A 455,243-nucleotide genomic window follows, 5' to 3' on the forward strand; every position below is an offset into this window, starting at 1 on the left:
TCGATTCGCAACCCCTGCTGGCTGACCGCCCCCCGGTCCGCGAAACCTCCGCCGCCTACATCTGCCGAGGCTCGGTCTGCGACCTCCCCGTCACGACCGCCGAGGACGTCCGAGTCGGCCTCCTCCCGCCCCCATCAGCGTGAGCGATGGGTCAGATTCGGCGGCCCGAGGTGATGGCGGCCGGGAGGAAGACCAGGACGGCGATGATGTGGGTGGCGCGGAACAGGCCGAGTAGCACCGCATTCGGGGTCCAGTCGGTGAAGAGGTCGGCAAAATGGTGGGCCGAGAAGATCGCGCCAAGCGGTTCCATCACCAGTGAGGCCAGTCCCACCGTGCCCAGCCCGACCACGAGAATCCCTCGCGCCCAAAGGCTTCCGGTCAACATGCGGGCAGCGAGCGCGAACACGGTCAGATAGATCGCCGCCCGAATCAGCAGCCCGACCGCGATCCCCGACAGGTGCCCGTCGGGTGCGTCGATCACGATCGCCGCCCGCCCCAACGTCTCCGCCACTCCCGCGACCAGCGCCGCCACCACCGCGCGATACGCCAGAATTGCCCGCTCCGGCCGCTCCCACACCGCCGCTGAAGTCCGCTCGAACGCCCCGATCTCAGTCATACCTCCACTGTCGGACTCCACCCCCCACTCCCGAATCCCCCGCAAGTACCACATCCACCCAGTCCCCGAGTACGACACCGCAATTCGCCGTCCCCACCCTGATCTCGGTGGGTTAATGCGTTGCTGCGGGGGAGGGGGCGGACCTACAGTCCGGGGGTGTTCAGATCAGCGTTGTCAGTGGGAAATTGCCAGGTCCGAGCGGGTGCGCGGATGAACCTGAAGCGGCTTGGGTGATCAGCGATCGGCGGCCTGGTCGGCCGCGGGTGCCTGGGGTTGGGGTGCGGCCTGCGGCGGGGCGGCCTGCGGGGCATTGCCGTTGCGGCGGGGTGGGGACGGGACGTCGGTCCAGCTGGGCGTCGGCTCTTTGCGGCCGCGGAGCTGGAGAGTGTCGAGGTGGGTCCACTTCGTGCGCTCGGCGTCGCAGGCGGCATCGATGACGGCCTGACTGGCGAGGATGCGGCGGGGGACGCGCTTCGCCTCGGTGGTCAGGCGGGCGGCCTCGTTCACGGCATCGCCGATGACGGTGAATTCCAGACGGGTGTCGGTGCCGACGTCACCGGCGAAGACCAGCCCGCGCGCGATGCCGATGCCCACGTCGAGTTCGGCGAGCGCGGCCACCTCGTCGCGGATGCGGCGGGCGGCAAGCAGCGCGGGGGTGGCATTGTCGTCCAGCGCGATGGGCGCGCCGAAAATGCACAGTGCCGCATCGCCTTCGAACTTGTTGACCAGGCCGTGGTTGTCCTCGGTCGCGGCCACCACGGTGGACAGCAGCCGGTTCAGTTTGGCCACGAAGTCGTGCGGCGCGAGCTCGGTGGCCATGGCGACCGAACCGGTCACATCCACGAAAAGCGCCGTCACGACCCGCATATCACCGGTCAAGCTCGTGGTGCCGGAGAGGGCTCGCTCGGCCACCTCCTCGCCGACGTGCCGCCCGAACACGGTCCGCATGCGTTCGCGCTCACTGAGATTGGCGGCGAGTTCGTTGACGGAATGTTCGAGCCGCCCGATCTCGCTGGTGCTGCCGATCGGCACCCGCACCTCGAGGTCGCCCTTCGCGATCCGGTCGAGAGCGTCGCGCAGCGTATGCATCGGGGTGGCCACGGCCCGGGCCAGCGCGGCCGTCGCCACCGAGCCCGCCGACAGCCCGACGAGGGCCAGATAGATGGCGGTGCGAATGCGATCGTGGGTGCCGGAGGTGGGGTCGGCGAGCACGGTGATCAACATGAACAGCGGCACCGCGCCCGTCACCGCGAAGGTGACCAGCACCCGCGCCAGCACCGTATTGCTCCAGTGCGCGGAACCCTCGAGCACCTCGGCGACCACCGGAATCGTCGGCCGGATAAGGCGATCCACGATCAGGAAGGTCAGGGCCGCCGACTCCAGCCCGCCGAGGGTGAACATCGACAGCACGACCGGGAAGCTGCGCTGTTCGGTGGCGTGCGCGAAGATCGCGGCCGCCACGATCACGCCCGGCAGCCAGATGGCCAGGGCCCGAAGCGTAATGGAGAGCGGCAGGTGCAGCAGTCGCCGCGCTTCCGCCTCGCTCGGTGGGCGGCGCTGGTCGAGCCAGCTGAAGTAGTGCGTCCGATCTCGGATCGCCAGTGCGATGCCGACGAGTGCGCCGATGGTCGGATAGATCGAGACCTGCACGAAGGTCGACATCCACTCGCTGCCGATTCGGCTCAGGAAGCCCGAGAGCCACAGCTCGATGGTGATCACCGCGAGGCCGCCGAGGTTGCACGCCATGACCACGGCCGACAGCCCGCCTCGCGCCCGCAGCGCCCACAGGATGAGTCTGCTGGTCACGTCGCAGACTTTAGAGACCTTTGGGCCCGGATTGCACGTTTGTGGGCAATTACTCGGGGATCAACTTCCGAGATCAGCTCAGCAACACCAGCCAGATCGCGATGTAGTGGCACAGCGCCGCGACCACCGTTGCGGCATGGAAGAACTCGTGATGCCCGAACACCTCCGGCCACGGGTCCGGCCAGCGCGAGGCGTAGAGGATGCCGCCCACGCTGTACGCGATACCGCCCGCGAGCAGCAGCAGCACCGGAGTCCAGCCGACATGGCTGATCAGCGTCCCGGCCACCGGCACGATGGCCCAGCCCAGCAGCAGATACAGCGGCACCCCGACCCAGCGAGGCGCGGTGGGCCACAGCATCTTCAGCGTCACCCCGCCCAGCGCTCCCGCCCAGACCACGGCCAGCAGGATCGTCCCGGCCTGCCCTCGCACACCCAGGAGTGCGAACGGTGTGTAGCTGCCCGCGATAAACAAAAAAATCATGCTGTGATCAGCGCGTTTCATCCAAGTGCGCGCCCGGACGGTCTTCCAGTGCACCCGGTGATAGGTCGCGCTGACCCCGAACACCCCGCACACGGTGATCCCGTACACCAGCGTCGACCACGCCGCCGTCGCTGAGATCGAGGTGGCCTTGGTGACGAGCACGACCACCGCGATGGCGGCCACACCCACGGCCCAGGCATGGATCCACCCGCGCATGCGGGGCTTGATCGGTGCGGGTTCGGTGGGGATCGATTCGAGGACGTCCGCCACCGGGGCGGAGGTCGGCACAGCGTCGGACATAAGTTCCTCCTCGGTAACCTACGGTACCGTAGGTTGCGGCGTCCGGGCCCGTCGAGTGGGTGTCGTCACGAAGTGTGCCCGGTGTTTCGCTCTTGTGTCCCGGTCGCTCCGCGCTTCGCTGCGGGAGCGTAGGGTTGCGGCCGTGAAGCTTGCGGTTCAGGTGCGTGGACTCCCATATCGCATATATGAGGCGCGGCTGGCCAAGCAGCTGGCGGACAAACAACACCCCAGGCATGTCGCCGTGATGTGTGACGGCAACCGACGCTGGGCGCGCGAGAACGGGTTCAGCGATATCAGCCACGGCCATCGGGTCGGTGCGCTGAAGATCGCCGAGCTGGTCGGCTGGTGCGGCGATTCGGGCATCGAGATGGTGACCCTCTACCTGCTCTCCACCGAGAACCTGCGCCGCGACTCCGACGAGTTGACGACCCTCTTCGAGGTCATCACCGATGTCGTCGACGAACTGTCTGCGCCGGAACAGGATTGGAGCGTCCGCATCGTCGGTGCGCTCGATCAATTGCCCTCCGAGATGGCCCGGCGGCTGAGCGAGGCGGCCAAGAGCACCGAGGGCCGCACCGGTGTGCACGTGAACGTCGCCATCGGTTACGGCGGCCGCCAGGAGATCGCCGACGCGGTGCGCTCGCTGGTCCGCCAGGAGATGGACGCCGGGGAGACCGGCGAGGACCTGGTCCAGTCCATCACCGTGGACGCCATCGGCCAGCACCTCTACACCTCCGGCCAGCCCGACCCGGACCTCGTCATCCGTACTTCCGGCGAGCAGCGGCTGTCGGGATTCCTGTTGTGGCAGAGCGCGTATTCGGAGATCTGGTTCACCGAGGCGTACTGGCCGGAGTTCCGGCGCGTGGATTTCCTGCGGGCGCTGCGTGATTACGCGGCCCGGCATCGCCGCTTCGGGGTCTAGAACACGGCGAACCAACGGTTCCGTTGCAGTGCAACCGCTTCCGGGTTCGCCAAGTCCTTGCTCGCGTACCGTCGGATCACATGAGCGAGCTGTACGAGGGGCAGGGTGGCCCCGCGGAAACCCAGGTCGTGGCGGTGCCGTACCTCAGCTATGAGGAGTTCGGCCGTCGGTTCCTGGAGTATGCCGCCTCCGCCGATCGCATTGCCGGGGCGTTCGAGAAGCTCACCGGGGAGGCGTTCGAATTCGGGCCGATCGGGGCGGGGCCGGGCAAGCTCGCGAAACTTTCCGCCACCGTGCGATTGGGGCAGCCGCGGCTCAATCGCGAAGTGGGCGACATTATTTCGTTCGATCTGGTGATACCGCTCAAGGTCGATCTGCTCATCGATCTGGCGGTGGATCGCTACCCGTTCCGGGTGGACGGCACCATTCACCTGCATCTGACCGTGCGGACCGCCGAACCGTTGCGCGTGCTCATCGAGATCGCCGAGCCGCAGCCGAGCAATGTGCGCATCAATGTGGCCAGCGCGACGCGGCGCGGGGAGCTACTACGCATCCTGGCCAGCGTCGATCATGAGATTCGCCGCTTCGTGGCGCGCTACATCGCCACCGAGATTCGCAAGCCGAACATCCAGGCTGCCACCGATATCGATGTCGGTGGCCGCCTCGATGCTGCTTGGAAACTCTAGCGGCCGCTTGGAAGCTCTAGAGCTTGCGCAGTCGCAGCCGGTTGATGGTGTGGTCGGAGTCCTTGCGCAGCACCAGCGTCGCGCGCGGCCGCGTCGGCAGGATGTTCTCCACCAGGTTCGGCCGGTTGATGTTGTGCCAGATCTCCTTGGCCTGGTTGACCGCTTCCTGCTCGTTGAAGTTCGCGTAGTGGTGGAAGTGCGAATCCGGGTTCTGGAAGGCGGTCTGCTGCAGCGACAGGAACCGCTGCACGTACCAGTTCTCGATGTCCTCGATGCGGGCGTCGACATAGACCGAGAAGTCGAACAGGTCCGACACCATCAGACGCGGACCGGTCTGCAGCACATTGAGGCCCTCGACAATGAGAATGTCGGGCTGGCGCACGCAGTGGTATTCGCCGGGCATGATGTCGTACTGCAGGTGCGAGTACACGGGCGCGCAGACCTCGTGCGCACCGGATTTCACCTCGGTGACGAAGCGCAGCAGCTTGCGCCGGTCGTAGGACTCCGGGAAGCCCTTGCGGTGCATGATGCCGCGGCGGGTGAGTTCGGCTGTCGGGTACAGGAATCCGTCGGTGGTGACCAGATCGACCCGCGGATGGTGGTCCCAGCGCGCCAGCAGCGCCTGCAGCACACGTGCGGTGGTGGACTTGCCGACCGCGACCGAGCCCGCCACGCCGATGACGAACGGCACCTGACGGTCGGGGTGGGTCTCGCCGAGGAAGGTGGCGGTGGCGGCGAACAACCGCTGTCGCGCCGCGACCTGCAGGTGGATGAGACGGGCCAGTGGCAGATAGACCTCGGCGACCTCCTCGAGGTCGATCTGTTCGCCGAGGCCGCGCAGGCCGATCAGTTCTTCCTCGGTGAGCACCAGGGGAGTCGACTTACGCAGGGTGCGCCACTGCTTGCGGTCGAATTCCACGTAGGGGCTGGGCTCGCTCATCCGTGCCATTACTCGGGTCCCCACATTCGCGCGCCACGACAACAGCTCTCGGAAAGCCGCATCGTCGCCGTGCCCGGCGATCCGGCCAACACTCCACGCATAGCCGAATTGTGCTCGGCTCCAACATCGGGGTGAACACCAGGTGTTGCTACTCGCCGGTAACCGGAGTGGGATGGGCCACATCACAGTAGCCGGGCGTGTCCGGTGAGCCTGCGCGACAGGCTGATCCGGGCCGCTGACCGGCATTCGATCGCATAGGGTCGAGGCATGGCAGCGCATCCACTCGTGACCGATTATCTGCGGCTGGGACTGGCCTTCGACCGGCTCGAAGAAGGGTTCGTCGACGCGTTCACCGGCGATCCGGCCCTACGGCGTGAAGTCGAGAACGCGCCCGCGCCGGACCCACGCGATCTCGCGCATCGAGCGGCCGCGTTGCGCAAGGAACTTCCCGACGCGGGCCTATCCGACGAGCGCACCGAATTCCTGGAGGCGCACCTGCGCGCCCTCGAATGCTCGGGTCGCAAGTTCGCGGGCGAGGACATCTCCTTCATCGACGAGGTGGCCGCCTACTTCGATGTGGATATCGCGCCCGGCGATGTCGAGGACTATCGCGAGGCGCACCGGCTACTCGACGAGACGCTGCCCGGCGAGGGCGAATTGCTCGACCGCATCACCGCGCACCGCCGCCAGGACGAGATTCCGCCCGAGCGGCTGCAGGAATGCGTGGACGCGTTCTCCGGCGCGCTGCGCGAACTCGTGCGCGAGCGGTATCCGCTGCCGGACAACGAGCACGTGGAATACGAAGTGGTGGGGGACAAGCCGTGGTCGGGCTTCAACTACTACCTGGGCAACTATCAGTCCCGGGTCGCCATCAACTCCGACCTCAAGCAGCACATGTCGCAGCTGCCGCATCTGATCGCGCACGAGTCGTACCCGGGACACCACACCGAGCACTGCCGCAAGGAAGCCGGATTGGTGGGTGCCGGCCAGGACGAGCAGACGCTGTTCGTGGTCAACACCCCGCAGTGCTTGATGGCCGAGGGTCTCGCGGACCTGGCGTTGAAGTCGATCGTCGGACCGGGCTGGGGCCGCTGGGCGCAGGAGATCTACGCGGATCTGGGCCTGCGTTTCGATGGCGAACGCGCCGAAAGCATTTCGACGGCGTCCGCGAATCTGCTCGGGGTGCGCCAGGATGCGGCGCTGCTGCTGCACGATCGCCATCGTGATGCCGACGAGGTGGCGGAGTTTCTGCAGCGCTGGAGTCTGGTGACGCCCGAACGGGCCCGGCAGTCCCTGCGCTTCCTGTCTTCGCCGTTGTGGCGGGCCTATATCTCTACCTACGTGGAGGGTTACCGTCTGCTCGGCGGTTGGCTCGATCGCGCGGTGGATGCCGAGGACCGGTCTGAACGTTTCCGTCGCCTGCTCGACGAACCCCTTACGCCGGGGGCGATCCGCCGCATGTGAAAGGCGCGTCGCGCGTCGGGATAGGATGGCCGCACCGCGACTGGCGCACTCGAGGTGGAATCAACCACCGGGAAGCACCGAAGTCCGGCACCGCGCGCCTGGGTGCCTGGCGATCCCCGACAACTTCGGGGTACCCGAAAGCGGAGGTGTGCCATGAGCGACACAACCAACCCCTCGATCGGCGCGGCGGCAGCGGCCAATACACTCGGCGGCGTGACCCAGACGAGCGCCTCTGTCAACAGCCAGTCCCTCGCCGAACTCGATCCCGAGGTCGCCGCCGCGATGGGAGGGGAGCTCGCTCGCCAGCGCGACACCCTCGAGATGATCGCCTCGGAGAACTTCGTGCCGCGCGCGGTGCTGCAGGCGCAGGGCTCGGTGCTGACCAACAAGTACGCCGAGGGCTACCCGGGCCGCCGCTACTACGGCGGCTGCGAGAACGTCGACATCGTCGAGGATCTGGCCCGCGCCCGCGTCACCGAACTCTTCGGCGCGGAGTACGCGAACGTGCAGCCGCATTCGGGTGCGCAGGCCAACGCCGCTGTGCTGCACGCGCTGATGTCCCCGGGCGAGAAGCTGCTCGGCCTGGACCTCGCGCACGGCGGCCACCTCACCCACGGCATGCGCCTGAACTTCTCCGGCAAGCTGTACGAGGTGCACGCCTACGGCGTCTCCAAGGAAGACCACCGCGTCGACATGGACGAGGTGCGCAAGCTCGCCAAGGGGACCCAGCCGAAGGTGATCGTCGCCGGTTGGTCCGCCTACCCGCGGCAGCTGGACTTCGCGGCCTTCCGTGAGATTGCCGACGAGGTCGGCGCGTACCTGTGGGTCGACATGGCGCACTTCGCGGGACTCGTTGCCGCGGGCCTGCATCCGTCCCCCGTGCCGCACGCGCACGTCGTGTCCTCCACCGTGCACAAGACCCTCGGCGGCCCCCGCTCCGGCCTGATCCTGGCCAAGGAGGAGTTCGCCAAGAAGCTGAACTCGGCCGTGTTCCCGGGGCAGCAGGGCGGCCCGCTCATGCACGCCATCGCCGCCAAGGCCGTGGCCTTCAAGATCGCCGGCACCCCCGAGTTCGCGGAACGCCAGGCGCGCACCATCTCCGGTGCCAAGATCCTCGCCGAGCGCCTGACCCAGGCCGACGCCAAGGCCAAGGGCATCACCGTCCTCACCGGCGGCACCGACGTGCACCTGGTCCTGGTCGACCTGCGCAACTCGCAGCTCGACGGCCAGCAGGGCGAGGACCTCCTGCACGAAATCGGAATCACCGTGAACCGCAACGCCGTTCCGTTCGACCCGCGCCCGCCGATGGTCACCTCCGGCCTGCGCATCGGCACCCCGGCCCTGGCCACCCGCGGCTTCGGCGACGCCGAGTTCACCGAGGTCGCCGAGATCATCGCCGCCGCGCTGACCGGCTCCGCCGAGCTGGACTCGCTGCGTCAGCGCGTGGCCAAGCTGGCCCAGGAATTCCCCCTCTACGAGGGCCTGGAGGACTGGCGCCTGCTGGGCTGAGAGCCTGCACGTACGACGAAGCGCCCCTCTCGATCTCATGATCGCGAGGGGCGTTTTCGTTGGGAATGACGGTTTTACAGCCGGGCCAGGCGGGGGATGGGGCCGAACTTGCCGCGGCGGAAGTCCAGGTAGGCCTGTTCGATGTCGTCTCGGGTGCCCATGACGAAGGGGCCGCCGAAGACGATGGATTCGCGAATCGGCCTGCCGGAGAAGACCATCAAGGTGGTGGGGCGATCCGGGTCGGTGCCGACCAATTCCAGGCCGGTCGGGTCGGTGACGTTCATCGGATCCGACCAGGCGACCTGACCGTCCGAGACCCGAGTACCGCCGACGGTGGCATCGCCCTGGATGGCGTAGACGAAGGCGCGGTCCTCGGGGGCGAGGATCGGGGTGTAGCGGCTGCCGGGCTCCAGCGTCACGATGAGACCCGTGATGGGCCACTGGTTTTCGGCCGGGCCGGTGATCTCGGATTGACTGCCGGAGACGACTCGGACGAGGACGCCGGGGGCTTCGATTCGGCCTTGATCGGCCAATCGCAAGTCCTGGTAATGGGTTTCGGTCATGCGCTGGCCGTTGGGGAGGTTCAGCCAGAGCTGCAGCGTGTGTGCGAACTCGTTGTGGTAGGCCAGTTCTCGGTGGATGATGCCGCGACCGGCGGTCATCCACTGGACATCCCCGGGTTCGAGCGCACCGGCGTGGCCGAGGCTGTCGCCGTGTTCCAGCATGCCGTCGAGCACGACGGTCACCGTCTCCAGGCCGCGATGCGGATGCCACTCGAAACCGGGTGTGGAGAACCAGTCTTCGGCCATGAGCAGGAACGGGTCGGTGCGCGTCACGTCATCGGGCGCGATGATCAGCGCATTCTTGTCGACCTGATCGGTCGGCCCGCCCATGGCCTTGGTGCGGACGCGATCGACCTTGCGTGCGACGGCTGCGGTCATGCTCACTCCTCTCATCGGCCGGAGGGCTTCCGGATTTTGGTAGACGCATCAACCAACCGAATAGGGGGAGGGGGTATTCCCGCAGTATGGGAACGCCCGGTCAGAACGCGAAGAACCGCTTCCGTCCACCGGTGAGCGCCGGAGCGTCGGCGCGCACCGTCGCGATCAGCTGCTTCGGATCCGGATTCACCCAACTCCGTTCCGTGGAGCCGTCCCGGAACACCACCGTCGGCACGGTCTCGTTCCCATCGGCGACCGAGCGGACGAACGCGGCGGCGTCCGGGTCCTCCCAGATGTTCACTTCCCGGTGCGCGATGCCGTGGCGGTTGAGCGTATTGCGCATCCGTGAGCAGTACGGGCACCCGGGGCGGCGGTAGACGACTAGCTCCGGGACAGCGTCGGCGGTCATATCGGGAGTCTACGTCCGGCGCGAAACCCGCTGCCGGATAACCGAATCAGGCGTGCTTGGCCAGGTAGTCCACGTACATCGGGCGGAGTACCTCGCCGATCTGCCCCTCGCCCGCGTGCACGTAGTCGTCGAGCATGGGCAGGACGTACTTGATGTCGGCCTCGCTCTCGCCGATATCTCCGGCGGCGGCCTCGGCGGCCGGGATGGACTTCAGCAGCTCCCACAGGAACTTGATATCGCCGCGCCGGGCCGCGAGCTTCACGGCGCGGTCGTGCAATTCCTTGGTGGACAGGGTCTGCAGATCCGGAGTTTCGGCCATGACGTCGACTGTAATGGAGGGCATGACAGCGCAACCGAACTACCGGGTCAAGCGCGTGTACGAGGCCCCCGACGCGGATGACGGCCGCCGCGTCCTGGTCGATCGGCTCTGGCCGCGCGGCATCAGCAAACAGGCGGCGGAGATAGACGAGTGGGCCAAGGATGTGACCCCCACTACGGAGCTCCGCACATGGTTTCATGCCGATCCACTGACACGCCGTGCCGAGTTCGAACGGAGGTATCGAATCGAACTCGCCGACGACGAGCATCGGGAGGGTTTGGCGCGTTTGCGTCAGGAGGCCGCCGAGGGCCCGTTGACCCTGGTCACGGCAACAAAGGACCCCGAGCACAGCCACCTCCCGGTACTGCTCGATGAATTACGCGAAACACGCAGAGCGGACAGGCGTTAACGCGATCTTCACCAATGTGCCCGACAGTCGGGCAGCCGGATCGCGATTTCGCCGGTAGCGTCGGGAGTGCGGGCCGCGTAGGTGTGGCTCGTACGGGAGGTCCTGATCGTGACTGAGCAACTCAGTGCGAGGGGGCCGGCACCCGGCCCTCGGGTCGCAAGACCCCAAGGCTGACCGGCCCAGCGAGAACGCTCGCGCGGTGTCGCGCGAGTGGCAAAGGAGCCCACCGTGACTGATGCACGCTCCGTCATTGCTCCCGCCCGGGACGCAGGCACTCAGCAGAGCCTGCCCACCAAAACGCAGGGAGTTCGCGCCTCGCAATCGTCCGAATCCGGACCGGCGAAAACATTTGTTGTCGATACGTCGGTGTTGCTGTCCGACCCCTGGGCCCTGATCCGCTTCGGCGAGCACCATGTGGTGCTGCCGCTGGTGGTCATCAGCGAACTCGAGGCCAAACGCCACCACCACGAACTCGGCTGGTTCGCGCGCGAGGCGCTGCGCATGCTCGACGACATGCGTTTGGCGCACGGTCGGCTCGATCAGCGGGTGTCGGTCGGCACCCAGGGCGGAACACTCCAGGTGGAGTTGAACCACACCGACCCCACGGTATTGCCCGCCGGATTCCGCACGGACAGTAACGATTCCCGCATCCTGGCCTGCGCACTCAACCTGGCTGCCGAAGGGCAGCGGGTGGTGCTGGTGTCCAAGGACATTCCACTGCGCGTCAAGGCGAGCGCGGTGGGCCTGCGGGCCGAGGAGTACCACGCGCAGGACGTGGTCACCTCCGGATGGACCGGCATGGTGGAGCTCGAAGTCGACACCAGCATCGTCGACAAGCTCTACGCCGAGTCGATCATCGATCTCGATGAGGCACGGGACATGCTCTGCCACACCGGGATCCGGATGCTCAGCCCGCGCGGCAGCGCGCTGGCGCGAGTGACTCCGGACAAGCGGGTGCAACTGGTGCGCGGCGACCGCGAAGCCTTCGGGCTGCACGGCCGCTCGGCCGAACAGCGGATCGCACTGGATCTGCTGCTCGACGAGAGCATCGGCATCATCTCGCTCGGCGGCCGGGCCGGCACCGGTAAATCGGCGCTCGCGCTGACCGCCGGACTCGAAGCCGTGCTGGAACGGCGCACGCATCGAAAGGTGGTGGTGTTCCGTCCGCTGTATGCGGTGGGTGGACAGGAGCTCGGCTATCTGCCGGGCTCCGAAGCCGACAAGATGGGGCCGTGGGCGCAGGCCGTCTTCGACACCCTCGAGGGGCTGGCCAGCCCCGAGGTGATGGAGGAGGTGCAGGCGCGCGGCATGCTGGAAGTGCTGCCGCTCACCCACATTCGCGGACGCTCGCTGCACGACTCCTTCGTGATCGTGGACGAGGCCCAGTCGCTGGAACGCAATGTGCTGCTCACGGTGCTGAGCCGATTGGGCAGCGGGTCGCGGGTGGTGCTCACCCACGACGTCGCCCAGCGCGACAACCTGCGGGTCGGACGGCACGACGGCGTGGCCGCCGTGATCGAAAAGCTCAAGGGCCACCCGTTGTTCGCGCACGTCACCCTCACCCGCAGTGAGCGCTCGCCGATCGCGGCGCTGGTGACCGAGATGCTGGAGGAGTTCGGGCCCAACTCCTGAGGCCCCTTGGTAAGTAGGACCCGCCCGGCCGGAGAGCGACTCGCCCTCCGGCCGGGCGATCTTCTGGCGTGTGTTTCAGTTCCCCGGCGGCGGGGTAGTTTTCGGTGAAATTACCAGCTCGGCCGCACTTTCTTGAAGGAAACACCGTTGGGAGGATGGAAATGAACCACTTCGCTCGACGCACGGCTGGCATCATCGCGGCGCTCGCGGTCGTGACCGCGCTCGGCGCGGGTTGCGACAAGAACAAGGACAGCAACTCGGCGTCCGCCACGACCACCACCACGGCGGCCGCGGCGGCGGAAACCACCACCGCCGAAACCAAGATCTCCACTCCGAACGGCGAAATCACGCTCAGCGGAGCCATTCTCGACAAGTACAACCAGATGGGCGGCGCCACCAGCCCGCTCGGCATGCCCACCGGCGCGGCCAAGGAAGCGCCCGACGGCGGCTGGGTCCAGGAATTCGACGGCGGCGCCGTCTACGCCAGCTCCGCGCACGGCACCCACGTGGTGTGGGGCGAAATCCGCAAGGCGTGGGAGGACAACGGCGGCGCCAGCGGCAAACTCGGCTACCCGACCAGCGACGAGTACGACATCGCGGGCGGCAAGCAGAGCGACTTCAGCGGCGGCTCCATCACCTGGACCGACAACAAGACCACGGTCACCGAGAAGTAGCGGGCCCGGGTTCGGGGCGCTCCCTCATCGCGCCCCGGACCCCGGGTGGTCATAGCGGATGTGAATACCTGCGAAGATCCCCACGTTTGCCCGAATACCGCTAGGTTGTTCCGGTGCAGAACGCTTTGTCCGATCGGGACCTGCTGGTATCGCTCGCGCCGGAGGTGGAGGCGAACCTCGACCGCCATATCGCCGCGGCCGCGGAGTGGCAGCCTCACGACTACGTGCCGTGGGACGACGGCCGCAACTTCGAGTTCCTCGGCGGAACCGATTGGGAGCCCGGGCAATCCGAGCTGAGCGAGGTCGCCAAGACGGCGCTCACCATCGGCGTGCTGATCGCCGACAATCTGCCCGCGTACCACCGCGAACTCGGCAAGTACCTCAACCGCGGCCCGTGGTGGCGCTGGGTGGGTCGCTGGACCGCCGAGGAGAACCGGCACGAGATCCTCATCCGCAACTACCTCATGGTGACCCGCGCCGTCGACCCGATCGCGCTGGAGCGGATGCGCATGGCGCACATGACCACCGGCTTCCGCCGCCCCGGCATGCACCTGCTCGACGTGCTCGCCGCCTGCGCCCTGGAGGAGACCGCCGCCGCGGTCCGCCACCGCAATACCGCGCGTTCGGCCGACAATGTCATCGTCGCCACCATCGCCGACCGCCTGGCCGCCGACGACGAACTGCAGGCCGTCTTCTTCGCCAACCTGGTCACCGCGGCCCTCGACCTGACGCCCGACCAGACCGTGCGCGCCATCGCCGACCGCATCGCCGACTTCCACGTCCCCACCGTCGAACTCGCCGACGGCCGCAACAGCGACGACGTCCTCGCCGAAGCCGGCATCTACGACCGCGCCAACGAGCCCACGCTGGTCTTCGGCCCGCTGCTCGAGGAGTGGAAGATCTTCACCCGCACCGACTTCACCGAAGAGGGCGAAAAGGCCCGCGCCGAACTCGCCCACCTCCGCCCCACCGCGTGACCCCACGCCCCTGACCAAAATCCCGCGCTACTGAGCCCAATCGGGCCCCTCTTGCGTGGTTCGATGCCGACGCCCGCCGCGAATTCGCCGGCGGGCGTCGCGCTTTCAGCGGGGCAGGAGGGCGCGGAACAGTCCGACGGCGGTGCCGCGGAGGAAGTTCTCCCAGCTGAAGTGGTCGTGCCACAGCACGATGCGGCCGTCGCGGAAGGCGAAGGTGCCGCAGACCCAGAAGGAGATTTCTATGGGGCCCATGCGGAGGTAGTCCGTGCGTTCGGTGAGGACGGTGCCGTCCTCGGTGGCCGCGATGTGGTGCATGTCGGCGCGGAAGCCGTAGCGGGGGCTGTTGAGGGCGTTGAGGACCCAGCGCACCCGGTCGACGCCCTTGATGTCGGGAAGCGAGGTGTTCTTCCAGACGATGTTCGGGTCGACCAGTTCCAGGGCCTCGCCCACGATCTTCATCTCCATCGCGGCGAAGAATTCGCGCACCGTGGTGACCGGATCCTGCTTCAACTCGGGTAGCTCTGACATGAGCCGAGCGTAGGCCGAAAGTGGCCTGCCGCACAGGCCTCGGGCCGTGTTGCGACAGGTCTCAGGGCAGAGTGCGCCGCGACTCGATCAGGACGGCCAGGCCGTCGAGGATGCGGTCGATCCCGAAGGTGAGTCCGTTGCCGTTCTCGGTATCGGGCGTGCCGCCCATCGCCGCCGCGAGCGCCGCGATGGCGTGCGGGAAGCGTTCGGCCTGAGCCGACAGCACCGTGCCGAGTTCGCGCGCCAGCTGTTCTTCGGCCGGGTCGTCGCCGGTGGTCGCCGCGGTCTGTTGAGCCACCGAGCGGGCGTGACCCAGCAGCAGTGCGACCGCGTCGAACTGCTCGGAGTAGGTCAGCCCGGTATCGCCGAGCACGCTCAAAGCCGCGTCCAGCCAGGCCAATTCATTGGGGCCCATCGGGCGGATGCCCGCGGTCAGCTCGCCCGCCCACGGGTGGCCGATCACCCTTTCGTAGAAGATTTCAGCCCACGGCCGCAGGTAGGCGCGCCACGGCTGCGGCGAATTCGCCTGCGCCGCCGTGATTTCCGGTGGCCCACCCAGTGCGGTGTCGATCATGAGCGCGGTGAGTTCGGTCCGCCCGGGGACGTAGCGGTAGAGCGCCATCTTGGCGCAGCCCACCCGTTCGGCCAGGCGCGCCATCGACAGGTTGGCCAACCCTTCCGAGTCGGCGATCTCGATGGCGTCGGCGACGATGCGCTCCAGCGTCAGGGATGGTTTCGGTCCACGTCGGGGGCGGTCCGGCGTGCCCCAGAGCAGTTCGAGAGTGGTCGGTGCGGGCATGGTCGCCATCTTTCCGGATTTCGGGGTTGACAAGAAACTGCGTCCACCATACGCTCTTAAACATCAACAGCGTCCGACGGACGCAGTTACCGAAGGAGTCACCGATATGCGCAACACCACCGTCCTCATCTCCGGAGCCAGCGTCGCCGGTCCCGCCCTCGCTCTGTGGCTGCAGCGCTACGGCTTCCAGGTCACCGTGGTCGAGAAGGCCCCCGCACTGCGCGGCGGCGGCCAGGCCGTCGACTTCACCGGCGAAACCCACATGACCGTGCTCGAGCGGATGGGCGTGCTCGACGACATCAAGCGCCGCCAGACCGGCAAGACCGACTGGGTCCTGGTCGACGAGAACGGCACCGAACAGGCCGTGATGGCGGGCGAATTCCTCGGCGGCGACATCGAGATCCTGCGCGGCGACCTGGCCGAGATCCTCTACAGCCGGACCGCCGGAACCTGCGAATACCTCTTCGGCAACACCGTCACCGGACTGCGCGAGACCGGCGACGGGGTGGTCGTCGAATTCCAGCACGGGCCCGCGCGTGTCTTCGATCTGGTCTTCGGCTGCGACGGCATCCACTCCCGGGTCCGCAAGCTCGCCTTCGGTCCCGAAGCCGACTACGTCACCCACGACGGCTACTACTACGCCATCGCCGGCGCGTCGATCTGGAAGGACATGCCGGAGGGCGACCGCGAGCGCGCCCGGTCCCTGGGCTGCAACACCCCCGGCCGCTTCGCCATGGAGGGCGGCAACAAGGCCGCGCAGATGTACCTGTTCGCCTCGCCCGAACTCGATTACTCGCGGGACGATTTCGATCAGCAGCGCGCCATCGTCGCCGAGCGCTTCGCCGGCATGGGCTGGGAGGTGCCGCGCATGCTCGCCGAGCTGCCCTACCTGGACGACTTCTACCTGGACGCGATCGCCAAGGTGAAGATGAAGAACTTCACCAACGGCCGGGTGGCGCTGGTCGGAGATGCGGCGCACGGCCACACGCTCAACGGCTTCGGCACCGGCTCGGCGATCGTCGGCGCCTACGTGCTCGCCGGTGAATTGGCCGCGGCCGACGGCGATTACGCCGTGGCGTTCGCTCGCTACGAGGAGGTCATGAAGCGGCTGCTGCGCAAGGCCGAGGAGGCCAGCCCGGGCCGGTTCATCGCCCCTCGGACGGCCCGTGGTCTGCGGCTGCGCAACTGGTTCGTGCGCTCGCGCGGCTTCAAGATGATGGTGAAGTTCGGCGAGAACGCCAAGAACGACATCGATCTGATCGATTACCCGGAAAAGGTCGGTGCGTCGTCTCGTGACGCGCAGTGATCGGACACCCCACATGGATATGGCGGCCAGGGCCGCCATATCCATGTTATGGAGTTCAGAGAATTCCGAGAATCGTAAAGATCGTGGCGCCTGCGCCGACGAGACCCAGGGTGGCGAGGAAACCCGCGAGTGCTAGCAACATGGTTCTTTCCTTTCATGGAACATCCGCGGATGCGGACACTCAGCTAATCGCGAGCTATGAGTGATCCGTTTCACAGTCTGTTTCAAAAAAAGAAAATAGGTTGCTGACCGGGGTTGCTTCTCGAATTACTACTTCGAGTCGTCGACTTTCGCCATCGAGAGGACGTCGAGACGGCGATCCAGCTCCTCGACGGGGAGCTTGTCGCTGATCAGTCCCCGATCGATGACCGTCTGGCGGATTGTTTTCTTCTCCTTCAACGCCTGCTTGGCCACCGCCGCGGCCTCCTCGTAACCGATCGCCGAATTCAACGGAGTCACGATCGACGGGGAAGATTCAGCCAGCTGACGCAGGTGCTCGACATTCGCTACGAGCCCCACGACGCACCTATCAGCGAACAATCGGGAAACATTGGCCAGCAGTCGAATCGACTCCAGGACATTCCGGGCCATCACGGGGATATAGACATTCAATTCGAAGGCGCCATTACCGCCGCCCCAGGCAATAGCCGCATCATTTCCGATGACCTGCGCGGCCACCTGGGTAACAGCCTCCGGGAGAACGGGATTCACCTTCCCCGGCATAATCGAGGAGCCGGGTTGCAGATCGGGGAGTTGAAGTTCACCCAATCCGGTGAGCGGGCCGGACCCCATCCAGCGAATATCGTTGGCGATCTTGGTAAGACTGATGGCCACCGTGCGCAGCGCACCCGACAGCTCCACCAGCCCATCGCGGGCCGCCTGCGCCTCGAAATGATCCCGCGCCTCGGAGAGATGATCCACGCCGGTCGACTTCACCAGCTCCGCAACGACTTTCGCGCCGAAACCGGCGGGCGCATTGAGGCCCGTGCCGACCGCGGTCCCGCCGATCGCCAGTTCGCCCACCCGCGGCAGCGTCGCCAGCAGCCGTTCGATGCCCGCGCTCACCTGCCGGGTATAGCCACCGAACTCCTGGCCCAGCGTCACCGGCACCGCGTCCATCAGATGGGTGCGGCCGGACTTGACCGTGTACTTCCACTCCTGCGACTTGTCCAGCAGCGCCAGCCGCAGATGATCCAGCGCCGGGATCAGATCCTTGATCACCGCCTCGGTGGCCGCGAGATGCGTTGCGGTGGGGAAGGTGTCATTGGAGGACTGCGACATGTTGACGTCGTCGTTGGGGTGCACGGTGACGCCGTCCCGGGCGGCGATGCTCGCGATCACCTCGTTGGCGTTCATATTCGAACTGGTGCCGGAACCGGTCTGGAACACATCGATCGGGAACTGGTCGTCGTGGCCGCCGTCGGCGATCTCGGCGGCCGCGGCGATGATGGCGTCGGCCTTGGCCTTGTCCAGCAGCCCCAGATCGCGATTCACCGCGGCACAGGCCGCCTTCAACAGGCCGAGCGCGCGAATCTGCGCGCGCTCCAGGCCACGTCCGCTGATCGGGAAGTTCTCCACCGCCCGCTGAGTCTGCGCCCGCCACAACGCGTCGACAGGGACACGGACTTCGCCCATCGTGTCGTGCTCGATCCGGAACTGGGTCTCATCGGTCATGAAATCGACCCTATGCCCGTCCCGGACCCCGTGGGGGTGCCACGCCTGAGGCAATCCGCACACTCCCCGGGGGAATACGAAAAACCGCCCCGGTGGCACGGATCCACCGGGGCGGCAAGCTGTTTCGCAGGTCAGGGCAGCGGCGGGGTGGCGTGCTCGTCGCCGACGAAGTCCACTGACGCGTACTCGCGCAGCTTGGTCAGGCGGTGGTAGGCGTCGACCAGGCGGACCGTGCCGGACTTGGCGCGCATCACGATGGACTGGGTGTACGCGCCGCCACCGTAGTAGCGCACGCCCTTGAGCAGATCGCCGTCGGTGACACCGGTCGCGCTGAAGAACACGTCGTCACCGGAGACCAGATCGTTGGTGTTCAGGATGCGGTCGAGATCGTGGCCCGCGTCGATGGCCTTCTGCTTCTCGGCGTCGTCCTTCGGGGCCAGCTTGCCCTGCAGCGCGCCACCCAGGCAGCGCATGGCGGCCGCGGCGATGATGCCCTCGGGGGTGCCGCCGATGCCGATCAGCATGTCGACGCCGGATTCGGGACGGGCACACGCGATCGCGCCGGCCACGTCACCGTCGGAGATGAGACGGATGCGGGCGCCCGCGTCGCGAACCTGCTTCATGTAGTCGGCGTGGCGGGGGCGGTCCAGGATGCAGACGGTGAGGTCGGAGACCGAGGAGTTCTTGGCCTTCGCGACCCGGCGTAGGTTCTCCGCGATCGGGGCGGCCAGATCGATCACGTCGGCGGCGTCCGGGCCGACGGCGATCTTCTCCATGTAGAACACGGCCGAGGGATCGAACATGGCGCCGCGCTCGGCGACCGCCAGCACGGAGATCGCGCCGGGGGAGCCCTTCGCCATCAGGGTGGTGCCGTCGATCGGGTCGACCGCGAAATCCAGTTCCGCGCCGGTGCCGTCGCCGACCAGCTCGCCGTTGTACAGCATGGGCGCTTCGTCCTTCTCGCCCTCACCGATCACCACGATGCCGCGCATGGAAACGGTCGCCACCAACTGCCGCATGGCATCGACGGCCGCGCCGTCGCCGCCCTCCTTGTCACCCCGGCCGACCCAACGGCCCGCGGCCATGGCCCCGGCCTCGGTGACACGGACCAATTCCATCGCTAGGTTGCGGTCCGGTGCCTCACGGCGGCTGGATGCGGTCATGACGAGAGCCTCCTTGTTTCGTCCAAATCTGGGTAAATTGTCGCATTGCGGTTTCCGGTGCTCGGCACGTACTTACGTTTCCCGCCACCGTGAGCTCGGTCGCAGCTGTGCCCCATGGATACTGGGTGCGTGTCGTACCAAAAGCCGCGCAGTCAGAACGACTACAAGGACCTCATCTGGTCGCTCGCTCCGCTGGTGCTGATCTGCTTGGTCATCGCGGGCATCGCCAGTCAGTGCTCGTTCTCCACGGGCGGCCCCAAACAGGGTCAGATCCCGAACTTCGACGCGAAGGCGGCACTCACCGACGACGCGCGGCTCATGCCCTTCCCGATCCGGCTACCGGCACTGCCCGCCGACGGGGACGACAAGTGGACACCCAACTCCGGCAGCCACTTCACCATCACCGGAGACGGCGGTGGTGACGTCAGCACGGTCGGCTACATCACCCCGCAGGGCACCTACATGCAGCTGAGCCAGTCCAGCGCGACCGCCGACGCCATGGCCAAGAAGTACGCCCCCACCCCGAAGGCCACCGGCACCCAGCAGCACGGTGACCACATGTGGAGCATCTACGCCGAACAGGGCTCCGAGTCCGCCTGGATCGCCGACTTCGGTGACGTTCGAGTCCTGATCAAGGGCGCGGGCAACGGCGACGCCTTCGACACCCTCGCCACCGCGGTGGTGCGGGCGCAGCCGCTGCCGCGCGGTTAGTCACTCCGCCGAAGTACGGTGCGCCAGCGCATCCTCGACGCGTTTGCGCGCACCGGCCAGATGCTGTTCGCAGCGGGTGGCCAGGGCCTCGCCGCGCTCCCACAGCGCGAGCGAATCATCCAGATCCATGCCGCCCTGCTCCAGCATCTTCACCACATTGACGAGTTCGTCACGGGCGCGTTCATAGCCGAAGGTGGCGATTTCGGCGCGGTCGTCGGTCATCAGGAGTCCTTTCGGGGGGCCAGGGATTGGGCGCCGAGGGCGGCGGCGGAGATCGCGCCGTCGGCCACGCGGATGCGGAGCTGGGTGCCGGGCGGTGAATCCTCGATGGCGCGAACCACTTCGCGGTCCTTGCCGTTGACGCGCTGCACCACCGCGTAGCCGCGGGCCAGGGTGGCGGCCGGGCCCACCGCGGAAAGCTTTTCGCGCAGGTGCCGGGTGGTGGTGGATTCGCCGTTCAGCAAATGGTCGACCGCGCGCTGGGCATTGGCGCGCAGACGCTCGATCTCGTCGTGACGCTGATCCAGCAGGCGCAGCGGATCCGCCAGCACCGGGCGCGAACGCAATTGGGTCAGGGCGCGGGACTCGCGATCCACCCAGCCGCGCAGGGCGGCCGCGGCCCGGGCGCGAAGCTCTTGCAACAGCGCGGTTTCGGCGGCCGCGTCCGGCACGATGCGCTTGGCGGCATCGGTGGGGGTGGCGGCGCGCAGGTCGGCCACATAGTCCGAGATCGGATTGTCGGGTTCGTGGCCGATGGCGCTGACGATCGGGGTGGTGGCGGAAACGATCGCGCGGCACAGGGTTTCATCGGAGAACGGCAGCAGATCCTCGACACTGCCGCCGCCGCGCGCCAGCACGATCACATCCACCTCCGGATTCGCGTCCAGGGCGGCGATGGCCTCCAGGATCTGCGGCACCGCGGTCGGGCCCTGCACGGCGGTATTGCGAATCTCGAAGCGCACCGCGGGCCAGCGCTGGGTGGCGACGGTGACCACATCGTGCTCGGCGGCGCTGGCGCGGCCGGTGATCAGGCCGATGCGATGGGGCAGGAACGGGATCGGACGCTTGAGCCGCGGATCGAACAGGCCCTCCGCCGACAGCAGCGCCTTCAACCGCTCGATGCGGGCCAGCAACTCGCCGATGCCCACCGGGCGAATCTCGGTGACCCGCAACGACACCGTGCCGCGGCCGGTGAAGAACGACAGCTTGCCGTAGACGACAACCCGGCTGCCCTCCTGCAACGGCACCGCCGCACTGCGCAGCAACTCCGGATCACACGTCACCGACAACGACATGTCCGCGGCCGTATCCCGCAGCACCAGAAACGCCGTGCGCGTACCCGGCCGCACATTCATCTGGGTGATCTGACCCTCCACCCAGACCGCACCCAGCCGATCGATCCACTGCGCCACCTTCACCGCGATGGTCCGCACCGGCATCGGGTTCTCGGCGGTGGAGCTCGGCGGCTTCGCGGGCGTATCGGTGGTCACCGCACCGATTCTGTCAGTGCCCACCGACGTGGCTCACACAACGCCCCGAGACCGGAATCGCGGGGTGCCCACTCCCCGCGAATCCGGTGAACGAAACGCGCCGACCGCCCGAGCCGAAGCCCGGCCGACCGGCGCTGGTCGAACGCCGCCGCGGCGGCATGATCGGGGTCCGGGGCGGAGCCCCGAAATCTCGAGGGGTTTCAGGGGCGAAGCCCCTGAGAGTCAACGAGAGTTGTTAACCGTCGCGATCCGGTTGGTCAGCATGGTGACGAAGGGGGCGCGGTCGGTGGTCTCCTGCTCGTAGGCGAGGAGGGTGGCCAGGTCGTCCACGCTGAGCTGACGCAGACGCGCGCGCAGCTGGGCGATGGACAGGTTGGCGTAGTCGAAGCGCGCCGCCACTTCCGGCTCGGTCACCACGTGGCCGTTGTGGCCGTTGGTGGAAGCCTTTGCGGGGGCCTCGGTTTCGGTCGACTCCGGTTCGGCGGCCTCCTGCGCGGCCGATTCGGTGACAACCGGTTCGGGTTCGGCGGCAACGGGTTCGGCGACGGCCACAACGGGCTCGGCGACGGGCGCGGCGACCTCTTCGGCGGCCGGTTCCGGCTCGGTAAAGAGGTCGAAACGGCTCTGTCGTACCGATTCTGAGGCGAAGCTCGACGTTTGCTCGTCGTCCTCGTCCTCATCGAAGGTGGCCCACGCCGGCTGCTCTTCCGGCTGGTTGATCAAACGGTCGAAGACGGCGTCGCCCTTGAGAGCGAGGCTGGTCACGAACTGCTGGAGGTGCATGGTCGTCTGCAGCATCTGGCTGATCGCGGTGATCGGGAAATTGATTGCGTTGGTCGGTAGCCGACGAGTTTCCTCGAGGGCATAGACGGCAGCCCCGGCGGCGACCCGGGCCAGGAACGGAGGTCGGAACATGCCCCTAGCCTGCCCGAAACGCCGTGTGATGCAAAGGTGAGAAAGCACAAAAGGTGATTGTGACCCTAGCCTCCGCGCGAATGGGCTTCGGGTCGCACACGTATTCTGTGGGGCATGTCCTCGGCAATCCCTTTGAACGTCGGAATCGTCCGGTCGGCGGCGGGTGATGTCGACGCGCCCAAGCGAGTACTGCTCGCGGAACCGCGCGGCTACTGCGCCGGTGTGGACCGGGCGGTCGAAACAGTGGAGAAGGCGCTCGAAAAGCACGGCGCCCCCATCTATGTCCGCAAGGAGATCGTGCACAACCGGCACGTGGTGGAGACACTGCGTGAGCGCGGCGTGATCTTCGTCGACGAGACCGACGAGGTGCCGCACGGCGCGCTCGTGGTGTTCTCGGCGCACGGCGTCTCCCCGGCCGTGCACGAATCCGCGGCGGAACGCAACCTGCACACCATCGACGCCACCTGCCCGCTGGTGACCAAGGTGCACCAGGAGGCCAAGCGGTTCGCACGCGACGACTTCGACATCCTGCTCATCGGCCACGAGGGCCACGAGGAGGTGGAAGGCACCGCGGGCGAGGCGCCCGAGCACGTGCAGTTGGTCGACGGCCCGGACGCCGTGGATCAGGTCACCGTGCGTGACGAGAACAAGGTGATCTGGCTCTCGCAGACCACGCTGTCGGTGGACGAGACCATGGAGACGGTCAACCGGCTGCGGCTGCGCTTCCCCAAGCTGCAGGATCCGCCGAGCGACGACATCTGCTACGCCACCTCCAACCGGCAGACCGCGGTCAAGGCGATGGCGCCGGAATGCGATCTGGTGATCGTGGTCGGCTCGCGCAATTCGTCGAACTCGGTGCGGCTGGTCGAGGTCGCGTTGACCGCCGGGGCGCGGGCGGCCCACCTGGTCGACTACGCCCGCGAGGTCGACACCGCCTGGCTCGAGGGCGTGCGCACCGTCGGCGTCACCTCCGGTGCGTCGGTGCCGGAGATTCTGGTGGAGGGCGTGCTGGAACTGTTGGCGGAACACGGTTTCGGCTCGGTGGTGCCGGTCACCACCGCCAATGAGACCTTGGTCTTCTCCCTGCCGCGGGAACTGCGCACCGCTCGCGCATAAGTTCCGAAACGTATTCGCGCCCTCCACATTCGTTGTGGGGGGCGCGAATTGCTATTCGGATGAGGTTATTTCGTACCGGATATCCCGATTGCCGGAAATCTACGGTGAGTGTCGCTCGCATGTCGCCGAGCCGGATAAACCGGCTCAGCGTTCGATTCGGCCCGAATCGCGTTCGCGATAACGCACATTCGGGCGCGGGTGCGGCGGCACTTCGCCCGGCTGGGCGCGCCGGCGGCGGCCACCCTCGCCCGGCGCCGGATTGCGTTCCGGGGCGGCGGCGTGGCGTTCGGTGCCACGCGCGGCGGCCTGCTCGGGGCTCTGGGCGCGACGCCTGCGGCCCTCGGCCGGCGCCTGATCCGGTGCGGGCGCGGGGGCTGGCTGGGCGGCGCGGCGGCCACCCTCGGGCGGGGCGGCCCGGCGCTCACCCGTGCGGGTGCGATCGGTGGGGACCGCGCGACGCTCACCGGTGCGCGGCGCGTCGGTCGGCACGGCCCGGCGCTCACCCGTGCGCGGTGCGTCGGTGGGGACGGCGCGGCGCTCGCCGGTGCGGGGCGTCTCGCCGTACTGGGCGCGGCGACGGCCCTCGGTGGCGGCGGGGGCGGCCTGCTCGGGGTTCTGGGCTCGACGCCTGCGGCCCTCGGCGGGCGGCCGGTTCGCGCCTACCCGGGGCGGCCCGGCGGCGACCCGGCCGGTCGCGCCGCGACGCGACGCGCGGGTGGCATCGGGCTCCGCGGCATCGGCCTCGGGGTCGGCGTCCGCGGCGGCACGGAAACGTCGTCTGGCAGGGTCCTTGGGATCGGTGGCGCGGGTGCGCTGGGCGCGGGCCGTGCCCGCACGGCCGGCGCGGGCGCGGGCCTTGCGCGGCTCGGCGCTCGAACCGGACTTGCTCTCGCGGCGGTGCAGCGCGATGCGGATCGCACCGATGATCAGCACCAGCACGGTGGCCAGGGCCATGGTGGGGAAGCGGTTCACCAGCGGGATGGCCAGATTCAGCAGGATCTCCCGCACCTTGAGGCTGGCGGACCCCATTAGGAGTTGGTAGAACACCGGCACCGCGAGGAACAGCAGCAGCGGCGGTAACACGAGGGTGGTGAACAGTCCCCGGTAGCGGACCACGAGGGTCGCCAGGACGCAGCCGATCACATAGAAGGTCGCGAAGGTGTGCGTGAGGTCGTCACCGCCGTTGGCGTCGATCAGAAACCCGATGAACGTGCACGTCACAGCGATCAGGACGGCGACTCCGGCCGGGACGCCGGGAACCGACGGCAGGATCGAACGGTGCGACGGGGGCACCTCGGTTCGCTCGCGTTGGGTAACTGCCACGTCAAGCACACTAAGGCATATCCGTGTTTCGCGAGGCAGGCGACATCACGCGGGTATGCGGAATCGCATGAACCCGGCGATAGCTATGGCATCGGAGCGCCAATACCGAGCGGTTGCTCAGGCATCACCTCCGTCCACTCCGGCGAGTCGATGATCGACCTCGTCGAACCCCACCGCACGCGGCCAGGATTCGACCCGCCGGATCTCCGGGACCGGGGCATCGGCGATGTCCAACTCGTGCAACTTGCGGGCGGTCACCATGACCCGGGACTCCACCGAGGCCACCGTGTGGTTGAACGCGTCGACCGCCTTGCCCAGCTGCGAACCCAGCCGGTCCAGATGACGGCCGGTGGTACTGAGCCGGGTGTAGAGCTCCCGGCCCAGCTGCTGGACCACCGCCATGTCCTCCGAGATCGCCTCCTGCCGCCAGCCCAGAGCGACCGTGCGCAGCAGGGCGATGAGTGTGGTGGGAGTCGCAAGGACCACATTGCGACCGAAGGCGTATTCGAGCAGTCCCGAATCGGAAGTCAGCGCCGCATCCAGGAACGGATCGCCGGGCACGAACAGCACCACGAACTCCGGGGACGGATCGAAGGCGGCCCAGTACTCCTTGGCGGCCAGCTGATCCACGTGATTGCGCAGATGCCGGGCATGGCGGGCGAGGTGCCCGTCGCGTTCACGCGGCTCCTCGGTGGCGGCAGCGTCCAGGTAGGCGGCGCAGGGCACCTTGGCGTCCACCACGATCTGCCGGCCGGCCGAGAGCCGCACCACCAGGTCCGGCCGCACCACGGTGTCGCCGCGGCGGGTCACCTGGGTGTCGAAATCGCAGTGCTTGGCCATGCCCGCCAGTTCGACCACTCGCTCCAGTTGGATCTCGCCCCAGCGGCCGCGCACCTGGGGCGCGCGCAGGGCGGCCACCAATTGGCCGGTTTGCGTGGACAACTGGTGGGAGGTGCGCTGCATGCCCGCGACCTGTTCGCGCAGGCCGGAATACGCGTTGATGCGGTTGTGCTCGACCTCCTGAATGTGGCGATTCAGATTGCCGACCGCCTCCCGCAGCGGTTCGACCAGCGTGCCGATGGCGTGCGACTGCCGCCGGGCCGCGTCCTCGCTGGCCGCGCCGAGTGACTGCCGCAACAATCGCTCGTTGTCCCGCATGGCGGCCAAGCGCGCCTCGGCCACCGCCGCCCGCTGTCCCGCGCGCGCGGCATGCCCGAGCCAGCCCAGGGCCAGCCCCGAAACGAACACCAAAAGCAGCGCGAACAGCATCGGTGCGGTCATGGCACGAGATAGTGCCCTAACCCACCGACAAGGTGGTGAATCTGGCACCGGTGCGGCGCTTTTGGCCGCAAGGTTGCGGTGCGGGGGTGCGAAGTTGTGCCGGATGTATCGAGGGCATGTGTGTTTGTCGGCGGAATCGCCTAGCGTTCTTCGGCATGCGGATCCTGCACACCTCCGACTGGCATATCGGGCGCACCTTTCATGGCGTCGATCTGCTGAACGATCAGGAGAGTGCACTGCGGGCCATTGCGGAATTGGTGACGGCGCAGCGGGTGGACGTGGTCGTATTGCCGGGGGACGTGTACGACCGTTCCATTCCGAGTGCGGATGCGATTGCGGTGTGCAATCGGGGACTCGAGGCAATTCGGGCGGCGGGCGCGGCCATTGTCGCCACCTCCGGCAATCACGACTCGCCGACTCGGCTCGGTGCGCTCGGGAGTTTCGCGGCGGCGGGCGGATTGCATTTGCGCTGCCGAATCGCGGATGTGGCGCGGCCGGTGCTGCTGTCGGACGAGTTCGGTGAGATTGCGTTCTACGGCATTCCCTATCTGGAGCCGGAGATCACTCGGGTGGAATTGGGGGTGCCGCAGGCCCGTTCGCACGCCGAGATCCTGGATGCCGCGATGACGCGGGTGCGCGCCGATCTCGCGCAGCGGGCGGGGACGCGGTCGGTGGTGCTCGCGCACGCCTTCGTGGTGGGCGGCGAGGCGACCGGGTCGGAGCGGTCGATTTCGGTCGGCGGGGTGGAGACCGTGCCGCAGTCGGCGTTCGACGGCATCGACTATGTGGCGCTCGGTCACCTGCACTCCGCGCAGACGCTGTCGGAGTCGGTGCGCTACTGCGGTTCGCCGCTGCCGTATTCGTTCGGGGAGCGCTCGCATCGCAAGGCGGTGTGGATCGTGGAGTTGGACGCCGCCGGGCTGTCCGCCGTCACTCGCCACGATCTCCCAATCGTGCGCGGGCTGTCGCAACTGTCAGGCCCCCTGGAAACCCTCCTGGATTCGCCGCAGTACGCCGAAGCCGAATCCCACTATGTCTCGGCCACCCTGACCGACGAGGCGCGCCCCGTGGACGCGCTGCGCCGCCTGCGTGATCGCTTCCCGCACGCCGTCCACGTGGAATGGCAGCGGCCCGAGGGCAATCCGGAACTGCGCTACCGCGAACGCGTCCACGGCCGCCGCGACACCGAGATCGCCGAAAGCTTCCTCGCCGACGTCCGCGGCACCCCGACGCCCGGCGAGATGACCTGGCTCGAACGCGCCCTCTCCGCCGCCACCCGCGAAAAAGAAGGCCCCCTACGTATTTCCGCGGCGCGCGAGGACTCGCCGGTCGCGGTGGTCGATCCTCAGGTGTCTGCTGTGGCCACGGTGCCCGAGGCGGCGGTCTCGACCGCTGCCGAGGCGGCGCGGGTGGTGAGTGCGGCCGGTTTCGACGGGTCGGTGCGTGGAGTGGATGCGGCGGAGGCGGATGCGGCGCTCGGGTTGTTCGATGTGGCCGAATTCGGACTGGAGCCGGGTGAAACGGATGAGTCTGCCGGTGGGCTGACCGCGTGAGCGTCCAGGCGCGGGGTCGCGACTTCGGAGCGTGGGATGTTTGATCTTGGGGCACAGGGTGTTTCGGCGTGTCCTGCCGGTGCCCGCGGGTGCCGGGTTGTTGGATGGGTCGTGGCGTTGAGGGAAGGGGGCGTCGGGTGCGGCTGCATCGCTTGGAGCTGACGGCGTTCGGGCCGTTCGCCGAGACGGCCGTGGTGGATTTCGACGAGCTCGGGGCGGATGGGCTGTTCCTACTGCACGGGCAGACCGGGGCCGGGAAGACCACGGTGCTCGACGCCATCGCGTTCGCGCTCTACGGCAAGGTGCCGGGCGCGCGGGCGGAGAGCAAGCGGCTGCATTCCGATCACGCGGATCAGCAGACGCCGCCGCGGGTGCTGCTGGAGGCCACGCTCGGTGGTCGGCGACTGCGCCTGATTCGCTCGCCCGAATTCCAGCGGCCCAGCAAGCGCGCCAAATCCGGCTTCGTGGACGTGAACGCGGCCGCCACCCTGGAGTGGCTCGACGGCCGTGGGCAGCACCTGTCGCGCATCCCCGATATCGGCGACGAGGTGCTGCGCCTGCTCGGCATGAGTGCCGACCAGTTCTTCCAGGTCGTGCTGTTGCCGCAGGGCGATTTCGCGCGATTCCTGCGGGCCGACAACGAGGATCGCGAGAAGCTGCTCGAAAAGCTCTTCGACACCGAGCGTTTCGGCACCGCCGAACAATGGCTGGTCGACAAGCGCAAGGCGAGCACCGCCGACCTCGAGACCCGCAAACACGGCATCGACAAGCTGATCGCCCAGGTAGGCACCGCTGCCGGGCTGCCCACCACGGAGACCGGCTCGACCGATTCTGTCGGCTGGTCGCAGTCTCTGCTGGCCGCCGCCCGCACCAACCGCACCGATACGGCCGCCGAACTGGCCCGGCACCAGCAGGATTCGACCCGCGTGCGCGCCGCTGCCGAGGCCGAGCGCCGCCGTCACGAGTTGTTCCGCCGCCGCACCGCGGCCCGAGCCCAGCTCGCCGACTTCACCGCCACCGCCGACCAGCGTGCCGCCCGCCAAACCGAACTCGACCGCGCCCGCCGCGCCGAACCCGTCGCCAACGCTCTGGCCGAGGCCCGTGCCGCCGCCGTCACCCTGCGCCGCCGCACCGACGACGCCACCCGCGCCGCCGAACAACTCGCCGACCGCCTCCTCGACCCGGCCACCGCCGAGCTTCCCGGAACCACCTGGGCCGCAGCCGATCTGGCCGAGACGGAGCTCGTGGGCACCGACCTGGCCGCCGACCTCGCCGACATCGAACCCCTTGATCACGGTGTCGATCAGACCGAATCCGCCTCGGATCCCGGCGATCCGGCCGTCGATCGACTCCATCGGCCGCTTCCCGGCTGCGTCGACTCATCGCCCCGGGCGGATCATGCCCATGGTTCGGGCCAGGGCGAAACGCGCAATGGTCGCGGTCCTGGAGCTGACGGCGCACGGCCCGGCGCCGGGCTGGAATCGGCGGTGCAGCGGTGGAGTGCGCAGGTCGGGGCGTTGGATGAGGTGCAGGCCGATGCGGATTCGGCTACGCGTTTGACGCGGGAGCTGGCTGGGCTGCGTACCGAGCAGGCGGAATTGGATGCGCGGGCGGGCAAGCTGGCTGTGCGGCTGGGGAAGTTGCCGGAAGCCGTTGCCGGGGTGGAGGTTCGGTTGCGTGGGGCCGCGGATGCGGCGGCCGCGCTGCCCGGGCTCGGGGCGGAATGTCAGCGGTTGCGCACGTCGGCCACCGCGGCGGTCGAATTGGACCGTAAGCGTGACGAGTTGACGCGTGCCGAGGCGGCGTTCGAGAAGGCGCGGGCCGCGCACGAGCAGGCATGGCGACGCACGCAAGCACTGCGTGAACAGCGCATGGCCGGAATGGCGGGGGAGCTGGCGGGAAGCTTGGTCGAGGGTGAGCCCTGCACCGTGTGCGGGTCGCTCGCGCATCCGGATCCGGCGCAACCGGCCCAGCACGCCGTGTCCAAGACCGACGAGGACGCGGCCCTGACTGCCGAGCGCAAGACCGAAGCCGGGCGGGAGCGGGCCGGGCAACTGGTGGCCGAGTTGGAGCGGGCCGTCGAGGTGCTGGTCGAGCGCGGCGGCGCGGTGGATCGGGCGGAACTGGCTGCCGCGCTGGATGATTCGACTCGGCGATTCACCGAGGCGCAGCGGGTGGCGGTGCTGGTGGACGGTCTCACCGCCGAGCTGAACGCACTGCGGGCGGATCAGGTGCGGCTGCAGGACGAGGCGCGCGAATGTGAAAGCCGCGGCAGCGCAACGCTGGAACGGATCGTCGCCACCGATCGGCGACTGGCCGAACTCACCGAGCGGCTGCTGGCGGCCGCCGGAGCCGACGGCACCGTCGATAAGCGGCGGGCGCGACTGGCGGCGCTGGTCGAGGAGGCGGGCGCGGTGCGCGCGGCCCGCGTCGAGGCCGTCACGGCTCGTGAGCAGGTCGCCGCAGCAGCGGTACGTGTCGAGAGGCTCTCCTACGAAGCGGGTTTGGTGGATTCCGCGCCGCCGGTGATGGGGGAGACCGGACCGGATTACACCGTGCTCGGTGAATACGCGCGCGCCGTGGATGCGGCGTCGCGGACGTCCGTGCAGCAGTCGGCGCTCGAAGAGGAGTTGGTGGCCGCCGACCGGGCGCGCGCCCACGCCGAAGCGGTACTGGCCGAGCCGGACATCCGGGCGGTCGGCGAGGCCGAGCCGGGCGATCTGCGGGCGCTGGAAGAGGCAGTGGCACAGGCAGAGTCGGCGCTGAACCGGGCCGTGGCCGCGCACGCCGAGGCCGACCGGCGGGCGAAGGATCTCGAGGGCTTGTGCACCCAGCTCGGCACGGCCGTCGACCGTGTCGCGCCGTTGCAGCGTGCCCATGAGGAGCTTGCCCGCCTGGCCGAGGTTGTGGCCGGCCGTGGAGAGAACAACCGCCGCATGTCCCTGCGTTCCTACGTGCTGGCCGCCCGGCTCGAAGAGGTGGCGCTGGCCGGTTCGGTCCGTCTGCGCCGAATGTCGGGTGGCCGTTACGAATTCGTCCATACCGACGTCGCGGGCCCGCGTGGCCGCCGCGGCGGCCTGGGCCTGGACATCCGCGATGACTACACCGGCGCGATCCGCCCCGCCAAAACCCTCTCCGGCGGCGAAACCTTCATGGCCTCACTGGCTTTGGCCCTCGGCCTGGCCGACGTGGTGTCCGCCGAATCCGGCGGCCTGGTCATGGACACCCTCTTCATCGACGAGGGCTTCGGCAGCCTCGACGCCGACACCCTCGACGCCGTCATGGGCGTCCTCGACGAACTTCGCTGCGGCGGCCGCGTAGTCGGCGTAGTCAGCCACGTCGACGAAATGCGCCAACGCATCCCCAGCCGCCTCCACGTCATCCGCGGCCGCACCGGCTCCCGCCTCGAAACCTCGGTCGGCGCGTAGCACCCGGCCGGGTGGCCGCGGGCATCGTCATCCACAGCCCACAGCCCACAGCCCACAGCCCACAGCCCAACGGTCCGGGGCTCCACGGCCACAGCCTTACCCGGTGCCGTCCGATGCTTTGCGGAAGACTCCCGACGAGGGGTTCAGGCCTGGACGGGGCGGTAGCGGATCTGGGCGCGGGCTCGGGCCTTGGCGGCTTCTGTTTCGCGGTCCTTGGGTGGGGCGGTGGTGGTCAAACCCGCCAGTAGTCGCGCGGTGGCGGTGGTGATTTCTTCGACGGCCAGGTCGAAGGCGGGCTGGTTGGCCTGGGAGGGTTTGGTGGTTCCGCTGATCTTGCGGACGTATTGCAGGGCGGCCGCGTGTACCTCGTCCGGGGTGGCAGGCGGCTCGAAGTTGTGCAGGGTGTGGATATTGCGGCACATGATCGCCACGGTACGCCCGGGCACCGACGCGCCCGGGCGGACGCCGTTCAGGCGGACGTCGCCGCGGCGGTCTCGTGGTCGAGCAGCCAGCGTTTGATGGGCAGGCCGTAGCGGAAGCCGCCGAGCGTGCCGTCGGTGCGCAGGACGCGGTGGCAGGGCACGAAGAGGGCGGCCGCGTTGCGGGCGCAGGCGTTGGCGGCGGCGCGGGTGGCGGCGGGGCGACCCGAGACGACCGCGAACTCGGTGTAGGTGATCGGATCCCCGGCCGGGACCTTGCGCAGGATCTCCCAGGCGTGGGTGAGGAACGGGCCCGAGACTTGCCGGACGGTTATGGCGTCGATGGCCGTCAGATCGCCCTCGTGATACGCGGTGATGGCGCGCGAGACCACGCCCAGCGAGTCGCGTTCGCGCAGCGAGCCGGGCCGGATGGTGGGGTGGATGAGCGCGCGCAACGCTTCGGGATCGGTGATCCAGCCGGAGGCCAGGACCACGCCGTCCCCGTCCACCAGGGCGGTGAACGGTCCGGCGGGCGTCTCGGCGGTGGCGAAATCTGCGGTGGTGGTGGGTTTTCCGGTGTTCACTGCGGTGTCCTCCGGTTCGGTGCGGATGCCTTCGGCTCGGGGTGGGCGAGCGCGTATTTCCACAGGTGCATGGTGAGGTAGGAGCGCCAGGGCGCGAAGCGGGCGGTGTCGGTGAGATCCACGCCCAGCAGGCTCGCGCCGCGGCGCACGATCAGGTCGGAGTGCAGCAGCACGTCCGGGTCGGCGAGCAGGCGCATGGTGACATAGTCGGCGGTCCAGGGGCCGACGCCGTCCAGGGCGAGCAGGTCGCGGCGCAGGTCACCGGCGGTGCGGCCGGAGTGCAGCACCAGGTCGCCCGCGGCCAGCGCCTTGGCCGCGCCGACAATGGCTTCCACCCGCCGGCTCGGCCCGGTCAGCACTTCGCTGCCGCGTTCGGCGATGGTTTCGGCGGTGGGGAACAGGTGCGGGATCGGCCCGTCGATGGCCTCGCCCAGGCCCTGGACCAGTCGCGCGGTGTGCGTGTTGGCGGCCGCCACGGAGATCTGCTGCCCGATCATGGTGCGCAGCAGCAACTCCGGGCCGTCCATGCAGCCCGGGACTCGGATGCCGCCGGGTAGGGAATGCGTGATCCCCTGCTGCGGTGGGGTTTCCGCCATGCCCGCGGCCAGCGCCTCGTCGATGCCGATCGGGTCGGCGTCCAGGTCGAGGAAGTGCCGGATGCGCGCCACCGTGGGCGCGAGATCGCGCATGTCCTGCAGTGTCAGCGAGGCCCGCACGTGACCGGGTTGCACGGACAGTCGAATGGTGGTGTGGCCGTGCGGGGTTCGCAGACTGCGACTGTAGATCCCGTTCTCCCACAGTTCCAGCCCGGCGACGGTGTGTGCGGACAGGAACCATTCCAGCCAGGTCTTGTCGAGCGGCTCCCGGTAGGGCAGTCGCAACGTCAGCAGCCCGTTGGTGGCGGGGACGGTGTCGCCGTTGCGGCGGCGGGATTCCTCGCGCAGCGTGGTCGGGCTGACCGCGAACACCTCGCGCACGGTGTCGTTGAACTGCCGGATACTGGCGAACCCGGCCGCGAAGGCGATGTCCGACATGGACAGTCGCGTGGTCTGGATCAGCAGTCGCGCGGTGTGCGCGCGGTGTGCCCGCGCCAAAGCCAGTGGGCCCGCACCGAGTTCGCTGGTGAGCACCCGAGTCAGCTGCCGCTGCGAGTAGCCGAGGGCGCCCGCCAGCGCGGGCACGCCGCCGCGTTCGATGACGCCGTCGCCGATCAGGCGCATGGCCCGCGAGGCCAGATCGGCGCGTGTGTTCCACAGCGGTGACCCGGGTGCGGCGTCGGGCAGGCAGCGGCGGCAGGCCCGGAACCCGCTCTGCTGCGCGGCGGCGGCCGTGGGCAGGAAGGTGACGTTGGTTCGTTTGGGGGTGATGGCCGGACAGGAAGGGCGGCAATAAATTCCGGTGGTGCGCACCGCTGTCACGAAATGCCCGTCGAACCGAGCATCCCGGGTCGCCACGGCGCGGTAGCAACGCTCGAAATCCAATTCGTTCGCACTCACGGAATCCACCTTGTCAGCCGCCGCGCCCCGCCGCTAGCGGAAATCCGCCATCACCGTCGGCGGAAATCCGCCAGTGGGGTCCGGGCCTGGTCAGAGGATTTCGAGCGGGATCAGCAGCAGCGGTTGCCGGGATTCTTGGCGGCCGCGTCGTGCCGGTCGCGCCAGTAGTCGCGCTCGGAGGGGATCTCGCAGCCGGGGTGTTGGAGCCGCCGGTGCTGGACGTAGCGCTGGTAGTCGTTGCCGCCGAGGATCGAGTTGAACCACCAGGCAATGGCTTTCAGGGCCCGTAACAGGGCGAGCCCCGTCGACCGCAGGAGGCCTGCGGTCGACGGGGCGTCGGGGGTACTCATCACGTCGGTGACTCTGTGCTCGTCACGTCAGTGACTCAATGCGCCGGCGGTGCCCGGTGCGCGGATCTTGCCCTCGGCGACCAAGGTGTCCCATTCCTGCTGGACCTCCTTCTCCGCCTTGGTCGCGATGAACCCGCTCGGACCGAAGATCTTCGACGGCTCCTCCGGGCTTTCACTGGTATCGCCGCCACCGGCTCGCAGCGCCCGGGCGGCAGCCCACACGCCGACCACGGCCACGATCAGCACCAGCACGGCGAAGACGATCGAGAGCGTGCCCTGGATCCAGGTGTTGCGGACGATCTTGTCCATGTCCGAGGCGGTCTTGGCGTTGGAGCACAGCTTTCCGGCCTGCTGCGCGGTCACGCAGATGTGGTGCAGCTTCCAGTAGCCGATCTTCGGATCGCCGGAGAAGATCTTCTGCCAGGACGCGGTCATGGTCACCAGCAGATCCCAGACCAGCGGAAGCGCCGGAATCCAGGCCCATTTCACCAGGCCCTTCTTCACCACGATCACCAGTACGACCGTCAGCGCGATGGCCGCCAGCAACTGGTTCGAGATGCCGAACAGTGGGTACAGGGTGTTGATGCCGCCGTTCGGATCGGTGACGCCCATGAGCAGCACCGAACCCCACAGCGCGACCACGATGGCGGAGCAGATGATCACGCCCGGCCACCACGACGGATCCTTGAACTTCTTGGCGCCCGGCAGGTTGCCGATGGAGTCCGAGAGCATGAAGCGCGCGACACGGGTGCCCGCGTCGATGGTGGTGAGGATGAACAGCGCCTCGAACATGATCGCGAAGTGGTACCAGAACGCCTTGAGTCCGCTACCGCCGATGAACTTGTGCATGACCTCCGACATGCCGACCGCCAGGGTCGGCGCGCCACCGGTGCGGGAGACGATGCTCTTCTCGCCGACGCCCGTCGCGGTATCCGTGATCTGCTGCGTGGTGATCGGATCACCCTTGAGGCCAAGGCTGTTCACGTAGGTCGCGGCCTTGTCCGCCGAGCCGCCGGTGAGTCCGCCGGCCGCGTTCATGGCGAAGTACAGGTGCTGATCCAGGATGCTGGCCGTGATGATGGCCATGACCGCCACGAACGACTCCATCAGCATGCCGCCGTAGCCGATCATGCGCGCCTGCCGCTGCTTCTCGAGCAGCTTGGGCGTGGTGCCCGAGGACACCAGCGCGTGGAATCCGGACAGCGCGCCACACGCGATGGTGATGAACAGGAACGGGAACAGGCTGCCCGCGAACGACGGTCCGTTGGAGTTGCTCGCGAACTGGGAGACCGCGGGGGCCTTCAACACCGGCATGGTGACCACGACGCCCACGGCCAGCAGCGTGATGGTGCCGATCTTCATGAAGGTGGACAGGTAGTCGCGCGGGGCGAGCAGCAGCCACACCGGCAGCACCGAGGCGATGAAGCCGTAGATGATCAGCATCCAGGAGATGGCGGTGCCCGACAGGGTGAACCAGTCCTGGCCCCAAGCGGATTGGGAGACGGGGTTGCCGAGCAGGATGGCCAGCAGCAACAGCGCGAAGCCGATGACCGACACCTCGCCGACCTTGCCCGGTCGGAAGAAGCGCAGGTACAGGCCCATGAACAGGGCGATCGGGATGGTCATCGAGATGGAGAAGACACCCCACGGACTGCCGCCGGTAAGCACGCCGGTCTTCGGATCCGGGGTCGCCGCAAGGGCGTTCACCACCACGATGCCGAGCACGGCCAGCAGGATCATCATGATCACCAGCACGGCGACGATGGCCGCGATGCCGCCGACCAGGCCCAGTTCCTCGCGGGCCATCTGGCCGAGGGTGCGGCCGCGGCGCTTCACCGAGGCCCACAGCACCAGATAGTCCTGCACCGCGCCGGCGAACACCACGCCGACGATGATCCAAATGGTGCCGGGCAGGTAGCCCATCTGCGCGGCGAGCACGGGGCCGACCAGCGGGCCCGCGCCGGCGATGGCGGCGAAGTGGTGGCCGAACAGGACGCGGCGGTCCATCGGCATGTAGTCGCGGCCGTTCTCCATGGCCTCGGCCGGAGTGGCGACGTCGTCGCGCGGCTTGGTGATCTTGTATTCGATGAGCCGGGCGTAGAACTGGTACGCGAGCACATAGGTGCAGATGGCGGCGACCACGATCCACACCGCGTTGACGTTCTCCCCGCGCATGAAGGCGAGGACTGCCCAGGCGATCGCGCCGATCACGGCGATGGCGAGGAAGATGCCCTTCTTCGCCGAGGACATGGGCGTCCGGTCCACGACGCCTACCGGAGGCAGGTCGGGATCCGTCCGGAGTAATTCGATGGTCGCCATGCGCCAACTCTCCCGTGCGGTACTGCGGTTCTCACTGAAATCGGTCTCAACGTAGCCCAACCGACATGCGCCTGAATCGGCTTTGACCAGCCGTTCACCTCATGTCGTACCGCCGGGTTCGGTTGGCCGGGGGGACGCTGCGGTCGGCTCGCTGGGGTGATGCGAACCGACCGGACACCCGCGAGTTCGCGTGTTTGCCGCGTGTCGCAGATTGCTCCCCGTATGCTGCCATGCTGGTTCGAGATCTACGTCACTGTGGTCCTTTAGTTCGTTTAGTTCACGGAGATATATCTTTGGCGAGCGACTCGGCGGCCCCTCCCTTCGGCATCGATCGGCGTACCCTGTTGCGCTCCGGTGCGCTGGCCGCACTGCTCGCGGCCGGAGGCTGTGCCGGCGGGGACGACGACGCGGTCACCTTCTTCTTCCAAGCGCGGCCCGAAGAGGCGCGGGCGCGGCTGCGGATCATCGACGAATTCCAGCGGCGGCGACCGGATATCAAGATCCGGACCATCATGTCCGGGCCGGATCCGTTGCAGCAGATGCTCACCTACTGTGCGGGCGGCAAATGCCCGGACGTGCTGATGGCGTGGGAACTGCTCTACGCCGGGCTGGCGGATCGGGGCGTGCTGGTCGACCTGCGCGAATTCCTCGACAAGGAACCGGATTACGCGGCGACACTGCGGGCCGACGGGTACGCGACGCTGCGCGACACCTTCGTGTGGGACGGCGGGCAGTACGCGCTGCCGGAGCAATGGTCGGGGGTGTTTCTCTACTACAACCGGAAGCTGTTCGACGAGGCTGGGATTCGGCCGCCCGGCAGTTGGTCCGACGCCTGGACCTTCGACGAATTCCTTTCGGCCGCCACGACCCTGACCCATCGCGATACCGACGGCCGCACCCGGCAGTGGGGGTTCGTGGACGCCTGGGTGCCGTACTTCTCGGCCGCCTGCTTCGGCATGAACAACGGCACCGAATGGTTCAGCCCACCGGTGCGGCCCACCCGCACCAACCTCGGGGATCCGCAGTTCGCGTCCGGACTGCAGTTCTACGCCGATCTGGCCGTGCGCCATCGGGTCGCGCCCAGTGTCGCCGACCGGCAATCGGTTTCGGCGCAGGACCTGTTCCGCAGCGGGCGGGCCGCCATGCTCATGGGCGGGCACTGGCTGTACTCGGAATTCACCGGGCGCGACGGGCTCGACTTCGATGTGACGGTGCTGCCGGTCGGGCCACACGGCGGGCCGGGGGCGATCACCGATATCGGGAGTACCGGGCTGGCCATTGCCGCCGCCAGCCCGCGGCGCGAACAGGCTTGGGAATTCGTGAAATTCGCGACCGGCCCGGAGGGTCAGGCCATCATCGCCGAGTCGGGGCTGTTCGTGCCGGTGCTGCGATCGGCGATGCAGTCGCCGGGATTCGCGGCGGCGCATCCCACGCTGCGCAACCTTCAGGTCTTCACCGAGGGGCCCGAGCATTCCCGGCCGCTGGCGGTGACGCCGTTGTGGGGCAAGGTGGAAGCGTTGTTGGAGCGCGGGTGCAACAAGGTGCTGCGCGGGGCGGCGACGGCGGAGTCGCTGGGCGGGCAGACCAGTGCCGATATCGATCAGCTGCTGCGGGCGGCGGTATGAGGCTCGAACGGCGGCGGGCGCGGGCCGGAAGGCTGTTCGTGGCACCGAATCTGGCTGCCATCCTGGTGTTTCTGCTGTTCCCGCTGGGGTTTTCGCTGTATCTGAGCTTCCACTCGTGGGATCTGTTCAGTCCGCCGCGATTCGTCGGAGTCGCGAACTATCGGCGGCTGTTCACCGACGACCCGCTGTTCTATATCGCCCTGCGCAATACGGCCGTGTTCACGCTGCTGACCTTGGTGCCGACGGTGGTGATCAGCCTCGCGGTGGCCGGGCTGCTGAACCGGAAACTGCGGGGGATCGGGGTGTTCCGGACATTGGCGTTCCTGCCGCTGGTGGCATCGACCGTGGCCATGGCGGTGGTGTTCCGCTTCATCCTCGCCAGCGACGATGGGCTGGCCAACACGCTTTTGGGCTGGGTCGGGCTCGGTCCCGTACCGTGGCTGACCGATCCGACGTGGGCGATGGTGTCGCTGAGCCTGGTCACCGTGTGGAAGTCGGTGCCGTTCGCCACCGTCATCCTGCTGGCCGCCATGCAGGGCGTGCCCGAAAACCTGTACGAGGCAGCGAAAATGGATGGCGCCGGTGCGCTGCGGCGCTTCTCCTCGATCACCGTCCCGCTGATCCGTGGCGCACTGTCGTTCGTACTGGTGATCACCGTCATCAACTCGGTGCAGGCCTTCGATCAGGCGTTCGCCCTCACCGGTAGCAACGGTGGCCCCGAGACCGGCACCTACGTGCTGGGAATCATGCTGTTCCAGAACGCTTTCCGGTTCTACGAGGTCGGCTACGCCTCCGCGCTGGCCTGGGTGATCTTCGCAATCCTGCTGGCCTTCACCGTGATTCAGCAGTGGCTGTCCCGCCGCGCGGAGGCCGACCTGTGAACCGCCGCGTGACCACCGCCGTACTCGGCTACCTCGCCCTCGTTCTGGTGGCCTGGTGCGCCCTGACCCCGATCCTGTGGTCGATCTCCGCCTCCCTGAAGGGCGAGGGCGAACTCAGCGGAACCGCCCCCCTGCCCGCCCATCCCCAATGGTCCAACTACCGAGACGCTTTCGACGCCATCCCCCTCGGCCGCATGCTCCTCAACACCGTCTTCTACGCCGCGTGTGTCACCGCCGGCCAAGTCTTCTTCTGCTCCCTGGCGGGCTACGCCTTCGCCCGCCTCCGCTTCCCCGGCCGCGAGTTCCTGTTCGTCGGCTACCTCGCCACCCTCATGGTGCCCCTGACCATCACCGTCATCCCCCAATTCCTGCTCATGCGAGCCTTCGGCTGGATGGACACCCCCTGGTCAATGATCGTCCCCGGCCTCTTCGGCAGCGCCTTCGGCACCTACCTCATGCGCCAGTTCTTCCGAACCCTCCCCATGGAATTGGAGGAAGCCGCCATCCTCGACGGCTGCACCCCCTGGCAAATCTATTGGCGCATCCTGCTACCCCACGCCCGCCCCGCCGTCATGGTCCTGGCCGTCCTCACCTGGATCACGGTCTGGAACGACTTCCTCTGGCCCCTGATCATGATCCAACGCAACGAATACGCCACCGCCACCCTCGGCCTGGTCCGCCTCCAAGGCCAATACTCCACCAACTGGCCCCTCCTCATGGCCGCCGCCACCGTCCTCCTCCTCCCCCTCCTCCTCATCTACGCCGTAGCCCAACGCGCCTTTGTTCGCGGCATAGCCCTCTCCGGCGTCGGCGGTCGCTAAATTGGTAGGGGTGGCCAACTATGTGGGGTGGCGGGCTGGGTGTGGGGTTCTCGCTGTGGTGGCGTCGATCGGGGTGATGTCGGTCGCGCCGGGGGTGGGGTGGGCCGAGGATCCTCCGGGGGAATCGGAGGGGGTGTTGCCGCCTTCGCTGGTGGTGGCGATTCAGCGGGATTTGGGGATGGATGCGGGGGAGTATCTGCGGCGGGTGGATTCGGCTCAGCGGCAGGCGGGTTCGGGGATTGATGGGGTGGCGCGGCTTGCCGGTGCGGATGGTGCGCAGGTTGCCGGGGGTGATCGGTTTCTGACCGATGCCGGGTATGCCTGTTCGTGGGCGTTCAATGCCGTTGACTCCGAGGGGAATCCGGCTGTGATCACTGCCGGGCACTGTGATGCGGCGACCGAGAAGGAGGATCGGCCGGATACTCGGGGGCAGACTTTCGATCTCACCCCGGCGCTGAAGCGCGGGGAGCAGACCGGGGCGTTCGAGAAGTCGGTGATGGACGGTGTTCGTGACTACGCCGTCGTGCGCATTGCCGAGCCGTTTCAGGATTCGTTCCGCAACAACCTGATTCGCGGTATCGACGGCACGGTGCCGATCACCGGCGTCGGCTATCCCGTTGTCGGCGAGCCGGTGTGCAAGGCCGGTGCCACTACCGGCTTCACCTGCGGCGTCATTCTCAGTGTCGACCAGCCCGACCCGCTGCGGCCGCCTATCCGCTTTACCCACACTGCTTTGTCCCTGCCTGGAGACAGCGGTGGTGCGCTTTTCTCCGGAAGCCTCGCCATAGGCATTGTCAGTCGTGGCGGATACACCGACGATCCGTCTCAATACCCCACCGACAAACCGGATCCCGTGAATGCGGTACTCCCGGCCCCGCTCGACCAACTGGCCAAACGCCTCCTGGCGGGCGACGGTCAACCGGCCTTCGAACAGCTCTCCCCGCTGATCGATGCCGTACTCCGCGCCTACCCTCAGCTCACGATGATCGCCCAATCCATCGCCGACGTCATGGTCGAGAACCCGGGTCTCCGACTCCGCACCGAATGAGCCCGGAAATCCGGATGTCGGTCAGCAGAATGTGATCAGGGTGTTGTTGGCGAGGGATACTCGGGCGTTCTCGAACAGGGTGAGCCAGACGAGGCGTTCGCGGCTGAGCGGGTGGTCGTCCTCGGCCTCGTGGAGTGCGGTGGCTTCGGTATCCGGTAGCTGGTCGTCGACCAGCATGATGCCGAGATACGGTGCCACGTAGACGAGTTCGCTCATCAGTCGGACACTGGAGCCGAGGATACCGCCGGGCAGCCGATTCTCCTCGTCCTCGGGTATCACATGCTCGAAATCGACAGGAACGTAATAGCCTTCGCAGTCGGAATGGCAGATCAAGTGGGACTCGAAGTCGTAGGTGACCTCCTCGACCAGAGGATCCTCGGAAGCGTGTTCCGAATCGGGCAGCGGCGTCACCGGCTGCCCAGGATTCGTCAGCGCGTGCGCGTAGGCGCGCCGCAAGTAGTGCACCATGCTGTACGGAAAGCTCGACATGTGAGCACGCGTGACCGCAGCCCCGTATGCCTGCGGCTCCACGTGCGCCGGCAGCCCATTGTCGATCAGCAGCTTGTTGATCACGTCGAGATCGGACTCGAAGTCCGTATCCCCGTTGGCAATCGCGTAAGCGAGTGCGTGCGTCGTCACTCCAAGTCCCATGGCGGCGAGCGTACGAGAGCCTACCGACAACCTCGCCCGATACTCGACCGCTGAATTCGTGCCGAATGAGGCCGTCACAACGGTCCTGCCGATGTGGTTCTCGCCGTAGAGTCGATCCCGTATCACGGTACGAGATGGGGGCGCACGCAGTGGGCAGCATGCTCGAGCCTGGCGACAATTTCGCCGGCTACCAGATTCTCGAGCTGATCGGCGCAGGCGGCATGGGTGAGGTCTACCGTGCTCGTGACCGCGACGGGCTACCCCGGGACGTTGCGTTGAAAGTGCTACACAGCACCGTCAGTCACGACGCCGACATCCGCAAGCGCTTCCAGCGCGAGGCGGATATCGTCGCGGCGCTGGACCATCCGAATCTCGTGACTATCTTCGCGCGAGGCGACTACCAGGGCCATCTCTGGTTCTCGATGCGTTACGTGCCTGGAACCGACCTCGCACGGGTGCTGAAGCGAGAGACCCGGCTCGCACCGGAACGAGCGGTCCGCATCCTCGCCGAGACGGCCGCCGCCCTCGACTGTGCCCACACCGCGAATGTGCTCCACCGTGATGTGAAGCCCGCCAATATCTTGCTGACCCGCGCGCCTCAGGAACGAGCCCTGCTGACCGACTTCGGAATCGCGAAAGACACTGGTTCGGAAAGCGTCGCGACCGCTACGGCACACCTACTGGCAACGTTCCAATACTTGGCGCCGGAGCGGATCACCGCTCCACGGACCGTCGACCATCGCGCCGACGTCTACGCACTCGGTTGCACTCTCTATTACATGTTGACCGGGGAACTTCCATATCCGCACCGTGATGTGCCGCTCCTTCTCAACGGCCACATCAACGGACCGATTCCATTGGCCAGCAACAAGAATCGTGATCTTTCGGCTCGGTTCGACACCGTGATTACGAAGGCGCTGGCCAAGGATCCGCTCCAACGCTTCTCCAGCTGTGGTGACCTGGCCGAAGCAGCGCGTGAGGCGATGACCCGCACTCCCCGGCCCACGGCGAATCCCGGGGAAGCTGGACCGGCAGGTCGGCCGACTCCCCAGGCAGTCGTAGCGGACCCGCCGCCGCGTAGTCGAAATGCCAACCATGCGCGTAGTGGTTCATCGGTTCCGGCAGCGAAGAAACCCGCGCGACCTGCGACCGCCCGTGGCCCTGCCAAGGCCGCGCAAACCGATCCTCCGCAATCGGCGTCGGGGAGCAACGGGGATGCCGCGATGGGGTGCGCTGTACTTCTTGCCATACCAGCCATGCTCGGTGGCGGTATCTGGTCGGTGGTCACCGGGCATTGGGCTTGGCTGGGATGGATCGGAATCGTTATCAGTCTGCTGATCGCCGGATTCCTGGCCTTCCTGGCAATCTTCGACTGAGACGCGGCCCGGCCACGATCCCTGCGCCCCATCAATTTGCTCCCTTCAGCCGAAGGAGATGAGGGTGTTGTTGGCGAGGGAGATGCGGGCGGCTTCGAAGAGGGCCAGCCAGACCAGGCGGGCCGACCAGTAGGGGCGTTCGTCGTGGCCGGGGGCGGAGAATGCGGCCAGGGCGGTGTCCGGTAGTTGGTCGTCGATCAGGGTGATGTCGAGGTAGGGGGCGACATAGATGAGTTCGCGCAGCAAGCGTTGACTGGAGCCGAGCATGCAGCCGATCGGATACTCGCCGTCCTCGTCCTCCTCGGTGAAGAGGACTTCGTTGAAATCGATAGGGACATAATAGCCTTCGCAGTCGGAATGAACGATCAGATGGCAGTCGAGGTGGATGGCGATGTCGTCGATCATCTCCTCGCCGGAAGGCTGGCAATCCGAATCATCAAGGGGCAGTGGCTTATCCGGAAATGTCACCGCGTGGGCATAGGCGTAGCGGAGGTGATGCAGCATTCCGTAGGAGAAGCACGCCTCGTGCTCCCGCTCCGTCGCGGGGCCGCACACCCGTGGTTCCTGATGTGCGGGAAGCCCATTCTCGGTCAACAGCTTGTTGATCAGCTCGTGGTCGGCGACCAGCAAGGGCCAAGGGTCCCCTCCCCGGGCGATGTCGTGCGCGAACTCATGTGTCGATATGCAAAGTCCCACGGCGCGGAGCATAGGTTCGGGGGCCGACATGGTCGATCCTATTGCTTCTAGGTTTAGGCTCAGGGCACGGATGAGAGGAGCGGGATGTCGCCACGGGTCGGGTTGACCAGGGACCGGGTCGTCAGCGAGGCGGCGGAACTGGTCGATGAGATCGGCTTCGAGAAGCTCACGCTGTCGGCGCTGGCTCGACGGGTGGGCGTGAAGGATCCGAGCCTTTATGTCCATGTCCGCAATCTGCACGATCTGCGGGTGCGGGTTGCCCTGTTGGCCAGTGCGGAGTTGAACGAGCGGATCGGGGCGGCGGTGGCGGGGCGGTCGGGGAAGGATGCGCTGGTGGCGTTTGCGGGTGCCTATCGCGGCTATGTGCTCGATTATCCGGAACGGTATGCGGCTACGCAGATTCGGATGGATCCGGCGGAGGTTGCCGGGGAGCCCGCGCTGGTGCGCAGTATCGAGCTCACCGCGGCCATTCTGCGTGGCTACGGGCTGGGGGAGTCCGAGGAGTTGGATGCGGCGCGCCTGCTGCGCAGTACTTTTCACGGGTTCGCTACTTTGGAGGCCGCGGGTGGCTTCGCCCATTCTCGTCCTGCTGCCGACACCTGGCCGCATATCGTGGACGCCCTCCACCAAACCCTCTCGAATTGGCCCTCGTACTAGATCGCCACGCTGCTAAGGTCCGGTCATGTGGTGGGGACAGGTTCGAGAAATCGCCGAACGAGCACGCCGGTCGACCGGCCATTTCGCGATCGCATCCGTTGACCCCGAAGGCATTCCGAACATCACCCCGGTAGGGACGGTGTTCTTCCGCGACGACAGCACCGCCTTCTACTTCGACCAGTACACCTCGACACTGGCCCGCAACCTCGACACCAACCCGCAGATCTGCCTGCTGGCGGTCGACAGCGGCTCCGGGTTCTGGTTCCGCTCGCTACTGCGCGGCCGTTTCTCCACCCTGCCCGGAGTGCGCCTCTACGGAACCGCCGGTCCGCGCCGCCCCGCCACCGAGTCTGAGCTGAACCAGGTCCGCAACCGAGTCCGCCCCATGCAATTCCTCAAGGGTGGCCGCCTACTCTGGTCCAACTTCACCCACGTCCGCGACATCACCTTCACCACCGCCCGCCCCGTCCGCTACCCGGTCATGATGTCCCATCTCCCCCAGGAGGATTCACTCCCACTCTGATGCTCGAACCGCCGGTCGTCGGTAGCGGATCGTGTGAACTGCACCCGAGGTGGGTATAGTTATTCCTATACTGCCTCGCGTGGCAGACCAAGAGTGGGATATCTACGTGGTCGACGAGGTCCGTGAGTGGATCACACAGCTGGAAGAACCCGAATATCGACGGGTGGTGCAGGCGATCGACCTGTTGGCGGAGCTCGGCCCCGGCCTGGGTCGCCCGCTGGTGGACACCGTCTCGGGTTCTGCGATCCCGAATCTGAAGGAACTACGGCCGGGCACCGTACGCATTCTGTTCGCCTTCGATCCGTGGCGGTCATCGATCATGCTGGTGGCCGGCGACAAGTACAAGCGATGGCGGTCTTGGTATCAGTCGGCGATTCCGCTGGCTGAGCAGCGGTACGAGACTTATCTGACGGAGCGGCGAGAAGAGATGGAGGGTCGGCGATGAGCGGACACTCGCGGTGGCGGGACATCCGCGGAGAGTTCGTCGAGAAGGCGGGCGGTGAGGATGCTGTCGCTGCTGGGAAAGAGGAACTGCTGGCGGAGATCATCGGGCATCGACTGGCCGAGATCCGGCGCTCGAGAGGGATGACGCAGCAGCAGCTTGCCGAACGAATGGGAGTTACGAAGGGGCGGGTCTCCCAGATCGAGCAAGGCAGCATTGCCGGTTACGAACTGCTCGCTCGTTACGCGAATGCGCTCGGCGGGCGCCTGCATCAGTCCATTCATTTTGAAGATGGTGAGATCTCGGCCATCGCATGAGCTCTCGCTCACTGGGCTCGCTGCGGTTCAGGTTGCGTGGCCGCCGCGTAGCGGCGGGCGAGGGTTTGGATGTGGGTGACGAGGGCCGGGGGTGAGTCGACTCGGAAGTCCATCATGAGCATGCTGAGGTAGATGGCGATGGTTTCGAGGCGGTCGGCTCCGGTCAGGAGGAGGCAGGAGGTGTCGTCGAGGGGTTCTACGACGCCGACCGTGGGGTTGATTCGGGCTATCACCGTTTCGGCGGGGGCTAGGACCGTTACGCGGGCGTGGACTTGCCAACCGGTGGAGGCGATTTCGCGCAGGACGAAGGCGACCAGGTCGGTGTCGGGGAGCGAGCGCGGGGCGAAAGCGCGGGTAGCGGGGGAGATTTCGGTGAGGGAGGCCACGGGGAGGGCTTGCCAGGTGTGGGATTCGAGGCTGTAGGCGACCAGGTACCAGCGGCGTTGCCAGCTGATGAGGCGGTAGGGCTCCAGCTCGTGGGCGTCGGCGTGGATGGTGGTGGTGGCGCGGATGGCGGTGGCCAGGATGGCGAGGGTTTCGGCGGGGACGGGGGCGTCGGGTTCGCGGGAGCCGGTGACGGCGGGGCCGATGTCGGTGACGGCGCGCAGGGCGGTCACCTTGCGCTGCAGTCGTTTCGGGAGGATGCGATCCATTTTCGACTGGGCGCGTTCGAGATTGGCGTGGATATCGGCGATGCCGGTGCTGCCGTCGGCGGCAATGTTCATGGCCACCGCGACGGCGACCGCCTCGTCGTCGTCGAGCAGCAACGGCGGCATGGTCGCGCCCTGGCCGAGCCGATAGCCGCCGACAGGGCCGCGTGCGGCGTGCACCGGGTAGCCGAGCTCGCGCAGGCGGGCGATGTCCTGACGCAGCGTGCGGTCCGTGACGGCGAGGCGTTCGGCCAGGTCACGGCCGGTGTGGGTGCCGTCCTGCAACAGCGACAGCAGCCGCAGCAGACGGGTTGTGGTGGAGGTCACATCGGTCCTTTCGATCGCCTCGCTTATTAGGAAGAAAATCAGCCTAATCGGGTCATACCTTTATCTCAACGGATCGAAACGACCTGAGAGGCAAGAACAATGAGCAACATCGAGCAGACCTCCACCCCCGCCACCACCCTCGCCCCGGTCTGGCGTGAGGTGCTCGCCGCCTCGCACCGCGCCCTCACCGACGTGGTCGCCGGTGTCGGCGACGACCAGTGGAACAACCCCACCCCCTGCTCGGAATGGACTGTGGCGCAGGTGATTCAGCACGCGGCGGGCGATCAGCTGGCCTACGCCAAGTTCCTCGGCATCGGCGACGGTCCCGCCTACAACCCGTTCGAGCCGTCCGGCAGCATCGACGGCAAGGCCACCGAATTGGTTTCCGCCGCAATCGAACCCACCGCCACCGCCTGGTCGACCGTCACCGACGACACCGAGGCCGTCCCCACCCCGCTGCCGCACGGCGAACTCCCCACCCCCGTCGCCGCCGTCATGTGCGCCCTCGACGCCGCCGCCCACGCCTGGGATATCGCGATCGCGACCGGCCAGCCCTCGCCGCTCACCGAGGAGCTGGCAGGCCACCTGCTCACCGCCGCCCGCGGCCTGATCGAGCCGCTGCGCGACTACGGCGTCTTCGCCGCCGTCGTGACGGACCTCCCCGCGTCCGCCACCCCGGTCGCCGACGAGCTGCTGGCCTACCTGGGCCGGACCCCGCGACCCTGACCCCCGGCGGCCCCGACGACCCAGCGGACCAGGGGTGACGGTGCGGGCCGGCGGTCCGGGTAGACTCCACTTCTCGTGAGTCTCACCCTCGGAATCGTCGGCCTGCCCAACGTCGGAAAGTCGACGCTGTTCAACGCTCTGACACGCAATGACGTGCTTGCCGCGAACTACCCGTTCGCCACCATCGAGCCGAATACGGGCGTGGTGCCGCTGCCCGATCCGAGGCTGGCCGTGCTCGCCGAGATCTTCGGTTCCGAGCGGCAGCTGCCCGCCACGGTGTCGTTCGTCGATATCGCGGGCATCGTGAAGGGCGCCTCCGAGGGCGCGGGCCTGGGCAACAAGTTCCTGGCCAACATTCGTGAGGCCGACGCCATCTGCCAGGTGGTCCGCGTCTTCGCCGACGACGACGTGATCCACGTCGACGGCAAGGTGGACCCGCTGGCCGATATCGAGGTCATCGAGACCGAGCTCATCCTCGCCGACATGCAGACCTTGGAGAAGGCGGTCGTCCGCCTCGACAAGGAAGCCCGCATGAAGAAGGACCGCAAGCCGGTCGCCGACGCCGCCAAGCAGGCGCAGGAGATTCTCGACAGCGGCCGTACGCTTTTCGCCGCCCGCAAGGAAATCGACGTCGACCTGCTCAAGGAGCTCACGCTCCTGACCATCAAGCCGTTCCTCTACGTCTTCAACGCCGACGAGTCGGTGCTCACCGACGAGGCCAAGAAGGCCGAGCTGAAGGCCGCCGTCGCCCCCGCCGACGCCGTCTTCCTCGACGCCAAGGTGGAATCCGAGCTCATCGAGCTCGACGACGAGTCCGCCGCCGAACTGCTGGAATCCATCGGCCAGACCGAGCCCGGCCTGCACGCCCTGGCCCGCGCCGGCTTCCACACCCTCGGCCTGCAGACCTACCTCACCGCCGGTCCCAAGGAATCCCGCGCCTGGACCATCCACCAGGGCGACACCGCCCCCAAGGCGGCCGGCGTCATCCACACCGACTTCGAACGCGGCTTCATCAAGGCCGAGATCGTCGCCTTCAAGGATCTGGTCGAGGCCGGTTCCATGGCCGCCGCCAAGGCCGCGGGCAAGGTCCGCATGGAAGGCAAGGAATACGTCATGGTCGACGGCGATGTCGTGGAGTTCCGTTTCAACGTCTGAGTCGGTGAGGATTTCGGTATGAGCGGGACCATTCCGACCGACCTCGATATCCGTCATCTGCTCGCGGCCGTCGCCATTGCGCGGCGGGCGCGCGAGCGGGGTAATCATCCTTTCGGGGCGCTACTGGCGGGGCCCGATGGAACGGTGTTGCTGGAGGCCGAGAACACGGTGGTCACCGGGCGGGATGCGACCGGTCATGCCGAAACGAATCTGGTGCGGGCGGCGACGGCCGTTCATGATCCCGAGTTTCTGCGCGGCTGCACGCTTTACACCAGTACGGAACCGTGTGCCATGTGTGCCGGGGCCATCTATTGGGGGAATATCGGGCGGGTGGTCTATGCCCTGGGGGAGGACCAGCTTTTGGCGTTGACCGGTGCTGATCCGGAGAACCCGACGATGGCGCTGCCGTGCCGCGCGGTATTCGCCGCGGGGCAGCGCGCGGTGGCGGTGATCGGTCCGGTCGAGCTCGTCGAGGCGCGTACGGTGCACGCGGGCTTCTGGAACTCGGGGTCGGTGTAGAAATACCTTCCGGCGCATAGGTATTCGGATAAACGCAGCTCTCGGGGGAGATCGCCACGTAGTTGCGGATACCCCCGCCGGACACAGCTGAATGACACCTGTGAATCAACCGCGCGACGCGCGGTAGAACGCATGAAATTTACATGCCGCCTGCGGCGCGGTGCGCTGGTGTTCCGCTATCGTTCATCCCACTATCCGATGCTGCTACTGGCGCGCCAGGGCTGGTTCGTCGATTCCGGAGTGTGTGGCCGGGGCGGCCAATGCCTGACGCGACCCCCCGACCGACTCTGAAAGATCGAGGGAACGTGCCCGTACCCGTAACTCTGACCGGCCGTCTGGTACGGCTGGAACCCCTTGCGCCGCAGCATGCCACGGGTATTGCGGAGGCCGCAGCGGGGAATCGTGACGACTATTCGTTCACGCCTGTCCCACACGGAGTGGACGAGGCGCTGGAATATGTGGCCCAGGCGCTGTCGGGGCATGCCGCCGGAACCTCGCTGGCGTTCGCGATCGTCGCGGTCGCCAGTGGCCGCGTGCTGGGCTCGACCCGCTTCACCCGTTTCGATTACTGGCAGGGCCCGGTGGTGTGGCCGCTGGTGCACGGCATGCCGAGCGGAGATCCGCTGCTGACCGTGCCGGATGCCGCCGAGATCGGCAACACCTGGCTGTCGTTGGACGCGCGCGGCGCGGGCATCAATCTGGAGTCGAAGCTGCTGCTGTTGCAGCATGCCTTCGAGGTCTGGCGGGTGCGGCGCATCGCCATGCGGGCCGATGTCCGAAACCTGCGCTCCCGCATGGCGATCGAGCGGCTCGGCGCCACCAGCGACGGGGTGCGCCGGGCGCATTCGCGCGGGCTGGACGGCGAGGTGCGCAGTACCGCCTTCTATTCGATCCTGGACGAGGAGTGGCCGACTGTCCGGGCCACCATCGAGGGGCAGCTCGCGGCGCAGCCGACCCGGCAGCGCAATCGCAGCCGACTGGTCGGAGCGTAAGCGCGGCGGGTTGTCATGATCGGACCGATTGAAAGACCGGTCGGTCCGATTACCCCTTCGCGACTATAATTCCGAGTGTTGCACCGGTCGGGCGTCGAGGAGAGATCTGTCCGAGTCTGGTAACTCGGCGAGCCGGCACGATTCGGATAGCGAAGCCAGCAACCCTCCCTGGTAAGGAGCGGCGCATGCCCGACCCCATGCGCACCAAGGTCTGCCTCTCGGACCGCGTGTCCGGATCACCCGTGCTCAGCCTGTTCCTCGTCCCCGAACCCCGCGTCCCCGGCGCCAGCGTGCTGCACCTGCTCGAGCAGACGCCGTTGTCCGCCAGGTCGATTCCGCGCCCCAACCCGCATCTCATCGACTGGCTGCAGGCGCACGGCTCACCCGCCATCCGCACCCGCTTCTACGCGCTGCCCGGACGCCACGACCCCTACGAGGTCCACCGGGAACGGCGTGAGGTGCACGCGGTGCTGCACGACCACTTCATCGTCGACCCTGGACCGATCGGGCTCGATATCGACGACCCCGACGAGCTGACCCGGCTGTCACTGTTGCCGGAACACTGGCTGGGCCGCCGCCGCATCGACGATTTCCACGACCACGCCGTGCGCACGGCCATGCTCGCCGTCTACCGGCATTTCGGCGTCGACCGCCGCATCCCGCTCATGTACCACGGCTTCGCCGAACCGGAGGACGGCTGGTTCGAGGAACCCGCCGCCCAAGCCTGAACGGCGCGAGCCGGATTCAGTCGAACGGCACCACCGTCAGCAGCCACCACGGCCGCCGCGGTGACTGGAACTCGAAGGTCTGCACATACATCCGGCGCTCCTTGCGGGTCACCGGATCGTTCATCAGCACCGTGCGCTCGCGGGGATCGAGCAGCGGCACCTCGCCCGCCCACAGTCGATCCCAGTCCGGCGAGCGCCGGGCCAGATTGACGATCTCCTCGACCCGCTCCGGATTCAGCTCCGGCGTGGCCATTCGGAACGCCGAGACCATCACTTGCGCCTCGGCCTCCCAGTCGCCCAGCCGGTAGCGGGCCATGGGTTCGAGCAGGATCGCGGTCATCAGATTGGCGCCGGGACCGGTGCCCGGGAACAGCTTTCGGAAGGCGTCGTTCGCGGCGACCACGTCGTAGCCGCCGTCGTGCAGGCAGGCCGGATGCGGAAGGCTGTGCAGCACCGCGAGATCGGGCTCCGGCGGCGGAGGGGAGTCGAACACCCTGGGCAGTGTGCGGGACAACTCTTGCTAGCGACTTCGTATCGAGTTAAGCCGGATCACAAGACAGGGCACTCTCGCAGTTTTTCTGCCATATTGAGAGGATCCTGTTTGGTTTTATTCGAAGTGGGTAACGGGGGCATGGCGCTCATAAGGATCGGGGTGCTGGGCCCACTGCACATCAGCATCGACGGACAACGCGTGCCTCCGGGCGCGCCGATGCAGTGTGCGGTGCTGGGCCGGCTGGTCGCGGCCGGTGGCCGGGTGGTGCCCACCGAACGGCTCATCGACGACCTCTGGCACGGCGACCCGCCCGCCAAAGCCGTTGCCGCGCTGCAGGTGTACATCCACAACCTGCGTCGCGTCTTCGAGCCGGACCGGCCGCGGCGGGCGCACTCGCGGGTCATCGTCTCCGAATCGCACGGGTATGCGCTCAATCTCGAGCCGTCCCAAGTGGATTCCTGGCACTTCGAGCAGCTGCTGCACGGGCACGAGGCCGCCATGCGCGACCCGGCCGGGCGGCCCGAACCCCTCGAACAGGTGCGGGTGCTGGACGCCGCGCTGGCTTGCTGGCACGGCACCGCCTTCGAATCCTTCGCCGGAATGCCTTGGGCGGCGCAGGAAGCCGCCCGCTTGCAGGCGCTGCGCTTGACCGCGGCCGAACTGCGGGCGCAGGCGGCGCTGGAGATGAACCGGCCCGCCGAAGTGGTGCTCGCGCTGCGGCCCATTCTGGAGGAGCATCCGGGGCGTGAGGAGTGCGCGCGGCTGCTGGCCGTCGCGCAGTACCGTCTGGGACAATCGCTGGACGCGCTCGCCACGGTGCGCCGCAGCCGCGAATTCCTGACCCTCGAATTCGGGGTGGATCCCGGTCCCGGACTGCGGGAGCTGGAAACCGCCATCCTCACCCACTCGGTGGACACCGAGACCGCGACCCCGCCCACCCCCGTCCGCCCCGTCGTACCCGCGCCCCGGCCCGCGCCGGAACCCTTGCCGGACACCGGATATGCCGCCCAGCGCAATGCCGTGCTGGCCGCCGCCGAGGCCGCCGTCGCCGGGCACGTGCGGCTGATCTGGCTCTCCGGGGAGGCCGGGGCCGGGAAGACCACCCTTGCCACAGCCATCACCCGGCACCTGGGCGAGGGCGGCTGGACCACCGTCTTCGGCCGCTGTCCGGAGGTCGAATCCGCACCGCCGGCCTGGGCCTGGGCCGAGGTGCTCACCGGCCTGGACGCCGCCGACCCCGAAACCTTCACCGCCGCCGACGCTTTCACCCTGGCCCGGCGCGTGGTCCGCTCCTGTCGCGAGCATTCGGCCGGGTCGCCCGTCGCCGTCGTGCTCGAGGACGTGCACGGCGCGGACACCGCCACCCTGCAGGTGCTGCGCCAGGTCGTGAACTGGCTGCGCGACTGCCCGATCCTCATCGTCGCCACCCTGCGCGGCACCGAGGCCGGGCCCGGCGTCCGCGATACCGCCGCGGCCCTGGCGCTTTTCACCGCCGACCGCATCGAGCTGGACGGCCTCGACATGGCGGGGACCCGCCGCGCCGCGGCCGCGGCCGGGCTCACCGAGCTCGACGACCGCACCGTCGAACTGCTGCGCCGCCGCACCGGCGGCAACCCGCTGTTCGTGCGCGAACTCGCCAAACTCATCGCCGCCCAGGGCCTCACCGACGTCCTGCCCGACAGCGTCCGAGACCTGTTGGGCCGCCGTATCGCCCAACTCCCCGCCGAGGTCGTCGACCTGCTGCGCCACCTCTCGGTCTGGGGCGAGGACAGCGACGTCCCCACCCTCGCCGCCTCCCTCGACCGCCCCGCCGATACCGTCATCGACCTCATCGCCACCGCCGAATCCGCCCGCCTGCTGCGCACCGACCGCGCCGGCCGCGTCACCTTCGACCACGCCCTCGTCCGCGAGACCGTCTACTACGACCTCCCCACCCTCCGTCGCACCCGAATGCACTGGGCCGCCTTCGAATACCTCCGCCACGACCCGCAGCCCACCCCCGCGGGGAAGCCTCCCCAGGTACTCGACGCACTGTGGGGAGCCGACTACCTGGTCGCCGCCCTCCTCGGTTCGCCACGGCCCGACCCCACCCCGCGCGACAGTCGAGCGCTCACCGCGCTGCGCGGCGCCGACGATGTGGCGTCGCGACCGTCCGAGCCCGCCACTGCCGGAACGGTTTCCGAACGCGAGGAGGTACAGGTTCCGCGCGGGCGGGATATCGATGCGCTGGCCCATCATGCGGCGTTGGGTGCGGATGCCGAGACCGCCACTGTCGCACTGCCTTACGTGCGGGCGGCGGCGCGACGCTGTGTGGAGCGCCGGATGCGCGCGGATGCCGTGCGGAGGTGGCGGTCGGTGCTGACGCTGCACGATCTGGCCGGGCATGCCGAGGCCGGGGCGGCCGTCGCCGATCGGCTCGCGGTGCTGGAGGCGCGGTGTGAGCTGGTGGTGGCGCTGGCGTACGACGGGCAGCACATCGCGGCCCGGGCGGCGCGCGAGCAAGCGTTGGATTTGGCCGAATCCATCGGGGGGACAGGGCTGTTGGCGCAGTCGGCCACCTGCTGGCCGACGCCCCTGATCTGGTCGGTGCACGATTGGCACACGCCGGATCCGCGGTTGCGGGAACCGTTGCGGATCGCGTCCGAGGATCCGGAACTGCCGCTGCGGTGCCGAATTCACTTGCAGGTCACGGCGGTTTTCGATCGGGCCATCGAGGATCCGTCGGCGGCGCGCATCATCGCGGCCACCGCGATGTCCATGGCCGAGCCGCTGGACGACCCGGATCTGCTCTGCACGGTGCTCAACGCGCAGGCGTTCGCGGCCTTCGCGGCGAGCGGCTTCCTGCGCGCCCACGACCTGAGAAGGCATGCGACACAACTGCTGGAGGTCGCGACCGACGCCGAACTCACCGAATTTCGGGCGCTGGCCCACTATCTGCTGTTCCGCGCCACCCTTGCCGACGCCGACCTGGTGGCCGCCGCCGGTCACGCCCGCGCCGCCAGCGCATACGCCACCGACGGGCAACTGCGGCACCTGCTCGACGCCATCGCGCCGTTCGGGATGGTGCTGGAGTTGTTGCGCGGCAACACCGATGAGGTGCTGCGCCTGCTCGCCGCGGGCTCGGCCGAGCTCGACGAGCTGGTGGCGCACTCCGGGGAGGGTGCGGCCGAACCGACCCGCGACCCGAACGCCCTGCACGTCGGCATCGCGGTCTCCATCGGCTGGCTGCGCAACGACATGTCCGAATACCTGAACGACCTGCGCGAACGCACCGCCCTCAAGCCCGAACTGTTCGTGTTCGGTTACGCCCTGGCCCTGGTGCATTCCGGTCGCGCGGAGGAGGCCCGCCGGGTGCTGGCTGCCGCGCCCCCGCTGGCCCCGCAGTTCTGGTCCACCTTCACCGCGGTCAAGGCCCGTCTCGCGATCGCCCTGGACGATCCGGCGGGCGCGCTCACCATCTACCGGCAGTTGCAGCCGTACGCGGGCACCGTGTGCGGGCTGGAGACCGGCGCCTCGGTGATGGGTCCGATGGACTACGTCCTGGCCGAGCTGGCTACCTATCTCGGTGATCACGAGCAAGCGGCCCGCCACCGCTCGGCCGCCGAACTGCTGCAGGCCCGCATGCAGGCCGAGCTGGTCGAACTCGCACCCCCGGGCGTGGGCCTGATGCAGGCCAGCCGCCTGGGTCCGATGGGCCGCAGCCGCCTGGTCGGCCATGCCCCGGGGAACTCCGTGGTCGGTTGAGACGTCCTACTTGGTAGGGCCGAGGGACGGCCGGGACCGGGGAGGGACCGAAATGACGATCGAACTCGAGCGCGCACCGCGTCGGCGACGACGCGGGCTGGTACTGGGTGTCGTTGCGCTGGTGGTGGTTTCGGCGCTGGCCGTCGGGGGAGTGATCGGGGTGCGCTGGTGGCAGCACAACCGCCACGACGAGATCTACGGTCCGCGCGCCATGGACGGGCATCTGCTGCACGATATTCCGGCCGTGGACACGGCCGCCCTGAGCCCGGAGCAGGCCCGGGTCGCGGATGTCCTACGGCAGCAATTCGACGAACAGAGCGGTCGGGACAAATACTCCGAGGGCATTGCCGAACCGTGGTGCGCCGACTTCGTCAGCTGGGTGATGCGGTCGGCGGGGCAGCCTTTGAGCAATCCGAATTCCGGCTCCTGGCGGATTCCCGGCGTCTACACCTTGGAGGAGTACTACCGGGGTCAGCACCGTTTCGAAGAGGCGAACAACGGCTATCAACCGCGGGTGGGGGATGTGGTGATGTACGCGGATTCCAGTGTCTTCCATCAACACACGAATATTGTGATTGCCGTAGATTCGGATACCATCACCACGGTAGGTGGCAATGAGGCCGGAGAATCCGGTGGCGTCGCTATCCACAAATTCCGCCCATCCGGCACATCGGGGCTGGTCGGATTCGGGCGATTGGGAACACGCTGATTCCACATTCTGGAAACACGCGGGGCGGGGTGTACTTCTGGGCGCATCTTCCGCTTACGATGGGTTTCGGTAGCGCCCGGCAGCGCTGCCGATTGATCCCTGTCCTGCTGCCCCCTCATCGGCAGGACAGGGATCCCCGCCCGAGGAAAGCAGCTGGATGACGTTGTCCGACGAACCGACCTGGATCGATTACGCCGAATTCGGCGAACGTTTCGTGGCGGCGGCGGTAACGGAAGCCCGGATCGAGTCCGCGGTCTCCAGTGTGGCCGGGCGTGGCATCACCATCGGCCCCTTCGGTATCGGCCCGGCCGGACTCGCCAGGTTCGTGGCCAAGGGCAGCATCGGCAAACCCACCGTCATCCGGCGCGGGCCGCACGTGCACTTCGACGTCATGCTCCCGGTGAAACTGCGGGTCGACGTCACCCTCGGCGGGCAGCGGCTGCGGCTGGAAGCGGTTGTGGAGATCGACCTCACCATGCACGCACGCACCGCCGACCCGCTGCTCATCGTCATCGACATCCCCCCGGTCACCGGCCGCGACGTCAGCTTCGTCATGCGCGCGCAGGCCATCGGCACGGCATGGGAGGTCCTGCTCAACCCGATCGCGCAGCTCGTGCAGCGCGAGGTCGCAGGCCGCATCAACGGGATTCTGGCCGACCCGGACTCGCAGCGCGGCCGCACCTTCGACGTCGAGGCCATCCTCAACGGCACCAACTCGCCCTATCGCGGGCGGCCCACCCACGAGTGGATCGGCTACGACGAGTTCGGCCGCCGCTTCTTCACCCGCATCGTCACCGCGGAACGGGTGCAGGAGGTGGTCGAGTCCATGGCGGGCAAGGCCATCGAGGTCGGGCCCCTGCGCACCGGGCCCGGCAACAAGGCCGAGGTGTGGGTGCAGGGCAGCGTGCGGCTGCCCAGGGTGGCCGAGGCGGGGCCGCCGGTCGCCGCACCACCGCCGGAGCCGCGGATCGCCGAATTGCCCACCACCGCCGCCGAATCGGCGCGGGTGGCCGCGGCGGCGGCGGGCGCGAACAACCACGATCCCGCCCTGGTCCGGTTCGACCTGATGATTCCGGTGAGCCTCGACATCTCGGTGGACGTACTCAAGACCAATCGGTATCGCGCCGAGGTGCAGGTGCCGGTGGCCCTCACCGCCCGGGCCGCGGACCCGTTGCTGATCGTCATCGATGCCGTGCCGCCGCGGGCGGGGGACATCGATCTGGAGATGACCGCGCAGGGCTGGCGCGCCGCCGCGCTGGGCAAGCTCGCGGGCATGCGCAAGCAGATCGCGGCTCAGGTGGCCGGTGTGGTGCGGGCCGAGGTGGCCGACGTGTCGCGCCGGACCATCGATGTGGGCGCGCGTCTGGACTCCACGCGGGTCTGATAGCTGCAGGTTTACTACTCTTCCGGGCTTGTCTGCTTTCGCCTGCATGTGACATATGGTGCCGATGTGCCCGATGAGTCTGGCGATTCCAATGTGAATATGGTGAAATGAGTCCGCGTTCAGGGCTCCCGGCGCACGGATGATCTTGTTTGTCATCGGGGAAGGTGCGCCGGGCACGCCGCATGTAGTTGTTCCAACCGGTCAGATGTGAGGCAGGGCCTCCGTCGTTCTCACACCGGCAAGTTCGACCAGCGAGTGTGTGCGAAGGAGCCCCGTGATGCGTCCTGCCCATGTCGATCGACGGAACTTTCTATCCGGCGCAACGGCTCTCGCCGCCGGAATCGCCGCCGGACTGGCCCTCCCGCCCGCCATCGCCCAGGCGAAGAAGCAGCAGCTCGGCACCCTCCTCGATTACGCCGGCGGCGTCCCCTCGCCCCAGTCCATCAGCGACGACGGTCATCTCGGTGTCATCCGCTACGTCTCCGACCGGCGACCCGGCGCGGAATGGATGGCCGGGAAGCCGCTGCTGGCCCGCGAGGTCGACGCGCTGCGCGCGGCGGGCCTGTCGGTGGTCTCCTGCTACCAGTTCGGCAAGGGCCCGACCGCCGACTGGCGCGGTGGCCTCGAGGCCGGATTGAAGCACGCGGCACGGGGATTGATGCTGCACAAGGCGGCCGGTGGCCCCGATGGTGCGCCGATCTACGCCTCCATCGACGACAACCCCAGCGACCAGGATTTCGAGACGATGATCGCCCCGTACCTGCACGGCTGGGAGACGGTCCTCGGACGCGAGCGGGTCGGGGTCTACGCCAATTCGCCCACCATCGACAACATTCGCGACGCGGGCCTGGGTTCGTACTACTGGCAGCACAATTGGGGCACCCCCAAGGGGTACGTCCACCCGTCCGCCCACCTGCACCAGTTCGAGATCGACAAGCGCGAGGTGGGTGGCATCTCCGTGGACGTCAATTCCGTACTGGCAGCGCAGTACGGACAGTGGTGGTAGCTACGTCTGGCAGTGGCAGGTCGGGTCGTAGACCAGGTCGGGTTCTTCCGGGACCACGCGCAGCGTGAAGTGATGGTCGGTCGGTTCGTCGTCGCGGCCGTCGCTGAACGCTTGACGGTCACCGGCCCACGAGAACATGGACCAGCGCGACAGCCCGGAGAATGCCGAGCCGAGGCTGCCGAACGAAGCCGACGAAATAATGGAGCCGAAGGAGCCCACCGACCCGATCGACAGCACCGAACCCACGCTGCCGATGGACAGGATCGAATAGGCCGAGCCGATCGACAGGATCGACCCCTCCGAACGAATCGAGAGGATCGATCGGCGCGAATGCAGTCCCCGCACAGGGTGAGTCACAGCGGCCATGGTGTCGGGTCTACCACACAAATCCGGCCTTGCATACGAAGCCGCCCGCGTCTTCCCGAGGGAAGACGCGGGCGGAAATCTTCGCTACCGGCGAGTGATCGCTAGGTGACGGTGAAGAAGCCGATGGTCGGCAGGAAGTTGCAGGAGATCGGCTGCGACTCCGGGTCGGCCTGGGTGGTCAGCGAACCCGAGACGACGGCCACGACACGACCGGAACCGGTATTGGCGATGGCCGACAGGGTGGCCGGGCCGTCCGGGTTGATGTGCTGGTCGTTGGTCAGGTTCATGGTGCCGGTGGCGCGGGTGTCGAGGTTCAGCCACTGCACCGTCATCGGGGTGGGCTGCGCGTCGGTGGGCTGCTTGGTGCCCAGCGCGGTGAACACGAAACCGGCCTGGCCCTGCGCGGGTCCGGGCGGGGGCAGCTGCGCCGGACCGGGGACGGCCAGTGCGGTGCCGACCGAGTCGGCCGAGGAGGAGATGCAGCCCTTGCCGATGGTCGGCCACAGGAACTGGGCGATGACCGGGCCGTCCTTCGGGAGGTCCGGGCCGCCACCGCCGCTGCCGTCGAGGAAGGTGATGACCGCGAGCAGGGTGGTCTTCACCGTGTCGGGCAGGTTGCTGGCCTCGAGCAGCTGCTTGGCCTGGGCGAGGATGGCGTTCTTGGGGCCGGCGTCGGCGATATCGGCGGGACCGGCGGCGGCGCCGATGATGGCGGGCACCAGCGAGGCCAGGGCATCGACCGGAACCCCTTCGGGGATCATCGGAATCGACGAGATGTTCTGGACCGGCGCGGGCTTCGCATAAGCCGTCGGCACGGCGACGGTGGCGCAGGCCGCCAGGGCGACTGCGGACATTGCGAACCGCGATCCTCGGGTGCGAAGCACTGGTGTAGCCGTCCTTACCTTCAGGGACCATCTAGCGGCGATGGAGCCATCGCTCCGCGCCACTCTAGGGACCGGGCTGCCGACTTGTACAGCCACGGCGCGATCTTGGCGAACTAGATCAGCTGACGTTATCGAACGAGCGACCAGAAGTGCTGTTACTGGAGTGGTCGGTGATGCAAATGTTACAGCGTGGGGCGCGAACCCGGGGCAGCCACGAGCGCGCTGCGCGCGAGATTCGTCCGTGCGATTACGCTTGTCGCGGTCCGCAATACGTCGTAGCGAGGCCCGCACTGCCGCATTCGCCCGCCGTGAACTGCGGCCGGTGATCCGCCCGAGCCGAAAGTCCGTGCCGTGAATCGACACCTCCGCCTGGCTGCCGCGGCACTCGGCATCTCGGTGCTGGCCCGCCTGTTGTGGGTGCTGGTCCTGCCCAATGGCATGAACTTCGTGGACCTGCACGTCTATGTCGACGGATCCGCGAATTTCGGCGGCGGGCACCTCTACGAATACACCGATTCCAGTAAGACACCGGACTTTCCGCTGCCGTTCACCTATCCGCCGTTCGCGGCGCTGGTCTTCTATCCGCTGCATTTCCTGCCGTTCAGCGTGGTAGCCGTCGGATGGCTGCTGGCCACCGTCGCGGCGCTGTTCGGGGTGGTGTGGCTGTCACTGGAGATGCTCTTCGGCACCGACGCCATGCGCGAACAGCGCTGGCGCACGGCCGCACTGGCGTGGACGGCCGTCGGCATGTGGCTCGAGCCGGTGCGATCCACCTTCGACTACGGCCAGGTGAACGTCTTCCTGGTGCTGCTGGCCATGCTCGCGGTGCGCAGTACCAAATGGTGGGTGTCGGGGACGCTGGTGGGCGCGGCCGCGGGCATCAAGCTCACCCCGGCGGTCACCGGTCTGTACTTCGCGGCGCGCAAGCGGTGGGTCACCGCGATCTGGTCGGCGGTCGCCTTCTTCGGGACCATCGTGCTGACCTATCTGATCTCGCCGGGGGAGACCAACAAATACTTCCGGGAGCTGCTCGGCGACGCCCGCCGGATCGGACCGGTGGGTTCCTCCTCCAATCAGTCGCTGCGCGGCGCACTCAGCCGCCTGCTCGGCCACGACGTGGTGTCCGGTCCGGTCTGGATCGCCGCGGCGCTGATCACCGCCGTGCTGGCCTTCTTCGCCTGGCGCACACTGGCTTCCGATGATCGGCTGGGCACGCTGCTGATCGTGCAGCTGTTCGGGCTGATGGTCTCCCCGATCTCCTGGTCGCACCATTGGATCTGGTTGCTCCCGGTGATCCTGTGGCTGCTCTACGGTCCGCTGCGCGAGGCGGCCGGGGCGCGGGTGCTGGCCGGTTACTGGCTCGTCGTGACGCTCATCGGTGTGCCGTGGGTGCTGGGCTTCTTCCAGAAGTCGATCTGGACCATTTCGCGGCCGGGCATCCTGTCCTGGCTGGGCGCGGTGGACGTGATCGGCGTGCTGGTCTTCTACGTCTGGATCATCCGCGCCGGGCGGGTCGGCGCGGGTCGGCCCGCTGACCGGTCCCAGCAGCAGGAGCCCTGCGATCGGTGAGCTGAGGATCGAGTCCTCAATCTGAAACGCCAGTGCCCCAAAAATTGGTGCCCCGGACGTTGGTGCCCTGGACATTTGGGCCGCGCGCGAAATTCGCTGGCGTCCTTACTCTTACGGCGCGCCGCAAGGCGTTCTCGCCAGCCGTGAACTCCGGTCGGTGATCCATCCGGCTCGAAAGTTCATGCGTTGAATCGACGTCTCTGGCTGGCTTCCGCCGCTCTCAGCATCTCGATACTGCTGCGCCTGTGGTGGGCATTGTTCTTCCCCAGCAACCTGATCCTGGTCGATCTGCACGTTTACGTCGAAGGGTCCGCGAACCTCTTCAGCGGAAATCTCTACGAATGGACCGATTCCAGTCGTTCCCCACAATTTCCGCTACCGTTCACATATCCCCCATTCGCGGCATTGCTGTTGTACCCGTTGCACTTTCTGCCGTTCGACGTGGTGGCCGTCGGCTGGCTGCTGGCCACCGCGGCGGCGCTGTTCGGCATCGTATGGATCGCGCTGGAGATGATGGTCGGCCGCGAGGCCATGCGCGAACAGTCCTGGCGCACAGCCGCAATCGCGTGGACCGCGGGCGGTCTGTGGCTGGAACCGGTGCGCTCGACGCTCGACTACGGCCAGGTGAACGTATTCATCGTGCTGCTGGCCATGCTCGCGGCCCGCAGTACCCGGTGGTGGCTGGCGGGTCTGCTGGTCGGCGTGGCGTCGGGGATCAAGCTGACCCCGGCCATGACCGGCCTGTATTTCGTGGCGCGCCGGCAGTGGCTCGCGGTGGTCGCGTCGGCGGCGGCCTTCTTCGGGACGATGGGCCTGACCTACCTACTCACGCCGCGGGAAACCGACAAATACTTCGGGCAGCTGGTCAACGACCCGCATCGCATCGGTCCGGTCGGTTCGGTGATCAATCAGTCGCTGCGCGGCGCGCTGTCCCGCATCGCCGGGCACGACATCGGGTCCGGGCTGCTGTGGGAATCGGCCGTGCTGGTGACCGCCGTGCTCGCCTTCTTCGCCTGGCGCGCACTGCGTTCCGACGACCGGCTGGGACTGCTGATCATCGTGCAACTGTTCGGCATGATGGTGGCGCCGATCTCCTGGTCGCACCACTGGATCTGTCTGGTGCCGCTGGTGCTGTGGCTGCGCTACGGTCCGCTGCGCAAGGCCGTGGGCGCGCGGCTCATGACGGCGTTCTGGCTGTTCAACACCATCGTCGGGATTCCGTGGATGCTGGGTGTGCTGCAGAAATCGATGTGGGACATCTCGCGTCCCTGGTACCTGGCGTGGCTGGGCGCGTCGAACGCGCTCGGCGTGCTGGTGCTGTTCGCCTGGATGATCGCGGTGGCGCGGTTCAGCCCTGCGCCCGCAGCCGATCTATCTCGCGAGCGAGAGCCATATCCAGTGGCGTGAGACCGCCGGCGTCGTGGGTCGACAGCGTGAAAGTGACTCGCCGCCAGCGGATATCGATATCGGGATGGTGATTGGCGGCCTCGGCCGCCGCGGCCACCCGGCGCACCAGCTCGATACCGGCCAGGAACGAGGAGGCCTCGATGGTGCGGGTGATGCTGTCGCCTACGCGGGACCAATCGGGCAGTTCGGTGAGGGCCTTGGCGATGTCGTCGTCGGAGAGCGGCACGGGACTCATGATCCCGGTCTACTCCGCAATCACGCCGCCCGTGCGGCTTTGAGGCACTTCTTGAGTTCCTTGCCGCAGCAGCCCGCGGATTCCGCCTTCTTCATGCGCATGATGACCACGGGGCATTTCACGCACCGCGTCTTCTTGCGGCAGCATTTCTTCTTCGGCTTCAGACCCGAAACGTCCTTCGCCTTCACCTTGCCCATGTTGGTTAGCTTAACCTAACCTCAGCCCATTAAACGTGTGACTTGGTACTCCAGGTAATCTGTAGCTTGCCGCATGCCCGGTTGGGGTTCGCCATGTCTCGTAGTAGGCAGCCCCACGCATGAGACCCATCCGGGTCGGCAACAACTTTTCACCAGGAGGAATCAAACGTGTCGTCTGTCGAGTTCCGCAACGTCGCCATCGTGGCGCACGTCGACCACGGCAAGACAACACTGGTCGACGCCATGCTGCGCCAGTCCGGTGCGTTCGCAGAACGCGCCGAACTCGTCGACCGAGTGATGGACTCGGGTGACCTCGAGCGCGAGAAGGGCATCACCATTCTCGCCAAGAACACCGCTGTTCACCGGCATAACGCCGACGGATCGGTCACCGTCATCAATGTCATCGACACCCCCGGCCACGCCGACTTCGGTGGTGAGGTCGAGCGCGGTCTGTCCATGGTGGACGGCGTCGTGCTGCTCGTCGACGCGTCCGAGGGTCCGCTGCCGCAGACCCGCTTCGTGCTGCGCAAGGCGCTCGCCGCCTCGCTGCCGGTCATCCTGGTGGTCAACAAGACCGACCGCCCGGACGCCCGCATCGAAGAGGTCGTCGAGGAATCCCACGACCTGCTGCTGGACCTGGCCTCCGACCTCGACGACGAGGCCTCGGAAGCCGCCGAGCTGGCCCTGGACCTGCCGGTGCTCTACGCCTCCGGCCGCGCGGGCGTCGCTTCCACCAAGCGCCCCGAGAACGGCACCGTGCCGGACGCGGAGAACCTCGACGAGCTGTTCGAGGTCCTCATGAAGTACGTGCCCGCCCCGAAGGGCGACCCGACCAAGCCGCTGCAGGCCCACGTCACCAACCTCGACGCCTCCCCGTTCCTGGGCCGTATCGGCCTGGTGCGCATCTACAACGGCACCCTGAAGAAGGGCCAGAACGTGGCCTGGATGCACGGTGACGGCGTCAAGACCGTCAAGATCACCGAGCTGCTCAAGACCGTCGGCGTCGAGCGTCAGCCCGGCGAAGAGGGCGTGGCCGGCGACATCGTCGCCATCGCGGGCATCCCGGACATCATGATCGGTGACACCCTCGCCGACGTCGACAACCCGATCGCGCTGCCGAAGATCACCGTCGACGAGCCGGCGATCTCCGTCACCATCGGTACCAACACCTCGCCGCTGGTCGGCCGGGTGTCGGGTCACAAGCTGACCGCCCGCATGGTGAAGTCGCGGCTGGATCAGGAACTGGTCGGCAACGTGTCGCTGCGCGTGCTCGACATCGGCCGCCCGGACGCCTGGGAGGTCCAGGGCCGTGGTGAGCTCGCGCTCGCCATCCTGGTCGAGCAGATGCGCCGCGAGGGCTTCGAGCTGACCGTCGGCAAGCCGCAGGTGGTCACCAAGCAGGTCGACGGCAAGACCCACGAGCCGTTCGAAGAGCTGACCGTCGACTGCCCGGACGAGTACCTGGGTGCCGTCACGCAGCTGCTGGCCGCCCGCAAGGGCAAGATGGTCCAGATGAGCAACCACTCGGCCGGGTGGGTGCGCATGGAGTTCATCGTGCCGTCGCGTGGCCTGATCGGTTTCCGCACCGACTTCCTCACCGAGACCCGCGGCACCGGCATCGCCAACGCCGTGTTCGACGGTTACGCGCCGTGGGCCGGCGAGATCCGCGCCCGCCACACCGGCTCGCTGGTCTCCGACCGCGCGGGCTCGGTCACCCCGTTCGCCATGATCCAGCTGGCCGACCGCGGTCAGTTCTTCGTGGAGCCGGGCGCCGACACCTACGAGGGCCACGTGGTCGGGATCAACCCGCGCTCGGAGGATCTCGACGTCAACGTGACTCGCGAGAAGAAGCTGACCAACATGCGGTCCGCCACGGCCGACGTGTTCGAGACCCTGGCCAAGCCGCTGCAGCTGGAGCTGGAGTCGGCGATGGAGTTCTGCACCGACGACGAGTGTGTCGAGGTCACCCCGGAGATCGTGCGTGTGCGCAAGGTCACCCTGAACGCCAACGACCGCCAGCGCGAGATCTCCCGCCGCAAGGCGCGGGACAAGGCTGCGCTCTAGTAAGTCGCCGCGTGTCACGTTCGACACGCGGCAGCTGATTTGGTGACGATCGGGGTAACTCGTCGGGCACGCCCAGAATCGGTTCGGTTCTCAACCGCCGGTCGCGTGCCCGACGAGCGACGGCTGTTAGCTGCGCGCTAAAGGCCCGGAGAGGCGGGTAAGGTGCCGAACGTGAGAGCGGGTGCCCGGAGGCGCGCATCGGTGCGTGTGGTGCTGTTGTTGGTGGCGACGCTGTTGGCGGTCGCGACCGGCTGCACCGCGAATCCGCCGCCGCCTATCGAGTCCACGGACAGTCCCAAGACGCAGCCTGCCAAGCCCGGCAACAAGTCGGTCGTGGTGGCGGTCGACGACATCGGGATCGGGTTCAATCCGCATCTGCTGTCGCAGCTCTCGCCCGCTACGGCGGCGGTGGCGTCGATGGTGCTGCCGAGTCCGTTCCGGCCGACGCCGACACCGGGGATTCCCGGCGGGACCGATTGGAATCTGGATCCCGCGCTGATGGTGTCGGCGGACGTGACCTCGCAGGAGCCGTTCACGATCACCTACCAGATCAAGAACGAGGCGTCCTGGTCCGATGGCGCGCCGATTGCGGCCGAGGACTTCAAATACCTGTGGCAGCAGATGATTTCGCAGCCGGGGGTGGTGGATCCGGCCGGGTATCGGCTGATCTCGGATGTGAGTTCGTCGGCGGGCGGCAAGACCGTGACCGTCACCATGACCCAGCCTTATCCGGCCTGGCATCAGCTGTTCGCGGATCTGCTGCCGCAGCATCTGGTGAAGGACTCCGGGTTCGAGCAGGGGCTCATCGACACCATTCGGATCTCGGGCGGCCAGTTCCGCATCAAGCAGGCCGATCGCGGCCGCGAGGAGATCCTGCTCGAACGCAATGACCGCTACTGGGGTTCGCCCGCGCAGCCGGATCAGATCCTGTTGCGGCGCGGCGGAACTCCCGCGCAGGTGGCCGAGTCGCTGCGGGTCGGGGACGCGCAGATGGCGCTGGTGCACGGCGGGGTGGCGTTGCAGGCGCAGTTGGCCGCGATCCCGTCGGTGCGCACGGCCATGATGGCGCAGTCGCGGGAAATGCAGCTGGTACTCAATGGCCGCAGCGGTGATCTGGCCGACGTGCGGGTGCGGCGCGCGGTGCTCGGGCTGCTGGATCCGGTGCTGCTGGCCACGGTCGGCGCGCAGACCGGCAGCTGGGTGGAACCGGTACGCGCGCAGGTGCTTTCGCCGTCGGATCCGGGTTATGTGGCGACCGAGCCGCCGCGACTGAGTCAGGAGGACGCGTTCGGGCTGCTGGCCGAGGCCGGATTCGCCCGGGGCGCGGAGACTCCCGCCGCACAGTCGGCGACTTCGCCTGCGCCGCAACCGCGTCCGCTGGCCAAGAACGGCAAATCGCTGACGGTGCGGATCGGCGCGGTGGACGGTGACACCACCACCCTGGCGGTCGCGAATACGGCGGCGGACCAATTGCGCAGTGCCGGAATCGATGTCATCGTGCGGAGTGTCTCGGCCGCGCAGCTCTACGGCAAGGAACTGACCGACGTCGGGGTCGACGCGGTGGTCGGCTGGGAGCGCACCGGCCAGGACCCGGCGACCGTGCTGGCCTCCCGCTACGGCTGTGCGCCCGTGCCGCAGCCCGGCGACGGTGATTCCGCGGTGGTCGACGGCGTGAAGAAGTCGCCGTCCAACCTGTCGGGCGTGTGTGATCCGACGCTGCAGGCCGCCATCGACACCGCGCTGCGCGGCATCGATGTGGGCAAGGTGATCGGGGACGCCGAACCCAAGCTGTGGGAGCTGGCGACCGTGCTGCCGATCGTGCAGGACACCCAGGTGGCCGCGGCCGGTCCGCGCGTGGACGGGGCCTCGCTCAGCGGTGCGATCCAGACCGGCATCTTCGCCGATGCCGCCAACTGGCGGAGGGTGCCGTGAGCACTCAGGGCACGAACCTGCAGGGCGCGGCCACGCACGGGGTGCTGCTGGTGCACGCGCATCCCGACGACGAGTCCATCACCACCGGCGGCACCATCGCCCACTATCGCAAGCGCGGCGTGCCGGTCACCGTGGTGACCTGCACGCTCGGCGAGGAGGGCGAGGTCATCGGGGACGAGTACGCGCACCTGGTGGCCGGGCAGGCCGATCAGCTGGGCGGCTACCGCATCCTCGAATTGACCCGGGCGCTGGCCGAATTGGATGCCGGCACCCCGCATTTTCTGGGTGGTGCGGGCCGCTGGCGCGACTCCGGCATGGCCGGGACGCCCTCGGCGCGCAATCCCCGCGCCTTCGTGAACTCCGGTGACGCCGCGACCGATGCCCTGGTCCAGGTGATCCTGGAGCTGCGGCCCCGCGTGGTGATCGGCTACGACCCCCGCGGTGGCTACGGGCACCCGGATCACATTCGCGCGCACGAGATCACCATGGCCGCGGTGGATGCCGCGGCGGACTGGGGCTGGACGGTCCCGAAGCTGTATTGGACGGTCACCGACGGCACCGTGCTGGCCATGCACACCGAGGCGCTCAAGCGCCGCACCGTGGATCAGCTGCCGGGCGCGCTGCCACGCGGCTGGCGGTTGCCGAACACCGGCGAATTGGCCTGTGTCCTCGCGGATTCCGTGACCACCACGGTGGATGTGTCGGATGTGCTGGCCGCCAAGCGGGCCGCGTTGCGGGCGCACGCCACCCAGGTGACCGTGGCCCCGTCGGGCCGGGAATTCGCGCTCTCGAACGACGTAGCTCAACCGGTGCTGCCGGAGGAGCATTACATTCTGGTACGTGGTGAGCGCGGCCCACTCGGCCCCGACGGCCGCGAACACGATCTCTTCGCCGGGCTGGAATGAGAGACTGATGAGCCATGTATAACTGGGATCTGCAAAATGCCATCGCGGCCTTCGTCGAGAGTCAGCGGCCCTACTTCGAGTGGCAGCACGAGCTGTATCTCTCGGTGCTGTACGGCTTCGTGGACATGCAGAGTCAGCTGTTGACCCTGCTCGGTTTCCCGCCGGTGCCGTGACGGCGGCCGTCGGAGCCCGGACGGGCGACGCGCTGACCGGGAATTCGCCGCTGCGCACGGTATTCAACGCGGTGATCATGGCCCTGCTGCTGGTCGATGCGGTGATCACGCTCGGGTTCGAGGTGCTGTTCCTGCCGCTGTATGCCGGTCAGGCCCATCTGCCCGAGACCGCGCCGGTGATGGCGGCGGGACCGTTGGCGGATGCCGCGACCGCGGGTGCGATTCCCTTGCCGTTCACGGCCCTGGCTGCCGCGGTGATCAACGTGCTGCTCGTCATGGGCATGGGCGTGGCGACCAAGCGCTTCGGCGTGATGGCCCTGCCACTGCTGGTGTGGGCGTTGGCCTTCCTGGTCTGCGCCGGTTTCAGCCCGAGCGGTTACGCGCTGCTCATGGGTGATTGGCCCACCATGCTGCTGCTCATCTGCGGTCTGCTGCCCGCGGGCATGTACCTGTACTACCGGGCCACCGCACGGCTGGCGACGGCCGGACCGGCCGCCAAGGTGTGACCGAGCCCATAGCGTGATCGCCGCTCGCCGGTGTCACAGTCCGGCGTCCCGTCTCGTCCTCTTGATGAATCGCGTTGATGATCAATCAGAGATAACGACGACGAGCGAGGGATGACGATGGGATTCGACGAACTGCGCAGCACCGTCCGGGGCCGGGTACTGGCTTCCGGCGACGCCGATTTCGAGCAGGTCGCCCGGCCGTGGAGCCTGGCGGTCACGCAGCCGGTGGCCGCGGTGGTCGAGGCCGCCGACGCCGAGGATGTCGCGGCGGTGGTGCGTTTCGCGCGAGCCGCGGGCCGCGCGGTGATCACCCAGCCGACCGGTCACGGCGCCAGCGCCGGGGTGGACGAGGCGATCCTGCTGCGGACGGGAGCATTGAACGGGCTGGAGATCGATCCGGTCGCGCGGGTGGCGCGGGCCGGTGCGGGCGTGCTGTGGGGACAGGTGCAGGCGGCCGCGGCCGAGCACGGCCTCACCGGTCTGGCGGGCAGCAATCCGGTGGTCGGGGTGACCGGCTATACGCTGGGCGGCGGTAAGGGCTGGTTCGCCCGCAAGTACGGTTGGGCCTCGAATGCGGTGCGCGCCTTCGAGATCGTGGATGCCCAGGGTCGCCCGGCCCGGGTGACCGCGGACAGCGACCCGGACCTGTTCTGGGCATTGTCCGGCGGCGGTGGCGATTTCGCGGTGGTGACGGGGCTCGAGTTCGCGTTGTTCCCCGCGCCCGGCCTGTACGGTGGCCGCATCACCTGGACCGCCGAAAGGCTGCCCGAGGTATGGGATGCCTTCCGCGAGTTGACTTCCGGTGCGCCCGATGAATTGTCGGTGTGGTTCAACCGCTTCCAGTTCCCGGGGGCCCCGGAGATGGTGGGCGTGGACCTCGCGTACCTCGGTGACCCGGAGCGGGGCCGCACCCTGGCGTCCGTGCTGGACCGGATCGGCGGCTCGCTCACCGATACCCGGACCGCCATGTCGGTGGCGGAGCTGGGCACCATCACGCAGGAGCCGACCGACCCCAGCCCGGCCATCACCCGCGGCGAGCTGCTCGGCGACCTGTCCCCGGAGGCCGAGAAGATCATTCTCGGCACCTCGGTCGCGCCGCTGGTGAGCCTGCAGGTCCGCCACCTCGGCGGTGCCCTGACCCACCCCACCGCGGGTGCGCGCGGCGCGCTGTCCGACGGCTACCTGATCTCCACCCTCGGTCTCGGCCTGCCGCAACTGCGAGATGCGGTGCACGCCAAGACGGCTGCGCTGGTTGCGGAGTTCGGTGCGCTGCTGCCGGGGCAGAAGCCCTTCACCTTCCTGGCCCCGGGCGAGTCCGCGGCCGCCGCCTTCGACGCGGCGACCCTGGACCGGTTGCGTGCGATCAAGCGGGAGCGGGACCCGCAGACGGTGATTCGCTCGAACTACCCGGTGCTGGGTTGATCCCGGGCGTGACCGCGTCGATCAACGTCCACGCCTGATCGAGCGGCAGGTCGATGACGTGGTACCGCTTCTTGCCCGCGGCGGAAGCGGCCACCACGGTCGCGACCCCGGCGCGGCGCTGGAAGAAGGTCTGCCGCACGGTCCAGCCGATGACGCCCGGCGCTTCCAGACAGTCGCGGTCGCGGTCCAGTGAGCCGCTGCGGGTGATCAGCCAGGTGGGATTGCCGTTGACCGCGGGGATGACGGCGTGCCCGAGGCCGCGGTACCGATCCCAGGCCAGCGCCGCCGCGATCGGCACCGCGACCGCCAGCACGACCCACAGCCAGATCGGAAGATGGCCGCCCGCAAGGGAAATCACGAGCAGCACCGCCGCGATCACCGCGAGCGGGCCCAAAGTGCGGGTGTAGCGGCGGCGATGCGCGGCGGGACCGTGCGCTTGCAGCGGAGTATCGATGAGCTCGGCGATCTGGTTCTGCCCCGCACCGGCGAAGGCAGGAATCTGCACCGTCGCAAAGGAATCCGCTTCATCATGGGCGACCGCTCGCCGGGCGGAGCCGGTGCCGAGCAGATGGGCCAGGGTGCGGTTCACGGCGCTGCGCGGGGCCTGCGGCAGGATCTTCTGACGCGGGCTGGTGCCGACCATGATGGCCTCGAGCTCGGCGGCCCGGGCCAGCCGCAGCAGCAGCGGCTCGTTGACGGTCGCGCCGCGCAGGCGAGCCAGGTCGAGCGTGGTCTGCCGGGTGGTGAACAGGCCGTGCCGGATGGTCAGGGTCTTGCCATTGTCGTGGACCTTCAGCCCGAACCAGGTCATCAGGTAGCGGGCGCAGGCGGCCAGGCTCACCACCACGACCAGCGCAACGGCCAGTAGCGCGACGACGGCGGCGATGACCCCCGCGCCGCGGTGGCCGACATCCTGCACGGTCCCGGACTTCAGGAACAGCTGGGCGAAACCGTATTGGAAGGCCAGGCCCACGACCGGCGCGATGATCGCGAAGCCGGTCAACGAGAGCGGCGCGTAGCGCACCCAATCCGGTTGCCAGTGTGCGATTTCCACGCCGGGACGTTCGTCGTCCGAAGTCGTCGGTGTGCCGGCCTGGTCTGTGATCGCTTGGACAGCACCAGATTCCGAGCCTGCGCGGGTGTGTGCCAGCAGCGCGGTCCGCAACTCCGGCACCAGCTTGGCGTCCAGCGCATCGAGTTTGAACTGGTCCTTCTTCTCCGCATGCTGTCCGGTGCCGATGGTCAGTACCGCCAGCCCGAGCGCCCGGTGCAGCAGATCGGCCTGCACGTCCACCGACCGCACCCGGTTGCGCGGAACCGAAAGTCGTTTGCGCTGAACGAGTCCGGTGCGCAGTTCCACGTTCTCCGGCGTGATCCGGTAGGTGGTGGTGAACCAGCGGGTGAGCGCGAAGGCCACGATGACCGCCACCACGCCCAGGCTCCAGGTCGGATTGTCGCTGCGCGCGCCCGCGAGCAACGAGGCGATCAGGATCGGGATGTAGCGCACGAGCTCGGTGACCGGGTGCACCAGCAGCATGCGTTTGTCGAGTCGCTGCCAGGACTGCGTGTCGGCGTCACGCGGTCCGGGGACCGGTGAAAGTACTTCTGTCGGATAGGAATCCGCATTGACGTCCGGATCGCCGGGCTGGTTCACGTCGCATCCCCCCGATGCTGTGCCGCGATGGCGGTGAGTTGGGCGACGGTGTCGCGGGCGTCGGCCAGGGCGAGCGCGCTGATGTGTACCGCTCCCGCCGAGGAGGCGGTGGTGACGGTGACGGTGGCCAGTCCCAGCAGTCGTTCCAGCGGCCCGCGGTAGGTGTCCACGGTCTGCACGCGGGTGATCGGCGCGACCCGGCTCTCCTGGGTGAACCAGCCGGTGCGGGTGTACACGGCCTCGTCGGTGATCTCCCAGCGGTGCACGGCGTAGCGCCACAGCGGGATGGCCACGATGCTGAATACCGCTGCCAGCACCACGATTACCAGCACCAGCGCCTGCACGCCGCGCCGGTGGCTGTCGAACAGCGCCCAGATGCCCACCCCCAGGACCGGGACCACCCAGGACAGCGCGGCGCTCAGCGCCCACAGCAGTTTGGCGCGTGGGCTGGGACGCCGCGACGGATCGGCCAGGATGCCGCCGGGGGCGATGGGCTGGGACATGCTGCCCATGCTTGCATGAATCCGCCCCCGGAGGCGGTTGTTACGGGGCGAGGACTGGACGCCCCGGTTCCGCTACTTGGGGGTGATCCGGTAGAGCCCGGTCGTGGTGCCCTGGTACTGGATTCGCCCGGGCGCGATGGTGCCGACCATCTGCAGGGTGTCGTTCACCGTGGTCGCGCCGACGTATTGCTCGGTATCGAGCTTGCCGGTGTTGGCGTCGATCACCGCGAAGCTGTAGTTGTCGGTCACGCCCGCGCTGCCGCTGGCGCTCCCGCTGCTGCTGCCGTTGAACAGCCCGCTGCCGCTGAGCAGCCCGTGGCGGGTGAAGGTGTAGAGCTTGCCGTCCGCCACGGACAGTCGCGGCACCGCCGAGGAGGGCACGGTGTTGGTCCAGACCACGGTGCAGCCGGAGCCGGTGACGTCGATGCGGGTCATGCCGCCCGAGATCGGTGCGCTCGCGGGCTGACTCGGGCCCGCGTTGGCGGGCAGCGCCGGGTACGGGTAGCCGTAGGTGCTGGCCACGAACACGCTGCTGCCCGAGCCGATGGGCGAGTTCTCGGTGCCGTCGATGGCGGGCACCGAGCAGACCTGATTACCCGAGACGGTGTCGAAGACGAGCAGGTTCTCCTTCGTCGCCGCGTTGTCGGTGATGGTCAGGTATTCGGTGCCGTTGCCCGGCCCGAAGAAGGTGGGTGTAGCGCCGGTGCCCCAACTCAATTGGCCGGGCTTGCGAGCCGGGCCGCGGTCGTAGGCCTGCCGCCACGCGATCTGCGGGTTACCGCTCGCGTCCACGGTGAGCAGGTACAGCGCATGGTCGGTGGCCACGGCCATGCCCTGGGGCGCGGTGGCGATGCTGTTGGCGACGATTTCGCCGGGCGCGAGCACGATCGAGTGCGCGGTGCCGTCGGTGTTCACGAATCCGGCCGCGGCATTGTCGGTGGCGAACCACACCCGGCCCTGATAGTCGGGGGATACCGAACTGACCTCGTCGCAGCTGCCGCCGCCGCAGTGCCCGGCGACCGCCTGCGTCACATCGGTTTTCGCGGCGATCGACAGTGACCACGAGCCGTCGGAGCCACGCTGGTGCGCGATGCGCAGCAGGCTGCCGGAGCCGTCGACGGTGACCAACTGGTCGTGATTGTCGAGGTAGGCGTAGACCCCGCCGAGCAGACTGCCCTTGGTGAGATCGAGGTGGGCGAGGGTGTTGCCGTTGCTCGGATCCAGCAGCAGCACTTCCGGCGCGCGGTCGGTGACCTTGGTGCACAGTGCCTGCGGGAGACCGTCCGCCCCTTGCAGGATGGTCGGGCAGGCCGCGCCCTCCTCGTGGAAGTCGGCATTGACGCCGCCGGTGCCGACGCCCGGCAGGGGCGTGGTGTCGGAGGCCTCGGAGTCGCCGTGCATGGTCGCGGTGCCCTCCGGTCCCAGGTAGGGGTTGGCGGGCGGCACCGGCCCGAAGGCGAAGGCGGTGCTGGTGGCGATGGTCAGCAGGGCGGTGGTGCCCAGCCCGGCGACGACGGCGGCGCGGCGGATTTTCGCGAGCACGAAGGTTTCTCCCTCTTCTTCAGCGAAGCGAATCGCCCGAGGTTATTTCACCGCGACTGAAAATTGAACCGTTGATCTCAGTGAGTACGAATACTCGCATCGGGGCCCAGGAATAACGGCAGGGGGTGCAAGGTTTGCCCGTTCCATGGCACCCGAGTCGGATAAGTCGGATGGATGGCGCATGATCGAGGGCGTGACGGATCTTGCGAACCCGAGCCTGCCGCCGAACCCGCCCAACGCGTCGGCGATGCGCCGCGCTTTGCGCCGGGCCCGGGACGGCGCCACGCTCAACCTCGACGAAGCGGTGGTGCTGCTGCATGCCCGCGGCGCCGACCTCGAGGATCTGACCACCTCGGCCGCGCGGGTGCGCGACGCCGGACTGCGTGAGACCGGGTACGCGGGGGAGGTCCTGCCGATCACCTACTCCCGCAAGGTGTTCATCCCCATTACCCATCTGTGTCGCGACAAGTGCCACTACTGCACCTTCGTCACCGTGCCCGGCAAACTGCGTGCGCAGGGCAAGGGCATGTACATGGAGCCCGACGAGATTCTCGAGGTCGCCCGCCAGGGCGCCGAACTCGGCTGCAAGGAAGCGCTTTTCACGCTCGGTGACCGTCCGGAGGAGCGCTGGCCGGAGGCCCGGCAGTGGCTCGACGAGCGCGGCTACGACTCCACCCTGGATTACGTGCGCGCTATGGCGATTCGCGTGCTGGAGGAGACGGGCCTGCTGCCGCACCTGAATCCGGGCGTGATGAGCTGGGAGGAGCTGTCGCGGCTCAAGCCGGTGGCACCGTCCATGGGCATGATGCTGGAGACCACCTCCACCCGGCTGTTCACCGAACCCGGTCAGGCGCACTACGGTTCGCCCGACAAGGATCCGGCGGTACGGCTGCGCGCGTTGACCGACGCGGGCCGCCTCTCGGTGCCGTTCACCACCGGCATCCTGGTGGGCATCGGCGAGAACCTGGTCGAGCGCGCCGAGTCGATCCTGGCGATCCGCAAGGTGCACAAGGCGTTCGGGCACGTGCAGGAAGTCATCATCCAGAACTTCCTGGCCAAGCAGAACACCGCCATGCGCGACACCCCGGACGCCGATCTGGAGGAATTCCGGGCCACCATCGCGGTGGCCCGGCTGCTGCTGGGCCCGAAGATGCGTATTCAGGCCCCGCCGAATCTGGTGTCGCTGGAGGAATGCCGGGCGCTGCTCGACGCGGGCATCGACGACTGGGGCGGGGTATCTCCTTTGACCCCCGACCACGTGAATCCGGAACGGCCCTGGCCGAACCTGGAAACCCTCGCGCAGGTCACTGCGGATGCCGGTTTCGTGCTCACCGAGCGCATCACCGCGCACCCGAAGTATGTGCTCGCGGGCCATCCGTGGATCGATCCGCGCGTTGCCAAGCATGTTGCGGCACTGGCTGATCCGGTGACCGGCCTGGCCGCCGACGTGAAGCCCTCGGGCCTGCCCTGGCAGGAGCCCGACCACGACTGGGAATCGGTCGGCCGCATCGACCTGAACACCGCCATCGACTCCGAGGGCCGCCTCACCGAATCCCGCAGTGATTCCGGGATTGCCGAGGATGCGCTGGGTGCCTTCGGCGACTGGGAATCCATTCGCGAGCAGGTGCTCGAGCTGGCCGTGGCCGCGCCCGAGCGCTTCGACGCCGACGTGATGGCCGCCCTGCACGCCGCCGAGAAGGATCCGGCGGGCCTGACCGACGACCAGTATCTGGCCCTGGCCACCGCCGACGGCCCGGCCCTGGAAGCGATTACCGCGCTGGCCGATCAGCTGCGCCGCGACACCGTCGGCGACGACGTCACCTACATCGTCAACCGGAACATCAACTTCACCAATATCTGCTATACCGGCTGCCGCTTCTGCGCGTTTGCCCAGCGCAAGGGTGATGCCGATGCCTTCAGCCTGAGCCCGACCGAGGTCGCCGACCGCGCCTGGGAGGCGTGGGTCGAGGGTGCGACCGAGATCTGCATGCAGGGCGGCATCGATCCGGAGCTGCCGGTCACCGGCTACGCCGATCTGGTGCGCGCCATCAAGGCCCGTATCCCCGAAATGCACGTGCATGCGTTCAGCCCCATGGAGATCGTGAACGGCGCATCTCGTGGCGGCCAGTCGGTGCACGATTGGCTGACGGCGCTGAAAGAGGCCGGGCTGGACAGCATTCCGGGCACCGCCGCCGAGATCCTGGACGACGAGGTGCGCTGGGTGCTCACCAAGGGCAAGCTACCCACCTCGGCGTGGATCGATGTCATCACCACCGCGCACAAGGTCGGCATCCGCTCCAGCTCGACCATGATGTACGGGCACGTGGACAACCCGAAGCACTGGGTGGGCCACCTGCGGGTGCTGCGCGGAATCCAGGACGAGACAGGCGGTTTCACCGAGTTCGTGCTGCTGCCGTTCGTGCACCAGAGCGCCCCGCTGTACCTGGCGGGCGCATCCCGTCCGGGCCCCACGGTCCGCGACAACCGCGCCGCGCACGCCCTGGCCCGGATCATGTTGCACGGCCGTATCGAGAATATTCAGACGAGCTGGGTCAAACTAGGTATCAAGGGAACCCAGCTCATGCTGAACGGTGGAGCCAACGACCTCGGCGGCACTCTGATGGAGGAAACCATCTCCCGCATGGCCGGCTCCGAACATGGTTCGGCCAAGACGGTCGAAGAACTGACGGAGATCGCGTCGGGTATCGGTCGTCCGGTCCGCCAACGCACCACCACCTACGGTGTACCGCAGAACCGGGCACACACTGGGCTCTCAGCGACGCTGCTGGGAAGCTGAGGGGCGCCGAACCAACTCGCAGCGTTCGGAACGTGACAACTGATTTCGCTGCGCTGGGGGTACCTCACCGGGTACGTCCAAAATCGGTTCGGCTCCCAACCGCCGGCCCGGGTTGTTAGCGGTGAGCGGCTCCAAGCCGCCCGCCGAAGTCCCGGGGAGGCGGGGGAGTATAGGGTTTCGCCGGGCGGAGTATCCCGCATGTGAGGACAGACTAGGAGAACGGCAGTGCCGTACATCATCGCTGAACCGTGCGTTGACGTGAAGGACAAGGCGTGCATCGAGGAATGCCCCGTGGACTGCATCTACGAGGGCGGACGCATGCTGTACATCCAACCGGACGAGTGCGTGGACTGTGGTGCGTGTGAACCGGTCTGCCCGGTGGAAGCCATCTTCTACGAAGACGACACCCCGGATCAGTGGGCCGGTTACGTGAACGCCAACGTCGACTTCTTCGACGATCTGGGTTCCCCGGGCGGGGCCACCAAGGTCGGCAAGGTCGACTACGACCCGCCGTTCATCGCCGCCCTGCCGCCGATGGCCAGCGAGTAGGTCGAGCTTTTGACCGCGCGTGGCCGGGTGAGCGCTCTGCTACCCGATTTTCCTTGGGACACCATCGCTTCCGTGAAGGCGAAGGCCGCTTCGCATCCGGACGGCATCGTCGACCTCTCGGTCGGGACACCGGTGGATCCGGTGGATCCGCTGATCCGCGAGGCGCTTTCGTCGGTGGCGGAGGTGCCCGGCTATCCGACCACGCACGGGACGCCCGAATTGCGCGAAGCCGTTGTCTCGGCGCTGAAGCGGCGGTTCGGGATCACCGGGGTGGACCCGGCCGCCGTGCTGCCCGTCATCGGCACCAAGGAGCTGATCGCGGGTCTGCCGCGACTACTCGGGCTGGGCGCACAGGATCTCGTCGTCATCCCGGAGGTCGCCTACCCGACCTACGAGGTCGGCGCGCTGCTGTCCGGTTCGCGCTATGTGCGCGCCGACGGCACCACGCAGCTCGGTCCGGAGCGCCCGGCGCTGATCTTCCTCAACTCGCCGTCGAATCCGACCGGCAAGGTGCTCGGCGTCGACCACCTGCGCAAGGTGGTGCAGTTCGCTCGCGAGCGCGGCGCGGTGCTGGCGTCCGACGAGTGCTACCTGGGCCTGGCCTGGGAGGGCCGCGCGGTCTCCATCCTCGATCCCGAGGTGTGCGACGGCGACCACACCGGGCTGCTGGCCATCCATTCGCTGTCCAAGACCTCGAATCTGGCGAGCTACCGGGCCGGTTTCGTGACCGGTGATCCGGAGTTGGTGGCGGAGCTGCTGGAGGTGCGCAAGCACTCCGGCATGATGCTGCCCTACCCGATCCAGGCGGCCATGGCCGCGGCACTCGGCGATGACGCCCACGAGGTCCAGCAAAAGGACCGCTACCGGGCGCGGCGGGCGGTGCTGCGAGATGCCTTGCAGCGCGCCGGATTCCGCATCGACCATTCCGAGGCGGGTCTGTACCTGTGGTCGACGCGCGACGAACCGTGCCGCACGACCCTGGATTGGCTGGCCGAACGCGGCATCCTGGCCGCCCCCGGCGAGTTCTACGGGCCGCAGGGCAATCGGCACGTGCGCATCGCGCTGACCGCGACGGACGAGCGCATCGCCGCCGCCGCTGATCGCCTGACCAGCTGATTTCCCGTTAATACGGGGCCCGTGATACCGTCTACCACGTTGCAAGGCCCGGTGGCCTGGTGATGTGTAAGGCCCTGTGGCGCAGTTGGTTAGCGCGCCGCCCTGTCACGGCGGAGGTCGCGGGTTCGAGTCCCGTCAGGGTCGCAGTCAAGGTGAAGCCCCCCGGATATCCGGGGGGCTTTTTCGTTTCTTCGGGATCTCGCTCATTTTCTTCGGGTCTCGAAATCCGGCTCGGTCCTCGGCACTGAACTCGATCTTTGCCGAAACTGACCCGTAGGTCTTTCACACCGCCTATAACAGGTTCTCATCGCCGTCTCGATGAGGAGTCTTTCAGTGCGTGGTCTTTCCTATGAAACCCCCGGCAAGAGTGTCTTTGGCAGCAATGTCAGCCGACGGGGGTTCCTAGCTGCAACAGGTGTCATTTTGGGGGCGGCCGCACTACTACCGAAGATGCCATCGGCCAGAGCTCTACCAACCGGGTCGATCAACGACGGCGACACCATGCCGGTCCTGGTCATCGGCACCGGGTACGGCGGCGCGGTCGCTGCGCTGCGGCTGGCGCAGGCCGGGCAGAGCGTCGTCATGGTCGAGAAGGGCATGTCCTGGACTCAGCCCGGGTCCGACGGCAATGTCTTCTGCAACATGCTCAAGCCGGACGGCCGATCCTTCTGGTTGCGCACCGAAACCGTCCAGCCGATCAACCACTTCATGGGCGCGCCCTACGACAAGTCGATCCCCAGCTACACCGGTGTGCTGGATGCCGAGCAGTTCAGCGGGATTCGCGTCTACCAGGGGCGCGGTGTCGGCGGCGGCTCGCTGGTCAACGGCGGCATGGCGGTGACGCCCAAACAGGAGAACTTCGCCAGCATCCTGCCGTCGGTGGACGCGGGCTCGATGTACAGCACCTACTACCCGCGGGCCAATGCCGGGCTGAAGGTGAACAACGTCGACCAGACCTGGTGGCAATCCGCCGACTGCTACCAGTTCGCGCGGGTCGGGAAGAAAACGGCCGAGGCGTCCGGGTTTTCGACCACCTTCGTGCCGAACGTCTACGACTTCAACTACATGAAGCAGGAGCAGGCCGGCACCGCCACCAAGTCGGCGCTCAACGCCGAGGTCATCTACGGCAACAACCACGGCAAGAACTCCCTGGACAAGACCTACCTGGCGGCGGCGTCCGGCACCGGCAAGGTGACCATCGTGCCGCAGCACGTCGTCACCACCGTCGCACCGGCCAACGGCGGCGGGTTCTCGGTGACCATGAATCAGATCGACACCGGCGGCAACACCGTGAAGTCGAAAACCGTTACGGCGCAGAAGGTCTTCTTCGCGGCGGGCAGCGTGGGCACCAGCAAACTGCTGGTCACCCAGAAGGCCACCGGCAAACTGCCCAACCTGCCCGACTCGGTCGGCTCCGGCTGGGGCAACAACGGCAATGTCATGGTGGCCCGGCAGAACCAGGCATGGGACGCCACCGGCAGCCTGCAGTCCTGCATCCCGACCCTCGGCATCGACAACTGGGCGGACAGCGGCGGCCCGGCCTTCGCGGAGATCTCGCCGTTCCCGGCCGGCATCGAGACCTTCGCGAGCCTGTACCTGGCCATCACCAAGAACCCGAACCGCGGCACCTTCTCCTACAACTCGGGTTCCGGTGGCGTGGACCTGAACTGGCAGACCGCCTGGAACCAGCCGAGTATCGACTGCGCCAAGCGGATCTTCGACAAGATCAACACCAAACAGGCCACCATCTACCGGACCGACCTCTTCGGTGAGTACAAGACCTGGGGTGACGATTTCGTCTACCACCCGCTGGGCGGCTGCGTGATCAACGTGTCCACCGACAACTACGGGCGGCTCAGCTCGTACCCGGGGCTGTACGTCATCGACGGCTCGCTGATTCCGGGTCTGACGACCGTCAACCCGTTCGTCACCATCACGGCGTTGGCGGAACGCAATATCGAGAACATCATCGCCAACGACTTCAAGTAGCCGAGCCTCTCGGCTGAGGGAAGGGGTTTGGGGGCTAGGCCCCCAAACCCCCTTACCGGCCGGAGCGTGTTCGTTCCAGCCGGGTCCCTCTCGCCGCGTTAGCCTGGGGCATGGACGCTGTCACGGTTGTCCCTGCCCCCGGCAACGAACCGGTGCACACCTACGCACCGGGCAGCCGCGAACGTGAGCTGCTGACAAGCAAGCTCGCCGACCTCTCCTCCTCGACCTTGGATGTGCCGCTGGTGATCGGCGGCAAACATCAGGCCGGTGGCGGGAAACGGCTGAATATCGTGATGCCGCACCGGCACAGGCACCCCCTCGGAACCTATTCCGATACCACTCACGACGAAGCCCGGGCCGCCATCGCGGCGGCCACCGCCGCCGCGACCGCTTGGCGGGCGCTGCCCTTCGAGGAGCGGGCCGCCGTCCTGCTGCGGGCGGCCGACCTGCTGGCCGGGCCGTGGCGCGAGACCATTGCCGCCGCCACCATGCTGGGCCAGTCGAAATCGGTGCAGCAGGCCGAGATCGACGCGCCCTGCGAGCTGGTGGACTTCTGGCGGTTCAATGTCGCCTTCGCCCGGCAGATTCTCGCGGTGCAGCCGGAATCCGGTGCGGGCGTGTGGAATCGGATGGACTACCGGCCCTTGGAAGGGTTCGTCTACGCCATCACCCCGTTCAACTTCACCGCCATCGCGGGGAATCTGCCCACCGCGCCCGCGCTCATGGGCAATACGGTGGTCTGGAAACCTTCTTCGACACAGACGCTTTCGGCGTATCTGACCATGAAGCTGTTGGAGGAGGCAGGGATGCCGCCCGGCGTCATCAATATGGTGACCGGGAACGGCGCGAAGGTCTCGGAGGTGGCGCTGTCGGATCCGAAGCTGGCGGGCATCCACTTCACCGGCTCCACCCGCACCTTCCAATCCCTGTGGCAGAGCGTCGGCTCGAATATCGGCCGCTACCACGGGTATCCGAGGCTCGTCGGGGAGACGGGCGGCAAGGATTTCATTCTCGCGCATCCCTCCGCCGATCCGGATGCCTTGCGGGTGGCCATGGTTCGTGGAGCCTACGAGTATCAGGGGCAGAAGTGTTCGGCCGCGTCGCGCGCCTATGTCCCCAAGTCGGTGTGGCAGCGCATGGGCCAGGATTTCCTCTCCGAGGTGGAGTCGCTGACCTACGGTGATGTCGCTGATCTGTCGAATTTCGGTGGGGCCGTGATCGACTCGCGCGCCTTCCTGAAATGCGAGGCCGCCATCGATCGGGCCAAGAGCGCCGGTCTCGACATCCCGGTCGGCGGACGCTGCGACGACGGCGAGGGCTGGTTCGTCCGCCCGACCGTGCTGCTCGGCGACGATCCGGGCGACGAGGCGTTCTCCACCGAGTACTTCGGCCCGCTCCTGTCGGTCTACGTCTACGACGACAGCACGCCGGACGCCTTCACCGACATCCTCGACATCGTCGACTCCACCTCGCCGTACGCGCTCACCGGCGCGATCTTCGCCCGCGATCGCCGGGCCGTCGAAACCGCCACCACCGCACTGCGATTCGCCGCGGGCAACTTCTACATCAACGACAAGCCGACCGGCGCGGTGGTCGGCCAGCAACCCTTCGGCGGTGCGCGGGCCTCGGGCACCGACGACAAGGCGGGCTCGCATCTCAACCTGCTGCGCTGGGTCGCGCCCCGCACGCTCAAGGAAACCTTCGTGCCGCCCACCGATTACCGCTACCCCCACATGGAGGCGCGATGAACCCACTCCGTCCGGCGATCCTCGCGGCGGCCGGATCGTCGCGCATGAAGGACGCCATCACCAAGGTGCCGGTGACCGCGGCGGTCGTGCGGCGCTTCGTTGCCGGGGAGACCCGGGCCGAGTTGGCCCCGGTGGCGCGAGAGCTGCTGAAGAGCGGCCGTTCGGTCAGCGTCGACTTTCTCGGCGAGTACACCACCGATCGCGCGCAGGCCGATGCCGCTGTCGCCGAATACCTTTCGCTCCTCGACGCGTTGGCCGAGGCCGACCAGGAGATCCCGGGTGTGCCTTCGGTCGTCCCCCGGGTCGAGGTGTCGCTCAAGCTGTCGGCCCTGGGGCAGTCGCTGGGGCAGGACGGTCCGGCCATCGCCGCCGAGAACCTGCACAAACTGTGCGCCAAGGCGGTCGAACGCCACGTCTGGGTGACCGTCGACGCCGAGGACCACACCACCACCGCCGACACCCTGGAGGCGGTCGCGCAGGCCCGCGCCGAATTCCCCTGGCTGGCAGTCGCCTTGCAGACCTACCTGCGGACAGCCGAGGACACCGTTCGTGACTTGGCCACCGACGGCACCCGAATCCGCCTGTGCAAGGGCGCGTATCAGGAACCGGCCACCGTCGCCTATCAGCGCCGCGCCGATGTCGATGCCTCCTACCTGCGCTGCCTGGCGGTGTTGATGTCGGGTGGCTGGTATCCCATGATCGCCTCGCACGATCCGGCCATGATCGCCGCCGCGCTGACCCTCGCCACCGAGAACAACCGCGTCCCAGGCGATTACGAGTTCCAGATGCTCTACGGCATCCGCGATCCGGAACAGCGGCGCCTGGTCGACGAGGGTCACGCCCTCCGTGTCTACATCCCGTACGGCACCCAGTGGTACGGCTACCTCATGCGTCGCTTGGCCGAACGACCCGCCAACCTCGGCTTCTTCCTGCGGGCCCTCTCCGAGCGTTAGACAGGCGGGCCGACCGTTAGACGAGCGGGCGGCCGAAGCGACGGCGCAGGCGCATGTCCGCGAGGTAGACGTTGAAGGGGAACAGTCGGAGCACCGTGGGCATGCGCGTCCAGACCGCGGCCAGCGCGCGCAGGCAGCCGCCGAAAATGCGTTCGTCGCGCGCGGTCCAGGACATGCCCATCTGGTTGCGCAGATGCGGTGGCAGCAGCGCGGTGACGATGAAGCGGTGCAGGCCGCCCAGGGCGATCTGCAGCGGCCAGGCCAGCATCTTCAGATCGGTCAGTGCGTTGAAGTAGGTGCGGGTGGCCTCGTCGATGGTCTTGGTGGCGAGGTTCTCCTCCCAGTAGACGTAGAACTCGTCCCGGGTGGCGGGCCACATCTCCTCGCGCATCTGCAAGGTGGTGCCCAGGCGTGCGCAATGCCGGTAGAAGGCTTCTGCCACTTCGGGATCCATCGGACCGCGCATGCGGTGGTAGACGTCGTCGAAGCCCCAGTAGATGCAGGCGGCCACCCACAGCTGCAGCTTCGGGTCGAAGGCGTTGTATTTGACCGGGCTGCCGGGCTTGGTGTGGATGGTCCGGTGCGCGCTGTTGACGGCCTCGCGGTAGGCGCGGCGGTCCTCCTCGTCACCGATCATGGCCACGGCGAGATAGGTGATGGTGGTGCGCAACCGCTTGAACGGACGCACCATGATCGCCCCGCTGTGCACCTCGGACTCCATGACGCCGTAGGCCACCGGGGTGAGCGACAGCTGCATGATCACATTGGCGGCACCGCCGAGGAATGCGCCGACACCGTCGATCAATTCGCGAACCTGCTCGATGGTCATCGGCTCGGGGCCGACCGGTTCGTGCTCGAACTTGCGCAGTGGGGCGGTCATCGTCGACACGGCTCCTCGTCGTCACTCCTCGCCAGTGAGGAGAGTGTGAGAAAATTCGCTTGTCACCTTCTCACCGCGGGGCGGGGGTGTCAATGTGCGAAGATTGGTGCCTCACCGTTTCTTTGCGACCGGAAAGGGCTCGGACCCATGGCCAAGCTGGCCAAACTGCTGCCGCTCGTGCGTGGATCCGGTCCCGAGGACCGCAATCAGGCCAAGGTACTGGACGCGGCCATGCTCGCCTTTCTCGACTTCGGGATCAAGCGCACCTCCATGGTCGAGGTCGCGCGCCGCGGTGGACTCTCGCTGGCCACGCTGTACCGCCGGTTCGCGGGCAAGAACGATCTGATTCAGGCCGTCGCCCTGCGGCAGGCCCGGCAGTTCATCGAGATCGCGGATGCGGCCGTCGAACGACAGGTCGATCGGGACGCCAGCGCCGAGGATCAGATCGCCGCGCTGTTCATCGCCTGCATCGAGGGTTTGCGCGGCAATCAGCTGCTGGACCGCCTGCTCAAGACCGAACCGGAAATGGTGCTGCCGTACCTCACCGTGCAGGGTGCGCCGGTGATCGAGATGGGCCGCGACTACCTGGCCGAGTTCATCGCCCGCTTGCAGGCCGAAGGTAAAGTGCCGCAGTACGATCCGCTGCCGCTGGCCGAGATGATCGCGCGCGCCGCGCTGTCGCTGGCGCTGACGCCGCAGACCGTCATTCCGCTCGACGATCCGGTGGCGCTGCGGCAGTTCGCCCGCGACCACGTCATCCCGGGATTCCGAATCCTCTGAACCGCAACGGTTCTCACACCAGCCGCAGGCCCAAGCGGCGACGCAGTCGCATATCCAGCAGATAGGCGTTGAGCGGGAACGAGCGAACGGGTGCTGGCACCACGCCCTCCGCCGCGCCCACCACCCGTAGCATCCTGGCCAGCAGCCGATCCTGGCGTGGTGTCCACGTCATGCCCATCTCGTCCCGAAGATGTTGCGGCAGTAGGCCGGTCACGAAGAACCGGTGCACGCCGCCGAAAGCCAGCTGGAACGGGCGGGGCAGCATCTTGAGGTCGATGAGGTCCTCGAAATATGCCTTGATCTTGGGATCGATGCGGGTCAGTGCCAGGTTCTCGGCCCAATAGCGCTCGAAGGCTTCGCGATCCGCGGGCCACATGTCCTCGCGCACCTGCAGCGTGGTGCCCATGCGGGCCGAGTGGTAGTAGAAAGCATCGGCGTCGAAGTCGTCCATCGGACCGTACATCCGCTCGTACAGATCGCGTGCGCCCCAGTACAGACAGGCGGCCACCCACAGTTGGAGCTGGGGGTCGAAGGCGTTGTACTTCACCGTGCTTCCGGTGCGGGATCGGACCTGTTTGTGCACGGAGTCGACGGCCTCGCGGTAGGCCGCGCGGTCGTCCTCGGTGCCGAGCAGGGCGACGGCCAGGTAGGTGAGGGTGGTGCGGAGCCGCTTGATCGGGTGGACCATGACGTTCCCGGATTCGACCGGACTCTCGACCACGCCGTAGCCGACGGGCCGGTTGGCGAGTTGCATGATCACATTCGCGGCCGCGCCGAAGAATCCGGCCGCGCCGTCGAGGTACTGCCGGATGTCGACCTCGGGCTCGGTGGTTGCGGCGTCGAAGGGATCGTGAAGCGGCCTGGTCATCGTTGACCACATCCTCTGGTGAGAAGGTTGTATAGAAACTTTCTTACCCACTCGGGTCGCCTGTCAACCGACTTGGCTGGTTCGCAAGCGATTCGTTGTGCGCGCCCTCCGGTAGCGTGAGCCCGTGTCGCCGCTGTTGCTGAGTTCGCTGAATCCGGCCGCCATCGCCGCCGGAGCCGATATCCCCGATGCCGTCACCATCGACGGCGAGACGCTGTCGCGCAGTGATCTGCTCGGCGCGGCCACCTCGGTCGCCGAGCGCGTCGCGCAGGCGCGCCGGGTGGCGGTGCTCGCCGAACCGACCGTCACCACCGTGCTCGCGGTGGTCGGCTGTCTCATCGCCGGGGTGACCGTGGTGCCGGTGCCGCCCGACTCGGGCAGCGCGGAACTGGCTCACATGCTGAACGATTCGGGCGCGCAGGCCTGGCTGGGAAAGGCTCCGGAGGGCTCGGAGCTCCCGGTGATCCCGGTGCGCAAGCACGCGCGCTCCTGGCACCGGTATGCCGAACCCGCCGGGAAGTCAACGGCTTTCATCCTCTACACCTCCGGCACCACCGGTGCCCCCAAAGGTGTCGTGCTCAGCCGCGACGCCATCGCCGCGGGCCTGGACGCCTTGGCCGAGGCCTGGGGCTGGACCTGGAAAGACACTCTGGTGCACGGGCTTCCGCTGTTCCACGTGCACGGCCTGATCCTCGGTGTGCTCGGCCCGCTACGCGTCGGCAGCCCGCTCGTGCATACCGGTAAGCCGACCCCGGCCGCCTACGCGCAAGCTCATGGCACCATGTACTTCGGCGTGCCCACGGTCTGGTCGCGGATTGCCGAAGACCCCGACGCGGCAAGGGAATTGGCGAAGGCCCGCATCCTGATCTCCGGGAGCGCGCCGCTGCCCGTGCCGGTGTTCGAGCGGCTCGCCGAGCTCACCGGGCACGCGCCGATCGAGCGCTACGGCATGAGCGAAACCATGATCACGCTCTCCACCCGCCCCGACGGCGAACGTCGCCCCGGCTGGGTCGGCACGCCGGTGGCCGGGGTCGAGACCCGATTGCGCGACGAGGCCGGGCAGCCGGTCCCGCAGGACGGGGAAAGCGTCGGTGGCCTGCAGATTCGCGGTCCCATGCTGTTCGACGGCTACCTGAACAAGCTCGAGGTGACCGCCGAGAACTTCACTGCCGACGGTTGGTTCAAGACCGGCGACGTGGCCGTCATCGATGCCGAGGGCTTCCACCGCATCGTGGGCCGGGAATCGGTGGACCTGATCAAGTCCGGCGGCTACCGCATCGGCGCGGGGGAGATCGAGACCTCGCTGCTGGGGCATCCGGCGGTGGCCGAGACAGCGGTCGTCGGCGTGCCGGACGACGATCTCGGGCAGCGCATCGTCGCCTACGTGGTGTTGCGCGACGGCGCGGGGGAGTCGGTCGCCGAATCCCTCATCGCCCATGTGGCGGGCGAACTTTCGGCGCACAAGCGGCCGCGCGAGGTGCGGGTGGTGGACTCGTTGCCGCGCAATGCCATGGGCAAGGTGCAGAAGAAGCTGCTGGCTTGACCTCGAGCATGGTCGAGGTTCTAGCGTGATCGCTATGACCGCATCGCTTTCGCCCGCCCAGATCGACTACCTGAACAGCCAGCGGCTGGGGCGGCTCGCCACCATCCGCCCCGACGGCTCCCCGCAGAACAATCCCGTTGGTTTTCGCTATAACGCCGCGCTGGGCACTATCGACATCGGCGGCCTCAATCTCGGGGCCAGCCAGAAGTTCCGCAACCTGCTGAAGGAGGAACGGGTCTCCTTCGTGGTGGACGACATCAAATCCGTGCAGCCCTGGGAAGTGCGCATGCTCGAGATCCGCGGCACCGCGCAGGCGCTGCGCGACGTCGAACCCTTCCACGCGGGCATGTCGCGCGAGCTCATCCGTATCACCCCGGAGCGCATCATCGGCTTCGGCATGTGACACCGGAGTTCCGGTGCCGGAGGTTTCGGGGTCTCGCCGCGCCACCGAGCGAACATCTAGTTTCTTGGAGACGAAAGTTCCATGCTTCCAAGGAGATTCGCTCGATGCCTTCCGCTCTGCGTACCACCGTGGCGGCCGCCGCCGTCTTCGCCGGTCTGCTCGCACCCGCCGCCGTGGCGAGCGCCGACGCCCTGCCCCTCACCCCGATGCAGCAGCCCGCCGAGCAGGTAGCGGCACCCAACACCGGCGGTACCGGATCGGTGAACGTCGGGGCCTTCGGGTCCTTCGACCCGTCGGCGGCCGGTTCCTCGAACCTGATCAAGGCGCTGCAGACCGGGTCGGGTCAGTGCAATACACCGGTGCTGCCGATGTACGACGGATCCGCCAATCCGCTGTGCTCGCTGTACCACTGAGCCCGAAAACCACGAAAACCCCTGCGGCGCGCGGCCGGCAGGGGTTTTCGAATTTTCGGGGTCAGTCGTTGGCGTGCAGCGCCGCGTTCAGTTCGACGCCGGTGCCCTTGCGCGCCCGGACCTCGACCGCGCCGGTCACCGAGTTGCGGATGAACAGCAGGTTGGACTGCCCGGACAGCTCACCGGCCTTCACGACCGTGCCGTCCGGCCCGGTCACCTTGGTGCCCGCGGTGACGTAGAGCCCCGCCTCGACCACGCAGTCGTCGCCGAGCGAGATGCCCAGGCCCGAGTTCGCGCCCAGCAGGCAGCGCTCGCCCAGCGAGATGACCTGCTTGCCGCCGCCGGACAGGGTGCCCATGATGGACGCGCCGCCGCCGACATCGGAGCCGTTGCCGACCACGACACCGGCCGAAATACGGCCCTCCACCATGGAATTGCCGAGCGTGCCGGCATTGAAGTTCACGAAGCCCTCGTGCATGACCGTGGTGCCCGAGGCCAGGTGCGCGCCCAGGCGCACGCGGTCGGCATCGGCGATGCGGACGCCGGTCGGCAGCACATAGTCGACCAGACGCGGGAACTTGTCCACGCCGTACACGGTGACCGGGCCGCGGGCGCGCAGCTTCAGCCGGGTCAGCTCGAACTCCTCGGTCGAGCAGGGACCGTGATTGGTCCACACCACATTGGCGAGCAGACCGAACTGCCCGTCCAGGTTCGCGCCATGCGGGCGGATCAGCCGGTGCGAGAGCAGGTGCAGACGCAGGTAGACGTCGTGGGTGTCGACCGGCGCGGCGGACAGGTCGGCGATGATGGTGCGGACCACGACCACCTCGACCCGGCGGGCCTCGTCGACCCCGACGCTGTCGGCGAACTTGGCGTATTCGACATCGGAGGCATCCAGGCGCTTGGAGCCGGTATCGCTGAATTCACCCAGCTCCGGATACGGATACCAGGTGTCGAGAACGGTTCCGTTCGCGGTGATGGTGGCGAGGCCGACTGCTGAAGCTCCCTGAGTACTCACGTCCCATTACGTTACCGTGCTGTGAATTCATACCGCCCGCGGTGCCGATTTGTGCCAACGCAGCCACCGTGCGAAGAACGGAGGCGTCTCCTCCTTTAGGGTGGATGAAATGACCCTCCTCGACCTGAGTGCCGACCCCATATCACTCACCGCCGCGCTCGTGGATATTCCGAGCGTGTCGAAGAACGAGAAGGTCATCGCCGACATCGTCGAAAAGGCACTGCGCGAGCAGACTTCCGAATTCGAGATCGTGCGCCACGGCAATACCGTGCTGGCGCGCACCGATCGGGGACTGCCGACCCGGGTCATTCTGGCCGGGCACCTGGACACCGTGCCGATCGCCGACAATGTGCCCAGCCACTTCGAGACCACCGCGGACGGCGAACGGCAGCTGTGGGGCTGCGGCACCGTCGACATGAAGTCCGGCGACGCGGTGTTCCTGCACCTGGCCGCCACCGTCGCCGACCCGGTGCACGATCTGACGCTCATCTTCTACGACTGCGAGGAGATCGCCGCCGAGTTCAACGGGCTCGGCCGCATCGAACGCGAATTCCCGGAATGGCTCGCGGGCGACCTCGCCATTCTCGGTGAACCCTCCGGCGGCTGGATCGAAGCGGGCTGCCAGGGCACCCTGCGGGTCCGGCTCACCACCTCCGGCGTGCGCGCGCACACCGCGCGAGCCTGGCTGGGGGACAACGCGATTCACCGGCTCGCTCCGATTCTGGAGCGGCTGGCCAACTATCGGGCGCGCGAGGTCGAGATCGACGGCTGCACCTACCGCGAGGGTCTGTCGGCCGTCCGCGTCGAGGGCGGCGTCGCCGGCAATGTGGTGCCCGACGTGGCCACCGTGGACGTGAACTTCCGCTTCGCCCCCGACCGCACCCTGGATCAGGCCACCGAGCACGTGCGCGAGGTGTTCGCCGGGCTGGACCTGGATTTCGAGCGCACCGACGGCGCTCCCGGCGCACTGCCGGGCCTGTCCAATCCGGCCGCCAAGGACCTCATCGAGATCGTGCACGGGCACGGCAGCGGCGGGGTGCGCGCCAAGTACGGCTGGACCGATGTCTCGCGGTTCGCCGCCCGCGGCATCCCGGCCGTCAACTTCGGCCCGGGCGACCCGAACCTGGCGCACAAGCGCGACGAGCACCTGCCCGTCGATCAGATCACCCAGGTCACGTCGATGCTGCGCAGTTACCTGACCGGGGCCAAAGCCTGATCAGTTGTTCAACACCACGCTGATCAAGCGCGAGGCGGGCGTTACGGGTGACATGTACGGTTGGCTGCATGTCTGCTGACGAAGAGGTGCGTTCGCCTAAGACTCCACGATTCCGGGGCCCGATCATGTTGCGGCGGGACCGGAAAAAGGGGATAGGGACCACGGATCAGCATTTACTGGACGAGCGTGGCGGCGCGGATTGGGTGCACACCGATCCTTGGCGGGTCCTGCGCATCCAAGCCGAATTCGTCGAGGGCTTCGGCGCGCTGGCGGAGGTGCCGCGGGCGGTCGCGGTCTTCGGTTCCGCGCGCACTCCGGCCGATTCGCCGGAGTACCAGGCCGGGATGGCCATCGGAAGTGCCTTGGCCCGAGCCGGTTTCGCGGTCATCACCGGTGGTGGCCCGGGCGCCATGGAGGCGGCCAACCGGGGTGCCTCGGAGGCCGGTGGCTATTCGATCGGCCTCGGCATCGAGCTGCCGTTCGAGCAGCACCTCAACGAGTGGGTCGACCTCGGCATCAACTTCCGCTACTTCTTCGCGCGCAAGACCATGTTCGTGAAGTACGCCCAGGCGTTCGTCTGCATGCCCGGCGGTTTCGGCACCCTCGACGAGCTGTTCGAGGCGCTGACGCTGGTGCAGACGCACAAGATCACCCGCTTCCCGATCATCCTGTTCGGCACCAAATACTGGGCGGGACTGATGGATTGGATGCGCGATTCGCTGCTCGGCTCGGGCAAGATCGCGCCCGGCGACCTCGGGCTGCTGCACCTCACCGACAGCGTGGACGAGGTGGTCGAGATCGTGACGCGGGCCGCGCAGGCCCGCCACGAGCAGGACGAAGCGGGCGTCGTGGAGGACCAGTGGTGAACGAGCCCTACGCGGTGTGCGTGTACTGCTCCGCGTCCGTCGACGATCCGCGGGTGCTGGAACTGGCCGCCCGCGTCGGCGCCGAAATCGGCCGGCGCGGTTGGCAACTGGTGTCCGGCGGCGGCAATGTGTCGATGATGGGCGCGGTCGCGCACGCGGCGCGGGCGGCCGGGGCCAAGACGGTCGGCGTCATCCCCAAGCAGCTGGTGCACCGCGAGGTCGCCGATATCGACGCCGACGAGCTGATCGTCACCGACTCCATGCGCGAGCGCAAACAGGTCATGGACGACCGCGCCGACGCCTTCCTTACCCTGCCCGGCGGCATCGGCACGCTGGAGGAGTTCTTCGAATCCTGGACCGGGGCATACCTGGGCGTGCACGAGAAGCCGGTGGTGGTGCTCGATCCGCAGGGGCACTACGCGGGGTTGTTCACCTGGGTGCAGGAGCTGGGCGCGCGCGGGTACGCGGGCCGCGAGGCGCTGGACAAGGTGCTGGTGACCACGGATCTGGACGCCGCGTTCGAGGCGCTGCGGCCGACCACCTGAGTGGAACTATCCGGTTCCACTCGACAAGATCGGGTGGATCGGCAAGGGTGGGCGTGAGCACGACCCGTGAGGAGCACAGCGAAGTGAATACGGATGCCCGTTCGACCGTGAGCCTGTTCGACCTGGCTCGCAGCCTGCCCGGCATGGCCGTGGCCGCCCCCGGAATGATCCGCAATGTCGGGCACCTGCTGGTGAAATCCGGCGACAAGGCATCCATCGGACTGTTCTTCCAGCGCGGCGCGGCCAAGCATCCCGACCGGCCCTTCCTGAGATTCGAAGGCCGCCAGTACACCTGGGGCGAGGCCAATGCCGAGGTCAACCGCTACGCGAATGTGCTTGCCGCGCACGGTGTCAAGCGTGGCGACGTGGTCGGCATCCTGATGTCCAACCGGCCCGAGGCGCTGCTCACGGTGCTGGCCACCGTGAAACTCGGTGCCACCGCCGGACTGCTCAACCACAATCAGCGGGATGCGGTGCTGCAGCACAGCTTCGGGCTGCTGAATTCGGCGCTCGACGTGATCGGCGAGGAGTCCGCCGACGCGCTCGCCACCCTCACCGAGCCGCGGCCCAACCTGATCTGGTCGCAGCAGCTCGCCACCGAGGCGACGACCGCGGATGCCGCGAATCCGGCTGTGACCGAACAGATCACGGCCAAGGAGCGCGCCTACCTGATCTTCACCTCCGGCACCACCGGCCTGCCCAAGGCCAGCGTCATGACGCATCAGCGCTGGACCAAGTCCATGGCGGGCATCGGCGGGCTCGGCGTGCGGCTGACCGGCAAGGACACCCTCTACTGCTGCCTGCCGCTCTATCACAACAACGCCCTGACGGTGGCGCTGTCCTCGGTGATCGCGGGCGGCGCGACTTTCGCGCTGGGCCGCAAGTTCTCGGCCTCCCGCTTCTGGGACGAGGCCATCGCCAACCAGGCCACCGCCTTCGTCTACATCGGCGAGTTGTGCCGCTACCTGCTCAACCAGCCCGCCCGGCGCAATGATCGCGGGCACCGGATCCGGCTGTGCGTCGGCAACGGCCTGCGGCCCGAACTGTGGGACGAGTTCCAGCAGCGTTTCGGCATCAAGCGGATCGTCGAGTTCTACGGCGCCAGTGAGGGAAACGTCGCCTTCATCAACGCCTTCAGCATCGACAAGACCGCCGGCTTCACCCCGCTGCCCTTCGCCATCGTCGAGTACGACGACGCCACCGGCAAGGCGCTGCGTCAGCCCGACGGCCGACTGCGTCGCGTCCGTCCCGGCGGTGTCGGCCTGCTGCTGGCCAAGGTCACCGACAGCTCCCCGTTCGACGGGTACACCGACGCCTCGGCCACCGAATCCAAGCTCGTGCGTGACGGTTTCGCGTCCGGCGACTGCTGGTTCGACACCGGCGACCTGGTGCGCGATCAGCGCTTCGGCCACATCGCCTTCGTCGACCGCCTCGGCGACACCTTCCGCTGGAAGGGTGAGAACGTGGCCACCACCGAGGTCGAGGGCGCCTTCGACGGCATCGACTCCGTCACGCAGGCAGTCGTTTTCGGCGTCGACATCCCCGGCGCCGACGGCAAGGCGGGCATGGCCGCGGTGACCCTGCACGAGGGCGCGGTCTTCGACGGCAAGGTGGCCGCCAAGGCCCTCTACGACCACCTCCCGACCTACGCCGTCCCCCTGTTCATCAGGGTGGTCCCCGAGCTGGAACAGACCTCCACTTTCAAGAGCCGCAAGGTGGAGCTCCGCAAGGAGGGCTACGCCCTCGACGACCAGACCGCCCTCTACGTCCTCGCGAACCGCACCGACGGCTATGTTCCGGCATACCCGGGCTACGCCGCCGACGTGGCCGCGGGCAAGGCTCCCGGCAACTGAGCAGCAGCCGGTCGGGACACAGTTCCGGTCGGCTGCCCAGCAAGCGGTATACAGCCCTCGGTACAGTCGAGGGCATGTGTGCGCCGTTGCCGACATTGTGCGGAAAGCCGGTGGCGACGGATCGGGCGCTGGTGATGGCGATCGTGAACCGGACGCCGGATTCCTTCTACGACCGGGGCGCGACGTTCACCGACGAAGCCGCCATGAACGCCGTGGACCGGGCGGTCGCCGAGGGCGCGGATCTGGTCGATATCGGCGGGGTGAAGGCCGGGCCGGGCTCCGAGGTGGACGCCGCCGAGGAGGCCCGCCGCGTGGTGCCGTTCGTGGCCGCCATCCGGGCGCGCTACCCGGAGTTGTTGATCAGTGTGGACACCTGGCGGGCGGACGTGGCGCGGGCCGCGGTGGCCGAGGGCGCGGATCTGATCAACGACACCTGGGCCGGAGCTGATCCCGAGCTAGTGAGCGTTGCTGCCGAGTTGGGCGTAGGAATCGTGTGCTCGCACACCGGGGGTGCGATTCCGAGGACCCGTCCGCACCGGGTCCGATACGCCGATGTGGTGGCCCAGGTCACAGAATCGGTGGTCACCGCCGCCGAAAATGCTGCGGCCGCAGGGGTGGCCAAGGACTCGATTTTGATCGACCCGACCCATGATTTCGGCAAAAACACCTATCACGGGCTCGAATTGTTGCGGGCGATAGACGTTCTTGTGAAAAGCGGATGGCCCGTCTTGATGGCGCTGAGTAATAAGGATTTCATCGGAGAGACTCTTGGTGTCGGGTTGACCGAGCGATTGGAGGGCACATTGGCAGCGACTGCATGGTCGGCCGCCGCGGGCGCTCGAGTCTTTCGCGTGCACGAGGTCGCCCACACCCGCCGGGTGGTGGACATGATCGCCGCCATCCAGGGTCACCGCCCACCCGCCCGTACCCTGCGAGGTCTCGCATGAAAACAGACTGGGTGAACACCAACACCTACGACCGTCCCGACTGGACCGTCGAGGAACTGATCGCGGCCAAGGACGGCCGCACGGTTTCCGTGGTACTCCCCGCCCTCAACGAGGAATCCACCGTCGCCGCGGTGGTGGCCAGCATCCGGCCCCTGCTCGGCACCCTGGTGGACGAACTCGTCGTCCTGGACTCCGGGTCCACCGACGCCACCGCGGCCCGCGCACGGGCCGCCGGAGCGACCGTGGTGACCCGCGAACAAGCCGTCCCCGAACTCGACCCCGTCCCCGGCAAGGGCGAATGCCTGTGGCGTTCGCTGGCCGTCACCACCGGCGACATCATCGCCTTCGTGGACTCCGACCTCATCGACCCGGACCCGAACTTCGTGCCGAAGCTGTTGGGCCCGCTGCTGACCGTGGACGGGATGCACCTCGTCAAGGCGTACTACCGCCGCCCGCTGCGCACCGGCGAGGCGGTCGAACACCACGGCGGCGGCCGCGTCACCGAGCTGGTGGCCCGCCCGCTGCTGGCCGCCTTGCGGCCTGAACTCTCGAATGTGCTGCAGCCCTTGGGCGGTGAGTACGCGGGCACCCGCGAACTGCTGGCCTCGGTGCCCTTCGCGCCGGGCTACGGCGTCGAGATCGGGCTGCTGCTCGACACTTACGACCTGCTGGGCCTGTCCAGCATCGGTCAGGTCAACCTCGGCGTCCGCCAGCACCGCAACCGCCCGCTGGCCGACCTCGGCGTCATGAGCCGCCAGATCCTGGGAACCGTCCTGGGCCGCAGCGGAATTCAGGACTCCGGCGCGGCCCTGACCCAATTCCCGCTGGTGGCAGGCGAATTCATCGCCAACACGACAGAGGTGTCCTTGGCGGATCGCCCGCCCATGAACACCCTGCGCCCGGAAGAAGCCGCCGCGTAACCCTTACCGGTCGTGCCGGTAGATCGGGGTGAGCAGGTCCGCCTCGATCGGTTCACCCGTGGACCGGTCGTAGCGGACGCCCACCACCGCCGAGAACGGGTGCGTGCTCGCGCGCTCGTGCAGGGTCGCCAGCCGGGTCGCCAGCAGCCGAATCGCGCCCAGCGAGGCGGGCGGGTGCAGGCCGTCGATCACCAGCACACTGCCCTTGGCGTCCGGGCGGGGTAGCCGGGCCAGATAGGCGATGTCGTAGGGCTCGGTGCCGCCGGGCCGGTAGACGCGGCGGGCGGCCCGATCCTCGATGCCGCGCCGCACCCGGCCCGCGCGGGCCACGGTGCGGCGTAGCCGGGGGTCGGCGGCCACCAGATACCGCAGACTTGGCGACAATTCGGGCCCGCCGAGCACGATCAGACCATCGCGGTCGAGATCGAGCGGGCGGCCGGGGAGGAACCGCTGGACATTGGCGGTGAACCCGAGTTCGCGCAGAAGCTCCACCAAACGGTGCGGCGCGGCGGGATCCGGCGCGCCGACCAAGGCGATGGAGCGGGTGGTGCTGCGAACGTCGGGGGTCAGGATGGTCAGTGGGCCGTGACCGAAGAACAAGCCTTCCGGAACCGGTCCCTGTGTACTCACCTGATGGATGCGGGCGCGGGAAAGACCCGCGGCCGCACCGATTCTCGCGAACGTCCAGCCTTCGGCATGCAGTTCGCGAATGACGGCGCGACGGATGCGAGTCAGCTCATTGATCTGCTGCTGCGCCGCCGCGACGCCCTCTGTGGCGGCTTTCAGGCGTTCGACCTTGTCCTCGATCGCGAATACCCGGGCCACCTCGTCGGCCGACATGTGCGCAGTCTAGATAGCTGGACAGCATCATGCGTCAAGTCCACTAAACGACTTTGATCTCAGGTGGCGTCCGGGTCCACCGGCGGACGTTCGTTGCGCTCCAGCGGTTTCTGTTCCTTCGGCATCGAAATCGGGCCGGAACCGGTGTTGGTGGAACCGTTTCCGCTGTTCGCGCCGCCGCTCGGCTTGTCGAAATTGGTCAGGTCATTGAAGCTGTTCAGGATCGAATCGTCGCCGTCGAGCAGGTGTTTGGTCACCATCGAGCGTGGATTCATACTGCGCAGTTCGTTCAACTGCTCCAACGGTTTCCGGATCTCGTCGAATTCCGGCCCGAGCTCATTCCGCAATTGCTGAGTTGCGCCGGTGGCGTAATCGCGCGCCTGTTTGAGCGCGTGCGCCGTCCAGCGAACAGCCTCGGGCAAGCGCTCGGGGCCGAGAATCACAAGTGCGGCGACGAGCAGAATGAGCATCTCGCCCCAGCCGATATTGCTGAACACGAGTACAGGCTACCTTTCTACGACTTCTTGTCCGTTTCCAGTGTGACTGGAATGTCCACCTCACGGCCGTCGCGGATGACCTTGATGTCCACGGTCTGGCCGATGTCGTGGGACTGGACCGCCACGGTCAGCTCCTCCGGGCTCGTCACGTCCCGGTCGCCGACCTTGACGATGACGTCGCCCTCGACGATGCCCGCCTTGGCCGCCGGGCTGCCCGGCGTCACGTCGGCCACCTGCGCGCCGCTCATCACGTCATTGGCGACGATCTTGGTCTTGGCGCTGACGCCCAGCATCGGGTGCTCCACCGCGCCGTCGCGGATCAGCGCCTGCGAGATCCGCTTCACCTGATCCACCGGAATCGCGAAGCCCAGACCCACCGAACCGCCGCTCTCGGACTTGATGGCCGAGTTGATGCCGATCAGCCGGCCCTGCATATCCACCAGCGCGCCACCGGAATTGCCGTGGTTGATGGCGGCGTCGGTCTGCACGGCGTCCAGGGTGGCGTCGGTGTCGGTGCCCTCGCCGCCCACCTTCACCGGGCGGTGCAGCGCCGAGACGATGCCGGAGGTGACCGTCTTCTCCAGGCCCAGCGGCGAACCCAGCGCCAGCACGTCGTCGCCGACCTGCACGTCACCGGAGTTGCCGAGCTGGATCACCGAGAGGTTCTTCACATCGACCTTGAGCACCGCCAGGTCCGTCTTGGTGTCGCGGCCGACGATGCGGACCGGTGCCTTCTGCCCGTCGGAGAACACCACATCCAGCTTGGCCTTGCCCGACTTGTCATTGGCGGCCAGCGAGATCACGTGATTGTTGGTGACGATGTAGCCCTGCCCGTCGATCACCACGCCCGAACCCGTGGAACCGGTGTCGCCCAGCCAGGCCCGCACCGTGACCACCGCGGGCATGACGGCATTGACCACCTTGGTGATCTGATTGTGCGAGTCACCGCCGCCGGGCGCGGACTGCAGCGTCACCTTGCGCGAGGTGAGTGCGGACGCCGACGAACCGGTGAAGGCACCTACGAACCCGCCCACCAGGCCGACGGCCAATGCGACGATCGCCAGCAGTCCCAGCGCCTGCCACGACACCCGGCCACCGAACAGCACGTCCCGCGCGCCCAGTCGCGCACCGGGCAGCAGCGGAGCGGGTTGTGGCTGCGCCACCGCCGGAGTCCCCAGGCGCGCGGCCGAATTCGGATCCCGCCACGGATCGGCGGGCGCGGCCGGGGCGGCCTGCTCGGCCGTCGCCTCCGGATCCCGCTGCAGCACTTCGGTCGAACCCGCCGGGCGGCCGAAAGCCTCCGCCAGCACCGCATCCGGCGGGCGATTGGCGATCTCGATGTCTCCCTGCGCCGCCGCCGCGGCACCGGCCGTGCGGGTCGCGAAGGAGCCGTGCTGGCCACTCGGGCGGCGGAAGGCGCGGGCGGTGTGGTTGTCCACGTGCGGCCGATACACCGGGCGTGGCCCCAGTACCGGTGCGTCCGACGGCCGCAGGTTCCCCCGATCGGCTGCCGAATCAAATTCCCCAGACCGCTCGGGCGCCGGGCCCGTGTTGTTCGATTCGGTGGTCACGCTATGGACTCTACTTGCGCCACCACGAGGTCCACCGTCTGCTGTCGAACGAATCCTGATGGTTGCTCGCGCATTCCTGGATGAGCGAACGCGGAATCCGGCTCAGGGTGTCGTGCAGACTCGAGGGGGCGGAGATCTGATCCGAGGACTGCCGCAGCGCGATTCGCGCCTGCTGCTGGGCATCCACCTCGGCGGCGCACTCGCGGCACACCGAGATGTGGTGCGCGGCACGCAGATACGCGTTCATCCGCAGTTCGCCGTCCACGTAGGCGGCGATGGCCTCACTGGCCAGATGCTCGGTGGGGGCGAAACGCGGGGGACGACGGGGCGGTCGGTCCTCGCCACTCATACGCTGCACACCCTTCCGGACGGTTCGAGCTGCTCGAGTGGGACGGGGGTCCGACCTGCGGGACCCGCTGCTCACCCGACCTTGTCGGAGGCGGCGAAACGCCGCTCCACCCCATTATGCTCGAGGTACTCGCGCAGTGCCTGGCGTCCTCGGTGGATCCGGCTGCGCACGGTGCCCAGTTTGACGCCCAGCGTCGCACCGATCTCCTCGTACGACAGACCTTCGATGTCACACAGCACGACCGCGGCACGGAACTCCGGGGCCAGCGAATCCAGCGCGGACTGCAGGTCGGGATCCAGATTGGCGTCGTGGTACGCCTGCTCCGGGCCGGGACCCTCGGACGGGACGCGGTCGTAGTCCTCCGGCAGCGCCTCCATGCGAATGCGGTTGCGGCGGCGGACCATATCCAGGAACAGGTTGGTGGTGATGCGGTGCAGCCAGCCCTCGAAGGTGCCGGGCTGATAGTTCTGCAGCGAACGGAAGACCCGGATGAAGGTTTCCTGGGTCAGATCGTCGGCGTCCTGCGGATCACCGGTGAGACGGTAGGCCAGGCGATACACGCGGTCGGCGTGCTCGCGGACCAGTTCGTCCCAGCTCGGCATCACGGCACGATCGCCGGTCGCGTCGAAGGCGGCGGTCCCGGTCAGGGCGGCCTCGTCGTCGGCGGGGGACAGGAGCAGCTCGCCGTCCAGCGTGGTGTCGCTGTCCAGCGGCTTGATCTGCGGGTGCAGAGTGTTGGCGGGTTCACGCGCCGCGTCGACCATGTGGATGGGATTACCTCCTACTCGGGACCGTGAACGTCGGTATCGGTGACAACCAATCGGTTGGATCAGCTGTTCCCGATCCCGGGCCCGCGGTCGCTGGCCTGGCGTGAGCCTTACTTTCGTCGGTCGTGATGTGGCATCAATATGTGGACGCTGAGGGACACCTGAGAAAAATCGCCACACCCGGCCCAGCACCACCACGCCTTACCGGTGTATCGCCGTTAGCCTCTATTTCGTGAGCCAGACCCCCGCGGCACCGAACTTGCAGCGCAACCTCGCCTATGTGGAGGAATCCGTCGCCGAGGACGACATCCTCGTCGGCGCGCGCGAACGCGCCCTCGAACTGGGTGCGGCCCCGGTCGCGCCCAGTGTCGGTGCGCTGCTCAGCATGTACGCGCAGCTGCTGGGGGCGCGGGCCGTGGTCGAGGTCGGGACGGGGGCCGGGGTCAGCGGGCTGTGGCTGCTCGACGGCATGCGCGAGGACGGCACCCTGACCACCATCGACTCCGAACCCGAGCATCAGCGCGCGGCCCGGGAGGCGTTCCGCTCGGCCGAGATCGCGCCCGCGCGCACCCGGCTCATCAACGGGCGGGCGCTGGATGTTTTGCCGCGCTTGGCCGATGGGGCCTACGACCTGGTGTTCATCGACGCCGCGCCGCTCGAGCATCCGCAGTATGTGGTGCAGGCCGTGCGCTTGCTACGCGAGGGCGGTGCGATTCTGCTGCACAACGCGCTGCTGGGCGGGCGGGTCCCGGATCCGGCGCAGCGCGATCCACAGACCATGGCGGTGCGGGCGGCGACCCGGGCCATCGCCGAGGATCCGGACCTCACCAGCGTGCTGATTCCGGTCGGTGACGGGCTGCTGTGCGCTTCGCTGGGCTGATCCCCCGTTGTTCCCTGCGCGGATGTTCCGCGTGACAATAGTCGCGGCCGATCAACTTTCCCGCGTGCAGTAATCCGCGGTATTCGCCGCCTTCGCAACATTCGGGTGGAGAAATCGGCGTGGACCCTTGCCCTCTCGTTGAACGAGTGTTTAATCTATTGAACATGCGTTCAACCGACGATCTGACCACCCGGGCCCGGATTCGCGATGCCGCGATCACGGTGTTCGGCGAGCAGGGATTCGGGGTCGGCGTGCGGGCCATCGCCGCCGCCGCGGGCGTCTCGCCCGGGCTGGTCAACCACCATTTCGGGTCCAAGGACGGGCTGCAGGCGGCGTGCGACGAATGGGTTCGGGACACCATCCGGACCGCCAAGATGGAGTACATCGAGAATCCCTCGCCCGGCGGGCTCATGCGGCAACTGGCCGAGATCGAGGAGTTCGCTCCGCTGATGGCCTACCTGATGCGCAGCTTCCAAGCGGGCGGTGCGCTGATGAAGACCTTCTTCGAGCACATGGTGGAGGACACCGAGCTGTACCTCCGGGCGGGCATCGCGGGCGGCAGCATCAAGCCGATGCGCGACGTGCGGGCCATGGCGCGTTACGTCGCCACCAACAACGGCGGCGGCATGATGATGTTTCTGCAGCTCTACGCGGACGAACACCCCGGGCCGATGGACTTCCGCAAGGCCCTGCGCGACTACGCCGACCAGATGATGCTGCCCGCCCTCGAGATCTACACCAACGGCATGCTCACCGATTCCAGCGCGCTGGACGCAGTCACCGCAGCACAAACCGAGCAATAACCATCACACCGTCGTTTTCCTACGAGGAGATTCGATGAACGTCCCTGTCAGCCCGGCGATTCAGGTCCGGGATCTGCACAAGCACTTCGGGCAGGTACGCGCCCTCGACGGTCTCGACCTCGAGGTCGCGCAGGGGGAGGTGCACGGCTTCCTGGGGCCCAACGGGGCGGGGAAGTCCACCACCATCCGCGTCCTGCTGGGCATCCTGTCGCGCACCTCGGGCGAGGCCCTGGTGCTGGGGCGCGATCCCTGGACCGACGCGGTCGCGCTGCACCGCGACATCGCCTATGTCCCAGGCGATGTCACGCTGTGGCCGTCACTCTCGGGCGGTGAGACCATCGACCTGCTGGCGCGGATGCGCGGCGGGATCGATCAGGATCGCCGCGCCGAGCTGATCGGGCGCTTCGAACTGGATCCGAGCAAGAAGGCGCGCACCTACTCCAAGGGCAATCGGCAGAAAGTCGCACTGGTGTCGGCGTTTTCGTCGAACGCCCGGCTGCTCATGCTCGACGAGCCGACCTCGGGCCTGGATCCGTTGATGGAGCAGGTCTTCGGGGAATGCGTGGCCGAGGCGGTGGCGCGCGGCACCACGGTGCTGCTGTCGAGCCATATCCTGTCCGAGGTCGAGAAGCTGTGTCAGCGGGTGACCATCATCCGGGCGGGCAAGACCGTCGAGACCGGCACGTTGGCTGAGATGCGGCACCTGTCGCGCACCTCGATCACCGCCGAAATGGTGGGCAGCCCAGGCGATCTCAGCCGGATCGCGGGCGTCGAGGATATCAGCGTGGAGGGCAACACCCTGCACTGCCAGGTGGACAGCGAGCACCTCGGCGAGCTCATCCGGGTGCTCGGCGACGCCGGGGTCCGCAGCCTGGTCAGTCAGCCGCCGACGCTGGAAGAGCTCTTCCTGCGGCACTATTCGCTCGACGGCGAGGCCCCGGCCGATGCGCGCGAGAAGGTGTCGAAATGACCGCGGTCACCGCCGCCGCGCCCCGCGCGTTCGAAACACCTTCCTTTGCAGCGGATTTCACCGGAACCGGGCAGCTGCTGCGGTTGTATCTGCGACGTGACCGGATCATCCTGCCGCTGTGGGTGTTGCTGCTGTCGCTGCCGCTGGGCAGCATCTACATCAAGAGCCTCGAGAAGATCTACCACACGCCCGCCGACTTCCAGAGCTTCGCCGACGGCGTCCTGTCGAATCCGGCCGAGCTGGCCATGTACGGGCCGATCTACAGCACCAACCTCGGCGCCTCCGGCGTGTGGAAGGCCGGGATGTTCTTCACGCTCATCGGCGTGGCCACCATCCTGACCGTCATCCGGCACACTCGCGCCGACGAAGAGAACGGGCGCACCGAACTGCTGGCCTCGACCCGAGTGGGGCGGCACGCCGGTCTCACGGCGGCGTTGATCGTGGCCTACGGTGGGGCACTGGCCGCCGGGCTGATCGGATTCGCCAGTATCGCAAGCACTTCCGTGCCCCGCTCCGGCTCGCTGGCCTTCGGGCTGGCGCTGGCCGGGTCCGGCATCGTGTTCGCCTCGGTCGCGGCGGTCGCCGCCCAGCTGTCGGCAAGTGCGCGGGTGGCGCGCGGCATCGCCTTCGCGGTGCTGGGCGTGACGTTCACCCTGCGTGCCATCGGAGACGTGCGTTCGGGGGCGGGGCCGACCAGCCCGTTCACCTGGATGGCTCCGCAGGGCTGGTCGCTGCAGGTGCGGGCGTTCGCGGGCGATCATTTCGCGGTGTTGCTGCTGCACCTGCTGGCCGCGGTCGTGCTGACCGTCGTTGCGTATTACCTACTGGCACACCGGGATGTCGGCGCGGGACTGATCGCCGAGCGGCCCGGCGCGCTGGTGGCCGCGCCCACGCTGAGCGGCCCGCTGGGGCTCGCCTGGCGATTGCAGCGCGGGACATTGCTGGCCTGGACGACCGGACTCGGGCTGTACGGGTTGATGATCGGCAGCGTGACGCACGATGTCGGCAAGCAGTTGGGGAGTAATCAGACCATCCGCGACATGATCACCCGCATGGGTGGCTCCGAATCGCTGGAGAAGTCGCTGATCAGTTACGCGTTCACGATGGTCGCGCTGGGCGCGGCGGCCTATTCGGTGTCGGCGGCGCTGCGGTTGCGCTCCGAGGAGAGCGCTGACCGCGCGGAGTCCGTGCTCACCGGCGCGGTCGCCCGAACCCGTTGGGTGGCTTCGCATCTGACGTTCGCGGTGCTCGGGCCAGCCGTGGCGCTCGTGGTGTCGGGGCTGCTGGGCGGTCTGATCTACGGCCGCGCCGCCGGTGATGTCGGCGGCAAGACCGGGCAGGTGCTGGGGGCCGCGCTGGTGCAACTGCCTGCGGTATGGACCTTTACCGCCATCACCGTCCTGCTGTTCGGGCTGTTGCCGCGCTGGACGACCGTCGCGTGGGGTTTCCTCACCGCCGCCATCGCGGTCTTTCTGCTCGGCTCGCTGTCGGGGGCACCCCAGTGGTTCCGCGACCTGAACCCCTTCGAGCACGCCCCGAAGGTGCCCGGCGAGGCCTTCACCGCCACCCCGCTCATCGTCCTGCTGATAGTGGACGTGGCGTTGATCACGGTGGGGCTCATGGCATTCCGTCGCCGCGACCTCCAATCCGCCTGAGGCGAAGCCCCGGCGAACGGCCGCCCCGGATCATCCGGGGCGGCCGTTCACGTACGCGGATTGCACCGCCTGATGCGGGTGGGGCGGATGTGAATTCGATTGGGGTGGAGCGAATCTTCTGTTGTCGGTGGCGAGGCGGTGTGGGCGGTGGAGGGGCAGTGCTGAGGGGTGGATTCGGGTGCGCGGGGGTGGTAACCCAATAGGGGAACCGATTTTACGAGGAGGTGGGGGGTATGTACGAGGGGCTGGCACTCGGGATACACCTTCCCGCGGGATGGCTGTGGCCGACGCTGATCTTCTTCGGGCTCATCATCTTCGCGGCGCTGCTGGTGCTGCTGTTGGTGAGTGGCGCCCGATTCGACGACAGTGGGTCGCATTACGTGCCCACGACGACCGGGACGTGTGAACCGTTCTGCGGTGCGCGCACTCCGGTACCCGGATATCCGAACTGATCGATCGCGCCCGGGAATTGGTACCGGGAGGTTTCCGGACCGCGCGTGCGGATACTCCACGGGAATAGTTCGACGAGTGGGGGTTCCCATGGGGCAGCGGATCCCGGCCGTGGTCGGGTTGTACTTCCGCGATGCCGGGCAGTGTGGGCACGACGGCCAGTGGCGGCGCATCGCCGAATTCCGGCTGACCGCCGACGGTCACGCCACCTTCCGCGCGGTCGATCCCATCGAGGGCCTGGTCGCGCGGGTCTGGTACCACCAGGGTGTCGAGCTGCTCGGCACCGACCGCCGGGTGCTGCCCGCGGACGGCGCGGCCTTCCTGCGGGCACTGTTGCAGCCGTTCGGATTCCGCGACTATTGGTTCCGCGACGACAGTTCACCGCGCAGCGGGCTCACCCGCACTCGGCACACGGTCTCGCGCACCGGCCCGATCGAGGGCGAAAACAGCTGGGCGACAGCGGATCCGGAATGTGACCGCTGCGCCGAAACGGAACCGGAGGACGTCGAGACCGGACGCCACCCCGCGTCCAGACCCGCCGCCTGGCGACTGCTGGACGCGGACGTCCTCCGATTCTGATCCGTGGGAGGCCGATTCCGACCCGCTAGAGGCTGTTGGCCAGCAATGCGTACTGCGCCGTCGCCTTGCGCCGCGCGGTCGCCGCATCGGTCGCGTAGACGATCGCCACATACCGGCGATAACCGACGTAGCAGCGATAGGGGTTCTTGCCCGAGAGGTCTGCCCAGTGCCCGCACTGGGCGCCGGGCACGTTGTCCGGCGCGGTATCGGTCGAGTAAGTGTTGCCCATGATCGAGACCAGCCCATTCACGAGATCCGTGCCCGCCGCGGCGTCGCGCACCCGGTAGATCTCGTTGGTGTCGGCGTAGCCGAACGCGTCCGCGCCCGTCCGATCCAGCAGGGCTTGGCGGGCGGCCTGGTCGTCGGAGTTGTCGAGGATCCAGTTCGGATGCCAGATCACGAAGTTGTCCGGATCGGGCGCGCGGGCGGCGTCGCGCTTGTCGACGAGCACCCGGGCCAGCAGGTTGTCCGGATCCGGTTGCAGGGTATCGAGTTTGTCGGTCGGCGTTTCCTGGAAGGCGTCGATCGCGGGTACCTCGGCGTCCAGGGTGCGCTTGGCCAGGCTCAGCAGATCCCGCTGATCGGCGCTGGGCCGGACGGCGAAGATGTCCAGCACGAATTCCTTGCGGGCCATCACCACGCCGATATTGTTGATGCCCGGCCGGTAGTGGGCCATCGCGTCCGGGTACTCGGGAATGGTGAGCTTCACGTTCTGCTGCAGTGCCACCGCGAAATCGGCGTCCTCCAGCTCCCGGGCCGCCAGCTTGGCCGCGTCCGTGGTGGGGAAGCGCATCAGGACCAGCGACACCGTATTGGAGTTCGGGTCGGCGTGCGAACTGTCCTTGGGGTCGGGCCGATCCGAGCCGCCGGTCGTGAAATCGACGATGAAGCCGTGCTTCTGCAGAATCGGCACGGCCACGTTCGGCATGCCGTCGTACTTCACCAGGTCCGCGGTGGTGGTGTGCACGAAGGTGCCGCGGCCGATGTCGAGGCTCTGATCGACCTTCAGCGACGGCGCGACGGCCGCCGCCATCCGAATGCCTTCCAGCACATCGCCGTGCCCGTTCGAGGACGTGTCGTAGTGGAAGCGATCCACCGCGCTGCCGCCGACATCGAGTGTGCGGACATCCATTTCACCCGCCACCGGGTGCCCCGACTGCGCACAGCCGGTCAACAGCCCGGCCACCGCCAGGCATATCGAGACGACAACCGTTGCGCCCCTGGTGCGTCGGCCCATGGTGTTCCCTCCCCGCAAAACCTCTCCCCTTGATCTTCGGTCGAAAAGCCCCGTGCTGTCCAGATTTCGCGCGCTACAGGCTGTTGGCCAGCAGCGCGTACTGCGCGGCCGCCTTCTTCTGGACATCGGCATCGCTGGTGCCGTTCACCACGCCCACGAACCGCTTGTAGCGGACATAGCAGCGATTCGGTGTCTTGTCCGAGTTCCGGTGTGTGCAGACGGCGTCGGGCACCTTGTCCGGCGCGGTGGCCTTCTGCTCCTGCAGGTTGCTGATCATGCCGGTCACGAAGTCGCCGCCCGCCTTCGCATCTCGCACGCGGATCACGAAATTGCCGTCGGCGACCGAGGTTTCGTCGACGCCGGTGTCGGCCACCAGCTTGGTCCAGTAGCCCATGTCGTCGGCGTAGAGGACCAGCCAATTGGCCGGGAACACCGCGAAATTCTCCGGATCGACGGTTTGCTTGTCGCGGTCGGCGACCAGGGTGCGGGCCAGCAGCCGATCCGGATCGACCGGCAGTTGCGAAATCTGGTCGGCGGCAGTCTCGTTGAAGGCGTCGATCAGCGGCACCTCGGCGTCCAGGCTCTTCTTGGCCCAGCTCAGCAGGTCGTTCTGGTCGGCGTTGGGCCGCACGATGAACAGCGAGATCACGAAGTCCTTGCGCGCCATGGTGACTCCGACATTGGGCACGCCCGGCCGCCAGTGCGCGTAGGCGTCCGGATAGTCCGGCAGCGTCAGCTTCTGATTCACGTTCAGGGCGACATTGAAATCGGCGTCCTCGAGTTCCCGGGCCGCCAGCTTGGCATTGTCGGCCGACGGGAAGCGCAGGGCGCGGGTCGTGATGGTGGTGCCGTTGGGATCCGGGTTGTCGCCGATATCCGCGCGATCCGAGCCGCTGGCGGCGAAACCGGCGATGAAGCCGCGATTGGTCAGCACGCCCTTGACCGCGGTGGACAGGTGGCTGACATTGAGCACATCGTCGACGGTCGAGAGCACCACGCCGCCACGACCGATATTCAGCTTCGCATCGACCAGCGAGGTGGGCGCGACGGCCGCGGTCATGCGGATGCCCTCGAGGGTCGCGCCCTTGCCGCCGTTGGCATTGTCGTAGCTGTAGCGGTTCACCGGATAGGTACCGGTATCCAGGGTGCGGACGTCCATCTCGCCGGGAACGGCGGTACCCGACTGCCCGCAGCCCGCCAGCAGGGCGGTCAGGGCGAGACAGGTGACGGCGGTGACGACTCGTGCCGGACGGCTCATGATGATCCCTCCCGCGCGGCCCGTGGGCGGCGGCGCTGCGATGCTCAGATTTTCCGGCCGATATCGGCCGACTGTCCACTCTTATCCGTGTCGCCGTGCACCTGTTCCGTGTCGGCGGGCGGCCCGCTCACACCCAGACACCCTTGCCGACGGTCACCACACCGCCGTTGCTGACCGCGAAACGGTCGCGGTCGCGGTCCAGGTCCACGCCGATGATCTCACCCTCGGAGACCACCACGTTCTTGTCCAGAATGGCGTGCCGCACCACCGCGCCGCGGCCGATTCTGGTGCCGGGCATCAGCACACTGCCCTCGACCGTCGCGCCGTCCTCCACCAGCACATTGGAGAACAGCACCGAATTGCGCACGGTCGCCGCCGACAGGATGCTGCCCGCGCCGACGATCGACTCCTGGGCCAGGCCGCCGCGGCCGAACTTGGCGGGCGGAAGGTTCTCGGCCGCACCGCGAATCGGCCAATGCTTGTTGTAGAGGTCGAACACCGGGTCCACCGACACGAGATCCATGTGCGCCTCGTAGAAGGCGTCCAGGGTGCCGACATCGCGCCAGTAGCCGCGGCTGCGATCGGTGGTGCCGGGGACGATGTTGGTGTTGAAGTCGTAGACCGCCGCCGCGCCCGCCCGCACCAGGCCGGTGATGATGTCGCCGCCCATGTCGTGGTCGGAGTCGTTGTCGTCGGCGTCGGCGCGGATGGCGTCCACCAGCACCTTGGTGGTGAACACGTAGTTACCCATGGACGCGAAGGTGACATTCGGGTCGTCCGGGGTGCCCGGCGGATGCACCGGCTTCTCCAGAAAGCCGATGATGCGGCCGGATTCGTCGGAATCGATGCAGCCGAAGGCGCTCGCCGAACTGCGCGGCACCCGGATGCCCGCCACCGTCACGCCCGCCCCGGACTCGATGTGCGCCTGCACCATCTGTTCCGGATCCATCCGGTAGACGTGGTCCGCGCCGAACACCACGATGTACTCGGGGTCCTCGTCGTAGATCAGGTTCAGCGACTGCATGATCGCGTCCGCGCTGCCGGTGTACCAGCGCGGGCCCAGCCGCTGCTGCGCCGGCACCGGGGTGATGTATTCGCCGCCGAAGCCCGACAGCCGCCAGGTCTGCGAGATATGGCGGTCCAGCGAGTGCGACTTGTACTGCGTCAGCACACAGATCCGCAGGTACCCGGCATTCACAAGATTGGACAGCACGAAGTCGATGAGCCGGTACGCGCCGCCGAAGGGGACCGCAGGTTTGGCGCGGTCCTTGGTGAGCGGAAAGAGTCGCTTGCCCTCGCCACCGGCGAGCACGATCCCGAGTACGTGCGGCTGGCTCCTCACACCCCTGAAACTACCGGGTTATGGCGAACCCGGAATGTCCAGCATGTGCCGTGTTCATCGCGATCTTGCGGGCCCCGTCGATTGGTTAGCGGGCGGGCTAACGTTTAGTTTGAATCGGTGAGCGACCGCGCCACCGGTACTCGCGGACTGCGAGTGGCCATGATGACCCGCGAATACCCGCCCGAGGTGTACGGCGGGGCGGGTGTGCACGTCACCGAGCTGGTCCCGCGACTACGGCAGCTGTGCGACGTGACCGTGCACTGCATGGGCGTGCCGCGCACGGATGCCGTGGTGCACCAACCGGATCCGATGCTCTACGCCGCCAACTCCGCGCTGCAGATGATGTCGGCGCAGCTGCGGATGGCCGACGCCGCCAGCTTCGCGGACGTCGTGCACTCGCACACCTGGTACACGGGGCTGGCCGGGCATCTGGCCGCGCAGCTGTACGGGATTCCGCATGTGCTGACCGCGCATTCGCTGGAGCCGCGGCGGCCGTGGAAGGCGGAACAGCTGGGCGGGGGATACCGGCTCTCGTCCTGGTCGGAACACAATGCCGTGACCTACGCCGACGCGGTGATCGCGGTCAGCGCGGGCATGCGCGCCGATGTGCTCGACGCGTACCCGGACATCGATCCGGCGAAAGTCCATGTGGTGCACAACGGTATCGATCCGGACGTCTGGCATCCGGGCGGGCCCGCGCTCGGGGTGCGGGACGTGCTCGGCGAACTCGGCGTGTCGCAGACGCGGCCGATCGCGGCGTTCGTCGGGCGCATCACCCGGCAGAAGGGCGTGTCGCACTTGCTCGCCGCCGCGCGGCACCTGGATCCCGACATTCAGTTGGTGCTGCTGGCCGGAGCCGCCGACACCCCGGCCATGGAGTCCGAGGTGGCCGCCGCCGTGCGGGAGCTGCGGGCCGAACGCGACGGCGTGTTCTGGATCAAGGAGATGCTGCCCACCGAGCTGGTGCGCCAGGTGCTTGCCGCCGCAACGGTTTTCGTGTGCCCGTCGGTGTACGAGCCGCTGGGGATCGTGAATCTGGAGGCCATGGCCTGCGGAACCGCGGTGGTGGCCTCCGATGTGGGTGGCATTCCGGAAGTGGTGGCGCACGGGGAGACCGGACGCCTGGTCCACTACGACCCGGCCGCGCCGGCCGCCTACGAGCAGGCGTTGGCTCGCGCGGTCAATCAGGTTGCCGCGGACCCGGTCACGGCCGCCGCGATGGGCACGGCCGGACGTGAACGGGCGATCAGCGCCTTCGACTGGAACCGGATCGCGGCGCAGACCGCGGGGATCTACGACAGCGTGCGTAAGCAATAGCGTTCAGAGCGGGTAGCGCATGAACACGTCGGCCCGGTCGTACGGGCTCGGCGGCAACTCCGACGGCGGGACGTGCACGAAACCCAGCGACTCGTAGAGGTGCACCGCGGGGGCGAGCCGGGCATTGCTGGCCAGGAAGAACTCCTTCGCACCCAGCGCCCGCACCCGCTCGATGGCCGTCTCCAGTACCACCCGGCCGATGCCACGGCCCTGAAAGCGTGGCGACACCGCCATTTTCGACAGTTCGAAGACGCCGGGATGCTCCTGCACCAGGGCGACACAGCCGACCGGTTCGTCGCCGATGCGGGCGATCAGCACTTCGCCGCCGCCGTCGACGATCTCCTGCGGGTGATCGAGGGTGGCGAGGTCGGCGGGCTCGACGGAGAAGAAGGACTCGATCCACTCCAGGTTGAGGTCGCGGAAGGCGCGCGCGTCGGCGGGGGAGGACATCGGGGCGACGACGATCGCCGCGGCTTCGGTCTGCTGAGTCACCTCAAAAGCATGTCGGACGTGGAACCATAACGTCCAATACTTGATTGCTGCGATCGATATGATGATCTTATGAATCAAGGGGTGGAGCTGCGGCACCTGCGCTATTTCCTGGCCGTCGCCGACGAACTGCATTTCGGCCGGGCCGCCGTCCGTCTGCACATCGCCCAGCCCGCCCTCACCCAGCAGATCCAGCGCCTCGAAACCCTGCTCGGCGCGCGGCTTTTCGACCGCACCTCCCGCACCGTCGCCCTCACCCCCGCCGGGGTGGTGCTGCGCGAGCGCGCCACCGCCCTGCTCGGCCACGCCGACCGCGACCTCGCCGAGGTCACCCGTGTCGCCCAGGGCAGTCAAGGCACCCTGCACCTCGGCTTCGTCCCCTCGGTGCTGCCGCTCGAGCCGCTGCGCGGCGTGCGCGAATTCCGCGACCGCTTCCCACTGGTCCAGGTCGACCTGGTGGAAGGCTTCACCAGCCACCTCATGCAGCGGCTCGCCGACGGCACCCTCGACATGGCCATCGTGCGCGACCCCGACGACCAACCCGGCACCGTCACCGAACCCCTCATGACCGAGCCCTACATGGCCGTACTCCCCGCCGACCACCCCCTCGCCGACCGGGATTCGATCACCGGCGCGGAAATCGCCGACAACCCCTTGGTCTTCTTCCCGCGCGCCGCAGGCGGACTCGCCTACGAAAAGAACCTCGCCCCACTCCTGGAATCCGGCCGCCGCCCCCGCATCGTCCAGGAAGCCACCAACTGGACGATCCTGCTGTACCTGGTCGCCGCCGGTCTCGGCGTCACCATCGCCCCTCGCAGCGCGACATTCACCGCCCCCGCTTCGGCCCGCATCATCCCGGTCGCCGGAACCGACGCCCGGACAACGATCTACATCGCCACCCGCGCCGACGAGAACCGCCCCCTCGTCCACAACCTGCTCGCGTTGCTCCCGAACCACGCGGCCCCGTCACCCCGCTGAGGGGGCCGCCGGCCGCGCACTCGATCAGCGCGCTCGATACACCGACACCGTCACCGATGCGGTCACCTCGATCGGATCCGGCAGCGCCGCAATCTGTTCGGCCCGCCCTTCATCCACATGAAACGCCGACGGCCCCATGCCCACCACATTCGCGACGTCATCGCGAGTCAGCGTCATCCGGTATTCGACAGGCTCCCGCCCCACCAGCTCGAACCGCTCACCGAGCGATTCCGAGAGCCGATCCTCCTTGGCCCCATCCACACTCACCATCCCGAGCGGCCCGATCAGCTCACCCAGATGCCGCGACGTCGGCGTGACCACGATGAACCGGCCGTTCCCGGCCAGGACCCGCGCGACCTCATCCGCATTGCGCGGGGCGAACACACAGACCACCGCACTCATCACCCCGTCCCGCACCGGCAGCCCACGCCACGCATCCGCCAGCACCGACCCGGCCCGCGCATGCGCCCGAGCCGCCCTGCGCGCCGCCGCCTTCGACACATCCAGCGCGATCCCCCGAGCCCGCGGTACCGCATCCAACACCGCCCCCAGGTAATACCCCGTCCCCGCCCCGATCTCGAGCACAGTCGGTCCGGCCACCGCATCCGCCACGCGCATCGGCCTGCCGTCTCGTGCCGCCGTGGCCGACCGATGGCCGTCGGCCGGTGTGGCCGCGCCTGGATGGAGGGTCGCGGCCAATCTTGCCGCCGAGGCTGCGGTAACGGACTTTCCGGGTGCGGTGACTGCGGTGCCGAACCGGCGACTACGGGCTGGTGTGGCGGGGCCGCCGCGGGCGGTGACGCCAGAGTTGGAGGGAACCGGGTCGGCGGCGACGTGTGCGGTCGCGGGTGGACGCTCGGGAGTGATGTCAGCCGAGGGGGAGTCTGCTCCGAATACTGCTGTGTCGAGAGCGGTTCCGGGGGTCGCCGGGGTGAGTGCGGTCGCTACCGCGGTGGCGAGGGCTTCGGCTATGGGGGTGAAGTGGCCGGCGGATTGGAAGGCGGCTCGGGCGTCGAGCATGGCCGGGGTGTCGCCGGTCATTTTGGTGGAGGCGCCGGTGAGGAGGCCGACGTAGCCCTGTTTGGCCAGATCGAAGGCGTGCCCTCGGGGGCAGTGCAGGGCGCCGGGTGCGGGTGCCGCGAGGGGACCTGCGCACTGTGGGCAGGCGAGTAGGTCGGCGCAAGCAAGGAGCCGGTCCGCGGGGGAGGGCTCGGGTGTGCCGACTATGGGGGGATATGGGGTGTTGTTCACCGTGGTGTCGGTAGGCCCGGGGAGGTCTCGGTGCTCCCGGGAATCTCCGTGAGTCGGGCCTACCGGCACGGGCGAGTCGAGTTGCTAGCTGGTGACTTTGACGAGTTCGTCACCGAGCGCCGCTGCTTCATCCGGCGTGAGCTCGACGACCAGACGCCCGCCACCCTCGAGTGGAACCCGCATGACGATTCCACGCCCTTCCTTGGTTGCTTCGAGGGGACCGTCCCCGGTGCGGGGCTTCATGGCCGCCATCCTCTGCTCCCTCCAGATCTGCGCGGTCTGCTGCGCACTTTCATGGAACTCCAGTTGTCACCAACCAGGCAGCCCGCCGGCATGTGGCGGGCTACACCTAGCCCATTCTTCCCTATCGCGGATCGGGGCGGGTACCTGAGTTCCAAAAACCGACCGACGTGGCGTTCAGCGAGTACTCACATTCACCCAGCAATCGGCGATGTGATCGTCTACCATCCCCGTCGCCTGCATGAGTGCGTACGCCGTTGTGGGTCCCACGAATTTGAACCCGCGGCGCTTGAGTTCTTTTGCGAGAGCGGTGGATTCGGCTGTGACAGCGGGCACATCGGACATGCTCCGCGGCCGCTTTCGGGGGGCCGGAGCGTAGGACCAGAGCAGGGTGTCGAGGCTCTCACCTAGATCGCGGGCAACCCGGGCATTGTGGACGCTGGCCAGTATTTTGGCTCGATTGCGAACAATGCCCGGATCCGCCATGAGGCGTTCCACATCGGCGTCCCCGAACTGCGCCACCCGCCCGATCTCGAACCCCTCGAATGCCGCCCGGAACGCGGGCCGCTTGCGCAAAATCGTGATCCACGCCAGGCCCGACTGAAACGCCTCGAGGCACATTCGTTCGAATAGCGCGTCATCACCGTGCAGTGGACGTCCCCACTCCAGATCGTGGTAATCCCGATAAAGCTGAGAACCCTCCGACCACCCGCACCGGATTCGGCCGTCACCGGATTCCACGCTCATCGCGCACCCGGCTCATCGACACGCTGAGCGGGCGGCGTGGGGGTGGCAGGGGCGACACTCGGAGCCGGGGCGGGGGCCTCGCCGGGAATGACCTGTGGGATGACCCCGTCGACGATCCCCGCCAGCGGACCGGGGGTCGCCGCGGCCTCGGACTCCGGCGCACCGGCGGCGGACTCCGCCTCCGGCTCGCCCGCCGTGACCCGCGCGAGTTCCCCCTCGAGTTCGTCGATGCGGGCGGCGAGCCGGGTCAGCGCCCAGTCCACCTCGCCCGCCTTGTAGCCCCGGAAGACCTGCTGGAAGCGCAGCGCGCGCACATCGCCGCCGCTGATTCCGGCGGCGGGCAGCACGGTGGCGGTGGTTCCCTCCGGTAGCGGCCCGAGCTCCTCGGAGCGCCCGAAGATCGCACTGGCCACCAGGAACAGCAGTGCGGCGACCAATCCGACGATCAGCACGTACAGCAGCATCGTGAGCATGCCGTCGAGCTTAGGTGGCGGGCGCGGACCCGCGCGCCCGTGCCCCGGCGGAATCCGGACGTCGAATTCCGCTGGGCGCTGAGGCTTTACGTCAGAGGTGGCGGGTGGTGTCGATGGACAGCGACATACCGGCCAGGCCGCGGCGGCGGACGGCGAGTTTGTCGGAGATCTCCAGCAGGGCCTTGCCGGAGGCGCTCTCGGGGTCGCGCAGCACGATCGGGGTGCCCTCGTCGCCCGCCTCGCGCAGTCCCTGCTCGATCGGGATCTGGCCCAGCAGCGGCACATTCGCGCCGATCGCGCGGGTCAGGTTGTCGGCCACGGTCTGACCGCCACCGGAGCCGTAGAGCTCCATGCGGGAGCCGTCGGGCAGATCCAGCCACGACATGTTCTCGATGACACCGGCGATGCGCTGACGCGTCTGCAGGGCGATGGAGCCCGCGCGCTCGGCGACCTCGGCCGCGGCCAGCTGCGGGGTGGTGACGACCAGGATCTCCGCGTTCGGGATCAGCTGGGCCAGTGAGATGGCCACGTCGCCGGTGCCCGGCGGCAGGTCCAGCAGCAGGATGTCGAGGTCGCCCCAGAAGACGTCGGCGAGGAACTGCTGCAGCGCGCGGTGCAGCATCGGGCCGCGCCACACCACGGGCGTGTTGCCCTGGGTGAACATGGAGATCGAGATGACCTTCACGTCGTGCGCGATGGGCGGCATGATCATTCGCTCGACCTGGGTGGGCCGCTGCTCGGTGCCCAGCATGCGCGGCACCGAGTGGCCGTAGATGTCGGCGTCGAGGACGCCCACCGAGAGGCCCTTGGCGGCCATGGCGGCCGCGAGATTCACGGTGACGGAAGACTTTCCGACGCCGCCCTTGCCGGAGGCGACCGCGTAGACGCGGGTCAGCGAGCCGGGCTGGGCGAACGGGATGACCGGTTCGGCGGCGTCGCCGCGCAGCTTGCGCCGCAGTTCGGTGCGCTGCTCGTCGTTCATGACGTCGAGTTCGACGGTGATGGCGCCGACCCCGGGCACGTCGTTGACGGCCTTCGTGACCCGTTCCTGGATGGCGCTTTTCATCGGGCAGGCCGACGTCGTCAGGTAGATCACAACGTGGACACTGCTATCCGCGCCGACCTCGACGCTCTTCACCATGCCCAGCTCGGTGATCGGCTTCCGGATCTCCGGGTCGTTCACCTTCGCGAGCGCGCCCCGCACATCCGATTCCGCAACTACTGGCATGCGGCCAAGTCTAGGGACGCCCGCGGGCGTCCTCAGATGCGGGGGAGCGCCCCGGCGCCGGGCGAGACACCCGAGCCGTACGCGGTCTCCCACGCCATCACGTTCGCGACGTAGGCCATGGAGTTGTTGTAGCGGAGGATGGCCCGGGTCTGCTGGCCCGGATCACGCATGTCGAGGCCGCCCGAGCACAGGTACTTGCCCGCGGTCAGCGTGGCGTCGTAGATGTTCTGCGGATCGGCGATGCCGTCGCCATTGCCGTCGGCCGCGTACTTGCGCCAGGTTTCGGGCAGGAACTGCATGGGCCCGACGGCGCGGCGGTAGCTGCCGGAGAGGCCGTCCAGGTCGCCGCCGTCGTTGGTCGCGACCACGTTGTTGCCGTAGAGGCTGCCGTCGAGCACCGGTCCGTAGACGGGCTGGATCGGGTAGCCGTTGTCGTCGATCTTGCCGAAGCCGTGGGTGGATTCGACGCGGCCGATACCGGCCAGCATGTTCCACGGCATATTGCAGGTCGGATTCTCCACGGCCAGAATGCGTTCCGCGTTCTGGTAGGCGTCGTAGGCGACGCCCGGCATGCCGAGCGGTCCGGCCGGACGTGAGGACGGCACCCGGCCGTCGGGCTGCGCGACCGACTTGATCTCCGGAGGCCCAATGGGCGCAACCTGTTTGGCTTCCTTCAACAGCGGTTCCGGGGCGGCGGCAGGGGGTGCCGCCTCGGGTCTGGGTAGGTGTTCTTCGCCGTCGTTCGACATTTGGTGCTGGAAGGTAGCCGTGACCTTGTCGGCGAGGCTGCCGTCTCCGGCTCCGGTAACTGTGGCGAGACCCGCGGGCACGAGCCCGGTTAACGCGATGACCGATCCACGGCGAACTTTCGGGACCGGGGGTTTACGGTGACGACCCACTGTGTGGTGACCCTCCATTGCCATCGGTTGGTACCGGGGAGATGCAGTGAGGGCTACGTTACCGTATCCGAGACCTTCTTGTTACCTCTTCGTGACTAATTCTCAGGTTTTGAAGGAAGTGCTTGTCAGACGCGAGTTTCGGAGCGCCGCTCCGAAACTCGCGAATCACACATTCGTTACGGAGCGGGCGCAGGGGCCGGAGCGGGCAGCGGAATCGTGATGCCGAACGGCAGCGTGATGGCCGGTGCCGGAGTGGTCGTCTCGGTGCTGTCCGGGGCGCCGTCGGCCGGGGCCATGGCGTCCGGCGTGGGTGCCGCCGAGGGCGTGACGGTTTGCTGAGGCTGCGGTTGCTGAGCGGCCTGCTGCGGTTGATCCTGTTGTACCGCCGGGGTACTGCATCCGGCCGTCTGATCCTTGACCATCGGCTTGCCGTCGGGGCCGAAGATGATCGGCTTGCCCTCGGCGGTCATGATCGGCTGGCCGTCGGTCCCCAGCACCTGCTCGCCGGGCTGACCGCTGTCGGGCAGCTTCTGATCCGGCTGCGCCGGAACCGCCGCCTGCTCACAGGGATTCGCGGGCACGGCCGGGGCCGGGCAGAAGATGCCGCACGGGATCGGCGGCAGGCCCGGGATGGTGATCATCACCTGGGTCGGCGTCGGCGTGGTGGCGACCGGCTCGGTGGTGGTCTGCTCCGGCGTGGCCGGAATCGTGGTGGAGGCCACCGTGATGTCCGGGCCGCTGACCGGAGAGTAGTTGTTGGGCACCAGATCCGGCGAGATGTTCACCGCCTGCGGGGTGCCGCCGGTCCGGTACGCATTGGCCCAGCTGAGCACGTTGGCCGCGTAGGCGACCGAGTTGTTGTAGCGCAGCACGGCCCGCAACTGCTGCGCCGGATCGGCCAGATCCATGCCGCCCGAGCACAGGTACTTGCCCGCCGCGAGCGCGGCGTCGAAGACATTGTTGGGATCCGGTGTGCCGCTGCCCTTTCCATTGGCGGCGTACACCGACCAGGTGCTGGGCAGGAACTGCATGGGCCCGACGGCGCGCACGAAGTTGCCGTCGGCGGCCTTGATGACCTCGTTGCCGGGCAGCGTGCCGTCCAGCGCCGGACCGTAGATGGGCGAGACCGTGGTGCCCGCGGCATCGGTGCGGCCGTTGTCGGCGTGATTGGACTCGATGCGGCCGATGCCCGCCAGCAGGTACCAGGGCAGGTGGCAGTTGGGGTCCGAGGACTGTAGTGCCAGTTCGGCATTGCGGTAGGCGGCCAGCACGATCTCCGGAATGCCGAGCACGCCGCTGCCGCCGGGCAGGGCGATGTCGTGCAGCGGGACGGTGCCGCCGAAGAGCGGGACGCCGTCCGCGGGCGGCGTCATTGCGCTGAGTTTGCGGGGGGCCTCCGGAGCCGCCGGAACCAGCCCAACGGTCTGATCCGAGGGCGTGTCGGCGGGTGTACTGATGCTTGCGTTGTGCGCGGAAGCGGCCGCCAGCAACGCGTCCGGCGCGGCCTGCGGGGCCGCGATGTGAACCGTTGTATTGGTGGACGAACCGGCGGTGACCAGGCCCGCTATCAACAGCGCCGACGCTGTCACCGGTGCAGATATTCTCTTCGCCACCACACAATCCCCTCAGTCGTGCGGCCGGTACCCCGTGGCGACACTCATACTGCGGCAGTGTCTGGGTCGGTCGCTCGGAACAACGTGATCCAGGTTACCCATGAGTCAGCTCAGACGGAACAACTTCTGTGGTCAGTCGCCATCATTTTGCGCCGAAATTGCGACCTCGGGGGTATTCCGATCGGTACTCTTCTTTGCTTTCTTGGCCTTCAGGACCTCGCCGCCTACGGCCAGTTTCTCCAATCTGACCAGGGATTCCTTGATGTCGTCCAGTTCTCTGCGCACGTAGTCGCGCGTGGCGACCTCGCCCACCGCGAGCCGCAGCGCGGCCAATTCGCGGGCCAGGAACTCGGTGTCGGCTTTCGTCTGGGCCGCTCGGGTGCGGTCCTCGTCGAGCGACACGCGGTCGCGATTGTCCTGCCGGTTCTGCGCCAGCAGGATCAATGGCGCGGCATAGGCGGCCTGGGTGGAGAACGCGAGGTTCAGCAGGATGAAGGGGTAGGGGTCCCACTGCAGACTCACCGCGAACACGTTCAGCGCGATCCACACGAACACGATCGCGGTCTGGATCACCAGGTAGCGGCCGGTGCCCAGGAAACGGGCCACCCGCTCGCTGGAGCGGGCCATCGCCTCGGGGTCCCAATCCAGACCGCGGAAACGGTTCTCGAGTGGGGTCTCCAAACGCTGACGGGCAGTGAGTTTTTCGAGCCGTTCGCTCATGCGCGGCCTCCCGTCCCTTCGATCACGGGAATACCGTGTACATCGTGATGGTCTTCGTCCTGCTCACGCCAGTCCTCCGGCAGCAGGTGGTCGAGCACGTCATCGACGGTGACGGCTCCCAATAGATGATTCTCCGCGTCCACCACCGGTCCGCACACCAGGTTGTAGGTGGCGAAATAGCGGGTCACGGCGGTGAGCGGGGCCTCGGGCCGCAGCTGCACCAGATCGGTGTCGACGATGCCGCCGACCAGGCTCGCGGGCGGTTCCCGCAGCAACTGCTGGAAGTGCACGCATCCCAGGTAGCGGCCGGTCGGGGTGGCGGTCGGTGGGCGCACCACGAAGGCCATGGAGGCCAGGGCCGGGGTGAGCTCGGGGTCGCGGATGCGGGCCAGCGCCTCGGCGACCGTGGTGGAGGCGGTGAGCACGATCGCGTCGGGGGTCATCAGACCACCGGCGGTGTAGGGCGCGTGCTCGAGCAGGCGGCGGACCGGCTCGGAGTCCTCCGGATCCATCAGCGCCAGCAGTGATTCCGCCTCGCCCGCGGGCAGCTCGCCCAGCAGGTCGGCGGCGTCGTCGGGGTCCATGGCCTCGAGCAGGTCGGCGGCGCGTTCCACACCGAGCTGTTCGAGCAGCTCCACCTGGTCGTTCTCGGGGAGCTCCTGGACCACGTCGGCGAGGCGCTCGTCGTCGAATGCCGCGGCCACCTCGATGCGGCGCTTGCGGGGCAATTCGCGCAGCATATGCGCGACGTCGGCCGGGCGCATGCCCTCGAACTGCGCGAGCAGTTGGGTGACGTCCTGGCCGGGCAGGTTCAGCTCGGTCTGGGTGAGGCCGCGCACCTGCGCCCAATCGACCACGTGCACCGCGCCACGCCGCCCGAAACCCACGCCGAGGCGGCGACGTTCGCGCACCGCGACCCGCGAGACCACCCAGTCGCGGGTGCGGCCCTGCTCGATGCCGAGGTCGACCACCACCACGTCCGCGTCCGTCAGTTGCGGCAGTTCGGGGTCGGCGACCCGGACCGCGGAGTCGAGAATCTGTGCGATCGCCAGCAACTCGCCCGGCCGCTGCTCGAAGCGGCGCACGCTGATGGTGCCGGTCGTCAGGGTGATCGCGCCCGGATCGACGGACTGCACCCGCAACATCGGCACGAAAATTCGTTTCCGAGTGGACAGTTCGACGAGGATGCCGAGAACCCGCGGTTGCTGGCGGTCATACCGAATCGAAACCACGATGTCCCGGAGGCGGCCGATAGACTCGCCGTCCGGTCCTAGTACCACCAAGCCCGCCAACCGGGCGGCGAAAACCTTCGTCGCTGCCATGTTTGGTAAGGCTAGTGGGTCGAGCGCGTCCGAATTGTCGCGCCACGTGAAGGAGTGAGCCATGACATCCGCGGGATCGACCTCTCGAGTGCGCCGATCGGTGCTCGCCGTCCCCGGCAGCAACCCGCGCATGATCGAAAAGGCCAAGGGGCTGGCGGCCGACGAGGTGTTCCTGGACCTCGAGGACGCGGTCGCCCCCGCGGCCAAGGCGGCGGCCCGCGCCAATATCGTGACGGCCCTGAACGCGGGCGGCTGGGGCAACCAGATTCGCGTGGTGCGGGTCAACGACTGGAGCACCGAGTACACCTACGCCGACGTGATCACCGTGGTGGAGGGCGCGGGCTCGGAGCTGGACGCCATCCTGCTGCCCAAGGTGATCGACGCCGCGCAGGTGCAGGCGCTGGATCTGCTGCTGACCCAATTGGAGAAGGCCAACGGGTTGCCGGTCGGGCGGATCGGGATCGAACCGCAGATCGAGAACGCGCTCGGGCTGCGCAATATCGACGCCATCGCGACCGCGAGCCCACGGGTACAGACCCTGGTGTTCGGGCCCGCCGACTTCATGGCGTCGATCAATATGCGGACGCTCGTGGTGGGGGAGCAGCCCGAGGGTTACGAGCCGGGTGACGCGTATCACCACATCTATATGACGATCTTGCTGGCCGCGCGCGCCCACGGTCTGCAGGCCATCGACGGCCCCTATCTGGCGGTCCGCGATATCGACGGTTTCCGGCGCAACGCGTCCCGCACGGCCGCACTGGGATTCGACGGCAAATGGGTGCTGCATCCGGACCAGATCACCGCCTGCAACGAGATCTTCAGCCCACGTCAGGCCGATTACGACCACGCCGAGGAGATCCTGGACGCGTACGCCTTCCACACCTCCGTCGAGGGCGGGGCGCGCGGGGCGGTGATGCTCGGTGACGAGATGATCGACGAAGCCAGCGCGAAGATGGCGCAGGTCATAGCAGATAAGGGGCGGGCCGCTGGAATGGTGCGTACCACGCGTTTCGTGGCCCCGACTGTCGGCGCGAAATAGCATGATGGAGTCATGACGAATCCCATGGGGAATGCGAACCGGGGCCGCCCGGGTCTCCCGACGCCACCGTCGGGCTGGCCGATCGGTTCCTACCCGACCTACGCCGAGGCGCAGCGGGCCGTCGACTACCTCGCCGACGGTCAGTTCCCGGTGGAGGGCGTGACCATCGTCGGTGTCGATCTGATGCAGGTCGAGCGCGTGCTGTACCGGTTGACCTGGGGCAAAGTCATTGGCGGCGGCATGGTTTCGGGCGCCTGGCTGGGCCTGTTCCTGGGTCTGCTGCTGAGCATGTTCACCTCCGGCGGGGCCATCGGCCCGCTGGCGGTGGGTCTGATCGGCGGCATCATTTTCGGGCTCATCTCCGCGTCCATCCCGTACGCGGCGACCCGGGGCCAGCGCGACTTCGCCTCCACCATGCAGTTGGTGGCGGGCCGCTACGACGTGCTGTGCGATCCCAAGACCGCCGAGCAGGCGCGCGACATGCTCGCCAGGCTGGCCATCTGACTCCATGGATGTTCTCGACAAGGTCCGAGCCGGTGTGCTCGGGCATTTCGGCGTGGAGTCCGCGGACGCGGCCTCGGTCACGTTCCTCGGCCTGGAACCCATCGATATTCTGCGCATCCCCGACGGCGAGTTCGTGCACTACGCCACGCTGGGCGGTGCCCGGCATCCGATGACGGATCCGGCCGCGGCCCTGGCCGATCCGGTGCGCGGGCCGCGCGCGGAACTGGTGCTCACCCTGCGCGGCGGGGCGGGCGCGGGCTCCGGGCTGACCCGCACGCTGGGCGTACTGGTGGCCGCACCCGCCGTGGAAGGCGTTGTGCTGCAAGCGGATGGGCTGCTGGACCTCGGAGAACCGTTGTGGTCCAACGCGCCGTTCACCGCGGTGCTGCTGGGCGACAGCGACATTCCGGAAGTGGCATTGCCGGAACCCGCTGAGCCCGTACGGTTTCTGACGGTCGTGCCCATCACCGCCACCGAGGCGGCCTGGGTGCGCATTCGCGGTGCCGCCGCCCTGCGTGACGCCTGGACCGAGGCGGGCATCGACATCCGCGACCCGGGCCGGTCGGCAGCCTCGCTCTGACTGTCCACCAACCCATCCGGCGACGACGCCGCTGTCGAGCAGGTGCTCAGAGCCAGTTGTTGCGGTGGAAGTTCGCGTACAGCCCGAGGCACAGCACCACCATGATGGCGATCACGATGGGATAGCCGTAGGTCCACGAAAGTTCCGGCATGTGTTCGAAATTCATGCCGTAGACGCCCGCGATCATGGTCGGCACGGCGGCCATGGCGGCCCACGCGGAGATCTTGCGCATATCGGTGTTCTGCTGCACGCTCACCTTCGCCAGCGCGGCATTGATGAGGGCGGAGAGGGATTCGTTGAAATCGATGATCTGCTCGGTGACCGCGGTGTGGTGGTCGGTGACGTCGCGCAGGTAGCGGCGGATCTCCTTGGGCAGCGGCAGGGTGGTGTCGTGGGTGAGCAGCTGCAGCGGCATCCCCAGCGGCTTGACGGCCCCGCGCAGTTCCACCACTTCGCGTTTGAGCTGATAGATGGCCTCGATCTGGAGCTGGTTGGCGGGGGTGAAGACGGCCTCCTCGATGGCGTCGACATCCGCCTCGATGGCCGCGGTGACCTGCACGTAGGTGTCGACGACCCGGTCGGCGACGGCGTGCAGGACCGCACCGGGTCCGAGCGCGAGCTGGCTCGGGTCGGCTTCGAGATCCTTTCGGACACCGCGCAATTCGGTGTGGTCGCCGTGCCGGACGGTGATCGCGAAGTCGGGTCCCAGGAACACCATGATCTCGCCGGTGTCGACGATCTCGCTGACCGTGCTGAGCTCGTGCTCGACGTAGCGCACCGTGCGCAGCACCAGGAACAGGATGTCGTCGTAGCGTTCGAGTTTGGGCCGCTGCGCCGCCTTGACCGCGTCCTCGACCGCGAGCTGGTGCAGGCCGAAGGTCTCGGCGACATCGGTCATGAGCGCGGTGCCGGGCTCGAGCAGCCCGAGCCAGACGAAGCCCTCCTTGCGCTCGCGCACCTCGGCGAGCGCGTTCTTGTACGTGCACTGATCCCAGAGCCGCTGCCCGTCCACGTAGACGGCGCAGTCGACGATCCCGCCCGGAGGGGCCGCGGGCTTCGGCTCCGGGCGCGCACCCGACCGCCCGGGCCAATGGAAGGACGGCAGCGGCAGATTCGAGGACACATCAAGGATGCTAATCCTGGGGCGCATGCAATATTGACGACGTGCGCATCGATCTCCACACCCATTCCACCGCTTCCGACGGCACGGACACCCCGGCCGAACTCATCGGCAAGGCGGCCGCCGCCGGTCTCGACGTGGTGGCTCTCACCGACCACGACACCACGTCCGGCTGGGCCGAGGCGGTCGCCGCCCTGCCGCCGGGTCTGACGCTGGTACGCGGCATGGAGATGTCGTGTGTGGGCGAGGGGGAGGACGGGTACCCGGTGCCGGTGCATCTGCTGGCCTACCTGTTCGACCCCGACAATGAGTCCTTCGCGCAGGAGCGGGAACGCCTGCGCGCCGAGCGGGTGGTCCGGCTGCGGGCCATGGCCGAGCAGATGGCGGCCGACGGCCTGCCCATCGATCCGGACGCGGTGATGGCCTCGGTGGGCCCGTCCGCGGGCCGCCCGCATCTGGCGCGTGCCCTGGTCGAGGCCGGGGTGGTGCCGACGGTCGACGCGGCCTTCACGGATCTGCTGGCCCCGCACGGCCGCTACTACGTCGAGAAGGCCGACACGCCGCTGCGACGGGCGATCGAGATGGTGGCCTCGGCGGGCGGGGTGAGCGTGGTCGCGCACGCCCGCGCCCGCAAGCGGGGACGCCTGCTGGCCCTGGATCACATTCGGGAGCTGGCCGAGATCGGGCTGGGCGGGCTGGAGCTCGATCACCCGGACCACAGTGCGGCCGACCGCGAGGTGCTGGCCGGGCTGGCGGGCGAGCTGGGTTTGCTGACCACCGGTTCCTCCGATTACCACGGCGCGAACAAGACCATTCGGCTCGGTGAATTCACTACCGACCCAACCCAATTCGAGGAAATTGTGGGCAAAGCCAGCGGGGTGCCGGTGATCACCGCGTGAGGGTCCTCCGGGGTCTGAGCGGAATCATCGCGGGGGGCACGGTGGTGCTGGCGGCCACGGTCGTCGGCACCGCGATCATCGGTGCTCGCCGCGGGTTTCCGGGCCCCGGATGGCTGGATCTGACGTGGCATGTGGCGGCCGCGCTGGGAGTTCTGGCCGCCCAGATTTATGCGGATAAACGTCAGGGTTTCGCCGCCTTTTTCGGGTGTGTGGTCGTTTTCGGAATAGCCGGATATCTGCTCTGGGCGCAGTGGTGGAACTGAAATACGCATAACGGTTGCGAGTAGTTGAACTGTCGTCGAACATTTGTCGATATGACCGAATTCGACGCCGATGTGCTGGTGCTGGGAGGTGGCCCGGCGGGAGCCTGGGCCGCCCTTGCCGCGGCTGCCGCGGGCGCGCGGGTATTGGTCGCCGACAAGGCCCGCTGCGGATCCAGCGGCCCGACGGCGCAGGGCGGGGTCACGCTGTGGAATCTGCCCTCGGGTGAGGCCCGCGAGGAGGCGGTGCGGCAGACCCTGGCCCACGGCGGCGGGCTGGGCGATTCGGACCTGATGTTCCGGGTGCTGGAGGAGACCCACCGGCGTGTCGGCCAACTGGTGCGGGGCGGCTTCCGCTTCCAAGGTGAACACGCGGAGCGTCCGGCCCGGGTCTATCTCGACGGCGCGAAGTATCTGGGACGGCTGCGGCGCAGCATGGTGGTCGCCGGGGTACGGATTCTCGACCACCATCCGGCCCTGCAGCTGCTCACCGACGGCGACGGCGTCGTATCGGGCGCCTCGGGGGTGGCGCTGCGCGGCGACTGCCGCCGCTGGACCGTCCGGGCCCGCGCGGTGGTGCTGGCCACCGGCGGCTGCGCCTTCCTCTCCGGCGGCGCGGGCACCGATGTGGACACCGGTGACGGGCTGCTGATGGGCGCGGAGGCCGGGGCCGAACTGTCGGGCATGGAGTTCTCCAACGCGTATTCGCTGGCGCCGGTGGCCGATTCGCCCCGGCTGGGCGGTCGGCCGGTGGCCGCGGTGTTCGCCTCCGATCAGGTCATGCACTTCGCCACCCTCTACGACGAATCGCGCGAGGTGCTCTGGGGACAGGGATGTGGTTCGCGCGCACAGGCTTTCGCGGCCATCGCCGACGGTCGCCGGGTCTACGCGGCCCTCGACGAGCTGCCCGAGTCGATGCGCGCCGACCTGCGCCGCAACCATCCGAGCCCGACCGGCCGGGTGCCGCTGTGCGCGGTGCTCGAGGGCACGGTCCGCGGCACCGGCGGGCTGCGGCTGGCCGGACCCGATTGCGCCACCACCGTTCCCGGCCTCTACGGCGCGGGCGATGTCACCACCCGGGAGCCGGTGACGGGTGCGGTCAGCGGATTCGGCGGGCAGAACGGGGCCTGGGCGATCTCGTCGGGGGTGTGGGCGGGCTCGGGCGCCGCGGGTTTCGCGATCGCCCGGAACAAGATCGGCAAGGCGCGTCCGGTGCCCGGGGCGGGCCTCGGCGACAAGACGAGATTGGATCCGCGGGCGGTGGTCGGCCTGGTCCAGGAGCACACGCTGCCGCTGCGGCGCAGCTACTGGCGCAGTGACGGCAGCCTGCGCGACAGCATCGCCGAACTGGACGGACTGTGGCCCGGCGTCGAATTGGCGCTCGGCGGAAAGGGACCCGACCGGCTGCGCGCCCGCCAGGCCGCGGCCCTGCTCGCGGTGGCGCGCTGGACCAAGTATTCGGCCCTGGCCCGCACCGAGACCCGCGGCATGCACCGCCGCACCGACCACCCGGGCGCGGTAAGTGACTGGCGGGTACGGTTGCTCACGGGCGGACTCGAAAGTGTCTGGGTCCGGCCCGACCTCACAACGGTCGCCGCCCGCCCCGCTTGACAGCTCACCGCCGCCCTCGCGACCGCGTTGTGACAGCTCTCCGGGTTGTGCTCCCCACCAGCGAGTTTCCGTTCATCCGGACGTGATCCGGCTGCTTTACGCTGCAACGATGGTGAGGCGACGCGACGGCCCGAGGGGGCGATTTGGCAGGCCGTCGCGGCGACTGGCAGAATGGGCCGATCCTGGCCGAAGCCACCGCCCGGCACGGGACACTCGGTGATCACGGAACCCCGACTCGCGGGTTCACACGAGGTCACCCCGGCCCTATCGCCCGGACACACCCCTCCGGTTCTCGCTCGACGATCTGCGCTGCCGCGACACACTTCCCGCATTGCCGTAATACTTTGTCTGCGTTGCCACGATGAGGTGGCAGGGTTTCTGCGAAGTGGCTCGGAAGTGGTGTCGACGTCGCTGAACGCGACTGCGGCAAAAGATATATGAGCACCGAAACCACAAATTCAGCTATTACCGAACGGTAACCGTCAAACGGTTGAGTCCGAACCGATCAGGAGTGAAATCGTGTCACCCGTGACTGAAGCAGTGAATGCCACCGTGGCTCCCGCGAATGATGGGGCCCCCGCGTCCAATGGCGCGCTGGCCGACATCACCACGGAAGAAATTTTCGCCGGGCACCTTGGCGGCAAGCTCTCGGTCGAACTCACCGCGCCCCTGGAGACGCAGCGCGATCTGTCCATCGCCTACACCCCGGGCGTGGCGCAGGTCTGCCGCGGCATTCACAAGGACGAGTCGCTCGCCAAGACCTACACCTGGGCCGAGCGCCTGGTCGTGGTCGTCTCCGACGGCACCGCCGTGCTGGGTCTGGGCGACATCGGCCCGCGCGCCTCGCTGCCGGTGATGGAGGGCAAGGCGGCGCTGTTCAAGAAGTTCGCCGGTCTGGACTCGATCCCGCTGGTGCTGGACACCAAGGACGTCGACAAGATCGTCGAGACGCTGATCCTGCTGCGCCCGAGCTTCGGTGCGGTCAACCTCGAGGACATCTCCGCGCCGCGCTGCTTCGAGATCGAGAAGCGCGTCATCGAGGCCCTCGATTGCCCGGTCATGCACGACGACCAGCACGGCACCGCCATCGTGGTGCTGGCCGCCCTCAAGGGCGCGGCCGCGGTGCAGGGTCGCGACATGAGCGGTCTGAAGGTCGTGGTCTCGGGTGCGGGCGCCGCCGGTGTGGCGTGCACCGACATCCTGCTGGCCGCAGGCGTTTCCGACATCGTCGTGCTCGACTCCAAGGGCATCGTGAGCCGGGACCGCGGCGACCTGAACTCGGTCAAGGTGGATCTGGCGGCGCGCACCAACCCGCGCAACGTGACCGGCGGCCCGGCCGAGGCGCTGGCCGGAGCCGACGTGTTCCTGGGTCTGTCGGCGGGCACCATCGCCGAGGAGCTCATCGCCTCGATGGCCCCCGAGTCCATCGTGTTCGCGATGTCCAACCCGGACCCGGAGATTCACCCCGATGTGGCGAGCAAGTACGCCGCCATCGTGGCGACCGGCCGCAGCGACTTCCCGAACCAGATCAACAATGTGCTGGCCTTCCCGGGCGTCTTCAAGGGCGCGCTGGACGCCGGTGCGCGTCGCATCACCGAGGGCATGAAGGTGGCCGCGGCGGAGGCGATCTTCAATGTGGTCGCCGGTGAGCTGGCCGCGGACAAGATCATTCCGAGCCCGCTGGACCCGCGCGTGGCCCCGGCCGTCGCCGAGGCCGTCGGCAACGCCGCTCGCGCCGAGGGCGTGGCGTAACCAGCCACACCCCGATAGATCTCGGCCCCCTCGCAGTTGCTGCGCGGGGGCCGAACTAATTCTGGGTGAGTTAGGCTGCGGCCGAAATCTTTTCGGGATCCGGAGCGGCCGCATTCTCGCTCCAGCCGGGCGGGCCGAAGATATATCCGATTCGCCCGCGCCAGGTCTCGGCATGCCGGACATCCCGCACCAGATCCACCAACTCGGTGTAATTGACCTTGATGGGATTGTCGGTCTCGATGTCCTTGGTCAAGCCGTAGCGAATCGGCTCGGATTCCGCGGCGAAGCTGCCGAACAGGCGATCCCAGATGATCAGTACGCCGCCGTAATTGGTGTCCAGATACGGCTGGTTGGAGCCGTGGTGCACGCGGTGGTGGGCGGGAGTGTTGAACATGAATTCAATGGGCCGCCACAGAGTTTTCACCCGCTGGGTGTGGATCGGGAACTGATAGAGCAGACCGATCGACTGCAGCACGAAGATCATCCACGCCGGGAAGCCCAGCAGCGCCGCGGGCACCCAGCACAGGCCGCGCAGGATGTTCGCGGCCGGATGCGCCCAGGGCAGCCGGATGGCGGTGGAGAAATTGAAGAACCGACTGGAGTGGTGGACGCTGTGCGAGGTCCACAGCAGCCGGATGCGGTGATCGGCGCGATGCGCCCAGTAGTAGCAGAAATCGGTGACGATCAGGCCCGCCACCCACACCCACCAGTGCTTCGGCGACAGGTGCAGCGGCGTGAAGTGTGCCGCCAGCACCACCCCGGAGAAGGGGATCACCTGCGCCATGATCGGTTTGGCGACGCGGCCGAGCACGAAGGTGGCGATGTTCGAGGTGGTGTCGCGCCGGTCGATGCCATTGGCCGGGCGATCCGGATCGCGGCGATTGTCGATCCACTCGATCACCATCAGGAGGGCGAACGCCGGCAGGGCGTAGATGAACAGGTCGGACATGATCTCGACGCTAGTTGCGCGGGGAGCCCGTGGCGTCGCGCCGACGAGGGATTCCGTGTCCCTCTCACGGGGGATCGGGGGTCTGCGAGGTAGCGTGCGGCCATGGATGTGACCAGGTCACTGGCCCGGCAGTCGCTGCTGGTGGCCGCCGTGGCGGCGGTGCTGGACGGCGCGCAGATGGTGATGTGCGGGGCCTTCGGGCTGGCGCCCGTGTTGGCCACCATCCTGACCGTGGCCACGGTGGCGGCGGATCTGGCGCTGGCCGCGCCCGCCTCGACGGCGGCGGCCGTGGTGGTGGCGCAGGTGGTGGTCAAGGTCGCGGTGGCGGCGTTCGCGCACCATTACGCCGTCACCGCACGGGTTTTCGATGTCGGCTACCTGGTGGCCGGATATCAGGCGGGCGCATGGCTGAGCGGGATGGTGTCGGTGGCGACGGTGTTTCTGCTGGCGGGCGGCTCGCTGACGGTGAACGTGATGGCGGCCATCGCGGGCACCAATCGGCCGGTCCGGCTGGTGGTCTTCGCGTTGGGCGCGGGGGTGGTGCCGTGGCTGGTGGGGCGGTACACGGCGGCGCGCGGGGCGTACATCGCGGAACTGGAACAGCGGGAACGATTACGGCAGCAGGAACAGCGGGCGGCCTTGGACCGGGCGCTGGCCGATGAGCGGGAAGCCATCGCGCGGGACCTGCACGATGTCATCTCACATCACGTGAGCGCCATCGGGATTCACGCCGGCGTCGCTCGAATGGCGTTGTCGCGCACCGATACCGAGGCGGCGTCGCGGTCGGTGACGGCGGTGGAGTCCAGTAGCCGTGCGGCCATGGTGGACCTGCGGCGGCAGCTGGATCTGCTGCACGGCCGCGACGACGAGGGGCAGCGGCAGCCCGGCCTGGCCGATATCGAAGAGCTGGTGGCGCGGGTGCGGGACGCCGGATTGACCGTGCGCGTGACGGTTTCGGGGGAACCGCCGGTGCTGCCGGAGTCGCTGGACGTGATGCTCTACCGGGTGGTCCAGGAGATGCTGACCAATGCGTTGCGGCACGGGCGCGCACCGGCCGAACTGGAGATCGGCTACCGGCCCGGTGCGGTGACAATCCGGGAGACGAATCCCGTTGCGGCCGTGGTGGAGAGCTCGGAGGTGCATCGCGGTCTGGACGGTATCCGCCGCCGGGTCGAACTGTTCGACGGCACCGTCACCCACGGTGCCGATCCCTCCGGAAACCAGTGGGAGATAACCGTTTCCGTCCCGATCGGAGCCGCATGACCATCACCATCCTGATCGCCGACGACCACACCGTGTTCCGCTCCGGCCTGCGCGCGGTGGTGGACGCGCATCCCGATCTGGAGTGCGTGGCCGAGGTCGGTGACGGTCGCTCCGCCATCGAAGCCGCCGCGCGCACCCGCCCGGACGTGGCGATCCTGGATGTCCGCATGCCCAAACTCGACGGACTGGCCGCCACCGAGGCCATCGTCGCCGCGGGCGGCACCCGCGTCCTGGTCCTCACCACGTACGACAGCGAAGCGAATCTGCACCGGGCCCTGTCGGCCGGGGCCAGTGGATTCCTGCTGAAAAGCCTTCCGCCGGAAGAACTCGTGGCCGCCATTCGGGTGGCCGTGCGCGGCGACGCCGTCATCGACCCCTCCATGACCCGCCGCCTGGCGAGCAATCTCATCACCGGTATCGCCCCGCCCGCCGAACCGCCCGAGCTATCCCATCTCACCGCCCGCGAGCGCGAGGTCTTGCTCCTGGTCGCGGATGCCCGCTCCAACAGTGAGATTGCCAGCGCGCTGGGCGTCGGCGAGGAGACCGTCAAGACGCACGTGTCCCGCATTCTCGCGAAACTCGCTGTCCGAGACCGCATTCACGCCGTCGTGTACGCCCACCAACACGGCCTCGTCCGTTGACGACGCGAGGCCACCGGACAGCTGCCCGGTGGCCTCGGTCGGTTCGGCGCTGTCGCGCCGGGTGGGTCAGATGACGAAGAAGCCCACGACACAGCCGATCACGGCACCGGCGACGAGGCCGATGAACAGGCCGGGGATCGCGCCGACGATGAGGGCGATCAGGCCGATCACGGTGCCGATGACGCCGAAGAGACCGGCGCCGACCGCGCCACCGGCGATACAGCCGATGACACCGATGTCCTTGAGCTGCTGCTGTTGCGCGATCTCACGGACGCCGTCGTTGTAGGTGCTCTCGCTGACCGGGCCGCGGCTGTCGGTGGGCCACACGGTCAGGGTGCTGTTGTCCGCGCCTACCTCGGCGCGCAGCCGCACCGGCTGGCCGCCCAGCTCGTAGTCGGTCGGAATCTGTTCGACGACAGTCCCGTCCGGCGCCACCACCGATACCAGCGACTCGTCCGCCGACATTTCGAACGTCCCCGCGCTGAGGTGGGTGACCACGCCCTGGTGGTCGTCGGACAGCGTGGAGGTGTAGCTCAGCCCGTGGTCCTGACCGCCCACGATCAGGGGCCGTTCGGCTTCACCGTGTGCCGTCGCGGCGGTCATCACGGTGGCGGCGATGGTCATCATCGACATCGCCGCAAACTTCTTGAACTGCATGCGCACGCCTCTCATTCGATGCGGAGTGCCGTGACTGTCGGCCTCGGCACTGCCATGAATTGGGGACACATAGCCAGATCGAGTGTTCGGGGTATTGCTAGCACAGAACCGACCGGTTGGTTCAAAACGGCGCTGGCAACATGCCGAACGGGTATCGAATTGTGGTTCAGCTCGGCGGCATACCCGCCTCGGCGGCGAGCAGTGACAGGGCCTCGTTCAAGGCGCTGAGCTGCGCGGGTGTCAGGCGGGCGGTGAGGGTGCGGTCCAGGGCCGCGGCTTCCTGCTCGCAACGGGTGAGCAGGGCGCGGCCGTCGTCGGTGAGGACGAGGGTCTGGCGGCGGCGGTCGGCCGGATCGCGTTCGCGGCGTAGGGCGCCCAGTCGTTCCAGGTGATCGGCGAGCGCGACCACCAGGCTCGGTACGACGCCGAGTCGGGTCGCCAGTTCCTGCTGCGACAGGCCCGTCGCGGATTCCAGTGCGGCGAGCAGGCCCACGTGCTTGGGCTTGAGATCCAGCGCCGCGATCGCCGTGGCGAAGCGGTTGTCCGCGATGGCTCCCAGGACTCCCAGGCGGTAGGCGACCGTGCCGGGAATCTTCGTCCGGCCGTTGACATCGTTCACGGCCAGAAGTATACATATTGAGAATGCTTCACGACATGAATGATTCGAGGTAAGAACAAATGCTCGCAGTCCTGATCCTGAACGCGGTCATCGCGGTTGTCTCGGGGGTCTCGTGCCTGGTCGGACTCGTGCGGCCGCGCTTGGCCCTGCCCGCGGGGGAGCTGCCGACCGCCGGATCGATGTTCTTTCTCGGTGCGTATGCCGCCCGTGCGCTGCCGCTGAGCCTGGTCACGCTGACCGTGCTGGCGGTCGGTTCGACCGCCGCGATCGTGCCGCTGCTGGTGGTGTCGGGGCTGGCGCAGGTCTGGGATGCCGGTCTCGGTGCGCGGCAGCGCAATTGGCCGATGGCCGTCACATGCATCGGTCTGGCCGCCGTTCATTTGCTCACCGCCGCATGGCTTCCCTTCCGCTGACCAATCGCTCATCGAACCGATCACTCACCACCGCAAAGGAATTCGTCATGACCGCCGTGCTCCACGCCCACACGTCCTCAGTTTCTCCGGACAGCCACGCCCGCAACGGAATCCGGCCGCTGGTCGCGGCAGCGGGAGTGACCTTCCTGACCGCCTGGATCGTGGGTCTGTCGGTCTGGCCCACCAATCTGTCGGTGCGCGCCACGGGCTCGCAGATCATCGACGCGATCACCGGGCATGTCGGTGTCGCGACCACGCAGTTCCTGACCTCGCAGGGGATGGCGGGTCTTGCGCTCGCGGTGGTGCTGATCGCCGTCACCCGCCCCGCCCGCATCACCGGAGCCCTGGCGGTCGCGGTCTCGCTCACCCAGTGCGCCTTGGGTGTTCACCTCGCCGGGTGGATCGCACCCGAGGGCAATGCCGCGACCGCCGCTACCGTCTACGGTCTGATCGATCGGCTCGACGGCGTCAAGATGCTGTTGCTGGCCGCGACCGCGGTGCTGGCATCGATCCCATTGCTGCGCAATCGGACTCGGCCGCTGTTCGTGCCGGTCCTCGGTCTGCTGCTGGCCGCCGCCATCACCGTCTCGGGCATCGGCTACCTGCTGCTGAGCACCGCCCTGGCGCCTGCGGCCTACGTCTCGGGTGTGCTGCTGCTGATCTGGGTTCCGGCCGTAGCGCTGACCGCGCGCCGCTGACCCGACCGCATCGTGCCCTCATACTCACGTGTGAGGGCACGTTGTGCGTTCACACCGGGGAGTGATGGACCCGCGGTGGTGGTCGGCGGTGAGCTGTCGAGGTGATGACAAAGACTCGCAGTGTGGGTGCCGTCCTGTTGTTCGGGGCCTCGATCCTGGTCACCGGGTGTACCCGAGCATCGGGGCCCGCGGCCGTGGACGTCGATCGGGGTCGGCTGGTGAGTGTCGAGCACCTGCGCACCTATTCGGTCGACGAGGTCCGGACGACGTTGACCACCAATGAGTTCGCCACCGACGCAGTGCGATTCGGTGTCGATACCTACCGCCTCAGCTACGAGACACTGGGCACCGACGGCCGTGCCACCACGGCCAGCGGCTTGCTCGCCTTGCCCCGCAACGATGTACACGACCTGATCACCGTGGCCTACGAGCACGGCACCTCGCCCACCAAGGCCGCCGCTCCCTCGGTGGCGGCGGACGGTGGGGATCTGGCCGCGACGCTCACCTACGCGTCGGCGGGGTTCGCGGGCGTCGCGCCCGACTACCTCGGATTGGGGTCGGGGCCGGGCCCGCATCCGTATCTGGATCTGCCGTCGGAGACCACGGCGTCCGTGGACATGTTGCGGGCCGCCCGAACTCGGGTCGCGACCCTCGATCGCAATTTGCGCGAGGAGGTCGATATCGTCGGGTTCTCCCAGGGCGGACCGGCCGCGATGGGACTCGCGCGAGCACTACAGGCCAACGCGGACAAGGACTTCCGGGCCACCGCCGTCGCCGCCATCAGCGGACCGTTCGACCTGAAGAACGCCGAGATGCCCGCCCTCTTCGATGGCACCCTCGACCCCGGCGCAGGCTCCTTCTACAGCGCGTACCTGCTGGTGTCCTGGAATCGCCTGCACGGCCTGTACCGATCGCCTACCGAGATCTTCCAGTCTCCGTACGCCGACACGGTGGAGCAACTCTTCGACGGTCTGCATTCCATCGAAGACATCGTCCCGGCCTTGCCCCCGGACATCGATCACCTGCTGACCCCGCAGGGAATCGACCTGTTACGCAACCCGACCGGACCCTTCGCCGCCGCCACGACAGTCGCCGACAGCGCCTGCAGCAACTGGACGCCCCAGCTCCCGATCCGCCTCTACACCGGCAGCCAGGACCGTGACGTCACCCCCACCAACAGTGCCAACTGCCGAGCCGCCCTCCTGGCCCACGGCGTCGACGCCCCCGTCACCGACGTTGGACCGGTGGACCACAACGGCTCCGGCATCCGCGGCACCGCCCAAGCAGTCCACTGGTTCCTGGAATTGTCCGCCACCGCCTGACCGATTACCGAGGAGGTGTTTCGCCTGCCGCCTGGCGTGCCTGTTGTGCGAGTGCGGTGAGGGCGTTCAAGTGTTCGTGATAGGCCGTGCGGCCGCCGTCGGTCAGTGCGAGCCAGGTCTTGGGACGTCGGCCGGCGTATCCCTTCGTGATCGTGAGGTATCCGGCGGCTTCGAGGACGGTCATCGCCTTCGACAACGTGGACTTGTTCAGCTCGCACAGGTCGGTGATCATGCCGAATTCGGCCTCGCGGCATCCGTCCAGGAACGCAACCACTTTCAGGCGTGGCAGCGAAGCCAGCAGTTCGCTCAGCTCCGTCACGACTCGGCCCGTGGTTGTGACAGCTGGAACCACATCCATGCGCCCATGATCACCGCGGACGCGATTGTCAGCCATCCGGGCATGGCACCGAGCAGGGTGACTCCGACAAACGGCGGCAGCCAGCCCACCGCCACTCGCTTCCATCGCCGCACCGGCTGCTCGGCGAGAGACCGGGGAACGACACCGCCATTGCGCCATTCCCGAAGCACCCTGGACACGAAGAGGCAAAACGCCAGCGTCACAACGATTCCGGCAACCCCTCGAGCGGTGATCGCACGATCGATGGGCATAGCGACCGCGTCGCCGATCAGGAGAAATGTGCCAAAACACAGCAGCGCCCCCACCGTCGGCACCCAGCGGGGACGGGCCGGTGCACTGCGCGCTCGACTGGTCGTCGCCGAGGCGATCTCCAGTGCGTCCTCCGGTGTCAATGCGTCGCTCATGATCGCATCGTAATCAACTAGTTTCCATTCGCCAACTAGTTTCCTGATCCCATCCGATCCTGAGCCGGCCTGCCGCACTCGCGTTACGGCCTCGGCGCGAGACTTGTTGTTCCACAATGGCAGGCGTGTCGGCGCAGCTCGAGGTCAGCGATCAGTCCAGAAGTCGAGTGCTCATGGTGCTCGCGGCCAGCTTGGTGATTCTGGCTGCCTATTGGGTGCTCTGGTTCACCGCTCGCGGAGCCGTCGCCAGCAACAACCGAACCGCCTACATCGAATTCGAGAACGCCTTCCCGCTGGCCGACGCTTGGCTGGGGCTGTGTGTGCTCGCAGCCGCCGTGGCTTTGATCAATCGGCATCCCACGGCGTTGCTCTGGCTGCTCGCGGGCGGCGGGTCCGCTGTCTACCTGTTCTGCATGGACGCGCTCTACGACGTCGAGCACGGCATCTGGTGCCGTTCGGGCGCAGGCGGATTCATCGAACTCGGCATCAACGTGATCACGCTGGCGGTAGGGGCGGGCCTACTCCGCTGGAGTTGGCGTCGCCGCGCGGCTCTCTTGGGCTGAGGTGTGAAACGGGGGCACCGATCGGGATGATCGGTGCCCCCGTTGTGCGCCCGTAGGGGTGCCGTGCGAGGGCAGTCGTACGGCGGCCGAGCGGGTGAGGGGAGGCTCGGCGGCGGGCGCTGGTGGGTGGTTCGGGCTACTTGTGGCAGTTCTGGCGGAAGGTGATGACCGCGGAGCGGGCGTCCTTCAGGGCTTGGGCCTGGTCGGGGTGGGCCTGCTTGTAGGTGGTCCATTCGGCCTTGCGCTGGTCCTTGGGGAGGCCCTTCAGCTTGGTGAATTCGTCCTTCAGGTCGGGGTGGGCGGCCAGGAGGGCTTGGACCTTGGGCTTGGCGTCCTGGTGGGCGGCTACGCGGGCGGCCTGGCTGCAGTCGGGGCCGTCGGCCGAGGCCACGCCGGGGACGGCGAGGGCGATCGTGGCAACACCGGCGGCTGCGGCGAGGGTGGCAGCGAGGACGCGCTTCATGTTCACTCCGTATCGGTGGGGGGTGGTTCCCCATCGAATTTGCCCGCGATTGCTGAAGGTGGGCTGAAGCGTGTGGCCTTCTTCAGTTGATCTTCAGGCTGGCTGTACCGCACCGGGCTGAGGTTCATCGATGGGCAGACGCAGCACGAAGACGGCCCCGGTGGTGCCGGGGGCGGGGGCGCGGCAGGTCAGGTCGCCGCCGTGGGCGCGGGCCAGGCCGCGGGCGATGGCCAGGCCGAGGCCGGAGCCGTCGGGGCGGTGGTCGCGGGCGTGGTCGAGGCGGACCAGGCGGTCGAAGATGCGGTCGCGGTCCGCGGCGGGGATGCCGGGGCCGGTGTCGGTGGCGGTGAGTTCCACTGTGCCCGTGCCGGATTCGCGGATGTCGATGGTCACCGTGCCGTGGTCCTTCATGGCCTGGCAGGCGTTGGCGAGCAGGTTGGTGAGGATCTGGGTGATGCGCTCCGCGTCGATGGGGACCGTCACGGGGTCGCCGGTGAGCCGGAATTCGGTGTGCGGGTGCAGCATTCGCATGCGGTCCAGGTGGGTTTCGACCAGCCCGAGCAGCTCGGCCGGTGCGCGGCGCAGGTGCAGTCCGGCGTCGATGCGGGCCAGGTCGAGCAGGTCGTCGACGAGACGCCCTGCGCGCTGGGTCTCCCGCACCAGGAGCAGCAGCATGCGTTGCCGGTCCTCGGGATCGGTGTCGGCGGGCTGCTGGAAGACCGCCTCGGCCAGCGAACGGACTCCGGTGATGGGGGTGCGCAGTTCGTGGGCGGCATCGCCGACGAAGACGCGGATCTGCTGTTCGGAGGCGCGGGCGCGGGCCTCCGCGGCCGCGGTGTCGCGCAGCGCGCCCTCCAGGGCGTCGAGCATTTCGTCGAAAGCGGCTGCGGTGCGGCCTAGTTCGGTGTCGGTGCGGGACGGGTTCAAGCGGCGGCCGAGGTGGCCGTGTGCGATATCGCGGGCCAGCCGGGTCATGGTGTCGAGTGGCGCGAGGGCGCGGCGCACCAGGAACCACAGGCCGACAACGATTATGGCGATCGCCCCCGTGGTGGCGAGGATCAGCAGCAATCCCAGGCGGGACTGCACCCGGGCCAGCAGCGGCGTGTCGATCTGCAGCGTGAGCCGGGCGTTGTTGAGCGTCCCCGGCCCCATGAGCTTGACGATCCGGTTCTTGGTGCTGCTGTCCTCCGCGAGCCGATTCTCGAGGCTGCCGTAGGTGTGACCGTCCGGCAGCACCAGCCGCACCCGCACCGAATGCGTGTCCACCCGGGAGACCAGTTCCTCCGGTGAAACTCCTTGCTGTGAAAGCTGTTTCGCCAGCTGCGCCCGATCGGTGAGCACGGTGTTCTCGCTGCGGGTCATCACCAGTCCGAACAGCCCGTGCACCACGATCGCCACGACCACCAGCGTGATCCCGGAAACCAGTGCGGCCGTGAGGGTCACGCGCCCGCGCAGCGACACCGTCTTCACCGCGGCACCCGCAGCGTGTACCCGAGCCCGCGCACCGTCTGCACCACCCGGTCCCCGTGCTCCTCGAGTTTGCGTCGCAGCGCGCTCACGTGCACCTCGACGAGGTTCGGGTCGTAGTCTTCGTATCCCCAGACGGCGGTGAGGATCTGGGTCTTGGTGACCACCCGATCCCGCTGCGCGGCCAGGTAGGCGAGCAGCTTGAACTCGGTGGCGGTGAGGGTGAGCTCGTGCCCGGCGCGATGCGCGCCGCCCGCGTCGATATCCACCTCCAGGTCACCGATCACGATGCGGGACCGCAGTTTCCCCATCTGCCGCAACAGCGCCTCGACCCGCGCCACCAACTCGACCAGGTCGAAGGGTTTCACCACGTAGTCGTCGGATCCGGCACGCAGCCCGCGCACTCGATCCTCCACCCCGTCGCGGGCGGTCAGCATGACCACGCCCGCCGCCGAGCGCGCCCGCACGGATTCCAGCAGCGCGAACCCGTCGCGGCCGGGCAGCGTCACATCGAGCACCACGACATCGGGCCGGAATTGGGCGAGGTCGGGTTCCAGCAGCCGGCCGTCACCGCGCTCGAGCACCTCGTGCCCGGCCGCGGACAGCCCGGCCGCGACCGCGGCCCGAATGGCCTCGGCGTCTTCGATGACAAGAATGCGTCCCGGTTGCACCCGGCAATTCTCGGGCCTGTGGCTGTGAATCGGCTGCGAACCGAACAGCGGGCGTTCGGTCTGCGGTTCAGGCGCGCCCGGTGAGGCGACGCAGCCGCCCGGTCCCCGGCACGCTCAGCCACACCACGAAGGCCAGCAGTCCGTCCAGCGCGAGCGCCAGCGCGGCCACCAGGATCGCGCCGACCAGCACCTTGTCGTACCGGTAGAGGCTGATGCCGTCGAAGATGTAGCGGCCCAGCCCACCGAGATTCACGTAGGCGGCGATGGTGGCGGTCGCCACCACCTGCAGCGTCGCCGCCCGCAGGCCGCTGAGCAGGACCGGCAGCGAGTTGGGCAGTTCGACCTGCAACAGCACCCGGGTTTCGCTCATCCCCATGGCCCGCGAGGCGTCCACCACGGTCGGGTCCACATTGGCGATGCCCGCGTAGGTCCCGGCCAGCAGCGGCGGGATGCCGACGGTCAGCAGCGCCAGCAGCGGCGGCGTCAGTCCGAGCCCGAGCAGCAGCACCACGAAGGTGAGCACACCGAGGGTGGGCAGCGCCCGCATGGAGTTGGCGAAGCCCACGATGAGCGCCGAGCCGCGCCGGGTGTGCCCGATGAGCAGCCCGATCGGCACCGCGATCACCGCCGACAGCGCCACCGCCAGCAGGCTGTAGTAGAGGTGCTGCAGCAGCCGCATCCCGATCCCGGTGGGGCCGGACCAGTTCGCGCCGTCGGTGAGGAAGTTCCAGGCGTCGAGGAAAAGGCTCATGCCGCACGACCTTTCAGCCAGGGCGTCGCCAATCTGCCCAGCACGTACAGCAATCGGTCCACGATCAGGGCCAGCACCAGCACCACGATGATGCCCGCGATGATCTCGTCGGGATAGTCGCGCTGATAGCCCTGCGTGAACAGCTTGCCCAGCCCGCCGACCCCGATCAGCGCGCCGACGGTCACCATCGAGATATTGGTGACCGCCACGACTCGCAGGTTGGCCACGAAAACCGGGAGGGCGAGTGGGAAGTCGACGGTGAGCACCCGCCGCAGCGGGGTGTAGCCGATGGCGTCGGCGGCGTCGAGGGTGTCGGCGGGCACCGAGTCCAGCGCGGTCGGCACGGCCGTCACCAGCAGCGCCACCGAGTAGATGGTCAGCGCGATCACCACGTTCAGCTCGTCGATGACGCCGATGTTCAGCAGCGGCGGCAGGATGACGAACAAGGCCAGCGACGGAATCGTGTACGCGACACCGGCGGCGGTGGTGATGCCCCGGCGCAGCCAGCGAGCCCGATGCGCCAACGCCCCCACCGGAATCGCGATGAGCAGACCCAGTAGCAGCGGTTCCAGCGCCAGCCGCATATGGGTCCCCGCATAGCCCGCGATCTCGTGGAAGTTGTCGATGAGGTATCTCATCGGGATTCCTCGAAGAAGGCCCGGTTGCGTTCGGCGTCTTCGGCGGTGCGCTGGTTGTGGAGTTGTTCGAGGACGTCGCGGGCGTAGATGGCGCCGACCGCGCCACCGGAACCGTCCACGGCCACACCGATTTCGGCGGGTGAGGAGATGACGGAGTCGAGGGCTTGGCGCAGGTCGCCGCCCGGCGGGAAGAGGGAGCCGCCCGCGGCGACGCTGTCGGCGAGGTCGTGTCCGGCGCGCACCCCTTCCACTCCGGTGGTGTCGATCCAGCCGATCGGCTTCTTGTCCGGGGTGATGACCAGCCGCCATTCGCCCAGGTTCAGCCGGATGTCGGCGACCTGGTCAGGGGTGACGGTCGGAAGTTCGTGCAGGGGAACGGTTTCCGCGGTGCGGAAGGACAGTTCCCGGTAGCCGCGGTCGCGGCCGACGAATCCGGCCACGAAATCGGTGGCGGGCTGGGCGAGTACGGTCTGCGGCACATCGTATTGCTGCAGGTAGCCGCCGGGCCCGAAGACGGCGATGTGGTCGCCCAGCCGGATCGCCTCGTCGATGTCGTGGGTGACGAACACGATGGTCTTGTGCAGTTCGGCCTGCAGCCGCAGCATCTCGGCCTGCAGTTCGGTGCGCACCACCGGGTCGACCGCGCTGAACGGCTCGTCCATGAGCAGGATCGGCGGATCGGCGGCCAGCGCGCGGGCCACGCCCACGCGCTGTTGCTGCCCGCCGGAGAGCTGCGACGGATAGCGTTGCGCCAGGCCACGATCCAGCCCGACGCGCTCCATCACCTCCAGCGCCGCCTTGCGGGCCGCCGCGCGGAACTGCCCGCGCAGCACCGGCACGGTGGCCACATTGTCGACCACCGTCCGGTGCGGCAGCAGGCCCGCGTTCTGGATCACGTAGCCGATGCCCAGCCGCAGCTTGACCGGGTTGATCCGCGAAATGTCCTGTCCGCCGACGGTGATGGTGCCGGTGCTGGGCCCGAGCATGCGGTTGATCATCCGCATGGAGGTGGTCTTGCCGCAGCCCGACGGCCCGACGAACACGGTGAACGACCCGGATTCGATGCGCAGATCGAGGTGGTGGACGGCGGTGGTGCCGTCCGGGTACGTCTTGCTGACGCCGTGGAATTCGATGTCGGACACCGTGTTCCCCTCCGTTATGCGATCGGCTTGTCGAGCCCCTGCGCCGTCACCCACGCCTTGGCGGCCGCGGCGGGCTCGGTCTTGCTGCTTCCGGACACGGCGGTGTTGAGCGAGATCAGTTCGGCCGTGGTCAGTTTCGCGGAGACCGCGTCGAGCACCTTGCCGAGCTTGTCGCTCTTCTTGCTCGTGTTGTAGAGCGGCACCACGTTCTGCGGCGGGAAGTTGTGCTTGGGGTCGGCCAGCACCACCAGATTGTTCTGGGCGATGGCGGGCGAGGTGGTGAAGATGTCGGCCGCGGTGACCTGACCCTCGGTGAGCGCCTTCACGGTGGCGGGGCCGCCGCCGTCGGCGATCGGCACGAAGTTGGCGGTGGAGATGTCGAGGCCGTAGTTCTTCTTCAGACCCGGCAGGCCGCCCGGCCGCTCCGAGAACTCCGCGGGCGCGGCCAGTTTCACCTCGGCCGAATGCGAGGCCAGATCCGCGATGGACTTCAGATTCCACTTGTCGGCGGTGGCCTTGGTGACTACGACCGCGTCGGAGTCCTCACCCGGCGCGGGCGTGCCGATGGCGAGCTGATCGCCGAGCGCCTTGGTCAGCGCCGCGTTCACCTCGTCCGGCGTGGTGGCGGTGCTCGACTTGTCCAAGTACTGCAGCAGATTGCCGGTGTAGTCCGGGATCAGGCTGATCGAGCAGTCCTTCAGCGCAGGCACGTACGCCTCGCGGCTGCCGATATTGAGCTTGGTGTCGATGCCGAACCCGTTGGCCCGCAGCGCTTCCGCGTACACGTCGGCGACGGTCTCGGACTCCGGGAAGTTGGCCGAACCGACGGTCAGCTTGCTGGTGTCGCCGCCGCAGCTGCCGCCACCGCCGCCGAGCGGGTTGGACTTGCTGCCGCCGCAGGCCGACAGCGTCATGGCCGCGGCCAGCGCGACGGAGGCGGCGAGAATCCGGAATACGGTCCGGGAGATGCGCCTGCCGTCGGCGCGCGTGGTGATGAGCGAGTGCACTGTCGTCCTTCCGAGCGGGGTGCCTGCGGCGGGCGGGGTGAAAGATCCACCCCGAAACAGACCTAACTGTCCATATTGCCCGCTCTGTTCCCTGAACGTTGCCTACCTGAGGTCGGTTTCGCTTTTCTGGCGGGTGCGGCCGAGTCATCTTGCACGGCGTGTCTACCCTCCGGAAGGCCTGTGATCACACTGCGGCAGACTGTTGCCGTGTCCGCCGCAACCGCTTCCCTCGTGCGCCGCCTGTCGCGTCCACTGCTGGTCGTCGTGGTCGCGGCGGTCGCCGTCGCCTGCGGAAACCACGAAACCGGGCCGGTACTCACCGTCGGGGCGGGCAACTCGCCGGAATCGATGATGATCGCCGAGCTCTACGCGGGGGCGCTGGCGCGGACCGGACTGCACACGCAGACCAAGGAGCGCATGGGCGAGCGTAAGGATCTGCTGGCCGCACTCGACTCCGACACCATCGCGCTGTTCGGGGATGTCAGCGGAGATCTGCTCACCGCGCTGGACTCGACCGCGACGGCCACCAAACCCGACGCAGTCAATCTGGCAGTGTCCAAGGCGCTTCCGGAAGGCGTGGTCGACTCCGACCCCGCCGAGGGCACCGACCTACGTCCCACCGTGGTCGCCGCCACCACCCGGATCGCGGAGTACCCGACCTCGCTGAAGGACCTCGGCTCGCGCTGCGCCGAGCTGACCGTCGGCATCACCACCGGCCCGCCGCTGGACGCGCTGCGCGCACCCCTCGACCCTCAGCGTGATGTGCTGGACCCGCTGCGCACCGTCTACCACTGCGACCTCGCCCACCCGGTCACCTTCACCAGCGACGCCGACCTGCGAAAGGCGCTCTCCGACGGCGAGATTCAATTGGCCGTGCTGCCCGGGCCGCCCGCCTTCCTGCCCGACGGCGGCGTGGACCTGACCCCGCTCGCCGACCCGGACTACGCCTTCCGCGCCGCCCAGGTATTGCCGGTCCTGCGCAAGGCCGCGCTCTCCGACGAGCAGATCCGCAAACTCAATTACGTGGCGGGCGAACTCACCACCACCGATCTGGCCGACATGATCCACCAGATCCGCGATCAGGGCGCCATCCCGTCCGCGGTGGCCCGTGACTGGCTCGACGCCCACTCGTTGTAATCCGGCCGCCCGCAACCGGCATGTCCCGATCACGGGGCGCGTAGTCTGATTTGTCTCATGCCGTTCCCGTCAGCCAGGGAGGGCGAGGCATGTCGATTCGCAATCCGGTCATGAAATCCCTTGCGCTGTGCGCACTTTCGGTGGCCGTGGCCGCCGAGTGCGGGGTGTCGGCGAAGGAACCCAAGACCGCGCACCCCACCATCACGGCCGTCGCCGGTGACCCGGCCCTGGTGGCCGCGGTCACCGATTCCTATCAGCGCTTCTTCGACGGTTCCACCACCGCCGACCAGAAGATCGCACTGCTGGAGAACGGGCAGAGCTTCGCCGACACCATTCGCGCGCAGGCGGATTCGGCCATCGCCAAGGGCACCAAGGCGGCCGTCTCGAGCGTGACCGCCGCGGGCACGGACCACGCCGACGTGGTGTTCACCATCTCCCTCAACGGGACACCGGCCCTGCAGGATCAGCCCGGCAGCGCCGTGCTGATCGGCGGCGGCTGGAAGGTGGCGGCCGCGACCTTCTGCAACCTGCTCTCGCTCGAGACGCAGGGCAAGCCGCCCGCGCCGTGCGCGAGCGGGTCGGTCACGCCGACGAGTTGACCGGCGCGGAGTCGACATGCGCGCCATAGCAACCGCGCGGCGGCCGGGCGTCGCACTGGTCACCGTCACCGCGGTGCTGTTCGTGACGTTCCTCGACACCACTGTCGTCAGCGTCACCCTCGGCGACATCCAGTCGAGCCTGCACGCCGGGGTGGTGTCGCTGCAATGGGTGGTGAACGCCTACACGCTGGTGTTCGCGAGCCTCATGCTGACCGCCGGATCGCTGGGGGACCGGTGGGGGCGCAAACGCGTGATGATCGCCGGGCTGGCGGTTTTCACGGCGGGCTCGGTGCTCTCGGCGCTCGCTCCGACCGTGGCGGTGCTCATCGCGGGCCGCGCCGTCATGGGGCTCGGGGCGGCGGCTTCGGAGCCCGGGACGCTGTCGGTCATCCGGCACGTGTTCCCGGATCGCTCGGAACGCGCACGCGCACTGGGGGCTTGGGCGGCCGTGTCGGGACTGGCGCTGGCTTCGGGCCCGGTGCTCGGCGGACTGCTGGTCGGGGTGGGTGGCTGGCGTTCGGTGTTCTGGTTCAATCTGGCGGTCGGCGTGCTGGTGCTGGCTGCGGCGCTGCGCTACGTACCGGAATCCGCCGACCCGCAACCCGGACCGGTCGATGTGGCCGGATTCCTCACCGGCTCCGCGTTTCTCGGCTGCGTGATCTACGCGGGCATCGCGGGGGAGGAGTCGGGTTACGGTGCGGCCCCGGTGATCACGCTGTTCGTACTCGGCGGGCTGGCCGGAATGGCGTTCCTGGTGATCGAATCGCGGGCCCGCAATCCCATGTTCGACTTCCGATACCTGAAGCGTCCCATGGTGCGCAGCGCGCTGATCGTGGCGTTCGCCGTCTACTTCGGCATCTTCTCGATCTTCTTCTTCACCGCGCTGTATCTGCAGGAGGTGGTGGGCTATTCGGGCTGGCGGACCGCCGCGATGTTCGCGCCCATGGCCGTCGCCATCATTCTCGGCGCGTTGGCCGCGGGCTTCTGGGTGGCGCTGCGCGGCTCCCGCACGCCCATGATCACCGGCTGCGTGCTCGGTGCGGCGGGCATCCTGCTGACCCGCGAAAACCTCGGCATCGCACCGGAATTCGGTCCCCTGGCATTGTCGCTGACCTTGGCCGGACTCGGCTTCGGCATCGCCGTGGTGCCGTTGACCTCGGCCGTGCTGTCCGGCGTCCCGGCCGAACATTCCGGCATGGCCGCCGCCGCGACCAACACCATGCGCCAGGTCGGCGCGGTAGTGGGCGTGGCGGCCCTGGGCTCCCTGGTCAACTCGTTCCTCAACTCGGATCTCACCGACCGCCTCAACCAGCTCGGCATCCCCGCCAATTTCCAGACCATCGTCATCGACGCCATCGAGACCGGCAAGGTCCCCACCGGCGGCGACGCGTCTGCCTCCGCCGCCTACGGCCCGATCGTCAACAACGTCATCACCGCCACCTACGCCGCCTTCCACCGCGGACTCGATGTGGCCCTCCTGGTTTCGGCGATCATGATCCTCGCCGCGGCCCTCGTCACCGCCGTCTCCTCCCGCGGCGACCACTCCGGCTACGAGTACGAGACCTGACCCGCCTGCGTGCCGCAACGACTTTCGCTCGCTACCGTGGGAGTTCGGGGGCAGTTTCCATCGGCGGTACGGAACTGGATACAACTGTGAATTCATATGGTGGCGGGCATCTGGACGATTGGCCTTGGCCTACGGGGACTTTCATGGAGCGACTCTCGCCGCGATCGCGGCATGATCTGCTGCAGTTGGGGGTGCAGACCTATTGCCCGCCCGGCACGGTGTTGATGCGACAGGGGGATCCGGGGGCGATGGTGTATCTGCTGCGCTCGCGGGATCGGACGGTGTCGGCGTGTGTGAAGATCACCTCGTCCGACGGCAAGTTGTTCGCGATTCGGGTCAGCGGGGATGTGATCGGGGAACTCGGTGCGCTGGTGCCGGATTCGCGGCGGTCGAATACGGCGACCGTGTGCACGGCCACCATCGCGCATCGGATTCCGGGTGTGGCGTTCATGAATTTCCTGGAGCAGCATCCGGACGGTCTGCTGGCGCTGTGCCGTTCGCTGGCGGATCGGCTGGCCTGGTCGGATCAGCGGCGGCTGGATTTCGGCGGGTGCCCGGTGCAGATGCGGCTGGCGCGGCTGCTGCTGGAGTTCGTCGAATCCTGCGGCACCGCCACCGAAGACGGTTGGGAGATCACCATCCGTCTCTCCTACGAGGAGCTGGGCAATCTGATCGGCGCCGGGGTGGACGCGGTGGGGCTGGCCATGAACCGGATGCGCGCCGCCGATCTGGTGGCCCCGTGGAATCGGCACGTTATTGTAAGAAACCGCGAAAGTTTACGGCGATTCGCAGAATTGGATAAGTAATCGTTGAAAGCTCGCCGTGAAACCTGATTTTTCCGGCGTCCTCGCAATCCGGCCGTGTCACGCTCGAAATGTCTCCCCGCCATTGGGGTCTGGGGCAAAACCCTCGGGAGGTGTGACCGATGTCGGCACCCGAATTATCGTCCGGATGTGCAACGGTCGACGAGCTCTACCGTGATCTGATCATCACCCACAGCCCGCTGGCCGCGGCGCTCATTGCCTCGGCCGCGACGGGGGAGTGGCCGGACGTCGTCCTCACTGCTGAAGTGCCGCAGCGAGATCCGCGTTCAAGGCCAGGGCCGGTAGCGAGGCGACGAGCATGTCGACCAGTGCCTCCCGGGTGATCGGTTCCTCGCGCAGCCAGGTGAGCACCACCTCCTCGACGAAGGAGATCCAGCCGCGCACGGCCAGCGCCAGCCGCGGCCGGTCGGGGTCGTCGACGGGGATCGGGGCCTCGACGAGGATGCGTTCGGCGGTGGCCTGGCGGGCATTGGCCACCATTTCCGCCATTTCGGGATTGGCGCTGACCGGGCCGCGCAGCAGGGCGTGGTAGGCGGCGCCGTTCTGGCTCACGTAGTCGATGTAGCGGTCGATGGAGTCGCGCAGCATCGAGTACAGATCCAGATTGCGATCGGGCGCGGTGCGTTCGAGGAAGTCCACGTTCGCCTGCTTGACGATGGCGAGCTGGAATTCCTGCTTGGAGGAGAAGTAGTGGAACAGCAGGCCGCGCGAGATGCCGGCGCGGTCGGCGATGTCGGTGATGGAGATGTCTTCGAGATCGTGTTCGCGCAGCATCTCCACGCCGAGTGTGATGAGCTGCTGACGGCGTTCGGCCGGGCTGAGGCGCACGCGCTTGGCCGAGGCTCCGGTATCCGGTCTGCTCACGCTGCGCTCCTTGGTCACGGGTCCACTTTACTGAACGCGAGTCAATACTGTTGACTCCCGCTCAATAAGACCCTAGTCTCGCATATATGAGTCGCAAGGTTACAGACAAAGCTGTCGGCAACCAGCCCGCCCGGCATGCCCACGTGATCATCGTCGGCAGCGGGTTCTCCGGCCTGGGCCTGGCCATTCGCCTGAGCCAACAGGGCCGTACCGACTACCTCGTGCTGGAGCGCGGCAGCGATGTCGGCGGCACCTGGCGCGACAACACCTACCCGGGCGCGGCCTGTGACGTGCCCTCGCAGCTGTACTCGTACTCCTTCGCGCTCAACCCGGAATGGTCGCGCTCGTTCTCCAAGCAGCCGGAGATCCAGCGCTACATCCAGGGCGTCGCCGACAAGTACGGCGTGCGCGACCATCACGTCTTCGACTGCGACATGACCGGCGCGCAGTGGAACGCCGAGGAAGCCCGCTGGGAGATCCAGACCAGCCAGGGCGCCTTCACCGCCGACATCCTGGTCTCCGCCGTCGGGGCGCTGTGCGAGCCGAACCTGCCGGACATCAAGGGCATCAACGACTTCCAGGGCGAGATCTTCCACTCCGCCCGCTGGAACCACGACTCGGATCTGACCGGCAAGCGCGTCGCCGTCATCGGCACCGGCGCCTCCGCGATTCAGATCGTCCCGGCCATCGCGTCCAAGGTCGCGCACCTGGACCTCTACCAGCGCACCGCGCCCTGGCTGCTGCCGCGGGGCGACCGCCCCTACCTCGGCCCGGAGAAGTTCGCGCTCAAGCACATTCCCGCGCTGCGGGCGCTCTACCGCGCGGGCATCTACGCCGCGCGCGAGACCCAGGTGGTCGGCCTGACCAAGTTCCCGCCCGCCATGCTCGCCTTCGAGGCCATCGCGCGCGCCAAGCTGTTCGCCGAGGTCCGTGACCCAGAGCTGCGCCGCAAGGTCACCCCGAACTTCCGCATCGGCTGCAAGCGCATGCTCATCTCCAACGAGTACTACCCGGCGCTGAGCCGCGACAATGTCGACGTCGTCACCGACGGCATCAAGGAGATCCGCGCCAACGCCGTCGTCACCAAGGACGGCACCGTGCGCGAGGTCGACGCCATCATCGTGGCCACCGGCTTCCACGTCACCGACTCGCCGGTCTACGACACCGTCTCCGGACGCGACGGCCGTACCCTGGCAGAGGTTTTCGACGCCATCGGCCAGCAGGGCTACAAGGGCTCGGCCATCCACAACTACCCCAATATGTTCTTCATGCTGGGCCCGAACGTGGGCCTGGGCCACACCTCGATGGTGTTCATGATCGAATCGCAGATCAACTACCTCGCCGACGCCATCGCGCAGTTCGACAAGCTGGGCCTGCGCACCGTCGAGGTCCGCAAGGACGTGCAGGACGAGTTCAATGCCGAACTGCAGCGCAAGCTGCAGGGCGCGGTGTGGAGCACCGGCGGCTGTGCCTCCTGGTACCTCGACAAGCACGGCAACAACACCACGCTGTGGCCGGACTTCACCTTCCGGTTCCGCAGCCTGCTCGAGAACTTCGACGTCTCGGCCTACGAGACCACCACCGAGCCTGTCGCACAGGCTGTTTGAGCCTCTCCCACCTTCCACGACAACCGAAAGCGGTAACCGTGAGCAACGATGCTTACTTCAAGGACAAGGTCTGTGTGATCACCGGTGCGGGCTCCGGCATCGGCCGCGCCCTGGCGGAGAACCTGGCCAAGCGTGGCGCGCACCTGGCGCTGTCCGACATCGACGCCGAGGGCCTCGCCGAGACCGTCAAGCGCTGCGAGAAGTTCGGCGTGAAGATCAAGTCGGATCGGCTGAATGTGGCCGAGCGCGAGTCGGTCCTGCTCTACGCCGACGAGGTCAAGAAGCACTTCGGCAAGGTCAACCAGATCTACAACAACGCCGGTATCGCCCACCACGGCGACGTCGTCGACACCGCGTTCAAGGACATCGAACGCATCATGGACGTCGACTTCTGGGGTGTCGTCAACGGCACCAAGGCGTTCCTGCCGTACCTCATCGAATCCGGTGCGGGCCACGTCGTGAACATCTCCAGCCTCTTCGGCCTGATCGCCGTCCCCGGCCAGAGTGCCTACAACGCCGCCAAATTCGCGGTGCGCGGGTTCACCGAGGCGCTGCGCCAGGAAATGCTGATGAGCGGCAAGCCGGTCAAGGTCACCTGCGTGCACCCCGGCGGCATCAAGACCGCCGTCGCCCGCAATGCCACCGTCTCCGAGGGGCTCGACCAGAAGAACCTGGCCGCGCTGTTCGACGCCAAGCTGGCCATGCACACCCCGGAGATGGCCGCGCAGACCATCACCGAGGGCGTCGCCAAGGGCCACGGCCGGGTGCTGATCGGCTGGGAGGCCAAGGCCCTCGACCTGTTCGTGCGCACTACCGCCTCGTACTACCAGCGCATCGCCGCGGTAGTGCAGAAGCGCATCTTGCCGTAAGACACAACTGAAGGACACCCGGTCATGCCCGATGTGACACTGCCGCTGCCCGTCGTTCGCGCCGCCCTGAGCCCGATCTTCAAGGTCATGCTCAATGCCCGGCTGCCGTTCAGTGTCCAACGGGCACTCATGGATTGGGGCGCGGTGGCACAGCGGCCGCCGCGCGGCACCCACCACGACCGCATCCGGCTGGGCGGCCGCCCAGCCGAACGGGTGAGCGTGGGGCCGGTCTCGGATTCCGCCACCGTGCTGTACCTGCACGGCGGCGGTTACACCGTCGGTTCCCCGGCCACTCACCGCGCGCTGGCGGGATACCTCGCGCGCGAAACCGGTTGTCCCATCCAGGTTCTCGACTACCGGCTGGCCCCGGAGCACCCGTTCCCGGCGGCCCTGGACGACGCCGAGGCGGCCTTCCTCGAACTCGTCGCCGCCGGATACAAGCCCGAACGCATTGCGGTGGCCGGGGATTCGGCGGGCGGCGGGCTCTCGCTCGCCCTGGCCGAGCGGCTGCGCGACCGGCACGGGTTCGTCCCGGCGGCGCTCGGGCTGATCGCGCCGTGGGGCGACCCCAACGAGGTGCCCACCCGCGACCGCGATCTGGTCATCAACAAGCCGTGGTCGCGCGCCTGCGCCGCCGCCTACCTGGGTTCGGGCGTCGGCTCCGACACCGGCTACGCGCCGCTGCTCGGCGATCTGCACGGGCTGCCGCCCACCTATGTCCAGGCGGATGTGGACGAACTGCTGCACGATCAGTGCACCCGGTTGGTCGCCGCGCTGCGATCGGCCGGCGTATCGGTCGAGTTCACCGAGACCGAGGGCCTCTGGCATGTCGCCCAACTGCAGGCGAGCATCGCCCGTCCCGCCGCCCGGGTCACCACCGAACTCGGCCAGTTCCTTCGGCAGGCCCTGCGACCGGCGCAAAGCCGGTCAATAGGATAGGGACAGAACACAACGCGGACCCGTCCGAGAACAGGTTCGGACGGTCCGCGGGGAGTTACCTGTGAGCGTGGCGTAAATTACCCGCCAGTAAACCCACTGTGGAAGGGCAGCGATGCGAGAGTTCGAAGTCCCGGCTACCTACACCATCCCGGAAACCGCCAATATGTCGGACGGCGCGTTCCGGCACGCGGAGCAGACGCCGAATCTGGTCGTCTTCAACACCCCGGATGGCAAGGGCGGCTGGAACGACGTCACGGCGACCCAATTCGCCAAAGCCGTGACCGATGTGGCCAAGGGACTCGTCGCCTCCGGCATCGAACTCGGTGACCGCGTCGCCATCATGGCCGCCACCAGCTACGAGTGGGTGGTGCTGGACTTCGCCATCTGGGCCGCCGGTGGCTGCACCGTCGCCATCTTCGACAGCTCCGCCGCCGAGCAGGTGCGCTGGATCCTGTCGGACTCCGGCACCAAGCTCATCGTCGTCCAGAACGACAAGCACCGGGCCACCGTCGCGGAAATCGAAGGCGGACTGGGCGATCTGAAGGAAACCCTGCAGATCGACAAGGACGCCATCGCCACCCTCGTCGCCCGCGGCGCGGAGTTGGACGACAGCGTCGTGCACGAGCGCCGCGCCCAGGTGAAGGCCGCCTCCCCGGCGACCCTCATCTACACCTCCGGCACCACCGGCCGCCCCAAGGGCGTCATGCTCTCGCACTCCAACCTCTACGCGGAGTCCGCCGCCGACCGCTCGGCCATGAGCGAATTCCTGCGGCCCGGCCGCAAGTCGCTGCTGTTCCTGCCGCTGGCCCACGTCTTCGCCCGCGCCGTCGCGCTGGCCGCCTTCGACGCCGGTGTCACCGTCGCGCACACCAGCGACTGGTCCACGCTGGTCGAGCAGTTCGGGCAGTACAAGCCGCACTTCATCCTCTCGGTGCCGCGTGTGTTCGAGAAGGTGTTCAACGGCGCGAAGCAGAAGGCGCACGACGGCGGCAAGGGCAAGATCTTCGACTACGCCACCGAGATCGCCATCCAGTACAGCCAGTCGCTCGAAAAGGGCGGCCCCGGCCTCGTGCTCAAGCTGCAGCACATGGTGTTCGACAAGCTGGTCTTCGGCAAGCTGCGCGAGGCCATGGGCGGGCAGTGCGAGTCGGCCGTCTCCGGCGGCGGACCGCTGGGTTCGCGCCTGGGCCACTACTTCCGCGGCGCCGGCGTCACCATCTACGAGGGCTACGGCCTGACCGAGTCCACCGCGGCCGTCAGCGTCAACACCCCCAAGTTCATCAAGGTCGGTTCGGTCGGCCGCCCGCTGCCGGGCCACGGCGCGAAGGTCGCCGAGGACGGCGAGCTGCTCATTCGCGGCGGCGTGGTGTTCGGCGGCTACTGGAACAACCCGGAGGCCAGCAAGGACGCGTTCGACGCGGACGGCTGGTTCAAGACCGGTGACCTCGGGGCCATCGACGAGCAGGGCTTCATCTCCATCACCGGCCGCAAGAAGGAAATCCTCGTCACCGCGGGCGGCAAGAACGTCTCCCCGACCATGCTCGAGGACTCGCTGCGCCAGCACCCGCTGATCAGCCAGGTCATGGTGGTCGGCGACGGCGAGCCGTTCATCGGCGCGCTGGTCACCCTCGACCAGGACACCCTGCCGGGTTGGTTGGAGCGCAACGGGATCGGCGCGGACACCCCGATCGAGCACGTCATCGACAACCCGGCCCTGGTCGCGGAGATCAATGACGCGGTCGCGGCCACCAACAAGCTGGTCTCGCATGCCGAGGCGATCAAGAAGGTGCGCATCCTGCCGGTCGACTGGACCGAGGAGGGCGGCGAGCTGACGCCGAAGCTTTCGCTGAAGCGCGCGGTCGTGATGAAGAAGTACGCGGCCGACGTGGACGCGATCTACAACTCCTGACGGAGGTATAGGGGTGTCGGGGGCCAGGCCCCCGAACCCCCATGGGACCGAGTGATCGGGGCCCGCGGTCTTCCGCGGGCCCCCTTCGCTGTTTACGGGGGTCAAAGGTGCTGGTGGATAACGAATCTTCGTGATGTGGCGGGGTGGTCTTTACCGGAATTCTGGAAGTCGTGAGAGGCGAGATCCGGCAAACTAGTTGCTTGGAAACTAGTTGTCTGGATACTATGGCTGCACGCTGAAAAGGAGCCCGCGATGACCACCACCGCCCCCGTCCCCACCGCCACTTCGAGTACCCTCGCCGCGCCCGCCCGGCGCTGGCTGGGCCTGTCCGCGATCATCGGCGCGACGCTGATGAACATGCTCGACACCAATGTCGTGAACGTCGCGCTGCCGATGATCCGGCGCGATCTGGGCGGCAGCTACGCCACCATGCAGTGGATCGCGGCGGCCTACACGCTGGTGCTGGCGGTCGGGCTGTTGACCGGTGGACGGCTCGGCGACATGTTCGGGCGGCGGCGGATGTTCCTCGGCGGCACAGTCGGATTCGTGCTGGCGTCGGTGGTCTGCTCGCTGGCCGGGACGCCGGAGGCCCTGATCGGTGGCCGGGTCGCGCAGGCCGCCGCGGCGGCGATCATGGTGCCGCAATGCCTCGGCATGATCCGAGACCTGTTCCCCGATACCGCCGAACAGCCCAAGGCGTGGGCGGCATTCGGCACCACCCTGGGCGTGGCGAGCATTCTCGGGCCGATCATCGCCGGACTGCTGATCAAGGCCGATCTGTTCGGCACCGACTGGCGCGCGATCTTCTGGATCAATGTGCCGCTCGGGTTCTTCGCGCTGATCGCGGGCATTGCCGCGCTGCCCGAACACCTGGGGGATCGCACCGGCGGCCTCGACCTGGTGGGCGTGCTCCTGGCCGGATCGGGTGTCGGCATGCTGGTCTACCCGCTCATGCAGGGCCGCGAACTCGGCTGGCCCACTTGGAGTCTGGCCATGCCGGTCGCCGCCATCGCAGTGCTCGCGGTGTTCGTCGCCCAGCAGCGGGCCCGCACCGCCGCCGGCCGTGTACCGCTGGTGCAGTTGAGCGTGTTCGGCCGCCGTTCCTACAGTGCCGGAGTGCTTTTCGAGACCGTGTTCTTCGTCGGCATCATCGGGTTCTCGCTGGGCCTGGGCCTGATGCTGCAGCTCGGCTTCGGCTACAGCCCGATCGGCGCCAGCATCGCCATGGCCGCCTGGGCGCTCGGTTCCTTCTTCGGCTCCGCCATCGGCGCCGAGGCGCCCAAGCTGGGCCGCAAGGTGCTGCACCTGGGCGTCGGCGTCATGACGGTCGGGCTGGTCGCGCTCTACCTGGTGTTGCGCGTGGTCGGCACCGGCCTGAACGCCTGGGAGATCGCGGGCCCGCTGCTGGTCGTCGGATTCGGCATGGGCATGGTGTTCGTCCCGATGTTCAGCATCATCATCGGCGAAATCCAGGATCACGAGGTGGGTTCCGCCTCGGGGCTGCTGGAATCCGTGCAGCAGCTGGCCGGCGCGCTGGGTGTCGCGGTGCTGGGCACCGTCTTCTTCAACGGCTTCACCCACCTCGGCGGCACCCCGCGCGGCAATGCCCTGGTTGGCATGGAGCACGTCACCCTGGTCGGAATCGGGCTCGGTGTCACGGCTTTCGGACTGGCGTTCCTGCTGCCGCGAGTCGTTCGAGAAAATCACTGATGAGCGTGGCGATTTCGGAGACGTGAGTCTCCAAGGCGAAGTGCCCGGTGTCGAACAGGTGAAGTTCGGCGTCGGGCACATCTGCCGTGTAGGCGTGTGCGCCCGGTGTGGGGAAGAACATGTCGTTCGCGCCCCAGGCGATCAGGGTCGGGGGCGTGTACTTCCGCAGCCAGGCCTGCCATTCGGGGTAGCGGGCCACATTGGACTTGTAGTCGAAGGCCAGCGCCACCTGGGCTTCCTTGCGGCCGGGCAGGTCGAGGTAGTGCTGGTCCAGGGTCCAGGCGTCGGGGTTGAGCACGGTGGGGTCGGGTACGCCGCCCTCGTACTGGCTGCGGGTGCCCTCGGGGGAGAGCAGACCGCGCACGATGTCCTCGTCGCCCTCGTGATCGGCGCGCAGGGCGACGAAACCCTGTGCGGCCTCGGACAATCCGGCCTCGTAGGCATTGCCGTTCTGCACGATCAGGCCCTCGATCCACTCCGGATGGCGGGTGGCCAGGCGCAGCCCGATCGGGGCGCCGAAGTCGAAGATGTACATGGCGAAGCGGGTCAGGCCCAGCTGCTGGACGAAGCCCTCGGTGATGTCGGCCAGCCGGTCGAAGCTGTAGTCGAAGTCCGCGGGCGCGACCGTGTTGCCGAAGCCCGGGTAGTCGGGGGCGATGAGCCGGTAGCGGTCGCCGAGCGCGTCGATGAGACGGCGGAACTGGTGCGACGCGGTGGGAAAGCCGTGCAGCAGCAACAGGACCGGCGCGTCCGCGCGGGTGGGGACGGACTCGCGGTAGAAGACCTCCACCCCGTCGACGTCGATGCGGTGGTGCTGGACCAGGGGTAGTGCGCTCATGGCTTCACATGCTTTCTGGCGGTGATGTTGCATTAGTTTTACGGCAACCACTTCTAATGTGTCAATAGCGGGTAGTACCATTAGTCCCGTGGCTGATCTCGAACCGTTGATCGGTGAACCCCTCGCCCTGGACCTGGTGAACACCCGGCCCACCGGTGGCGATTTGCTGGAAACCCCCGAGGCGCTGGCGGATTGGCTGCGCCTGGAGGCCGACCGCCTGCCCGAACCACCCCCTCATCACCTCACCACTGCCGATCTGGCCGCCGTCCGCGCCGTGCGCGAACACACCACGGCCGCCGTCGATGCTCTACGCCAGGGCCGCCGTCCGCCAGCCACTGCTCTCGAGGGCTTGGTCGCCGCGCAGTCGGCCGCGCCCGCCGTCCGCGTGCTGGACTGGGACGGTGCCGCGGTCACCGAAAAGGTCGCTCGCATCGGTGAACCGGGCCCGCGCCTGGCCGCTCACCTGGCCGACGCGGCCGCCACCCTGCTGCTCGACCCGGCCGTCGGCCGCATTCGCGAATGCGGCGCCGAGGACTGCATCATGCTCTTCCTGCCCGCCCACCCCCGCCGCCAATGGTGCTCACCCGAGCGCTGCGGCAACCGGGTCCGCGTCGCCCGCTACTACCAGCGCCACAAGGCCGTCGACTGAATCAGTCGCTCGGCGGATTCGGCGCGAACCGCTCGGCCGCCATATCGCGAAAACGCTGTGCCGCCACCGGCAGATAGGCGTCCTGCCGCCAGATCACGTGCAGAGTGCGGCGGCAGAAGGTGTCGTCGATGTGCAGCCAGGCGACCGGCGGGCCCGGGTAGTCGCGTGCCATGGATGGCAGCAGGCCGATACCGAATCCGGTGGCGATCAGGTTGCGCAGGGCCGCGGGCTCGTCGCCCTCGCAGGCGATATTGGGGCGCAGCCCGGCGCGGCAGAAGATGCGATCGAGCACGGTGCGCTGCCAGTAGTCGGGTGAGGTGGTGATGAAGGCTTCGTCGGCCAGCTCGGCCACCGAGACTCGATCCCGTTGTGCCAGAGGATGATTCGGCGACACCGCGAGCAATACCTCCTCTTCCAGGAGCGCCCGCTGGGCTATCCCGGGGATGTCCACCGGCTTCGAGACCAGCCCCAGGTCGAGTCCGCCCGCCGTCAGCCGGGCCGTCACCTGCTCGGTGGTGCCGGAGAAAAGCTGCACGCGCACACCGGGATACGCCTGCACGAAGTCCGCGACCACCCGCTGGACCACCACCAGATTCTCCGCGCCGATCGCCACCGAACCCTCGTCCAACCGGGCCAGATCGGACAGTTCCCGCCTGGCGCTGTCGAGCTCGCCGAGAGCGCGCTCCACCCGTTCCAGAAAGGCCGCCCCGAACCGGTTCAGCCGCAGCCGCCGGCCCTGCCGGTCGAAAAGCGGTACCCCGAGCTCATTTTCGAGGCGGGTGATGGTGCGACTGAGCGAAGGTTGCGCCACCCGCAGCTCTTCCGCCACCCGCGAGATGTTCTCGGCGTGCGCGACCAGCTGGAAGTAGCGCAGCTGCAAGAGGTCCATGCTTATAACTCTAAAGGCACTATTACATAGCGGATTTGGTCGTGGAAGGTATTGCTTCACACTCCTACCGTCACAGTATGACCGTTTTGCGCACCGCCGAATCCGTCGGCGATCTCGGTGCGACCCCGCGTCGCCCCGTCGTCCCCGCTGACCGCGGGGTCTCCCGCAGCCCCTGGATCACGCTGATCGCCGTCACCGGCGGCCAGTTCCTCGCGGTGCTGTCCACCACCGTCATCAGCGTGGCGTTGCCGACCATCGGCCGCGACCTACACGCCGATGGCACGGCCGCCGAGTGGATCGTCAACTCGTACGTCCTGGTCTATGCCAGCCTGCTGATGCTCAGCGGCGGGCTCGGTGACCGCTACGGCCGCAAAGGCGTGTTCCTCCTGGGCTTGTCGACCTTCGCCCTCGGCGCGCTCGTCGCCGGTCTGGCTCCGAATGTCCCGATCCTGTTGGTGGGCCGTGTCATCCAGGGCGTGGGGCCTGCCCTGCTGGTTCCCACCAGCCTGGCCGTGGTGCGCGCCGTGTTCCCGGACGAACGCGAGCGAGCGGTCGCCATCGGCGCCTGGTCCACCTCGTCGGGTCTGGCGCTGGCGGTCGGCCCGATCCTCGGCGGCATCGTGGTCACCGCGCTGGGCTGGCGCTGGGTGCTCCTGCTGAACGTGCCGCTGGCCGCGGTCTTCGCGACGGTGGCCGCGCTGATCGTGCCGCGCCTGCCGCGCACCCCCGCGGTCGGCCGATTCGATTGGCAGGGTTCGGTATTGACCGCGACCGCCGTCGCCGCCCTCTCGTTCGGACTGATCGAGGGCAAGCAGCAGGGCTGGACCTCGATACCCATCCTCGGCGCGTTCGCGCTGTCCGTCGTCGCGCTGGCGGCTTTCGTGGGCTGGGAACGACGACACAGCGATCCCCTCGTGGACCTCACCCTGTTCGGGAATCGCTCCTTCACCGCGGCCAATCTGGCCGGTGCCGTCGCCTTCTTCGCCTTCATCGGGCTGATCGTCTACCTGAGCGCGTACTTCCAGCAGGTGCAGGGCCATTCGGCCGTCCGAGCCGGACTCGACGTGTGCGCCATCGGCGTGGCCTTCGCGCTGGCGACACCGGTTTCGGGGCGGCTGGTCGGCCGCATCGGACCGCGGGTGCCGATGGTGACCGGGCTGACCCTCGCCGGCTTCGCGGTCATCGGCCTGCTCAGCGTCGGGGCCCACACCGGCATCGGGTCCCTCTGGTGGATCCTGGCGATCGGCGGCTTCGGCATCGGCCTGTGCCTGACCCCCATGACCGCGACGGCACTCGCCGCAGTGCACCCGCACCGGGCCGGAATGGCATCCTCGGTCCACAATTCGCTGCGCCAGGTCGGTCAGGTGCTCGGCGTCGCCGTGCTGGGGGCGCTGGCCTACTCCGGTTCGGGACTGAGCGTGACCGGACTGCATCACGCCTTCGCGGTCGCGGGTGGCAGTCTCCTGGTGATGGCGGTGATCGCCGCCGTGGCGCTGCGCGGCGAGACCCGCTGATACCGGGTGTCACGCTTCCGTAATCCTTCGAACCGGTTCACGAGCCGACCCTCGCAGTAGGGTCGGTTTCGTGGTGGAACGCGGATTACGGACGGCGGTCGGCATCGTCGCGGGCGGGGTCACGCTGGGCGTGGCGGAGCTGGTTGCGGTGCTGGTCAGCCCGGACAGCACGCCGCTGGAAGCGGTCGGCGGCTGGATTGTCGATCACACCCCGGACGGGTTCCGGGAATGGATCATCGGCCTGGTCGGCACCAACGACAAACTGCTGCTGTTCGTCTGCATGGGCGTGGCCGCGGTGGTGCTGGCCGCGGTCGCCGGGAATCTGGAGCGGGAGCGGCGGCCGATCGGGTCGATCCTGTTCGGGATCTTCGGGCTGCTGTCCATCCTGGCGGCGCTCGGCCGCCCCAATGCGTCCTGGACCTGGGCGATCCCCTCGGTTCTCGGCATGATCGCCGGAATCCTGGTGCTGCGCAGCCTGATCGAGCGGGCCACCCGGCTCGGCGAGCGCGAAGTCGCCGCCGCGGACCCGGAAACGCCCGAGGCGCAGCGGCTTTCATCTGCCGAGTTGGCGGTGGAACGGCGGCTGGTGGTGCGCGGGGTGGTGATCGCAGGTGTGGCCGCGGCGGTCGGTGGCATCGCGGGGCGGATCATCAGCCTGCGGTCGCGGGACGTGTCGGCCGAGCGAGCCGACATCCAACTGCCGACACCGGCCACGCCCGAGCCGTCGGTGGAACCCGGTGCGGACCTGAAGATTCCGGGGCTGACGCCCTACATCACCGCCAATGCCGACTTCTATCGCATCGATACCGCGCTCACCGTGCCGCAGGTCAGCAAGGACGACTGGTCGCTGCGCATCCACGGCATGGTCGATCGCGAGATCCGTTTGACCTACGCCGATCTCACCGCGAAGACGCCCATCGAGCGGCTGGTCACCCTCGCCTGCGTCTCCAATCCGGTGGGCGGCGACCTCATCTCGAATGCCCGCTGGCTCGGGTACCGGCTCGACGAGATCATCGCCGCCGCCGGACCGCATCCCGACGCCGACATGGTGCTCTCGCGCAGCGTCGACGGCTTCACCGCGGGCAGTCCGCTGGCCACCCTGATGGACGGCCGCGACGCCATGCTCGCGGTCGGCATGAACGGGGAACCGCTGCCCACCGCGCACGGCTATCCCGCGCGGCTGGTGGTGCCCGGCCTGTACGGATACGTGTCGGCCACCAAGTGGGTGACCGAACTGGAGATCACCAGATTCGATAAGGCCGAGGCGTTCTGGACCAAGCGCGGCTGGTCGGCGAAGGGGCCGATCAAGACCGAATGCCGCATCGACACGCCCCGTGCGCACGGCACCTTCAACGCCGGCAAACTCACCGTCGCCGGGGTGGCCTGGGCACAGCATCGCGGCATTCGCGGCGTGGAAGTCCGTGTCGACCAGGGGGACTGGCAGCCCGCCCGGCTGGCGGTCGCCCCGTCCATCGACACCTGGGTGCAGTGGGCCTTCGACTGGGACGCCGCCGGATCCGGCATCCACACCATCTGGGCGCGCGCCACCGACAACACCGGCGAGACCCAGACCGACCAGCAGGCCGACGTCGTGCCCGACGGCGCGACCGGATATCCCTCGCTCACAGTGCGAATCAACTGAAGCGCGCCCCACGCCCCGCCCGGACCGGTCGGTCGCGCGGCGCGCCGATGTTGCGCGGGCGAAAGATCCGAACGGCCTTTTTGTCAGCGCGCGCGGTTTAGTATCGGCGCGGCAGTCGTCGCCCAGCCCGCACGATCCACGAGCCGAACCTGATTCAGGAGTCGAGGGAGCGCGCATGACCGGAGTACTGGAATGGGCGCGGGCGGAAAACCTGCAGCCCGAACCGATCACGCTCGACGTCTGGAAGAAGCTGCCCCGCGACTTCTGCCGGCTGGTCGAGGTGGTCAACGGCGATGTGGTGCGTGCCGAGCACCCACCGCTGGCGCAGCGCAATGCCGCCCGCCGCCTGGCCTCCATGCTGGAGGCCGCCGCCGAAACCCATATGAGCCGCTACAACGACGGCTGGCTGTACGTCGGCGTCGACCAGGACGTGCTGCTGTGGGAATCCCCGCGGCTCACCATCCGCCGTCCCGACGTGGTGCTGTTCGCCTGCGCCCCAGCCGATGTCGGGCCGATCCAGGCGCCCCGGGTGAAGATCGCCATCGAGGTGGTGTCCCCGGCGACCGAACGCGTCGACACCACCGACAAACAGGCCGAATACGCGCTCGCCGGAATCCCTTGGTACTGGCTGGTCTACATGGACCGCGACCGTGTGCACGCCATCCAGACCCACGTGCTGGTGCTCGGGCACTACCGCCCGCACCGCCGCCTGCACCCCTTCGTCGGCGAGACCCTGATGGATATGCCCATCGAGATCCGCATCGACTGGACCCGGCTCATCGGGCTCATCCTCTGACCGTATGAGAAAGCGCTGCCCACCGGGAGAACCCGGTGGACAGCGCTTTTCGGAACGCGTCGGATCAGTGCGCCCCGATATTGGCCTTCGCCATATCGTTCTGCGGACCACCGGCCTTCTTGCCGTGTCCGATGAACAGCGCCGAGGCGGCGACACCGATCAGCAGGATCAGGGCGGGCAGGTACATGGTCTGGCTCAGCGCCGTGCTGATCTTCTCCAGCAGCGCCGCCTTCTGCGCCGGATCCGGGATGTGGCTCAGACCGCCGCCACCGCCGCCCTCACCGATAGGTCCGCTCGGAAGTCCCTGCGCCGCAATGCGGGAGGACAGCAGCGCGCTGATCGCGGCCGAACCCAGCACCGACCCGACCTGCCGGGTGGTGTTGTAGACGCCCGCGCCCGCACCCGCCTGCTGCACCGGCAGGTTGTGGGTGGCGGTGGTGCCCAACGGAGCCCAGATGCAGGCATTGGCGATACCCGCGAGGCCGCCGACGATCATGAACACCGCGATCGAGCCGTCCGGCTTCATGAGCCCCGCGAACCCGAACAGGGTCGCCGCGAACAGCGCGAAACCGATGGTCGGGATGATGCGCGGCGGCGTCTTGTCCGAGATCTTGCCGATGATCGGCGCGAAGATACCGGTCAGGATGGCCATCGGCGCGAACACCAGGGCCGAGCGGGTCGGCGTCAGACCGTGCACCTGCTGCAGGTAGAAGTAGGCGGGCACGAACACGCCCGTCACCGCCGCACCCATGGATGCGATCGCCACATTGCCCAGCGCGAAGTTGCGGTCCTTGAACAGGCTCAGCGGCACCAGCGGTTCACCGGTATTGCGTGCCTGGTTGACCACGAACAGCGCCAGCACCACCAGACCCGCGACGATCATGGTCCAGATCCAGGCATTCCAGTGGTGGGTATTGCCCTCCTGGATGCCGAACACCAGCAGGCCCATGCCGACGGCCGAGAGCGCCACGCCGACGAAGTCGAACTTGTGCTGATGGGTGGGCAGCGACGGCACCAGCCAGACCGCCAGCACGAACGCGATGATGCCGATCGGCACGTTCACGTAGAAGATCCACTGCCAGCCCTGCCAGTCGACCAGCACGCCGCCCAGGATCGGGCCGACCAGTGTGGCCAGACCGGCCACGCCGCCCCACAGGCCCATGGCCGCGCCGCGCTTGTCCGGCGGGAAGGTGCGCATGATGACCGCCATGGTCTGCGGCGTCATGAGCGCCGCGCCCAGGCCCTGCACGGCGCGGGCCGCGATCAGCATGTCGACGGTGTTCGACTTGGCGCACCACAGCGACGCCAGGGTGAACACGGCCAGGCCGACCAGGTAGACGTTCTTGGGGCCGTAGCGATCCCCGAGCCGGCCGGTGACCAGCAGCGGCACCGCGTAGGTCAGCAGGTAGGCCGAGGTCACCCAGATGACCTTGGAGACATCGGCGTTCAGGTCCTTCATGATCGCCGGATTGGCCACCGCGACGATGGTCATATCCAGCAGGATCATGAAGAATCCGACGACCAGGGCGTATAGCCCCAGCCACGGATTGCGTTGAGTACTCATGGATTCCGATTCCTGTCTCGGAAGGGCGGCCGCGCACGGCTGCGGGGAAAGTGGAAGTGGGGGAACCGCTTCGCGCGGTGGTGAACTATTTGGCACCACCCCTCCGGACGGCGGCGAGGTCCTCGTCGCTGAGTCCTGCGGCCCAGTCGGCCCCCATGGTCACTGCGGGCGGTTCCCGGCGTTCGCCGGTCTCGGCGCAGAAATCGGTCCAGTCCAGTTCGCCGCTCTCGAGTTCGGCGATGAAGCCCCGCAGCCATCCGGCCTCGGCCGCCTGGACCGAGCGGATGTACTCGATCTCGATCCAGAAGCGGCGTGGCACCTGACGGCTCAGGACCATTCCACGGAGCGCGTCGAGCTCGGCGATCCGGCTTTCGATCCAGGTGACGCGTTCGCGCACCAGCGCGACGACATCGTCCACGGGCAGATTGTGCGCCTCGGCCAAGGCCACCGGAAACACCGGGTACTCGTTCACCGGCTGCCGCAGGATCTCCGCGACCCGGCTGCGCAAAGCCTCGCGACCAGCGGTTCTGATGCGGTAAATGGTGCGCTCGGGCCGGTTCCCGGCCCGGTCGGTGCCCTCGGCGACAACCAGTTCCTGCTCGGCCAGCCGCGCCACCGTGTGATACAGCGAACCTGGCTTGATCTTCACCAGCTCGTCCTCATGCCGGTGCAAAAGCACCTGATACATCTCATACGGGTGCATCGGGCCCTCTTCGAGCAAGGCCAGCACCGCGATAGCCAAGGGCGTCAGCATGGGTACCGCCTGCCGCTTGATCACCGTCGCCTCCTCCGCGCCAAATATTCCACGTGGAATATACGACGCGGAACATCCCCAAAGCAACCCGCCCCGCCCGCTCCACCGCGCCCGAGCGAAAACGTCTCGGTAGCATCAACTTTCGCGATTCCCCTGCGCAGCAGGCGGATTCGGCCGGTGAGTGGCCACTTGCGGGTACCCGACGCCGAGCGGTTCGCCGAGTAACACTCGGCGGGCTGGCTCGTCCATCGCCGGATTGTGTCTGCCAGGGACTATAGGATCGAGCTGTCAATGCCGGAGTGCGAGGAGCACGCCATGTCTGAAGTGCTCGATTGGGCGCGGGAAGAGAACCTGCAGCCAGCGCCGATCACCGTTGAGATCTGGAAGAAGCTACCCGAGGACTTCTGCCGCCTGGTGGAGGTGGTGAATGGTGAAGCGGTGCGGGCGGAGGCTCCGACCAGGCCACATCAGAAGGCAGCACGGCGAATTGCCGACATGATCGAAACTGCGGCAGAGTCGCACATGGGCCGCTTCAACGACGGCTGCCTGGATGTAGACACGGATTTCGATGTGCTGCTGTGGGAACTGCCTCGAGCAACTATTAGGCGGCCCGATGTGGCGTTGATCGAATGCGCGCCGCCGGACCTGCGACCTCTCCCCGCGTCGATGGTCAAGCTGGTCATCGAGGTCATCTCGCCCGGCACGGAGCGGGTCGACACTGCGGACAAACTCGCGGAGTACGCACTCGCTGGAATCCCTTGGTATTGGATCGTCTACATCGCCGACAACGCGGTGTCGGCTGTTCAGACATATGTGCTCGACCACGTGCTGAATCAGTACCGCCCCCACCAGAAATTGGAGTGGTCGGAGGAGCCCGCGGTGTTCGACGTTCCGATCTCCATCACAGTGGACTGGGCTCGGCTGAATCAGCTCGTGCGCTGACCCTTGATCTGTACGCGCTGAAACGGCTGCGGGGCCGGATCTCGGGGAGAGATCCGGCCCCGCAGGGGGTTTCGCGGTGGGTTAGACCGTCGGGGCGAAGGCCTCGTTGACGATCTCGGCCTGCTCCACCGCGTGCACCTTGGACGAACCCGAGGACGGGGCCGACATGGCGCGGCGGGAGATGCGGCGCAGCTTGCCGAAGCGGGCCGGGAGGATCTCCGGGAGGTTGAGGCCGAAGAAGGGCCAGGCGCCCTGGTTGGCCGGTTCCTCCTGGACCCACGCCAGATCGGTGGCGTTGGGGTACTGCTCCAGGGCCTCGTTGAGGCGGAACTTCGGGATCGGGTACAGCTGCTCGACGCGCACGATCGCCACGTCTTCGCGGTTGTGCTTGTTCTTCTCGGCGACCAGCTCGTAGTAGATCTTGCCGGAGGTGAGCAGCACGCGCTTGACCTTGGAGCGGTCGCCGTTGCCCGACTCGTAGGTGGGCTCCTCGAGCACGGTGCGGAACTTGTTGTCGGTGAAGTCCTCGACCTCGGACACGACAGCCTTGTTGCGCAGCATGGACTTCGGGGTGAACACCACCAGCGGGCGACGGATGCCGTCCAGGGCGTGGCGACGCAGCAGGTGGAAGTAGTTCGACGGGGTGGACGGAACCGCCACCGTCATCGAACCCTCGGCACACAGCTGCAGGAACCGCTCGATACGACCCGAGGTGTGGTCCGGGCCCTGACCCTCGTGACCGTGCGGGAGCATCAGCACGACCTCGGAGAGCTGACCCCACTTGGCCTCACCGGAGGAGATGAACTCGTCGATGATGGACTGCGCGCCGTTGACGAAGTCACCGAACTGCGCCTCCCACAACACGAGTGCGTCCGGGTTGCCCAGCGAGTAGCCGTACTCGAAGCCGACCGCCGCATACTCCGACAGCGCCGAGTCGTGCACCGCGAACCAACCCGGGTTCTTGGACCCGATGTTGTGCAGCGGCGTGTACTCGTCACCGTTCTTGCGGTCGATGATCACCGAGTGCCGCTGCGAGAAGGTGCCGCGACGCGAGTCCTGACCGGTCAGACGCACGGCCTTGCCCTCGTCGATGAGCGAGCCGAAGGCCAGCAACTCGGCCATGGCCCAGTCGACCTTGCCCTCGTAGGCCATCTCGCGACGCTTGTCGAGCACCGGCTTGACGCGCGGGTGCACGGTGAAGCCCTCGGGCACGTTCACGAACGCGTCGCCGATGCGCTGCAGCACCGTCTTGTCCACGGCGGTGATGAGGTTCGGCGGCAGCTGCTGCTCTTCCTCGATCGACTCCGACGCCTCCGGCGGGAACTTCTCCAGATCGCGCACCTCGTTGAAGATCCGCTCCAGCTGGCCCTGGTAGTCGCGCAGGGCGTCTTCGGCTTCCTTCATGGAGATGTCGCCACGGCCGATCAGCGACTCGGTGTACGCCTTGCGGACCGAGCGCTTGGTGTCGATCACGTCGTACATGCCCGGCTGGGTCATCGACGGGTCGTCGCCCTCGTTGTGGCCGCGACGGCGGTAGCAGATCATGTCGATCACGACGTCGCGCGCGAACTTCTGCCGGTAGTCGACGGCCAGCTTGGCCACCCACACACAGGCTTCCGGATCGTCGCCGTTCACGTGGAAGATCGGCGCGCCGATGAACTTCGCAATGTCGGTGGAGTATTCGGTGGAGCGTGAGTACTCCGGCGCGGTGGTGAAGCCGATCTGGTTGTTCACCACGATGTGCACGGTGCCGCCGGTGCGGTAGCCGCGCAGACCCGACAGGTTCAGGGTCTCGGCCACGACACCCTGGCCGGCGAAGGCCGCGTCACCGTGCAGCATCAGCGGCACGACGGAGAACGAACGGTTCTCCTCACCCAGGGTGACGATGTCTTCCTTGGTGAGCAGATCCTGCTTGGCGCGCACCAGACCCTCGAGCACCGGGTCGACGGCCTCGAGGTGCGACGGGTTGGCGGTCAGCGAGACCTCGATCTCGTTGTCGCCGAACATCTGCAGGTAGGTGCCGCGCGCGCCGAGGTGGTACTTCACGTCGCCGGAGCCGTGGGTGGCGGCCGGGTTCATGTTGCCCTCGAACTCGGTGAAGATCTTCGAGTAGGGCTTGCCCACGATGTTGGCCAGCACGTTGAGGCGACCGCGGTGCGGCATGCCGATGACGACCTCGTCGAGGGCGTACTCGGCGCACTGGTCGATGACGGCGTCCATCATCGGGATGACCGACTCGGCGCCTTCCAGCGAGAAGCGCTTCTGGCCAACGTATTTGGTCTGCAGGAAGGTCTCGAACGCCTCGGCGGCGTTCAGGCGCGACATGATGTACTTCATCTCGGCGACCGTCGGCTTCGCGTGCTTCTGCTCCACGCGTTCCTGAATCCACTTGAGCTGCTCGGGATCCAGAATGTGGGTGTACTCCACACCCACGTGGCGGGCGTAGGCGTCGCGCAGGATGGACAGCACGTCGCGCAGCTTCATGCGCTCCTGGCCGTGGAAGCCCGCGACATTGAACTCGCGGTCCAGGTCCCACAGGGTCAGGCCGTGCTGGGTGACATCCAGGTCCGGGTGCGAGCGGAACTTGTCCTTGACCAGCCGTAGCGGATCCGTGTCGGCCATCAGGTGGCCGCGGCTGCGGTAGGCGTTGATCATTTCCTGCACACGGGTCGACTTGTCGATGCCGCGTTCCTGAATGTCCTTGCGCCAGCGCACCGGCTCGTAGGGGACACCCATGCCGTGGAAGATCTCGTCGTAGAACTCGTCGGAGATCAGCAGGTTGTGCACGGTCCGCAGGAAGTCGCCGGACTCCGCGCCCTGGATGATGCGGTGGTCGTAGGTCGAGGTCAGGGTCATCAGCTTGCCGATGCCCAGCTCGGCCAGCTGACCGTCGCTCATGCCCTGGAACTCGGCCGGGTACTCCATGGCGCCCGCGCCGATGATCGCGCCCTGGCCCGGCATCAGACGCGGCACCGAGTGGTTGGTGCCGATGGTGCCGGGATTGGTCAGCGAGATGGTGACGCCGAAGAAGTCGTCGTTGGTCAGCTTGCCGTCGCGCGCGCGGCGCACCACGTCCTCGTAGGCGCTGTGGAACTGCGCGAACGTCATGACCTCGGTGTTCTTGATGGCCGCGACCGCGAGCGATCGGCTGCCGTCCTTGCCCTTGAGGTCGATGGCCAGCCCGAGGTTGGTGTGCGCCGGGGTGACCGCGTTCGGCTTCCCGTCGACCTCGGCGAAGTGCCGGTTCATGTTCGGGAAGGACTTGATGGCCTGCACGATCGCGTAACCCAGCAGGTGGGTGAACGAGATCTTGCCGCCGCGGGTGCGGGCGAGGTGGTTGTTGATGACCAGACGGTTGTCGATCATCAGCTTGGCCGGGATGGCCCGCACCGAGGTGGCGGTGGGGATGGCCAGCGAGGCCGACATGTTCTTGACGATCGCCGCGGCGGGGCCACGCAGGATCTTGGTCTCGTCCTCGGCGGCGGGCTTCGGACCGCCGGAGGTCGGGGCCGCGTTGGACGCGGGCGCGGGAGTCGTCTGGGGGGCTCGGACCTGCGCGGGGGCCGGGGTCGGCGCGGGCGCGGGAGCGGGGGTGGGGACAGGGGGAGCGACGGGGGCGACGGGGGTCGCGGCGGCTACTGCCGGAGCGACGGCGGCGGCCGTCTGGCTGTTATTACCAATCTCGGCCGTGTTCTCCGGCGTGTAATCCGCCAGGAACTCGTGCCAGCTCTCATCGACGGACGAGGGGTCTTGCTTGTACTTCTGGTACATCTCGTCGACAAGCCACTGGTTCTGTCCGAACTGGTCTGTTGAGCTGCTCACAGCAGGTGTTCGCCTCATTTCGTTCTTCGCGCTGCGACGTTTGTGACGTGCCCGGCACGGGTAATCGGCGGATGCGCGCCGATGCGCCCCCACTGAGGATATGCCCACCCTTGTTCGCTGTCGGGCATGGCTACCACCGAGCGGGCACATTTTCTCGTGGCGACTCGTCCTCGCTCGAGAATATTCCTTCCATCGCCTGGGCCGCAGCCCAGAGGCGGTGGTACGCGCCGCGCGCCGCGAGCAGTTCCTCGTGGGTGCCGATTTCGCTGATGGTCCCGTGCTCGACCACGGCGATCCGGTCGGCCTGCGCGGCCGTGGCGAGCCGGTGCGCCACGATCACCGAGGTCCGACCGCGTGTCACGGATTCGCTCGCGACCAGCACCGATGCCTCGGCGGCCGGGTCCAGCACCGCGGTCGCCTCGTCCAGCAGGAGGAGATCGGGGTCGACCAGCTGGGCGCGGGCCAGTGCTATGAGCTGCCGCTGCCCGGCGGAGAGGCCGCGTCCCCGCTCACCGACCGGCTGGTTCATTCCTTGTGGGAGTGCCTGAATGGTTGCCAGTGCGCCCACCGCCGTGGCGGCCGTCTCGATCTGCGCGGGGGTGGCATCCGGTTTCCCAAATGCAATGTTGCTCGCAATGTCCCCGGTGAAAAGGTGAGCTTCCTGCGGCACCACGCCCAGGCGGCCCCGGAACTCGCCGAGCCGGTAGTCGCGGATATCAACGCCGTCCACGCGGATCACGCCGGAGTTGTCGTGATTTCTGTCACCCGACAGGGTTTCTCGTGGCATGTCGTAGAGCCGGGCGAGCAGTTTCACGATGGTCGACTTGCCCGCGCCGGTCTCGCCGACCAGCGCCAGGCTGCCGCCCGCCGGAATGGTCAGATCGACGCTCGTGAGCGCGGGCTTGATCGCGCCCGGGTACTGGAATCGGACATTCTCGAAGTCCACCCGGCCGCCCAGGTGCCCGTCGATGACCGCGGGTTCGGCCGGATCCGGCGCGATGGACGAGCGGGTGCGCAGCAGTTCCCCGATGCGCCGCAACCCGACCCGCGCCTGCTGATATCCGTCGAACAGCTGCGACAGCTGCATGATCGGCCCGAACAACAGCTGCAGGTAGAGCACGAAGGCGACCAGCGTGCCCGGCGTGGTGGATCCGTGCGCCACCGCCCACGCCCCGGTGAACACCACCGACGCCAGCGCCAGATCCGCCCACATGCCGACGAAGGCGAAGAAGGTGGCGATGGCCCGCTGCGCCCGCATCCGGCTGACCCGGAAATTGTCGGAATAGCCCGCGAACCGGCGCGCCGCGTCCGCCTCGTGCCGATTCGCCTGCACCACACGCAGACCCGAGACGTTCTCCGCGAAATCGGCGTTGACCGTGGCCGAATGCTCGCGTGCCGCGCTGTAGGCGGCATCGGACACCTTGCGGAACCACCAGGTGGCCAGCAGTAGCGGCGGCAGCGTCACGAACACGATGGTGGCGAGCTGCAGGTCGATGATGGTGAGCGCCACCGCGATTCCGGCCACCGTCAGCAGCGCGATGAGCGCGTCCGGCAGACCGGTCTGCATGAACGTCGAGAGCGCGTCGATGTCGGTGGTCATCCGGGTCATGATGCGGCCGGACAGTTCCCGCTCGTAGAAGTCCAGACCCAGCCGCTGCAGATGCGCGTAACTGCGCACCCGCAGGCCGAACAGGACCCGTTCCCCGGCCCGATTGCTCCACAGCAGCGAGGTGGCCGCGACCAGCCAGCCGAAGGCGACGAGTACGAGGCCGATCACGGTGGCCTGCACCAGCGCAGAACCGTGGTGCTTGCCGACTCCGGAGTCCACCGCGTACCGCACGATCGACGGGAAACCCACGCCGACAAGCGCATCCAGCGCCAGCAGCAGCATGGTCCCGGCGACCAGCCATTTCACCAGCCGCAGGGCGTGCGTGAGCTTGAACCCCGGATCGGGCTCGCGCAGTGCGGCCGCGTCCAGCCCGGGCCTTTCGGTCGCGGGCGGCAGATCCCCGAGCACCCGCCGGACCTCTTCAGGAGTGTCCTGGTCGGTGTCGGCATCCCCCGTCATTCCGGCGTGCTCTTGGCCGGAATCCACACCTGCGCGTTGGATCCCGGCCAAAAGCGTGCCGGGATGACGGGTGTCCGGTGCCGGGAGCCGGATCACGCGGTCGGCGTGGGCGAGAGTGGATTCGCGGTGGGCGAGGATCAGCGTGGTGCGGCCGGAATCCGTGGGCAGCGAGGCGAAGATGGCGGCCTCGGTGACGGCGTCCACGGCCGAGGTGGCGTCGTCGAGGATGAGGATGCGAGGGTCGGACAGCAGGGCTCGCGCCAGGGCGATGCGCTGACGTTGACCGCCGGACAGGGTCAGTCCGCGTTCGCCGACCACGGTGTCGTAGCCGTCGGCGAGACCGTTGATGAACTCGTCCGCCGCGGCCTGTTTGGCGGCCGCGTGGATCTCCGCCTCGGAGGCCTCGGGCCGTCCCAACGCGATATTGGCGGCGATGGTGTCCGACAGCAGGAACGCCTCGTCGAAGACCACGCCGACCGCTTCGCGCAGGTCGGCGGCCTTCATGTCCGCGATGTCCACGCGAGAGTCGGTGCCGTGGAGGCTGATCCGCCCCGATTCGGGGGAGTAGAAGCGCGGCAGCAGCAGGCTCAGTGTCGACTTGCCCGAACCCGCGGGCCCGATGATGGCGACGGTCTCGCCGGGCGCGATCTTCAGGTCGAAATCGCGCAGCACCGGCCTGCCGGGCTCGAATCCGAAGGTCAGGTCCTCGATGTCGATGCCCAGCGGACCCTGCGGCACGGCCACCGGATGTTCGGGATCGATGTGTTCGGGCGCGCTGTCGATGACCTGGTGCACACGGTCGGCGGCCGCGCGGGTCAACTGCGCCATGACCACCACGTAGGACACGATGCGGGTCGAATTGGTCATGGTCGAGACGTAGGCGACGAAGGCCAGGAAGGTGCCCAGCCCGATGCTGCCGTGGAAGGCCAGCAGCCCACCGACGGCGATCACCGCGACCAGTCCCGCCTGCGGAATCGTGGCCAGCGTGGGGCTGAAGCGGGCGTCGATGCGGGCCGCGCGCATGCGTTCGGCGTACAGCTTGCGGCCGTGCGTCTCGAGCACGTCGACCATCCGGGCCTCCTGCCCGAAGCCCTTCACCACGCGCACGCCGGTGACGGTCTCCTCGACGTGCTGGGCGAGGTCGGCCGCGCGCTGCTGCGCCGACCAGGTGGCCGCGTACAGCCGCGGCCGCACCCGGTAGACGACCAGCGCCAGCACCGGCACCACCAGCAGCGCGGCCAGCGCCAAAGGCGGTGAGAGCCACAGCATCACGCCCGCGGCCAGCACGAACTGCAGGGCCGCGACCGCCGACCAGGGGCCCATGGACAGCAGGCCCTGCACGAGGGACAGGTCGCTGATCGAGCGTGAGATGACCTGCCCGGTGCGCAGCCGGTCCTGCCCGGGACCGTCGAGCCTTTGCAAGGAACCCAGTAGATCCACGCGCAGTTCGTGCTGCACGTCCAGGGCGAGCTGCCCGGCGAGCATGCGGCGTCCGAAGGAGGCGAGGAACCGGCCGACCGCGAGCACGCCCAGCGCCCCGGCCATGGCCGCGATGATGCCGGTGTTCCCGGCGGTCGCGCCGTCGAGCGCGTGCTTGGCCAGCAGCGGCCCGGTCACCTCGACCACCGCGCCGAGCACGATGGCCAGCCCCAGCCCGGTCAACATCCAGGGGTGCCCCGCGCAGCGCTGCCACAGTCGGCGCAACCAGCCGCGATCCTGTGCTTCATCCATCGATTTCATTCCGGAGAACACAATCCCCCCCACCCCCAACTTTGTTCCCGGTTCCAGCCTTCCAGTGTGCCCGCAGGGTGCGACAGTGCTTTTCCACGTCGGGACGGTGCCTTGCGGGCGCGGCACCGGCGTGGTCGGCTGGAGGAATGCCGATTCAGCGTCTCAATCACGCCGTCCTGTTCGTCTCCGATGTGGAACGCTCCGCCGCCTTCTACTGCGACGTGCTGGGCTTCCGGCGGCTGCAAGGCTTCCCGGGAGCGGTGTTCCTGCAGGCCGAGGGCTCGGCGAACGATCATGACCTGGGCTTGTTCCGGTCACCGGACCCGTCGGTCGCGCATCGCACCGGCCGGGTCGGCCTCTACCACCTGGCCTGGGAGGTGGACACCCTGAGCGAATTGGCCCGGGTTCGCGAGGCGCTGGAGCAGGCGGGCGCGCTCACCGGTGCGTCGGATCACGCGTCGACCAAGGCGCTCTACGCCGCCGATCCCGACGGCATCGAATTCGAGGTCTGCTGGCTGGTTCCCGATGCCGCGATCGAGGCCGAGCTGGCCGCCATGACCGCGCCGAGCGTGCCGCTGGACCTGCCGGGTCTCATCGCGAAGTACGGCGCGGACACGCCGGGCGGTCCGCGCACCGATCACGAGGTGTGGCGTCGCCTGTTCGCCGATCGCGCCTGATCAGATATCGCGGCGGGTGAACAGCCACCACGCGCCCGCACCCGCCGCGGCACTCCACAGCACCAACAGCGCCATGGCCGCCGGGGTGGGCGCGATGAGCGCGGCCTTGGCGTAGCGCCCGCCGCTGATGGTGCCGACGGTCGCCGATACCGGCAACAGTGCGGCCAGTCCGCCGAATCCGATGGCGCGCAGGGTGATCCACACCAGCGGTTCCAGAATCGCCCAGCCCAGCACGGCGGCCAGCGCCAGCGTGGGGGAGCGCAGCACGAAGCCCAGCGCGGTGCCGATCACCGCCCAGCACAGCGCCGCCACCGCGACCCCGATCAGCACGCCGAAGAAGCCGCCGTCCATCGGCACCCGGGAGCCGCCGGACAGCCGCATGGCGGCCCCGCCGAGAATCTCCATCACGATCACGGTGCCGAGTGAGAACGCGCCCGCCACCGCCAGTTTCGAGCCCAGCAGCAGGGTGCGGTCGGGGGTGTAGAGCGAGGTCAGCGCGACCGCTCCGGTGCGGAATTCGGTGGCGGACCCGAGCGCCCCGAAGGCGGCTGCCGCCGCGACCGTCAGCACCAGCACCCAGGCGGTCAGCAGTGCGGCCCACCCGGCACCGGAGCTGAACCCCTGCGCGTGCTCGCCGCCGGGCCGGAACCCCACGCCCAGCCCCACGAACGCCAGCACCCCGACCACGACGACTCCGCCGCCGATCAGCCAGTTCAGCCGCACCGAAGTCACCTTGCGCACTTCGGAATTGGCGGCCCGAGCCACCACCGGCGGCAGCGTCAGGTTCATGCAGCGTCCTTTCGCGGAGCGTCGCCGAGACCACGCTCCGTCATTCCGTGGAGATCGTGGCGGCGCGCTGGGTTCACCGGTAGGTCCCGTAGGTGGCCGGGGCGGGATATGTCGGAGCCGGGGTCCCGGTGTGCGTGAGCGCGGCCAGCACCTGGTCGGGGTGAATGTGTTCCGGGGTGATCTCGGTGAGCTGGACCCGTGCCGTGGACGCGGCCGATTCCAGTTGCGTCAGTGAGGCTTCCGCGATCGCGAGCCGCCCGTCGGGTCGCATGACCGCGTCGGTGAAGCCCTGCGCGGCCAGCGTGGTGGCCAGCGCGATCGGGCTGGACGCCTTGACCAGCAGCCGATCCGGGTGACTGCGTCGCAGCCGCGCCGGACTGCCCTGATAGGCGACGCGGCCCCGGTCCAGCACGATCAGCTCGTCGGCGACGGGCAGTACGGTGCTGAGCGTGCGCGAGGTGAGCAGCACGGTGCCGCCGCGGCGGGCGTGGCCGCGCAGGAAGTCGTTGAGCCAGGCGGTTTCTCGCAGATCGAGGCCCGCGGTCGGGTCGTCGAGCACCAGCAGTTGCGGGTCGCCGAGCAGGGCGACGGCCAGCGCCAGCCGGGTCTTCATGCCCTCGGGCAGGCCGCCGATGCGTTGATCGGCGACCTCGCTGAGCCGGACCAGGGCCAGCAGCTCCTCGGCGCGGGTGTCGGAAACGCCTGCGGCGGCGGCGAACACGCCCAGCTGGGCGTACACGCGGCGGGCCGGGTGCAGCCCGCGCGGGGTGAGCATCGCGCCCACCGCGGGACGTCCGGGCCGCACCGCACCGGGGTCGCCCAGGGTCGTGGTGCCGGAGGTCGGGGTTAGCAGGCCCAGCAGCATGCGCAGCACGGTGGATTTGCCCGCGCCGTGCGGTCCGACGAGGGCGGCCACGGTGCCCGCGGGCACCACGAAACTCACGTCGTCGACGATGGTGCCGGTTTCGAGGGTCTTGGTGAGTCCCCCGGCGGCGACCGCGAGCGGGCGCGTCACGGCTGCTTGTTCGCGGTCGGCGCGTCCACGGCGGGCAGCGGGTCGGCGTCGATGATCAGGGGCTGCGGCCAGGTCAGCGGCGGCGCGCCGAAGGCCTTGCGGGCATTGTCGACAATGCCGTGGCCGAGCGCCCGGTTGCCGAATCCGCCGATGGCAGCGCCGATTCCGGCCGGGATCACCTTGCCGACCATGAGGGCGCTGCGTTTGGCGATGAACTGCACCAGGAACTTCTTGAGCAACGAGTCGTTCATCGCCCCGATGCCGGGGATCTTGGTCGCCATCAGCCCGCCCCAGTTCTTGGCGGAGTGTCCGACGCTCTTCTGCACGATCTGCATGCCGGACTCGCCGAGCACCACGGCCAACACCAGCGCGCGGCGACGTTCCTTGTCCTCGGGTGCGACGCCGTGCACGGACGCGACGGCCAGCGTGAACACCGCCGAGGCTTCCAGGAAGAACGCGGTCTCGGCGCTCATGGCCGCCAGCGAGGTGATGGTCCCGACGCCGGGCACCGCCGCGGTCGCGCCGACCGCCGTGCCGGAACTGGTCACGGTATTGAGGTAGAGCTTCTCGATGCGGGTGATGATCTGCGCGGGCGATTCTCCCGGATGCGCGTCTCGCAGCTTGCCCACGTACTTGGCGACAGCCGGAGCCTGCACCTGCGCCCCGTTGTCGAGCAGCGAGACGACCGCCTTCTCGAGCCCGGCCTTGAACATCGCAAACCCCTTTTCCGTGCGCGGTCCTCCGACCGGAACTCTATGGCACCCCGACAACGATTCGCGAGATAGACCGGTTCCGGATGGGCGGGTGCCGCGCTCGCGCCCGGAGGGTCCCGTCCAGCGCAAGATCGGCCTAGGGTGGAGCCCGTGGCAGGAGTGTCCGAAGGCGCGGCCGGGTTACCCGATCCGCGACTGCGCGCCTACGTCACCGGGTACTCGGGTTATCTGCTCCGCGGCTTCGCACCGGGCACCCATATCGGCATGCCCGGCGCCGGGTTGACGGTGATCATCACCATCGACGAGCCCATCCATGTGCCGGTCTCGGCCCAGCCCGGACAACCCGGGGGCCACTGGGACATGCTGGCCAGCGGGCTCACCGTGCGGCCGGCGGTGATCGCCCACAACGGGTTCCAGCACGGCGTGCAATTGAATGTGACGCCCCTCGGCTGCCGCGCCTTGTTCGGCATGCCGACGGCCGCGCTGGGTTCCTGGCTGGTGGATCTCACCGATGTGCTGGGCCCGCGCGCCATCGAATTGCGCGAGCGGTTGTCGTCGCAGTCCGGGTGGCCGCAACGCTTCGCCGTCATCGACGAAATCCTGCTGCGGCAGCTGCATCCGGCGGACTGGGATGCCGAGCTGGCGCATGCCTGGGCCCTGCTCTCCGGTCCCGACCCGGCGGTGCGGGTGGCCGCCGTGGCCGACGAGATCGGCTGGAGCCGTAGGCATCTCGGCAACCGTTTCGCCGCAGAACTCGGCATCACCCCGAAGGACGCGGCCCGGGTGGCACGCTTCGGGCGCTCGCACCGCCTGATGCGGGAGCCGGGGCGGGTGCTGGCGGAGGTGGCGGCCGTCGCCGGGTACTACGACCAGGCCCACATGGCACGGGAGTGGCGCGAGCTGGCGGGCATGCCGCCGTCGGTGTGGCTCGAGCACGAGGAGTTCCCATTCGTCCAAGACCAACAGGCCGTCGAAGCGGGAGGCTGAGGACATGAGCGAAACGACAACCCCAGTAAAGACCGTCGTCGTCTGGCCGACCTTGGTCTACCGCGACGCGAAGGCGGCCATCACGTTCCTGCAGCAGGCTTTCGGCTTCGAGACCACCGCCTGCTACGAAGACGGCGGCATCGTCCACCACGCCGAACTCGCGTGGCCCGCTGGTGGCGCGATCATGCTCGGCAACGCCCGCGAGGGCATGGCCCTGGACTGCCAGCCGCCCGGCGTCGGCTCGGTGTACATCGCCATCGACGACGCCGATGCCCTGTATGCCCGCGCGAAAGCGGCGGGCGCCAACATCACTCGCGAACTGCGCAACGAAACCGATTACGAGTCACGGGGTTTCACCTGCCGCGACCCCGAAGGCGTCTACTGGAGCTTCGGCACCTATCGGGGCGCGGCGGGGGAGTAGATCCGATCAGGCCGGCGTGTGCCCGGCGGGCACACGTTCGGCTTCCAATGGCGGAGGCGGCGGGGTGCCGTCTCCGAACGGCTTGCCGCCCAGGGCTTCCCGGCCGTGCGGGGTCAGCCAGTTACCGAGTTCGGGGCCCTTGGGCACGATCCGCGTCGGATTGATGTCGGTGTGCACGATGTAGTAGTGCTGCTTGATCTGGGTGAAGTCCACGGTGTCACCGAAGCCCGGGGTCTGGAACAGGTCGCGGGCGTAGGCCCACAGCACCGGCAGCTCGGTGAGCTTGTCCCGATTGCACTTGAAATGCCCGTGATACACCGGATCGAAGCGGACCAGCGTGGTGAACAGCCGGACATCGGCCTCGGTGATGGTGTCGCCGACCAGGTAGCGCTGGGTGGCCAGCCGCTCGGTGAGCCAGTCGAGCGCGGTGAACAGCCGATCGTAGGCGGCGTCGTAGGCCTCCTGCCCGCCCGCGAAACCGCACCGGTACACGCCGTTGTTGACCTCGGTGTAGACCCGGCGATTCACCGAATCGATCTCTGCCCGTAGGTCTTCGGGGTACAACCGCGGCGCGCCGGGCCGGTGGAACTCGGTCCACTCGGTGGAGAAGTCGAGGGTCATCTGCGCGTAGTCGTTGGTCACCACCGCGCCGCTGCGCTCGTCCACGACGGCGGGCACGGTGATGCCGCGCGGATAGTCCGGGAACCGCTTGAAGTAGGCGTCCTGCAGGAAGTGGATGCCCAGCACCGGATCCACCTCGCCGGGATCCAGATCGAAGGTCCAGCTGCGCTTGTCGTGGGTGGGCCCGCACAGCCCCAGCGACAGCGCCGACTCCAGCCCCAGCAGCCGTCGCACGATGATCGTCCGGTTGGCCCACGGACAGGCCCGCGCCGCGACGAGGCGATACCGCCCGGCCTCGACCGGATACCCGTCCCGGCCATCGGCGGTGATTCGCGTTTCGATGTAGTTCGTATCCCGCTTGAATTCACCGGGTTCGACATAGGTGCCCGGCTCTGATTTCGACGTGGTCACCAGCTCAGGCTAGTTGCCTCGGCGAAATTTCCGCCCGGGTCTGTCGCGAAAGTAAGCGGCCGCATACATTCGGGGGCATGACTGACTCGAAGCCCACCCGCCTGGAACGCGCTGTCACCGCCGGCGGCGCGGACACGGCGATCCTGACCATTGCCCACGGACCGCTGAACCTCTTCGACAAGGCCCTGCTGGACGCGCTGGCCGTGGATCTGGCGGAGCTGTCGGCCAATCCGCCGCGGGCGCTGCTGGTGCGTGCCGACGGCAAGCTGGTCTCGGGTGGCGTCGATGTGCACGTCTTCGACGGCCTGTCCGAGCAGGAGGGCGCGCAGCTGTGGCAGACGCTGTTCGCGCAGATCATCCACCCGCTCGAGGCGCTGCCCTGCCCGGTCATCTTCGCGGCCCATTCGCTGACCCTGACCGCGGCCTTCGAGATGGCGCTGGCCTGCGACATCATCCTGGCCGCGCCCAAGGCGAAGTTCGGTCTGGTGGAGACCGTGGTCGGCCTGACCCCGTCGATGGGCGGTCCGCAGCGGCTGGCCGAGCGTGCCGGTTCGGGTCGCGCGCGCGAGTTCGTCATGACCGGTGACACCTACCCGGCGGCCACCATGGCCGAGTGGGGCGTGGTCAACGCGATCCACGAGGACGTCGACGCCGCGGCCCGCGCGCTGCTGGCCCGCCTGGCCGACGGCCCGACCCGCGCGCACGCCGCCACCAAGGCGATCATCGAGGCCTGGCGTTCCGGCGGTGTGGCGCATGCGGATTCGGTGACCCCGGAGGTGTCCGGGCAACTTTTCGGCACCGAGGATCTGAAGAACGCGGTGCGGAGCTTCCTCGAGGTCGGGCCCGGAAAGGCCACGTACACAGGCAAGTAGGCGGCTATCTCGAAAGTCCGACGGCCCGGGTGGCGGGGTGCGCCCGGGTGTGTCGGCCTGCGCCCGGGCGTGTCAGCCCTCTCACCTGCGCGGGTGGCTGATTGGGGGGAGACCGAGACCATTCGGTGGGGAATTCCGGTGTGAATGTGCGAAGGGCACTGCAATTCCGACGTTTCCGCAGGCTCGCCAGGGGAAGTCCGGTTTCACAAGGGGGTGGTCTGTTTCCATCGGGTCAAAGCCTGACATCCGTTTGCCGACAATCCGCCCATGTCTGTGATCTGCATCATATAGTCACTCTTGCCTGGCAGGGCTTACGAGGCACTCGGAGGGACGATGTCGCAGTTACTCGTGGAATACCCGCACACCCGAAACGGCTGGTGCGCCAACCCGCTTGCGCGCGCCGCGGACGGCGTGCTGCGCTACGGCAACCTCACGCCCGCGCTCACCGAACTACTCGATATCCAGGTCCACACCTACGCCGCCCGCGAGGCCGTGGTGGAGATCGGCGGCCCCCGGCTCACCTACCGCGAACTCTGGTACGCGGCCTCCCGCATCGCCGGTGGACTGCAGGAACACGGCATCGGCTACGGCGACCGGGTGGCGGTGCGCATGCCGGTCGGCGTGCGCTGGGTGCAGGCGTTCCTGGGCGCGCTGCTCTCGGGCGCGGTCCCGGTTCTGGTGCACGACGGCCTCTCGGATGCGGCCGCGGAGCGCGTGATTCGCGATGCCTGCACCGACTTCGTGCTCGACGGCGGCGGCCGCGCGGCCGGCTACCGCGAGGCCCTGCCCGACGGCGCGGCCTTCATCGACGACGGCGCCTCCCTCGGCGAACTCGCGCTGCTCTGCTACACCACCATGGGCCCCGGCTGCGCGGGCCCGCGCGGCGTGGAGCTGACCAACGAGAACCTGCTCTCGGCAATCTGTTCCGTGGTCGGCGCGCTGGAACTGCCCACCGACGGCCTGCGCAACCTGCTGCTGTTGCCGCTCGCGCACGCCAGCGGCTGCGTCGATCAACTGTTGCCGACCTTCGCGGTCGGCGGCACCGTGGTGCTCGCGCCCGACCGGTCCGCGGTGCCGGAAATCCTTGTCGCCGAACGTATCGACATGGTCGCCGCGACGCCCCGCATCTTCGCCGGGCTGCTGCCCGACTTGGCCGGCCTGCGGGTGGATCGGGTGCGCCAGGTCTGCAGCGCCGGTCACCGCGCCGAACTCGCGGTCACCGATCCGGCTGCCTCCGAGGCGGTTTCGGTCACCCTCCGCGAGGTCTTCCCGGAGGCGCGGCGGTGGTCGGTGTGGGGTGCGACCGAGACCTCCGGCATCGGGCTGGCCCGCGACGACAGCGTGACCGAGGGCGCCGACCGGGACGTGCTCGGATTCGCCTTCGGCGGCACCGAACTCGCGCTGTCGGGCCCACGCGCGGACGCGGGCCACGGCGAACTGCTGTGTCGCGGACCCAATGTCGCCCAGCGCTACTGGAACGACCCGCAGACCACCGAATCCCACTTCACCGGTTCCTGGTTCCACACCGGGAACCAGGTCAGCATCGATGCGGACGGCCTGGTCCGCCAGGCCATGGCGGACGAGTCGGCGCTGGCGGAGTAAGGCTCAGTCGAGCAGGCGATCCCGCAGCGCGTCGCGCAGCTGCGGCGTGATGCCGATCTCGGCGAGGTAGCCCTCGAGGCCGCCGTACATCTCGTGCATCGAGGTGGTGGCGGTGTCCAGGTACTCGGGCTTCACCCCGAGCAGGTCGTCGGACAGCTCCTCGTTCATGGCATCTGTCATGAAGGCGCGCAGGGTGGGGACGGCGTCATTGCTGAGCAGGTAGTCGGCGTAGATGTCCTCTTCGGTCACGTCGACCGCGCGCAGCAGGGTGGCGATCGCCCAGCCGGTGCGGTCCTTGCCCGCGGCGCAGTGCACCAGCGCGGTTCCGGCGAGCACGGATTCGGCCAGGGCCTTGATGGCCTCGTGCGCCTCGGGCAGCGCGGGGAAGGTCCGGTAGACCTCGAGCATGTGCGAGGAGGCGGTGACCGAGCGGCGGGCCTCGTGCGGCGGGGTCTCGCCCATGCGCGAATCGAACGGGGTGACCCGCAGGCGAACCCCCTCGGGCACCACGTCGTGGCCGATGAAGTCGATCTCGGCGAATCCGCGCAGGTCGTGCACGTCGGTAACGCCGAGCTCGGCCAGCTTGGCCACGCCCGCCTCGTCGAGGCGGCTGAGCTGGGCGGACCGTAGCAGCAGACCCTCGCGGACGGTGCGGCCGTCGGTGGTGCGGGCACCGCCGAGGTCACGGAAATTGAAGGTGCCGGAGATCAGGAATTGGTCGTGGCGCGCTGAAGTCACCCAGCCAGGCTATCGGTGAGCCGGTATCGCCACGGTGTCGGCGATCGATCGGATCGGCGAATTGTGCGGCCCGAGCGGGCCGGGTATCGGCGCGTCGGCTGTGGGGTCGCGCACACACACTATGTTTCGACGCACAACCGTCCGTAATATACCGAATGGTCCTATCAACGTCGTTACCAGGCGATCGTTCAATTTGATCATTCCCGTAGGGTCGCGGGCCTGTTCCAATTAGGTAACAAAACATTCTTGAGGTACGGAATCGGCTATCAAAGCTGGTTACCGGGCCCAAAAACGACGTAACATCGATACCCGTTGAACGGGTACGCCGGTGTACTGGCCGGAAAGATCAAAGTCGATCCGCCGCCCGTTGAGCGAACTGCGCAAGCGCTGCGACCACTGGTCCGCGGCGCTGTGCGCGAGTTCTTTCGCCAAAGGGAGCCGTCGTTGAGCGCAAGTGGAGAAATCACCCAGGTCGGACTTCGTCCGGCCATGACCGAGGCCATCGAAAAGACGGCCGGGTCGCTCGACTTCAGCGGTAATCGGGCACTGCGCATCCTGCTGCATGCGGGTGTCAGCACGCTGTGGCCGATGTTGAAATCCTCGCCCGACCGGCAGATTCGGGCCTATGAATCCACCCTCGCGATGTTGCGGGTGCGCTGGGAGAACCAGGCCGCGTGCGTGCCGGACCCGGTGGGCTCGGCCATGTTCCGCGACCTGGACGCCGACGTCACCGCCTTCCTGGATCTGTGCGCCCGCCGCTCGGGCACGCAGTGGCTGGAACCGGTCGATGCCATCGCCGCGTATCTGCTGGCGGTCATCCAGGGCATGGTGTTGCGCTGGCTCGCCGACTGCAATGACGAGATCTCGCTGGTCGTCCTCGACGATCTGGTGTCCTACCTGTCGACCAAGGCCGTCGACCTGCCCTGAATTCGGACGCTTCGGCGTCGAATTCGACATTGAAATTCCGAAATACTGGACGAGTGACCAAGTTCGTGGTCGAATGATCGGGTGAGCGATAAGTCGCCGATCAGTGGGCTGCACGCGGCCACCGCCGAGCTCGACCCCCCGCTCGCGGCGGTCGACATGACCGCCCTGCGCGCCAATGCCGCCGACTTGGTGAGCCGCGCCCGCGGCGTCCCGATCCGGGTGGCCAGTAAATCCGTGCGCTGTCGCGCGGTTCTGGAAGAAGTGCTGGGCCCCAAGCTCACCGCGTCCGGTGGCTTCGCCGGAGTCATGGGTTACTCACTGCGCGAAGCCATCTGGCTGGTTCGCGAGGGTGCGCGCGACGTGCTGCTCGGCTATCCCACCGCCGACCGCCAGGCGCTGGCCGAGCTCGCCGCCGACCCGCTGCTGCTGGACTCCATCACCCTCATGGTCGACGACATCGGCCAGCTGGATCTGATCCGCGCCGCCGTCGGCAGCGAAAAGGTCGCTCCCCGTGTGTGTCTCGACGTGGATGCCTCCCTGCGCATCGGCCCGCTGCATCTGGGCGTGCGCCGCTCGCCGATCCGCACCCCCGAGCAGGCCGCCGCGCTGGCGAGCGAAACCCGTTCCCGCGGTTTCCGAGTCGTCGGCATGATGACCTACGAGGCGCAGATCGCGGGCCTGCCCGACACCAATCCGGCTGTGCGCCTGGTGAAGAAGCTCTCGGCCGACGAGATCCTGAAGCGCCGCCGCAAGGTGCTGGACGCGATCCGGGCCACGGTCGGTGAGCTGGAGATCGTCAACAGCGGCGGCACCGGCTCCATCGAGGTCAGCATCACCGACCCGGATGTCACCGAGGTGACCGCCGGTTCCGGGCTCTACCTGCCCACGCTGTTCGACGGTTACCGCAATCTGGCCCCGCGCCCGTCGATGTACTTCGCGACCTCCGTGCTGCGGCGGCCCGCACCCGGCATCGCCACCGTCTTCTCCGGCGGCTACATCGCCTCCGGTCCGGCGGGAGCCTCACGGGTCCCGAAACCGGTGTGGCCCTTGGGCTTGAAGCTCATCGGCACCGAAGGCGCGGGTGAGGTGCAGACCCCGCTGACCGGCGCGGACGGGCTGCAGATCGGGGATCGGGTGTGGTTCCGGCACGCCAAGGCGGGCGAGCTCTGCGAGCGTTTCACCGAGGTCCATCTCGTCGACGAGGACGGCCGCCGCACCACCGTGCCCACCTATCGCGGTGAAGGGCACTGCTTCGGCTGACGCGGTTCGGCTGGGGCTAGACCCGGTCGAGCTGTAGCACCGCGGCCAGATCCGAGAGTTCGGCCGCGGTCGCGGGGAGGTACTCGGTCAGCAGCGGTGAGCGCACGATGATCGCCGACCACATGGCGCGCGAGATCGCGCTGGTGAGCCAGTGTCGCGACAGCAGCGCGCCGATGCCGTGCGGCGCGTCGTCCGGCGCGGAGGTGGTCATCGAGACCAGCACCACCGCGGCCTCCCGGCCCTGGAAGTGATCCGGGGTGCCGACCAGCACATCCTCGATCCGGGCCCGCGACAACAGGGTTCGGATGCGCGCCACCTGCGCGTGATACGGGGCCACCACCAGAATGTCGTGCGGGTGCAGGCGCCGCGTGAGTGCCCCGGTGTGCCAGGGCAGGCCGAGCAGCGTGCGCACCTGGCGCACGATTTCCCGCGCCTCCTCGGCGGATTCGGTGCTGTTGCCGTGATGCTCCACCGGCACCGTGCGCACGCCCGGCGGGATCCCGTCGAGTTCCCTTGCCAGGGTGACGGTTTCGTTGGAGCGCAACCGATTGTCGTAGCGCAGCCGCGACACCGGGCCGCACATGCGCGGATGCATGCGCCAGGTGCGGTCGAGGAAGTAGCCATACGCGGCGGGCAGGGTGCGGTGGCCGCCGAGCAGGCGGCCCAGCACGGATTCGGCGATGGGTTCGGGATGGGTGCCGCGCGCGTGCGGCGGCGCGGGATCGCCGACCAGCAGCAGATTGCGGGCGGCCACCGCCACCGCGGTCGCCTCGGCGAGCGGGAACTTCCCGGCGTCCACGATGACCAGCAGGTCCAGGCTCGCGCGGGCGATGCGCTCGGGATCGGCGAAATCGCTCGAAAGTCCGCCCACCACACAGCCGTTCACGGCATTGTCGAGAAAACGCGGATAGCGCGACGCCTCGATCGGCAGCCATTCCGACGCCACCGAGCGGGCATCGGCCTTGGCCACCAGTTCGGGGAGCACGCCGACCTGCACCACGGCGTCCAGCACGTGCTCGACCACCTGGTGCGAGCGGGCGATCACGCCGACGCGCCACTTGTACCGGGTGACAAGCCTTTCCACGGCGCGGGCGGTGGTGTCGGTCTTGCCGGTGCCGGGCGGGCCCTGCACCGCCACATACGAATTGTCGAGGCCGAGCACGGCCGCGGTGACGGCGGCGGCGTGATCGCCGAACACCTCCGGCAGCGCGCCACCGGTGCGCAGCCGCGGCGCGCGGCGGCACAGGATGTCGAAGATGGCGGTCTCGGGCACCTGCGGCAGCGTCACCAGCAGCTGATGTGCGGTGTCCTCCAAGGCTTCCGACAGGTGGATGTCGAGGCCCGGCGGGCCCGGCGCAATGGCGGTGGGTAGCTCGGCGTAGGGCGCACAGCCATCCGGCAGCGTCTCCACGACGCGCACCACGTCCTCGAAGTTGGTGTCCAGTGCGCAGCCGAGCACGGTGGCGTGCGCGGTCGCGCGCAGCCCGGGGATCGCGTCCATACCGGGCACGGCCCGGTCGTAGAGGGTGAGCACCGGGGTGCCGGGCGGGGGTGCGTTGCCGGTGCCGAGCCGTCCGACGAGGGTCAGGTAGCGGCGCAGCGGCTGCTGTCCGGTGCCGTGCCAGTCGGTGTCCACGGAGCCGGAGTCCGCGACGAGAACGCCTGCGGTGTCGGCCCATTCGGCCAGCGGGTGATCGAGCCGGTCGTCGTGCGCCCAGCGCAGCGGGCGGCGTTCGCGACGGTGGTAGCCCAGCGCGGCCGCCGCCAGTCCGGCCGCCTCCTGGGCGGGCCCGCGCTCGTGGTCGTCGCTCTCGGCGAATTCCCGCAGCGCGGCTTCGATCTCGTCCGGCCCGGTCTCGGCGTAGTCGTAGGACCAGCGCCGCTCCGGCCGCACCTGATGCTCGGCGGCCAGCTCCAGCAGCCAATCTCGCAGGCGCAGCACGGCTTCCGCCCCGCCGTCGCTCTCCTCCTGATTGGGCGGCAACTGATGCAGGTCGTAGGACCGCTCACCGACCACCAGGGCGGCCCGCACCACCGGATACAGATCCATCAGCGCGGGCAGCAACTCCGCGACCACATCCTCACCCTCGGAATCACGCTCACCGATCCCGTTCAACAGCGCCCGCAGATCACCCCGATAGTGATGGATCCGCAACTCCGGACAGTCCCGCTGCCGCCGTACCAGGAACTCGAGCAGCGCGTCCGCGTCATCGTGATGCCGCGCGACCCGCGCGCCGGTCGCACCGTCACGGTCCTCGGCGCGAATCACGAAGGTGTGCTCGACCTTCGGCAGCGCCGGCGTCGGGACAAAGCCCAACGCGACGGTCCCGGCCTCGGGCCCGGGCATCGTGGTGGCCACGGTCGCTCCGCTGGCACTGGGCGCGTCGGCACCGGAGCGCGGTGCCGGACCGTTGATCTCGGCGCGACCGTCGGCTGCCGAACCGAAGTTCGGTGCGTCCGGACCGTTCTCGGGGCCGGGCATCGCGACGGCCCCGTGGTCGGCCGGGTCGCCACCGGAACACGTTGCCGCAGCGTCGATTTCGGTGAGTCTGTCGGCCGTCGACCCGAATCCTGGTGCGGTCGTGCCGGTGCCGGACCACAGGTCGGCTGTGCCCGGTGAGGTAGCGCGTGCTGCACCGGTTCGGATATGGACGATGAGATCGCCTGTGTTGCAGGTGATTCCGGCGGGGGCGCGGGTGATCGCGGCGGGTGCGGGGGCGGTGGTGACGCTCACGAACAGGTCGCCGGGGGTGGGGGCGGGCAGTGCCACCAGGGCGGTCGGGTCGATGAGGGCGTGGACCGGGCGGGCGGTGCGTTCGCGCAGGATCTGGACCTCGGCCTGGCGGCGCAGGGTGGTGAGGGTGGCGGCGGGAATGCCGGTGACCGTGGCGTCGGTGACGGCCAGCCGGTCGAGGGTGGTGATGCCGGCGTCGCGCAGGTGGGCGCGGGTGGCCGGGCGCATTCCCGCCACCAGTAGCAGGTCGCGGCGGGTTTCGAGTTCGGCGGTGCAGGTGGGGCAGTGGCCGCAGGCCAGGAATCGCCGATCGCCCCACTGCACCGGCAGTAGTTCGCCGAGTTTGGTGTCCACGATCAGGTTCAGTCGCGACCGCCGCGCCTGGTACACCACCGCCATATCGGCCAGCGGATGGGTGTGCGGGACGCCGTCCTCCCAGATCCGCGCGTGTGGTGCGGCCCGGAATCCGTTGCCGCGCAAGGCCTCCGCCATGGCGGTCAAGCCCAACAGGGTGGCGATCCGGTGGCGTCGCCCGGCCACCCCGGTCACCACGTAGTCGTGGGTCTCGGGCGAATGCTCCCGGGTCAGGAACGCACAGCGGGCCGCGAAGTCGCCGTCCAGCACGACGGCCCCGGCCACCGCCTCCGCGTCCGCGCGTAGCGCCGCCAGCGTTTCGGTGTGTGCGGCCCGCACTCCGGTCAGGGCCGCGTCGCGCAGCTCCTCCGTGATCACCGCGGTCGGCCTTGCGGTCGCGGTCGTCGCCTCGCCCAGCGCGGACGCGGCGGGCGGGGATAGCCGGACGCGGGTGACCGCCGCACCGTAGCGGTCGCGCAGATCGGCCAGGCGGTGCTCGACGGCCGGGTCCGGGGCACGGTTCAGCGCACCGGGGGACCGGTCCTCGACCGGCGCCACCAGTCCCAGTTCGGCATCGAGCGCGCGCAGCAGCGCGAACTCACAGCGCGCCGCCGTCACCAGGTCACCGGTGCTGCACACGACACGATCACCGAACAGCATCAATCGCGGCCCTCCTGTGCCTCTCCTCCGCCGACACCCGCCCCCGGCCGGGAACAATTCCGCGCGCGACAGTGCGCGCGTGGCCGAGTCGCGCCATAGCGTAATGACTGGGGGCGATGTGATGTGCCGCCAGGTACGGCCCGCGCGCCCCGCCGCCCCGGCCGCGGCCCGCCCACGTCAGCGCGCGTTTGCGGGCGGTGTTGGGAGACAACGCGACTCGCGCGCCGCGTCGGCTCCGGCCGCGGTCGCGGGGCCGGTCGGACGCGAGAATTCGGATCGCGATGTCGGCGTGTCGCCCCTAGTGTGGACAGGTCGAAGGGAGTCATCCGTGCAGAACGGTGAACCGAGCCGTACCGCCCTGGGCGCAGCCCGCTACCGCGCCGACCATCAGAAACTGGACGGTGCCAGCATTTTCCGGGATCCACTGGCCGAAGCGGTGATCGAGTCCGCCGGTGCTTCGGCAGACCGGCTGCTCCCCTCCGGTGCCATGGACGAGACCGCGCGTCGCCGCATGCGGCTGTTCATCGCCGCCCGCTCCCGCTTCACCGAGGACGCGCTGGCCACGGCCTACCGCGCGGGCGTGCGCCAGGCGGTCATCCTCGGCGCCGGACTGGACACCTTCGCCTACCGCAATCCGCATTCCGGGCTGCGGGTCTTCGAGGTCGACCACCCCGACACCCAAGCCTGGAAGCGTCGGGTGCTGGCCGAGACCGGCATCGGGATTCCGCCGTCGGTGAGCTACCTGGGTGTCGACTTCGAAGTCGACACCCTCGAAAACGCCCTGGCCACCAGTGATTTCGATGCCGAGCGACCGGCCTTCGTGATCTGGCTGGGCGTCACCATCTACCTCACCCGCCCCGCCATCGCCGCCACCCTCCGTACCGTCGGCGGTCTCGCGCCCGGCAGCGAGCTGGTCTTCGACTACGGCGTCCCGGTCCCGGCGCTGAGCCCCGAAGAGCAGGCCGCCGCCGATGAGCGCGCGCGCCGCCTGGCCGCCATCGGGGAACGCTGGATCAGCCGCTTCACCCCCGAGGAGATCGCGGTGGAGTTGAAACAGGCGAATCTCGAGGTGGTCGAGGACCTCGGCCCCGCGGCCACCTCCACCCGCTACCTGGGCACGGCGCCCGGTCCGGAACGGAACGGCCCGCACATCATGCACGCGGCCGTGCACTGAGCCGATCCCGGCGCCGCGATCTTGGTCGGCGCCGGGTTCGCTAACTACTCGCCAGTCGCCTGATCGGAGCTCCCCCACAACCCGCGCCGGTCTGTCACAATCGCCCGATGCTTTACCTCGCGGGCGCTCGCGGCCGCCTTCACTACCGTCGATGGCAGCTCGACAACGCGCACTCCGTGCTGGCCCTATTGCCCGGAATCGGCCAGCACAGCGCGCACTATCACCGGTTCGCCCGGGCGCTGGCCGCCCACGGTGTCGAACTCTGGGCCCTGGACACTTCCGGGCACGGGCTCAGCGAAGGGGACCCGGAGCGGCCCGGCACCATCCACGAACTAGCGGCCGATGCCAGGTTGTTCCTGGATCGGGTGCACGCCGAGTCGAATTCGGCGCCGTTCCTGATGGGGCACTCGCTGGGCGCGGCCACCACGCTGGCCGTGTTGCGGGAATCCGAGCCGGGCGAGTTCGCCGGGCTGGTGCTGTCGGGAACGCCGAAGGCGGTGCTGGAGGGCCGCTCGCCCAAGTCCGCCCGCGGCGCCGGGGGACCGGATCCGGTTCGCGCCCACGGCAATTCCCGTTCGCGGGCCGCGCTGGCCACCGAGCAGTCCTCCGACTGGCCGGGCCCCCGGCTGCCCGAGGACCTGTCGGTGCTGATCGTGCACGGTGAGGACGACCGCCGGGCCCCGGTGGACCCGGTCCGGGACTGGGCGGCGCAGGTCGACGCGCGCTTCCACCCCTTCCCGAACGCCGGTCACGACCTGCTGCACGAGCCGGTGCACGCCGAGGTCACCGCCGAGATCATCGGATTCGTGCACGCCCACTCGCTGGTCTGAGCGCGGCGACACCGCAAGGGCAGCACCGAGGTTCACCGATCGGTGGTCTCGGTTCGCTCGTCGGTGGTCTCGGAGTCGGTGGGGTGCAACAACTCCACCACCTCCGCGTCGGAGAGCTGATGAAAGTCGCGGTACGCCCCGCCGACCCCACCCAATGAGGGCGGCACCAGCGGGCACACCACTTCGTCGGTGACCGACCGGATCCGGTGCAGCGCCTCGACCGATGACACCGGCACCGCCACCACGATCCGCCGCGGTTCGTGCCGCCGGGCGATCTCACAGGCGGCGGCCACGGTTGCGCCGGTGGCCATCCCGTCGTCCACGATCACCACGGTCCGATCCTTCAACGGAATCGGCGGCTGGGCCCGCAGCACCCGGCGGCGTCGTTCCAGTTCGATCCGCTCGAGGTCCTCGACGGCCGCCAGTTGCTCGGGCGTCACCTCGCTGTGCCGCATGACGTCGCGGTTGAGTACCCGCACGTCGTCCTCACCGATGGCCCCCATGGCCAGTTCCGGCTGCCACGGCACTCCGAGCTTGCGCACCAGCAGCACATCCAGATCCCCGCCGATCACCTCGCGCACCGCCACGGCCACCGGAACCCCGCCGCGCGGCAGCCCCAGCACCAGAGGATCCGCCACTCGCAGGTGCCCCAGCAGCTCACCCAGCGCGTGTCCGGCGGCCCCCCGATCCGGATAGATCATTGCTCCTCAGTCTAGTTGCGCGGGGTGCCGCGCCGGGTGCCTTACTCCCCGCGGATGGTGTATCGGCGCAGCGCCAGGCTGGGATTGGTGGTGCGGACCTCGCCGAGGTGGGTCAGGTCGATGCGGGCGGTGGCGATGCCGGGCTGGTCGCCGAGTTCGGCCAGCACCGCGCCAGTGGGGGAGACGATCATCGAGGCGCCGGAGCCGCGCGGGGCGGCCTGGTCGGCGGCGGCCACGTACATGGTGTTCTCGATGGCGCGGGCGCGCAGCAGGGTGGTCCACTGATCGACCTTGCCGGGACCGGGAATCCACTGCGCGGGCAGCAGCAGCACGTGCGCGCCGGCGGCGGCGAGCCGCCGGATGCCTTCGGGGAAGCGCAGATCGAAGCAGGTCTGCAGGCCGAAGACGACCCCGTCGACGGTGAAGGTCTGGCACTGGTCGAGCGGGCCCGCGATGAGCAGATCGGATTCGCGGGAGCCGAAGGCGTCGTAGAGGTGCACCTTGCGGTAGACGGTGGCGAACGAGGCGTCGGGGGTGGCGACGACCAGGGTGTTGTAGACGTGCCCCGCGGGCTGGTCCGGCCCGCCGGATTCGACGACCCCGGCCACCACGTGCACCCCGAATTCGGCTGCGATGCCGCGCAATCCGGTGACGAACGGGCCGGTCAGCGGTTCGGCGGCGGCCAGCACCCGGTCGTCGAGGCGTTTGGTGGCGAACATCGAGTACTCGGGCGCGACCACCACCTTCGCTCCGAGTTCGCCAGCGGCCTTGACGGCCGCGCGCAGGGCGGTGAGATTGGCCACGGTGTCGGTGTACGGATCGAACTGCACCACCGCCACGTCGACGCTCCCGGCGGCGGCCGACCCGTCGGGGAGATCCGCCTCGGCCGCGGGCTCGTGCACCGCGGTCGCCACGCCGCTCGAGCTGCCCGGTTCGCTGGTGGCCAGGGTTCCGGTGACGTAGTTGCGGACCGGGGCGGGTTCGGTATTACCCAGCCCGGAGGGCGAGATCGGGGGTGTCGTGACGGAGGGCGCGGGCGAGTTGTCCGGATGCACGACTCTCAGGGTATTCACCCGATGGTCAAGCCCGCAGCTAGCAGGCAGTAAAATCCCTGGCAATGAGTACCTCACCGGCCGACAGCGTTCCCACTGACGACGAGAGGGACGTTTCCGGCCCGTCCTTCGCCGATCTCGGCCTCGATGAGCGCATTCTGCGCGCCATCGCGGATGTCGGCTACGAATCGCCGTCGCCCATCCAGGCAGCGACGATTCCGCCGCTGCTGGAGGGCCACGACGTGGTGGGTCTGGCCCAGACCGGTACCGGTAAGACGGCCGCGTTCGCGATTCCCGTGCTCCAGGGCTTGAACGAGACCGGCAAGGCGCCGAAGGCGCTGGTGCTGGCCCCGACTCGCGAACTGGCCATCCAGGTGGCGGAGGCGTTCGGCCGGTACGCCACCCACATGCCCGGAGTGCACGTGCTGCCCATCTACGGCGGGCAGAACTATGCGGTCCAGCTGTCGGGTCTGCGGCGTGGCGCCCAGGTGGTGGTCGGCACCCCGGGTCGCGTCATCGATCACCTCGAGCGCGGCACCCTCGATCTCACCGAGCTGCAGTACCTGGTGCTCGACGAGGCCGACGAGATGCTCAAGATGGGCTTCCAGGAGGACGTGGAACGCATCCTGCGCGACACGCCCGCCGACAAGCAGGTCGCGCTGTTCTCGGCCACCATGCCGACGGCGATCCGCAAGATCTCCAAGCAGTACCTGAAGGAACCGGTCGAGATCACGGTCAAGACCAAGACCTCCACCAACACCAACATCACCCAGCGCTGGGTGCTGGTGTCCTACCAGCGCAAGCTGGACGCGCTGACCCGCATCCTCGAGGTCGAGCCCTTCGAGGCGATGATCATCTTCGTGCGCACCAAGCAGGCCACCGAAGAACTGGCCGAAAAGCTGCGCGCGCGGGGGTATTCCGCGGCCGCCATCAACGGCGACATCGCGCAGGCGCAGCGTGAGCGCACCATCGGCCAGCTCAAGTCGGGCGTGCTCGACATCCTGGTCGCCACCGACGTGGCCGCCCGCGGCCTGGACGTGGAACGCATTTCGCACGTCGTGAACTACGACATCCCGCACGACACCGAGTCCTACGTGCACCGCATCGGCCGCACCGGCCGCGCGGGCCGTTCCGGTGATGCGCTGCTGTTCGTGGCCCCGCGTGAGCGCCGGCTGCTCGACGCCATCGAGCGGGCCACGCGTCAGCAGGTCACCGAGATGCAGCTGCCGAGTGTGGACGACGTGAACGCGCAGCGTGTCACCAAGTTCCACGACGCCATCACCGAGAACCTGAACTCGGACAATGTGCCGCTGTTCCGCAAGCTCATCGAGGAATACGAGCGCGAGCACAACATTCCGCTGGTGGACATTGCCGCGGCGCTCGCGGTCGGCGGCCACGAGGGCGACACCTTCTTCATGGAGCCCGATCCGGAGCCCGCCCCGCGCGAGCGTCGCGAGCGTGACCGGGACCGTGCGCCCCGCGGCTTCGACGAGCGCGGACCGCGTGAGCGCCGCGAGCCGTCGCAGCACCGCCAGACCGGTGCGGAGCTGGCCACCTACCGGATCTCGGTGGGCAAGCGGCACAAGGTCGCGCCGGGCGCGATCGTGGGCGCCATCGCCAATGAGGGCGGCCTGCGCCGCAGCGACTTCGGGCATATCAGCATCCGCCCGGACCACTCGCTGGTGGAGCTGCCCGCGGACCTGTCGGACGAGACGCTGAATGCCTTGAGCCGCACCCGGATCAGCGGTCAGCTGATCCAGCTGCAGCTGGATCAGGGTGCGCCGGGTGCGCGTTCCATGAGCCGTGGCGCTCCGCGTCGCGAGTTCCGCGACAGCAAGCCGCGTTTCGAGCGCCGCAAGCCGCGCTCGTAATCAGGATCTGAAAACCACGAACGCCCGCATCCGGAAGGGATGCGGGCGTTCGTGTTTCGAGAGCTAGTTGGCGGGAGCGCCGGAACCGGCGTCCGGGGCCTGCGCCGGGGTGGGATCGGTGGCGGCCGGTGCGCCGGAACCGGCGTCGGGAGCCTGGGCCGGGGTGGTGGGCGTGGCCGGAGTGGTCGGTGCGGCCGGGGTGGTCGGCGTCGACGTGCCCGGGGCGGAGCCGTCCGGCTTCGGGGCGTCCGGCGTGACCTGCTGCGCGGGCGGGATGTCGCTCACCGAGAACAGGCCGACGGTCGGCAGCACGACGCAGCGCGCGTTCGGGTAGTCGATGGTGCCCCACAGCGAGGCGATGACGTTGCCCGCGCCGGTGTCGGCGGACTTGGAGAGCGCGGGGAGGTTGTACTCGGTCTGGTCGTCGAGCGGCATGATGCCGCTGCGGCCGTTGTTCACGTTCAGCCAGGCCACGCTCAGCCCGGAGGCGAGCGGAAAACCGTTCTGCTGGGCCATCACCTGGAAGCTGACCGTGCCGCCGGGCAGCGAGACCGCGCCGTTCTGGGTGGAGACCCCGGTGACGGCCATGGCCTGGGTGAGGCTGAACGGCATATTGAAACCGCAGCCCAGCGTCGGCGCCTGATACGAAAACGGCGTGAACAGCACGTTTTCCAGCTTCGCGGCGGTGACCAGGTCGGAGGCCCGGGCGATGTTCGCGATGGCGGTCTTGCCCGCGACATTGTCGCCGACGGCCTGGGTGAGCTGGTCGATGCCGAGTTGCGCCGGGGTCTTCGGCTGGTCGGCGCCGGGAGCGGCCAGAGCCGTGGCGCCCGCGCCCAGGGTGGCTGCGGCAGTTAGGGCGGCGACCGCCAGGCCGCGCCGGGACAGGGTCCAACCGTTCACTCGTGCTGCTCCTGCATCGGTACCGGATTTCCCCGCAACGTACCAGGCTTGCTCGAGAGTCGCGCCGCCGAGGCGTCTGCTTGGTGTGATCCGGCCGACACCCAATTCATTACCGAGGGGTAAGTTTATTGGCGACATCACAGCGACGCTCGGGAGAAGCAATGAAGCTGGCCCTATCACCCGATGAGGTGAAATTCCGGGACGAACTGCGCGAGTTCTACCGGACCAAGATCCCGGCGGAGATCCGTGACCGCGTCAAGTACGGTCTCGAGCTCTCTCGCGATGACATCGTCACCACCCACCAAATCCTCAACGAGAACGGCCTGGCCGTCACCAAGTGGCCGGTGGCCTGGGGTGGCCGCGACTGGACGCCCATGCAACGCCACCTCTGGGAAGACGAGATGCAGCTGGCCTCGGTGCCGGAGCCGCTCACCTTCAATGCCCAGATGATCGGCCCGGTCATCGCCCAGTTCGGTTCCGAGGAGCTCAAGGCGCGCTTCCTGCCGCCGACCGCCAACCTCGACATCTGGTGGTGCCAGGGCTTTTCCGAGCCGGACGCTGGTTCGGACCTGGCCTCGCTGCGCACCACCGCGGTCCGCGACGGTGACTCCTACATCGTCAACGGCCAGAAGATCTGGACCACGCTGGCCCAGTACGCCGACTGGATCTTCTGCCTGGTGCGCACCGACCCGACGGTCAAGAAGCAGGCCGGCATCTCGCTGCTGCTCTTCGATGTGAAGACGCCCGGCGTCACCATCCGCCCGATCAAGCTCATCGACGGCCATCACGAGGTCAACGAGGTCTTCTTCGAGAACGTGCGGGTGCCCGCCGATCAGCTGGTCGGCGAGGAGAACATGGGCTGGACCTACGCCAAGTTCCTGCTCGGCAACGAGCGCACCGGCATCACCGGTGTGGGCCGCACCAAGGTCAAGCTGGGTGTCGCGAAAGAGTATGCGGCGCAGATCCGTTCGGGCAGCGGGACGCTGCTCGAGGATCCGGTGTTCGCCGCCCGGGTCGCCGAGATCGAGAACGAGCTGTTGGCGCTGGAACTGACGCTGGTGCGCGTGGTGTCGAATTCCACCGGGGACAAGCCGAATCCGGCGTCCTCGGTGCTGAAGCTGCGTGGCTCGGAGCTGCAGCAGGCCGCGACCGAGCTGCTGCTCGACATCGCCGGGCCCGACGCGCTGCCGGTGGGTGCCGACGATATCGCCGCGCCCGGCTGGGCGCAGCGCAGCGGTCCCACGTACCTCAACTACCGCAAGACCACCATCTATGGAGGCTCCAGCGAGGTGCAGCGCACCATCATCGCCTCCACCATCCTCGGATTGTGAGCCGCCGCCATGGATTTCGAACTCACCGATGAACAGGTCATGCTGCGCGATACGGTCCGGGACCTGCTGGGCCGCGCCTACGACCCGGAAACGCGCCTGAAGGTCATCGACACCGATCTCGGCTGGAGCCGCGACGTGTGGCGGCAGTTGGCCGAATTGGGTGTCCTGGGACTGCCTTTCGACGAGGAAGACGGCGGCGTCGGCGCCGGGCCCGTCGAGACCATGGTGGTCATGGAGGAGATCGGCCGCCGCAACGCGCCCGAACCCTACCTCGACGCCGTGCTGGTGCCGGGCGGCCTGGTGGCGGATGCCGCGACCGCCGAGCAGCGGCAGCGGGTGCTGTCGGCGCTGACTGCGGGGGAGACCCTGCTGGCGTTCGCGCACGACGAGCCCGGTACCCGTTGGCCCGCAACCGAACTCGGCACCACGGCCGTTCTCGACGGTGACGGCTACCGGCTGAGCGGCGTCAAGAACCCGGTGCCGCACGGTGATTGCGCCGACCAGTTGGTGGTCAGCGCCGCGCTGCCGGGTGGTGGCCTCGGGCTGTTCCTGATTGCCGCCGACGCCGACGGTGTCACCCGCACCCCGTACCGCACTTTCGACGGGCGGCGTGGGGCGCAGATCGAATTCGCTTCCGCCGCAGCCGAACTCCTCGGCGACGGCGGCGACGCCCAGCCGGTGGTGGAGTCGGTGACGGTGGCCGCGCAGGCCAGCCTGTGCGCGGAATCTGTGGGCGCGATGGAGGAATCGCTGCGCCTGACCACCGAATACCTGAAGACGCGCAAGCAGTTCGGTGTCACGCTGTCGAAGTTCCAGTCCCTCACCCAGCGGGCCGCGAACATGTACGTCTCACTGGAACTGGCCCGCAGCATGAGCCTCTACGCCACCGCCGCGGTGGCCGACGGCTCCGCCGACCGGGTGGCCGCCTCCCGCGCCCGCCTCCAGGTCGGCCGCTCGGGTCGCCACATCGGCCAGGAGGCCATCCAGATGCACGGCGGCATCGGCATCACCACCGAATACCCGGTCAGCCACTACGTGGCCCGCCTCACCGCCATTGCCCGCACCCTGGGCAGCGACCTCGAGCACCTGCGCGTACTCACCGATCGCGTGGGTGACTACACCCTCGTCGAGTTCTGATCCCGACCCGCACCCCGCGCGACAGTGCGCGCGGGGTGCGGAGTGGTTCGACTATTTCGATTCGGAGGCAACGGATCTCGCTCCGGCCGAGGCGATGAGCGAGCGGCGTCAGTTGTCCGAGGCGGCGTGATCGGTGGTCGGGACCGTGGTCTCCGGCACTGTCGTGGCCGGGGGTTCCGTTGTGGGCCGCGGGGTTTCGGTGGTCGGCCGGGGGGTGGTGGTCGGGCGCGACGGGGTGGTTCGGGTGCTCGCGCTCGGGTCGGCGGCCGGGTCGTCCGGGGTGCCGGTGATGGTGGAGATGGGGGCGTGCCGGGACGGCATGTCGGCGGCCACGCGCCAGGAGGGGGACGGCGGGATCACCACGGCCGGGGTGGCGGTGGTGCTGCTCTTGGTCGAAGTCTCCGGGGCCGCTTGCAGATCCGCGTTGATCGGCGGGGGCGGGATGTAGGTGTCGTTGTGGCCGATGCCGCACGCACCGAGCAAGATCAGTCCGGCCGAGACGACGCCGACGGCCGCGGCGGCACCCACCACGGGCTTGGGCAGGTGACGCAGCGGGGTGACCGTGCGCTCGTCCGCGCCGGCGTTGCTGCCGTCCATTGGTGGCACTCCTGTTTCGTGTCGAGTGGGCTCACCTTAACGGAGGCTGTGGGGTACGGCCAGGCGGGTGGTCGGTTCGATAACGCGACGGCGCGGGCCATTCCTAATGCCTCGGTAATATCTCAAACAGCCATGATTCGGATTACGAATTAGTAAAGTCGGCGCGTTTCGCGCACGTGTCGTCTGGACTTTCCGTTGCCGAGCCGTAATGTGTGTCCAAAGTTACACGTGAGACGCTCGAAATTAGCCGAGGGACGCGCCGAAGTATCGCGAGACCCGGCGGGCGTCATCGAGGAGTGGATGATGGGTGCATTCTCGACATCTCCGCTGCGCGCATCGGTGCGCTCGGGAGAGCCCGCGGCCCCGGGGGCCCAACGGGTGTCGGCAATCCTGTCCCGTGTCGTGGCCTGGCTGATCTTCCTGGGTGGACTGGTCGGCGCGGTGCTCGGCATCGCCGGACTACGCGTCGAAATCACCGTCGCGGGACTCATTCTGGCCTGTACCGCCGGACTTGTTTTGCTCAAACTGCGCGCCGACGCACAAGCTGGCTAATTTCCCGCGAATTATTCGTTCGCGCCGATTACCCAGGCGAAAGCCTCGGCTTTTGAATGCGCGCCCTCGATTGTGCGGGAACGATTAGGTTCGCCGAGTTCCGTCAGCAAATCACCGGATATCTTTGCCAACTCCGACAATGCGGACGGCGTAAACCATTCCGGGCGGGTGGCGAACAACAGATCCTCACTCGAGGTATTGCCGGATGCGCCCGGTGCGAACGGGCAGCCGCCCAGTCCGCCGAGCGAACCGTCCACCACCGCCGCGCCCGCCGCCAGCGCGGCCAGCGAATTCGCCACCCCCATGCCCCAGGTGTCATGGCCGTGGAAGACGATGCGGCGCTGCGGTGTGCCCCACCGCCCGGTCGCGGCCACCGCACCGATGAGCGCGCCGACCTCACCCGGATACGCCTGGCCCAGGGTGTCGGCGATGACGATGTCGGCCGACCCCTCCGCGCGCGGATCGGCCGCGATGGCCAGCACCCGCGCCGGATCCACCGGTCCGTCGAACGGGCAGGTGAAAGCCGTTGCGAGGCACAGTTGAATGCGCCCGCCCGCCTCCTGGGCGATTCGCACGGCCTCCGGCATGGCGGCCAGGCTGGCCTCGGTGTCGCGCCCGATATTGGCCCGGTTGTGCGCGTCCGACACCGAGAAGCAGTACTGGAAGTTGCGCACCCCCGCCTCGGCCGCGCGGGCCACGTGCCGGGGCGTGGCGACCCACACCCAGCAGCGTTCCAGCTCCTCGGGCGTCAGCCGGGCCACCAGGTCGAGGGTATTGGCCATGGGCGGCACCAGCTCCGGTCGCGCCATGGACCCGATCTCCAGCTCCGGCACGCCCAGCGCCAGCAGGCGGCGCGCGATCTCCACCTTGCGCTCGGTGTCGAGCACCTTGCCGGTCAACTGCAGGCCGTCGCGCAGGGTCACATCCCGCAAAATCATGAGTTCGCCTCCAGCGCATCGATGTCGGCGGCGGTCATGCCGAGCAGTCCGGACAGGACTTCGTGGGTGTGCTCGCCGAGGTCGGGGCCGACATTGCGGATCGGCAGGGACTGCCCGCCGATGACCGGCACGATGCCGGGGAAGCCGACCACCTTCGGTTCCGCCTCGCCCACGTCGACCGGGAAGGGCTGGATCATGTTGCGCGCCCGGTACTGCTCGTCGGTGACGATGTCGGCGGCGGTGTAGATGGGACCGCACGGAATGGCGGCCGCCTCCAAGACCTGCAGCGCCTCGTCGCGGGTGCGCAGCCGGGACCAGTCGGCGATGGCGGCGTCCAGCCGTTCGCGGTTGTTCCAGCGGCCCGCGTTGTCCTGGAGTTCCGGGTCGGCGGCCAGGTCCGGGCGCTCGATGACCTGCATGTAGCGCTGGAAGATGGCATCGCCGTTGCCGCCGATGATGATGCTGTAGCCGTCGCTGGTCGGGTAGGCATTGCTGGGCGCGATGCCCTCCATGCGCCCGCCGACCCGCTCGCGATTGATGCCGTAGGCAAGATAGTCGGGCACCAGCGATTCCATCACCGACAGGATGGACTCGTTGAGCGCCACGTCGATGATGCGCTGCTCCAAGGGAACCCGGGTCACCCGCTCGCGCTGGAACAGTGCCATGACGGTCCCGAAGGCCGCGTAGATGCCCGCGATGGAATCGCCGATGGACACGCCCACCCGCACCGGCGGCCGATCCGGATCGCCGACCAGTTCCCGCAGCCCGCCGACCGCCTCGGCCACCGCAGCGAAGCCCGGGCGCTGCGACAGCGGCCCGGTCTGCCCGTAGGCGGAGATCCGGGTGATCACCAGGTTCGGATTGACCTCGTCGAGCACCTCCGGCCCCAGCCCCCACTTCTCGAGCATCCCCGGCCGGAAGTTCTCCAGCAGCACATCGCACTGCTCGATCAGATCCAGCACGATCTTGCGTCCGGCCTCGGTGCGCAGATCCAGCGTGATCGATTTCTTGTTCCGATTGACCGTCCGGTACAGCATCGAGGTATCTCCGCCGTACAGCCGCCAATTCCGCAGCTCATCACCGGTTTTCGGCCGCTCGACCTTGATCACCTCGGCCCCGAAGTCCCCGAGTATCCGCCCGGCCGTCGGCGCCGCGACGTAGTTGCCCAGCTCCAACACCCGCACGCCATCCAGCGGCCGAATCTCCATGCCCCCAGTCTGCCCGATGGGCTTTTCCCGGAAACGGCAAAGCCGGTGCGACGACGAGAGAGGTTGGTGTCGTCGCACCGGCCTTGCCGACCGGTAGTGGGCGAGTGGCAGCACACCTACCGTCGTATCGCGGTCTCCCGCACCGGGATTCAGGCGGCGCGGGGTGCGACCTCCTCGATGATCGAGTAGTGCTCGGCATTGCCGGTGATGATGGTGCTGGGGTTGCCGTGCACGTCGACCGGGACATCGCCCGCCAGGGTGATGCGGGTCAGGCGGCGGGGCTGGCCGTCGTAGTCGTCGATGGCGTAGTGCTGGGTGGCGCGGTTGTCCCAGATCGCGACGTCGCCGAGCTGCCAGTTCCAGCGGGTGGTGTTCTCGAGCTTGGTGACGCGGTTCTGCAGCAGCTGGAAGAGGGCCTGGGATTCGGCGGCGGAGAAGCCGACGAAGTTCTTCACGAAATGGCCCAGCAGCAGGGCGCGTTCGCCGGTCACCGGGTGCACGCGCACGACCGGGTGCTCGGTCTCGTAGTACGTGGACTCGAACTCGTCGCGGTATGCCTTGATATTGGCCGTCACCTGCGAGTTCTCACCGCGCGCCACCTCGGTGCGATCGGCGGCGTAGTCGTAGGCGTTGGTGTGCCGCGCCCGCAGGTTCTCGACCAACGCCTTCAACGGCTCGGGCAGCGAGTCGTAGGCGGCCACGGTGGAGGCCCAGGTGGTCGAGCCGCCGTAGGGCGGCAGGTGCACCGCGCGCAGGATCGACGCCTTCGGAATCCGGTCCACGAAGGTGACATCGGTGTGCCAGCTGTTGGCGCGCCCGTACTCGGAGTCGATGGGCAGCGTCTTGACGCCCTTGGAGGTGACGGTCGGGTGCGGGGTGGTGGGCGCGCCCAGCAGCTGCGCGAACTCGTACTGCCCGTCCTCGGTCAGATGCTCCTGACCGCGGAAGAAGATCACCTTGTGCTTGTGCAGCGCGTCCTGGATGCCCGCGACGGTGACCGAGTCCAGCTCGCCGCCGAGGCGGACGCCGTCGATGCGCGCGCCGATCTTGCTGCCCAGCTGCACGACAGTCAGGTTGGAAGTTGCGTAATCGACGGACATACAAAGCCTTTCGCCCGGATGGAAGGCCCGGATTCGGGCCCCCATCAGGACACCAGCGACCCGCCCGCCGAAACAGGTTCAGGATCAGCCGGATCGAAACGCGCGCGGCCGGATCGAGAAGCGCTAGCCGACGTGCTCGCGCAGGTAAGCCAGGTCGTCGGCGACGCCTTCACCCGGCGTCTCCAGAATCACCGGCGCGTCCGCGGTCCGGCACACCTCCGCCAGCAACTGTGGATCGATGGTCCCGTCCGAGAAATTGGCGTGCCGGTCCGCACCCGAATCGAACGCGTCCCGCGACGAATTCAAATGCACCAGATCGATGCGCCCGGTGATGGCCTTGATCCGCTCCACGATCCCGACCAGATCCTCACCGCCCGCCCAGGCGTGGCAGGTGTCGAGGCAGAACCCGGCCCCGAAGTCGCCGACCGCGTCCCACAGCCTGCCGATATCATCGAAATGCCGTGCCATGGCATGGTTTCCGCCCGCGGTGTTCTCGATCAGGATCGGTACCGCGAATCCGCCCTTGTCCTGCTGGCGCTCGAACAGCTTGCGCCAGTTGACGAATCCCTCCACCATCTCGGCGTCGGAACGGACGTGCCCGCCGTGCACCACCAGCCCGAAGGCCCCGAGCTCGGCGGCGGCCTTGGCCTGCTGCGCCACCGCATTGCGCGAGGGCATGCGCAGCCGATTGTTCAGGCTGGCCACATTGATCTGATAGGACGAATGCACCACCACATCGATCTCGCTGGCCTTGATCTCCTCGGTCAGCGGATGCGGTGTCGGCTTGTCCCAGCTCTGCGGATCCACCACGAACATCTGGATGACGTCGGCCCCGAGCTTCTCGCCGAAGCCGATCGGGTCGCTGTCCATTCGGACGTGAGCTCCAATACGCATGTGGCCAGCCTAGACCCGACCTCCGACAGGGTGAGGGCGGTCACCTGCGACTACAAGCAAACGTTGAGTGTTGCGTTAGCGGGGCTTGCGTAGATAGTTCGGTAAGCCGTGAATCGGCTACAGTTTCGGTGTTTTCGCGTCGGCCCTCGAACGATCACGCCGATTGTCTGTAGTACCTCACGCGCTGGTGGGTCCCGGCACGTGGAGTGGAGAGTGGGAGATCGTCATGCTGTCCGAAGGTGACGTTTTTGCCGAGTATGTCATCGAACGGCAGCTCGGCCGGGGTGGCATGGGTTCGGTGTATCTGGCCAAGCATCCGCGCTTGCCGCGGTTGACGGCGCTCAAGCTGCTGAATCGGGAGATGGTCTTCGACAAGGAGGTCCGGGCCCGTTTCGAGCGCGAGGCCGACCTGGTCTCGCAGCTGGATCACCACAATATTGTCACCGTCTACGACCGTGGGCTCGAGGACGGCCAGCTGTGGATCTCCATGCAGTACATCGACGGCGTCGACGCCGCGAGCGTGACGCCGCAGACGCTGCCGGCGGAGCGGGCCGTGCAGATCGTGGCCGAGACCGCCGACGCCCTGGACTACGCGCACCGCAACGGCGTCCTGCACCGGGATGTGAAGCCCGCCAATATCCTGCTGGCCCGCTCCACCGGCGGTAAGGGCGAGCGGGTGTACCTGACCGACTTCGGCATTGCGCGGCTGCGCGACGACAGCGGTCACCTCACCCAGACCGGGACGTTCACCGCGACCCTCGCCTACGCCTCGCCGGAGCAGCTGACCGGTTCCGCGCTGGACGGCCGCTCCGACCAGTATTCGCTGGCCTGCACCCTGTTCTGGCTGTTCACCGGGCACGGCCCGTTCTCGACCACCAACCCGGCCGCCGTGATCCAGGGCCACCTGCAGAGCCCGCCGCCGCCGGTGAGCAGCGCGCGCCCCGGCCTGCCGCCGAGCCTGGACATGGTGATCGCCAAGGCCATGGCCAAGCGTCCCGAGGACCGCTTCCCCAGCTGCAGCGATTTCGCGGCCGCCGCCCGGCGCGCCCTCGCCCAGCCGAGCGCGCCCGCGATGCCGCTGGTCGGCCGGACCACCCCACCGATGCCGGTGATGCCGCAGCAGCTGACCGGCGGTCAAATGCAAACCGGCATGCCGATGTACACCGGTGGCGCGATGCCGCACCCGCAGACCGGTCCGGCGCAGCCGTATCCCGCTCCGACGCAGGTCAATCCGACGCCGCCGCATCTGACCGCGCCGCCGGCGCACATCAATTCGGCTCCGCAGCAGATGAATCCGGCTCCGGCGCACCTGAATACGGCGCCGCCGAAGCCGGTGACCGGTAACTACACCGCGCGCGGCACCAATCAGTACACGCAGCCGCCGTCCTACGCCTACCAGGCGCCCGCGCAGCCGCAGCGGCCGCCGGTCGCGCCGACCGGCGCGCACCGCTCCGCGCCGCAGAAGTCCAATACCGGCCTGATCATCGGCATTATCGCGGCCGTGGTGGTGCTGATCATCGTGGTGGTCGCGGTGGTGGCGGCCGCGGGTAGCAGCAAGTCCAGCACCACCAAGGGCGCGGATCAGACCTCCGCGGCGGTGGCGCCGGCCGCGGACAAGCAGGTCGACTGGTCGACGGCGGCGCAGGCGTTCCCGAAGTTGTTGCCCGCCACCAAGACCGGCGGTAAGGGCTTCAACGGCGCCACCTGCTGGGTGGCCGATTCCCCGGTGGCCTCCGACGCTACCGACGGCACCCCGGACTTCGGCAAGTACACGGTGCAGTGGCGCTGCTACGGCGGCAGCAACAATGCCGACCCGTTCTACCGGATCTTCGCCTACGGTTCCGCCGCTGACGCGCAGTCGGTGCTGGGCGGCCTGTCGGGCAGCAAGTCGCAGGGCGCCAATGGCGGCAAGTCCTACACCAACTACCAGTTCACCGACGACGATCACCCGCGCCTGGTGACCGCCTTCGCCGGTGACAAGGCCCAGTACGTGATGTACACCGACGGTCTGTCCGGCAGCCTGGACGACGTCCTGAAGTGGTGGAAGAACGCGCCGCTCGCCTGAGGTTGACCTGGGCATATGACAGCCCCGCGCCGGGCACGTAGGGTCGCGATCCGAAGGAGTCGGTCGAAAGGGTCTTTGTGCTGCGTAGCGGAGAAAGGTTCGCCGGTTACGAGATCGAACGCGAACTCGGCCGCGGCGGAATGGGATCGGTGTATCTGGCCCGTCATCCCCGACTACCCCGACTGATCGCGCTCAAACTGCTCAGTCGTGACGCGTTCGGCGACATCGAGGTCCGGCGGCGCTTCGAGCGCGAGGCCGACCTGGTGGCGCAGCTCGAGCACCCGAATATCGTGCCGGTCTACGATCGCGGCATCGACGGCGACCAGCCGTGGATTGCCATGCGCTACATCGACGGCCCGGATGCCGCCAAGCTGGAGGCGGCGAATCTGCCGCCGCGCCAGGCCATCCGGATCATCGCCGAGACCGCGAAGGCGCTGGACTTCGCGCATCGCCGCGGCGTGCTGCACCGGGATGTGAAGCCCGCCAACATCCTGCTGGAGTACGCGGACGGCGAGGAGCGGGTCTTCCTGGCGGACTTCGGCATTGCCCGCCTGCGGGACGACGCCACCAAGCTCACCCAGACGGGTTCGTTCACCGCGACCCTGGCCTTCGCCTCCCCGGAACAGCTTTCGGGTCAGCCGCTGGACGCGCGCTCGGACCAGTATTCGCTGGCCTGCACCATGTTCCGCCTGCTCACCGGCGATGTGCCGTTCAATGCCGAGCATCCGGTGGGCATCATCCACGGTCACCTGAATCAGCCGGTGCCGCCGGTCAGCCAGGCCCGGCCCGGTCTGCCCCCGGCACTGGACGCGGTGCTGGCCCGCGGGCTGGCCAAGCATCCCGAGGGCCGGTTCGATTCGTGCACGGACTTCGCGAATGCCGCCCGGCAGGCACTGGAGAATCCGGCGGGCACGACCCGGGTGATCCCGCATTCGCCTTTCGCCGCACCGGCTTCCACCCCGGCGGCGCCCCTCGCCGCACCGCTCCCGGCGCCCCCGAACCAGCGGCCCGCGACGGCCGCCTACACCCGGCAGGCCCCCGCGGCGACCGCGACCCGGCAGGCCCCCACGCCGACGCAGAGCGCCCCGCGTCCGGTGGCCCGCCCGGTCCCGCCGCCGCCCCCGCGCAAGAAGAAGAAACGGCTGCGCGGCTGCCTGCTGACCGTGGCCGCCTTCATCGTGCTGTCGCTGATGGCGATCGGCGGCATCGTGGCCGTGCTCGACGAGCGGGGCAACTCGCACGCCCCGGCCACCACCGCCGCACCGCTGCCGCCCACCGACGATCCCGAGCCCACGGTGACCGAGACCACCGATCCGGCGGCCGGTCTGCCCGAGCATTCGGGCGCGGACGCCGCGGTGCTCAGCGAGCGTTTCCCGCAGATGCTGCCGTCCTCGGATCCCGCCTCGGACTCGAACTCCGGCACCGGTTATCAGGGCGCGGCCTGCACCGCCTACCAGCATTCGTCCCCGCCACCCGACACCGGCGCGGGCGATCCGGACCTCGGCAATTGGGCCATGGCCTGGGATTGCGCGGGCAGCGTGGGCCATCCGGCCTTCCGCTTCGTGATGTATCGCTCGCAGGCCGACGCCGACGAGGCGGTCAACGCGCTCTCGGCGACCCGCTCGGACATTCGGCTGCACGGCACCCGGTATACGAACTATCAGCTCACCGGCAGCACGCTGCTGCGGCCGCGGCTGGTGACCGAGTTCCACCAGGGGCAGGACAAGCAGGACAAACAGCCCAAGCATGCGTTCCTGATGTACAGCACGGCCCTGCTCACCACCGATGATCAACTACTGCAGTGGTGGAAGGCCGCCCCCATCAATTGAGGGCTGGCAGCGGCCGGAATTCGTGTGGAGTCTGTGAGGACGCACCAATCGGGGGTATCCCGGATGGCGCCCGTCATCGAACCTCGACACACTGGACATCATGACTTCGAACGTCTCGGATCCCGTCACTCTCGAACAGGGCGCGACCGCGGTCGCCGCCCGGGCGACAGACCTGATGAAGCTCTACGGGTCGGGCGATATGCAGGTCCGCGCGCTGGACGGGGTGACGGCCGAGTTCGCGAAGGGCGAGTTCACGGCGATCATGGGCCCCTCGGGCTCCGGCAAATCGACGCTCATGCACTGCCTGGCCGGACTGGATTCCGCCACCGCGGGCACCGTCCACATCGGTGAGACGGATCTCACCCGGCTCTCCGACAAGCAGATGACCGCACTGCGCCGCGACCGCATCGGCTTCGTCTTCCAGGCGTTCAATCTGGTGCCCACGCTGACCGCGCTGGAGAACATCACGCTGCCGCTGGACATCGCGGGCCGCAAGCCGGACGAGGAGTGGCTCTCCACCGTGACCAAGCGGCTGGGCCTCAACGACCGCCTCACCCATCGGCCCAGCGAACTGTCGGGCGGTCAGCAGCAGCGCGTGGCCTGTGCCCGCGCGCTGGCGGGCAAGCCGGACATCATCTTCGGTGACGAGCCGACCGGCAACCTGGACTCGCATTCCTCGGGCGAGGTGCTCAGCATCCTGCGCGCCGCGGTCAACGAGTTCGGTCAGACCGTGGTGATCGTGACCCACGATCCGCGCGCCGCCTCCTATGCCGACCGGGTCGTGTTCCTCGCCGACGGCAAGATCGTGGACGAATTGCGGGAGCCCACAGCGGAATCCGTGCTCGACAAGATGAAGTCGCTGGAGACGCTCTGATGGCTGCGAATCCCATGCGCAAGGTCGCCTTGCGCAATCTCGCCGCGCACAAGGTGCGGTTGTTCCTGACCGTGCTGTCGGTGGTGCTGGGCACCGCGTTCGTCGCGGGCACCTACATGTTCACCGATACCCTGCAGCGCGCGTTCGACGATATTTTCGCCGGGCAGGCGGCCGGGGTGGATGTGCGGGTGCAGCCCAAAGAGGGCCAGTCCCTGGACAATCCGTATCAGCAGTCGGTGGGCATTCCGTACTCGGACGTCGACAAGATCGCGGCGCTGCCCGGGGTTCGCGCGGCCGCTCCGGCGACCTACGGCCCGGTGGTGCTGCTGAAGCCGGACGGCAAGGCGGTTCAGGTCGGCGGCGCGCCCACGGTCGGCAACTCGTATCTGCCGCCGGACAAGGCGGTCGGCGTCCCGACCAAGTTCCTCGACGGCGTGGCGCCGAGCAAGCCCGGTGACATCGCGATCAACCAGGGCGGCGCGAATCGGGCCGGATTGCACGTGGGCGACAAGACCAAGGTGCTGATCCCGTCCAAGGGCAATATCGATGTCACGGTGACCGGCATCTTCGACTTGGCTTCGGACACCGGCGGTTTCATCAACCTGCTGTTCGATTCCGATCAGGCACGCGACCTGTTCACCGACGGCAAGCATGTCGCCTACGTGGATGTCGCCGCGCAGCCCGGGGTGACGGCGAACGCGCTGCGCGACGAGATTGCGAAGGCGTATCCGGATGACAAGGTGCAGAACGGCGATCAGGTCCGCGCGGATCTGAAGGCGCAGATCGCCGATCGGCTCAAGTTCCTCAACTACTTCCTGCTGGCCTTCGGCGCGATCGCGGTGCTGGTGGGCACGTTCATCATCTACAACACCTTCTCGATGCTCGTCACCCAGCGATTGCGAGAGCTCGCCCTGCTGCGTGCGGTCGGCGCGAGCAGTCGCCAGGTCGGCTGGTCCGTCGTATCCGAGGCGGCCCTGATCGGGTTGATAGGCAGTGCCATCGGCCTGATCTGCGGCATCGGTCTGGCATTCGGTATCTCCGCGGCGCTCAAGGCCTTCAACGTCGGCCTGCCCGCCGGGCACATGTCGGTGGAGCCGCGCACGGTCGTGATCGCGCTGGCGATCGGCGTGGTGGTGACCATGGTGAGCGCGTGGGCTCCCGCACGCCGCGCCGCGACCACGCCGCCGGTCGAGGCCATGCGGGAAGCCTCCGCGCCGAGCACGGGTGCCCGGCGGCTGGGCGCGCCCGCGCAGTGGCTGGTGACGACGCTGCGGAAGGCGAAGCTGGCCGGTGCCGCCGACGGCGCGCAGTCGGTGCTCAGCTCGCGTTGGCTGCGGCCCGGATTCGGTGTCGTACTCGGCATCGCCGGTGTCGTGCTGGCGGTGATCGGCGCGCAGGGCAGCGGCGGCGATGCCGCCCGCACGGTCGGATTCGGCGCGCTGGCACTGATTCTGGCGGTCCTGCTGGTCTCGCCCGCCCTCTCCAAGCCGGTGCTGACGGTGCTGGGCGTGCTGGTGCGGCCCTTCGGGACGACCGGAAAGATGGCGCGCAGCAATGCGATCCGCAATCCGAATCGCACGGCGGCCACGGCGTTCGCGCTCACCCTGGGCGTGCTGCTGGTCTCGGCCATCGCCATGCTCGGGGCGTCGGCCAAGGCCAGCATCGGCGATCTGGTCGACAAGGGCGTGAAGGCCGACTACATGCTGGCCGGTCCGCCCGGCGGCATCATCAGCGTCCCGCTGACCGCCACCGCCGCCGTCAAGAACGTGCCGCAGGTGCAGGACGTGGTGGCCTTCCACGGCATCGCGCTCAAGGTCGACGGCAAGCAGGTGATCGGCACCGTGCCCGAGGGGCCGATGAGCTCGGTGCTCAACTATCACGTGCAGCGCGGCACCGACACGCTCGGTGACGACGACGTCATGGTGTCGGAAACCTTTGCCTCCGACCACAACTGGAAGGTCGGCGACAGCGTCGACGTCGACACCATCGACTTCAAGAAGTACAAGGTCAATGTGGTCGGCGTGTACAAGGACACGACGCTGCTGGGTGCGCTGGTCGCGCCGATGAACCTGTACGAGAAGGCCGTGCCGCCGAACTTCCAGAGCAGCTTCCTGGTGGCATTGAAGGCGGAGCCCGGCGCGAATCTCGCTACCATGCGCACCAATCTGGAGAAGGCCGTCGACCCGTTCGCCATCGTGCAGGTGGAGGACCGCAACGACTTCAAGGGCGCGCAGGGCAAGCAGATCGACACCCTGCTCGCGGTGCTCTACGCACTGCTCGCCTTGGCCGTCATCATCGCCATCCTCGGCATCGTGAACACCCTCGCGCTGTCGGTGGTGGAGCGGCGCCGCGAGATCGGCATGCTGCGCGCGGTGGGCATGCAGCGTCCGCAGGTGCGGCGCAGCATCTATCTGGAGTCCATGCTGATCGCCATCTTCGGCGCGGTGGTCGGTGTGGTGCTGGGCATCGGGCTGGGCGTCGGCTTCCTGAAGACGCTCGCCGAGTTCGGGATCGCGACCATCGCGGTGCCGTGGATCCAGATCGTGCTGATGCTGATCGCCTCCGGCGTGGTCGGTGTGCTGGCCGCCCTGTGGCCCGCCATCCGGGCGGCGCGGACGCCACCGCTGGCGGCCATCGCGGATCTGTGAAGTGCGCCGGGTGAACGGTCGAGTTGTCACCGAACGTTCACCCGGGACGCCCGAATCGGACAGAATCGCTGCATATTGTCAGCCGCCATGTTTGCTGTGGCTGGGACGGGAATCGGGACACGCGTTGTCCTGGCGAATCTGACCCGTACCTATCCGGACGGAACCGGTTTGCTGCCCACCGATCTGGTGATCGAACCGGGTGAATTCCTGTCCGTGCTGGGTCCCTCCGGCTGCGGAAAATCCACGCTGCTGCGCCTGCTGGCCGGGCTGGATCGGCCGCAGCAGGGGCGGATCGGCTTCGGCGACGAGGTGGTCTGCGATGTCGAGCGGGGCGTGTTCGTGCCGCCGCGCCGGCGCGGGCTGGGCATGGTGTTCCAGGACCTGGCGCTGTGGCCGCACCTGACGGTGGCCGCGAATGTCGGCTTCCCGCTGCGGGTCACCGGCATCGACCGCGCCGAGACCGAACGCCGGGTGAGTGAGGCGCTGGCGCGGGTGGACCTGGCCGGGGCCGCGGCGAAGATGCCGCATCAGCTCTCCGGCGGCCAGCAGCAGCGCGTCGCCATCGCCCGCGCCCTGGTGGCACGGCCCAGCCTGCTGCTCATGGACGAGCCGCTCTCGGCGCTCGACGCGGCCCTGCGCGAGCAGCTGCGCACCGAAATCCGGGCGCTGACCACCGAACTCGGGGTGACGACGGTCTTCGTCACCCACGATCAGGCCGAGGCCATGAGCCTGTCCGACCGCATCGTGGTGATGCGGGCTGGCCGCATCCTGCAGCACGGCAGCCCGGAGGAGCTCTACCACCGGCCCGCCGATCTGTTCGTCGCCGAGTTCGTCGGCACCTTCAACCCGCTGCCCGACGGTGGCGGGGTGCGGGCCGAATTCGTGCGCGTCCTGGGTGATTCGCCCGCCGGGGCCGAGGAGCTGACCGTGTCGGGGACGGTCCGCTCGCTCGTGTTCACCGGCGGCGCCTATCACCTGCACTGCGAGATCGCCGGGGTCGACCGGCTCTGGACCGTGCCGGACCGGCGCGCCCACGCCATCGGCACCGAACTGCGACTCGCGTTGCGCGCGGACGACATCTTCACGCCCGCCGCCTGATCTTCTTCTTCGCCATGCCTTTCGAGAGGAAACCCCGAAATGACTCTGTCCCGCCGCGCTTTTGCCGCCGGTGCGCTCGCCTCCGCTCTGGTGCTCGCCGGTTGTGGGTCGGCCACCGACGACAGCTCGAAGGCCCAGGTGTCGAGCACCTGGACGGCCCCCGCGGGCATTTCCGGTGAGCTGACCCTGTACTCGGCCAACCCGCAGGAACTCACCGACGACCTGGTGGCCGCCTTCACCAAGGCGTCGGGGGTGAAGGTGCACGTCTTCGCGGGCGAGACCGGCAAGGTCACCGCGAAACTCGATGCGGAATGGGCGAATCCGCAGGCCGACATCGCCTACCTGGCCTCCTGGACGCCCGCCGCCAAGTACGCCGCCGACGGCCGCGCCCTGGCCTACCGCCCGGCCGAATCCGACAAGATCCGCGACGGCTGGGCGGGCAACAGCGACCTCTTCACCGGTCGCGACGGTTCCGCGCTGACCCTGGTGGTCAACACCAAGGCCATCTCGGTCAAGCCGCAGGACTGGGCCGACCTGACCGGGCCGGACTACAAGGGCAAGGTCGTCATGCCCGACCCCCGCGAATCCGGTACCGCGCGTGACCTGATCGCCGCCATGGCCGCGGTCTGGGGCAAGGACAAGACCTGGGAGCTGTTCGACAAGCTCTTCGCCAACGGCATGTCCGTGCACGGCGCCAACGGCCCGGCGCTCGACGATGTCACCGCGGGCTCGCATGCCGTGGTGCTGGGCGGCGTCGATTACTCCGCCTACGACGCCATCGCCAAGGGCGAACCGCTGCAGGTGATCTCGCCGTCCTCCGGCACCACCGTCACCCCGCGGCCGGTGTTCATTCTGAAGGACTCCAAGAACCCGGCCGCCGCGAAGGCGTTCCTGGACTTCATGTTCGCCCAGCAGGGCCAGCAGATCTCGGCCGCGCACAAGATGATTCCGGCCCGCCCGGACGTGGCCGTCGCCGCCGGGACCCGCAAGTTCGAGGACGTCAAGCAGCTCGCCTTCACCTGGGACCAGGTCAAGGCCAGCGGTTCCGACGTGCTCGCCGAATTCACCAAGCGCTACCTGGGCGCGGCGTGAGCCTGGAGCTCGACGCGCCTGATACGGCCCGCCGACCCCGCAAAGGCAGTGGGGCGTATGCCCTGCTGGCCCTGCTGCTGGTCGGCGTGGCCGCGCCGCTGGTGGCGGTGCTCATCCGGTCGGTGACGGGATACGACGGCAGCCCGTCGGCGCTAGGACAACTCACTCGGCCCGCGAATCTGCGCATCGTCGGCAATACGGTGTGGCTGGGTGTGCTGGTCGTGGTCATCGCCACCGTGATGGCCGCGCCGCTGGCGTTCCTCATGTCGTGGACGCCGCTGCGGCGGCACCGCTGGATCGATATCGCCGTCATGGTGCCGTTCCTGACGCCGCCCTACGTGGCCGCCATGGCGTGGCTGGACTTCACCCGCGTCAACGGGCTCGCCGAGCGCTGGCTGGGCCCGTTCGGCACGGGGCTGCGCCACGTGGTGGAGACCCCGTTCGGCATGGCCGCCATCATGGCGTGCGAGATCTTCACCTTCCTGTACCTGTTGCTGCGCAATCGGCTCGACACCATTCCCGCCAGCGCCGACGAGATGGCCGCGGTGGCCGGGGCCTCGGCCGGGCAGCGGCTGCGGTTGATCGTCGCCCCGCTGCTCACCCCCACCTACGCGCTCGGCGCGCTGATCGTCTTCATCCGGGCCGCAGGCGAATTCGGGACGCCGGTCACCCTCGGCAACCGGATCGGGTTCCCGGTGCTGGTATCGGAGATCTACGGGAACGTCACCATCGATCCGCTGAATTTCCCCCGTGCCGCGGCCTTTTCGAGCCTGCTGCTGGCCATGGGGATGACGGTGTGGGGTCTGCAGCAGTGGGTGAGCCGCCGCGAGGTCGGGTTCGGTGGCCGCGCCACCCGCCGGGCCACGGTGGTCGGTGGCTGGACCCGGCTGGCCGTGCTGTGGCCCGCGCTGGTGCTGCTGCTGTCGGTCGTGGTGCCGTACATCTCGATCATCTTGGGGGCCATGACGATTCTGCGGTCGAAGCCGCCGACGCCGGACAACCTCACCTTCGACTACTTCACGAAGGTGCTGCGTCCCGGTCGTGGGCTGGAGGCGCTGCAGAACAGTGTCGAACTGGCGCTGCTCGCGGCGACCGTGACCACCGTGCTGGCCGTGGCGTGCGCCCTGGTGATCGTTCGGCGTGGCCGGGATCCGGAGTCGCGCAACGGGTCCGGGCTGCGCCGGGCCGTCGACCTACTCGGCGTGGCTCCCGACACCGTGCCGACCATCGTGCTGGTGATCGGCTTCATCTTCCTCTGGAATGCGCCCTGGCTGCCGGTCACGCCGTACAACACGCGCGGCATGGTGGTGCTCGCCTACGTCGTCATCACGCTGCCGATGGCGCTGCAGCAGGTGAAGACCGCCTACGCCGCCATCGACGACACGCTGCTGGAAGCGGCGGCGGCCGCGGGTGCGAGCACCTGGCAGGTGTTGCGTCGCATCACGATTCCGCTGCTCATGCCCGGCCTCGTGGCGGGCTGGCTGCTGGCCTTCCTGCTGGGTGTGCGTGAAGTGGTGGCCTCCTCGATGATCCGGCCGTCGTCGCTGCCGCTGCTGTCGCCGTGGATCCTCGGGCAGTTCGATCAGGGGCATCGCGCCGAGGCCATGGCGATGACGGTGATCGGGGTGCTCAGCTCCACCGCGGTCCTGGTGGTGCTGGAGTGGTGGCGGCATCGCGTCACCGATCGGGTCGGGCGATGACGCCGGGCGGGGACGTCATCCGCCTGGCCCACCTCGCCGACATTCATTTGGGCGCGCGCCTGCGCGCGCTGCCGGAGTACCCCGGCTGCCCGGTCATCGACCCGGTGCAGGCGGCCTATGACGCCTTCGATGCACTGCGGCAACGGATTCTGGCCGAGCGCTACGACGGTGTGCTCATCGCCGGTGATCTGTTCGACCGGCACGAGACAGACCCGCGCACCCTCGCCACCGCTCAGCGGGCCCTGGACGACCTGCACGACGCGGGCATCCCCGTCGCGCTCGCCTGGGGCAATCACGACGCCGAATCCCCACTGCCGCCGCAGCTTCGGCCGCCACCGAGCTGCTGGATCGCGCCCGCCGACGCGGCCACCACTCATCACTGGCCCGAGCTCGGCATCGCCCTGCACGCCCGCTCCATCGCCGCCCGCGACGAACACCGCGACCTCGCCGCCGACTATCCCGCACCGCTGCCCGACGTCACGAATATCGGGATTCTGCACACCAGTCTCACCGGCGAGCGCAGCCGACGACCCTGCGCCCCCACCACTTCGGCCGTCCTCGACGCTCACGGCTACGACTACTGGGCGCTCGGCCACATCCATCAGCGCAGTTGGATCGGGACGGCCGCGTTCGCGGGCAGCCCGCATCCCGCCCGCAAGTCCGAGACCGGCCCGCGCGGTTACCTCGAACTGCGTATCGGTGACAGTCTCACCTCGCACGCCGTCGATACTTCGCCGATCGTGCGCGAATCCCTCACCGTCGCAACCGAAGACGAGATCGGGAAGCAGTTCGCCAACTATCCCGCCACCGGCGGCACGGTGATCTGGACCCTGCACGGCCCCGACCACCTGCTCGAACCCGCCCGCGCGGCTGCCCGCGACCACCCCGGATTCACCGTCGGAAAGCAGTGATCCAGCCTCCCTCTACAGTGGCGGGATGAGCGCAGACGCCCGCCTCCTGTTGATCGCCGCCGCGGAACAGCTCGTGGCACAACACGGGTTCTCCGCACTCTCGTTGCGGCAGGTGGGCGTGGTGGCCGGGCAGCGCAACAACTCGGCGGCCCAGTACCACTTCGGCACCAAGGACGGGCTGCTCGAGGCGATCATCACCACCCGTTCCGAGCGCGGTGAGCAGCGCCGCCGCGAGATGCTGGCCGAGCTGGATCCGGAGCAGGTCACCGTCGAGGAGATTCTCACCGCGCTGATCCAGCCCGCCGCCGAAACCCTCGCGACCGCAGGCTATCCCAGTTGGATCGCCCGCTTCACCGACCGCATGATCATCGACCTGAGTCTCGGGCTGATCGAGGCGCGGTGGGCAGCTCATTTCGTGGGTGCGTTGCAGGCCGGGCCGCTGTTGCAACAGGCCCTGCCCGACCACGATCCCGCGCTCATCCGGCAGCGGCTGTCGCTGTTCGTGGTGCTCGCCGCCCGCGCCTTCGCCCACCTGGAGACCCTGCACGATCGCGGCGAGGGGCAGGGGGTGGCGGGCATCCACCGCACCGCCGCCGACCTGATCGCCATGGGTACGGTCCTGCTGGACAGGCCCGACTGACCTAGCGGGGGAACACCCCGAGCAGTCCCGTGTCGGTGCCGAGGTACGCGGATCCGTCGGGTCCGATGGTCATGGCCGAATACGTGCTGTCGAACCCCGGCCCGGTGCCGGTCCTGGTCTTGAACACGGTCTTCCCGGTCGCCGCGTCGATGGCGGTGAAATACCAGGTGCCGAGCCCGACCGGATCGCCCTCGCGGGTGTAGGTGTAGAGCAGCCCGGTCGCGTAGGAGTGCTTGGACACCACCGACGGCACCGAGGCGTCATTGGTCCACGCCACCGAACATCCGCTCCCGTCGGGCGCGATATCGATGCGCGCGACCCCGGACCGGCTGTCCTTGCTACCCCCGTCGACCGCGAGCTGGGTGCCGTAGTTGTTCTCGACGATCAGCCCGTTGTCCACCGACACCAGCGAATTCTCGGTCGCACTCGCATATTTCACCGGTGCGCCGTCCGGCAGCCGGTCCGACGGCGCGTCGAACACGGGCTGCTTGCACACCTGCGCGCCCGTATCCCGGCGGTACACCATCACATTCATGGGATCGGCATTGTCCGTGATGGCCACATACCCGCTGCCGATCACCGCGGGAGTCGTGCCGGTGCCGGTGCTCTGCTGGCCCGGCTTGCGCACGCCGACATTCTCGTAGCCCTGTCGCCACGAAATCGACGGCGCGCCTGCGGCATCGGCCTGGAACCGGTACATGGCCTTGTCCGTGGCGAGGTACACGCCCTGGGTCTCGTCGGCCGCCAGCGAATTGCCGACCGCCTCGCCCTGCAGCGTCGTCGCCTGCACCGCACCGGAATTCGGGTCGATGGTGCCGACCACGGCATCCTGGCTACCCACCTGGGTGCCCGCGAGATTCCCCTTGCCCATGGTGGCGAACCAGATCCGTCCACTCCAGTCGGGCATCACGCCGACGATCTTGTCCGTGGGCGCGAGCACGCTGCTCAGGTCGTAGTCCCGCACCTTGCGGAACCCCGGCTGCGGCCCCGGCACCGCTTCGATCACCTCGACCGACCGGTTGGCTGTCGCCGCCACGATCCGATCCTGATTGTCGATGTACACGTACGACACGGCGGGCACCGGCCCGTTCGGCAGGTCGTACACCGCCTTCGTGGCGAGGGTGTGCGGATCCATCCACACCAGCCAAGCCCGCTGCGGCCCCGCGCATTCCGCGAACATGTTCCCCTTGCTGTCGAACATGGTCGTCATGCACGCCCCGATCGGCGACTCCGGCTTACCCATGTAAACCTGCCGCACATCGAGGTCCCCGCTCCGCGGCCCCGCGTGCGCGACCGAATTGCTCATGTACGAGTCGTCGTGCGCATTGCTCACCGCCCCCGACGACATATACGGATTGACCGGCACCGCATCGTTCTCCGCCCACGCCGGCGCCATCTGCCCCGCCACCGCCAGCGCGACGCCGAGCCCAACCACAACCTGAGTCTTCTGCCTGAACTTCACATCCTCAATTTAAGACGACGTGTCTTAATCCAGTGCTCAGCGCGGTCTAAGGAAGCTCTGAGGAAATTCGTTCAGAACTCGCCAGCAGGAAGGGCCAGGGTGACGGCGGTGTCCGGGAACTGGGGGGCGTCGGCCTTGGACTTGCTGCTCTTGACGATGATCGCGATCACGATGATGACGACGATCAGGACCGTGACGATGGCGGCGATCAGCCAGGCGGTGGTGTTCGAATTCTTTTGCGGGGGATTGTAAGTGGGTGGGGGTGAGGTGCGGGGCGGGTAGGTGGGGGGTGGGGTGTAGGAGGGGGTCGAGACCTGCTGGCTGGGGTAGTTCGGCGCGGAGGTCTGCGGGGTGGCGTAGGTGGGGACCGGGNTCGAGACCTGCTGGCTGGGGTAGTTCGGCGCGGAGGTCTGCGGGGTGGCGTAGGTGGGGACCGGGTTGGTGTAGGCCGGGCCGGGGCCTACCAGAGGGCGGGGCGTGGAGGGGGTGGGTGCGGGCGGGCGCGGGATCGGCTGCTGCTGGAGATTCGGCTGTTGCTGGATGACCGGCTGCGGGCGGATCGGGGTCGGGGGGCGCGGGGTGACCACCGGCTGGGGGTGGGCGGGCGTCGGCGGGCGCGGGGGAGCCACGGGCGCCGACAGGGCGCGTTCGGCGGCGGTGGCGAATTCGACGCAGGAGCGGAAGCGTTCGGCGGGGCGCTTGGCCAGTGCCCTGGTCAGGACCGCGTCGATGCTGGGCGGCAGGGCCTGGCGGCGGGGGCTGGCCGGGGGCGGGGGCTGCTGGAGGTGGCCGCGGATGACCGCGGCGGGGCTGGTGCCCTCGAACGGGACTACGCCGGTGAGCAATTGGAACAGCGTGCAGGCCAGCGAGTACTGATCGGAGCGGCCGTCGAGGGTGGCGCCGGTGAGCTGCTCGGGGGAGGCGTAGGCGAGGGTGGCGGTGACCGTGCCGGTCTGGGTGAGGTGGCCGGTGTCGTCACGCAGGCGGGCGATGCCGAAGTCGGTGAGGTAGACCCGTTCGGCCGCGCCGGTTTTGGAGGAGGAGCGGGCCAGCAGAATATTGGCGGGCTTCACATCCCGGTGCAGCACATTGAGCCCGTGTGCGTAGTCGAGCGCCTTGGCGGTCTCGGCGATGATCTGCACCGCCCGCTGCGGGGGCAGCGAACCCGGGCTGATCGAGGAGGCGTTCACGCCGTCGATGAACTGCATGGAGATCCACAGCTGCTCGCCCTCGTCACCGCGGTCGTAGACGGTGACGATATTCGGGTGGTCGAGCCGGGCGACGAGATCCGCCTCGCGGATGAAGCGGGCGCGAATCTCGTCGTCGGAGAACATCTCCTGATTGAGCAGCTTGAGCGCGGTCATCCGCGGCAGACGCGGATGCTTGGCCAGGTAAACCGAGCCCATGCCACCCCGGCCGAGCTCGCGTTCGATGACGTAACCGGCGAACACATCACCAGAGCGCAAAATCGTGCACCCGCTTCCCGAAACCAAATCTGCCACGAGACCAAATCCGCTGGCAGCCTATCAGCGTTGGCCGACGCTCAATTGTCGCTGACTTGGCGTTACCTTGCGCTGCGATACCGAACTACCCGGCGTTGCGATGCGCCCAAGCCTGCACGTCACCGCGATCCAGTGCCACCGCGAGCAGGTCCGGGAAGCGGTCGGGAGTGCACGCGAAGGCGGGCACGCCCAGGGCGGTCAGCGCGGCCGCGTTGTCGCGGTCGTAGGCCGGTGCCCCGTCGTCGGACAGCGCCAGCAGCACCACCACCTGCACGCCCGCCTCCTTCATGGACCGGATGCGCCGCAACATCTCCGCGCGCACCCCGCCCTCGTACAGATCCGAGATCAGCACGAACAGCGAGTCCGCCGGGCGGGTGATGAGCGACTGTGAATAGGCGATGGCACGATTGATGTCGGTGCCGCCGCCCAGCTGGGTGCCGAAGAGCACCTCCACCGGATCCGTCAGTTTCTCGGTGAGATCCACGACGGCGGTGTCGAATACCACCAGCGAGGTGCGCAGCGATCGCATGGACGCCAGCACCGCACCGAACACCGAGGCGTAAACCACGCTGGACGCCATCGACCCGGACTGGTCGATCGCCAGCACCACATCGCGTTTCACCGCCTGTGCCTTGCGCCCGTACCCGACCAGCCGCTCCGGCACCACCGTCCGATGCTCCGGCAGATAGTTCGCCAGGTTCTTGCGAATCGTGCGGTCCCAGTCGATGTCTCGCAGTTTCGGCCGCGACACCCGCGCCGCGCGGTTCAATGCCCCGCCCACCGCCGCCACCGTCTGCGCCGCGATCCGCCGCTCGATCTCCTTGACCACCTTCTCCACCACCATGCGCGCGGTGGCCTTGGTGGTCTCGGGCATCACCCGATTGAGGCTCAGCAGCGTGCCGACCAGATGCACGTCCGGCTCGACCGCCTCCAGCAGTTCGGGTTCGAGCAGCAGTTCGGTGAGGTTGAGCCGATCCACCGCATCGCGCTGCATCACCTCCACCACCGTCGATGGGAAATAATGCCGAATGTCGCCGAGCCACCGCGACACCTGCGGCGCGGACCCGCCGAGCCCACCGGAGCGCCGCCCGGATCCGCCCGGCCCGCCGGAGTCGTAGAGCGCGCCCAGCGCCCGATCCATGGCCTGATCGTCGGCATTGCCGAGTCCGCCCCCACCGAGCCCCTCCTCGCCCGCGCTGCCGAGTACCAGCCGCCAGCGCCGGGCCTGACTGTCCGCTACTTCACTCATACCGAAACCCCCAGAATCTCGAGCGCGGCGGTCAGTGCCACGGTGCCGCGGTTGCTGTCGTAATCGGTGCGACGGGTGCTCGCCGCCGTCGGCGCCCCGTGCCGCACCGCCTGCCCGATGGCCTGCCGTTCGCCGGATTCGAACGCGCCGAACGTCCGCCGCAGCAACGGCAGCGTCGCCACGAACTGTGCCTCGTCCAGCCCGCACAGCCAGTCGTCGATGAGCGCCAACAGGTTTCGGTCGTGCACCAGCAGCAGCCCGCGCCCGCCCAGGAACCCGTCGATCCAGGCCGCCTTGTCGGGAGCCGTGCGGCCCACCGACAAGGCCGCCGAGAGTCGCCGCCCCGATTCCTCGCCGTCGATGCGCTCGGCGTCGCAGAGCAGGCGCACGGCCCGCCCCACGATCCCGCCGTTCACATCGTCACGATCGGCGAGCGTGGCCAAGGTGGACAGCCAAGTCCCCGTGGCCCATTCGTTGTCGCGCGCGGACAACGCCAGATGCACCGCATCGAGTTGCGCCCGCAGGGCCGCCGCCGCGTCATTGTCCAAACCTGTGACCGCCCCGGGCAATCCGGCGCAACTGCGGATCAGCAGACTGTCGGCCACCCTGGTCAGCGCGGCGGAGTCGGTACCACGCACATCGCCGTAGCGCGCAATCCGCAGCAGCCCGGGTAGTGCCGACAACAGGTGCGTCACATCGTGATCCAGTGCCGCCACCGATTCCAGCCGCGCGATCAGCCCGTCGGTGGCCCCGCCGAGATCGGCCAGCAATGCCTCCTCGAGCGCGTTCGCCACCTTGCCGACCGTCGCCTCCGGATCTGCGGCGAGCTCGAGAATCTTCGCCTCGGCCGCCGAGCGCAAGGTCGTCCCCCAGCGCGACGCCTCGACGATCGAGATCGAAAGCTCCGGCCGCCACCGCAGCGTCCAGGTCTCCCGGAAGGTGCCGGTATTGCGCACCTGGCTGTCGGTCAGCCGCCCCCACCCGATCCCCAGCAGCCGAAGCCGGTGCAGCAGGCGCGATCTCGCCAGCCCGCCGTCGGTGCGCAGATCCAGGTCCAAGGTCTTCTCGAGCGCCTGCTGCTTGAGCCGCAGCGTCTTGATCTGCGCCCGCAGATCCGCCTCCAACGGCACCGTCGGCGTGCCGTCGGGCACCGTCCCCAGCGCCTCGCCCACCACCAGTTCGGTGCTGACCAACCGCAGCATGGTCTCGTCCCCGTCGCACAGCACCGCCCGGGTGGCCTCGGTGACCTCCGACAGCCCGGCCAGCGGCCGCCCCCGCAATGTCGCGAGAGTGTCTGCCAGCCGCACGGATTCGATGATGTGCGCACTGGAGACCGGCAGATCATGAGCCCGTAGCGTCCCCGCCACCTTGGTCAGCCAGCGCGCGATCGGCTGCTCGGTTTCGGTGAACAGATGGTGATACCAGCCGGGCGAGGTGACCCCGGCCCCGTACCCGGACGAGCTCGCCAACCGTGAATGCGTCCACGGCACCCAGGTCAGCGTCGCCTTGGCCTTGGGCATGCCCTTGAGCAGCCGGGCGTCGGCCGCCGCCGGACCCAGTTTGCCCTCCAGCGCCGGCGCATGCCACGCGCCGCACACCACGGCCAGCCGTTTCGCGCCGTCCTTCAAGGACTTCCGCATCACCTGCCGCATCTGCGCCTCGCGCCGCAACGTGTGCGCATCCACGGTGATCCGCGCCGACTCGACCGAGAACGGCTCCTCGCTCTCCGCTGTCCCGGACCCCTCCACCGGGACAACGGATTCGGACGTCTCGGCGTGCTCGCGCAGCGCACCCATGGCCTCGTTGACCGCCGCGAAAATATCGGCGTCCGAGGACGATTCGACAATCGCATCCCACCAGCGCTCGGCATCGTCGTATCCGGCCGCCGCGGCCAGGATGCCCAGTGGATCGGTCCGATCGCCCGGCTCGTCCTCGACGGCCAGCGCGACCGCCGCGGGCAGATCACAGAACCCCACGGACACACCGTTTTCCGTCGCGTACCGCATCGCCACCCACTCGGGGGAGAAGGCCGCGAACGGCCAGAACGCGGCCTTGGCGGGCACGTCGGGCTGGTAGGCGAGCAGGGCGACCGGCGGCTCCATCCCCTCGGCCGCCAGGTATCCGACCAGCGGATCGGCGTCGGCCGGACCCTCGATCAGAATGGCGTCGGGCCGGAACCGCTGCAGCGCCAGCCGCAGCGACCGTGCCGAACCGGGCCCGTGATGGCGGATCCCGAATACCCGGGTCTCGGCTGCCGCCGTGGTCTCGGCGGCTATCTCCGCCTCGGCAGTGACGGTCATTCGTGCACCTCGCGGCAGGCCCGGTAGAAGTCGGCCCATTCGGGCCGCTGGCGCACCACGGCCTCCAGGTACTCCGTCCACACCACCTGGTCGGCGACCGGATCCTTGACGATCGCGCCCAGCACCGCACCCGCGATATCGGTGGGCCGCAGCACCCCGTCACCGAAGTGCGCCGCCAGCGCGATGCCATTGGTGATGACCGAGATCGCCTCGGCGGTCGACAGCGTGCCCGACGGCGACTTGAGCTTGGTGCGACCGTCCTCGGTCATGCCCGAGCGCAGCTCCCGGAACACCCGCACCACCCGGCGGATCTCCTCGGCGGCGGCGGGCACCGTCGGCAATTCCAGTGCGACGCCGAGCTGTTCGACGCGCCGGGTCACGATGGAGACCTCTTCGTCCTCCCCGGCCGGCAGCGGCAGCACCACGGTGTTGAATCGGCGGCGCAGCGCGGAGGACAGCTCGTTGACGCCGCGGTCGCGGTCATTGGCGGTGGCGATCACGTTGAAGCCCTTGGCCGCCTGCACCTCCATGCCCAGTTCCGGCACCGGCAGCGTCTTCTCCGACAGCACCGTGATGAGCGCGTCCTGTACATCCGACGGGATGCGGGTGAGCTCCTCGAGCCGGGCGATGGACCCGGCCTTCATGGCGGTCATGATGGGGGAGGGCACCAGTGCCGCCTCGCTCGGACCCTCGGCCAGCAGCCGGGCGTAGTTCCAGCCGTAGCGGATGGCCTCCTCCGCGGTGCCGGACGTGCCCTGTACCAGCAGCGTGGAATGCCCGGCGATGGCGGCCGAAAGATGTTCCGACACCCAGGTTTTCGCGGTGCCGGGCACGCCGATCAGCAGCAGTGCGCGATCGGTGGCCAGGGTCGCGACCGCGACCTCCATCAGCCGTCGCGGCCCCACGTACTTGGGTGAGATGACGGTCCCGTCGCTCAGCGTGCCACCCAGCAGATAGGTGACCACCGCCCACGGCGACAGCTTCCAGGAGGGCGGACGCGGCCGATCGTCGGCGGCGGCCAGCACCTTCAGTTCGTCGGCGAAGGCCTGTTCGGCGTGCGGGCGCAGCAGGGCGTCCCGTTCCTGAGTCATGGTCACTGCAACTCCTCGAGCATCGTCTTGCGTTCAATGAGGTCATGCGAGAGCTGGTCGAAGGCCTGCTCCCAGTAGGCATCCGCGCATTGCCGGGCGATGGCGGCCACCGCCGGGGCCACCCCGACCGGGAAGTGGGTGGACGCCGCGCGGAACAGCGTCCGATACGAGCCGGGCACCAGGCTCGGCGCGCCGGGCCGCTCGGCGGACAGTTGCGCGCGTTCCAGCAGCAGCCGCAGCACATGCTCGGCCATCGGTCCGGGCCACGGATGCGGCATGGCGCGCAACAGGGATTCGATCTCGGCCAGCCAGCTGGAATCCAGGCCGCGCAGGTGCCGGATCTGCGCGTCCTCCGGTTGCAGCGCGAACAGCTCGCGCAGTTTCTCGGTGTCGGCGTCGCGGGCGTTGGTGCCGGACACGGCCCCGAACAGTGCCGCCGCCCACTCCGAATCGTGTTGTGCCAGTGCCGCATCCGTCCAGCCTGCGAACATCGGCCCGCGCACGTTCTGGGCCATGGACACCCGCACGGCCTCCTCGGGGGAACCGAGCACCCGCGTCCAATGCGACAGCGGCGTACCCGCCACCACCCGATGCAGCCATTCGGTTGCCAGATCCGGTGCGCCGTCGGCGCGATAGGCGGTGTACCCGAACGAATCTCCGACACCGTCGCGTCTGGCCGCGTCGTCGAGCACTCCCGGCCCGGTGGTCACCAGTTGCGGTCGGGTCAGATGCTGTCCGAAGTTCAGCCACGCCCCGGCCCGTTCCCGCATGCGCTGCGCGAAGGCCGAATCCGGGAGCCGTCCCAGTAGATCCGCCGCCAGCCGCCGCACCTCGGCCCGTCGATCGTCGAGCGCGGCCTCCAGCAGCGCCTCGTCCTCGATCGAGAGCCCGTCGGAGAGCACGGCCAGCAATTCGGCCTTGCCCGGCCCGGATTCCGTGCCCCAGGACCCGGCCAGCGCCGCCCGCGCGGCCGCCGGATCCCGATGCCGAAGCTGCGTGAGCCAGCTGCGCCGCTCCGCGGCCCGGCCGTGCGACCACACCTGCTCGTCCTCGGCGGCCGCGCGCACCAGCGACCGCCAGCCCGGATGCTGCGCGGCCAGCCACCGCCCCCGCGCCCCGGCCAGCCGCAGCAGTGGTTCCCGATGCGGGGCAAGCGCTTTCGCCCGATCCAGGAGGAAGCTGACCAGTCCGTCGGAAGCCCGGAAATCGCGCGGCCCCACCAGCAGGAACCACTCGTCGAGGAACGGCGAGTTGTCGCGCAGCAGGTCACCCAGGCGCGCGCCCGCGGCGGCGGGCAGCAACGGCCGCTCGTCATCGGTCGCGGTCGCGCCACTCTCCGTGGTCGCCGCGATCACCCCACCGCGTGCGAAACAGTCCTGTAGCGCAGCCGATTCCAGCAGTGCGGCGGCCGAATCCGCGCCCAGCCGCGCCGCCGCTGCCGCCACCGGAGCGGCCAGCCCCGCCGGATCGGCCTGCCGCCGTGCCGTCCCCACCAGCGCCGCCGACACCAACTCGGTGCTCGCCCCGTCCTCGATGCCGCCGCGCACCGGAATCGAATTCCCCGCCGCCACACCGACATCCACCATGTTCCCGGCCGCGAGGGCGGCGACCGGCACCAGCCCGTCCACCGTCCATTCGCCGATCACGGTGAGCGGATGTCCGCCCGACAGTCCGAGCAGCCGCCACGGTTCCCCCTCGGCGACCGACACCGGCAGGGCGTCCCCACCGGATTCCAGGATGTACCAGCCATTTTCGCTGCGCACGGGGACGACATCGGCCAGCAGCATTGGCCACGACCGCAGGAAGGGATCGGCGCCGAGCGCCGCGGCCTGCTGCTCCAGCGCTGAAGCGACGCTGCCCTGCGAGAGCAGCGGGATCGTGGTGAAGGGCTCCGGAATGTCCTCGTGGCGAGCACCCCACATGGCTCGCAAGGGTGCGGCGCCGGGATAGAAATGCACGCTGGCATCCACTTGGAACCCGGGTGCCGGAGTGTCGTTGGGGAACGCGGGGCTGCCGTAGTGGTGGTCCACCAGCAGCGCCCAGCGCCCGGAAGTCCTGCCGCGCAACCATACTCGGCGGGTGTACAGGTTGTCCTCGGCGGTGGTCCGCACCCCGAGTACCAGCCAGCGATCCCGCACGGCGGGCTCGGCGCGCACGCTCTCGGCGGGCGTCGGATACCCGATGTGCGTCCGCACGCTCGCCTGCAACCCGGGCGAGAGCGTGTCGAGCCGAGCGTGCGCGGTGGCGAGCAGGTGCAGTCGGGCGTATTCGCGGACCAGTAGCCGCGGCCATTCCGCATGCGTGGTGGCCAGCGGTAACTGACGCAGCGTCGACGCGACGCCCGGAGCCTGGGCATCGACCATGCGCGCGGCCACCGTCTCGAAGGCCCGCATCGACCGGTCGGCCTGCGCCAGCCCCGTCCGAATCTGGTCGGTCAGCCAGGTATCCAGGTCGGCCAGCCCCGCGCTCACCCGCGCCCGCCGCTGATCCGCGGTGGCCGTCGAGCCGCGTGTCGGTGTGGCGTCGGGCGCGGCCTTCTTCGCTGCCCGGGCCGAGCGCCCGCCCAGCCAATCCGCCGCGAAATCCGCGACCGGATCAGCCTCGGCGACCTCCCCGGCGCTCCACGACAGCAACAGCGACAGCGCGTGCTTGCACGGGAACTTGCGACTCGGGCAGGTGCATTTGTAGGCGGGCCCCGACAGATCCACGATGGTCTGATACGGCCTGCTCCCGCTGCCCTGACACAGCCCCCACAGCGCTGTGTCGTGGATCCCCGTGCCGCTCCACTTGCTGCGCAGCTTGCGCGCGGCGGTCAGCGACGCGGCGTCCGGCGCCAGCGAGCCGATGTGATCGGCGGTCCAAGCGATGGTCATTCTTCCCCCTTCCTCGGTTGAGCAAAGTTGTATCGGAAGGCACCGACAGATCCGGCCCGCACCCACAGCACCGAATCGTGATGTGAAAATCGTTCTGCCAGTTGTGGTTCGGGGGATAGCCGTGACATTGCCGCCCTACCCTGAATCGAGGTAACCCCGACGTTGCGCGATCGAAGGAGCCGGCCGTGAACAACCCGCTGAACGTCATTCTCAACGCCCTGAGCCTCGGCTCGTCCTTCGCTCAGAACATTCTCGGCCTCGGCAGCGACGTGCTCGGCCTGTTCCAGCTGTTCCTCTAACCGCCGGTAGGGTCGCGGCATGCCTCGCGTCGCGATCGAATACTGCACCCAATGCCGCTGGCTGCTGCGCGCGAGCTGGATGGCGCAGGAGTTGCTCTCCACCTTCGCCACGGATCTTTCCGAGGTGGCGCTGATCCCGGGGGAGGGCGGGATCTTCCGCATCAGCGTCGACGGCGACCAGATCTGGGAACGCAAGGCCGACGGCGGTTTTCCCGATATCGCGGTGCTCAAGCAGCGCGTGCGGGACCGCGTGGCCCCGGACAGGTCGCTGGGCCACGCGGACAAGAAGACGGACTAGCCGCAGCAGCCGCCACCGCAGCAACCGCCGCCGGACGGGGCGGGCGCGGCCACGGGGGCGGATCCGGCGCGGCCGACCGTCCCGAAGGTGGTCAGCAGCTTGACCGTGTCGTCGTGCCCGGCCGGGCAGGACGCGGGGGCCGACGACTCGGCCATCGGTCGGTTCATTTCGAAGGTATCCCCACACTCGCGGCAGCGATACGCGTAACTCGGCACGCCGACAGCCTAATCGACGTGTCGGGCCGACTCGGTACGCTCGATTTACGGGGTACGAGGAGGTGGCTGGTGAGCACGCAGATCTTCGACACAGTGTCGGAAGGCGCCGGCGCACCGCTGGCACGGACGGCCAGCGGTGAGATTTCGGGTTCGCGCGAGGGTCGGATCGCGGTCTGGCGCGGCATCCCCTATGCCGCCAGCACGGCCGGGCCCAACCGCTTCCGGCTGCCGCAACCCCCGCAACCGTGGACCGGGATCCGCGCCTGCACCAGCTTCGGTGACGTCGCCCCGCAATCGCCCGGCTTCGTCCCCGTGGACGGCAGCCTGCGCATGGGCGAAGACTGCCTGTGGCTCAATGTGTGGGCCCCCGCCGAACCGCAGGACGACCACCGCCCGGTCCTGGTCTGGGTGCACGGCGGCGCCTACTGCCTGGGCACCGCCGCCCAGGCCATCTACGACGGCAAACGCCTGGCCGAGACCGGCGACGTGATCGTGGTCACCGTCAACTACCGGCTGGGCGCGCTGGGCTTCCTGGACCTGTCCTCGCTCGGCGACGAATTCACCCCGAATCTGGGCCTGCACGACCAGATCGCCGCGCTGCGCTGGGTGCGCGACAATATCGCGGCCTTCGGCGGCGACCCGGGCAATGTCACCCTCTTCGGCGAATCCTCCGGCGCGGGCTGCGTGACCGCGCTGCTCACCTCACCGTTGTCGGCGGGCCTGTTCCATCGCGCCATCGCCCAATCCCCGCCCGCCACCACGGTTTTCGGCCCCGAACGCGCCGCCGTCGTGGCCAAGCGCTACCTGGAACTGCTGGACATCACCGCCGATCAGGCCACCGAGCTGCTGACCATGCCGATGGAACGCATCATCACCGCCGCGGGCACCCTGCTCGACGAGGTGCCGCTGCGCGAACCCGGCCGCCTGGCCGCCGCGCCCGTGGTGGACGGCAATCTGCTGCCCGCCTACCCGAGTGAGCGCTTCCAGCAGGGCCGTTCGCACCGGGTGCCGCTGCTCATCGGCACCAACAAGGACGAGGCGTCGCTGTTCCGGCTGTTCCGCTCGCCCATCATGCCGGTCACCCCGGACGCGGTGAACGCCATGCTGCGCGGGGTGGCCGCCGACCATCCCGGCCTGTCGCCGGAACGCCTGGCCGAGATCGCCTCGGCCTACGAATCCAGCACGCCGCGCGGCGCGCTCACCATGTCCACCGACGCCGCCTTCCGCATGCCCGCGCACTGGGTCGCCGACGCCCACTCCGCACACTCGCCGACCTGGATGTACCGCTTCGACCACGCCACCCCGATGCTCAAGGCGGCCCGCGTCGGCGCCGGGCACGCCACCGAATTGCCCTATGTCTTCGGCAATTTCGGCTCCTTCGACTACGACCCGACCTTCTGGCTGGGCGGCCGCAAGGCGGCGCAGGATGTGTCGGGCCGCATGATGCGCCGCTGGTTGGCCTTCGCGGGCTACGGCGTACCCGCCGCGATCGACGGGTCCAAGCACTGGCCGCCCTACAGTGCCGCGACCCGGCGCACCCTGGTCATCGACACCGTGGACCGGGTCATCGACGATCCCGACAAGGACCGCAACACCATCTGGGGTGACGACGTCGTCGGCTTCTACTGAGCGGCAACGGTTGCGCGATGCCCCAGCCGGGCGGGCATGTGCGCGTACCCGTGCAGGGTGTAGAGCGGACGGCGCCGCGGTTCCCCGTCCAGCGTCAGATCGGGGAAGTTGTCGAACAGCGACCGCAGCGCGTACGTGCCCTCCATCCGGGCCAGGCTCGCACCCAGACAGGTGTGGATACCGCTCGAGAACGTCAGGTGCTCACGGGCATTCGAGCGCGTGATGTCGAACCGATTGGGATCGGTGAACTTGGCCGGATCGCGATTGGCTCCCGATAGCGACATCACCACCACCGTGCCCGCCGGCACCGTGAACTCACCGACCTCGGCGTCGGCCAACGCGAGTCGCGCGGTCATGGTGACCGGCGGGTCGAAGCGCAGGATCTCGTCCACCGCCTGCCCCCACAACTCCGGATCCTCCCGCAGTTTCGCCAATTGCTCAGGGTGCGAAAGCAATTGGACGACGCCGTTGCCGATCAGATTGACGGTCGTCTCGAAGCCCGCGCCCATCAGCAGGCTCGCGGTGGCCTTCAACTCGCGATCGTCCAGATCGCCCGCGGTGACCAGGCTGCTGAGAATGTCTTCGCCCGGCTCCCGGCGCAACCGGGCCAGATGCTCGTCGAGATAGCCGTCCATGACGCCCATGGCGAGATAGGCGTCACGCCAGGTCCGCCAGGAGATGCCGATATCCAGCAGCGGACTGCCCGCGTCACCCCAGGCCAGGAACTCGTCGCGCTTCTCCTGGGGGAAACCCAGCATCTCGGCGATGATGGCGATCGGCACCTGCTGGGCGAAACCCGCGATCAGATCCGCCGACCCGCCCGGCGGCAGCGCGTCGAGCAGTTCGGCGGTCACCGATTCGATCCGATCCCGCAACCGCCCGATGGCGCGCGGCGTGAAGGCCGCCGACACCGACTTGCGCAGCCGGGTGTGCTCGGGCGGATCGACCATGAGCATGGACGGCGGCTCCACCGGATTGGGCGGCGTCTGCACCGTCTTCAAACGGTTGCGCAGCCACTTCGGCATGTCCATGCCGTCGGGCCCGAAAGTGCCGAATCGGCTGTCGCGCAGGATGGCCCGGGTGAACTCGTAGTCGGCGGTGACCGTCCAATACGACTTCGGAAGTAGCCGCCCGCGCTGCCGAATCTGCTCGATGCTCGGGTACGGATCCCGTAGCGCGGCCTGCGTGGTGATCAATCGCGCGAACGGATCGTGGCGAGCCTGTAGTCGCAGCGCGTAGCGTGCCCCACCCTGTTCGACCACCCAGCGTGCCCAATACCGTGGACTCATCATCGCGGGACTCCCTCGTCGTCGGATGATTCCACGGTACGGAAACCGTTGGCCAGGAAAAACATCCTGCGGAGGGAACTGATTCTCCTACCCCGGTAGGAGTCACGGGCGCTGAATCGTCACCCTTTCGCTGGCCACCCGGCGCTCCCGTGCCGTCGGATCGGGATTGGCGACCTGCACCAGCGACGCCCCCGCCGCCAGCACCGCCACGAATCCGTCGATCAGCTCGGCCGGGGTGTCCCACGACCCGCTCGACAGCACCCGGTCCTCGCCGGTGAACCCTTGCCGCGCCGCCGATTTCCGCGCCTGCTCGAGCACCTCCGACACCGACGTGCCATCCAGCGCGCACCCGATTCCGCCCGGCCGGAACTGGTCGCCGTGCACGCGCACCGAGGTCGCGTAGTCGGTGACGCCGATCGGCAGATTCTTGACCGGCATGCCCATCGGATCCAGCGACAGCGCCGCCACCTCCGCGATAGCGCTCGCCTCATCGATGCGGTCCGCGGTCACCAGCGCCAACTCCGCGTCCGGGTCGGCGTGCAGCACCACTTCGGTACCGGCCCACCAGCAGCCCAGCAGCACGGCCGCGGTCTGCCAGTGCGCCGGAAGCAGCACGGCGACGCGGGCTCCCGCGCTCAGCCCGAATTCGTCGCGAATCATATTGGCGGTCTTGGCCGCCCAGTTGGCCAGCGTCAGCGCTGATAGTTCGATGCGCGCGCCGGTGGCGTCGTCGTAGAAGGTGATGCGCGGGCCCGCGGGGTCGCGGGCGAGGATGGGGTCGAGTACCGCTTCGGTGAGGGTCTCGTTCAGTTCACGCATTTCGGTCCGTTCGTGCCGGCATCGATGGGTGGGGCGGGGGGCACCGGCGTCGCGGTCGTACTCCCTCCGGAGAAGTCGATCCCGCCACTGCCGGTCGCCGAACCCGGACCAGCGTAGTCACTCGCCAGCACCACGCGGACGGTGCCCGCCGGAAGTCCCGTCTCACCGATCACCGGTAGCCCGCCCAGTGCCGCCGCCACCGCCCGCGCCTTCGGATCCCCGCCCGAGGCGGCCAGCACCCGGCTGCTCTGGATCGGTCCGCCGATCCAGTTGTCCACCGTCCCGGTCCGGAATCCCTTGGCCGCCAGCGCCTGTGCCGCCTGCCCGGCCAGCCCGCCGGTGCCCGAGGCGTTGTAGACGTCGACGCTGATGGTGGACGGGTCGATGCCGCCGTCCCCCTCATCGCCCCCGCCCACCGTCTTGGCCACGAACTTCTGCACCGCGGGCGGATCCACCCGGACCACGGATTCGCCGTTGTCGGTCCAGCCGTTGAGGTCCTTGACCGGAATGGTCGCGAACTTCACCTGGCCGCCGGACAGGTCCTGCAGCTGATGCAGGAAGCCCACCACATCCCAGCCGTCGTCGAGCACCACCGTGCGGCCCACCGCATTGCTGAGGTCCTGCAGCCGCGAGGGGCTGGTCAGCATCTTGGCGCTGAGCACCTGATGCACCAGCTGCGCCATGTACACCTGCTGGCGCACGATCCGGTCCAGGTCGCCGCGCGGCAGCTCGTGCCGTTGGCGCACGAAGCTCAAAGCCTGTGCGCCATTGAGCTTCTGCGGTCCGGCCGGGAAGTCGGCACCCGAAAGCGGTTCGTCCACCGCATTGTTCAGGCATACGTCGACCCCGCCCACGGCATCGGTGAGCAGCACGAAACCCAGCAGCCCGACCTCGGCGTAATGGTCGACGGTGATCCCGGTGAGGTTGGCCACCGTCTTGACCAGCGCCTGCCGCCCGGCTTGGGTCGAGCGCCGGTCCGCCTCGGCGGCGGCGACGCCCTGATCGACCAGCTTCTGCTGCAGTAGCGCCTTGGTCACGCCGTAGGCCGAGTTGATCTTTCCCATGCCGATGCCCGGAATATCCACATACGAGTCGCGCGGGATGGAGATGGCCGTCGCCGAACTGCCGTCGTTGGGCACCCGGATGAGCACGATGGTGTCGGTATTGAGCCCGCCCTCGCCGTCGTCCCCCGCGTGCAGCATGGCCAATTCGTCCGCGGTGAGCGGATTTCCGTGCGCATCGGTGCGGGCGTCGATGCCGACCATCAGGATGTCGGTCGCGCCGTCGGCATTGTCGCCGCCGAGCCCCAGATTTCCGATCCGCTCGATGCTCGACACCAGTTGATCCACGCTGTGCCAACCCAGTCCGGTCACCACCAGCACCAGCACCGCGATCGCCGCGGTCAGCACGCGGCCCGGCGTCACCGGGCGGCGGCGCGATGCGAATGGCATGGATGCCCAGGAACTCTCTGGCAACCGGATGGTCCTTTCGAAAGCGTGGGAATCCCCCGATATGCAGGCTAGTAGCGGTAACCAAAATGTTGCAGTATCGGCGGATCCGGTGAGTCGTGGGGGTACATGGGAAACTTGCGGCCGTGACTGGCACCAGGCTGCTGATAACGGGCGCACGCGGGCAGTTGGGGCGGGCGCTACAGACCCTCGCGCCGCACGCGCGTGGCCTTGCCCACACCGATCTCGACATCTGCGACCCCGACGCGGTGCGCAAGGTGGTGAACGCGGGCGACATTCTGATCAACTGCGCGGCGTACACCGCCGTGGACAAGGCCGAAACCGACGAGGCCGCCGCCTATGCCGTGAATGCCACGGGACCCGCCGTGCTGGCGCGGGTCTGCACCGAAACCGGCGCCCGCCTCATCCACGTCTCCACCGACTACGTCTTCCCCGGAACCGGTACCCACCCGTACGAACCGGACGATCCGACCGGGCCCGCCACCGTCTACGGCCGCTCGAAACTTGCTGGGGAACAAGCGGTTGCGGAGTTCGCCCCCGACGCGCACATCGTCCGCACCGCCTGGGTCTACACCGGCCAGGGCACCGATTTCGTCGCCACCATGCGCCGCCTCGAGCGCGAACGCGACACCCTCACCGTCGTGAACGACCAGCTCGGCTCGCCCACCTACGCCCCCGATCTGGCGGCGGGTCTGCTGGAACTGGCCGCCACCCCGGCCGCCCCGCGAATCCTGCACGCCACCAATGCCGGTCAAGCCACCTGGTTCGATCTCGCGCAGGCCGTCTTCAGCGGCCTGGGCGCCGATCCCGCCCGCGTCCTGCCCTGCGGCACCGAGGAATTCCCGAGACCCGCTCCGCGCCCGGCATATTCGGTCCTTTCGGGCAATTCGTGGGCCGCGGCGGGCCTGTCGCCGCTGCGGCACTGGAAGCTGGCACTGAACGACGCACTGGCCGCCATCTCCGACTATCCTGGGCCCCCGTGAGCCCCTCGGATTCTGTCGGACAGCCCCCCGCCGCGGCGAAAAAACCGCAGCTGGCAGTCGTCACGGTGACCTACTCGCCCGGCGAGCACCTGGAACACTTCATCAGCACGCTGACCACCGCCACCGGTGAGAAGCCGCAGGTCATCCTGGCCGACAACGGCTCGGTCGACGGCACCCCGGAACTGGCGGCCGAAGCCAACGCCCACGTGCGGCTGCTGCGCACCGGCGGCAATATCGGCTACGGCGGCGCCATCAATCGTGCGGTGGCCGAGATCGACCCGGACATCGAATTCATCGTCATCGCCAACCCGGACATTCGCTGGGGCACCGACTCCATCGACGAACTGCTGGCCGCGGCGCGCCGCTGGCCACGCGCCGGTGCGGTGGGCCCGATGGTGCTCGAGCCGGACGGCAGCACCTACCCGTCCGCGCGCTCGGTACCCGGCATCGCCGATGGTGCCGGACACGCCATCCTGGGCAGCATCTGGCCGGGCAACCCGTGGACGCAGCGCTACCGGCAGGACAACGCCGCGCCCTCCGAACGTTCGGTGGGCTGGCTGTCCGGCTCCTGCCTGCTGGTACGCCGCGCCGCCTTCGATTCCATCGACGGTTTCGACTCCCGGTACTTCATGTACATGGAGGATGTCGACTTCGGTGACCGGATGGGCCGGGCGGGCTGGCACAATGTTTTCGTGCCGTCCGCGGAGGTCACGCACGCCAAGGGGCACGCCGCGGGTCGCCACCCGGAAACCATGCTGCCGGCGCACCACGCCAGCGCCTACCGTTTCCAGGCCGACCGGCATCCGCATTGGTGGCAGGCTCCGCTTCGGGTCGCGCTCAAGGCTGGACTTGCGATTCGTTGCAGGCTTGCGGTTCGATCCGCTCTGCGCGAACGCGATCGAAACGGCACCGTTTAAAACGAGGCCGTTTAATATCGCTGGCGCGCATTCCTGACAACCTGACACAGGGGAGAAAATGGCGAACAGCGGTAGTACCGCCGGGTCTACGGACGCGGTGATCCTGGTCGGGGGCCAGGGCACCCGACTGCGTCCGTTGACCTTGTCCGCCCCCAAGCCGATGTTGCCGACGGCCGGACTGCCGTTCCTGCAGCACCTGCTGGCCCGCATCGCCGATGCCGGCATCACGCACGTGGTGCTCGGCACCTCCTACAAGGCGGAGGTGTTCGAAGAACACTTCGGCGACGGCTCGGACCTGGGCCTCGAGCTCGAATACGTCACCGAGAGCGAAGCCCTCGGCACCGGCGGCGGCATCCGCAACGTGCTGCCCAAGCTGCGCGCGGACACCGTCATGGTGTTCAACGGCGACGTGCTCGGCGGCACCGATCTGGGTGGCGTGCTCGACACCCACCACGAGTCGGGTGCGGACGTGACCCTGCACCTGGTGCGGGTGAGCGATCCGCGCGCCTTCGGCTGCGTCCCCACCGACGCCAACGGCCGGGTCACCGCGTTCCTGGAGAAGACCCAGGATCCGCCGACCGACCAGATCAATGCGGGCTGCTACGTCTTCCGGCGCGAGTACATCGAGAAGATCCCGGCGGGCCGACCGGTCTCGGTCGAGCGGGAGACCTTCCCGTCGCTGCTTGCCGAGGGCGCGCACATCCAGGGCCACGTCGACACCTCGTACTGGCGTGACATGGGCACCCCGGAGGACTTCGTGCGCGGCTCGGCGGATCTGGTCCGCGGCATCGCGCCTTCCCCGGCTCTGCCGGGCCAGCGCGGTGAATCCCTGGTCCACCCGGGCGCGGGCGTCGCCCCGGGCGCGCTGCTGATCGGCGGCACCGTTGTCGGCCGGGGTGCGGAAGTGGGCGCGGGCGCTCGCCTCGACGGCGCGATCCTGTTCGACGGGGCGCGGGTGGAAGCCGGTGCCACCGTGGAGCGTTCGATCATCGGCTTCGGTGCTCGAATCGGTCCGCGGGCCCTGGTCCGTGATGCCGTGATCGGTGACGGCGCGAATGTCGGTGCGCGTTGCGAACTACTACGTGGTGCTCGGATCTGGCCGGGTGTCGACATCCCGGACGGCGGCATCCGCTTCTCGACCGACGTCTGACATCCGAAGACGAATCGGGGCCGATCCCTGCGGATCGGCCCCGATTTCGTTGTGCGGCAGGCTCGGTGGGCGAGACCGCTCAGCGCTCCCACTTGCCGGGATTGAGATGGAACTGCGCCAGCGCGGTCGCGTGGCCGTGGCCCATCTCCTGTTCCGTCTTCAGCCAGTTCACCAGGTCTTTCTGTCCGGTGAGGCCGGTCTCGGTCATGGCGGCGAACCATTCGTCCACGGTACGACCGTATTTCGCCTCGATCGACGGGAAGTACGAAGCGGGGCCGTGCGGTTTGGTGGTCGCCATGTCTGTCTCCTTCGCGCTGTGGTGTCGAGGGATTGGACGGTACGGCGCGCGCGAATTCATCGCCGTGTGACGCGGGTCATGCTGCGACGGCACGGGTTTCGGGGCGGCCCTCCTTGACCAGCAGCAGACCGGTCGCGGCGACCAGGGCGGCGGTCACGCCGTGCACACCGAAGGCCGTCGCCGTCGAGCCGTCGTGGCGCAGGACGGTGAGCATGTCGCCGGTGGGGATGGCGGCCAGGGCCAGCATGGCGATGCCGGTCGCGTAGCGCTGGCGCGCGGCGAGCAGGGCCACGATGACCAGGCCGCTGCCGACATCGCGGACGCCCTTGACGTTCAGGAAATCGGCGGCCTCGCCGGTGGGTGCGACCCGCAGGCCGAAGGTGGGTCCCATGGCCTGCGGGTCGGATAGGTAGCGGACGCCGATGTAGGTGATGAATCCGGCGCCGGCGAGTGCGAGGGTGGTGGCGATGCGGGAGGTGAGGCGCGAGGTGAACATTTGCTGTGCTCCATTTTCTAGCTCCGCTAACTGATGAAGCAACGCTAACTGATGTGTCGGTAGTTTGTCTAGCGATGCTAGAGTTTTCCCATGAACGCCATCCAGACCCGCAAGGAACGCGAGCGCAGCGAACGCCGGCAGCGCATCGTCGACACCGCCCGCGAGATCGCCGAGACCGAGGGCTGGGACGCCGTCACCGTCCGCAAGCTCGCCGAACGCATCGAATACAGCCAGCCCGTGCTGTACAGCCACTTCGCGGGCAAGGACGCCATCGTGTCCGCGGTCGCCGAGGCGGGCATCGCCGAGATGGCCGTCATGATGCGCGAACTGCGGCAGGCGGCCGACACGCCCGAGGCGGCGCTGCGCGCGGTCGTGCAGGGGTACTTCGAGTTCGCGCACGACAATGCCGCGCTCTACGACGCCATCTTCTTGCTCCGCACCGATCTGAAATTCGGGGACGACGCGCCACAGGCGCTCAAGGACGCCTTCCTCGAACTGCTGCTCACCTTCTCGCCGTTCGCGGGCGTACACGATGTCGAGACCTTCACCGAGCTCGCGTGGAGCACCCTGCACGGTGTCGCGACCCTGGACCGAGGTGGCCGGTTGCGGCCGGACTTTCGTGCTCAACGTCTGGAAATACTGATCGCCCAATGGGTTCGCGGTGACTGAACCCACGGTTGCGCCGCCACCCTGGTCAACCGGCCTAGTCTGGTTCCATGGCTGACGCTGTGGTGGTCGGATCGGGTCCCAACGGGCTTGCGGCGGCGGTGATCCTGGCCCGCGCGGGACTCGAGGTGGAGGTCTACGAAGCCTCCGACACCATCGGCGGCGGCTGCCGGACCGGCGAGGTGACGCTGCCCGGGTTCCATCACGACCTGTGCGCGGGCGCGCATCCCATGGCGGTCGCGTCGCCGTTCTTCCGAGCCTTCGATCTGAAGGCGCACGGGGTCGAGTTGCTGACACCGCAGGTGTCGTACGCGCATCCGCTCGACGGCGGGCGGGCCGGGCTGGCGTGGCAGGACCTCGAGCACACGGTCGACGGGCTGGGGCGCGACGGGGGTTCGTGGAAAAGGCTTTTCGGGCCGCTGGTGCGCAAGTGGGAGGACCTGGTCGGGCTGATCATGTCGGATCTGCGGCATCCGCCGCTCGATCCGACGGGGTTGCTGCGGCTGGACCCGGGGATCGAATTGCGGGTCGCGCGGCGGGTGGTCGAACAGTCGACACCGTTGTGGAACCTGCGATTTCGCGAGGAGATCGCACCGGCGCTGCTGACCGGTGTCGCCGCGCACGCCATCCGGCCGCCGCGCAGCATTCCGGGGGCGGGGGTGTCGCTGCTGCTCGGGACGCTGGCCCATGTCGGTGGCTGGCCGGTGCCGCGGGGCGGCAGCCAGGCCATCATCGACGCCATGGCCGAGGATCTGAAAACCCATGGGGGCCGGATCTTCACGGGGCATCGCGTCGATTCGCTCGACGATTTCGCCGATGTCCGCGCCGTACTGCTCGACCTCGCACCGGCCGAATTCCAGCGCATCGCCACGCTTCCGGCGCGATACGACTTCGCGCTCGACCGGTTCCGCTACGGGGGAGCGGCCTGCAAGGTCGACTTCGCGCTGTCGGGACCGGTGCCGTGGCGGGCGGCCGGCTGCGATCGCGCGGGCACGCTGCATCTCGTCGGGAGCCGGGCCGAGGCCGTGGCGGCCGAAAAGGCGGTGGCCGCCGGCACATTCGCCGATCGCCCCTACGTGCTCGCCATCCAGCCGGGCGTCGTCGACGACACCCGCGCGCCCGCGGGCAAGCACACGCTCTACACCTACGCGCACGTCCCGAACGGTTCCACCCGGGATATGACCGAGGCCGTCACCGCCCAGGTCGAGCGATTCGCCCCGGGCTTCCGCGACCTGGTTCTCGCCACCCATGTCCGCACCGCCGCCACCATGCCCGCGCACAATGCCAATTACATCGGCGGTGATATCTCCGCGGGCGCGATGACCCTGCGCCAGACCGTCTTCCGCCCGGCTCCGCGGTGGAATCCGTACTCCACTCCGCTGCCCGGCGTCTACCTCTGTTCCTCGGCCACCCCACCCGGCCCGGGCGTTCACGGCATGAACGGCTACTACGCCGCCCGCCACGCCCTCCGCAAGGAGTTCGACGTCCTGACCGACCCGCTCGATCTGCTGACCGACAACTGGCGCATCTGATTCGCGTTAGGCTCGCGGCATGGCCGGTTATTCGGGGACGCCACTGCCTCGCAAGCTTGGCATCAAGGAGGAATCCCGGGTGCTGCTGTCCGGTGCGCCGCCGGACTTCGAGCTGGGGGAGTTGCCGGCCGGGGTCGAGGTGCATCGCCGTGCCGCGAGCGGTCCCTACGACGTGATTCTCGGCTTCTGCCCGGACCGCGCCACGCTGCTGCGCAGGTTTCCGACCTGGCGGGCGCGGATGGCGATCAACGGCGGATTGTGGCTGGCCTGGCCGAAGAAGGCCAGCGGCATCGTCACCGACGTGGGCGAGCACGCGATCCGCGAATACGGTCTGGCTCAGGGTCTGGTCGACAACAAGGGTTGCGCTGTCGACGACGTCTGGTCGGGATTGCGGTTCGTGATCCGGCTGGTCGACCGCTGACTACGGTTGAGCCGGTTGGGTGCGGTAGAGGTCCGGCTCCAGGTAGATGACCCGGGCGGCCGGGACCTGCACACGGATGCGGGATTCCGCGTCGTCGATGGCGGCCGCGATATCGGCGATGTCGAGGCCGGGGACGATGGAAACCTTTGCGGCGACCAGCATTTCCTCCGGGCCCAGGTATTGGGTGCGAAGGTGGATGACGCGGTCGATGCGCCGGTCGTCGACGAGTGCTTCGCGGATCTTGCCGTCTTCTTCGGGCGTCGCCCCCTCGCCGATCAGCAGGCTCTGCATCTCGATGATGAGGATGATGGCGATGGCGCCCAACAGGATTCCGATGGCGAGCGTGCCCACGCCGTCCCAGATCGGCTCGCCGGTGATCATGGTCAGGCTGATCGCGGCGAACGCGAACACCAGGCCGATGAGCGCGCCGGAGTCCTCGAGCAGCACGACCGGGAGTTCGGGGTTGCGGGAGTTGCGGATGAAGCGCCACCAGCTCGCATTCCCCTTGAGGGGCGCGGATTCTCGCATGGCGGTGGTGAAGCTGTAGCCCTCCAGCGCGATGGCCAGCCCGAGGATGGCGATGGCCACGATCGGGTTGGACAGCTCTTCCGGGTGCTGGATCTTGTGGATACCTTCCCAGATCGCGTACAGCGAGCCGAGCGCGAAGATCACCAGCGCGACCACGAACGAGTAGAAGTAGCGGTTGCGGCCGTACCCGAACGGGTGGAGCTGGTCGGCTTCCTGTTCCGCCCGGCGCTGGCCCAGCAGCAGCAGTCCCTGGTTGGAGGTGTCGGCGACCGAGTGCACCGCTTCGGCCAGCATGGACGCCGATCCGGTGATGGCCGCGCCGACGAATTTGGCTACCGCGATACCGGCGTTCGCGCTCAGCGCCGCCAGGATGGCCTTCTTACCGCCGCCCGCAGACAATGCGACCGCCCTTTCCCGAGATGTCCGTTTTGTCCGTAAAACGTGTCTTCGACCGGGAGAGCCTACCGTCCGCTCGTCACTCCTCGCCTACCGCCGCACAGAACAACTGCGCTGCGCCGTCGACGGCCTGGGCGCGAATTCCACCGTCGGCGGCCGAAATCCAGGCGGCATGACCGCATTCCACGATCAGATCGTGGTGGCCCTGGGACAGTTTCACCCGACCGTGGGTGACCAGGGCGATGACGGGGCCGGACTGCACCACCGGCACCGGATCCGCGCCCTCGAGCAGTTCGAAACGGCTGAGCCCGAATTCCGGGGCGGGGGTGTGATAGCGGAAAACGGTGTCGGACACCTTCTCCGGCTGCACGATCGGCAGGTCCAGCGGCTCGAAGTCCAGCACCCGCAGCAACTCCGGCACATCCACGTGCTTGGGGGTGAGACCGCCGCGCAGCACATTGTCGGAATTGGCCATGATCTCGACGCCGACGCCGCGCAGGTAGGCGTGCAGGTTCCCGGCATCCAGGAACAGGCCCTCGCCGGGCTCCAGGGTGATGCGGTTGAGCAGCAGGGCCGCGAGCACGCCGGCATCACCCGGATACGCCTCGGCCAGTTCCAGCGCGGTGCGCACCTCGGCCACGAATTCCTTGCCGGTGCTGCCGGTTCGGGCCTCGCCGGTGCTACCGGTTCGGGACTCCGACAGGTAGCGCACGCACCCGTCGAGCACCTTGGGCAGAAGGGTGCTCAGACTGCCCTGCGGCAGGGCGATCCAGGTGGTGAACAGCGTGCGCAGCCCGGCCGAATCGGGCTGGGCCGCCAGCAGTTCGGCGTACTGGGTCAGCTCCGGCACGTCGATCGCCTCGAGCAGCCGGACCGTCTGGCGCGGGTCGCGGAAACCGGCGAGCGCCTCGAAACGGTTGAGCGCCACCACGAGTTCGGGCTTGTGGTTCTCGTCGCGGTAGTTGCGCATCTTCGAATCCAGGGCGATCCCGCTCTGGTTCTCCCGGGCGAAACCGGCGCGCGCCTGTTCGGTGCTGGGGTGCGCCTGCAGCGAGAGCGGTTCCTCGGCGGCCAGGATCTTCAGCAGGAACGGCAGCCGCCCGCCGAATTCGCCCGCGACGGTGCCCAGTTCGCGCTGGGGGTCGGCGCTGACGAATTCCAGCAGGGATTCGCTGTGTCCGTTGATCTGTACGCGCGCCGGATCGGCGGGGTGTGCGCCGAACCAGAGTTCCGCTTCCGGATGTGCGGAAGGAACCGGTCGTCCGCACAGCTGAGCGAGCGCGGTGCGCGAACCCCATGCATAGGAACGCAGCGCACCAACGAGTCCGTGCACTAGTAATTGCCCCCGTCGTAGTGTCCCGGTCCGGTGGCCGGGCGGGAACCGAGTAGTCGAAGATAAGCGGCTGCCATCTCCAGCCGAAGCGCGAGTACCGCAAGCTTTTCCAGCTCGGTGCGGTTGCTGCCGGGCACCGTGCGGCCGTCCTCGGCGGCCGGCGCGGGGCTCGTCACCTCGGCGTCCACCGTCACCAGATCGGCATCCACCAGTCCGGCGTCGGAGCCGAAGACGGCCAGGCGGCGGCGCACGGCCAGCTCGTCGGCGTCGGCGCTGAGCACGAAGATGCGCACCTGCTCCACCGGGGCCGGACCGTCCAGCTCCTCGTCGTGGAACAGCGGATCGAAATCGGGCGCGGGCACTCCGGCCGCGGCCACCAGCCGGGCATGCGCGGCAACGGCTTCCGGCAGCGTCACGCCGGTGACGATCTGCCCGGCCGCGGCCAGCAGCACCTCGGAGCCGTGCTCGGCGAGCACCGCGGCGGCCGTCGAATCACCGGCCAGCAGTACCCGTTTGCGCTGCTGCATGCGGGTGGCGAGGGTCTTGGCAGGGTTGTGGAAGGCCTCGTAGGTGGGGCCGTCACGCAGCGCCTCTTCGTCGAGCAGGTCTGCGAGCGCGTTCAATTCGGGCACCAGCGGCCCGGTGCGATGCGGGTCGATGGTGGTGAGCACGGCCAGCCCGGCCGCCAGATAGCGCAGCATGCGGTTGTGGTCGAGCACCCGCACCCGCGGCGCGAGGATGGTGGCGCGGCCGGCGGCGGCCGCGCGGATCGGGCCCTCGTCGGGGGCGGCGACGACCACTTCGGCACCCCGTCGCAGCGCTCGGTCCACCGCCTCGGCCATCCGTGGATCGCCCGCGTCGTCACCGGCGACGAGCACCACGTCCAGCGGGCCGACCCACGGTGGGATCGACGTCGCCGACACCAGCGGCATGCTGGTGCTGTCGCCGAGTGCGGCGATGAGGAGTTCGGCGGCGCGCTTGGCGCGGCCGCTCCCCGAGACCAGGACCAGACTGCGCGGGCGCAGATCGGTCAGTCGCGACAGGGCATCCTCGGCCAATGCCGCAGCGGTGGCCCGTACTTGGGCTCCCCCGGACGCCGCGGAACGGAGCACTCCGCCGGCGTCGGCCGCCTCCAGCGAGGCGACGTCATCGAGATCGAGTATCGGTGTCCCAGCGATCATCGGGCGTTGCCACCTCCCCTCATCGGGTCACCAGACGCTGGTGAATCCAAGCTCTGTGATTCCACTATTCCAGTCAGGCGCGGACGATGCTCAGGATCTCGGTTACGAGTGCGTCTACTTCGTCCTGCGATCGCGCCTCGACGTTGAGCCGCAGTAGCGGTTCGGTATTGCTGGCGCGCAGGTTGAACCACGCGCCGTCGGCCAGCTGCACCGTCACACCGTCCAGCCGATCGACCGATTTCGCTCGCTTGCCGAATGCCTCCAGGATCGCTTGGGTGCGCTCCTTGGCATCCGCCACTGTTGAGTTGATCTCTCCGGAGGACGCGTATGTTGCATACGCGGAAGCCAATTCCGACATCGGGCGATCCTTCTCGCCCAAAGCCGCCAAAACGTGCAGCGCCGCGAGCATGCCGGAGTCGGCGCCCCAGAAGTCGCGGAAGTAGTAGTGCGCCGAGTGCTCGCCGCCGAAGATCGCTCCGGTGGCGGCCATCTGCTGCTTGATGAACGAGTGGCCGACGCGGGTGCGCACCGGGGTGCCGCCGAGCTCGGTCACCAACTCCGGCACGGCCTTCGAGGTGATCAGGTTGTGGATGACGGTCGCGCCCGGCTCCTTGGTCAGCTCGCGCTCGGCCACCAAGCCGGTGATCGCGGAGGGGGAGACCGGGTCGCCCTTCTCGTCCACCACGAAGCAGCGGTCGGCGTCGCCGTCGAAGGCCAGGCCGATGTCCGCGCCGGTCTTGCGGACGTAGGCCTGCAGATCGACCAGGTTCTTCGGATCCAGCGGATTGGCTTCGTGATTGGGGAAGTTGCCGTCGAGCTCGAAGAACAGCGGCTCGATGGTGAACTGCGGCAGCGTGCCCAGCACGGCGGGCACGGTGTAGCCGCCCATGCCGTTGCCGGCGTCGACCGCGATGCGCAGCGGGCGCGAGCCGCTCAGGTCCACGAGCTTGTTGAGGAAGTCGGCGTAGGCCTGCAGCAGATCGGTCTTGGTCTCGGTGCCGCGCGGGCCGTCGTGCGCGGGAACGCCCGCGATGACCTCGTCGCTGATGGTCGCCAGGCCCGTGTCCTGACCGACCGGCAGCGCCTTGGCGCGGCACAGCTTGATGCCGTTGTACTTGGCCGGATTGTGGCTGGCGGTGAACATGGCGCCGGGGCAGTCGAGGTGGCCGGAGGCGAAGTACAGCTCGTCGGTGGAGGCGAGGCCGATGTGCACGACATCGAGGCCCTGGGCGAGCACGCCGTCGGCGAAGGCGGCGGCCAGTTCCGGTGAGGAGTCGCGCATGTCGTGTCCGATGACGATGCGCTGCGCACCTTCGGAGCGCATCAGCCGGGCGAAGGATCCGGCGACGTCCCGGACGAAGTCCGCGTCGATCTGCTCGCCGACCACTCCGCGAACGTCGTATGCCTTGATGACTGCTTGAACGGACTCGGCGGACCGGGCGACTGTCATAAGGGACACCCTAGTAGTTGGCGTCCCGGAGTCGCATTCGGTGCTACCCATTTCCGGCTCGGCGCTGCCCATGTCCCGTGACCGTTCCCAGGGGGCGACGTCAGTTCGGGGGATCCGGTAGGACGCGTAGATGCCCTCTCCGGCCGGTGCGACCCGGGCGGGCCGGGCGCTGCGGGGCGGGGGCGTAGTCGGAATAGCCACGCGGATCGGGTTCCGGTGCGCGACGGCGCAATCCGGCCTCCCGGACCGCCTCCGCGAGGGCGGTGAGATCGTCGTCGTCAGGTGTGGAGCTGGAAAACCCGCCCTCGTGGCGGACCAACTCCCATCCCTTGGGCGCGGTGATCCGGGAAGCGTGTGTTTCACACAGGTCCCAGGAATGCGGCTCCGCCACCGTGACCAGCGGACCCACGACTGCCATCGAGTCGGAGTACACATAGGTCAGCGTCGCAACGGCCGGGTTTTTGCAGCCTGGACGGCAGCAACGACGCATGGGGATCACGCCAAGCAGGGTAACCCCACTCACGCCTCGCCGGTAGCGGGACACGCTCAACGACGCCGTCCCACCCAAGGGTTAGATTCAAGGTATGACCCGTTCCCGTAAGAGGCGACCGCCCACCGCGCGGTCGGTCATCCGCCGTGGGCGGGGTGTGCGCGGGCCGATGTTGCCGCCGACGGTGCCCGCTCGGCGCACCCGCGGCCAGGAGTTCGACCGGTTGGTGCTGGAGGCGTTCGCGCCGCTGGAGAGCCGCTGGCACGAACAGCTCACCAAGCTCGACATCGCCGTGGATGACGTGCCGAAAATCCGTCCGCTGCACCCGGATTCGGTCACCTGGCCGGACGAGGTGGTGGCCGACGGCCCGGTGCCGCTGTCGCGGCTGATCCCGGCCGGCGTGGACCGCTACGGCATGGCCACCCGCGCCCGAATTGTCTTGTTCCGCAAGCCTTTGGAGCTGCGGGCACAGGACCCCGACGACCTGGTGGACCTGCTGCGCGAGGTGCTCGTGCAGCAGATAGCGACCTACCTCGGGGTCGAACCCGACATCATCGACCCCGAGCCGGAGTAACGAAAAGGGTTGGTGCGCGCGGGGTTCAGATGATTCCGCGCTTGAGGCGGCGGCGCTCACGCTCGCTGAGCCCGCCCCAGATGCCGAAGCGTTCATCGTTGGCGAGTGCGTATTCCAGGCACTCGTCCCGGACTTCGCAGCCCAGGCAGATGCGCTTGGCCTCGCGGGTCGAGCCGCCCTTCTCCGGGAAGAACGCCTCGGGGTCGGTCTGGGCGCACAGCGCCCGTTCCTGCCACTGTTCGGCCTCGGTCATCTGGCGACCGCCGCGCGAGAAAGTGTCGAACATATCCTCGCCACCGGTGACGATCAGGCTCAGCCGCGGTGGCTCGGGCTGGTAGGCGGCTCGCGCCCACTGCCCGCCCCCCGGCCGTGCAGTCGTCATCGGTTCACCCCCCTCAGATCCGTTCCGTTCATCGGCGCAGAAGTCAGGTGCTGCGCCAGTCATGGAATCGGTTCGCGATACACCGCCCGGAATGCCCGACGGGGCCAGCTCTTCGGCCATCGCTCCGCCTCCTCACTGTGTGTTAGCGCAGAATGATTAATCCGCCGGAGCCGATCCCACCGACGGCCCAACACCGCGGCGTAGTCCCGCGGCCATCCCCGAGCTTGACGTCACTCCAGTGCGAACGCTTGTTCGAAAACCCGTCCGCGCCTTGCACTCTCACGCGGACCCGGAATGACATGCCTGTGATTAGACACGCCGGGGACAGCGATGGTCAAGCTGCCGAAGCAATTCCGTTACCATCTCCGGCCCCCTTACCCGGTGTTCCCGCAGATCAAACAGCAAATTCATAGCAAATGATCTGTTATCGGGCATCCCGCGCCGAACGCATAGGCTGTGCGGATGTGACTCGAGAACAAGCGGACACGGCGCCCGGCACCGGCCTGCGGATCGCCGTACTGGTCGGCGGAGTCGGCGGCGCGCGGTTCCTGATGGGCGTGCGCGAGCTGCTCCCCGGCGCCGACCTCACGGCCATCGTCAACGTCGGCGACGACGTCTGGATGCATGGGCTGCGCATCTGCCCTGACCTGGACACCTGCATGTACACCCTGGGTGGCGGCATCGATCCCGAACGCGGCTGGGGGCACGCGAACGAGACCTGGCACGCCAAGGAGGAGCTGGCGAAATACAACGCTCAACCTGATTGGTTCGGGTTGGGGGATCGGGATATCGCCACCCATCTCATCCGCACCGAAATGCTGCGTCAGGGATACCCGCTCTCGGCGGTCACCGAGGCGCTCTGCAATCGGTGGCAACCGGGTGTGAAACTGCTCCCGGCAACCGACGATCGCTGTGAAACACATGTCGTTATCGGGGACCCGGAGAACCCTGGCGAACGTCGCGCGATCCATTTCCAAGAGTGGTGGGTCCGGTACCGGGCGAACGTAGAGACCCATGGATTCGTGACTATTGGGGCAGATGCTGCGAAACCGGGCCCCGGTGTGACGGAAATCATAGAGTCGGCCGACGTGGTGTTGCTGGCCCCTTCCAACCCCGTCGTGAGCGTCGGAGCCATCCTTTCGGTTCCCGGCATACGCGGCGCACTGCGCACAACGGACGCCAAGGTGATCGGGCTGTCGCCGGTGATCGGTGGAAAGCCGTTGCGCGGCATGGCGGATGAGTGCCTGTCGGTGATCGGCGTGGAGACCACCGCGGAGGCCGTCGGCAACTATTACGGCGCGCGCTCGGGCACCGGAATCCTGGACGGCTGGCTCATCCACACCGGCGATGTGGCCGATGTTCCGGGCGTCGAGGTCCGGGCCATTCCCTTGCTCATGACCGATCCCGCCACCACCGCCGAGATGGTGCGAGAGGCCCTCGATATCGCGGGAGTCAAACCGTGACAACGGATTCCATGCAGCCGCTCGCCGACCACGCGTCCGGCGGGGAGCTGCGCATTCTGCCCATTCCGGGCCTGCCGGAATTCCGGCCGGGCGACGATGTCGCGGAAGCCATTGCGGCGCAGGCGCCTTGGTTGCAGGACGGGGACGTGCTGGTGGTCACCAGCAAGATCGTCGCCAAGGCGGAGGGGCGCATAGTCGCCGTGCCGAGCGATCCCGAGGAGCGCGACGAGGCCCGGCGGCGGCTGGTGCTCGAGGAGTCGGTGCGCGTACTGGCGCGCAAGAACCGGACCCTTATTACCGAGAACAAGCTCGGCATCGTGCAGGCGGCCTCCGGGGTCGACGGGTCGAACGTCGAGCGGGGCGAGCTGGTGCTGCTGCCGGTCGATCCCGACGCCTCCGCGAAAGCACTGCGCGCCGCCCTCGCCGAGCGGCTGGGCGTGCGGGTGGCCGTGGTCATCACCGACACCATGGGCCGGGCCTGGCGCAACGGCCAGATCGACGCGGCCATCGGGTCGTCGGGACTGCGGGTGCTGCACGACTACAACGGCGCGGTCGACGGGCAGGGCAACGAACTGCACGTGACGCTGGTGGCCGTGGCCGACGAGTTGGCCGCCGCGGCGGACCTGGCCAAGGGGAAGCTGGGCGGCGTGCCGGTCGCGGTGGTGCGCGGCTTCGAGTACACCGACGACGGGTCCGGTGCCGCGGCGCTGCTGCGCGGCGGCGAGGACGATCTGTTCTGGCTCGGCACCGAGGAATCCATCGAACTCGGCCGCAAACAGGCGGTGCCGCTGCGGCGCTCGGTGCGGCAGTTCGCGGAGACGGCCGTCGAGCCGGAGCTCATTCGCGAGGCGGTCGCCGCCGGACTGACCGCGCCCGCCCCACATCACACGCACCCGGTGCGGTTCGTGTGGTTGCGCGATCGGGCCCGGCGTGAGCAACTGCTGAACGCCATGGCGGACGCGTGGCGCGTAGATCTGACCCGCGACGGCAAGTCGGAGGAGAGCATCGCCAAGCGAATCGCGCGCGGCCGCATCCTCTTCGACGCCCCCGAGGTGATCATCCCGTTCTGCGTGCCCGACGGCGCGCACGACTACCCGGACGACACCCGCCGCGCGGCCGAACGCACCATGTTCACCGTCGCGGTCGGCGCGGCCGTGCAGGGCCTGCTCGTCTCCCTGGCCGTGCGCGGCGTCGGCAGCTGCTGGATCGGCTCGACCATCTTCGCGCCGGACGTCACCCGCGAGGTGCTCGGCCTGGAAGCGGACTGGAATCCGCTGGGTGCCATCGCGATCGGCTACCCGCTGGAAGAGATCGCGCCGCGCGAGGCGGGCGATCCCGGCATCGGCCTGGTCGAACTGTGAGCGCGGAGTCGCTGCACAAGTCGGCCACCGAGTTGCTCGAAACCTGGTTCCCGGAAACAGGTCCCGAGCAGTCGCTTCGGGAGGCCATGCTGGCTTTTCTCGGGTCCGCGCCGCGTGGGTGCCTGCGGGAGCATGCGGCCGGGCACATCACGGCCTCGGCGATTGTGCTGTCGCATGACGAGAGTCAGGTGCTGCTGACGCTGCACCCGCGGGTCGGGCGGTGGATCCAATTGGGTGGGCACTGCGAGGAATCGGATGATTCGGTCGCGGCGGCCGCGTTCCGCGAGGCCACCGAGGAGTCGGGGATCGAGGGGCTGGAGTTGGTGCCGGGGCTCTACGGGGCGCAGGCGCATCCGATCACCTGCTCGCTGGGTGTGCCGACCCGGCACCTGGATCTGCTGTTCAAGATCGTCGCGCCGGAAGGCGCTGTGCCGGTGCGGAGTTCGGAGTCCACGGACCTGGCCTGGTGGCCGGTGGACGGGCTGCCCGCCGACGCGGATGTGCTGCTGCGCTGAGCGAGTTCGGGCTTTTGCGCTGAGCGAGTCCATCTCTTTCCCGCCCTGGGAGCGCGTGTTACCTTCGGGTAGTACACGTTCTCAGGGCGGGGTGGAATTCCCCACCGGCGGTAATGGCATCCGGACCGATCCGGGCGCACGAGCCCGCGAGCGCCGGATGATTCCGATCGTCCGGGTCGAGCAGATTCCGGTGTGATCCCGGAGCCGACGGTCACAGTCCGGATGAAAGAGAACGCGGCACCGGCACATCCGCCCGCGCGGATGGGCCTGTTCGCGTCTATGCCCTGGGTGACATCGCGAACAGGAGGAATCCCCATGTCACCCAAGTCGAATCGCATCGCCCTCGTCGCCGCGCGCTGGCACAGCGACATCGTCGACAAGGCGGTCGATGCCGCCAAGGCCGGGCTCGCCGAGCGGGGCTACACCGAGATCGATGTGATCGAGGTCCCCGGCGCCTTCGAAATCCCGTTGCAGGCCAAGCGATTGGCGACCAGTGGCGCATACGCCGCGGTCGCGGGTCTCGCGCTGGTGGTCGACGGTGGTATCTATCGGCACGATTTCGTGGCCTCGACCGTGGTGGACGCGCTGATGCGGGTCCAGTTGGAGACCGACGTGCCGGTGTTCTCGGCCGTGCTGACGCCGCACCACTTCCACGAGCACGGTGAGCACCTGACCTACTTCTCCCGGCATTTCGAGGTCAAGGGTGCGGAGTTGGCCAATGCCATCGCCGCGACCCTGGCGCTGGACGCGGTCGGCGTCTAGCACCAGGGTCTGTGCGGGTCCCGTCGGCGCATACGGGGGGAAAATGCGCCGGCGGTCCCGGTTCCGCCCGGGGGTTGGGTTCAGGCGGGAACCAGGTCTTTTTCGGTGGGGCCCTGCTCGACAGGGTCCTTGTCGGCGGGCTGATCCGCCACGTGCGCGTCGACCATGGTGGCCTCGTCGAACGGGATCTCGCGGTTGAGCACCGCGGTCACCCGGGCCGGGTCGATGGTCTTGGTCCAGGTGCCGACCAGCAGCGTGGCGACGGCGTTGCCCGAGAAGTTGGTCAGCGCACGGGCTTCCGACATGAACCGGTCGATGCCGACGATCAGGCCGACGCCGTCGAGCAGGTCCGGTCGGTGACTTTGCAGGCCGCCCGCCAGGGTGGCCAGGCCCGCGCCGGTGACACCCGCCGCGCCCTTGCTGGCCACGATCATGAACAGCAGCAGCCCGATCTGCTCGTGCCATACAAGCGGCTTGCCCATGGCGTCGGCCACGAACAGGGTGGCCATGGTCAGGTAGATGGCGGTGCCGTCGAGGTTGAACGAATACCCGGTCGGGACAACCACACCCACGGTGGTGCGGTCCACGCCGACATGCTCCATCTTGGCGATCAGGCGCGGCAGCGCCGACTCCGAGGACGAGGTGGCGAAGATCAACAGGTACTCGCGGGCCAGGTAGCGGACCAGTTTGAAGATGGAAGCGCCGGTGACCGCGCGGAGCAGGATGCCGAGCACGCCGAAGATGAAGACGATGCAGGTCAAGTAGAAGGCGACCATCAACAGTGCCAGCTGCTTGACCGCGTCCAGCCCGGTGCGCGCCACCACATTCGCCATCGCGCCGAACGCGCCGATCGGGGCGAGCCACAGGATCATGGTGAGAATCCGGAACACCAGCTTCTGCACCGAGGCCACGCCACGCAGAATCGGTTCGCCCGCACTGCCCATCGCTTGGATGCCGAAGCCCACCAGCAGCGCCACGAACAGCGCCTGCAGCACCTTGCCCGTGGTGAGCGAGGACAGCAGCGTGGTCGGGACGATGTCCTCGACGAACTGCCAGGTCCCGCCCGCCGCCTTGGCGTCGGTCGCGTACTTGGTGACCTCCTTGGCGTGGGCGGCCACGTTCAGGCCCGAGCCCGGATGCAGGAGATTGCCGACCAGCAGGCCGATGCCGAGCGCGACCGTCGACATGACCAGGAAGTAGCCGATGGCCAGGCCGCCGACCTTGCCGACCTTGGCGGCCGCGCGCACCGAACCGATGCCGAGCACGATGGTGCAGAAGATGACCGGGGCGATCATCATCTTGATCAGGTTCACGAACAGGGTGCCCAGTTCCCCGACGCTCTTGCCGAAGCCGGGCGCCAGCCAACCGACCAGGATGCCCGCGAAGACGGCCGCGATGACGGCCAGATACAGCCAGTGGGTACGGTCTCGGCGCTGTCGTGTTGTCGTAGTGCTCATGATGCTGGCTGCCTCCGGGGTGGGGTGTTCAGCACAGAATCTTGGTTGGCAGAGTGACGGCGGTCACTGTTTCGTAAATTATGTTCATGAAGTACCCGGAGGAATTGTGAGAAGTACCCGGGCCCGGCGGACCCTGGCCGGGCAGGTGTTCGTGGTGCAAGTGCTGGTGCTGGCGTTGGTGATCGCGGCGGGCGCGGTGCTGGCGGTGCTGCAGACCCGCCGCGTCCAGGACGACGCGACGCGGGCGGAGGTCACCGATACCGCGGTGGCGGTGGCACAGTCGCCCTCGACGCTGGCCGGGGTGCACTCGCCGAATCCGACCGCGCTGCTGCAGCCGGTGACCGAGTCCATTCGCAAGGTCACCCACATGGATTTCATCGTGGTGATGGCCCCGGACCGGACCCGGTACACGCACACCGATCCGACGCAGATCGGAAAGCCGTTCAGCGGCAATATCGATCGCGCGCTGGCGGGGGAGACGTTCACCGAGACCTACACCGGGACACTGGGGCCCTCGATCCGGGCGGTGACGCCGGTGCGGGACGCCGACGGGCGGATCGTGGCGCTGGTCTCGGCCGGGGTGACGCGCACGCATATCGGCGAGCAGGTGCGCGAACAATTGCCGATCATCCTGTCGGCGGCGCTCGCTGGACTGTTGCTGGCGACCCTGAGTTCACTGTTGTTGCGGCGCAGGCTGTTACGGCAGACGCACGGGCTGGGTCCGGCCGAGCTGCGCGCCCTGTACGAGCATCACGACGCGGTGCTGCATTCGATTCACGAAGGACTGCTGGTGTTCGACAGATCCGATGAGAACGCCGAGGTGGTCAACGATCAGGCGCGCATGCTGCTGGACCTGCCGGACGGGCCGATCAAACGTTCCGATCTGCCGGTGTCGTTGCAGCGCTTGGGAACCGGGGTGGTGCGCGACGAGATGCATGTGACCCCGGACCGGGTGCTGGTGGTGAATCAGGACATCGTGGAGCACGGTGGCCGTCGCATCGGCACCGTGCTGACCCTGCGCGATCACACCGAATTGCGGGACGTGCTGGGCGAACTCGACTCGGTGCGCGGATTCGCCGAATCATTGCGGGCCCAGGCGCACGAGGCCGCCAACCGGCTGCATACCGTGGTGACCATGGTGGAATTGGGCCGGGCGGAGGAGGCGGTGAACTTCGCGACCGCGGAAATCGAACTGTCCCAGGCCCTCATCGACCGGCTCACCGGCGCGGTGGCCGAACCGGCGGTGGTGGCCTTGCTGCTGGGCAAGGTGGAACAGGCCGCCGAGTACGGGGTCGAGTTGACCGTCACCGGGGACACGCTGCTGGACACCACCGATCCGCTCACCCCCAACGAAATGGTCACGCTGCTCGGCAATCTGATAGACAACGCGCTCGACGAGGTCGGGCACGACGAGGACGCGTGGGTGGAAGTGACCGTGCGCCGGGAGGACTCGGACCTCTACGTCCGGGTGGCCGACAGCGGGCCCGGGATGTCGGAGGAGTTGTTCAGCCGGGCCACCGAGCGCGGCTACTCCACCAAGACCGACCACCACGGTCTGGGATTGGCGCTGGTCCGACGGCTGGTGGCGCGGCACGGCGGCGAGCTGCGGGCGCGGCGCGAACCGGAATCCGCCGTGATCGTGAGGTTTTCCCGATGATCCAGGTGCTGATCGTCGAGGACGAGCCGAAAATCGCTGCGGCACATCGGTCTTATGTGGAGCGGCTGCCGGGCTTCGTGGTGGTCGCGGTGGCGCACACCGGACGCGACGCGATCTCGATCGCGAAAAGGTCACAATCTTCCGGCGCCCCCGTTGATTTGGTGCTGATGGATATCGGCTTGCCGGATATGAGCGGCCTGGCCGTCGCGGCCGCGCTGGCCGGGCTGCGGCCGCGGCCCGACGTCATCGCGGTCACCTCCGCGCGGGATCTGGCCATGGTGCGCGCGGCCGTCTCGCACGGCGTGGTGCTGTATCTGTTGAAGCCCTTCACCTTTGCGGCGTTCCGCGACAAGCTGGAGCGCTATCTGGAATACCGGGCTGCCTTACCGGCCGGGGAGACCGCGATCTCGCAGCACGACATCGACCGCGCCTTCGGGGTGCTGCGCACGCCCGACCAGCGCTCCAGCTTGCCGAAAGGCATTGCGCCGCAAACAATGGACGAGGTGTCGCGGGTGGTTCGCGCGGCGGCCGACGGCCTGTCGGCGGGCGAGGCGGGGCGAGCGGTCGGGGTATCCAGGGTCACGGCGTGGCGATACCTGGAGCGTCTGGCCGAAGACGGCGTGGTGGAACGGCGGACGGACTACGGTCGGACGGGGCGGCCGCAGGTGCGTTACGTGTGGTGCCGCTAGCGGGCTGAACCCAGGGTTTGCCAGTGCGGTCGGGTGACTGGCACCACATGAGCAGTTGCGCGAGAACCGACTGCTCATGATGTAACTGTTGCCACCTTTGGGCGCACCCACGTGCTGTAACAGCGACTAAGTTTCAAGATATGTAGCGGCGAGTTGTTAGAGGTATCTGATTAGCGGGGCAAATGTGCAAATGGTTGGCAAACGGTCGGGTTCGCCGGATCCGAAACGCCACCTGTGGGTGCTGGGTTTGATCGCACCCGCGAGTGCGTTGTTGCCGTCACAGCTGGTGCTCTATACCAAGCTCACGGTGTTCTGGTGGATCGGTCCGATCATCGTTCTGATCGTGATTCCCGTGCTGGACTGGGTCGTCGGGGAAGACGGCACCAATCCGCGCGACGAGGACTACGAACTACTCAGCGGCGACCGGTTTTACCGGTGGTGTACCTACATGTTCCTGCCCGTGCAGCTGGCGGGGTTGATAATCGCCGCCTACATGTGGGCCGGAGACGACCTGTCCATCCCCAACAAGCTCGGGTTGGCGGCCACCCTCGGGTTCGTCAGCGGCATCGGCATCAATGCCGCGCACGAACTCGGCCACCGGGTCGAGCACCTGGAGCGGTGGCTGTCGAAACTGGCGCTCGCGCAATCGGGTTACGGGCACTTCTTCGTCGAGCACAACAAGGGCCACCACGCCCGCGTCGCCACGCCGGAGGACCCGGCCAGCGCGCGGATGGGGGAGTCGCTGTGGGAGTTCCTGCCCCGCAGTGTGATCGGCGGCTTCCGCTCGGCAATCGAGATCGAGGGCGGGCGGCTGCGCCGCAAGGGACACCGCTGGTTCAGTGTCCACAACCACATCCTGCAGGCGTGGTCTATGACGCTGGTGCTGTTCGCGGCATTGCTGGGCATTTACGGCTGGCGGATCCTGCCGTACCTGGTGCTGCAGGCCGTGATCGGCGCGGCGCTGCTCGAAACCGTCAACTATGTCGAGCATTACGGGCTGTTGCGGCGCCGGCGACCCAATGGCGGCTGGGCGCGTTGCTCGCCGCGCGACAGCTGGAACAGCGACCGGTTGGTCACCAATATCTTCCTGTTCCACCTGCAGCGGCACAGCGACCACCACGCGAACCCGGGACGGCGGTATCAGACGCTGCGCACGACGGAAGAGGCTCCGCAGCTTCCGGCGGGCTACGCCACCATGATTGTGCTGGCGCTGTTCCCGCCGCTGTGGCGGATGGTCATGGACCCGCGGTTGCTCGAGCATTACGCCGGCGATGTCAGCCGGGCCAATATCCAACCCCGTAAGCGGCGGCGCATCCTCGCCGCGTACGACTATCCGGCTGCGGCCTGAGGGTTTTCGCGTATCGACAAACTCCGGCCGACGTGCGTACGCTGTACGCACGTCGGCCGCCCCGTGGGGGGACCAAGTTGGACCGACTAGCCTTAGCGCGAAGCAGCCGACCATGGAGAGGCAGATGACGACCGCCGTGTCCAGCATGATGACCGCAGACGTCCGCAACGGGATCGATTTCAAGGTGGCGGACCTGTCACAGGCCGAGTTCGGCCGCAAGGAAATTCGCCTCGCCGAGCACGAGATGCCCGGCCTGATGGCCCTCCGTCGCGAGTACCACGATGTGCAGCCGCTGCGCGGCGCGCGCATCTCCGGCTCGCTGCACATGACCGTGCAGACCGCCGTGCTGATCGAGACCCTGGTCTCCCTCGGCGCCGAGGTCCGCTGGGCCTCCTGCAACATCTTCTCCACCCAGGACCATGCGGCCGCCGCGGTCGTGGTCGGCCCGCACGGCACCGTCGAAGAGCCCAAGGGCACTCCGGTTTTCGCCTGGAAGGGCGAGAGCCTCGAGGAGTACTGGTGGGCCGCGGAGCAGATGCTGACCTGGCCGGGTGAGCCCGCCAACATGATCCTCGACGACGGCGGCGACGCCACCATGCTGGTGCTGCGCGGCGCGCAGTACGAGAAGGCCGGTGTGGTGCCGCCCGAGGACGAGACCCACTCGGCCGAGTTCAAGGTGTTCCTGAACCTGCTGCGCGCCAGCCTCGAAGCCGACAAGGGCAAGTGGGGCAAGATCGCCGAGTCGGTGCAGGGTGTCACCGAGGAGACCACCACCGGCGTGCTGCGGCTGTACCAGTTCGCGGCCGCGGGTGAACTGGTGTTCCCGGCGATCAACGTCAACGACTCGGTCACCAAGTCGAAGTTCGACAACAAGTACGGCACCCGGCACTCGCTCATCGACGGCATCAACCGCGGCACCGATGTGCTCATCGGCGGCAAGAAGGTGCTGATCTGTGGCTACGGCGACGTGGGCAAGGGCTGCGCGGAGTCGATGGCCGGTCAGGGTGCGCGCGTCCAGGTCACCGAGATCGACCCGATCAACGCGCTGCAGGCGCTGATGGACGGCTTCGACGTCGTCACCGTCGAGCAGGCCATCGCCGACGCCGACATCGTCATCACCTCGACCGGCAACAAGGACATCATCACCCTCGATCACATGAAGGCGATGAAGGGCCAGGCCATCCTGGGCAATATCGGCCACTTCGACAACGAGATCGACATGGCCGCCCTGGAGTCCTCGGGCGCGGACCGCCTGAACATCAAGCCGCAGGTCGACCTGTGGACGTTCAAGGAGTCCGGCAAGTCGATCATCGTGCTGTCGGAGGGCCGCCTGCTCAACCTGGGCAACGCCACCGGCCACCCGTCGTTCGTGATGTCGAACTCGTTCTCCAACCAGGTCATCGCGCAGATCGAACTGTGGACCAAGCCGGACGAGTACGACAACGAGGTTTACCGCCTCCCCAAGCACCTCGACGAGAAGGTCGCCAAGATCCACGTCGAGGCCCTCGGCGGCACCCTCACCAAGCTCACCAAGGACCAGGCCGAATACATCGGCGTGGACGTGGAAGGCCCCTACAAGCCGGACCACTACCGCTACTGAGCGGAAACCTGCTGTAGCAGTTGAGCATTCGGCCGAGCACCCAGGTGCTCGGCCGAATCTCGTTGCGGGACAGGTTTCGGCCGAGTCGGATCAGTAGCCCGAGGGGGTCCCTTTGCTTCCGGTCCCCAGGCAGACGATCGTATTGAGCCAGGTGTAGTTCAAGGTTCCCGAGGCCGCCGACGAACCGTTCGTGGAGCCCGTGGTCAGAGTTCGCAAGATCGCAGCGATCGGGTCGTTGCAGGGGATAGCGCCGTCGATCGGTGTCGCAGTGTGCTCTGGGGCCGCAGGGGCGGCGGTGGCCGTGCCGGTGGTGAACAGGGCGGCTGCGGCGCCGACTGCCAGGAGCAGGGGGAGGCGGTGTGCCGGAGACGATTTCATCGGGGTGCCGCTATCCGACGTGGGTCATGCCGAGGGTGCACCGTTGGGTGTTGGCGTCCCAGCTCAGGCCGATCAGACGGCATTCGAGCTGCGAGAGCATCGACGAGCCCGAACTCGAACCCGAGGAGCCGGTGTCGGCGGTTGCGGTGCCGGTCGCGAGCAGGGTCGCGGCCGCGCAACCGGCGAGCAGGAGGGGGAGGCGTTGTGTCAGTGTGGATCTCATCGGTGTTCTCCTATCCGACGGCCGGCATGTCGCTGTAGCTGCACGCCGGGGGTAGGCCCCGGCTGAGGTGCACGAGTGTGCAATAGAGCCCGAGTAGGCCGCCGCTGGAGCCCGTGCCGGAGCCCGAGGCCGTGCTGCCGTCGATTGCCGTGGCTGCGGGTACGGGGGTGGGCGGGGCGGCCTGGGCGGCTCCGGTGGCGCAGAGGGTGGCGATGGCGCAGGTGGCCAGGAGGGTGGGGAGGCGTTGTGTCAGAGCCGATTTCATCGGGGTCTCCTTGCTGAAACGTGCTCAAACTGTAAAAGGAATGTGTTTCAGAAGGATGCCGTGAGTTCTGGGGGCTGGAAACGACTGTGCCGCCGACCCGTTGGGGTGGCGGCACAGCGGTTCGGTGGAGCTAAACGCAGATGTCCAGGACGGGGATCCAGGTCTTGCCGTTGAACTTGCAGATGGCGGCGTTGGCCAGTTCGCTGAAGCTGGAACCGGTGCCGCCGATATTGCTCGAGCCGGAGCCGCCGGAGCCGGAGGGGACCGACGGGATCGACGAACCGGAGTTGGCGACCGGGGTGACGGGCTCGAGGGGGAGCGGGGCGGCCGACGCCGCGCCCGCCGCGGTCAGGGTCGCGGCGGAGAGGGCGGCGGCCGCCAGGGTGGCGGCGGCGAAACGGGTCTTCATCAGGTGTGCTCCTTGCAGGGGGTCTATGGCTGGGACCCTACAAGGGTTGACTTAGTTGCGTTTCAGATTGGGATTGGTAATTTCGGACCGGTCCGGTTACTTCCGGAAGGACTTCGGCAGGGGGTAGCCCTTCGCGTCCATGACCTCGCGCGCCCGGTTCGGGTAGTCGGTGATGATGCCGTCCACGCCCGCATCCAGCTGCTTGCCGATGGAGTCCTTGTCGTTCACGGTCCAGGGGACCACCTTGATCGCGAGATCGCGGGCCTTTCGGACATATTCGGCGGCATTCGTCAGCAATTGATAATCCGGCGACGAAATGTCCGCTCCCAGAGCCTTGATCGCACCCAGTGCGTCGTCGGCGTGATCCTCGTAGCGAATCGGGCCCAGCCACATGCTGTTCGGCTTGAAGGTGGTGGCGTCGTAGAGGGCGACGGTCGGAATGCTCGCATTGCGCGCCTTCACCAGCGGCAGGCTGCGCCAGTCGAAACTCTGGATCTCGACTTTCGGCGTGGCCCCGGCCTGTTCGATGGTGTCGAGGATGACGCTCACGAATTCCTCGGGGGTGGCCGACTGTTCGGGGTGCTCGGCCTCGACCTTGGTCTCCACGTTGTAGCGCAGGGTGTCGAACGCGCCCGGGTAGGTCTTCACCAGATCGAACAATTCGGGCAGTCGGGCGATCTTGTTGCCCGGAAGTTCCTGCGCGTCGGGGAATCCCGCCAGCTTCTTGCCGCAGTCGAGGGTGTGGACCTGGTCGTAGCTGAGATCGTGGACCAGCTTGCCGACGTAGGGATACTGCGGATCACCCGGGAACGCGGCGGCCGTGTCGGTGCACTTCTCGGCCTGGATGACCGGGTCGTGCCAAATGAGCGGGACCTTGTCCTTGGTCAGCACGATGTCGAGTTCCAGTGTGGAGACGCCCAGTTCGATGGCCTTGGCGAAGCCGGGCAGCGACTCCTCGATGGTCATGCCCCGGCCGCCGCGGTGAGCTTGAAGGTCGAACGGCCGGTGCGTGTCCGCCGTCGGCGACGTCGTGGACGAGGAGTTCTTGTCGTTAGAGTTGTCGCTGCAAGCCGCCGCGCCGAGCGTGGCGGCCGTGACTCCGAGTAGTACAAAAGCGCGCTTGAGCTGCATTGATGTCACTCCGGTGGAAGTCATGGCCGGACCATAGCAAGGATTCGGTACTCTCCCCTGCATGGGTGCACTGATCGCGATAGAAGGGCTCGACGGCGCGGGTAAGCGCACGTTGACCGATGCTGTCGTCGCCGATCTGACCGCCCGCGGCCTCCGGGTCGCGACCCTCGCCTTCCCGCGCTACGGCGCTTCGGTGCACGCGGACCTCGCCGCCGAGGCGCTGCGCGGCGGCCATGGAGATACCGCCCAGTCTGTGAACGCCATGGCGCTGCTGTTCGCCCTCGACCGCGCCGACGCCCGCGACGAGCTGTCGAAACTGCTGGCGGACAACGACATCGTGCTACTCGACCGCTACGTGGCCTCCAATGCGGCGTATTCGGCGGCGCGCATGGGGCAGGACGCGCGCGGTGAAATCGTGGCCTGGGTGGCCGAATTGGAGTTCGAGCGCTTCGCACTGCCCGCCCCGAATGTCCAGATCCTTCTCGATGTCCCAGTTGATGTGGCCGAGGAGCGCGCTCGCCTGCGCGGAGCGGCCGACACAGCGCGCGCACTCGATGCATACGAGAAAGACGGTGGTCTGCAGCGCCGCACCGGTACTGTCTACCGTGAGCTGGCCGAAATCAACTGGCGTGGAAGCTGGTGGGTGCATCGGACCGGTGACGAACCGGCAACACTTGCCGCGCGCCTCGCGGAAATTGTTGCTGGATAGGGTTGGATGTGCGCCGACAGGTCACGAGTGTTGGCGTGGCGGCCGAATCAGAGCCGGAGAGGTGACAAACTAGACGTTATGAAGCCGAAGATTCTGGTCGTCGACGACGATATGGCTCTCGCGGAGATGCTCACGATCGTCTTGCGGGGTGAGGGTTTCGATCCCCACGTCGTCGGAGACGGCACGCAGGCATTGACCGCGGTCCGGGAGCTGCGCCCGGATCTCGTGTTGCTGGATCTCATGCTGCCCGGCATGAACGGCATCGACGTGTGCCGGGTGCTGCGAGCCGATTCGGGAGTGCCCATCGTGATGCTGACGGCGAAGACCGATACGGTCGACGTCGTCCTGGGTTTGGAAAGCGGCGCCGACGATTACATCGTCAAGCCGTTCAAGCCGAAGGAACTCGTTGCTCGGGTGCGGGCCCGCCTGCGCCGCACCGAGGAAGAGCCGCAGGAACTGTTGTCCATTGCCGACATCGTCATCGATGTGCCCGCGCACAAGGTGACTCGCGGCGGTCAGCAGATCTCGCTGACTCCACTGGAATTCGATCTACTGGTGGCGCTGGCCCGCAAGCCACGCCAGGTGTTCACCCGCGAGGTGCTCCTCGAACAGGTCTGGGGCTACCGGCATGCCGCCGATACCCGCCTGGTCAACGTGCACGTACAGCGGTTGCGCGCCAAGGTGGAGAAGGATCCGGAGAACCCTGAGATCGTGCTGACCGTGCGAGGTGTGGGCTACAAGGCCGGACCGCCGTGATCGCTGGTTCCAGAAACCGCGTTCAGCGGTTGCTGGCGGTAGTGGTGGCCTGGTTCCGCAATCTGGGCGAGCAACTGGGCCATGTGTGGCGGCGTTCGCTGCAGTTGCGTGTTGTCGTGTCCACGCTCACCCTGTCGCTGATCGTCATCACGATTCTCGGAGTCGTGCTGACATCGCAGATCACCGACCGGTTGTTGGACGCGAAGATCAACGCGGCCGTCGAGGAGATGGGTCGCGCCCGCAATACCGTTCAGAATCAACTTGCCGGAGTGCACGATTCGGGCACCCAGCAGAGCCGTTTGGACGATGCCCGCCGCGCGCTGTTCTCCAGCGCCGGCGGGACCCAAACCGGCGGCGCCGCAGGCAGTTACGAGGCCGCCCTGGCCATGACGGGGGACACCGGGCAGGAGATCACCTCGGGCGCGATCCAGGAGATCCCTACGGAGCTGCGCCAATTCGTCAAGCAGCGCCAGGTCTCCTATCAGTTCGCGACGGTGTCGAGTCCGGATGGGTACAAGGGATCCGCGCTGATCATCGGCAGCCCGTCCGCCGATATCGATTCGCTCGAGATCTATCTGATCTTCCCGCTCACCAATGAGCAACGCAGCCTGTCGCTCATGCGCGGCACCATGCTCATCGGCGGCATCGTGCTGCTGGTGTTGCTGGCCGCGATCACCGCGCTGGTGACGCGACAAGTCGTGCTGCCCATCAGATCCGCGGCGCGGATCGCGAGTCGTTTCGCCGACGGACGACTCAAAGAGCGCATGCTGGTGCGCGGTGAGGACGACATGGCCAGGCTGGCCATGTCGTTCAACGAGATGGCCGAAAGCTTGTCCAACCAGATCACCCAACTCGAGGAGTTCGGAAATCTGCAGCGACGCTTCACCTCCGACGTCAGCCATGAACTGCGCACACCGTTGACCACGGTGCGCATGGCGGCCGACCTCATCCACGGATCCAGCGACGACCTGGACCCGGCGCTGGCGCGTTCGGCCGAACTGCTCGTCAACGAACTCGACCGCTTCGAGGGGCTGCTCAACGATCTGCTCGAGATCAGCCGTCACGACGCGGGTGTGGCCGAGCTGCAGGTGGAATCGCTGGACGTGCGCATGTGCGCGCGGGCCGCGGTCTCCACGGTGCGGCACCTGGCCAAGGAATCCGGAGTGGAACTCGTGGTCGACATGCCCGAGGAACCCCTTGTCGCCGAGGTGGATCCGCGCCGTGTCGAGCGCGTGCTGCGCAACCTGCTCGCCAATGCCATCGACCACAGCGAGGGCAAGCCGGTGCTGATGCGGATGCGCGGCGACGCGGACGCCAACGCGGTCGCCATCGTGGTGCGCGATCAGGGCGTCGGCCTGCGGCCCGGTGAAGAGAAGCTGGTGTTCAACCGGTTCTGGCGCTCGGACCCGTCGCGCATGCGGCGCTCCGGCGGCACCGGCCTGGGCCTGTCCATCAGCGTCGAGGACGCCAACCTGCACGAGGGCAAGCTGGAAGCCTGGGGCGAGATCGGCGTGGGCGCGAGCTTCCGGCTCACCCTGCCGCTGGTGCGCGGGCGCAAGCTCGGGCAGAGCCCACTGTCGTTGGATCCGCCCAAGATTCGCGGCGCGGTCTCGCCGGAGCAGCTGGCGCTCGACATCGCCGGATCGGACGCCACCCCGGAGGCCATCGCCTCCGCGGCGGCCGTGCTGGAATCCGCGCCCGCCCCACTGGAATTGGAGGCCGCTGGTGGCGAGGTGGAGACCTCGGCCAACGGGGAGGCCGGATTCGAGTCCATCGCACCGGAATTCCCGTCGAAGGCCGAGCCGGACGGCTCCTTATGAGGGCTGCCCCAGCCCGGCGGGTGCTGGTCGTGATCGGCTGCCTGCTGTCCCTGTCCGCCTGCGCGAGCCTGCCCGACTCCTCGGCTCCGCAGGCGCTGGGCAGCCTCGACCACCAGCCCACCAGCACCGCCCCCAACCCGCCCATCGCCGGGCGCGAACCCGAACAGCTGCTGCTGGACTTCCTGCAGGCCACCGCCGACCCGAGCAATCGGCATCAGGCCGCGCGGCAGTTCCTCTCGCCCGCCGCCAATGTGCAGTGGGACGACGCGGCGGCCACCACCATCGTGGATTCCCAGCCCAACACGCTGCGCGAATCCCGCACGAATGACGCCGCCACCTATGTGATTCGGGCCCGCAAGATCGGCGAGCTCGCGACCGACGGCTCCTACCGCGCCGCCGACGGCACCCTGGAAACCAAGGTCGACATGGAGAAGATCGACGGCCAGTGGCGGATCAAGGATCTGCCGTCCGGCGTCATCGTCGAACAGGCCGCCTTCTCCAAGTCCTACCACCGGTACTCGCTGTTCTTCCCCAATATCGCCGGGCTGGCCATGGTGCCCGACCTGCGTTGGATCTCCGTGCGCAAGGATCAACTGGCGCAACGGCTGCTGAGCCTGCTCGGCGAGGGACCGCAGGCCGCGCTCGCACCGGCCGTGCACAACCCGATGAGCGCGCCCGTGGCGCTGCGCGGGCCGATCACCAAGGCCAACGGCGATCCGGAGAACGTCGGCGTCGGCGGCGGCGGAGTGGGCGTCGACTTTTCCGGCGCGACCCCGCTGGACCCGCCCACCCGTGACCTGATGGCCGCGCAGGTGGTGCTGACGCTGTCCAGCGCCGACGTGGTCGGGCCGTACCTGCTCAATGCCGACGGCAAACCGCTCGACGAGAAGTTCACCAACGGCTGGCAGCGCGCCGATGTCGAGGCCAAGAGCCCGGATGTCATCGCCCGCAATCGGATCGGCCTGCACGCCGTGCGGGACGGGTCGCTGGTGGCGGTCACCGACACCGGGATCGTGCCCGCCCCCGGCTTCTTCGGCACCACGCACACCCTGCAGTCGGTCGGGCTCTCACCCGACGGGCAGCTGGTCGCCGCGGTCGCCAAGTCCGGCCGCCCCGACCCGGAACCCGAACGCACCCTGATCATCGGCACCTACGACGGGCAGGGCGGCTTCCCGGTTGCCACCGGCGGCACCTTCACCCGGCCGTCCTGGCCCGCCGACGGTAGCTCCGCCTGGTCGGTGGTGGACGGCGACCGGGTGATCCGCGCCGTGCACGACCGCAGCACCGGCAATGTGTCGGTGCAGGACGTGGACATCGCCGAACTGGTGGCGGCGGCGGCCAATTCGACGTCCCCGCGCACCCCGATCACCGAACTGCGCATCTCCCCGTCGGGGGCGCGCGCCGCGATCATCGCCAACGGCAAGGTGTACGTGGCCGTGGTGGTGCCGCAGGCCAACGGGAAGTTCTCGCTGACCTCGCCGCTGCCGCTGGCCATCGGCTTGAGCACGCCCGCGGTGTCCATCGACTGGCTCACCGACGAGAAGGTCGTGGTGGGCCGCGACGGCAATGTGGATCCGGTGGCCGGCGTCCTGGTGGACGGCTCCGAGTTCCGCGCCCAGACCTCGCAGAATCTGACGCCGCCGGTGCGGGTGCTCAGCGCCGCGCCCGATCAGGAGTACGTGGCCGACTCGCGGGCGGTGCTGGAACTGACCCGCAATCCCGAAGGGCGCGAGGACTACTGGCGCGAAGTTCCGGGATTGGGGGCCAACGCGGTCCCGGTGCTGCCCGGCTAGGCGCACACTGAGGGCATGGGGGAGCTGCTGGATCTGATCCTGCCGCGCGTGTGCGGCGGGTGCGGGCGGGCGGGAACCGCCTGGTGCGCCCGGTGTGCGGATGCCTTGTCGGGACCGCCGATTCGCATTCGCCCGCGTGCGGATCCCGGCGTGCCGTGCTGGGCGCTGGGTGCCCATCGAGGTGCGCCACGGGCGGCCGTGCTGGCCGTCAAGGAGCATTGCCGGTGGGACCTGACAAAGCCGTTGGGCTTCGCGATGGCCAGGGGACTGGATCATTTGCGGGACACCGCGCGTCCGTTGATATTGGTCCCCGCTCCGACGCGGCGCGCGGCCGCACGCTCGCGGGGAGGCGATCCGGTGGCGCGTTCCGGAGGCGTCGCGGCGAGTTCGCTGCCGGGTTGCCGACTAGTGCGTATGTTGCGCATGCGACCAGGTGTGCGCGACTCGGTGGGCCTGGGACACCGCGATCGCCAGCACAATCTGCACGGGCGGATCATCGTAGCCACCACCCGGCCACCGGGTGTCCTTTTTCCGGCAAATGCCGAGGTAGTGCTGATCGATGACGTGTTGACCACCGGTGTCACGATGCGTGAATCGGTGCATGCGCTGGCTGAGGCGGGAGTGACTGTTCGTGCCGCGCTGGTTACCTGCGCGGCTTGATTCTTCGAAATTTGCGTGAACACTGGCGGACAGGTCGCTGGCGCACTAGGTTGGCGATCAGACACCCGAACCGCAAGTTTGGAGGTGGCGCCTCGGACCCTATGTGCCGAGCGAATCATTCGATCGGCACACGTTTCAATCCCGCCGCACGAGCGGCTTGTGCGGCCAGATCCGGGAGGTACGCGTGACGACTACTTCACGACTCTCAGCGAAGAACGCAGACACCGCGGTCTTGCTCGATGACGAGGTCATCTCAGAAGATATGCCCAATCGGGCGACCAAGGCGGATGTCGTGGTCAAGGGCCGGACCCTCGGTGAGGGTGGAGTCCCCGACCATTTCCGAATTCACGTGGCGGACAAGCTCTCTCGCTTGGAGCGCTTCGACCCCACCATCTACCTCTTCGATGTGGAACTCACCCACGAACGCAACCGTCGTCAACGCAAGAACTGCCAGCGGATAGAGATCACCGCCCGCGGCAAGGGTCCGGTCGTCCGGGCCGAAGCCTGCGCGGACAGCTTCTATGCCGCCCTCGAGCAGGCGGTCGAGAAGCTCGAGAGCCGATTGCGTCGGCTCAAGGACCGCCGTCGCGTCCATCACGGGGACAAGACACCGATCTCGGTGTCGGAGGCGACCGCCGGACTGCTCGACGAATCCCTGTTCGCCTCGAACGGGTCGGGCGCCCATGAACATTCGGCCGAGGAGGACGGCGAATCCGCCGGTCCCGGCCACGTCGTGCGTGTGAAGCAGCACCCTGCCATCCCCATGACGGTCGATGACGCCCTCTATCAGATGGAGCTCGTCGGCCACGATTTCTTCATGTTCCAGGACAAGGAGACCGACCGACCGTCGGTCGTCTATCGCCGCCACGCCTTCGACTACGGGCTCATCAGGCTCGCTTAGCGGCTACAGGAACAGTTACCCCTTTCGACCGGGGTCTCGGGACAGGCCCCGGTCGACTACGAACCTGCACAGCTGTACCGACTCTTGCTGTTACGTGCTGTATCAGTTAAAACTTGGTCATGGCTAAACCAGGCGCTCGCCGTGCTGTCATCGTCGCCGGGGCGCGAACCCCGTTCGTGCGGGCATTCACCGATTTCACTCGGATGGACTCCATCGATCTGGCCGGCACCGCCGTGCGCGGGCTGCTGGAACGCACCGGATTGCCCAAGCCGGACGTGCAAGCGATCGTGTGGGGCGGGGTGATCCTGCCCAGCGCCGCGCCGAACATTGCGCGGGAGATCGCTCTCGACCTGGAACTCGATCCCGGCTGCGAGGGATACACCGTCACCCGTGCGTGCGCGTCGGGCCTGCAGGCGGTGGTCTCCGCGGCGGCGGCCATCGAGCGCGGCGAATACGACATCATGATCGCCGGCGGCAGCGACTCCACCAGCAATGCCGAGGTCAAACTGCCGCAGAAGCTGGTGCACGCCGCCGCGCCCTTGGCCCTGGGCAAGCCCAAGGCCAAGGACTACCTCAGCGCGGCAACACAACTCGCACCCTTCTTCGACCTGATGCCGCGGCGCCCGCAGATCGCCGAACGCACCACCGGCGAGGTGATGGGCGAATCGGCCGAGAAGATGGCCCGCATCCACGGCATTTCGCGTGGGGCGCAGGACAATTTCGCGGCCACCTCGCATCACCGGGCGGCCGCGGCCATCGAATCCGGGCGCTTCGACCGCGAGGTGCTCTCGGTGCGTACGCCCGACGGCGTGGCGGTCTCCCGCGACGGCCTGGTCCGGCGCGACACCAGCCTGGCCAAACTGTCCAAGCTGGCACCGGTTTTCGCCGAGGACGGCACCGTCACCGCGGGCAACTCCAGCCCGCTCACCGACGGCGCGTCCGCGGTGCTGCTGATGAGCGAGGAGAAGGCGCGCGCGCTCGGCTTCGAACCACTCGCCGCCTTCCGCTCCTGGAGCTTCGTCAGCGTCGACCCGCGCGACCAGGTCCTCATCGGCCCCGCCATCTCCATGCCCCGCGCCCTCGACAAGGCCGGAATGTCGCTGGCGGACATCGATTTCGTCGACATCCACGAGGCCTTCGCCGCCCAGACCCTGTCGGTCGTCTCGGCCCTGGCCAGCGATGAATGGGCCAAGACCCGCCTGGACCGCGACACCGCCGTCGGCACCATCGACCCGGCCAAGCTCAATGTGCACGGCGGCTCGGTGTCCCTCGGTCACCCCTTCGGCGCCACCGGCGCCCGCATGGTCACCACCATGGCCAACGAACTCGCCCTGACCGGCAAGTCGACCGCGCTGCTGGGCATCTGCGCCGCGGGCGGCATCGGCGCCTCGGCGGTGCTCGAACGCGTCTGATCCGACCGTTACGGCGCGAATGTGTCTTCGCGCAGGTAGGCCCCGGTTCGCGGTAGCGGATCGGGGCCTTTTCGGCGTCGGGCGGATGTCGTTGGTGGTGAACCGGTGTCGAATGGGTATCCAGAGGGGGATGAGGCGAGCGGAGGTGGGTCATGGTCGGGCGGACGATGATCGGGGCCGCGGCGATCGGGATCGCGATCGGTGTCGGTGTGAGTGGGACGGGAAGCGCTGCGGCGCAGCCACTCCCCGCGACCGGGTCGGACGGCGGGCAGCCGGTGTCCGACTACGACCTGGGCCAGCGGCTGCGCTCCGCGGATCAACACGCCGGTGAACGGATTCCCGTGTACGGGCTGGTGTATTCGGACGCGGCAGTCTGGACCCTGGCCTTCGTGCACGGCGGGCCGACCGATTACTACACCATCGACGGCTCGCGGGTGGAGCTCGCCGGACCGGTCGGTGCGGCCCTGACACAGGGCGACGTCTTCACCGGCACCATCACCATCACCGGCAAGGCCGACTCCGGCGACCCCGTGGTCACCCTCGACGACGCGGCCGTCATCGGACACCGCCCTACCGAGCCGCCGCGCTGACACAATGAACCGGTGGGATTCCGGGAGTGGAAGCAGGCGGTCTCGCACGGCGACAGTGATCGCGCCATCGCGGTGCGGATGGGGACCAACCAGATGCGGGTGTCGCGCCATTTGAGCGGGGAGACTCCGGTGGCGGAGACCGTCATCGCGTTCAGTCGCACCTACGGGGTGAGTCCGGTCGAGGGGTTGATCGCGGCCGGATTCCTGAACCGGGACGATGTGCACCGGGCCTCGCTGGTCGAGGCTTTACGCGAGGCGACCGGCGCGGAACTGGCCGCCGAGGTCACCCGGCGGCTCGCGCAAACGGGGGAATAGCGGATTCGCGAATGCTCTGTCGGTCACATGTGATCGACAGAGCAATTTCGCATGACCGCATTGCGGGGACCGGGAGTTTCAGGCTTGAGAAGCCCGCTTTCGGTGGCCCCGGTCACGCCGTTTACTGAGCGCACTCATCTTGGACGGTTGACCGAATCGGCCTAGCGTCGGTGGTGCAAAGCGAATCAATGCACGAAAGCCGGTGTTTTCCGATGTCTGTTCGTAAGATCGTTCTTTCCTCTGTCGTCGCCGTTCCCGTGGCTACCGCCGTCGTGCTGGCCGGAGCCGGAACCGCTTCCGCCGCCACCGTTTCCGATCCCGCCCCCATCTCGGACGTGCAGCGCGACCCCACCACCGGAATCCCGGTGGACACCCTCAACCGCATGGGCCAGACCGCGGGCGCGGGCGCGGGCATCGGCGCGGTCGCCGGTGGCGTCGCGGGCGGTGTCGCCGGTGGCGTCGTCGGCCTGCCGCTGGGCCTGACCGGTGCCGCGATCGGCGCGGGCATCGGTAGCGGAATCGGCACCGGTACCGGCACCGCGGCCGGAGCGGCTGCCGGTGCGGGCGTGGGTGCCGTCCCGGGTGCCGCCGCAGGTCTGACCGCGGGCACCGTGATCGGTGGCGTCGTCGGTTTCGCCGCGGGCGAGGCCATCCCGGTCGCCGTCGGTGCCGCCGGTGGTGCGCTGGTCGGCGCGGGTGTCGGTGCCGCGATCGGCGCGGGCGTCGGCTACGCGCAGTCCCCGCAGCACTGAGAACCGGACCGCTCGGACCTCTTCGAACGCGAAACCCCGATCCGCCTGTGCGGATCGGGGTTTCGCGCTGTCGCGGGCGGTGTCGTCACGCGGGTTCGATCAGGTGGATGCCGAGGTCGAGGGTGAGGGTTTTGCCGATCATGCCGCCGAAGGACGGGCCGACGCCGAAGTCGGTGCGGTCCAGAGCGCCGGTGGCAGTGAAGGCGATGGCCTGGCGGCCGGTCACCGGGTGCGGGCGCAGGCCGTTCCAGGCGGCCGACAGCGTGAGCGGGCGGATCCGATCGGCGAAGGTGACTTCGCCGTCCACCTCGAAGGATTCGCCGATGATGACCGGTGCGGGCGCGTGGAAGGTCATGGTCGGCCGGTTCTCGACATCCAGGAAGTCGGCGTGCCGGACGTGGTCGTCGCGCTTGGCATTGCCGGTGTGGAAGGAATCCAGGTGGATGGTCGCTTCGATGGCGGCCGCACCGGAGTCGTCCACCACGAATTCGGTGTCGAAGCGCTGGAATTCACCGCGCACCTTGATCAGCCCGAAGCTGCGCAGGGTGAACGCGACGGTGGAGGGCGCGAGGTCGAGGGTCCAGCGGCCGGGAGCCAGGGTGATGCGGGTCGAAGTCGTCATAAGTTGACTGTGGTCCGCTTACTCGCCCGCAACCAGACCGGCTTGATCCGGGGACTGCCGGTCCGTGGCTAAATATCCGCGCGCGCGGTGAATTGCTCCCAGTGGATGGCGGATTCGAGCGGGCGGCGGGTGCGCCAGCCGAAGCGTTCCAGGTCGGGCACCCGCTGGAACTCGTGCACCGGGCCGACACAGAGCCAGGCGACCGGCTTCACATCGCCGGGGAGGTCGAGCAGGTCCGTCAGGAATGGCTCGTCGTAGAAGCTGACCCAGCCGACGCCCACGCCCTCGGCGGTGGCGGCCAGCCACAGGTTCTGAATGGCCAGGATGGTCGAGTAGATGCCGGTCTCGGGCACGGTCGCCCGCCCCAGCACATGGGTGCCGCCGCGGGACTGATTGTGCGTCACCACGATTCCGGTGCCGCTCTCGACAATGCCCTCGATCTTGATGGGATTGAAGGTCTCCGCGCGGTCGGCGGGCAGCCCGTCGTGGAACTGCTGGCGCTTCTCCGCGACGTGGTCGGCGAATTTGCTCAGTGTGGCCGGGTCGCGTAGCACCACGAAGTCCCAGGGCATGGAATTGCCGACGCTGGGGGCGCGATGGGCGGCCTCGAGAATGCGCAGCAGGGTGGCATCGTCGACCACCTGACCATTGAATTCGGCGCGGACGTCACGGCGCAGGCGGATCGCGTCGTAGACGCTCAGACATTCGGGGGTACTACAGGGACCTTCGGAACACACGGCCTCCAGTGAACACGACGCCCCCGCCGGGATTCCGGCGGGGGCGTCGGGCTCAGGCTGTGCTCAGCTCACCAGGCGGGAGGGGATCAGCTCGCCATGGCGGGCTGCTTGCGGCGGGCCAGCTTGCGGCCGCCCTCCTGCAGTGCGGTGCGCAGGCCGCGACGGCGTCCGGTCATCGGGTCGATGGTGGACTGGCCGCCGAAGACCTTCTCCGACTTGGTTTCCGGAGCGTCGTCGGTGCCGCGGCGCAGGTACTTGTTCGGCAGCGACAGCTTCATGATGGTGCGCCACGACTTGGCGTACTGCACCGGCAGCGAACCGGTGGTGTAGGGCAGGTCGTACTTCTCGCACAGGGCCCGCACCCGAACGGCGATGTCCTTGAGCCGGTTGGACGGGATGTTCGGGTACAGGTGGTGCTCGATCTGGTGCGAGAGGTTGCCGGTCATGAAGTGCATGAGCGGGCCGCCGGAGATATTGGCGCTGCCCAGCATCTGCCGCAGGTACCACTCGGCCTGGGTCTCGTTGTCGCAGTCGCCCTTGGTGAACTTCTCCGCGCCGTCCGGGAAGTGGCCGCAGAAGATGACCGCGTTGGTCCACACATTGCGGATCACATTGGCGGCCAGGTTCGCGGTCAGCGTGCCCACGAAGGCCGGGCCGGTGAGCAGTGGGAAGATCAGGTAGTCCTTGGCGGCCTGCTTGCCGATCTTCTTCAGGACGGTGTTGCGGTCCTCTTCGAACTGGCGGCGCTCGGGGGAATCCGGGGCCCACTTCTTCTTGGCGACCTTGCCGAGCTCCAGATGCTGGATGGCGACACCGTATTCGAAGAACATCTGCAGCAGCAGGTTGTAGACCGGCTGGCCGAGGTAGAACGGGGACCAGCGCTGATCACGGGTGACGCGCAGCAGGCCGTAGCCGATGTCGTCGTCCATGCCGAGCACATTGGTGTACTTGTGGTGCAGGAAATTGTGGGTGATCTTCCAGTGTTCGGAGGGACCGGCGTTGTCCCATTCCCACTTGGTGGAGTGGATTTCCGGATCGTTCATCCAGTCCCACTGCCCGTGCATCACATTGTGGCCGATCTCCATGTTCTCGATGATCTTGGCGGTGCCGAGCAGCGCCACGCCGGCCAACCAAGCCGGCGGGAAGAGACTAGCGAAAAGCACTGCGCGGCCACTGATCTCGAGGCCGCGCTGGAGACGGATCACATTGCGGATGTAGCGGGCATCCTGCTGCCCCAGGGAGGATTCGACCTCGCGGCGGATGGCGTCTAGCTCCGCCCCGATCGCTTCGACATCCTCCGGGGTGAGGTGCGCGTATTCCTTGACATCCGAGATCGCCATGCGGGTTACAGTACCGTAAGTTACGGTCCCGTAGGTTGGCGAGGAATGAATCTCTACTGTGTCGAATACCGCGTTGTGTTCGCTACTCGACTCTGCTAGCGATTACGGCGAAGCTTACGCGAAAACCAACCGCCCCGTTGCGCTTTCTCGGACAGCAAAGCCTTTTCGAGCCTTGCCTTTTCCTGCAGCGCCACCTTGGCCTCGCGCAACACCTGCTTCTCGTGCGCGGCCTTCTCCTTCAGCACAATCTTGGCTTCCTGCAATGCCGACCGCAGTCCGCGCCGTTCACCCGTCACCGGGTCCACGCCCCAGGACGGCTGATGCTCGGCCAGCCACTCGCTCGCGCTGTGCTCGTTCAACCATTCACCGCCGTGCTCGGCCAGCCATTCACTGCCGTTCAACGCGGGCAGCGCGGGCAGGGTGATACCCGCGAACTTGCGCTCGGAGGAGGTCTCCGGGGCGTCGTCGGACGTGCGCTTGAGCCACTGATCCGGCAGCGCCAGCTTGTGAATGGTGCGGAACGCCAACAGGTATTGCTTGGCCAGCGAGCCCGTGGTGTACGGCAGGTCGTACTTGTCGCACAACTCCTGCACCTTCACCGACACCTCCCGATACCGATTGCTCGGAATATCCGGGAACAGGTGATGCTCGATCTGGTAGCTCAGATTGCCGCTCATGAACGCCATTGCCGGACCCGAATCGAAATTCGCGCTGCCCAGCATCTGCCGCAGGTACCACTCGCCCTGCGTCTCGTTCTCGAACTGCTCCTCGGTGAATTTCTGTGCGCCGTCGGGGAAATGGCCACAGAAGATCACCGCGTATGCCCACAGATTGCGGACCAGGTTCGCGGTGGCATTCGCCTTGAGCGTCGACTTCCACGCCGGACCGGTCAGCGCCGGATAGATCACGAAATCCTTGGCGACCTGCTTGCCGGCCTTGCGCCAGAACGCCTTGTTCGGCTCGGTGAGGATGTGGCGCGGGGGGAAGAGTTGACTCGTGGGCACGCCCATCTGCTCTTTGGTGGCCGCCAGATCGTGCAGGGCGATACCCCACTCGAACAGCGCGGCCAGCACCAGATTCGCGAAGGGCTGCGCCAGGTTGATCGGCTTCCACTCCTCGTCGCGCGTCATGCGCAGGATGCCGAAGCCCAGATCGTCATCCATGTCGAGGATGTTGGTGTACATGTGGTGCGAGTAGTTGTGGGCGGCCTTCCACTGCGCGGAAGTACCCGTCATATCCCACTCCCACGTGGTGGAGTGGATCTCCGGGTCGTTCATCCAGTCCCACTGCCCGTGGCTGATGTTGTGCCCGAGCTCCATGTTCTCGATGATCTTGGCCACCGACAGCAGGGCGGTGCCCGTCAGCCAAGCCCAGCGCTTCTTCGACGCGAACAGCGTCGCGCGCCCGGCGGCCTCCAGAATCCGTTGTGCCGCAATGGTGCGACGGATGTATTTCGCATCCTTCTCACCCAGCGACAACTCAACCTCGCGACGAATCGAGTCGAGCTCATGCCCGAGCGATTCGATATCGGCCGCCGAGAGATGGGCGAACGCCTTGATATCGGTGATTGCCACCGGCGGTCCTTCCGTGGTTGATCTGCCGTGCGCCCCCCGCAGTAATTGCTATCGAGGGTAGCCGTTCTCGCGCGCCGCGGCCGCAGCCGGTGCGGGCGTCACACTTCCAGCGTGCAGTCCCCGGCCGCGGCCGAGATGCAGGTCTGGATCTTGTCTCCCGCGCGATGTTCCTTGCCACTGCGCAGATCTCGCACGTGGCCTTCTGTGACGGTCACCACACAGGTCTGGCAGATGCCCATGCGGCAGCCGAACGGCATCTGCACGCCCGCGTCCTCACCGGCCTGCAGCAGTGTGGTCGCACCGTCGATCTCGATGGACTTTCCGGCCTTGGCGAAGGTGACATTGCCACCCTCGGCGGTCGCGTTGCGCTCGATCTCGAAGCGTTCGACATGCAGGTGTTCGGCCAGACCGGCGGCGGCCCAATGCTTCTCGATCTCGTCGAGCATGGGCAGCGGGCCGCAGGCCCAGACCTCGCGCTCGCGCCAGTCCGGGCACACCTCGTCCAGATCGCTGAGCGCGAACTTGCCCTTCTCGCCGGTCAGGTGCAGGTGCGCGGTGAAACCCGGTCGGCGCTCGTGCAATTCGCGCAGTTCGTCGCCGAACATGACGTCGTCGGGGGTGCGGGCGGAGTGGATGTGCAGCACATCCGGGACCGAGTCGCGGCGATCCATGGTGCGCAGCATGGCCATCACCGGGGTGATGCCCGAGCCCGCGGTCAGGAACAGCACCTTGCTCGGCGTCGGCTCCGGCAGCACGAACCCGCCCTGCGGGGCCGCCAGGCGCACGATGGTCCCCTCCGGCACACCGGAGACGATGTGGCTGGACAGGAAGCCCTCCGGCATCGCCTTCACCGCGATGGAGATGAGCCGCTTGCCCTTGTGCCCGGCCTCGCCGGTCCAATCCGGCGGGCAGGTCAGCGAATACGAGCGCCAGTGCCAGCGGCCGTCCACCAGCACGCCGATGCCGATGTACTGGCCCGGGGAGAACTTGAAGTCGAAGCCCCAGCCCGGCTTGATCACCAGGGTGGCCGAATCGGCGGTCTCCTTGCGGACCTCCACGATGCGGCCGCGCAGCTCACGCGCCGACCAGAGCGGGTTGATCAGGTGCGCGTAGTCGTCCGGCAATAGGGGAGTGGTGATCCGCGCCGCCGCGCCACGCAGGGTGTCGAGGGGGGTCCGTCCGGCGTTGCCGCCTTCGGCCACGGGAGCCTCCAGCCATTCCCGCAGCGCACGCACGGAAAAACCACTCTTCGAAGCCATGATCCGGAAACCGTTCCTATCGTCGTACCGCGTCCGTCACAGCCAGGTTACGGCATCGTAGGTTACGGTGCCGGAGCTAGATCCGAACAGCTGCTCAGAGCAGGTCCAGCAGGAAGGGGAGTTCCTGCGCGGCGTACCAGGCGAGCTGGTGGTCCTCGGCGTCGCCGAGCACGAATTCGGCGTCGGTGTCGCCCATGTCGGCGGCGTCGATCACGCCGACGGCCTTGGAGACCTCGGACTCGGCCTCGGCCAGATCCACGTGGATGGAGGCGATGCGGTCGTAAGGGATCGCGGCCGACAGGCGGACCACCGCGTCGTCGAGGTCGGGGCGCAGGGTCGCACCGTCCACATCGGCGGCGATGACCGCGCGACGGAAGATCGGTCCGGCGGGGGCGGTGTCGGATTCGTCACCGGCATCGGCGCCGCCCAGGTCGGCGGCTTCCTGTTCCTGAGCCAGCAGCCGCAGCGAGGCGCGGGCGGCCTCGGCCATGGCCACCTCGGCCAGTTCCTCGTCGTCGCCGGAGGCGTACGCCTCCCGCAGCGCGGGCGTCACCGCGAAGGCGGTGTCGTTGAGCGCGCGAATCTCGCGGTCGGCGACCAGTTCCCGCAGCATCGGCACCGTGGCCGGGACGTAGACCCGTAGCTTGTTGGATACGGCGGACGACTCACTGGACGCAGGCACCGAGCATCTCCTCCATCGACTCGTGCACCGAAGCGGTCAGCACCGCGATATCGGCCATGGCGTCGCGATCGGCCGTGAGCCCGTAGAACACGCGTCCGTCGTAGGACGTGAGACCGATGCTCAAAGCCTGAAAGCGCAGCAATGGCGACACCGGGTACATCTCCAGCATCCGCGCGCCGCCGATATACATGGCCTGCTGCGGACCCGGCGCGTTGGTGATCACCAGATTGAACGTGTGCTCTGCAAAAGTACTCGCCGAGCGCACGCTCATCGCATGCAGGCTCGCCGGAGCGAATCCGGCCATGTGCACGAGTGTCCGGGCCCGCACCCCGCGCTGATGGCGGTCGTGCGCCTCGGTGGCGTGTTTGATGTGCTCCATCCGGATCACCGGATTGGGTTCGCCCACCGGCAGATCCAGCAGCAGCGAGGTGACCTCGCCCGCGGGCTTGAGCTCGCCGTGCGGGCCGTCGGCGTAGACCGACATGGGCACCACCGCGCGCAGTTGATCGGCCTCGGTGAGCACCTGCCCGCGCGAGAGCAACCAGTTGCGCAATGCACCCGTCACCACCGCGAGGATCACGTCGTTGATCGAACAGTCGAACCGCTTGCGGATCTTGCGGTAGTCCTCGAGATCGGTGCGCACCACCTCGAAGCGGCGATTGCGCGAGGTGCGCGTGTTCAGGGGACTGTCGGGTGCGCCGATGGCCGCGGTGCGGACCATGGACACCAGTTTCGCGACCGCCTTGCCGGTGGCATCGACCATGGCGAAGGCTTCCGCCACGTGATGGCGGGCCACCTCCAGACCCTCGCGCGGCTGGGTAGCCAGGTGCAGCACCGCGCCGACCAGGAGTTCGAGATCCGCGGGTTCGCGATGCGCGATCCAGGCGTCGTCGGCGACCTCGCGCGGGGCGGTCGAGGTGTCCAGGATCACATGGCCGATCTCGAGCGCGCTGTCCCCGTCGACCAGCGCCGAATGGGTCTTGGTGAAGATCGCGCAGCGGCCCTCCGAGAGGCCCTCGACCAGGTACATCTCCCACAGCGGCCGGGTGTGGTCGAGCGGGCGGGAAGCCAGCCGTGCCACCAGGTCCAGCAGCTGTTCGTCGGTGCCCGGTTCGGGCAGCGCGGAGCGGCGGATGTGATAGGTGATGTCGAAGTGGCCGTCGTCCACCCACACCGGGCGGCCCAGTGCGAACGGGATCTCCCGTACTTTGCGGCGGTAGAGCGGCACCAGTGGCAGCCGCGATTCGACCAGCGACACCAGCCGCTCGTAATCCAGCGGCCCGCTCCCGGCATTCCCGGTCGGTGCGGGATTGCGCAGGATGGCCAGGGAGCCGATGTGCATCGGGTTGCTACTGGATTCCAACCGGTAGAACGACGCGTCCTGGGGCGTCAGTCTGGTGATCACGCTGCCCGCTACTCCCTTATCCCTGCCTTCGCCCGCGGAAGTTCCCCCTGCCGAGGCGTCGGCTGTCCGACGGTGTACACCGTCTTGGAGGCAAGCTATCGCAATCCGATCACCTGGGGGAATGGATGGGCGGCACTGCCCGAGCCGGACCCCCTACATGGTACGGCAGGGGTTTCGAAACAGCCTCGCCCGCAAGGGCATTCGCTGAGAGGTCGCTGGCCCGTCGAGGGCGGTTTCGGCAACCCGGATTTCACAGCTTCCCCTCAGCGGGCGGTCCATCCCCGCCGCACTTCAGCACCTATGCTGGGCTGCGGATTACCATGGCTTAAAGATTGCGCGCCCGCGCGCGATGTTCCCTGCCTTGGTGGGGGCTACCGACAACACCGACCAGAGGACTACAAGACCCGTGCCTGCGCTGAGTTTTTCAAGGTTGCTACGGATTGGTGAGGGTCGCACGGTCAAGCGGCTCGCGAGTCTCGCGGATGAGGTCATCGCCCTCGACGAGGAGTACACCGCGCTCTCGGACGCCGAACTCCAGGCCAAGACCGCGGAGTTCAAGGAACGCTACGCCGACGGCGAGAGCCTCGACGAACTGCTGCTCGAGGCCTTCGCGACCGCGCGGGAGGCGTCGTGGCGGGTGCTCAACCAGAAGCACTACAAGGTGCAGATCATGGGTGGCGGCGCCCTGCACATCGGCAATGTCGCGGAGATGAAGACCGGTGAGGGCAAGACCCTGACCTGTGTGCTGCCCGCCTACCTCAACGCCATCTCCGGCGAGGGCGTGCACGTCGTCACCGTCAACGACTATCTCGCCAAGCGCGACGCCGAGTGGATGGGTCGCGTGCACCGCTTCCTCGGTCTCGAGGTCGGCGTGATCCTCGGCGGCATGACCCCGGCCGAGCGTCGCGACGCCTACGCCGCGGACATCACCTACGGCACGAACAACGAGTTCGGCTTCGACTACCTGCGCGACAACATGACCCACTCGCTGGACGATCTGGTGCAGCGCGGGCACAACTTCGCCATCGTCGACGAGGTCGACTCGATCCTCATCGACGAGGCCCGGACCCCGCTGATCATCTCGGGCCCGGCCGACGCCTCCTCGAAGTGGTACGCGGAGTTCGCGCGCATCGCGCCGCTGCTGAAGAAGGACCTGCACTACGAGGTCGACATCAAGAAGCGCACCATCGGTGTGCACGAGGCCGGTGTCGAATTCGTCGAGGACCAGCTGGGCATCGACAACCTCTACGAGGCCGCGAACTCGCCCCTGGTGAGCTACCTGAACAACGCCATCAAGGCCAAGGAGCTCTACACCAAGGACAAGGACTACATCGTCCGCAGCGGTGAGGTCATCATCGTCGACGAGTTCACCGGTCGAATCCTGGTGGGCCGCCGCTACAACGAGGGCATGCACCAGGCGATCGAGGCCAAGGAAGGCGTCGAGATCCAGCCGGAGAACCAGACGCTGGCCACCATCACGCTGCAGAACTACTTCCGGCTGTACGACAAGCTGTCAGGCATGACCGGTACCGCCGAGACCGAGGCGGCCGAGCTGCACCAGACCTACGGCCTGGGCGTGGTGCCGATCCCGACCAACAAGCCGATGATCCGCCAGGACCAGTCGGACCTGATCTACAAGACCGAAGAGGCCAAGTACGTCGCGGTCGCCGACGACATCCAGGAGAAGCACGAGCAGGGTCAGCCGGTCCTGGTCGGCACCACCTCGGTCGAGCGCTCGGAGTACCTGTCGAAGCTGCTGACCAAGCGCGGCATTCCGCACAACGTGCTCAATGCCAAGTTCCACGAGCAGGAAGCGCAGATCGTCGCCGAGGCCGGTCGCCCGGGCGCGGTCACGGTGGCCACCAATATGGCCGGTCGTGGTACCGACGTCGTGCTGGGCGGTAACCCGGACATCATCGCCGACATCCTGCTGCGTCGTCAGGGCCTGGACCCGGTGGAGACCCCGGACGAGTACGAGGCCCAGTGGCACACCACGCTGGAGCGGGTCAAGGAGCAGGTCGACGAGGACGCCGACGCCGTGCGCGACGCGGGCGGCCTCTACGTGCTGGGCACCGAGCGCCACGAGTCGCGGCGCATCGACAACCAGCTGCGCGGTCGTTCCGGCCGGCAGGGCGACCCTGGCGAGTCCCGCTTCTACCTGTCGCTGGGTGACGAGCTGATGCGGCGCTTCAACGGCGCGGCGCTGGAGTCGATCATGACCCGGCTCAACCTGCCCGACGATGTGCCGATCGAGGCCAAGATGGTCTCGCGTGCCATCAAGTCCGCGCAGACCCAGGTCGAGCAGCAGAACTACGAGATCCGCAAGAACGTCCTCAAGTACGACGAGGTCATGAACCAGCAGCGCAAGGTGATCTACGCCGAGCGCGCCCGCATCCTCAATGGTGAGGACATGGAGGGCCAGGTGCAGGAGATGATCACCGACGTGATCACCGCCTACGTCACCGGCGCCACCGCCGAGGGCTACGTCGAGGACTGGGATCTCGAAAAGCTGTGGGGCGCACTGAAGACGCTGTACCCCATCGGGATCGCGTACAAGGACCTCACCGGCGAGAGCGAGACCGGCGAGGTCGGCGAGCTGTCCCGCGAGGAACTGCTGGACGCCGTGCTGGAGGACGCGCACGCGGCCTACGACAACCGCGAGGCCGAGATCGACGGCCTGGCCGGTCCGGAGAGCATGCGCAAGCTGGAGCATCAGATCCTGCTGAGCGTGCTGGACCGCAAGTGGCGCGAGCACCTCTACGAGATGGACTACCTCAAGGAGGGCATCGGCCTGCGTGCCATGGCGCAGCGCGATCCGCTGGTCGAGTACCAGCGCGAGGGCTTCGACATGTTCGCCGCGATGCTCGAGGGTCTGAAGGAGGAGTCGGTCGGCTTCCTGTTCAACCTGCAGGTCGAGGTGCAGCAGCCGCAGCCCACCGGCATGAATGTGGCCGCGGGCCTGCAGTCGCCGGTCGGCAACCGTCCGCTGCCGACCCAGGAGGACGCGGTCGCCAACGGCAATGCGGCTCCGGCAGCGTTGCGCGCCAAGGGAATCGACGAGTCCGGCCCGCGCGGGCTGTCCTACTCCGGTCCCGACGAGGGCGGTCACGCCGCCGTGCGCAGTGACAGCGACGAGTACGGCAACGAGGACGGCCAGAGCGGCACCCGCCGCGAGCGTCGTGAGGCGGCTCGCAACGAGGGCAAGCAGGATCGCGCCCCGCGCAGCAAGCGTCGGCACTAGGTAGTCGAAAAACGGTGAGCCCCGGGCGTTTACGTCCGGGGCTCACCGTTTTCCGTACCGGACCAGCACTTTTCGGCCGGTCATGAAACGGTCATGATCACTGCGATCAAATGGTTCCAGTCCGGTCGCCGCGGGGTGGCCGAGCAGGAAGGGAATCACACAATGCGCAAGACTCTCGCCGTGACCGCCATGGCCCTGGGCATCGCCGGTTTCGGTGTCGCCACCGCGCACGCCGAGTCCTACTTCGGCGGCAACTACGCCACCCAGGACGCGTGCGTCGCCGACGGCTCCAAGGGCTCCTGGACCACCCCCGACGGCCGTCAGATCGACGGTGGCCAGGGCTGGCAGTACAGCTGCGACCCGCAGGCCGACGGCACCTTCAACCTGACTCTGTTCCGCTGACCATCCGTCGCGGTAGAGCGCTCCCGGTGAATTCACCGGGAGCGCTTTCGTTTTCGAGGTTTGCCGCGAGCCTGGGCGGTGAATCCTCAATGGGGATAGCGTAATTCGTGTCGGGACGGCATCCAGGCTAATCTTATTCGAACTCCTTTCACTTCCCGTCGCGCAGAAGTGGGCAAAGATATCGCCCGAAGTTGCCCGCGTGTTAATTGAATTCCGCCGGTCAAGTTTGTGATTTGCGTCATTCGAGGACATTTTGTGCCAGTTCTCGGGGGCGACTTGGTTGCAGGCTATTAGCTCGTCTAAGTTTCGGTATGTGTGGGAGGACCGAAAGTTGTACGGGCGGGATCGCGAACAAATCCAATTGGAGGGTGTTCTCGGGGCGGCACGGTCGGGGCGGGGTACCGGGCTCGTGCTGTGCGGAGATCCGGCCATCGGCAAGACCGAGCTGGTGCACGCGGCCGTCGCCCGCGCCACCGACTTCCGAGTGCTGCGCTGCCAGGGCATTCGCACCGAATCCGCATTGCCCTACGCGGCGCTGCACGAATTGTTGCTCCCGGTCGCCGACCGGGTGTCGGCGCTGCCGACCGCGCAAGCCGGGGCGCTGCGCGCGGTGCTCGGCCTGGACGCCGGCGTCCCCGACCCGTTCCTGGTCGGCGCCGGGCTGGTGCGCTTGCTGTCGGAGCTCGCCACCGCGGCGCCGCTGCTGCTGGTCGTCGACGAGGCCCGGCTGGTGGACCACCAGTCGGCGCAGTCGCTCATCTTCGCCGTGCGCCGCTTGTCCGCGGCGCCGGTCGCACTGCTGGTGGCGCTGCGCGGCGAGCCGGTCGACACGCCCTGGCGTGAGATGCCCGCCCTGCCGGTCACCGGGCTGTCCGACGCGGCGGCCCGGCGGCTGATCGCCGACTGCTACGGCCCGATGGGCGCACTGCGGCTGTCCCGGATCCTCGCGGTGGCGGGCGGCAACCCGCTGGCCCTGCACGAATTGCCGGGCGTGGTGGACGATCTCGCGGGCACCGGCCCGCAGCCGGTGCCGCTGGGCCCCGGGCTGCGCGCGGCCTTCCGCGACCGCGTCGCCGCGCTGCCGGAGCAGGTGCGGGTGCTGCTCACGGTCGTCGTCACCGAGACCCGCGGGGTGCTCGGCACCGTCACCGAGGCCGCCGCCGCGCTCGGCACCGGCCCTGCCGCTTGGGAATACGCCGCGGCCGCGGGCCTGCTCACCGTCGGCGACGGCCGGGTGGAACGCACCCACCCGCTGCTGTGCGCCGCCGTGTACGATGCCGCCTCCCCGGCGCAGCGGCGGGCCGCGCAGTTGGCGGTCGCGACCGCGCTGGTCGGTTCCGACGAGGCGGATCTGCGGGTGTGGCATCGGGCCATGGCCGTCGATCGGCCCGACGAACGGCTGGCCTGGGTGCTCTCGGAGCGGGCGGAGACCGCGGGCCACGGCGCGCTGACCGCCGCCGCCATGCTGCGGCAGGCCGCGGCCATCAGCGGCGATCCGGAGCGGGCGGGGGAGCGGCTGGCCACAGCGGCTCGATTCTCCTGGGCCGGTGGCGATATCGCCTCGGCGCGCGGACTGCTGGAGCGGGCCACCTCCCGATTGGGCGCGGAGCGGGCGGCGACGGCCAGTCGCGGATTGGCCGGATTGCTGGAATTCGTTGCGGGCGAGCCGGAACGGGCGAGCCGGCTGCTGTTGCGCGACGCCGAACTGGTGGACCCGCGCACCGCCGCGTATCTGCGCCTGGACGCCGAACGGGCGCGCTGGGTGGCCGGGCACGGCGTGCTCGACCTCGATATCGCGGAAATGACGGTGCGGGACGGTATTTCGCGACTGCACTCGATGATCCGGCCGCTGCCGCCCGCGCCGCTGGTGCTGCTGTGGGGGCTGGCCGACGTGGCACTGGAGCCCTACACGCAGGCCGCGGCGTCGCTGCGCGGCAGTGCGGCCCCGGCCGCGGTGTCGCTGCTGCCGCAGCTGGCGATCCTGCAGTTCGCCAACGGCCGCTTCGCCGAGGCCGAGCGGACCCTGGCCGAGGCGTTCGAGCTGGCCGAGGCGGGCGGGGTGGAGAACGTACTCGCCCAGTGCTGGGCACTGCGCACGAAAATTGCTGCGCTGCACGGTGATTCGGAGGTGGTGCGGGACGGTGCGGAACAGGTGCTGGCCATCGCCCGGCCGCGCCGCGCGCAGTCGCTGATCGCGTCGGCGCACTGGCATCTGGGCTTCCACGCGCTCAGCCTGGGTGACCCCGAGACGGCGTACCTGCGCCTGCGGACCCTCGCCCAGCCGGGACACGACGCCCGGCATCCCACCTATGCCCGTTTGGCCGCACTGGATCTGGTGGAGGCCGCCACCCGGGTGGGCCGCCACGCCGAGGCGCTGACCTACTACGCCGACATCCGGGATTGGGCGATCCGTTCGCGCGCGGACTGGGCGATCTCCACCGCGTACGCCTGCCGGGCGCTGCTGTGCGCCGACGACCGCGCCGACCGGTACTTCCGCCGCGCCCTGGTGGTCCGGCGCAGCCGCCACGACCTGAATCATGTGCGCACCCAACTGCTCTACGGCAAGTGGCTACGCCGCGCCCGCCGCCGGGCCGATGCCGCCGAGCAGTTGCGCGCGGCCGCGGAGGCGTTCGAGCGGATGGGCGCACAGCAGTGGATGCTGCGCGCACAGCAGGAACTGGAACTCACCGGGCGCCGCGCCGCGCCGGTCACCGCGCACGGCGAGATCTCGGTGCTGACCGCGCAGGAGCAGCGGGTCGCGCGGCTGGCCGCCCAGGGGCTGACGAATCGGGAGATCGGAACCGAGCTGTTCCTGAGCCCGCGGACGGTGGGGCACCATCTGTCGCGGGTCTTCGGCAAGCTGGGACTCAGCGGCCGGGCCGATCTCGGTGACGTCGATTTCGACAACGGCATGCGAATCGTGCGGCCGCGCTGAGTCTTTCGGGTGTTTCAGTCCAGGTGAACCGACTCGCCCCAATAGCGCGGGTCCCAGTTGATCAGGATCATCCCGGCGACGCTGCCCGCGCAGCCGCCGCACGCGTCGACCTGGATGAGACTGTCCACGTCGGTGTCGCCGGCGAGCACGGCCCGGGCCGAGAGCCAGACCGCCCGCAGGTGCAGGGCGGCGGCCCGGCCGCAGCGCACGCATTCGGGCAGGCCGTCGTCCGGGTCGTTGCGCCCGATCCGGACTTCCGGCGTGACGGGTGCGCCGGGGCCGAGGGCCTCATCGAGGAGCGGCGAAAATTCCTTGCGCTCACGGTCATCCACCTCGGCAGGCTAACTATTTCCGGCCGCGCCCGCACCCCGTGGGCGCAGGTTCGCCGACCGGCCGGGCGCCGGATGTTTGTCCGGCGATCGGTTGGGAATGCAATGGGTGACGATATCGGCGCGGCCCTTCGGAAATAGCGGCGTCGAATTGCGCACGGCATTCTAAGCGACCGACCGGGATTCGTAATCGGTCGATGTATCGGTCATCGAATCGGTCGCTATTGCAAGGCTCGGAATGTCCTATCTCACAATCGGTCTCGGCTGCTCAGGCCGGCCTTGTCGAATTTGTCCGGTTCTTGTGTAGCGAGGTAAGTTGCGATGTGCGCGAGATCCGGGTTCTCCAAGGGAGGGAACGAGAACAGGCCGAACTGTCTCGGGTATTGAGTCGGGCGCGTGCGGGTCACGGCGGGGGACTATTGCTGTGGGGCGATCCGGGTATCGGGAAAACCGCACTCCTGCACGCCGCGCAGTTGTCCGCCACCGATTTCCGGATCCTCGCCTGCCGCGGATTTCCGGCCGAATCCCGGCTCGAATTCGCGGCTCTGCACGAGTTGCTGAACCCGGTGGCCGATCAGTTCGGGTCGCTGCCGGATCCGCAGGCGCTCGCCCTGGCTCGGGCCCTGGGGCGCGATACCGGTCCGGCCGATCCGTTCCTGGTGGGCGCGGCCGTGGTGACATTGCTCGCGGCCCTCGCCGCGCAGCAGCCGGTCCTGCTGATCGTGGACGACGCCCACTGGGTGGACTCGGCAACCGCACACGCCCTCACCTTCGCGCTGCGCCGCCTGGCCGGTAGTCGGGTCGGATTGCTGGCGGCGGTACGCGACTGCCCGGCCACCTCGGTGTGGCAGGCGCTGCCGGTGCTGCCCGTCGCCCCGCTGTCGGACGAGGCGGCACGCGCCCTGCTGGCCGGCCGGACCGAGGTGCTCGGCGCACCGCGGGCCACCCGCATGCTGCGGGTCGCCGCCGGTAATCCGCTGGCCCTGCTGGAGGCCCCGTTGGATGCCGAGGAACTCGCCGGAATCGGCTGGGGCCCGGTGCCTTTCGGCCCGCGCCTGCGCGCCGCCTTCGGTCCCGCACTGGCCGAACTGACCGACACCGTGCGCACCTTGCTGACCGTGGTGGCCGCCGAGGACCGCGGCACCCTCTGCGCGATCGTGAAGGCCGCCACCGAACTCGGTGTCAGCGGCCTGGATTGGGAAGCCGCGCTGGCCGCCGGGCTGCTCGCGGTCACCGACGGGCGCGTGGAGATGCGCCACCGCCTGCTCTGCGCCGCCGCCTACGATGCCGCCGACCCGCTGCGGCGGCGCGCCGTCCATCTCGCCCTGGCGGCCGCGCTCGACACCGAGCAATTGCGCACCTGGCATCTGGCCGCCGTGGTCGACGCGTCCGACGAGAAGCTGGCGCGGTCACTCGCGGACGGCACGCCCCGGGTGCGCGAGCGGGCCGGGGCGCTGGCCGCGGCGGCCGTGCTGCGCCGGGCCGCCGCCATCACCCCCGACCCGGTGGTGGCCGGGACCCGGCTGGCGGGCGCCGCCCGATTCGCCTGGGAGGGCGGCGATATCGAATCCGCGGACCGCCTGCTCACCCTGGCCGAGGCGCGCGCCACCGTGGCGGAGCTCGCCGTGGCGGGCAACGGCCTGCGCGGGCTGCTCGAGTTCGTGGCGGGCGATCCGATGCGGGCGCGCACCCTGCTGCTGCGCGATGCCGATGCCCTCGCCGACACGCCCGCGGCCGAGCTCGCGGCCGGACTGCGCCTGGTGGCCGAACGGGCGACGTGGGCCGCGGGCCGGGCCGGGGATGAGCCGCTGGACGGTCAACTCGAGGCGGTCGCTGCCGCGCCGTCACCCATCGCTGCCGCGCATCTGCTGCCGCCCGCCGCCCAGCTGATCGAATGGGGACTGGCCGATCGGGCCATCGAGCCGTACCTGAAAGTGGCGGGGGGTCTGCGTAATTCGGGGGACCGGGCCGCGGCGCTCGGGGTGCTGCCGCAGCTGGCCGTGCTGCAGTTCGCCACCGGGCGCTGGGAGGCGGGCGAGCACACCCTGGCCGCGGCCTTCGAACTGGCCACCGGCGCGGGCGCGGACAATCTGCTGGCCCAGTGCTGGAACCTGCGTGCCCGGCTGGCCGCGCAGCGCGGCGACGCGGCCGAGGTGGCCGACAGCGTGGAACACGCGCTGGCCCTGGCCCGCCCGCACGCGGTGCCGATTCTGATCGGCAGCGCGTACTGGAATCAGGGCTTCCACGCCCTGAACACCGGTGACGCCGAAACCGCCCACCGCCGCCTGCGCGCCCTCTACGAACCCGGCCACGAGGCCGCGCATCCGAGCCTGGCCCGGCTGGCGACCCTAGACATGGTCGAATCCGCCTGCCGGGTGGGCCGTTTCGACGAGGCCGCCGAGTACGCCGCGGCCATCGAGGACTGGGCGCGGCGCTCACGGGCACGCTGGGCGCTGAGCACCGCCTACGCCAGCCGGGCGCTGCTGTCCCCGGAGGATCGCGCCGAGCACTACTACCGCCGCGCTCTCGCGGTCGGCGATTCCCGGCACACCGCCTTCGGCCGGGCCCGCACCCAACTGCTCTACGGCAAGTGGCTGCGCCGGGTGCGTCGCCGTCGCGACGCTGCCGAGCAATTACGCTCCGCGGCAGACGCTTTCGACCTGATCGGCGCGACCGCCTGGTCCGCCCGCACCCGGACCGAACTCGACCTCACCGGCACCGGGACCAAGGCCGCGGGCACCGGTTCCACGCCGTTGACCGCGCAGGAGTCGCAGGTGGCCCGGCTGGCCGCGCAGGGGCTCACCAATCGCGAGATCGGCGCGGAACTGTTCCTGAGTCCCCGCACGGTCGGGCACCATATGTCGCGCATTCTCGAAAAGCTCGGTCTCACCAGTCGTTTCGAATTGCGTGGGATCGATTTCGACAACGGGATGCGCCTGACCCGGCCGCGCTGAACAACTTTCGACCGGGTCAGCGAATTTCCGGCAAGTCAGATGCGGGTGAGTTCGAAGATCCGGAATCGGCGCTCGCCCGCCAGCCGTTGCTCCATGGCATAGCCGGGCCAGAAATCCAGTGCGCGCCGCCAGGCCCGGTCCCGATCGCCGCCGGCCAACTGCCGCACCTGCACCGGAAAGCGCTCGGCCCGCACGCGCAGTTCGGCGCGTTCGGCCCCGAGCAGATTGGCCGACCAGGACGGTTGCTGCGGCTTGCCCCAATTCGAGGACACGATCAGGAAGCGTTTCTCGTCGCCCGGATCGGGAACGTAGAGCAGGGTGACCGTGCGGGGAATTCCGGTGCGCCGCCCGGCCACGGTCAATTGCAGGGCGGGCAATCCGGCGACATCCAGGATCCCCTTGCGATCCTTGGTGATTCGCCTGGTGAAGTCCTCCAGTGCGAAGACGGCCGGTGCGGCCCGCATCACCAGGGGGCGGCGCGCGAGCGCGCGACCCAACCGGGGCAGCGGATTCCAGCGGGCGGGCGCGTCGGGTCTGCGACGCCACTCAGCGAATGACATGTCCCGATTATGTTGCCAGTTCTCCCCGCGGGCGCGCGTCAGGGCGCCCAACGTGCCCTATCCCACTCGTCCTGCCAATCATGCGGATCGGCGGGCGAGCGGTCCTCCGGGTGTTCCTGTGGCAATTTCTGGCTCCCGTTGCGGGCGGGTTCGCTTTTCTCCGGCCGTGCCCGGTCGGCGGCCGCTACTTCGGGGATTTCTTCGCTCATGACATCCCTTCGTGCCGGTTATGCACAAAAGGTATCGAATGGGCGATTTCCTGGCTATCTCAGGTGTCGGTATTGTCCCGGAACCACGGGTCGTTGGAATTCAAGGCGGTGAGCAGGCGACGAATCGCCTCCACCCGCAATTCCTTGCCGGGTAGCTGGTCGAGGGCGCATTCCGGATCGGCGGGCGGGCCCAGGTGGGTGCAGCCGCGCGGGCAGTCCTCGATGGCGTCGGCCAGATCCGAGAACGCCCCGATGACATCGTCGGGGGTGATGTGGGCCAGGCCGAAGGAGCGCACACCGGGTGTGTCGACGACCCAGCCGCCGTTGGGCAGCGGCAGCGCCACCGACTGGGTCGAGGTGTGCCGCCCCTTGCCGACCCCCGACACCACGCCCACGGCCCGATCCGCATCCGGTACCAGCCGATTCACCAGCGTCGACTTGCCGACGCCCGAATGCCCGATGAGCGCGGTCAGCTTGTCGCCGAGGATTTCCAGGACCGGCTCCAGCGGATCCTCGATGCCCGCGTAGACGATGGTCAGATCCAAATCCTCGAAGGCCGCGGCGAATTCGGAGGCGGCATCCAGGTCGTGCTTGGTCAGGCACAGGATCGGTTGCAGCCCACCGACATACGCCGCGACCATGGCGCGCTCCACGAAACCGGTGCGCGGCGGCGGGTCGGCCAGGGCCACCACGATGAACAGCTGCTCGGCATTGCCGACCACCACCCGCTCGAACGGGTCGGTGTCATCGGCGGTGCGGCGCAACACCGTTCGCCGTTCGGCCACCCGTACGATGCGGGCCAGCGTGTCCGGCTTGCCCGACAGGTCGCCGACCACGTCCACCAGGTCGCCGACCACGATCGGGGTGCGGCCGAGTTCGCGCGCCCGCATGGCGGTCAGCGGCCGGTCCGGGTCCCCGTCCAGCACGCACCCCCAGCGCCCGCGGTCCACCGCCACCACCATGGCCACTTCGGCATCCAGATGCTGCGGCCGGGTCTTGGTGCGCGGGCGGGTGCCTTTGCCCGGGCGAACCCGGACATCGGTCTCGTCGTACTCGCGCCGCCTCAGCGGTCTGCTCCCGCCACGCCGAGCATGGTCTCCCACAGCTCGACGAATCCGGGCAGGGTCTTGGCCGTGGTGCCGATGTCCTCGATCTCCACGCCCGGCGTGACCAGGCCGATGATCGCGCCCGCCGTGGCCATCCGGTGATCGGCGTAGGAGCGCCACTGCCCGCCGGTGAGCGGACTGGGCACGATGGTCAGCCCGTCCTCGGTCTCGGTGACCTTGCCGCCCAGGCGGTTGATCTCGGTGGCCAGCGCCGCCAGCCGGTCGGTCTCGTGCCCGCGCAGGTGCGCGATGCCGCGCAGCCGCGACGGCGAATCCGCCAGTGCCGCAAGGGCGGCCACGGTCGGGGTCAGCTCGCCCACGTCGTGCAGGTCGATGTCGATGCCCGCCAGCCGCTCCGGTCCGCGCACGGTGAGCACGCCGTCGAAGATGCGCGCCTCCGCGCCCATGCGCACCAGGATCTCGCGGATCACATCGCCCGGCTGGGTGGTGAGTCGCGGCCAGTGCGGAATGCTCACCTCGCCGCCGGTGATGGCCGCCGCCGCCAGGAACGGGGTGGCATTGGACAGGTCCGGCTCGATCTCCCAGTCCACCGCGCGGATCTTGCCGGGCGCGACCGTCCAGGTCTGCGCCTTGCGCGGATCCTTGGGCGCGTCCACGCGAACATCGGCGCGCCGCAGCATCTCCACGGTCATCTCGATGTGCGGCATGGACGGCAGCGGCCCGCCGTCGTGATTGACCGTGATGCCCTGCTCGAACCGCGCCGCCGACAGCAGCAGCCCGGACACGAACTGCGAAGAGCCCGAGGCGTCGATGGTGACCGGCCCGCCGCGCAACGTGCCGGTGCCGTGTACGACGAACGGCAGCTGGTTGCCGTCGATGTCGAGGCCCAGCGCCCGCAGCGCCTCCAGGATGGTGCCCAGCGGCCGCACCCGCGCCTGCTCGTCCCCGTCGAAGGCGACGTCCCCGTTGGCCAGCGCCGCCACCGGCGGCAGGAACCGCATGATGGTGCCCGCCAGCCCGCAATCGACCATGGCACTGGAGAATTCGGCGGGCGGGGTGACGGTCAACGTCTCGCCGTCGCCCTCGATGCCGGCGCCCATGGCCCGCAGTGCCGCGATCATCAAATTGGTGTCGCGACTGCGCAGCGCGCCGGTCAGGGTGGACGGCCGATCCGCCAGCGCGGCGAGGATCAGCGCCCGATTGGTAATGGATTTCGACCCGGGCAGGGTCACGGTCGCGTGGACGGGAACTCGGACATGGGGCGCGGGCCAGAAAGTCACCTCCCCATCCTCCCAAACGATCGGGGCGTTGCGGGGGTTGCGTCCCTTTCCGGGCGCCCGGATTCCTGCTAGACGTATACGTATAGAGGTACGTATACTTGGCCGGGTGATCGATCCCATCAGCCTCGTTGTCGGTGGCGCACTCCTCGGTGGCGGCTGGCTCGCGGGCCGTTTCGGCTCCCGGAGGACCAAGCCCGCGGAGACCTTCAGCCCCGCCGTCTGCGGGTGCGGCCACGACCTCGCCCTGCACGACCGCGCGGCGGGCCACTGCCACGCCGAGAACTTCCGCAAGACCGGCAACGGCCTGAAAGCGTGGGCGCGCTGCAACTGCCAGCGCTACACGGGGCCGACCCCGCTGGAGGAGTTCTTCAGCCCGACCCCGTTGCCGCCCAGCCCATAACGCCACAACGCCGGTCCCTGCGGCAGGGACCGGCGTTGTGACAGTGGGGGTTTCGTTACTTCGCGCGCCCGTGGATGAACGGCACGATCTTGCGCAGCAGCTTCATGGTGCGGTCGGTCCGCGTGTAGGACAGCAGTGCCATGCCCGGAATCGTGAAGCGCTGCTCCGCGATCGAATGCGGACGCGAGAACTCCAGCAGACCCGGCGCACCGTGAATGCGCCCGATGCCGGACTCCCGCACGCCACCGAACGGCAGGCCCGAGATCGCCGCGTACGACAGCACCGAATTCACCGACGTGCAGCCGACATCCAGCCGCCGGGCGATCTCCATGCCCTGCTTCTTGGAGTACACCGCCGAGCCGAGCCCGTACTTGCTCTTGTTGGTCAGCTCCACGGCCTCGTCGACGCCGTTGACCGTGCGAATGGTGACGGTCGGCCCGAAGGTCTCCTCGCACACCGCATCCGAGGACTCGTCGGTGTCGACCAGGATGACCGGCTCGATGTAGGGGCCCTTGACGGACTCGGGCCCACCGAGCACGGCCTTACCGCCGTTCTTGATCGCGTCCTCGATGTGGCGGCGCACGATGTCGATCTGGCTGGGCATGGTCATCGGGCCGTAGGAGGCCTTGGCGTCCGAACCCGGCTTGATGTCGGTGAGGATGCGCTTGACCTCGGCGATGAACTCCGCAGCGACCGACTTGTCCACGTACACGCGCTCCACGCCCGCGCAGGTCTGGCCGGAGTTGGCCGTCGCACCCCAGGCGACCGCGTCGGCGGCGGCCTTGATGTCGGCGTCCGCGGCCACGATCACCGCGTCCTTGCCGCCGCACTCCAGCAGCACCGGCGTCAGCGTTTCGGCCGCGGAAGCCATGATCTTCTTGCCGGTCGCGGTCGACCCGGTGAAGGCCAGCTTGTCGACCCCGGACTTGACCAGCGCAGCGCCGGTCGCGCCGAAGCCGTTGATGGCGACGAACACGCCGTCCGGCAGGCCCGGATTCGCCTCGGCGAACGCCTTGGCCACGAAATTGCCGATGCCGGTGGAGTATTCACTCGGCTTGAAGACCACGCAGTTACCCGCGGCCAGCGCGTAGGCGATGGAACCGTTCGGGGTGTAGACCGGGTAGTTCCACGGCCCGATGATGCCGACCACGCCCAGAGGTCGGTATTCCAGGTGCGCGGCGAAGTTGGCCATGAACGCGCCCGGCGCGACCTTGCGCGGCTTGAGCACCTTCTCGGCATTGCTCGCGGCCCACTTGATGTGCTCGAGCGCGAGCATCAGTTCCAGGAAGGCGTCGTCGAGCGGCTTGCCGTTCTCGGCGTGGATGAGCTCGCACAACTCGTCGGACTTCTCGACCAGCTTGCTGCCCCAGCGCAGAATGTGCTTCTTGCGTTCGGCGTAACTGAGCGCGCCCCAGGTGGCTGCGGCTCCCCGCGCCTTGGCGACGGCCGCGTGCACCGCCGCATCATCATCGATCGGGTAGGTGGCGAGGGTCTCGCCGGTCGCGGGGTTGACCGAAGTCAGCGTGTCGGCCTGATCGAGCGGGGCGGTTTCGGTGGCAGTCATGAGTGTCGGCGATCCCTTGTGAGAGGTTGTTGAGACGAACGTCTCACACCGGTCAAGTGAAGTCAATTGCCATCACATCGCATGCGATTCATTCCTGGTGAGTGTCGGTGGCCGGTGGCAGCATGGTCGACATGTGCGGTAGGTACGCGACAACGACGAATCCCGCCAAGCTGGCCGTCGAACTCGACGCTATCGACGAGACCGGCGACTCGGGCTTCAATCCCAACTACAACGTGGCGCCCACCAACCAGGTGCTCACGGTCGTGGAACGACACGACCGCGACCACCCGGAGGATCCGGCCACCCTGCGCGTGCGAGCCATGCGCTGGGGCCTGATCCCGGTGTGGACCAAGACGGCCGAGCCCGGCGTCCCGGTGAAGGGCAAGCCGCTGTTCAATGCCCGCGCCGACAAGGCCGCCACCACGGCGTCGTTCCGTGACGCGGTGAAGAAGCGCCGCTGCCTGGTGCCGATGGACGGCTGGTACGAGTGGGTCACCGAACCCGATTCGCTCGGAAAGGCCGTCAAGCGGCCGTATTTCATGTCCAAGTCCGACGGCGGGCGGCTGTACATGGCCGGGCTGTGGTCGGTCTGGCGTGATCGCAGCCTGGGTGATGAAGCGAAACCTCTGCTGTCGTGCACGATTCTGACCACCGATTCGGTCGGGGCGCTGACCGATATCCACGACCGTATGCCGCTGCCGATGCCGCGTGAGCATTGGGCGGCCTGGCTGGATCCGGACCACCCGGCCCCGGAGGAGTTCTTGGAAACGCCGTCACCCGAAGCGGTTTCGGACATTCTGATCCGCGAGGTGCCGTCGCTGGTGAACAGCGTGAAGAACAACGGTCCCGAGCTACTGGGGGCAGTGAACGAACAAGCCGGTCAGATCACGTTGATCTGACCGGCCCGCAAGTTGTTCGAATCCGCTACCCACATTTCACGGACGGAATCGGGATATTCAGCGTGCACTTGAGCGTGTCCGCCGCCGAATCGATGATCTTGGTGATGACGCCGCCGCCGAGCTTCTCGGCCTTGTCGACGTGCTCGTCCTTCTTCGGTTGCTGTCCGCTGTCCGGTGCTCCCGGGTTGGGGAAGCTCGGATTGTTCGGCGCGGCCGTGGCGACGGTGGCCGTGAACGGGGCGGTTCCCAACGCGAGTGCCAGGGTTCCGGCCACGACAGCGGTGCGAATGGACAACCTCATCACATCCTCGGGTTCGAATCGGACCTTGTGGACAAAGGGTTCACAACTAGCTCACTGCTCATTCCCAAGTAACTCACAGAAAGCCGCCCGAATTGTGAAATGACAATGCCCCGCCGCGTCTTCGCGGCGGGGCATTGTCTCTTCGATGGTTGTCGGCGTCAGACCGTGGCGGGAGCCACGTCGTCGGCATCCTTACGGGCCTGCTGGATGCCGCCCGCGGTCCGCAGCGGCACTTCCTTCCAGAACAGCACCAGGATGAAGCCGATCAGCGACACCACGGTGGCCGAGAGGAACACCCGGTCCATGGACTTGGCGAAGCCCTCCTTGAAGGGGTGCGACAGGTCCGGGTTCAGCTGCTGCACGACCGAGCTGTCATTGAGCACCGAACCCACGGCTCCGGGCGCGGTCGCCGGGTTCGACAGTTCCAGCACGACCTTCTTGTCGATCGAGTCGGGGCCCTGCACGGCCTGCTCGGCGGCAATCGAGAACGAGCTGTGCTTGTCGGCGGTCGCGCTCTCCAGCGAGGAGCTGATGTTCGGAGCCAGCTGCGTGAACAGCACCGACAGGAACACCGCCACACCCAGGGTGCCGCCGATCTGTCGGAAGAAGGTCGCGGCAGCGGTGGACACGCCCATGTCCTTGGGCGGCAACGCGTTCTGCAGCGCCAGGGTCAGCGGCTGCATCAGGTTGCCCAGGCCGAAGCCGGTGATGGCCATGAAGATCATGACGACCCACAGCTTGGTGTCGGCCGAAACCAGGTGCAGCAGGAACAGACCCGAGGTCAGCAGCGCCGCGCCGACCGGCGGGAAGTACTTGTACCGCCCGGTCTTCGAGATCAGCTGACCCGCCAGGATCGAGCCGGTCATCATGCCCGCCACCAGCGGCAGCATGAGCAGACCCGCCTTGGTCGGGCTCGCGCCCTGCACCACCTGCAGGTACTGCGGCAGCAGGGTGATGCCACCGAACATGGCCGCACCGACCACCACCGAGATGACCACGCCGAGGGCGAAGGTGGAGTTCTTGAACATGCGCAGCGGGATCAGCGCGGCGTCGCCCTGCCTGGCCTCGACGGCGATGAAGGACAGCACACCGACCGCGCCCAGGATGTAGCAGAACAGCGCATGGCCACTGCTCCAACCCCATTCGCGACCCTGCTCGGCCACCACCAGCAGCGGCACCAGGCCGACGATCAGGGCGGAGATGCCCATCCAGTCGATCGGCACCTTGGTGACGGGACGCTTGGGCAGCTTGAGCACACGGGTCACCACGGCCAGCGCGATGATGCCGACCGGCACGTTCACCAGGAACACCCAGCGCCAGCCGGTGACGCCCAGGATGTGGTCGGTGCCCGAGAGCAGACCGCCGACGACCGGGCCGACGACGCTGGAGGTACCGAACACGGCCAGGAAGTAGCCCTGGTAGCGAGCGCGCTCACGGGGAGACACGATGTCGCCCATGATGGTCAGCGCCAGCGACATCAGACCGCCCGCGCCCAGGCCCTGGAAGGCCCGGAAGGCGGCCAGTTCGTACATCGACGTCGCCATCGAGCAGGCCAGCGAGCCGACCACGAAGATGGAGATGGCGGCCAGGTAGAACGGCTTGCGGCCGTACATATCCGAGAGCTTGCCGTAGAGCGGCGTGGCCAGGGTCGAGGTGATCAGGTAGGCCGTGGTCACCCACGCCTGCGCCGAATAGCCGTGCAGCTGATCGGCGATGGTGCGGATGGAGGTCGACACGATGGTCTGGTCGAGGGCCGCGAGCAGCATGCCCATGACCAGGCCGCTCATGATGACCAGGATTTGCTTGTGGGTGAAGCCGGCCGAATTGACTTCGGGCTCAGCGGCTTCCGCTGTAGTAGTCACGAATTGTTCTCCGCGGGTGCGTAATAGGACTGAAGGTCTTTGTGGGCGGCCATATCGGCGAGCATGCGCTGCCGGGTCACCTCGTAGCCGTCGACGAAGCGGTGCAGCAGGTTCGAGAAGGTGTCTCGTTCCGCGGCGCTCCAGCCGTCGAGCATGTGCCGCAGCGAATCGTTGCGGCGGGTACGGATCTGAGCGGCCACCGCGCGGCCGGCCTCGGTCACGTCGAGGACGCTGACACGGCCGTCGGCGGGATCGGCGCGGCGTTCGATGAGACCACGCTTGACCAGGCTGGCCACCTGCCGGCTGATGGTGGAGGCGTCGGAGTAGAGCGCCTCGGCGAGTGCGCCGGAGCGCATCGGTCCACCGTGGATCAGCTGGAACAGGATGGCAAAGGCCGCCGGTTCGATCTCGCCCTGGGTGAGGGTCGCGATCTGCGCGTTGGTCCGGTCGCGCAGTTTGGTGAGCCGGGCGATCTCGTAGGCGATGGCATCGACAAGGCCGTCGTCGATGGTGTCGGTAATCGCCGGTTCATCGTCGTTCACGGTCGGTCTCACCTCCTTGCTTTGGGCAACTTCTTGTATCCGTCAACTAGTTGTACGGCGCAAGTATTCCGATTTGGTTGCTCAATGGCAAGTTTTTTCCGGAGGTTGTGTCTCCGCTCACGCGACGGCGACGGAGGCTGTCACCGCATTCGTGAGTCGTACCAGGTCAGCGGGGTTCAGCTCGATCTCGAGGCCGCGCTTGCCCGCACTGCACAGCACCCGATCCCACTCCAGCGCGGACGCGTCGACGACCGTCGGCAGCCGCTTCTTCTGGCCCAGCGGCGAGATCCCGCCCAGTACGTAGCCGGTGGTGCGCTCGGCCTTGGTCTTGTCGGCCATCGCGGCCTTCCCGCCGCCCAGCGCCGCGGCCGCCGCCTTCAGCGACAGCGTGGTCGGCACCGGCAGCACCGCCACCGCGAGCCCGCCCGAACCCAGCTCGATCACCAGCGTCTTGAAGATCTGCCCGGCGGTCACCCCGAGCTGCTCCGCGAGCGCCTCGACCGCCTCCGCCCCGTACGAATCATGGCGCGGGTCATGGGAATACGCGTGTACCCGATGATCGACTTTCGCCTGTACCAATGCCTTGATCGCCGGGGTCGAAGCAGCAGCCATGGGCTCACCCTAGCCACCGGACGCAACCGGATTTCGGGTGCTGGGAACAGGGTGCGCGTCATGCCTGTTGCACGCCATACGCGCTTCGCAGCAACCGCCGGGCCCACGGTTCGCGAACGCAGCCAGCCATTCACGAAGGAGGAGTCGGGTGACCGTACTGGTCGAGGAGCGCCCGGTTTGGACCAGTTTCCTGGCCGAATCCCTGTTCGCGGTAGCCTCAAGTGCTACGGCGATCGAAGGGACAAGCGTGACGAGCGACGACGACATGGTCGATCGCCTGCGTGATGACGACGCAAACAGCGAAAGCATCGACGCCGGTGAAGACCAAGCGGTCGACTACGACGAAGTGAGCGAAAACGGCGCCAGGAGCGCCGAATCCGCTACGGAACTGGCCGCGCGATTCGAGCGCGACGCGCTCCCATTGCTGGATCAGCTCTACGGGGCGGCATTGCGCATGACCCGCAACCCCGCCGACGCCGAGGACCTGGTGCAGGAGACCTTCGCCAAGGCCTACCAGGGGTTCAAGTCATTCCGCGAGGGCACCAATCTGCGGGCATGGCTGTACCGGATCCTCACCAACACCTACATCAACTCGTATCGGAAGAAGCAGCGCCAGCCCGCGCAGTATCCGACCGACGAGATCACCGACTGGCAGCTGGCCGCCACCGCCGAACACACCTCGCAGGGTCTGCGCTCGGCGGAGATGGAAGCCCTCGAGGCGCTGCCGGACGACGACATCAAGCACGCGCTGCAGGAGCTGCCCGAGGAATTCCGGATGGCGGTGTACTACGCCGACGTGGAGGGCTTCCCTTACAAGGAAATCGCCGAGATCATGGGAACCCCCATCGGTACCGTCATGTCCCGGCTGCACCGTGGTCGCAAGCAGCTCAAGGGTCTGCTCGCGGACGTGGCGCGGGAACGAGGATTCAACCGGTCGGGCAGCGATGCGCGTGAGGAGGTAAATCAGTGAGCGACGAGATGGATGATCTGGACTGCTCGGCGGTGCTCGCCGATGTCTGGCTGCTCCTGGACAACGAGTGCGATGCCGCCGTCAAGGATCGGCTGCGCGAGCACATCGACCGTTGCTCGCCGTGCATCGAGGCCTACGGCCTGGAGGAGAAGCTCAAGTCGCTGCTCAACCGCAAGTGCGGTGGCGACCGGGCGCCGGATGCGCTGCGACAGCGCCTGACGCTCGAGATCCGGACCAGCTACACCAGCGTGGAGACCCGGATCGACTCTGCTGAATAGCAGATATACACATACAGTTGAGCGGCACCACATCCCATTGGGAAGTGGTGCCGCTCAACAGTTTTCGAGCTAGTTACCGCAGCTCAGGCGTTCGGCCGCTTGCCGTGGTTGGCTGCGTTCTTCTTGCGGCCACGCTTCTTACGTCCACGCTTACCCATAGGTAATCTCCCTTCAGTCGGTCGCCATTCTTTCATGTGTGGTTGGCTGTACCTTCAGGGGCTACAGGTCACTCGAAAGCGAGAGGTGTTCATGGCTGAGGAAGTGCTGGCCGAGATGGTGTCGACCGTGCAGGAGATCCTGGTCGCGGTCGGTGACGAGGTGAAGGCCGACGATCCGGTCGTCATGCTCGAGTCCATGAAGATGGAGATCCCGGTCATCGTCGAGGGTCCGGGTACGGTCGCCTCGATCAACGTCAAGCCCGGCGACGTGCTTCAGCCCGGCGATCTGATCGCCGTCATTTCCTGAGAATCTCGCAGCCTGGAGCCCCCCGACCCGCTGCTGACACGCCCGGCTCGTATCGCGTGGGAACATACACCCGACGTGGGAACAGAGGAGCGTGGGTGAATGTCGACACTGAGTGATCTACTGGCTGAGCACACCGACCTACCGGGTGCGGCCGTCGACCATCTGCAGCGGGTGGTGGGGGACTGGCAGCTGCTTGCGGATCTGTCGTTCGCGGATCTGCTGCTGTGGGTGGGGACCGGCCCGATCAGCGAGGGCGCGGAGGTGGTGTGCGTGTCGCAGTGCCGCCCGACCACCGCGCCGACCGTCCATCCGGAGGACCTGGTCGGCAGCCTCGCCACCAAAGAGGCGAATCCGCATGTGTTCGAGGCACTGCTGAACGCCGATATCGTCCGGTACGAGACCGATACCGCCCTGACCGGCGTCTATCACCCGCATCCCGTGCACGCCGTGCGCGAGGCGATCCCGGTGCGGGTCGGCGACGACATCATCGCCGTGCTCGGCCGCGACACCGATGTGCAGCGCCGCAAGATGCGTTCCAGCCTCGAGATCGCCTACATGTCCTGCGCGGACGACCTGTGCCAGATGGTCGCCGACGGCACCTGGCCCGCGCTCGAGGATCGCACCGGCGCGCACTCCAGTCCGCGCGCGGGCGATGGATTCATTCGCCTGGATACCGAGGGCACCGTCAGCTACGCCAGCCCGAACGCGCTCTCGGCGTATCACCGCATGGGTTTGCAGAACGATCTGGTCGGCCAGGATCTGGCCCTGACCACCCGTTCGCTCATCACCGACCCGTTCGACGCGCAGGAGGTGGTCGGCGACATCCAGGCGGCCCTGGCCGGAAAGGCCGGTCGCCGAATGGAAGTCGAGGCGCGCGGGGCGACCGTGCTGCTGCGCACCCTGGTGCTGCGCCCGCACGGCGAGCTGGCCGGGGCCGCGGTGCTGGTCCGCGACGTGACCGAGGTGAAGCGCCGCGATCGCGCGCTGCTGTCCAAGGACGCGACCATCCGCGAGATCCACCACCGGGTGAAGAACAATCTGCAGACCGTGGCCGCGCTGCTGCGCCTGCAAGCCCGCCGCACCGAGAACGAGGAAGCCCGCCTGGCACTGACCGAATCGGTCCGCCGGGTCACCTCCATCGCGTCCGTGCACGAAATGTTGTCCATGTCGGTTGACGAAGAGGTCGATCTGGACGAGGTGGTGGACCGCCTCTTGCCGATAATGGCCGATGTCGCGACCGTCCACACGGCTCGCATCAAGGTCCGCCGCGCGGGCTCACTCGGCGTCTTCTCCGCCGAACGCGCGACCCCGCTGGTCATGGTCTTGACCGAATTGGTGCAGAACGCCATCGAGCACGCCTTCGACGCCGGCGAGAACGGCACGGTCACAATCCGTTCCGAGCGTTCGGCCCGCTGGCTCGACGTCATCATCAGCGACGACGGCCGCGGCCTGCCCGACGGATTCAGCCTGGAAGCCTCCGACCGGTTGGGCCTGCAAATTGTCCGCACACTCGTCACGGCCGAATTGGGCGGCTCGATCGGACTCCATCCCGGAGCCGATGTCGGCACCGACGCGGTACTGCGAGTTCCCTTGGGCCGCCGCTCCGCCCGCTGACCAAAATATCTTGTTCGACGCATAAGTCCGGGCGTAGTGAAAAACCTGCGCCCGAACTTTCGTTCGAAAAGCGCAAATCCCGTTCAACGAGAAATTCGCCCTTTACACACTGAAGCCCGGCACCTGTATTGGTGCCGGGCCGAATTGCGTTGCGGCCCCGAGGCTGGGATGGGCCGTAACGCCTATCGTCTTAGCTGGTCAGACGACGGTACGGGTACGCGTGCGCGCGTTGCGACGCTTCAGCGCACGACGCTCGTCTTCGCTCATACCACCCCACACGCCGGCATCCTGGCCCGACTTCAGGGCCCAGGAGAGGCAATCAGCGGTGACGGGGCAGCGAGCGCAGACCAGCTTGGCATCGGCAATCTGCGCGAGCGCCGGACCACTGTTTCCCACCGGGAAGAACAGCTCGGGGTCCTCGTCGCGACAGATGGCCTTGTGGCGCCAGTCCATTCCTCTGCTCCTTTGCTAGGGCGCGCGCATGGCGCTGCCCCTTAGGTTTGTGGTCCGTTCACTTGTGCGACTCGAATGTTTCCGCACGGTTGCTTGTGAATGCTTTCACGAACACCGTAGATGTCAATAGATACCTGGTGCACCGTGGGGAAGCTCACGCTGTAAGACCCCTACCCGGGGGTCCGCCGTGTCATTTGTACTCGGTCGAGCGGGTTTTCGCAGCGCAACAGCGATGTTTCTCAGGTGTGTCGAACCGGCTAGGGCTTCGGCGCGACCACATCGAGGATATCCGGGACGGCTGTGAAATTCACCATGTTGCGTCGTCCGATGAAGTCGCCGTCGATTTGCAACCCGATCGGTTCCTCCGCCGTGACCGTCACCGCCGGAACATCGTCCTCGCGAAACAATTTGTGGCCCTTGGGATCCGCATCGGCGGACAACAACTGGCGGGCGATCATGAGGGTCGGCAGGACGCTCATGGTGCGCATGGCAAACACCCCGAGACCCGATTCGAAGGTTGTCTCCGGGTTGGTGACCACGGGCGTGTTGTCGAGATAAGTCCAGGGACTGGCATTGGTCACGAATGCGTAATGCACGTCCATAACCGGTTCGTGACCCGGAATGTCCAGGGTCACTTGCGCGGCATGGCGTTTCGCGCGGAAGAACTGCTTGACCGTGGTGCGCAGATAGCGGGCGGGCGTGGCCGCCTTGCCGTTCGCGCGCTTGTCGTCGATGGCCTCGCAGACATCCGCGTCCAGGCCGACGCCCGCGCTGAAGGTGAACCAGCGATCATCGGCGACGCCGAGACCGATGCGGCGGTCCGCTTCGTCGGCGAGCAGATCGATGAGCTGATTGGTGGCGGTCACCGGATCCGGCTCGATGCCGAGCGAGCGCGCGAACACATTCGCCGAGCCGCCCGGAATGACGCCGAGGCGCGGCAGCCATTCGCGCTGCGGCTGACCCGGCAGCGGCAGGAAGCCGTTGATGGTTTCGTTCACGGTGCCGTCCCCGCCGTGCACGACGATCAGATCCATGCGGGTGTCGGCGGCCCAGCGCGCCAGTTCGGCGGCGTGCCCACGGTGCTCGGTCTGGCGGACGGTCAGCTGGGTGCGGGATTCCAGGGCGTGAGCGAGCAGATCGCGAGTGGACCGGGTGGTCGACGTGGCGTTGGGATTCACGATGAGGAGCGTCCGCACGTGATGCAGCCTACTGAGGTCCGTCGCGACTCGACCGCCCGGAGTCGGTCCCGAAACGGGTGGGCGGGTCCAGGATTCGACAACGACGCTCGGTCGTAGGCTGGGCGGGTGGCTGAGCAGAACAAGGGCGAGAACCCAGCGGCGGACGAGACCGAGGCGGTGCCGACGACGGTTCGCGTGGCGGGGGCGCTGGTCGCGCTCGAGGGCGCGCTGGGTCTGGTCGCGATGGTCGTGCTGATCATCGTCGGGGCGGACGGGCACGCGCAGAGCTCGAAGAACAGCTATCTCACCGCCGGATACGCGGCCATTCTCGGCGGCGCGGTGCTGGCGGCGGGGATCGGGCTGATACGGGGCAAGCGGTGGGGGCGGGCCATCGCGACGCTGACGCAGCTGTTGCTGCTGGGCGTCGCGTACTTCATGTTCACCTCGGACCGGATCGAATTCGGTCTGCCGCTGGGGCTGCTGGCCCTGGGCGCGCTGGTCGCCTTGTTCGCGCCCGCGTCGAACCGGTGGATGGCCGCCGGGTACGGGCTGGGGGAGGAGTAGGCCGGGCCGTATCGGCGGCTCAGTGGCCCACAGCCGCATTTTTGGACGCTCGCCCACCTCGGGTGAGCGAGCGCTTTGTTCGAGGCGTCAGTCGTCCGCGTGCGTCGCCAGTCGCGACAGTGCGGCACCGGTCAGTCGGTAGCCGGTCCATTCGACCTGATGCTCGGCCCCGATGGACTCGTAGAAGTCGATGCTCGGGGTGTTCCAGGTCAGCACCGACCAGTCGACGCGCGCGTATCCCTGCTCGACCGCCTCGCGGGCCAGCGTCGCCAGCAGACTCTTGCCCAGGCCGCGGCCGCGCGCCTCCGGCTTGACGTAGAGGTCCTCCAGGAAGATTCCGTGCACGCCCTTCCAGGTGGAGAAGTTCAGGAACCAGATCGCACAGCCTACCACGCCCTGATCGCTCTCGGTCACGTGCGCGTACAGCGCCGAATTCGGACCGAACAGCGCGGCCTCGAGCTGGGATTCGGTCAGCGTGCACTCGTCGGGAGCCTTCTCGTACTCGGCCAGATCGTGGACGAGTCCTACCAGTGCCGGAACATCGGCGGGGGTGGCGCGGCGGATCATTCGGCGGCCCCTTCCTGTGGGTCGAGTGGCGCAACCAGGTTGTGGGTGAGCACGGTTCGCGCCTGATGGTCGTGTCCCAGCACGGTAACCGCGGCGGTGGACAGGAAGAATCGGCGGCCTTCGATCACCTCGAATTCGCACCAGCGGGCAATGAGCACGCGGGAGAAGTGACCGTGGCCGACGAGCACCACATCGCGGGTGGCCAGTTCCGGGATGACGGTCGCCAGCACGTGATCGGCGCGCTTGCGCACCTGCTCGGCGGTCTCGCCCTCGGGGGTCTCACCGGTGAAGATGGTCCAGCCGGGCGACATCCGCTGGATTTCGGGGGTGGTCAGGCCCTCGTATTCGCCGTAGTCCCATTCGACCAGGTCGTCGTCGATGATGGCATGGCCGAGCCCGGCCAGTTCGGCGGTGTGGGTGGCGCGCCGGCGCGGGCTGGTCAGCACCAGCGGATGCTGTAAATCCAAGTCGTACAGCAGTTTTCCGGCGGCCTTCGCCTGTGCCTCACCGAGTTCGGTGAGCGGCACGTCGGTGCGGCCGGTGTGGCGGCGCGCCGCCGACCACTCCGTCTCGCCGTGTCGCAGCAATATCAATCGGAATTCGGCACCGCTCATGACAGCGATCATGCCGGACGGCCGGTCCGAAGTCGCAGCAGGCAGGCCCCGGTCTCAGGAGGCAGGTCCGCCGACGCCGTAGAGCTGGGTGCCGCGACGTTCCAGGAACATCTGGCCCGACACCGCCAGTGAGATGGGCTGACCGTGATAGTCGCTGCGCTGCACCGGGATCCGGGCCACCTGCGCGCCGTTGTTGGGATCCAGCGTGGCCAGTCCGTCGGCGACCGGGACGATGAGCTGCCCGGCCATCAGTGCGGGGGTGCCGAGCACCTTCGCCGCGCCCCACATCGGATCGAGGGTGCTGGGATTGAGGGCGATCAGGTTCTCGCCGGTGAACACGAAGTACCCGGTGGACAGCCGCGCGACCATGGCATCGTTCGTCATCGGACCCGAAAGCTGATGGGTGGCAACCAGATTGCCGTTGACGTCGTAGAGCGTCAGCACCGGCGGGGTGGACGCGGTGCCGGGCAGGTACAGCGCGATCCGGCTGTCGGACACCGCCAGCACCCGGGCCCCGTCCACCGCGCCGCCCGGCTCGTTGAGCACGTGCGAGCTGTATTCCTCGGGGGAGGTGCTGTCCTTGGGCGCGGGATTGAGAATCGTCAGCCGGTCGGCGGCGTCCTTCGGACAGCGCTCCAGCACCGCCACCCGGCTGGGCGCCGATTCGGCGGAGAGCAGCGTGCAGTCGCTGCGCGGCTGGGTGCGCGGATTCACCGGCGCGTCCACGTAGCCGTATTCGAGGGTGCGGACCAGATCCGAACGCCACATCTCCATGCGGTTGTCGCCGAGGGCCAGCACATAGGTGCCGTCCGGCCACAGCGTGACCTGCTTGTCCATATAGCTGGATCGCGCGGCCACGCGGGTGCCGGTCTCGGCATTGAGCAGCGTGGTCTGGCTGCAGCCGCGATCGTCCTTGTAGGTGGCGATGACGGTCCCGAACTGGACTTCCGCCTTGCACAGCGGAATATCCCGCTCGTAACGCCAGACCTGTTCGCCGGTGCGCGGATTGCGCCCGGTGACGGCGCCGCCGTCGGCGGTCACGGCCACCCCGCCCACCACCAGCGAGCGCATGGCCTGCGCATCGGGCTGATTCCAGAGTTCCTGGACCTGGGTGGGCACCGGCCCACCGACCGCGGGGGCGGGCAGATCGACCGTCGCGGACTGCGCGTGCGTGCCGCGCACGCCACTGGTCAACACCACCGCCACTGTCGCGATCGCCACCACAGCGGCAATCGCGACAGCGGTGAGAATATCGGCGCGCGTCCGCCGCTCCGGTGCGAGCACGACAGCGAGAGTAGCCGATCCGCGCCGCCCCGCGACGGCGGCGACCGCCTCCCGTCGCGGCAGGCGCGGTCGCTACCGGAGTGGCGACCGCGCCTGCCTGCGCTGATTCGGCGGTTATGCCGAGGCGGCCACCACGTCGGCGGTATCGGCGGCGTCGGCCTTCTTGCGACGGGTCCGCTTGACCGGAGCCGTGGCCTCACCGTTCGTCGCCGGTTCGGCGACCTCGGCGACGGCGACGGCTTTGCGAACCCGCTTGCGCGGTGCGGCCGCTTCCGCGGCCTCCGGCGCGGCCTCGGCGGTGGCCGCCACGGCCTTGCGAGTGCGCTTCGCCGGGGCCTTCGGAGCCTCGGCGGCCGGCGCGTCGGCAGCCTCCATATCGGCCTTACGAGTCCGCTTGCGCGGCGCGGCCTTCGGGGCTTCCGCCACGGCCTCGGTGACGACCTCGGTGGCGGCAGCCTTGCGAGTGCTCTTGCGGACCGTCTTCTTCGGCGCTTCGCCATCCGACACGGCGGTGTCGGCGACCTCGACGCTCGTGGCCTTGCGGGTCCGGCTGCGCGGAGTCTTCAGTACCGGCGCGGCCGAATCAGCCTCGGCAGCAACCGATTCCGGCGCGACCGCGGCGGTTTCGGCAGCGGCCTTGGTGGCGCGGCGGGCGCGCTTGACCGGTGCCTCGGCAACCGGCTCCGCGTCGGCCACGACAGCCTCGGACGTGACCGCCTCGGTTTCGGCCGCCTTCGTGGCCTTACGGGTCCGCTTACGCGGCGCTTCCTCGGCAGCGACCGGCTCGGCGACCAGTGCCTCGGCCACGGCGGCCGATTCGGGCCGGACGGCCTTGCGGGTGCGCTTCCGGGGCGCGTCCGTGGTGGCCGAGTCCGTGTCCGCGGCGTCGGCACCTGCGACCGGAGTTGAATTCGCCACAGCCGCAGGGGATTCCGCGGTGGCGGTCTTGGTGCTGCGACGCTTGCGCGGCGCGGTCGGCTCCTCGGTCGCGGCGGCCTCGGTGCTCGCGGCCGTCTCCGTCACCGCGTCGGCCTCCGCCCCGCGAGTCCGGGTGCGGCCGTTGCCGTTCGAGCCGCCGAACGGGTCGGCGGTGACGGCGGTCGCCGTGGTGGTCACGGGGGACTCGACGTGGGAGAAGAGTCCGGCCGGTGCGGTGGTCGGGGTGGTCGCGGCCTGGACCGCCGTGCCGTTGACCGGTTCGACGGTGGTGGTGTCGACCTCCGCCGAGCCGCGGTTGCGGCGGTTGCGGGTGCGGTTGCGGCGCGAGCCGTTGGTGGCCTCGGACGTGTCCGCGGTGGACGTCGACGAGTCCGTGGAAGCCGACGAGTCCGCGGTGGAAACCTCGGGTGCGTCGTCGGTTTCGGTGGCGGCTGCGGCCGTCACGGCGGTGTCGGCCTGGGCGTTGCCGCCCTTGCCGCGGCGGCGACGCCGCTTGCGGCGGCTCGACTTCTCCGGATCACCGGTCGAATCACCTTCGGCCACAGGGGCTTCGGTGGTCACGACAGTGTTCTCGACACCGGTCTCCGCCTGGCCGCCGCGGGTGCGGCGACGGTTGCGGGCACGCGGGGCGCGGCGTTCGCGGTCGACGACGACGGCTTCCTCGTCGCGGTCGCGTTCCACGGGCCGCTTGCGGACGATGCCGGTCACGCCCTCGGGGATGCCGAGTTCCGAATACAGGTGCGGCGAGCGGGAATACGTCTCCGCCGGTTCCGGGATGCCCAGTTCCAGGGCCTTGTTGATCATGCCCCAGCGGGTGAGCTCGTCCCAGTCGACCAGCGTCACGGCGACACCGGTCTTGCCCGCGCGGCCGGTGCGGCCGATGCGGTGCACGTAGGTCTTCTCGTCCTCGGGGCACTGGTAGTTGACGACGTGGGTGACGTCGTCGATATCGATGCCGCGGGCGGCCACGTCGGTGGCGACCAGCACGTCGATCTTGCCCTCACGGAACTTCTTGAGCGCCTTCTCACGGGCGATCTGCCCGAGGTCGCCGTGTACCGCGCCGACGGCGAAGCCGCGCTCGGCCAGATCGTCGGCGACCTTCTGCGCGGTCCGCTTGGTGCGCGCGAAAATCATTGTCGCGCCACGGGTTTCGGCCTGCAGGATGCGGGCCACCAGCTCGCTCTTGTCCAGCGCGTGGGCGCGGTAGACGAACTGTGCGATGCGATCGTGCACCGCGGACTCGTGGTGTTCCTCGGCCCGGATGTGGGTGGGCCGGTTGAGGAAGGTGCGGGCCAGGGTGATGATCGGGCCCGGCATGGTGGCCGAGAACAGCATGGTCTGGCGCTGCTCGGGAACCATATTGAGAATGCGCTCGATATCGGGCAGGAAGCCCAGGTCGAGCATTTCGTCGGCCTCGTCGAGCACCAGCACCTGGACCTTGCCCAGGATCAGGTGGTTCTGCTGGGCCAGATCCAGCAGGCGGCCGGGCGTGCCGACGACCACGTCGACGCCGGAGCGCAGCGCCGCGATCTGCGTGTCGTAGGGGCGGCCGCCGTAGATGGCGTGGACCCGGACCTTGGTGCCGGTGGCGTCCTTCAGGTACTTGCTGGCGTTCTCCAGGTCGGAGGTGACCTGCATGCACAGCTCGCGGGTAGGCACGATGACCAGCGCGCGCGGGGTGCCGTCCAGGGTCTTGGTGCCCGAGCCCTCGGAGGCGATGCGGTTCAGCAGCGGCACACCGAAGCCGAAGGTCTTGCCCATACCGGTGCGGGCCTGCCCGATGAGATCCTCACCGGCCAGCGCGAGCGGCAGGGTGAGTTCCTGAATGGCGAAGGTGCGTTCGATGCCGAGTTCGGCGAGGGCCCGGACAATTTCCGGCCGCACGCCCAATTCGGCGAAAGTGGGAGCGAGGTGAGTGTCGTCGAGTTCCGCGGTCAGCAGCGTCTCCGCCACACCCGGTTCCTGCTCTACGGTGATCTTGCTCAGGGTTCTTGCCTTTCCTCGTTTATCGCGTCTCGCGCGCACGAGGCGTGGGGCGGACCCGGACGGTCCGCGACGACCACTTGATCCGTTACTCGCCGCTGCTGGGATGCCTGTCCGGTGGATGGGCGTCGACCTGGCGCGGCGGTGCTGTGAGGCGGATCGGAGTGCGCGCACATTTTCTCTGGACTACGGGCATGAAATTTCCGCCGTCCGCGGAGATTGTAGCGTGATACGACCTTCGCCCTGATTTCCGCCACCGCTAATGTGCAGCGTTATTGCGCTGGTAGGCGTGCAAATCGCAGGGGTGGGCGGACCGGTCCACGGTTTCGCATTGGCGTTAATGATTGCGGCGCACCATAATTCGTCAGGAGCGGCCGTGCGGGCCTCGGGCGCGGCAGTTGAGTTGCTCACATGTGTGATACACGCTGTACCACTATCTGCGAAGGTTGTGCCGTGAGCTTGGCAGACACCGTGACTATCGCCGCCCAGAACCTGTGGGCACTGACCTTCGGCGAGGGCATCTCAGCCCCCGAACCGACCCCGTCGACGGTGCTGTCCGACGCGCCGCACCGCGAACTGCGCCGCTACGACGGCGCGGGTCCCGATGATCCGGCCGTGCTGCTGGTGCCGCCGCTGGCCGCGCCCGCCTTCTGCTTCGACCTCAGCCGCGAGCAGAGCCTGGCCCGCTTTCTGCTGGAGTCCGGCCGCGCGCCCTACCTGGTCGACTACGGCGACATCACCTTCGAGGACCGGCGCATGGGCTTCGAGACCTGGATCGAGGACATCCTGCCCGAGGCCATCCGGCAGGTGTCCGCCGATCGCGGCGGGCGCCCGGTCGATCTGGTGGGCTGGTCCATCGGCGGCACGCTCGCCCTGCTGACCGCCGCGGCCGACCAGACCCTGCCCATCCGGTCGGTGACGGCCGTCGGCGCGCCGCTGAGCTACGACCACATGTTCGGCGCGCGCGAGCTGCGCACCCTGGCCCGCATCGACGGCGGCCGGACCGCGACCGCCGCGATTCGCGCCGCGGGCGGCGTCTCCGCGCAGCTGACCCGGATCGCCTACCGCGCGACCGCCTGGGAACGAGAGCTCAAGCGCCCCTACTTCATTGCCAGCAATCTCGGGGATACCGCGACGCTCGCCCGAATGGAGACCATCGACCGGTTCCAGAACGCGATGCCGGGGTACCCGGGGCGCTTCTACAACCAGCTGTGGGGTCGGTTCATCCTCAACAACGACATCGGCAAGGGCGTGGTGCACCTGGCCGACCGGGAGATCGCGCTGGCCGAAATCACCCAGCCGGTGCTGCTGGTGGGCGGCCCGAACGACGCGATCACCGCGGCCGCCGCGGTCGAGCACGGCACGAAGACGCTGACCGGCGCCGCCGAGGTGCGCTACGAGACCGCACCCGGTTCCCACCTCGGCATTCTCATCGCCCGCGACACCACGTGGACGTACCTGGACAAGTTCCTGCGCGACCTGGCCTGAGGCCGATCACGCGTTCGGATACGGCCGCAGAGCGGGCCACGACTGCTGATTCAGCCGTCCCACACTGTATTTCGGGACGATGACGTCCACGATCGCGCGCGCGCGATGAGCTCGTACACGGCCTGGGTCGGGTGCGCGAGATCGCTGGTCGTGAGTGCGCGGCGGATGGCGGGCGCCGTTCTGTCGACCATGCCCAGGTACGGCACCGGGCCGTGATCCTGTGCCAGGGGCGTGAGCTGGAACGCCGCCTGGTGGGTCGAGACGTGCTGCATGAACTGGTCCATCTGCACGAAGCTGATGTTGGCCGGTGTCGCGCCGGGCCCGTCCTTCGGGCCGATGCCGGTGCCGGGTTTGGCGGCGCCGCTGTCGGGGACCGGTCGTTCGGCGGTGATCAGGTCGTTGAGACCGATCCAGAGGATGTGCAGGGTTGCACCCGGGAACTGGTCCTGGGACATGTTCCGTGCGGCCGGTGGTGGGTTCTTCAGCAGGGCGTTGGCTGGCCGCCGATCCATTCCACGACGAAGTCGGTCCAGTTCTTGCCGTCGCTGTAGCGGCCGACCTCGTTGGTGCGCATCTTTCCGAGCGCGCGGGCGAACATGCCCGCGGGGGATTCGCGCTTGATGCCGATATCGGACAGGCTGTCGCCGAGCACGACGAGGTTTTGAATCGGGATGGGCATGGGAAGCTCCCAACGACCGGTAGGTTTTGAATTTTCAAGTGGCACAAGGCCATTCGGGCAATTCGAGCGTAAGCCCGATGATGTGTCACCGATGGTTGAATACGCGTCATTTTCTGCCGCTAGGGTGGGGTCCCATGGGAGCAAACTCGTCCACTGCGCTCGGCGCTGCCTCAGAGTCTTCTGACGGCCGTATTTCCGCCGAACATCCCGGAGTCACCGACCTGTTCGCGGTTCTCGCCTACGGCGAGATCTCCGCTTTCTACCGTCTCGCCGAAGAGGCCAAGCTCTCGCCCAGCCTGCGCGGCCGGGTGGCCGTCGCCAAGATGGCGGGCAACGAGATGGACCATTTCAAGACCCTCGAGGCGGCCCTCGCCGATCGCGGTGTGGATGTCTTCGACGCCATGGCCCCGTTCGTGCGCGCCCTGGACGCCTATCACGCCTCCACCGACCCCTCCACCTGGCTGGAGTCGATGGTGAAGTTCTACGTCGGTGACGGCATCGCCGCCGACTTCTACACCGAGATCGCCGGCGCCCTGGCTCCCGAGGTCGCCGACGTGGTGCGCGATGTGCTGGCCGAGACCAGCCACTCCGAGTTCGTGATCGAGGAAGTGCGGACCGCCGTCGCGCAGAACCGCTCCGAGCGCGACCGGCTGGCGCTGTGGGGCCGTCGACTGCTGGGCGAGGCCATCACCCAGGCGCAGTACGTGATGGCGCAGCGCGATGAGCTGACCGAGTTGGTGCTCACCGCCACCGGCGACCTGAGCGGCATCGCGACGCTGTTCGAGCACATGCAGAACAGTCACGCCGAGCGCATGCGGGTGCTGGGTCTGGCCTGACCTGTTCGCTCCCGCTCGCACTGTTCGCTGACAGCGCAGGCGGTCGCGGCCGACGGCTGTCGCGGCTGCGCTAGCGTGATCAGGACAGCACAGGACTCTAGGTTCGGAGGTTGGCCGTGGAGGTCAAGATCGGCATTTCGGATAGCCCGCGTGAGCTCGTCATCAACAGCTCGCAGACGCCCGCCGAGGTGGAGGCGGCCGTGACCGGCGCCCTGCAGGGTGAGGGCGGCGTCGTGGCGCTGACCGACGAGAAGGGCCGCAAGTTCCTGATCCAGGCCAGCAAGGTCGCCTATGTCGAGATCGGGACCCCGTCCTCGGGTCGCGTCGGCTTCGCGGCTGTCTGATCCGGATCGGACCCTGCCTGAAACGGCTGAACCGGACGAAAAGAATTGCCCCGCCGAGTTTCTCGGCGGGGCAATTCCTATTTGATTGGGCGAGAGAATGTTTCTCTCAGTCGATCAATCGGATTGTCTCAGTCGATGGGGTGGAGGGGCACGTGCTTGAGCCCGCCCCAGCAGAGCGCGACGGTGGTATCCACCGCGTCATCCTTCGAAATCGGGCGATCCGCCTCGAGCCAGTAGCGCGCGCTCAGCTGGCTCGCGCCGACCAGGCCGACGGCCAGCACGCGGGCCCGGTAGGGCTCCAGCCCGGAGTCGTGCGCGACCAGGTCGAAGACCGCGTCCACACAGGCCTCGGTGGCCTGCTCGACCCGGCGCTGCACCTGCGGCTCGTTGGTCAGATCCGATTCGAAAACCAGTCGGAAGCCCTGGGTTTCGTGATCGACGAAGTCGAAGTACGCCTGCACGGCGGCGCGCACGCGCTGCTTGTTGCTGGTGGTGGAGCGCAGCGCCTGGCGCACGCTGGACACCAGGGCGTCGACGTAGTTCTGCAGCACGGCCAGGTACAGCTCGAGCTTGCTCGAGAAGTGCTGGTAGAGCACCGGTTTGCTGACTCCGGCGCACTGCGAGATTTCATCCATACCCGAGGCGTGATAGCCGCGCTGCACGAAGACCTCGCTGGCTGCGGCGAGTAGCTGTGCCCGGCGCGCCTCCCGAGGAAGGCGGGTGCCGCGCTTGCTCGTCGCCTCGGATGACATGCGGTGCGAAGTCATCCGGTCCACGAGGTCAGTCATTTCCGATCTCCCAGTTGATTCCCGGCGGGAAGGATGTTCACCGGGCGGTATCCACCGAACGATACTCGCTCGGGGGGCCGGTGCAGATCCAGGTTCCGAATATTGTGGCGTCGATTATGCGAGGCCGATCACAACTGTGTAGCACATCTTCCGAATTGTGAGATCTGCCCCATTGGGGTGAGATATCTCGCAGCAATACCGGCCCCCAACCCCGCGCCCGAGTGCATCGGCGCGCACTGTGAGAGTCTGTCTGTCGTGACCGACCATGGGGGTAGCGATTCCGGCGGGCGCGGAACTACGCGTCGGGGGAGACCCACCGGGCCGATCTACGATCCGCTCGGTTTGTATTCGGACAGCACCGTATCGCAGACCGGGCCGTCGGTATCCTCGGGAGCGCAGTCGACATCTCCGGTATCGCAGCAGGTAGCACCGGTATCGCAGCCGGTATCGCCGCATCAGCCGCTCCGGGCCACCTGGGACCCCACCGCACTGCCCACCGACGGCCCCACTCGGCAACGCCCCGACCGCGAGACCAAACGCCAGAGTCCATTGGGCCGCTTCGTGAACACCTACGGCTGGCGCGCCTACGCGCTGCCCGTGCTGTTGGTGATCACCATCCTGGTTGCCGTGGATGCCCTGCGGCACACCGGCGATGCCGATACCGGGCTCCCCGGCTTCGGTCATCTCAGCGAGCACACCGACAAGCCCAGCGGCATCATCGGCGGTGCGCCCAAGGGGGACGGCAAGTACGCCACCGACCTGCCCTCGGGCGCGGTCCCCGCCGGCGGCCCCTACACCGATACCGGTAAGGGGACCTGGCATGTGGTGCCGGGCACGACCGGTCAGGTGGGCACCGGCTCCGAGCACGTCTTCAACTACACCGTCGAGGTGGAGGACGGCGTGGACACCGCGAGCCTCGGCGGCGACGACGCCATCGGCAAGATGATCGACGCGACGCTGGCCAATCCCAAGTCCTGGACCCATGATCCGCGGTTCGCCTTCCATCGCATCGACACCGGCAATCCGGATTTCCGCGTCTCGCTCACCTCGCGCGACACCACCCGCAAGTCCTGCGGCTTCGAGATCCCGATCGACTCCTCCTGCTACAACGCCGATCTCGGCCGGGTGCTGCTCTCGGAGGTGCGCTGGGTGCGCGGCGCGCTCTCCGACGAGGGGGATGTCGGGTCGTATCGGCAGTACCAGATCAATCATGAAGTGGGACATGCCATCGGCTACCACGAGCATCAGCCGTGCGAGACCGACGGTGGGCTGGCCCCGGTGATGATGCAGCAGACCTTCGGGATCAAGAACAACGACATCGCGAAGCTCGATCCCGAAGGCGTGGTGCCGATGGACGGAAAGTCCTGCCGCTTCAACCCCTGGCCGTATCCGAGGGGTTAGGGGTCAGGCCGCCGCGGCCACCGGCTCGGCGGCCGGAACCGCCGAACTGCGTTGCCGGACAGTGACACCCAGGCCCACCAGGGCGCCAAGGCCCGCGCTCGCCGCCGTGGCGAGGATCGCGGCCCGGAAGCCGTGCTGGATCGCGACCGTCGTGCCGTAGCCGCCCGTGGCGGTGAAAACCGCCGAGGTGACCGCGATTCCGAGGCTGCCGCCGAACTGCCGGGTGGCGTTGTAGATGCCCGAGGCGGTGCCGATGGCCGCCGGTTCGACCGAGCTGATGGCGGCGTTCTGCACCGCGGGCATGGCGGCCGAGATGCCCACTCCGGCAAGCAACATCGGTACCACCAGCGCCGGATAGCCGGCACCGGTCCCGGCCGCCAGGGCGATCCAGCCGAAACCGACGGCCGCGAGCAGCAGGCCGCCCACCACCAGCCGGCGCTCGCCGACCCGGGCCATGCTCGACCCAGAGAGTGGCGCGATCACGAAAAGTGTTGCGGTCCAGGGCAGCAGGCGCAGGCCGGAGCCGAGCGGGCTGTTGTGCAGCCCGGCCTGCAGGTACTGGGCGAAGAAGAACGCGGTGCCGAACAGCGCCGCCGTCATGAGCACGCCCGCCAGATTGGCGGCGCTGAAACCGCGATGGGCGAACAGCCGCAACGGAATCATCGGCTCCCGGGCGCGCGACTCCCAGCCGACGAAGGCGGCCAGCAGCACCGCGCCGCCGATCAGTGCGCCCAGCACCTCGGCACTGGTCCAGCCGCTGGTGTTGCCGCGGACCAGGCCCAGGATCAGGCCGAGCACGCCGAGGCCGGACAGGATGACCCCGATGATGTCGACATCCCGTGCGGGCCCGGTGCTTTCGGCGACGAACCGCCGCACCAGCGGGATCAGCGCCAGGCCGATCGGCACGTTGAGCCAGAAGATCCACTCCCAGGTCAGGCCCTGCACGACCGCGCCGCCGACCACCGGCCCGCCGAGGATCGCGAGTCCGACGACGCCGGAGAAGATGCCCATGGCCTTGCCCCGCTGTTCGGGCGGGAAGGCCACGCCGACCAGCGCGAACGAGGCGGGCATGATCATCGCCGCGCCCGCGCCCTGCACCGTGCGGGCCGCGATCAGCCAGTCGATGCCGGTGCTCAGCGCGCAGGCGGCCGAGGCCGCGGTGAACAGGACCAGCCCGGCGATGAGCAGGCGCCGGCGGCCGAATCGATCACCGAGCACCGCCGCGGTGAGCAGCAGCACGGCCAGCGCGAGGGTGTAGGAGTTGAGCGTCCAGCCCAGTGCTTCCAGGGAAGCGCCGAGTTTGACGCGAATGGTGTTGAGCGCGGTGGTGACGACTAGTGCGTCGAGCCCCACCATGAGGGACGCCACCGAAGCTAAGGCGAGCGTCCAGCGCTGATGCGTGGTCATGGGGTGTTGCCTTCCGGGCGCAGAGGGATGTCACCGGTACGTACTCACCGCCCTGTGAAAACTCATCGCCCCCGAGGTCACGGACCCGCTCCGCTTGCCCACGTCCCCTCTCGGCGCTCGCGGGACGCCTGGACCGAGGCGGCGTTCCGAGTTTCGGTGATGAGGGATTCGCGCTCTCCGGTCGATCGCGGAGGCCGACGTTGCGGCACTGTCGCAGGGGGCAGCGAGCCGTGCGTGCTGGCAAGCGCGACACGGAGGGTGACCGCGCAGGCCGGGTGCCGGTCGGAGGCTGATCCGATGGCGGCGGCCGTTTCCCCGCTCGTCGGTGCGGCCATCTCGTCGCTCGACGGAGTGGGCACTGCCGTGCTAGCAAGGTGGGATGACCGCCACTGTCGACGACGTGGTCGCCGTCGCTGATTCACATCGATCGGAACTGCTCGCCTACTGCTACCGGATGACCGGCTCGCTGCACGATGCCGAGGATCTGGTGCAGGAGATTCAGGTGCGCGCCTGGAAGGGCGCGAAATCCTATGACCCGCAACGGGCTTCGATCCGGACCTGGCTGTATCGGATCGCCACCAATGTCTGCCTGACCGCGCTGGCGAGCGCCGAAAGGCGGGTGCTGCCGGTGGATTTGGCGGAGCCGAATCCGGTGGTGGGGCCGGGCCGCCTGCCACCCGCCCGCGAAATCCCTTGGCTGGAACCGTTTCCGGATGCGATGCTCGGCGACGGCGACCCGGCCGCGGTGGTGGCGGCGCGCGAGAGCGTGCGGCTGGCTTTCGTGGCCGCGTTGCAGCATCTGCCGCCGCTGCAACGTGCGGTGCTGATCCTGCGGGATGTGCTGGCGCTGCGGGCCGCCGAGGTGGCCGGGTTGCTCGACACCACGACGGCGGCGGTCAACAGCGCGCTCCAGCGGGCCCACGCCCAGCTGCCCGATATCGACGCCGGTCCCGGCGAACTCCCGGATGCCGAGCAGCGCGAGTGGCTGGCCCGCTATGTCGAGGCCTTCGAGACCATGGATATCGATGCGCTGAAGCGGATTCTGCGCGAGGACGCCCTGCTGCAGATGCCGCCCTTCGTGGCCTGGTTCCACGGCCGCGATCCGGTCACGGCGTTCCTGGCCGGGGTCTTCGCCCGCGGCGAGGGCTTCCGCATGGTGCCGGTCCGGGCCAACGGCCGCCCGGCCCTGGCCACCTACGTCACCCTCGACGGCGAGGTCTTCAAGGCGGCGAACCTGCACGTGCTGACCCTGGACCGTGACGGTATCGCGCGCATGGATCTGTTCCACGACCCCGACCTGTTCCGCCTCTTCGACCTCCCGGCCTGGCTCTGACCCGCGTCGGGTCCGGCAGAAACCGGGAAATAGACTCGGGGAAGAACGCCGTGTGTCCCGGTGTTGCAGCAATGGCCGCGAGTATCCGGCGAATTCGATTGAGGAGTCCGAAGACGTGTCATCGCATGCCTCCCTGCCGCCCCTGGTGGAGCCTGCGGCGGAGCTGACCCGGGACGAGGTCGCCCGCTACAGCCGCCATCTGATCATTCCCGACCTGGGTACCGTCGGTCAGAAACGTTTGAAGAACGCGCGCGTGCTGGTCATCGGCGCGGGCGGGCTCGGCTCCCCGGCGCTGCTGTACCTGGCCGCCGCGGGCGTGGGCACGCTGGGCATCGTGGAGTTCGACGAGGTGGACGCGTCGAACCTGCAGCGCCAGATCATTCACGGCGAATCCGACATCGGTCGTTCCAAGGCCGACTCCGCGCGCGACTCGATTCTGGAGATCAATTCCGGAATCAACGTGGAGCTGCACAAGATTCGCCTCGAGCCCGACAATGCGATCGAGCTGTTCGCGCAGTACGACCTGATCGTCGACGGCACCGACAACTTCGCCACCCGCTACCTGGTCAACGATGCCGCCGTGCTGGCGGGCAAGCCGTACGTGTGGGGTTCCATCTACCGCTTCGAGGGCCAGGTCTCGGTCTTCTGGGAGGACGCCCCCGACGGCCGCGGTATCAACTACCGCGACCTCTACCCGGAGGCCCCGCCGCCGGGCATGGTCCCGTCCTGCGCCGAGGGCGGCGTGCTGGGCGTGCTGTGCGCGTCCATCGGCTCGATCATGGTGACCGAGGCGATCAAGCTGATCACCGGCATCGGCGACCCGCTGCTGGGCCGTCTGATGGTCTACGACGCACTCGACATGAGCTACCGCACCATCAAGCTGCGTCGCGACCCCGAGCGTGAGCCCATCACCGAGCTCATCGACTACGACGCGTTCTGCGGCGTGGTCTCCGAGGAGGGCCAGGCCGCCGCGATCGGTTCCACCGTGACCGCGCGCGAGCTCAAGGAGATGCTCGACGCGGGTAAGGAGGTCGCCATCATCGACGTCCGCGAACCGGTCGAATGGGACATCGTCCGCATCGAGGGCGCAACCTTGATCCCCAAGGACCGCATCCTCTCCGGCGAGGCCCTGGCAGAACTCCCGCAGAACACCCCGATCGTCTTGCACTGCAAGACCGGAATCCGCTCGGCGGAGGCGCTGGCGGCGTTGAAGAACGCCGGTTTCTCCGACGCCACCCACCTCCAGGGCGGAATCATCGCCTGGGCCAACCAGGTTGATCCGTCGCTGCCGGTGTACTGAGCGAATAGGGGTCCGGGAGTAGGTCTTCCGGGCCCCGGTTTGCGGTCGTCACTCACCAAATTTCCGGCAACTTCCCGAGTTCGTTCCGGGTGGTCGGTTATCCGGTGTGGCGTCCGATTCCCGCCTCTTTACGGCGGTACCGTACGCGCGTGACCATGACTGCTGTGGAACCTCCCGAGCACGTGCGCTCGACCTTCGGGTTGCGCGAGGAAGCGCCGGTTCCGCTGGGCAATTGGGACGGCGGCTGGCGACTCGGTGACGTGGTGTTGAGCCCCGTGACCGATCACGCGCGGGCCGCTTGGTCGGCGAAGGTGCGTGAGACGCTGCGGGTGGACGGGATTCGTCTGGCCCGCCCGGTCCGCGCCACCGACGGCCGTTATGTCGTATCCGGTTGGCGCGCCGACACCTATCTCGAGGGACTGCCGGAGCCGCGGCACGACGAGGTGGTGTCGCTGTCGCTGCGCCTGCATCAGAAGACGGTGCAACTGGAGCGCCCCCGCTTCCTGGCCGCGCAGCCGGTGGCCCCGTGGGCGGACGTGGATGTGTTCGCGGCCTCGGATCGCGCTGCGTGGGAGGCGGTTCCGCTGCGCAGCCTGAAGCTGGGCGGCATGCTGCCGTCTACCTCGCCCGACGGTGACCGCAGCCTGACGCTGATCACCCAGCTGTCCACCCTGCGTAAACCGGTGAGCACGCCGCCACAGCTGGTGCACGGGGACCTGTTCGGAACCGTCCTCTTCGCGAGCGGTTTCGCACCCGGTCTCACCGACATCACCCCGTACTGGCGGCCCGCCCCGTGGGCGGCGGCGGTGATCGTGGTCGACGCGCTGTCGTGGGGCGGCGCCGACGACGGTCTGCTGGAACGCTGGGCAGACCTACCCGAGTGGCCGCAGATGCTGGTGCGCGCGGTCATGTTCCGGCTGGCCGTGCATGCCCTGCACCCGCGCTCCACTCCCGAGTCGTTCCCGGGCCTGTCGCGCACCGCGGACATGATCCGCCTGCTGCTGTAGCCGATCGCACGCAGGAAGAAGGCCGCACCGGGCGACGATTCCGGTGCGGCCTTCGCAATCCCCCGAGGGGAGGGGATCTTTGGAAGAGCGCGCTTCCAAAGCTTGTGTCGTGCTCTAGACGTTGGCGTGCGCCAGCGAGGGCACGCGTCCGACGGCGAAGGACGACCGCAGGTAGAACCACCAGGTCAGCGCGCCCATGGCCAGGTACGCCACCACGTAACCCCAGAACGCCGGATTCATGCTGTGGTAGTGGGTGTTCGACAGTCGCAGCGCCTGCTGCAGCACCCAGCCGCCCGCCGCGCCGACCGCGCCGATGACACCGATCGCCGCGCCCGCCTGCCGCTTCGCCGATACCAGCGCCGCCGCGATGTCCCCACCGGTTTCGGAGGCATGCTTACGCGCCTCGGCGGTGAAGATCATCGGGATCATCCGGTAGGTGGAGCCGTTGCCGATGCCGCTGAACACGAACAGCAGCAGGAACGAGATCAGGTACAGCGGAAAGCTCTTGGCGGACAAGGACGCCACGATGAGCGCGGCCGAGATCGCCATGCCGCCGAACACATACAGCGTGATCTTCGCGCCGCTGAGCTTGTCGGCGATCCACCCGCCGAACGGGCGGCTCATGGATCCGACGAGCGCGCCGAGGAAGGCGAGGTTGCCGAGCGTGCCCATCCAGCCGATCTTGGCCAGGCTGGGGAAGTTGGCCTTGAGCAGCGTCGGGAAGGCGAAGGAGAAGCCGATGAAGGAACCGAAGGTGCCGACGTAGAGGGCGGCCATCACCCAGGTGTGCGGGTTCTTCAGGGCCAGTTTGTAGGACGACCCGTCGGACTTGGCGCCGGACAGCGAGTCCATGTAGCGCAGCGCGCCGAACAGGGCGATCAGGATGAACGGAATCCACATGAGCACCGAGAGGGTGATGCCGAAGCGGTACCCGCCCGGGTTCTTGGCGAAGATGTGCGTGCCCAGGGTGATGATCAGCGGCACGAACAACTGGGTCTGTGCCACACCGAGATTGCCGCCCGCGGCATTGATGCCCAGCGCCGCGCCCTTCTTGCCCTCGGGGAAGAAGAAATTGATGTTGGCCATCGAGGAGGAGAAGTTGCCGCCGCCGACACCGGCGAGGGCCGCCAGCACCATGAACACCCACATGGGCGTGGTCGGGTGGTTGATGAAGTAGGCGATGCCGAGGGTGGGAATGAGCAGCATGGCCGCGCTGAACGCGGTGAAGGCCCGGCCGCCGAAGCGCGGGATGGCGAAGGTGTAGGGCACCCGCAGCGCCGCGCCGACCAGGGTCGGGGTGGAGGTGAGCAGCAGGGCGTTGTTCACCGCGTCGGGGTTCTTCGCACCCAGGAAGGCGAATCCGGCCGAGCCCATGGCGGTCACGATGCTGGCCCAGATGACCCAGATGCTGAATCCGAGGTTCTCCGCGAAAACCGAGAACATCAGATTCTTGCGGGCGGTTTGTTTACCCCCGTTTTCCCAGAATTCATTGTTGTCGGGTTCCCACCGGTCGATCCACCGGCCGCGTCTCTGGAAGGTGAAGGCGGTGTCGGGTGCCTCTACTACGGTTGCCATGAGCAGCTGTCCTCTCGGCTGTCGCGACCGCCCTCATCAATCGGTCCCCGGTCAGGGAGGGGAACCGGTGCGGTCGCGTCAACCGTAGGAACTGCTTTTTACGTCTGAATGGCTTTTGGTGACAGGAGCGGTAATTCCAGCTCACTTTTCGAAGTCGTGAGCGGTGACGTTCCGGTTACTCGAATTTTGTATCAAGCGTCCGGTATTCGGCCATCAGCGAGTTGAGGAAGCAGTTCGCGGTGCGGGCCGCGCGTTCCGGATCGCCGTCGATGACCGCCTGCACGAGTTCCGCGTGCTCCTCGTGATAGGTCTCGCCCTCGCGTTCGGACCGGAACCGGATCCCCTCGGCGATGACGGGCAGCAGCGAATCGTAGAACTCCAGGTATACCGCATTGTGGCTGGCGACGACGATCGCGCGGTGCAGTTGCACATCGGCCTCGATGGCGGCCTCGAAGTCGGTGTCCCAGAACCGGGTTCGATCCTCGACCAGTCGCCGCAGGGTTGCCATATCGGTCTCGTCGCGACGGGTGGCGGCCAGCCGGGCGGCGGTGGTGTCCAGCGCCTGCCGTAGTTCGAGCAGATCGCGCTGATGCGCGTCGGCGAAGTAGGACGACAGCGTCCCGCCGAGGCTGGAGGTGGAGATGACGTAGGTCCCCGACCCCTGTCTGCGTTCCAGCATGCCGGCATGCACGAGCGCCTGCACGGCCTCGCGCACCGTATTACGGCCGGTGCCGGTGAGTTCGGTGAGTTCGGGCTCGGTGGGGATACGCGAGCCGACGGCCCAACGGCCGGAACGGATTTCGGCACGAAGCTGCTCTGTCACCTGGGCGATGAGGCTCGTGCGCCGGACTGGTTGCACGGGGGACAGCGTACCCTGCCTCACATTCGTTGCATCACATCATCGGGTCATCCTATGATTTCGTGGTGACTGCGACGATGGATGAGACGATGACAACCGCGCGGGGGACCGCCCCCGCGCCCCGCCGACCCGCCGCCATCGATCGCACCCCGCTCCCGCACGAACTCTCCAAGCGCTCCCTGTTCGAGGGCCGCCTGCTGGTCTTCGCCGCGATCGTCATGTCCGCGCTGACGTTGCGCGTGGCCGTGACCGCATTCACCCCGCTGGCGGGTCGGATCGGCGAGGACATCGGCTATTCCACCGCGGTCGTCGGCGTGTTCGGCATGCTGCCGACCGCCATGTTCGCGCTGGGCGGCCTGATCACGCCGATCATCTCGCGTCGCCTGGGCCTGGAGATGACGGCACTGGTCGCCATGCTGATGACCGGTGTCGGCCAGGTGCTGCGGGCCATCGTGCCCAATACTTGGGAGCTGCTGGCCTTCTCGGCCTTCGCGCTGGCCGGTATGGGCATCGGCAATATCGTGATCCCGCCGCTGGTGAAGCGGTACTTCTCCGATCGGCTGGCGACGCTCAGCTCGGTCTACATCGTGATGGTGCAGCTGGGCACCGTGTTCCCGGCGCTGATCACGGTGCCGATGGCCGACGCACACGGCTGGCGGGTCTCCGTCGGCATGTGGGCCGCGCTGGCCTTCGCCGCCGCGCTGCCGTGGATCGCGGTGCTGCAGGTGCGCCGCCGGCGCGCACTCGTGGACACCACCGAATTGGCTTCGGAGGCAACCGTATTGCCCGCGGAGGGCGCGACCGGCAAGGTGTGGCGCTCGCCCCTGGCCTGGGGCATGGCCTTCATGTTCGGCATGACCTCGCTGATCACCTACTCGCTGTTCACCTGGATGCCGACCATCTTCAGCGACTCCGGGGCCAGCGCCTCCTTCGGCGGCAGCATGGTCGGTATCTTCGCCCTCATCGGTCTGGTCGCCGCGCTCGGTGCGCCGGTTGTGGTGGGCCGCATGGCCAATCCGTTCCCGGTGGTGATCGGCTGCGCGGTGTTCTTCCTGATCGGTTTCGCCGGTCTACTCTTCGCGCCGATGGCCGCCCCGCTGCTGTGGGTGCTGGCGCTGGGCCTGGGCCCGTCGACCTTCCCGATGGCGCTGACCCTGATCAACCTGCGCACCCGCACGGGTGCCGGTTCGGCCTCGCTGTCCGGTTTCACCCAGGGTGTCGGTTACTCGGTGGCATGCACCGGTCCGCTGCTGTTCGGTGCGCTGCACACGATGACCGGTGGTTGGCTGGCGCCCTTCGGTTTCCTGGTGCTCGCCGTCGTGGTGCTGATGGTCGGCGGCTGGGTGGCGTGCAAGCCGCAGCTGTTGGAAGACACCTGGAACTAGCGGTTCTCCGCCATTCGAAGAATTTCACCGTTCGAGTTGCCGAGCCGTGAGGTTGGGGCCATGCTGTGTGGCAAGGCTCTCACCTCACGGCTCGAATTCGTCTTTCCTGGCGATATGTAGCCGGTGGAAACCGTTGCGTCACATGGGTGAAACATAAGCCCACTTCTCACGCCGAGTGGTCGGATTTCGTGAGCAACCGTTGATTTAACGGTCATTCCGCGCAGCATCACCGCAATACCCGTTTTCTACCTTGAGGCAATCCAGATTTCAGGAGGGCCTCTTGTTGACGACGCTGACCCGCAAGCGCGACATCGAGCATTGGGATGCCGAAGATGTCGCCGCTTGGGAAGCCGGTGGTAAGAACATCGCGCGCCGCAATCTGATCTGGTCGGTGTTCGCCGAGCACGTCGGGTTCTCGGTGTGGTCGATCTGGTCGGTCATGGTGCTGTTCATGCCGACCGCGACCTTCCACATCGACCCGGCCGGGAAGTTCTTCCTGGGCGCGGTGCCCACCCTGGTCGGTGGCCTCGCGAGGATCCCGTACACCGTGCTCACCGCCAAGTTCGGCGGCCGCAACTGGACGATCGTGAGCGCGCTGCTGCTGCTGATCCCGACGCTGCTGGCGCTGTACTTCATCAACCAGCCGGGCACCTCCTACACGACCTTCCTGATCGTGGCGGCCTTCGCGGGCCTGGGCGGCGGCAACTTCTCCTCCTCGATGTCCAACATCAACGTCTTCTACCCGCAGCGGCTCAAGGGCTGGGCCCTGGGCATGAACGCGGGCGGCGGCAATATCGGTGTGCCGGTGGTGCAGCTGATCGGTCTGGCGGTGATCGCGACCCTGGGCAACGCCTACGGCAATGCCTCGGTGGTGTGCGCGGTCTACCTGGTGCTGATCGTGGTCGCGGCCATCGGCGCGGCGCTGTTCATGGACAACGTGAAGAACCAGAAGGCCGACCTGTCCTACATGCTCAAGGCGCTGAAGGTGCCGCAGTCGTGGGCCATCGCCTTCCTGTACATCGGTACCTTCGGTTCGTTCATCGGCTACAGCTTCGCCTTCGGCCAGGTGCTGCAGATCAGCTTCAAGGCGGGCGGCGCGAGTGTCGCCGCGGCCACCCTGCATGCCGCGCAGATCGCCTTCATCGGCCCGCTGCTGGGTTCGCTGGCCCGCCCGTACGGCGGCAAGTGGGCCGACCGCATCGGCGGCAGCAAGGTCACGCTCTACACCTTCCTGGCCATGACGGCGGCGGCCGTGGTGGTCGCGGTGTCCTCCACGATGGGCGATCACGCCGGGTACCCGAAGGGCGGCGTGATGGTGGCGCTGATCATCGGGTTCACCGCACTGTTCGTCATCTCCGGTATCGGCAACGGGGCGGTCACCAAGATCATCCCCTCGGTGTTCGAGGCGAAATCCCGTTCGCTGGAAGGTGGTTCGGCCTCCCGTGCAGCGTGGGCCCGCAATACCTCCGGTGCGCTCATCGGCTTCGTCGGCGCCATCGGCGCGTTGGGCGGTGTCGGCATCAACCTGGTGCTGCGTTCCTCCTACGCCTCCACCAAGTCCGCGACCACCGCCTTCTGGGTCTTCATGGCCTTCTATGTGGTGTGCGGCCTGGTCTGCTGGGCGGTCTTCATGCGCCGTCCGAGCCTGCGGGCTCTCTCTCCTGAAACCACCGACGCCGATGTCGTCGTCGAGGCCGAAGCACTGGTGCTCGAGGCCGAATCCGGCACCGCCGGAACCGATTCCCCGTCCACCTCGTCGGCTCGCGCCTGACGTCCATTCGCGAAAGAGGGACCGTCATGACCCACAGCATCGAACGCAAAACCGTCGTCGTCGTCGGACACGGCATGGTCGGGCACCGCTTCGTCGAGGCGCTGCGCTCCCGCGACGAGGCCGGGACCTGGCAGGTCATCGTCCTCAGCGAGGAGAAGCTGGCCGCCTACGACCGCGTCGGGCTCTCGTCCTACGTGGGTACGTGGGAGACCTCCGCGCTGGCCCTGCCCGGCAACGAGTACGCCGGTGACGATCTGGTCGAGGTGCGTCTCGGCGTGAAGGCCGACGCCATCGACAAGACCGACCGCAAGGTCACCACCTCCACCGGCGAGGTGATCGCCTACGACGCCCTGGTTCTCGCGACCGGTTCGTACGCCTTCGTGCCGCCGGTTCCCGGCCACGACCTGCCGGGCAACTTCGTCTACCGCACGCTCGAGGATCTCGACGGCATCCGGGCCGCGGCCGAGGCGGCCGGTCCGGGCGCGGTCGGCGTCGTGGTCGGCGGTGGCCTGCTCGGTCTGGAAGCGGCCAACGCGCTGCGGCTGCTGGGCATGACCCCGCACGTGGTCGAGTTCAACAAGTGGCTGATGCCCGCCCAGATCGACGAGGGCGGCGGCGCGATCCTCGAAAAGCTGGTCACCGAGCTGGGTTTGAGCGTGCACACCGGCGTCGGCACCTCCAGCATCGAAGCCGTCGACGGCGCGCCGGTGGCCGAGCAGCTCAAGGTCACCTTCTCCGACGGCAGCGAATTGCGTTCCGCCCTGGTGGTTTTCGCCGCCGGTGTGCGTCCGCGTGACGAGATCGCCCGCAGTGCCGGTCTGACGGTCGGTGAGCGTGGCGGTGTCATCACCGATCTGGGCCTGCAGACCTCGGACCCGAACATCTACGCCATCGGCGAGGTCGCGGCGGTCGAGGGCGTCTGCTACGGCCTGGTCGCCCCCGGCTACAGCACCGCCGAGGTGGTCGCCGACCGCCTGCTCGGCGGCGCGGGTGAGTTCCCGGGTGCGGACCTGTCGACCAAGCTGAAGCTGCTCGGTGTGGACGTCGCGAGTTTCGGTGACGCGCACGGCCGGACCGAGGGCGCGCTGTCGGTGGTCCTGCACGACGCCGCCAAGGGCACCTACGCCAAGCTCGTGGTCTCCGACGACGCCGAGACCCTGCTCGGCGGTGTGCTGGTCGGCGACGCCACCCAGTACTCGGCGCTGCGCCCGCTCGTCGGCCGCCCGCTGCCGGCCGACCCGGCCGCGCTGATCTCCCCGGCCGGTGCGGAACTGGGCGCGGACGCGCTGCCCGACGACGCCCAGATCTGCTCCTGCAACAACGTTTCCAAGGGTTCCATCTGCGGCGCGATCGCCGACGGGGCCTGCGACGTGCCCGCCATCAAGAGCTGCACCAACGCCGGAACCTCCTGCGGCGGTTGCGTTCCCATGCTCAAGAAGCTGCTCGAACAGTCGGGTGTGGCCGTCTCGAAGTCGCTGTGCGAGCACTTCTCGCAGTCGCGTGCCGAGCTGTTCCACATCATCCAGTCGACGGGAATCCGCACCTTCTCGGGCCTGATCGCCAAGCACGGCACCGGAACCGGCTGCGACATCTGCAAGCCGACCGTGGCCTCCATCCTGGCCTCCACCTCGAGCGATCACATTCTCGACGGCGAACAGGCCGCGCTGCAGGACACCAACGACCACTTCCTGGCCAACCTGCAGAAGAACGGCACCTACTCGGTGGTGCCGCGGATGCCGGGTGGTGAGGTGACCGCCGACCAGCTCATCACCATCGGCCAGATCGCCAAGGAATTCGACCTGTACGTGAAGGTCACCGGTGGTCAGCGCATCGACCTGTTCGGCGCGCGGGTGGAGCAGCTGCCGCTGATCTGGAAGCGCCTGGTCGACGTGGGCATGGAATCCGGTCACGCGTACGGCAAGTCGCTGCGCACGGTGAAGTCCTGCGTCGGTTCCACCTGGTGCCGCTACGGCCAGCAGGATTCGGTCGGCATGGCGGTGCTGCTCGAAAAGCGTTACCGCGGTTTGCGTTCCCCGCACAAGCTGAAGTTGGCGGTCTCGGGTTGCGCCCGTGAGTGCGCCGAGGCGCGCGGCAAGGACGTCGGCGTCATCGCCACCGAGCACGGCTGGAACCTGTATGTCGGCGGCAACGGCGGTCTGACCCCCAAGCACGCGGTGCTGCTGGCGGGCGAGCTCGACGACGAGACGCTGATCCGCTACATCGACCGCTACCTGATGTTCTACATCCGCACCGCGGACCGCCTGCAGCGCACCGCGCCGTGGCAGGAGGCCCTCGAGGGCGGCCTGGACTACCTCAAGGCGGTCGTCTGCGACGACAGCCTGGGCATCGCCGACGACCTGGAGGCCGCCATGGCCAAGCATGTCGAGGGCTACAAGGACGAGTGGGCCGCGGTGCTCGAGGACGAGGGCAAGCTCTCGCGCTTCGTGTCCTTCGTGAACGCGCCCGAGGAGTCGGACCCGACCATCGGCTTCGACGAGACCGGTGAGCGCAAGGTTCCGGTGCTCCTCGGCATTCCGGACATGCCGGTCGGTATGACCAAGGTCGCCGAGTCCGCCACGCACGGGAAATGACTGCTTAACCGCTTGGAAACAGGACGTCGGTACCAATAGGTACAGGCCGTTCGGAGGAGACTTACCGATGACCGTGATCGACACACCCGGCACCGCGACCAGCATTTCCGGCTGGACCCACGCTTGCCGACTGGACTATCTGATTCCGGGCCGCGGCGTGGCGGTGCTGCTGAAGGGCGGCCGCCAGGCGGCCCTGTTCCTCACGACCGACGGCACCCTGTTCGCCGTCGGCAACATCGACCCCTTCGGCCGGGCGGCGGTCATGTCGCGTGGGCTCGTCGGTGACCGCGGCGGTGTCCCCGTCGTGGCCTCGCCGCTGCTCAAGCAGGCGTTCTCGCTGATCGACGGCCGCTGCCTGGACGACGACTCGATATCGCTGCCGGTCTACGCGGTGCGCGTCGCGGACGGTGTGATCTCGGTGTCGAACGACCCCGTGCAGTTCGCCGGCGGTCCGGCATGACCGAGGTCGACGGCGGTACCCCGCTCGCTGGATTCACGGTCGGCATCACCGCTGCCCGCCGCGCCGACGAACTCGGCACCCTGCTCACCCGCCGGGGCGCGAATGTCGTGTCCGCCCCGGCCATTCGCATCATTCCGCTGGCCGACGACACCGAGCTGGAGCGCGTCACGCGCCAGCTGGTCGCCGACCCGCCCCAGATCACGGTAGCCACCACCGGGATCGGCTTCCGCGGCTGGATGGAGGCCGCGGAGGGCTGGGGCCTGGCCGAGCAGCTGTGCTCGACCCTGGCTTCCAACCGCATGCTGGCCCGTGGCCCCAAGGCCAAGGGCGCCATCCGTGCGGCGGAGCTGCGCGAAGAGTGGTCTCCAGCTTCGGAATCCAGCGCCGAGGTGCTGGATCACCTGCTCGCCCAGGGCGTCGAGGGCGTCCGCATCGCGGTGCAGCTGCACGGCGCGACCACCGAATGGGAGCCCGTCCCGGACTTCTGCGAGGTGCTGCGGATGGCCGGCGCGGATGTCGTGCCCGTGCCGGTCTACCGGTGGATTCCGCCCGAAGACCGCACCCCGATGGACCGCCTCATCGAGGGCATCGTCACCGCCGCACTGGACTGCGTGACCTTCACCAGCGCCCCCGCGGTGGCGTCACTGCTCATGCGCGCCAAGGAGACCGGCCTGCTCGAGGCCGTCCTGCACGCGTTCCGCACCCGGGTGCTGCCCGCCTGCGTCGGCCCGATCACCGCGGCCCCGCTGGAGGAACTGGGCGTCACCACCTCCATGCCCGGCCGCGCCCGCCTGGGCGCGCTGGCCCGCCATGTCGCCGAGGAACTGCCCCGGCGCGCCAATCGAATTCAGGCCGCCGGTCACCTGCTCAGCGTGCGCGGCGGCTGCGTCGTCGTGGACGGTCAGGTCCGCCAGCTGGCCCCCGCCCCCATGGCCCTGATGCGTTCCCTCGCGCGCCAGCCCGGCCGCGTGGTCTCGCGCGAGGACCTCCTCGCGGCCCTGCCCGGCGGCGGCGATGACACCCACGCCGTGGAGACCGCCATCGCCCGCCTGCGCGCGGGCCTGGGCACCCCCAAAGCCATCCAAACCGTCGTCAAACGCGGCTACCGCCTGGCCCTGGACCCGGCCGAATGCATCGACAACCCGCACCCGGAACCGGTGACTCCGCCTGCCCGCCAAGGCTTCCCGACCCATTCGCCGGGTCTGAGCGGCCGCCGGGAGATGCCCGCTCGTCCCGCGGTCGGCCGTCCCGTGCCCGAGGTCCCGCCCGCGACCGGTATCGTTCGCCGCCCCGCGGCTCCTACCGCCATCGGCGGGACCCGCCCGGTTGTGGCTGCCCCGTCGGCCGTTACGCCGCGTTCGTACGGATTGCCCGGCGCGGTACCGGGTTCGGCTCGGAGGCCCTGGTGAACGCGCCGGCGTTGATCCTGGTCGCGCACGGCACCAGGAGTGCGCGGGGTGTGGAGATGATTGCCGAACTGGCGGGAGCCGTGGCGCGGGAGCTGGGTGCTTCGGCGTTCGCGGACGAGATCCGCTACGGCGCACAGACAGGTGCCGGTGCCGATTTCGGGGCCGCATCGGCATCGTTGCGTGAGATCGCGATCGGTGCGCCGCCGCGCGTGCGCACCGCGTTCGTGGATGTGTTGGGGCCGTCCCCGGCGGAGGTGTTGCGGGACCTGGATTCGGTTCCCGCCGTGGTGGTTCCGGCGTTTCTCGCCTCGGGCTACCACGTGTATCAGGATGTGCCGCGAGAGGTGGCCGCGAGTGCGCATGACGCGGTCGCGGTCACCCAGGCAATGGGCCCGGATCCGGCGCTGGCGGAGGTCATGCACCTGCGCCTGCGCGCCGCGGGCTGGCGACCCGGGGACGCGGTGGTCTTCGCCGCGGCCGGTTCGTCGGATTCTCGTGCCCGCCAGGATGTTCAACGGGCCGCGAATCTGCTCTCCGAGCGTATCGGCACGCCCGCCCATCTCGCGTACATCGCGACGGGCGAGCCGCGGGTGCCGGAAGTGGTGGCGGCCGTCCGCGCTTCGGGCGAACGCCGCGTCTTCATCGCGTCGTACCTGCTCGCGCATGGTCTGTTCCATCAGCGCCTGCACGAGGCGGGCGCGGACGGCGTTGCCGAACCGATCGGTATCCACCCGGCCGTGGTGCGTTTGCTGGTAAGTCGCTACGTCTCTGCGACGCACGCTCTTTCGGTCGCTGAAGTCGCCTGAAACGAATCGCCCGAAACTCCGATGGCTTGGCGGTTGGCGAAAGTCGTGCCACGCTTTCTGGTGACATTTCCAAATTGATTGGGAGGACCCCCTCTTGAAGAAATTCGCTGTCACCGCCGGGCTGATCGCCGCATGTGCCGCCGGTACTTTCGGTACCGCTTCCGCCGACGACGGCCAGGGTGTCGTGGTGGGCGTGGACCCCTCGGGCGCTTGCGCTTTCTACCACCTGACCGATGATCAGTGCGCGCAGGCCCTGCAGCCGGGCGTCGGCGCCACCTTCAATGGTCAGGCGTGGACCGGTTACAACGTCGGCGTTCACTGAAACGTCTGAATTTCACAATTCGATGTCGGGGTCGACACCTTCGGGTGTCGGCCCCAATCGTTTGCCCTGTGATTCCGGCCACGATTGCTAGCCGTTCGCTATCGCAATGCAACGTTCTCGGCCCGATCACAGGCCAATCTCAGCGCTTCGAATCCCGTTCCCGCTGACCGGAACCCTTGCGCCCCCGGCCCGCCGCGCTGCGGCAAGATCCTCGCATGCTCGCCGACCACCCCGCGCGCCGCGCCGGACTCGCCTCCCAGGCCGCCGTCCGCGCCAAGCGCAAGGCCGATTGGCTCGCGCTCTTCGCGGCCGACGCCCGCGTGGAGGATCCGGTCGGCATCTCCCCGTACGACCCGATCGGCCACGGACATTCGGGCCACGCGGCCATTGCGGCCTTCTGGGACAAGGCAATCGAACCCAGTAAGATCGAATTCCACTGGACCGATTCCTTCGCCTGCGGAAATGAGTCCGCATTCACCGGCACCATTCGCAGCGCCCGCCCCGAGATCACCGTCGAGGTCGATCTCGTGGCCGTCTATCGGGTGAATGCGGACGGCAAGATCATTGCGCTGCGCGCATTCTGGGAACTGGATCGCGCCCGCCGCACGGCGTGACCCGCGCGTTCGATCGCGGCTATTTCCCGGGCGTCTGTAGTGCCGGGAACCAGATATCGGTCAGGACGGTAGCGGCCTCTTCGGCGGAGACGTCGATCGTGCCCTGCATGGCCCAGCGGGTGAAGAAGCGCTCCAGTTGGGCGACAAGGAGTTCCACGCGCAGGCGGGCCTCGTCCTGGCGGTCGGCGGGCCAGCGCGACAGGTAGGAGCTCATCACGTTTGGCAGGGCCATGATGCCTTCGCGGGCGACCTCGCGGAACTCGGGTTCCAGTGCGGTGGCCTCGTCCCAGGCGGGGAGCAGGTCCTTGTATTCCTGGAACCAGTCGATGGCGCGGCGCATCCAGGCGGCGAATTCCTCGCGGGAGCCGCTGTCGAGGACGTGGTCGAGGTCCTCGTAGAAGTGCTGGACGCTGGGCAGCGTGCCCTGTTCGGCGATGGCGCGCAAGACATCCGGCTTGCCGGTGAAGTGCAGGTAGAAGGTGGCGCGGCTGCAGCCGACGGCGGCGGCGATGTCGTCGACGCGGACCGGCGCGTAGCCCTGGGTGGTGAACAGCCCGGTGGCGGCCTCGATGAGTTTGGTGCGGGTGAGGCGTTTCTGTTCATCGCGCAGTGAGGTGCGGCGGGTGGGTTCAACGTCTGGTCGGGTCACGCCCTGAATGATAGACGCAAGTCGACTCACTAGACACGTTGTCTAGTGAGTGTTAGCGTGTGTGGCACATCACGTCCGGCAGGGGAATGTGACCCATCGCCGAACCAGGAGAGTGAATTGGCTGCGCTATCTGCCCAGAATCGCGAGTTGCCCAGGGTTGCCATCATCGGCGCGGGCCCATCCGGCATCACCACCGCGAAGCGGCTCGCCGAATACGGCATCCCCTTCGACTGCTACGAGGCCTCCGACGAGGTGGGTGGCAACTGGTACTACAAGAACCCGAACGGGATGTCGGCCTGCTATCAGAGCCTGCACATCGACACCTCGAAGTTCCGGTTGCAGTTCGAGGACTTCCCGGCACCCGAGGAGTGGCCGGACTTCCCGCACCACACCCAGTTGCACCAGTACTTCAAGGATTACGTCGAGCACTTCGGGCTGCGGGATCGAATCCTGCTGAACCACAAGGTGATCTCGGCCGAGCGTGACGCCGAGGGCCTATGGGTGGTCAGCACCGACAAGGGCACCACCGAGACCTACGACGTGCTGCTGGTCTGCAACGGCCACCACTGGGATCCGCGTGTGCCCGACTACCCGGGCGAGTTCAACGGTGTGCTCATGCACTCGCACGCCTACAACGACCCGTTCGATCCGATCGACATGCGCGGCAAGCGAATCGTCGTGGTCGGCATGGGCAATTCGGGCCTGGACATCGCCACTGAGCTCTCGCAGCGCTTCATCGCCTCGAAGTTCTATCTGTCGGCCCGTCGTGGCGTATGGGTGCTGCCCAAGTACGTCAACGGCCAGGTCGGCGACAAGCGCTCGATGCCCACCTGGATTCCATCGAGGATGGCGCTGAAGATGAAGCAGCGCTTCGTGGTCAAGAACCGCGGGCACATGGAGGATTACGGCCTGCCCAAGCCGGATCACCTGCCGTTCGAGGCGCATCCCTCGGCCAGCGAGGAATTCCTGCACCGGGCCGGCTGCGGCGACATCACCTTCAAGCCCGCCATCACCAAACTCGACGGCGACAAGGTGCATTTCGCGGACGGCAGCATCGAGGCCGTGGATGTGGTGGTGTGCGCCACCGGCTATCACATCAGCTTCCCGTTCTTCGGCGACAAGGCGCTGCTGCCCGACGAGCGCAACAAGTTCCCGCTCTACCGGCAGATGATCAAGCCGGGCGTCGACAATCTGTTCTTCCTCGGCCTGGCTCAGCCCATGCCGACGCTGGTGAATTTCGCCGAGCAGCAGTCGAAGCTGGTGGCGGCGTACCTGACCGGCAACTACCGGCTCCCGTCGGAGACCGAGATGACCCAGGGCATCCGCGAGGTGGAGGAGAGCCGCTCGGGCCGCTACTACGACTCGCCGCGGCACACCATCCAGATCGAATTCGAGCCGTACGTGCGGGATCTCCAGAAGGAGATGGCGCGCGGCGCGAAACGCGCGGAGGCACACGGGTTCGCGCTGCCCGTGCGGGCACGCGCGGCGTCGGCGCAGGTTTAGGAGGCCGGACAGATGAGCAATGTCGCTGGATTCTGTTCCGACGAATTCGCCGCTGTACGTGCGGCTTTCACTGAACAGGTGGAGTCGGGAGCCGAGCTGGGCGCGTCGGTGTGCGTAACCGTGGACGGCGAGCCGGTGGTCGATCTGTGGGGCGGTTACGCCGACCCGGCGCAGTCCCGGCCGTGGACCGCCGACACCCTGGTCAACACCTTCTCCATCACCAAGACCATGGTCGCGCTGAGCGCCCTGCTGCTGGTCGACCGCGGTGAGCTGGACGTGCACCAGAAGGTGGCGCACTACTGGCCGGAGTTCGCCGCCAATGGCAAGTCGGATATCGAAGTGCGGCACCTGCTTTCGCACACCTCGGGCGTCTCCAGCTGGGAGGCCCCGATCGCGCTGACCGACATCTACGACACCGAGGCAGCCGAGAATCGCCTTGCGACACAGGCGCCTTGGTGGGAGCCGGGCACCGCGTCGGGCTATCACGCCATGAACTACGGCCACCTGATGGGCGGCATCATCCGCCGCATCACCGGCCGCTCGCTGGGCCGGTTCTTCGCCGAGGAACTGGCGGAGCCACTGGGTGCCGACTTTCACATCGGCACCGCCGCAGCCGATTTCGATCGCATCGCGGATCTGGTGCCGCCGGAGCTGCCCGAGTTCGATCAGTCCCTGCTGCCCCAGGACAGCGTCATGTTCAAGACGCTGTTCCAGCCGCTGCTGGACTTCCCCGAATGCGGTACGCCGCAGTGGCGGCAGGCCGAACTGGGCGGCATGGGCGGGCACGGCAATGCCCGCTCCATCGCTCGGCTGCAGTCGCTGATCAGTAATGGCGGGGAGCTGGACGGCCGGAAGTTCCTGTCGGACAAGACCATCGAGCTGATCTTCGAACCGCAGTCCGACGGCGTGGATCTGGCGATCATGTTGCCGCTGCGCTTCGGCATCGGCTACGGCCTGCCGCAGCCGCAGACCGCACCCCATGTGCCCGACGGCAAGGTCTGCTGGTGGGCCGGGATCGGCGGCGCGATGGTCGTCAACGACCTGGAGCACCGCGTCACCTTCGCCTACGCCATGAACCGGATGGCGGCCGGCCTGATCGGCTCCGATCGGGCCGACGCCTACCTGAAGGCGACCTTCGACGCGGTCCGGGGGCGGGCATGAGGCGCGCCATCCCAGAAATTGGTACGGCGGCACCAAAAGTTTCCGGTTCCCTCCCGCGCCACCGGCTCGCTGCGGCAAGCTGCGAAGGTTCGCGCATCGACACCCGAGGACTTGATTCATGACCAATGCCATTGATCTCCAGGCGCTCGCGGCACAGGTCGCGGGCAAGCTGACCGGGCCCGGCGGGCCGTTCGAGATGGGGGTCGAGCAGGTGCTGGGCGCGCCGCAGCCGGTGTTCACCCATCGCCACGGTTCGCTGCTCGAACTGCTGGAAGACTCCCGCGAACTGGGCGACCTCGACTATCTGGTGTCGGCGCGCACCCGCTACACCTTCGCCGAGCACTACGCGGCGGCCGGTGCGCTGGCCGCCGCGCTGGCGCAACGCTACGGCGTCGGCAAGGGTGACCGCGTCGGCATCCTGGCAGCCAACGCCCCCGAGTGGGTGCTGACGTTCTGGGCCGCGCAGCGGCTGGGCGCGATCCCGGTCGGCTACAACGCCTGGTGGGTGCCGCGCGAGATCGCCTACGGCCTCGAGCACTCCGCCCCGAAGGTGGTGATCGCCGACGCCAAGCGCGCCGCGCTGGCCGCCGAGACCGGCACCGACATCCCGGTCCTCACCATGGAGACCGATCTGCCCGCGCTGATCGCGGAATTCGCGGGCGGCAATCCGAGTGCCGAACTCGGCGAGGACGATCCGGCGATCATTCTGTACACCAGCGGCACCACCGGCCGTCCCAAGGGCGTGGTGCACACGCAGCGCAATATGGTGGCCGTCGCGGACTACCACCGCTTCATGGACGCGCTGGCGGCCGGTTTCCGTGGCCAGAGCTGGGACGGTTCTCCGGCCGCGCGCCGCTACCTGGCCACCATGCCGCTGTTCCACATCGCGAGTCTGCACAACCTGTCGATCCCGCGGCTCACCACCGGTGACGCGGTGATCTTCCCGACCTCCGGCGAGTTCGACGCGGAATCGCTGCTGGCACTGGTCGAGGCGGAGCGGGTCACCAACTGGGCGGCTGTTCCGACGCTGGCGAGCCGCATTCTGGCCGTGGACATCTCGAAGTACGACCTGTCCTCGCTGACCGCGTTCTCGCTGAACTCCGCACCGGCGTCCCCGGCACTGGTACAGCGGCTGCGCGAACGCTTCCCGGTCGCCCTGCAGGGCCTGACCACCAGCTACGGCTGCACCGAGTCCGGGACCGCCGCGACCGTCGCCACTCCGCCGGAGTTGGCCGCCGACAACGAGACCGTGGGCCGCGCGGTCGTCGGTGTCTCGCTCGAGGTCCGCGATCCCGACGGCAAGGTGGTGCCCGACGGCGAGGAGGGCGAGATCTGCATCCGCAGCCCGTACGTCATGTTCGGCTACTGGAACAACGAGGACGCGACCGCCGCGGCCATCGACCCGGACCGCTGGCTGCGCACCGGCGACTTCGGCACGCTGCGCCAGGGCAAGCTCTACATCTCCGGCCGTCGTTCGGATCTGATCCTGCGGGGCGGCGAGAACGTCTATCCGCAGGAGATCGAGAACGTCCTCGACGAGCATCCGGCGGTGCGCGAGTCGGCCGTGATCGGCGTCCCGCACGAGGACCTCGGTCAGGAGGTGGCGGCGATCGTCGTTGTGGACCAACCGGATTCGGTGGGTGAGGACGAACTGCGCGATCATGTGGCCAAGCAACTGGCCTACTTCAAGGTGCCCGCCCGCTGGCTGGTCACCGCGGAACCCCTGCCGCGCAATGCCACCGGCAAGGTGCTGCGCCGCGATCTCTCAACGGGGGAGTGAATTCTGTTGTACGACACCATTATCAAGAACGGTCGCTGGTTCGACGGCACGGGCGCGCCGTCGGCCATCCGCAATCTGGGCATCCGGGACGGCCGGGTGGCGACGGTCTCGGCCACGCCGCTGGACGAAACCGGTTGTGCGCGAGTGATCGACGCGACCGGACGCTGGGTCATACCCGGGATGATCGACATCCACACCCACTACGACGTGGAGGTGCTGCTGGATCCGTCGCTGTCGGAGTCGTTGCGGCACGGCGTAACCACGCTGCTGCTGGGCTCCTGCTCGCTGTCCACGGTGCATGTGGAGGGTTCGGACGCGGGTGACCTGTTCGGCCGGGTCGAGGCGATTCCGCGCAAGCACGTGGTCTCGGCGGTCGACGGGCTCAAGACCTGGAACAGCGCGCACGGCTATGTCCAGGCGCTGGAATTGCTGCCGCTGGGCCCGAATATTGCTGCCTTCATCGGACATTCGGATATCCGGACCGCGCAGCTGGGCCTGCAGCGGGCCACCGATCCGGAGGTGACGCCGACCGAGGCGGAGCTGACGGCCATGGAGCACAAGCTGCGCGAGGCCCTGGACGCGGGCTTCGTCGGCATGTCCTCGCAGCAGCTGCTGTTCGACAAGCTGGACGGGGAGGTGTGCCGCTCGCGCACGCTGCCCTCGACGTATGCCACCACCAAGGAACGGCGGCGGCTCAATCGCATTCTGCGCGAACGCAAGCGGGCGTTGCAGGGCGGTCCCGATGTGGCGCGCCCGCAGTCGCTGGTCGCCATGGCGGCCAGCAGCCTCGGCATCTTCCGGCCGAATCTGAAGGTGAGCCTGCTCTCGGCCGCCGACATCAAGGCGATTCCCGGGGTGGTGAAGGTCTTCCCGCTGATCGGCAAGATCCTCAACCGGCTCGGCGGCGACTTCCGCTGGCAGCACCTGCCGGTGCCGTTCGAGGTGTACTCCGATGGCATCGATCTGCCGGTGTTCGAGGAATTCGGTTCCGGCGCAGCGGCCTTGCACCTGTCGAACCAGCTGGAGGCGCGCCAGGAGCTGTTCGCGGATCCGGCTTACCGGCGGGCGTTCCGCAAGGACTACGACAAGAAGTGGGGCCCGCGGGTCTGGCATCGGGACTTCTTCGACGCCGAGATCACCGAATGCCCCGACCCGAGTGTAGTCGGCAAGACCTTCGGTCAGGTCGGAGTGGATCGCGGTGGCATCCACCCGGTAGACGCCTTCCTGGACCTGCTGGTCGAGCACGGGTCGGCGGTGCGCTGGCGCACCACCATCTCCAATCATCGGCCCGAGGTGCTCGACACCCTCGCCGCGGATCCCAGTGTGCAACTGGGCTTCTCGGACGCGGGCGCGCACCTGCGCAATATGGCCTTCTACAACTTCGGGCTGCGGTTCCTGAAGCGGGTGCACACCGCGCAGCAGGCCGGGCGGCCGTTCCTGACCGTCGAGCGGGCGGTGCACCGGGTCAGCGGCGAACTCGCCGACTGGTACGACCTGGACGCGGGTCACCTGCGCGAGGGCGACCGGGCCGATGTGCTGATCATCGACCCGGCGAACCTGGACGAAAGCCTGGAAGCGTACGCCGAGAACCCGATTCCCGAGTTCGACAACCTCTCTCGCATGGTCAACCGCAATGACGCCACCGTCACCGCGGTCCTGGTCAACGGCGAGTACGTGTTCGGGTTGGGGGAGAAGGCGGCCACGCTGGGCAAGGAGCGCACGGGCGAGTTCCTGCGCGCCGGTCGCTACGAGGGTCAGGTAGCCGAACTGAAGGGCGGAATCCGTTGAGCAGCATTCGATTCACCGACAAGGTCGCGGTCGTCACCGGTGCGGCCTCGGGTATCGGCGCGGCCATCTCCGCCGCGTTGATCGCCGAGGGCGCGAAGGTGGTCGGCCTCGATATCGACGAGGCGGGATTGCAGAAGAAGGCCGCCGAACTGGGTGACGCCTTCGTGCCCGTGGTCACCGACGTCACCGTCGAGTCCTCGGTGGAGGCCGGAATCGGTGTCGCCGCAGAGCGTTTCGGCCGACTCGACGCCGCCTTCAACGCGGCCGGGGCCTCCCGCATCGGTGCCGTCACCGACCTGCTGGAGGCCGACTGGGACTTCACCATCGACCTGATACAGAAGAGCGTCTTCCTGTGCACCAAACATGAAGCGCGCCTGATGAAGTCGACCGGTGGCGGTGCGATCGTCAATATCTCGTCGCTGGATGCCCGCGTGCCCATGCCCGGCGGCAGCCCGTACTCCACGGGCAAGGCGGGCGTGGTCATGTTCACCAAGAATGCGGCGCTGGAGCTCGCGCAGCACCGCATCAGGGTGAACGCCATCCTCCCCGGCCTGGTGGACACTCCGCTGGTGGCCGCGGTGATGGGTTACGAACCGGCCAAACAGATGTTCCTGGACCGCATCCCGATGGGCGTGGCCGCCACCCCGGAACAGATCGCCGCACCCAGCCTGTTCCTCGCCTCCGAGGACGCCTCCTACATCACCGGCATCGACATGGTGGTGGACGGCGGCTGGGAGCTGAGCAACTTCCCCAACTTGGCGAAGCTCGCGGGCTGAGCCGAGACGCCGCCCTGGGCCTCCGAAACACGTTCCGGCCCGGGGCGGTTCGCCCGCCGCGTGCGGGCCGCGCTGCGCAGCTGCTGCGGGGTGATGCCGTACCAGCGGCGCACCACCCGGGTCAGCGCGGACTGTTCGCGCAGGCCGATGATGCTCGTGATGCGGCTCATCGGCAGATCCGTCTCACACAGCAGCCGCAGGGTGGAGTCGCGGCGTGCGGAGTCGAGCACCTCGGTGAAAGTCGTTCCCTCCGCGGCCAAGGCGCGTTGCAGGGTGCGCTCGTGCACGGTCAGCATGCGGGCCACGGTGTCGATATCGGCCCGCGATTCCAGCATGGCGCGGTCGATGGCCAAGCGGACCCGGGCGGTCATGCTCGGGTCGGTCTCGGGGTAATTGCGTTCCAGGAAGTCCATGGCGAGCCGATACAGCACCGGATTGCGACCGTCGATCGGACGGTCCAGCAGCTCCGCCGGGAACCGGAACACCGTGGTGGGCATGTCGAAACGGACGTCGGCGCCGAAGAATTCGGTATAGCGCGCGACGGGCGCGTGGGCCGGATGCGGCAGATGGACGGTGCGCAGCCCGTAGTCGCCCGTGGCGTGCAGCAGATGCCGGTGAATGAGCGCGGCGGCCTGGTCTATGCCCTGGCCGAGCGCCGAGACCTCCGCGACGTCGCGATAGTTCAGCGCGAGTATTCCGCTGTGTCCGTAGGGATCCGGGACCAGTCCGATCGAGATGCCCTCGTGCTGCACGGACAGGAAGCGGGTGGCGCAGGCGACGGCTTCACCGACGGTCGCGGCATTGCTGACCGCGACGGCCACCAGCCCGAGCACGTCGGTGTCCTGGCGCGCGCCCAGTCGCAGTCCCAGATCGGGGCAATTCAGTTCCGCCGCCGCGATTTCGAGGACCCAGCCCAGGGATTCCGCGGGGACCAGGGCATCCTCGCTGTGCACGGCCTCGAGTGCGATGCCGAAGCGCTCCAGCAGTTCGACGCCGTCGCCGCCGAGTTCGTCGACGAGTTCGCGGCAGCCGCGAAGGCTCGCCGCGCGGGCCATGATCGCCATCGAGCTGCCACCCTCCCACTTACCATTTCCGGTCGGGACCGTAACCTAATGCGCCAATTGTCTGGGACGCAAGGGTTCCACTCGACCCTGTCGCCCTCGGGTAAAACGATGTCGCCCTGAGGCGAGCCTTTATTACTCGCCAGTAGCAACAATCTGGCCCATGGATTCTGTGAGAGGTGGGACACAGTGAGGCAGGCTCTGAGGCGGCCGTCGAGGCTGGCCGTGAAGGGGCTCGTGGTGTTGTCCGCGATCCTCGCGTGTACCCCGTTCCTGGCGCCGACGGCGTCATCCGAAACCGCGTTCACCGGGATTGACGGCGGTGCCTACGCGCCGGGCTGGACCGCGGCCGTCGACGGCCCGCAGCCGTACAACAGCATTTCGCCCGATCTCGCGGTGCCGATCACGATGAGCGACGGCACCGTGCTCAAGGCCGACATCATTCATCCCGCGACGAACGGCCGCATCGCCGACGGGAAGCGGCCGGTGATCCTGCAGATGCAGGGCTACGGGAAGCTGCCGATGCTGGTGGGTCAGGCGGTGCTGAGTGCCGCGGACGGGCTGGGAATCAAGCAGCCGCTGGAGAATTGGGTCGGCTCGCTGAACCTGCCCGGCGTCGGACTGGACGGCATCTTCGATCTCACCCGGCAGGCGGACGCCGGAGCCATCGAAGCGGCGCTGCAGGATTGGAAGCTCGCCAACGCGGGATACACCTTGGTGCAGGTTGATCTGCGGGGTACCGGCACCTCGGGTGGAGACTGGCAGGTCTTCGGCGATCGCGAGAAGCAGGACGCCGCGGAGATCATCGACTGGATCACCCGACAGTCCTGGAGCGACGGCACCGTCGGCACCATGGGCATCTCGTTCACCGCGATCAGCGCGCTCGAGGCCACCGATCGGATGCCGCCCGGGCTGAAGGCGGTCTTCGCCTACGAGGGTAGCGGTGACATCTTCAACGACATCGCGGGTGCGGGCGGCGCGGTCGGCGTCGGGTTCCTGGTGCCGTGGCTGATCGGCGTCAACGCGCTCAAGATGATTCCGGACATCACGTCGATATTGGTCGGGAAGTTCGATCCGGCACAGCAATTGCAGTGGTTGAAGGATCGCATCGCCGATCCGCTGACGCTGGTCGACATGGTCGTCAACGGCTATACCGCACTGACGCCGGACCAATTGACCGCGCGGACACGGCAACTCGTCGATCCGAATTCGCCCTTCCGTAAGGGCTTGAAGACCGACGTCTCGCATATCCAGGTGCCGACGTTCATGGTCGGCGCGTGGTTCGACATCTTCGGCACCACGCCCACCGACACCTTCGCGTCGATTCCGCTGCCGGAGGAGCAGAAGAAGCTGGTGATGGGCGACGGCTATCACCTCGGTAGCGGTGTCGCCGGTTTCGGTCATCCGGGTATGCCGCCGCGACTGGATGTGTTGCAGCGGGCCTGGTTCGATCACTGGCTGCGCGGCATCGACAACGGCATCGAGAAGTACACGCCGTTGACGGTGAAGCAGCAGGGTGCGGGCTGGACGGACGCGCCGGAATTCCCGCGTAGTGAGGCGACCTATCGGCGGCTGTATCTCAACGACAGTCCCTCGGGGACCAGCCCGAATTCTCGGTATGACGGTGGGTTGTCGGAGAATCAGCGACAGGGCGCGGTCAACGATCTGACCGTGGCGCCCGGTGTCCTGAGCCTGTGCAGCCGCGACGGCGCGCGCATCTCCGCGGGTGTGCTGGCGGCCGTCGAGGCGTGTGGGAACGACTCCCGGATCTGGGAGAACGACGGACTCACCTTCACCAGCAGCCCGGTGACCCAGACGACCACCATCTCCGGTCCGCTGAACGTCCATCTCAATGTGGTGGAGGACGCCGCCGACGGGTACTGGGTCGCGACGGTCAACGATGTTTCGCCGGATGGCAATTCTCGCGAAATATCCACCGGCCAGCTGGTTGCCTCGATTCGGCAGGTCGACGAGGACAACAGCAAGACCTCGGCCAACGGCGACTACACCGAGCCGCACTACTACCTCGATCTGTCCCGTCGGGAGCCGACCGTGCCCGGTGTCCCGGTCACCCTGGACATCGCGCTGACCCCGATCGACGCCGTCCTGCAGCCGGGCCACCGCCTGCGCGTCGACGTCTACGCCAGCAACTTCCCGAAGGCGTTGCCGCCGTTGATCTTCCTGGCCGATTCCGGTCTGAAGCCCGAACACGTGCGGCTGGATCCCGACGCCCCGAGCTGGGTCAATATGCCCCTGACCGCTTCGATCCCCGACTAGTCCCGAGGATCGAAGCGACCGCGGGACTGCTTACAGCAGTCCCGCGGTGAAGGTGGCGGGGTTCGGGCCGACCCGGGTGCCCGCGTCGAGCGCGGTGATGGCGTTGATCTGCGCCTCGGTCAGTTCGAAGCCGAACACATCGAAGTTCTCCCGAATCCGGCTGGGTGTCACCGACTTCGGGATCACCACATTGCCGAGCTGCAGATGCCAGCGAATGATCACCTGCGCCGGGGTGCGACCGGTCTCGGCGGCAATGGCGACGATGGCCGGATCCTTCAGCGCCGCACCACGTCCCAGCGGGCTCCACGCCTCGGTCGCGATGCCGTGCGCGGCATGGAATTCCCGCAACTCGGCCTGAATCAGGTTGGGGCTCAACTCGATCTGATTGAGCACCGGCGTCTCCCCGGTCTCCGCGATCAGTCGCTCCAGCTCCGCCCGGCCGAAGTTCGAGACGCCGATCGAAGCAACCCGCCCCTCCGCCTTCAACTTCTGGAAGGCCCGGAACGTGTCGACATACTTGTCGGCCTGCGCAACCGGCCAGTGGATCAGATACAGATCCAACTGCTCCAACCCGAGCCGCTCCATGCTCGCGTCGAACGCCCGCAATGTCGAGTCGTACCCCTGCTCGGAATTCCACAACTTGGTCGTGACGAACACGTCGTCCCGCCCCACCCCCGACTCCCGAATGGCCCGCCCCACCTCGGCCTCATTGCCATAGATCGCCGCCGTATCGATATGCCGATACCCGGCCTCCAAGGCACTGGTGACCGCCCCGAACGTATCCCCCTCCTCGACGAGGAACACCCCGAACCCCAACGAGGGAATCGTCTTCCCATCGTTGAGCACGGTCTCCGGAACTCCGCTACTCCCACTAAGAAAGGTCATGCTCTCGGACCCTACGCTCCCGCCTCCATCGTGAAATACTGTGCGGGTAACACAAGGGAGGGGGCTTCCATGAAGCTGTATCGCGACTTCATCTACGGACCGCTGTGGTTGATCATCGTCGTCGCCACGGCTCTCCAACTGGCATATGTCGCGGTCGTAGGTCTCGGCTGGTTGGGCGTAGCGCAGATCGTGATCTTGACACCGATCTTCGCCTTCGTTGCCGCGCGAAATCGCAAGCGCTCCGGCGGCCGGCATGAGATGCGCCGGTTCCACGACGCCGTTCGTTCGCGGCAGTTGCCGACTCTCGACTCACCGGACGAAGTCATCCGATGGAACCAGTTGATCGTTCGTGACCGCGAGAACCGGCGCGGGCAACGGGTTTCCGCCTGGATGATGCTGGCGCTCGGCAGTGTGTACCTGGTCTTGGCGCTGATCAATGCGGTGTCCGGCCCGCACGATCACGGCCTCATTCTCCCGGTGTCGGGAGCGATCGCGGTTGCCGTATCTGCGCGCTTCCTCCTGGTCAACCCTGGAAAGATGGCCGCGCTCTCAACATTGGCCGAGCAGGGAACCGGCCGTGGCTACGGCTATTCCCTGCCCGCCCACTGACTTTCGCGCCTACATCCCGATACAGGCACTACCGAGGTTGATCCCATTCCCCACGGTGAGGACAATCGACTTGTCGGTCAGGTCGCCGTTGACATGCGCAATGAGCGTGTGCGGCCCGGAGGTAGTCGGCGTCCACGGCTGGTTCATCACCGACCCGTCGACAACGCCTTCCGTCGGAACGGCAACCCCGTTGTCCCAAAACCGGGTGTAGTACGCGTACATCCCTTTAGCGGTGAGCGTGTAAGTACACCCGGTCCCGTAGTTCCCCGTGGGCGCAGAAACCGAAACACTGTCGAGTGAGTAATCAGCAGCCGCAGTAGGAGCGAAGAAGATCATGGTCGCCCCAACGGCAATCGGAAGCATGAAGATTCGCATGCTCCTGATCTTTCATCGTCGACGTCCCGCCAGCCACCGTTTCGTAATTCTGCTCGTCGTCAGCTTTGTATCAATCGTTCAGTGGATGGGCGGTGGTGCGGAGGGTCCAGGCGGGGGGTCTGTGGTGGAGGGTGGTGGCGGTTAGTGGGGGGATGTCTATGCGCCAGAAGGATTCTGGGGGTGCGTTCAAGGTGCTCAAGACTGCCGCTCGGACTATGGCGGGGTGGGTGATGGCGAGGATGCGGTCGCCGGATCCGGCCAAGTCGTCGAGCCAGGTGCGGACGCGGGGGAGGAGGTCGGTGATGGATTCGCCGCCGTGGGAGCGGTGGGCTGGGTCGGTCAGCCAGGACATCAGCTGTTCGGGGGCGAGGTCTTCCATGGACTTGCCGGACCAGTCGCCGCAGTCCAGGTCGCGGAGTGCGGGTTCGGGGGTTCCGTTGAGGCCGAGGGCATTTGCTGTTTGTGCGGTGCGGGTCTCGGGGGCGCAAAGAATCAGGGTCGGGTCGAGGCCGGGCAGGCCGCCCGCGGCCGCGGCCGAACGCTCACCCTGGGGGGTGAGCGGTTCGTCGGCGGGGAAGCGGGCGGACTGGACGGCGTCGGTGATCGCGTGGGTGATCAGGGTGAGGCGGGTGACCGTGCTCATGCCGCGGTCGGGGTGGACGAGGTCGTGCGGTCGCCGAGCAGGCGGGGGGCCAGCCAGGCGAAGCCGACGCCGATCACGAGCCACAGGATGGCTTGGGCGGCAAAGGAGTAGAGGCGGAAGTGGTAGAGGTCGTCGGCGGGGAAGCCCGGGTAGACGATGGTGCCGGACGGATCCTTCAGGGGCTGGGGGGTTTCGGTGTCGAAGTCGCCGAACGACTTGTTGGCCGAGAGGTGTCCCAGCGACGGGAGGATCAGCATGACGACGCCCATGGCCACGGCGAATGCCAGCGCCCCGGCGATGCTCGCGGTCCAGTTGCCCAGGCGTGCCGCGAGTTTGCGACCCAGCCAGATGGCGGCGAGCAGGAAGCCGACGCTGAGCACGATCATCAGGACGTACAACCCGGTGCGTTCCTTGATGGTGTCCGGATGCCCGATCGAGGGCGGGTTGGCCGGGTACTTCAGGAACGGCACCGCGTACAGCGTGAGGAACATGCCGCCCGCCACCAGCAACGCCAGATTGCGGGCGGTGATCTTCCCGACCCGGCGCATGGCCAGGTAGTAGACGACAGCGAACAGCGCGCCCAGGGCCGCGCCGAACAGGATCATGCCGAAGGGCAGGCCGAGGTTCTGCTGCTGGGAGCGGGTGAAGATGTCGGGTCCCATGTCTCCCATGGGTTTTCCGGCGGCCTTGTCCAACGCCATCTGGGCGTCGTCGCGCCCGGACTCGTAGTCGATGGCCCGGTTGATGATCGGTTCCGCCAGGATCCGGGCGAAAATGAATGCCAGAAGTCCGCCGAGTGCGCCCAACAGGACGCCACGGCCGATGATTCGTTTTTCCATTGTGCTGACTCGATTCCCGGGGCTAGTGGCAGGGGAATCCGAGGAAGTGGCGACCGTCGTGGACGAATTCGTGCACGTGCATGTCGCTGCCGAAGATCGAGACAGCACCTTGGTCGATGCCGATGAAGTAGATCGCCAGCAGTGCCAGCAGGGTGGTGCCGATCAGCCACACGGGGGTGGGGATGGAGAGGGAGACTGCTCCGAGACCGGAACGGGGGGCGTAAGACGTCGCCACGGGAACTCCTAGTGTGGGAGGGGTATTCGCGCCCCTCGGCCGATAAAACATCTCGGCGGCCGGGGTCTGACTCACACCCGAGGGGTGCTCACAGTGGCGCGACCGTTCCGGACTCTCACCGGATTCCACGAATCGCCGATCACATAAAGATACGAAACCACGAACAAACAGGTCAAACGCGCGTCCACGGTATGGAATCGGGCGTTTTGCCCCGGGACGGTTCTCAATCTTGTTCGATGGAGTCGGTGCGGGGCCTCGGTGTCCGGCATTTGGGACAGGTTCCACCCGGCGTAGCGGCGCTGACCAGCGGAATCGCCGCGAATGCCCAGAAGATTCGGGGCAGTTTTCCGAATCGGTACGGCTGGGCCGGGCGGGTTGAATACACTCCCCGCTGAAGTGAACAGATGGCACTTCAGTTCAGAGGCGAGGTATTCATGAAGTCTGCTACACCGGGGGTTTTCGTCGTGCGTGCCGCGGCAGCTGTGATCGGCGGGGCGATAGTGCTCGCGGGGGCAACCGGATGCGGCAGTGACAAGTCATCGGACGGTTCGCAGGGCGGCACCACCTCCGCGGTCGTGAGCACCACCGTCGCGCCCGCCCCCACCACCGTGGCTCCCGCCCCGACCACCGCGGCCCCGGCCCCGACCACGGAAGCGCCCGCCGCGCAGCCGGCCGTCACCGAACCGGCCGCGCCCGCGCCGGAGCCCGCCCAGGTCGCGCCGCAGCCGGCCGCGCCCAAGCCCGCGCCGCAGACCCAGGCCCCCAAGCCCGCCGCGCCGCCGACCTTGGACGCGCCCGGATTCGAGCCGCGCGCCGGGTACTGAGCGGACGCGTAGTGCTGGGCAACAGTGTGCGGTGGTTGTGTGTCACCGCGGTGGCGCTCGCGGCGTCGGTGACGGCCGCGGGCGGTGCGGGGGCCGATCCGGCCCCCGCCGGTAAAGAACTTGTGGTGCTGGGTGATTCGTTCTCCGCGAACGAGTGGGACCACTTCACGGGCCGGGACGACTGCAACCTGCACGGCCGCACGGCCTGGCCGGTGCAGCTGGCCAAGCTCATGGGCGTGTTCGGAACCGACGCGGTGGACGACCCGTCGTGTCCGGGCGCGTCGATCGACAGCGGCCCCGGCTGGACCATGGCCCAGCAGGCGCAGCGGGCGGACAAGGAGGGCGCTTTCGGCCCGAACACCAAGCTGGTGACACTGCAGTTCGGACTCAACGACAAGTGGGGCAAGTCCGATCAGACGCTGTGGAATTCGTTGCAGGGCTGCGTGTTCAACCTCGTCGACGGCTGTGATCCGGACGCGGTCGACCAGGGCCGGATGACCGACTACAACGGTGTCTCCGGTGCGTTGATGGCCAAGCGCATGAGCAATGTGGTCACCTACATCAAGTACTACGCGCCGAACGCGCGCATCGTCTTCGTTGGGTACCCGGAGCTTTTCACGCCCGGCAGCAGCACGGTCTGCCTGAACATCCTCGGGGTCGCGCCCTTCGTCAATCCGCGCGGCCGCGCGGTGGTGGAGTACCTCGACCGCATCCAACAGGCGCAGAGCGAAGCGGCTCAGCTGCTGGGTATCGATTTCCTCGATGCCCGCGCGCTCACCACCGGCCACGGTCTCTGCTCGTCGCAGCCGTGGTTGAACGGGGTCTTCGACCTGCACACCGATATCGACGGCCTGCCGTTCCATCCGTCGAGTCAGGGTGACGCCGTCGTTGCCAATGCCGTCTTCGACCGATTTGGACGCTGATCCGCCGCAACGGATCTCGCGTCGCACGCACTACTCGTCTCTGTACACTCCGCGCAAAACTGAAAGACTCACTGTTCAATTTGCGATTCGAGGGTTTCATGAAGTTCCGTTTCCCAGGCGCATCGGCTTCGCTGTGCGCCGCGGTCGTGGCCATCGCAGCGGCCATGACGGGAACCGCGGGCGCGCACGCCGATTCGACCGCCACCGGCAAGGATCCGGCCCCGGCCGGCAAAACACTTGTCATCCTGGGTGATTCGTTCTCGGCCAACGGCTGGACTCCGTTCTCCAACGAGAAGAAGTGCGATCACGGCGACACCGCCTGGCCGGTGCAGCTGACCGCGCTGATGGGCCTGTCCGAGGACAGCGACCAGGTCTGGAACCAGTCCTGTCCCGGCGCGGCCATCGCGGGCGGCGACGGTTACACGCTGACCGTCCAGGCCGCCAATGCCGCCAAGGCGGGCGCGTTCGGACCCGACACCAAACTGGTCACGCTGCAGTTCGGCTTCAACGACCAGTGGGCCGGATCGGAACTGTCCCCGTGGCAGTCGACCGAGGGCTGCTTCTACGACGTCACCGGCGGCTGCGGCCCCGACGCGGTCACCGAGGGCCGAATGGCCGACCCGCGCACCATCACCGGCGCCGAATACGCCGCGCGCATCAGCAAGGTGCTGACCTACATCCGGTACTACGCGCCCGCCGCGCGCATCGTCATCGTCGGCTACCCGGAGCTGTTCCGGCCCGACGCGGACGCCATCTGCGTCGACCTCGCCGGACTGGGCTTCATCCAGCCCAAGGGCCGCACGGTCGTCGAGTACTTCAACCGGATGGACCAGGCGGAACGCGAGGCGGCCGCCACGGCGCAGGTCGACTTCCTCGACTCCCGCGCGCTCACCGCCGGACACGGACTGTGCACACCGCAGCAGTGGGTCAACGGGGTGTTCGACCCGCAGATCAATCTCGCGGGCCTGCCCTTCCACCCGGCACCCCAGGGCGACGCGGTGATCGCCAATGCACTGTACGAGAGGTACGCACGATGACCCGTCCACCCGAAGTCATGCCCGGGACCCGCGCGCCGGATGCCGCGGAAGCCAGTGCTGCCCAGCCGATCTCGCCGGTGCTGACGGTCACCCCGAGACCGGTCGTCGACAAGCCCGTCGACACCGAGCGCGCTTCGCGGGGTCGCCCCGCGCTGCCGTCGCTGACCGGCGGCCGCTGGTGGGCGGCGTTCGCGGTCTTCGTCCTGCACGCCCTGGTGTTCCTGCCGGTCTACCCGTTCCAGAAGTCGGAGCTGTTCCGCCACATCCACGAGTGGATCCCGATGCAGCTCGGGGCCGCGGGCGTCACATTCTTCTTCGTGCTGTCCGGGTTCATCATCTACTGGTCGTTCCGGCCGGGCATGTTGAAGCGCGACTTCTACCGCCGTCGCGTGTTGAAGATCTGGCCGACGCATCTGCTGGGCGCCGCCGCGTTCATCGTGGCCGCGAGCGTGCCGCTGCACCGCCTGGTGGTGTGGGTGCCGAACCTGCTGCTGGTGCACACCTGGGTGCCGAAGTGGACGACGGTCGGTGGCTTGAACGTCCCGTCCTGGTCGCTGGCCGCGGAAGTGCTGTTCTACTTCAGCTTTCCGCTGGTGCTGCCGCTGGTGATGCGCATCCCGACGCACCGGCTGATGCTGGCCGCCGGTCTGATCATGCTGGGCATCCTCGCCCTGCACACCTCCTACTTCCTGTTCGTGAACGGCCCGTCGAGCCTGTCGGAGGCGTTCTCCTCCTCGCGCATCGCGAACGCGTTCGCCCCGCGCCTGGTCCCCGGCAGCGTCTCGCCGCACTACGAACTGCACGCCTCCCCGGCCTGGTTCCAGCAGCCCGACATCCCGGTGGCGCGCTCGTACTGGCTGAGCTACACCTTCCCGCTCTCGCGCCTGCCGGAGTTCTTCCTCGGCGTGCTGGCCGCCCGCATGGTGGTCGAAGGCCGGTGGCGCAACACCAAACTCACCTGGCCGCTGATCGCGTTGACCATCTCGTACGCGGCGACCTGGGTGGTGCCGGTGAACTTCAAGATGTCGGCGCTGATGCTCGCCCCGATGACCGCGGTGGTCGCCACCATGGCGACCCGTGATCTGGCCGGAATCCGCGGCATCAGCTCCCATCCGCGCGTGGTGTGGCTGGGCAATGTGTCCTTCGCCTTCTATCTCATCCAGTTCCCCGTCATGGTCGTGGTCACCCGATACCTGATCGGCGGCAGGGAGTTCGGCATTCTCGGCTGGGCGGGCTTCTCGCTGCTGTGCATGGCCGTCTCGATCGCTCTGGCCGCGGTGCTCTACCACTGGGTGGACCTCCCGATCATGCGTCGCTTCGCCCGCTCCAAGCGCCGCTGACGCCCCGATTCCGTGGGCACCGAGGGTGGTGCCACCGGCCGCGGGGGCAAGAGATTTGCCGGGTACCGGACCACCGAGCCCAGCCCTAACGTTCACCGCCGCAAGGATTTTGTGGCGGTGACGGAGGGAACGGCGTGGTTGCGGAGTTGGTCGTCCAGACGGCCGAGGAGTCGGGCGAGTCCCCGGAGCAGCGCTGGAATCCGCTGCTCCGCATGGCTTTTCGCTACGGATTCGTGGTGCTCGGGGTCGGCATGGCCGGGGTGCTGGTGTGCCACGCACTGCTGCGTTCGCTCGGGGTGCCGACGCAGACCGTGCTGGATGTCGCCGAATGGACCGGACTGCATCCGCTGACCGACTGGATCGGCGAGCACGTCTTCGACACCCGGATCAGCTGGGCCGCCACGGGAAGCGGTGATACCGCGGCGAATTGGGTAGCGGCGTTCACCTGGCTGCTGGTCGCGGTGCCGATCACCGCCGTCTGGTCGGCACTGGATCGCGCGCGCCCGAACTACGCGCGCCTCTACGCCTGGTTCCGGCTGATCCTGCGTTTCGCCCTGGTCAGCGCGCTGCTGCTGTACGGGATGACCAAGCTGCTGCCCTCGCAGATGGCCTTCAGCCTGGAACGGCTGGTGGAACCGTTCGGCGATATGAGCCCGATGACGGTGCTGTGGTCGCAGACCGCCGCCTCGCAGCCGTACGAAATCGCCTTGGGCGCAGCGGAAGTCGCGGCCGGGCTGCTGCTGATCCTGCCGATCACCGCGGGGGTGGGTGCGGTGCTGGCGACGGTGGTGGCCATGCAGGTCTTCCTGCTCAATCTCACCTTCGACGTGCCGGTGAAACTGTTCTCCTTCCAGCTGCTGGTGTACGCGGTGGTGCTGGCCGCCCCGGATATCGTGCGGATCCTGCGGACGCTGGTCGGCCGCGCGGTGCCGGTGCGCGCGGCCGAGGGGCTGGTCACGGGCGTGCGCGCGAACCGATTCCTGCTGGCCGCGCAGGTGCTGATCGGCTTGTGGCTGTTGCTCACCACCGTCTCCGAGGGCCATGACGCCTGGGCGAAATACGGTGACGGCCGTCCGCACTCGCCGCTGTACGGCATCTGGGACGTGACCGACTACAGCGGTGATCCCGGGGACCGCCTGCGCCGCATCATCTTCGACCTCCCGCAGGCGGTCACCACCCAGCGCCCGGACGACGCGCTGCAGGATCTGCCGGTGCTGATCGACACCGACCGCCACACGCTCACCATCACCCGGGACCCGGCGCACGCGTGGCCGATCGCCACCCTGGCCTACACGCAACCGGACGCCGATCACCTCGTCCTGGACGGTCGCTTCTCGGGCCGCCCGGTGCACCTCACCCTGACCCGCGTCGACCTCGATCGATTCCAGCTGGTCTCGCGCGGCTTCCACTGGGTCCAGCCCGTGCCCTACCTGCGCTGATCGCCCACCCGAACGCGGCGTGTCCCCGCGACGCGCCGTGTCCTGGGAGGATGGGCGAGGTACGGGACCCTGTCGGCTCCCGCCGCTACTCTGCGGGGATGGTCAAACCGGATTCGGCACTGCGCCGCCTGATGCGCGACACGGGGAAGCTGCTGCAGCCGTACGGGTTTGAAGGGGCCGAGCCCACCTGGGTCCGGGTGCAGCCGGAGGGCGTGGCCACCGTGACCCGCACCCGCATCTTCCGCACCTTCACCGGCGGTCAGCAGGTGCTCGGCTTCGGCCTGGGTTCCTGGGCGACCCCGACCGCGTGGTGGGAGTTCCGCAACTGGCGCAACGAGCGACTCGGCCTGTCGCCCATCGCGATCGAGGCCGCGACCGGCCCCGGCCTGCTGCCCGGTGAGGGCCTGCCCGAGGACCCCGCCCTGCTGTGGTCGGTGCGCCTGGATCAGTACCAGCCTGGCCATATCCAGCCCGGCGATATCGAGGCCGTCCGGGCCGAGTTGCCCCGACGCGTCCACACCTTGGCCCGTCGCGCCCTTCGCCTGCTCGACCCCGACGCCTACCTCGAAGAGCTACTGGCGCAGGACAACCCGACCGCCGCCACCCGCGAGGCCATCGCGGTCTTGCTCGCCGAGCGCGGCCCGAGCGCCGAGCTCGACGCGGCCCTGAACGACCTGCGATCCGCCGACGCCGTCGGGGACGTCATCGACTACGTCGAGGGCGTCCGATGCGTCGTGCGCTAGCGGCCGCCCTACTCCTGGCCGCGGCGATGACCGCGGGGTGCGGTGACCGCATCGCCGGGCACGCACAGGCCCCGACGGCGTTCGACCCGTGCAGCCTGATCGATGTCGGCAAGCTGAAGGCCGACGGCATCTTGAAATACACCGACCTGGTGGTGAGCCGGGATGTCGATCCGGTCGACGGCCGCAGCGACTGGTGTCATGCCGGGATGCGGGGCGCCGCGCCGGTGTCGGTCGGGGTCGTGGTGGGTACGCCGTTCCCGAGTCTGGAAGCGCTGCTGCCGAGCTTTCTGCAACAGCGCCACCAGGTTTCGGTGGGGGCCGACAAGGGCATGATCGGCGTGAGCTCCATCGGCGGCGACCGCTACCTCGTGGTGCAGCACGGCGACGTGCAGTTCATGGTCGAGAACTCCGGATTGGGTGACATCCTCGGCAAGAAGCTCGACGACGGTGGCCTGGTGCAGCTGGCACAGACCATGATTCCCCAACTGCCCCAAACGATTCCGGACGCACCCCGCGATATTCCCGCGACCTGCTACCTGCTGCGGGGTATCGGCCCCGTCATCGGTCCGGTGCCCCTTGCCCGCGGCCGGTCCGGTGAGGTCCTGACCTCTTGCGACTTCGTCGCCGACGCCAAGCACCTGCTGCTGACCGTGTCCTACACGAAGATGGATGCCGACGACGCGGCGAAATTCAAGACCGGCGACCGGCCCGCCCAGCTCACACTGCTTGCCGTGCCGCTGTTTCCGGGCACCGTATCGCGCGGCTTCCGCGACAACTCCGGAATGGCCGTGGAGACCCTGGTCGACGACCGCATCCTGGTCTCGACCGATTACAAGGTCCTCTGCTACGACAACTGCAACAAATACGGCGTCGTCACCCCCGGCACCACCTTCGATGCGAACGACCGCGCCCTGATCTCCTCGGCGATCGACGTGGCCCGCACGATGAACTGAGCGCCCCTACCGGCGGGGGATGACAGGGGTCTCCCACGCCCGCGCGTAGCGGGTCTTGTCGGCCGACTTGCGCGGCTTCGCACGGTAGACCACATACGGTCGGAACAGGTATCCGACGGGGGCGGAGAACATGTGGACCAGACGCGTGTAGGGCCAGAAACCGATGAGCGACAACACGATCAGGCCGTGCACCTGGAAGGTCCAGGGCGTGCCGACCATGAGGTCGGGGTGCGGGTGCAGGGTGAACAGGCTGCGGAACCACGGCGAGACGGTGTCGCGGTAGTTGTAGGTGCCCCACAGCAGGTTGCTGCCCCAGGTGTTGAGCAGGCCGGTGATCAGCGCGGCGGCCAGCAGCACGTACATGAACTTGTCATTGGTGGTGGTGGCCTGGCGCACGGCGGTGAACTTGATCCGGCGGTAGATCAGAATGCTGATCCCGGCGATGACGGCAAGTCCCGCAACGGATCCCGCGGATACCGCCACCACGTGGTAGGTCTCCTCGGAGATGCCGACGAACTCGGTCCACGACTGCGGGATGAGCACCCCGAGCACGTGACCGCCGATCACGCCGAGCATGCCGAAGTGGAACAGCGGGCTGCCCAGCCGCAGCAGCCGCGACTCGTAGATCTGCGAAGACCTTGTGGTCCAACCGAATTGGTCGGTGCGGTAGCGCCACAGGTGGCCGAGTACGAAGGAGGTGAAGGCGATGTAGGGCAGCATCAGCCAGAGCGCGGAGCTCATCGGCGGGCCTCCTGTCCGGTGAAGGCGAGCGGGTCCATGGCGAAGGGGTCGAGGCCGACCTCTTCCTCGGGTGGGCCCTCGGCGGCGAGTTCGGCGATGCGCCGGCGGTCGGCGGTGGTGACCGGTGGCAGGGTCGCCACCACCGACGCCAGCACCCCGGCGTAGGGAGATCCGCTGTCGGACAGCGACAACCGCAGCAGTTCCAGCACCGGGACGTGTTCGCCCAGCAGTCGTTCGCCGCCGATGGGGTCGACGGTGGCGGCGAATTCCAGCAGCACGGGCAGGTGATCGGGGAGTTCCTCGTCGCCGAGTTCGACCCCGGCATGCCGGAAGGCGTGCTTGAAACGCAGCAGGGCCATGCCGCGCTTGCGGGTGTCGCCGTAGGCGTAGTAGCTCAGGTGCAGGCTGGCCCGGCGGCGCATGTCGAAGGTCTCGACGTACTCCTGCGCCAGCGCGATCGGGTCACCCGCGCGCAGGTGGGTGAGGAACCCGGCGAGCAGGGAACGCACCGCCTCCGGCAATTCCGTTGTGGCGGTATCGAGTTCGTCGAGCAAGGCCAGGGTTTGCGCGCTCGGGTAGTCGAGCAGCAGGGCCGCCAGCCGCCACACCAGACGGCGGTCCCGGTCGCTCATGGCCACGGCCGGTTCGGGCCGTCGCCGCAGTTTCAGCAGGCTCATCGCGCGGACCCGCCGGAATCGATTGCGGGAGTTTCGAGTTGATCGCGCCGAAGGGTGGTCCGGGCATTCGGGTAGTCGAGGGACAGGGCGTCCATCCGCCACGCCAGCCGCCGGGGGTGTTCGGCGGTGACGAGCGCGGGTCGGGATCGTCGCAGCTTCGGCAGTTTCATCGTGTCGCCCCGGTCGGCTCGGGCTCGATCGATTCGGTGTCGATCGATTCGGTGTCGAGCGTGCTGGAGTGGTGCCCATTTCCGTTGGCTCCGTTGCCATTGCCAGCGGCGCCGTTGCCGTTGGTGGAAGTGGGCACCAGCCCGCTGGTGCTCTTGCCGTCCCAGTTGAGCAGGTTGATGCGATTGCTCTTCTGGTCCGGGGCCGCGGCACCGTTCGTATCGGTGAGATGGAACTTCTCGGCCATGTAGTCGAAGGCGGTCATACCCGGGCCGCCGTCGGTGTCCAAGGAGCAGCCGGTGGCGAGCGAATCCAGTTCGTGGGCTTTGGATGTCGCGCCGGAGGGGATCACGTAGCGGTGCTCGTACTTGGCGATGGCCAGCAGCCGGTACATGGCCTCGATCTCCTCCGGCTCCAGGCCGACCGCCTCAGGGATGGACAGGTCGGGTTCCTGGCCGAGGTTGATCGAGCGCATGAACGACCGCATGCCCGCCAAGCGCTGCAAAGACGCACGCACCGGACCGATCTCACCGGCGGTGAATAGTTCGGCCAAGTACTCCAACGGGATTCGCAGCGCGTCGATCGCGCCGAAGAGGTTGTTGTGATTCTCCCCGTCGTGCCCGGTCTGGGTGAGGGTGTCGACCACCGGCGACAGCGGCGGCACGTACCAGACCATCGGCATGGTCCGGTATTCCGGATGCAGCGGCAGCGCGATCTGGTACTCGACGATCAGCTTGTAGATCGGCGAATCCTGCGCGGCGGCAATCCATTCCGGGGAGATCCCGGCGGCCTCGGCCTCGGCGACCACGCGCGGATCGTGCGGGTTGAGGAACACGCCCAGCTGCGACGGGTAGAGGTCCTTGTCATCGGTGACCGACGCGGCCTCCAGCACCTTGTCGGCGTCGTAGAGCATGACGCCGATGTAGCGCAGCCGTCCGACGCAGGTCTCCGAGCAGACGGTCGGGATGCCGACCTCCACGCGCGGGTAGCAGAACGTGCATTTCTCCGCCTTGCCCGTCTTGTGGTTGAAGTAGATCTTCTTGTACGGGCAACCGGTCACGCACTGCCGCCAGCCACGGCACTTGTCCTGATCCACCAGCACGATGCCGTCCTCGGCACGCTTGTAGATCGCGCCCGACGGGCACGAGGCCGCGCACGACGGGTTGAGGCAGTGCTCGCAGATGCGCGGCAGGTAGAACATGAAGGTCTCTTCGAACTCCAGCTTCACCTGCTCGGAGAGCTTGGCCAGCAACGGGTCCTTACCGACCTGCTCCGGCCCCGACCCCAGCGAGTCGTCCCAGTTCGCGCCCCAGGTGACCTGGGTGTCCTCACCGGTGATCAGCGACTTGGGCCGGGCCACCGGGGTGGTGTCCATCTGCGGGGCCGACAGCAGCGTGTCGTAGTCGTAGCTCCACGGGTCGTAGTAGTCCGACACGGTGGGCAGGTCCGGGTTGGCGAAGATATTGAGCAGCCGCTTCAACCGGGACCCGGACTTGAGGGTCAGCCGCCCCTTCTTGTCGAGGGTCCAGCCGCCCTTCCACTTCTCCTGGTCCTCGTAGCGACGCGGATAGCCTTGCCCCGGACGGGTTTCCACATTGTTGAACCACACGTACTCGGTGCCCGAGCGGTTGGTCCAGGCCTGCTTGCAGGTGACGCTGCAGGTGTGGCAGCCGATGCACTTGTCCAGGTTCATGACCATGGCCAGCTGTGCCATAACACGCATGATCAGTACTCAACTTCCTGCGAGCGCTTGCGAATGGTCGTGACCTCGTCGCGCTGATTTCCGGTGGGGCCGTGATAGTTCAGGGCGAAGGACTGCTGCGCGTAGCCGCCGATGAGATGCGACGGCTTGATCATGATGCGGGTCAGCGCATTGTGGATGCCGCCGCGTTTGCCCTTGCCCACCTTGGTGTCCGCCGCGCCCTCGATGCGCGGCACGTTCACCGCGCGGTCCTGGGCGTGGTACATGAACACGGTGCCCTCGGGCATGCGGTGCGACACGATCGCACGCGCCACCACGATGCCGTTGCGGTTGATCGCCTCGATCCAGTCATTGTCGGCGACACCGATTTTCGCGGCGTCCTTGTCCGACATCCAGATCGCCTGCCCACCGCGCGAGAGCGTCAGCATGTGCAGGTTGTCCTGGTAGGCGGAGTGGATCGACCACTTCGAGTGCGGGGTCAGGTAGCGGACGGTGACACCGTTGTCACTGACCTTGCCGATGCCCGGCTCACTGAACAGCGCCGTCATATCCAACGGTGGCCGGTAGATCGGCAGCTGCTCACCGAGTTCCATCATCCAGTCGTGGTCGAGGTAGAAGTGCTGGCGTCCGGTGAGGGTGTGCCAGGGCTTGTTGCGCTCGACATTGATGGTGAAGGGGGAGTAGCGGCGGCCACCCGTCTCACTGCCGGACCATTCCGGCGAAGTAATGACCGGGACCGGCCGAGCCTGGGTGTCGGCGAAGGTGATTCGCTTACCCTCGTGCTCTGCGGCGAGGTCGGCCAGCTCGGTTCCGGTGCGCTTTTCGAGCGCATGGAACCCTTCCACCGCGAGCCGGCCGTTCGTGGTGCCCGACAGGGACAGGATCGCCTCGGCCGCGTGCGTGTCCTTGGCCAGCGACGGACGGCCCTGCGCGATACCGGAAACCACGGTGCCGTTCACGCCGCGCAGGTAGTCCACCTCTTGATCGGGCAGCGTGGTCACGCCCTTGGTGGTCAGCCCCAACGTCTCGACGAGCGGTCCCAGCGCGGCCATCTTCTCTGCGACATTCGGGTAATCCCGTTCGACCACCACGAGTTTCGGCATGGTGACACCCGGAATCGGTTCGCATTCACCGTGTTTCCAGTCCAGCACCCGGCCACCGGCCTGCGCCAGCGCGTCCGCGGTGTCGTGCTGCAAGGGGACCGCCACCAGATCCTGGCGGACGCCGAGATGCTTCTCCGCAAGCCAGGAGAAGCCGCGCGCGATGCGGTGGAAGGCGTCGAAGTCGGTCTTGGCCTCCCACGGCGGGGAGATGGCGGGCGTGAAGGCATGCACGAAGGGGTGCATGTCGGTGGAGGACAGGTCGTGCTTCTCGTACCAGGTGGCGGCGGGGAAGACGATGTCGGAGAACAGGGTCGTGGAGGTCATGCGGAAGTCCAGCGACAGCAGCAGATCGAGCTTGCCGGTCGCGGCCTCGTCCCGCCATTCCAGTTCCTGTGGGCGGATGCCGGTGGTCTCCCCGGTCTGCAGGTTGGAGTCCGCGCCGAGGAGGTGCTTGTGGAAGTACTCGTTGCCCTTACCAGAGGAGCCGAGCAGGTTGGCCCGCCACACGGTGAGCACGCGCGGGAAGTTCTCGGGGGCGTCGGGATCCTCGCAGGCGAACCGCAGATCACCCGACTTCAGGCCGTCCACCACGTAATCCGCGACCGGCTTGCCCGCCTGTTCGGCCTCGTCGACGAGGTCCAGGGGGTTGCGGTTGAGGGTCGGATACGAGGGCATCCAGCCCAAACGTGAAGCGAGCGCGATGTTGTCGGCCGCGGTGCGTCCGGCGAACTGCCCCTTGGCCAAGGGCGAGGCGAAGGTCTCGCTGGTGAACGGGTCGTAGCGCCACTGGTTGTTGGTCAGGTACCAGAACACGGTGCCCTGCATCTGCCGCGGCGGACGCTGCCAGTCGGAGGCGAAAGCCAGTGTGGCCCAGCCGGTCACGGGGCGGCACTTCTCCTGGCCCACGTAGTGCGCCCAGCCGCCGCCGTTGACGCCTTGGCAGCCGGTGAGCAGCGTGAGGGTGAAGAAGCTGCGGTAGATCTGATCCGAATGGAACCAGTGGTTGGTGCCCGCGCCCATGAGAATCATGGAGCGGCCCTTCGACTTCTCCGCATTGTCGGCGAATTCGCGGCCGATGCGTTCGGCCTGGACGGCGGGGACGCCGGTGATCGATTCCTGCCAGGCGGGCGTGTACGGCTGGGTCGCATCGTCGTAGCCGGTCGGCCAGCTGCCGGGCAAGCCGGACCGGGCCACTCCGTACTGCGCCAGCAGGAGATCGAACACCGTCGTCACCCGACGCCCCGCGATGACGGTGGTCGGCACGCCGCGGGTGAGGACGGGGGAACCGCCGTCCTCGGCGTCGGCGGGCCCGTCGAAGCGGGGGAACTGCACGGCCGCAACATCTTCGGTGCGACTGTGCAGAGTCAACAGGGGATCGGTGTCCCCGAGATCCAGGTTCCAGCGGCCCTTGCCGGCCTCGGTGAAGCGATGGCCGAGCGAGCCGTTGGGCACCTGCGGAATGCCGTCCGCGTCCAGCAGCACCGTCTGGTGTTCGACACCCTCGCCGGTGAGTCCGAGATCGGCGGCGGTGAGGAACTTGCCGGGCGTGTAGGTGTGGCCGGAGTATTCGCCGTCGGTGGACCAGCCGCCGTCGTGCTCGTCGAGGGTGATCAGGTACGGCAGGTCGGTGTAGCGCTTGACGTAGTCGGTGAAGTACGGAGTCTGCTTCTCCACGAAGAACTCTCGCAGCACCACGTGACCCATGGCCATGGCCAGCGCGGCATCGGTGCCCGGGCGGGCCGGGACCCACTCGTCGGCGAACTTGGTGTTGTCGGCGTAGTCGGGGGAGACCACCACGACCTTCTGGCCGCGGTAGCGGGCCTCGGTCATGTAGTGCGCGTCCGGGGTTCGCGTCACCGGGACGTTGGAGCCCCACATGATCAGGTATCCGGCGTCGAACCAGTCCGCGGACTCGGGCACGTCGGTCTGGTCGCCGAAGACCTGCGGAGAGGCGACGGGCAGGTCGGCGTACCAGTCGTAGAACGACAGCATCGAGCCGCCGATCAGCGAGATGAAACGCGCCCCGACCGCGTGCGAGACCATCGACATCGCGGGGATGGGCGAGAACCCGGCGACACGGTCCGGCCCGTACTGCTTGATCGTGTAAACGTGTGCGGCGGCGGCGATCTCGGCGGCCTCCCACCATTCGGCGCGCACGAAGCCGCCCTTACCGCGCGCGGACTTGTAAGCCTTCGCCTGCTCCGGGTTCTCGACGATGGACTCCCACGCCAGCACCGGATCCTTGAGCCGCTCCTTGGCGGCGCGATACATCTCCAGCAGGGTGCCGCGCACGTACGGGTAGCGGATGCGGGCCGGGGAGTAGGTGTACCAGGAGAACGAGGCGCCACGCGGACAACCGCGCGGTTCGTACTCCGGCTTGTCCGCGCCCACGCTCGGATAGTCGGTCTGCTGGGATTCCCAGGTGATCACACCGTCGGAGACGTAGATCTTCCACGAGCACGAGCCCGTGCAGTTCACGCCGTGCGTGGACCGCACCACCTTGTCGTGCGACCAGCGTTCACGATAGAACTCGTCCGCCTCACGCCCACCCACCTGATGCAGGGTGCGCAGATCCTCGGAAACCTCGCCGCGGTTGAAGTACTTCCCCAGTCGAAGCAGCGCATCGGCGGACGAGTGTCCGTTCTGCGAGATAGCCATAACGCCCCCTTCGAGCTGGAAAACCGGGCTGCTGGCTCGACTGTAAGGACGTCGGGGGAGGCATCAAAACGGTTCGCTCACAATGCTCGGAGGAAGTTTGTGAGCTGTGAGATCGAAGAAATGTTCCGGTCACCGGGGGGTTGCGGCATCGTGCGGCACACTCGACAGTGACCTGGGGAAACAGTGAATTTTGTACGGAAATACATACCCGGATAGGTGTTTCCGGGGCACTGCGGTGATGCTTCCGAAACGGTCGGTTCTTGCTTACTTAATATTTGTTAACACATCTCCAGATAGCTGCAAGGTCGCTATAGGGTGCATTCATGCAGCGATTCGACGGAGTCATCGAGGCCGCCCGCGGAGGCGGTGCGCACATCCCGGTACCCCCGGAAATCATCGAGGCCCTCGGCGGCGGCGGACGCATCCCCGTCCAAGCCACCTTCGACGGCATCCCGTATCGAGGCTCCATCGCCGACATGGGCTCCGGCCCCTGCCTCGGCCTCCTCAAGGCCATCCGCACCGAACTCGGCAAGGGCCCCGGCGACCAGGTGATCGTCACCCTGGAACGTGACACCGCCGAACGCACCGTCACCGTCCCCGACGACCTGGCCGCCGCCCTCACTGCTGCGGGCGTCCGAGAAGCCTTCGACGCCCTGTCCTACACCAACCGCCGCGAACACGCCACGGCCGTCACCGAAGCCAAGAAGCCCGAAACCCGCACCCGCCGCATCACCAAGATCGTCGAGTCACTCACCGGGGGCGCTTGAACCACTCCGCAGCGCTGCCTTGGGTGAGAGCGCAGACGATGGCGATACTGGCGATGAGCCCGAGAAACCCGGGTGGGTGCTTCGTCGCCACACTGCCCAGTGAGACCAACGCCTCGAGGGTCGCGAGCATGGCCACGGTGCCCCGGAGGCCGTTCCCCGCGCTGCCGAAGCCGAGGGCCAGCAAGCCGATCACCATCGGGATGATGAATCGCCCGGCGGCGGTTCCGGAGGCATCGGCCCCGGCGAATACCCCGAGCAGCACGGTCGCCAGCAGGCTGAGCCCGCCGAAGAGGAGCGAGATCACCTGTGCCGCACGGACCGAGCTGGGCATCCGGGCGGCGGGCGGTTCCACTCGCTCACGTCGTCTGCTGGCCCTCTGAGCCCGGCGTTCCGCCCTCTGGAGCTCGGCTTCCTCGCGACGAATCGCGGCCTCGCGGCGAGTGGCGGCCTTGCTGGGCGCAACATACTTCCGCGGAGCTGTGAATCCGGAAGTGCCGGACGGCAATTGCGCACGTGATTCCGAGTCTTCCGCACCCGCCCGGTCGGCATTGAGATCCATCTGAATCCTCCCCATTTCCAGCGCCCGGGAAACGATCTCCCGGGATGACGCGGCGGTAACGATAACAATGACTCGGCAGTGGAATCCAATGGAGGTATCGGTGGAATTCAGATTTTCTGAATTACGTTGGGATACTGGACATTTCGGGTTCCTTGTGTGCTGAGTCGGCGGTAGAATTAGCACATGAATTCGAAGGGGGAAACACTCGACAACTGCGGCATCACCGCCCTGGTGACCGCAGTGCAGAACTTCTCGAACGCCATCCTGCGCGGCGACCTCGCCCCATTGACCAACGATGATTTCGTAAACATGCTGCGCGAGTTGGAAACCTGCAAACGCCAACTCTCCGCGCTGGACTCACGCCTCATCATCGACGCCACCGAACGCGACCTGCCGAAGTCCGTGGGTGCCAAGACCGTTCAGGACTTCCTGCGTCAAACCCTCAGCCTGTCCCGCTACGACGCCGCCGGTCGCGCCAAGATCGCCCGAGCCTGCGGCGGCCTGCTCGACGCCACCGGCCAGCCCCTCACCGACACCCTGTCCGCAACCGCGGAAGCCTATGAGTCAGGCGCAATCTCGCGTGACCACGTCCGCAACATGGTGGACGTGATGACCCACCTCCCCAAGGACATTCCAGCCGAAACCTACGCCGAGACCGAACAACTGCTCGTCGAGCACTCCCTGACCGGCGCACCCGACGACCTCCCCAAGATCGGCCGCGAAATCCTCGCCCGCCTCGACCCCGAGGGCACCGTGATCTCCGACGCCGACCGTCGCCGCCGCCGCGGCATCACGATTGGCCGCCCGGGTGTGGACGGCATGTCGAAGATCGAGGGCTGGCTGACCCCGGAACTGCGCGCCTACCTGGATGCCTTCCTCGCCAAGTTCGCCCGTCCGGGCATGTGCAACATTGATGACGCTGAGCCGCTTGCCCTGTCGGTCAAGCAGATCGACTCGAAGGTCCTCGACGATGCCGCCCGCCGAGACCGCCGTGATGCGGGTCAGCGCACCCACGACGCCCTCTACGCCCTGCTGCAGCCCGTCGCTCCCGCCAAGCGCGCCACCGCGACCGACGAGTCCACTGCTCCGGCCACCGTCATCAGCGAGTCCGCCACTGCGGCAGCCGGTTTCGGTCAGCACCGCGGCCTCAAGACCCAAGTCATCCTGACCATGAGCCTGGCCGACCTCGAGCGCGGTGCGGGTCTGGCGACCACCGCAACAGGCGGGCATGTCTCCATCAACGAAGCCCTCAAGATGGCCGAGGGCACTCGCCCGGTACTGGCAGTGCTTGACCCGCACGGCATCCCACTGTTCCTGGGTAAGAGCCAGCGCCTGGCGAGCCCCGGTCAGCGGTTGGCGTTGATTGCCCGCGACAAGGGCTGCACCCGCCCCGGCTGCGATGCACCCGCCTCGATGTGCGCGGCACACCACATCACCGACTGGGCCAATGACGGCCCGACCGATCTGTCGAATCTTGCTCTGGCGTGCGATCACTGCCACGCGCTGGTCAACGATTCCGCCGATGGCTGGAACACCGTGGTCATGGGTAAGGATTCCGACTTCCCGGGCCGCTGCGGCTGGATCGCCCCCAAGCATGTTGATCCGACCGGCACGCCGACGGTGAATCAGCGTCATCACTTGGCTGGGTTGGCAGCAGCGGCGGTCGAATCCAGTTGCCAACAGTGGGGTTCACGGGTCGCATGAACCCCGGGCCGCGGATGTACAGCTGGCGTTCGCAGGGCAATGGAGGTGTGGTGGCGTCGCCTGCCCTGCCGGACTTGGGCTGACGCCGGGCCGCCTACCGTCAGCCCGCCGATCCCGGCCCACGGACTGCACGCATCACCTTCTCGAGACAAAACTCAAAGAACCAAAACCGAAAGAACCAAAAGCCCAGAGACTCACGACAAGCCGGATCCATCCACCCTGCGTCGCAAGCCTTCTCGACGTTCTTTGACAACTCCATAGAGCCCTGACCCTCCGCCCGGCGCTCAAAAGCCTCCACCGGCCAGCAGATTCAGAACGCGGCCAGACCACCGCGCTGATCGCCCGCCCCGCCCGCCCACCCACCGTTCCCGCACGCGCCGCGCCCCGTGAGCGGATCCGGAAACGCGGCTACGCCGCCCGCCCGAGCCCGCCAGCCGGTGCGCAAACGCGGCTACGCCGCCGACCCGCGCCTCCTGTATCTGTCCCGCACTAATTTGTTTTTGCTCTTCGTTCTTGTTCTTCGACACCCACACCGGGCCGATGCACGGCCGAGCGGTGAGGCGGCTGGTACCGCCGGCCAGCGAGCCCAACCCAGCCCCGTCCTATCCCCTTCTCCAGGCGTCTTTTGTCTTTTCTTCTTTTGGCTCTTGTCTTTCGCTGTTACTCAGCGATCAGTTCGGCCTCTGAGTCGAGTGCTCGTTGAGCATCTTCGGAAACCCCCACAGCCCCCGGCTGATAGGTCACCGACCGAAGGCCACCGGTGTAGCGATACACACCGTGACGGTCGCGGAGATCCCACGAGACCGGACCGCGAGCATCGACTCCGACGGAGATGCCGGTCCAGGGCGACATGCCTACCAGTTGAACTTGATCCGGGAGGGACGCGGCGCGGACGCCATCGATGCCGATGGTGAAATCCCATCGCAGATGAGGTTGCACCGTGGCAGACAGGGTGAGGAGCCGACTGCCAGACGGGATTTCACCGGCATCGACCGTCGAGTATCGCCCGTATCCGTTGTAGCCGAAGATCAGATGTCCGTCCTCGACGTAGAGGAGATACCCGCCCAAGGGGTCGCCGTGCGCGACGAGGACACCTTCGTCACCCGGCTGATAGCCGGAGAGATCCACGGCGATCGTGAAGTCCCGGTACGCGATCAGGCGTTGTGAGCGATAGCGCTCCAGCGTCGGAGTACCAGGCAGGATCCGGACGGGATCGCTGAGCCGAGCCTCCTCCGGCCGCCGCGTCGCCAGATCCTGGCGGGTGACGAGCGGGAAAACCGTGTTGTGCCAGGCGGCTTCGTCCCAGGCTGCCGAGAGTTCGGCCACCTTGTCCGGGAGCTGCTCGGACAGGTCGTGGAGTTCGGTGGGATCGGTGCGCACGTCGAACAGCTGCCATCGCGGATTGTCGATGCCGCGCTCGGGTTCGTACAACGCCAGTAGCTTCCAGCCGTCGCGGTAGAACCCGCGATGCCCGGTCATCTCGGAGTACTGCTCCACATGTTGGGAGACGACGGCCGGATCACGCAGGACGCCCGCAGCGGACACACCGTCGAACTCCTTGGCGGGCAGCCCGTTACGCACCGAAGGACGCTGCAGCCCGATCAATTCGAGCAGAGTCGGCGCGAGGTCGGTGATGTAGACGTACTCCTGACGCACCCCGGAATCCTCATCGGTGCGAGGCAGCCCCCGCGGCCAGGACAGCACGAACGGCACCCGCACCCCGCCCGCGAAGGTCTGCCCCTTGTAGAACCGGAACGGCGTATTCGACGCCTGCCCCCACCCACGCGGATAGTGCACACCGAGCTTCGCGCTGCCGATCAGCGAGTCATCGTGCGGCACATCGCGTTCCCAGTCCGGCTCGTCGACCTGAGCGAACTGCGCGAAGTACGTCCGAGTCCCCTCCGGCCCGCCCTCGGCGGTACCGCCATTGTCGGAGGTGAACACGATGATGGTGTTGTCGAGCTCCCCGAACTGTTCGAGGGTCTCCACGATCCGCCCCAGGCTCTGGTCGATGCTGTCGACCATGCCCGCGTACACCTCCATGTACCGCTCGAACCGCGCCCGCTGCTCCGCGGTCAGCGAATCCCATTCCTGCGCTTCGTAACCCGGCTCGGTATTGCGCGGCTTCTGCTGCGTCCCCTCGGGAAAGAGCCCTTGCGCGATCTGCTCGGCGAATCGGGTCTGCCGCAACCGATCCCAGCCCTCGCGGTACCGCCCCCGATACTTGGCCTGATCCGCCGGCTTGGCCTGCAACGGCCCGTGCATGGCGGTATGCGCGAAGTACAGGAAGAACGGCTTGGTCGCGTCGTGCGCCCGCAACTCCTTCAGGTAGCCGATCGCCCGATCCGTGTAATCGTCGGTGAGGTAATAGTCCTCCGGATACTCCTCGACATTCACCGGAGAGCTGTCGGATACCAGCTGATTAGGGTGATAGAAGGAGTTCAACCCCTCCAACGACCCGTAATACCGGTCGAATCCCCGCTGCGTCGGCCAGGAATCCCGGGGCGCGGCCGGATGCAGCGTGGCATCGCGGACCAGATGCCATTTACCCACAGCGTAGGTCGCATATCCGTTGGCGCGCAGTATTTCCGGCAGCGTCAGCACATCGTCCGCCAGCTCCAGCCGCAACCCCGGATACCCCGGATCGGCATTGGCGACGAACCCGAATCCCGCGCGATGGGAATTGACACCCGTCAACAGCGCCGCCCGCGACGGCGAGCACAGCGGCGTGGTGTGAAAGTTGGTGAGCCGCAATCCATTGGCGGCCAGCCGATCCAGGGTGGGCGTCTCGATCTCGGAGCCGAACGGCCCGATATCGCTGAATCCCATATCGTCGACCAGCACCACGATGACATTGGGCGCGCCGGCGGGCGCGGTCGGGGGATACAACCAATCCGGTGTGGAATCGGCAGTGGTGCGGCCGATTTCGCCGGGGAAGTCTTCATAGCCACGTGCATTGTCGGGGACTGACATGCACATCAGCAAAGGCGGCGCCCTCATTCGCGGCCAGGGTTTCACTCTCGCTGCGTGCAACCGGTGATCCGTCATGCAACCGCCGATAGCGTCGCCGAACACGATCAAGGCCCGGTCCACACTCGAGGTTTTCCAGATGAATTCGTCCCCCGGCGGTCACGACCGCCGTCTTTTCCTGCGCAGTTCCGCCGTCGCCGCGCTGGCGATCCTCGGGGGCGGGGCGCTGGCCGCCTGCACGTCCGCGGTCAGTCAGCAGCGTGGTGGTGACGACAATGCGCAACCCGTGCGCGGCGGAACCCTGAAGTACGGCGTGCTGGTGGATATCGTCCCCGCCAACCTGCTCACCAATACCGGCACCACGCCGTACGTGGTCGGCCTGGTCTTCGAGTCGCTGGTGCGCTACCCGCACGACAAGCTGGAACCGCAGCCGCTGTTGGCCAAGAGCTGGACGGTCGCACCCGACGGCAAGACCGTGACACTGGATCTGCGCGACGACGTGAAGTTCCACAGCGGCCGCCCGTTCACCTCGAAGGATGTCGAGTTCTCGCTGCGCACCTACGCCGACCCCAAGTGGTCGGCCCAGCTCAAGAGCACCGCCGCGGCCGTCACCGGCTTCGACACCAGCGACCCGCACAAGATCACGCTGACGCTGGATCACCCACTCAGCAACCTCTTCGATTTGCTGGACACCGTCCCCATCCTGGACAGCGAATCCATCGACGCCCTCGCCACCGGCGACAAGCTCGTCGGCACCGGCCCGTTCCGCTTCGCCTCACGAATCCCCAACCAGCAGTTGGTGTTCGAGAAGAACCCGAACTACTGGGTGCCCGATCGCCCCTACCTGGATCGCGTCGAGTTCACCGTCATCTCCGACAATCAGGCCCAGCTCAACGCCCTCAAGACCGGGCAGATCCACCTCGCCGACGGCATCACCTACCGCGACAACGAGAATCTCGCCAAGGTCGACGGCTACCGGGTCATTCCCTTCGAGGGTGCCGAGCTGCAGGTCTACGTCGGCGTGAACGTCCAGGATCCCTCGCTCGCCGATGTCCGGGTGCGGCAGGCCATCGCCTACGCGCTCGACCGCGACCGCATCATCAAGGAAGTCTTCCGCGGCGCGGGCTACCCGCTGAACCTGCCCTGGCCCAAGGGTTCTCCCGCCTTCGACGACTCCCGCAACACCCGCTACGCGCGAGATGCCGCCAAGGCCAAGCAGATTCTCGCGCAGCTGCCCAAACCGGCGAAGCTGCCCCTGGCCTACAACTCCTCGTACTCGATCTTCGAGAACACCGCCCAGATCGTGCAGGCCAACCTCGCCGAGATCGGCATCGACGTGGATCTCGTCCCCACCGAGAACGCCACCTTCATCAAACAGCTGATCTCCGCCCAGTTCCCGGGCCTGTGGATCACCGACCACTCCTGGGCACAGCTGCAACCGGCCACGCTGACCGTCAGCGCCTACCCGTTCAACGCCCGCAAGAACGCCTCCCGCTACGAATCCGCCGACTACGTCAAGGCGGCCGACACGGCCTGGCAGCTACCGCAGGCCAGCGGCGCGGACGCCACCCGCGCCTACCAGGCGCTCAGCGATCAACTGCTCGACAGCCTGTTCCTGATCGAGATCGGCGTGCACTACCCGCAGGATGCCGCCAGCCGACAACTGCACGGTTTCAACTGGACCAAGCGCCGCGAGCATCTGTTCACCGAGGCGTTCCTGGCATGATCGCCTACCTGCTGCGCCGGGTGCCCTCCGCGGTCGCGGTGCTGTTCGGCGCGTCGGTGCTCATCTTTCTGCTGCTGCGCCTGGTTCCCGGCGATCCCGCCACCACGCTGGCAGGGCCGGACGCCACCCCGGAAACCATTGCGGCCATTCGCCATCAGCTCGGACTCGACCGGTCCATCCCGGCGCAGTACCTGTCCTGGCTGCGCGGTGTTTTCACCGGAGACCTGGGCCGCTCCTACGTCATCGGCGGCCAGATCGCCGACCTCATCGGCCGTGGCCTGTCCAACACCCTGATCCTGGCCGCCGCCGCGCTACTGCTGGCCGTCACGGTCAGCCTGAGCGTGTCGATCGCGTCGGTGCTGTGGGATCGGCGCTGGCTCAACGCCCTTGTCGCGGCCGCCAATACGGTGGCCGTGGCGATCCCGGTGTTCGTGACCGGCGTGCTGCTGGTGCTGGTGTTCGCCGTCGCCATCCCGATCCTGCCCGCCGGCGGGCTGCCACCGGACGGGTTCCTGGCACGGCCGGATATCGCGGTGCAGTACCTGCTGCTCCCGGCCGTCTGCCTGGGGCTGCCGGTCGCGGCGGCGCTGACCCGCTTCCTGACCGAGGCGCTGCGCACCGAACTGGCCAAGCCGTACGTGCTGACCGCCCGCGCCCTGGGTATTCCCCAGCGCCGCATCGTCACTCGGGGCGCGCTGCGCAATGCCCTGCCGACCCTGCTCACCACGCTGGGCATCCAGACCGGCAACCTGCTCGGCGGTGCGGTGCTGGTGGAGGCCGCCTTCGCCTGGCCGGGCATCGGGCACCTCATCGAACAGGGCATCAACCGGCGCGACTACCCGGTGGTGCAGGCGCTGCTGCTGTTCTCGGTGGCGGTGTTCGTGGCCATCCAGTTGACCACCGACATCGTGCACGCATACCTGGATCCGCGAATCCGCATCGGAGGAGGGGCATGAGTACCGCTGGTCATCCCGATTCGAGCACGTCCAGTCATCCCGGCGTGCTTTTGGCCGGGATCCATGAGAACGGTGTGGATTCCGGCCAGAAGCGCGCCGGAATGACGAGGGCGGTTCTTCGCGGACAGGGCCTGGCCGGGCTGCTGTTGATCGCCGTCATCGCGATCGCGGCCCTCACGGCTCCGCTGCTCACCGAATACGGTCCACTGGAACAGATCCCGGGCGCGAACCTCCTGGGTGCGGGCGGGGACCACTGGCTCGGCACCGACGAGGTCAATCGCGATGTCCTCACCCGCATGCTCTACGGCATCCGCGTCGATCTGCTCATCGCGTTCGTCGCGGTGCCGATCGGTGCGGTGCTGGGCTCGCTCATCGGGCTGGTGGCCACCATCAACCCGGTGGCGGATGTGGTGGCGCAGCGCATATTCGACCTCATCCTGGCGTTTCCGGCGCTGGTCTTCGCCATCGCGCTGACCGCCATCACCGGACCCGGCGCGCACGCGGTCATCATCGTGATCATCGCCGCCGAACTCCCCATCTTCGGCAGGCAGATCCGCACCGCGGTGCTGGCCGTGCGCGAGCAGCCGTTCGTCGAGGCGGCCGAGATCATCGGCGCGAGCACCGGGTGGACGCTGCGGAAACACGTGCTGCCCAATGTGATCGAGCCGCTCGCCGTGCAGTTCGCGCTGTCACTGTCGCTGGCGGTGTTCGTCGACAGCGCCATGAGTTTCATCGGCATCGGCGTGCGCCCGCCGGACCCGTCACTGGGCTCCATCATCGCCGAGTCCACCCGCAATCTCGACGCCAATCCCGCCATGGCGGTGGGCCCGCTGCTGGTGGTGTCGGCATTGACCCTCGGCTTCCTGTTGATCGCCCAGGCCCTGGGCCGCGCTCGGAGAATCGGATGAGCCACCACGAAAACCCACTGGAAATACGCGATCTCACCGTGCGCTTCGGCACGCGCACCGTCGTCGACGGCGTGCACGTCCACGTCGCCCGCGGCGAAACCGTGGCGCTGGTCGGCGAATCCGGCTCCGGGAAGTCACTCACCGCACGGGCCGTACTCGGGCTGCTCCCCACCGGGGCGACCGCCACCGGCTCGATCTCCCTCGATGGGACCGAGATCGTGGGCGCGACCGAGGCCGAGCTGCGCCCGCTGCGCGGCACCCGCGCCGCCATGGTGTTCCAGGAACCTCAGACGGCCCTGAACCCCGTGCAACGCATCGGAACCCAGATCACCGAGGCGCTACGGGCACACCGGCCGATCGGCAAGTCCGAGGCCCGCGCCCGCGCCCTCGAACTACTCGGCCTGGTCGGCATCCCCGAACCCGGCAAACGCGTCGACTGGTACCCCCACCAACTCTCCGGCGGCCAGAAACAGCGCGTGGTCATCGCCCTCGCCCTCTCCGGCGACCCGGACCTGCTCATCGCCGACGAGCCCACCACCGCCCTCGACGTCACCGTCCAGGCCGAAATCCTCGACCTGCTCCGGGACATCCAGCGCCGCAACAACACCGCCATCCTGTTCATCACCCACAACCTCGGCGTCGTCGCGGCCATCGCCGACCGTGTCGTGGTGATGCGCGCGGGCCGAATCGTCGAAACGCAGGCGGTCCGAGACCTTTTCGCCGTTCCACAGGACCCGTATACCCGCGAACTGCTCGCTGCGGTGCCCACCTTGCCGGATGCGCCGGAGCCCCCGGTCGCAGCGACGAACCCCGCGGTACCGGACACGGCAGAGCCGAAAGTCGCCGAGCTCAAAGTGGTTGAGGCGAGTTCGGAGGATGCGGCCTCCGATCGCGAGACGCCGCCCGCGCCGGTGGCCGACCCCGTGTTGCGGCTCAACGGGGTCTCGGTGGTGTACCGCCAGCGTGGCCGCGAATTCCAGGCCCTGCACGACATCTCGTTGACCCTCGCCCCGCGCGAGGTCGTCGGGCTGGTGGGGGAGTCGGGGTCGGGGAAGAGCACGCTGGGGCGGACCGCGCTCGGGCTGATCCCGGCCGCGACGGGAGAGGTGGAATTGCAGGGTGTTTCGTTGCGGGGGTTGCCGCGGCGGGAGTTGCGGGGTCTGCGCAAGCAGGTCGCGCTGGTGCATCAGGATGTGACGGCCTCGCTGGATCCGCGCCGCAGCGTGGAGGATTCCATCGGCGAGCCGCTGCGGGTGCACCGGGCCGCCTCGGGGGCGCTGCTGCGGGCCCGGGTGGGCGATCTGCTCGAGTCGGTGCGGCTGCCGCGCGATTACGCCGGCCGCCGCCCGGGGGAACTGTCCGGCGGGCAACGGCAGCGGGTGGCGCTGGCCCGCGCGCTCGCCCTCGCGCCCCGCCTCCTGGTGGCCGACGAGCCGACCAGCGCGCTGGACGTGTCGGTGCAGGCACAGGTGCTCGACTTGTTCACCGACCTGCGCGCCGAATACGGATTCGCCTGCCTGTTCATCAGCCACGATCTGGCGGTGGTGCATCAGGTCGCCGACCGCGTGGTGGTGCTGCGAGCGGGTCGTGCTATCGAAACAGGGCTGGTCACGTCGGTTTTCGGGGCCCCGCGCGAGGAGTACACTCGGCGCTTGCTCGATGCGGTGCCCGCCCCCGATCCGGCACGGGCACGGCGTGCGGAAAACCGCGCGCCGAACGTGCCCCTGGCATTGGGGGCCTGAGGGTAATTTGATGAGTGCGATTCCCCGGTTGTGACCGCCATCGCGCCGGAACTTATACCGATAGGAGTATCCGGTGATACTGATTGGATTTGTCACGCTGAACTGTTCGTAACCGAATCTGTGTAAGTTTCCGTTCTGAAGGAGATCTCGGCGGTGCCTCCAAGAGTGAGGCGAGGTGGGCCCGGAGATTCCGTGAAGGAGGGAACCAGGTGGGCGCGAGAGCGGCATGTGGACAAGATTCTCGGGAACTCGAAGCACCCACCTTCGGAAACCTGCTCCGGCGACTGCGCGACAATCGTGGTGTTTCCCGCGAACGACTGGCATTCAATGCCGGCGTAAGCGCAAGTTACATAACGCATCTGGAGAAAGGCGACCGGGGCAACCCGACCCGCGAGGTGGTCGAGGCGCTCACCCGCTACCTCGACCGGTTGGTTCCGCTCTCGGTCGCCGACCGCCGCCAGATCACCGATCTGGCAGGTCTGGGCGCCGGTGAACTGACCAGCCCCGAGGAACTACGCGCGGCCATCACCCCGGAGATGACCCGGGCGCTGGAACTGCACAGCCCGAATTTGGCCGCGCTGCTCGACATTCAGGCCAATGTGCTGGCCAGCAACGACAGCTGGGACGACGCCTTTCCCGGCGTGCGCGAAGACGGCAATATGCTGCGCTGGTTCTTCGGCAACGAACTGGCCACCCGGGTCATGGTGAACTGGGAGAACGATGCCCGCCAGGTCGCGCGCTGGATGCGCGGATTGATCGGGCGGTCGGGCAATGTCGATAATTTCGCCGACCTGATTCGCGAACTCGGGGAATTCCCGAAATTCCGGCAGGCGTGGTCGGAAGGCGGCGTCGAGTTCGCACCGCACGTGTGGACGCTGCATCTGTGCAATCCGGTGACCGGACTGCGCCGCCGCGTCTACGCGCAAACCGGGCGGCTGGACGGCGCCGCCTATCCCGGCCAACTGCTCACGATCCTGGGCCTGCCCGGCTGAACTGCTTCGTGCCGGGCTGAACTGCCCACCCAGCCCGGCTGGACCCGGCCGCCCAGCGGGACGGCCCGCCCGCTCAGCGGAATGATCAGCCGCGCAACGGAATGAACTCGGCGAGCGCGCCGTCGGCCGCGTCGGCGGGCACGATCACCACGCCGTCGCGATGCAGCAGGTCCGCCAGATGCGCCGTCCGCAGCCGCAGATCGCCACGGAAGCCGCCGCCCGGCAGGGCCTGGGCCGGGACGATCCGGGCCACCGGAGCAGTCAGCTCCGCGGCATTGACCAGCGGCCCCATGATCGGGTTGGCCGCCCGCGCGCCCGTCATCCCTTCCACGGTCGCGGCGATCAGGCTCAGCAGTGTCGCAACGGCGGCGAATGGATTACCGGGCAGCCCGAGAACCACTGCACCCGTGGCCAATTGCGCCACCACCGTGGAACCGCCCGGCCGCACCCGCAGCCGGCGCAGCAGCATCTCGGCCCCGGTGCGGTCCAGCGCCGCACGCAGTTGGTCGGCCGCGCCCCCGCCGGTCGCGCCGACGACGAGCAGCAGGTCGCAGTCAGTGGCCGCCGCCAGCACCTCGTCGAAGGCATTCTCGGTGTCGCGCAGGTGCACCCGGTCGATGGTGGTGATCCCGTACCAGCTCAGGACGTCGGGCAGGATGGGGCCGATCGAGTCCCGGGTCTGACCGACGTGCAAGGGGCCGTCGCCACGAATCTCGTCGCCGGTCATGACGATTCGCGCGCGCACCGGGCCGCGCACCGCGGCGGCGGTCACCTCGGCGCTGGCGGCCACCGAGATCAGCGCGGCGCCGACGGGCGTGCCCGCGGCCGCCACCTCGTCGCCGGGCATCCAGTACTCGCCGCGGCGGCGCACATCCTCGCGAATCGGGGTGTCCGGCAACCGATACAGCGTGCCGTCGGCATCGATGCGCACGAACTCGTCGCGCACCACCGAGGAGGTGCCGTCGGGCACGTGCGCGCCGGTGGCGATCCGCACCGCCTCCCCGTCGAGCAGGCCGACCGGCCGTTCACCGCCCGCGAATCCGATATCGCGGCGCAGCTGCCAGGGCCCGTCCCCGCTCACCGCGTAGCCGTCCATGGCCGAAACATCGAAGCGCGGCAACGCATCCCCGGCCAGCAGCGGCTCGGCCAGCGACGCCCCGCGGGCCGCCCGCAGCGCCGCGCGCCGGGCCGGGAGCGGAGAAATGCTCCCGCGCAGCACATCTCGCGCCTCGTCGAGCCACAGCGGGTCCGCGCCCCGCGCCGCGCCGGTGCGGGCCCGGCGGACATCCTCGGGGGTGTCGCAATCCTCCACGCCGGGCAGCGCCACCATCGCGGTCTCCACCGGCACCAGCGCCTTCATCGGCCGATTCACCAGGGAATCCAGGCCCGCGAGCGCCTCGGTCAGCGCGGCGCGACGCCACACCCCGACCAGGTACTGGGGCCGACCCGAGGCGTCCGCAGCGAAGACTGCGTCACTGCCGGAATCCCGTGCGTGCGAAAGCAGTTCGTCGATCGCGGCGGCGGTGAGGAAGGGCATGTCGGCGGCCAGCACCACGATCAGCCCGGCCGGGAACTCGCATCCGGCCAGCGCGCCCAGCCCCGCCGCGATGGCCGCGACCGGACCCGCCCCGGCCGGTATCTCCTGTGCCTGAAGGACTTCCGGCGGCAGTTCGGGCCGGTGCGGTCCGACCACCACGGTCCGCGCGCACCCGGTGACCGCCGCCAGCGCCGCGTCCAGCATGGAATGCCCACCCACCACCAGCGCGGGTTTGTCCACGCCGCCCATCCGGCTGGCCTTCCCACCGGCGAGCACGATGGCGTCGACGGGTGTCACGAGTCGGCTCCGGAGACGGTGCGCGCGGATAGGTCACTGGGCATGGTTGAAGATCGTAGTGGCACGCCCTCGCGGGCTTGTCGGGCGCGCCGGAAACCTACGCTTGCTATGCAATTGCCGATACTCGTTACGTTATGCGATGTGGTACGACACATAGTAGAAATGGCCTTGTTTTAACGTTGGGAACTACCTCATATGGCAGTATCCGACCTGAGAACTGACGAAGAACGCGGCGTTCGTCACAGTTCACACCAGGCGTCACACCGGGTCCCACTGTCCGGTACCAGGAGGACTCAGAGCGATGAAGGTTGGTTTGCTGAATGTTTGTGGAGAGGGAACGGCGTGGTGCTGGGCGTGAAACCGGATAGGGACTCCGACGATCTGAAGCCCCCGACATTCGGACTGCTGTTACGCCGCCTGCGTGATGCCCGTGGTGTATCGCGAGAAAGGCTCGCGTTCAATGCCGGTGTGAGCGCCAGCTACATCAGCCATTTGGAGAAGGGCGATCGTGGCCATCCCACCCGGGAAGTAGTGGATGCGCTGCTGCGATATCTGGATCGAATAACACCGCTCTCGGCTGTCGAGCGCCGGCATCTGCTCGATCTGGCCGGACTCGGGGTCAGCGAATTTCCGACCGTGGAACAACTGCGGGCCGAAATCACCGACGACATGCGCCGCGCGCTCGAACTGCACGAGCCGAATCTGGCCGCCTACGTCGACACCCGCTGGAATGTGCTGGCCTGCAACGAAAGCTACGCGCGCGCTTTCCCCGGACTGGCCCGCGATGTGAATATCCTGCGCTGGTTGCTGGGCAATGAGATGGCCCGCGACGCCATGGTCGAGTGGGAGGAGGAGGTCCGGCTGACCGTGCACTGGCTGCGCGGGCTGATCGCGAGCTCCGGCGACACCGCCTGGTCCGTCGAATTCCTCGCTGAACTCGGACGATTCGGACTTTTTCGGGAAATGTGGGACGAGGGGATCGCCGCCTACGGCCGGCCCCGCGCCACCATGAAACTGCGCGAACGCGACGGCGGCCGTCGCTTCGACATCGCGGTGCAGCTGTTCAGCGTGTTCAATGCCGCCTATCCCAGCCAGATTCAGATCTTCCTCGGCATTCCGAGCTGGCACGAGGATCAGGAGACCGAGCGGCCGTGACCTTCGGGGCACGGCTCGCGGGTCACGTCCTCACTGCACTGCTCGAGATCGTCACTGGGCGGCTTGAATCTCGGGCAACCCGCGCCGGTTCAGCCACGGCGCGCCCAGGGCCTGCGCCAGCCTGCTCTCGCGCTTGACGGTGGCCCGCTCCACCAGCCGGATCAGCAGCGGCACAACCACTTCCGGATGCGTCCAGGCCGCGCCGTGCCCGGCGCCGGGAATGGTCACCACACCATCGGACCCGGACAGTCCGGTGGCTATCGCCTCGGACTTCTGGGCGGTGCTGGTGGCATCGTGACTACCGCGGACCACCAGCGCCGGGGCGGTGATCTCGGGTAGTCGATGCAGCACCGAGCGCCGGTCCATCAGGCAGCGGGCCGCGGGCGCGATGGCCTGACGGTCCGAGCCGTACCAGCGGCTGGTCCAGGCCCGCCATAGTCGCGGATCGGTGCCCCCGATGATCTGCGGGGCCAATTCGGCCACCAGCGGGGCCATCGGCTCCGAACCCGTCCAGCGTTCGAAGAATTCGCGATAGAAGGCCAATTCCGACGGGCTGCACGCGCTCGCCTCGGTATCGATCAACGCCAGCCCCTGCACCCGCTCCGGGGCCAGCAATGCCATGCGCAAAGCCGCATACCCGCCCTGGCTCATTCCGCCGACCACGGCCTTCTCGATGCCGAGTTCATCCAGCACCGCCAATCCGTCGGCGGCCAGATCCCAATAGCTGAACGGTTCGCCATCGGGTGACTGGGTGCGTCCATGGCACCGCGCATCGATTGTCACGAGATTGACGCCGGCGGCTGCCAGGGGTTCGCGCATGGGCTCGAACATCGACTCGTCCATGAAGAATCCGTGGGCGAGCAGCAGGGTGGGGTTGGTCCCGGCGCCGGGGTTCCGGTGCTGGTCGACGTTGAAATGGACGGTGGCTGAACCGGATCGCACATAAGGCATGGTCGGACCATAAACGGCGGAAGCGGTCGCTCCCTAGATGTTTGCCCGCGTGGTGCCAGGCACCCTCCGGTGCGGTTCCCGACGGGTACCCACACTCGTCAGTGTCAGTACTGCTAGGGGTTTGCCCCAGATTGCCTCAAAACTGGACAACAAGATCACAATGCCTTTTTAATCAGGCCGTGGCGCTTTTGGGACAAGCGCAATTTCAAGGGAGGAAACAATGTTCGACATCACCACCGCGGCCCGCCGTAACGACTTCCGGATCGACCGCGGCGCCGGTTTGCGGGAGTCGCTGGAAGGGCTGCTGCTGCACGACGGGGTCGGCCTGGATGCACGTATGCGGCACGCGATTTCCGCGGTCGTGCACCTCGCCGTCGACGCCCCGCTCGGTATTCCGGAGGACGCCGAAGAATTTCTCGGCCGACTCGACGCTTCGTGGCTGTTTGCCGCTTGGAACGACAGCGATCAGGAACTTTCCCTGCTGAATACGCTCGCCGGCGGTGCGGTGCCGGCATTGAGCTGGTGTGAACTCATGTTCACCACCGCACTCGCGCCTTGGTCGGGCGCACCGGCAGCGGTGCATGCGCGTCGCATCTTCGTCAATGGCGAGCAGGCCCGGTTGGCCGCGGTCGCCGGTGATTGCTCGATGGGTTAAACGTACCGACCGTTTTCTTTTAGTGGCCATTGATCGAAGGGATATGGAAGTGAAGATGCTATTTACCAATTTCGACGCCATGTTCGAATCCCTCGCTCGCCGGGACGGATCCGAGAGCGAATCCTGGCATCAGCAGGCGCTGTGCACCCAAACCGATCCGGAGGCGTTCTTCCCCGACAAGGGCGGCTCCACCCGGGAGGCCAAGCGCATCTGCACCTCCTGCGAGGTGCGCAAGGAATGCCTCGACTACGCGCTCAGCCACGATCAGCGCTTCGGCATCTGGGGCGGCCTATCGCCGCGCGAACGCCGGCGCTACGAACGCGGCGCGGCCTGAGCGATGACCCGGGCCGATCCGCCGCGGGGAAGCGGCCGGATCGGCGGCCTGCTATCGATCCCGGTCAATCGATAGTTGGCTGTAGCAAACAGAATTCGTTGGTTTCCGGATCGGCCAGCACCACCGGATCAGCGGCGTTCACCGGAGCGCCCGCCACCACCGGCACCGCGCCCGCGGCCCGCAACCGGGCCGCCTCCGCGGCCGGGTCGTCACAGGGAAAGGCGACCAGATCCAGATGCAGGCGGCCGCATTTGCCCGCCGCTTCCGGCCGGTGCAGGAATTCCAGCCACGGGCCCTGCCCGGTGGCCGAGCGGATCCCGGCGTAGCGGGAATTCTGCAGGGTCAGCGGCCAACCCGTGGCGGTGGACCAGAATTCGGCCAGCCGCAACGGATCCCGGGTATCCATCGCGATGGCCGCGACCGCGCCGGTGTCCACGTACTCCTCACGCGGCTCCAGCACACAGAACTCATTGCCCTCAGGATCGGCCAGCACCGTCCACGGCACCGCACCCTGACCGATATCCACCCGGCGCGCGCCCAACGCCAGTGCGCGATCCACCTGCAGCCGCTGATGATCCAGGGAGCGGGCCGACAGATCCAGGTGGATGCGATTGAGGGCGGTCTTGGGCCGCCGGGCGGGCAGGAAGGTGAGCGCCACGTCCAGGCCGTCCGGGTCCGGCGCGGCCACATCGACCTCCCCGGGCCGATCCACCGTCACCTCCCAGCCCAGCAACTCGGCCCAGAAGCGGGCCACCGACCTGGGTCGCTCCGCATCGAAAACCACGCATGCCAGCCGAGTGGACATGAATCCCACGGTAACCGCCGGGCCGGGATCCCGGATCAGGTCTGCGGGAAGTGGTGCCGGGCGCGGCGCATATCCACCCGGCCGTCCACCATGGGGCAGCCCTCGGCGATCAGCTCCGCCAGTTGCCGATGCGCCAAATGCGGTGCGGGCGTGCCATTTGCGCGCAAGACCCGATGCCACGGCAGATCGGCCGCATCGGTGCGCATGATCCAGCCGACCGTGCGCGGCGTGGACAACCCCGCCGCGGCCGCGATATCCCCGTAGGTGGACACCCGGCCCGGCGGAATGGCCGCCACCAATGCGCGCACCCGCTCGACTTCGGCTTCGGTGGTTGGCATTTCAGATATCCCGGGCCTGCAACACCTCGCGCACCAGCGCGGCGGTCTCGGCGGGCCGGGCCTGCGCCACCATGTGGTCGCAATCGAATTCGTGCACGGTGATCCGCTCGCCCAGATGCGCGGTGAGCGTCGCACGGAAACCGGGGGACACCAGGGGCGGGCTCACCTTCATCGCCTGCACCAGGACCGTCCGCAGATCGCGCGGCGGCAGCACGAAATCGCGGGCGATCTGACCCCAGAACGAGATGATCGCGGGCATCGACATGCGCCAGCCGTAGCGGCCCGCGACGGTCGGCACCAGATGCTCGGCCAGCTCCGCCTCGAGCACGGCCGGGTCCAGCTCACCCCAGGCGGTCTCCAGCTTGTCGAAGCGGGCCTGCTCGACGCTCGCGTAATCCGGTGCGGCCAGCATCGAGTTCGCGATGTGCAGCATGCGGTCGGCCTCCAGGCCGATGGCCGGGTCCAGCAGCACCAGCGCCCGCACCAGCTCCGGGCGGCGGTGCGCCAGGTGCACCGCGGTGGCGGCGCCGAACGAATGCCCGAGCACCACTACCGGTTCGCTGGTCTCCGCGCGCAGCAGCGCCGCGAGATCATCGACCAAAGTTTCGAAATCCCACGGCGGCACGCCGGGCGACCTCCCGTGGCCGCGCAGATCCGGTGCAAGGATCCGGACATCGGGGAGATGGTCGTCGGCCAGCTGTTGCCAGCGCAGGCCGTGGCCCGTCAAGCCGTGCAATGCCAGGACGACCGGACCGGTCGAGGGACCGAAACGATGAATATGAAGCTCCGCCACCCCGCCCATTGTGCTGCCTCACGCCGACATGAACAGCTCACGCACCGTGACATGAACGACGTACGCCGTGTGACCGGCAGCACGGACAACTCATGGCAAACGAGAACTGTCGGGGCGGTCTGTTGAAATAGCCGACGTGATGCGATCGGATAGCTCGGTGCAATTGGTGCGCCGGGCGCAAACCCAGACCCCCGTGCGGGAGTGGGACGCCGAACTCCGGCCGCTGTTCTCCGACGTCGGTATCGACCCCGGCTGGCGGCCCTGGCAGGTGCTCGGCGGTCCCGGCACCGGGAAGACCGCACTGCTGGTCGATGTGGCCGCTGCGCGCATCCTGGCCGGGGCCGCACCCGAATCCGTGTTGGTGCTCACCTACACCAAGCGCGCGGCCACCGCAGTGCGCACCGCCATCAACGCCCGCATCGCCGAGGCCGACCCGGAACTGGGCGGCGTGCCGGGCGCGACCCGCGCGCCGCTGGTGCGCACCGTCCACTCCTATGCCTTCGGGCTGTTGCGTACCTTCGCCGCCACCCACGGCAATCCGCCGCCGCGCCTGCTCACCGGATCCGAGCAGGACATCGTCATTCGCGAGATGCTGCGCGGCGACCTCCTCGACGGCGCGGCCGAGTGGCCCGAACGCCTGCATCCGGCGCTGCCCGCCGCAGGGTTCGCTGAACAGTTGCGGGACCTCATGTTGCGGGCCACCGAACGTGGTCTCGGGCCGGAGGATCTGATCGAGCTCGGCCGCGTCCACCGCCACCCCGAATGGGTCGCCGCGGGCCGCTTCGCCGAACGCTACGAGCAGATCATGATGCTGCGCTGGTCGGTCGGCATGGACGTCCCCGAGGCCAGCGCCCCCGCCCTCGACGCCGCCGAACTCGTCACCGCCACCCTCGACGCCTTCCACGCCGACCCGGAACTCCTTGCCGCCGAACGCAATCGCCTGCACTGCATCCTCGCCGACGACGCCCAGCACCTCGACCCCCATGCCGCCCAACTCATCCGCGCCCTCGGCAGCGGCGGCGCCACCACCGTCATCGCCGCCGACCCCGACCAAGCCGTCTACACCTTCCGCGGCGCCGACTCCCGCTTCGCCGCCGACCCCGGAGCCCCCCGCGACCGCCGAATCACCCTGCGCCACAACCACCGCGCCACCCCCGCTATCCAAGAATTAGCCGACCGCATAGCCGCCCGCCTCCCCGGCTCCCCCTCCCACCGCACCCCACTCCCGAGCCTCCCGCGTACCCGCCCCACCACCGACTTCCTCGCCGATATTGTCGCCGACCTCACCGACAACAACGCCTCGCCCGGCAACGGCCACGGCTCGCCCGGCGGCGACGGCCCGACCGGAAGCGGCATCGACCCGACCGGCAACGGACACAGCGCCGAAGGGAACAGCGACAGCACGAGAAGGAACGGCCGCAGGCGGAGCAAGGATGCCGCCGATCTCGAGGACCCGGCCCAGCCACCGCGTGCGGCGAATGGTCGCCCTCGTCATTCCGGCGTGCCCTTGGCCGGAATCCACGCTGTGGGTGTGGATCCCGGCCACAAGCACGCCGGGATGACGAACGGTGCAGCCGGAATGGCGAACGGATCATCCGCCCCGATGCTCGGCCGGGGTGCCCGTGCCGAGAATGCTTGGGATAGTGCGCAATCCGTTGGTGAGGTGCGGGTGCAGGTGCTGACCACGCCCGCCAAGGAGGCGGCGCTGATCGCCGATCAGCTGCGGCGGGCGCATCTCACGCACGGGGTCCCCTGGTCACAAATGGTGGTGATCGTGCGGTCGGTGCCGCTGTCTCTCGCGCCGCTGCGGCGGGCACTGCTGGCGGCCGGGGTGCCGGTGCGGCAGCCGCCCGCGGATGTGCCGTTGGCACGGCGGCGGGGTGCGATGTGGATGTTGTTGGCGTTGCGGGCCGTAACCGCGGGCGATCCGACGTCGGTGCGGCATCCGCGGCCGATCTCGTTCACCGCCGATGATGCGCTCGATCTGCTTGCCGGGCCGCTCGGTGGTGCCGATCAGATCAGCCTGCGGCGGCTGCGGCGCGGTATCCGTCGCGCAGTGCTCGAACTCGGCTACCCGGAGCAGCCGTCCGAGGACGCGGCGGACGATCCTGCCGGTGATTCCGGGGACGGCGCCCCGCGTGTGGCCGAATCCGCAGGTGCTGCCTTGCGCGCAGCCGAATCCGGTGGCGGTGCCTTGCGCGACACCGAAATCGACGGGGACGCCGCACGTTTCGCGGATCTGGATCGATCTTCGGCGGAGATTCTGCGGGATCTGCTGGTCGGGGTGGGGAATCGGGCGGTTTTCGAGAAGCTGACCAAGGTGGAAGCCGCGCCGTTGCAGCGGGTGCTGAAGGCGATGGGGCGGGCGCGCAAGGTTCGGCGGGAGCGGGGTGGGCTGGAAGATGTGATGTGGGGGGTGTGGACGGCGTCCACGCTGGAGCGGCGGTGGGTGGGGCAGTCCGAGCGCGGGGGAGCGGTCGGCATGCAGGCGGACCGGGATCTGGACGCGGTGGTCGGGCTGTTCGAGGCGGCCGCGTCGTATGTGGACCGGCTGCCGCGCGCCACCATCGAGGGCTTCGTGGAATACCTGGAGCAGCAGCAGATTCCGCAGGACGACGCGCCGGTCACCGATCCGGGCGAGGCGGTCACCATCTGCAGCGCGCACGCCGCGGCGGGCCGGGAATGGGACACCGTCGCGGTGGCGGCCGTCCAGGAGGGCATCTGGCCGAACCTGCGGCAGCGCGGCACCCTGCTCGGGGTCGAGGATCTGGTGGATCTGCTTGCGGGCGTGAGTGGTTCGGGGGAGAAGGTGAGCCGCGCCGCCCCGCTGCTGGCCGAGGAACGGCGACTGCTGCTGGTCGCGTGCAGCCGGGCGCGGCGGTCACTACTGGTCACCGCGGTCGAATCGGTCACGGGCGACCAGGATCTGGTGCCGTCGCGGTTCCTCGCCGAAATGGACGCCGACGCCGGGGAAGGCACGCCGGGCCGGATCCCGACACCGGTGGATCCCGGCCGGGCGCTGGCCATGCATGCTCTCATCGCCGAATTGCGTTCGGCTGCCTGCGATCCCGAGACGACACCGGAGCGCCGGATGCGCGCCGCGAAGCAGTTGGCGCGGCTCGCGGACGCCGGGGTGCGCGGCGCCCACCCCGACGACTGGTACGGCACCGCCGAAATCTCGTCCACGAATCCCTTGTGGGACAGCGAAGACGGCGCGATCTCGCTCTCGCCGTCCACCGTGGATCAGCTCAAGACCTGCCCTCTGCGCTGGGCGCTGGAACGTCACGGCGGCGGCGACGGCGAGAACCCGCACGCGCTCAAGGGCAATCTGGTGCACACCCTGGTGCAGGCGCTGGCCGGGCAGGTCAACGAGGACCAGGTGAAACAGGCCCTGGCCAAGGCGTGGAAGAAGATCGACCCCGCCGCCCGCGAGGGCGAGAACTGGCACTCCCGCGCGGAACTGCGCCGCACCGAGACCATGGTCGACACCTTCCTGGCCTGGCTGCGCAATACCCGCGACGAGCTCACCGCCATCGGCGTCGAGGTGCCGGTGGACTGTGTGCTGCCCGCGCGCGGCCCGCACGAACAGCCGGTGCGGATCAGCGGCCGGGTGGACCGGGTGGAGCGAGATGCCCTGGGCCGCTTCGTGATCGTCGATGTGAAGACCGGCAAGACCCCCATCTCCAAGCAGGCCGCGCAGGACCACGCCCAGCTGGCCACCTATCAGGTCGCCGCCGCCGAGGGCGCGCTCGGCGAGGGCGAACCCGGTGGCGCGCGCCTGGTGTACGTCGCCAAGCCCAGCAGCAAGGAGGGCGCGACCCAACGCATGCAGCTGCCGCTGGACGCCGACGGTATCGAGACCTGGCGCACCGCCATTCACGACGCCGCCGACGCCTCCAAGGGGCCGAGCTACCTGGCCATGCGCAATGACGGCTGCCGCCACTGCAAGGTGGCCGGCAGCTGCCCGGTCCAGGACACCGGTCGGCAGGTGACGGACGAGTGAACGCGGGTCCGCGTATCGACCCGCGTCAGCTCGCCGACGCGCTGGGCCTGCCGCCGCCCACCGACGAACAGGCCGCCGTCATCGCCGCCCCGCCCGGCCCGACCCTGGTGGTGGCGGGTGCGGGCGCGGGCAAGACCGAGACCATGGCCGCCCGCGTGGTGTGGATGGTGGCCAACGGGCTGGTCGAACCCGAACAGGTGCTGGGCCTGACCTTCACCCGAAAAGCCGCCCAGCAGTTGACGACTCGCATCCGCACCCGCCTGGCCCGGCTGGCGGGCGCACCCGTCGTGCGCGACATCGACCCCACCGGACGGTTGCGCGGCCTGCTCACCGCCTCCGAACCGGAGATCAGCACCTACCACTCCTACGCGGGCCGCCTGCTCACCGAATACGGCCTGCTGCTGCCCGTCGAACCCACCGCCACCCTGCTCACCCAGACCCAGCTCTGGCAGCTCGCCTACCGCGTCGTCTCCACCTGGGACGGCGACCTCGACACCGACCGCAGCCCCGTCGGCGTCACCGAGGCCGTCCTCGCCCTCTCCGGCCAACTCGCCGAACACCTGGTCCAACCTCACCAATTGGCCACCGCCCACCTGGAATTGGAACGCCTCGTCCATACGCTCCCGGCCGGTCCCCGCCAGAAGGGTGGCCCGAAGAAGGCACTCCTCGACCTCCTCGAAGCCCAACACGAACGCGTCGCCCTCCTCCCTCTCGTCGACCGTCTCGCCGAAGAACTCCGCCGCCGCGGCGCCCTCGACTTCGGCGCCCAAATGTCCCTCTCCGCCCGCCTCGCCGCCACCCACCCGGAAGTCGGCGCCGCGGAACGCGATCGCTTCCGCCTCGTCCTGCTCGACGAATACCAGGACACCGGCCACTCCCAACGCATCCTGCTCTCCTCCCTCTTCGGCGCGGCAGCTCCCGCCGCGGCCGGACCGGCCTCGCCCGGCCACACGGACGGAGATTCCCCTCGTCATTCCGGCGTGCCTTTGGCCGGAATCCAACGCCCGGGTGTGGATCCCGGCCAAAAGCACGCCGGGATGACGAGGCAGGTCTCGGGCGGGACGACGGGGCAGGTCTCCGATGAGTCGGGGGCGACGCCCATAGCGAGCGGTGAGCGGCAGCCGCTGGCCGTCACCGCGGTGGGTGATCCGATGCAGTCCATCTACGGGTGGCGCGGAGCGTCGGCGGCCAACCTGCCCAGGTTCGCGACCGACTTCCCCAGTGCGCCAGGGGTTCCCGCGCCGATCCTGCCGCTGCTGACCAGCTGGCGGAATCCGCCGGAGGCATTGGATCTGGCGAATCTGGTGTCGGATCCACTGCGGGAGCGGGCGGCTCGGGGTGGGGGAGTGACGGTGGACGCGCTGCGGCCGCGGCCGGATGCCACCGCCGGGACGGTGGCGTTGGCGTTGGCGGAAACCGTTGCGGTGGAGCGGGACTGGGTGGCGGAGCGGATCGCGGCCGAGTGGGAGGCGGCGAGCGATGACGGGCTGCCGCCGCCCACCTCGGCGGTGCTGGTGCGGCGCAATGCCGATGCCGCGCCGCTGGCGGAAGCGTTGCGCGCGCACGGATTGCCCGTGGAGATCGTGGGTCTGGGCGGACTGCTGCACACCCCGGAGGTCGCCGATATCGTCGCGACGCTGCGGTTGATCGCCGACCCGGCCGCCGGTAGCGCGGCGGTGCGGATCCTGACCGGTGCGCGCTGGCGCATCGGCGTCTCCGATATCGCGGCGCTCTCGCGGCGCGCCCGCACGCTGTCCATCCGGCGGCCCGCCGGGCAGACCGACGCCATCACCGACACCGCCACGCTGAACGAGGCCTTGCGCGAGGTCGCGCCCGAACCCGCCGAGAAGGCCGGTCTCGGCGATGCCATCGCGGATCCCGGTGAGCCGGAAGAGTATTCGACGCACGGCTTCGCGCGAATCACGGCGCTGGGCCGGGAACTGTCGGCCCTGCGGGAACGCGCCGGGCAGCCGCTGGCCGAACTGGTCGCCGATGTCGAGCGCACCATCGGCGTCGGCGTGGAAACCCAGACCCGCCGCGCGCACGCCGCCGCGGGCCGGGAACACCTCGACGCCTTCGCCGAGGTGGTGGCCGGATATTCCGCCGACCACCGCTCCTCCCTGTCCGGCCTGCTCGACTTCCTGGCCGCCGCCGAAGAGGTCGAAAACGGTTTGGAGCCCGGCGAAGTCGAGGTCGCCCACGACCGCGTGCAGGTGCTCACCGTGCACGCCGCCAAGGGCCTGGAGTGGGCGGTGGTCGCCGTCCCGCACGTGGTGGACGGCACCTTCCCCTCCGGCACCGGCACCGCCACCTGGATGGGCGCGCTCGCCGAACTCCCCACCATGCTGCGCGGCGACCGCGAGCAGGAGGACGCCACCGACGGCGTCCCGGTGCTCGACCTCGCCGACCTCTACGACCGCGCCGACCTGGAAAACGCCCTCGAGCAACACAAGAAGGCCCTCGCCGCCCGCCGCCTCGACGAGGAACGCCGCCTGTTCTACGTGGCCCTCACCCGCACCGAACGCGCCCTGTTCGTCTCCGCCCACCATTGGTCGGAGACCGGCTCGAAACCCAAGGGGCCCTCGGCCTTTCTGCTCGAGTTGAAGCACGAGACGGAAGCCCCCGGCTCGGCGTTGGCCCGCACCGTCCGCATCGACCGCTGGGACGATCCGCCCCTGCCCGACACCGTAAACCCCTTCACCGACAACCCGCAGACCGCGGGCTGGCCCCGCGACCCGCTGGGCTCCCGCCGCGAATTCGTCGAGGAGGGTGCGGAACTGGTGAAGACCGCGCTCACCACCCTGCGTGACGAATCCCGGCCGCAGCAGACCGAACTCGACTTCGGCCCCGAATTCGGCGGTGCCCCAGCGGAACCCGAACCCGATGTCGTCGACGACGAGGACGACGAAGGCTGGGCCGAGGACGTCAGCGCCCTCATCGCCGAGCACCTCGCCGCCGAACAGGCCGTCCGCGAGATCGAACTGCCCGGCCAGCTTGCCGCCACCGCCCTGGTCGACCTGCGCGCCGACCCCGCGAAACTGGCTGCGCGCCTGCGCCGCCCGCTGCCCTACCCGCCCAGCCCCTACACCCGTCGCGGCACCGCCTTCCACGCCTGGCTGCAACGCTGGTTCTCCGGCACCCGCCTGCTCGGCTTCGAGGAGCTGCCCGGCGCGGCCGACATCGCCGACACCGATACCGACCTGATGCGCCTGCAAGAGGCGTTCCTGGCCTCGCCATGGGCCGACCGCAACCCGGTCGAGGTCGAGATCTCCTTCGAAACCACCCTCGCGGGCACCGTGATCCGCGGCCGCATGGACGCCGTCTTCCGCCGCCCCGACAGCACCTGGGTCGTCGTCGACTGGAAGACCGGCGCGGAACCCGCACGCGCCGAAGAGGATTCGGTTGCCATCCAGCTCGCCGTCTACCGCCTGGCCTGGGCCCGCCTGGAAGCCGCCCGCACCGGCACCCCCGAAGCCGACATCCTCACCAACACCGTGGCCGCCTTCCACTACGTCCGCACCGGCCGCACCATCGCCCCCGAACACCTCCCCGGCCCAACCGAACTCGCCGCCATCATCACCACCGCGGCCCCCCGCCGTGTCCCGCCCACCCCACCGCAACCGCCCCTCCCGCCAGAACCCGACGACGACGATCCCGGCCCACCCGAGCCCACCGACGTCGAAATGCTCCGCCCCGCCGACCTTTCGGCCCGACCCGAACCCGGCGAGCCGGAGGCGGCGCCGGCGGGCGAGCCGCCCCCGGACCAGGCGCCATGGGACTTCGAGCCCCCGCCGGACCCGGAGTCCCTGCCGCCGGATCTGCACGATTGATCGCGGTGCCGTGGGATGACGTGCGGATCAGTGCCGGGTTGTCGGGCGAATCCGGCGCGGCCCGGTAGTCTCCGGACCTGTGCCGCAGCCAGAACCCTTGACCGTGCCGACTGCCCGAGTGAGTGATTCGCGTGTTCGGTGATTCGACGCGTGGTCTGGGCAACCTGAACGATCGGCCCGATTTCGCACTGGTCGGCATCCTGCGCGTACCGACCGCTCAGTCCAGCCCGTGGTATTCGCTCGCGCGCCGACTGGGTCTGGCGGTCCTGCTGCTGGTGCTGGCCACCGTGGTGGTCTACGTCGGCCGCGACGGCTATCACGACAATGCCCGCGACCGTATGGGATTGCTCGACGCCGCGTACTACGCCACGGTGTCGCTGTCTACCACCGGCTACGGCGACATCACACCGGTTACGCCCACCGCGCGGCTGATCAATATTCTCGTGGTCACGCCACTGCGCGTGCTGTTCCTGATCGTCCTGGTCGGCACCACCCTGTCGGTGCTCACCGAACGGTCCCGGCAGGCGTTCAAGATTCAGCGATGGAGGCACACCGTGCGCAATCACACCGTGGTAGTCGGCTACGGCACCAAGGGCCGCACCGCCGTGGATGCCATGCTGGCCGATGGCGTCTCGGCCGGTGACATCGTGGTGGTCGACACCGACCAGCAGGTCCTGGAGTCCGCCGCCAATGCGGGTCTCGTCACCGTGCACGGCTCGGCCACCAGGTCGGATGTGTTGCGGCTGGCCGGAGTTCAGCATGCCGCGGCGCTCGTGGTCGCCACCAACCGTGACGACACCGCGGTCCTGGTGACCCTCACCGCGCGCGAAATCAATCCCAAGGCAAAGATTTCCGCCGCCGTCCGCGAGGCCGAGAATACGCATCTGCTGCGGCAGTCCGGCGCGGACTCGGTGGTCGTCTCCTCCGAGACCGCGGGCCGCCTGCTCGGCATCGCCACCACCACCCCCGCCGTGGTCGATATGATCGAGGACCTGCTCACCCCCGAAGCCGGATTCGCCATCTCCGAGCGCGACGTCGAGACCGAGGAGGTCGGCGGCTCCCCGCGCCACCTGCGCGACATCGTGCTCGGCGTGGTCCGCGAGGGCCGGCTCATCCGCGTCGGCGATCCCGAAACCGACGCCCTCGAAACCGGCGACCGGCTGCTCTATCTGCGCCGCGTCCAAGGCTGAGCACCCCGCCCGTCTAGTCTCGGGGTGTGTCAGGTTTCCAGCTGAATGCCGTTCCGGTGCTGTCCCGTACCACGCTCGACCGCGCGGAGGATCTACGCGCCGACGAGCAGGCCCTCAAAGAGGGCTGGGCGCAGGCGAAACTCCTCCGAATGAACAAGCGCGGCCAGGTCCGCATCGACAACGGGTCCGTGGTGCTCGAGCCCGCGCTCACCCTCGCCCCCGAACGCACGCCCGAGGCCGTCTTCCTCGGCGTCGACGGCGGCATCCACCTGTGGGCCGTGCGCGACAACGCGATCGAGGGCGCGCTGGTCGATCTGCGCGCCTACGGCACCGGCCTGGACCTCGACGATTTCGGCCTCGGCCTGCTCGCCACCGCCATCGCCCTGCTGAACTGGCACGACAAGGCGGCCTACAGCGCGGTCGACGGCACCCCCACCCACTCCACCAACGGCGGCTGGTCGCGCACCAGCGAAGCCGGGCACGAGGACTTCCCGCGCACCGACCCGGCCGTCATCTGCCTCATCCACGACGGCGGCGACCGCGTCCTGCTGGGCCGCCAGAACTCCTGGCCCGAGGGCCTTTTCTCGTTGCTGGCCGGATTCGTCGAGGCGGGGGAGTCCCTCGAACGCTGCGTCGAACGCGAGATCAAGGAAGAGGTCGGGGTCGATGTCACCGACATCCGCTACCTCGGCAGCCAGCCCTGGCCCTTCCCGCGCTCGCTGATGCTCGGCTTCGCGGCCGTGGCGGACCCGGAGCAGCCGGTCGCCTTCCACGACGGCGAGATCGTCGAGGCGTACTGGTTCACCCGCGACGAGGTGCGCCAGGCGCTGGCCGCGGGCGCGTGGGGCCGTAAGGATTCCGACGAGCTCGTGGGCACCGACCGCAAGCTACTGCTGCCCGGCTCGATCTCGATCGCCCGGACCATCGTCGAATCCTGGGCCGCCGCAGTCTGATCCGGGTCGATAGGGGCTTATCAGGACGACAGGAAGCCGCACACCCCTCGGTGTGCGGCTTCCTTGTTGGTAGTGGGGAGGCTCAGCCGATGGCGGCGAGCGCTTCCTTCACCTGAACCAGGCTCGGATTGGTGGCGGTCGAGCCATCCCGGTACTTGATCGTCGGCACCACATGGTTGCCGTTGTTCACGCTGCCGACGAATTCGGCGGCTTCCGGATGGTCCTCGATGTCGATCACCTCGTAGGTGATCCCGGCCTCGTCGAGCTGGGTCTTCAGCCGACGGCAGTAGCCGCACCAGGTCGTCGAGTACATGGTCAGGTCGGTTGCAGTCACGAGTCGTGCAACATACTCCCGCCCGATCGTGTTCCCCTCGGCGGCCCACTGTGAGCCGATCGGAGATCAGGGGTTGACGGGAGAATAGTAAGCGCGCATACTATTCTCATGACGCAGATCGCAGCAGCCACCGCCACCTCGACCGCCACCCCCGCCGCCTTCTTCACCAAGTGGGCCGACATGGCCACCTGGCCGGAATGGAACCAGGACACCGAATGGGTCCGCCTCGACGGCGAATTCGTTCAGGGCGCGACCGGAGTCCTCAAGCCCAAGGGTGGCCCCAAGACCAAGTTCGTCGTCACCAAGCTCACCGACACCGAATTCATCGACTCGTCCAAACTGATCGGCGCCCGGCTGATCTTCGCCCACGAGGTCACCGTCGCCGACGGCATCACCACCGTCACCGTCCGGGTCTCGTTCGAAGGTCCGCTGCGCGGACTGTGGAACAAGATCATGGGCAAGGATCTCGCCGCCTCCCTGCAGCGCGATGTCGACGCGCTGGTCGCCGCCGCCGAGGCGGTGCTGGTATGACCAGGTACTGGCTCGGGGTCGTCTCCCGCGACCACGTCCGCCGCGGCGTGGAACTCGGCTTCGCACAGGCCAATCACGGCAAGCGCACGGCCGTGGAACGGATGAGCGCCGGGGACGGACTCGTCTACTACTCGCCCCGCACCGGCATGCGCGAGGGCGAACCGATCAAGTCCTTCACCGCCCTCGGCACCATCGCCGAGGGCCCGGCCTGGCAGGTCGAAGAGCAGGGCGGCTGCTTCCGCCCGTGGCGGCGCGCGGTCGACTACGACCGCGATGCCCGCGATGTTCCGATCGACGAACTGCGCACCGAACTCGACCTCACCAGCGTCCCCAACTGGGGGATCGTCTTGCGACGCGGCCTGATCGAACTCACCGAGCACGATTTCGAACTCATCTCCCGCGCTATGGTCGGCCAGTGACCAATGGCGGACTACACACCGAGTTCGAGGACGCCGACGACAGCCCCGGTCTCTTGCTCTGGCAGGTGACCAATCGCTGGCAGGCCGCGCAACGCGCGGCCCTCGCCCCCTTCGACCTGACCCACGTCCAATTCGTCCTGCTCGCCGCCCTGACCTGGCTCACCGGCCACTCCGCCGGTGACCCGGTCACCCAGCGCGACCTCGCCAACCAGGCCGCCACCGACCCGATGATGACCTCCCAGGTGCTGCGCACCCTGGAGCAGAAGGGTCTGCTGGAACGCCGCGACCACCCCACCGACAAACGCGCCAAATCCCTCGTCGCCACCGAATCCGGTGCGGCCCTGGTGAATCGGGCCATCGGCGCGGTGGAAGCCTGCGACCGCGAATTCTTCGCCCCGCTGGGGGAGCGCACCGGCCGCTTCACCGCTGCGCTCCGCCAACTGCGAGACCGCGACCCCGCGAGCTGAACTCAGCTCACCGGCATCGGCTCATTGATGGTGGTGAAGTACTGCACGGCGGCGGCGATCGCGATCGGTGTACTGATCAGGATCGTCCCGGCGACGCTGCCCAGCACACCGAGGGCAATGACCCCCGCCAGACATCCGATCACCGCGGCGGGGAGAAACGGACCGAACAGACCGATCAGGGTGGCCGAGGCGATGCCCGCGCCCGCCAGGCCGCCGAGCACACAGCCGATGGCCGCGCCACCCAACGCCCCGCCGAGCGCTCCGATCGACAGGCCCAGACCGATGGTGCTGGTCATGCGGTTCCAGGCGTCCTGCTCTCGGTCGTAGGGACCGTCCCAGCCCGCCTTGTCCTCGAAGGGCATGGCCACCGGTTTGTACACCGCCCGGGCCATGTCCAGCGCCGGGGTGAGGGTGGCGGTGCGGCCGGTGATGCTCGCATCGATCGGGAACTCGAAATCGTCCACCCGGAAGGCCAATTCGGTGCCGGTCAGGACGGTCCCGTCAGCGGCGCGGATGGTGAATGTGCCGTCCTCCACGGCCATCGAGCCGCCGTCGGTCACGATGACCGCGGAGGCATCCCGGATATGGGCGTTGAAGCCGACCGCATCCTGGACGGGGGAGTCCGCATTCGCCGGGGTGGTCATGCCCAGCGAAGTGGAGATGAAGGCCGCGACCGCGGCCAGAGTATTGATTCTCATCGGAATGATCCTTGAATCGCGTTGTCCGGCAGCGGTATCGGCCACGACCGGATCCATGGCTGCATACGCGTCCGGCGGTCCGCGCGCATGCGGCGGCACCACCTCGCAAGAAAGGGGAGAGGCGAAAAGATCAGACGTGGGCGAGGCGCGGGGGAGCGCGGCCGTACAGCGCCGCGACTCCGAAAATGCGCAGAATGACGCGGTCACGGTGAATCGTGAACGGCCGCACTACTTCCGGGGTGGCGGGTGGGTGATAGCGCAGCGGCAGCGCGCGCGACAGGGCGGCACTCGCGAACCGGTAGGCGGCCTCCATGCCGCAGATCACCAGCGCCAAAGCGATGGCGGCACACAGGTGTACGAGCATCGAGGTCGCGGACGGCCGCAATTCGTGGGTCCGCGCGTGACCGGATTCCAGGCCGATCGTCAAATGCCCGAGCGACTGTCCCAGCACCAGGGCGACGATCAGACCGATGCGGCCGTGTCGCAGTGGGGCCCACCCGGCGACCAGCGCGCCGATCGCCGCCGAACAGAGGACGAGCAGCGACACGGAAATCAGGTTCGGACTCGCGGTCTCCACCGACCACCCGTGTGCCGCCACCGCCCCCGAGACGGACCCGGCCGCAAGCCCGCGCGGTCCCGCGCTGATCCGGTCGGTCACGGTGGGCATTCTTGGATGCTAATCGGTAGCTGACAATCTCGCAGGGTGAGAAATTGGCATAACTCGCCAATATCACTGCATTTGAAGCCGGCGGAGACCGTCGAATTATGAGGAACTAAATGTTAGCGGCCTCGCTGCCGTGCTGGCGCGCACGCCGGTGCGGGCGGGCCGGGCCGGAGCCGTTGCGCCACTTGCCCGCCGACCAGGTCTCCCACAACAGCGGCCAGATCACCAGCACCGCGACCGCGCAGACCAGCGGCAGCGCGGTGAGGTGTGACGCGGCGAACCCGAGGGCCACGGCCAGCACCGCGCACGGCAGCGGCCAGATCAACTGTCGCCGCCAGCCCCCACCGCTGCGCACGCCGCTCAGCCCGACAACCGCGAAATAGGCTGCGGCACCGCCACACAGCGCCCAGCCGACCCCGGTGCTCAGATGCCCGTGCGCGTGCCCCATGGCCAGGCCCAGCCCGGCGGCCAGCGCGGCCAGGCCGCCGGTGATGCCGCAATGAGTGAGCATGATGCGCTGCCAGGGCTCGCCCTCCGCGGTGCCGGTTTCGGCGATCAGGCGGGGGACGAAGCCGAACAGCAGGGTCAGGGCCCACATCCCGGCCAGGATCACGAAGGCGGCGAAGGCCAGGCCCAGGACCGCGGCGGTCCAGGACTGGTCGCCGAGAGCGGTGATGATGCCGATGACGCCCTCGCCGAGCACGATGATCACGAACAGGCCCAGGCGTTCACCCAGGTGCGCCGGATCGGCGTGCAGCGCTTCCATTTTCGGTACCCGGTCCGGATCGAAGCGCTCCGGATCGAAGCGCGGGTTCTGCCGGAAGCGGCCGATCCCGGCTTGCAGCCGCTTACGGGCCTCGGCCAGCACCTGATCGCCGGTCACCGCGAACATGATCCACAGATCCAGTGCCAGACCGGCCACCCACAGCCAGTACTTCGCCGGTTCGGGCACCCACAGCGAGATGATCCACGGGTACACGCCGGTGGTGAGCTGGACCGCGGGCCAGTCGACCACGATCTTGCCGCGGCCCCAGAGGTGTTCGGAGCCCAGCCGCACCAGCATATAGACCGCCGCGAAGGTGGTGGAGTGCCGATCCGGGATGCCGGGCACGGCCGCCGCCATCAGACCCAGTCCCAGCATCGCGGTCAGCATCAGCGGTACTCGTGTCTGGTCACGTGCGATATTGCCGTACAGAGTGATGCAGGCCCACACCATCCAGAAGGCCAGGAACAGCACCAGATACAGGCCGAAATCACCGAGCGACGGCCCCCGGTGCAGCAGGTGGGTCAGCGACCCGATTCCGGCCACCGCGACCAGATCGAAGAACAGCTCCATCCAGCTCGCGTGGCGCTCGTGGGTTTCCGGTGTCTCACCCTCGGGGTTTTCGGGTGTCTCAGTTGTCTCATCGACCACATCAGCACGCTAATCGGACCGACCGCCACGCACCCGGTTGCCATGCCGCCACGCCGAGGCCCGGCCCGCCTGTCGGAGGGCGCTGTCATGATGGACCGCGTGACTGCCGCGCCCACCCAGCCCCCGCTCCGGCTCGACGACCTCGACGCCGAGCAGGCCGCGGCCGTCCGCGCACCCCGGGGACCGGTCTGCGTACTGGCGGGCGCGGGGACCGGCAAGACCCGCACCATCACCCATCGCATCGCGCACCTGGTCGCCGCCGGGCACGTGCGCGCCGACCAGGTGCTGTCGGTGACCTTCACCGCGCGTGCCGCGGGCGAGCTGCGGAATCGGTTGCGCGCCTTGGGCTTGAGCGGTGAGGCCGGGCAGGTCCAGGCCCGCACCTTCCACGCCGCCGCGCTACGGCAGCTGAAATACTTCTGGCCCCAGGTCGTGGGCGACGTGCCGTGGCGGCTCATCGACGGCAAGTTCCCGATCGTGGCGCAGGCCGCCGGGCGCGCGGGCCTGCCCACCGATACCGACAGCCTGCGCGACCTGATCAGTGAGATCGAGTGGGCCAAGGGCTCGCTCATCGCGCCCGAGGACTACGCCGGTGAGATCGGCCGCCGCCACCGCGACGCACCCTACGACGCCAAGAAGGTGTCGGCGGTCTACACCTATTACGAGGCGCTCAAGACCACCCCCGACGGTCTGCTGCTCGACTTCGACGACCTGCTGCTGCACACCGCCGCCGCGCTCGAGGACTACACGTCGGTGGCCGAAGAGTTCCGCGGCCGCTACCGCAGTTTCGTGGTCGACGAGTATCAGGACGTCACCCCGCTGCAGCAGCGGGTGCTCGACGCCTGGCTGGGCGATCGCGACGATCTGACCGTGGTCGGCGACGCCAACCAAACCATCTACTCCTTCACCGGGGCCAGTCCGACGCATCTGCTCGACTTCTCCCGCCGCTTCCCCGACGCCACCGTCATCCGCCTCGAACGCGACTACCGCTCCACCCCGCAGGTGGTGTCGCTGGCCAACCGGGTGATCGGCGCGGCCCGCGGTCGCATCGCGGGCACCCGGCTGGCGCTGGTCGGCCAGCGGCCCGACGGTCCCGAACCCACCTTCGCCGAATTCGACGACGAGCCCACCGAGGCCGCCGCCGTCGCCAAGGCGGTCGCCAAACTGCTCGGAAACGGTGTTCCCGCAGCGGAGATCGCCATCCTCTACCGGATCAACGCGCAGTCCGAGGTCTACGAGCAGGCGCTCACCGAGGCCGGGATTCCGTATCAGGTGCGCGGCGGCGAGGGCTTCTTCAACCGGCCGGAGGTGCGGCAGGCGGTCTCGGCGCTGCGCACCGCCGCCAATCGCGACGATCTCCCCGACGCCCGTGGCGACAAGCTGGTCACCCTGGTCCGCGCGGCCCTCGCGGGAGTCGGGCTGACCAAGGAAGAGCCCGTCGGCGTGCAGGCCCGAGAAAAATGGGCCTCGCTGGTGGCACTGGTCCAGCTCACCGAGGAACTCGCCGAACAGGAGCCGGAGCTGGACCTCACCGGTCTGCTGCGGGAACTGGCCGCCCGCGCCGAGGCCCGTCACCCACCGACCGTGCAGGGCATCACGCTCGCCTCGCTGCACGCCGCCAAGGGCCTGGAGTGGGATGCCGTGTTCCTGGTCGGCCTGGCCGACGGCACCCTGCCGATCCAGCACGTACTCGGGCCCGACGCAACGGTTTCCGACGAGTCCGCGCTGGAGGAGGAACGCCGCCTGCTCTACGTCGGCGTCACCCGCGCCCGCGAGCACCTCCAATTGTCCTGGGCGCTGGCCCGTTCCGCGGGCGGGCGCAAGGTGCGTCGCCGGTCCCGCTTCCTCATCGGCCTGGTCCCCGACGATTCCCCGGCTTCGCGCATCGCCGCGCACACCACCGACCGCAAGTCCGGCCCCAAACGGGTGCACCCCACCTGCCGGATCTGCGGCCGCCCGCTGCTCAACACCCAGGCCACCATGCTCGGCCGCTGTGCGCGCTGCCCCGCGGACGTCGACACCGAACTGCTGTCCGCACTGCAGGATTGGCGGCGCGAGAAGGCGGACGAACAGAAGCTGCCACATTTTGTGGTGTTCAGCGATACGACCCTGACCGCCATCGCCGAACAGCGGCCCACCGACGATCGGGCACTGGTGGCGATCCCGGGCATCGGGGCCAAGAAGCTGCAGACATACGGCGCGGATGTCCTCGCGATCGTCCGGGCGCGGCTCCGGGACTCTTCCTAGCGCACACAGAAAATGTGAGCAAGACCCGAAAACCGCAGGTCAAAAATAGGTTGTGTGCATCCGTATGACTACCTAATGTGGTTCTCACGCACCGGGGAAGAACCCGTGTGCACAAGCACTGATCGCAAACGAGTGAAGGAGGGAGGCAGACCAATGAACAACACCGTGAACAGCATCGTGACCGGCAATATTGCCGGCAGTTTCGCGACGTCACCTGTCATGTCCATGGCCTCCGCCTCCCGGGGGATCCTCGCATTGCAGGGGATTCGTATGTCCGGCGTGAGCGCCGATCTTGGTCTTCAGGTCTTTGCAAGCAAAGCCCAAGCGGATCAGCAGATCGTGATCAAGCAGGACAAGCCCAAGGGTGACTGGCAGTCGGCAGCCGTTTATGCGGCCGTCGAAGCCACGGCAGTTCTGGCCGGAACCGAGCGTCCGGTCCATCTGCCGGCAGTCCGCCCCCACACCACCGACCCAGCGACCGTGATCAGGAGTCGACACCGAAGTCGACTCAGGTAGGGAACTCTTCCCAGACCTCCTGGCCACGGATCGCGAAAAGCGAAACCGTGGCCATTGTTTTATCGGCCTCCAGCCACTTCGGCACCGGTTTCGCGCAACCCGAACGACCGAAGCACGAGCTGAAGGAGCCCGACGTGTCTACCACCACGGTCATCCGTGAACGAGTGACATGCCGCAACACCGTGGCCAATACGACCGCCCGCACCCGCCGGGTCGTCACCATCACCCTGCCTTGCCGAGCCGGTAACCCGGATCTGTGGTTCGCCGAGGCCCCCGCCCAGCTGGAAGAGGCGAAGGCGCTGTGCGCTTCCTGCCCGATCCGCCAGACCTGCCTGACGGCGGCGCTGGATCGCGCTGAGCCGTGGGGTGTCTGGGGCGGTGAGATCTTCGACCAGGGTGTCGTGATCGCCCGCAAGCGCCCGCGTGGCCGCCCGCGCAAGGTCGCGGTGGCATGATCGCCCCGGCTTCCGGGGGAACAGAACGCATACGACCCGCTTACCAGCCGGTAAGCGGGTCGTTGTGCGTCAGAACGACTTTCAACTCTCGAAACTCTCAGGGGCTTCCCCTGAAACCCCTTTCACGAGACTCTGTTTGCCAGCTGTCGGGGTGTCAGCTTGCGGCGGTGAGGGTTTCGGCGTAGCCGGGGACCCAGTCGTGCATGAGTTTCATGAAGGGGACGGTGGCGTCGAGTTGGGCGCAGATGCCGACCGAGCCGCCGAGGACTCGGAAGATCATGACGTGTTCGGCGGGGAGTTGCAGGGAGCGGGCGGTTTTCATCATCTCCGAGTTGGAGATGTCGGTGGCCTTGCCCGCCACGCGCTGCATCCACTTGCGGGTGAAGTGGAAGGTCTCGGTCTTGATGGGGTCGGTGAAGGGGCGGAGGTAGGACTGGATCTCCTCGCGGCTCACCGTTTTTCCGGGGATGACCCAGCCGTTGTCGTGCAGCAGGGCGGTGAGTTCCTCGAAGCGGCCCTCGACCTCGTAGGCCACCAACTCGCCCAGGATCTTGGGGAAGCCATTGGGCAGGGGAGCACAGGCGCCGTAGTCGATGACCGCGAGGCGACCGTCCTCGAGCACCATGAAGTTGCCGGGATGCGGATCGGCGTGCAGCAGGCCCGCGATCGCCGGTGAGCTGAAATGGAATTCGCCCATCAGGGTGGCGGTGCGGTTGCGCAGCTCCACGGTGCCCGCGGGGTCCTCCATGCCGCGCTGGATGATCTTGGAAACCGGGGTGGCGTTGTCCAGCCACTCGGTGACGATCACCTTCGGGGCGCTGGCGATCACCTTCGGAACCAGGAAGCGCGGATGCCCGTCGAATGCCTTGGCGAACTGGCGCTGATTGCCCGCCTCGATGCGATAGTCGAGCTCTTCCTCGGTGCGCTCGCTGATCTCGGCCAGGATCGGCTTGACGTCCGCGCCCGGAATGAGCGCGCCCATCATGCCCGCCATGCGATTGAGCGTCTTGAGATCGGCGCGTAGCGCCTCGTCCGCACCCGGGTACTGCACCTTCACCGCGACCACCCGGCCGTCGGACCAAACGGCCTTGTGTACCTGACCGATGCTGGCGGACGCGGCGGGCGAATCGTCGAACTCCTGGAAGCGCTGCCGCCACCCGGTGCCCAGCTGCTGATCGAGCTGGCGATGCACGGTGGCCGTCGGCATGGGCGGCGCGGCCGCCTGCAGCTTGGTCAGCGCATCGCGATAGTGCTCGCCGAACTCCTCCGGTACGGCGGCCTCCATCACCGACAGCGCCTGGCCGAATTTCATGGCCCCGCCCTTGAGCTCACCGAGCACCGCGAACAACTGTTCGGCGGCCTTCTGGTTCAGCTCGGCGTTGATCTCCTGCTTGTCGCCCCCGGCGAGCTTGCGGCCGAAACCGACAGCCGCCCGCCCTGCGATGCCGAGCGGAATCTTCGCCAGCTTGGCATTACGGGAAGAGCGCTTGCTCACAATCTCCTCTGACACGTTCCCATCATGCCGATGTCCCAGACGGTGCGCCAGGAGAATTCGATGTTTGTTCGGGTCGCGAACGATAGTGGTTTTGGTCACAGTCATGCCTTTTCGCCACAACCGCAGCTGGGATGCGGCGGCCAGGGCCGTCGATCCAGATGTGGTGCGTCCAGGTCCAGTTCGAGCGTGGCGTTCAAGGTGGCCGGTGGCCGCGCGGCCGCGCCGACGGATACGGTCTCGATCTCCTTGAGCGCCAAGGCCGCCGTCATCGCCACCCCGGCCGGGGAGGCGTACCCGGCGCGGCCCAGCAGCTGGGCCGCCAGGTGCGGCCAGGCCGGTTCGTGGTCGGTCCGGTACAGATCCGCACAACGCAGACAACCGGTTTCGCCCGGCAGCACCAGCGGGCCGACGATGCCGCGGCCGTCGCGCACCCGGACCTGCAGGTGCGGTATGCGGTGGCGCATGAGTTCGGCCACCAGCCCCGGATCGGGGACCAGGGAGTCGGAGAGCACCAGCAGATCCGGTCGGTCGGTCTCGAGGGTGTCCGCGGCCTGCCGATCGTGAGAATGTCCGCCCCGCAGGCCGATCCGCCGCAGACCCTCGAGCAGCGCGTCCGCAAGCGGGCCGCGCCCGTGTATCCGCACCGTCCGCAACCGGGAGCGCGGCTCATCGGAGACCAGCAGGTCGGCAGCCGTCATCCGCTGCAGCAATTCCCGCACGGTCTCGGCGGAGAACCCCAATTCCCGCGCCTGCCACAGGATCTCGGCCTCGGTGCGGGCTCCGTCCAACAGCCGCAGCAGCGCGGGCACGGCCTCGACCGGGCCGGGCGGCTGCACGATCACCGCCGACTCCGGAGTCCACCCCAGCTGGATCGCGCCATTCGGCCGCACCAGCACGGTGATTCGAGGATGCAGCATCGGCCCGCGATGGGCAGTCAACGTCGTCATGCGTTCAGACTGCGCGCCCCCGGAAAGGCGAAAGCCCGCGAAAACGCTTGTTCATCAGCGCTTTCGCGGGTTATCCACAACTCTTATTTCGAGTCTTCCTCGCCGGAATTCTCGCCCTTGGCTTCCTTCTCGGCCCGCTCCCGCGCCTCTGTCTCGGCCAGCTGCGCCAGCGGATCGTCGAATACCGCCGTGCCACCGCCCAATACCGAATCGATGAACCCGGCCGGCGAGTCCAGATCCGAGGAGTCGGGCAGCAGGTCCGGGTGCGCCCAGACGCCGTCGCGCTTCTCCAACCCGGCGTCGCCGGTCAGCCGCCGCCACAGCGCCGCGGCCTCGCGCACCTTGCGCGGCCGCAGTTCCAGTCCGACCAGCGTCGCGAAGGTCTGCTCGGCCGGACCGCCGGTGGCGCGACGCCGCCGCAGCGTCTCGGCCAGTGCGCCCGCACCCGGCAGCCGATCGCCGACCGCGTCGGTGACCACGGTCTCGACCCAGCCCTCGATCAGGGCCAGCAGGGTCTCGAGCCGCTCCAGTGCCGCCTTCTGCTCGGGCGTGGTCTGCGGTTCGAATGTGCCTTGGGAGAGCAGCTCTTCCAGCTTCGACGGATCCTGGGCCAGGGTCATCGGGTCCAGGTTCGCCGCCGCCTGCTCGATGGCCGAGAAGTCCATCTTGATGCCGCGCGCGTAATCCTCGACCGCGCCCAGCACCTGCTGCCGCAGCCACGGCACGTGCGCGAACAGGCGCTGATGGGCGGCCTCGCGGGCGGCCAGGTAGACCAGGATCTCGCTCTCGGGCTGCTCGAGCCCGGCACTGAATTCCGAGATGGCCGCGGGCATCAGCGCGGCGGTGCCGTCGGGGCCCAGCGGCAGACCGATATCGGTGGAGGTCAGCACCTCCTTGGCGAGCTGGCCCAGCGCCTGGCCCAGCTGCGAACCGAAGGCGAGGCCGCCCATCTGCCCGAGCATGCCGAACATCGGGGCCGCGAACTCCTTGGCCTCGGCCGGGAGCGTGGCGGTCCACATGCCCGAAACCTGTTCGGCCACCGGATCACACAGCCGCTTCCAGGTGGGCAGCGTCTCTTCGATCCAGTCGTTGGCGGTCCAGGCGACGGTCTTGGTCGCGCCCGCGGGGAAGGTGGTGGCGGCGTCGAGCCACAGTTCCGCGAGGTGCGCGGCATCGGTGACCGCGCTCTGCGCGCCGGCGGTGACGGGCGTGACGCTCGCGCCGAGCTGCTGGCGTGCCAGCCGTTTGGCGATGTCGTAGTTGACGGGTCCGCTCTGCGCGCCCGGCTGGCCCATGTTGGAGAACATGGCACCCAGCTGGCTCAGCATCTGACCGAGTTGCGAGGGATCGAATCCGCCGCCGCCCTGACCCCCGATGGGGAATCCGAACGGGTTGTTCGCACCGGAACCGCTGGACTGATCCCCGGGCTTGCGCTCCGGATCGTCATCGCGATTCGAGAATCCGAACGGAAAATCACTCATACCCACTACGGTACTGGAGCCCCGGACCACGCGAACCGCCGAGCGGAGCGCGGCAATGGCCTCGATGACCAGTACCCTTGGCCGCGTGAACCGTCGGATAATCACCCTGCTCGCCGCTCTGATCCCGATTCTGGCGCTGGGCGTCGTGGGCAGTGTGGTGACCGTTCCGTTCGTGGCGCTCGGACCGGGGCCGACCTTCAACACGCTGGGCGAAGTCGAGGGCAAACAGGTCGTCGACGTGCAGGGTGCGCCGTTGAAACCGACCACCGGCAATCTCAATATGACGACGGTGTCCGTTCGCGATCGGCTGAATATCTTCGAGGCGCTGGGCCTGTGGATCGACGGTCAGCACGGACTGGTGCCGCGCGCGGAGGTGTACCCGCCGGGACAGTCGCGTGACGAGGTAGACAAATCCAATCAGCAGCAGTTCAAGGATTCCGAGGACTCCGCCGAATTGGCGGCGCTGAACTATCTGAAGCTGCCGACCGAGGTCCGGCTGGTGAATGTGTCCGAGGACGGTCCGGCCAAGGAACTGTTGAAGAAGGACGACGAGATCGTCAGCATCGACGGCAAGGCGGTCGCCACCACCAAAGATGTTGTCACCGCGATCTCCTCGACCAAGCCCGGCACACCCGTCCATCTGGTCGTGCGCCGCGACAATCAGGAGCAGAACGTCGAGATCCCCGTCGGCGCGCGTCCGGACGATTCCGGCAAGGGCTACCTCGGCGTCACCCCCAGCGAGTTCAGCAAGGGCCCGGTCAAGGTCGACTTCAACCTCGGCGAGATCGGCGGCCCCTCGGCCGGACTCATGTTCACCCTGGCCGTGATCGACAAGCTCACCACCGGTGACCTGTCGGGCGGCAAGTTCGTCGCGGGCACCGGCACCATCGACCCGGACGGCAAGGTCGGCCCGATCGGCGGCATCCAGTACAAGATGATCGCCGCCCGGGACGCGGGCGCGGTGACCTTCATGGTCCCGGCCGCCAACTGCAACGAGGCCGCTCAGCGCACGCCGGACGGCCTGCGCCTGGTCAAGGTCGACAACCTGGCCGGCGCGGTGCAGTCGCTCGAGGACATCAACGCCGGCAAGGAAGTTCAGGGCTGCAGCTAGCCCCGGCGATCAGAAGTCGTCGGGGTCGTTCTCGAGGGTGTTGCGCAACGCCTCGACGAGGCCCGTCGCCAGGTCGGGGGCCGTGCGCAACTCGAGGTCGCCGAACGGGTCCTCCTCGTCCTCGGCCGGGCGGACCTGCAGCAGCGACAGCGAGGTGCCGTCGCGCAGCACGCCCACGAACAGTCGCGCGTCGCGACGCTCGGAGTGGGCGAGGGCGGCGCGCCGCGCGGCCTCGTCGGCGGCTTCGCGGTCGGCCAGCAGCGGCGCGATGGCGTCGTCGAGGGTCTGCTCGGCGTCGGGCGGCAGCACCACGACTTGCTGGGCCAGCACACAACCCTCGACCGAGGCGGGCCAGCTGGTGGTGCCCAGGAATTCATCCAATGCCATGGAATCGGCCTCACCGGCGATGTCCACCGGGAAGGGTTCCTGCGCAATGGGAGTCAGCGCGTTGTGGGCGTCGAGCTGATCGAGCAGTCCGGGCTCGGCCGCGACCAGGTCGGCGGTCGGGACCAGCGCGAACATCTGTGGCGGGCGGTCCCAGCCCTCGCCGTCGACATACTCCGCGACTTCCCGGATGGACCGGTACAGGGCCGACGCCGCCCACTGCTCTGGATTCACCCCGCAATCCTCGCATCGCTCCCAGTCGCTCCACGCGGCAGGTGTTGGGCCGCGCGGCGGGCGTTTTACGTAGAGTGGGGCGCGAACGGTCCCCTGGGACCAACTCGCATCATCGGACTGCGGCGCTCCGGGCCGGAAAACCCCGGCGTGGAATGCCGCCGGACCCTGGGAGAGTGGCATCGTGGGCATGCGCCCCCCGACCGGCTTACCTTCGCTGTCCCGACGCAGTCGCATACTGCTCGTCACGGCCTTGGTGTTGGCGGCCCTGTTACTGGTCGGGCCTCGGCTCACCGACGCCTATACGAACTGGTTGTGGTTCGGGGAGGTGGGTTTCCGTCACGTCTACAACACCGTGTTGCTCACCAGGATCCTGCTGTTCCTGGTGGTCGCGATCGTCGTCGCCCTGATCATCTGGTCGGCCTTGCTGCTGGCCTATCGTTCGCGACCGGTGTTCGTACCGAGCAGCGGGCCCGGCGATCCGATCGCGCGGTACCGCACCACCGTGATGAGCCGGCTCAAGCTCTTCGGCATCGGCATCCCGGTGTTGATCGGCGTGCTGTCGGGTCTGGTCGCGCAGTCGAGCTGGGTGACGGTGCAGCTGTTCCTGCACGGTGGCTCGTTCGGGCAGCAGGATCCGCAGTTCCATCTCGACATCGGCTTCTACGCCTTCGATCTGCCGTTCTACCGCATGTTGCTGAACTGGCTGTTCGTCTCCGTGGTGATCGCGTTCTTCGCGAACCTGGTGGCGCACTACGTGTTCGGCGGGCTGCGGCTGTCCGGGCGCGAGGGCGCGCTGAGCAGCTCGGCGCGCGTGCAGCTGGCCATCATCGCCGGAATCTTCGTGCTGCTCAAGGCCATCGCCTACTGGTTCGACCGGTACGCGCTGCTGTCGAGCACCCGTAAGGACCCCACCTTCACCGGTGGTTCCTACACCGATATCAACGCGGTGCTACCGGCGAAGCTGATCCTGCTGTCCATCGCGGTCATCTGCGCCATCGCCTTCTTCGCCGGAGTCGTGCTGCGCGACTTGCGGATTCCGGCCATGGCGGCGGCGCTGCTGGTGCTGTCCTCGGTGCTGGTGGGCGCGGTGTGGCCGCTGCTGGTGGAGCAGTTCTCGGTGAAGCCGAACGCGGCTACCAAGGAGAGCGCCTACATCCAGCGCAATATCGACGCCACGCGCGCCGCGTACGGGATCACGCCCGACAAGGTGGAATACGTCGACTACAAGACCGGCGGCCAGGTGTCCGCGGCGCAGTCCGTGGCCGATCAGCAGACCATCGGCAATACCCGGCTGTTGGATCCGAACCTGTTGACCGCCACCTTCACCCAGCGCAATCAGCTGCAGAACATCTACGGCTTCCCGGACACCCTGTCCATCGACCGCTACAACGTCGCCGGTCAGACCAGCGACTACGTGGTCGCGGCACGGGAACTGCAGCCCGCGAATCTGGCCGACAACCAGAAGGATTGGATCAACCGGCACACCGTGTACACGCACGGCAACGGCTTCGTCGCCTCGCCGGCCAACAAGGTGAACGCCGCGCCGCCGAACGATCCGAATCAGGCGCAGCAGTCCGCGGGCGGCGACGCCAGCGGTGGCTACGGCTATCCGGTGTTCTCGGTGCCGGGTCCGAACGGGACCGATCTGAAGACGGTCAGCGACCTGGGCACGCCCGTGGACCAGGAGGCCATCAAGGTCAACCAGCCGCGCATCTACTACGGCCCGCTGATCTCCAAGACCGATGCCGACTACGCCATCGTCGGTGCGAACAACCAGCCGCCGCGCGAATACGACACCAACGATTCGCAGTTCACCTACAACGGTGAGGGCGGCGTCCGGATCGGTAACTGGTTCAACCGGCTCGCCTTCGCGGCGAAGTACGCCGAGCGCAACATCCTGTTCTCGGGTGCCATCGGGTCGGATTCGAAGATCATCTTCAATCGCAATCCGCGCGACCGGGTCACCCAGGTCGCGCCGTGGCTGACCGCCGACGGCGATGCCTATCCGGCGGTGGTGAACGGTCGCATCCTGTGGATCGTCGACGCCTACACCACCCTCGACAACTACCCGTACGCGGAGAAGACGCCGCTCGACGGCGCGGTCGAAGACAGCATCGACCAGACCACGGGGCGTCTACTACCTCGTAAAGAGGTCTCGTACATGCGGAACTCGGTGAAGGCGACCGTCGACGCCTACGACGGCACCGTCACCCTGTACCAGGTCGACAAGACCGATCCGGTGCTGCGGGCCTGGAGCTCGGTCTTCCCCGGCACGGTGAAGTCCGAGGACGCCATCACCCCCGAACTGCGCGCGCACTTCCGTTACCCGGAGGACATGTTCAAGGTGCAGCGGGAGATGCTGGCCAAGTACCACGTGGACGATCCGCGAGAGTTCTTCGCGGGCAACGCCTTCTGGTCGGTCCCCAACGACCCGACCCAGGAGGGCGCGGCCGCCAGCGCGCATCAGCCGCCGTACTACGTGCTGATCGGCGATCCGAAGACGGGCAAGGCGCAGTTCAACCTGACCAGCGTGATGGTGGGGTACAAGCGCAACTACCTGTCGGCCTACATCCAGGCGCATTCGGACCCGGACAACTACGGCAAGCTCACGGTGCTGAAGTTGCCGGACTCGGCGGCGCAGGGCCCGGGCACGATCCACAACCAGATGACCAGTAATGGCAACGTGGCCTCGTTCCGAACCCTGTTGACCGGCACCAACGGCAACAAGCTGAAATACGGCAACCTGTTGGCGCTGCCGGTCGGCAACGGCGGCATCCTCTATGTCGAGCCGTGGTACCTGGAGCGTGCAACCTCCACCAACGCACCGTCTTTCGCGCAGCTGGTGAAGGTGCTGGTCAGCTACAACGACAAGATCGGGTACGGCTCGACCGTGAAGGAGGCGCTGGCCCAGGTCGGGGCCACCGATCTCGCCAATGCCGCGATCGATGTGCCGGGCACGGTGGTGACGCCGCCGACCCAGGGCAATGCCACCCCGGCGCCGCCCGCACCGACGCCGCCCCCGGCGACCGGTTCGGCGGGTAAGGACGCGGCGGTCAAACAGCTCGACGACGCCCTGAAGGCCGTGCAGGACGCCCAGAAGTCCGGCGACCTCGGCCAATTGGGCAAGGCGTTGGAACAGCTGCAGACCGCGGTGAACAACTACGAGAAGCCGGGCAACTGATCCACTGAGGTCGCCCGCCGCGAAGGCGCTGTCATCCCTTGGATGGCAGCGCCTTTCGCATGGGTGCGGCCAGCTGCGCGGTCGACTTCACGGTGGCGAGGATGGGTGTCGTCTCCAGGGTGTGAATGGCGTCGAAGGAGCCGACGCGGTCGATCAGGTAGCGGTGCAGCGCGGCCGGGTCGGGGCACAGCGCCTCGGCGATCAGGTTGGTGTGGCCGGTGGTGGCGGCAACGAAGGCCAATTCGTCGTGGCGCGAGAGGGATTCGGCGACCGCGTCGAGCTGCCCGGGGGCGACGGTCGCCCACAGCAGGGCGCGGGTGGTGACGCCGAGGGCGCGGTCGTCGAGATCGACGTCGAGGAACATCGCTCCGGCGGCGCGTAGGTCCGCGATCCGTCGCGCCACCGTCGATTGCGACCAGCCGGTGGCCGTTGCGAGATCGGCGAGCGTGGCGCGGCCGTCGATGCGCAGCGCGGCGAACAGCGGGGCGTCGGCGGCGTTGACCGGCCGGGATGTCGTGGCCGCGGAAGGATTGTGCGGCTGGAGTTTTCGGCTCTGCTCCGCGTCGAGGACGGTGAGCCGTCCGGGCCAGGCGGTCGGGCCGCCGAGATACGTGTGCAGCACGTAGTGCGCCGAAATGCCGGTGATGGCAGTGGTTCTGGGCAGATCGTCCAGCAGCAGCGCCGGTGCGTCGGGGCCGGGACCGTCGACGATGAGGAACACCTCGGTGCCGCCGGAGGTGAGCATCACCCAGCTGGTGTCGTCGCGGCGGGCCAGGGCATCGGCCAGCTTGCGGGTCGTGGCCGGGGTGCAGGTGAGCCGGACCAGCCACTGGGTGGTCGCGGTCCGGCCCGGGTCGGGTAGCCCGACCACGCGCAGGCCGTAGTCGCCGCGCAGGCGGTGATAGCGGCGGGCGACGGTCTGGGTGGAGACGCCGAGCACCTCGCCGATGCGATTGAACGGCGCCCGGCCGTCGAGGTGCAGGGCATGGACGAGACCGCGATCCACAAGATCGAGCATGGAAGAAATCATCGCAGATGATGGAGATCTGGCAGATATCACCGATACTGCAGCGCTTTATGGTCTGGATTCTCCGTCTCTCGCAGGATGAAGGAGCGGGAAGTACCCGCCGATAATGAACGGAGTACCCCATGTTCCTCGTGACCGGAGCCACCGGAACCGTCGGCCGCGCGGTGGTCGATCAACTGCTGGCCGCGGGCCATCCGGTGCGGGCGGTCACCCGCCGCCCCGAGTCCGCGGACCTGCCCGCGGCCGCCGAGGTGGTGCGCGCCGATCTGAGCGACCCCGGTAGCCTGCCTGCCGCGGTCTCGGGTGTGCGCGGCGTATTTCTGTCGACCGCGGGCCCCGAAATCCCCGTGCACGACGCGAATCTCGCGCAGGCCGCAGCGGCCGCGGGTGTCGAGCGCTTGGTGAAGCTCTCTTCCGGCCGTGCCGGGGACGTCGCCGCGACCGACCCGATCCCGGCCTGGCACCGCGCCGGGGAGGACGCGGTCCGGGCGAGCGGTCCGGCCTGGACCATGGTGCGCCCCATGGGTTTCATGTCCAACGCGCTGCACTGGTCCCACTCGGTGCGCGAATTCGGTAGCGTCCGTGCACCTTTCGGGCAGGGTCGGATCGCGGTGGTGGATCCGTGGGATATCGCGGCGGTCGCCGTCGCGGCGCTCACCGAGCCCGGACATGCCGGGCAGATCTACACCGTGACCGGTCCGCAGGCGCTGTCGCCGGGCGAGCAGACCGACGCGCTGGCCGAAATCCTGGGCCGCGCATTGCGATTCGAGGAGATCTCGCCCGGGCAGGCGCGGGCGGATCTGTTGCGCTTCGGCGTCGAGCCGGAGATGGCGGCGGCCATCATGGCGTTGCGCGCCACCGCGCTGGAATCCTTCACCTCGGTGGTGCATCCGACGGTGGAAGAGGTCACGGGCCGGTCACCGCGAACCTTTCAAGAATGGGCATTCGATCATCGGGCAGCATTTACTGCCGCGTAATAAAGATTATTGCCCGTGAATTGCGAAAAGGTGCTGCCGTCTCCATTGACGGCAGCACCTTTTCATTTCTTCCGGTATGGAAGGAGTCCTGTGTTATTTGCCCCAGGATTCGATGATGCCGGCGTTGGCCTGCAGGAGATCGTTGTACTGGGCCTGCATGCCGACCTGCTCGGCGAGGCCGCCGGCGACGCTCTTGGCCTGCTCGATGAGGGCCTGGCGGTCGTTCGGGACGACGGGGACGACCACGGGCTCGGGAGCGGCGGGCTCCGGGGCGGCCTCGGGCTCAGGGGTGGACTGGCCGGTCCGCAGGTACTGGCCGCACACCGGCCACGCGCCGACACCCTGGGTGGCGAGCACGTTCTCGGCAACGCGGATCTGCTCGGCCTTGCTGGCGTTGCTGGCAGAGCCCGCGCCACCGTTGGCGTTCCAGGTGCCCTGCGAGAACTGCAGGCCGCCGTAGTAGCCGTTGCCGGTGTTGATGCCCCAGTTGCCGCCGCTCTCACACTGGGCGACACCGTCCCAGTCGTGTGCCGGAGCGGCGGAGGCGGTTGCGGTGAAGCCGAACGGGACGGCAACAAGTGCGCCGGTGACTGCGGCGAGGCCGAGTGCGCGAGTGTTGATCTTCCGGTTCTGTTTCATGGTGTTGTCCCTCCCTGCGCTGCCGACCCGGCGCGTTTGCTCCGCCGTGTCCCTGTCCCCAGGAGGTCTGGGTTTCCGACCGCGGGACAGGGTTTCCGGAGTGCAGCGGTTCGGTTCGGTGCCCATCTCAGGTTTGATCCGGGCCGGAACTGACCATAACGAGGAAATCTCGGCAGATCACGTCTTGATAACTTCAGAATTGCATGAAGCGAATGATGGCGAAAACGGCGTTGATGCAGGTTGGCTATGCTGCAAATGCCAATCCCGATCGGTCTGTTATCTACCCGTGATGTGACTGGTATCACTCTCTATTTGTGATGCCAGTCACGTTTTTCGCCCATTTCTGCGGCCATACGTGCGCGCGAGCCTTTCAAACGGAAGATTTTCAACCTGATCACTCCGCTTACCGCCCTCTCGAGTCGGTGGTCTCGCCCCGCGATCCCCACCGCCCGGCCGCCGAAACAAGCGCATAAATACCTATTGACCAGCGGATTTGGTACAACTCCTAGCCCGTGTGTAATGTTGTGTTCACCGACGCGGGGTGGAGCAGCTCGGTAGCTCGCTGGGCTCATAACCCAGAGGTCGCAGGTTCAAATCCTGTCCCCGCTACTAGTGAAAAAGGCCCGGAACCACCAGGTTCCGGGCCTTTTTCATATTCTCTACACGCCCATCGCCTCCCGGACGATCCGGTCGACGGCCGCGGCGGACTCGGTCAGGTCGGCGTCGGGGTTGCGGGCGGATCGGCGCACGGCCGCGTACGGCAACTCGATGATCAACAAGGCCAGGCGTTCGTGGTCGGCTCGGTCCCGGTAGCCCAGGCGGTCGGCCAGCGCGCGCATCGCCTCGTTCACGTGGTCCTGGCGCTGCTTAGCTGCTGCGCGGGCCTCGGCGTGCCATTGCGCGGATCCGAACGACTCCGCGCCCGCGAGCAGGACCGCCGCGTCCGTCGGGTGTTGCAGTGACCACTCGGTGACATGGTGTGCGGCCTGGATCGCGGCCTGCTGCGGCGGGTCGATCCGCAATGCCGCGAGGAATCCGCTCTGGAATCGATCGAGGGTCCGCAGCCATAGGGCGGCCAGCAGCGCGGACCTGTCGGGGAAGCGGTAGTAGACCGAGCCGCTCGGTGCGCTCGCGGCCGCTGCGACCGCGCTCATGGTGACCGCGGCGGCGCCTCCGGTCGCGGCCAGATTCGCGGCGGCATCCAGCAGTGAGTCGGAAGTGTGAGCTGGCTTTCTTGACACCTTCTAGAGACTAGCCTCTAATTGCAATTAGAGAGTAATCGCTAAATGAAAGGTGCAGCTCATGGTGCGCAATGTTCACAGCCGAGTGATCGCGGCCGATGCCGGGGCGGTCGGGCGACTGCTCGACACCCTCGCGAGCGACGACGACCGGCTGTGGCCGGTCGACCAATGGCCCGCCATGCGTTTCGATCGCCCGCTGGCCGTCGGCGCGGTGGGCGGGCACGGGCCGATCCGCTACACCTGCGTGAAGTACGTTCCGGGACGGGAGGTGACCTTCCGTTTCCAGAGCCCGCGCGGCTTCGACGGCACGCACGGATTCCGCGTCGAGGAGCTGGACGCGACCCACACCCGCCTGACCCACGAGCTGCTCATGCGGACCCACGGCAGCGACCGGCTGGCCTGGCCGCTGCTGTGGCGTCCGATGCATGATGCGCTGCTGGAGGATTCACTCGATCTCGCCGAGACCGCCCTGGTTCCCGGCACCCCGCCCCGCAGCCACCACAGCGCATACGTGCGCCTACTCCGGGGACGGGTGCACCGAGACCAGGTCTCGGCGGTCAGCCCTGTGTGAGGAAAGCGGCGATATAGCTGCTGGCGGGTTCTGGCAGTCCGTTGTTCTGCTTCTCCGCGGCGGTCACGACGTCGTAGTGGCGGTATCCCGGCAGGTACTTCGCGTTGTAGGGCGCGAGGCCCGCCAGGGCGGCGTTCTGGACCGGTGAGTCGCCCGCGAACAGGGTGAGGTTGCGTTTGCCCGCCGGGGTGCTCTGCCAGCGGTCGCCGTGCAGCAGGAAGTTCAGGATGCCGCCGGAGCGGTACTGCAGCTTGGCGAGGTCGCCGTCGCGACCCAGGCCCAGGGCGAAGGCGGTGTCGGTGACCAGTCGGATCGGGGTGTACTCCTCGAAGTAGTTCACCGGCTGCCAACCGGGATTCATGCTGTGCGCGAACTGGCGGATGTCGGTGGGCTCGTGGTCCTGGTCGGTGGCGGGGCCGTGGCCGAGGACGGGACCGTCGATGCTCGACGGGGGGACCTGGTCGTAGTTGCGCCAGCCGCAGAGCTGATCGTGGGAGGCGGGGGTGTAGTTCTGGCCGTAGCCGACTCGCAGCGGGATCACGAACAGGGTCGGGCCCAGGATCGGCACCGAGGCCAGGCCGTTGGGGATCGGGTAGGTCTTGCCCTCGACCGGGCAGTCGTAGAACCCGAGTCCGGCCTGCATCACGTATTCGGCGGAGTTCTGGTCGAAGTACATGCCCAGCAGCGCGTTGTTGGTGATCCGGTAGTCGGTCGGCAGATTGGCTCCGGTGAAGAAGTCCAGATAATCCTTGTCGTACATGGCGCGCATCCACGGTTCGGTGCGCAGGTCGCGCGGCACCAGGTTCTTCAGATCGCTTTCCGCGTCCGGGTTCTGGTCGGCGGCCATGGCGGCGAGGTTGTAGGTGTGCAGGATCTCCGAGGCGGAGATGACCGGCAGCTGGGCGACGCTGAGCCCGTTGTGGGCGAGATAGTCGACGGCGTTCTTGACCGCGCCGCCGACGGTCGACATCAACTGGTCGAGGAGCCCGGTGCCGGAGAACCCGGCGGGGTCGGTCATGGCCAGCCCGTCTTCGGGGATGATGCCGCCGCCGCAGAGATTGAATCCGGCGTAGTCGGCCGCGGCGGGATCACCGGCGAAGTTCCACGCCATCATCGGCCCGGTCAGGAAGGCGCCCAAGGAGTGCCCGCCGCAGAAACTCTTGGTGCGCTGAGCGGGATCGGGCAGCACGTGTTCGATGACCGAGCGCCAGTCGTCGAGGGTCAGCGCGAGTCCGTAGTCGCCGAGGAAGGCCAGATCCTGGGGCGTTTGATAGTGGTAGGTCTGCCCGTTGATCGACGCGCCGCGGAAGTAGTAGTCGGCGGCGACGTGATAGTCCCCGGCCTGTTGTGCCGCCTCCCAGCCGGTGCGGTCTTCCATACAGCTCGAACGTCGTTGCAGTGAAATGTATTCGACGTGTTTGCCCATCGCAGCGGCCTTGCGCACCACCTGCGGGGCCTGGATGTCGAGATTGCCGGGGCCGGAGAAGGTTCCGGGCTGCACGGTCAGGACCGCGTCGGCGGCGGTGGTGTCGGCGGGTCCGGTCTTGCTGCGGTAGCGGACGTAGCCGATCCAGTCGCAGGCTTCCGGATGCGCCGTCGTCGAGTACGGGCTCGGATAGTGCAGTCGCACATAGGTTGCCTCGACATCGTCGCCGAGGCCCGGGTCGCCGGTGATCGGGGTGACGATCTCCCGGTCGGGGACCGGCAGCGGCGCGGTGTCGGCGTGTGCCGCGATCGGGGCGGCGGCGAAACCCAGTGCGGCGCACAGGATCAGGGGTGTCAGGCGGATCATCCGAGGCTCCTCGTGAAACGGGCGAGGGTCTCGCCGCTGTAGTCGGGGTTGCCGTCGTTCTGCACGGCCGCGGCACCGATGGTGTCGATGTGGTTGTAGCCGGGCAGGGTGACGACCTGCGCCGTGGCGGGGACCGGGAAGAGGGTGCCGACGCCGAACTGCACGACGCTGTCGGCGGCCCAGGCGACATAGTTCGGCTTGCTGCGATTCGCGCCGTGGTATTTCAGCCCGGCCATCTCGCCGCTGCGGGCGCCGCCGTATCCGGCTCCGAGGTCGATGACGACGCGCAGCGGGAAGTAGGTCTCCCAGTACGCGCCGGGCTGTCCGGTCGCCAATTGCCGTGCGGTGTCACGGATGTCGGCCACCTCGTGGCCGGGCGAGGTGAACGGCACGCCGGTGACGTCGTTGTAGTTGCGCCAGGTATAGAGGACGGTCGGGTCGGTCGGCGCGACCCGCTGTTGCGGGCCCGCGCTCATGCGCAGGTAGTTGCCGAGCAGGGGGAGCTGCGCGACTTCGCCGGGGGTGGGAAAGGTCTTCTCCTGCACGGGGCCACCGCTCAACGCACCCACACCCTGTTGGAAGAGTGCGAAGTTCGTGGAGTTGTTGTCGATGAGCACACCCAGCAGCGCGGTGTTGGTGAAGCGGAAGTCGCGGATGCCGCCGCCCGCCGCGCCTTTGGTGGCGAAGTCGGCATAGGAGGGTGCGAACAGAAAGTTCAGCGTCGCGTCGATGTCCGGGTCATGGGGGAGGTGGGCCAGCAGTTGGCTCTCGCCGTCGGGATCGAGGTGGGCGGCCAGGCCCGCCAGCCGCATGATCATCAGCGCTTTGGTACCCAGCACGGGCATGTTGCCCATGACGCGAGGCATGACGTCTGCGCGGAATCCGGCCTGCACCACCGAATCCGTCGGTCCGACAATGGCATCGGTGAGATCGTGCAGCAGCGGGGTGTTCTGGATCGCCACCGGATCCGAGTTGATCATCGAGTCCTGCGAGGCGAACGCCGCGCACTGATCCGCGCCGGAGTGGCCGTCGAAGTCCCAGTCGGCGAAGAAGCCGGTCACCAAGCCGCCCAACGAGATTCCGGTGCACACGTACTTGCGTTGCCGCTGTGCGAGTTCGGGCACCTCGGCGGCCATCACCTCGTACTGGTCGCGGACGATCCGTTCGAGGCCCATCTGATCCAGCACCGGCAGGTCCGCCGAGTTCTTGAAACCGGGGAAACGCGCGCCGTCGATCGGTGCGCCATTGAAGTAGTAGTCGACCGCGTCGAGGTAGTTGCCGGTGCGGGCCGCGTAATCGAAGCCGATGTTCTCGTCCAGGCACGAGCTGCGCCGGGCCAGCGCCCAGAACTCGAGATGCTGTCCCATCGCCCGCGCCGAGTGCACGGTGTTGAAGGCGACGCTGTCGGAGTTCGCGGTGCCGCCGAACATGCCCTGCTGCTGCACGATGATGTGGTCGGCGTCCGCGGCCGTGGCCGGGCCGTCGACCGAGCGGTAGCGCACGTAACCGACGCGATCGCAGGCCGCCGGATGCGCGGGAGCGGACGCGGGCAGCGGCAGCGCGAAGCTGACATACGAGATCGCGACGCCGTCGCGGGTCGACAGCGGCTGTTCCTGTCTGTCCCCGGCCGCGCTGATCGGCTCGGAATCGGCTGTCGCGGTGCCGATGTGGATGGTGAAGGTGGCGAGCATCAGCGAGGCCACCCAGGCGCCGGACCCACACCGCCGGAGCGCCGATCGAACCACGTTGTTCATGCGACGAAGTCTTCATTTTGGGAGACCGAGCGGTCTACCCAAGTTTTGACAGAAATCGGTGTGCCCGGTTTGGGCATCTGCAAGAACGGCCTGGCAGCGGCTCAGAAGCGGAGACGGGCGACGACCGCGCGGTGATCGGTGTCGGGAATGTAGTGGGAGTGGATGGCGGTGGCGCTGCCCTCGGCGAGCAGCACACGGTCGATGCCGATGATCGGCCCCCACGAGCGGTCGGTCGGCCAGGTGGGCAGCGCGCCGACGCCGAGCAGTTCGGCGGAGTCGGCGTAGCGGCCGGTGGTGAGGGCGCGGAAGGCGGCATGGTCGTAGGTGGAGTTGAAGTCGCCACCGACGACCACCTTGCCTGTCTCCTCGCCCAGCAGTTCGCGGATGCGGGTCAGTTCGTGCGACCACACGCCGGCGTTCGACAGCGGCGGGATCGGGTGGAACGCGAACACCGTGATCGATCCCAGGGTCGGGTGAATCATGGTGGCGCGCAGGTTGTTCAGCCAGAATCCCTCGAACTTGACGCCGTCCGTGAGCGGGTACCGGCTGAAGATGCCGGTGCCCTGGCCGCCGCCGGAGGGTGCGGTGTAGCGGTGCGGCAGCAGGTCCGCGAGTCCGGCTGTGTCGAGCCGCTCGAGCAGTCCCGGCGTGAGTTCCTCGATGGTCAGCACTTCCGCCGAGTTCTCCCGCGCGGCCGCCACCAAAGCTTCCGCATTCCCGCGCCCCAGCTCCAAATTCGACTGCATCACAACGAGATCCGTGCCTGCCGGAGCCTTTCCGTCCGGCCACAGCATGGGCAGCTGCGACCACAACGCCGCCGCCGACACCACGACCGCCAGCCCCGCACTCACCCACTGCCGCGCCAGTCCCAGCACCACGATCGCGCCCAACGCGCCCACCATCAAATACGACGCGAACGACGCCGCCAGCACGGCGGGCTCCCACACCAACGTGTTGTAGTGCAGCCCAACCCCGATCGCCCCGGCCACCAGCCACAGCCACCCCGTCAGCGCGCCCAGCACCCGCCACCAACGGCGACCACGCCGTACCGGTTCGATGACCGGTAGGTCCTGCGTGAGTCCATGCACCATCGTGTGATTCCCTCCCACCCCTCGACTGCCACCGACCCTACAGGTCGGACAATCTGCGCATTTCGGGCATCGATGGAGGGTTGCGAGAAGCTCGTCGTGACACAACCGGTGCCGACTTCATAGCAATCGCACAGGCAATTCGGGAGTGCTGCTCGGGTTCGGGCCGTTGACTCGGTAGTGCTGGTTGGCAGCACCCCGTGAGGGCGAGACCCAGGAGGTCGGCCATTGCATACCGAAGCCATCGATATCGGCGCAGTCGAGCCGGACGTGGACACCGAAGTTCGGTTGGGGCAGGTGGCGGGATCGGCCGTGAGCCTGCCGGGTAAGCGCCGGATCAATGCCGACGCCGTGGCCACCTTCACCGATCACGAGGTGGGCCGCAGCGCCTTCGTCGTCGCCGACGGCATCGGTGATCATCTGGCGGCCGCGCGCGCGGCGCGGCTGGTGGCGCGGGTCGCGGCCCAGGTGGCCGTCCGGGAGGGCGCGCACGCGGGAATCCTTGCGGCGCAACAGGAGTTGCTGCGTGAGCTGCCCGAGAAGAGCGCAGACAGCGTGCTGGTGGTCGCGGTCCTCCCCTCCGGCGGCAACCTCGACGCCCCCTGCGATATCGCCTGGGTCGGCGACTGCCGCGCCTACCGCTTCAACGGCCGCGTCCTGCACCGCGTCACCACCGATCACACTGTCGCCGAATACTTCCGGGCCCGCGGCCACGACCCGCTCCCCGGATTGGCGCACCTGGTCACGTCTTCCGCCCGCACCGCCCGCCCCGAGGACATCGGCCGCGCCACCACCGGCTCCAGCACCGGCCGCCTGCTGCTGTGCACGGATGGCGTCGGCAAGCGCCTCAACATGCCGACCATCAAATCGATGCTCTCCGAAGGCGCCTCGCCCAAGACGACGGCGGAAGCCCTGGTGCAGGCCGCCCTGGCCACCGGCGGCACCGACAACACCACCGCCCTCGTCGTAGACGCCCACCGCCTGTCCTGACACCAAGACCACCAAAACCCGCTCTGACCACACGATTAGGCGCCTCACCCGCCGTGTGTGTAATGTTGTGTTCACCGACGCGGGGTGGAGCAGCTCGGTAGCTCGCTGGGCTCATAACCCAGAGGTCGCAGGTTCAAATCCTGTCCCCGCTACAAACGCCCCGGGGCGAAGATCGAAAGATCTTCGCCCCGGGGCTTTTTCATAGTCTGCGCTGGCCCCACCGGTGGCGGCATGCGTTGGTGACGCTACCTCGACGTAGCCCGAGATGGTGGTCTCGGTGATGATCAGGAAGAACAGGCTGAGACCACAGGGCCAGCCCTTCCCATGAAAATACGGGGACCAGCGACGGCAGTACCGACCGTGGATTTGGAGTTTGCGTTATGAGTCTGCCGTTCGAGGTGGATGGTGAGACCGTATGGGATCCGGCGTTGCGAACCGGGATCGTCTTCATCGGGACAGCAGATGCACTTGGGGACATGTTTCGGGGGTATATCGACCATGATGACCATCGGCATGCAACTGGGTTGAGGTCTCGTCCGGACGGTACTTGCGCGATCGACCCGCCGGAATTTCTGCAGTTCGTCGACCGAGTTCGGGATGCTCTTGCTCGTACCGGCAGTTTGAGCCATCGAATTTTGATAGAAGGCTGGCTTACGTGTGCTCTGGCCTTGCTCGACAAGATGGGTACCGCGTTCGAACCGAGAAATATGCGGGAAGAGCGTCTTGCCGAGATGATCGAAGAGGTCCGGCAGGGAATGCCGCAGTAATCGCGGCCGAGGTCGAGGACTGGACAGTCCTCGACCTCAGCCGGTTTGGGGTTCGGTTACATGGTGGGTAGTTGGGTGCCCTGGACCAGTTCTATGTCGAGTTCGATTTTTACCGTGGTGCCTACCGCGGCTATTCCGGCTCGGACCATCGCGTTGTAGTCGATGGCGAAATCTTCGCGGTGGAGGAGGGTTTCGGCGTGGAAGGCGGCTCGGGTGCCGCCCCAGGGGTCGGGGCCGTGGCCGCCGTAGGTGACGGTGAGGTCGATGGGGCGGGTGCGGCCGTGTAGGGAGAGTTCGCCGGGCATGAGCCAGGTTTCGGGGGTGGTGCGGTGGAAGCCGGTGCCGGTGAAGGTGATCAGGGGGTGGTGGTCGACGTCGAGGAAGTCGGCGGAGCGTAGGTGGTCGTCGCGCATGCCGATGCCGGTGTCGACGGTGGCCGCCTTGATTTCGGCGAATCCCGTTGAGTGCTCGAAGATTTCGTCGATGTCGAGGCGGCCGCCGACCTCCGCGAAGCGGGCCTTGATGCTGGCGATGCCCAGGTGCCGGGCGGTGGCCTGCACGGTGGAGTGCATCGGGTCGATGGTCCACGGGCCGGGTGGTGGCGTCGAGACCGCCTCCGCCTCGCGGTCGAGTCGGACGGTGCCGAGCGTGGTCGAGCCCGCGGCGGGGACGCGCACCGCGCGGGCCACGGGCTGGTGGCCGGGTGCGGTCACCACCGCCGTGTGCATGCCCGCGGGCAGCGGCTCGGTGATCGCGGTCCCCTGCTCGCCCGCGGTGGCGCGGGCGAGCTGATGGCCTTGCAGATCGGTGACCGTCAGGACGGCTCCCGGGATCGGCCAGCCTTCGGCACTACGAATGTCCGCGGTGAGCCCGCTCATGGCCGGTCCGTGGACTGCGGGACCTCGACTCCTTCGAGGTCGTACCCGAGTTCGACGCTGTGGTCGACCTTTCCGCCGTTGACGGTGACCGCGCTGGCCACCGGCGGATAGCCGCGGGCCACCACCGTGTACCCGCCCTCGACGAGGTCGGTCAGTTCGTAGCGGCCGTGCTCGTCGGTGCGGGTGGTGCCGATCGGGGTTCCGGCCGCGTCGAGCACGGTGACCAGGGCGTTCGGGACGGCCTGCCCGTCGGCGACGACGGTGCCGGTGAGCACGGCAGTGGCGGTCAGTTCCAGGTCGTAGCGCAGCGATCCGGTGTCCGGCACCACCAGGGTGGTGGCGAAGGGCCGCAGCCGCTCGGCCGCCGCGACGAGGGTGTAGGTGCCCGCACCGACGCCGTGGCAGACATAGCCGCCGTCGGTTCCGGTGACGGCCGCGCCCACCACCTCGCCGCGCAGGTCGGTCAGTGTGATGGTGACGCCCGCGAGAGGTTCACCGCGACCGAAAGCGCGCACGGTGCCGGATAATTCGCCCGATCCCTCCAGTGTGAGGTCGAGCTGCTGCGCGTGGCCGTCGACCGTCACGTTCACCGCCGCGGGCATGTGCCCGCTCGCCGACGCGATCAGCACGTACTTCCCGGCCGCGGGCAGTCCGATGCGGTAGTCGCCGCCGTCGTCGCCCAGTGCGCGCGAAACCTGGTGTCCGCGTTGATCGATGAGTGTCAGTGCCGCGCCGGGCACCGGCTGTCCGTCCTCGCGCAGGATCCGGCCGCCGATCGAGAGCTCGCCGAGCGCTCCGCCCGATGCCGCGGTCATTGTCGCTGCCGAGAGGGAAGCTGGTTGTGCACCGAGGACATTGGCAACTCCGTTCCGTTCGACGTGACCGTTGGCCTGCGCCGCGACTGCTCCGGCCAGGACCGGGACGGGCTGCGAGATCGCCTCGGCCGCACCTTCCCACACCTGTTCCGCACCCCAGGTGGCGTCGTCGGCGGGGGCCTGCTGCACCGGGGCCTGCTCGGGCGCGGCCTGCGGGGCCGCCATGTCCTGCAGCGGAATCTCCTTCATGAACAGCAGCACCACGAACGCCAGCAGCGCCACGCCCGCCGCCGCCCAGAACACGGCCTGCATGGAGCCGGTGAACCCGATCAGGATGGGGTCGCGGACCTCCGCCGGAAGTGCCGCGATCCCCGCGGTATTGGACTGCAGGGTGTCGAGTTTGCCGGTGGTGAAGCCGGGCGGCAGGTGCCCGCCGAACGCGTCGGTGATCTTGTGCGGCAACAGGTTGAACAGGATGGTCAGGAAGACCGCGACACCCAGGGTGCCGCCGACCTGTCGAAAGAAGGTCGCGGCCGCGGTCGAGACGCCCATATCCGAACGGGGACCGGCATTCTGGACGGCAATGATCAGCGTCTGCATGCAGCCGCCCAGGCCCAGGCCGATGATGCCCGCGTAGACCAGTGGCTGCCACAGCGCGGTGTTGTAGTGCACGGTCGCGTACAGCGCGGCGCCGCAGGCGATGATGAAGGTGCCGAGCACGGGGAGGATCTTGTATCGCCCGGTCCGCTTGGTCACCTGCCCCGAGATCAGCGATCCGGTCATGATGCCCGCCACCAGCGGCAGCATCAGCAGACCCGCCTTGGTGGGCGAGAAGCCGCGTACCACCTGCATGTACAGCGGCACCATCGAGATGGCCCCGAACATGGCGATGCCGACGATGAATCCGCCCACGATGCACACCGTGAAGGTGGAATTCTTGAACAGCCGCAAGGGAATCAGCGCGGCGTCCTTCATCAGGTATTCGATGCCGATGAACAGCGCCAGCCCGACCAGGCCGATGACGTAGCAGAGGATCGCACGTCCCGAGCCCCAGCCCCAGCCGCGCCCCTGCTCGGCGACGATGAGCAGCGGCACCACGCAAATGGCCAGCGCGACAGCGCCGCCCCAGTCGACGCGGACCTGCTGCCGCTGATGCGGCAGATTGAGCACGCGGGCCACGACGGCCAGCGCGACGATGCCGATGGGCACGTTCACCAGGAACACCCAGCGCCAGCCCTCGATGCCGCCGAGGTGGTCGAAGCCCGAAAGCCAGCCGCCCAGTACGGGTCCCAGTACGGTGGCGATGCCGAAGACCATCATGAAATAGCCCTGGTATCGCGAGCGTTCCCGGGGCGGCACGATATCCCCGATGATGGTCATGGCCAGCGACATCAGACCGCCCGCGCCGAGCCCCTGGAAGGCGCGGAACCCGGCCAGCTCGTACATCGAGGTGGCGAAGGTGCATGCCGCCGAGCCGATGACGAACAGCGCGATCGCGGTGAGGTAGAAGTATTTCCGCCCGTAGATGTCGGCGAGCTTGCCGTAGAGCGGGGTACTGATGGTGGCGGTGATCAGGTAGGCGGTGGTGGCCCACGCCTGCTGATCGAAACCGTGCAGGCTGTTGGCGATGCGCACGATCGCGACGCTGACGATGTTCTGGTCGAGCGCGGCGAGGAACATGCCGAGCAGCAGGCCGGACAGGATGGTGAGGATCTGTCGGTGGGACAGCCTCGCCGGCGCTTCGCCTGCCGAGCCCGGTGGCGCCTCGATGGTCGCAGAAGTCATGTCTGGAAGCCTTATTTCGTATCGGTTGCTGCGGTTGATTTCTCGATGTCGCGGGCCAGGCGTTCCAGCAACCGGGTCAGCGTCTCGCGATCGGCCGGCGACCAATCGTCGAGCAGCTGGGCCAGCCACAGATTGCGTAGCCTGCGGTTCTCCGTGAAGATCCGCTCACCTTCCGGGGTCGCGCGCAGCACGCACGCGCGTCCGTCGATGGGATCGGCCCCACGCTCAACGAGCCCGTGCCCCACCAGATTGCGGGTCTGTCGACTGATGGTCGAAATCTCGGCGTGCAGTGTTTCCGCGAGTTTCCCGGTGCGCTGTGGACCGTCGTGAACGAGGCAGAACAGCATCGCGTACGCCAGCTGTTCCAGACCTTCCGGTCCGTGCTTGACGACGCGATGCTTCGCCCGCCCGACCGCCCGGAGCAGTCGGACCAGCCCGGTGCCGACCAGATCGGCATCCTCGAGTTCGGTTGTGGCACTGGGATCACGGGCTGCGGCCGCCATGATCAATTCCTTTACGAACCGTTTAATTAGCACATACAACTACTTGCTGGTGCCAACTATACATACGCTCCAGGACGGTTGCCACAGCCCCTGTTTCAGCGGTCGGCGAGCCAGTCGGGATGGTGGTGGCGGGCCCAGGATCGGTGGACGTAGCCGGTTCGCATGCCGCGGCGGGCTTCGGGATCTTGGAACGCTTTTCGGATGTGGCCGATCAGGACTACTGCTATGGCCCAGGCCAGGACGTCGTGGACGAAGATGGCGCTGGTTCGGGAGATGGCGGGGAGTAGGTGGAGGAACCACATCAGGAGGCCGGTGCACAGCATGACGAGGACGGTTCCGGCGATCCAGCCTGCGTAGAGCTGTTGTCCGACATTGAATTTGCCACTAGAGCGGTTGAGGCTGCGGAGGTCGGCTCGGAAGGCGGGGGAGCACAAGCCCAGCAGGACGGGCACCGGCAGGAAGATGCCCGACCATTCGTGGACGGTTGCCACGATGTCTCGTTGGCCCACGAGTTGAGCCAGTGGCCCGATATAGAGGAAGGCGGCGGTGGTCGCGCACAGGAGTATCAGGGTTGCGGTGGTGCGGTGGATCAGGCGCTCGGCTTTGGTGAATCGCCGCACGCGCTCGTCAATGCCGGTCATCGAGCCAGCCGTCCACGTCGTAGCCGCGTTCCTCCCAGTAGCCGGGGACGACCCGGCTGGTGACCGATATGCCCGATAGCCATTTGGCTGATTTGTAGAAGTACATCGGTGCGACGTAGAGGCGAGCCGGGCCGCCGTGCTCGTGGGTGATCGGGGCGTCCTGCATGCGAAGGGCCACCAGGACGTCGGCGCGGCGGGCCTGGTCGAGGGTGAGACTCTCGGTGTAAGCACCGTCGAAACAGTTGAACTGCAAGGCTTTACCGTCTGCGCCGACCCCCGCGTCGTCGAGCAGGTCGGATAGTTTCACGCCGTCGAAGGGCACCTTCTCGACGCGCCAGCCGTCGGTGCATTGCACATCGTGGACGACCCGGGTCTGTGGGAAGGCGCGTAGGTCGGCGAGGGTATATGTCCGCGTTCGGTTCACCAGGCCATCGATGGTCAGCGTGTAGTCGGTCTCGCCCTTGCGCGGAACCGAGCGGACGACGCTGTAGTAGCGGAAGCCGCCCGGGTTCGGAAACAGGCCGGTGAGACCGGTTGGATCTTTCTGGGAAGCCTTGGCCAGCAGGCCTTCCCAGCCGGACTGCACGTACGGCGCGGTGATCAGCCCCGCGGCGCCGACGCCGAGCATGCCCAACAGAGTTCGCCGTGCGAGCGGTGCGCCGTTCGGACGGTTGTCGGATTCCGCCATTGCTCAGTTCCTTTCGTCATCCGGGATATGAGTTCGGGCCCGCCTTCGGTGTGAGGGCGGGCCCGGGTCGGTCAGGGTGCGACGCAGTGGAAGCTGGCCGGGGAGTTCGGGTCGCCGTCGCCGTTGTAGCGGGAGACGAACGGCAGTCGGCAGATGTCGCGGGAGACCGTCTGACCGGTGGCGGTGGTCAGGTCGGCTCGTAGCACATCCGGCGCCTGGCCGTGTTCGACCCACGCGGTCAGGGCGGTCATGTCGTTGCTGCCGGTGAGTGCGCAGTGCGCGACGCCCGGTGCCAGGAAGACGCGGTAGAAGTCGTCCACCTTGGCGGAGCCGCCCAGCTGCGCGTCCACGCGGTTGCGGTAGTCGACGGTGCCCGCGGTGGGGATGAGCTGGTCGGCGTCGCCCTGCCAGGTGATGAGCTTGCCGCCCGCGTCGCGGAACGCCGACAGGTTCGGGTCGGCGGTGCCGATGCTCGCGTCGAACTCGGAGCGGGCCTGCTGGAAGATCTGATCGAACTGCGCGTAGGTCATGTTCGCGGTGTCGAAGGCGGGCTGTTTCTCGACGAAGTTGGCGACCCACTGGGCGGGCACGGGGAACGGCGCGCCCACGGTGACGCCGTCGGGTCCGGTGGTGCTGGCCGTCAGGTTGCTGAAGTCGGCGCCGATCGGCAGGCCGTACCAGAGCCGCTGGCCGTTGCCGTCGCGCGGCCCGTCCCAGATCTTGCGGACCACTTCGGCATCGGCCTCGCTGATCGTGTATTCCTTGCCGTCGCAGGCGACCTTGGTGCCGATCAGGCTGCGCGGGTCGAAGTTGCAGCGGCTCGGGTCACTGATCAGACCGTCGGCAACGCCGTCCTGCGGGTCGCAGGCCTTGACCGCGGCCTGGTTGAAGGCACTGAACTCGCACCCGGTCGGGTAGGTGTGCGCCTCCTTCATCACCACCTGCGGCCACAGCGTGGCGACCTCGAACTGATTCCAATTGATCGCCGGGGCATCGGCATTGATGCCGTTGAAGTCGGTCGGGTACTTCTGGGCTTCCATGTAGCCCTGCCGTCCGCCGGTGGAGCAGCCGTTCCAATAGGCGTACGCGGCGGCATGCCCGTAGACGTCGTTGACGACCTGCTTGCCGACGACGGCCAGCTCGTGCACCGAGCGGGACGAGAAGTTCTCCAGCAGCGCGGTATTGATCCGGCCGCTCGAGTCCAGCGCCCAACTGCTGTTCAGGCCACTGGTATCCACGCCCGCGTCGGTGGTTCCCACCGCGTAGCCCTGCTTGACGGCCGCGGCCACACCGCCGATGTTCCCGCCGGCGTAGGCCGCGCCGCCGACCGCCTGGAAGCGGCCGTTCCAGCCGGACTCCGGCAGCCAAACCTGCACCTTGGCATGGTCGTTCGCGCCAGGGTGGCTCAGCGTGACCGTCACTTCGCAGTGCGCGGGGACATCGGGGACGGGGTAGCCGCCCAGCGGTGGGGTGCCGGGAACCTGGAAGGTCGCTGCGGGAACGGCGGTCGCGGTCAGGGATTCGACGGTGGCTCCGGCCGGTGCCGGAATCTGGAAGGTGTTGCAGTTGAACGCATTCGCCGAGGTGGTAGCGGAATTATCCGACCGGTCCACCAGTGCGTAGATTGCGGCGGCCCCGGCCACCGTCACACCGACGGTTGCGAGTGCCAATACTCGTCGTTTCACGATCTCTCCTAGGTTGGGATGGCCCGGGCTTCAGGCCAGGCTGGTGGTGAAGAAGTCGGCGAGCTGCCGCACCGCCGGGTCGACGTATTGCGCCCGGTCGTAGAGGTCGACGTGACTCGCGCCCTCGATCCAGTGGATCCGCTTGGGCCCCACTGCTTTCTGGAAGGCTTCGAGGCCCATCCAGGCGGTGATGGCGCGGGTGCCCAGGATCATGAGCAGCGGACGCTGCCCGATCAACGGCACCGCCGCGAAGGCATCGAACGTCGCGAGCTTGTCGATGCTGGTCCAGTCGAGGGCCTTCGCGGACCGAGGGTGTTGTCCGCGCGGGGTGCAGTAGTACTCGAAGCCTTCCGCGCCGTACTCGCCGCCGAGTTCGCGTGCCTGCTCGATGGTTTCGGGGAAGAGACGCAGGACGTCCGGCTTCTCTCCGGCCGCCGCGACCGTGCGGGCATGTGCCGCCGCGTCGAGCATGCCTTGGAAGACCCCGGGATCCTGTGCGCCGTCAGCGCCCAGGCGGAACAGCCGCGCCACATCCACACCGCTGACGGTCGCGACCGCTCGCACCCGATGGTCACTGCCGGTGGCCGCCAGTGCATAGCCGCCGGACGCGCAGATGCCCAGTACTCCGATGCGTTCGGCATCGACCTCGGGCCGGGTGGTCAGGTAGGACACGGCGGCCTTGAGATCCTCGACGCGTTGCGCCGGGTCTTCCAGCCCCCGGGGTTCTCCGCCGCTCTCACCTTGGAACGCGGCATCGAAAGTCAGTGTGACAAAGCCATTTTCAGCGAGCTTCGAGGCGTAGAGCCCGGCGGCCTGCTCCTTCACACCGCTGGCCGGGTGGCCGACGACGATCGCGGGGAGTCGGCGGTCCGCGGACCGTTCGGGGAGGTAGAGATGTCCGGCGAGGGCGATACCGGCACTCTCGAAACTGATGTCGATCTTGTGCATGAGATTCTCCGTTCGCTCGTTCGAGCTAGGAACGCCGCAGCAGGTCGGCGGCGCGTTCGGCGATGGCGTAGACCGTGGCGTTGGTGTTGGCGGAGGGGATGGAGGGAATGACCGAGGCGTCGGCGATACGTAGGCCGGTCAAACCGTGCACTCGCAGTTCGGAATTCACGACGGACGACTCGTCCTCGCCCAGGGCGCAGGTGCCGACCGGGTGGCAGTAGGAGCCGAAATTCCGGCGGGCGTAGTCGCCGAGGACCGCTTCGTCGGTGACGTCGAGGCCGGGGGCGACCTCGGTAATGCCCCATCCGGCGAGGGCAGACGAAGCCGCGATCTCGCGGGCGGCTTCGATACCGGCCACCGCGGCCTCGACATCCGCTGCGGCCGTGAAGTATCCGGGGTCGAGGAGCGGAGGTGTGGCGGGGTCGGCCGACGTGATCCGCAGGGAGCCCCGGCTCAGCGGCAGCATCGGCGAGACGCCGATGGTGAAGCCGTTCGGCACCGCCGCAACGGGATTGGGCAGCGGGATGTCGATGAAGATGATCTGCACATCCGGTCCCGCCAGGTCCGGGTCGCTGCGCAGCAGGCCGATGATCTCGCCGTGATTGGCCCGGGGCGTGGGTACCAGCCGCCGGGAGCTGTGCACCAGATTGACCCGGGGATGATCGTGCAGATTTCGGCCCACTCCCGGCAGCGGGTGCACCACTTCGACATTTGCGTCCCGCAGCACCGACTCCGGCCCGATGCCCGAGCACAACAGCAGCTGTGCGCTGCCGATGGTTCCGGCAGTCAGCACCACGTCGGAAGTGGCGGTGGCACAGTGGAGTTCACCGGCCACCCGGTATTCGACACCGGTGCAGTGCTGACCTTCGATGAGCAGCCGGTGCGCGAGCGCGGCGGTGACGACGGTGAGGTTCGGCCGATTCAGCGCAGGTGCGAGATAGGCATCTGCAGCGCTCTGCCGTTGTCCGGCAATGATATTGAGGTCGACGGGAGCGAACCCGTCTTCGAGTCCGCCGCTGATGTCGGTGGCGCGCGGGAATCCGACCTCGATCGCCCCGGCCAGGCAGGCGCGCAGGATCTCATTGGGCTCGGTGGCGGGGCCGACGGTCAACGGCCCGGCGCTGCCGCGGCCGGGCGCACCGCTCACGGCGGTCTCGCTGCGCTGGAAGTACGGCAGCAGCTCGTCGTAGGTCCAGCCCCTGGCGCCGTGGACATTCCAGCCGTCGTAGGAGCTGTGGTGCCCGCGAGCGAACACCATCGCATTGATGGCCGAGGACCCGCCCAACCCCTTGCCGCGTGGCAGCGGCACCGGTGCGCCCGAAAACCGCTGCGGCACGGTGCGATCGCCCCAGGCGGCGGGGGAGTTGGCGAGCGTCGGCCAGGACGGCGGATGCGAGACCGCAGTGGGCAGCGCCGCATCCCCGGCCTCCAGGAGCAACACCCGGACGTTCTCGTCCTCGGTGAGCCGGGCGGCGAGCACGCAGCCCGCGCTGCCGCCCCCGACGATGACGAAGTCGTAGGCATCGGATGAAGGCTTGTGATTCATGAACACAACCCTGGCGGCGGGCCGGTGGCCCCGGCATCCGTCAGTCGACGCTGATCGCGACGTAGGTCATCGAAGCCTGCGGGTTACGTACGTCGCCGCCACCGTCACCTGACGGATGTGGCATCCGGTCCCCGGCGACGACAGTGGAGTCACACCACCCCATCCACCTGTAAGAAGGACGAAATCCCATGGTCGACAATGGATATGGCCGCAAGCGCCGCGCCACCCGGGCCGCCGCCGCGATCGTGGCCGGTGTCGCGGGCCTGAGCCTCGCCGTCGCCTGCTCCGCGAATACCGTCACCCACGCCGGTCCCGACGAGGACGCCCCGCGCCCGACCATCGTGCTCGAGCACGGCGCCTTCGCCGACGGGTCCAGCTGGAACGATGTGATCGCGAAGCTGAGCAAGGACCGGTATCCGGTAGTGGCGGCGGCCAACCCGCTGCGCGGTCCCACGAGTGACGCCGCCGCGCTGCGCAGCGTGATCAGCCACATCGACGGGCCCGTCATCCTGGTCGGCCACTCCTACGGCGGCTCGGTCATCAGCGCGGCCGCGGCCGGAAACGACAAGGTCAAGGGCCTCGTCTATGTGGCCGCGTTCCTGCCCGCGCCCGGTGAGACCGCCCTCGAACTGACCAATAAGTTCCCCGGCTCCACACTGCCCGGCACCTTGAATCCGGTGCCGTTCACCAACACCGACGGCAGCGCCGGCACCGACCTCTACATCCAGCAGGACAAGTTCCCCGCGCAGTTCGCGGCCGATGTCCCTGCGGATCGCGCCGCCCTGGCCGCCGCTTCGCAGCGGCCGATCGCGCAGTCCGCGCTCGAGGAGAAGGCCACGGTCGCGGCCTGGAACGAGAAGCCCAGCTGGGACATCGTCACCACCAAGGACCTGAACATTCCGGTCGAGGCCCAGCGGTTCATGGCTCAGCGCGCCCACGCTCAGGTCACCGAGGTCGACGCCTCGCATTCGGTCGCGGTCTCGCATCCGGAGGTGGTCGCCAAGGTGATCGAGCAGGCCGCCGCGGCCGCACACTGACCCGAAACCCTCACCGCCACAGGAGAAAACAATCATGGATATGAAACTGGAAGTTGTCGTGCTGCCCGTCGCGGATGTCGATCGGGCGAAGGCGTTCTACGCCGACCGGCTCGGATTCCGCCTCGACGCCGACTTCACCGTGGACGACGGCTACCGCGTGATCCAGGTGACCCCGCCCGGTTCCGCGTGCTCGCTCATCTTCGGTACCGGCGTCACCGCCGCCGCGCCCGGGTCGCTGGACGGCCTGCATCTCATCGTCACCGACATCGAGCAGGCCGTCGCCGAGCTCACCGAACGCGGTGTGGCCGTGGAGGGTCCGTTCCGGGACGCTACCGGCGTCTTTCATCACGCCGGAACCACCGAACGCGTCGCGGGGGTCCATCCGGAGCGGCGCAGCTATGGTTCCTTCGCCGCGTTCCATGATCCGGACGGCAACGGCTGGTACCTGCAGGAAATCACTCAGCGCGCACCCGGCCGCTGACCACACCGCACCGAAAGCAACCCCCATGTCTGACGCGAACATCCAGACCTACGACGTGATCGTCCTCGGGGCCGGGCCGGTCGGCGAGAACGTCGCCGACCGCGCCGTGGCCGCCGGGCTCAGCGCCGTCATCATCGAATCCGAACTGGTCGGCGGCGAATGCTCCTACTGGGCTTGCGAACCCAGCAAGGCACTGCTGCGTCCCGCCCTGCTCTACGGCGAGGCCGCACGCTTCCCCGGCGTCGCCAGCGCGGTGACCGGGCCGCTCGACGCCGGTGCCGTCCTGAAACACCGCGATCGCATGGTCGCCGACTGGAACGACCAGGGCCAGGTCGATTGGCTCGAATCCGCCGGCATCGCACTGATCCGCGGCCACGGACGACTCGACGGCGTCCGACAGGTCACGGTCGAAACACCCGACGGCGGGACGATCCGCCTGCAGGCCCGGCACGCGGTCGCCGTCTGCACCGGCACCCGCGCGGCGCTGCCGTCGGGGCTGGATGCGGTGCGGCCGTGGACCAGTCGTGAGGCCACCAGCGCCACCGAGGTGCCGGGTCGGCTGGCCATTCTGGGCGCGGGCGTGGTCGCGGTCGAAATGGCCACGGCCTGGCGGGCGCTCGGCTCCGAGGTGGTGCTGATCGCCCGGGAGTCGCGGCTGCTCACCCGCGTCGAGCCCTTCGCCGCCGACCTGGTCGCGGAACGACTCCGCTCAGCAGGCGTCGAATTGCACTTCGACTCCGGCATTTCGAGCGCCGAACGGGCGGGCGGACCCGATGACGGCCTGCATCTGAGCCTGCACGACGGCAGTCGCATCGTCGTCGACGAACTGCTGCTCGCGACGGGTCGCGCGCCCCGCACCGACGACATCGGGCTGGAGACAGTCGGTTTGACGTCGGGGGAGTGGCTCACCACCGACGACACCTTCACCGTGACCGCTGTCGAGGGTGAGTGGCTCTATGCCGTGGGCGATGTCAACCATCGCGCGCTGCTCACCCATCAGGGCAAGTATCAAGCGCGGATCGCGGGCGCGGTGATCGCCGCTCGGGCCTCCGGCGCGGATCTCGACACCTCCCCGTGGGGACGGCACGTCGGAACCGCCGATCTGCACGCCGTCCCACAGGTCGTGTTCGCCGATCCGGAGATCGCCGCCGTCGGCCTCACCACCGAGGACGCGGCGCGGGCGGGCCTCGCGGTGGACGTCGTCGACTACGAGATCGGCCGGGTCGCCGGTGCGCTGCAGCACGATCCCGACTATCGGGGGCAGGCACGCATCCTCATCGATCCCGCGCGCCGGGTGATCGTCGGGGCCACCTTCGCCGGTGCGGGCGTGGCCGAGCTGCTGCATTCGGCCACCGTCGCCATCACCGGCGAGATCACCGTGGACCGGCTCTGGCATGCGGTGCCCTCGTTCCCGACCATCAGCGAGGTGTGGTTGCGGCTGCTCGAGACGTATCGGGATCAGCGTCGGTGATTACGTCATCCGACGCTCGCGGCCCGCGCGCGAGGGCCCTAGCGTCGGAGCTATGACGACGACCACATTTCAGCCCGGAGGCGGGGACAACGAATGATCACCTACGACCGGCTCTATGTCGGCGGTTCGTGGATCGAACCCACCGAACCGGCGCTGCTCGAGATCCTCTCGCCGCACGATGGATCGCTCATCGGCCGTGCGGCGCAGGCACAACCCGCGGATGTCGACCGTGCGGTGGCGGCGGCGCACGCGAGCTTCGAAAGCCGGGTGTGGCGCGATACCCCGCCGGCCGAGCGAATCGCGGTGCTGCGCAAGTTCAATGAGCTGCGTGAGGAACAGGCCGAGCAGATCGCGGAGCTCATTACCGCCGAGAACGGTTCCGCCGCTTGGTTCACCAAGGCCGGACAGGCCGGTCTGACCCGGCAGGCGAATGCCTACCTCACGGCCGCCGAGCAGTTCGACTGGGAACGCACCCTCACCCCCTCGGACCCGAATACGCAGGTGCGCAGCGTCGTTCGGCGCGAGCCGGTCGGCGTGGTGGCGGCGGTGATCCCGTGGAATTCGCCGTTCTCGTCGGCGACCTCGAAGATCCTGCCTGCCCTGCTCACCGGAAATTCAGTGGTGCTGAAGGTATCTCCGGAGAACTCGTTGAGCATGGGCCTGCTGGCCGAGCTGGTTGATCGCCTCGGCCTGCCCGCCGGGGTGATCAGTGTGCTGCCCGCGGAACGCGAGACCAGCGAGCATCTGATCGCGCATCCGCTGGTCGACAAGATCGCGTTCACCGGCTCGACGGCTGCCGGTCGCCGCATCGCAGCCCTCGCGGGTGAACAGCTCAAGCGGGTGAGCCTGGAGCTGGGCGGCAAATCGGCGGCGGTCATCCTGCCCGATGTCGATCTGACCGCGGTGATCAACGGCCTGAAGTTCGGTTCGCTGCTGAACAACGGCGAATCCTGCATTGCCCAGACCAGGATTCTCGCCCCGCGCTCCCGCTACGAGGAGGTGGTCGCGGCGCTGGCGACGCTGGTCGAATCGCTGTCGGTCGGTGATCCGCGCGACCCGGCGACCTTCATCGGGCCGATGGTCCGCGGCGATCAGCAGCGGCGTGTTCGCGACTACATCGAGATCGGCATCGCCGAGGGTGCACGGCTGGTCTGCGGCGGCTCGCAGCTGCCACCGGGACTGCGCGACGGCTTCTATGTCACGCCAACGGTTTTCGCCGACGTGACGCCGGATATGCGCATCGCGCGGGAGGAGATCTTCGGCCCGGTGCTGGTCGTGATCGCCTATGACGACATCGACGATGCGATCCGCATCGCGAACGACTCCGAGTACGGGCTCTCCGGCGGCGTGTGGTCGGCGGACGAGGCGGCGGCCGTTGCCGTCGCGCGCCGCATCCGGACCGGCACGGTCACCGTCAACGGCGCACCGGTCGGATTCGACGGCCCCTTCGGCGGATTCAAGGCCAGCGGCATCGGCCGCGAGTACGGGGCGGTCGGCCTGGGCCAGTACACCGAATACCAGACGATCACCGTCTGACGCCGCTGGTAGGGTGTTCGGGTGCTCATCGAGGAAGTCGACAGAAGCTAGCCGCCCAGTCGAAGGCGGCGCTCTCTCACACCTTTTGCCTTCGTCTGGCTCCGTGACGTCCGAAATCACGTGCGGCCCGCTCGTTCTCCCGAGCAGGAAAGAGTCGACGACTCATGTCTACATCCATGCCCTCTGCCATCACGCTGCAGAATCTGTCCTTCGAATGGCCCGACGGCACCGTCGCGCTGTCCGGGCTCAACGGCACGTTGAGCACCGGGCGCACCGGTCTGGTCGGCTGCAACGGCGCCGGTAAATCGACGCTGTTGCGGCTGATCGCCGGAGCGTTGACCCCGACGTCCGGGCGCATCGAAACCACCGGCGCGGTGGGCTATCTCCCGCAGACGCTCACCCTCGGGCGCGAGGCGACCATCGCCCAATTGCTCGGTATCGCAGGAAGACTCGCGGCTCTGCGCGCGATCGAATCCGGTGAGACCGCCGACGAGCACTTCGAGACCATCGGCGACGACTGGGACATCGAAGCCCGCGCCGACGAGGCGCTGCACGAAATCGATTTCAGCGCAGCCGATCTGGATCGCCGAGTCGGGGAGATCTCCGGCGGTGAAGCCGTCCTCGTCGCGATCACCGGGCTGCGGATCCAGCGCACGCCGATCACTCTGCTCGACGAGCCGACCAACAACCTCGACCGCGAAACCCGGGCCAAGCTGGCCGGATTCGTGGATTCCTGGCCCGGCACCCTCATCGTGGTGAGTCATGATCTCGAACTGCTCGAGCGCATGGACGCCACCGCCGAGCTGTACGGCGCGACCCTGGACGTGTTCGGCGGGCCCTACAGCGCCTGGCAGCAGTACGTCGAACAGGAACAGGCGGCGGCCGTGCAGGCGGCCCGGTCCGCCGAACAGGCGTTGAAGGTCGAGAAGCGACAGCGGATCGAGGCCGAGACCAAACTCGCCAGACGCGAGCGCACCGCCCGCGCGACCCAGAAGGATGGGGGAATTCCACGGATCCTCGCGGGCAACCGGGCGAGTAAGGCCCAGGGTTCGGCCGGGGCCATGCGCACCACGCTGGATGCGAAAGTCCGTGCGGCCCAGGAGAGCCTGGATGCCGCGTCTGCACGCGTCCGCCGCGACGAGCACATTCATCTCGAACTGCCCGATCCGGAGGTGCCGCGCAGTCGCCGCATCGCGGAGCTGAGCGACGGTGACCGGCGCATCGTCATCCAGGGCCCGGAACGTGTCGCCCTGATCGGACCCAACGGTGCGGGCAAGTCGACGCTGATCGAGATTCTGCTCGCCGGGCGGCAGCCGGATCGCGGCACGCTGCTCACCGACCGGGTGGGGTATCTGCCGCAACGGCTCGACAATCTGGACGAGTGGGCCAGTGCTCTCGACAATGTGCACGCGGTGGCCACCACCACGACGCCCGCAGTGATCCGGAATCATCTGGCCCGCTTGCTGATCCGTGGCAGCAGTGTGGAGCGGCCGGTCTCGACATTGTCGGGCGGAGAACGATTCCGGGTGTCGCTGGCGCGCTTGCTGTTCGCCGATCCGCCGGCGCAGCTGCTGATCCTCGACGAGCCGACCAACAATCTCGATATCGGCAGCGTGGATCAGCTGGTCGAGGCGCTGGGCGACTATCGAGGCGCGATACTCGTTGTCAGCCACGACTATTCGTTCCTGCGCAGGCTCGGCATCGACACCGTGATCGAGCTCGATGCCGACGGCGGTATGCGGCAGCGCGATTCCCTGTAGAAGGCTCTGTAAAAGCAGAATGCCGGGCCCGGCTGTATCGCCGGGCCCGGCATTCGGGCGTTGTCAGAGGTGGTCGGCGTCGATGATCGCCTGCGCGAACGGCTTCGGCGCTTCCTGCGGCACGTTGTGCCCGATCCCGTCCAGCACACGGTGCTCGTACTTCCCGGTGAACTTGCTCCGGTACCCCTTCCCGTCCTTGGCGGCTCCGTCGAAGTCGCTGCCGATCGTGATGGCGGGCACGGAGATCGCCGGTCCGGTGGCGAGCTGCTGTTCGTAGGCGTCGTACTGCGGCTCGCCCGGGGCCAGGCTCAACCGCCACCGGTAATTGGAGATGACGATGTCCACCTGGTCGGGATTGTCGAAGGCGGCGGCACTGCGGTCGTAGGTGGCGTCATCGAAGTTCCAGGCGGGGGAGGCCCGCTTCCAGATCAGCTTGTTGAAGTCGTGCCGATTGCGGTCGTAGCCCAGGCGGCCGCGCTCGGTGGCGAAGTAGTACTGGTACCACCAACCCAATTCGGCCTCGGGCGGCAGCGGCTGCTGCTGGGCGGCCTGCTGGGTGATGATGTAGCCGCTCACCGCGACCATGGCCTTGACGCGCTGCGGCCACAGCGCCGCGATGATGTCGACCGTGCGGGCGCCCCAATCGAATCCGCCGAGCACCGCCTTGTCGATGTGCAGGGCGTCCATGAAGTCGACGATGTCGCGGGCGATCGCCGACTGCTGGCCGTTGCGCACGGTCTGCGCGGACAGGAAGGTGGTTTCGCCGTAGCCGCGCAGGAACGGAACCAGCACCCGGTACCCGGACGCCGCCAGCTGCGGCGCGACATCGGCGTAGCTGTAGGCGTCGTAGGGCCAGCCGTGCAGCAGGATCACCGGTTGCCCGGTGGCCGGGCCGAATTCGGCGTAGGCGACATTGAGGACACCGGCGTCGATCTTCTTGATCGGGCCCAGGCTGGTGTTCGCGCCCGAACCCACCCGCAGGGCCGCGCCGGGTACGGCGGGCGTGGTCGCGGGCGTGGCAGGGGAGTCCGTGGAGCAGGCGGTGAGGGACGCCGCGGCGACGCCCGCCGCCAGCACGCCGGCGAAGAGGCCGCGTCGGTTGATGTTCATGCCGATGACGCTAGGGAGCGCACCGCCCCCGCCGCGTGCGTCGGATGACGTAATCGGTGTCGATCGACCGGTCGATCAGCTCGCCGTTTCCTCCAGTGTGGGCAGCAGCGCCGCCAGGTCTCCACGCGAACTGATCCCCAGTTTCGGGAAGATCCGGTGCAGGTGGGTGCTGACGGTCCGGTGCGACAGGTACAGCCGCTGCCCGATCTCGCGGTTGGTCAGGCCCTGTGCCGCCAGCTGCGCGATGCTCAGCTCATGCGGGGTGAGCCGCTCCCGGGCGTCCGGATCGCGGTTCGGGCTGGATTCGCCCGCGCTGCGCAGTTCCAGCCGCGCTCGTTCACTCCACGCGGTGAAGCCGAGCGCGTCGAAAATCTCTCGGGCCGTGCGCAAATGCGTCCGGGACTCCACGACCCGCCGCTGCCGCCGCAACCATTCGCCGTAGGCCAGATGCAGCCGGCCGCGCTCGGCGGGCCAGCCGGTGAGATCCGCCTCCAAGGCGGCGGCGAACAGCTCCGCCGCCGAATCTCCGGCGAGAACGGCTCGGGCGTAACGCATTCCGTTGTGCAGGGCGGGTGACGAGGTGGACGCCGCCACCGGCTCCAGCTCATTCAGTAGTTCCGCCATCGCGTCGCCGCGTCCGCTGCGGACGGCGGCCTCGGCGAGTTCGGTGAGGAAGCACACGCGCAGCGCCGGGGAATACGCCGGGTCGCGCGGATTGTGGATGCGGGACAGATCGGCGTACGCATCGTCGAATCGGCCCTCACCGAGCGCGATCAGGGCCCGGGTGAGCTGCACGGTGGCCAGCACCGGCCGCGCCCCCGCGGCCAGGCCCGTGCGTTCGGCCTCCACTGTGAGCGCCGTCGCCTGCTCGTAATCCCCACGCAGCGCGGCGATTTCGGCCTGCACCGCGATGACGGTCGCGTGCATGAACGGCTGTCCGGTCTCCAGGGCGAAGGTCGCCGCCTCCGCCGCGATGGGCGCGGCGGCGGCCAGGTCGCCGACGCGCGCCAGACTCCAGGCCTGGATCGCCAGGGCCCGGGTCAGCAGCCCCAGCTGCCCGGCGGTCCGGAAGCCGGGTGCCGCGGCTGCGGCGAAATGCGCCGCCAGGTCGAAAGCTCCGACCTGGTAGGCCGCGCTGCTGAGGAAGTGATCGGTATCGATATCGCGTCCCGTGCTGGTGGCCAGCACCCGCAGATGGCCGAGGACCTCTTCGCCGCGGTCGAACGGGGCCACGATGGAGTCGATCGCGAGCTTGCGCGGATCACCGTCGGGAATGCCGAAGGTGTCGGCGACCGCGAGCACCGCGCGCCGGGTCTCGGGTCCGGGCTCCGACCAGAAGCAGCGCGAGGACGCGGCCCACAGGATCCGCAGTGCCGCATCGGGGAAGCCGTCGGCCGCGAGCGAGGACGCGAGCGCGGCCAGTTCCCCGATGTGCGCGGGACTGTCGCGCATGCCGTCCTCGAAACCGCTGAGCACCCACTTCGCGGTGGCCTCCTGCTCGGCGGTGAGCGGGAGCATGCGCGCGGCGTCGACCAGTCGCTCGACCGTCTCGCGGTGACCGGAGTCGACGGCCAGCTCGGCCGCGCGCAGCAGCCGATCCGCGCGCCGGACGGGGGTGGAGCTCAGGGCCGCGGCCCGTTCCAGCGCCGCGATCGCGCCGCCGCGGTGCCGCGAGCGTTCGGCCGCGTCCTCCAGCGCTGCGGCCACATCCTCGTCGGCCCCCGAGGTACCCGCCGCCCGATGCCACACCTGGCGATCCGGCAGGTCACCGAGCGTATCGGCGAGGGCTTGGTGCGCACGGCGGCGTTCTTCGGCCGTGGCCGCGGCCACCAGGGCGGACCGCACCAGCGGGTGACGGAAAGTCACCGTGCCGGAACCGATTCCGATCAGGCGGGCCGAGACGGCGGGCGCGAGCACCTCGGAGGTCACCGCGGTCTCCAGGAGAATGCCGGTGGCGGTGAGGGTTTCGGCGGTCGAGTCGCCGTCGTTGAGGGCGGCGACGAGCAGTGCGGAGCGGGTCGGCGCGGGCAGCGCGGAGCCGCGCGCCGAGAAGGCCCGTTCCAGGCGCTCGGTCAACGGCAGGGCCGGGGCGTTGTCGGCGAGATCCGCCGCGGCCGTGGGCAGTTCGGCCAGGGCCAGTGGGTTGCCGTGGGCCTCGGTGAGCACCCGGTGCCGCAGCTGGGCGGGCAGCCCCGGCGCGATGGTGTCGAGCAGCGCAGTCGCGGCGTCCTCGGGCAGCGGACCCAGGCGCATGACCGACAGTCCGGCCTCGCGCAGCGGTGATGCGGTGGCATCGCGCAGCGTGGCCAGCACCGCAACGGGTTCGGAGTCGATGCGGCGCGCGACGAAGGCGAGCACCTCGGCGCTGGCCATATCCAGCCAGTGCGCGTCCTCGGCGACGATCAGCACCGCGCGCTCGGCCGCAGAGTCGGCGAGCAGGGTCAGCGCGGCGAGGCCGACCAGGTGGATATTCGGCTCGTCGGTGCTGTCGGACATGCCCAAAGCGGTGGTCAGCGCGTCGAATTGGCGCGCGGGCAGGGCGTCGAACTCACGGCGCAGCGGGTACAGGAGTTGGTGCAGTCCGGCGAAGACGAGATTGCTCTCCGCCTCCACGCCGGCGGTGCGCAGCACCCGCAGGCCCGCGGCGGTCGCGGCGGCGACTGTGTGCTCGACGAGCGTCGACTTCCCGATGCCGGGCTCGCCCTCGATCAGGATGCCGCTCCGGTCGCCGGGGCCGTCCACGAGCGCGGCCAGGTCTTTCAGTTCGGTATCGCGTCCGAACAACGGCATGGTGCGGAATCCTCCTCCGGGCCGCGAAACGGTAACCGGGCCCGGCGGTGACCCTACCGAAAACTGGATTACGTCAAGACAACGTCATCTGACAGATTCGGCGCGCTGCCGGTGGCGGCGAAGGTATTTGCCATGGCTACCGTTCGATTTCACCTGATGTCCACCCTGTCCGCCGCCGAGGTCATGCACGTGCTCACCGACTTCGGGCCCACCCGGCCCGAGGCGTGGCCGAGCATCGACGCCGACCACTTCACCGTCCACGCCCGGGGCGAGAACTGGGCCGAGGTCACCGAGGGCACCGCCGCCGCCTGGGAGCGCGCCCGCTACGACTGGGATCCGGCCGGAAACACCGTCACCATCACCACCTTGGATTCCAAGCTCTTCGGCGCGGGCGGGGGCTGGGTCTTCCGTATCACTCCCGACCTGCCCGGCTGCCGGGTCGATGTCGAACTGACCCGGACCCCGCAGGCGTTCAAGGGCAAGATCCTGGCGGCGCTGCTGCCGCTGATCGGTCCGGCCTCGCTGCGCAAGTCCTTCGCCGTGCCGTTCCAGGCGGCGTGATGTCGCTGTCGCAGCCGACTGCCGAGGCCCTCGCGCCCGGCACACACTCCTTCGACTCCGACGGCGTCACCCAGCGCTACCACGTGTACGGCACCGGACCCGTCTGCCTGGCCCACCCCGGTGGGCCGGGCATCCACTGGGAGTACCTGCGTTCGCCGGAGCTCGAGCAACACCTGACCATGGTGTACGTCGAAGCGCTCGGCACCGGCGACTCCGGCCGCCTCCCGACCCACCCCCACGGTTACACCCGCGAACGCTACAGCGTTGCGCTGCAACGCATCATCGACCACCTCGGCGTCCCGCGGGTGTTCCTGCTCGGCCACTCCCACGGCGCGTTCGTCGTCGCCTACCACGCCATCCACCGCCCCGCCGGTCTCGCGGGCGTCATCCTCTACGAGGGTGCGCCCGTCACCGGCCCGGAACACGGTGCGGAGGCTATGAGGCGACTCCAGGAATTCGCCGCCGCCCACGCCGACCGCCCGGAACTGGCGGACGTCCTCGCGGCTTTCGGTGCGATGCAGGACATCTCCAGCGACGCGCAAACCGTGGCCGTCGCCCGCGGCGTCCTGCCTTCGTACTTCGCGAATTACTGGAATGCCGAACGCCGGTGGTCGTCCTTCCGAGATGCACTACGCGCCAACTACATCTCGGGACTCGATGCCCTAGGTTCCCCCGACCTGATCGACGACCGCACCGCCTTACCGAAACTGACCGTCCCCGCCCTGATCATCGTCGGCCGCTTCGACATCATCTGCGGCCCCCGCTGGGCCGACGAATTACACACCCTCATCCCCAACTCCCCATTGCTGATCCTCGAAAACAGCGGCCACCTAGGCCATCTCGAAGAGCCAGACCAATTCGCCACCGCAGTCCGCACCTTCACCGAAAGGCTCCCCCGATGAACCGCCCATCCCCCCAACGCCCCCCGATCGCAGAACTCTTCGTCTGCGGCCCCATCGCCATGCTGATCTGGTCCGAAACCGCCCTCCGCCAAGGCCGCGGCCCCGCCCTCCGGGAACTCATGGGCTAGTCCGCTGACCGGACCGGACAGCCGGTCGAGGGGTGATGACCTGCGCGGAAGGGGTCCTCGCCGGGTTCGGCGATTGCCGGGGAGGCCCCTCGCGCGGGATGGTTTTCGGTGTCGGCGGCGGAGGGATCGCCGAATCGAAAAGGGGGAGTTCGGATATGGAGTGTGTGGTACTCGTCGTGTTGGCGGGGTTCCATCTGGCGATGGCCGCGATGAACGGCAAAGTGGTGCGGCGGATATCGAGGCAGTTGGTGCCGCGGGATTCGGGGGAGGGGACTTGCACGCCGCTCAGGCTGCGGACGGTGGGGGATTGGAATCGCGCGCAGCGGTGGATCATTCCGTTCCGGCTGACGGCGGCGATCGTGTACGCGAGCGCGGTCGGGGTTGCGTTGTGGGCATGTGCGGAAGGCAATACCGAGCGGCTGCCCGCGTTGATCGCGGTGACACCGCCGGTGATCGACCTCGTGCTGTACGGCGCTTCGTACGCGGTGGTCCATGCCAGGCTCACCGCGCGCTGACCGCGCCAACTGTTGACGGGCACGGTGCGGGGCTCGCCCTGGAAACGGTCCCGCAACCCCATTGATCTTTGAATTTTGGGGCCTTAACCGAATTTGCGTGCGTGGAAATCGGTCTGCATGAAACCCCTCGGTCCGGCGGCGGGCGGATTAGCCTGTCGGGGTAGGTTTGCGGTCGATCAGGCGATTGTGGTGCTCGCATGGACGGAGAGATCCCACTGGACAAGCCGCATACCTCCCGCGTGTACGACTACTTTCTCGACGGCAAGGACAACTACGAGGCCGATCGGAAGGCAGCCGAGGAAATCCTGAAGGTGTGGCCGAATATTCGGACCGCGGCCCGGGTGAATCGGCAGTTCATGCATCGCAGTACCAGGTTTCTGGCGGAGTCGGGGATTCGCCAGTTCCTCGATATCGGCACCGGGATTCCCACCGAACCCAACCTGCATCAGATCGCGCAGGAGGTCGCGGCGGATTCGCGGGTGGTCTACGTGGACAACGATCCGGTGGTGCTGGCGTACGCGCGGGCGCTCATGATGGGCAGCGAGTCCGGGGCCACCACCTACATCCAGGGCGACGTCACCGATCCCGAATCCATCCTGCGGGCACCGGAACTCGTCGACACGCTCGACCTGTCCGAGCCGGTGGCCCTGAGCATGATCGCCCTGCTGCATTTCGTCGAGGCCGACATCCCAGCCATCCTGTCGGCCTTCCTCGACGCGCTGGCGCCCGGCTCCTACCTCGTAATCTGCGTCATCACCGCCGATTTCGCCCCCGAACAGGTCCTCCCCGCCCAGGAGGTCTACCGCGTCCGAAAACTACCCGCCCAGGTCCGCGAGCACGACGAGATCGTCGGCTGGTTCGCGGGCCTGGACCTCGTCGACCCCGGAGTGGTCCCGCCACACCGCTGGCTCGGCAGCGAATCCACCGAGTTCTCCGCCGCTTTCGACGCCAAGGTCTCCTGCTGGTGCGGCGTGGCCCGCAAACCGTGACCGGGTCTCAGCCGTAGAGCTGGACGAAGCGGTCGAGGGAACGTTCGACGTCGCCGCGCAGGGCGCGGGCCACCACCGAGCCGATGGGGCCGAACAAGGGTGCGCCGCCCAGGTCGAAGTCGGCGGTGACCTTGGAACCGGTCGCGGTGGGCGAAACCCGCAGTTCGATACCGAATTTGGTGCCACCGATGCCGGACCCATTGAGTACCAGGCGGTTCGGGGGTTCGGCGGTCTTGACGACCCAGGTGACGCGATTGCGGAAGCCCTTGACGGTGGCGACGCCGATCAGGCGGGTGCCGGGGGTGAGTCCCTCCGGAACCGGCCCGCGCCACCCCTCGTGCAGGGTCAGCCACTTGTCGAGTTCGGGCAGGTCGGAGGCATGCGACCAGGCCTGGTCGGGCGAGATCGGGACGTCCACGGAAACCTTGAGCTTGGCCACGCGGCCGATGATATCTGCTACAGGATGTAGCACTGAACGCGAGGTGATCAGGACGACAGTCCGGGCGTCTCGATCGGCGTGGTGGCCGGGCGCGCGGGCAGCCGCGCGGAATAGATGGAGTAGCCGTCGAGGTGCCGGACCACCAGGGTCGCGGACACGGTCGCGGCGATCATGACCGGCATGAAGCCGAAACCGCCGTGCGTGAGTTCGAGGATCAGCGCCAGTCCGGTGAGCGGCGCCTGCATGGCGGAACCGATGGCAGCACAGGCCGCGACCATGGCGAACGCACCCACCGGCGAGCCCGGCCAGAGTTCGGTCCACAGGATTCCGGTACCCGCTCCGAACGCCGCGCCGGTACTCAGTACCGGCGTGAACAACCCGCCCGGCGCGCCACTGCCCAGGCACAGGGCGGTGACGATCGGCTTGAGAATGGCCAGGGCCAGGAACAATCCGGCGCTGCCCACCCCGAGGAAGGCGGCCGCGGCAATGCCGTGGCCGTTGCCGAACAGCTGCGGATAGGCGATGCCGATCAGACCGAGGGTGCCGAAGGCGAGGACCGGGGCAACCAACGCGACACGGCCGGTCACTCGGTAGTGCGAGATCCAGCCGATGACCCGGATGTACCCGGTGGCAGCCAACCCTAGGAACGGCCCGGCCAGCAGCGACCAGACCAGCAGCGACACACTCCAGTGATAGTCGGGGATGTCGAGGTAGGTGGCCCGGTTGGGAAGGTAGAGCCACGCCGTCATGGTCGCCATCCCGGAACAGGCCAGTGCGGGCAGCAGCGTCGCGATCGAGGTAGTGCCGCACAGCAATTCGGCGGTGAAGAACGCCCCGCCCAGCGGCACGTCGTAGACGCAGGCCAGCCCCGCGCCGCCGCCGCAGGCGATGAGCAGCCGCTGCTGCGCCGCACTCAATCCGAAGCGGCGACTCAGCACGCTGCCGAACGCGCCGCCCATCAGCTTGGTCGCCGCTTCCCGTCCGATCGACGCGCCCAGACCGATGACGACCTCGGAGATGGCCGCGGTCCCCAGGCAGCGCCGGAACGACAGGTCGCCCGAGGCGGTCCACACGATGTCATCCAGATCGGTCTTCTCGCCGGGGGTCCAGCGGCGCAGCAGATACAGCGAAATCCCGGCCACCACACCGGCAATGAGCAGGGAGTTCACTCGCCGCAGGGGCGATGCGGCCGCCACGTTCGCCAGATACGTCCCGTTGCCGGGGAAGGCGAGCGCCTCGACGTGGAACAGCAGCCACATCAACGCGATCCCGCCGAGTCCGGTCGCGACCCCGGTCAGCAAGAGCGCGACCCAGAACACCGGCGTCAAGGCCGCGGCCCCGTCGTCGCGGGCGTTGGGCTGTTCCATGGCGCCGCGCCGGGACGGCATCCGCCGCCGGAACACGGGCCGGGGGTTGCGAAGCCGTTCGGAATGGTCTGGTCTGGATCCGGGATTCCGCCGCGGCACGTCCACAGGATAGGGCGAACGGCTCCGGTTGCGCGGCCACCACACCGGCAATTCGGACGCGGCTGCGGCCCGTGTCGCAGACCGGGATGATCCGGACGTGATGCGCGTGCGTGGTCGGGGCGGCAAGATCGACGTAGGTAGGGGAAATCAGCGAACGAATCGGCGGGGACGCTCCATGAAGAATCTTCCGGTGGCCAACGGCCTACGGCTGCTCGGCAATCCATCCACCATTCATCGACGGCTGTTGGCGTGGAGTCGCCGCTACGGCCCGATGTACCGCTTCACCCTGTTCGGGCGGCCGTTCGTGGTGGTGGCCGAAACCCAGGCGGTGCAACGGATTCTGCGGGAACGACCCGACGGCTATCGGCGGTTGAGCGCCATCGAGTCGGTGCTCACCGAGATCGGGGTGGGTGGCCTGTTCGCGGTCGAGGGCGACGAATGGCAGCGTCGGCGTCGCCTGGTCACGCCCGCTTTCACGCCGACCCGCCTGCGCGGCATCGATGACACCGTCGACGTCATCACCGACCGGCTCGCGAAACATTGGCGCGCGCAACCGGTCGAGGACGTGCACGCCGACCTCATGCGATTCACCGTCGACGTGATGGCGCGCGTCGCGTTCGGCTACGACCTCAACACCCTCGAGGGCGGCGGCGACGCCATCGAGCAGCGCTTGCAGACCATCTTCCCGATGATCGGCAAGCGCGTGAACGCCCCGCTGCCGTACTGGCGCTACCTGAAGCTGCCCGCCGACCGTGCCCTGGACCGCGCCCTGCGCGAACTCCACGACGATGTCGACGCGGTGATCGCGGCGGCCCGCACCGCCGAGACGCCCACCAACTTCGTCGAGGCCCTGATCCAGCACACCGACGACGCCGAAGCCCTCACCGCCGCAGAACTTTTCGCCGAGGCACTGACCGTCCTGGTGGCGGGCCAGGACACCACCGCGAATACCCTCGCCTGGCTGCTCTACCACCTGGCCCAGCATCCGGAGGTGCGGGAACGGATCCGGGCGGAATCGACGGCGGCGCAGCACCCGTATCTCACCGCCGTTATCGCGGAATCGATGCGCCTGCGCCCGATCTCGCCGTTCTTGTTCCTGGAATCTCTGCGGCCCACCGTGATCGGCGAGACCGAGGTGCCCGCCGGTACCGCGGTCATCGTGCTGCCGGGCCACGGGGCCGTGGACGAGGCCAATTTCGAGGACCCGCAAGCCTTCCGGCCCGAACGCTGGCTGCCCGACTACCCGGGCACACACAATGCCAAGGCCAGCATGCCCTTCGGCGGCGGCCCCCGCTTCTGCCCCGGCCGGGCGCTGGCGCTGTTGGAGATCGAGGCCGTGGCCACCATGGTGTGCCGCGATTTCGAACTGTCGCTGCCCACCCCGGACGTGCCGCCCCGCGAGCGCTTCACCTTCGCCGTGGAACCCGTCGACCTGCGCCTCGACCTCGTCGCCCGCTAGCCCTCCCGATCGGCGATCTCCTGCCGATACCCGACCAGCACCGTGCAGATGAGCGACAGCGCGACAACGGCTTCCGCGATGAAGAACGACCCGAAATCGATGATCGACCCGATCGGCGGCGTCCCCGGCACCGCGTTGCGCAGCGGGATCATGGCGAACAGCATGGCCGCCATCAGGGTCATGGCGGGCCAGACCAGGCCGTGGCGGCCGCGCAGCACGAAGAACGCCGCGGTCGCCGCGGCCACCGCCAGGCCGAGCATCAAGGCCATGACGAACAGCGCGAACACCACCGACGGGACCGACCGCTCGACATCGACCGTGGAATTCAAGCCGTCCCCGTGCTGCTCGGCGGCCAGGTGCGGGGTCAGGCGGAAGAAGGCGTCCAGCCCGTAGAGGCTGACGTTCATCGGCACCTCGTGCGCGTCCACCTCCACGGCGAAGGCCACCTGCGCGCGGTAGTCGTCGAAGGGATAGTCGGTGACGGTGCCGTTGTTCAGCGGGATGCGAATCTCGTTGGTGGAGATGGTCTCACCCGCACGGATCTGAATGGTCTCCGATTTCAGGCCCGCGGTGTAGACGGTGGTATCGGCGGTGAACCGGCCGCCGTCGTCGAATCGGCCGTGCGGTGTCGGTGTCACCTGCACCGCCATCTCCCCGGCCGCCGGATCGACCCGCACGACCACCACGTCGATGTCGATCCGGTCGGTCTGCGCAGGGTCGCCGATCAGGTAGGCGGGTCGGCCGTGATCCTCCTGCAGGCGATACAGCGACAGACTGCACACCGTCCCCAACGCCACCAGGGTCACCGCCAGCACCGCCGAGACGATCTTGTCGAAACGTCGCACCGCACGCCTCCGTAGGTCGGATACCGGTCTGATCGTGGATCGAAGTCTCGCACCGCGCGCCGAGTCTGCCGGTCAACCAGCGACAACACGCGCGTGGCGAGCGGCCTCCGATCCGCTCGAGTGCAACGGTGTCGGTTGGGCGGCGCGGGCTCTAGCGTGCTGCGGTGTGAGTGAACTCGATCATGTGGTGTTGGCGACGCCGGATCTGGCGGGCACGGTGGAGACCGTGGGACGACTGCTCGGGGTGAAACCCGTTGCGGGTGGGGTGCATCCGGGGCGGGGTACCCGGAACTGTCTGCTGGGGCTGGGTAATGGCGCGTACCTGGAGATCATCGGGCCGGATACCGAGCAGCCGGAGCCGGAGTTGCCGCGGCCCTTCGGGATCGACGAGCTGACCGAGGCGCGGCTGGCGGGCTGGCTGGTGCGGGTCGACGATATCGATGCCGCGGTGGCCGGGGCGCGGGCCGCCGGATACGACCCGGGCGACCCGTCGCCGCTGTCGCGGGCGACCCCCGACGGCCGTGTTCTGCGGTGGCGCTTGACCTTTCCGCTGCCGAGCACGGGGACGCAGGTGGTGCCCGCAATCATCGATTGGGGCGACACCGATCATCCGGCGGGGGAGCTGCCGGAGGTGCCGCTGCTCGGGCTGGAGGTCGTACATCCGGACCCCGAGCCGGTGACGGCTCGACTGCGGGCGCTCGACATCGATGTCACCGTGCGGGCCGGGAACCGGGCCGCCCTCATCGCTCGCATCGGCGACCCGGACGACCCTATCGTCCTGTTCTGATTCAGTGGGCTGCCGCGCGAGCGGTGACCCGCAGCGTCAGATCGCGCGGCTTCAGCGTCGGGAACTCCTCGATATCGAGGCGGTAGCCGGTCCGGCCCAGATCGTGCTCGTGCAGCAGCTGGGCCAGGGTCAGCACCGCCTCGTGCAGGGCGAGCGCGCGGCCGATGCAGGCTCGCGCGCCGGTGCCGAAGGGCTTGTAGGTCAGCGGCGTCGGCCCGCTCAGGAAGCGCTGTGGGTCGAACCGCTCCGGCTCGGTCCACACGGCCGGATCCCGGTGGATGGCAAGCAGATTCAGATACACCCAGTCCTCGGGCGTGACGCGGTGCCCGCCGAGGTCGGCCGGGGTGCGTGCGGCGCGAATGAAGGCGGGCGCGACCGGGTGCAGCCGCAGCGTTTCGTCGACGATCGCTCGCAGGTAGCGCAGCCCTGCGATGTCTTCGTACTCCAATTCCGAAGGATGCCTACCGGTTTCGGCGAGCTCGGCGCGCGCCCGGTCGGCCACCTCGGGATGCAGTGATAGCTCGTGTAGCGCGAAAGCGACTGTCCCCGCCGTGGTCTCGTGTCCCGCGATGAGCATGACGACGGCTTGATCGACGACCTGCTGCCGGGTCAGGGGCGCACCCCGCTCCGGGTCGGTGTCGGCCAGCGCCGCCGACAGTGGTGCCTCGCCGTCACCCGTGTCGACGACCATCTCGACGTGCCTGCGCAGCGCCTGCGCGTGTGGCGGTACCGGATTGACGCCGAGCACCGCGTCCAGGAACGGAATGACCTTGCCGCGGTTGGTCGTCCGGATCAGTGCGAACATGGTGTCCACGAATTCCGCCCGCTGCTCCCGGGTCAGCCGCGCACCGAAACCGGCCCGGGTGATCAGCTCGTAGGCGAGATCCTGGGTGAGGCCGCTGACATCGATCGGCTGCGGCAGTTCAGCCCATCGCCGAATGTGTTCGGCGATCACGGGATTCATGGCCGCGTGATACCGCCGCATCGCCGCGCGGCTGAATGCCGGTTGCAGCCGGTCGTGGGCGAGCCGCCAGACAGCGTCCTCGGTGTCGGTGAACAGCAGCCCGGTCGGAGCCATGGGCGCGAGTCGCCGGAACGCCGGACCGTTCACCTTCGTCCAATGACGGTCGTCCAGAACAGGTTCCGCGAGCGCGGCCGAGTTCACGACGATCATGCGCGGATAGCGCAGCACCCGCACCTCGTAGATGTCGCCCAGTTCGGTGGCGTGCTCGGTGATGCTCTGCGCCGGGGTGCGCGCCGAGAGCGAGAGGGCGTCGCCTACGAGTGGTACGCGCCAGGGCGGATGGGGTACGGCTGGCATTTCGACCACTCCTTCGACAGCGCGGACAGAATACGGGTTTCCGATTGCAGATCGGCGCCGCCGGGCAGGTTCAAGGCGGGCGCGGCGGAATCGGGTGACCCCTCGTCCTGCCGCACCGCGCACGCGGCCGTGAGGGCCCGCGCGATGGCGCCGAAATCCGCTGCCTCCGTACGCCTCTCGATCGGCACGTAAGGGGCCAGGCAGAGGATCGCGTCATTGATCTCGATGACCGTGCGGTGCAGCCGATAGGTTACGTCGGCCCCGTCGGGACGCGGCTGGACCACCTCGGGACAGGCCCGCGTCAGATCCGCCCACAAGGGTGCCAGGCGCCGCACCGCCCGCGCGGCCGGATCACCCCGCACCGCGTCGATCAGCCGCAGCACCAGGGCAATCGCGGCGAGCGGGGTGAAGCCGATGATGTCGGCCACGAACGCCATGCGGTCGGTGCGCGCCGCGTACTCGGTGAAGGCGTTGACATGCCCGGTCGCCAGCACGAACGAGGTGGTGAGCCCGAAACTGAGACTCCAGATCAGGCCGCTGAAGATCACCAGGAACAGCAGCGAGAACACCCGCGCGCTCCACGGCGGGCGCGCCCGCAGGTCCTGGATGGACGCCGACACGATCAGTACCGCGCAGGCGTACGGGAAGATGACGAACAGCATGGTCATCGGCGCGGCCTGCCAGCCCGGATACTGCAGCACCAGCCCGCCGCGCGCGGCGATCGGACTGCCCAGCACCAGATATCCGAGACCCATCAGCCCGGCCGCGGCGTACACGATCGGCAGGCTCGGCGTCTTCCGTTGCTGCGCATGCGAGACCACCAGATACGCCTCGGCGGTGACCAGGATCATCAGCGCATTGGCGAGCTGATACTGCCGGGCCGCGCTCAGCCACGGATCGAGTCGTTCGAGGCGTTCCTGCGCCGAGGCGATCATCAGCAGCCAGGCCAGGGTCGAGCCGATCAGCGCATTGTTGACGTGCCGATTACCGAAAGAGTCACGGACCCAGACGATTCGCCCGACCGTCACCAGCGCGGTGAACGTCCACAGCGGCCACGCCGCGGCCTCGGGCAGCGACGAGTACGGCGGCAGCGGCGGGTACATGCTCACCCCCGCACGAAGATATTGCGGAACGGCGCGAACGGGCGACGCCGCATGGCGGGCATGATCAGGTTCGCGAAGGCCTCCGCCTCGAGTTCCTTGGCGGTGCCGAAAACCCCACGCGCCAACGCGGTCTCCATCCGCGCCAGCGAACCCGGTCCGACCAGGCCGCCCAGGTAGTCGCCGAGCGCGTCGTGGATCCGCTCACCCTCGTGATCGAGCAGCAGATGGCCGATCTCGTGCAGCACGGTGTGTTCGACCATGTAGCGCGAGGACCGTTCCTCGTAGACGATCAGCGTCAGCTCCTCGGTCTCGGCGAGCAGCCCGCAGGGGAATCCCGCCGCCTTGAGTCCGGAACGGCCGACCAGGCTGATGGGTTTGCCGCGTTGCGCGGCAACGGCGTCGACGAACCGGATCAGATCCCAGGGATCCGGAATGCTCAGGCCCGCGATCAGGGACTCGAGCCGATCCTCACCGCTCACGGGCGGCGTCCTGCTCGGTCGCGCGGGCCTGCCGGGTGGTCTCGATCAGCAGTTCCAGCGCCTCGACGGAGAACTCCCCGCCGCGGAAGTGCACCGCGCCGAGCCGGATGCCCAGGGTGCGGGCGGTGTCGAGAATGGCGAGCTTGTGATCGAGGGTGCGCATCGGTTCGGTGTCCGGGTCCAGCAGATATCGCGGATCGACTTCGAACTGGATCGCCAGGGCGCGCAGCAGATCCGAGGTGGGACGGCCGGTTTCCGCGCGGGCGTCGGCGATCTCGGCCGCGGTGACCGGGCGGCCCAGCACCTGCGCGGTCTGTTCGGCGATCAGGGCATTCTGTTCGGCATTGTCGTCGCGTGCTCCGAGCAACCTGCATAATCGGTCGACTCGAGTCGCGACGAGATTCATTGCGGGCCTTCTCCTGCGTTCTTTCGTGCCTGCCGAAGTCTGGCCCCGAATCTACCTGCCAGGTGGTCCGGTATCTCGGCTGTGCGTCCGATCAGCCAGCGACGGTAGAGCTTGTCCTCGTAATCGGGATCCTCCGGCGACACCCGTCCGTCCAGCAGCCCGGCGAAGGCCCGTTCGAGTAACGGCGGCATCGACCCGTCGCCGTCGCGATTACGTTCCAGCAGGTCGGTCAGGTAAAGGCCGATCAGGCGGCCGCATTCGACATTGAGCCCGGCCACGGCGGCACGCAGCTGCGCCGGGTCGGCGGGTTCCTGCCCGGCGACCCGATTCACCTCGACCTGCGCCTCGAACAGGCCCAGCGCCAGCGCCGCGGGCACGGCAACCACCGCGGTACCCGGGTCGAGCGGACGACCGACGGGCGCGGGCTGCGGCTTCTCACCGCTCCAATAGGCCCGGGCGGCACCGCCTTCGCCCCAGGCCAGGGCGGCATCGAGGCGGCGGAAGGTGACGGGTTTGGGGCTCGGGCCCAGGTCCGCGGCCTCCACGCGGACCAGGGTGCGCTTGGTCGGCCCGCCCGCCGCGATCACATCGTCGAGGCTGAGGTTGAGCTCGCGTCGCCGCTCTCGCACACAGGCTGCGAGAAACGTGGCGTACTCGGGTCGCATGTATACCGATTTTACCCGATTGTGGGCGGGACTTGGCACAATAGGTCAGTCGTTCTCTACCGATTTTATTGCGACGGGACGTCGGCTGGCCTAGTCTCAGATTCGCGGACGGCATCGACGGCCAGGGTCCGATCTGGACAGTGGAGGGGATGGATCGGCATGCGGCAGGTGGGTGTCGTCCGCCGTGCACGTTCCCGAAGCGGGCCCCGAACGACCCCGGAATGAGCAACGTCGCCGGGCGAAGGGGGGGAGTTGGCCCGGCGACGTCACCTATCGAAGTGGCCGAAGCCACCGATACGGGTCAACACTGTTCGGGGGGGAGTGAACAGGTTGCCCGGCCACGACTATACGGATACACCCCGGCCCCGGCGCAACCCCCCGGGGTGAAACGAAATCGACTGAACCGCAATCAGTTGCGATTCGTGATGTGATTTCGCGAGGCGTCAACGCGGAATGCGGTCCGTCGCTCGTGCCCCGCGCCCGGCTTGGCCACCGGCCCGCACGCCCGGCAGACTGGGGCGGACATGATCCTTCCCGACCTTCCCGACCTGCCCGTTCGCGCGGCTCTCGACGAGATCGCGGGCACCCTCGCCGACCGCGGCACCGCCGTGCTGGTCGCACCGCCGGGCACCGGTAAGACGACCCTGGTGCCGTTGGCGCTGGCGGCCGCGACCCCGGGCCGGATAGTGGTGGCCGAACCGCGCAGGCTGGCCGCCCGCGCCGCCGCCGCACGGATGGCCGCGCTGCTGGGTGAGCAGGTCGGCGGCACCGTCGGCTATTCGGTGCGCGGGGATCGTAAGGTCGGATCAGGCACCCGGATCGAGGTGGTGACCTCCGGGCTGCTGGTGCGGCGACTGCAGAACGATCCGGAACTGAGCGGGGTGGACGTCGTGGTGCTCGACGAGTGCCACGAACGGCATCTGGACGCCGACCTGCTGCTGGCATTGCTGCTCGACGCGCGCGCCGGACTGCGTCCGGACCTGCGGGTGCTGGCCACCTCGGCAACCGTTGCCGCAGACCGGCTTTCGGTCCTGCTCGGTGCTGCGGAGCCCGCGCTGGTGCTCCACGTTCGGGGTCGCGCCTACCCCGTGCAGTTCGACTATGTGCCCGCGCTGCCCCGGGAGCGGATCGAGCAGCAGGTGGCGCGGGTCACGCGAATGGCGTTGGCGAACACCGCCGATGACGTTCTGGTGTTTCTGCCGGGGGCGGGGGAGATCCGCCGCACCGCCGAATTGCTTTCGGGCCTACGCGATGTGGATGTGCTGCCGCTGCACGGACGGTTGGCCGCGGCCGCCCAGGACTCCGCGCTGCGACAGGGTCCGCGGCGCCGCGTGGTGCTGTCCACCGCCGTCGCCGAATCCAGCCTGACCGTGCCCGGCGTGCGTGCCGTGGTGGACTCCGGGCTGGCGCGAGTACCGCGCATCGACCACCGCCGCGGGCTGTCCGGCCTTGCGACCGTACGGGTTTCGGCCGCCGTCGCCGAACAGCGCGCCGGCCGCGCGGGCCGCGAAGGCCCCGGCCACGCCTTCCGCTGCTGGCCCGAATACGAGCACGCCACCCTGCCCGCCTACCCGGAACCGGAGATCCGCACCGCCGACCTCACCCGCCTGGCACTGGAACTGGCCTGCTGGGGCACCGCCGACGGCCAGGGCCTGGCCTGGTGGGACCCGCCCCCGGCCGGCGGCCTCGCAGCGGGTCGGGCCGTGCTCCGCGCCCTGGATGCGGTGGACGACCATGGGGCAGTGACGGATCGCGGCCGCCGCATGGCCGCCGTCGGTCTACACCCACGCCTGGCCCGCGCACTGCTCGACGGCGCGGCCGAGATGGGACCCCGGGCCGCCGCCGAGGTGATCGCCCTCCTCGACGACGACACCCTCGCCCCCGGCATCGACCTGGTCGCCGCCATACGAACCCTGCGCTCCCAACGCCCTGCCCGCTGGCAGCGCGAAGCCCAACGCCTGGCCAAGCTCGCCAGCCCGAATTCCCCTACCGGGAAGCAGGATACGAGTGTTTCGGGTGGCGACGATCCGGCGTTGATCGCGGCGCTGGCCTATCCGGAGCGGGTGGCGCGTCGGCGGGCGGCGGGGTCGTCGAGCTATCTCATGGCGGGCGGCACCGCTGTCACGCTGCCGCCGGGCAGCGGGCTCGGGGATGCGGAATGGCTGGCGGTCGCGGTCGCCGGGCGTGATCCCGGGCAGTCGGAGGGGCGAATCCGGTTGGCGGCCAAGGCCGATGAGCAACTGGCTCGGCAGGCTGCCGCGAATCTGCTGGAGACGGTCGACGAAGTCGATTGGCGTGACGGCGATCTGGTGGCGCGGCGGGTGGAACGCCTGGGTGCGATCGTGCTGTCGGAGCGGCCGCTGCGCGATCCCGATCCGGCGCTGGTGTCCGCGGCCCTGCTGCGCGGCCTGCGGGCCACCGGCCTGGACCTGCTGCGCTGGGACGACGATGCCCGCTCGCTGCGGCAGCGCCTGGATTTCCTGCATCGCGCGCTCGGTGATCCCTGGCCGGCCGTGGACGACGACACCCTGCTCGCCACGGCCGAAACCTGGCTCGGCCCAGAGCTTTCCGCCGCCCGCCGCCGCACCGATCTGGAACGCGCCGCCGCCGGAACCGCCCTGCGCCGCCTGCTGCCCTGGCCCGAGGCCGCCCGCCTGGACGAGCTCGCCCCCGAGCGCCTGGAGGTGCCTTCGGGCAGCCACATCCGCCTCGACTACTCCGCCGACCCTCCGGTCCTAGCGGTCAAGGTCCAGGAGATCTTCGGCTGGATCGACCCGCCCCGCCTGGCAGGCGGCCGAGTCCCGATCCTCCTGCACCTCCTCTCCCCGGCCCAGCGCCCGGTAGCCGTCACCGCCGACCTCGCCTCCTTCTGGCGCACCGGCTGGCCCCAGGTCCGCGCCGACCTCCGCGGCCGCTACCCCAAACACGCCTGGCCCGAAGACCCCACCACCGTCACCGCCCACCGCGGCACCGCCCGCAACGCCCAGCGCCCGGCTGAGCGATGACGCAAATGGGTCAGCTGTGGGGCGATTGCTGATGTGGGACTTGGTGGAATAGGGCGGGGTTCGGGGATGCTGGACTGCGGTGCGTCCGGCGTGCGGATGCGGATGTGGTTCGAAACGCCCGGTGAGCGGGCGAGAGGGAGTGTGGCGGCATGCGTGCGATTCGATTCGACGAATTCGGCGGGCCGGAGGTCTTGAAGTCGGTGGAGTTGGCGGTGCCGGAACCCGGTGCGGGGCAGGTGTCCATCGATGTGGCGTATGTGGGGTTGAATTTCGCCGACCTGCAGGCGCGCGCGGTCGGGTATCGGGTGCCGGGGCTGCCGTTCGTGCCGGGTCTGGAGCTGTCCGGCCGGGTGCGCGCGGTGGGTGAGGGGGTCGAGGGGCTGGCCGTGGGTCAGCCGGTGGCGGCCATCACCGACGGTGGCGCGTACGCCGATGTCGCGGTGGTCTCCGCGGCCACCGTGTTCCCGGTGCCGGAGGGCGTCGATCTGCGCACCGCCGCAACGCTTCCCACGGTGCTGCCGACCGCCTACGCGCTGGTGCACACCGTCGGCCGCCTGCAGCCGGGTGACACGGTGCTGGTGCAGGCCGCGGCCGGTGGCGTCGGCACGGTGGCCGCGCAGATCGCCAAGCTCGGTGGCGCGAAGGCCGTCTACGGCGTGGTGTCCAGCCCGTCCAAGGTGGAGTACGCGCGCGGCTACGGTTACGACGAGGCGTTCCTCAACGGGACCTTCGACGCCGATGTTCGTGCGGCCACCGGCGGCCGCGGCGTCGATCTGGCGCTGGATTCGGTCGGCGGTGAAACCCTGCGCCGCACACTGGAATCCCTGGCCCGCTTCGGCCGCCTGGTCTCCTTCGGCAATGCGGGCGGCGAGGCCCCGTGGCAGGTCGGCGCGAGCGATCTGCTCCCGCAGGGCCGCACGGTCTCCGGCTTCTCCATCCTGGGCCTGAGCATCGCCGCCCCGGACATCCTGCACGAAATCGCCGCCAAGGCTTTCGAATTGGCGACTTCCGGCAAGGTCGAGCTGCCGATCACGGCGGAGTTCGCGCTCGCCGACGCGGCCGAGGCGCACCGCCTGATGGCGGGCCGCACCTCCACCGGCAAGCTGGTGATCGCCGTCAATCCCTGAGCCGCCGTGGCGTGATCGCCAGCAGCACCGGGCCTTTCGGTCCGCCGCCTTTCGTTCCGGTGCTGCAGCCGGTCTGTGCGCAGCCGCCACAACCGGTGGCCGGGCAGCCCGATCCGATCTGCTCCACCGACAGTCGCCCCTTGCGGACCCAGTAGTCGACCATGGCCTGGGCTTCGTCGCGGGAGACGCCCACCCGCCGCGCCACCTGGTCGAGGCTGAATTCCCCACGGGATTCGGTGATCTCGGCCAGGACCCGGCGCAGCGGGCTGACGGTCGTCGGTGCGCTCACCAGAAGATCCGCCCGATCTGGAAGACCGCGACCGCCAGCAGCCACGCCACCGACAACTGCAGGGCCACACTCATGAGCGTCATGCGCATCCCGATGGTGTTGCGCAACACCGCGAGTGTGGTCATGCACGGCGTGTAGGCAAGCAGGAACATCATGAACGCCAGTACCGCGGGAATGGTGTGCCCGCCCGAGGAGTGCCGGAAGGTCTCGCGCAACTGGTCCGACAGCGGCGCGTCGGCGGGGCCGTCACCCGGATCGGCCATGCTGTACGACTGCGAAATGGTGGCCACCACGGCCTCTTTCGCGACGAAGCCGCTCACCAGCGCCGCCCCGGCATGCCAGTCGTCGAATCCGGCGGGCGCGAACGCGGGCGAGACCGCCGAGGACACCGCGCCCAGCGCACTGTGCTCGGGCTGCACCTCACCGAAGCTGCCGCCGCCCACCGGAATCGAGGCCAGCAGCCAGATACCGGTGACGGTGGCGACGATGATGCCGCTGGCCGTGGTGAGGAACCCGCGCATCTTCTGCCAGGTGTGCACCCCCAGCACGGGCAGGCTCGGACGGCGGTAGGGCGGCAGGTCGAGCACCAACGGCTCGTCGGCCATGTCGCGGAACATGATGGTGCGCAACAGATATCCGATGCCGACCACCAACAGGATGGAGGCCAGGTACATGGCGAACACGACCGTCCCGGCCTGGCTGCCGAAGAAGATCCCCGCCAGCAGCACGTAGACCACCAGTCGCGCATTGCAACTGGTGAACGGGATAAGCAGTGCCGTCAGCAGCCGATGCCGCGGATTGGACAGCACCCGGGTCCCGGCGATGGCGGGCACATTGCAGCCGAAGCCGACGATCAGCGGCAGCACCGCCCGGCCGGGCAGGCCGATGGCGCGCATGAGCCGGTCGGCGACGAAGGCCGCGCGGGCCATGTAGCCCGAATCCTCCAGCAGCGCCAGCAGAACGAACATGATCAGCATCAGCGGCACGAAGCTCAGCACCTGGCCGACACCGTTGATGAAGCCGTCGTGCACCAGTCCGATCAATGGCTGCGGTGCGTGCAGTGTCTTCAGAAAGTCCGCCGCCGCATCGGCTACCGGGCCGGTGAACAAGCCGCCCAGCGCGTCCTGCAGCGGCTTGGCGACCGTGGTGGTCAGCTCGAACACCAGCCACATGACGCCCAGGAAGATGGGGACGCCCAGCCAGCGGTGGGTGACGATGCGATCCACGCGATCGCTGCGCGTGGTGCGGTGCTCGGCGTCGGAGACGACGGCCGTGCGCATATCGTGAGCCCAGGCGTAGCGGCGTTCGGCGATGAGGATCTCGCCATCGTCCTCGGAATCCATTGGTTCGTCGCCGGATTCGGCCAGGGCGGTGCGGGCGGTGGCGGCCAGCCCGGCGGGGACACCAGGCGGGGTATCCCCGGCCAGCAGGGCCAGCGCCAGCCAGCGCGCCGGATAGTGTTCGGGCAGTAGTGGTTCCAGCGCCGCGATGGCGGTCTCCACATCCTCGCCCAGGTGCGGTGCGACGGGTGTGCTGCGGTCCGTCAGTGCCGCATCGACCGCCGCCGCGAGCGCGGGGACGCCGGTGCCACCACGGGCCACCAGTGGAACCACCGGCACCCCGAGCACTTTCGCGAGCCGCTCGGCGTCGACGGGTGCGCCGCGTCCGGCCGCCACATCGGTCATGGTCATGGCGACCACGGTGGGCACCCCGGTCTCCAGGATCTGCGACAGCAGATACAGGCTGCGGGCCAGATTGGCGGCGTCCACCACGGCGACGACCAGGTCCGGCCGGTCCGGTCCGGAGTCGGTGAGCAGGGCGTCGCGGGTGACGGCCTCGTCGGGGGCGGCGGGCAGCAGGCTGTGAGTGCCGGGCAGGTCCAGCAGGCGAATCGTGGTGTCGGGCGCGAGTTTCCAGGGGCCCTCGGTCACCTCGACGGTGGTGCCGGGCCAGTTGCCGACCCGCTGCCGGGCGCCGGTGGCGGCATTGAACAGCGTCGATTTGCCGACGTTCGGATTGCCGACCAGCACGACCGTGGCGGCTCCGGCCAGGGTCGCGGTGGACCCGGAGGACTTGGCGGTGGGAACGGAATTACCGGTGCCGCAGCAGGATTCACTCATGCGCGGATTCCCGTGCCACGCCGATCGCCCGCGCGGTGGCCCGGTCCACCGCGACGCGGGCCTCGCCGACGCGCAGAATGCGCCCACCGCACACGCCGATCGCGGACACGCTCACCGGTGCGCCCGGGATCAATCCCATCTCCAGCAGTCGCCTGCGCTGTCGACCCAGGAGTCGAAGCTCTCCGATCCGGAAAGTCTCTCCAGGTTTGCTGTCGATCAGCGAGCTCAAGGCGAACCTCTTTCAACCGGTCGTGGTGAATCCCGAACGATCCCTGGGAGCTGGAGCGTCTGTGCGTTAGGGGAACCTAATGACCAATTTTAAGAGGCTACTGAGAATTAGCTATACCGCGCTAATCACGTCCGGTTTGGGACATTCGTCCCTTTACTCGTCCTTGTCGCCGGCTCCGTTCGCGGCCGCCACCACGCGCCCGGATTCGATGGCGGCCAACAGGGATTCGTGATCGGCCACCGTCTGATCGGCATACGCCAGCGCGAATTCGCCCATGGCCTTGTCGAACACGTCATTGCCGCCCAGGTACGCCGCGATGGCCACCCGATCGCCGGAACGCGCGTGTCCGCGGGCGAGCGTGTGCCCGCACAGGCCCGCGTACTGATGCAGCTGCGCCGCCGACATGTCGTCGATGACCAAGGAGCCCTTCATGTCTCGCAGTTGCCGCCAGTAGTAGAACAGCCCGTCGGGCCCGGTCGCCCAGCCCAGGAAGATGTCACCGGCCGACTGGGTGAGCCGCTGCCCGTGCACCACCCGATGCCCCTGATGCCGGAACTGACTGGCGCGCAGGTGATTCGACAGCACCGAATCCTCGGCCTGCTTCACCTGCAGGAACAGTGGATCACCGGTATTGCGTCCGGTCAGCAGCGCGATGAAGCAGCGCGTCCCCACACTGCCCACACCCACGACTTTCATGGCGATATCCCGCAATTCGTACCGATCCAGCAGCACGCGCCGTTCCTCGGGCAGGGTCGCCCGATAGTCCGACAGCACCGAATTCAATTCCGTGTGCAGCTCTTTCGGCACGGGCATGACCAACGGCGGATCCGCCTTGATGCGCGGCTCGCCATCGGGCCCGGTCTCAGTGAGCTTGTCGAGCGCTTGCAAACTGGTCCGCGACCGCGCCTTACTGATCACCTTCTCGGTCTGCTTGCGATCCTTCGGCTTCAGCAGCTCCGACACCTGCTCCGCATCGACCTTCTCGTACCAGACGTCGGTCTCCCCGAGCGCCGCCAGCCGAGCCATCGCCTCCCGATAAGCCTGCGCGGCTGCGACTGCCGCCGAACCCGCCTCGGCCTCGGTGAACCCATTGGCCCGAGCCGCCACCGCCACACTTGCCGCCAGCCGCTTCACATCCCACTCGAACGGCCCCGGCAACGTCTCGTCGAAATCATTGACATCGAACACCAACGACCGTTCCGGCGAAGCGAACAACCCGAAGTTCGACAGATGCGCATCCCCACACAACTGCACCATCAACCCGGTGTTCTCCCCACCCGCAAGATCCCCCGCCATGATCGCGGGTGCACCCCGATAGAACGGGAACTGCCCCGCAGCCATCCGCGCATACCGAATCTTCACGAGCTCGGGAACCCGGGTCTCAGCCTGCTGCTCCAGGACCGACACCGGATCCACCCGATCCGCCGCCGCCTTCCATTCCCCCAACGAAGACCGCGGCACCCGCTTTCGCGCCGCCCGCCCGACCTCTGCCCCCGCCTCGGATGTCGACATCCCAAAACTCTAAAGCCCCCCATCAAGATCAGGGAGTAATCACTGCGGAATTCTGTCCGATTCTCCGCGCTGAGTACTCCCGACCTTGGCGGCGACTACCAGGGGACGACGCCGGAGTCGTCGAAGAAGCTGCCGGTGGGGCCGGTGTCGGGGAGGGTGGCCAGGTGGAGGGCGATGGCTGCGCCTTCTTGGGGGGTGCGGGTGCCGCGGAAGTTGTTGAGGTCGGTGGCGCAGAAGCCGGGGCAGGCGGCGTTGATGAGGATGTTGGTGTCTTGGAGTTCCTTGGCGTACTGGATGGTGACGGCGTTGAGGAAGGATTTCGAGGGGGAGTAGGCGGCGGAGAGGGGGCCGATCTCCGCGCCGGGGGCGGATTGCAGGGTGAGGGAGCCGACGGAGCTGGACATGTTGACGATGCGGGGTGAGGGGGAGCGGCGCAGCAGGGGGAGGAGGGCGTTGGTGACGCGGATGACGCCGATCACGTTGGTTTCCACTGCCGTTCGCACCGTGTCGGGGTCGACCTCGGTCGGGGCCTGCGGCATGCTGCCGGTGACTCCGGCATTGTTGACCAGGACGTCGAGGCGTCCGGCGCGGTCCTCGATCAGGCGGGCGGCGGCGGTGACGCTGGCGTCGTCGGTGACGTCGAGCGGCACCCCGAACGCGTCGACGCCGGCGGCGCGCAGCTTGGCTACGGCCTCCTCGCGGCGCACGTCGTCGCGGGCGCCGACCCCGACGGTCCAGCCCAGCGCGCCCAGGCCCGCCGCGATTTCGTACCCGATACCTTTGTTTGCGCCGGTGACCAGCGCGATCGTGTTTTCGCTCATGTGATCAATCCTGTTCCTGGACACCGGGGTAGCTCCAACACCGATCGGGTGGGCGGCCATACCCCAGGGGTATCGACCCTGAGTAGAGTGGCTACGTGGAGACGCGAGAGCTTCGGTACTTCGTCGCGGTCGCGGAGGAATTGCATTTCGGCCGGGCCGCGCAGCGACTCGGCATGGCACAGCCCCCGCTGTCGCGAGCCATCAGCCAACTCGAAAGACGGCTCGGGACAACGCTTTTCGAGCGCACCAGCCGCGGGGTGACGCTCACCGACCCGGGCACGGTGCTGCTGCAGGAGGGCCTGGCCGCCCTGGACGCGATCGAGGCCGCCGAACGCCGCACCCGCCGCGCCGCCCTCGTCGCGACCGGTGAGCCCGGGATCGTGCTGGCCACCAAGGCCGGTGCCTCCGCCGAGCTGCTGGCGAAACTGCTCGACGCCTACGCCGCGGAACCCGGTGCGGTCGCCATCGACGTTCAGCTCTGCGGGCCCGGCGAACAGGAACGCCTGCTGCGCGACGGCCGCGCCGATGTGGCGCTGCTGCACCGCCCGTTCGACTCGACCGCCGGATTCGACACCGAGGAACTCTCGGTGGAACGACAGTTCGTCGTCCTGCCCGCCGGCCACCCCCTCACCGGCCGCGACGGTGTGCACATGGCCGACATCAAGGCGCTGCCCGGCCTACCGATGCCCCGCTGGCCGCGCCCCGACGGTACTTACCGTGACGGCCCCGGCCCCATGGTTCGCGACCACACCCAACTGCTGCAGATGATCGCCCTCGGCCGAGCCTGCGCGATCCTGCCGGAATCCGCCCGCCCGCACCTCCGCGACGGCCACGCAGCCGTCGAAGTTCTCGACGCTCCCATGGTCACCACGGTCATCGCCTGGCCGACCCACAGCCGCTCCCTGCCGGTAGCCGCCCTGGTCCGCACCGCGACCCGCCTCTGATACCTCCCGGCCGAGCCGAAAATCGCCTGCCATACGATCGCGCTCATGGCTTCGCCCGACAGGAACACCGGCATCCGAGCGGTCATCACCGGCCCGACAACGGGATACAGCGGCCGGGCGATCACCCTCGACGGCAGTGGTTCCCGCCCCGGCAATGCGCCGCTCCGCTACCACTGGACGCCGGACGCGACCCTGCTGGCGAGCAATCCGGATTTTGAGCAGCAGGCGCAGAGCGCGTCGATCACGCTCGTCCTGCCCGAGACTCCCTTGCGAACCGTCCGCCGGGTAGGGCTCACGGTCTACGGCGCCGACAACGAGACATCGACCGAGGCTGTGCACAGCATCGCCGTCAAACCAACCCCGGCCTGATCGATCGCCGCTAGAACGGGACGTGTTCCTCGCCCGCGTAGGCGGGATCGCCGAAGGTGAACCCCCACCCGGGAGTCGTCAGCAGCGAAGCGGATTCGCCCGGCTGAAGCACCGCAACCTGCCGTGTCGGAGTACACGTGTCATCGCCGTACACGTACAGGGTTTCATTGGTGTTGTTGGTGACCGCCACCGCGAAATTCCCGACATAGGTCAGGCAGTAACCCGAATAGAAGTCGTTGTCGCTGAGAACCTTCGGAATCGGCGTCGGATCACTCGGATCGGCGATCACGGTCACCAACTGCCCGGTGATCCCGTCATACGCCGCAGCCTCGGGCGCGAGGACGAGCCCCACCCCGACGACAAGCGCGCAAACCGCCAACGATCTTCGAAGCATGCTGCACTCCTACATGATTGAACTATCAATCATTCGAGTGAAGCACCGCCCCGTCCCCGCCCGCCATCGAGCCGGGCACCCGTCATACTTCCGCCATTTCTTCCGAGGCAGTCGGGCAGGCTCATTAGCGAGGTTTATCGGTCCCTCCGAAGAACGCCATTGATCCCCACGTCCTGATCATGGAATCGTCTGGCAAGCAAGAACTGTCAGCATCCTGGAGAGGAATCGCGATGACCGAGTCGCTGCCCGCAACCGCCGTGGTCCGCGTCGGCCGGGTCACCTTCGACCCGAGCCTGTACGACGCGGTAGTCGAAGCCGACAAGAAGACCGCGGAATACCTGATCCCGGCCATCCAAAGCCTCCCCGGCCTACTCCACTGGTTCGCGGGCGTCTCCCCCGACGGCTCGCTCTCCCAAATCAGCGTCTGGGACTCCCAAGAGCACGCGTCGCAGATGGACGACCTGAAAGAAATGCGCATCCGAGCCCGCGACGAATTCCGAGCAATAGGCGTAACTTTCACCGCCGAGACCGCCACCTACGCCCACTACCCCCTCACCTGGACCATTTGACCGCCGAGCGACATCTCAGCGCCGGTCGAACTCGCCACCTTTGACTCCGAGGGTGAAGGCATCCCATTCACTGGGGGTGTAGACGAGCACGTGGCCCTCGGGGGCTTGCGAGTGGCGGACAGCGATGTCGCCGTCAGGGAGGAAGGCGACTTCCACACAGTCGGGACCGTTTCCGCTGCGGCTGCTCTTCTTGAAGTGCGCGTTGCGTACTCGTGGATCGGTGCCGGATAGGTTGTGCATGGACGCTATCTCCTTGGGCTGATGTCCCTGGCTGCATGGGTCAGCGGTGGTCGAACTCGCCGCCTTTGACGCCGACGGTGAAAGCGTCCCATTCGCTCGGAGCGAAGGTCAGGACTGGGCCGGATGGGTTCTTGGAGTCGCGGACGGCGATGCGGTCGGCGTCGAGGAAGGCGATCTCGACGCACTCGCCCTGGGGTTGGCTGCGGCTGCTCTTGAACCAGTTTGCTTGGGATAGTTCGCTATTCACGATCGTAGTCCTTTGCGAGTTGGGCAATGAGGATCTGGCTGGCTTTGACGTCAAGGCTGGCTTCTTTGGCGGTGCGATGGGCGCGGTCGTAGAACTCCACGTCGTCGGGCTTGCGGAGGTAGATTCCGCCGACCACATTCTCGAGGAACACCGTGCGCGGTTCGACGGGTTGCGCGTCCGCGGTGGTGCCGAAGTCGAGGATCACGTACGGCGGCATGCTGACTCCGCAGGGAAATCCCGCTTTGAAGGGGAGGATTCGAAGGCGGATGTTGTCGTGCAGGGCGCTCATCTCGGTCAGGTGCCGCAGCTGATCAGCCATGGTCGCGGGGCTTCCCACGATGTGGTGCAGGGCGGCCTGCCCGATGATCACATCCATCACAACGGGTTCTGGTCTGGTCAGGATGGATTTTCGGTGTGCTCGGATCTGGACGAGCCGCTCGAACTCGTCTGGCTCCGTGTCCGGCAGAGCCCGACGAAGGAGCGCCAGAACGTAGCTCGGTGTCTGTAGCAGGCCGGGAATGAGATTGGGCTGATGCGAGATCAGTGTTTCGGCGGCTGTCTCCTGCGCCACGTACACACCGAATCCCTCCGGGATGAGGTCGCCGTAAGAGTGCCACCACCAGTCCTTTTGGGCGGCTTGCATCGCGAGCCCCACTGCGCCGTCGATAAGGTCTCGACGGACGCCGTAAAGCTCGCAGATCGCCCTGACATCACGGGGATTCGGCTTGGCCTTCATCCCCTTCTCCAACCGATGTAAGGCGGTCTGGCTCATCCCGGGCACCTTCGATGCCGCCTTCTCCAGGCTGTAGCCCGTTTCCTCGCGCCACTGTCGGAGTCGGCGCCCAAGTTGGTGGAGTGGCAGTGTCTGGCCCACGCTCGGCATGCTGCTTCCTTCCGTTTCGAAAGGGCATTGGCTTCCGTTCTGGAACGATGTTCGCACGTAAAACGGGAGGTGTCATGGTGTTTCGGAAATTGTGAATCGCATCTTCCGATTTGAGCTGAGACCCGATCGACCGGACGGCGAGCATCAATCCATGCAACTTCTGGGAGATGCTGTAATGCGCTGGGACACCTGGGCGCTGTTGTCGATTCTCGGGCTCTGTCTCGCCGTCATCGTGTGGGCGGTGTGGGGGTCCTACCGCGAAACGCATCCGCCTGCCACGCGCTCACATCGCGGGCGGCATCGGGCGGTAACCACGAAGCATCCGAACATATTCGTATACAGCATCTTTCGTGCACATCGGAGCCGAGGGAGGGTGGCGTGACCACGGCGGAATTCGCGGTGCTGAATGTTCTTGGCTCTGCTGACCGGTTGACGGTGGGGCAGATTCAGCGGGAAGCGGTGTTGAGTGGGTGGAGCACGCGGAATGCGTTGGTGCGGTTGAGGGCTCGTGGGCTTGTTGTCGCCGGGTCCGGCCACGGGTGCTGGGAGATCAGTGCTCGTGGCCGGTTGGCGGTGGCTGCGAAGCGAAGGCAGTTCGGGTGAAGGTGCTTCCGCTTGGTATGGCTAGGCGGTGGTTGGGGTGCCGAACCAGCGGTGCAGGGCTGAGTGGAGTGATTCCTGGTCGGACGGGGTGACGTCGTCACTTGCCCAGGCCACGTAGCCGTCCGGGCGGATCAGGAGGGCGGCGGCCGGTGGTTCG

At 68.0% G+C, this 455,243-nt stretch carries 421 protein-coding genes, 3 tRNA genes, 3 pseudogenes and 3 riboswitches (2 of these 430 cut by a window edge); of the genes and pseudogenes, 226 read left to right on the plus strand and 201 right to left on the minus strand.

Annotation, left to right across the window (positions count from 1 at the left end; translation table 11 throughout):
- Positions 1-143, plus strand: partial view of a thioredoxin domain-containing protein gene (locus ACYVN4_RS01370; protein ID WP_460717373.1) — the 3' end only. The gene continues 1,930 nt to the left of window position 1, outside the view; only the last 143 of its 2,073 coding nucleotides appear in the window; its start codon lies off the left edge, out of view; it ends in the stop codon at positions 141-143.
- Positions 144-151: 8 nt separating this feature from the next.
- Here the strand turns inward: ACYVN4_RS01370 and ACYVN4_RS01375 are convergent, their stop codons facing one another.
- The 3 genes from ACYVN4_RS01375 to trhA form a co-directional block, all read right to left on the minus strand.
- Entirely contained in the window at positions 152-616 is a 465-nt protein-coding gene (locus ACYVN4_RS01375; protein ID WP_460717374.1) for a hypothetical protein, read from the minus strand.
- Between the two features lie 234 nt (positions 617-850).
- Complete coding sequence (locus ACYVN4_RS01380) at positions 851-2,422, minus strand: adenylate/guanylate cyclase domain-containing protein (RefSeq protein ID WP_460717375.1); 1,572 nt, start codon at positions 2,420-2,422, stop codon at positions 851-853.
- A 73-nt stretch (positions 2,423-2,495) separates the two neighbouring features.
- Positions 2,496-3,119, minus strand: a complete 624-nt coding sequence (trhA, locus tag ACYVN4_RS01385; protein ID WP_460718322.1) for a PAQR family membrane homeostasis protein TrhA — start codon at positions 3,117-3,119, stop codon at positions 2,496-2,498.
- A gap of 226 nt (positions 3,120-3,345) precedes the next feature.
- Between trhA and ACYVN4_RS01390 the strand changes: the two genes are divergently transcribed.
- Positions 3,346-4,125: an isoprenyl transferase gene (locus ACYVN4_RS01390; protein WP_460717376.1), complete on the plus strand. Its 780-nt coding sequence runs from the start codon at positions 3,346-3,348 to the stop codon at positions 4,123-4,125.
- 80 nt (positions 4,126-4,205) lie between these two features.
- A complete protein-coding gene (locus ACYVN4_RS01395) occupies positions 4,206-4,811 on the plus strand; it encodes a hypothetical protein (RefSeq protein ID WP_460717377.1) in 606 nt (201 codons plus the stop codon).
- A 16-nt stretch (positions 4,812-4,827) separates the two neighbouring features.
- Here ACYVN4_RS01395 and coaA read toward each other — a convergent pair whose 3' ends face one another.
- Positions 4,828-5,760, minus strand: coding sequence for a type I pantothenate kinase (coaA, locus tag ACYVN4_RS01400; RefSeq protein ID WP_379362585.1), 933 nt, complete (start codon positions 5,758-5,760; stop codon positions 4,828-4,830).
- Between the two features lie 258 nt (positions 5,761-6,018).
- Between coaA and ACYVN4_RS01405 the strand changes: the two genes are divergently transcribed.
- On the plus strand, positions 6,019-7,215 hold the full coding sequence (locus tag ACYVN4_RS01405) for a DUF885 domain-containing protein (protein ID WP_460717378.1): 1,197 nt from the start codon (positions 6,019-6,021) through the stop codon (positions 7,213-7,215).
- Positions 7,216-7,241: 26 nt separating this feature from the next.
- Positions 7,242-7,326, plus strand: a riboswitch (ZMP/ZTP riboswitch).
- Between the two features lie 102 nt (positions 7,327-7,428).
- On the plus strand, positions 7,429-8,724 hold the full coding sequence (gene glyA, locus ACYVN4_RS01410; protein WP_460718323.1) for a serine hydroxymethyltransferase: 1,296 nt from the start codon (positions 7,429-7,431) through the stop codon (positions 8,722-8,724).
- A gap of 74 nt (positions 8,725-8,798) precedes the next feature.
- On the opposite strand, the gene ACYVN4_RS01415 is transcribed toward glyA, so the two are convergent.
- From ACYVN4_RS01415 to ACYVN4_RS01425, 3 genes are all read right to left on the minus strand, one after another.
- Entirely contained in the window at positions 8,799-9,665 is an 867-nt protein-coding gene (locus ACYVN4_RS01415; RefSeq protein WP_460717379.1) for a pirin family protein, read from the minus strand.
- Between the two features lie 100 nt (positions 9,666-9,765).
- Positions 9,766-10,074, minus strand: coding sequence for a glutaredoxin domain-containing protein (locus tag ACYVN4_RS01420; protein WP_460717380.1), 309 nt, complete (start codon positions 10,072-10,074; stop codon positions 9,766-9,768).
- Positions 10,075-10,120: 46 nt separating this feature from the next.
- Positions 10,121-10,393 (minus strand): hypothetical protein, encoded by a 273-nt coding sequence (locus ACYVN4_RS01425; RefSeq protein WP_460717381.1) that lies wholly within the window; start codon positions 10,391-10,393, stop codon positions 10,121-10,123.
- 22 nt (positions 10,394-10,415) lie between these two features.
- On the opposite strand from ACYVN4_RS01425, the gene ACYVN4_RS01430 reads away from it, so the two are divergent.
- From ACYVN4_RS01430 to ACYVN4_RS01445, 4 genes are all read left to right on the plus strand, one after another.
- Positions 10,416-10,802, plus strand: coding sequence for a DUF488 domain-containing protein (locus ACYVN4_RS01430; protein WP_460717383.1), 387 nt, complete (start codon positions 10,416-10,418; stop codon positions 10,800-10,802).
- A gap of 285 nt (positions 10,803-11,087) precedes the next feature.
- A complete protein-coding gene (locus ACYVN4_RS01435; RefSeq protein WP_460718324.1) occupies positions 11,088-12,434 on the plus strand; it encodes a PhoH family protein in 1,347 nt (448 codons plus the stop codon).
- A 161-nt stretch (positions 12,435-12,595) separates the two neighbouring features.
- Positions 12,596-13,108 carry an LGFP repeat-containing protein gene (locus ACYVN4_RS01440; protein ID WP_460717384.1) on the plus strand — a complete coding sequence of 171 codons (513 nt, stop codon included), beginning with the start codon at positions 12,596-12,598 and terminating at the stop codon, positions 13,106-13,108.
- 113 nt (positions 13,109-13,221) lie between these two features.
- Entirely contained in the window at positions 13,222-14,085 is an 864-nt protein-coding gene (locus tag ACYVN4_RS01445; protein WP_460717385.1) for an acyl-ACP desaturase, read from the plus strand.
- A 105-nt stretch (positions 14,086-14,190) separates the two neighbouring features.
- On the opposite strand, the gene ACYVN4_RS01450 is transcribed toward ACYVN4_RS01445, so the two are convergent.
- Positions 14,191-14,613: a limonene-1,2-epoxide hydrolase family protein gene (locus tag ACYVN4_RS01450; RefSeq protein WP_460717386.1), complete on the minus strand. Its 423-nt coding sequence runs from the start codon at positions 14,611-14,613 to the stop codon at positions 14,191-14,193.
- Positions 14,614-14,674: 61 nt separating this feature from the next.
- Positions 14,675-15,412 carry a TetR/AcrR family transcriptional regulator gene (locus ACYVN4_RS01455; RefSeq protein ID WP_460717387.1) on the minus strand — a complete coding sequence of 246 codons (738 nt, stop codon included), beginning with the start codon at positions 15,410-15,412 and terminating at the stop codon, positions 14,675-14,677.
- A 106-nt stretch (positions 15,413-15,518) separates the two neighbouring features.
- Here ACYVN4_RS01455 and ACYVN4_RS01460 point away from each other — a divergent pair, with 106 nt between their 5' ends.
- On the plus strand, positions 15,519-16,718 hold the full coding sequence (locus ACYVN4_RS01460; RefSeq protein ID WP_460717388.1) for an FAD-dependent monooxygenase: 1,200 nt from the start codon (positions 15,519-15,521) through the stop codon (positions 16,716-16,718).
- A 270-nt stretch (positions 16,719-16,988) separates the two neighbouring features.
- Here ACYVN4_RS01460 and ACYVN4_RS01465 read toward each other — a convergent pair whose 3' ends face one another.
- Together ACYVN4_RS01465 and glpX are read right to left on the minus strand one after the other, a co-directional pair.
- Positions 16,989-18,392 (minus strand): class II fumarate hydratase, encoded by a 1,404-nt coding sequence (locus tag ACYVN4_RS01465; protein ID WP_460717389.1) that lies wholly within the window; start codon positions 18,390-18,392, stop codon positions 16,989-16,991.
- A 131-nt stretch (positions 18,393-18,523) separates the two neighbouring features.
- Positions 18,524-19,555: a class II fructose-bisphosphatase gene (gene glpX / locus ACYVN4_RS01470; protein WP_460717390.1), complete on the minus strand. Its 1,032-nt coding sequence runs from the start codon at positions 19,553-19,555 to the stop codon at positions 18,524-18,526.
- A gap of 129 nt (positions 19,556-19,684) precedes the next feature.
- Here glpX and ACYVN4_RS01475 point away from each other — a divergent pair, with 129 nt between their 5' ends.
- Positions 19,685-20,266, plus strand: coding sequence for a DUF4245 domain-containing protein (locus ACYVN4_RS01475; RefSeq protein ID WP_460717391.1), 582 nt, complete (start codon positions 19,685-19,687; stop codon positions 20,264-20,266).
- On the opposite strand, the gene ACYVN4_RS01480 is transcribed toward ACYVN4_RS01475, so the two are convergent.
- The 3 genes from ACYVN4_RS01480 to ACYVN4_RS01490 form a co-directional block, all read right to left on the minus strand.
- On the minus strand, positions 20,267-20,488 hold the full coding sequence (locus tag ACYVN4_RS01480) for an exodeoxyribonuclease VII small subunit (protein ID WP_379362571.1): 222 nt from the start codon (positions 20,486-20,488) through the stop codon (positions 20,267-20,269).
- Complete coding sequence (gene xseA / locus ACYVN4_RS01485) at positions 20,488-21,705, minus strand: exodeoxyribonuclease VII large subunit (protein ID WP_460718325.1); 1,218 nt, start codon at positions 21,703-21,705, stop codon at positions 20,488-20,490. The genes ACYVN4_RS01480 and xseA overlap by 1 nt, the downstream gene beginning before the upstream one ends.
- A gap of 273 nt (positions 21,706-21,978) precedes the next feature.
- On the minus strand, positions 21,979-22,671 hold the full coding sequence (locus tag ACYVN4_RS01490) for a lipid droplet-associated protein (protein WP_460717392.1): 693 nt from the start codon (positions 22,669-22,671) through the stop codon (positions 21,979-21,981).
- Positions 22,672-22,785: 114 nt separating this feature from the next.
- Here ACYVN4_RS01490 and ACYVN4_RS01495 point away from each other — a divergent pair, with 114 nt between their 5' ends.
- Positions 22,786-23,787, plus strand: coding sequence for a 4-hydroxy-3-methylbut-2-enyl diphosphate reductase (locus tag ACYVN4_RS01495; protein WP_460717393.1), 1,002 nt, complete (start codon positions 22,786-22,788; stop codon positions 23,785-23,787).
- 144 nt (positions 23,788-23,931) lie between these two features.
- Here ACYVN4_RS01495 and ACYVN4_RS01500 read toward each other — a convergent pair whose 3' ends face one another.
- Both ACYVN4_RS01500 and ACYVN4_RS01505 read right to left on the minus strand, forming a co-directional pair.
- On the minus strand, positions 23,932-25,110 hold the full coding sequence (locus ACYVN4_RS01500; RefSeq protein ID WP_460717394.1) for a DUF6542 domain-containing protein: 1,179 nt from the start codon (positions 25,108-25,110) through the stop codon (positions 23,932-23,934).
- 117 nt (positions 25,111-25,227) lie between these two features.
- Complete coding sequence (locus ACYVN4_RS01505; RefSeq protein ID WP_460717395.1) at positions 25,228-26,391, minus strand: DNA recombination protein RmuC; 1,164 nt, start codon at positions 26,389-26,391, stop codon at positions 25,228-25,230.
- Positions 26,392-26,546: 155 nt separating this feature from the next.
- Here ACYVN4_RS01505 and ACYVN4_RS01510 point away from each other — a divergent pair.
- Both ACYVN4_RS01510 and ACYVN4_RS01515 read left to right on the plus strand, forming a co-directional pair.
- Positions 26,547-27,680: pseudogene (locus tag ACYVN4_RS01510) on the plus strand (exonuclease SbcCD subunit D); the annotation flags it as partial.
- Positions 27,681-28,081: 401 nt separating this feature from the next.
- Entirely contained in the window at positions 28,082-31,372 is a 3,291-nt protein-coding gene (locus ACYVN4_RS01515) for an AAA family ATPase (protein ID WP_460717396.1), read from the plus strand.
- Positions 31,373-31,515: 143 nt separating this feature from the next.
- On the opposite strand, the gene ACYVN4_RS01520 is transcribed toward ACYVN4_RS01515, so the two are convergent.
- From ACYVN4_RS01520 to ACYVN4_RS01540, 5 genes are all read right to left on the minus strand, one after another.
- Positions 31,516-31,794 (minus strand): DUF2277 domain-containing protein, encoded by a 279-nt coding sequence (locus tag ACYVN4_RS01520; RefSeq protein ID WP_460717397.1) that lies wholly within the window; start codon positions 31,792-31,794, stop codon positions 31,516-31,518.
- A 47-nt stretch (positions 31,795-31,841) separates the two neighbouring features.
- Entirely contained in the window at positions 31,842-32,375 is a 534-nt protein-coding gene (locus tag ACYVN4_RS01525; RefSeq protein ID WP_460717398.1) for a methylated-DNA--[protein]-cysteine S-methyltransferase, read from the minus strand.
- Positions 32,372-33,880 carry an Ada metal-binding domain-containing protein gene (locus tag ACYVN4_RS01530; protein WP_460717399.1) on the minus strand — a complete coding sequence of 503 codons (1,509 nt, stop codon included), beginning with the start codon at positions 33,878-33,880 and terminating at the stop codon, positions 32,372-32,374. Before ACYVN4_RS01530 ends, ACYVN4_RS01525 begins: the two co-directional genes overlap by 4 nt.
- A gap of 101 nt (positions 33,881-33,981) precedes the next feature.
- Positions 33,982-34,221 (minus strand): YbdD/YjiX family protein, encoded by a 240-nt coding sequence (locus ACYVN4_RS01535; protein ID WP_460718326.1) that lies wholly within the window; start codon positions 34,219-34,221, stop codon positions 33,982-33,984.
- Between the two features lie 27 nt (positions 34,222-34,248).
- Entirely contained in the window at positions 34,249-36,540 is a 2,292-nt protein-coding gene (locus ACYVN4_RS01540; RefSeq protein WP_460717400.1) for a carbon starvation CstA family protein, read from the minus strand.
- Positions 36,541-36,833: 293 nt separating this feature from the next.
- On the opposite strand from ACYVN4_RS01540, the gene ACYVN4_RS01545 reads away from it, so the two are divergent.
- The 4 genes from ACYVN4_RS01545 (at position 36,834) to ACYVN4_RS01560 (ending at position 40,915) form a co-directional block, all read left to right on the plus strand.
- On the plus strand, positions 36,834-38,165 hold the full coding sequence (locus ACYVN4_RS01545; RefSeq protein WP_460717401.1) for an ABC transporter substrate-binding protein: 1,332 nt from the start codon (positions 36,834-36,836) through the stop codon (positions 38,163-38,165).
- Positions 38,162-39,046 carry a carbohydrate ABC transporter permease gene (locus tag ACYVN4_RS01550; RefSeq protein WP_460717402.1) on the plus strand — a complete coding sequence of 295 codons (885 nt, stop codon included), beginning with the start codon at positions 38,162-38,164 and terminating at the stop codon, positions 39,044-39,046. Before ACYVN4_RS01545 ends, ACYVN4_RS01550 begins: the two co-directional genes overlap by 4 nt.
- Positions 39,043-39,867, plus strand: a complete 825-nt coding sequence (locus ACYVN4_RS01555) for a carbohydrate ABC transporter permease (protein ID WP_460717403.1) — start codon at positions 39,043-39,045, stop codon at positions 39,865-39,867. The genes ACYVN4_RS01550 and ACYVN4_RS01555 overlap by 4 nt, the downstream gene beginning before the upstream one ends.
- A gap of 247 nt (positions 39,868-40,114) precedes the next feature.
- Positions 40,115-40,915 carry a S1 family peptidase gene (locus tag ACYVN4_RS01560; RefSeq protein ID WP_460717404.1) on the plus strand — a complete coding sequence of 267 codons (801 nt, stop codon included), beginning with the start codon at positions 40,115-40,117 and terminating at the stop codon, positions 40,913-40,915.
- Between the two features lie 21 nt (positions 40,916-40,936).
- On the opposite strand, the gene ACYVN4_RS01565 is transcribed toward ACYVN4_RS01560, so the two are convergent.
- Entirely contained in the window at positions 40,937-41,566 is a 630-nt protein-coding gene (locus ACYVN4_RS01565) for a hypothetical protein (protein ID WP_460717405.1), read from the minus strand.
- 158 nt (positions 41,567-41,724) lie between these two features.
- On the opposite strand from ACYVN4_RS01565, the gene ACYVN4_RS01570 reads away from it, so the two are divergent.
- The gene (locus ACYVN4_RS01570) at positions 41,725-42,942 is read left to right on the plus strand and encodes a serine/threonine-protein kinase (protein ID WP_460718327.1); all 1,218 of its coding nucleotides are present in this window, start codon (positions 41,725-41,727) and stop codon (positions 42,940-42,942) included.
- Positions 42,943-42,987: 45 nt separating this feature from the next.
- Here the strand turns inward: ACYVN4_RS01570 and ACYVN4_RS01575 are convergent, their stop codons facing one another.
- Positions 42,988-43,668: a hypothetical protein gene (locus ACYVN4_RS01575; RefSeq protein WP_460717406.1), complete on the minus strand. Its 681-nt coding sequence runs from the start codon at positions 43,666-43,668 to the stop codon at positions 42,988-42,990.
- Between the two features lie 54 nt (positions 43,669-43,722).
- Here ACYVN4_RS01575 and ACYVN4_RS01580 point away from each other — a divergent pair, with 54 nt between their 5' ends.
- The 4 genes from ACYVN4_RS01580 to ACYVN4_RS01595 all read left to right on the plus strand — a co-directional run bounded on the left by ACYVN4_RS01580 (position 43,723) and on the right by ACYVN4_RS01595 (position 45,577).
- Positions 43,723-44,295: a TetR/AcrR family transcriptional regulator gene (locus ACYVN4_RS01580; RefSeq protein ID WP_460717407.1), complete on the plus strand. Its 573-nt coding sequence runs from the start codon at positions 43,723-43,725 to the stop codon at positions 44,293-44,295.
- Positions 44,296-44,320: 25 nt separating this feature from the next.
- Positions 44,321-44,818 (plus strand): pyridoxamine 5'-phosphate oxidase family protein, encoded by a 498-nt coding sequence (locus tag ACYVN4_RS01585; protein WP_460717408.1) that lies wholly within the window; start codon positions 44,321-44,323, stop codon positions 44,816-44,818.
- A 79-nt stretch (positions 44,819-44,897) separates the two neighbouring features.
- Positions 44,898-45,263: a type II toxin-antitoxin system RelE/ParE family toxin gene (locus ACYVN4_RS01590; RefSeq protein WP_460717409.1), complete on the plus strand. Its 366-nt coding sequence runs from the start codon at positions 44,898-44,900 to the stop codon at positions 45,261-45,263.
- Entirely contained in the window at positions 45,260-45,577 is a 318-nt protein-coding gene (locus ACYVN4_RS01595; protein WP_460717410.1) for a helix-turn-helix domain-containing protein, read from the plus strand. The genes ACYVN4_RS01590 and ACYVN4_RS01595 overlap by 4 nt, the downstream gene beginning before the upstream one ends.
- 8 nt (positions 45,578-45,585) lie before the next feature.
- Here the strand turns inward: ACYVN4_RS01595 and ACYVN4_RS01600 are convergent, their stop codons facing one another.
- Positions 45,586-46,554, minus strand: a complete 969-nt coding sequence (locus ACYVN4_RS01600) for a helix-turn-helix transcriptional regulator (RefSeq protein WP_460717411.1) — start codon at positions 46,552-46,554, stop codon at positions 45,586-45,588.
- A gap of 99 nt (positions 46,555-46,653) precedes the next feature.
- Between ACYVN4_RS01600 and ACYVN4_RS01605 the strand changes: the two genes are divergently transcribed.
- The 5 genes from ACYVN4_RS01605 to ACYVN4_RS01625 all read left to right on the plus strand — a co-directional run bounded on the left by ACYVN4_RS01605 (position 46,654) and on the right by ACYVN4_RS01625 (position 50,674).
- Positions 46,654-47,280, plus strand: a complete 627-nt coding sequence (locus tag ACYVN4_RS01605) for a TIGR03086 family metal-binding protein (RefSeq protein ID WP_460717412.1) — start codon at positions 46,654-46,656, stop codon at positions 47,278-47,280.
- Positions 47,281-47,355: 75 nt separating this feature from the next.
- Positions 47,356-48,435, plus strand: a complete 1,080-nt coding sequence (gene ychF, locus ACYVN4_RS01610; protein ID WP_460717413.1) for a redox-regulated ATPase YchF — start codon at positions 47,356-47,358, stop codon at positions 48,433-48,435.
- An 18-nt stretch (positions 48,436-48,453) separates the two neighbouring features.
- Positions 48,454-48,954: a nucleoside deaminase gene (locus ACYVN4_RS01615; protein WP_460717414.1), complete on the plus strand. Its 501-nt coding sequence runs from the start codon at positions 48,454-48,456 to the stop codon at positions 48,952-48,954.
- Positions 48,955-49,259: 305 nt separating this feature from the next.
- Positions 49,260-49,946 carry a GNAT family N-acetyltransferase gene (locus tag ACYVN4_RS01620; RefSeq protein WP_460717415.1) on the plus strand — a complete coding sequence of 229 codons (687 nt, stop codon included), beginning with the start codon at positions 49,260-49,262 and terminating at the stop codon, positions 49,944-49,946.
- Between the two features lie 185 nt (positions 49,947-50,131).
- Positions 50,132-50,674, plus strand: coding sequence for a hypothetical protein (locus ACYVN4_RS01625; RefSeq protein ID WP_460717416.1), 543 nt, complete (start codon positions 50,132-50,134; stop codon positions 50,672-50,674).
- Between the two features lie 16 nt (positions 50,675-50,690).
- Here ACYVN4_RS01625 and ACYVN4_RS01630 read toward each other — a convergent pair whose 3' ends face one another.
- Entirely contained in the window at positions 50,691-51,167 is a 477-nt protein-coding gene (locus tag ACYVN4_RS01630) for an MmyB family transcriptional regulator (RefSeq protein WP_460717417.1), read from the minus strand.
- 138 nt (positions 51,168-51,305) lie between these two features.
- Between ACYVN4_RS01630 and ACYVN4_RS01635 the strand changes: the two genes are divergently transcribed.
- From ACYVN4_RS01635 to ACYVN4_RS01650, 4 genes are all read left to right on the plus strand, one after another.
- Positions 51,306-54,911: a BTAD domain-containing putative transcriptional regulator gene (locus tag ACYVN4_RS01635; protein ID WP_460717418.1), complete on the plus strand. Its 3,606-nt coding sequence runs from the start codon at positions 51,306-51,308 to the stop codon at positions 54,909-54,911.
- Between the two features lie 52 nt (positions 54,912-54,963).
- The gene (locus ACYVN4_RS01640; RefSeq protein ID WP_460717419.1) at positions 54,964-55,620 is read left to right on the plus strand and encodes a CHAP domain-containing protein; all 657 of its coding nucleotides are present in this window, start codon (positions 54,964-54,966) and stop codon (positions 55,618-55,620) included.
- A 157-nt stretch (positions 55,621-55,777) separates the two neighbouring features.
- Positions 55,778-57,004 carry a hypothetical protein gene (locus ACYVN4_RS01645; RefSeq protein ID WP_460717420.1) on the plus strand — a complete coding sequence of 409 codons (1,227 nt, stop codon included), beginning with the start codon at positions 55,778-55,780 and terminating at the stop codon, positions 57,002-57,004.
- Positions 57,005-57,281: 277 nt separating this feature from the next.
- The gene (locus ACYVN4_RS01650) at positions 57,282-58,010 is read left to right on the plus strand and encodes a DUF1906 domain-containing protein (RefSeq protein ID WP_460717421.1); all 729 of its coding nucleotides are present in this window, start codon (positions 57,282-57,284) and stop codon (positions 58,008-58,010) included.
- Here ACYVN4_RS01650 and ACYVN4_RS01655 read toward each other — a convergent pair whose 3' ends face one another.
- Together ACYVN4_RS01655 and ACYVN4_RS01660 are read right to left on the minus strand one after the other, a co-directional pair.
- Positions 58,011-58,376 carry a hypothetical protein gene (locus ACYVN4_RS01655; RefSeq protein ID WP_460717422.1) on the minus strand — a complete coding sequence of 122 codons (366 nt, stop codon included), beginning with the start codon at positions 58,374-58,376 and terminating at the stop codon, positions 58,011-58,013.
- Positions 58,377-58,477: 101 nt separating this feature from the next.
- The gene (locus ACYVN4_RS01660; protein WP_460717423.1) at positions 58,478-59,230 is read right to left on the minus strand and encodes an Rv1157c family protein; all 753 of its coding nucleotides are present in this window, start codon (positions 59,228-59,230) and stop codon (positions 58,478-58,480) included.
- Between the two features lie 381 nt (positions 59,231-59,611).
- Between ACYVN4_RS01660 and ACYVN4_RS01665 the strand changes: the two genes are divergently transcribed.
- Both ACYVN4_RS01665 and ACYVN4_RS01670 read left to right on the plus strand, forming a co-directional pair.
- A complete protein-coding gene (locus ACYVN4_RS01665) occupies positions 59,612-60,829 on the plus strand; it encodes a mannosyltransferase (protein WP_460717424.1) in 1,218 nt (405 codons plus the stop codon).
- 186 nt (positions 60,830-61,015) lie between these two features.
- The gene (locus ACYVN4_RS01670) at positions 61,016-62,236 is read left to right on the plus strand and encodes a mannosyltransferase (protein WP_460717425.1); all 1,221 of its coding nucleotides are present in this window, start codon (positions 61,016-61,018) and stop codon (positions 62,234-62,236) included.
- Here ACYVN4_RS01670 and ACYVN4_RS01675 read toward each other — a convergent pair.
- Together ACYVN4_RS01675 and ACYVN4_RS01680 are read right to left on the minus strand one after the other, a co-directional pair.
- Complete coding sequence (locus tag ACYVN4_RS01675; RefSeq protein ID WP_460717426.1) at positions 62,178-62,471, minus strand: 4a-hydroxytetrahydrobiopterin dehydratase; 294 nt, start codon at positions 62,469-62,471, stop codon at positions 62,178-62,180. The genes ACYVN4_RS01670 and ACYVN4_RS01675 overlap by 59 nt on opposite strands.
- Positions 62,472-62,491: 20 nt before the next feature.
- Entirely contained in the window at positions 62,492-62,668 is a 177-nt protein-coding gene (locus tag ACYVN4_RS01680) for a hypothetical protein (RefSeq protein ID WP_379362538.1), read from the minus strand.
- Between the two features lie 168 nt (positions 62,669-62,836).
- Here ACYVN4_RS01680 and typA point away from each other — a divergent pair, with 168 nt between their 5' ends.
- The 6 genes from typA to ACYVN4_RS01710 all read left to right on the plus strand — a co-directional run bounded on the left by typA (position 62,837) and on the right by ACYVN4_RS01710 (position 69,670).
- Positions 62,837-64,732, plus strand: coding sequence for a translational GTPase TypA (typA, locus tag ACYVN4_RS01685; protein ID WP_460717427.1), 1,896 nt, complete (start codon positions 62,837-62,839; stop codon positions 64,730-64,732).
- Positions 64,733-64,933: 201 nt separating this feature from the next.
- Positions 64,934-66,664: an ABC transporter family substrate-binding protein gene (locus tag ACYVN4_RS01690; RefSeq protein WP_460717428.1), complete on the plus strand. Its 1,731-nt coding sequence runs from the start codon at positions 64,934-64,936 to the stop codon at positions 66,662-66,664.
- Positions 66,661-67,569: an N-acetyl-1-D-myo-inositol-2-amino-2-deoxy-alpha-D-glucopyranoside deacetylase gene (gene mshB, locus ACYVN4_RS01695; protein WP_460717429.1), complete on the plus strand. Its 909-nt coding sequence runs from the start codon at positions 66,661-66,663 to the stop codon at positions 67,567-67,569. Before ACYVN4_RS01690 ends, mshB begins: the two co-directional genes overlap by 4 nt.
- A gap of 14 nt (positions 67,570-67,583) precedes the next feature.
- Positions 67,584-67,742 carry a hypothetical protein gene (locus ACYVN4_RS01700; protein ID WP_326306468.1) on the plus strand — a complete coding sequence of 53 codons (159 nt, stop codon included), beginning with the start codon at positions 67,584-67,586 and terminating at the stop codon, positions 67,740-67,742.
- Complete coding sequence (locus ACYVN4_RS01705) at positions 67,739-68,248, plus strand: hypothetical protein (RefSeq protein WP_460717430.1); 510 nt, start codon at positions 67,739-67,741, stop codon at positions 68,246-68,248. Before ACYVN4_RS01700 ends, ACYVN4_RS01705 begins: the two co-directional genes overlap by 4 nt.
- A gap of 111 nt (positions 68,249-68,359) precedes the next feature.
- On the plus strand, positions 68,360-69,670 hold the full coding sequence (locus ACYVN4_RS01710) for an FAD-binding oxidoreductase (RefSeq protein WP_460717431.1): 1,311 nt from the start codon (positions 68,360-68,362) through the stop codon (positions 69,668-69,670).
- On the opposite strand, the gene ACYVN4_RS01715 is transcribed toward ACYVN4_RS01710, so the two are convergent.
- The 3 genes from ACYVN4_RS01715 to ACYVN4_RS01725 all read right to left on the minus strand — a co-directional run bounded on the left by ACYVN4_RS01715 (position 69,612) and on the right by ACYVN4_RS01725 (position 73,369).
- Positions 69,612-71,324, minus strand: coding sequence for a PH domain-containing protein (locus ACYVN4_RS01715; RefSeq protein ID WP_460717432.1), 1,713 nt, complete (start codon positions 71,322-71,324; stop codon positions 69,612-69,614). The two genes, ACYVN4_RS01710 and ACYVN4_RS01715, sit on opposite strands and share 59 nt — an antisense overlap.
- Positions 71,321-71,827: a PH domain-containing protein gene (locus tag ACYVN4_RS01720; protein ID WP_460717433.1), complete on the minus strand. Its 507-nt coding sequence runs from the start codon at positions 71,825-71,827 to the stop codon at positions 71,321-71,323. The genes ACYVN4_RS01715 and ACYVN4_RS01720 overlap by 4 nt, the downstream gene beginning before the upstream one ends.
- Before the next feature lie 72 nt (positions 71,828-71,899).
- Positions 71,900-73,369 carry a hypothetical protein gene (locus tag ACYVN4_RS01725; RefSeq protein ID WP_460717434.1) on the minus strand — a complete coding sequence of 490 codons (1,470 nt, stop codon included), beginning with the start codon at positions 73,367-73,369 and terminating at the stop codon, positions 71,900-71,902.
- Positions 73,370-73,550: 181 nt separating this feature from the next.
- Here ACYVN4_RS01725 and ACYVN4_RS01730 point away from each other — a divergent pair, with 181 nt between their 5' ends.
- The 7 genes from ACYVN4_RS01730 to ACYVN4_RS01760 all read left to right on the plus strand — a co-directional run bounded on the left by ACYVN4_RS01730 (position 73,551) and on the right by ACYVN4_RS01760 (position 82,521).
- Positions 73,551-76,166 (plus strand): bifunctional FO biosynthesis protein CofGH, encoded by a 2,616-nt coding sequence (locus ACYVN4_RS01730; protein WP_460717435.1) that lies wholly within the window; start codon positions 73,551-73,553, stop codon positions 76,164-76,166.
- 225 nt (positions 76,167-76,391) lie between these two features.
- Positions 76,392-76,715 (plus strand): ferredoxin, encoded by a 324-nt coding sequence (gene fdxA / locus ACYVN4_RS01735; RefSeq protein WP_040812194.1) that lies wholly within the window; start codon positions 76,392-76,394, stop codon positions 76,713-76,715.
- 27 nt (positions 76,716-76,742) lie between these two features.
- Positions 76,743-77,831, plus strand: a complete 1,089-nt coding sequence (gene dapC / locus ACYVN4_RS01740; protein WP_460717437.1) for a succinyldiaminopimelate transaminase — start codon at positions 76,743-76,745, stop codon at positions 77,829-77,831.
- Positions 77,832-77,901: 70 nt separating this feature from the next.
- A tRNA-Asp gene (locus ACYVN4_RS01745) sits at positions 77,902-77,975 on the plus strand.
- Positions 77,976-78,281: 306 nt separating this feature from the next.
- Positions 78,282-79,820: a GMC oxidoreductase gene (locus tag ACYVN4_RS01750; protein WP_460717438.1), complete on the plus strand. Its 1,539-nt coding sequence runs from the start codon at positions 78,282-78,284 to the stop codon at positions 79,818-79,820.
- Positions 79,821-79,930: 110 nt separating this feature from the next.
- Positions 79,931-81,568 (plus strand): L-glutamate gamma-semialdehyde dehydrogenase, encoded by a 1,638-nt coding sequence (pruA, locus tag ACYVN4_RS01755; RefSeq protein WP_460717439.1) that lies wholly within the window; start codon positions 79,931-79,933, stop codon positions 81,566-81,568.
- The gene (locus ACYVN4_RS01760) at positions 81,565-82,521 is read left to right on the plus strand and encodes a proline dehydrogenase family protein (RefSeq protein WP_460717440.1); all 957 of its coding nucleotides are present in this window, start codon (positions 81,565-81,567) and stop codon (positions 82,519-82,521) included. Before pruA ends, ACYVN4_RS01760 begins: the two co-directional genes overlap by 4 nt.
- Before the next feature lie 16 nt (positions 82,522-82,537).
- Here the strand turns inward: ACYVN4_RS01760 and ACYVN4_RS01765 are convergent, their stop codons facing one another.
- Positions 82,538-83,401, minus strand: a complete 864-nt coding sequence (locus tag ACYVN4_RS01765; RefSeq protein ID WP_460717441.1) for an oxygenase MpaB family protein — start codon at positions 83,399-83,401, stop codon at positions 82,538-82,540.
- Between the two features lie 147 nt (positions 83,402-83,548).
- Here ACYVN4_RS01765 and ACYVN4_RS01770 point away from each other — a divergent pair, with 147 nt between their 5' ends.
- Positions 83,549-84,181: a TetR/AcrR family transcriptional regulator gene (locus tag ACYVN4_RS01770; protein ID WP_460717442.1), complete on the plus strand. Its 633-nt coding sequence runs from the start codon at positions 83,549-83,551 to the stop codon at positions 84,179-84,181.
- A 13-nt stretch (positions 84,182-84,194) separates the two neighbouring features.
- Here ACYVN4_RS01770 and ACYVN4_RS01775 read toward each other — a convergent pair whose 3' ends face one another.
- Complete coding sequence (locus ACYVN4_RS01775) at positions 84,195-85,049, minus strand: oxygenase MpaB family protein (RefSeq protein ID WP_460717443.1); 855 nt, start codon at positions 85,047-85,049, stop codon at positions 84,195-84,197.
- Positions 85,050-85,182: 133 nt separating this feature from the next.
- On the opposite strand from ACYVN4_RS01775, the gene ACYVN4_RS01780 reads away from it, so the two are divergent.
- From ACYVN4_RS01780 to ACYVN4_RS01790, 3 genes are all read left to right on the plus strand, one after another.
- Positions 85,183-86,592 (plus strand): acyl-CoA synthetase, encoded by a 1,410-nt coding sequence (locus tag ACYVN4_RS01780; protein ID WP_460718328.1) that lies wholly within the window; start codon positions 85,183-85,185, stop codon positions 86,590-86,592.
- 34 nt (positions 86,593-86,626) lie between these two features.
- The gene (locus ACYVN4_RS01785; protein WP_460717444.1) at positions 86,627-86,995 is read left to right on the plus strand and encodes a PPOX class F420-dependent oxidoreductase; all 369 of its coding nucleotides are present in this window, start codon (positions 86,627-86,629) and stop codon (positions 86,993-86,995) included.
- A gap of 104 nt (positions 86,996-87,099) precedes the next feature.
- Positions 87,100-87,408 carry a hypothetical protein gene (locus ACYVN4_RS01790; RefSeq protein WP_460717445.1) on the plus strand — a complete coding sequence of 103 codons (309 nt, stop codon included), beginning with the start codon at positions 87,100-87,102 and terminating at the stop codon, positions 87,406-87,408.
- Positions 87,409-87,469: 61 nt separating this feature from the next.
- On the opposite strand, the gene dapD is transcribed toward ACYVN4_RS01790, so the two are convergent.
- A complete protein-coding gene (gene dapD, locus ACYVN4_RS01795; RefSeq protein WP_460717446.1) occupies positions 87,470-88,426 on the minus strand; it encodes a 2,3,4,5-tetrahydropyridine-2,6-dicarboxylate N-succinyltransferase in 957 nt (318 codons plus the stop codon).
- A 109-nt stretch (positions 88,427-88,535) separates the two neighbouring features.
- Here dapD and dapE point away from each other — a divergent pair, with 109 nt between their 5' ends.
- From dapE to ACYVN4_RS01825, 6 genes are all read left to right on the plus strand, one after another.
- The gene (gene dapE / locus ACYVN4_RS01800; protein WP_460717447.1) at positions 88,536-89,642 is read left to right on the plus strand and encodes a succinyl-diaminopimelate desuccinylase; all 1,107 of its coding nucleotides are present in this window, start codon (positions 88,536-88,538) and stop codon (positions 89,640-89,642) included.
- A 68-nt stretch (positions 89,643-89,710) separates the two neighbouring features.
- Positions 89,711-90,508 carry an LOG family protein gene (locus ACYVN4_RS01805; RefSeq protein ID WP_460717448.1) on the plus strand — a complete coding sequence of 266 codons (798 nt, stop codon included), beginning with the start codon at positions 89,711-89,713 and terminating at the stop codon, positions 90,506-90,508.
- On the plus strand, positions 90,502-91,053 hold the full coding sequence (locus tag ACYVN4_RS01810) for an LOG family protein (RefSeq protein ID WP_460717449.1): 552 nt from the start codon (positions 90,502-90,504) through the stop codon (positions 91,051-91,053). Before ACYVN4_RS01805 ends, ACYVN4_RS01810 begins: the two co-directional genes overlap by 7 nt.
- A gap of 83 nt (positions 91,054-91,136) precedes the next feature.
- Positions 91,137-92,906 carry a long-chain-acyl-CoA synthetase gene (locus tag ACYVN4_RS01815; RefSeq protein ID WP_460718329.1) on the plus strand — a complete coding sequence of 590 codons (1,770 nt, stop codon included), beginning with the start codon at positions 91,137-91,139 and terminating at the stop codon, positions 92,904-92,906.
- A 74-nt stretch (positions 92,907-92,980) separates the two neighbouring features.
- Entirely contained in the window at positions 92,981-93,853 is an 873-nt protein-coding gene (folP, locus tag ACYVN4_RS01820) for a dihydropteroate synthase (RefSeq protein WP_460717450.1), read from the plus strand.
- Positions 93,850-94,773 carry a glucosyl-3-phosphoglycerate synthase gene (locus tag ACYVN4_RS01825; protein WP_460717451.1) on the plus strand — a complete coding sequence of 308 codons (924 nt, stop codon included), beginning with the start codon at positions 93,850-93,852 and terminating at the stop codon, positions 94,771-94,773. Before folP ends, ACYVN4_RS01825 begins: the two co-directional genes overlap by 4 nt.
- Before the next feature lie 3 nt (positions 94,774-94,776).
- On the opposite strand, the gene ACYVN4_RS01830 is transcribed toward ACYVN4_RS01825, so the two are convergent.
- The 5 genes from ACYVN4_RS01830 to sigE all read right to left on the minus strand — a co-directional run bounded on the left by ACYVN4_RS01830 (position 94,777) and on the right by sigE (position 98,794).
- Complete coding sequence (locus tag ACYVN4_RS01830) at positions 94,777-95,613, minus strand: hypothetical protein (RefSeq protein WP_460717452.1); 837 nt, start codon at positions 95,611-95,613, stop codon at positions 94,777-94,779.
- A 59-nt stretch (positions 95,614-95,672) separates the two neighbouring features.
- The gene (tatB, locus tag ACYVN4_RS01835) at positions 95,673-96,110 is read right to left on the minus strand and encodes a Sec-independent protein translocase protein TatB (RefSeq protein ID WP_460717453.1); all 438 of its coding nucleotides are present in this window, start codon (positions 96,108-96,110) and stop codon (positions 95,673-95,675) included.
- Positions 96,111-96,127: 17 nt separating this feature from the next.
- Positions 96,128-97,681: a S1C family serine protease gene (locus tag ACYVN4_RS01840; RefSeq protein ID WP_460717454.1), complete on the minus strand. Its 1,554-nt coding sequence runs from the start codon at positions 97,679-97,681 to the stop codon at positions 96,128-96,130.
- Between the two features lie 10 nt (positions 97,682-97,691).
- Positions 97,692-98,030 carry a hypothetical protein gene (locus ACYVN4_RS01845; RefSeq protein WP_460717455.1) on the minus strand — a complete coding sequence of 113 codons (339 nt, stop codon included), beginning with the start codon at positions 98,028-98,030 and terminating at the stop codon, positions 97,692-97,694.
- Between the two features lie 71 nt (positions 98,031-98,101).
- Positions 98,102-98,794 (minus strand): RNA polymerase sigma factor SigE, encoded by a 693-nt coding sequence (gene sigE, locus ACYVN4_RS01850; protein ID WP_452395234.1) that lies wholly within the window; start codon positions 98,792-98,794, stop codon positions 98,102-98,104.
- A 235-nt stretch (positions 98,795-99,029) separates the two neighbouring features.
- Between sigE and ACYVN4_RS01855 the strand changes: the two genes are divergently transcribed.
- From ACYVN4_RS01855 to ACYVN4_RS01880, 6 genes are all read left to right on the plus strand, one after another.
- Complete coding sequence (locus ACYVN4_RS01855; RefSeq protein WP_379362511.1) at positions 99,030-99,677, plus strand: O-methyltransferase; 648 nt, start codon at positions 99,030-99,032, stop codon at positions 99,675-99,677.
- A 164-nt stretch (positions 99,678-99,841) separates the two neighbouring features.
- Complete coding sequence (locus ACYVN4_RS01860) at positions 99,842-100,480, plus strand: TetR family transcriptional regulator (protein WP_460717456.1); 639 nt, start codon at positions 99,842-99,844, stop codon at positions 100,478-100,480.
- Between the two features lie 34 nt (positions 100,481-100,514).
- A complete protein-coding gene (locus tag ACYVN4_RS01865) occupies positions 100,515-101,450 on the plus strand; it encodes an ABC transporter ATP-binding protein (RefSeq protein WP_460717457.1) in 936 nt (311 codons plus the stop codon).
- Positions 101,447-103,105, plus strand: a complete 1,659-nt coding sequence (locus tag ACYVN4_RS01870; RefSeq protein ID WP_460717458.1) for an ABC transporter permease — start codon at positions 101,447-101,449, stop codon at positions 103,103-103,105. The genes ACYVN4_RS01865 and ACYVN4_RS01870 overlap by 4 nt, the downstream gene beginning before the upstream one ends.
- A gap of 233 nt (positions 103,106-103,338) precedes the next feature.
- Positions 103,339-103,557 (plus strand): hypothetical protein, encoded by a 219-nt coding sequence (locus tag ACYVN4_RS01875; RefSeq protein ID WP_460717459.1) that lies wholly within the window; start codon positions 103,339-103,341, stop codon positions 103,555-103,557.
- Positions 103,558-103,633: 76 nt separating this feature from the next.
- On the plus strand, positions 103,634-104,134 hold the full coding sequence (locus ACYVN4_RS01880; RefSeq protein WP_460717460.1) for a hypothetical protein: 501 nt from the start codon (positions 103,634-103,636) through the stop codon (positions 104,132-104,134).
- A 25-nt stretch (positions 104,135-104,159) separates the two neighbouring features.
- On the opposite strand, the gene ACYVN4_RS01885 is transcribed toward ACYVN4_RS01880, so the two are convergent.
- From ACYVN4_RS01885 to glgC, 3 genes are all read right to left on the minus strand, one after another.
- A complete protein-coding gene (locus ACYVN4_RS01885; protein WP_460717461.1) occupies positions 104,160-105,371 on the minus strand; it encodes a DUF7373 family lipoprotein in 1,212 nt (403 codons plus the stop codon).
- 73 nt (positions 105,372-105,444) lie between these two features.
- Positions 105,445-106,629 carry a DUF7373 family lipoprotein gene (locus tag ACYVN4_RS01890; protein WP_460717462.1) on the minus strand — a complete coding sequence of 395 codons (1,185 nt, stop codon included), beginning with the start codon at positions 106,627-106,629 and terminating at the stop codon, positions 105,445-105,447.
- A gap of 127 nt (positions 106,630-106,756) precedes the next feature.
- On the minus strand, positions 106,757-107,971 hold the full coding sequence (gene glgC, locus ACYVN4_RS01895; RefSeq protein WP_460717463.1) for a glucose-1-phosphate adenylyltransferase: 1,215 nt from the start codon (positions 107,969-107,971) through the stop codon (positions 106,757-106,759).
- A gap of 147 nt (positions 107,972-108,118) precedes the next feature.
- Here glgC and glgA point away from each other — a divergent pair, with 147 nt between their 5' ends.
- Positions 108,119-109,288, plus strand: a complete 1,170-nt coding sequence (gene glgA / locus ACYVN4_RS01900; protein WP_460718330.1) for a glycogen synthase — start codon at positions 108,119-108,121, stop codon at positions 109,286-109,288.
- 3 nt (positions 109,289-109,291) lie between these two features.
- On the opposite strand, the gene ACYVN4_RS01905 is transcribed toward glgA, so the two are convergent.
- Complete coding sequence (locus ACYVN4_RS01905; protein WP_460717464.1) at positions 109,292-109,780, minus strand: GNAT family N-acetyltransferase; 489 nt, start codon at positions 109,778-109,780, stop codon at positions 109,292-109,294.
- A 69-nt stretch (positions 109,781-109,849) separates the two neighbouring features.
- On the opposite strand from ACYVN4_RS01905, the gene ACYVN4_RS01910 reads away from it, so the two are divergent.
- Positions 109,850-110,755, plus strand: coding sequence for a LysR family transcriptional regulator (locus ACYVN4_RS01910; RefSeq protein WP_460717465.1), 906 nt, complete (start codon positions 109,850-109,852; stop codon positions 110,753-110,755).
- Between the two features lie 24 nt (positions 110,756-110,779).
- Here ACYVN4_RS01910 and ACYVN4_RS01915 read toward each other — a convergent pair whose 3' ends face one another.
- From ACYVN4_RS01915 to ACYVN4_RS01960, 10 genes and pseudogenes are all read right to left on the minus strand, one after another.
- Positions 110,780-111,622, minus strand: coding sequence for a methyltransferase domain-containing protein (locus tag ACYVN4_RS01915; RefSeq protein ID WP_460718331.1), 843 nt, complete (start codon positions 111,620-111,622; stop codon positions 110,780-110,782).
- Positions 111,623-111,826: 204 nt separating this feature from the next.
- Positions 111,827-112,075: pseudogene (locus ACYVN4_RS01920) on the minus strand (putative RNA methyltransferase); the annotation flags it as partial.
- 15 nt (positions 112,076-112,090) lie between these two features.
- Positions 112,091-112,258: a DUF3117 domain-containing protein gene (locus ACYVN4_RS01925; protein WP_083869218.1), complete on the minus strand. Its 168-nt coding sequence runs from the start codon at positions 112,256-112,258 to the stop codon at positions 112,091-112,093.
- 165 nt (positions 112,259-112,423) lie between these two features.
- On the minus strand, positions 112,424-112,993 hold the full coding sequence (locus ACYVN4_RS01930) for a DNA-3-methyladenine glycosylase I (protein ID WP_460717466.1): 570 nt from the start codon (positions 112,991-112,993) through the stop codon (positions 112,424-112,426).
- Positions 112,990-113,466 (minus strand): DivIVA domain-containing protein, encoded by a 477-nt coding sequence (locus tag ACYVN4_RS01935; protein ID WP_460717467.1) that lies wholly within the window; start codon positions 113,464-113,466, stop codon positions 112,990-112,992. The genes ACYVN4_RS01930 and ACYVN4_RS01935 overlap by 4 nt, the downstream gene beginning before the upstream one ends.
- Positions 113,467-113,557: 91 nt before the next feature.
- Positions 113,558-114,694: an Mrp/NBP35 family ATP-binding protein gene (locus tag ACYVN4_RS01940; protein WP_379362500.1), complete on the minus strand. Its 1,137-nt coding sequence runs from the start codon at positions 114,692-114,694 to the stop codon at positions 113,558-113,560.
- 32 nt (positions 114,695-114,726) lie between these two features.
- Positions 114,727-115,593, minus strand: coding sequence for a lytic transglycosylase domain-containing protein (locus ACYVN4_RS01945; protein ID WP_460717468.1), 867 nt, complete (start codon positions 115,591-115,593; stop codon positions 114,727-114,729).
- Positions 115,594-115,769: 176 nt separating this feature from the next.
- Positions 115,770-117,182: a lytic transglycosylase domain-containing protein gene (locus ACYVN4_RS01950; protein WP_460717469.1), complete on the minus strand. Its 1,413-nt coding sequence runs from the start codon at positions 117,180-117,182 to the stop codon at positions 115,770-115,772.
- A gap of 156 nt (positions 117,183-117,338) precedes the next feature.
- The gene (locus ACYVN4_RS01955; RefSeq protein ID WP_460717470.1) at positions 117,339-117,926 is read right to left on the minus strand and encodes a DUF1003 domain-containing protein; all 588 of its coding nucleotides are present in this window, start codon (positions 117,924-117,926) and stop codon (positions 117,339-117,341) included.
- Positions 117,923-119,248, minus strand: coding sequence for a magnesium transporter MgtE N-terminal domain-containing protein (locus ACYVN4_RS01960; RefSeq protein WP_460717471.1), 1,326 nt, complete (start codon positions 119,246-119,248; stop codon positions 117,923-117,925). The genes ACYVN4_RS01955 and ACYVN4_RS01960 overlap by 4 nt, the downstream gene beginning before the upstream one ends.
- Positions 119,249-119,309: 61 nt before the next feature.
- Between ACYVN4_RS01960 and ACYVN4_RS01965 the strand changes: the two genes are divergently transcribed.
- The 3 genes from ACYVN4_RS01965 to ACYVN4_RS01975 are packed head-to-tail and all read left to right on the plus strand — an operon-like array spanning position 119,310 to position 121,371.
- Complete coding sequence (locus ACYVN4_RS01965; RefSeq protein ID WP_460717472.1) at positions 119,310-120,287, plus strand: HpcH/HpaI aldolase/citrate lyase family protein; 978 nt, start codon at positions 119,310-119,312, stop codon at positions 120,285-120,287.
- Positions 120,288-120,299: 12 nt separating this feature from the next.
- Entirely contained in the window at positions 120,300-120,791 is a 492-nt protein-coding gene (locus ACYVN4_RS01970; RefSeq protein ID WP_379362494.1) for a YflT domain-containing protein, read from the plus strand.
- A gap of 4 nt (positions 120,792-120,795) precedes the next feature.
- On the plus strand, positions 120,796-121,371 hold the full coding sequence (locus tag ACYVN4_RS01975) for a suppressor of fused domain protein (RefSeq protein WP_460717473.1): 576 nt from the start codon (positions 120,796-120,798) through the stop codon (positions 121,369-121,371).
- 46 nt (positions 121,372-121,417) lie between these two features.
- Here the strand turns inward: ACYVN4_RS01975 and corA are convergent, their stop codons facing one another.
- A complete protein-coding gene (gene corA, locus ACYVN4_RS01980; RefSeq protein ID WP_460717474.1) occupies positions 121,418-122,494 on the minus strand; it encodes a magnesium/cobalt transporter CorA in 1,077 nt (358 codons plus the stop codon).
- A 41-nt stretch (positions 122,495-122,535) separates the two neighbouring features.
- Here corA and ACYVN4_RS01985 point away from each other — a divergent pair, with 41 nt between their 5' ends.
- The 4 genes from ACYVN4_RS01985 (at position 122,536) to ACYVN4_RS02000 (ending at position 127,013) form a co-directional block, all read left to right on the plus strand.
- On the plus strand, positions 122,536-123,390 hold the full coding sequence (locus tag ACYVN4_RS01985; RefSeq protein WP_460717475.1) for a PHP domain-containing protein: 855 nt from the start codon (positions 122,536-122,538) through the stop codon (positions 123,388-123,390).
- The gene (locus ACYVN4_RS01990) at positions 123,387-123,653 is read left to right on the plus strand and encodes a hypothetical protein (protein ID WP_460717476.1); all 267 of its coding nucleotides are present in this window, start codon (positions 123,387-123,389) and stop codon (positions 123,651-123,653) included. The genes ACYVN4_RS01985 and ACYVN4_RS01990 overlap by 4 nt, the downstream gene beginning before the upstream one ends.
- A gap of 51 nt (positions 123,654-123,704) precedes the next feature.
- Positions 123,705-125,261: an FAD-binding protein gene (locus ACYVN4_RS01995; RefSeq protein ID WP_460717477.1), complete on the plus strand. Its 1,557-nt coding sequence runs from the start codon at positions 123,705-123,707 to the stop codon at positions 125,259-125,261.
- 519 nt (positions 125,262-125,780) lie between these two features.
- Positions 125,781-127,013 carry an NAD(P)-dependent malic enzyme gene (locus tag ACYVN4_RS02000; RefSeq protein ID WP_460717478.1) on the plus strand — a complete coding sequence of 411 codons (1,233 nt, stop codon included), beginning with the start codon at positions 125,781-125,783 and terminating at the stop codon, positions 127,011-127,013.
- A gap of 70 nt (positions 127,014-127,083) precedes the next feature.
- On the opposite strand, the gene ACYVN4_RS02005 is transcribed toward ACYVN4_RS02000, so the two are convergent.
- A complete protein-coding gene (locus ACYVN4_RS02005; RefSeq protein ID WP_460717479.1) occupies positions 127,084-127,962 on the minus strand; it encodes a sterol desaturase family protein in 879 nt (292 codons plus the stop codon).
- A gap of 102 nt (positions 127,963-128,064) precedes the next feature.
- On the opposite strand from ACYVN4_RS02005, the gene ACYVN4_RS02010 reads away from it, so the two are divergent.
- Together ACYVN4_RS02010 and ACYVN4_RS02015 are read left to right on the plus strand one after the other, a co-directional pair.
- The gene (locus ACYVN4_RS02010) at positions 128,065-129,225 is read left to right on the plus strand and encodes a sensor histidine kinase (RefSeq protein ID WP_460717480.1); all 1,161 of its coding nucleotides are present in this window, start codon (positions 128,065-128,067) and stop codon (positions 129,223-129,225) included.
- Positions 129,222-129,866: a response regulator gene (locus ACYVN4_RS02015; RefSeq protein WP_460717481.1), complete on the plus strand. Its 645-nt coding sequence runs from the start codon at positions 129,222-129,224 to the stop codon at positions 129,864-129,866. Before ACYVN4_RS02010 ends, ACYVN4_RS02015 begins: the two co-directional genes overlap by 4 nt.
- Before the next feature lie 66 nt (positions 129,867-129,932).
- On the opposite strand, the gene ACYVN4_RS02020 is transcribed toward ACYVN4_RS02015, so the two are convergent.
- A complete protein-coding gene (locus ACYVN4_RS02020) occupies positions 129,933-130,523 on the minus strand; it encodes a hypothetical protein (protein WP_460717482.1) in 591 nt (196 codons plus the stop codon).
- Positions 130,524-130,689: 166 nt separating this feature from the next.
- Positions 130,690-131,142 carry a MarR family winged helix-turn-helix transcriptional regulator gene (locus ACYVN4_RS02025; protein WP_460717483.1) on the minus strand — a complete coding sequence of 151 codons (453 nt, stop codon included), beginning with the start codon at positions 131,140-131,142 and terminating at the stop codon, positions 130,690-130,692.
- Between the two features lie 59 nt (positions 131,143-131,201).
- Here ACYVN4_RS02025 and ACYVN4_RS02030 point away from each other — a divergent pair, with 59 nt between their 5' ends.
- From ACYVN4_RS02030 to ACYVN4_RS02040, 3 genes are all read left to right on the plus strand, one after another.
- Positions 131,202-131,555 (plus strand): hypothetical protein, encoded by a 354-nt coding sequence (locus ACYVN4_RS02030; RefSeq protein WP_460717484.1) that lies wholly within the window; start codon positions 131,202-131,204, stop codon positions 131,553-131,555.
- Positions 131,556-131,602: 47 nt separating this feature from the next.
- The gene (locus ACYVN4_RS02035) at positions 131,603-132,253 is read left to right on the plus strand and encodes a hypothetical protein (protein WP_460717486.1); all 651 of its coding nucleotides are present in this window, start codon (positions 131,603-131,605) and stop codon (positions 132,251-132,253) included.
- Positions 132,254-132,375: 122 nt separating this feature from the next.
- Positions 132,376-133,575: an alpha/beta hydrolase family protein gene (locus ACYVN4_RS02040; RefSeq protein ID WP_460717487.1), complete on the plus strand. Its 1,200-nt coding sequence runs from the start codon at positions 132,376-132,378 to the stop codon at positions 133,573-133,575.
- Positions 133,576-133,579: 4 nt separating this feature from the next.
- Here the strand turns inward: ACYVN4_RS02040 and ACYVN4_RS02045 are convergent, their stop codons facing one another.
- Entirely contained in the window at positions 133,580-133,894 is a 315-nt protein-coding gene (locus ACYVN4_RS02045) for a transcriptional regulator (protein ID WP_460717488.1), read from the minus strand.
- Positions 133,891-134,337, minus strand: a complete 447-nt coding sequence (locus ACYVN4_RS02050; protein ID WP_460717489.1) for a hypothetical protein — start codon at positions 134,335-134,337, stop codon at positions 133,891-133,893. Before ACYVN4_RS02050 ends, ACYVN4_RS02045 begins: the two co-directional genes overlap by 4 nt.
- A gap of 125 nt (positions 134,338-134,462) precedes the next feature.
- On the opposite strand from ACYVN4_RS02050, the gene ACYVN4_RS02055 reads away from it, so the two are divergent.
- Complete coding sequence (locus ACYVN4_RS02055; protein WP_460717490.1) at positions 134,463-134,900, plus strand: hypothetical protein; 438 nt, start codon at positions 134,463-134,465, stop codon at positions 134,898-134,900.
- A 136-nt stretch (positions 134,901-135,036) separates the two neighbouring features.
- Here the strand turns inward: ACYVN4_RS02055 and ACYVN4_RS02060 are convergent, their stop codons facing one another.
- From ACYVN4_RS02060 to ACYVN4_RS02090, 7 genes are all read right to left on the minus strand, one after another.
- Positions 135,037-135,363, minus strand: coding sequence for a hemophore-related protein (locus ACYVN4_RS02060; protein WP_460717491.1), 327 nt, complete (start codon positions 135,361-135,363; stop codon positions 135,037-135,039).
- Positions 135,364-135,456: 93 nt separating this feature from the next.
- Positions 135,457-136,833: a sensor histidine kinase gene (locus ACYVN4_RS02065; protein ID WP_460717492.1), complete on the minus strand. Its 1,377-nt coding sequence runs from the start codon at positions 136,831-136,833 to the stop codon at positions 135,457-135,459.
- Entirely contained in the window at positions 136,830-137,501 is a 672-nt protein-coding gene (locus ACYVN4_RS02070; RefSeq protein ID WP_460717493.1) for a response regulator transcription factor, read from the minus strand. Before ACYVN4_RS02070 ends, ACYVN4_RS02065 begins: the two co-directional genes overlap by 4 nt.
- A gap of 67 nt (positions 137,502-137,568) precedes the next feature.
- Positions 137,569-138,252 carry an ABC transporter permease gene (locus ACYVN4_RS02075; protein WP_460717494.1) on the minus strand — a complete coding sequence of 228 codons (684 nt, stop codon included), beginning with the start codon at positions 138,250-138,252 and terminating at the stop codon, positions 137,569-137,571.
- Entirely contained in the window at positions 138,249-138,890 is a 642-nt protein-coding gene (locus ACYVN4_RS02080; RefSeq protein ID WP_460717495.1) for an ABC transporter permease, read from the minus strand. Before ACYVN4_RS02080 ends, ACYVN4_RS02075 begins: the two co-directional genes overlap by 4 nt.
- Positions 138,887-140,032 (minus strand): ABC transporter ATP-binding protein, encoded by a 1,146-nt coding sequence (locus ACYVN4_RS02085; RefSeq protein WP_460717496.1) that lies wholly within the window; start codon positions 140,030-140,032, stop codon positions 138,887-138,889. Before ACYVN4_RS02085 ends, ACYVN4_RS02080 begins: the two co-directional genes overlap by 4 nt.
- A 14-nt stretch (positions 140,033-140,046) precedes the next feature.
- Positions 140,047-140,946 carry an ABC transporter substrate-binding protein gene (locus tag ACYVN4_RS02090; protein ID WP_460718332.1) on the minus strand — a complete coding sequence of 300 codons (900 nt, stop codon included), beginning with the start codon at positions 140,944-140,946 and terminating at the stop codon, positions 140,047-140,049.
- 300 nt (positions 140,947-141,246) lie between these two features.
- Here ACYVN4_RS02090 and ACYVN4_RS02095 point away from each other — a divergent pair, with 300 nt between their 5' ends.
- From ACYVN4_RS02095 to ACYVN4_RS02110, 4 genes are all read left to right on the plus strand, one after another.
- Positions 141,247-142,176 carry a glycine betaine ABC transporter substrate-binding protein gene (locus ACYVN4_RS02095; RefSeq protein ID WP_460717497.1) on the plus strand — a complete coding sequence of 310 codons (930 nt, stop codon included), beginning with the start codon at positions 141,247-141,249 and terminating at the stop codon, positions 142,174-142,176.
- A gap of 89 nt (positions 142,177-142,265) precedes the next feature.
- The gene (locus ACYVN4_RS02100; protein WP_460717498.1) at positions 142,266-142,775 is read left to right on the plus strand and encodes a hypothetical protein; all 510 of its coding nucleotides are present in this window, start codon (positions 142,266-142,268) and stop codon (positions 142,773-142,775) included.
- A 16-nt stretch (positions 142,776-142,791) separates the two neighbouring features.
- Positions 142,792-144,342, plus strand: coding sequence for an MFS transporter (locus ACYVN4_RS02105; protein WP_460717499.1), 1,551 nt, complete (start codon positions 142,792-142,794; stop codon positions 144,340-144,342).
- Positions 144,343-144,485: 143 nt separating this feature from the next.
- Complete coding sequence (locus ACYVN4_RS02110; RefSeq protein WP_460717500.1) at positions 144,486-145,148, plus strand: Crp/Fnr family transcriptional regulator; 663 nt, start codon at positions 144,486-144,488, stop codon at positions 145,146-145,148.
- A 252-nt stretch (positions 145,149-145,400) separates the two neighbouring features.
- Here the strand turns inward: ACYVN4_RS02110 and ACYVN4_RS02115 are convergent, their stop codons facing one another.
- Complete coding sequence (locus tag ACYVN4_RS02115) at positions 145,401-146,030, minus strand: TetR/AcrR family transcriptional regulator (protein ID WP_460717501.1); 630 nt, start codon at positions 146,028-146,030, stop codon at positions 145,401-145,403.
- Positions 146,031-146,116: 86 nt separating this feature from the next.
- On the opposite strand from ACYVN4_RS02115, the gene ACYVN4_RS02120 reads away from it, so the two are divergent.
- From ACYVN4_RS02120 to ACYVN4_RS02140, 5 genes are all read left to right on the plus strand, one after another.
- Positions 146,117-147,637 (plus strand): flavin-containing monooxygenase, encoded by a 1,521-nt coding sequence (locus ACYVN4_RS02120; protein WP_460717502.1) that lies wholly within the window; start codon positions 146,117-146,119, stop codon positions 147,635-147,637.
- 38 nt (positions 147,638-147,675) lie between these two features.
- A complete protein-coding gene (locus ACYVN4_RS02125; protein ID WP_379362460.1) occupies positions 147,676-148,506 on the plus strand; it encodes an SDR family NAD(P)-dependent oxidoreductase in 831 nt (276 codons plus the stop codon).
- Positions 148,507-148,530: 24 nt separating this feature from the next.
- Positions 148,531-149,445: an alpha/beta hydrolase gene (locus tag ACYVN4_RS02130; RefSeq protein WP_460717503.1), complete on the plus strand. Its 915-nt coding sequence runs from the start codon at positions 148,531-148,533 to the stop codon at positions 149,443-149,445.
- 112 nt (positions 149,446-149,557) lie between these two features.
- Positions 149,558-151,354, plus strand: a complete 1,797-nt coding sequence (locus ACYVN4_RS02135) for an AMP-dependent synthetase/ligase (RefSeq protein ID WP_460717504.1) — start codon at positions 149,558-149,560, stop codon at positions 151,352-151,354.
- Between the two features lie 252 nt (positions 151,355-151,606).
- Positions 151,607-153,064, plus strand: a complete 1,458-nt coding sequence (locus ACYVN4_RS02140; RefSeq protein WP_460717505.1) for an MFS transporter — start codon at positions 151,607-151,609, stop codon at positions 153,062-153,064.
- Here the strand turns inward: ACYVN4_RS02140 and ACYVN4_RS02145 are convergent.
- On the minus strand, positions 153,009-153,902 hold the full coding sequence (locus ACYVN4_RS02145) for an alpha/beta fold hydrolase (protein WP_460717506.1): 894 nt from the start codon (positions 153,900-153,902) through the stop codon (positions 153,009-153,011). The two genes, ACYVN4_RS02140 and ACYVN4_RS02145, sit on opposite strands and share 56 nt — an antisense overlap.
- A gap of 88 nt (positions 153,903-153,990) precedes the next feature.
- Between ACYVN4_RS02145 and ACYVN4_RS02150 the strand changes: the two genes are divergently transcribed.
- Entirely contained in the window at positions 153,991-154,551 is a 561-nt protein-coding gene (locus ACYVN4_RS02150; protein ID WP_460717507.1) for a CGNR zinc finger domain-containing protein, read from the plus strand.
- A gap of 1 nt (position 154,552) precedes the next feature.
- Here ACYVN4_RS02150 and ACYVN4_RS02155 read toward each other — a convergent pair whose 3' ends face one another.
- Positions 154,553-155,440, minus strand: a complete 888-nt coding sequence (locus ACYVN4_RS02155) for a LysR family transcriptional regulator (protein WP_460717508.1) — start codon at positions 155,438-155,440, stop codon at positions 154,553-154,555.
- Positions 155,441-155,517: 77 nt separating this feature from the next.
- Here ACYVN4_RS02155 and ACYVN4_RS02160 point away from each other — a divergent pair, with 77 nt between their 5' ends.
- From ACYVN4_RS02160 to ACYVN4_RS02170, 3 genes are all read left to right on the plus strand, one after another.
- Positions 155,518-156,954: a DHA2 family efflux MFS transporter permease subunit gene (locus tag ACYVN4_RS02160; protein WP_460717509.1), complete on the plus strand. Its 1,437-nt coding sequence runs from the start codon at positions 155,518-155,520 to the stop codon at positions 156,952-156,954.
- A gap of 70 nt (positions 156,955-157,024) precedes the next feature.
- Positions 157,025-158,596: a molybdopterin-dependent oxidoreductase gene (locus ACYVN4_RS02165; protein ID WP_460717510.1), complete on the plus strand. Its 1,572-nt coding sequence runs from the start codon at positions 157,025-157,027 to the stop codon at positions 158,594-158,596.
- A gap of 175 nt (positions 158,597-158,771) precedes the next feature.
- Entirely contained in the window at positions 158,772-159,392 is a 621-nt protein-coding gene (locus ACYVN4_RS02170; protein WP_460717511.1) for a Uma2 family endonuclease, read from the plus strand.
- A 64-nt stretch (positions 159,393-159,456) separates the two neighbouring features.
- On the opposite strand, the gene ACYVN4_RS02175 is transcribed toward ACYVN4_RS02170, so the two are convergent.
- Positions 159,457-160,956, minus strand: a complete 1,500-nt coding sequence (locus tag ACYVN4_RS02175) for a DHA2 family efflux MFS transporter permease subunit (RefSeq protein WP_460717512.1) — start codon at positions 160,954-160,956, stop codon at positions 159,457-159,459.
- 85 nt (positions 160,957-161,041) lie between these two features.
- The gene (locus ACYVN4_RS02180) at positions 161,042-161,734 is read right to left on the minus strand and encodes a PadR family transcriptional regulator (protein ID WP_460717513.1); all 693 of its coding nucleotides are present in this window, start codon (positions 161,732-161,734) and stop codon (positions 161,042-161,044) included.
- A 291-nt stretch (positions 161,735-162,025) separates the two neighbouring features.
- Here ACYVN4_RS02180 and ACYVN4_RS02185 point away from each other — a divergent pair, with 291 nt between their 5' ends.
- Positions 162,026-162,652, plus strand: coding sequence for a Uma2 family endonuclease (locus tag ACYVN4_RS02185; RefSeq protein WP_379362448.1), 627 nt, complete (start codon positions 162,026-162,028; stop codon positions 162,650-162,652).
- Between the two features lie 81 nt (positions 162,653-162,733).
- On the opposite strand, the gene ACYVN4_RS02190 is transcribed toward ACYVN4_RS02185, so the two are convergent.
- Together ACYVN4_RS02190 and ACYVN4_RS02195 are read right to left on the minus strand one after the other, a co-directional pair.
- Entirely contained in the window at positions 162,734-166,492 is a 3,759-nt protein-coding gene (locus tag ACYVN4_RS02190; RefSeq protein WP_460717514.1) for a multifunctional oxoglutarate decarboxylase/oxoglutarate dehydrogenase thiamine pyrophosphate-binding subunit/dihydrolipoyllysine-residue succinyltransferase subunit, read from the minus strand.
- A gap of 112 nt (positions 166,493-166,604) precedes the next feature.
- Positions 166,605-170,273 carry an ABC transporter ATP-binding protein gene (locus ACYVN4_RS02195; RefSeq protein WP_460717515.1) on the minus strand — a complete coding sequence of 1,223 codons (3,669 nt, stop codon included), beginning with the start codon at positions 170,271-170,273 and terminating at the stop codon, positions 166,605-166,607.
- A gap of 146 nt (positions 170,274-170,419) precedes the next feature.
- Here ACYVN4_RS02195 and ACYVN4_RS02200 point away from each other — a divergent pair, with 146 nt between their 5' ends.
- On the plus strand, positions 170,420-170,950 hold the full coding sequence (locus ACYVN4_RS02200; protein WP_460717516.1) for a VOC family protein: 531 nt from the start codon (positions 170,420-170,422) through the stop codon (positions 170,948-170,950).
- On the opposite strand, the gene ACYVN4_RS02205 is transcribed toward ACYVN4_RS02200, so the two are convergent.
- The 3 genes from ACYVN4_RS02205 to ACYVN4_RS02215 all read right to left on the minus strand — a co-directional run bounded on the left by ACYVN4_RS02205 (position 170,951) and on the right by ACYVN4_RS02215 (position 173,467).
- Positions 170,951-171,739 (minus strand): hypothetical protein, encoded by a 789-nt coding sequence (locus tag ACYVN4_RS02205; protein ID WP_460717517.1) that lies wholly within the window; start codon positions 171,737-171,739, stop codon positions 170,951-170,953.
- A 73-nt stretch (positions 171,740-171,812) separates the two neighbouring features.
- Positions 171,813-172,754: an ABC transporter ATP-binding protein gene (locus ACYVN4_RS02210; protein WP_460717518.1), complete on the minus strand. Its 942-nt coding sequence runs from the start codon at positions 172,752-172,754 to the stop codon at positions 171,813-171,815.
- Positions 172,751-173,467, minus strand: coding sequence for a hypothetical protein (locus tag ACYVN4_RS02215; protein ID WP_460717519.1), 717 nt, complete (start codon positions 173,465-173,467; stop codon positions 172,751-172,753). Before ACYVN4_RS02215 ends, ACYVN4_RS02210 begins: the two co-directional genes overlap by 4 nt.
- 150 nt (positions 173,468-173,617) lie before the next feature.
- Between ACYVN4_RS02215 and ACYVN4_RS02220 the strand changes: the two genes are divergently transcribed.
- Together ACYVN4_RS02220 and ACYVN4_RS02225 are read left to right on the plus strand one after the other, a co-directional pair.
- Positions 173,618-174,454 carry a helix-turn-helix domain-containing protein gene (locus ACYVN4_RS02220; protein ID WP_460717520.1) on the plus strand — a complete coding sequence of 279 codons (837 nt, stop codon included), beginning with the start codon at positions 173,618-173,620 and terminating at the stop codon, positions 174,452-174,454.
- Between the two features lie 4 nt (positions 174,455-174,458).
- Positions 174,459-174,875, plus strand: a complete 417-nt coding sequence (locus ACYVN4_RS02225; RefSeq protein ID WP_460717521.1) for a VOC family protein — start codon at positions 174,459-174,461, stop codon at positions 174,873-174,875.
- Between the two features lie 6 nt (positions 174,876-174,881).
- On the opposite strand, the gene ACYVN4_RS02230 is transcribed toward ACYVN4_RS02225, so the two are convergent.
- Positions 174,882-175,907: a glutathione S-transferase family protein gene (locus ACYVN4_RS02230; protein ID WP_460717522.1), complete on the minus strand. Its 1,026-nt coding sequence runs from the start codon at positions 175,905-175,907 to the stop codon at positions 174,882-174,884.
- 77 nt (positions 175,908-175,984) lie between these two features.
- On the opposite strand from ACYVN4_RS02230, the gene ACYVN4_RS02235 reads away from it, so the two are divergent.
- Complete coding sequence (locus tag ACYVN4_RS02235; protein WP_460717523.1) at positions 175,985-176,779, plus strand: enoyl-CoA hydratase/isomerase family protein; 795 nt, start codon at positions 175,985-175,987, stop codon at positions 176,777-176,779.
- Positions 176,780-177,112: 333 nt separating this feature from the next.
- Complete coding sequence (locus ACYVN4_RS02240; RefSeq protein WP_460717524.1) at positions 177,113-178,381, plus strand: class I adenylate-forming enzyme family protein; 1,269 nt, start codon at positions 177,113-177,115, stop codon at positions 178,379-178,381.
- A 3-nt stretch (positions 178,382-178,384) separates the two neighbouring features.
- Here ACYVN4_RS02240 and ACYVN4_RS02245 read toward each other — a convergent pair whose 3' ends face one another.
- Complete coding sequence (locus ACYVN4_RS02245; RefSeq protein ID WP_460717525.1) at positions 178,385-179,119, minus strand: tyrosine-protein phosphatase; 735 nt, start codon at positions 179,117-179,119, stop codon at positions 178,385-178,387.
- Between the two features lie 444 nt (positions 179,120-179,563).
- On the opposite strand from ACYVN4_RS02245, the gene ACYVN4_RS02250 reads away from it, so the two are divergent.
- Positions 179,564-180,046: a TetR family transcriptional regulator gene (locus tag ACYVN4_RS02250; RefSeq protein ID WP_460717526.1), complete on the plus strand. Its 483-nt coding sequence runs from the start codon at positions 179,564-179,566 to the stop codon at positions 180,044-180,046.
- 81 nt (positions 180,047-180,127) lie between these two features.
- A complete protein-coding gene (locus ACYVN4_RS02255) occupies positions 180,128-181,306 on the plus strand; it encodes an amino acid deaminase/aldolase (RefSeq protein WP_460717528.1) in 1,179 nt (392 codons plus the stop codon).
- Between the two features lie 16 nt (positions 181,307-181,322).
- Here ACYVN4_RS02255 and ACYVN4_RS02260 read toward each other — a convergent pair whose 3' ends face one another.
- Positions 181,323-185,054, minus strand: coding sequence for a bifunctional RecB family nuclease/DEAD/DEAH box helicase (locus ACYVN4_RS02260; protein WP_460717529.1), 3,732 nt, complete (start codon positions 185,052-185,054; stop codon positions 181,323-181,325).
- Between the two features lie 328 nt (positions 185,055-185,382).
- On the opposite strand from ACYVN4_RS02260, the gene ACYVN4_RS02265 reads away from it, so the two are divergent.
- Both ACYVN4_RS02265 and ACYVN4_RS02270 read left to right on the plus strand, forming a co-directional pair.
- A complete protein-coding gene (locus ACYVN4_RS02265; RefSeq protein ID WP_460717530.1) occupies positions 185,383-186,228 on the plus strand; it encodes a class I SAM-dependent methyltransferase in 846 nt (281 codons plus the stop codon).
- Positions 186,229-186,335: 107 nt separating this feature from the next.
- Positions 186,336-187,058: an alpha/beta hydrolase gene (locus ACYVN4_RS02270; protein WP_460717531.1), complete on the plus strand. Its 723-nt coding sequence runs from the start codon at positions 186,336-186,338 to the stop codon at positions 187,056-187,058.
- A 32-nt stretch (positions 187,059-187,090) separates the two neighbouring features.
- Here the strand turns inward: ACYVN4_RS02270 and ACYVN4_RS02275 are convergent, their stop codons facing one another.
- Together ACYVN4_RS02275 and ACYVN4_RS02280 are read right to left on the minus strand one after the other, a co-directional pair.
- Positions 187,091-187,759, minus strand: coding sequence for a phosphoribosyltransferase (locus tag ACYVN4_RS02275; protein ID WP_460717532.1), 669 nt, complete (start codon positions 187,757-187,759; stop codon positions 187,091-187,093).
- Positions 187,760-187,800: 41 nt separating this feature from the next.
- The gene (locus ACYVN4_RS02280) at positions 187,801-188,661 is read right to left on the minus strand and encodes a carbon-nitrogen hydrolase family protein (protein WP_460718333.1); all 861 of its coding nucleotides are present in this window, start codon (positions 188,659-188,661) and stop codon (positions 187,801-187,803) included.
- A gap of 215 nt (positions 188,662-188,876) precedes the next feature.
- On the opposite strand from ACYVN4_RS02280, the gene ACYVN4_RS02285 reads away from it, so the two are divergent.
- Positions 188,877-190,682 (plus strand): DEAD/DEAH box helicase, encoded by a 1,806-nt coding sequence (locus ACYVN4_RS02285; protein ID WP_379362429.1) that lies wholly within the window; start codon positions 188,877-188,879, stop codon positions 190,680-190,682.
- A gap of 63 nt (positions 190,683-190,745) precedes the next feature.
- On the opposite strand, the gene ACYVN4_RS02290 is transcribed toward ACYVN4_RS02285, so the two are convergent.
- Positions 190,746-191,585: a hypothetical protein gene (locus ACYVN4_RS02290; protein WP_460717533.1), complete on the minus strand. Its 840-nt coding sequence runs from the start codon at positions 191,583-191,585 to the stop codon at positions 190,746-190,748.
- A 161-nt stretch (positions 191,586-191,746) separates the two neighbouring features.
- On the opposite strand from ACYVN4_RS02290, the gene ACYVN4_RS02295 reads away from it, so the two are divergent.
- Together ACYVN4_RS02295 and ACYVN4_RS02300 are read left to right on the plus strand one after the other, a co-directional pair.
- On the plus strand, positions 191,747-192,916 hold the full coding sequence (locus tag ACYVN4_RS02295) for an acyl-CoA dehydrogenase family protein (RefSeq protein ID WP_460717535.1): 1,170 nt from the start codon (positions 191,747-191,749) through the stop codon (positions 192,914-192,916).
- Between the two features lie 9 nt (positions 192,917-192,925).
- Positions 192,926-194,053: an acyl-CoA dehydrogenase family protein gene (locus ACYVN4_RS02300; protein ID WP_460717536.1), complete on the plus strand. Its 1,128-nt coding sequence runs from the start codon at positions 192,926-192,928 to the stop codon at positions 194,051-194,053.
- 108 nt (positions 194,054-194,161) lie between these two features.
- Here the strand turns inward: ACYVN4_RS02300 and ACYVN4_RS02305 are convergent, their stop codons facing one another.
- Positions 194,162-194,650, minus strand: coding sequence for a hypothetical protein (locus ACYVN4_RS02305; protein ID WP_460717538.1), 489 nt, complete (start codon positions 194,648-194,650; stop codon positions 194,162-194,164).
- A 303-nt stretch (positions 194,651-194,953) separates the two neighbouring features.
- Between ACYVN4_RS02305 and ACYVN4_RS02310 the strand changes: the two genes are divergently transcribed.
- Positions 194,954-195,202 (plus strand): hypothetical protein, encoded by a 249-nt coding sequence (locus tag ACYVN4_RS02310; protein ID WP_460717539.1) that lies wholly within the window; start codon positions 194,954-194,956, stop codon positions 195,200-195,202.
- An 11-nt stretch (positions 195,203-195,213) separates the two neighbouring features.
- Here the strand turns inward: ACYVN4_RS02310 and ACYVN4_RS02315 are convergent, their stop codons facing one another.
- From ACYVN4_RS02315 to ACYVN4_RS02330, 4 genes are all read right to left on the minus strand, one after another.
- Positions 195,214-196,140 carry a beta/alpha barrel domain-containing protein gene (locus tag ACYVN4_RS02315; protein ID WP_460717540.1) on the minus strand — a complete coding sequence of 309 codons (927 nt, stop codon included), beginning with the start codon at positions 196,138-196,140 and terminating at the stop codon, positions 195,214-195,216.
- Entirely contained in the window at positions 196,137-197,348 is a 1,212-nt protein-coding gene (locus tag ACYVN4_RS02320) for a CaiB/BaiF CoA transferase family protein (RefSeq protein WP_460717541.1), read from the minus strand. The genes ACYVN4_RS02315 and ACYVN4_RS02320 overlap by 4 nt, the downstream gene beginning before the upstream one ends.
- A 149-nt stretch (positions 197,349-197,497) precedes the next feature.
- Positions 197,498-198,448 carry a TauD/TfdA dioxygenase family protein gene (locus tag ACYVN4_RS02325; RefSeq protein WP_460717542.1) on the minus strand — a complete coding sequence of 317 codons (951 nt, stop codon included), beginning with the start codon at positions 198,446-198,448 and terminating at the stop codon, positions 197,498-197,500.
- A 123-nt stretch (positions 198,449-198,571) separates the two neighbouring features.
- Positions 198,572-199,342 carry a deoxyribonuclease IV gene (locus ACYVN4_RS02330; protein ID WP_460717543.1) on the minus strand — a complete coding sequence of 257 codons (771 nt, stop codon included), beginning with the start codon at positions 199,340-199,342 and terminating at the stop codon, positions 198,572-198,574.
- 163 nt (positions 199,343-199,505) lie between these two features.
- On the opposite strand from ACYVN4_RS02330, the gene ACYVN4_RS02335 reads away from it, so the two are divergent.
- From ACYVN4_RS02335 to ACYVN4_RS02375, 9 genes are all read left to right on the plus strand, one after another.
- On the plus strand, positions 199,506-201,407 hold the full coding sequence (locus tag ACYVN4_RS02335; RefSeq protein WP_460717544.1) for a serine/threonine-protein kinase: 1,902 nt from the start codon (positions 199,506-199,508) through the stop codon (positions 201,405-201,407).
- A 77-nt stretch (positions 201,408-201,484) separates the two neighbouring features.
- The gene (locus ACYVN4_RS02340) at positions 201,485-203,236 is read left to right on the plus strand and encodes a serine/threonine-protein kinase (protein WP_460717545.1); all 1,752 of its coding nucleotides are present in this window, start codon (positions 201,485-201,487) and stop codon (positions 203,234-203,236) included.
- A 100-nt stretch (positions 203,237-203,336) separates the two neighbouring features.
- Positions 203,337-204,110 carry an ABC transporter ATP-binding protein gene (locus ACYVN4_RS02345; protein ID WP_460717546.1) on the plus strand — a complete coding sequence of 258 codons (774 nt, stop codon included), beginning with the start codon at positions 203,337-203,339 and terminating at the stop codon, positions 204,108-204,110.
- A complete protein-coding gene (locus ACYVN4_RS02350) occupies positions 204,110-206,758 on the plus strand; it encodes an ABC transporter permease (protein WP_460717547.1) in 2,649 nt (882 codons plus the stop codon). Before ACYVN4_RS02345 ends, ACYVN4_RS02350 begins: the two co-directional genes overlap by 1 nt.
- Before the next feature lie 87 nt (positions 206,759-206,845).
- Complete coding sequence (locus ACYVN4_RS02355) at positions 206,846-207,856, plus strand: ABC transporter ATP-binding protein (RefSeq protein ID WP_460717548.1); 1,011 nt, start codon at positions 206,846-206,848, stop codon at positions 207,854-207,856.
- 39 nt (positions 207,857-207,895) lie between these two features.
- The gene (locus ACYVN4_RS02360) at positions 207,896-208,948 is read left to right on the plus strand and encodes an extracellular solute-binding protein (protein WP_460717549.1); all 1,053 of its coding nucleotides are present in this window, start codon (positions 207,896-207,898) and stop codon (positions 208,946-208,948) included.
- The gene (locus ACYVN4_RS02365; protein WP_460717550.1) at positions 208,945-210,648 is read left to right on the plus strand and encodes an ABC transporter permease; all 1,704 of its coding nucleotides are present in this window, start codon (positions 208,945-208,947) and stop codon (positions 210,646-210,648) included. Before ACYVN4_RS02360 ends, ACYVN4_RS02365 begins: the two co-directional genes overlap by 4 nt.
- Positions 210,645-211,559 (plus strand): metallophosphoesterase family protein, encoded by a 915-nt coding sequence (locus tag ACYVN4_RS02370; RefSeq protein ID WP_460717551.1) that lies wholly within the window; start codon positions 210,645-210,647, stop codon positions 211,557-211,559. Before ACYVN4_RS02365 ends, ACYVN4_RS02370 begins: the two co-directional genes overlap by 4 nt.
- Before the next feature lie 25 nt (positions 211,560-211,584).
- Positions 211,585-212,199: a TetR/AcrR family transcriptional regulator gene (locus tag ACYVN4_RS02375; protein ID WP_460717552.1), complete on the plus strand. Its 615-nt coding sequence runs from the start codon at positions 211,585-211,587 to the stop codon at positions 212,197-212,199.
- Between the two features lies 1 nt (position 212,200).
- On the opposite strand, the gene ACYVN4_RS02380 is transcribed toward ACYVN4_RS02375, so the two are convergent.
- The 6 genes from ACYVN4_RS02380 to ACYVN4_RS02405 form a co-directional block, all read right to left on the minus strand.
- Entirely contained in the window at positions 212,201-213,661 is a 1,461-nt protein-coding gene (locus tag ACYVN4_RS02380) for a hypothetical protein (RefSeq protein WP_460717553.1), read from the minus strand.
- 71 nt (positions 213,662-213,732) lie between these two features.
- Positions 213,733-215,067: a serine/threonine-protein kinase gene (locus tag ACYVN4_RS02385; RefSeq protein ID WP_460718334.1), complete on the minus strand. Its 1,335-nt coding sequence runs from the start codon at positions 215,065-215,067 to the stop codon at positions 213,733-213,735.
- 181 nt (positions 215,068-215,248) lie between these two features.
- On the minus strand, positions 215,249-216,412 hold the full coding sequence (locus ACYVN4_RS02390) for a VWA domain-containing protein (RefSeq protein WP_460717554.1): 1,164 nt from the start codon (positions 216,410-216,412) through the stop codon (positions 215,249-215,251).
- On the minus strand, positions 216,409-218,712 hold the full coding sequence (locus ACYVN4_RS02395) for a DUF5682 family protein (RefSeq protein ID WP_460717555.1): 2,304 nt from the start codon (positions 218,710-218,712) through the stop codon (positions 216,409-216,411). Before ACYVN4_RS02395 ends, ACYVN4_RS02390 begins: the two co-directional genes overlap by 4 nt.
- Positions 218,709-219,803 carry an ATP-binding protein gene (locus tag ACYVN4_RS02400; protein ID WP_460718335.1) on the minus strand — a complete coding sequence of 365 codons (1,095 nt, stop codon included), beginning with the start codon at positions 219,801-219,803 and terminating at the stop codon, positions 218,709-218,711. Before ACYVN4_RS02400 ends, ACYVN4_RS02395 begins: the two co-directional genes overlap by 4 nt.
- A 2-nt stretch (positions 219,804-219,805) precedes the next feature.
- Positions 219,806-222,676 (minus strand): DUF5691 domain-containing protein, encoded by a 2,871-nt coding sequence (locus ACYVN4_RS02405; protein WP_460717556.1) that lies wholly within the window; start codon positions 222,674-222,676, stop codon positions 219,806-219,808.
- Between the two features lie 318 nt (positions 222,677-222,994).
- Between ACYVN4_RS02405 and ACYVN4_RS02410 the strand changes: the two genes are divergently transcribed.
- Positions 222,995-223,273 carry an Rdx family protein gene (locus ACYVN4_RS02410; RefSeq protein WP_460717557.1) on the plus strand — a complete coding sequence of 93 codons (279 nt, stop codon included), beginning with the start codon at positions 222,995-222,997 and terminating at the stop codon, positions 223,271-223,273.
- Here the strand turns inward: ACYVN4_RS02410 and ACYVN4_RS02415 are convergent.
- Positions 223,270-223,488: an FmdB family zinc ribbon protein gene (locus tag ACYVN4_RS02415; protein ID WP_460717558.1), complete on the minus strand. Its 219-nt coding sequence runs from the start codon at positions 223,486-223,488 to the stop codon at positions 223,270-223,272. The two genes, ACYVN4_RS02410 and ACYVN4_RS02415, sit on opposite strands and share 4 nt — an antisense overlap.
- Before the next feature lie 69 nt (positions 223,489-223,557).
- Here ACYVN4_RS02415 and ACYVN4_RS02420 point away from each other — a divergent pair, with 69 nt between their 5' ends.
- Positions 223,558-225,117 carry a carboxylesterase/lipase family protein gene (locus ACYVN4_RS02420; RefSeq protein WP_460717559.1) on the plus strand — a complete coding sequence of 520 codons (1,560 nt, stop codon included), beginning with the start codon at positions 223,558-223,560 and terminating at the stop codon, positions 225,115-225,117.
- Here ACYVN4_RS02420 and ACYVN4_RS02425 read toward each other — a convergent pair.
- From ACYVN4_RS02425 to ACYVN4_RS02435, 3 genes are all read right to left on the minus strand, one after another.
- Positions 225,111-226,406, minus strand: a complete 1,296-nt coding sequence (locus tag ACYVN4_RS02425; protein WP_460718336.1) for a cytochrome P450 — start codon at positions 226,404-226,406, stop codon at positions 225,111-225,113. The genes ACYVN4_RS02420 and ACYVN4_RS02425 overlap by 7 nt on opposite strands.
- Before the next feature lie 102 nt (positions 226,407-226,508).
- Entirely contained in the window at positions 226,509-227,225 is a 717-nt protein-coding gene (locus ACYVN4_RS02430) for a TIGR03089 family protein (RefSeq protein WP_460717560.1), read from the minus strand.
- Positions 227,213-228,676 (minus strand): LCP family protein, encoded by a 1,464-nt coding sequence (locus tag ACYVN4_RS02435; RefSeq protein ID WP_460717561.1) that lies wholly within the window; start codon positions 228,674-228,676, stop codon positions 227,213-227,215. Before ACYVN4_RS02435 ends, ACYVN4_RS02430 begins: the two co-directional genes overlap by 13 nt.
- A 143-nt stretch (positions 228,677-228,819) precedes the next feature.
- Between ACYVN4_RS02435 and rfbD the strand changes: the two genes are divergently transcribed.
- From rfbD to manB, 3 genes are read left to right on the plus strand one after another with little or no spacing between them, the layout of a single operon-like run.
- Positions 228,820-229,677 (plus strand): dTDP-4-dehydrorhamnose reductase, encoded by an 858-nt coding sequence (gene rfbD, locus ACYVN4_RS02440; RefSeq protein WP_460717562.1) that lies wholly within the window; start codon positions 228,820-228,822, stop codon positions 229,675-229,677.
- Positions 229,674-230,594, plus strand: a complete 921-nt coding sequence (locus tag ACYVN4_RS02445) for a glycosyltransferase family 2 protein (protein ID WP_460717563.1) — start codon at positions 229,674-229,676, stop codon at positions 230,592-230,594. Before rfbD ends, ACYVN4_RS02445 begins: the two co-directional genes overlap by 4 nt.
- 58 nt (positions 230,595-230,652) lie before the next feature.
- Positions 230,653-231,744: a mannose-1-phosphate guanylyltransferase gene (manB, locus tag ACYVN4_RS02450; protein WP_460717564.1), complete on the plus strand. Its 1,092-nt coding sequence runs from the start codon at positions 230,653-230,655 to the stop codon at positions 231,742-231,744.
- A 79-nt stretch (positions 231,745-231,823) separates the two neighbouring features.
- Here the strand turns inward: manB and ACYVN4_RS02455 are convergent, their stop codons facing one another.
- Complete coding sequence (locus tag ACYVN4_RS02455) at positions 231,824-232,042, minus strand: DUF4287 domain-containing protein (protein WP_460717565.1); 219 nt, start codon at positions 232,040-232,042, stop codon at positions 231,824-231,826.
- Between the two features lie 76 nt (positions 232,043-232,118).
- Entirely contained in the window at positions 232,119-232,538 is a 420-nt protein-coding gene (locus ACYVN4_RS02460; RefSeq protein WP_460717566.1) for a DUF4267 domain-containing protein, read from the minus strand.
- A gap of 90 nt (positions 232,539-232,628) precedes the next feature.
- Here ACYVN4_RS02460 and ACYVN4_RS02465 point away from each other — a divergent pair, with 90 nt between their 5' ends.
- Genes ACYVN4_RS02465 through ACYVN4_RS02475 form a run of 3 tightly spaced genes read left to right on the plus strand, consistent with a single transcriptional unit; the run spans position 232,629 to position 235,157 of the window.
- Entirely contained in the window at positions 232,629-233,207 is a 579-nt protein-coding gene (locus tag ACYVN4_RS02465) for a TetR/AcrR family transcriptional regulator (RefSeq protein WP_460717567.1), read from the plus strand.
- Positions 233,208-233,254: 47 nt separating this feature from the next.
- Positions 233,255-234,736 carry a phytoene desaturase family protein gene (locus ACYVN4_RS02470; RefSeq protein WP_460717568.1) on the plus strand — a complete coding sequence of 494 codons (1,482 nt, stop codon included), beginning with the start codon at positions 233,255-233,257 and terminating at the stop codon, positions 234,734-234,736.
- A 19-nt stretch (positions 234,737-234,755) separates the two neighbouring features.
- A complete protein-coding gene (locus ACYVN4_RS02475) occupies positions 234,756-235,157 on the plus strand; it encodes a hypothetical protein (protein ID WP_460717569.1) in 402 nt (133 codons plus the stop codon).
- On the opposite strand, the gene ACYVN4_RS02480 is transcribed toward ACYVN4_RS02475, so the two are convergent.
- From ACYVN4_RS02480 to ACYVN4_RS02500, 5 genes are all read right to left on the minus strand, one after another.
- The gene (locus tag ACYVN4_RS02480; protein ID WP_460717570.1) at positions 235,158-236,084 is read right to left on the minus strand and encodes a cation diffusion facilitator family transporter; all 927 of its coding nucleotides are present in this window, start codon (positions 236,082-236,084) and stop codon (positions 235,158-235,160) included. It abuts the gene before it with no gap.
- A 76-nt stretch (positions 236,085-236,160) separates the two neighbouring features.
- On the minus strand, positions 236,161-237,414 hold the full coding sequence (gene manA, locus ACYVN4_RS02485; RefSeq protein ID WP_460717571.1) for a mannose-6-phosphate isomerase, class I: 1,254 nt from the start codon (positions 237,412-237,414) through the stop codon (positions 236,161-236,163).
- Entirely contained in the window at positions 237,414-238,595 is a 1,182-nt protein-coding gene (locus ACYVN4_RS02490) for a tobH protein (RefSeq protein ID WP_460717572.1), read from the minus strand. Before ACYVN4_RS02490 ends, manA begins: the two co-directional genes overlap by 1 nt.
- 73 nt (positions 238,596-238,668) lie before the next feature.
- Positions 238,669-240,045 (minus strand): phosphomannomutase/phosphoglucomutase, encoded by a 1,377-nt coding sequence (locus ACYVN4_RS02495; RefSeq protein ID WP_460717573.1) that lies wholly within the window; start codon positions 240,043-240,045, stop codon positions 238,669-238,671.
- 100 nt (positions 240,046-240,145) lie between these two features.
- Positions 240,146-240,535, minus strand: coding sequence for a DUF3499 domain-containing protein (locus ACYVN4_RS02500; RefSeq protein ID WP_379362691.1), 390 nt, complete (start codon positions 240,533-240,535; stop codon positions 240,146-240,148).
- Positions 240,536-240,629: 94 nt separating this feature from the next.
- Between ACYVN4_RS02500 and ACYVN4_RS02505 the strand changes: the two genes are divergently transcribed.
- Entirely contained in the window at positions 240,630-241,109 is a 480-nt protein-coding gene (locus ACYVN4_RS02505; RefSeq protein ID WP_379362388.1) for a metallopeptidase family protein, read from the plus strand.
- A gap of 25 nt (positions 241,110-241,134) precedes the next feature.
- On the opposite strand, the gene ACYVN4_RS02510 is transcribed toward ACYVN4_RS02505, so the two are convergent.
- Positions 241,135-241,395, minus strand: coding sequence for a WhiB family transcriptional regulator (locus ACYVN4_RS02510; RefSeq protein WP_167659837.1), 261 nt, complete (start codon positions 241,393-241,395; stop codon positions 241,135-241,137).
- Positions 241,396-241,994: 599 nt separating this feature from the next.
- Here ACYVN4_RS02510 and cofD point away from each other — a divergent pair.
- The 4 genes from cofD to ACYVN4_RS02530 all read left to right on the plus strand — a co-directional run bounded on the left by cofD (position 241,995) and on the right by ACYVN4_RS02530 (position 245,592).
- Positions 241,995-242,954 (plus strand): 2-phospho-L-lactate transferase, encoded by a 960-nt coding sequence (cofD, locus tag ACYVN4_RS02515; protein ID WP_460718337.1) that lies wholly within the window; start codon positions 241,995-241,997, stop codon positions 242,952-242,954.
- Between the two features lie 11 nt (positions 242,955-242,965).
- On the plus strand, positions 242,966-244,315 hold the full coding sequence (locus ACYVN4_RS02520; protein ID WP_460718338.1) for a coenzyme F420-0:L-glutamate ligase: 1,350 nt from the start codon (positions 242,966-242,968) through the stop codon (positions 244,313-244,315).
- On the plus strand, positions 244,312-244,830 hold the full coding sequence (locus ACYVN4_RS02525; protein WP_460717574.1) for an NUDIX hydrolase: 519 nt from the start codon (positions 244,312-244,314) through the stop codon (positions 244,828-244,830). Before ACYVN4_RS02520 ends, ACYVN4_RS02525 begins: the two co-directional genes overlap by 4 nt.
- 73 nt (positions 244,831-244,903) lie before the next feature.
- Positions 244,904-245,068: riboswitch (FMN riboswitch) on the plus strand.
- A gap of 77 nt (positions 245,069-245,145) precedes the next feature.
- A complete protein-coding gene (locus ACYVN4_RS02530) occupies positions 245,146-245,592 on the plus strand; it encodes a 6,7-dimethyl-8-ribityllumazine synthase (RefSeq protein ID WP_460717576.1) in 447 nt (148 codons plus the stop codon).
- A gap of 80 nt (positions 245,593-245,672) precedes the next feature.
- On the opposite strand, the gene ACYVN4_RS02535 is transcribed toward ACYVN4_RS02530, so the two are convergent.
- Positions 245,673-247,049 carry a cation:dicarboxylate symporter family transporter gene (locus ACYVN4_RS02535; RefSeq protein WP_460717577.1) on the minus strand — a complete coding sequence of 459 codons (1,377 nt, stop codon included), beginning with the start codon at positions 247,047-247,049 and terminating at the stop codon, positions 245,673-245,675.
- Positions 247,050-247,152: 103 nt separating this feature from the next.
- Here ACYVN4_RS02535 and ACYVN4_RS02540 point away from each other — a divergent pair, with 103 nt between their 5' ends.
- The 4 genes from ACYVN4_RS02540 (at position 247,153) to ahcY (ending at position 252,343) form a co-directional block, all read left to right on the plus strand.
- On the plus strand, positions 247,153-248,706 hold the full coding sequence (locus ACYVN4_RS02540) for a sensor histidine kinase (protein ID WP_460718339.1): 1,554 nt from the start codon (positions 247,153-247,155) through the stop codon (positions 248,704-248,706).
- Positions 248,703-249,395: a response regulator gene (locus tag ACYVN4_RS02545; protein WP_460717578.1), complete on the plus strand. Its 693-nt coding sequence runs from the start codon at positions 248,703-248,705 to the stop codon at positions 249,393-249,395. Before ACYVN4_RS02540 ends, ACYVN4_RS02545 begins: the two co-directional genes overlap by 4 nt.
- 190 nt (positions 249,396-249,585) lie before the next feature.
- The gene (locus ACYVN4_RS02550) at positions 249,586-250,743 is read left to right on the plus strand and encodes an alkane 1-monooxygenase (RefSeq protein ID WP_460717579.1); all 1,158 of its coding nucleotides are present in this window, start codon (positions 249,586-249,588) and stop codon (positions 250,741-250,743) included.
- Between the two features lie 124 nt (positions 250,744-250,867).
- Positions 250,868-252,343, plus strand: coding sequence for an adenosylhomocysteinase (gene ahcY / locus ACYVN4_RS02555; RefSeq protein ID WP_460717580.1), 1,476 nt, complete (start codon positions 250,868-250,870; stop codon positions 252,341-252,343).
- A gap of 388 nt (positions 252,344-252,731) precedes the next feature.
- Here the strand turns inward: ahcY and ACYVN4_RS02560 are convergent, their stop codons facing one another.
- The 4 genes from ACYVN4_RS02560 to ACYVN4_RS02575 all read right to left on the minus strand — a co-directional run bounded on the left by ACYVN4_RS02560 (position 252,732) and on the right by ACYVN4_RS02575 (position 254,773).
- Positions 252,732-252,944, minus strand: a complete 213-nt coding sequence (locus ACYVN4_RS02560) for a hypothetical protein (RefSeq protein ID WP_460717581.1) — start codon at positions 252,942-252,944, stop codon at positions 252,732-252,734.
- Between the two features lie 10 nt (positions 252,945-252,954).
- The gene (locus ACYVN4_RS02565; protein ID WP_460717582.1) at positions 252,955-253,209 is read right to left on the minus strand and encodes a hypothetical protein; all 255 of its coding nucleotides are present in this window, start codon (positions 253,207-253,209) and stop codon (positions 252,955-252,957) included.
- 130 nt (positions 253,210-253,339) lie between these two features.
- Positions 253,340-253,618 (minus strand): hypothetical protein, encoded by a 279-nt coding sequence (locus tag ACYVN4_RS02570; protein ID WP_460717583.1) that lies wholly within the window; start codon positions 253,616-253,618, stop codon positions 253,340-253,342.
- Positions 253,619-253,714: 96 nt separating this feature from the next.
- Entirely contained in the window at positions 253,715-254,773 is a 1,059-nt protein-coding gene (locus ACYVN4_RS02575) for a glycerophosphodiester phosphodiesterase (protein ID WP_460717584.1), read from the minus strand.
- A 37-nt stretch (positions 254,774-254,810) separates the two neighbouring features.
- On the opposite strand from ACYVN4_RS02575, the gene ACYVN4_RS02580 reads away from it, so the two are divergent.
- The 10 genes from ACYVN4_RS02580 to ACYVN4_RS02625 all read left to right on the plus strand — a co-directional run bounded on the left by ACYVN4_RS02580 (position 254,811) and on the right by ACYVN4_RS02625 (position 264,457).
- Positions 254,811-255,458, plus strand: coding sequence for a dTMP kinase (locus tag ACYVN4_RS02580; RefSeq protein WP_460717585.1), 648 nt, complete (start codon positions 254,811-254,813; stop codon positions 255,456-255,458).
- A 78-nt stretch (positions 255,459-255,536) separates the two neighbouring features.
- Positions 255,537-256,214 (plus strand): MtrAB system response regulator MtrA, encoded by a 678-nt coding sequence (gene mtrA / locus ACYVN4_RS02585; protein ID WP_029931579.1) that lies wholly within the window; start codon positions 255,537-255,539, stop codon positions 256,212-256,214.
- Complete coding sequence (mtrB, locus tag ACYVN4_RS02590) at positions 256,211-258,034, plus strand: MtrAB system histidine kinase MtrB (protein ID WP_460717586.1); 1,824 nt, start codon at positions 256,211-256,213, stop codon at positions 258,032-258,034. The genes mtrA and mtrB overlap by 4 nt, the downstream gene beginning before the upstream one ends.
- On the plus strand, positions 258,031-259,827 hold the full coding sequence (gene lpqB, locus ACYVN4_RS02595) for an MtrAB system accessory lipoprotein LpqB (protein ID WP_460717587.1): 1,797 nt from the start codon (positions 258,031-258,033) through the stop codon (positions 259,825-259,827). Before mtrB ends, lpqB begins: the two co-directional genes overlap by 4 nt.
- 198 nt (positions 259,828-260,025) lie before the next feature.
- On the plus strand, positions 260,026-260,487 hold the full coding sequence (locus tag ACYVN4_RS02600) for a ComF family protein (protein WP_460717588.1): 462 nt from the start codon (positions 260,026-260,028) through the stop codon (positions 260,485-260,487).
- A gap of 262 nt (positions 260,488-260,749) precedes the next feature.
- A complete protein-coding gene (hpf, locus tag ACYVN4_RS02605) occupies positions 260,750-261,388 on the plus strand; it encodes a ribosome hibernation-promoting factor, HPF/YfiA family (protein ID WP_460718340.1) in 639 nt (212 codons plus the stop codon).
- Positions 261,389-261,507: 119 nt separating this feature from the next.
- Positions 261,508-262,800 carry an acetyl-CoA C-acyltransferase gene (locus tag ACYVN4_RS02610; RefSeq protein ID WP_460717589.1) on the plus strand — a complete coding sequence of 431 codons (1,293 nt, stop codon included), beginning with the start codon at positions 261,508-261,510 and terminating at the stop codon, positions 262,798-262,800.
- Positions 262,801-262,952: 152 nt separating this feature from the next.
- Positions 262,953-263,390 (plus strand): hypothetical protein, encoded by a 438-nt coding sequence (locus tag ACYVN4_RS02615; RefSeq protein ID WP_460717590.1) that lies wholly within the window; start codon positions 262,953-262,955, stop codon positions 263,388-263,390.
- 12 nt (positions 263,391-263,402) lie between these two features.
- Entirely contained in the window at positions 263,403-263,705 is a 303-nt protein-coding gene (locus ACYVN4_RS02620; RefSeq protein ID WP_460717591.1) for a hypothetical protein, read from the plus strand.
- A 212-nt stretch (positions 263,706-263,917) separates the two neighbouring features.
- Entirely contained in the window at positions 263,918-264,457 is a 540-nt protein-coding gene (locus ACYVN4_RS02625; RefSeq protein WP_460717592.1) for a hypothetical protein, read from the plus strand.
- Positions 264,458-264,542: 85 nt separating this feature from the next.
- On the opposite strand, the gene ACYVN4_RS02630 is transcribed toward ACYVN4_RS02625, so the two are convergent.
- From ACYVN4_RS02630 to ACYVN4_RS02660, 7 genes are all read right to left on the minus strand, one after another.
- Entirely contained in the window at positions 264,543-265,079 is a 537-nt protein-coding gene (locus ACYVN4_RS02630) for a YceI family protein (protein WP_460717593.1), read from the minus strand.
- 68 nt (positions 265,080-265,147) lie between these two features.
- Positions 265,148-265,780 carry a 5,6-dimethylbenzimidazole synthase gene (gene bluB / locus ACYVN4_RS02635; protein WP_460718341.1) on the minus strand — a complete coding sequence of 211 codons (633 nt, stop codon included), beginning with the start codon at positions 265,778-265,780 and terminating at the stop codon, positions 265,148-265,150.
- A 122-nt stretch (positions 265,781-265,902) separates the two neighbouring features.
- Positions 265,903-267,156 carry a fatty acid desaturase family protein gene (locus ACYVN4_RS02640; protein WP_460717594.1) on the minus strand — a complete coding sequence of 418 codons (1,254 nt, stop codon included), beginning with the start codon at positions 267,154-267,156 and terminating at the stop codon, positions 265,903-265,905.
- 95 nt (positions 267,157-267,251) lie between these two features.
- Complete coding sequence (locus tag ACYVN4_RS02645) at positions 267,252-268,730, minus strand: fatty acid desaturase family protein (RefSeq protein ID WP_460717595.1); 1,479 nt, start codon at positions 268,728-268,730, stop codon at positions 267,252-267,254.
- A gap of 98 nt (positions 268,731-268,828) precedes the next feature.
- Positions 268,829-269,989, minus strand: coding sequence for a ferredoxin reductase (locus ACYVN4_RS02650; RefSeq protein WP_460717596.1), 1,161 nt, complete (start codon positions 269,987-269,989; stop codon positions 268,829-268,831).
- Between the two features lie 94 nt (positions 269,990-270,083).
- Positions 270,084-270,671 carry a DUF6912 family protein gene (locus tag ACYVN4_RS02655; protein WP_460717597.1) on the minus strand — a complete coding sequence of 196 codons (588 nt, stop codon included), beginning with the start codon at positions 270,669-270,671 and terminating at the stop codon, positions 270,084-270,086.
- A complete protein-coding gene (locus ACYVN4_RS02660) occupies positions 270,655-272,076 on the minus strand; it encodes a WS/DGAT/MGAT family O-acyltransferase (RefSeq protein WP_460717598.1) in 1,422 nt (473 codons plus the stop codon). The genes ACYVN4_RS02655 and ACYVN4_RS02660 overlap by 17 nt, the downstream gene beginning before the upstream one ends.
- A 406-nt stretch (positions 272,077-272,482) precedes the next feature.
- Between ACYVN4_RS02660 and secA the strand changes: the two genes are divergently transcribed.
- From secA to ACYVN4_RS02675, 3 genes are all read left to right on the plus strand, one after another.
- Complete coding sequence (secA, locus tag ACYVN4_RS02665) at positions 272,483-275,317, plus strand: preprotein translocase subunit SecA (protein WP_460717599.1); 2,835 nt, start codon at positions 272,483-272,485, stop codon at positions 275,315-275,317.
- Between the two features lie 93 nt (positions 275,318-275,410).
- Complete coding sequence (locus tag ACYVN4_RS02670; RefSeq protein WP_460717600.1) at positions 275,411-275,719, plus strand: hypothetical protein; 309 nt, start codon at positions 275,411-275,413, stop codon at positions 275,717-275,719.
- A gap of 313 nt (positions 275,720-276,032) precedes the next feature.
- Positions 276,033-278,654 (plus strand): helix-turn-helix transcriptional regulator, encoded by a 2,622-nt coding sequence (locus tag ACYVN4_RS02675; protein WP_460717601.1) that lies wholly within the window; start codon positions 276,033-276,035, stop codon positions 278,652-278,654.
- 14 nt (positions 278,655-278,668) lie between these two features.
- Here the strand turns inward: ACYVN4_RS02675 and ACYVN4_RS02680 are convergent, their stop codons facing one another.
- Positions 278,669-278,986: a hypothetical protein gene (locus tag ACYVN4_RS02680; protein ID WP_460717602.1), complete on the minus strand. Its 318-nt coding sequence runs from the start codon at positions 278,984-278,986 to the stop codon at positions 278,669-278,671.
- A gap of 194 nt (positions 278,987-279,180) precedes the next feature.
- Between ACYVN4_RS02680 and ACYVN4_RS02685 the strand changes: the two genes are divergently transcribed.
- A complete protein-coding gene (locus ACYVN4_RS02685) occupies positions 279,181-281,937 on the plus strand; it encodes an AAA family ATPase (protein WP_460717603.1) in 2,757 nt (918 codons plus the stop codon).
- 35 nt (positions 281,938-281,972) lie between these two features.
- Here ACYVN4_RS02685 and ACYVN4_RS02690 read toward each other — a convergent pair whose 3' ends face one another.
- The 3 genes from ACYVN4_RS02690 to aroA form a co-directional block, all read right to left on the minus strand.
- Positions 281,973-282,497, minus strand: a complete 525-nt coding sequence (locus ACYVN4_RS02690; RefSeq protein WP_460717604.1) for a nitroreductase family deazaflavin-dependent oxidoreductase — start codon at positions 282,495-282,497, stop codon at positions 281,973-281,975.
- Positions 282,498-282,765: 268 nt separating this feature from the next.
- Positions 282,766-283,809, minus strand: a complete 1,044-nt coding sequence (rsgA, locus tag ACYVN4_RS02695) for a ribosome small subunit-dependent GTPase A (protein WP_460717605.1) — start codon at positions 283,807-283,809, stop codon at positions 282,766-282,768.
- Positions 283,770-285,053, minus strand: a complete 1,284-nt coding sequence (gene aroA / locus ACYVN4_RS02700) for a 3-phosphoshikimate 1-carboxyvinyltransferase (protein ID WP_460717606.1) — start codon at positions 285,051-285,053, stop codon at positions 283,770-283,772. Before aroA ends, rsgA begins: the two co-directional genes overlap by 40 nt.
- Before the next feature lie 106 nt (positions 285,054-285,159).
- Here aroA and ACYVN4_RS02705 point away from each other — a divergent pair, with 106 nt between their 5' ends.
- Entirely contained in the window at positions 285,160-285,453 is a 294-nt protein-coding gene (locus tag ACYVN4_RS02705) for a hypothetical protein (protein WP_460717607.1), read from the plus strand.
- Positions 285,454-285,508: 55 nt separating this feature from the next.
- Here ACYVN4_RS02705 and ACYVN4_RS02710 read toward each other — a convergent pair whose 3' ends face one another.
- The gene (locus tag ACYVN4_RS02710; protein ID WP_460717608.1) at positions 285,509-287,017 is read right to left on the minus strand and encodes an aldehyde dehydrogenase family protein; all 1,509 of its coding nucleotides are present in this window, start codon (positions 287,015-287,017) and stop codon (positions 285,509-285,511) included.
- Between the two features lie 131 nt (positions 287,018-287,148).
- Between ACYVN4_RS02710 and ACYVN4_RS02715 the strand changes: the two genes are divergently transcribed.
- Positions 287,149-287,916, plus strand: coding sequence for an SOS response-associated peptidase (locus ACYVN4_RS02715; protein ID WP_460717609.1), 768 nt, complete (start codon positions 287,149-287,151; stop codon positions 287,914-287,916).
- 25 nt (positions 287,917-287,941) lie between these two features.
- Here the strand turns inward: ACYVN4_RS02715 and ACYVN4_RS02720 are convergent, their stop codons facing one another.
- From ACYVN4_RS02720 to ybaK, 4 genes are all read right to left on the minus strand, one after another.
- Entirely contained in the window at positions 287,942-288,217 is a 276-nt protein-coding gene (locus ACYVN4_RS02720; protein WP_379362351.1) for a hypothetical protein, read from the minus strand.
- A gap of 158 nt (positions 288,218-288,375) precedes the next feature.
- The gene (locus ACYVN4_RS02725; RefSeq protein WP_460718342.1) at positions 288,376-290,004 is read right to left on the minus strand and encodes an MDR family MFS transporter; all 1,629 of its coding nucleotides are present in this window, start codon (positions 290,002-290,004) and stop codon (positions 288,376-288,378) included.
- Between the two features lie 71 nt (positions 290,005-290,075).
- Positions 290,076-290,621, minus strand: a complete 546-nt coding sequence (locus ACYVN4_RS02730) for a MarR family winged helix-turn-helix transcriptional regulator (RefSeq protein WP_460717610.1) — start codon at positions 290,619-290,621, stop codon at positions 290,076-290,078.
- Between the two features lie 117 nt (positions 290,622-290,738).
- A complete protein-coding gene (gene ybaK, locus ACYVN4_RS02735) occupies positions 290,739-291,233 on the minus strand; it encodes a Cys-tRNA(Pro) deacylase (RefSeq protein ID WP_460717611.1) in 495 nt (164 codons plus the stop codon).
- Between the two features lie 265 nt (positions 291,234-291,498).
- Between ybaK and ACYVN4_RS02740 the strand changes: the two genes are divergently transcribed.
- The gene (locus ACYVN4_RS02740; protein ID WP_460718343.1) at positions 291,499-292,203 is read left to right on the plus strand and encodes a sigma-70 family RNA polymerase sigma factor; all 705 of its coding nucleotides are present in this window, start codon (positions 291,499-291,501) and stop codon (positions 292,201-292,203) included.
- A gap of 8 nt (positions 292,204-292,211) precedes the next feature.
- Positions 292,212-292,481, plus strand: coding sequence for a mycothiol system anti-sigma-R factor (gene rsrA / locus ACYVN4_RS02745; protein WP_460718344.1), 270 nt, complete (start codon positions 292,212-292,214; stop codon positions 292,479-292,481).
- Between the two features lie 83 nt (positions 292,482-292,564).
- Here rsrA and ACYVN4_RS02750 read toward each other — a convergent pair whose 3' ends face one another.
- Positions 292,565-292,639, minus strand: coding sequence for a 50S ribosomal protein bL37 (locus tag ACYVN4_RS02750; RefSeq protein WP_153805149.1), 75 nt, complete (start codon positions 292,637-292,639; stop codon positions 292,565-292,567).
- A gap of 91 nt (positions 292,640-292,730) precedes the next feature.
- Between ACYVN4_RS02750 and ACYVN4_RS02755 the strand changes: the two genes are divergently transcribed.
- Complete coding sequence (locus ACYVN4_RS02755; protein WP_460717612.1) at positions 292,731-292,946, plus strand: biotin/lipoyl-binding carrier protein; 216 nt, start codon at positions 292,731-292,733, stop codon at positions 292,944-292,946.
- A gap of 99 nt (positions 292,947-293,045) precedes the next feature.
- Positions 293,046-294,560, plus strand: a complete 1,515-nt coding sequence (locus tag ACYVN4_RS02760) for a sensor histidine kinase (protein WP_460717613.1) — start codon at positions 293,046-293,048, stop codon at positions 294,558-294,560.
- A gap of 198 nt (positions 294,561-294,758) precedes the next feature.
- Here ACYVN4_RS02760 and ACYVN4_RS02765 read toward each other — a convergent pair whose 3' ends face one another.
- On the minus strand, positions 294,759-295,013 hold the full coding sequence (locus ACYVN4_RS02765) for a WhiB family transcriptional regulator (protein ID WP_011211115.1): 255 nt from the start codon (positions 295,011-295,013) through the stop codon (positions 294,759-294,761).
- A 257-nt stretch (positions 295,014-295,270) separates the two neighbouring features.
- Positions 295,271-296,209: a diacylglycerol/lipid kinase family protein gene (locus tag ACYVN4_RS02770; protein WP_460717614.1), complete on the minus strand. Its 939-nt coding sequence runs from the start codon at positions 296,207-296,209 to the stop codon at positions 295,271-295,273.
- A gap of 108 nt (positions 296,210-296,317) precedes the next feature.
- Here ACYVN4_RS02770 and ACYVN4_RS02775 point away from each other — a divergent pair, with 108 nt between their 5' ends.
- Positions 296,318-296,755, plus strand: coding sequence for a hypothetical protein (locus tag ACYVN4_RS02775; protein ID WP_460717615.1), 438 nt, complete (start codon positions 296,318-296,320; stop codon positions 296,753-296,755).
- A gap of 87 nt (positions 296,756-296,842) precedes the next feature.
- Here ACYVN4_RS02775 and ACYVN4_RS02780 read toward each other — a convergent pair whose 3' ends face one another.
- The 4 genes and pseudogenes from ACYVN4_RS02780 to ACYVN4_RS02795 all read right to left on the minus strand — a co-directional run.
- Positions 296,843-297,322 carry a GNAT family N-acetyltransferase gene (locus ACYVN4_RS02780; protein ID WP_460717616.1) on the minus strand — a complete coding sequence of 160 codons (480 nt, stop codon included), beginning with the start codon at positions 297,320-297,322 and terminating at the stop codon, positions 296,843-296,845.
- Entirely contained in the window at positions 297,319-297,936 is a 618-nt protein-coding gene (locus ACYVN4_RS02785) for an acid phosphatase (protein WP_460717618.1), read from the minus strand. The genes ACYVN4_RS02780 and ACYVN4_RS02785 overlap by 4 nt, the downstream gene beginning before the upstream one ends.
- A 54-nt stretch (positions 297,937-297,990) precedes the next feature.
- A complete protein-coding gene (locus tag ACYVN4_RS02790; protein WP_460717619.1) occupies positions 297,991-299,220 on the minus strand; it encodes an Rv3212 family protein in 1,230 nt (409 codons plus the stop codon).
- A 1,365-nt stretch (positions 299,221-300,585) separates the two neighbouring features.
- Positions 300,586-302,145: pseudogene (locus tag ACYVN4_RS02795) on the minus strand (DEAD/DEAH box helicase); the annotation flags it as partial.
- 450 nt (positions 302,146-302,595) lie between these two features.
- On the opposite strand from ACYVN4_RS02795, the gene ACYVN4_RS02800 reads away from it, so the two are divergent.
- Positions 302,596-303,630, plus strand: a complete 1,035-nt coding sequence (locus ACYVN4_RS02800) for an alpha/beta fold hydrolase (protein ID WP_460717620.1) — start codon at positions 302,596-302,598, stop codon at positions 303,628-303,630.
- A 50-nt stretch (positions 303,631-303,680) separates the two neighbouring features.
- Here the strand turns inward: ACYVN4_RS02800 and ACYVN4_RS02805 are convergent, their stop codons facing one another.
- Complete coding sequence (locus ACYVN4_RS02805; protein WP_460717622.1) at positions 303,681-304,142, minus strand: hypothetical protein; 462 nt, start codon at positions 304,140-304,142, stop codon at positions 303,681-303,683.
- Complete coding sequence (locus ACYVN4_RS02810) at positions 304,112-304,309, minus strand: hypothetical protein (protein ID WP_460717623.1); 198 nt, start codon at positions 304,307-304,309, stop codon at positions 304,112-304,114. The genes ACYVN4_RS02805 and ACYVN4_RS02810 overlap by 31 nt, the downstream gene beginning before the upstream one ends.
- 134 nt (positions 304,310-304,443) lie before the next feature.
- Between ACYVN4_RS02810 and ACYVN4_RS02815 the strand changes: the two genes are divergently transcribed.
- Entirely contained in the window at positions 304,444-305,145 is a 702-nt protein-coding gene (locus ACYVN4_RS02815; RefSeq protein ID WP_460717624.1) for a ferritin-like fold-containing protein, read from the plus strand.
- A 116-nt stretch (positions 305,146-305,261) separates the two neighbouring features.
- The gene (locus ACYVN4_RS02820; protein WP_379362340.1) at positions 305,262-305,489 is read left to right on the plus strand and encodes a DUF3107 domain-containing protein; all 228 of its coding nucleotides are present in this window, start codon (positions 305,262-305,264) and stop codon (positions 305,487-305,489) included.
- Positions 305,490-305,617: 128 nt separating this feature from the next.
- Here ACYVN4_RS02820 and ACYVN4_RS02825 read toward each other — a convergent pair whose 3' ends face one another.
- The gene (locus ACYVN4_RS02825; protein ID WP_379362339.1) at positions 305,618-306,277 is read right to left on the minus strand and encodes a TetR/AcrR family transcriptional regulator; all 660 of its coding nucleotides are present in this window, start codon (positions 306,275-306,277) and stop codon (positions 305,618-305,620) included.
- Between the two features lie 342 nt (positions 306,278-306,619).
- Here ACYVN4_RS02825 and ACYVN4_RS02830 point away from each other — a divergent pair, with 342 nt between their 5' ends.
- Entirely contained in the window at positions 306,620-307,678 is a 1,059-nt protein-coding gene (locus ACYVN4_RS02830) for a DUF3152 domain-containing protein (RefSeq protein ID WP_460717625.1), read from the plus strand.
- A gap of 3 nt (positions 307,679-307,681) precedes the next feature.
- Here ACYVN4_RS02830 and ACYVN4_RS02835 read toward each other — a convergent pair whose 3' ends face one another.
- The gene (locus ACYVN4_RS02835) at positions 307,682-309,085 is read right to left on the minus strand and encodes a DHA2 family efflux MFS transporter permease subunit (RefSeq protein WP_460717626.1); all 1,404 of its coding nucleotides are present in this window, start codon (positions 309,083-309,085) and stop codon (positions 307,682-307,684) included.
- 379 nt (positions 309,086-309,464) lie between these two features.
- Here ACYVN4_RS02835 and ACYVN4_RS02840 point away from each other — a divergent pair, with 379 nt between their 5' ends.
- The 3 genes from ACYVN4_RS02840 (at position 309,465) to ACYVN4_RS02850 (ending at position 312,725) form a co-directional block, all read left to right on the plus strand.
- On the plus strand, positions 309,465-310,418 hold the full coding sequence (locus ACYVN4_RS02840; RefSeq protein WP_460717627.1) for a sigma-70 family RNA polymerase sigma factor: 954 nt from the start codon (positions 309,465-309,467) through the stop codon (positions 310,416-310,418).
- A 115-nt stretch (positions 310,419-310,533) separates the two neighbouring features.
- A complete protein-coding gene (moeZ, locus tag ACYVN4_RS02845) occupies positions 310,534-311,718 on the plus strand; it encodes an adenylyltransferase/sulfurtransferase MoeZ (protein WP_460717628.1) in 1,185 nt (394 codons plus the stop codon).
- Positions 311,719-311,873: 155 nt separating this feature from the next.
- Positions 311,874-312,725 carry a TIGR02569 family protein gene (locus ACYVN4_RS02850; protein ID WP_460718345.1) on the plus strand — a complete coding sequence of 284 codons (852 nt, stop codon included), beginning with the start codon at positions 311,874-311,876 and terminating at the stop codon, positions 312,723-312,725.
- A gap of 114 nt (positions 312,726-312,839) precedes the next feature.
- On the opposite strand, the gene ACYVN4_RS02855 is transcribed toward ACYVN4_RS02850, so the two are convergent.
- On the minus strand, positions 312,840-314,300 hold the full coding sequence (locus ACYVN4_RS02855) for an MFS transporter (protein ID WP_460717629.1): 1,461 nt from the start codon (positions 314,298-314,300) through the stop codon (positions 312,840-312,842).
- A 175-nt stretch (positions 314,301-314,475) separates the two neighbouring features.
- On the minus strand, positions 314,476-315,159 hold the full coding sequence (locus tag ACYVN4_RS02860) for a FadR/GntR family transcriptional regulator (protein WP_460717630.1): 684 nt from the start codon (positions 315,157-315,159) through the stop codon (positions 314,476-314,478).
- Between the two features lie 218 nt (positions 315,160-315,377).
- Between ACYVN4_RS02860 and ACYVN4_RS02865 the strand changes: the two genes are divergently transcribed.
- The 8 genes from ACYVN4_RS02865 (at position 315,378) to ACYVN4_RS02900 (ending at position 324,517) form a co-directional block, all read left to right on the plus strand.
- Positions 315,378-316,544, plus strand: coding sequence for an MFS transporter (locus tag ACYVN4_RS02865; RefSeq protein ID WP_460718346.1), 1,167 nt, complete (start codon positions 315,378-315,380; stop codon positions 316,542-316,544).
- 280 nt (positions 316,545-316,824) lie between these two features.
- Complete coding sequence (locus ACYVN4_RS02870; protein ID WP_460717631.1) at positions 316,825-318,315, plus strand: nitrate/nitrite transporter; 1,491 nt, start codon at positions 316,825-316,827, stop codon at positions 318,313-318,315.
- A gap of 38 nt (positions 318,316-318,353) precedes the next feature.
- Positions 318,354-320,906 (plus strand): nitrite reductase large subunit NirB, encoded by a 2,553-nt coding sequence (nirB, locus tag ACYVN4_RS02875; protein WP_460718347.1) that lies wholly within the window; start codon positions 318,354-318,356, stop codon positions 320,904-320,906.
- Positions 320,907-320,973: 67 nt separating this feature from the next.
- Complete coding sequence (gene nirD / locus ACYVN4_RS02880) at positions 320,974-321,366, plus strand: nitrite reductase small subunit NirD (protein WP_460717632.1); 393 nt, start codon at positions 320,974-320,976, stop codon at positions 321,364-321,366.
- The gene (locus tag ACYVN4_RS02885; protein WP_460717633.1) at positions 321,363-322,775 is read left to right on the plus strand and encodes a uroporphyrinogen-III synthase; all 1,413 of its coding nucleotides are present in this window, start codon (positions 321,363-321,365) and stop codon (positions 322,773-322,775) included. The genes nirD and ACYVN4_RS02885 overlap by 4 nt, the downstream gene beginning before the upstream one ends.
- A complete protein-coding gene (locus tag ACYVN4_RS02890; protein ID WP_460717634.1) occupies positions 322,772-323,581 on the plus strand; it encodes a sirohydrochlorin chelatase in 810 nt (269 codons plus the stop codon). The genes ACYVN4_RS02885 and ACYVN4_RS02890 overlap by 4 nt, the downstream gene beginning before the upstream one ends.
- A 94-nt stretch (positions 323,582-323,675) precedes the next feature.
- Positions 323,676-323,903 carry a hypothetical protein gene (locus ACYVN4_RS02895; protein WP_379362329.1) on the plus strand — a complete coding sequence of 76 codons (228 nt, stop codon included), beginning with the start codon at positions 323,676-323,678 and terminating at the stop codon, positions 323,901-323,903.
- Positions 323,904-324,118: 215 nt separating this feature from the next.
- Positions 324,119-324,517 carry a nuclear transport factor 2 family protein gene (locus ACYVN4_RS02900; RefSeq protein ID WP_460717635.1) on the plus strand — a complete coding sequence of 133 codons (399 nt, stop codon included), beginning with the start codon at positions 324,119-324,121 and terminating at the stop codon, positions 324,515-324,517.
- Between the two features lie 19 nt (positions 324,518-324,536).
- Here the strand turns inward: ACYVN4_RS02900 and ACYVN4_RS02905 are convergent, their stop codons facing one another.
- Positions 324,537-325,166 (minus strand): TetR/AcrR family transcriptional regulator, encoded by a 630-nt coding sequence (locus tag ACYVN4_RS02905; RefSeq protein ID WP_460717636.1) that lies wholly within the window; start codon positions 325,164-325,166, stop codon positions 324,537-324,539.
- Between the two features lie 147 nt (positions 325,167-325,313).
- Here ACYVN4_RS02905 and ACYVN4_RS02910 point away from each other — a divergent pair, with 147 nt between their 5' ends.
- The 5 genes from ACYVN4_RS02910 (at position 325,314) to ACYVN4_RS02930 (ending at position 332,174) form a co-directional block, all read left to right on the plus strand.
- Positions 325,314-326,669 (plus strand): flavin-containing monooxygenase, encoded by a 1,356-nt coding sequence (locus ACYVN4_RS02910; RefSeq protein WP_460717637.1) that lies wholly within the window; start codon positions 325,314-325,316, stop codon positions 326,667-326,669.
- A 12-nt stretch (positions 326,670-326,681) separates the two neighbouring features.
- Positions 326,682-327,830 carry a serine hydrolase domain-containing protein gene (locus ACYVN4_RS02915; RefSeq protein WP_460717638.1) on the plus strand — a complete coding sequence of 383 codons (1,149 nt, stop codon included), beginning with the start codon at positions 326,682-326,684 and terminating at the stop codon, positions 327,828-327,830.
- A 118-nt stretch (positions 327,831-327,948) separates the two neighbouring features.
- A complete protein-coding gene (gene casG / locus ACYVN4_RS02920; protein ID WP_460717639.1) occupies positions 327,949-329,610 on the plus strand; it encodes a steroid-24-oyl-CoA synthetase in 1,662 nt (553 codons plus the stop codon).
- A 3-nt stretch (positions 329,611-329,613) separates the two neighbouring features.
- Positions 329,614-331,398 carry an N-acyl-D-amino-acid deacylase family protein gene (locus tag ACYVN4_RS02925; protein ID WP_460718348.1) on the plus strand — a complete coding sequence of 595 codons (1,785 nt, stop codon included), beginning with the start codon at positions 329,614-329,616 and terminating at the stop codon, positions 331,396-331,398.
- Complete coding sequence (locus tag ACYVN4_RS02930; protein WP_460717640.1) at positions 331,395-332,174, plus strand: SDR family NAD(P)-dependent oxidoreductase; 780 nt, start codon at positions 331,395-331,397, stop codon at positions 332,172-332,174. The genes ACYVN4_RS02925 and ACYVN4_RS02930 overlap by 4 nt, the downstream gene beginning before the upstream one ends.
- Here ACYVN4_RS02930 and ACYVN4_RS02935 read toward each other — a convergent pair.
- Positions 332,093-333,238: an AraC family transcriptional regulator gene (locus ACYVN4_RS02935; protein ID WP_460717641.1), complete on the minus strand. Its 1,146-nt coding sequence runs from the start codon at positions 333,236-333,238 to the stop codon at positions 332,093-332,095. The two genes, ACYVN4_RS02930 and ACYVN4_RS02935, sit on opposite strands and share 82 nt — an antisense overlap.
- A 186-nt stretch (positions 333,239-333,424) precedes the next feature.
- Here ACYVN4_RS02935 and ACYVN4_RS02940 point away from each other — a divergent pair, with 186 nt between their 5' ends.
- A complete protein-coding gene (locus tag ACYVN4_RS02940; protein ID WP_460717642.1) occupies positions 333,425-335,512 on the plus strand; it encodes a CocE/NonD family hydrolase in 2,088 nt (695 codons plus the stop codon).
- A gap of 30 nt (positions 335,513-335,542) precedes the next feature.
- Here the strand turns inward: ACYVN4_RS02940 and ACYVN4_RS02945 are convergent, their stop codons facing one another.
- Positions 335,543-336,397, minus strand: coding sequence for an aldo/keto reductase (locus ACYVN4_RS02945; protein ID WP_460717643.1), 855 nt, complete (start codon positions 336,395-336,397; stop codon positions 335,543-335,545).
- Positions 336,398-336,466: 69 nt separating this feature from the next.
- Here ACYVN4_RS02945 and ACYVN4_RS02950 point away from each other — a divergent pair, with 69 nt between their 5' ends.
- Complete coding sequence (locus ACYVN4_RS02950) at positions 336,467-337,006, plus strand: hypothetical protein (protein WP_460717644.1); 540 nt, start codon at positions 336,467-336,469, stop codon at positions 337,004-337,006.
- 9 nt (positions 337,007-337,015) lie between these two features.
- Here ACYVN4_RS02950 and ACYVN4_RS02955 read toward each other — a convergent pair whose 3' ends face one another.
- The 4 genes from ACYVN4_RS02955 to ACYVN4_RS02970 form a co-directional block, all read right to left on the minus strand.
- Positions 337,016-337,381 (minus strand): hypothetical protein, encoded by a 366-nt coding sequence (locus ACYVN4_RS02955; RefSeq protein ID WP_460717645.1) that lies wholly within the window; start codon positions 337,379-337,381, stop codon positions 337,016-337,018.
- A gap of 70 nt (positions 337,382-337,451) precedes the next feature.
- A complete protein-coding gene (locus tag ACYVN4_RS02960) occupies positions 337,452-338,024 on the minus strand; it encodes a histidine phosphatase family protein (protein WP_460717646.1) in 573 nt (190 codons plus the stop codon).
- Positions 338,021-338,863, minus strand: coding sequence for a CbtA family protein (locus ACYVN4_RS02965; protein WP_460717647.1), 843 nt, complete (start codon positions 338,861-338,863; stop codon positions 338,021-338,023). The genes ACYVN4_RS02960 and ACYVN4_RS02965 overlap by 4 nt, the downstream gene beginning before the upstream one ends.
- A gap of 22 nt (positions 338,864-338,885) precedes the next feature.
- Positions 338,886-339,098 carry a CbtB domain-containing protein gene (locus ACYVN4_RS02970; protein WP_460717648.1) on the minus strand — a complete coding sequence of 71 codons (213 nt, stop codon included), beginning with the start codon at positions 339,096-339,098 and terminating at the stop codon, positions 338,886-338,888.
- A 40-nt stretch (positions 339,099-339,138) separates the two neighbouring features.
- Positions 339,139-339,275: riboswitch (cobalamin riboswitch) on the minus strand.
- A 257-nt stretch (positions 339,276-339,532) separates the two neighbouring features.
- On the opposite strand from ACYVN4_RS02970, the gene ACYVN4_RS02975 reads away from it, so the two are divergent.
- The 7 genes from ACYVN4_RS02975 (at position 339,533) to ACYVN4_RS03005 (ending at position 346,357) form a co-directional block, all read left to right on the plus strand.
- Complete coding sequence (locus tag ACYVN4_RS02975; RefSeq protein WP_460717649.1) at positions 339,533-339,922, plus strand: hypothetical protein; 390 nt, start codon at positions 339,533-339,535, stop codon at positions 339,920-339,922.
- Between the two features lie 11 nt (positions 339,923-339,933).
- Positions 339,934-340,845, plus strand: a complete 912-nt coding sequence (locus ACYVN4_RS02980; protein ID WP_460717650.1) for an SGNH/GDSL hydrolase family protein — start codon at positions 339,934-339,936, stop codon at positions 340,843-340,845.
- Positions 340,846-340,943: 98 nt separating this feature from the next.
- A complete protein-coding gene (locus tag ACYVN4_RS02985) occupies positions 340,944-341,882 on the plus strand; it encodes an SGNH/GDSL hydrolase family protein (RefSeq protein ID WP_460717651.1) in 939 nt (312 codons plus the stop codon).
- The gene (locus ACYVN4_RS02990) at positions 341,879-343,222 is read left to right on the plus strand and encodes an acyltransferase family protein (protein WP_460717652.1); all 1,344 of its coding nucleotides are present in this window, start codon (positions 341,879-341,881) and stop codon (positions 343,220-343,222) included. Before ACYVN4_RS02985 ends, ACYVN4_RS02990 begins: the two co-directional genes overlap by 4 nt.
- A gap of 134 nt (positions 343,223-343,356) precedes the next feature.
- Positions 343,357-344,661: a DoxX family protein gene (locus tag ACYVN4_RS02995; protein WP_460717653.1), complete on the plus strand. Its 1,305-nt coding sequence runs from the start codon at positions 343,357-343,359 to the stop codon at positions 344,659-344,661.
- A 98-nt stretch (positions 344,662-344,759) separates the two neighbouring features.
- Entirely contained in the window at positions 344,760-345,404 is a 645-nt protein-coding gene (locus tag ACYVN4_RS03000) for a hypothetical protein (RefSeq protein ID WP_460717654.1), read from the plus strand.
- Positions 345,389-346,357, plus strand: coding sequence for a hypothetical protein (locus ACYVN4_RS03005; protein WP_460717655.1), 969 nt, complete (start codon positions 345,389-345,391; stop codon positions 346,355-346,357). Before ACYVN4_RS03000 ends, ACYVN4_RS03005 begins: the two co-directional genes overlap by 16 nt.
- A 6-nt stretch (positions 346,358-346,363) precedes the next feature.
- Here ACYVN4_RS03005 and narI read toward each other — a convergent pair whose 3' ends face one another.
- From narI to ACYVN4_RS03030, 5 genes are read right to left on the minus strand one after another with little or no spacing between them, the layout of a single operon-like run.
- Complete coding sequence (narI, locus tag ACYVN4_RS03010) at positions 346,364-347,098, minus strand: respiratory nitrate reductase subunit gamma (RefSeq protein WP_460717656.1); 735 nt, start codon at positions 347,096-347,098, stop codon at positions 346,364-346,366.
- Positions 347,095-347,775, minus strand: coding sequence for a nitrate reductase molybdenum cofactor assembly chaperone (narJ, locus tag ACYVN4_RS03015; protein WP_460717657.1), 681 nt, complete (start codon positions 347,773-347,775; stop codon positions 347,095-347,097). Before narJ ends, narI begins: the two co-directional genes overlap by 4 nt.
- Positions 347,772-347,945, minus strand: a complete 174-nt coding sequence (locus ACYVN4_RS03020) for a hypothetical protein (RefSeq protein ID WP_460717658.1) — start codon at positions 347,943-347,945, stop codon at positions 347,772-347,774. Before ACYVN4_RS03020 ends, narJ begins: the two co-directional genes overlap by 4 nt.
- Positions 347,942-349,657, minus strand: a complete 1,716-nt coding sequence (narH, locus tag ACYVN4_RS03025; RefSeq protein WP_460718349.1) for a nitrate reductase subunit beta — start codon at positions 349,655-349,657, stop codon at positions 347,942-347,944. Before narH ends, ACYVN4_RS03020 begins: the two co-directional genes overlap by 4 nt.
- An 11-nt stretch (positions 349,658-349,668) precedes the next feature.
- A complete protein-coding gene (locus ACYVN4_RS03030) occupies positions 349,669-353,406 on the minus strand; it encodes a nitrate reductase subunit alpha (RefSeq protein ID WP_460717659.1) in 3,738 nt (1,245 codons plus the stop codon).
- 323 nt (positions 353,407-353,729) lie between these two features.
- On the opposite strand from ACYVN4_RS03030, the gene ACYVN4_RS03035 reads away from it, so the two are divergent.
- Positions 353,730-354,173: a YdeI/OmpD-associated family protein gene (locus ACYVN4_RS03035; RefSeq protein ID WP_460717660.1), complete on the plus strand. Its 444-nt coding sequence runs from the start codon at positions 353,730-353,732 to the stop codon at positions 354,171-354,173.
- On the opposite strand, the gene ACYVN4_RS03040 is transcribed toward ACYVN4_RS03035, so the two are convergent.
- Positions 354,157-354,525, minus strand: a complete 369-nt coding sequence (locus tag ACYVN4_RS03040; protein ID WP_460717661.1) for a hypothetical protein — start codon at positions 354,523-354,525, stop codon at positions 354,157-354,159. The genes ACYVN4_RS03035 and ACYVN4_RS03040 overlap by 17 nt on opposite strands.
- A gap of 390 nt (positions 354,526-354,915) precedes the next feature.
- On the opposite strand from ACYVN4_RS03040, the gene ACYVN4_RS03045 reads away from it, so the two are divergent.
- The gene (locus ACYVN4_RS03045) at positions 354,916-356,436 is read left to right on the plus strand and encodes an HNH endonuclease signature motif containing protein (RefSeq protein ID WP_460717662.1); all 1,521 of its coding nucleotides are present in this window, start codon (positions 354,916-354,918) and stop codon (positions 356,434-356,436) included.
- A 660-nt stretch (positions 356,437-357,096) separates the two neighbouring features.
- Here ACYVN4_RS03045 and ACYVN4_RS03050 read toward each other — a convergent pair.
- Positions 357,097-359,409, minus strand: coding sequence for an arylsulfatase (locus ACYVN4_RS03050; RefSeq protein WP_460717663.1), 2,313 nt, complete (start codon positions 359,407-359,409; stop codon positions 357,097-357,099).
- Between the two features lie 136 nt (positions 359,410-359,545).
- On the opposite strand from ACYVN4_RS03050, the gene ACYVN4_RS03055 reads away from it, so the two are divergent.
- The 5 genes from ACYVN4_RS03055 (at position 359,546) to ACYVN4_RS03075 (ending at position 365,730) form a co-directional block, all read left to right on the plus strand.
- Positions 359,546-361,132: an ABC transporter substrate-binding protein gene (locus ACYVN4_RS03055; RefSeq protein ID WP_460717664.1), complete on the plus strand. Its 1,587-nt coding sequence runs from the start codon at positions 359,546-359,548 to the stop codon at positions 361,130-361,132.
- Positions 361,129-362,088 (plus strand): ABC transporter permease, encoded by a 960-nt coding sequence (locus ACYVN4_RS03060; RefSeq protein WP_460717665.1) that lies wholly within the window; start codon positions 361,129-361,131, stop codon positions 362,086-362,088. The genes ACYVN4_RS03055 and ACYVN4_RS03060 overlap by 4 nt, the downstream gene beginning before the upstream one ends.
- Positions 362,085-362,996: an ABC transporter permease gene (locus ACYVN4_RS03065; RefSeq protein WP_460717666.1), complete on the plus strand. Its 912-nt coding sequence runs from the start codon at positions 362,085-362,087 to the stop codon at positions 362,994-362,996. Before ACYVN4_RS03060 ends, ACYVN4_RS03065 begins: the two co-directional genes overlap by 4 nt.
- Positions 362,993-364,738 (plus strand): dipeptide ABC transporter ATP-binding protein, encoded by a 1,746-nt coding sequence (locus ACYVN4_RS03070; RefSeq protein WP_460717667.1) that lies wholly within the window; start codon positions 362,993-362,995, stop codon positions 364,736-364,738. Before ACYVN4_RS03065 ends, ACYVN4_RS03070 begins: the two co-directional genes overlap by 4 nt.
- 209 nt (positions 364,739-364,947) lie before the next feature.
- Positions 364,948-365,730 (plus strand): helix-turn-helix domain-containing protein, encoded by a 783-nt coding sequence (locus ACYVN4_RS03075; protein ID WP_460717668.1) that lies wholly within the window; start codon positions 364,948-364,950, stop codon positions 365,728-365,730.
- Between the two features lie 85 nt (positions 365,731-365,815).
- Here the strand turns inward: ACYVN4_RS03075 and ACYVN4_RS03080 are convergent, their stop codons facing one another.
- Positions 365,816-367,564: an NTP transferase domain-containing protein gene (locus ACYVN4_RS03080; RefSeq protein WP_460717669.1), complete on the minus strand. Its 1,749-nt coding sequence runs from the start codon at positions 367,562-367,564 to the stop codon at positions 365,816-365,818.
- A 354-nt stretch (positions 367,565-367,918) separates the two neighbouring features.
- Between ACYVN4_RS03080 and ACYVN4_RS03085 the strand changes: the two genes are divergently transcribed.
- On the plus strand, positions 367,919-368,719 hold the full coding sequence (locus ACYVN4_RS03085; RefSeq protein WP_460717670.1) for a helix-turn-helix transcriptional regulator: 801 nt from the start codon (positions 367,919-367,921) through the stop codon (positions 368,717-368,719).
- Between the two features lie 51 nt (positions 368,720-368,770).
- Here the strand turns inward: ACYVN4_RS03085 and ACYVN4_RS03090 are convergent, their stop codons facing one another.
- Positions 368,771-369,670, minus strand: coding sequence for an alpha/beta fold hydrolase (locus tag ACYVN4_RS03090; RefSeq protein WP_460717671.1), 900 nt, complete (start codon positions 369,668-369,670; stop codon positions 368,771-368,773).
- 220 nt (positions 369,671-369,890) lie between these two features.
- On the opposite strand from ACYVN4_RS03090, the gene ACYVN4_RS03095 reads away from it, so the two are divergent.
- The gene (locus ACYVN4_RS03095; protein ID WP_460717672.1) at positions 369,891-370,325 is read left to right on the plus strand and encodes a hypothetical protein; all 435 of its coding nucleotides are present in this window, start codon (positions 369,891-369,893) and stop codon (positions 370,323-370,325) included.
- Positions 370,326-370,380: 55 nt separating this feature from the next.
- Positions 370,381-370,659, plus strand: a complete 279-nt coding sequence (locus ACYVN4_RS03100; protein ID WP_460718350.1) for a WhiB family transcriptional regulator — start codon at positions 370,381-370,383, stop codon at positions 370,657-370,659.
- A gap of 64 nt (positions 370,660-370,723) precedes the next feature.
- On the opposite strand, the gene ACYVN4_RS03105 is transcribed toward ACYVN4_RS03100, so the two are convergent.
- From ACYVN4_RS03105 to ACYVN4_RS03115, 3 genes are read right to left on the minus strand one after another with little or no spacing between them, the layout of a single operon-like run.
- Positions 370,724-371,464, minus strand: coding sequence for a VOC family protein (locus ACYVN4_RS03105; RefSeq protein WP_460717673.1), 741 nt, complete (start codon positions 371,462-371,464; stop codon positions 370,724-370,726).
- A 35-nt stretch (positions 371,465-371,499) separates the two neighbouring features.
- Positions 371,500-371,802 carry an MGMT family protein gene (locus ACYVN4_RS03110; RefSeq protein ID WP_460717674.1) on the minus strand — a complete coding sequence of 101 codons (303 nt, stop codon included), beginning with the start codon at positions 371,800-371,802 and terminating at the stop codon, positions 371,500-371,502.
- Between the two features lies 1 nt (position 371,803).
- Positions 371,804-372,604, minus strand: coding sequence for an alpha/beta fold hydrolase (locus ACYVN4_RS03115; RefSeq protein ID WP_460717675.1), 801 nt, complete (start codon positions 372,602-372,604; stop codon positions 371,804-371,806).
- Between the two features lie 130 nt (positions 372,605-372,734).
- Here ACYVN4_RS03115 and ACYVN4_RS03120 point away from each other — a divergent pair, with 130 nt between their 5' ends.
- From ACYVN4_RS03120 to nudC, 4 genes are all read left to right on the plus strand, one after another.
- Positions 372,735-376,598: a PD-(D/E)XK nuclease family protein gene (locus ACYVN4_RS03120; RefSeq protein WP_460718351.1), complete on the plus strand. Its 3,864-nt coding sequence runs from the start codon at positions 372,735-372,737 to the stop codon at positions 376,596-376,598.
- A complete protein-coding gene (locus ACYVN4_RS03125; protein WP_460717676.1) occupies positions 376,595-380,428 on the plus strand; it encodes an ATP-dependent helicase in 3,834 nt (1,277 codons plus the stop codon). The genes ACYVN4_RS03120 and ACYVN4_RS03125 overlap by 4 nt, the downstream gene beginning before the upstream one ends.
- 131 nt (positions 380,429-380,559) lie before the next feature.
- Positions 380,560-381,618 carry a potassium channel family protein gene (locus ACYVN4_RS03130; RefSeq protein ID WP_460717677.1) on the plus strand — a complete coding sequence of 353 codons (1,059 nt, stop codon included), beginning with the start codon at positions 380,560-380,562 and terminating at the stop codon, positions 381,616-381,618.
- A gap of 26 nt (positions 381,619-381,644) precedes the next feature.
- Positions 381,645-382,571 carry an NAD(+) diphosphatase gene (gene nudC / locus ACYVN4_RS03135; protein ID WP_460717678.1) on the plus strand — a complete coding sequence of 309 codons (927 nt, stop codon included), beginning with the start codon at positions 381,645-381,647 and terminating at the stop codon, positions 382,569-382,571.
- 82 nt (positions 382,572-382,653) lie between these two features.
- Here the strand turns inward: nudC and ACYVN4_RS03140 are convergent, their stop codons facing one another.
- Positions 382,654-382,905 carry a mycoredoxin gene (locus ACYVN4_RS03140; RefSeq protein ID WP_460717679.1) on the minus strand — a complete coding sequence of 84 codons (252 nt, stop codon included), beginning with the start codon at positions 382,903-382,905 and terminating at the stop codon, positions 382,654-382,656.
- Between the two features lie 108 nt (positions 382,906-383,013).
- Between ACYVN4_RS03140 and ACYVN4_RS03145 the strand changes: the two genes are divergently transcribed.
- Genes ACYVN4_RS03145 through ACYVN4_RS03155 form a run of 3 tightly spaced genes read left to right on the plus strand, consistent with a single transcriptional unit; the run spans position 383,014 to position 384,322 of the window.
- On the plus strand, positions 383,014-383,436 hold the full coding sequence (locus tag ACYVN4_RS03145; protein ID WP_379360807.1) for an SRPBCC family protein: 423 nt from the start codon (positions 383,014-383,016) through the stop codon (positions 383,434-383,436).
- Positions 383,433-383,855: an EVE domain-containing protein gene (locus ACYVN4_RS03150; protein WP_460717680.1), complete on the plus strand. Its 423-nt coding sequence runs from the start codon at positions 383,433-383,435 to the stop codon at positions 383,853-383,855. The genes ACYVN4_RS03145 and ACYVN4_RS03150 overlap by 4 nt, the downstream gene beginning before the upstream one ends.
- Positions 383,852-384,322, plus strand: a complete 471-nt coding sequence (locus ACYVN4_RS03155) for a MarR family winged helix-turn-helix transcriptional regulator (protein WP_460717681.1) — start codon at positions 383,852-383,854, stop codon at positions 384,320-384,322. Before ACYVN4_RS03150 ends, ACYVN4_RS03155 begins: the two co-directional genes overlap by 4 nt.
- Before the next feature lie 2 nt (positions 384,323-384,324).
- Here ACYVN4_RS03155 and ACYVN4_RS03160 read toward each other — a convergent pair whose 3' ends face one another.
- The 3 genes from ACYVN4_RS03160 to ACYVN4_RS03170 form a co-directional block, all read right to left on the minus strand.
- Positions 384,325-385,020 carry a hypothetical protein gene (locus ACYVN4_RS03160; protein ID WP_460717682.1) on the minus strand — a complete coding sequence of 232 codons (696 nt, stop codon included), beginning with the start codon at positions 385,018-385,020 and terminating at the stop codon, positions 384,325-384,327.
- Positions 385,021-385,150: 130 nt separating this feature from the next.
- Entirely contained in the window at positions 385,151-385,687 is a 537-nt protein-coding gene (locus tag ACYVN4_RS03165; RefSeq protein WP_460717683.1) for a hypothetical protein, read from the minus strand.
- Positions 385,688-385,793: 106 nt separating this feature from the next.
- A complete protein-coding gene (locus tag ACYVN4_RS03170) occupies positions 385,794-387,098 on the minus strand; it encodes a low temperature requirement protein A (protein WP_460717684.1) in 1,305 nt (434 codons plus the stop codon).
- Between the two features lie 90 nt (positions 387,099-387,188).
- On the opposite strand from ACYVN4_RS03170, the gene ACYVN4_RS03175 reads away from it, so the two are divergent.
- From ACYVN4_RS03175 to ACYVN4_RS03185, 3 genes are all read left to right on the plus strand, one after another.
- Positions 387,189-389,345, plus strand: coding sequence for an ATP-dependent DNA helicase UvrD2 (locus tag ACYVN4_RS03175; RefSeq protein WP_460718352.1), 2,157 nt, complete (start codon positions 387,189-387,191; stop codon positions 389,343-389,345).
- A 153-nt stretch (positions 389,346-389,498) separates the two neighbouring features.
- Complete coding sequence (locus tag ACYVN4_RS03180; protein WP_379360819.1) at positions 389,499-389,861, plus strand: hypothetical protein; 363 nt, start codon at positions 389,499-389,501, stop codon at positions 389,859-389,861.
- 182 nt (positions 389,862-390,043) lie between these two features.
- A complete protein-coding gene (locus ACYVN4_RS03185) occupies positions 390,044-390,316 on the plus strand; it encodes a WhiB family transcriptional regulator (protein WP_460718353.1) in 273 nt (90 codons plus the stop codon).
- Between the two features lie 154 nt (positions 390,317-390,470).
- On the opposite strand, the gene ACYVN4_RS03190 is transcribed toward ACYVN4_RS03185, so the two are convergent.
- The 3 genes from ACYVN4_RS03190 to ACYVN4_RS03200 form a co-directional block, all read right to left on the minus strand.
- The gene (locus ACYVN4_RS03190; RefSeq protein ID WP_460717685.1) at positions 390,471-391,826 is read right to left on the minus strand and encodes an ABC1 kinase family protein; all 1,356 of its coding nucleotides are present in this window, start codon (positions 391,824-391,826) and stop codon (positions 390,471-390,473) included.
- Between the two features lie 86 nt (positions 391,827-391,912).
- A complete protein-coding gene (locus tag ACYVN4_RS03195) occupies positions 391,913-392,758 on the minus strand; it encodes a TOMM precursor leader peptide-binding protein (protein WP_460717686.1) in 846 nt (281 codons plus the stop codon).
- Positions 392,759-392,841: 83 nt separating this feature from the next.
- Positions 392,842-394,239, minus strand: coding sequence for a zinc-dependent metalloprotease (locus tag ACYVN4_RS03200; protein ID WP_460717687.1), 1,398 nt, complete (start codon positions 394,237-394,239; stop codon positions 392,842-392,844).
- 85 nt (positions 394,240-394,324) lie between these two features.
- Between ACYVN4_RS03200 and ACYVN4_RS03205 the strand changes: the two genes are divergently transcribed.
- Positions 394,325-395,350 (plus strand): YlbL family protein, encoded by a 1,026-nt coding sequence (locus ACYVN4_RS03205; RefSeq protein ID WP_460717688.1) that lies wholly within the window; start codon positions 394,325-394,327, stop codon positions 395,348-395,350.
- Positions 395,351-395,359: 9 nt separating this feature from the next.
- Here ACYVN4_RS03205 and ACYVN4_RS03210 read toward each other — a convergent pair whose 3' ends face one another.
- Positions 395,360-395,968, minus strand: coding sequence for a PPA1309 family protein (locus ACYVN4_RS03210; RefSeq protein WP_460717689.1), 609 nt, complete (start codon positions 395,966-395,968; stop codon positions 395,360-395,362).
- A 181-nt stretch (positions 395,969-396,149) separates the two neighbouring features.
- Here ACYVN4_RS03210 and ACYVN4_RS03215 point away from each other — a divergent pair, with 181 nt between their 5' ends.
- The gene (locus ACYVN4_RS03215) at positions 396,150-399,149 is read left to right on the plus strand and encodes a UPF0182 family protein (RefSeq protein WP_460717690.1); all 3,000 of its coding nucleotides are present in this window, start codon (positions 396,150-396,152) and stop codon (positions 399,147-399,149) included.
- Between the two features lie 31 nt (positions 399,150-399,180).
- On the opposite strand, the gene ACYVN4_RS03220 is transcribed toward ACYVN4_RS03215, so the two are convergent.
- Positions 399,181-400,167 (minus strand): Lrp/AsnC family transcriptional regulator, encoded by a 987-nt coding sequence (locus ACYVN4_RS03220; RefSeq protein WP_460717691.1) that lies wholly within the window; start codon positions 400,165-400,167, stop codon positions 399,181-399,183.
- A gap of 131 nt (positions 400,168-400,298) precedes the next feature.
- Between ACYVN4_RS03220 and ACYVN4_RS03225 the strand changes: the two genes are divergently transcribed.
- Entirely contained in the window at positions 400,299-401,153 is an 855-nt protein-coding gene (locus ACYVN4_RS03225) for an NAD(P)H-binding protein (RefSeq protein ID WP_460717692.1), read from the plus strand.
- A 93-nt stretch (positions 401,154-401,246) separates the two neighbouring features.
- On the opposite strand, the gene ACYVN4_RS03230 is transcribed toward ACYVN4_RS03225, so the two are convergent.
- The gene (locus tag ACYVN4_RS03230) at positions 401,247-401,792 is read right to left on the minus strand and encodes a transglycosylase family protein (protein ID WP_460717693.1); all 546 of its coding nucleotides are present in this window, start codon (positions 401,790-401,792) and stop codon (positions 401,247-401,249) included.
- Positions 401,793-402,327: 535 nt separating this feature from the next.
- On the opposite strand from ACYVN4_RS03230, the gene ACYVN4_RS03235 reads away from it, so the two are divergent.
- Positions 402,328-402,401, plus strand: a tRNA-Met gene (locus ACYVN4_RS03235).
- A 50-nt stretch (positions 402,402-402,451) separates the two neighbouring features.
- Here the strand turns inward: ACYVN4_RS03235 and ACYVN4_RS03240 are convergent.
- A complete protein-coding gene (locus ACYVN4_RS03240) occupies positions 402,452-403,033 on the minus strand; it encodes a TetR/AcrR family transcriptional regulator (RefSeq protein ID WP_460717694.1) in 582 nt (193 codons plus the stop codon).
- Positions 403,034-403,094: 61 nt separating this feature from the next.
- On the opposite strand from ACYVN4_RS03240, the gene ACYVN4_RS03245 reads away from it, so the two are divergent.
- On the plus strand, positions 403,095-403,604 hold the full coding sequence (locus ACYVN4_RS03245) for an SRPBCC family protein (protein WP_460717695.1): 510 nt from the start codon (positions 403,095-403,097) through the stop codon (positions 403,602-403,604).
- On the opposite strand, the gene ACYVN4_RS03250 is transcribed toward ACYVN4_RS03245, so the two are convergent.
- The 3 genes from ACYVN4_RS03250 to ACYVN4_RS03260 all read right to left on the minus strand — a co-directional run bounded on the left by ACYVN4_RS03250 (position 403,591) and on the right by ACYVN4_RS03260 (position 408,241).
- The gene (locus tag ACYVN4_RS03250; protein ID WP_460717696.1) at positions 403,591-405,396 is read right to left on the minus strand and encodes a hypothetical protein; all 1,806 of its coding nucleotides are present in this window, start codon (positions 405,394-405,396) and stop codon (positions 403,591-403,593) included. The genes ACYVN4_RS03245 and ACYVN4_RS03250 overlap by 14 nt on opposite strands.
- The gene (locus ACYVN4_RS03255; RefSeq protein ID WP_460717697.1) at positions 405,393-407,150 is read right to left on the minus strand and encodes a hypothetical protein; all 1,758 of its coding nucleotides are present in this window, start codon (positions 407,148-407,150) and stop codon (positions 405,393-405,395) included. The genes ACYVN4_RS03250 and ACYVN4_RS03255 overlap by 4 nt, the downstream gene beginning before the upstream one ends.
- A gap of 101 nt (positions 407,151-407,251) precedes the next feature.
- A complete protein-coding gene (locus ACYVN4_RS03260; RefSeq protein WP_460717698.1) occupies positions 407,252-408,241 on the minus strand; it encodes an endonuclease/exonuclease/phosphatase family protein in 990 nt (329 codons plus the stop codon).
- A 225-nt stretch (positions 408,242-408,466) separates the two neighbouring features.
- Between ACYVN4_RS03260 and ACYVN4_RS03265 the strand changes: the two genes are divergently transcribed.
- The 3 genes from ACYVN4_RS03265 to ACYVN4_RS03275 all read left to right on the plus strand — a co-directional run bounded on the left by ACYVN4_RS03265 (position 408,467) and on the right by ACYVN4_RS03275 (position 409,995).
- Entirely contained in the window at positions 408,467-409,228 is a 762-nt protein-coding gene (locus ACYVN4_RS03265) for a PP2C family protein-serine/threonine phosphatase (RefSeq protein ID WP_460717699.1), read from the plus strand.
- A gap of 78 nt (positions 409,229-409,306) precedes the next feature.
- Positions 409,307-409,380 (plus strand) — tRNA-Met (locus tag ACYVN4_RS03270).
- Positions 409,381-409,608: 228 nt separating this feature from the next.
- Positions 409,609-409,995, plus strand: a complete 387-nt coding sequence (locus ACYVN4_RS03275; protein WP_460717700.1) for a DUF6086 family protein — start codon at positions 409,609-409,611, stop codon at positions 409,993-409,995.
- A gap of 56 nt (positions 409,996-410,051) precedes the next feature.
- Here ACYVN4_RS03275 and ACYVN4_RS03280 read toward each other — a convergent pair whose 3' ends face one another.
- From ACYVN4_RS03280 to ACYVN4_RS03315, 8 genes are all read right to left on the minus strand, one after another.
- Complete coding sequence (locus ACYVN4_RS03280; protein WP_460717701.1) at positions 410,052-410,873, minus strand: YceI family protein; 822 nt, start codon at positions 410,871-410,873, stop codon at positions 410,052-410,054.
- Entirely contained in the window at positions 410,870-413,473 is a 2,604-nt protein-coding gene (locus ACYVN4_RS03285; RefSeq protein WP_460717702.1) for an MFS transporter, read from the minus strand. The genes ACYVN4_RS03280 and ACYVN4_RS03285 overlap by 4 nt, the downstream gene beginning before the upstream one ends.
- A gap of 11 nt (positions 413,474-413,484) precedes the next feature.
- The gene (locus ACYVN4_RS03290) at positions 413,485-413,976 is read right to left on the minus strand and encodes a MarR family winged helix-turn-helix transcriptional regulator (protein WP_460718354.1); all 492 of its coding nucleotides are present in this window, start codon (positions 413,974-413,976) and stop codon (positions 413,485-413,487) included.
- Positions 413,977-414,071: 95 nt separating this feature from the next.
- Positions 414,072-414,617 (minus strand): cytochrome b/b6 domain-containing protein, encoded by a 546-nt coding sequence (locus ACYVN4_RS03295; protein ID WP_460717703.1) that lies wholly within the window; start codon positions 414,615-414,617, stop codon positions 414,072-414,074.
- On the minus strand, positions 414,604-415,305 hold the full coding sequence (locus ACYVN4_RS03300) for a molybdopterin-dependent oxidoreductase (RefSeq protein ID WP_460717704.1): 702 nt from the start codon (positions 415,303-415,305) through the stop codon (positions 414,604-414,606). The genes ACYVN4_RS03295 and ACYVN4_RS03300 overlap by 14 nt, the downstream gene beginning before the upstream one ends.
- Before the next feature lie 71 nt (positions 415,306-415,376).
- Entirely contained in the window at positions 415,377-416,990 is a 1,614-nt protein-coding gene (locus ACYVN4_RS03305) for a tannase/feruloyl esterase family alpha/beta hydrolase (protein WP_460717705.1), read from the minus strand.
- 30 nt (positions 416,991-417,020) lie between these two features.
- Positions 417,021-417,938: an alpha/beta hydrolase gene (locus ACYVN4_RS03310; protein ID WP_460717706.1), complete on the minus strand. Its 918-nt coding sequence runs from the start codon at positions 417,936-417,938 to the stop codon at positions 417,021-417,023.
- Positions 417,939-417,963: 25 nt separating this feature from the next.
- Positions 417,964-419,484, minus strand: coding sequence for a GMC family oxidoreductase (locus ACYVN4_RS03315; protein ID WP_460717707.1), 1,521 nt, complete (start codon positions 419,482-419,484; stop codon positions 417,964-417,966).
- 188 nt (positions 419,485-419,672) lie between these two features.
- On the opposite strand from ACYVN4_RS03315, the gene ACYVN4_RS03320 reads away from it, so the two are divergent.
- The 5 genes from ACYVN4_RS03320 (at position 419,673) to ACYVN4_RS03340 (ending at position 425,769) form a co-directional block, all read left to right on the plus strand.
- The gene (locus ACYVN4_RS03320; RefSeq protein WP_460717708.1) at positions 419,673-420,521 is read left to right on the plus strand and encodes an alpha/beta fold hydrolase; all 849 of its coding nucleotides are present in this window, start codon (positions 419,673-419,675) and stop codon (positions 420,519-420,521) included.
- Positions 420,522-420,555: 34 nt separating this feature from the next.
- Positions 420,556-421,002: a VOC family protein gene (locus tag ACYVN4_RS03325; protein ID WP_460717709.1), complete on the plus strand. Its 447-nt coding sequence runs from the start codon at positions 420,556-420,558 to the stop codon at positions 421,000-421,002.
- Between the two features lie 25 nt (positions 421,003-421,027).
- A complete protein-coding gene (locus ACYVN4_RS03330; RefSeq protein ID WP_460717710.1) occupies positions 421,028-422,473 on the plus strand; it encodes a dihydrolipoyl dehydrogenase family protein in 1,446 nt (481 codons plus the stop codon).
- Between the two features lie 93 nt (positions 422,474-422,566).
- On the plus strand, positions 422,567-424,009 hold the full coding sequence (locus tag ACYVN4_RS03335; RefSeq protein ID WP_460717711.1) for an aldehyde dehydrogenase: 1,443 nt from the start codon (positions 422,567-422,569) through the stop codon (positions 424,007-424,009).
- A 164-nt stretch (positions 424,010-424,173) separates the two neighbouring features.
- Complete coding sequence (locus ACYVN4_RS03340) at positions 424,174-425,769, plus strand: ABC-F family ATP-binding cassette domain-containing protein (RefSeq protein WP_460717712.1); 1,596 nt, start codon at positions 424,174-424,176, stop codon at positions 425,767-425,769.
- A gap of 63 nt (positions 425,770-425,832) precedes the next feature.
- Here the strand turns inward: ACYVN4_RS03340 and ACYVN4_RS03345 are convergent, their stop codons facing one another.
- Positions 425,833-426,879, minus strand: coding sequence for an alpha/beta fold hydrolase (locus ACYVN4_RS03345; protein WP_460717713.1), 1,047 nt, complete (start codon positions 426,877-426,879; stop codon positions 425,833-425,835).
- A gap of 75 nt (positions 426,880-426,954) precedes the next feature.
- On the minus strand, positions 426,955-429,669 hold the full coding sequence (locus tag ACYVN4_RS03350; protein ID WP_460717714.1) for an ATP-binding protein: 2,715 nt from the start codon (positions 429,667-429,669) through the stop codon (positions 426,955-426,957).
- 132 nt (positions 429,670-429,801) lie between these two features.
- Here ACYVN4_RS03350 and ACYVN4_RS03355 point away from each other — a divergent pair, with 132 nt between their 5' ends.
- The 5 genes from ACYVN4_RS03355 to ACYVN4_RS03375 all read left to right on the plus strand — a co-directional run bounded on the left by ACYVN4_RS03355 (position 429,802) and on the right by ACYVN4_RS03375 (position 432,764).
- Positions 429,802-430,230: an SRPBCC family protein gene (locus ACYVN4_RS03355; RefSeq protein ID WP_460717715.1), complete on the plus strand. Its 429-nt coding sequence runs from the start codon at positions 429,802-429,804 to the stop codon at positions 430,228-430,230.
- A complete protein-coding gene (locus ACYVN4_RS03360; RefSeq protein WP_460717716.1) occupies positions 430,230-431,132 on the plus strand; it encodes an alpha/beta fold hydrolase in 903 nt (300 codons plus the stop codon). The genes ACYVN4_RS03355 and ACYVN4_RS03360 overlap by 1 nt, the downstream gene beginning before the upstream one ends.
- Positions 431,129-431,260, plus strand: a complete 132-nt coding sequence (locus tag ACYVN4_RS03365) for a hypothetical protein (RefSeq protein ID WP_460717717.1) — start codon at positions 431,129-431,131, stop codon at positions 431,258-431,260. Before ACYVN4_RS03360 ends, ACYVN4_RS03365 begins: the two co-directional genes overlap by 4 nt.
- Before the next feature lie 200 nt (positions 431,261-431,460).
- On the plus strand, positions 431,461-431,775 hold the full coding sequence (locus tag ACYVN4_RS03370) for a hypothetical protein (RefSeq protein ID WP_460717718.1): 315 nt from the start codon (positions 431,461-431,463) through the stop codon (positions 431,773-431,775).
- Between the two features lie 197 nt (positions 431,776-431,972).
- On the plus strand, positions 431,973-432,764 hold the full coding sequence (locus ACYVN4_RS03375) for an SAM-dependent methyltransferase (protein ID WP_460717719.1): 792 nt from the start codon (positions 431,973-431,975) through the stop codon (positions 432,762-432,764).
- A gap of 7 nt (positions 432,765-432,771) precedes the next feature.
- Here the strand turns inward: ACYVN4_RS03375 and ACYVN4_RS03380 are convergent, their stop codons facing one another.
- The gene (locus ACYVN4_RS03380; protein ID WP_460717720.1) at positions 432,772-433,203 is read right to left on the minus strand and encodes a type II toxin-antitoxin system Rv0910 family toxin; all 432 of its coding nucleotides are present in this window, start codon (positions 433,201-433,203) and stop codon (positions 432,772-432,774) included.
- A gap of 47 nt (positions 433,204-433,250) precedes the next feature.
- Positions 433,251-434,570, minus strand: coding sequence for a chloride channel protein (locus ACYVN4_RS03385; RefSeq protein ID WP_460717721.1), 1,320 nt, complete (start codon positions 434,568-434,570; stop codon positions 433,251-433,253).
- Between the two features lie 274 nt (positions 434,571-434,844).
- Here ACYVN4_RS03385 and ACYVN4_RS03390 point away from each other — a divergent pair, with 274 nt between their 5' ends.
- Complete coding sequence (locus tag ACYVN4_RS03390) at positions 434,845-436,128, plus strand: cytochrome P450 (protein WP_460717722.1); 1,284 nt, start codon at positions 434,845-434,847, stop codon at positions 436,126-436,128.
- Here the strand turns inward: ACYVN4_RS03390 and ACYVN4_RS03395 are convergent.
- On the minus strand, positions 436,125-436,973 hold the full coding sequence (locus tag ACYVN4_RS03395; RefSeq protein ID WP_460717723.1) for a DUF4436 family protein: 849 nt from the start codon (positions 436,971-436,973) through the stop codon (positions 436,125-436,127). The two genes, ACYVN4_RS03390 and ACYVN4_RS03395, sit on opposite strands and share 4 nt — an antisense overlap.
- Positions 436,974-437,139: 166 nt before the next feature.
- Between ACYVN4_RS03395 and ACYVN4_RS03400 the strand changes: the two genes are divergently transcribed.
- Positions 437,140-437,760, plus strand: a complete 621-nt coding sequence (locus tag ACYVN4_RS03400) for a VOC family protein (protein WP_460717724.1) — start codon at positions 437,140-437,142, stop codon at positions 437,758-437,760.
- A gap of 1 nt (position 437,761) precedes the next feature.
- On the opposite strand, the gene ACYVN4_RS03405 is transcribed toward ACYVN4_RS03400, so the two are convergent.
- Genes ACYVN4_RS03405 through ACYVN4_RS03425 form a run of 5 tightly spaced genes read right to left on the minus strand, consistent with a single transcriptional unit; the run spans position 437,762 to position 441,734 of the window.
- Positions 437,762-439,081 carry a cytochrome P450 gene (locus ACYVN4_RS03405; RefSeq protein WP_460717725.1) on the minus strand — a complete coding sequence of 440 codons (1,320 nt, stop codon included), beginning with the start codon at positions 439,079-439,081 and terminating at the stop codon, positions 437,762-437,764.
- Positions 439,039-440,184, minus strand: a complete 1,146-nt coding sequence (locus ACYVN4_RS03410; protein WP_460718355.1) for an MAB_1171c family putative transporter — start codon at positions 440,182-440,184, stop codon at positions 439,039-439,041. Before ACYVN4_RS03410 ends, ACYVN4_RS03405 begins: the two co-directional genes overlap by 43 nt.
- A 2-nt stretch (positions 440,185-440,186) precedes the next feature.
- Entirely contained in the window at positions 440,187-440,663 is a 477-nt protein-coding gene (locus tag ACYVN4_RS03415; RefSeq protein ID WP_460717726.1) for a hypothetical protein, read from the minus strand.
- Entirely contained in the window at positions 440,653-441,030 is a 378-nt protein-coding gene (locus tag ACYVN4_RS03420; RefSeq protein WP_460717727.1) for a hypothetical protein, read from the minus strand. The genes ACYVN4_RS03415 and ACYVN4_RS03420 overlap by 11 nt, the downstream gene beginning before the upstream one ends.
- A gap of 35 nt (positions 441,031-441,065) precedes the next feature.
- Positions 441,066-441,734: a hypothetical protein gene (locus ACYVN4_RS03425; RefSeq protein WP_460717728.1), complete on the minus strand. Its 669-nt coding sequence runs from the start codon at positions 441,732-441,734 to the stop codon at positions 441,066-441,068.
- Between the two features lie 524 nt (positions 441,735-442,258).
- On the opposite strand from ACYVN4_RS03425, the gene hrpB reads away from it, so the two are divergent.
- Both hrpB and ACYVN4_RS03435 read left to right on the plus strand, forming a co-directional pair.
- The gene (hrpB, locus tag ACYVN4_RS03430; protein ID WP_460717729.1) at positions 442,259-444,739 is read left to right on the plus strand and encodes an ATP-dependent helicase HrpB; all 2,481 of its coding nucleotides are present in this window, start codon (positions 442,259-442,261) and stop codon (positions 444,737-444,739) included.
- A 149-nt stretch (positions 444,740-444,888) separates the two neighbouring features.
- Positions 444,889-445,866 (plus strand): quinone oxidoreductase family protein, encoded by a 978-nt coding sequence (locus ACYVN4_RS03435; RefSeq protein WP_460717730.1) that lies wholly within the window; start codon positions 444,889-444,891, stop codon positions 445,864-445,866.
- Here the strand turns inward: ACYVN4_RS03435 and ACYVN4_RS03440 are convergent.
- The 5 genes from ACYVN4_RS03440 to ACYVN4_RS03460 all read right to left on the minus strand — a co-directional run bounded on the left by ACYVN4_RS03440 (position 445,856) and on the right by ACYVN4_RS03460 (position 450,837).
- Positions 445,856-446,155, minus strand: coding sequence for a FeoC-like transcriptional regulator (locus ACYVN4_RS03440; RefSeq protein WP_460717732.1), 300 nt, complete (start codon positions 446,153-446,155; stop codon positions 445,856-445,858). The genes ACYVN4_RS03435 and ACYVN4_RS03440 overlap by 11 nt on opposite strands.
- Positions 446,152-448,275 (minus strand): ferrous iron transport protein B, encoded by a 2,124-nt coding sequence (gene feoB, locus ACYVN4_RS03445; RefSeq protein ID WP_460717733.1) that lies wholly within the window; start codon positions 448,273-448,275, stop codon positions 446,152-446,154. The genes ACYVN4_RS03440 and feoB overlap by 4 nt, the downstream gene beginning before the upstream one ends.
- Positions 448,268-448,504 carry a FeoA family protein gene (locus tag ACYVN4_RS03450; protein WP_460717734.1) on the minus strand — a complete coding sequence of 79 codons (237 nt, stop codon included), beginning with the start codon at positions 448,502-448,504 and terminating at the stop codon, positions 448,268-448,270. The genes feoB and ACYVN4_RS03450 overlap by 8 nt, the downstream gene beginning before the upstream one ends.
- A gap of 153 nt (positions 448,505-448,657) precedes the next feature.
- Positions 448,658-450,016: a DUF2252 domain-containing protein gene (locus ACYVN4_RS03455; RefSeq protein ID WP_460717735.1), complete on the minus strand. Its 1,359-nt coding sequence runs from the start codon at positions 450,014-450,016 to the stop codon at positions 448,658-448,660.
- Positions 450,017-450,111: 95 nt separating this feature from the next.
- Positions 450,112-450,837: an SDR family oxidoreductase gene (locus ACYVN4_RS03460; protein ID WP_460717736.1), complete on the minus strand. Its 726-nt coding sequence runs from the start codon at positions 450,835-450,837 to the stop codon at positions 450,112-450,114.
- A gap of 95 nt (positions 450,838-450,932) precedes the next feature.
- On the opposite strand from ACYVN4_RS03460, the gene ACYVN4_RS03465 reads away from it, so the two are divergent.
- Complete coding sequence (locus ACYVN4_RS03465; RefSeq protein WP_460717737.1) at positions 450,933-451,781, plus strand: LysR family transcriptional regulator; 849 nt, start codon at positions 450,933-450,935, stop codon at positions 451,779-451,781.
- Between the two features lie 45 nt (positions 451,782-451,826).
- A complete protein-coding gene (locus ACYVN4_RS03470) occupies positions 451,827-452,150 on the plus strand; it encodes a hypothetical protein (protein ID WP_460717738.1) in 324 nt (107 codons plus the stop codon).
- 10 nt (positions 452,151-452,160) lie between these two features.
- Here ACYVN4_RS03470 and ACYVN4_RS03475 read toward each other — a convergent pair whose 3' ends face one another.
- Positions 452,161-452,544, minus strand: a complete 384-nt coding sequence (locus ACYVN4_RS03475) for a hypothetical protein (RefSeq protein WP_460717739.1) — start codon at positions 452,542-452,544, stop codon at positions 452,161-452,163.
- Positions 452,545-452,774: 230 nt separating this feature from the next.
- On the opposite strand from ACYVN4_RS03475, the gene ACYVN4_RS03480 reads away from it, so the two are divergent.
- The gene (locus ACYVN4_RS03480; protein WP_460717740.1) at positions 452,775-453,113 is read left to right on the plus strand and encodes a hypothetical protein; all 339 of its coding nucleotides are present in this window, start codon (positions 452,775-452,777) and stop codon (positions 453,111-453,113) included.
- A gap of 15 nt (positions 453,114-453,128) precedes the next feature.
- Here ACYVN4_RS03480 and ACYVN4_RS03485 read toward each other — a convergent pair whose 3' ends face one another.
- The 4 genes from ACYVN4_RS03485 to ACYVN4_RS03500 form a co-directional block, all read right to left on the minus strand.
- Positions 453,129-453,353, minus strand: a complete 225-nt coding sequence (locus ACYVN4_RS03485) for a DUF397 domain-containing protein (RefSeq protein ID WP_460717741.1) — start codon at positions 453,351-453,353, stop codon at positions 453,129-453,131.
- Between the two features lie 40 nt (positions 453,354-453,393).
- The gene (locus ACYVN4_RS03490; RefSeq protein WP_460717742.1) at positions 453,394-453,600 is read right to left on the minus strand and encodes a DUF397 domain-containing protein; all 207 of its coding nucleotides are present in this window, start codon (positions 453,598-453,600) and stop codon (positions 453,394-453,396) included.
- A complete protein-coding gene (locus ACYVN4_RS03495; RefSeq protein WP_460717743.1) occupies positions 453,593-454,483 on the minus strand; it encodes a helix-turn-helix domain-containing protein in 891 nt (296 codons plus the stop codon). Before ACYVN4_RS03495 ends, ACYVN4_RS03490 begins: the two co-directional genes overlap by 8 nt.
- A 624-nt stretch (positions 454,484-455,107) precedes the next feature.
- Positions 455,108-455,243 carry the end of an FAD-dependent monooxygenase gene (locus ACYVN4_RS03500; protein ID WP_460717744.1) on the minus strand. It continues 1,421 nt past the right edge of the window, so the window shows 136 of its 1,557 coding nt (coding positions 1,422-1,557); its start codon lies beyond the right edge, outside the window; it ends in the stop codon at positions 455,108-455,110.

This window comes from Nocardia heshunensis (genome assembly GCF_054782115.1).

Excerpts from the sequence above, each read along its gene's own strand:
- casG (WP_460717639.1), top strand. The coding sequence starts at position 327,949 with ATGACCAATGCCATTGATCTCCAGGCGCTCGCGGCACAGGTCGCGGGC.
- ACYVN4_RS02545 (WP_460717578.1), top strand. The coding sequence starts at position 248,703 with ATGATCCAGGTGCTGATCGTCGAGGACGAGCCGAAAATCGCTGCGGCA.
- ACYVN4_RS02625 (WP_460717592.1), top strand. The coding sequence starts at position 263,918 with ATGTCTGTTCGTAAGATCGTTCTTTCCTCTGTCGTCGCCGTTCCCGTG.
- ACYVN4_RS02755 (WP_460717612.1), top strand. The coding sequence starts at position 292,731 with ATGGCTGAGGAAGTGCTGGCCGAGATGGTGTCGACCGTGCAGGAGATC.
- ACYVN4_RS01675 (WP_460717426.1), bottom strand. The coding sequence starts at position 62,471 with ATGAGTCCCGTGCCGCTCTCCGACGACGACATCGCCAAGGCCCTCACC.
- ACYVN4_RS02005 (WP_460717479.1), bottom strand. The coding sequence starts at position 127,962 with ATGTCCGACCTGTTCATCTACGCCCTGCCGGCGTTCGCCCTCCTGATG.
- ACYVN4_RS01790 (WP_460717445.1), top strand. The coding sequence starts at position 87,100 with ATGCCTTCCGCTCTGCGTACCACCGTGGCGGCCGCCGCCGTCTTCGCC.
- ACYVN4_RS03325 (WP_460717709.1), top strand. The coding sequence starts at position 420,556 with ATGGATATGAAACTGGAAGTTGTCGTGCTGCCCGTCGCGGATGTCGAT.
- ACYVN4_RS03435 (WP_460717730.1), top strand. The coding sequence starts at position 444,889 with ATGCGTGCGATTCGATTCGACGAATTCGGCGGGCCGGAGGTCTTGAAG.
- ACYVN4_RS01910 (WP_460717465.1), top strand. The coding sequence starts at position 109,850 with ATGAATCAAGGGGTGGAGCTGCGGCACCTGCGCTATTTCCTGGCCGTC.
- ACYVN4_RS03290 (WP_460718354.1), bottom strand. The coding sequence starts at position 413,976 with ATGGCGGCCGCAGCCCGTGATCCCAGTGCCACAACCGAACTCGAGGAT.
- ACYVN4_RS03320 (WP_460717708.1), top strand. The coding sequence starts at position 419,673 with ATGGTCGACAATGGATATGGCCGCAAGCGCCGCGCCACCCGGGCCGCC.
- ACYVN4_RS01395 (WP_460717377.1), top strand. The coding sequence starts at position 4,206 with ATGAGCGAGCTGTACGAGGGGCAGGGTGGCCCCGCGGAAACCCAGGTC.
- mtrA (WP_029931579.1), top strand. The coding sequence starts at position 255,537 with ATGAAGCCGAAGATTCTGGTCGTCGACGACGATATGGCTCTCGCGGAG.
- ACYVN4_RS01595 (WP_460717410.1), top strand. The coding sequence starts at position 45,260 with ATGAGCGGACACTCGCGGTGGCGGGACATCCGCGGAGAGTTCGTCGAG.
- ACYVN4_RS02715 (WP_460717609.1), top strand. The coding sequence starts at position 287,149 with ATGTGCGGTAGGTACGCGACAACGACGAATCCCGCCAAGCTGGCCGTC.
- ACYVN4_RS02130 (WP_460717503.1), top strand. The coding sequence starts at position 148,531 with ATGCCCGATGTGACACTGCCGCTGCCCGTCGTTCGCGCCGCCCTGAGC.
- ACYVN4_RS03105 (WP_460717673.1), bottom strand. The coding sequence starts at position 371,464 with ATGTCCACTCGGCTGGCATGCGTGGTTTTCGATGCGGAGCGACCCAGG.
- ACYVN4_RS01845 (WP_460717455.1), bottom strand. The coding sequence starts at position 98,030 with ATGAGTGGCGAGGACCGACCGCCCCGTCGTCCCCCGCGTTTCGCCCCC.
- ACYVN4_RS02320 (WP_460717541.1), bottom strand. The coding sequence starts at position 197,348 with ATGGAGATTCGGCCGCTGGATGGCGTGCGGGTGTTGGAGCTGGGCAAC.
- ACYVN4_RS01700 (WP_326306468.1), top strand. The coding sequence starts at position 67,584 with ATGTATAACTGGGATCTGCAAAATGCCATCGCGGCCTTCGTCGAGAGT.
- ACYVN4_RS02885 (WP_460717633.1), top strand. The coding sequence starts at position 321,363 with ATGACCGAGGTCGACGGCGGTACCCCGCTCGCTGGATTCACGGTCGGC.
- ACYVN4_RS01830 (WP_460717452.1), bottom strand. The coding sequence starts at position 95,613 with ATGTCGGCCGACGAGGTGGCCCGGGTATTCGCGATCGAGGACAAGGTC.
- ACYVN4_RS02565 (WP_460717582.1), bottom strand. The coding sequence starts at position 253,209 with ATGAAATCGGCTCTGACACAACGCCTCCCCACCCTCCTGGCCACCTGC.
- ACYVN4_RS03455 (WP_460717735.1), bottom strand. The coding sequence starts at position 450,016 with ATGTCGACATCCGAGGCGGGGGCAGAGGTCGGGCGGGCGGCGCGAAAG.
- ACYVN4_RS02455 (WP_460717565.1), bottom strand. The coding sequence starts at position 232,042 with ATGGCGACCACCAAACCGCACGGCCCCGCTTCGTACTTCCCGTCGATC.
- ACYVN4_RS02740 (WP_460718343.1), top strand. The coding sequence starts at position 291,499 with ATGGTCGATCGCCTGCGTGATGACGACGCAAACAGCGAAAGCATCGAC.
- ACYVN4_RS02685 (WP_460717603.1), top strand. The coding sequence starts at position 279,181 with ATGTATCGGTCATCGAATCGGTCGCTATTGCAAGGCTCGGAATGTCCT.
- coaA (WP_379362585.1), bottom strand. The coding sequence starts at position 5,760 with ATGGCACGGATGAGCGAGCCCAGCCCCTACGTGGAATTCGACCGCAAG.
- ACYVN4_RS02465 (WP_460717567.1), top strand. The coding sequence starts at position 232,629 with ATGAACGCCATCCAGACCCGCAAGGAACGCGAGCGCAGCGAACGCCGG.
- ACYVN4_RS02955 (WP_460717645.1), bottom strand. The coding sequence starts at position 337,381 with ATGCGAATCTTCATGCTTCCGATTGCCGTTGGGGCGACCATGATCTTC.
- ACYVN4_RS03020 (WP_460717658.1), bottom strand. The coding sequence starts at position 347,945 with ATGAAACTGCCGAAGCTGCGACGATCCCGACCCGCGCTCGTCACCGCC.
- ACYVN4_RS02505 (WP_379362388.1), top strand. The coding sequence starts at position 240,630 with ATGACCCGTTCCCGTAAGAGGCGACCGCCCACCGCGCGGTCGGTCATC.
- ACYVN4_RS02345 (WP_460717546.1), top strand. The coding sequence starts at position 203,337 with ATGACTTCGAACGTCTCGGATCCCGTCACTCTCGAACAGGGCGCGACC.
- ACYVN4_RS01885 (WP_460717461.1), bottom strand. The coding sequence starts at position 105,371 with ATGGGCCGACGCACCAGGGGCGCAACGGTTGTCGTCTCGATATGCCTG.
- ACYVN4_RS02360 (WP_460717549.1), top strand. The coding sequence starts at position 207,896 with ATGACTCTGTCCCGCCGCGCTTTTGCCGCCGGTGCGCTCGCCTCCGCT.
- hpf (WP_460718340.1), top strand. The coding sequence starts at position 260,750 with ATGCCCAATCGGGCGACCAAGGCGGATGTCGTGGTCAAGGGCCGGACC.
- ACYVN4_RS02490 (WP_460717572.1), bottom strand. The coding sequence starts at position 238,595 with ATGATCGCTGGGACACCGATACTCGATCTCGATGACGTCGCCTCGCTG.
- ACYVN4_RS02185 (WP_379362448.1), top strand. The coding sequence starts at position 162,026 with ATGTCTGAAGTGCTCGATTGGGCGCGGGAAGAGAACCTGCAGCCAGCG.
- ACYVN4_RS02560 (WP_460717581.1), bottom strand. The coding sequence starts at position 252,944 with ATGAGATCCACACTGACACAACGCCTCCCCCTCCTGCTCGCCGGTTGC.
- ACYVN4_RS01550 (WP_460717402.1), top strand. The coding sequence starts at position 38,162 with ATGAGGCTCGAACGGCGGCGGGCGCGGGCCGGAAGGCTGTTCGTGGCA.
- ACYVN4_RS02640 (WP_460717594.1), bottom strand. The coding sequence starts at position 267,156 with ATGGCGATCTCGGATGTCAAGGAATACGCGCACCTCACCCCGGAGGAT.
- ACYVN4_RS02310 (WP_460717539.1), top strand. The coding sequence starts at position 194,954 with ATGGGTGCATTCTCGACATCTCCGCTGCGCGCATCGGTGCGCTCGGGA.
- ACYVN4_RS03230 (WP_460717693.1), bottom strand. The coding sequence starts at position 401,792 with ATGAAACAGAACCGGAAGATCAACACTCGCGCACTCGGCCTCGCCGCA.
- dapE (WP_460717447.1), top strand. The coding sequence starts at position 88,536 with ATGACCCTCCTCGACCTGAGTGCCGACCCCATATCACTCACCGCCGCG.
- ACYVN4_RS03160 (WP_460717682.1), bottom strand. The coding sequence starts at position 385,020 with ATGAGAATCAATACTCTGGCCGCGGTCGCGGCCTTCATCTCCACTTCG.
- ACYVN4_RS01520 (WP_460717397.1), bottom strand. The coding sequence starts at position 31,794 with ATGTGCCGCAATATCCACACCCTGCACAACTTCGAGCCGCCTGCCACC.
- ACYVN4_RS01535 (WP_460718326.1), bottom strand. The coding sequence starts at position 34,221 with ATGAGTACCCCCGACGCCCCGTCGACCGCAGGCCTCCTGCGGTCGACG.
- ACYVN4_RS03375 (WP_460717719.1), top strand. The coding sequence starts at position 431,973 with ATGGACGGAGAGATCCCACTGGACAAGCCGCATACCTCCCGCGTGTAC.
- ACYVN4_RS02100 (WP_460717498.1), top strand. The coding sequence starts at position 142,266 with ATGTCGATTCGCAATCCGGTCATGAAATCCCTTGCGCTGTGCGCACTT.
- ACYVN4_RS01420 (WP_460717380.1), bottom strand. The coding sequence starts at position 10,074 with ATGACCGCCGACGCTGTCCCGGAGCTAGTCGTCTACCGCCGCCCCGGG.
- ACYVN4_RS02120 (WP_460717502.1), top strand. The coding sequence starts at position 146,117 with ATGAGTCGCAAGGTTACAGACAAAGCTGTCGGCAACCAGCCCGCCCGG.
- ACYVN4_RS03095 (WP_460717672.1), top strand. The coding sequence starts at position 369,891 with ATGTTCGACATCACCACCGCGGCCCGCCGTAACGACTTCCGGATCGAC.
- ACYVN4_RS03220 (WP_460717691.1), bottom strand. The coding sequence starts at position 400,167 with ATGCTCGATCTTGTGGATCGCGGTCTCGTCCATGCCCTGCACCTCGAC.
- ACYVN4_RS02240 (WP_460717524.1), top strand. The coding sequence starts at position 177,113 with ATGTCGCAGTTACTCGTGGAATACCCGCACACCCGAAACGGCTGGTGC.
- ACYVN4_RS02780 (WP_460717616.1), bottom strand. The coding sequence starts at position 297,322 with ATGATCCGCCGCGCCACCCCCGCCGATGTTCCGGCACTGGTAGGACTC.
- ACYVN4_RS03175 (WP_460718352.1), top strand. The coding sequence starts at position 387,189 with ATGGACCGCGTGACTGCCGCGCCCACCCAGCCCCCGCTCCGGCTCGAC.
- ACYVN4_RS01625 (WP_460717416.1), top strand. The coding sequence starts at position 50,132 with ATGCCCGACCCCATGCGCACCAAGGTCTGCCTCTCGGACCGCGTGTCC.
- ACYVN4_RS02615 (WP_460717590.1), top strand. The coding sequence starts at position 262,953 with ATGGTCGGGCGGACGATGATCGGGGCCGCGGCGATCGGGATCGCGATC.
- nirD (WP_460717632.1), top strand. The coding sequence starts at position 320,974 with ATGACCGTGATCGACACACCCGGCACCGCGACCAGCATTTCCGGCTGG.
- manB (WP_460717564.1), top strand. The coding sequence starts at position 230,653 with ATGGCGAACAGCGGTAGTACCGCCGGGTCTACGGACGCGGTGATCCTG.
- ACYVN4_RS03300 (WP_460717704.1), bottom strand. The coding sequence starts at position 415,305 with ATGGCGGAATCCGACAACCGTCCGAACGGCGCACCGCTCGCACGGCGA.
- ACYVN4_RS03425 (WP_460717728.1), bottom strand. The coding sequence starts at position 441,734 with ATGCGACCCGAGTACGCCACGTTTCTCGCAGCCTGTGTGCGAGAGCGG.
- ACYVN4_RS02215 (WP_460717519.1), bottom strand. The coding sequence starts at position 173,467 with ATGTTCAAGGCCGGGCTCGAGAAGGCGGTCGTCTCGCTGCTCGACAAC.
- ACYVN4_RS02205 (WP_460717517.1), bottom strand. The coding sequence starts at position 171,739 with ATGAACCTGACGCTGCCGCCGGTGGTGGCTCGGGCCGCCAATTCCGAA.
- ACYVN4_RS02390 (WP_460717554.1), bottom strand. The coding sequence starts at position 216,412 with ATGAGTGAAGTAGCGGACAGTCAGGCCCGGCGCTGGCGGCTGGTACTC.
- ACYVN4_RS01375 (WP_460717374.1), bottom strand. The coding sequence starts at position 616 with ATGACTGAGATCGGGGCGTTCGAGCGGACTTCAGCGGCGGTGTGGGAG.
- ACYVN4_RS01890 (WP_460717462.1), bottom strand. The coding sequence starts at position 106,629 with ATGAGCCGTCCGGCACGAGTCGTCACCGCCGTCACCTGTCTCGCCCTG.
- ACYVN4_RS03050 (WP_460717663.1), bottom strand. The coding sequence starts at position 359,409 with ATGTCAGTCCCCGACAATGCACGTGGCTATGAAGACTTCCCCGGCGAA.
- ACYVN4_RS02405 (WP_460717556.1), bottom strand. The coding sequence starts at position 222,676 with ATGACCATCGCTTGGACCGCCGATCACATCGGCTCGCTGGCGCCGGAC.
- ACYVN4_RS01565 (WP_460717405.1), bottom strand. The coding sequence starts at position 41,566 with ATGGGACTTGGAGTGACGACGCACGCACTCGCTTACGCGATTGCCAAC.
- ACYVN4_RS01405 (WP_460717378.1), top strand. The coding sequence starts at position 6,019 with ATGGCAGCGCATCCACTCGTGACCGATTATCTGCGGCTGGGACTGGCC.
- ACYVN4_RS02050 (WP_460717489.1), bottom strand. The coding sequence starts at position 134,337 with ATGAGCGACGCATTGACACCGGAGGACGCACTGGAGATCGCCTCGGCG.
- ACYVN4_RS03355 (WP_460717715.1), top strand. The coding sequence starts at position 429,802 with ATGGCTACCGTTCGATTTCACCTGATGTCCACCCTGTCCGCCGCCGAG.
- ACYVN4_RS02510 (WP_167659837.1), bottom strand. The coding sequence starts at position 241,395 with ATGTTCGACACTTTCTCGCGCGGCGGTCGCCAGATGACCGAGGCCGAA.
- ACYVN4_RS02760 (WP_460717613.1), top strand. The coding sequence starts at position 293,046 with ATGTCGACACTGAGTGATCTACTGGCTGAGCACACCGACCTACCGGGT.
- ACYVN4_RS03180 (WP_379360819.1), top strand. The coding sequence starts at position 389,499 with ATGAACAACACCGTGAACAGCATCGTGACCGGCAATATTGCCGGCAGT.
- ACYVN4_RS01505 (WP_460717395.1), bottom strand. The coding sequence starts at position 26,391 with ATGACCGCACCGATGCTGTTCGCGCTGCTTTTGGTGTTCGTTTCGGGG.
- ACYVN4_RS01765 (WP_460717441.1), bottom strand. The coding sequence starts at position 83,401 with ATGACCGCCCCACTGCGCAAGTTCGAGCACGAACCGGTCGGCCCCGAG.
- ACYVN4_RS03055 (WP_460717664.1), top strand. The coding sequence starts at position 359,546 with ATGAATTCGTCCCCCGGCGGTCACGACCGCCGTCTTTTCCTGCGCAGT.
- ACYVN4_RS02010 (WP_460717480.1), top strand. The coding sequence starts at position 128,065 with ATGGATGTGACCAGGTCACTGGCCCGGCAGTCGCTGCTGGTGGCCGCC.
- ACYVN4_RS02650 (WP_460717596.1), bottom strand. The coding sequence starts at position 269,989 with ATGGCTTCGAAGAGTGGTTTTTCCGTGCGTGCGCTGCGGGAATGGCTG.
- ACYVN4_RS01660 (WP_460717423.1), bottom strand. The coding sequence starts at position 59,230 with ATGTCCGCAGTCGCCCTGGCGGCCTGCGCCACCGTCGCCGTGCCGACG.
- ACYVN4_RS02305 (WP_460717538.1), bottom strand. The coding sequence starts at position 194,650 with ATGGACGGCAGCAACGCCGGCGCGGACGAGCGCACGGTCACCCCGCTG.
- ACYVN4_RS02030 (WP_460717484.1), top strand. The coding sequence starts at position 131,202 with ATGCTCGCAGTCCTGATCCTGAACGCGGTCATCGCGGTTGTCTCGGGG.
- ACYVN4_RS02140 (WP_460717505.1), top strand. The coding sequence starts at position 151,607 with ATGACCACCACCGCCCCCGTCCCCACCGCCACTTCGAGTACCCTCGCC.
- ACYVN4_RS03460 (WP_460717736.1), bottom strand. The coding sequence starts at position 450,837 with ATGAGCGAAAACACGATCGCGCTGGTCACCGGCGCAAACAAAGGTATC.
- ACYVN4_RS02410 (WP_460717557.1), top strand. The coding sequence starts at position 222,995 with ATGCCTCGCGTCGCGATCGAATACTGCACCCAATGCCGCTGGCTGCTG.
- ACYVN4_RS01930 (WP_460717466.1), bottom strand. The coding sequence starts at position 112,993 with ATGAGCGTGGAATCCGGTGACGGCCGAATCCGGTGCGGGTGGTCGGAG.
- ACYVN4_RS02015 (WP_460717481.1), top strand. The coding sequence starts at position 129,222 with ATGACCATCACCATCCTGATCGCCGACGACCACACCGTGTTCCGCTCC.
- ACYVN4_RS02175 (WP_460717512.1), bottom strand. The coding sequence starts at position 160,956 with ATGAGTACTCAACGCAATCCGTGGCTGGGGCTATACGCCCTGGTCGTC.
- ACYVN4_RS02570 (WP_460717583.1), bottom strand. The coding sequence starts at position 253,618 with ATGAAGACCCGTTTCGCCGCCGCCACCCTGGCGGCCGCCGCCCTCTCC.
- ACYVN4_RS03285 (WP_460717702.1), bottom strand. The coding sequence starts at position 413,473 with ATGACTTCTGCGACCATCGAGGCGCCACCGGGCTCGGCAGGCGAAGCG.
- ahcY (WP_460717580.1), top strand. The coding sequence starts at position 250,868 with ATGACGACCGCCGTGTCCAGCATGATGACCGCAGACGTCCGCAACGGG.
- ACYVN4_RS02075 (WP_460717494.1), bottom strand. The coding sequence starts at position 138,252 with ATGAGCCTTTTCCTCGACGCCTGGAACTTCCTCACCGACGGCGCGAAC.
- ybaK (WP_460717611.1), bottom strand. The coding sequence starts at position 291,233 with ATGGCTGCTGCTTCGACCCCGGCGATCAAGGCATTGGTACAGGCGAAA.
- ACYVN4_RS03365 (WP_460717717.1), top strand. The coding sequence starts at position 431,129 with ATGAACCGCCCATCCCCCCAACGCCCCCCGATCGCAGAACTCTTCGTC.
- ACYVN4_RS02850 (WP_460718345.1), top strand. The coding sequence starts at position 311,874 with ATGACTGCTGTGGAACCTCCCGAGCACGTGCGCTCGACCTTCGGGTTG.
- ACYVN4_RS03475 (WP_460717739.1), bottom strand. The coding sequence starts at position 452,544 with ATGCTTCGAAGATCGTTGGCGGTTTGCGCGCTTGTCGTCGGGGTGGGG.
- ACYVN4_RS02035 (WP_460717486.1), top strand. The coding sequence starts at position 131,603 with ATGACCGCCGTGCTCCACGCCCACACGTCCTCAGTTTCTCCGGACAGC.
- ACYVN4_RS01490 (WP_460717392.1), bottom strand. The coding sequence starts at position 22,671 with ATGTTCCGACCTCCGTTCCTGGCCCGGGTCGCCGCCGGGGCTGCCGTC.
- ACYVN4_RS02550 (WP_460717579.1), top strand. The coding sequence starts at position 249,586 with ATGGTTGGCAAACGGTCGGGTTCGCCGGATCCGAAACGCCACCTGTGG.
- ACYVN4_RS03390 (WP_460717722.1), top strand. The coding sequence starts at position 434,845 with ATGAAGAATCTTCCGGTGGCCAACGGCCTACGGCTGCTCGGCAATCCA.
- ACYVN4_RS02985 (WP_460717651.1), top strand. The coding sequence starts at position 340,944 with ATGAAGTTCCGTTTCCCAGGCGCATCGGCTTCGCTGTGCGCCGCGGTC.
- ACYVN4_RS01730 (WP_460717435.1), top strand. The coding sequence starts at position 73,551 with ATGATCGAGGGCGTGACGGATCTTGCGAACCCGAGCCTGCCGCCGAAC.
- ACYVN4_RS03385 (WP_460717721.1), bottom strand. The coding sequence starts at position 434,570 with ATGGAACAGCCCAACGCCCGCGACGACGGGGCCGCGGCCTTGACGCCG.
- ACYVN4_RS01640 (WP_460717419.1), top strand. The coding sequence starts at position 54,964 with ATGACGATCGAACTCGAGCGCGCACCGCGTCGGCGACGACGCGGGCTG.
- ACYVN4_RS02355 (WP_460717548.1), top strand. The coding sequence starts at position 206,846 with ATGTTTGCTGTGGCTGGGACGGGAATCGGGACACGCGTTGTCCTGGCG.
- ACYVN4_RS01480 (WP_379362571.1), bottom strand. The coding sequence starts at position 20,488 with ATGACCGACGACCGCGCCGAAATCGCCACCTTCGGCTATGAACGCGCC.
- lpqB (WP_460717587.1), top strand. The coding sequence starts at position 258,031 with ATGAGGGCTGCCCCAGCCCGGCGGGTGCTGGTCGTGATCGGCTGCCTG.
- ACYVN4_RS02300 (WP_460717536.1), top strand. The coding sequence starts at position 192,926 with ATGGATTTCGAACTCACCGATGAACAGGTCATGCTGCGCGATACGGTC.
- ACYVN4_RS02430 (WP_460717560.1), bottom strand. The coding sequence starts at position 227,225 with ATGCGTGAACTGAACGAGACCCTCACCGAAGCGGTACTCGACCCCATC.
- ACYVN4_RS02020 (WP_460717482.1), bottom strand. The coding sequence starts at position 130,523 with ATGCAGTTCAAGAAGTTTGCGGCGATGTCGATGATGACCATCGCCGCC.
- narI (WP_460717656.1), bottom strand. The coding sequence starts at position 347,098 with ATGAGCTCCGCGCTCTGGCTGATGCTGCCCTACATCGCCTTCACCTCC.
- ACYVN4_RS02110 (WP_460717500.1), top strand. The coding sequence starts at position 144,486 with ATGGAGCGACTCTCGCCGCGATCGCGGCATGATCTGCTGCAGTTGGGG.
- ACYVN4_RS01570 (WP_460718327.1), top strand. The coding sequence starts at position 41,725 with ATGCTCGAGCCTGGCGACAATTTCGCCGGCTACCAGATTCTCGAGCTG.
- ACYVN4_RS03405 (WP_460717725.1), bottom strand. The coding sequence starts at position 439,081 with ATGCCAGCCGTACCCCATCCGCCCTGGCGCGTACCACTCGTAGGCGAC.
- ACYVN4_RS02500 (WP_379362691.1), bottom strand. The coding sequence starts at position 240,535 with ATGCGTCGTTGCTGCCGTCCAGGCTGCAAAAACCCGGCCGTTGCGACG.
- ACYVN4_RS01775 (WP_460717443.1), bottom strand. The coding sequence starts at position 85,049 with ATGACCAGGCCGCTTCACGATCCCTTCGACGCCGCAACCACCGAGCCC.
- ACYVN4_RS03470 (WP_460717738.1), top strand. The coding sequence starts at position 451,827 with ATGGCTTCGCCCGACAGGAACACCGGCATCCGAGCGGTCATCACCGGC.
- ACYVN4_RS03065 (WP_460717666.1), top strand. The coding sequence starts at position 362,085 with ATGAGTACCGCTGGTCATCCCGATTCGAGCACGTCCAGTCATCCCGGC.
- ACYVN4_RS02195 (WP_460717515.1), bottom strand. The coding sequence starts at position 170,273 with ATGGATGAAGCACAGGATCGCGGCTGGTTGCGCCGACTGTGGCAGCGC.
- ACYVN4_RS03480 (WP_460717740.1), top strand. The coding sequence starts at position 452,775 with ATGACCGAGTCGCTGCCCGCAACCGCCGTGGTCCGCGTCGGCCGGGTC.
- ACYVN4_RS03245 (WP_460717695.1), top strand. The coding sequence starts at position 403,095 with ATGGTGCGCAATGTTCACAGCCGAGTGATCGCGGCCGATGCCGGGGCG.
- ACYVN4_RS03495 (WP_460717743.1), bottom strand. The coding sequence starts at position 454,483 with ATGCCGAGCGTGGGCCAGACACTGCCACTCCACCAACTTGGGCGCCGA.
- ACYVN4_RS03060 (WP_460717665.1), top strand. The coding sequence starts at position 361,129 with ATGATCGCCTACCTGCTGCGCCGGGTGCCCTCCGCGGTCGCGGTGCTG.
- ACYVN4_RS01995 (WP_460717477.1), top strand. The coding sequence starts at position 123,705 with ATGACCGAATTCGACGCCGATGTGCTGGTGCTGGGAGGTGGCCCGGCG.
- ACYVN4_RS02520 (WP_460718338.1), top strand. The coding sequence starts at position 242,966 with ATGCAGCCGCTCGCCGACCACGCGTCCGGCGGGGAGCTGCGCATTCTG.
- ACYVN4_RS02495 (WP_460717573.1), bottom strand. The coding sequence starts at position 240,045 with ATGACAGTCGCCCGGTCCGCCGAGTCCGTTCAAGCAGTCATCAAGGCA.
- ACYVN4_RS01925 (WP_083869218.1), bottom strand. The coding sequence starts at position 112,258 with ATGGCGGCCATGAAGCCCCGCACCGGGGACGGTCCCCTCGAAGCAACC.
- ACYVN4_RS03165 (WP_460717683.1), bottom strand. The coding sequence starts at position 385,687 with ATGCCCACCGTGACCGACCGGATCAGCGCGGGACCGCGCGGGCTTGCG.
- ACYVN4_RS01615 (WP_460717414.1), top strand. The coding sequence starts at position 48,454 with ATGAGCGGGACCATTCCGACCGACCTCGATATCCGTCATCTGCTCGCG.
- ACYVN4_RS02425 (WP_460718336.1), bottom strand. The coding sequence starts at position 226,406 with ATGAGTCCACGGTATTGGGCACGCTGGGTGGTCGAACAGGGTGGGGCA.
- ACYVN4_RS02915 (WP_460717638.1), top strand. The coding sequence starts at position 326,682 with ATGAGCAATGTCGCTGGATTCTGTTCCGACGAATTCGCCGCTGTACGT.
- ACYVN4_RS03485 (WP_460717741.1), bottom strand. The coding sequence starts at position 453,353 with ATGCACAACCTATCCGGCACCGATCCACGAGTACGCAACGCGCACTTC.
- ACYVN4_RS03045 (WP_460717662.1), top strand. The coding sequence starts at position 354,916 with ATGAATTCGAAGGGGGAAACACTCGACAACTGCGGCATCACCGCCCTG.
- ACYVN4_RS02170 (WP_460717511.1), top strand. The coding sequence starts at position 158,772 with ATGACCGGAGTACTGGAATGGGCGCGGGCGGAAAACCTGCAGCCCGAA.
- ACYVN4_RS01440 (WP_460717384.1), top strand. The coding sequence starts at position 12,596 with ATGAACCACTTCGCTCGACGCACGGCTGGCATCATCGCGGCGCTCGCG.
- ACYVN4_RS03035 (WP_460717660.1), top strand. The coding sequence starts at position 353,730 with ATGCAGCGATTCGACGGAGTCATCGAGGCCGCCCGCGGAGGCGGTGCG.
- ACYVN4_RS02950 (WP_460717644.1), top strand. The coding sequence starts at position 336,467 with ATGAAGCTGTATCGCGACTTCATCTACGGACCGCTGTGGTTGATCATC.
- ACYVN4_RS01965 (WP_460717472.1), top strand. The coding sequence starts at position 119,310 with ATGACATCCGCGGGATCGACCTCTCGAGTGCGCCGATCGGTGCTCGCC.
- ACYVN4_RS02260 (WP_460717529.1), bottom strand. The coding sequence starts at position 185,054 with ATGCTGTTCGGTGATCGTGTCGTGTGCAGCACCGGTGACCTGGTGACG.
- ACYVN4_RS02765 (WP_011211115.1), bottom strand. The coding sequence starts at position 295,013 with ATGGACTGGCGCCACAAGGCCATCTGTCGCGACGAGGACCCCGAGCTG.
- ACYVN4_RS02295 (WP_460717535.1), top strand. The coding sequence starts at position 191,747 with ATGAAGCTGGCCCTATCACCCGATGAGGTGAAATTCCGGGACGAACTG.
- ACYVN4_RS02935 (WP_460717641.1), bottom strand. The coding sequence starts at position 333,238 with ATGGCGATCATGGCCCGCGCGGCGAGCCTTCGCGGCTGCCGCGAACTC.
- ACYVN4_RS01605 (WP_460717412.1), top strand. The coding sequence starts at position 46,654 with ATGAGCAACATCGAGCAGACCTCCACCCCCGCCACCACCCTCGCCCCG.
- ACYVN4_RS03250 (WP_460717696.1), bottom strand. The coding sequence starts at position 405,396 with ATGATCCGCCTGACACCCCTGATCCTGTGCGCCGCACTGGGTTTCGCC.
- ACYVN4_RS01935 (WP_460717467.1), bottom strand. The coding sequence starts at position 113,466 with ATGCTCACGATGCTGCTGTACGTGCTGATCGTCGGATTGGTCGCCGCA.
- ACYVN4_RS01635 (WP_460717418.1), top strand. The coding sequence starts at position 51,306 with ATGGCGCTCATAAGGATCGGGGTGCTGGGCCCACTGCACATCAGCATC.
- ACYVN4_RS02470 (WP_460717568.1), top strand. The coding sequence starts at position 233,255 with ATGGCTGACGCTGTGGTGGTCGGATCGGGTCCCAACGGGCTTGCGGCG.
- ACYVN4_RS02535 (WP_460717577.1), bottom strand. The coding sequence starts at position 247,049 with ATGAGCACTACGACAACACGACAGCGCCGAGACCGTACCCACTGGCTG.
- ACYVN4_RS02945 (WP_460717643.1), bottom strand. The coding sequence starts at position 336,397 with ATGACCTTTCTTAGTGGGAGTAGCGGAGTTCCGGAGACCGTGCTCAAC.
- ACYVN4_RS01750 (WP_460717438.1), top strand. The coding sequence starts at position 78,282 with ATGCCATCGGCCAGAGCTCTACCAACCGGGTCGATCAACGACGGCGAC.
- ACYVN4_RS03000 (WP_460717654.1), top strand. The coding sequence starts at position 344,760 with ATGGTCAAACCGGATTCGGCACTGCGCCGCCTGATGCGCGACACGGGG.
- hrpB (WP_460717729.1), top strand. The coding sequence starts at position 442,259 with ATGATCCTTCCCGACCTTCCCGACCTGCCCGTTCGCGCGGCTCTCGAC.
- ACYVN4_RS02190 (WP_460717514.1), bottom strand. The coding sequence starts at position 166,492 with ATGAGGCGAACACCTGCTGTGAGCAGCTCAACAGACCAGTTCGGACAG.
- ACYVN4_RS02375 (WP_460717552.1), top strand. The coding sequence starts at position 211,585 with ATGAGCGCAGACGCCCGCCTCCTGTTGATCGCCGCCGCGGAACAGCTC.
- ACYVN4_RS02105 (WP_460717499.1), top strand. The coding sequence starts at position 142,792 with ATGCGCGCCATAGCAACCGCGCGGCGGCCGGGCGTCGCACTGGTCACC.
- ACYVN4_RS03110 (WP_460717674.1), bottom strand. The coding sequence starts at position 371,802 with ATGCCAACCACCGAAGCCGAAGTCGAGCGGGTGCGCGCATTGGTGGCG.
- ACYVN4_RS02060 (WP_460717491.1), bottom strand. The coding sequence starts at position 135,363 with ATGAAGCGCGTCCTCGCTGCCACCCTCGCCGCAGCCGCCGGTGTTGCC.
- ACYVN4_RS02610 (WP_460717589.1), top strand. The coding sequence starts at position 261,508 with ATGGCTAAACCAGGCGCTCGCCGTGCTGTCATCGTCGCCGGGGCGCGA.
- ACYVN4_RS03195 (WP_460717686.1), bottom strand. The coding sequence starts at position 392,758 with ATGACGACGTTGACTGCCCATCGCGGGCCGATGCTGCATCCTCGAATC.
- ACYVN4_RS02865 (WP_460718346.1), top strand. The coding sequence starts at position 315,378 with ATGTCCGCGCTGACGTTGCGCGTGGCCGTGACCGCATTCACCCCGCTG.
- ACYVN4_RS02400 (WP_460718335.1), bottom strand. The coding sequence starts at position 219,803 with ATGACTCAGGAACGGGACGCCCTGCTGCGCCCGCACGCCGAACAGGCC.
- ACYVN4_RS01805 (WP_460717448.1), top strand. The coding sequence starts at position 89,711 with ATGTCTGCTGACGAAGAGGTGCGTTCGCCTAAGACTCCACGATTCCGG.
- ACYVN4_RS02835 (WP_460717626.1), bottom strand. The coding sequence starts at position 309,085 with ATGACCACGCATCAGCGCTGGACGCTCGCCTTAGCTTCGGTGGCGTCC.
- ACYVN4_RS01865 (WP_460717457.1), top strand. The coding sequence starts at position 100,515 with ATGAACGTCCCTGTCAGCCCGGCGATTCAGGTCCGGGATCTGCACAAG.
- ACYVN4_RS03280 (WP_460717701.1), bottom strand. The coding sequence starts at position 410,873 with ATGAGCGGGCTCACCGCGGACATTCGTAGTGCCGAAGGCTGGCCGATC.
- ACYVN4_RS03295 (WP_460717703.1), bottom strand. The coding sequence starts at position 414,617 with ATGACCGGCATTGACGAGCGCGTGCGGCGATTCACCAAAGCCGAGCGC.
- pruA (WP_460717439.1), top strand. The coding sequence starts at position 79,931 with ATGGACGCTGTCACGGTTGTCCCTGCCCCCGGCAACGAACCGGTGCAC.
- ACYVN4_RS02990 (WP_460717652.1), top strand. The coding sequence starts at position 341,879 with ATGACCCGTCCACCCGAAGTCATGCCCGGGACCCGCGCGCCGGATGCC.
- ACYVN4_RS03115 (WP_460717675.1), bottom strand. The coding sequence starts at position 372,604 with ATGGGCGGGGTGGCGGAGCTTCATATTCATCGTTTCGGTCCCTCGACC.
- ACYVN4_RS01680 (WP_379362538.1), bottom strand. The coding sequence starts at position 62,668 with ATGGGCAAGGTGAAGGCGAAGGACGTTTCGGGTCTGAAGCCGAAGAAG.
- ACYVN4_RS02580 (WP_460717585.1), top strand. The coding sequence starts at position 254,811 with ATGGGTGCACTGATCGCGATAGAAGGGCTCGACGGCGCGGGTAAGCGC.
- ACYVN4_RS02235 (WP_460717523.1), top strand. The coding sequence starts at position 175,985 with ATGACTGACTCGAAGCCCACCCGCCTGGAACGCGCTGTCACCGCCGGC.
- ACYVN4_RS03275 (WP_460717700.1), top strand. The coding sequence starts at position 409,609 with ATGAGTCTGCCGTTCGAGGTGGATGGTGAGACCGTATGGGATCCGGCG.
- ACYVN4_RS02710 (WP_460717608.1), bottom strand. The coding sequence starts at position 287,017 with ATGACTGCCACCGAAACCGCCCCGCTCGATCAGGCCGACACGCTGACT.
- ACYVN4_RS01450 (WP_460717386.1), bottom strand. The coding sequence starts at position 14,613 with ATGTCAGAGCTACCCGAGTTGAAGCAGGATCCGGTCACCACGGTGCGC.
- ACYVN4_RS02785 (WP_460717618.1), bottom strand. The coding sequence starts at position 297,936 with ATGAGCGGTGCCGAATTCCGATTGATATTGCTGCGACACGGCGAGACG.
- ACYVN4_RS03150 (WP_460717680.1), top strand. The coding sequence starts at position 383,433 with ATGACCAGGTACTGGCTCGGGGTCGTCTCCCGCGACCACGTCCGCCGC.
- ACYVN4_RS02855 (WP_460717629.1), bottom strand. The coding sequence starts at position 314,300 with ATGGCAACCGTAGTAGAGGCACCCGACACCGCCTTCACCTTCCAGAGA.
- ACYVN4_RS03350 (WP_460717714.1), bottom strand. The coding sequence starts at position 429,669 with ATGCCGTTGTTCGGACGCGATACCGAACTGAAAGACCTGGCCGCGCTC.
- ACYVN4_RS03005 (WP_460717655.1), top strand. The coding sequence starts at position 345,389 with ATGCGTCGTGCGCTAGCGGCCGCCCTACTCCTGGCCGCGGCGATGACC.
- ACYVN4_RS02395 (WP_460717555.1), bottom strand. The coding sequence starts at position 218,712 with ATGACCGTCACTGCCGAGGCGGAGATAGCCGCCGAGACCACGGCGGCA.
- ACYVN4_RS03360 (WP_460717716.1), top strand. The coding sequence starts at position 430,230 with ATGTCGCTGTCGCAGCCGACTGCCGAGGCCCTCGCGCCCGGCACACAC.
- ACYVN4_RS03225 (WP_460717692.1), top strand. The coding sequence starts at position 400,299 with ATGTTCCTCGTGACCGGAGCCACCGGAACCGTCGGCCGCGCGGTGGTC.
- ACYVN4_RS01825 (WP_460717451.1), top strand. The coding sequence starts at position 93,850 with ATGAAAACAGACTGGGTGAACACCAACACCTACGACCGTCCCGACTGG.
- ACYVN4_RS03145 (WP_379360807.1), top strand. The coding sequence starts at position 383,014 with ATGACGCAGATCGCAGCAGCCACCGCCACCTCGACCGCCACCCCCGCC.
- ACYVN4_RS02270 (WP_460717531.1), top strand. The coding sequence starts at position 186,336 with ATGCTTTACCTCGCGGGCGCTCGCGGCCGCCTTCACTACCGTCGATGG.
- ACYVN4_RS02155 (WP_460717508.1), bottom strand. The coding sequence starts at position 155,440 with ATGGACCTCTTGCAGCTGCGCTACTTCCAGCTGGTCGCGCACGCCGAG.
- ACYVN4_RS03200 (WP_460717687.1), bottom strand. The coding sequence starts at position 394,239 with ATGAGTGATTTTCCGTTCGGATTCTCGAATCGCGATGACGATCCGGAG.
- ACYVN4_RS02435 (WP_460717561.1), bottom strand. The coding sequence starts at position 228,676 with ATGCCATTCGCATCGCGCCGCCGCCCGGTGACGCCGGGCCGCGTGCTG.
- ACYVN4_RS02080 (WP_460717495.1), bottom strand. The coding sequence starts at position 138,890 with ATGAGATACCTCATCGACAACTTCCACGAGATCGCGGGCTATGCGGGG.
- ACYVN4_RS02900 (WP_460717635.1), top strand. The coding sequence starts at position 324,119 with ATGCTCGCCGACCACCCCGCGCGCCGCGCCGGACTCGCCTCCCAGGCC.
- ACYVN4_RS01645 (WP_460717420.1), top strand. The coding sequence starts at position 55,778 with ATGACGTTGTCCGACGAACCGACCTGGATCGATTACGCCGAATTCGGC.
- ACYVN4_RS01770 (WP_460717442.1), top strand. The coding sequence starts at position 83,549 with ATGGCCAAGCTGGCCAAACTGCTGCCGCTCGTGCGTGGATCCGGTCCC.
- folP (WP_460717450.1), top strand. The coding sequence starts at position 92,981 with ATGTGTGCGCCGTTGCCGACATTGTGCGGAAAGCCGGTGGCGACGGAT.
- ACYVN4_RS03340 (WP_460717712.1), top strand. The coding sequence starts at position 424,174 with ATGTCTACATCCATGCCCTCTGCCATCACGCTGCAGAATCTGTCCTTC.
- ACYVN4_RS03090 (WP_460717671.1), bottom strand. The coding sequence starts at position 369,670 with ATGCCTTATGTGCGATCCGGTTCAGCCACCGTCCATTTCAACGTCGAC.
- ACYVN4_RS01495 (WP_460717393.1), top strand. The coding sequence starts at position 22,786 with ATGTCCTCGGCAATCCCTTTGAACGTCGGAATCGTCCGGTCGGCGGCG.
- ACYVN4_RS02325 (WP_460717542.1), bottom strand. The coding sequence starts at position 198,448 with ATGTCCGTCGATTACGCAACTTCCAACCTGACTGTCGTGCAGCTGGGC.
- ACYVN4_RS02825 (WP_379362339.1), bottom strand. The coding sequence starts at position 306,277 with ATGACTGACCTCGTGGACCGGATGACTTCGCACCGCATGTCATCCGAG.
- ACYVN4_RS01655 (WP_460717422.1), bottom strand. The coding sequence starts at position 58,376 with ATGGCCGCTGTGACTCACCCTGTGCGGGGACTGCATTCGCGCCGATCG.
- ACYVN4_RS02460 (WP_460717566.1), bottom strand. The coding sequence starts at position 232,538 with ATGTTCACCTCGCGCCTCACCTCCCGCATCGCCACCACCCTCGCACTC.
- ACYVN4_RS01940 (WP_379362500.1), bottom strand. The coding sequence starts at position 114,694 with ATGCCAGTAGTTGCGGAATCGGATGTGCGGGGCGCGCTCGCGAAGGTG.
- ACYVN4_RS03330 (WP_460717710.1), top strand. The coding sequence starts at position 421,028 with ATGTCTGACGCGAACATCCAGACCTACGACGTGATCGTCCTCGGGGCC.
- ACYVN4_RS01960 (WP_460717471.1), bottom strand. The coding sequence starts at position 119,248 with ATGGCAGCGACGAAGGTTTTCGCCGCCCGGTTGGCGGGCTTGGTGGTA.
- ACYVN4_RS01460 (WP_460717388.1), top strand. The coding sequence starts at position 15,519 with ATGCGCAACACCACCGTCCTCATCTCCGGAGCCAGCGTCGCCGGTCCC.
- ACYVN4_RS02690 (WP_460717604.1), bottom strand. The coding sequence starts at position 282,497 with ATGTCATTCGCTGAGTGGCGTCGCAGACCCGACGCGCCCGCCCGCTGG.
- ACYVN4_RS01585 (WP_460717408.1), top strand. The coding sequence starts at position 44,321 with ATGTGGTGGGGACAGGTTCGAGAAATCGCCGAACGAGCACGCCGGTCG.
- ACYVN4_RS02805 (WP_460717622.1), bottom strand. The coding sequence starts at position 304,142 with ATGGATCGGCGGCCAGCCAACGCCCTGCTGAAGAACCCACCACCGGCC.
- ACYVN4_RS03100 (WP_460718350.1), top strand. The coding sequence starts at position 370,381 with ATGCTATTTACCAATTTCGACGCCATGTTCGAATCCCTCGCTCGCCGG.
- ACYVN4_RS01955 (WP_460717470.1), bottom strand. The coding sequence starts at position 117,926 with ATGAGCGAACGGCTCGAAAAACTCACTGCCCGTCAGCGTTTGGAGACC.
- ACYVN4_RS01575 (WP_460717406.1), bottom strand. The coding sequence starts at position 43,668 with ATGTCGGCCCCCGAACCTATGCTCCGCGCCGTGGGACTTTGCATATCG.
- ACYVN4_RS02840 (WP_460717627.1), top strand. The coding sequence starts at position 309,465 with ATGACCGCCACTGTCGACGACGTGGTCGCCGTCGCTGATTCACATCGA.
- ACYVN4_RS02330 (WP_460717543.1), bottom strand. The coding sequence starts at position 199,342 with ATGCGTATTGGAGCTCACGTCCGAATGGACAGCGACCCGATCGGCTTC.
- ACYVN4_RS03260 (WP_460717698.1), bottom strand. The coding sequence starts at position 408,241 with ATGGTGCATGGACTCACGCAGGACCTACCGGTCATCGAACCGGTACGG.
- glpX (WP_460717390.1), bottom strand. The coding sequence starts at position 19,555 with ATGACCGCATCCAGCCGCCGTGAGGCACCGGACCGCAACCTAGCGATG.
- ACYVN4_RS01860 (WP_460717456.1), top strand. The coding sequence starts at position 99,842 with ATGCGTTCAACCGACGATCTGACCACCCGGGCCCGGATTCGCGATGCC.
- ACYVN4_RS03255 (WP_460717697.1), bottom strand. The coding sequence starts at position 407,150 with ATGAACAACGTGGTTCGATCGGCGCTCCGGCGGTGTGGGTCCGGCGCC.
- ACYVN4_RS02720 (WP_379362351.1), bottom strand. The coding sequence starts at position 288,217 with ATGAGGTTGTCCATTCGCACCGCTGTCGTGGCCGGAACCCTGGCACTC.
- ACYVN4_RS03370 (WP_460717718.1), top strand. The coding sequence starts at position 431,461 with ATGGCCGCGATGAACGGCAAAGTGGTGCGGCGGATATCGAGGCAGTTG.
- ACYVN4_RS01970 (WP_379362494.1), top strand. The coding sequence starts at position 120,300 with ATGACGAATCCCATGGGGAATGCGAACCGGGGCCGCCCGGGTCTCCCG.
- ACYVN4_RS02090 (WP_460718332.1), bottom strand. The coding sequence starts at position 140,946 with ATGACGCTGTCGGCCTGCGGCGGCAGCAAGTCCAACCCGCTCGGCGGC.
- ACYVN4_RS01785 (WP_460717444.1), top strand. The coding sequence starts at position 86,627 with ATGACCGCATCGCTTTCGCCCGCCCAGATCGACTACCTGAACAGCCAG.
- ACYVN4_RS01720 (WP_460717433.1), bottom strand. The coding sequence starts at position 71,827 with ATGTCCCAGCCCATCGCCCCCGGCGGCATCCTGGCCGATCCGTCGCGG.
- ACYVN4_RS02960 (WP_460717646.1), bottom strand. The coding sequence starts at position 338,024 with ATGAGCACGGTCACCCGCCTCACCCTGATCACCCACGCGATCACCGAC.
- rsrA (WP_460718344.1), top strand. The coding sequence starts at position 292,212 with ATGGATGATCTGGACTGCTCGGCGGTGCTCGCCGATGTCTGGCTGCTC.
- narJ (WP_460717657.1), bottom strand. The coding sequence starts at position 347,775 with ATGAGCCTGCTGAAACTGCGGCGACGGCCCGAACCGGCCGTGGCCATG.
- ACYVN4_RS02200 (WP_460717516.1), top strand. The coding sequence starts at position 170,420 with ATGCCGATTCAGCGTCTCAATCACGCCGTCCTGTTCGTCTCCGATGTG.
- ACYVN4_RS01760 (WP_460717440.1), top strand. The coding sequence starts at position 81,565 with ATGAACCCACTCCGTCCGGCGATCCTCGCGGCGGCCGGATCGTCGCGC.
- feoB (WP_460717733.1), bottom strand. The coding sequence starts at position 448,275 with ATGAGTGAATCCTGCTGCGGCACCGGTAATTCCGTTCCCACCGCCAAG.
- ACYVN4_RS03345 (WP_460717713.1), bottom strand. The coding sequence starts at position 426,879 with ATGAACATCAACCGACGCGGCCTCTTCGCCGGCGTGCTGGCGGCGGGC.
- ACYVN4_RS02815 (WP_460717624.1), top strand. The coding sequence starts at position 304,444 with ATGGGAGCAAACTCGTCCACTGCGCTCGGCGCTGCCTCAGAGTCTTCT.
- ACYVN4_RS01875 (WP_460717459.1), top strand. The coding sequence starts at position 103,339 with ATGTACGAGGGGCTGGCACTCGGGATACACCTTCCCGCGGGATGGCTG.
- ACYVN4_RS01710 (WP_460717431.1), top strand. The coding sequence starts at position 68,360 with ATGACGATGGGATTCGACGAACTGCGCAGCACCGTCCGGGGCCGGGTA.
- ACYVN4_RS02670 (WP_460717600.1), top strand. The coding sequence starts at position 275,411 with ATGATCACTGCGATCAAATGGTTCCAGTCCGGTCGCCGCGGGGTGGCC.
- xseA (WP_460718325.1), bottom strand. The coding sequence starts at position 21,705 with ATGCCGGTGCGGACCATCGCGGTGAAGGTGGCGCAGTGGATCGATCGG.
- ACYVN4_RS03335 (WP_460717711.1), top strand. The coding sequence starts at position 422,567 with ATGATCACCTACGACCGGCTCTATGTCGGCGGTTCGTGGATCGAACCC.
- ACYVN4_RS02475 (WP_460717569.1), top strand. The coding sequence starts at position 234,756 with ATGGCCGGTTATTCGGGGACGCCACTGCCTCGCAAGCTTGGCATCAAG.
- ACYVN4_RS02630 (WP_460717593.1), bottom strand. The coding sequence starts at position 265,079 with ATGACGACTTCGACCCGCATCACCCTGGCTCCCGGCCGCTGGACCCTC.
- ACYVN4_RS02975 (WP_460717649.1), top strand. The coding sequence starts at position 339,533 with ATGAAGTCTGCTACACCGGGGGTTTTCGTCGTGCGTGCCGCGGCAGCT.
- ACYVN4_RS03310 (WP_460717706.1), bottom strand. The coding sequence starts at position 417,938 with ATGCACAAGATCGACATCAGTTTCGAGAGTGCCGGTATCGCCCTCGCC.
- ACYVN4_RS01415 (WP_460717379.1), bottom strand. The coding sequence starts at position 9,665 with ATGACCGCAGCCGTCGCACGCAAGGTCGATCGCGTCCGCACCAAGGCC.
- narH (WP_460718349.1), bottom strand. The coding sequence starts at position 349,657 with ATGGCACAGCTGGCCATGGTCATGAACCTGGACAAGTGCATCGGCTGC.
- ACYVN4_RS01455 (WP_460717387.1), bottom strand. The coding sequence starts at position 15,412 with ATGCCCGCACCGACCACTCTCGAACTGCTCTGGGGCACGCCGGACCGC.
- ACYVN4_RS02725 (WP_460718342.1), bottom strand. The coding sequence starts at position 290,004 with ATGAGCGGCCTGGTCATGGGCATGCTGCTCGCGGCCCTCGACCAGACC.
- ACYVN4_RS02370 (WP_460717551.1), top strand. The coding sequence starts at position 210,645 with ATGACGCCGGGCGGGGACGTCATCCGCCTGGCCCACCTCGCCGACATT.
- ACYVN4_RS03120 (WP_460718351.1), top strand. The coding sequence starts at position 372,735 with ATGCGATCGGATAGCTCGGTGCAATTGGTGCGCCGGGCGCAAACCCAG.
- ACYVN4_RS02285 (WP_379362429.1), top strand. The coding sequence starts at position 188,877 with ATGAGTACCTCACCGGCCGACAGCGTTCCCACTGACGACGAGAGGGAC.
- ACYVN4_RS01430 (WP_460717383.1), top strand. The coding sequence starts at position 10,416 with ATGACAGCGCAACCGAACTACCGGGTCAAGCGCGTGTACGAGGCCCCC.
- ACYVN4_RS02135 (WP_460717504.1), top strand. The coding sequence starts at position 149,558 with ATGCGAGAGTTCGAAGTCCCGGCTACCTACACCATCCCGGAAACCGCC.
- ACYVN4_RS02315 (WP_460717540.1), bottom strand. The coding sequence starts at position 196,140 with ATGATTTTGCGGGATGTGACCCTGCGCGACGGCCTGCAGTTGACCGGC.
- sigE (WP_452395234.1), bottom strand. The coding sequence starts at position 98,794 with ATGGTCGACGCGGCGCGTGAACCCGCCAACACTCTGCACCCGCAGATC.
- ACYVN4_RS03315 (WP_460717707.1), bottom strand. The coding sequence starts at position 419,484 with ATGAATCACAAGCCTTCATCCGATGCCTACGACTTCGTCATCGTCGGG.
- ACYVN4_RS01975 (WP_460717473.1), top strand. The coding sequence starts at position 120,796 with ATGGATGTTCTCGACAAGGTCCGAGCCGGTGTGCTCGGGCATTTCGGC.
- ACYVN4_RS02225 (WP_460717521.1), top strand. The coding sequence starts at position 174,459 with ATGAGCGAAACGACAACCCCAGTAAAGACCGTCGTCGTCTGGCCGACC.
- ACYVN4_RS01425 (WP_460717381.1), bottom strand. The coding sequence starts at position 10,393 with ATGGCCGAAACTCCGGATCTGCAGACCCTGTCCACCAAGGAATTGCAC.
- ACYVN4_RS02530 (WP_460717576.1), top strand. The coding sequence starts at position 245,146 with ATGTCACCCAAGTCGAATCGCATCGCCCTCGTCGCCGCGCGCTGGCAC.
- ACYVN4_RS02160 (WP_460717509.1), top strand. The coding sequence starts at position 155,518 with ATGACCGTTTTGCGCACCGCCGAATCCGTCGGCGATCTCGGTGCGACC.
- ACYVN4_RS03410 (WP_460718355.1), bottom strand. The coding sequence starts at position 440,184 with ATGTACCCGCCGCTGCCGCCGTACTCGTCGCTGCCCGAGGCCGCGGCG.
- trhA (WP_460718322.1), bottom strand. The coding sequence starts at position 3,119 with ATGCGCGGGTGGATCCATGCCTGGGCCGTGGGTGTGGCCGCCATCGCG.
- ACYVN4_RS02350 (WP_460717547.1), top strand. The coding sequence starts at position 204,110 with ATGGCTGCGAATCCCATGCGCAAGGTCGCCTTGCGCAATCTCGCCGCG.
- ACYVN4_RS02575 (WP_460717584.1), bottom strand. The coding sequence starts at position 254,773 with ATGACTTCCACCGGAGTGACATCAATGCAGCTCAAGCGCGCTTTTGTA.
- ACYVN4_RS02810 (WP_460717623.1), bottom strand. The coding sequence starts at position 304,309 with ATGCCCATCCCGATTCAAAACCTCGTCGTGCTCGGCGACAGCCTGTCC.
- ACYVN4_RS02145 (WP_460717506.1), bottom strand. The coding sequence starts at position 153,902 with ATGAGCGCACTACCCCTGGTCCAGCACCACCGCATCGACGTCGACGGG.
- ACYVN4_RS01650 (WP_460717421.1), top strand. The coding sequence starts at position 57,282 with ATGCGTCCTGCCCATGTCGATCGACGGAACTTTCTATCCGGCGCAACG.
- ACYVN4_RS01580 (WP_460717407.1), top strand. The coding sequence starts at position 43,723 with ATGTCGCCACGGGTCGGGTTGACCAGGGACCGGGTCGTCAGCGAGGCG.
- ACYVN4_RS02965 (WP_460717647.1), bottom strand. The coding sequence starts at position 338,863 with ATGGAAAAACGAATCATCGGCCGTGGCGTCCTGTTGGGCGCACTCGGC.
- ACYVN4_RS01870 (WP_460717458.1), top strand. The coding sequence starts at position 101,447 with ATGACCGCGGTCACCGCCGCCGCGCCCCGCGCGTTCGAAACACCTTCC.
- ACYVN4_RS03070 (WP_460717667.1), top strand. The coding sequence starts at position 362,993 with ATGAGCCACCACGAAAACCCACTGGAAATACGCGATCTCACCGTGCGC.
- ACYVN4_RS01540 (WP_460717400.1), bottom strand. The coding sequence starts at position 36,540 with ATGGCGACCATCGAATTACTCCGGACGGATCCCGACCTGCCTCCGGTA.
- ACYVN4_RS01465 (WP_460717389.1), bottom strand. The coding sequence starts at position 18,392 with ATGACCGATGAGACCCAGTTCCGGATCGAGCACGACACGATGGGCGAA.
- ACYVN4_RS02275 (WP_460717532.1), bottom strand. The coding sequence starts at position 187,759 with ATGATCTATCCGGATCGGGGGGCCGCCGGACACGCGCTGGGTGAGCTG.
- ACYVN4_RS03030 (WP_460717659.1), bottom strand. The coding sequence starts at position 353,406 with ATGGCTATCTCGCAGAACGGACACTCGTCCGCCGATGCGCTGCTTCGA.